At 71.5% G+C, this 348,181-nt stretch carries 309 protein-coding genes and 11 pseudogenes; 180 read left to right on the plus strand and 140 right to left on the minus strand.

Annotated features, from left to right (window positions below; genetic code table 11):
• The coding region (locus ACH4NX_RS10650) for a methylmalonyl-CoA mutase family protein (RefSeq protein WP_398127955.1) at positions 1-255 on the plus strand (255 nt) is incomplete at its 5' end.
• A gap of 108 nt (positions 256-363) precedes the next feature.
• On the opposite strand, the pseudogene ACH4NX_RS10655 reads toward ACH4NX_RS10650, so the two are convergent.
• Positions 364-754: pseudogene (locus ACH4NX_RS10655) on the minus strand (FAD-dependent monooxygenase); the annotation flags it as partial.
• Here ACH4NX_RS10655 and ACH4NX_RS10660 point away from each other — a divergent pair.
• Positions 753-1,154, plus strand: a pseudogene (locus ACH4NX_RS10660) (TetR/AcrR family transcriptional regulator C-terminal domain-containing protein); the annotation flags it as partial. The pseudogenes ACH4NX_RS10655 and ACH4NX_RS10660 sit on opposite strands and share 2 nt — an antisense overlap.
• On the opposite strand, the gene ACH4NX_RS10665 reads toward ACH4NX_RS10660, so the two are convergent.
• From ACH4NX_RS10665 to ACH4NX_RS10690, 6 genes are all read right to left on the minus strand, one after another.
• Positions 1,139-2,173 carry a class I SAM-dependent methyltransferase gene (locus ACH4NX_RS10665; protein WP_398127954.1) on the minus strand — a complete coding sequence of 345 codons (1,035 nt, stop codon included), beginning with the start codon at positions 2,171-2,173 and terminating at the stop codon, positions 1,139-1,141. The pseudogene ACH4NX_RS10660 and the gene ACH4NX_RS10665 overlap by 16 nt on opposite strands.
• 142 nt (positions 2,174-2,315) lie before the next feature.
• Entirely contained in the window at positions 2,316-3,491 is a 1,176-nt protein-coding gene (locus tag ACH4NX_RS10670) for an acyltransferase family protein (RefSeq protein ID WP_398127953.1), read from the minus strand.
• 48 nt (positions 3,492-3,539) lie between these two features.
• Positions 3,540-4,487, minus strand: coding sequence for a class I SAM-dependent methyltransferase (locus ACH4NX_RS10675; protein WP_398127952.1), 948 nt, complete (start codon positions 4,485-4,487; stop codon positions 3,540-3,542).
• A 293-nt stretch (positions 4,488-4,780) separates the two neighbouring features.
• Positions 4,781-7,447 carry a glycosyltransferase family 4 protein gene (locus tag ACH4NX_RS10680; protein ID WP_398127960.1) on the minus strand — a complete coding sequence of 889 codons (2,667 nt, stop codon included), beginning with the start codon at positions 7,445-7,447 and terminating at the stop codon, positions 4,781-4,783.
• A gap of 184 nt (positions 7,448-7,631) precedes the next feature.
• A complete protein-coding gene (locus ACH4NX_RS10685) occupies positions 7,632-8,966 on the minus strand; it encodes a polysialyltransferase family glycosyltransferase (protein ID WP_398127951.1) in 1,335 nt (444 codons plus the stop codon).
• The gene (locus tag ACH4NX_RS10690; protein WP_398127950.1) at positions 8,963-9,943 is read right to left on the minus strand and encodes a glycosyltransferase family 2 protein; all 981 of its coding nucleotides are present in this window, start codon (positions 9,941-9,943) and stop codon (positions 8,963-8,965) included. The genes ACH4NX_RS10685 and ACH4NX_RS10690 overlap by 4 nt, the downstream gene beginning before the upstream one ends.
• 198 nt (positions 9,944-10,141) lie before the next feature.
• Between ACH4NX_RS10690 and ACH4NX_RS10695 the strand changes: the two genes are divergently transcribed.
• From ACH4NX_RS10695 to ACH4NX_RS10730, 8 genes are all read left to right on the plus strand, one after another.
• Positions 10,142-11,488, plus strand: a complete 1,347-nt coding sequence (locus tag ACH4NX_RS10695; protein ID WP_351397615.1) for a DUF6716 putative glycosyltransferase — start codon at positions 10,142-10,144, stop codon at positions 11,486-11,488.
• Positions 11,489-11,538: 50 nt separating this feature from the next.
• A complete protein-coding gene (locus tag ACH4NX_RS10700) occupies positions 11,539-12,831 on the plus strand; it encodes a cytidylyltransferase domain-containing protein (RefSeq protein WP_398127949.1) in 1,293 nt (430 codons plus the stop codon).
• Between the two features lie 13 nt (positions 12,832-12,844).
• Complete coding sequence (locus ACH4NX_RS10705; protein WP_351397611.1) at positions 12,845-13,783, plus strand: N-acetylneuraminate synthase family protein; 939 nt, start codon at positions 12,845-12,847, stop codon at positions 13,781-13,783.
• A gap of 51 nt (positions 13,784-13,834) precedes the next feature.
• On the plus strand, positions 13,835-14,896 hold the full coding sequence (locus ACH4NX_RS10710; RefSeq protein WP_398127948.1) for a hypothetical protein: 1,062 nt from the start codon (positions 13,835-13,837) through the stop codon (positions 14,894-14,896).
• Positions 14,897-15,125: 229 nt separating this feature from the next.
• Complete coding sequence (locus ACH4NX_RS10715) at positions 15,126-15,590, plus strand: hypothetical protein (RefSeq protein WP_398127947.1); 465 nt, start codon at positions 15,126-15,128, stop codon at positions 15,588-15,590.
• A gap of 5 nt (positions 15,591-15,595) precedes the next feature.
• Positions 15,596-17,440: an alpha/beta hydrolase gene (locus tag ACH4NX_RS10720; RefSeq protein WP_398127959.1), complete on the plus strand. Its 1,845-nt coding sequence runs from the start codon at positions 15,596-15,598 to the stop codon at positions 17,438-17,440.
• Positions 17,437-18,003, plus strand: coding sequence for a hypothetical protein (locus tag ACH4NX_RS10725; RefSeq protein WP_398127946.1), 567 nt, complete (start codon positions 17,437-17,439; stop codon positions 18,001-18,003). Before ACH4NX_RS10720 ends, ACH4NX_RS10725 begins: the two co-directional genes overlap by 4 nt.
• A 264-nt stretch (positions 18,004-18,267) precedes the next feature.
• The gene (locus ACH4NX_RS10730; RefSeq protein WP_398127945.1) at positions 18,268-18,543 is read left to right on the plus strand and encodes a transposase; all 276 of its coding nucleotides are present in this window, start codon (positions 18,268-18,270) and stop codon (positions 18,541-18,543) included.
• A gap of 81 nt (positions 18,544-18,624) precedes the next feature.
• Here ACH4NX_RS10730 and ACH4NX_RS10735 read toward each other — a convergent pair whose 3' ends face one another.
• On the minus strand, positions 18,625-19,224 hold the full coding sequence (locus ACH4NX_RS10735; RefSeq protein ID WP_398127944.1) for an ALF repeat-containing protein: 600 nt from the start codon (positions 19,222-19,224) through the stop codon (positions 18,625-18,627).
• A 461-nt stretch (positions 19,225-19,685) separates the two neighbouring features.
• Between ACH4NX_RS10735 and ACH4NX_RS10740 the strand changes: the two genes are divergently transcribed.
• The 9 genes from ACH4NX_RS10740 to ACH4NX_RS10780 all read left to right on the plus strand — a co-directional run bounded on the left by ACH4NX_RS10740 (position 19,686) and on the right by ACH4NX_RS10780 (position 30,158).
• The gene (locus ACH4NX_RS10740) at positions 19,686-20,924 is read left to right on the plus strand and encodes a M20 family metallopeptidase (RefSeq protein WP_398127943.1); all 1,239 of its coding nucleotides are present in this window, start codon (positions 19,686-19,688) and stop codon (positions 20,922-20,924) included.
• 216 nt (positions 20,925-21,140) lie between these two features.
• Positions 21,141-22,193 (plus strand): BMP family ABC transporter substrate-binding protein, encoded by a 1,053-nt coding sequence (locus ACH4NX_RS10745; protein WP_351397602.1) that lies wholly within the window; start codon positions 21,141-21,143, stop codon positions 22,191-22,193.
• 291 nt (positions 22,194-22,484) lie between these two features.
• Positions 22,485-23,534 carry a BMP family protein gene (locus ACH4NX_RS10750; RefSeq protein ID WP_398127942.1) on the plus strand — a complete coding sequence of 350 codons (1,050 nt, stop codon included), beginning with the start codon at positions 22,485-22,487 and terminating at the stop codon, positions 23,532-23,534.
• 258 nt (positions 23,535-23,792) lie between these two features.
• On the plus strand, positions 23,793-25,361 hold the full coding sequence (locus ACH4NX_RS10755) for an ABC transporter ATP-binding protein (RefSeq protein ID WP_351397596.1): 1,569 nt from the start codon (positions 23,793-23,795) through the stop codon (positions 25,359-25,361).
• Entirely contained in the window at positions 25,361-26,485 is a 1,125-nt protein-coding gene (locus tag ACH4NX_RS10760) for an ABC transporter permease (protein ID WP_351397593.1), read from the plus strand. Before ACH4NX_RS10755 ends, ACH4NX_RS10760 begins: the two co-directional genes overlap by 1 nt.
• Positions 26,482-27,756: an ABC transporter permease gene (locus ACH4NX_RS10765; RefSeq protein ID WP_398127941.1), complete on the plus strand. Its 1,275-nt coding sequence runs from the start codon at positions 26,482-26,484 to the stop codon at positions 27,754-27,756. Before ACH4NX_RS10760 ends, ACH4NX_RS10765 begins: the two co-directional genes overlap by 4 nt.
• A complete protein-coding gene (locus tag ACH4NX_RS10770) occupies positions 27,753-28,154 on the plus strand; it encodes a cytidine deaminase (RefSeq protein ID WP_398127940.1) in 402 nt (133 codons plus the stop codon). The genes ACH4NX_RS10765 and ACH4NX_RS10770 overlap by 4 nt, the downstream gene beginning before the upstream one ends.
• 38 nt (positions 28,155-28,192) lie before the next feature.
• On the plus strand, positions 28,193-29,476 hold the full coding sequence (locus ACH4NX_RS10775) for a thymidine phosphorylase (protein WP_351397585.1): 1,284 nt from the start codon (positions 28,193-28,195) through the stop codon (positions 29,474-29,476).
• A 97-nt stretch (positions 29,477-29,573) separates the two neighbouring features.
• On the plus strand, positions 29,574-30,158 hold the full coding sequence (locus ACH4NX_RS10780) for a Uma2 family endonuclease (RefSeq protein WP_398127939.1): 585 nt from the start codon (positions 29,574-29,576) through the stop codon (positions 30,156-30,158).
• A 7-nt stretch (positions 30,159-30,165) separates the two neighbouring features.
• Here the strand turns inward: ACH4NX_RS10780 and ACH4NX_RS10785 are convergent, their stop codons facing one another.
• On the minus strand, positions 30,166-31,086 hold the full coding sequence (locus ACH4NX_RS10785) for an AEC family transporter (protein ID WP_351397580.1): 921 nt from the start codon (positions 31,084-31,086) through the stop codon (positions 30,166-30,168).
• A gap of 126 nt (positions 31,087-31,212) precedes the next feature.
• On the opposite strand from ACH4NX_RS10785, the gene ACH4NX_RS10790 reads away from it, so the two are divergent.
• Complete coding sequence (locus tag ACH4NX_RS10790) at positions 31,213-31,599, plus strand: STAS domain-containing protein (protein WP_351397578.1); 387 nt, start codon at positions 31,213-31,215, stop codon at positions 31,597-31,599.
• Here ACH4NX_RS10790 and ACH4NX_RS10795 read toward each other — a convergent pair.
• Together ACH4NX_RS10795 and ACH4NX_RS10800 are read right to left on the minus strand one after the other, a co-directional pair.
• Positions 31,492-32,496: a sigma-70 family RNA polymerase sigma factor gene (locus ACH4NX_RS10795; RefSeq protein ID WP_351397575.1), complete on the minus strand. Its 1,005-nt coding sequence runs from the start codon at positions 32,494-32,496 to the stop codon at positions 31,492-31,494. The two genes, ACH4NX_RS10790 and ACH4NX_RS10795, sit on opposite strands and share 108 nt — an antisense overlap.
• Positions 32,497-32,603: 107 nt before the next feature.
• Positions 32,604-33,920: an MFS transporter gene (locus tag ACH4NX_RS10800; protein WP_398127938.1), complete on the minus strand. Its 1,317-nt coding sequence runs from the start codon at positions 33,918-33,920 to the stop codon at positions 32,604-32,606.
• Positions 33,921-33,983: 63 nt separating this feature from the next.
• Here ACH4NX_RS10800 and ACH4NX_RS10805 point away from each other — a divergent pair, with 63 nt between their 5' ends.
• A complete protein-coding gene (locus ACH4NX_RS10805; protein WP_351397569.1) occupies positions 33,984-34,937 on the plus strand; it encodes a LysR family transcriptional regulator in 954 nt (317 codons plus the stop codon).
• A 31-nt stretch (positions 34,938-34,968) separates the two neighbouring features.
• On the opposite strand, the gene ACH4NX_RS10810 is transcribed toward ACH4NX_RS10805, so the two are convergent.
• Complete coding sequence (locus ACH4NX_RS10810) at positions 34,969-35,733, minus strand: alpha/beta hydrolase (protein WP_398127937.1); 765 nt, start codon at positions 35,731-35,733, stop codon at positions 34,969-34,971.
• A 176-nt stretch (positions 35,734-35,909) separates the two neighbouring features.
• On the opposite strand from ACH4NX_RS10810, the gene ACH4NX_RS10815 reads away from it, so the two are divergent.
• Together ACH4NX_RS10815 and ACH4NX_RS10820 are read left to right on the plus strand one after the other, a co-directional pair.
• Entirely contained in the window at positions 35,910-37,163 is a 1,254-nt protein-coding gene (locus ACH4NX_RS10815) for an adenosine deaminase (protein WP_398127936.1), read from the plus strand.
• A 139-nt stretch (positions 37,164-37,302) separates the two neighbouring features.
• Positions 37,303-37,647, plus strand: coding sequence for an ATP-binding protein (locus ACH4NX_RS10820; protein WP_351397561.1), 345 nt, complete (start codon positions 37,303-37,305; stop codon positions 37,645-37,647).
• 147 nt (positions 37,648-37,794) lie between these two features.
• Here the strand turns inward: ACH4NX_RS10820 and ACH4NX_RS10825 are convergent, their stop codons facing one another.
• The 5 genes from ACH4NX_RS10825 to afsQ1 form a co-directional block, all read right to left on the minus strand.
• Positions 37,795-37,998 carry a PspC domain-containing protein gene (locus tag ACH4NX_RS10825; protein WP_351397558.1) on the minus strand — a complete coding sequence of 68 codons (204 nt, stop codon included), beginning with the start codon at positions 37,996-37,998 and terminating at the stop codon, positions 37,795-37,797.
• 95 nt (positions 37,999-38,093) lie between these two features.
• A complete protein-coding gene (locus ACH4NX_RS10830) occupies positions 38,094-38,645 on the minus strand; it encodes a VanZ family protein (protein WP_351397556.1) in 552 nt (183 codons plus the stop codon).
• A gap of 151 nt (positions 38,646-38,796) precedes the next feature.
• Positions 38,797-39,408 (minus strand): hypothetical protein, encoded by a 612-nt coding sequence (locus ACH4NX_RS10835; protein ID WP_351397553.1) that lies wholly within the window; start codon positions 39,406-39,408, stop codon positions 38,797-38,799.
• Positions 39,408-41,099, minus strand: coding sequence for an ATP-binding protein (locus ACH4NX_RS10840; RefSeq protein WP_398127935.1), 1,692 nt, complete (start codon positions 41,097-41,099; stop codon positions 39,408-39,410). Before ACH4NX_RS10840 ends, ACH4NX_RS10835 begins: the two co-directional genes overlap by 1 nt.
• Positions 41,096-41,773 carry a two-component system response regulator AfsQ1 gene (afsQ1, locus tag ACH4NX_RS10845; RefSeq protein ID WP_003974066.1) on the minus strand — a complete coding sequence of 226 codons (678 nt, stop codon included), beginning with the start codon at positions 41,771-41,773 and terminating at the stop codon, positions 41,096-41,098. Before afsQ1 ends, ACH4NX_RS10840 begins: the two co-directional genes overlap by 4 nt.
• Positions 41,774-42,045: 272 nt before the next feature.
• On the opposite strand from afsQ1, the gene ACH4NX_RS10850 reads away from it, so the two are divergent.
• Entirely contained in the window at positions 42,046-42,789 is a 744-nt protein-coding gene (locus ACH4NX_RS10850; RefSeq protein ID WP_398127934.1) for a SigE family RNA polymerase sigma factor, read from the plus strand.
• Positions 42,790-43,049: 260 nt separating this feature from the next.
• On the opposite strand, the gene ACH4NX_RS10855 is transcribed toward ACH4NX_RS10850, so the two are convergent.
• On the minus strand, positions 43,050-43,652 hold the full coding sequence (locus ACH4NX_RS10855) for a uridine kinase (RefSeq protein WP_351397646.1): 603 nt from the start codon (positions 43,650-43,652) through the stop codon (positions 43,050-43,052).
• A gap of 181 nt (positions 43,653-43,833) precedes the next feature.
• On the opposite strand from ACH4NX_RS10855, the gene ACH4NX_RS10860 reads away from it, so the two are divergent.
• Positions 43,834-44,253, plus strand: coding sequence for a hypothetical protein (locus ACH4NX_RS10860; RefSeq protein WP_351397546.1), 420 nt, complete (start codon positions 43,834-43,836; stop codon positions 44,251-44,253).
• A gap of 130 nt (positions 44,254-44,383) precedes the next feature.
• On the opposite strand, the gene ACH4NX_RS10865 is transcribed toward ACH4NX_RS10860, so the two are convergent.
• From ACH4NX_RS10865 to deoC, 3 genes are read right to left on the minus strand one after another with little or no spacing between them, the layout of a single operon-like run.
• Positions 44,384-45,289, minus strand: coding sequence for an aldehyde dehydrogenase family protein (locus ACH4NX_RS10865; RefSeq protein WP_398127933.1), 906 nt, complete (start codon positions 45,287-45,289; stop codon positions 44,384-44,386).
• Positions 45,282-46,727 carry an aldehyde dehydrogenase family protein gene (locus tag ACH4NX_RS10870; RefSeq protein ID WP_398127958.1) on the minus strand — a complete coding sequence of 482 codons (1,446 nt, stop codon included), beginning with the start codon at positions 46,725-46,727 and terminating at the stop codon, positions 45,282-45,284. Before ACH4NX_RS10870 ends, ACH4NX_RS10865 begins: the two co-directional genes overlap by 8 nt.
• Before the next feature lie 12 nt (positions 46,728-46,739).
• Positions 46,740-47,705: a deoxyribose-phosphate aldolase gene (gene deoC, locus ACH4NX_RS10875; RefSeq protein ID WP_351397540.1), complete on the minus strand. Its 966-nt coding sequence runs from the start codon at positions 47,703-47,705 to the stop codon at positions 46,740-46,742.
• Positions 47,706-47,818: 113 nt separating this feature from the next.
• Between deoC and ACH4NX_RS10880 the strand changes: the two genes are divergently transcribed.
• Positions 47,819-48,517, plus strand: coding sequence for a PH domain-containing protein (locus ACH4NX_RS10880; RefSeq protein ID WP_351397537.1), 699 nt, complete (start codon positions 47,819-47,821; stop codon positions 48,515-48,517).
• A 212-nt stretch (positions 48,518-48,729) separates the two neighbouring features.
• Here the strand turns inward: ACH4NX_RS10880 and ACH4NX_RS10885 are convergent, their stop codons facing one another.
• From ACH4NX_RS10885 to ACH4NX_RS10895, 3 genes are all read right to left on the minus strand, one after another.
• Positions 48,730-50,376 (minus strand): phospho-sugar mutase, encoded by a 1,647-nt coding sequence (locus ACH4NX_RS10885; RefSeq protein WP_398127932.1) that lies wholly within the window; start codon positions 50,374-50,376, stop codon positions 48,730-48,732.
• A gap of 521 nt (positions 50,377-50,897) precedes the next feature.
• Complete coding sequence (locus ACH4NX_RS10890; protein WP_279560156.1) at positions 50,898-51,722, minus strand: purine-nucleoside phosphorylase; 825 nt, start codon at positions 51,720-51,722, stop codon at positions 50,898-50,900.
• 133 nt (positions 51,723-51,855) lie between these two features.
• Positions 51,856-52,293, minus strand: coding sequence for a gamma-glutamylcyclotransferase (locus tag ACH4NX_RS10895; protein ID WP_279560155.1), 438 nt, complete (start codon positions 52,291-52,293; stop codon positions 51,856-51,858).
• An 85-nt stretch (positions 52,294-52,378) separates the two neighbouring features.
• Between ACH4NX_RS10895 and ACH4NX_RS10900 the strand changes: the two genes are divergently transcribed.
• Both ACH4NX_RS10900 and ACH4NX_RS10905 read left to right on the plus strand, forming a co-directional pair.
• A complete protein-coding gene (locus ACH4NX_RS10900; protein WP_351397531.1) occupies positions 52,379-53,827 on the plus strand; it encodes an NAD(P)H-quinone dehydrogenase in 1,449 nt (482 codons plus the stop codon).
• A gap of 219 nt (positions 53,828-54,046) precedes the next feature.
• Entirely contained in the window at positions 54,047-55,060 is a 1,014-nt protein-coding gene (locus tag ACH4NX_RS10905) for a DeoR/GlpR family DNA-binding transcription regulator (RefSeq protein WP_398127931.1), read from the plus strand.
• A 291-nt stretch (positions 55,061-55,351) separates the two neighbouring features.
• Here ACH4NX_RS10905 and ACH4NX_RS10910 read toward each other — a convergent pair whose 3' ends face one another.
• Positions 55,352-57,124: a biotin carboxylase N-terminal domain-containing protein gene (locus tag ACH4NX_RS10910; protein WP_351397526.1), complete on the minus strand. Its 1,773-nt coding sequence runs from the start codon at positions 57,122-57,124 to the stop codon at positions 55,352-55,354.
• A gap of 374 nt (positions 57,125-57,498) precedes the next feature.
• Between ACH4NX_RS10910 and ACH4NX_RS10915 the strand changes: the two genes are divergently transcribed.
• Positions 57,499-57,978 carry a hypothetical protein gene (locus ACH4NX_RS10915; protein WP_351397523.1) on the plus strand — a complete coding sequence of 160 codons (480 nt, stop codon included), beginning with the start codon at positions 57,499-57,501 and terminating at the stop codon, positions 57,976-57,978.
• Here the strand turns inward: ACH4NX_RS10915 and ACH4NX_RS10920 are convergent.
• From ACH4NX_RS10920 to ACH4NX_RS10935, 4 genes are all read right to left on the minus strand, one after another.
• A complete protein-coding gene (locus ACH4NX_RS10920; protein ID WP_351397520.1) occupies positions 57,947-58,570 on the minus strand; it encodes a nucleoside triphosphate pyrophosphatase in 624 nt (207 codons plus the stop codon). The two genes, ACH4NX_RS10915 and ACH4NX_RS10920, sit on opposite strands and share 32 nt — an antisense overlap.
• 47 nt (positions 58,571-58,617) lie before the next feature.
• Positions 58,618-58,746 carry a morphogenic membrane protein MmpB gene (gene mmpB, locus ACH4NX_RS10925; protein WP_345598107.1) on the minus strand — a complete coding sequence of 43 codons (129 nt, stop codon included), beginning with the start codon at positions 58,744-58,746 and terminating at the stop codon, positions 58,618-58,620.
• A 172-nt stretch (positions 58,747-58,918) separates the two neighbouring features.
• Positions 58,919-59,128 (minus strand): acyl-CoA carboxylase epsilon subunit, encoded by a 210-nt coding sequence (locus tag ACH4NX_RS10930; protein ID WP_351397516.1) that lies wholly within the window; start codon positions 59,126-59,128, stop codon positions 58,919-58,921.
• Between the two features lie 9 nt (positions 59,129-59,137).
• Complete coding sequence (locus ACH4NX_RS10935) at positions 59,138-60,730, minus strand: acyl-CoA carboxylase subunit beta (protein ID WP_398127930.1); 1,593 nt, start codon at positions 60,728-60,730, stop codon at positions 59,138-59,140.
• Positions 60,731-60,842: 112 nt separating this feature from the next.
• Between ACH4NX_RS10935 and ACH4NX_RS10940 the strand changes: the two genes are divergently transcribed.
• The 5 genes from ACH4NX_RS10940 (at position 60,843) to hutH (ending at position 67,173) form a co-directional block, all read left to right on the plus strand.
• A complete protein-coding gene (locus ACH4NX_RS10940) occupies positions 60,843-61,709 on the plus strand; it encodes a biotin--[acetyl-CoA-carboxylase] ligase (protein ID WP_351397511.1) in 867 nt (288 codons plus the stop codon).
• Between the two features lie 366 nt (positions 61,710-62,075).
• On the plus strand, positions 62,076-63,215 hold the full coding sequence (locus ACH4NX_RS10945; protein ID WP_398127929.1) for an adenylate/guanylate cyclase domain-containing protein: 1,140 nt from the start codon (positions 62,076-62,078) through the stop codon (positions 63,213-63,215).
• A gap of 185 nt (positions 63,216-63,400) precedes the next feature.
• Complete coding sequence (locus ACH4NX_RS10950) at positions 63,401-64,201, plus strand: enoyl-CoA hydratase-related protein (protein ID WP_351397505.1); 801 nt, start codon at positions 63,401-63,403, stop codon at positions 64,199-64,201.
• Positions 64,202-64,361: 160 nt separating this feature from the next.
• Entirely contained in the window at positions 64,362-65,510 is a 1,149-nt protein-coding gene (locus ACH4NX_RS10955; RefSeq protein ID WP_351397504.1) for a diguanylate cyclase domain-containing protein, read from the plus strand.
• Positions 65,511-65,604: 94 nt separating this feature from the next.
• Positions 65,605-67,173, plus strand: a complete 1,569-nt coding sequence (gene hutH / locus ACH4NX_RS10960; RefSeq protein ID WP_351397640.1) for a histidine ammonia-lyase — start codon at positions 65,605-65,607, stop codon at positions 67,171-67,173.
• A 100-nt stretch (positions 67,174-67,273) separates the two neighbouring features.
• Here hutH and ACH4NX_RS10965 read toward each other — a convergent pair whose 3' ends face one another.
• Positions 67,274-67,591 carry a hypothetical protein gene (locus tag ACH4NX_RS10965; protein ID WP_398127928.1) on the minus strand — a complete coding sequence of 106 codons (318 nt, stop codon included), beginning with the start codon at positions 67,589-67,591 and terminating at the stop codon, positions 67,274-67,276.
• A gap of 109 nt (positions 67,592-67,700) precedes the next feature.
• On the opposite strand from ACH4NX_RS10965, the gene ACH4NX_RS10970 reads away from it, so the two are divergent.
• Positions 67,701-68,054, plus strand: a complete 354-nt coding sequence (locus ACH4NX_RS10970) for a hypothetical protein (RefSeq protein WP_351397498.1) — start codon at positions 67,701-67,703, stop codon at positions 68,052-68,054.
• A gap of 226 nt (positions 68,055-68,280) precedes the next feature.
• The gene (locus tag ACH4NX_RS10975; RefSeq protein WP_398127927.1) at positions 68,281-69,528 is read left to right on the plus strand and encodes an Ig-like domain-containing protein; all 1,248 of its coding nucleotides are present in this window, start codon (positions 68,281-68,283) and stop codon (positions 69,526-69,528) included.
• A 76-nt stretch (positions 69,529-69,604) separates the two neighbouring features.
• Here the strand turns inward: ACH4NX_RS10975 and ACH4NX_RS10980 are convergent, their stop codons facing one another.
• A complete protein-coding gene (locus ACH4NX_RS10980; RefSeq protein ID WP_351397492.1) occupies positions 69,605-70,483 on the minus strand; it encodes a helix-turn-helix transcriptional regulator in 879 nt (292 codons plus the stop codon).
• 169 nt (positions 70,484-70,652) lie between these two features.
• Here ACH4NX_RS10980 and ACH4NX_RS10985 point away from each other — a divergent pair, with 169 nt between their 5' ends.
• Both ACH4NX_RS10985 and ACH4NX_RS10990 read left to right on the plus strand, forming a co-directional pair.
• The gene (locus ACH4NX_RS10985; RefSeq protein ID WP_351397489.1) at positions 70,653-71,693 is read left to right on the plus strand and encodes an NAD(P)-dependent alcohol dehydrogenase; all 1,041 of its coding nucleotides are present in this window, start codon (positions 70,653-70,655) and stop codon (positions 71,691-71,693) included.
• Between the two features lie 160 nt (positions 71,694-71,853).
• Positions 71,854-72,678, plus strand: coding sequence for an SDR family oxidoreductase (locus ACH4NX_RS10990; protein ID WP_398127926.1), 825 nt, complete (start codon positions 71,854-71,856; stop codon positions 72,676-72,678).
• Positions 72,679-72,687: 9 nt separating this feature from the next.
• Here ACH4NX_RS10990 and ACH4NX_RS10995 read toward each other — a convergent pair whose 3' ends face one another.
• A complete protein-coding gene (locus ACH4NX_RS10995; protein ID WP_398127925.1) occupies positions 72,688-73,707 on the minus strand; it encodes an aldo/keto reductase in 1,020 nt (339 codons plus the stop codon).
• A gap of 228 nt (positions 73,708-73,935) precedes the next feature.
• Here ACH4NX_RS10995 and ACH4NX_RS11000 point away from each other — a divergent pair, with 228 nt between their 5' ends.
• Genes ACH4NX_RS11000 through ACH4NX_RS11010 form a run of 3 tightly spaced genes read left to right on the plus strand, consistent with a single transcriptional unit; the run spans position 73,936 to position 75,708 of the window.
• Positions 73,936-74,532 carry a TetR/AcrR family transcriptional regulator gene (locus ACH4NX_RS11000; protein ID WP_398127924.1) on the plus strand — a complete coding sequence of 199 codons (597 nt, stop codon included), beginning with the start codon at positions 73,936-73,938 and terminating at the stop codon, positions 74,530-74,532.
• A gap of 52 nt (positions 74,533-74,584) precedes the next feature.
• A complete protein-coding gene (locus tag ACH4NX_RS11005; protein ID WP_351397479.1) occupies positions 74,585-75,145 on the plus strand; it encodes a hypothetical protein in 561 nt (186 codons plus the stop codon).
• Positions 75,142-75,708: a hypothetical protein gene (locus ACH4NX_RS11010; protein WP_398127923.1), complete on the plus strand. Its 567-nt coding sequence runs from the start codon at positions 75,142-75,144 to the stop codon at positions 75,706-75,708. The genes ACH4NX_RS11005 and ACH4NX_RS11010 overlap by 4 nt, the downstream gene beginning before the upstream one ends.
• A 35-nt stretch (positions 75,709-75,743) precedes the next feature.
• Here the strand turns inward: ACH4NX_RS11010 and ACH4NX_RS11015 are convergent, their stop codons facing one another.
• The 4 genes and pseudogenes from ACH4NX_RS11015 to ACH4NX_RS11030 form a co-directional block, all read right to left on the minus strand.
• Positions 75,744-76,424, minus strand: coding sequence for a 2-phosphosulfolactate phosphatase (locus tag ACH4NX_RS11015; RefSeq protein WP_351397638.1), 681 nt, complete (start codon positions 76,422-76,424; stop codon positions 75,744-75,746).
• A 22-nt stretch (positions 76,425-76,446) separates the two neighbouring features.
• Positions 76,447-77,040 (minus strand): DUF4291 domain-containing protein, encoded by a 594-nt coding sequence (locus ACH4NX_RS11020; protein WP_351397473.1) that lies wholly within the window; start codon positions 77,038-77,040, stop codon positions 76,447-76,449.
• A 142-nt stretch (positions 77,041-77,182) separates the two neighbouring features.
• Positions 77,183-77,410: a hypothetical protein gene (locus tag ACH4NX_RS11025; RefSeq protein ID WP_398127922.1), complete on the minus strand. Its 228-nt coding sequence runs from the start codon at positions 77,408-77,410 to the stop codon at positions 77,183-77,185.
• Positions 77,411-77,451: 41 nt separating this feature from the next.
• Positions 77,452-77,804 (minus strand): annotated as a pseudogene (locus ACH4NX_RS11030) (DUF6247 family protein).
• 231 nt (positions 77,805-78,035) lie between these two features.
• On the opposite strand from ACH4NX_RS11030, the gene msrA reads away from it, so the two are divergent.
• Entirely contained in the window at positions 78,036-78,548 is a 513-nt protein-coding gene (gene msrA / locus ACH4NX_RS11035) for a peptide-methionine (S)-S-oxide reductase MsrA (protein ID WP_351397467.1), read from the plus strand.
• Positions 78,549-78,598: 50 nt separating this feature from the next.
• Here the strand turns inward: msrA and ACH4NX_RS11040 are convergent, their stop codons facing one another.
• A complete protein-coding gene (locus tag ACH4NX_RS11040) occupies positions 78,599-79,717 on the minus strand; it encodes a hypothetical protein (protein WP_351397464.1) in 1,119 nt (372 codons plus the stop codon).
• A 97-nt stretch (positions 79,718-79,814) separates the two neighbouring features.
• On the opposite strand from ACH4NX_RS11040, the gene ACH4NX_RS11045 reads away from it, so the two are divergent.
• Positions 79,815-80,969 (plus strand): cystathionine gamma-synthase, encoded by a 1,155-nt coding sequence (locus ACH4NX_RS11045; RefSeq protein ID WP_351397461.1) that lies wholly within the window; start codon positions 79,815-79,817, stop codon positions 80,967-80,969.
• A 19-nt stretch (positions 80,970-80,988) separates the two neighbouring features.
• On the opposite strand, the gene ACH4NX_RS11050 is transcribed toward ACH4NX_RS11045, so the two are convergent.
• The 3 genes from ACH4NX_RS11050 to ACH4NX_RS11060 form a co-directional block, all read right to left on the minus strand.
• Positions 80,989-81,246 carry a hypothetical protein gene (locus tag ACH4NX_RS11050; RefSeq protein ID WP_351397458.1) on the minus strand — a complete coding sequence of 86 codons (258 nt, stop codon included), beginning with the start codon at positions 81,244-81,246 and terminating at the stop codon, positions 80,989-80,991.
• 106 nt (positions 81,247-81,352) lie between these two features.
• A complete protein-coding gene (locus tag ACH4NX_RS11055) occupies positions 81,353-81,880 on the minus strand; it encodes a sigma factor-like helix-turn-helix DNA-binding protein (protein ID WP_398127921.1) in 528 nt (175 codons plus the stop codon).
• Positions 81,881-81,990: 110 nt separating this feature from the next.
• On the minus strand, positions 81,991-82,518 hold the full coding sequence (locus tag ACH4NX_RS11060) for a MarR family winged helix-turn-helix transcriptional regulator (RefSeq protein WP_398127920.1): 528 nt from the start codon (positions 82,516-82,518) through the stop codon (positions 81,991-81,993).
• A gap of 144 nt (positions 82,519-82,662) precedes the next feature.
• Between ACH4NX_RS11060 and ilvA the strand changes: the two genes are divergently transcribed.
• The 3 genes from ilvA to ACH4NX_RS11075 all read left to right on the plus strand — a co-directional run bounded on the left by ilvA (position 82,663) and on the right by ACH4NX_RS11075 (position 85,978).
• Complete coding sequence (ilvA, locus tag ACH4NX_RS11065) at positions 82,663-83,892, plus strand: threonine ammonia-lyase (protein WP_351397451.1); 1,230 nt, start codon at positions 82,663-82,665, stop codon at positions 83,890-83,892.
• Positions 83,893-84,101: 209 nt separating this feature from the next.
• Positions 84,102-85,124, plus strand: coding sequence for an ATP-binding cassette domain-containing protein (locus ACH4NX_RS11070; RefSeq protein ID WP_351397449.1), 1,023 nt, complete (start codon positions 84,102-84,104; stop codon positions 85,122-85,124).
• Positions 85,121-85,978 (plus strand): ABC transporter permease, encoded by an 858-nt coding sequence (locus ACH4NX_RS11075; RefSeq protein ID WP_351397446.1) that lies wholly within the window; start codon positions 85,121-85,123, stop codon positions 85,976-85,978. The genes ACH4NX_RS11070 and ACH4NX_RS11075 overlap by 4 nt, the downstream gene beginning before the upstream one ends.
• A 101-nt stretch (positions 85,979-86,079) precedes the next feature.
• Here the strand turns inward: ACH4NX_RS11075 and greA are convergent, their stop codons facing one another.
• Positions 86,080-86,577 carry a transcription elongation factor GreA gene (gene greA, locus ACH4NX_RS11080; RefSeq protein ID WP_351397443.1) on the minus strand — a complete coding sequence of 166 codons (498 nt, stop codon included), beginning with the start codon at positions 86,575-86,577 and terminating at the stop codon, positions 86,080-86,082.
• 181 nt (positions 86,578-86,758) lie between these two features.
• A complete protein-coding gene (locus ACH4NX_RS11085) occupies positions 86,759-87,157 on the minus strand; it encodes a DUF4307 domain-containing protein (RefSeq protein ID WP_351397440.1) in 399 nt (132 codons plus the stop codon).
• 180 nt (positions 87,158-87,337) lie between these two features.
• On the opposite strand from ACH4NX_RS11085, the gene mca reads away from it, so the two are divergent.
• Complete coding sequence (gene mca, locus ACH4NX_RS11090; RefSeq protein WP_398127919.1) at positions 87,338-88,219, plus strand: mycothiol conjugate amidase Mca; 882 nt, start codon at positions 87,338-87,340, stop codon at positions 88,217-88,219.
• Entirely contained in the window at positions 88,212-88,451 is a 240-nt protein-coding gene (locus ACH4NX_RS11095; RefSeq protein WP_398127918.1) for a hypothetical protein, read from the plus strand. Before mca ends, ACH4NX_RS11095 begins: the two co-directional genes overlap by 8 nt.
• A gap of 103 nt (positions 88,452-88,554) precedes the next feature.
• On the opposite strand, the gene ACH4NX_RS11100 is transcribed toward ACH4NX_RS11095, so the two are convergent.
• On the minus strand, positions 88,555-91,848 hold the full coding sequence (locus tag ACH4NX_RS11100; protein ID WP_398127917.1) for a tetratricopeptide repeat protein: 3,294 nt from the start codon (positions 91,846-91,848) through the stop codon (positions 88,555-88,557).
• 327 nt (positions 91,849-92,175) lie between these two features.
• Here ACH4NX_RS11100 and ACH4NX_RS11105 point away from each other — a divergent pair, with 327 nt between their 5' ends.
• The 8 genes from ACH4NX_RS11105 to ACH4NX_RS11140 all read left to right on the plus strand — a co-directional run bounded on the left by ACH4NX_RS11105 (position 92,176) and on the right by ACH4NX_RS11140 (position 105,010).
• Positions 92,176-93,438: a DUF3696 domain-containing protein gene (locus ACH4NX_RS11105; protein ID WP_398127916.1), complete on the plus strand. Its 1,263-nt coding sequence runs from the start codon at positions 92,176-92,178 to the stop codon at positions 93,436-93,438.
• A gap of 19 nt (positions 93,439-93,457) precedes the next feature.
• On the plus strand, positions 93,458-94,465 hold the full coding sequence (locus tag ACH4NX_RS11110; protein WP_398127915.1) for a hypothetical protein: 1,008 nt from the start codon (positions 93,458-93,460) through the stop codon (positions 94,463-94,465).
• A gap of 2 nt (positions 94,466-94,467) precedes the next feature.
• Positions 94,468-96,135: a DUF262 domain-containing protein gene (locus ACH4NX_RS11115; protein ID WP_398127914.1), complete on the plus strand. Its 1,668-nt coding sequence runs from the start codon at positions 94,468-94,470 to the stop codon at positions 96,133-96,135.
• A gap of 121 nt (positions 96,136-96,256) precedes the next feature.
• Positions 96,257-98,296, plus strand: a complete 2,040-nt coding sequence (locus tag ACH4NX_RS11120; protein WP_398127913.1) for a thioredoxin domain-containing protein — start codon at positions 96,257-96,259, stop codon at positions 98,294-98,296.
• Positions 98,297-98,503: 207 nt separating this feature from the next.
• Entirely contained in the window at positions 98,504-99,766 is a 1,263-nt protein-coding gene (locus tag ACH4NX_RS11125; protein ID WP_351397427.1) for a glycosyltransferase, read from the plus strand.
• On the plus strand, positions 99,763-101,412 hold the full coding sequence (locus ACH4NX_RS11130; RefSeq protein WP_351397424.1) for a phospholipid carrier-dependent glycosyltransferase: 1,650 nt from the start codon (positions 99,763-99,765) through the stop codon (positions 101,410-101,412). The genes ACH4NX_RS11125 and ACH4NX_RS11130 overlap by 4 nt, the downstream gene beginning before the upstream one ends.
• Positions 101,409-102,602 (plus strand): glycosyltransferase, encoded by a 1,194-nt coding sequence (locus ACH4NX_RS11135; protein WP_398127912.1) that lies wholly within the window; start codon positions 101,409-101,411, stop codon positions 102,600-102,602. Before ACH4NX_RS11130 ends, ACH4NX_RS11135 begins: the two co-directional genes overlap by 4 nt.
• Positions 102,599-105,010, plus strand: a complete 2,412-nt coding sequence (locus ACH4NX_RS11140) for a galactose oxidase-like domain-containing protein (RefSeq protein ID WP_398127911.1) — start codon at positions 102,599-102,601, stop codon at positions 105,008-105,010. Before ACH4NX_RS11135 ends, ACH4NX_RS11140 begins: the two co-directional genes overlap by 4 nt.
• Here ACH4NX_RS11140 and ACH4NX_RS11145 read toward each other — a convergent pair.
• The 3 genes from ACH4NX_RS11145 to ACH4NX_RS11155 all read right to left on the minus strand — a co-directional run bounded on the left by ACH4NX_RS11145 (position 104,997) and on the right by ACH4NX_RS11155 (position 106,924).
• Positions 104,997-105,368: a hypothetical protein gene (locus ACH4NX_RS11145; RefSeq protein ID WP_398127910.1), complete on the minus strand. Its 372-nt coding sequence runs from the start codon at positions 105,366-105,368 to the stop codon at positions 104,997-104,999. The genes ACH4NX_RS11140 and ACH4NX_RS11145 overlap by 14 nt on opposite strands.
• A 61-nt stretch (positions 105,369-105,429) precedes the next feature.
• Positions 105,430-106,161 (minus strand): Mut7-C RNAse domain-containing protein, encoded by a 732-nt coding sequence (locus tag ACH4NX_RS11150; protein ID WP_351397412.1) that lies wholly within the window; start codon positions 106,159-106,161, stop codon positions 105,430-105,432.
• Positions 106,162-106,219: 58 nt separating this feature from the next.
• Positions 106,220-106,924, minus strand: a complete 705-nt coding sequence (locus ACH4NX_RS11155; protein WP_398127909.1) for a hemolysin III family protein — start codon at positions 106,922-106,924, stop codon at positions 106,220-106,222.
• Positions 106,925-107,230: 306 nt separating this feature from the next.
• Here ACH4NX_RS11155 and ACH4NX_RS11160 point away from each other — a divergent pair, with 306 nt between their 5' ends.
• Positions 107,231-109,060 (plus strand): phosphoenolpyruvate carboxykinase (GTP), encoded by a 1,830-nt coding sequence (locus ACH4NX_RS11160; protein WP_398127908.1) that lies wholly within the window; start codon positions 107,231-107,233, stop codon positions 109,058-109,060.
• A gap of 400 nt (positions 109,061-109,460) precedes the next feature.
• Here ACH4NX_RS11160 and ACH4NX_RS11165 read toward each other — a convergent pair whose 3' ends face one another.
• From ACH4NX_RS11165 to ACH4NX_RS11180, 4 genes are all read right to left on the minus strand, one after another.
• Positions 109,461-109,883 carry a hypothetical protein gene (locus ACH4NX_RS11165; RefSeq protein ID WP_351397403.1) on the minus strand — a complete coding sequence of 141 codons (423 nt, stop codon included), beginning with the start codon at positions 109,881-109,883 and terminating at the stop codon, positions 109,461-109,463.
• Positions 109,884-109,960: 77 nt separating this feature from the next.
• The gene (locus tag ACH4NX_RS11170; RefSeq protein ID WP_351397400.1) at positions 109,961-111,172 is read right to left on the minus strand and encodes a pyridoxal phosphate-dependent aminotransferase; all 1,212 of its coding nucleotides are present in this window, start codon (positions 111,170-111,172) and stop codon (positions 109,961-109,963) included.
• A 163-nt stretch (positions 111,173-111,335) separates the two neighbouring features.
• A complete protein-coding gene (locus ACH4NX_RS11175) occupies positions 111,336-112,946 on the minus strand; it encodes an amidohydrolase family protein (RefSeq protein WP_398127907.1) in 1,611 nt (536 codons plus the stop codon).
• Positions 112,947-112,970: 24 nt separating this feature from the next.
• Positions 112,971-114,260, minus strand: a complete 1,290-nt coding sequence (locus tag ACH4NX_RS11180) for an amino acid deaminase (protein WP_398127906.1) — start codon at positions 114,258-114,260, stop codon at positions 112,971-112,973.
• Between the two features lie 135 nt (positions 114,261-114,395).
• Here ACH4NX_RS11180 and ACH4NX_RS11185 point away from each other — a divergent pair, with 135 nt between their 5' ends.
• From ACH4NX_RS11185 to ACH4NX_RS11210, 6 genes are all read left to right on the plus strand, one after another.
• A complete protein-coding gene (locus ACH4NX_RS11185) occupies positions 114,396-115,436 on the plus strand; it encodes a sugar kinase (protein WP_351397391.1) in 1,041 nt (346 codons plus the stop codon).
• Positions 115,433-116,197, plus strand: coding sequence for an IclR family transcriptional regulator (locus ACH4NX_RS11190; RefSeq protein WP_351397388.1), 765 nt, complete (start codon positions 115,433-115,435; stop codon positions 116,195-116,197). Before ACH4NX_RS11185 ends, ACH4NX_RS11190 begins: the two co-directional genes overlap by 4 nt.
• The gene (locus tag ACH4NX_RS11195) at positions 116,194-116,604 is read left to right on the plus strand and encodes a RidA family protein (protein ID WP_351397386.1); all 411 of its coding nucleotides are present in this window, start codon (positions 116,194-116,196) and stop codon (positions 116,602-116,604) included. The genes ACH4NX_RS11190 and ACH4NX_RS11195 overlap by 4 nt, the downstream gene beginning before the upstream one ends.
• A 132-nt stretch (positions 116,605-116,736) precedes the next feature.
• Complete coding sequence (locus ACH4NX_RS11200) at positions 116,737-118,224, plus strand: GntP family permease (protein WP_398127905.1); 1,488 nt, start codon at positions 116,737-116,739, stop codon at positions 118,222-118,224.
• 64 nt (positions 118,225-118,288) lie between these two features.
• Positions 118,289-118,975: a hypothetical protein gene (locus ACH4NX_RS11205; protein ID WP_398127904.1), complete on the plus strand. Its 687-nt coding sequence runs from the start codon at positions 118,289-118,291 to the stop codon at positions 118,973-118,975.
• Between the two features lie 67 nt (positions 118,976-119,042).
• A complete protein-coding gene (locus ACH4NX_RS11210; protein WP_398127903.1) occupies positions 119,043-120,365 on the plus strand; it encodes an Nramp family divalent metal transporter in 1,323 nt (440 codons plus the stop codon).
• 176 nt (positions 120,366-120,541) lie between these two features.
• Here the strand turns inward: ACH4NX_RS11210 and ACH4NX_RS11215 are convergent.
• The 8 genes and pseudogenes from ACH4NX_RS11215 to ACH4NX_RS11250 form a co-directional block, all read right to left on the minus strand.
• A pseudogene (locus ACH4NX_RS11215) lies at positions 120,542-120,946 on the minus strand (transposase); the annotation flags it as partial.
• Positions 120,928-121,128: a transposase gene (locus tag ACH4NX_RS11220; RefSeq protein WP_398153356.1), complete on the minus strand. Its 201-nt coding sequence runs from the start codon at positions 121,126-121,128 to the stop codon at positions 120,928-120,930. The pseudogene ACH4NX_RS11215 and the gene ACH4NX_RS11220, both read right to left, overlap by 19 nt.
• Positions 121,129-121,157: 29 nt before the next feature.
• The gene (locus tag ACH4NX_RS11225; protein WP_351397374.1) at positions 121,158-122,189 is read right to left on the minus strand and encodes a hypothetical protein; all 1,032 of its coding nucleotides are present in this window, start codon (positions 122,187-122,189) and stop codon (positions 121,158-121,160) included.
• 180 nt (positions 122,190-122,369) lie between these two features.
• Positions 122,370-122,756 carry a transposase gene (locus tag ACH4NX_RS11230; RefSeq protein ID WP_351397371.1) on the minus strand — a complete coding sequence of 129 codons (387 nt, stop codon included), beginning with the start codon at positions 122,754-122,756 and terminating at the stop codon, positions 122,370-122,372.
• A gap of 65 nt (positions 122,757-122,821) precedes the next feature.
• Complete coding sequence (locus ACH4NX_RS11235) at positions 122,822-124,087, minus strand: hypothetical protein (protein ID WP_398127902.1); 1,266 nt, start codon at positions 124,085-124,087, stop codon at positions 122,822-122,824.
• A 143-nt stretch (positions 124,088-124,230) separates the two neighbouring features.
• Positions 124,231-124,740 (minus strand): SigE family RNA polymerase sigma factor, encoded by a 510-nt coding sequence (locus tag ACH4NX_RS11240; RefSeq protein ID WP_279560083.1) that lies wholly within the window; start codon positions 124,738-124,740, stop codon positions 124,231-124,233.
• An 86-nt stretch (positions 124,741-124,826) separates the two neighbouring features.
• Complete coding sequence (locus ACH4NX_RS11245) at positions 124,827-125,021, minus strand: hypothetical protein (RefSeq protein WP_361733842.1); 195 nt, start codon at positions 125,019-125,021, stop codon at positions 124,827-124,829.
• An 11-nt stretch (positions 125,022-125,032) separates the two neighbouring features.
• A pseudogene (locus tag ACH4NX_RS11250) lies at positions 125,033-125,305 on the minus strand (Scr1 family TA system antitoxin-like transcriptional regulator); the annotation flags it as partial.
• 4 nt (positions 125,306-125,309) lie between these two features.
• Between ACH4NX_RS11250 and ACH4NX_RS11255 the strand changes: the two are divergent.
• Positions 125,310-125,459: pseudogene (locus tag ACH4NX_RS11255) on the plus strand (ATP-binding protein); the annotation flags it as partial.
• 168 nt (positions 125,460-125,627) lie between these two features.
• Entirely contained in the window at positions 125,628-126,530 is a 903-nt protein-coding gene (locus ACH4NX_RS11260; protein WP_398127901.1) for a hypothetical protein, read from the plus strand.
• Positions 126,531-126,658: 128 nt separating this feature from the next.
• Here the strand turns inward: ACH4NX_RS11260 and ACH4NX_RS11265 are convergent, their stop codons facing one another.
• Entirely contained in the window at positions 126,659-128,371 is a 1,713-nt protein-coding gene (locus ACH4NX_RS11265) for a chitinase (RefSeq protein ID WP_398127900.1), read from the minus strand.
• 181 nt (positions 128,372-128,552) lie between these two features.
• Here ACH4NX_RS11265 and ACH4NX_RS11270 point away from each other — a divergent pair, with 181 nt between their 5' ends.
• From ACH4NX_RS11270 to ACH4NX_RS11340, 15 genes and pseudogenes are all read left to right on the plus strand, one after another.
• Positions 128,553-130,457 carry a serine/threonine-protein kinase gene (locus tag ACH4NX_RS11270; RefSeq protein WP_398127899.1) on the plus strand — a complete coding sequence of 635 codons (1,905 nt, stop codon included), beginning with the start codon at positions 128,553-128,555 and terminating at the stop codon, positions 130,455-130,457.
• A gap of 258 nt (positions 130,458-130,715) precedes the next feature.
• Complete coding sequence (locus ACH4NX_RS11275; protein ID WP_398127957.1) at positions 130,716-131,606, plus strand: hypothetical protein; 891 nt, start codon at positions 130,716-130,718, stop codon at positions 131,604-131,606.
• A 156-nt stretch (positions 131,607-131,762) separates the two neighbouring features.
• The gene (gene cpaB / locus ACH4NX_RS11280) at positions 131,763-132,470 is read left to right on the plus strand and encodes a Flp pilus assembly protein CpaB (protein WP_398127898.1); all 708 of its coding nucleotides are present in this window, start codon (positions 131,763-131,765) and stop codon (positions 132,468-132,470) included.
• A gap of 7 nt (positions 132,471-132,477) precedes the next feature.
• Complete coding sequence (locus tag ACH4NX_RS11285) at positions 132,478-133,746, plus strand: AAA family ATPase (RefSeq protein WP_351397349.1); 1,269 nt, start codon at positions 132,478-132,480, stop codon at positions 133,744-133,746.
• A gap of 182 nt (positions 133,747-133,928) precedes the next feature.
• Positions 133,929-134,258 (plus strand): pilus assembly protein, encoded by a 330-nt coding sequence (locus tag ACH4NX_RS11290; RefSeq protein ID WP_351397630.1) that lies wholly within the window; start codon positions 133,929-133,931, stop codon positions 134,256-134,258.
• A 1-nt stretch (position 134,259) separates the two neighbouring features.
• Positions 134,260-134,634, plus strand: a complete 375-nt coding sequence (locus ACH4NX_RS11295; RefSeq protein ID WP_351397346.1) for a TadE/TadG family type IV pilus assembly protein — start codon at positions 134,260-134,262, stop codon at positions 134,632-134,634.
• Positions 134,635-134,638: 4 nt separating this feature from the next.
• Positions 134,639-134,791 (plus strand): hypothetical protein, encoded by a 153-nt coding sequence (locus tag ACH4NX_RS11300; RefSeq protein WP_398127897.1) that lies wholly within the window; start codon positions 134,639-134,641, stop codon positions 134,789-134,791.
• A complete protein-coding gene (locus tag ACH4NX_RS11305; RefSeq protein WP_351397341.1) occupies positions 134,788-136,125 on the plus strand; it encodes a CpaF family protein in 1,338 nt (445 codons plus the stop codon). The genes ACH4NX_RS11300 and ACH4NX_RS11305 overlap by 4 nt, the downstream gene beginning before the upstream one ends.
• A 57-nt stretch (positions 136,126-136,182) precedes the next feature.
• A complete protein-coding gene (locus tag ACH4NX_RS11310; RefSeq protein WP_351397338.1) occupies positions 136,183-137,127 on the plus strand; it encodes a type II secretion system F family protein in 945 nt (314 codons plus the stop codon).
• Between the two features lie 13 nt (positions 137,128-137,140).
• Positions 137,141-138,034, plus strand: a complete 894-nt coding sequence (locus ACH4NX_RS11315) for a DUF5936 domain-containing protein (protein ID WP_398127896.1) — start codon at positions 137,141-137,143, stop codon at positions 138,032-138,034.
• Between the two features lie 333 nt (positions 138,035-138,367).
• On the plus strand, positions 138,368-138,565 hold the full coding sequence (locus tag ACH4NX_RS11320) for a hypothetical protein (RefSeq protein WP_398127895.1): 198 nt from the start codon (positions 138,368-138,370) through the stop codon (positions 138,563-138,565).
• Between the two features lie 20 nt (positions 138,566-138,585).
• A pseudogene (locus ACH4NX_RS11325) lies at positions 138,586-139,161 on the plus strand (pilus assembly protein TadG-related protein); the annotation flags it as partial.
• A gap of 34 nt (positions 139,162-139,195) precedes the next feature.
• Positions 139,196-139,771 carry a hypothetical protein gene (locus ACH4NX_RS11330; protein ID WP_398127894.1) on the plus strand — a complete coding sequence of 192 codons (576 nt, stop codon included), beginning with the start codon at positions 139,196-139,198 and terminating at the stop codon, positions 139,769-139,771.
• A gap of 8 nt (positions 139,772-139,779) precedes the next feature.
• Positions 139,780-140,391, plus strand: coding sequence for an OmpA family protein (locus ACH4NX_RS11335; RefSeq protein WP_398127893.1), 612 nt, complete (start codon positions 139,780-139,782; stop codon positions 140,389-140,391).
• Between the two features lie 226 nt (positions 140,392-140,617).
• Entirely contained in the window at positions 140,618-140,971 is a 354-nt protein-coding gene (locus ACH4NX_RS11340; RefSeq protein ID WP_398127892.1) for a hypothetical protein, read from the plus strand.
• 13 nt (positions 140,972-140,984) lie between these two features.
• Here ACH4NX_RS11340 and ACH4NX_RS11345 read toward each other — a convergent pair whose 3' ends face one another.
• Entirely contained in the window at positions 140,985-141,176 is a 192-nt protein-coding gene (locus tag ACH4NX_RS11345; RefSeq protein ID WP_351397318.1) for a hypothetical protein, read from the minus strand.
• Between the two features lie 11 nt (positions 141,177-141,187).
• On the minus strand, positions 141,188-142,039 hold the full coding sequence (locus tag ACH4NX_RS11350) for a helix-turn-helix transcriptional regulator (protein WP_351397315.1): 852 nt from the start codon (positions 142,037-142,039) through the stop codon (positions 141,188-141,190).
• 276 nt (positions 142,040-142,315) lie between these two features.
• On the opposite strand from ACH4NX_RS11350, the gene ACH4NX_RS11355 reads away from it, so the two are divergent.
• Complete coding sequence (locus tag ACH4NX_RS11355; RefSeq protein WP_398127891.1) at positions 142,316-142,867, plus strand: ATP-binding protein; 552 nt, start codon at positions 142,316-142,318, stop codon at positions 142,865-142,867.
• On the opposite strand, the gene ACH4NX_RS11360 is transcribed toward ACH4NX_RS11355, so the two are convergent.
• A complete protein-coding gene (locus tag ACH4NX_RS11360; protein WP_398127890.1) occupies positions 142,864-143,235 on the minus strand; it encodes a DUF192 domain-containing protein in 372 nt (123 codons plus the stop codon). The two genes, ACH4NX_RS11355 and ACH4NX_RS11360, sit on opposite strands and share 4 nt — an antisense overlap.
• Positions 143,236-143,355: 120 nt before the next feature.
• On the opposite strand from ACH4NX_RS11360, the gene ACH4NX_RS11365 reads away from it, so the two are divergent.
• From ACH4NX_RS11365 to ACH4NX_RS11395, 7 genes are all read left to right on the plus strand, one after another.
• The gene (locus tag ACH4NX_RS11365; protein ID WP_351397306.1) at positions 143,356-144,228 is read left to right on the plus strand and encodes an LLM class flavin-dependent oxidoreductase; all 873 of its coding nucleotides are present in this window, start codon (positions 143,356-143,358) and stop codon (positions 144,226-144,228) included.
• Between the two features lie 53 nt (positions 144,229-144,281).
• Positions 144,282-145,073 carry a class I SAM-dependent methyltransferase gene (locus ACH4NX_RS11370; protein ID WP_398127889.1) on the plus strand — a complete coding sequence of 264 codons (792 nt, stop codon included), beginning with the start codon at positions 144,282-144,284 and terminating at the stop codon, positions 145,071-145,073.
• A 414-nt stretch (positions 145,074-145,487) separates the two neighbouring features.
• Positions 145,488-146,723, plus strand: a complete 1,236-nt coding sequence (locus tag ACH4NX_RS11375) for a hypothetical protein (protein ID WP_398127888.1) — start codon at positions 145,488-145,490, stop codon at positions 146,721-146,723.
• 247 nt (positions 146,724-146,970) lie between these two features.
• Complete coding sequence (locus ACH4NX_RS11380; RefSeq protein WP_398127887.1) at positions 146,971-147,195, plus strand: hypothetical protein; 225 nt, start codon at positions 146,971-146,973, stop codon at positions 147,193-147,195.
• 1,266 nt (positions 147,196-148,461) lie between these two features.
• Positions 148,462-149,787: a PhoH family protein gene (locus tag ACH4NX_RS11385; RefSeq protein ID WP_351397295.1), complete on the plus strand. Its 1,326-nt coding sequence runs from the start codon at positions 148,462-148,464 to the stop codon at positions 149,785-149,787.
• Between the two features lie 427 nt (positions 149,788-150,214).
• Entirely contained in the window at positions 150,215-150,913 is a 699-nt protein-coding gene (locus ACH4NX_RS11390; RefSeq protein WP_351397292.1) for a transglycosylase SLT domain-containing protein, read from the plus strand.
• A gap of 182 nt (positions 150,914-151,095) precedes the next feature.
• On the plus strand, positions 151,096-152,478 hold the full coding sequence (locus tag ACH4NX_RS11395) for an AI-2E family transporter (protein WP_398127886.1): 1,383 nt from the start codon (positions 151,096-151,098) through the stop codon (positions 152,476-152,478).
• Between the two features lie 165 nt (positions 152,479-152,643).
• Here the strand turns inward: ACH4NX_RS11395 and ACH4NX_RS11400 are convergent, their stop codons facing one another.
• Positions 152,644-153,180 (minus strand): alkyl hydroperoxide reductase, encoded by a 537-nt coding sequence (locus ACH4NX_RS11400; protein WP_351397286.1) that lies wholly within the window; start codon positions 153,178-153,180, stop codon positions 152,644-152,646.
• A gap of 6 nt (positions 153,181-153,186) precedes the next feature.
• Positions 153,187-153,741 (minus strand): peroxiredoxin, encoded by a 555-nt coding sequence (locus ACH4NX_RS11405; protein ID WP_279560055.1) that lies wholly within the window; start codon positions 153,739-153,741, stop codon positions 153,187-153,189.
• A gap of 137 nt (positions 153,742-153,878) precedes the next feature.
• On the opposite strand from ACH4NX_RS11405, the gene ACH4NX_RS11410 reads away from it, so the two are divergent.
• Positions 153,879-154,817 (plus strand): LysR substrate-binding domain-containing protein, encoded by a 939-nt coding sequence (locus ACH4NX_RS11410; protein WP_351397282.1) that lies wholly within the window; start codon positions 153,879-153,881, stop codon positions 154,815-154,817.
• A 390-nt stretch (positions 154,818-155,207) separates the two neighbouring features.
• On the opposite strand, the gene ACH4NX_RS11415 is transcribed toward ACH4NX_RS11410, so the two are convergent.
• The 5 genes from ACH4NX_RS11415 to ACH4NX_RS11435 form a co-directional block, all read right to left on the minus strand.
• Entirely contained in the window at positions 155,208-157,553 is a 2,346-nt protein-coding gene (locus ACH4NX_RS11415; RefSeq protein WP_351396150.1) for an FtsX-like permease family protein, read from the minus strand.
• On the minus strand, positions 157,550-158,239 hold the full coding sequence (locus tag ACH4NX_RS11420; RefSeq protein WP_351396153.1) for an ABC transporter ATP-binding protein: 690 nt from the start codon (positions 158,237-158,239) through the stop codon (positions 157,550-157,552). Before ACH4NX_RS11420 ends, ACH4NX_RS11415 begins: the two co-directional genes overlap by 4 nt.
• Positions 158,236-158,760, minus strand: coding sequence for a PadR family transcriptional regulator (locus ACH4NX_RS11425; RefSeq protein ID WP_351396155.1), 525 nt, complete (start codon positions 158,758-158,760; stop codon positions 158,236-158,238). Before ACH4NX_RS11425 ends, ACH4NX_RS11420 begins: the two co-directional genes overlap by 4 nt.
• A 173-nt stretch (positions 158,761-158,933) precedes the next feature.
• A complete protein-coding gene (locus tag ACH4NX_RS11430) occupies positions 158,934-159,248 on the minus strand; it encodes a hypothetical protein (protein ID WP_351396158.1) in 315 nt (104 codons plus the stop codon).
• Positions 159,245-160,192, minus strand: a complete 948-nt coding sequence (locus ACH4NX_RS11435; RefSeq protein WP_351396160.1) for an SPFH domain-containing protein — start codon at positions 160,190-160,192, stop codon at positions 159,245-159,247. Before ACH4NX_RS11435 ends, ACH4NX_RS11430 begins: the two co-directional genes overlap by 4 nt.
• Positions 160,193-160,474: 282 nt before the next feature.
• Here ACH4NX_RS11435 and ACH4NX_RS11440 point away from each other — a divergent pair, with 282 nt between their 5' ends.
• Positions 160,475-162,787, plus strand: a complete 2,313-nt coding sequence (locus ACH4NX_RS11440; protein ID WP_398127885.1) for a transglycosylase domain-containing protein — start codon at positions 160,475-160,477, stop codon at positions 162,785-162,787.
• Between the two features lie 70 nt (positions 162,788-162,857).
• Here ACH4NX_RS11440 and ACH4NX_RS11445 read toward each other — a convergent pair whose 3' ends face one another.
• From ACH4NX_RS11445 to ACH4NX_RS11460, 4 genes are all read right to left on the minus strand, one after another.
• Positions 162,858-165,065: a SpoIIE family protein phosphatase gene (locus tag ACH4NX_RS11445; RefSeq protein WP_398127884.1), complete on the minus strand. Its 2,208-nt coding sequence runs from the start codon at positions 165,063-165,065 to the stop codon at positions 162,858-162,860.
• Between the two features lie 304 nt (positions 165,066-165,369).
• Positions 165,370-166,086, minus strand: a complete 717-nt coding sequence (locus ACH4NX_RS11450) for a DUF402 domain-containing protein (protein WP_351396168.1) — start codon at positions 166,084-166,086, stop codon at positions 165,370-165,372.
• Positions 166,087-166,233: 147 nt separating this feature from the next.
• Positions 166,234-167,619: a class II fumarate hydratase gene (locus ACH4NX_RS11455; RefSeq protein WP_398127883.1), complete on the minus strand. Its 1,386-nt coding sequence runs from the start codon at positions 167,617-167,619 to the stop codon at positions 166,234-166,236.
• 100 nt (positions 167,620-167,719) lie between these two features.
• Positions 167,720-169,387, minus strand: a complete 1,668-nt coding sequence (locus ACH4NX_RS11460) for a fumarate hydratase (protein ID WP_398127882.1) — start codon at positions 169,385-169,387, stop codon at positions 167,720-167,722.
• A 207-nt stretch (positions 169,388-169,594) separates the two neighbouring features.
• On the opposite strand from ACH4NX_RS11460, the gene ACH4NX_RS11465 reads away from it, so the two are divergent.
• Positions 169,595-170,296 (plus strand): DUF1707 domain-containing protein, encoded by a 702-nt coding sequence (locus tag ACH4NX_RS11465; RefSeq protein ID WP_398127881.1) that lies wholly within the window; start codon positions 169,595-169,597, stop codon positions 170,294-170,296.
• Between the two features lie 104 nt (positions 170,297-170,400).
• The gene (locus tag ACH4NX_RS11470; RefSeq protein ID WP_351396177.1) at positions 170,401-170,778 is read left to right on the plus strand and encodes a WhiB family transcriptional regulator; all 378 of its coding nucleotides are present in this window, start codon (positions 170,401-170,403) and stop codon (positions 170,776-170,778) included.
• Between the two features lie 159 nt (positions 170,779-170,937).
• Here ACH4NX_RS11470 and glpX read toward each other — a convergent pair whose 3' ends face one another.
• Positions 170,938-171,969 carry a class II fructose-bisphosphatase gene (gene glpX, locus ACH4NX_RS11475; protein WP_345592243.1) on the minus strand — a complete coding sequence of 344 codons (1,032 nt, stop codon included), beginning with the start codon at positions 171,967-171,969 and terminating at the stop codon, positions 170,938-170,940.
• Positions 171,970-172,095: 126 nt separating this feature from the next.
• Here glpX and ACH4NX_RS11480 point away from each other — a divergent pair, with 126 nt between their 5' ends.
• Positions 172,096-172,629, plus strand: a complete 534-nt coding sequence (locus ACH4NX_RS11480) for a DUF4245 domain-containing protein (RefSeq protein WP_398127880.1) — start codon at positions 172,096-172,098, stop codon at positions 172,627-172,629.
• A gap of 109 nt (positions 172,630-172,738) precedes the next feature.
• On the opposite strand, the gene ACH4NX_RS11485 is transcribed toward ACH4NX_RS11480, so the two are convergent.
• Positions 172,739-173,329: a malonic semialdehyde reductase gene (locus ACH4NX_RS11485; RefSeq protein WP_351396182.1), complete on the minus strand. Its 591-nt coding sequence runs from the start codon at positions 173,327-173,329 to the stop codon at positions 172,739-172,741.
• 214 nt (positions 173,330-173,543) lie between these two features.
• Here ACH4NX_RS11485 and ACH4NX_RS11490 point away from each other — a divergent pair, with 214 nt between their 5' ends.
• From ACH4NX_RS11490 to ACH4NX_RS11505, 4 genes are all read left to right on the plus strand, one after another.
• Positions 173,544-175,205: a nucleotide sugar dehydrogenase gene (locus tag ACH4NX_RS11490; RefSeq protein ID WP_398153357.1), complete on the plus strand. Its 1,662-nt coding sequence runs from the start codon at positions 173,544-173,546 to the stop codon at positions 175,203-175,205.
• Complete coding sequence (locus ACH4NX_RS11495; protein ID WP_398127878.1) at positions 175,202-176,668, plus strand: glycosyltransferase; 1,467 nt, start codon at positions 175,202-175,204, stop codon at positions 176,666-176,668. The genes ACH4NX_RS11490 and ACH4NX_RS11495 overlap by 4 nt, the downstream gene beginning before the upstream one ends.
• Before the next feature lie 123 nt (positions 176,669-176,791).
• Positions 176,792-178,327: a polysaccharide deacetylase family protein gene (locus tag ACH4NX_RS11500; RefSeq protein ID WP_398127877.1), complete on the plus strand. Its 1,536-nt coding sequence runs from the start codon at positions 176,792-176,794 to the stop codon at positions 178,325-178,327.
• A 130-nt stretch (positions 178,328-178,457) separates the two neighbouring features.
• A complete protein-coding gene (locus ACH4NX_RS11505; protein ID WP_351396193.1) occupies positions 178,458-178,670 on the plus strand; it encodes a DUF4287 domain-containing protein in 213 nt (70 codons plus the stop codon).
• Between the two features lie 48 nt (positions 178,671-178,718).
• Here ACH4NX_RS11505 and ACH4NX_RS11510 read toward each other — a convergent pair whose 3' ends face one another.
• The 3 genes from ACH4NX_RS11510 to ACH4NX_RS11520 all read right to left on the minus strand — a co-directional run bounded on the left by ACH4NX_RS11510 (position 178,719) and on the right by ACH4NX_RS11520 (position 181,731).
• Positions 178,719-178,976, minus strand: coding sequence for an exodeoxyribonuclease VII small subunit (locus ACH4NX_RS11510; protein WP_279560038.1), 258 nt, complete (start codon positions 178,974-178,976; stop codon positions 178,719-178,721).
• A gap of 9 nt (positions 178,977-178,985) precedes the next feature.
• Positions 178,986-180,194 carry an exodeoxyribonuclease VII large subunit gene (gene xseA / locus ACH4NX_RS11515; protein ID WP_398127876.1) on the minus strand — a complete coding sequence of 403 codons (1,209 nt, stop codon included), beginning with the start codon at positions 180,192-180,194 and terminating at the stop codon, positions 178,986-178,988.
• 127 nt (positions 180,195-180,321) lie between these two features.
• Positions 180,322-181,731 carry an APC family permease gene (locus ACH4NX_RS11520; protein WP_351396201.1) on the minus strand — a complete coding sequence of 470 codons (1,410 nt, stop codon included), beginning with the start codon at positions 181,729-181,731 and terminating at the stop codon, positions 180,322-180,324.
• Between the two features lie 116 nt (positions 181,732-181,847).
• On the opposite strand from ACH4NX_RS11520, the gene ACH4NX_RS11525 reads away from it, so the two are divergent.
• Complete coding sequence (locus ACH4NX_RS11525; RefSeq protein ID WP_351396204.1) at positions 181,848-182,864, plus strand: 4-hydroxy-3-methylbut-2-enyl diphosphate reductase; 1,017 nt, start codon at positions 181,848-181,850, stop codon at positions 182,862-182,864.
• A gap of 29 nt (positions 182,865-182,893) precedes the next feature.
• A complete protein-coding gene (gene ppgK / locus ACH4NX_RS11530) occupies positions 182,894-183,658 on the plus strand; it encodes a polyphosphate--glucose phosphotransferase (protein ID WP_351396207.1) in 765 nt (254 codons plus the stop codon).
• A 34-nt stretch (positions 183,659-183,692) separates the two neighbouring features.
• On the opposite strand, the gene ACH4NX_RS11535 is transcribed toward ppgK, so the two are convergent.
• Positions 183,693-184,397, minus strand: a complete 705-nt coding sequence (locus ACH4NX_RS11535; protein WP_398127875.1) for a DUF6542 domain-containing protein — start codon at positions 184,395-184,397, stop codon at positions 183,693-183,695.
• 185 nt (positions 184,398-184,582) lie between these two features.
• On the opposite strand from ACH4NX_RS11535, the gene ychF reads away from it, so the two are divergent.
• Positions 184,583-185,671 (plus strand): redox-regulated ATPase YchF, encoded by a 1,089-nt coding sequence (gene ychF / locus ACH4NX_RS11540; RefSeq protein ID WP_398127874.1) that lies wholly within the window; start codon positions 184,583-184,585, stop codon positions 185,669-185,671.
• Between the two features lie 132 nt (positions 185,672-185,803).
• On the opposite strand, the gene ACH4NX_RS11545 is transcribed toward ychF, so the two are convergent.
• Both ACH4NX_RS11545 and ACH4NX_RS11550 read right to left on the minus strand, forming a co-directional pair.
• The gene (locus tag ACH4NX_RS11545) at positions 185,804-186,196 is read right to left on the minus strand and encodes a DNA-binding protein (RefSeq protein WP_398127873.1); all 393 of its coding nucleotides are present in this window, start codon (positions 186,194-186,196) and stop codon (positions 185,804-185,806) included.
• The gene (locus ACH4NX_RS11550) at positions 186,196-186,447 is read right to left on the minus strand and encodes a hypothetical protein (RefSeq protein WP_351396266.1); all 252 of its coding nucleotides are present in this window, start codon (positions 186,445-186,447) and stop codon (positions 186,196-186,198) included. Before ACH4NX_RS11550 ends, ACH4NX_RS11545 begins: the two co-directional genes overlap by 1 nt.
• 387 nt (positions 186,448-186,834) lie before the next feature.
• Here ACH4NX_RS11550 and ACH4NX_RS11555 point away from each other — a divergent pair, with 387 nt between their 5' ends.
• Together ACH4NX_RS11555 and ACH4NX_RS11560 are read left to right on the plus strand one after the other, a co-directional pair.
• On the plus strand, positions 186,835-187,086 hold the full coding sequence (locus ACH4NX_RS11555) for a type II toxin-antitoxin system VapB family antitoxin (RefSeq protein ID WP_351396269.1): 252 nt from the start codon (positions 186,835-186,837) through the stop codon (positions 187,084-187,086).
• Positions 187,083-187,499 (plus strand): PIN domain nuclease, encoded by a 417-nt coding sequence (locus tag ACH4NX_RS11560; protein ID WP_351396271.1) that lies wholly within the window; start codon positions 187,083-187,085, stop codon positions 187,497-187,499. Before ACH4NX_RS11555 ends, ACH4NX_RS11560 begins: the two co-directional genes overlap by 4 nt.
• Before the next feature lie 390 nt (positions 187,500-187,889).
• Here the strand turns inward: ACH4NX_RS11560 and ACH4NX_RS11565 are convergent.
• The 6 genes and pseudogenes from ACH4NX_RS11565 to ACH4NX_RS11590 all read right to left on the minus strand — a co-directional run.
• Positions 187,890-188,157 (minus strand): annotated as a pseudogene (locus ACH4NX_RS11565) (DNA-binding protein); the annotation flags it as partial.
• The gene (locus tag ACH4NX_RS11570; protein WP_351396274.1) at positions 188,157-188,414 is read right to left on the minus strand and encodes a hypothetical protein; all 258 of its coding nucleotides are present in this window, start codon (positions 188,412-188,414) and stop codon (positions 188,157-188,159) included. The gene ACH4NX_RS11570 and the pseudogene ACH4NX_RS11565, both read right to left, overlap by 1 nt.
• A gap of 117 nt (positions 188,415-188,531) precedes the next feature.
• On the minus strand, positions 188,532-192,200 hold the full coding sequence (locus ACH4NX_RS11575) for a DEAD/DEAH box helicase (protein WP_398127872.1): 3,669 nt from the start codon (positions 192,198-192,200) through the stop codon (positions 188,532-188,534).
• A 41-nt stretch (positions 192,201-192,241) separates the two neighbouring features.
• On the minus strand, positions 192,242-193,150 hold the full coding sequence (locus ACH4NX_RS11580; protein ID WP_398127871.1) for an effector-associated domain EAD1-containing protein: 909 nt from the start codon (positions 193,148-193,150) through the stop codon (positions 192,242-192,244).
• The gene (locus tag ACH4NX_RS11585) at positions 193,147-193,845 is read right to left on the minus strand and encodes a hypothetical protein (RefSeq protein WP_351396280.1); all 699 of its coding nucleotides are present in this window, start codon (positions 193,843-193,845) and stop codon (positions 193,147-193,149) included. Before ACH4NX_RS11585 ends, ACH4NX_RS11580 begins: the two co-directional genes overlap by 4 nt.
• Positions 193,846-194,061: 216 nt before the next feature.
• On the minus strand, positions 194,062-195,000 hold the full coding sequence (locus ACH4NX_RS11590) for an ACP S-malonyltransferase (RefSeq protein ID WP_351396283.1): 939 nt from the start codon (positions 194,998-195,000) through the stop codon (positions 194,062-194,064).
• Between the two features lie 329 nt (positions 195,001-195,329).
• On the opposite strand from ACH4NX_RS11590, the gene ACH4NX_RS11595 reads away from it, so the two are divergent.
• On the plus strand, positions 195,330-195,491 hold the full coding sequence (locus ACH4NX_RS11595; RefSeq protein WP_351396286.1) for a hypothetical protein: 162 nt from the start codon (positions 195,330-195,332) through the stop codon (positions 195,489-195,491).
• Positions 195,492-195,727: 236 nt separating this feature from the next.
• Here the strand turns inward: ACH4NX_RS11595 and ACH4NX_RS11600 are convergent, their stop codons facing one another.
• The gene (locus ACH4NX_RS11600) at positions 195,728-196,561 is read right to left on the minus strand and encodes a UbiA family prenyltransferase (protein ID WP_351396289.1); all 834 of its coding nucleotides are present in this window, start codon (positions 196,559-196,561) and stop codon (positions 195,728-195,730) included.
• A gap of 541 nt (positions 196,562-197,102) precedes the next feature.
• Here ACH4NX_RS11600 and ACH4NX_RS11605 point away from each other — a divergent pair.
• The 3 genes from ACH4NX_RS11605 (at position 197,103) to ACH4NX_RS11615 (ending at position 199,678) form a co-directional block, all read left to right on the plus strand.
• Positions 197,103-197,798, plus strand: a complete 696-nt coding sequence (locus tag ACH4NX_RS11605; protein ID WP_351396292.1) for a hypothetical protein — start codon at positions 197,103-197,105, stop codon at positions 197,796-197,798.
• A 103-nt stretch (positions 197,799-197,901) separates the two neighbouring features.
• Positions 197,902-199,020 carry a histidine kinase gene (locus ACH4NX_RS11610; protein ID WP_351396294.1) on the plus strand — a complete coding sequence of 373 codons (1,119 nt, stop codon included), beginning with the start codon at positions 197,902-197,904 and terminating at the stop codon, positions 199,018-199,020.
• Positions 199,004-199,678 (plus strand): response regulator transcription factor, encoded by a 675-nt coding sequence (locus tag ACH4NX_RS11615; protein WP_351396297.1) that lies wholly within the window; start codon positions 199,004-199,006, stop codon positions 199,676-199,678. Before ACH4NX_RS11610 ends, ACH4NX_RS11615 begins: the two co-directional genes overlap by 17 nt.
• Before the next feature lie 46 nt (positions 199,679-199,724).
• Here the strand turns inward: ACH4NX_RS11615 and ACH4NX_RS11620 are convergent, their stop codons facing one another.
• Complete coding sequence (locus ACH4NX_RS11620) at positions 199,725-201,125, minus strand: PLP-dependent aminotransferase family protein (RefSeq protein ID WP_351396300.1); 1,401 nt, start codon at positions 201,123-201,125, stop codon at positions 199,725-199,727.
• 108 nt (positions 201,126-201,233) lie between these two features.
• Between ACH4NX_RS11620 and ACH4NX_RS11625 the strand changes: the two genes are divergently transcribed.
• From ACH4NX_RS11625 to ACH4NX_RS11695, 15 genes are all read left to right on the plus strand, one after another.
• Positions 201,234-202,574, plus strand: coding sequence for a nucleotide sugar dehydrogenase (locus ACH4NX_RS11625; protein ID WP_398127870.1), 1,341 nt, complete (start codon positions 201,234-201,236; stop codon positions 202,572-202,574).
• On the plus strand, positions 202,574-203,746 hold the full coding sequence (gene trpD / locus ACH4NX_RS11630; RefSeq protein WP_351396306.1) for an anthranilate phosphoribosyltransferase: 1,173 nt from the start codon (positions 202,574-202,576) through the stop codon (positions 203,744-203,746). Before ACH4NX_RS11625 ends, trpD begins: the two co-directional genes overlap by 1 nt.
• Positions 203,727-204,524 carry an indole-3-glycerol phosphate synthase TrpC gene (locus ACH4NX_RS11635; protein ID WP_351396308.1) on the plus strand — a complete coding sequence of 266 codons (798 nt, stop codon included), beginning with the start codon at positions 203,727-203,729 and terminating at the stop codon, positions 204,522-204,524. The genes trpD and ACH4NX_RS11635 overlap by 20 nt, the downstream gene beginning before the upstream one ends.
• Complete coding sequence (gene trpB, locus ACH4NX_RS11640) at positions 204,521-205,708, plus strand: tryptophan synthase subunit beta (protein WP_361733962.1); 1,188 nt, start codon at positions 204,521-204,523, stop codon at positions 205,706-205,708. The genes ACH4NX_RS11635 and trpB overlap by 4 nt, the downstream gene beginning before the upstream one ends.
• Positions 205,705-206,502, plus strand: a complete 798-nt coding sequence (trpA, locus tag ACH4NX_RS11645; protein WP_351396314.1) for a tryptophan synthase subunit alpha — start codon at positions 205,705-205,707, stop codon at positions 206,500-206,502. The genes trpB and trpA overlap by 4 nt, the downstream gene beginning before the upstream one ends.
• Positions 206,499-207,635 carry a DegT/DnrJ/EryC1/StrS family aminotransferase gene (locus ACH4NX_RS11650; protein WP_351396317.1) on the plus strand — a complete coding sequence of 379 codons (1,137 nt, stop codon included), beginning with the start codon at positions 206,499-206,501 and terminating at the stop codon, positions 207,633-207,635. Before trpA ends, ACH4NX_RS11650 begins: the two co-directional genes overlap by 4 nt.
• Positions 207,632-208,756: a DegT/DnrJ/EryC1/StrS family aminotransferase gene (locus tag ACH4NX_RS11655; RefSeq protein WP_351396319.1), complete on the plus strand. Its 1,125-nt coding sequence runs from the start codon at positions 207,632-207,634 to the stop codon at positions 208,754-208,756. Before ACH4NX_RS11650 ends, ACH4NX_RS11655 begins: the two co-directional genes overlap by 4 nt.
• A 5-nt stretch (positions 208,757-208,761) precedes the next feature.
• The gene (locus ACH4NX_RS11660) at positions 208,762-209,670 is read left to right on the plus strand and encodes a sugar phosphate isomerase/epimerase family protein (protein ID WP_351396322.1); all 909 of its coding nucleotides are present in this window, start codon (positions 208,762-208,764) and stop codon (positions 209,668-209,670) included.
• Positions 209,663-210,976 (plus strand): M20/M25/M40 family metallo-hydrolase, encoded by a 1,314-nt coding sequence (locus ACH4NX_RS11665; RefSeq protein WP_398127869.1) that lies wholly within the window; start codon positions 209,663-209,665, stop codon positions 210,974-210,976. The genes ACH4NX_RS11660 and ACH4NX_RS11665 overlap by 8 nt, the downstream gene beginning before the upstream one ends.
• 46 nt (positions 210,977-211,022) lie before the next feature.
• A complete protein-coding gene (locus ACH4NX_RS11670) occupies positions 211,023-212,183 on the plus strand; it encodes an Ldh family oxidoreductase (RefSeq protein ID WP_398127868.1) in 1,161 nt (386 codons plus the stop codon).
• Between the two features lie 56 nt (positions 212,184-212,239).
• On the plus strand, positions 212,240-213,553 hold the full coding sequence (locus ACH4NX_RS11675; RefSeq protein WP_398127867.1) for a Gfo/Idh/MocA family protein: 1,314 nt from the start codon (positions 212,240-212,242) through the stop codon (positions 213,551-213,553).
• Positions 213,550-214,233 (plus strand): phenylalanine--tRNA ligase beta subunit-related protein, encoded by a 684-nt coding sequence (locus ACH4NX_RS11680; RefSeq protein WP_351396328.1) that lies wholly within the window; start codon positions 213,550-213,552, stop codon positions 214,231-214,233. The genes ACH4NX_RS11675 and ACH4NX_RS11680 overlap by 4 nt, the downstream gene beginning before the upstream one ends.
• 136 nt (positions 214,234-214,369) lie before the next feature.
• Positions 214,370-215,863, plus strand: a complete 1,494-nt coding sequence (locus tag ACH4NX_RS11685) for an anthranilate synthase component I family protein (protein ID WP_351396330.1) — start codon at positions 214,370-214,372, stop codon at positions 215,861-215,863.
• Entirely contained in the window at positions 215,860-216,459 is a 600-nt protein-coding gene (locus ACH4NX_RS11690) for an anthranilate synthase component II (protein ID WP_398127866.1), read from the plus strand. The genes ACH4NX_RS11685 and ACH4NX_RS11690 overlap by 4 nt, the downstream gene beginning before the upstream one ends.
• Positions 216,429-217,094 (plus strand): flavodoxin family protein, encoded by a 666-nt coding sequence (locus tag ACH4NX_RS11695; protein ID WP_279560001.1) that lies wholly within the window; start codon positions 216,429-216,431, stop codon positions 217,092-217,094. The genes ACH4NX_RS11690 and ACH4NX_RS11695 overlap by 31 nt, the downstream gene beginning before the upstream one ends.
• A gap of 62 nt (positions 217,095-217,156) precedes the next feature.
• Here the strand turns inward: ACH4NX_RS11695 and ACH4NX_RS11700 are convergent, their stop codons facing one another.
• The 8 genes from ACH4NX_RS11700 to ACH4NX_RS11735 all read right to left on the minus strand — a co-directional run bounded on the left by ACH4NX_RS11700 (position 217,157) and on the right by ACH4NX_RS11735 (position 226,534).
• Positions 217,157-218,425, minus strand: a complete 1,269-nt coding sequence (locus ACH4NX_RS11700) for an amidohydrolase family protein (RefSeq protein ID WP_351396336.1) — start codon at positions 218,423-218,425, stop codon at positions 217,157-217,159.
• Positions 218,415-219,134: a hypothetical protein gene (locus tag ACH4NX_RS11705; protein WP_351396339.1), complete on the minus strand. Its 720-nt coding sequence runs from the start codon at positions 219,132-219,134 to the stop codon at positions 218,415-218,417. The genes ACH4NX_RS11700 and ACH4NX_RS11705 overlap by 11 nt, the downstream gene beginning before the upstream one ends.
• Positions 219,131-220,543: a phenylacetate--CoA ligase family protein gene (locus ACH4NX_RS11710; protein WP_351396342.1), complete on the minus strand. Its 1,413-nt coding sequence runs from the start codon at positions 220,541-220,543 to the stop codon at positions 219,131-219,133. Before ACH4NX_RS11710 ends, ACH4NX_RS11705 begins: the two co-directional genes overlap by 4 nt.
• 251 nt (positions 220,544-220,794) lie before the next feature.
• The gene (locus ACH4NX_RS11715) at positions 220,795-221,400 is read right to left on the minus strand and encodes a phosphoribosylanthranilate isomerase (RefSeq protein WP_398127865.1); all 606 of its coding nucleotides are present in this window, start codon (positions 221,398-221,400) and stop codon (positions 220,795-220,797) included.
• A 111-nt stretch (positions 221,401-221,511) separates the two neighbouring features.
• On the minus strand, positions 221,512-222,783 hold the full coding sequence (locus tag ACH4NX_RS11720; protein WP_351396347.1) for an MFS transporter: 1,272 nt from the start codon (positions 222,781-222,783) through the stop codon (positions 221,512-221,514).
• Positions 222,770-224,173 carry an acetyl-CoA carboxylase biotin carboxylase subunit family protein gene (locus ACH4NX_RS11725; protein WP_398127864.1) on the minus strand — a complete coding sequence of 468 codons (1,404 nt, stop codon included), beginning with the start codon at positions 224,171-224,173 and terminating at the stop codon, positions 222,770-222,772. The genes ACH4NX_RS11720 and ACH4NX_RS11725 overlap by 14 nt, the downstream gene beginning before the upstream one ends.
• Positions 224,174-224,252: 79 nt before the next feature.
• Positions 224,253-225,464 carry an ATP-grasp domain-containing protein gene (locus tag ACH4NX_RS11730; protein ID WP_398127863.1) on the minus strand — a complete coding sequence of 404 codons (1,212 nt, stop codon included), beginning with the start codon at positions 225,462-225,464 and terminating at the stop codon, positions 224,253-224,255.
• On the minus strand, positions 225,461-226,534 hold the full coding sequence (locus tag ACH4NX_RS11735; protein ID WP_398127862.1) for a Gfo/Idh/MocA family oxidoreductase: 1,074 nt from the start codon (positions 226,532-226,534) through the stop codon (positions 225,461-225,463). Before ACH4NX_RS11735 ends, ACH4NX_RS11730 begins: the two co-directional genes overlap by 4 nt.
• A 286-nt stretch (positions 226,535-226,820) precedes the next feature.
• Between ACH4NX_RS11735 and ACH4NX_RS11740 the strand changes: the two genes are divergently transcribed.
• Positions 226,821-227,591, plus strand: coding sequence for a 3-oxoacyl-ACP reductase family protein (locus tag ACH4NX_RS11740; RefSeq protein ID WP_351396359.1), 771 nt, complete (start codon positions 226,821-226,823; stop codon positions 227,589-227,591).
• Between the two features lie 205 nt (positions 227,592-227,796).
• Here the strand turns inward: ACH4NX_RS11740 and ACH4NX_RS11745 are convergent, their stop codons facing one another.
• The 10 genes from ACH4NX_RS11745 to ACH4NX_RS11790 all read right to left on the minus strand — a co-directional run bounded on the left by ACH4NX_RS11745 (position 227,797) and on the right by ACH4NX_RS11790 (position 237,752).
• Positions 227,797-229,473: a phytoene desaturase family protein gene (locus tag ACH4NX_RS11745; protein ID WP_398127861.1), complete on the minus strand. Its 1,677-nt coding sequence runs from the start codon at positions 229,471-229,473 to the stop codon at positions 227,797-227,799.
• 111 nt (positions 229,474-229,584) lie between these two features.
• A complete protein-coding gene (locus ACH4NX_RS11750) occupies positions 229,585-230,709 on the minus strand; it encodes a beta-ketoacyl synthase N-terminal-like domain-containing protein (protein WP_351396364.1) in 1,125 nt (374 codons plus the stop codon).
• On the minus strand, positions 230,706-231,929 hold the full coding sequence (locus tag ACH4NX_RS11755) for a beta-ketoacyl-[acyl-carrier-protein] synthase family protein (protein WP_351396367.1): 1,224 nt from the start codon (positions 231,927-231,929) through the stop codon (positions 230,706-230,708). Before ACH4NX_RS11755 ends, ACH4NX_RS11750 begins: the two co-directional genes overlap by 4 nt.
• A complete protein-coding gene (locus tag ACH4NX_RS11760) occupies positions 231,922-232,191 on the minus strand; it encodes an acyl carrier protein (RefSeq protein ID WP_351396370.1) in 270 nt (89 codons plus the stop codon). Before ACH4NX_RS11760 ends, ACH4NX_RS11755 begins: the two co-directional genes overlap by 8 nt.
• Before the next feature lie 70 nt (positions 232,192-232,261).
• Positions 232,262-232,702: an ester cyclase gene (locus ACH4NX_RS11765; RefSeq protein WP_279559987.1), complete on the minus strand. Its 441-nt coding sequence runs from the start codon at positions 232,700-232,702 to the stop codon at positions 232,262-232,264.
• Positions 232,703-232,854: 152 nt separating this feature from the next.
• Positions 232,855-233,559 (minus strand): SDR family oxidoreductase, encoded by a 705-nt coding sequence (locus ACH4NX_RS11770; RefSeq protein ID WP_351396374.1) that lies wholly within the window; start codon positions 233,557-233,559, stop codon positions 232,855-232,857.
• Positions 233,560-233,584: 25 nt separating this feature from the next.
• Entirely contained in the window at positions 233,585-234,241 is a 657-nt protein-coding gene (locus ACH4NX_RS11775) for an HAD family hydrolase (protein ID WP_398127860.1), read from the minus strand.
• A 6-nt stretch (positions 234,242-234,247) separates the two neighbouring features.
• The gene (locus ACH4NX_RS11780) at positions 234,248-235,258 is read right to left on the minus strand and encodes an AfsA-related hotdog domain-containing protein (protein WP_398127859.1); all 1,011 of its coding nucleotides are present in this window, start codon (positions 235,256-235,258) and stop codon (positions 234,248-234,250) included.
• Between the two features lie 44 nt (positions 235,259-235,302).
• On the minus strand, positions 235,303-236,739 hold the full coding sequence (locus ACH4NX_RS11785) for an MFS transporter (protein ID WP_398127858.1): 1,437 nt from the start codon (positions 236,737-236,739) through the stop codon (positions 235,303-235,305).
• Positions 236,736-237,752, minus strand: coding sequence for an SMP-30/gluconolactonase/LRE family protein (locus ACH4NX_RS11790; RefSeq protein WP_351396386.1), 1,017 nt, complete (start codon positions 237,750-237,752; stop codon positions 236,736-236,738). The genes ACH4NX_RS11785 and ACH4NX_RS11790 overlap by 4 nt, the downstream gene beginning before the upstream one ends.
• A gap of 583 nt (positions 237,753-238,335) precedes the next feature.
• On the opposite strand from ACH4NX_RS11790, the gene ACH4NX_RS11795 reads away from it, so the two are divergent.
• Positions 238,336-240,594: a DEAD/DEAH box helicase gene (locus ACH4NX_RS11795; RefSeq protein ID WP_398127857.1), complete on the plus strand. Its 2,259-nt coding sequence runs from the start codon at positions 238,336-238,338 to the stop codon at positions 240,592-240,594.
• A 6-nt stretch (positions 240,595-240,600) separates the two neighbouring features.
• On the opposite strand, the gene ACH4NX_RS11800 is transcribed toward ACH4NX_RS11795, so the two are convergent.
• Positions 240,601-241,311 (minus strand): hypothetical protein, encoded by a 711-nt coding sequence (locus ACH4NX_RS11800; RefSeq protein WP_351396392.1) that lies wholly within the window; start codon positions 241,309-241,311, stop codon positions 240,601-240,603.
• A gap of 363 nt (positions 241,312-241,674) precedes the next feature.
• Between ACH4NX_RS11800 and ACH4NX_RS11805 the strand changes: the two genes are divergently transcribed.
• Together ACH4NX_RS11805 and ACH4NX_RS11810 are read left to right on the plus strand one after the other, a co-directional pair.
• Positions 241,675-243,270, plus strand: coding sequence for a S8 family peptidase (locus tag ACH4NX_RS11805; RefSeq protein WP_351396395.1), 1,596 nt, complete (start codon positions 241,675-241,677; stop codon positions 243,268-243,270).
• A 210-nt stretch (positions 243,271-243,480) separates the two neighbouring features.
• Positions 243,481-243,822: a YrdB family protein gene (locus ACH4NX_RS11810; RefSeq protein WP_351396398.1), complete on the plus strand. Its 342-nt coding sequence runs from the start codon at positions 243,481-243,483 to the stop codon at positions 243,820-243,822.
• Between the two features lie 4 nt (positions 243,823-243,826).
• Here the strand turns inward: ACH4NX_RS11810 and ACH4NX_RS11815 are convergent, their stop codons facing one another.
• Complete coding sequence (locus ACH4NX_RS11815) at positions 243,827-245,023, minus strand: serpin family protein (RefSeq protein ID WP_398127856.1); 1,197 nt, start codon at positions 245,021-245,023, stop codon at positions 243,827-243,829.
• A gap of 129 nt (positions 245,024-245,152) precedes the next feature.
• Here ACH4NX_RS11815 and ACH4NX_RS11820 point away from each other — a divergent pair, with 129 nt between their 5' ends.
• From ACH4NX_RS11820 to ACH4NX_RS11845, 6 genes and pseudogenes are all read left to right on the plus strand, one after another.
• Positions 245,153-246,394 carry a DUF4190 domain-containing protein gene (locus tag ACH4NX_RS11820; RefSeq protein WP_398127855.1) on the plus strand — a complete coding sequence of 414 codons (1,242 nt, stop codon included), beginning with the start codon at positions 245,153-245,155 and terminating at the stop codon, positions 246,392-246,394.
• A gap of 146 nt (positions 246,395-246,540) precedes the next feature.
• Positions 246,541-247,293: a GntR family transcriptional regulator gene (locus ACH4NX_RS11825; protein ID WP_351396407.1), complete on the plus strand. Its 753-nt coding sequence runs from the start codon at positions 246,541-246,543 to the stop codon at positions 247,291-247,293.
• A 372-nt stretch (positions 247,294-247,665) separates the two neighbouring features.
• Entirely contained in the window at positions 247,666-247,857 is a 192-nt protein-coding gene (locus tag ACH4NX_RS11830) for an SPOR domain-containing protein (protein WP_351396410.1), read from the plus strand.
• 96 nt (positions 247,858-247,953) lie between these two features.
• Complete coding sequence (locus ACH4NX_RS11835; RefSeq protein ID WP_398127854.1) at positions 247,954-248,376, plus strand: (deoxy)nucleoside triphosphate pyrophosphohydrolase; 423 nt, start codon at positions 247,954-247,956, stop codon at positions 248,374-248,376.
• 136 nt (positions 248,377-248,512) lie between these two features.
• Positions 248,513-248,917: pseudogene (locus ACH4NX_RS11840) on the plus strand (ATP-binding protein); the annotation flags it as partial.
• A gap of 284 nt (positions 248,918-249,201) precedes the next feature.
• Entirely contained in the window at positions 249,202-251,799 is a 2,598-nt protein-coding gene (locus ACH4NX_RS11845) for a SpoIIE family protein phosphatase (protein WP_351396416.1), read from the plus strand.
• Between the two features lie 24 nt (positions 251,800-251,823).
• On the opposite strand, the gene ACH4NX_RS11850 is transcribed toward ACH4NX_RS11845, so the two are convergent.
• Positions 251,824-252,006 (minus strand): hypothetical protein, encoded by a 183-nt coding sequence (locus ACH4NX_RS11850; protein WP_398127853.1) that lies wholly within the window; start codon positions 252,004-252,006, stop codon positions 251,824-251,826.
• A gap of 76 nt (positions 252,007-252,082) precedes the next feature.
• Between ACH4NX_RS11850 and ACH4NX_RS11855 the strand changes: the two genes are divergently transcribed.
• On the plus strand, positions 252,083-253,234 hold the full coding sequence (locus ACH4NX_RS11855; RefSeq protein WP_351396422.1) for a glycosyl hydrolase family 18 protein: 1,152 nt from the start codon (positions 252,083-252,085) through the stop codon (positions 253,232-253,234).
• A 14-nt stretch (positions 253,235-253,248) separates the two neighbouring features.
• Here ACH4NX_RS11855 and ACH4NX_RS11860 read toward each other — a convergent pair whose 3' ends face one another.
• The 4 genes from ACH4NX_RS11860 to ACH4NX_RS11875 form a co-directional block, all read right to left on the minus strand.
• Positions 253,249-254,019, minus strand: a complete 771-nt coding sequence (locus tag ACH4NX_RS11860) for a succinate dehydrogenase/fumarate reductase iron-sulfur subunit (RefSeq protein WP_351396425.1) — start codon at positions 254,017-254,019, stop codon at positions 253,249-253,251.
• Positions 254,019-255,959: a fumarate reductase/succinate dehydrogenase flavoprotein subunit gene (locus ACH4NX_RS11865; protein WP_351396428.1), complete on the minus strand. Its 1,941-nt coding sequence runs from the start codon at positions 255,957-255,959 to the stop codon at positions 254,019-254,021. Before ACH4NX_RS11865 ends, ACH4NX_RS11860 begins: the two co-directional genes overlap by 1 nt.
• A complete protein-coding gene (locus ACH4NX_RS11870; RefSeq protein WP_351396431.1) occupies positions 255,959-256,795 on the minus strand; it encodes a hypothetical protein in 837 nt (278 codons plus the stop codon). The genes ACH4NX_RS11865 and ACH4NX_RS11870 overlap by 1 nt, the downstream gene beginning before the upstream one ends.
• Positions 256,796-256,878: 83 nt before the next feature.
• On the minus strand, positions 256,879-257,169 hold the full coding sequence (locus ACH4NX_RS11875; RefSeq protein ID WP_351396433.1) for a hypothetical protein: 291 nt from the start codon (positions 257,167-257,169) through the stop codon (positions 256,879-256,881).
• 346 nt (positions 257,170-257,515) lie between these two features.
• Here ACH4NX_RS11875 and ACH4NX_RS11880 point away from each other — a divergent pair, with 346 nt between their 5' ends.
• The 12 genes from ACH4NX_RS11880 to ACH4NX_RS11935 all read left to right on the plus strand — a co-directional run bounded on the left by ACH4NX_RS11880 (position 257,516) and on the right by ACH4NX_RS11935 (position 275,040).
• Positions 257,516-259,789, plus strand: a complete 2,274-nt coding sequence (locus tag ACH4NX_RS11880) for an ABC transporter family substrate-binding protein (protein WP_398127852.1) — start codon at positions 257,516-257,518, stop codon at positions 259,787-259,789.
• A gap of 166 nt (positions 259,790-259,955) precedes the next feature.
• Positions 259,956-261,863 carry a translational GTPase TypA gene (gene typA / locus ACH4NX_RS11885; RefSeq protein WP_351396439.1) on the plus strand — a complete coding sequence of 636 codons (1,908 nt, stop codon included), beginning with the start codon at positions 259,956-259,958 and terminating at the stop codon, positions 261,861-261,863.
• An 883-nt stretch (positions 261,864-262,746) separates the two neighbouring features.
• Positions 262,747-263,778: an ABC transporter permease gene (locus ACH4NX_RS11890; protein ID WP_351396442.1), complete on the plus strand. Its 1,032-nt coding sequence runs from the start codon at positions 262,747-262,749 to the stop codon at positions 263,776-263,778.
• Between the two features lie 110 nt (positions 263,779-263,888).
• Complete coding sequence (locus ACH4NX_RS11895; RefSeq protein ID WP_398127851.1) at positions 263,889-265,691, plus strand: ABC transporter substrate-binding protein; 1,803 nt, start codon at positions 263,889-263,891, stop codon at positions 265,689-265,691.
• A gap of 113 nt (positions 265,692-265,804) precedes the next feature.
• On the plus strand, positions 265,805-266,782 hold the full coding sequence (locus tag ACH4NX_RS11900; protein ID WP_351396448.1) for an ABC transporter permease: 978 nt from the start codon (positions 265,805-265,807) through the stop codon (positions 266,780-266,782).
• A gap of 10 nt (positions 266,783-266,792) precedes the next feature.
• The gene (locus ACH4NX_RS11905; protein ID WP_398127850.1) at positions 266,793-267,854 is read left to right on the plus strand and encodes an ABC transporter ATP-binding protein; all 1,062 of its coding nucleotides are present in this window, start codon (positions 266,793-266,795) and stop codon (positions 267,852-267,854) included.
• A gap of 27 nt (positions 267,855-267,881) precedes the next feature.
• Positions 267,882-269,027: a dipeptide ABC transporter ATP-binding protein gene (locus ACH4NX_RS11910; RefSeq protein WP_351396454.1), complete on the plus strand. Its 1,146-nt coding sequence runs from the start codon at positions 267,882-267,884 to the stop codon at positions 269,025-269,027.
• 306 nt (positions 269,028-269,333) lie between these two features.
• Positions 269,334-270,959: an ABC transporter substrate-binding protein gene (locus ACH4NX_RS11915; protein ID WP_398127849.1), complete on the plus strand. Its 1,626-nt coding sequence runs from the start codon at positions 269,334-269,336 to the stop codon at positions 270,957-270,959.
• A 9-nt stretch (positions 270,960-270,968) separates the two neighbouring features.
• Positions 270,969-271,892: an ABC transporter permease gene (locus tag ACH4NX_RS11920; protein WP_351396460.1), complete on the plus strand. Its 924-nt coding sequence runs from the start codon at positions 270,969-270,971 to the stop codon at positions 271,890-271,892.
• Positions 271,885-272,892, plus strand: a complete 1,008-nt coding sequence (locus ACH4NX_RS11925; RefSeq protein ID WP_351396463.1) for an ABC transporter permease — start codon at positions 271,885-271,887, stop codon at positions 272,890-272,892. The genes ACH4NX_RS11920 and ACH4NX_RS11925 overlap by 8 nt, the downstream gene beginning before the upstream one ends.
• Positions 272,893-272,900: 8 nt before the next feature.
• Positions 272,901-273,884, plus strand: coding sequence for an ABC transporter ATP-binding protein (locus ACH4NX_RS11930; RefSeq protein WP_351396466.1), 984 nt, complete (start codon positions 272,901-272,903; stop codon positions 273,882-273,884).
• Positions 273,877-275,040, plus strand: coding sequence for a dipeptide ABC transporter ATP-binding protein (locus ACH4NX_RS11935; RefSeq protein WP_351396468.1), 1,164 nt, complete (start codon positions 273,877-273,879; stop codon positions 275,038-275,040). Before ACH4NX_RS11930 ends, ACH4NX_RS11935 begins: the two co-directional genes overlap by 8 nt.
• 134 nt (positions 275,041-275,174) lie before the next feature.
• Here the strand turns inward: ACH4NX_RS11935 and ACH4NX_RS11940 are convergent, their stop codons facing one another.
• Entirely contained in the window at positions 275,175-277,289 is a 2,115-nt protein-coding gene (locus ACH4NX_RS11940) for a prolyl oligopeptidase family serine peptidase (RefSeq protein ID WP_351396470.1), read from the minus strand.
• Positions 277,290-277,478: 189 nt separating this feature from the next.
• Here ACH4NX_RS11940 and ACH4NX_RS11945 point away from each other — a divergent pair, with 189 nt between their 5' ends.
• The gene (locus ACH4NX_RS11945; protein ID WP_271320206.1) at positions 277,479-277,673 is read left to right on the plus strand and encodes a hypothetical protein; all 195 of its coding nucleotides are present in this window, start codon (positions 277,479-277,481) and stop codon (positions 277,671-277,673) included.
• 309 nt (positions 277,674-277,982) lie between these two features.
• Here the strand turns inward: ACH4NX_RS11945 and ACH4NX_RS11950 are convergent, their stop codons facing one another.
• Positions 277,983-278,192 carry a DUF397 domain-containing protein gene (locus ACH4NX_RS11950; protein ID WP_398127848.1) on the minus strand — a complete coding sequence of 70 codons (210 nt, stop codon included), beginning with the start codon at positions 278,190-278,192 and terminating at the stop codon, positions 277,983-277,985.
• A gap of 8 nt (positions 278,193-278,200) precedes the next feature.
• Positions 278,201-278,639 (minus strand): annotated as a pseudogene (locus ACH4NX_RS11955) (Scr1 family TA system antitoxin-like transcriptional regulator); the annotation flags it as partial.
• A gap of 640 nt (positions 278,640-279,279) precedes the next feature.
• Between ACH4NX_RS11955 and ACH4NX_RS11960 the strand changes: the two are divergent.
• Positions 279,280-280,117: pseudogene (locus tag ACH4NX_RS11960) on the plus strand (helix-turn-helix domain-containing protein); the annotation flags it as partial.
• A 58-nt stretch (positions 280,118-280,175) separates the two neighbouring features.
• On the opposite strand, the gene ACH4NX_RS11965 reads toward ACH4NX_RS11960, so the two are convergent.
• Positions 280,176-281,153, minus strand: coding sequence for an intradiol ring-cleavage dioxygenase (locus tag ACH4NX_RS11965; RefSeq protein ID WP_351396480.1), 978 nt, complete (start codon positions 281,151-281,153; stop codon positions 280,176-280,178).
• A 188-nt stretch (positions 281,154-281,341) separates the two neighbouring features.
• Here ACH4NX_RS11965 and mshB point away from each other — a divergent pair, with 188 nt between their 5' ends.
• The 3 genes from mshB to ACH4NX_RS11980 all read left to right on the plus strand — a co-directional run bounded on the left by mshB (position 281,342) and on the right by ACH4NX_RS11980 (position 285,289).
• Positions 281,342-282,226, plus strand: coding sequence for an N-acetyl-1-D-myo-inositol-2-amino-2-deoxy-alpha-D-glucopyranoside deacetylase (gene mshB / locus ACH4NX_RS11970; protein ID WP_351396483.1), 885 nt, complete (start codon positions 281,342-281,344; stop codon positions 282,224-282,226).
• Positions 282,223-282,645: a DUF6113 family protein gene (locus ACH4NX_RS11975; protein ID WP_351396486.1), complete on the plus strand. Its 423-nt coding sequence runs from the start codon at positions 282,223-282,225 to the stop codon at positions 282,643-282,645. The genes mshB and ACH4NX_RS11975 overlap by 4 nt, the downstream gene beginning before the upstream one ends.
• A gap of 157 nt (positions 282,646-282,802) precedes the next feature.
• Positions 282,803-285,289, plus strand: coding sequence for a hypothetical protein (locus ACH4NX_RS11980; RefSeq protein WP_398127847.1), 2,487 nt, complete (start codon positions 282,803-282,805; stop codon positions 285,287-285,289).
• Positions 285,290-285,393: 104 nt separating this feature from the next.
• On the opposite strand, the gene ACH4NX_RS11985 is transcribed toward ACH4NX_RS11980, so the two are convergent.
• Both ACH4NX_RS11985 and ACH4NX_RS11990 read right to left on the minus strand, forming a co-directional pair.
• A complete protein-coding gene (locus tag ACH4NX_RS11985) occupies positions 285,394-286,257 on the minus strand; it encodes a transglutaminase-like domain-containing protein (RefSeq protein ID WP_351396492.1) in 864 nt (287 codons plus the stop codon).
• 30 nt (positions 286,258-286,287) lie between these two features.
• A complete protein-coding gene (locus tag ACH4NX_RS11990) occupies positions 286,288-287,307 on the minus strand; it encodes a GNAT family N-acetyltransferase (RefSeq protein ID WP_398127846.1) in 1,020 nt (339 codons plus the stop codon).
• 140 nt (positions 287,308-287,447) lie between these two features.
• On the opposite strand from ACH4NX_RS11990, the gene fdxA reads away from it, so the two are divergent.
• Complete coding sequence (fdxA, locus tag ACH4NX_RS11995; RefSeq protein ID WP_003973842.1) at positions 287,448-287,768, plus strand: ferredoxin; 321 nt, start codon at positions 287,448-287,450, stop codon at positions 287,766-287,768.
• 142 nt (positions 287,769-287,910) lie between these two features.
• The gene (locus ACH4NX_RS12000; protein WP_351396497.1) at positions 287,911-289,002 is read left to right on the plus strand and encodes a bifunctional succinyldiaminopimelate transaminase/glutamate-prephenate aminotransferase; all 1,092 of its coding nucleotides are present in this window, start codon (positions 287,911-287,913) and stop codon (positions 289,000-289,002) included.
• Between the two features lie 119 nt (positions 289,003-289,121).
• Here ACH4NX_RS12000 and ACH4NX_RS12005 read toward each other — a convergent pair whose 3' ends face one another.
• Both ACH4NX_RS12005 and ACH4NX_RS12010 read right to left on the minus strand, forming a co-directional pair.
• The gene (locus ACH4NX_RS12005; RefSeq protein WP_351396499.1) at positions 289,122-289,553 is read right to left on the minus strand and encodes an ATP-binding protein; all 432 of its coding nucleotides are present in this window, start codon (positions 289,551-289,553) and stop codon (positions 289,122-289,124) included.
• A 321-nt stretch (positions 289,554-289,874) separates the two neighbouring features.
• A complete protein-coding gene (locus ACH4NX_RS12010; RefSeq protein ID WP_398127956.1) occupies positions 289,875-290,792 on the minus strand; it encodes a heavy metal transporter in 918 nt (305 codons plus the stop codon).
• Between the two features lie 145 nt (positions 290,793-290,937).
• Between ACH4NX_RS12010 and dapE the strand changes: the two genes are divergently transcribed.
• Complete coding sequence (gene dapE / locus ACH4NX_RS12015) at positions 290,938-292,017, plus strand: succinyl-diaminopimelate desuccinylase (protein ID WP_398127845.1); 1,080 nt, start codon at positions 290,938-290,940, stop codon at positions 292,015-292,017.
• Between the two features lie 108 nt (positions 292,018-292,125).
• A complete protein-coding gene (locus ACH4NX_RS12020; RefSeq protein WP_351396503.1) occupies positions 292,126-292,884 on the plus strand; it encodes a TIGR00730 family Rossman fold protein in 759 nt (252 codons plus the stop codon).
• A 321-nt stretch (positions 292,885-293,205) separates the two neighbouring features.
• Here ACH4NX_RS12020 and folP read toward each other — a convergent pair whose 3' ends face one another.
• Complete coding sequence (gene folP / locus ACH4NX_RS12025; RefSeq protein WP_351396526.1) at positions 293,206-294,066, minus strand: dihydropteroate synthase; 861 nt, start codon at positions 294,064-294,066, stop codon at positions 293,206-293,208.
• Between the two features lie 301 nt (positions 294,067-294,367).
• Between folP and ACH4NX_RS12030 the strand changes: the two genes are divergently transcribed.
• Together ACH4NX_RS12030 and ACH4NX_RS12035 are read left to right on the plus strand one after the other, a co-directional pair.
• A complete protein-coding gene (locus ACH4NX_RS12030; protein WP_351396529.1) occupies positions 294,368-294,721 on the plus strand; it encodes a DivIVA domain-containing protein in 354 nt (117 codons plus the stop codon).
• Entirely contained in the window at positions 294,718-295,329 is a 612-nt protein-coding gene (locus tag ACH4NX_RS12035) for a DNA-3-methyladenine glycosylase I (RefSeq protein ID WP_351396505.1), read from the plus strand. The genes ACH4NX_RS12030 and ACH4NX_RS12035 overlap by 4 nt, the downstream gene beginning before the upstream one ends.
• Here ACH4NX_RS12035 and ACH4NX_RS12040 read toward each other — a convergent pair.
• Positions 295,314-296,117: an enoyl-CoA hydratase/isomerase family protein gene (locus ACH4NX_RS12040; protein ID WP_398127844.1), complete on the minus strand. Its 804-nt coding sequence runs from the start codon at positions 296,115-296,117 to the stop codon at positions 295,314-295,316. The genes ACH4NX_RS12035 and ACH4NX_RS12040 overlap by 16 nt on opposite strands.
• Positions 296,118-296,508: 391 nt before the next feature.
• On the opposite strand from ACH4NX_RS12040, the gene ACH4NX_RS12045 reads away from it, so the two are divergent.
• Entirely contained in the window at positions 296,509-296,676 is a 168-nt protein-coding gene (locus ACH4NX_RS12045; RefSeq protein ID WP_003966491.1) for a DUF3117 domain-containing protein, read from the plus strand.
• Positions 296,677-296,830: 154 nt separating this feature from the next.
• Here the strand turns inward: ACH4NX_RS12045 and ACH4NX_RS12050 are convergent, their stop codons facing one another.
• Entirely contained in the window at positions 296,831-297,529 is a 699-nt protein-coding gene (locus ACH4NX_RS12050; RefSeq protein ID WP_351396531.1) for an O-methyltransferase, read from the minus strand.
• Between the two features lie 285 nt (positions 297,530-297,814).
• Between ACH4NX_RS12050 and sigE the strand changes: the two genes are divergently transcribed.
• The 5 genes from sigE to ACH4NX_RS12075 all read left to right on the plus strand — a co-directional run bounded on the left by sigE (position 297,815) and on the right by ACH4NX_RS12075 (position 303,228).
• Positions 297,815-298,486 carry an RNA polymerase sigma factor SigE gene (sigE, locus tag ACH4NX_RS12055; protein ID WP_351396511.1) on the plus strand — a complete coding sequence of 224 codons (672 nt, stop codon included), beginning with the start codon at positions 297,815-297,817 and terminating at the stop codon, positions 298,484-298,486.
• Complete coding sequence (locus tag ACH4NX_RS12060; RefSeq protein ID WP_351396513.1) at positions 298,483-299,475, plus strand: zf-HC2 domain-containing protein; 993 nt, start codon at positions 298,483-298,485, stop codon at positions 299,473-299,475. The genes sigE and ACH4NX_RS12060 overlap by 4 nt, the downstream gene beginning before the upstream one ends.
• Before the next feature lie 94 nt (positions 299,476-299,569).
• Entirely contained in the window at positions 299,570-301,666 is a 2,097-nt protein-coding gene (locus ACH4NX_RS12065; protein WP_398127843.1) for a trypsin-like peptidase domain-containing protein, read from the plus strand.
• Between the two features lie 149 nt (positions 301,667-301,815).
• Positions 301,816-302,286 carry a sec-independent translocase gene (locus ACH4NX_RS12070; RefSeq protein ID WP_351390692.1) on the plus strand — a complete coding sequence of 157 codons (471 nt, stop codon included), beginning with the start codon at positions 301,816-301,818 and terminating at the stop codon, positions 302,284-302,286.
• Positions 302,287-302,556: 270 nt separating this feature from the next.
• Positions 302,557-303,228, plus strand: a complete 672-nt coding sequence (locus ACH4NX_RS12075) for a hypothetical protein (protein WP_351390689.1) — start codon at positions 302,557-302,559, stop codon at positions 303,226-303,228.
• Positions 303,229-303,328: 100 nt separating this feature from the next.
• Here ACH4NX_RS12075 and ACH4NX_RS12080 read toward each other — a convergent pair whose 3' ends face one another.
• Genes ACH4NX_RS12080 through ACH4NX_RS12090 form a run of 3 tightly spaced genes read right to left on the minus strand, consistent with a single transcriptional unit; the run spans position 303,329 to position 306,388 of the window.
• Positions 303,329-304,462 (minus strand): Mrp/NBP35 family ATP-binding protein, encoded by a 1,134-nt coding sequence (locus ACH4NX_RS12080; protein WP_351390687.1) that lies wholly within the window; start codon positions 304,460-304,462, stop codon positions 303,329-303,331.
• A 44-nt stretch (positions 304,463-304,506) separates the two neighbouring features.
• Positions 304,507-305,106 carry a DUF1003 domain-containing protein gene (locus ACH4NX_RS12085; protein WP_351390684.1) on the minus strand — a complete coding sequence of 200 codons (600 nt, stop codon included), beginning with the start codon at positions 305,104-305,106 and terminating at the stop codon, positions 304,507-304,509.
• Complete coding sequence (locus tag ACH4NX_RS12090; protein ID WP_351390682.1) at positions 305,096-306,388, minus strand: magnesium transporter MgtE N-terminal domain-containing protein; 1,293 nt, start codon at positions 306,386-306,388, stop codon at positions 305,096-305,098. Before ACH4NX_RS12090 ends, ACH4NX_RS12085 begins: the two co-directional genes overlap by 11 nt.
• A gap of 295 nt (positions 306,389-306,683) precedes the next feature.
• Between ACH4NX_RS12090 and ACH4NX_RS12095 the strand changes: the two genes are divergently transcribed.
• Positions 306,684-307,424, plus strand: a complete 741-nt coding sequence (locus ACH4NX_RS12095; RefSeq protein ID WP_351390679.1) for a hypothetical protein — start codon at positions 306,684-306,686, stop codon at positions 307,422-307,424.
• A 15-nt stretch (positions 307,425-307,439) separates the two neighbouring features.
• On the opposite strand, the gene ACH4NX_RS12100 is transcribed toward ACH4NX_RS12095, so the two are convergent.
• Both ACH4NX_RS12100 and ACH4NX_RS12105 read right to left on the minus strand, forming a co-directional pair.
• Complete coding sequence (locus tag ACH4NX_RS12100) at positions 307,440-307,955, minus strand: hypothetical protein (RefSeq protein WP_398127842.1); 516 nt, start codon at positions 307,953-307,955, stop codon at positions 307,440-307,442.
• A gap of 33 nt (positions 307,956-307,988) precedes the next feature.
• Positions 307,989-309,104, minus strand: coding sequence for a magnesium and cobalt transport protein CorA (locus tag ACH4NX_RS12105; RefSeq protein WP_351390673.1), 1,116 nt, complete (start codon positions 309,102-309,104; stop codon positions 307,989-307,991).
• 584 nt (positions 309,105-309,688) lie between these two features.
• Between ACH4NX_RS12105 and ACH4NX_RS12110 the strand changes: the two genes are divergently transcribed.
• The 4 genes from ACH4NX_RS12110 to ACH4NX_RS12125 all read left to right on the plus strand — a co-directional run bounded on the left by ACH4NX_RS12110 (position 309,689) and on the right by ACH4NX_RS12125 (position 312,824).
• The gene (locus tag ACH4NX_RS12110) at positions 309,689-310,285 is read left to right on the plus strand and encodes a suppressor of fused domain protein (protein WP_351390670.1); all 597 of its coding nucleotides are present in this window, start codon (positions 309,689-309,691) and stop codon (positions 310,283-310,285) included.
• 145 nt (positions 310,286-310,430) lie between these two features.
• A complete protein-coding gene (locus ACH4NX_RS12115) occupies positions 310,431-311,072 on the plus strand; it encodes a DUF6758 family protein (protein WP_351390667.1) in 642 nt (213 codons plus the stop codon).
• Between the two features lie 228 nt (positions 311,073-311,300).
• Positions 311,301-312,158, plus strand: coding sequence for a PHP domain-containing protein (locus ACH4NX_RS12120; RefSeq protein WP_398127841.1), 858 nt, complete (start codon positions 311,301-311,303; stop codon positions 312,156-312,158).
• 60 nt (positions 312,159-312,218) lie between these two features.
• The gene (locus ACH4NX_RS12125; RefSeq protein WP_279559916.1) at positions 312,219-312,824 is read left to right on the plus strand and encodes a MarC family protein; all 606 of its coding nucleotides are present in this window, start codon (positions 312,219-312,221) and stop codon (positions 312,822-312,824) included.
• Between the two features lie 94 nt (positions 312,825-312,918).
• On the opposite strand, the gene ACH4NX_RS12130 is transcribed toward ACH4NX_RS12125, so the two are convergent.
• On the minus strand, positions 312,919-313,071 hold the full coding sequence (locus ACH4NX_RS12130; protein ID WP_007444413.1) for a hypothetical protein: 153 nt from the start codon (positions 313,069-313,071) through the stop codon (positions 312,919-312,921).
• A 259-nt stretch (positions 313,072-313,330) separates the two neighbouring features.
• On the opposite strand from ACH4NX_RS12130, the gene ACH4NX_RS12135 reads away from it, so the two are divergent.
• Complete coding sequence (locus ACH4NX_RS12135) at positions 313,331-314,236, plus strand: NYN domain-containing protein (RefSeq protein WP_351390726.1); 906 nt, start codon at positions 313,331-313,333, stop codon at positions 314,234-314,236.
• 43 nt (positions 314,237-314,279) lie between these two features.
• Here the strand turns inward: ACH4NX_RS12135 and ACH4NX_RS12140 are convergent, their stop codons facing one another.
• Positions 314,280-315,176 carry an alpha/beta hydrolase gene (locus tag ACH4NX_RS12140; RefSeq protein WP_351390660.1) on the minus strand — a complete coding sequence of 299 codons (897 nt, stop codon included), beginning with the start codon at positions 315,174-315,176 and terminating at the stop codon, positions 314,280-314,282.
• A gap of 126 nt (positions 315,177-315,302) precedes the next feature.
• On the minus strand, positions 315,303-318,056 hold the full coding sequence (locus tag ACH4NX_RS12145; RefSeq protein WP_398127840.1) for a DEAD/DEAH box helicase: 2,754 nt from the start codon (positions 318,054-318,056) through the stop codon (positions 315,303-315,305).
• Positions 318,057-318,560: 504 nt separating this feature from the next.
• Here ACH4NX_RS12145 and ACH4NX_RS12150 point away from each other — a divergent pair.
• The gene (locus ACH4NX_RS12150) at positions 318,561-319,343 is read left to right on the plus strand and encodes a ferritin-like domain-containing protein (protein ID WP_398127839.1); all 783 of its coding nucleotides are present in this window, start codon (positions 318,561-318,563) and stop codon (positions 319,341-319,343) included.
• A 179-nt stretch (positions 319,344-319,522) separates the two neighbouring features.
• Here the strand turns inward: ACH4NX_RS12150 and ACH4NX_RS12155 are convergent, their stop codons facing one another.
• From ACH4NX_RS12155 to ACH4NX_RS12170, 4 genes are all read right to left on the minus strand, one after another.
• Positions 319,523-319,792: a hypothetical protein gene (locus ACH4NX_RS12155; RefSeq protein WP_351390652.1), complete on the minus strand. Its 270-nt coding sequence runs from the start codon at positions 319,790-319,792 to the stop codon at positions 319,523-319,525.
• A gap of 178 nt (positions 319,793-319,970) precedes the next feature.
• Entirely contained in the window at positions 319,971-320,198 is a 228-nt protein-coding gene (locus ACH4NX_RS12160) for a DUF3107 domain-containing protein (protein ID WP_279559911.1), read from the minus strand.
• 167 nt (positions 320,199-320,365) lie between these two features.
• A complete protein-coding gene (locus ACH4NX_RS12165; protein ID WP_279559910.1) occupies positions 320,366-321,007 on the minus strand; it encodes a TetR/AcrR family transcriptional regulator in 642 nt (213 codons plus the stop codon).
• A gap of 206 nt (positions 321,008-321,213) precedes the next feature.
• Complete coding sequence (locus ACH4NX_RS12170) at positions 321,214-321,435, minus strand: hypothetical protein (RefSeq protein ID WP_279559909.1); 222 nt, start codon at positions 321,433-321,435, stop codon at positions 321,214-321,216.
• Between the two features lie 328 nt (positions 321,436-321,763).
• On the opposite strand from ACH4NX_RS12170, the gene ACH4NX_RS12175 reads away from it, so the two are divergent.
• From ACH4NX_RS12175 to moeZ, 7 genes are all read left to right on the plus strand, one after another.
• The gene (locus ACH4NX_RS12175; RefSeq protein WP_398127838.1) at positions 321,764-322,786 is read left to right on the plus strand and encodes an alpha/beta fold hydrolase; all 1,023 of its coding nucleotides are present in this window, start codon (positions 321,764-321,766) and stop codon (positions 322,784-322,786) included.
• Positions 322,787-322,794: 8 nt separating this feature from the next.
• Entirely contained in the window at positions 322,795-324,465 is a 1,671-nt protein-coding gene (locus ACH4NX_RS12180; protein ID WP_398127837.1) for a DUF3152 domain-containing protein, read from the plus strand.
• 214 nt (positions 324,466-324,679) lie between these two features.
• On the plus strand, positions 324,680-326,392 hold the full coding sequence (locus ACH4NX_RS12185) for a DUF3492 domain-containing protein (RefSeq protein WP_351390642.1): 1,713 nt from the start codon (positions 324,680-324,682) through the stop codon (positions 326,390-326,392).
• The gene (locus ACH4NX_RS12190; RefSeq protein ID WP_398127836.1) at positions 326,389-327,882 is read left to right on the plus strand and encodes a hypothetical protein; all 1,494 of its coding nucleotides are present in this window, start codon (positions 326,389-326,391) and stop codon (positions 327,880-327,882) included. The genes ACH4NX_RS12185 and ACH4NX_RS12190 overlap by 4 nt, the downstream gene beginning before the upstream one ends.
• A gap of 99 nt (positions 327,883-327,981) precedes the next feature.
• The gene (locus ACH4NX_RS12195) at positions 327,982-329,040 is read left to right on the plus strand and encodes an NAD-dependent epimerase/dehydratase family protein (RefSeq protein WP_351390637.1); all 1,059 of its coding nucleotides are present in this window, start codon (positions 327,982-327,984) and stop codon (positions 329,038-329,040) included.
• Positions 329,028-329,777, plus strand: a complete 750-nt coding sequence (locus ACH4NX_RS12200; protein WP_398127835.1) for a spherulation-specific family 4 protein — start codon at positions 329,028-329,030, stop codon at positions 329,775-329,777. The genes ACH4NX_RS12195 and ACH4NX_RS12200 overlap by 13 nt, the downstream gene beginning before the upstream one ends.
• A 63-nt stretch (positions 329,778-329,840) precedes the next feature.
• Positions 329,841-331,019 (plus strand): adenylyltransferase/sulfurtransferase MoeZ, encoded by a 1,179-nt coding sequence (moeZ, locus tag ACH4NX_RS12205; RefSeq protein ID WP_351390632.1) that lies wholly within the window; start codon positions 329,841-329,843, stop codon positions 331,017-331,019.
• 71 nt (positions 331,020-331,090) lie between these two features.
• Here moeZ and ACH4NX_RS12210 read toward each other — a convergent pair whose 3' ends face one another.
• The 3 genes from ACH4NX_RS12210 to ACH4NX_RS12220 all read right to left on the minus strand — a co-directional run bounded on the left by ACH4NX_RS12210 (position 331,091) and on the right by ACH4NX_RS12220 (position 337,384).
• On the minus strand, positions 331,091-332,644 hold the full coding sequence (locus tag ACH4NX_RS12210; RefSeq protein ID WP_398127834.1) for an alpha/beta hydrolase: 1,554 nt from the start codon (positions 332,642-332,644) through the stop codon (positions 331,091-331,093).
• A 152-nt stretch (positions 332,645-332,796) separates the two neighbouring features.
• A complete protein-coding gene (locus ACH4NX_RS12215) occupies positions 332,797-334,359 on the minus strand; it encodes an alpha/beta hydrolase (RefSeq protein ID WP_398127833.1) in 1,563 nt (520 codons plus the stop codon).
• Positions 334,360-334,615: 256 nt separating this feature from the next.
• The gene (locus ACH4NX_RS12220; protein WP_398127832.1) at positions 334,616-337,384 is read right to left on the minus strand and encodes a YbhN family protein; all 2,769 of its coding nucleotides are present in this window, start codon (positions 337,382-337,384) and stop codon (positions 334,616-334,618) included.
• 185 nt (positions 337,385-337,569) lie between these two features.
• Here ACH4NX_RS12220 and ACH4NX_RS12225 point away from each other — a divergent pair, with 185 nt between their 5' ends.
• From ACH4NX_RS12225 to nudC, 5 genes are all read left to right on the plus strand, one after another.
• Positions 337,570-337,956, plus strand: coding sequence for an MGMT family protein (locus ACH4NX_RS12225; RefSeq protein ID WP_351390622.1), 387 nt, complete (start codon positions 337,570-337,572; stop codon positions 337,954-337,956).
• A gap of 266 nt (positions 337,957-338,222) precedes the next feature.
• On the plus strand, positions 338,223-341,870 hold the full coding sequence (locus ACH4NX_RS12230) for a UvrD-helicase domain-containing protein (RefSeq protein ID WP_398127831.1): 3,648 nt from the start codon (positions 338,223-338,225) through the stop codon (positions 341,868-341,870).
• Between the two features lie 122 nt (positions 341,871-341,992).
• Complete coding sequence (locus ACH4NX_RS12235) at positions 341,993-345,544, plus strand: UvrD-helicase domain-containing protein (RefSeq protein ID WP_398127830.1); 3,552 nt, start codon at positions 341,993-341,995, stop codon at positions 345,542-345,544.
• Between the two features lie 10 nt (positions 345,545-345,554).
• Positions 345,555-346,967 (plus strand): dipeptidase, encoded by a 1,413-nt coding sequence (locus ACH4NX_RS12240; RefSeq protein ID WP_398127829.1) that lies wholly within the window; start codon positions 345,555-345,557, stop codon positions 346,965-346,967.
• Positions 346,968-347,128: 161 nt separating this feature from the next.
• Complete coding sequence (gene nudC, locus ACH4NX_RS12245) at positions 347,129-348,073, plus strand: NAD(+) diphosphatase (protein WP_351390610.1); 945 nt, start codon at positions 347,129-347,131, stop codon at positions 348,071-348,073.
• Positions 348,074-348,181: the final 108 nt, after the last annotated feature.

The following is a 348,181-nucleotide window of genomic DNA, read 5'->3' on the forward strand; positions in this document are numbered from 1 at the left end:
GAGGAGCCCTACGAGCCCCTGCGCGTCGACCCGGCCATCGAGGCCCAGCAGGCCGAACGCCTCGCCAGGCTCCGCGCCGAACGCGACCAGCAGGCGGTCGACACCGCCCTGGCCGCCCTGAAGAAGGCCGCCGAGGGCGAGGACAACGTCCTCTACCCCATGAAGGACGCCCTGCGCGCCCGCGCCACCGTCGGCGAGGTCTGCAACGCGCTGCGGGAGGTCTGGGGGACGTACGTCCCCACCGACGCCTTCTGAGCCGGGCTGTCACCTCGAACGCGGACCGGGGGCGAATTGGTCGGTGTCGCCCTCGGCCTCTCCGTGGACACCCTCCTCGACGGCGGCGACCGAGACGGACGGGAACCTTCAGCCCGTCAGTCCGTACCGGCCCAGGTAGCCGCCGATGCCGTCGGGTGAGTCCACGCCCAGCGCCAGCAGCGTCCAGTGCGGCCCCCGGAAGGCGTCGAAGAGCCGTGCGCCGTCCACCGTCCCGTCGGGTGCCCGGTCCCCGGCCCGCACCGCACCCTCCGCGACCGCCGGGCGGGTCTCCGCGGTCAGGGAGGAGTCCCGGTACCCCAGTCCCAGCTGCCGCGTCGCCGCGCCGCACCTCGCCACGGTGCACGCCCGTCGACAGGTCGAGCATCCGCGCGGTGATCGGCCGCCGTTCCTCCTCGTAGCTGTCCAGCAGCCCGGCCGGGGCCCCGCCCGTCAGTACCGCGCCCAGCTTCCAGCCCAGGTTGTGGGCGTCCTGGAGGCTGCTCGACGAGATGGCCACCGAGATGTACCGGCGGATGGTCGCCGGGACCCCGCTCGATCCGGCCGACACCTGGCGGGGGCGGCTGCTCAAGGTCAACCGGGGCCTGCGCGCGGCGCTGCTCGGCTACCGCGACGGCGCCAAGGTGTTCGCCCAGGCGGTGCGGGCGACCGCGACGGCGTACGTGTTCACCATCGGCCTCGTCACCGAGGAACAGGGCGTGCACCCGCTGCCCGGTGAACGCCGGGAGGGCTACGACCTGGACGAGCGCGCCCGCCTGATGGCCGAATACCCTTTGACGGCTCAGGCGGGCGCGGAGATCTTCACGGACTACGAACGGCACTTCGAGGAGGGTCTGGCCCTGGTGATCGAGGGGATCGGCGCCGTCTACCGCCTCGACTGAGCCGTACCCGACGCCTTCGCCCGCTGCGCCGCCCGGTACCGGCGTACCGCACGGGTGACGACCGGCGGCAGCACGTCCAGCGCGAGACGGCGGGTGCGCTCACGCGGAGTCGGCGGCCGTGTCGTCCGTGCCGCGGGGCCCACGGGCCGTGCCTGCTTGGCCTGCTCGGGTACGGGCACGCCGTCCGGCCGCCGCGCCGGGGAGGCGGGCGTCGGCGAGGCGGCCGCCGGCGAGCTCGGCACCGCCGCGGGCGCCGGGTGCAGCGACGGCGGCAGGGAGGGCAGCCGCATCCGCTTGCCCTTGGCACGGGCCCGGACCAGCCGGTGCCCGGCGGCCTGCTCCACGGTCACGGAACAGTCGTCGCGCTCGCGCAGCGCCGCGAGCAGCTCCTCCTGCACGGGCCCGGGATCGCCCCAGGTGGCGTACAGCTTCTGGCTGCTCAGGCAGACGGGGCGCAGCTCCCGGTTGAGCACGGCCTCCCAGGCGGCGACCGCGACGCCCGGGGTGTGCTCGCTGCGGAAGTCGTCGAGGACGACGATGCCGTCGGGCAGCAGCAGATCACGGGCCGCGCCGATGTCGCCCTGGACGTGCTCGTACAGGTGCGAGGCGTCGATGTGGGCGAAGCGGCAGGTGCCGGGCGCCACCTCGTCGCTGATCGCGGAGCTGGGTGCCTGGATGATCGTTGGCAGGGTCTCGTGGAAAGAGAGGTAGTTCTGCTCGAAGGCCTGCCGGGTGAGCGAGGAGTACGACTTCGCCGCCTCCGCCCGGTTCGCCGCGTCCGGCGGCTCGGCCCCGAACAGGTCGCAGACCGTGAGTGTCTCGCCGTCTCGCAGATGGTGCCCCAGCAGGATCGCGCTCTTGCCCAGATAGGCACCCAGTTCGAGCAGGTCGCCCCGGGCGTCCCGCTGCTCCTGCCGCTCCAGGAACCAGGAGAACAGCACCTGGTCGAGCGGCCAGAACCAGCCGGGGACGTCGTTCAGCTCACCGGGGTACTTGTGCGTCTCTTGCGCAGTGGCCATGAGGCGAGGATGCCTCCTCGGTGCGGAAAAAGGAGTCAGCCCGCGCAATCCCATAGGAAGAACATCACACGAATCGCTCAGCGTGTCCGGGAGATCACCATCCGCACGCGGTTCCGCGCCCCGCCGGGCCGGCCGGACGTGCTCAGAGCCTCCGCGAGAGCGCCGACCGCAGGCGCGGGGTCAGGGGCTTCTCGACGAACCGGTGCAACAGCCAGGCCAGCAGCAGCATCGCGGCCGTCGTCAGCACGAAGGTCGCCGCGGACGGCACGCGCAGATCGCGGTGCAGGACGTGTATCACCACCCAGCCCAGGTGCTCGTGCACCAGGTAGAAGGGGTACGTCAGCGCCCCGGCCACCGTCAGCCAGCGCCAGTTCGCCCGGCTCAGCCAGCCCAGCGCGATGGCCGCCACCGCGACGAAGCCGAAGGCGACGATCAGGACGATGCCGAACGTGGTGCGGTGGGCGAAGGCGTCCGGGTCGGCGGCGTTCCACAGATCGGCCACCGCGTAGTGCTGCCCGACCAGGAAGCTCACGGCCGTGATGCCCCACCCGTAAGCGTCCCGCCGGTCGCGGTGGACGAGGTACAGGCCGATGCCGCCCACGAAGAAGGGGGCGTACTCCGGCATCAGCACCAGGTCGAGCAGCGGCTCGTCCGCGGCCTGCGCGAGCACCGCCGCCAGGAGCCAGCCGCCGCAGAACATCAGGACCCGTCGGCGGTTGGTGCCCGGCAGGACGACGCACAGCGCGAACAGCGCGTAGAAGCGGACCTCCACCCACAGCGTCCAGCACACGCCCAGCACCCGGTCGGCGCCCAGCGGCTGCTGCAACAGCGTCAGGTTGACCAGGGCGTCGCTCGGCGAGACCGCCTCGTAGGCGACCGCCGGCAGCGCGAACACCGCGGTCACCAGGACGACCGCCACCCAGTAGGCGGGCATCAGCCGGGACACGCGGGACGCGAGGAACGAGGTCAGGGACCGTCCCCAGCCGCTCATGCAGATCACGAAGCCGCTGATCACGAAGAAGACCTGGACACCGAGACAGCCGTAGGCGAACAGGGTGTGCAGTGTCGGGAACTGAAGCTTCGGGGAGCTGCCCCAGGCCTCGGTGACGGAGCCCCCTCGTCCGCCGTAGTGGTACGCCGCCACCATCAGCGCGGCGACCAGCCGCAGTCCGTCCAGGGCCCGCAGCCGGCCCGGGGCGGACCCGCGCTTCTCCGGCGCCGGTCCGGGGGATGCCGGCGCCGCCTCGGACGGCGCCGGGGGGAGGGCGGCCGTCGTCCCGGGCCGCGCTGTCGACGTGCTCACGACCGTCTCGGTCACGCTCGTACTACTCCTTTGACCGCTGTCCGGTCGGTGTCGGTCGGTTGCTCAGGACGCCCGCAGGTACGCCGAGTGCGCGGCCTTGCCCAGGTAGGTGAGGCGGGTGTCGCCCTTCAGGTGGTCGTCCAGGGCGTCCTTGATGCCCGGCCAGTGGGGGTCGCCGAAGTCGTCCAGGACGACGACCGCGCCGGGGGCGGCGATCTCCTCGACCCACTCGAGGTCCTGGGCGACGCCCTTGGCCGAGTGGTCACCGTCCACGACGATCACGCCGTAGCGGCGGTCCGAGACGGCGGCCCGGGTCTCGGGGTCCTCGGAGAACCCCTGCTGGACGCGCGCCGCCGCGCCCGCCGGACCGGCGAGGCCGAGGTTGGTGCGTACGGCGTGCTCGTCGACCGGGGCCCCGGTGGGGTCCGGGCGCTGGTCGGTGCCGGGCTGGAGCTGCACCCCGGCGAACGGGTCGACGATGGTCAGGTTCGGGCTGCGGCCGTCGCGTTCCATCATCCGGACGAGCCCGGCGGAGAACATGCCGTACAGCGTGCCGATCTCCAGGATCTCGTCGTTCGGCGGGTCGAGCAGCGGGATCGTGCCGAGCTTGCCGCAGATGTTCATGGTGCCGCCCGCGATCCGGCCGACGCCCAGCGACTCCAGCGCGACGAGCAGCCGGAAGGCGGCGGTGACGTTGCGTACCGCCGCGTCACGGTCACCGGACAGCGCCTCGACCTCGGCGTACAGACGTTCCAGCGGAGCTTCGGCGACCATGCGGGAGATACCGCGACCGCGGGGGCCGCAGAGCAGCTCGAAGGTGAGCTGCCGGCGCTTGAGCATCTCGACGTCACGCACCAGCTGCCCGGCGTCCGGGCCGCCCGGCGTGCCCTGGGTGCCGGCGCGACGGGCCGCCGAGCGGACCTGCCGCTCGATGCGCTGGTCGATGAGGTCGGCGACCGGGCGCAGCAGACGCCGGGAGACCGAACTGCGGAGCATGGAACGGCTGTTCATGGGTCAAGGCCTCAATCCGTCACGGAGTTGTACGTGAGTGCGAGGAGCGTGGGTGGGGCTGGTGGCACTGGTGCAGCAGGCGGCGCCGGCAGGGCGGATGGGGCGGGTGCGGCACAGGCTAGGCAGCGTCTGTTCGAAGGAGGAACAACGGAGCGGGACGACAGGGGAACTTCTGTGGAACTCCGGGTGTCAGGTCGAAGGCCCGTCGTGTCGGCACGGGCCGTGGCGGCGGACGGGCCGATTCCTCCGGAGGACCGTTTCCTCTTGGGCCGTCTCCTCCGTGAAGGCCTCGTTCAGTCCCCCTTGCGCAGCCGCGCCGAGTGGTGGGTCACCTGCGCCCGGACCGACTCCCTGCGGGCCAGCTGGCGGATGGCCCGTCCGCGCGCGCCGAGCAGGGCCGCCACACGGGAGATCTCGGCCCACACCCTGCCCCGGTCGCCACCGACGATCGCCGCCGCGGCCAGCAGCTGGCACGCCTCCTTGGTCTGGCCCCGGGCGGCGCGCAGCTCGGCCATGCCGATCAGCACGTCCACCGGCTGCCGGCGGCGCAGGATCTCGGTGCCCACACGCAACGCGTCCTCGATGTTGCCCTTGCCGACATGGCGCTTGAAGTCCTCGTTGAGGTGCCGGATCTGCTGCGGGACGACCGCCCGCAGCTCCCCGGGGCCGTCGCCGTCCGCCGGGTCGCCGTCCCGCGCGGGCGTGGCGGACGGCCGGTCCGGCACGGCGTCCGGTCCGGGAAGCCCCAGCGCGGCCGTCATCCGGGCGGTGAACGCGGGGATGCCGAAGAGTTCCTCGACCTCTTGATAGTCGTCCTCCGAGACCCGCTCGCCGAGCGCCGCACGCAGTGCCTCGAGCGCCGCCCGGGGTGTGTAGTCGGAGAAGGACCGGTAGCCGGGCACCCCGTCCAGCACCTCGTGGGAGCCCACCCGCCGGTAGGTGACCACCCGCAGCCGCTGCTGGACGGCCTCGACCACCGACAACGGCATCGGGTCGTCGACGGAGGAGAGGAAGAAGACGTCCGACGCGGCGAGTTCCTCCCTCACCCGGGCCCGCGACAGCGAGCCCATCCACGTCACCCGGTCCGAGACCAGGGTCGTGGAGGCGATCCGCGGCGTGCGGTGGCCGATCCACGCGAACCGCCACGGAAGCCCTTCGGCGGAGGCGAGTTCCGCGACCCGGGAGAAGATGTCCAGCCCCTTGCGGTCCTGCATGGAACCGACCATCACGATCCGCGGCCGCGCATCCGGCGCGACCCGGGCGCGGACCCGGTGGGCGTCCTGCGGGACGGTGTTGTAGACGACCACGGGGTCGGTGACCCCGAGCGCGCGGAACATGTCGGCCTGGGCCGAGGACACGCACAGCACGCCAAGGCTCGGCAGGAGCCGGAGCATCTCCTTGTGCCGCAGGGTGTGGTGCTCGGCCTCGTAGGCCATGACGTGTTCGGTCTCGTGCGCGTACAGGAAGACTCTTCGACCGTCGGACGCCAGTTCACCCACCAGTTCGTTGCCGATGGCCGAACGCCACAGCGGGGCGAGGCTGTTGACGAGGACGACGTCGACGTCCCGCAGCGCGTCGAGGACGTCCTCGGTGCGGCAGTAGGCGCTCAGGTCGATGTAGCGGACGTCCACGGGGGAGTGCCCGAGCAGCGCCTGGGTGTACGTCAGGACCGGGATCGCCACACCGGTGACGTAGCCGAAGCCCAGGCCCAGGACGGCCAGCGAACGCGGTGGCGTCTGCCGCTCCCGTACGGCCCGCAGCGCGCGCTCGGCCCGGGTGCCCGCCGGCGCGAGGGCGTCCCGGGCGGATCCCGGGGCGGCTCGCGGCTCGCGGACCTTCGCCTCCAGGACCACCTCGAGGATCCGCTCCGCCACGTCGTCGCGGAAGGTGAGGAAGTGGGTCAGCGGCTCCCCGGTGTTGTTGCCGGTGAACTTGCCGGTGCGGTACAGCTGTCCGGCCACGTCGGTGAGTTCGCCGACGCTGCCGACGTTGCGCAGCAGCGCGTGGTTGACGGCGGGGAAGACGATGTTCAGCGGCGGCGGGCTGAGGAGAACCAGGGGGACTCCGGCCCGCAGGGTCTGCAGGTAGGTCGTGGAGAAGAAGGTGACGGCCAGGTCGTACCAGTCCAGGCCGGCCGCGTCCACGAGCGCCGACTCGTCGAGGACGGTGACCCCGGGGAGTGTGCCCAGCCAGTCCAGGTGCCCGGAGAGGGTCGAGGGGTGAGGTTTGATCGCGACCTCGCCGAATTCGGTGAGGCTCTCGCAGGCCGCCCGCAGGTACTCGCGGTGCTGTCCGGCCGCCAGTTTGCGCTGGTCGCCCAGGGGCTGGTCGAGGACGATGATCCGCAGCGGTTCCCGGGAGGAGCGCGCCGGCCGCGGCGCGGGGTGGTGCGCGGCGCGCACCAGGTCCGGGTCGTCGCTGTGGCCGAGGGCGCCGGTGATGTGGACGACCGGGTCCGCGTCCGCCGTGCGGTACAGCAGGTGGTGGGCGGTGGCCGGTCCCCAGACGCAGACGGCGGCGGCGCCCGAGGACCCGTAGTACCAGTTCTGGTCGCGCGGCCCGGGCCTGTGCAGCTTGTAGTGGAAGTCGAGGTGGCCGTCCTGGACGAGGACCACCGGCAGCGTGCCGGTGAGGGCCTGGGCGACCCTGCTGCCGCGTTGTGACTGGTCGTTGAAGAGGATCAGCCGGTCGACGGACCCGGCCCGCACGAACTCCGATATCCGCGGCCCCGTCTCCTCCAGGAACTGCGCGTGCGCGAGCGTCTCCTCCTCCCGGAACAGGTTGCGTACCCGCGTGCCGTCCAGGCGTGCCGATGCCTCCTCCTCGATCCATCGCCCCACGTCTCCGTCGAGGTCGGCGGTGACCAGCAGGAAGGTGTGCTCCCGTGCGCCGGGGGCGTTCAGGAGCCGCGCGGTGAGACCGACACCGTTGCGGTTCTCGATGAAGACGGCGATACGCATAGACAACCAGCCCAGTCCAAAGGGTCTGTGATGCACAGAGGCACGCAGATGTGTTTATTCGGAGAAGATTTCCCGACAGATCTTTGCACGAGAAGTGGCAGCCGGTGGATGAAAAAGAAATGAACGGCACAAGATCCGGTCATTGCCGCGCCCTGCGTTCATGTTCTCGACGCCGGAAATTACCTCACCGTTTGATCGAGCGCCGAATGGCCCTCGCCCGCCGCACCACCTTGCGTGCCGTGGAATTGTGCGGCAGGAATGCCAGCCGCTCCGGAATACCGCCGGGCAGGCCCAGCGAGGTCAGCCGCCGCTTCTTGAAGTACCGCCGGGTACGGGCGTTCAGGCTGCTCCGCAGGTACTCCTCGGCCGCCGGCCGCAGCTCGGGCAGGATCTTGGGCTGCATCGCGAATCCGACGGCCCGCACCAGCGAGGCGAGGGCGTCGGTGTCCAGCCCCCGGCGCCCCTGAGCGACGTCGGCCGCGTCGGCCGGCTCGGGCAGCAGCGCGTCGACGATAGTGACCGGGACACGGTTGCTGTTCTCGTACGGAGTCAGCCGGTCCAGCAGCGTCTCGGTGCCGACCCGGGCGACCGGCAGCCCGTACAGCGCGGAGGCGGTCAGCAGGGCCGTGGAGAAGCAGCCCACGACCAGCGCCGGACGCATCCGCTGGTACAGCACCTCGGCGAGGACCGGTGTGTCCACCACGGTGAGGTCGGCGCCCAGCCGCTCCGCCTCCTGCTCCAGCACGCGGGTGAAGCGGGCCGGGGCCGTCGGGTGCGGTTTGAACACCACGCGGGTGTGCCCGAGACCGACGGCGCCGGTCAGCATGGACACGTGCAGGTCCTCCTCCTCCTCCGGGGAGAGGATGCCCAGCGCCGACAGGTACTGGCCGAGCAGCACCGCGGGCCGCTCGACGTCCGGCAGACCGGCGCCCGTGTCCGCCAGCTCGTCCAGCACCTTGGTGAACGCCTCGGCCGGCACGAGCTCCGCCCCGACGCCGAACTCGGTCAGCAGCAGCGGTGCGAGCCCCGGCACCAGGTCCAGGTGGAGCAGCCGTTCCACCCGCGTGCCGACCAGCGGGTCGAGCTTGTTGCGGGTGGGGCCGTAACTCATCAGGCCGTCGGCGTACACGGTGAGGGGCGCGTCGGTGAAGATCTGCGCCACGCCGAGCGCCGGGTGCACCTGGATCGACTCCACGGCGAGTGCCACGTCGTCGTCCCCGATCCCCCAGGCAAGCCGCAGATACCGCTCCCACATGGGCGCGTCCTCCACCCGCGGGGACCAGCCGCCGGGATGGAAGGGGAAGATCGCCTCGTTCCACGACACCACGTCGTCGAACCGCGTCCGCAACTGGTCGAACCCCGGCATCCCGTCCACGGAAGGCGTCGTCTCGGGCGTCGTCGCGTTGTTGGAGACCAGCAGTATCCGCCGGTCGGCCGCGTCGAAACAGCCGGTGTCGAGGGCGGCGGCGAGCGTGGCCGTGCCGTACAGCGTCGACGCCAGGAAGATCTGCGTGGTCACGCGGCCACCTCCGCGCCCTGCACCGCACGGCGGCGCAGCCGGCGCAGCCGCGTGGCGCGCTCGGTGTCCATCGAGCCGAGCACCTCGTCGAGCGCGTCCTGCGGCATCCGCCGCAGCGCGGCGGCGCTCATCGCCTTCAGTTTGCGGGCCACGGCGGGTTCGAACCTTTCGACGGAACCGAGATGGTGGGAGATGATCGCGCAGTACGTGCGCACGGCCTTCGGCAGCAGGCTCGCGGCGTCGGCGTCCCCGGCCGCCCCGGCGACGACCTCGTCGAAGGCACGGATGAAGTCGAGCTGGCGGACGTCCCCGATCTGGGTGAGCGAGGACGCCACCCCGCGCCGGTAGAAGACGCCGAGCAGCCCGGTCACCGCGAAGGACTCCGCCTCCCGGTGCAGTTTCCAGATCCACGGCCGGTCCTCGGCCGTGCGCAGTCCGTCGGTGAAGCGCAGCAGACCGCGCTCGACCAGACGGCGGTGGTAGACACCGGCCCACGCGTAGGCGTAGTCGACGGAGGTGGAGCGGTGGGCGGGCAGGATCGCGTCGCGCGGACGCAGCGGCACGTTGCGACGGCCGTGCGGCACGCGGTGCACGACGCGGGCGCGCGCCGTGCACTGGACGTGGTCGGTGCGTACGAAGTCGCAGCCCAGCTCCTCGATCACGGTGACGAGCCGGTCGTAGTAACCGGGGGCCAGCCAGTCGTCGCCGTCCAGAAAGGTGAGGTACTCGCCGCGCGCCCGGTCGATGCCGGTGTTGCGGGCGGTGGCCAGTCCGCCGTTGCGTTCGTGTCTGACCAGCACCGCCCCCGGCAGCTCGGACCCGGCCCGCGCGAGCAGGTCCGCGGTCCCGTCCGACGAGCAGTCGTCGACGAGAATGAATTCGAAGTCGTCCCGCGCATTGGCGCGCAGACTCCGCAGGGTGTCGGGTGCGTATTGCCGCACGTTGTAGAACGGCACGATGACGGAGAGCTTGGGCACGAGAACGACGTTAGGCGGCGGCCCGGCACCGGGCTTTACCTGAACCTTGACACGCGGTGAACGAGGCGTGGCGAAGCCATGAAGCGCACGCTGTTCCGGACGCCCCGTGGCTCGATTCCCCATTCGGCGATGTGCTGTTCACCCTTTGTTGGATTCCGGTTGGGCGGTTCCTAGAAATGGCTTCCTAGCGTCTACGGCGTGCCAGCAAGTGCAACGAAGGCCCTGCGAGTCGCCGTCCTGGCGGACTCCGACACCCGGTGGAAATGGGGCGCGCTCACCGCGACCCGCATCTCCCCCGGGGCCCCCGAGAACACGGACATCCACCTCGACGGCTACCTCCTGCGCGGCCGAGCCACCCCCACCCCCCGCCAGCTGCGGGAGGTCGGCGTCACCGCGGACTCGATCCGCGAGGTGACCGCCGTCGAGTTCCTGCGCGCGATGGGCGGGGCGAGCGGCGAGGAGCCCTACGACGTCCTCGTCCTCGCCCTGGTCGGCGGCGGCGTCCAGGCGATGCTGCACGGCCTGGGCCGGGTCTGGGAGGACCGCGCCGAGCGGCCCGTGGTCGTCACCGGATACGTCGGCGTCGTCTACGAGAAGCTCGCCGACGGCCTGCTGCTGCGCCACGGCGCCGACCTCGTCCTCGCCAACTCCCGCCAGGACGCGGACCGCTTCCGGGCCGTGTACGAGGGTGTCGGCGCCGACGCGTCCGCGGTGACCGAGGTCGCCCTGCCCTTCCTGGGCGGAGCCGCCTACCGGGGGGAGCCCGCCGCCGGGGAGCGCCCCCACACGGTCGTCTTCGCCGCCCAGCCCTCCGTACCGGACAGCCGCAAGGACCGTACGTACCTCCTCGAACGGCTGATCCGGCACGCACGCCGGCACCCCGAGCGCGAGGTGCTGCTCAAGCTGCGCTCCAAGCCCGGCGAACACACCACGCACATCGAGGAGCTGCCGTACCAGAAACTGGTGCAGCGCGCCGACCCACCGCCCAACTTCCGCCTCGTCTACGGGCACATGGGCGAGGTCCTCGACCGTACCGACCTGCTGGTCACCATCAGCTCCACGGCGGCCCTCGAATCCCTGCACCGCCGCATCCCCACGGTCGTACTGACCGACCTGGGCGTGCGCGAGGCGCTCGGCAACCACCACTTCGTCGGCTCCGGCTGCCTCGCCTCCTGGGACCAGCTCGACGAGGGCCACCGCCCGGCGCCCGATCCCGAGTGGGTCGCCCGGCAGGGCGTGGCGGCGGACGGCGGCTACGAGACCGCCTTCGACGAGGCCCGGGCGCGCATCACGGAGCTGCTCGGCCGGCCCGGCGGCCTGCTTCCGCTCGCCCCGTACTACACACCGGTCACCGCCCCCGGCTACCTCCCCGGCATCCTCGCCCGCCACCACCTCGCCCCCGACGGCACCCCCCTCCCCGGCGCGCCCGCCGCCGACAAGGCGCCCGGCCCGGTCCGGCAGGTCGTGCGCCGGGCGGCACGCGGCGCCTACCGGCACGGCGTCCAGCGGGTGGCTCCGGTCATCCGGCGGATGGGGGAGCTGTGAGCGCACCGATACCCGTGACCCCCGCCTCCCCTGCGCAAGGAGCAGAACCCATGTCCAACCCGCAAGCGGGCCAGGGCGCTTCGGTGCGCCGCGTGCTCGCCGTGATCCCCGCGCGCGGCGGCTCCAAGGGCGTGCCGGCGAAGAACCTCGCCCCCGTCGGCGGCGTACCCCTGGTGGCCCGCGCGGTGCGCGAGTGCCGGGCCACCCGGCTGGTGACGGACGTGGTCGTCTCCACGGACGACCAGTCCATCGCCACCGCGGCCCGGGAGGCCGGCGCCGAGGTCGTACTGCGGCCCGCCGCCATCGCCGGGGACACGGCCACCTCCGAGGCGGCCGTACTGCACGCCATGGACACCCACGAGGCCCTGCACGGCGCGCCCGTCGACGTGGTGCTGCTCGTGCAGTGCACCAGCCCCTTCATCGTCCGCGAGGACATCGACGGCGTGGCCGGCGCGGTCGCCGAGAAGGGCGCCGACACCGCGGTGACGGTGGCCCCGTTCCACGGCTTCGTATGGCGGGACGGCACCGACCGGAACACCGGTGAGGCGGAAGGCGGCTTCGGCGTCAACCACGACAAGTCGTACCGCCCCCGCCGCCAGGACCGCCCCCAGGACCTCCTGGAGACCGGCGCCGCCTACGCCATGGCCGCGCCCGGCTTCCGCGAGCACCGGCACCGCTTCTTCGGCCGCACCGAACTGGTCCGCACCGACCCGGCCCGCGTCCTGGAGATCGACGACCCGCACGACCTGGCCCGCGCCCGCGCCCTGGCCCCCCTCTTCGACGCCGCCCGGCCCGGCGCCCTCCCGACCGCCGCCGACATCGACGCGGTCGTCCTCGACTTCGACGGCACCCAGACCGACGACCGGGTGCTGATCGACTCCGACGGACGGGAGTTCGTCTCCGTGCACCGCGGCGACGGACTCGGCATCGCCGCCCTGCGCCGCAGCGGCCTGACGATGCTGATCCTGTCCACGGAGGTGAACCCGGTCGTCGCCGCCCGCGCGCGCAAGCTCAAGCTCCCCGTGCTGCACGGCATCGACCGCAAGGACCTCGCACTCAAGCAGTGGTGCGAGGAGCGGGGCATCGCCCCCGAGCGCGTGCTCTACGTCGGCAACGACGTCAACGACCTCCCGTGCTTCGCCCTCGTCGGCTGGCCCGTGGCGGTCGCGAGCGCCCACGACGCCGTACGCGGCGCGGCCCGCGCGGTCACCACCGTCGCCGGCGGCGAGGGCGCGATCCGGGAGATCGCGAGCTGGCTCCTGGGCCCCTCACTCGACACCCTCGCCCCCACCGAACCCTCCACCACCTTCACCGCCCCCATCACGCTCACCCAGTCCAAGTAAGGAAATCCCCGCCATGAGCACCAACTCCCGCATCCGCGCCTTCGGCTCCCGCGAGGCCGGCCCCGGCCGCCCCGTCTACATCACCGGCGAGATCGGCATCAACCACAACGGTGACCTCGAGAACGCCTTCAAGCTGATCGACGCCGCCGCCGAGGCCGGCTGCGACGCGGTCAAGTTCCAGAAGCGCACCCCCGAGATCTGCACCCCGCGCGACCAGTGGGACATCGAGCGCGACACCCCCTGGGGCCGGATGACGTACATCGACTACCGCCACCGCGTGGAGTTCGGCGAGGACGAGTACCGCCAGATCGACGACTACTGCAAGAGCAAGAACATCGCCTGGTTCGCCTCCCCGTGGGACACCGAGGCCGTCGCCTTCCTGGAGAAGTTCGACGTCCCCGCGCACAAGGTCGCCTCCGCGTCCCTGACCGACGACGAGCTGCTGCGCGCCCTGCGCGCGACGGGCCGCACGGTCATCCTCTCCACCGGCATGTCGACCCCGAAGCAGATCCGCCACGCGGTCGAGGTCCTCGGCTCGGACAACATCCTCATGTGCCACGCCACGTCGACGTACCCGGCACAGGCGGAGGAGCTCAACCTCCGCGTCATCAACACCCTCCAGCAGGAGTTCCCGAACGTCCCGATCGGCTACTCCGGCCACGAGACCGGCCTCCAGACCACCCTGGCCGCCGTCGCCCTCGGCGCCGCCTTCGTCGAGCGCCACATCACCCTCGACCGCGCCATGTGGGGCTCGGACCAGGCCGCCTCCGTCGAGCCGCAGGGCCTGACCCGCCTCGTCCGCGACATCCGCACCATCGAGGCCTCCCTCGGTGACGGCGTCAAGAAGGTCTACGACTCCGAGCTCGGCCCGATGAAGAAGCTGCGCCGCGTCCCCGGCGTCGTCGCCGAGGCGGAGATCGCCGCCGCCGCGGGCGAGCCGGTCACGGTCTGACACCCGGCCCGCCACCCCCACACACCCCCATCACGGGACGGTCCTACGCCGATGAGCCCCCGCGCCGGGAATGCCGGCCCCCGCACTCTCGCCTTCGTCGAGAGCCCGGTACAACTGCTGAACGTGCTGGAGTGGGCGCACACCCGCGCACCCGGCGCGGAGCTCACCCTCGTGGTCCTCTCACCCGTCGACCCGATGACCCGCGGCCAGCTGCGCCGCATGTCCGAACTGGCCCGCAAGGAGGGCCACGAGGTCCGCTGGGAGGAGGCACGGGGCGGCGCCACCGCCCCCTTCCGCACAGTCGGCGGCCTGACGACCCTCCTCCGTCAGGCGGACCGGATCGTCATGGGCGACCCCTTCTCCCGCTACGTACAGCTCCTCCTCACCATCACCCGCGCCCGTGACCTGGTCGTCGTCGACGACGGCACGGCCACGATGGAGTTCGTCACCCAGCTCGCCCGCGGCGAACGCCTGGTGCGCTGGCACCGCAAGGGCAGCCGCCCCGGCCCCCGCGACCTGCTCTTCGCCCCGGTCTCCGGGTCGGCGCGCCGTCGCCTCACCCCGTCCGGCGACCGCCGGGTCTCGGTCTTCTCCGCCATGCCCATCGAGGACACCCCGGACGGCGTCACCGTCACGGCGAACGACTTCGCCTGGACCCGCTCCCGCTTCGGCCCGCCCCGCATCACCAAGGGCGCCGACATGGTGGGTACGTCCCTGGTGGAGACCGGCGTCGTCGACGCCGACCGCTACGTGGACGCCGTACGCGGCCTGGCGAAGGCCCACGGCGCGGCCCGCTACTTCGCCCACCGCCGCGAGAGCGCCGAGAAGCTCCACCGCCTGGCCGTGGAAACGGGCCTGGAGATCGTCCGCCCCGACCTCCCCCTGGAGCTGATCGCCCGCCGCGGCCCGATCGGCCGCACCGTCCTCAGCTTCCCGTCCACGGTCGTCCACACCCTCCCCCTGGCCCTGGCCGGCACCGAGGTCCGCGTCGCCGTCTGCGACATCGACCCGGCCTGGCTCACCGAGTCCGCCTCACCGAGGGCCCGGGGGTTCCTGTCCGGCGTCACGGGGTCGGCACGGGGCGCGCACCGGCTGTCGGCGGTGGCGGGGTAGGGCAGGCGCGCGGGTTCTCGGGCAACGCGTGCGACGGTGCTACGACGGCAACACCGATCCCGCCAGGTCGAGGCTTGTTCCAGCCTGAGTACAGGTACTCAGGCGACCTGGTGCCGGATACGGGTGAGGCCCCTGTGGCGGGTCGTTAACCTTCCCTAAGTCCACACAACTTTGCCGGGCTGCACGCGTTGGCCCGGCGGCGTAAGTCAGGAAGCCGGGGGGGCCACGCATGGCGTGGGACGAGTGGGAGCAGCTGAAGGCCGCGGCGGTCGAGCGTCAGTCCGCGCACATGCAGCTCAACCAGTTGCCGGCCGACCAGGGAGGGTCGGGCGAGGGTGGCGCCTATGGTCCCCCGTCGGGCAAGTTGCGGTCGGACAAGTCCGCGTGGTCGAAGGCGGGCGAGGGCCTCGGCGAGGTGCAGACCAACATCGGCAAGGCGTTGTCGAAGCTGGGAGCCTCCCAGACCGGTCTCGACGAGGGTTCCGCCTTTCTGACCGCCGCGGCGCAGAAGGGGGTATTCGACTCGTGGGAGCGCCGTGTGAAGGACATCGACGAGTGGTGTGAGGGACTCGCCGGTGTCCTGGAGAAGACGGGGAACGACCAGCTGAGGACGGACCAGGCGATCGAGGCCGAGATCGCCGCGCTGAGCGCCGGTTCCGAGGACGCGTCCGCCGATGACGGCAAGGGCCGGTGACCGATGTGGACCTCAAGGCCCTCAAGGCACTCAAGCCGACCGAGTACGCGGAAGCCGCAGACGGATACCGCGCAGTGAGCGATGCGGCCGACGCCTCCCGGGAGCGCATCGACAAGCAGATCACCAAGGCCATGAACGCGGCCAACGAGGGCGAGGCCGCGGATGCCGCGCAGAAACAGCTGAAGAAGCTCTCGGAGAACCTCCACTACACCCAGGTTGAGTGCGGCCTGGTCAGCGGGTCGCTCAACGGCTTCTCGGCCGAGATCGCCGCTCCCAAGCGCCGCCTGACCGAGGCCTTGGACGACGCGGCGGCACTGGGGTACCCGGTGAGTGCGGCCGGAGACGTCACTTTTCCCGCCGGCGGTGAGAACAAGGCGACCGGAGAGCCGGTTCCCGGCGGCACGGCCGTGGGCAACAACGGCATGCTGGGACCCAGCAACAGGTCTCTGTACGGCCCAGGGCCCAACGGGCTGTACTCACCGGACGCCAAGACCAGCGGCATCGACATCCACCACGGCAACCCGAATTTCGCGAAGGCCCAGGACGTAGCCGACCGCATCGCCCACGCCCTGCGGGAAGCCACGGAGATCGACGAGCGTTACAGTGAGGCGCTGAGGAAGCTCAAGGCGGGGCCGGGACTGAGCGTCACCAAGAAGACGTGGGCGGATGTGGCGTCCGACGTCGGCGCCGTCAGCAAGGCCGCGGACCAATATCTCCGCGACACCATCCCGCTCGACAAGTCTCCCGCCGACCGCAAGGAGTGGTGGGACAGCCTCACCGACGAGGAGCGCGAGGAATTCAAGATCGCTTTCCCCGAGGTTATCGGAAACCTGGACGGCATCCCCTCCGTGGTACGCGACGAAGCGAACCGTGAAAACCTGCCCCTGCTCATCGCGTCGCTCGAGGGGCGCCAGGACGAGGCGTCGCAGACCAAGCTGAGGGGCCTGCAGGAAATCCAGGAGAAGCTCGGAAAGCCCAGCGTGCCGCCGATGTATCTCCTGGGTATCGGGCTCGAAGGAAACGGGCGGGCAATCGTGGCCTACGGAAATCCGGACACCTCGAAGAATGTCTCGGCTTATGTTCCGGGCTTGGGTACCAAGCTCGACTCCGATTTCGCCGACGGTACAGTCAAGCGTGCCTACTATACGGCCCTTGGAGCCCAAAAATATGATTCATCTTCATCTGCGATCGTCTGGCTCGGCTACGATGCCCCTCAATCGCTCGATGTAGCGACCGCCACCGATGCCCGACGCGGCGCCCCAGATTACAATGGCTTTATGGATGGGATTTCGGCCACCAACGAGACTCCCGACCCTCATGTCACTGCCATCGGGCATTCTTATGGTTCCCGACTGGTAGGGGCCGCCACACAGGAGACGGGAGGAATCCCGGGCGCTGACGACATCATTCTCGTGGGAAGTCCCGGCGTAGGCGTCGACAGGGCCGAGCAGTTGGGTGTGGGGAAGAACCACGTATGGGTGGGCGCGGCGGAGAACGATGTTGTCACCAAACTCCCTTCGTCGAAGGAGGCCTCGGCAGGAGCTATGGGATTCCTGGGGGGTGGGCCGCTCGGTGCGTATATCGGAAGCGAGATCGCCGACCAGGGTGACGACGACGTCTGGTTCGGCAGGGACCCGGCAAGCAGGGCATTCGGCGCCAACCGGTTTGAGACCATGCCTGGACCGGAACTGATTCAGCCCACCTTCCCCGATGTGAAGGATTCGTTCATCCTGGAAGCCCATAGCAACTACTTCAACCCGGAAGAGGGAAAGGATAAAGTATCCGCACAAAACATCGCGGCCATTGTCGCAGGGTACCCGGAATATGTTGTAAGGGAGACGCCGCGATGAGGAAAAAGGTCGCAGCGGTTGCCACGCTGGCACTGCTTCTCACTGGATGCGGCATGACGGATTCGGCATCCTCGGGGAAGGAAAGTCGCAAGGAAGGTCAATCGAAGATGAACCTTCAGGAGGCCGCAGACAGGGCGGACCAGATTCTGGACGAGACGTTCGCGGCCATCGAACCTCCCGTTCAGTGGACACACCGATACTCCATGCCGGGTGACTGCTACGTGGATCGCGACCGTGCCGTGATGACAATCATCTCCGCCGAACGGCGTGGCAGTTTTCTCGGCGTTCTGGAACGTCACTGGAAGAGCAAGGGATACAGCCTCGTCGCCACAGGTGCCAACCGGCTCGTCGCCCACTACAAGACGCCCGACGGCTTCCAGCTCGAAGTCCTGATCGCTCCCAATGGCCAAGCCCACTTGAGTGTCACCACCCCGTGCGTGGAAGAGTCCGATGTCGCTCAACCGACCAGCAAGCCGAACGGCCCGGACTACTCGAAGCGGGAGCTGCCGGCGCCGAACGTGAAGTCGACGTTCTGGTCGACCGACGGGGCCCTCCCGAGCTGACGCATGCTCCAGAAACGCACTTCTCGGCGGCCGACGGCTCGACGCATCTGGATGTTCTGCATGCCCGGATCGGTGGGCATTTCCGTCCGTCGGAGCCGCGTCGGCGGGCAGGGAGCATCTGCGCGGGCTGCTCGCGCCGTTGGAGCGCAAGAACGGCAGGACACGGGCCGAGGAAGCGGGCGAACTGTGCCCGGTCAGTATGCGACGGTTGATGAACCAGGCGTTTGGGAAGCGGATGCGGTCCGCGATGAGGTTCGCGGCTTCATGCTGGAGCATCTGGGCGCCGAGGACGGCGTGCTGGCCGTGGACGAGACCGGCTTCGTCAAGAAGGGCGCCCGGTCGGCCGGCGTGCAGAGGCAGTCCACCGGCACCTCTGGGAAGATCGGCAACTGCCAAGTGGGGGCGTTCTTGGCCTACGCCTTCACAAGAGGGCGGGCGTTGATCGACCGGAAGTTGTACCTGCCTTCGACGAGCTCGCGAGGACGTCGGGCATGGAGGCACGCGGAACCGACAGGGCCTCTCCGGCCGCTGGTGTGTTGAGGGAGATCACCACGCCATCGAGGAGAGGCACTGTCTCGGCGCTCCGCACTTCGAGAGGTTGGGACCGCGACGCGACGGAAGCTAGGAGCCGACCTCGTACTGGCCCACCTCGAGGAAGTGGCGCAGGGCCTCCGGGGTGCCGTCGTCCAGGACCGCGTTCGCGGCGGCGCGCAGAGCGCTGCTGCTGTCGGGGTCGGCGAGGAGACGGACGACGGCGACGCGGTCGTCCTCGGCCTGGGCGAGGGGGTACCCGGTCTCGAGCCAGGCGCGTATGTCCGCCGCGTTGTTGGTGTCGAGGAGCTCGTTGGCCTCCTGGATGACGCGTCGGCCGCTGTCGGGGTCGGCGAGGAGACGGACGACGGCGACGCGGTCGTCCTCGGCCTGGGCGAGGGGGTACCCGGTCTTCAGCCAGGCGCGCATCTCCTCCACGGTGCCGTCGTCGAGGAGCTCGTTGGCCTCCTGGATGACGCGTCGGCCGCTGTCGGGGTCGGCGAGGGTCCTGGCGATGGCGACGCGCAGGTCGTCGGCGTCCATCTCGTCGTAGGGGGAGCCCGTGCCCGGCGCCACCACCGCGGCGGCCGTCGACGGCGCCGGGGCGGCGGCGTAGGAGGGGGTGGAGAGAAGCAGGGCGGGCGCGAGGGCGCCGACGGCCACGGCGAGGGTCGCGCGGGTCAGTTTCACTGAGTCAACCACCTTGAGGTGTAGTCACGTTGTACAGCCACAGCCGGAACATCATTACAGGGAGATGCGGGCGGGGAAACTGTAATGATCACGTGGCCTTCACCGGTCCTTCATCACCGGCGGTGCGTCGGCGGCGGCGTCGGTCCCGTGTGACGGGCCCGGGCGGCGGCCCCCGACCTCATCGGCCGGTTCCCGTCCGTGACGTCCGGCCGCCGGATCGCGCGCGTGGGGCGATCGTCGCGTGGTACCCGTATCTCAAGGACGGGTGCCGTGGAGCGGTGGGGCCGCTCCCGGTGGATCTCTCATGTTCGGCTCGGTCGGAAAGGCGGGCGAGTTTACCCAAGCGAGTCGACGGCTATGCGTAGGGCGGCCCAGTTTTCTCCCCCTAACGGGCTGAATTTTGTTGATCGTGGGTCCACCGGTCGCTCGGGCGCCCTACTCTGCAAAGGGTGAAAGCGTTGATGTCCCCAGAGTCCGAGGCCGACACGTCCGGTGAAACCGCGTTGCCCGGCGCCCTGCCCGAGGCGCTGCGCGCGGAGCTCGTGGCCTTCCGCCGCGATCTGCACATGCATCCCGAACTGGGCAACCAGGAGTTCCGCACCACCGCCGCGATCAAGGAACGGCTCGAGCGGGCCGGCCTCAAGCCGCGCGTGCTTCCCGTGGGAACCGGGCTCGTCTGCGACATCGGCACCGGCACCGACTCCGGACAGTGGGCCGGCGGGCCGCGCATGCTCGCCCTGCGGGCCGACATCGACGCCCTGCCCATCCCGGACACCAAGGGCGAGTGCCCGTACCGCTCGCGCGTACCGGACCGCGCCCACGCCTGCGGACACGACGTGCACACCACCGTCGTCCTCGGCACCGGGCTGGTGCTCGCCGCCCTGCACGAGCGGGGCCTGCTGCCCCGGCCCGTGCGGCTGGTCTTCCAGCCGGCGGAGGAGGTGCTGCCCGGCGGCGCGGCCGACGCCATCGAGGGCGGCGCGCTCGACGGGGTGCGCCGCATCCTGGCCGTGCACTGCGACCCCCGGGTGGACGCCGGGCGGATCGGCCTGCGGGTGGGTCCCATCACCTCCGCCTGCGACCGGCTGGAGGTCGCCCTCAACGGCCCCGGCGGCCACACCGCCCGCCCGCACCTCACCACCGACCTGGTCACCGCAGCCGCCCGCGTGGTCACCGACGTGCCCTCGCTCGTCGCCCGGCGCGTGGACAGCCGCAGCGGTCTCGCCCTGACCTGGGGGCGCGTCGAGTCCGGCCACGCCCCGAACGTCATCCCGCAGCACGCCGAACTCGCCGGCACCGTGCGCTGCCTCGACCTCGACGCCTGGCGGCAGGCGCCCGACCTCGTGGTCGGCGCCATCGACGAGATCGCCAACCTGTACCGGGCCAAGTCCGAGATCACCTACGTCCGCGGGGTGCCCCCCGTCGTCAACGAGGTCACCAGCACCGAACTGCTCCAGGCCGCCATGGTCGCCCGGCGCGGCACCGAGTCCGTGGAGAGCACCGAGCAGAGCCTCGGCGGCGAGGACTTCTCCTGGTACCTGGAGCACGTGCCCGGCGCCATGGCCCGCCTCGGCGTCCGCCCGCCCGGCGAGCGCACGGTCCGCGACCTGCACCAGGGCGACTTCGACGTGGACGAACGCGCCATCACGGTCGGCGTGGAGATGTTCACCGCGGCGGCGCTGATCGAGGCGGTGCAGTAGCCGCGGCGCGGTGGCCGCGGGGCGGCCGCGCGGTGGGGGACAGGGCCACGCGGCACCCCCCGGGCATCCCGCGGCACGTCCCGACACCCCCGGCACCAACCAGCGGCACGAATGGGTAACGGCCCCGCGGAACCCCGTTCCCAGGAGTTTCTACGCGCGTTAATCTGCGCCGAACCGAGCGCCCGCTGCGGGGCTTTGGAGAATGGGGAGCTTCAGATGCGTCGGATATCGAGACTGACCCGCGCCGCGGTGGGGGTCGCGTCGCTCGCGCTCGCCGCCACGGCCTGCGGCGGCACCAGCAGCGAGAGCGACAGCGGCGACGAGGGCACCAAGGACGACAAGGGCCTCGCCATCGCCTACGACATCGGCGGCAAGGGCGACCAGTCCTTCAACGACGCCGCGTACGCCGGACTGGAGCAGGCGAAGAAGGAGTTCGGCTACACGACCGCCGACATCGAGCCCACCGAGGGCGAGACCGACGCCGACAAGGAGCAGCGGCTGTCCTCGCTGGCGAAGCAGGGCTACAACCCGGTCATCGGCGTCGGATTCGCCTACGCCCCGGCGATGAAGGCCGTCGCGGAGAAGTACCCGGACACCACCTTCGGCATCGTGGACTCCGTGGTCGACGCCAAGAACGTGGCCTCCCTGGTCTTCGCCGAGAACGAGGCCTCCTACCTCGCCGGTGTCGCCGCGGCCAAGGCCACCAAGAGCAAGACGGTCGGCTTCGTCGGCGGCGTGGACATTCCGCTGATCCACAAGTTCGAGGCCGGCTACGAGCAGGGCGTCAAGGACACCGACCCGAAGGTCGAGGTGGTCTCGCAGTACCTGACGCAGACCGCGGAGGACGGCGGCTTCTCCAGCCCGGACAAGGGCCGCGCCGCAGCCGAGGGCCAGATCGAGAAGAAGGCCGACGTCGTCTACCAGGCGGCCGGGCTGTCCGGCCAGGGCGTGATCGAGGCCGCCGCGAAGGCGAAGGTCTGGGCGATCGGCGTCGACTCCGACCAGTACCAGCAGGAAGCGCTCGCGGCGTACAAGGACCACATCCTGACCTCCGCCCTCAAGGACATCGACGGCGCGGTGTTCGCCCTGGCCAAGTCGGTCGAGGACGGCAAGCCGCTGACCGGCACCCACACCTTCGACCTCGAGTCCGACGGTGTCGGCCTGTCCGACGCCAACCCGAAGTACGCCGAGGTCCCGGGTCTGACGGACGCCGTGGCCGAGGCCAAGGAGGGCATCACCTCGGGCTCCATCAAGGTGAGGACGGAGTAGCACCGAGCGCCACCGGCCTCGTACAGAAGTCGCACAGAACCGGACGAAGCGGGCGGGCACCCGAAGTGCCCGCCCGCTTCGGCGTGCCGTGACCGGGAGAGAGGGCGTCACCCTCCGCCATCCTCCGTTCGCGTCCGGCAAGCCCCGCGCCCCCGTTCGCCGCGCCTTGCTCACGGGCGGATAACAAGAAGGACAGAAGGGGTTTTCAGGCAGGTCTACGCGCGTTAATCTGCGGCGAAGCCAGCGCCGTAGCCGAACCGTCCGGCGCTTTGTACGACAGGAGCACCAGACATGCGCCGGATTTCCCGGATCACGGTCGCAGGCGCAGCGACCGCCTCCCTGGCCCTCGCCCTCGCCGCCTGCGGTGGCACCTCGACCTCCTCCGGCTCGTCGGAGTCCAAGGGCGACAAGGGACTCGCCATCGCCTACGACGTCGGTGGCAAGGGCGACCAGTCCTTCAACGACGCCGCCTACGCGGGCCTGGAGCAGGCGAAGAAGGAGTTCGGCTACGAGACGGCCGACGTCGAGCCCACCGACGGCGAGACCGACGCCGACAAGGAGCAGCGCCTCGTCTCGCTGGCCAAGCAGGGCCACAACCCGGTCATCGGCGTCGGCTACGCGTACGCCGCCGCGCTGAAGAGCGCCGCCGAGAAGTACCCGGACACCACCTTCGGCATCGTGGACGACGCCACGATCGAGGCGAAGAACGTGGCCGACCTCGTCTTCAACGAGGAGCAGGCCTCCTACCTCGCCGGTGTCGCCGCAGCCAAGAGCACCAAGACCAACACGGTCGGCTTCGTGGGCGGCGTGGACATCCCGCTGATCCACAAGTTCCAGGCCGGCTACGAGCAGGGCGTCAAGGACACCGACCCGAAGGTCAAGGTGATCTCGCAGTACCTGACGCAGACCGCGGAGGACGGCGGCTTCTCCAGCCCCGACAAGGGCAAGACCGCCGCCGAGGGCCAGATCGAGAAGAAGGCCGACGTCGTCTTCGCGGCGGCCGGTCTCTCCGGTCAGGGCGTGATCGAGGCCGCGGCCGCCAACAAGGTCTGGGCGATCGGTGTCGACTCCGACCAGTACAAGCAGGACGCCCTCGCGAAGTACAAGGACCACATTCTGACTTCGGCCACGAAGGACGTCGCCAAGGCGGTGTACAACCTCGCGAAGTCGGTCGAGGACGGCAAGCCCGAGACCGGTATCGTTCGGGGCGATCTGAAGTCCGGCGAGGTCGGCCTTTCGGACTCCAACCCGAAGTTCGCGGACAACGCCGAGCTCCAGGCAGCGATCAAGGCGGCCAAGGACAAGATCGTCAGCGGCGAGATCAAGGTCAAGAGCAGCTGAGCAGCCTCACCAGCAGCACCAGCACCAGCAGCACCAGCAACACCTCGAACCGCGTGTAACCGCGCCGGTTGCACCCGCCCGGCGGGGTACGGGGAGGAAGCCTCTGAGCCCTCTCTCCGTACCCCGTCGTGTGTCGATGTGCCGCCGCCGCTTTAGATGCCGTAGGGGCGCTACGCGCGTAGACGGCCCCCGTCACCAGGAGAGTGCGCCATCAACGCGTCCAGCAGCCCTCCGGCCGGAGCGGCGGTCAACGAATCGGTGACCGCCGTCGAACTCGCCGGGATCACCAAGCGTTTCCCCGGTGTCGTGGCCAACCACGACATCCACCTGACCGTCCGCAAGGGCACCGTCCACGCCCTCGTCGGCGAGAACGGCGCCGGCAAGTCGACCCTGATGAAGATCCTCTACGGCATGCAGAAGCCGGACGAGGGCACCATCGCGATCGACGGCGAGCAGGTCGCCTTCTCGTCGCCCGCCGACGCCATCGTCCGCGGCATCGGCATGGTCCACCAGCACTTCATGCTCGCCGACAACCTCACCGTCCTGGAGAACGTGGTCCTCGGCAGCGAGAAGCTGTACGGCATCGGCGCCAAGGCCCGCCGGAAGATCAACGAGATCTCCGAGCGGTACGGCCTCGGCGTGCGCCCCGACGTCCTCGTCGAGGAACTCGGCGTCGCCGCCCGTCAGCGCGTGGAGATCCTCAAGGTCCTCTACCGCGGCGCCCGCACGCTGATCCTCGACGAGCCGACCGCGGTCCTGGTGCCGCAGGAGGTCGACGCGCTCTTCGACAACCTGCGCGAGCTCAAGGCCGAGGGCCTGTCCGTCATCTTCATCTCGCACAAGCTGGGCGAGGTCCTCTCCGTCGCCGACGAGATCACCGTCATCCGGCGCGGTACGACGGTCGGTACCGCCGTCCCCGCCGAGACGACGCCGCGCCAGCTCGCCGAGCTGATGGTGGGCAGCGAGCTGCCCACCCCGCAGACCGCCGAGTCCACGGTCACCGACCGCCCGGTCCTCACCGTCGACACGCTGCGCCTCGCGGCCCCCGGCGGCAAGGCCCTGCTGGACGACATCTCCTTCACCATCCACGCCGGCGAGGTGCTGGGCATCGCCGGCGTCGAGGGCAACGGCCAGACCGAACTGGTCGACGCCCTCATCGGCCTGCGGCACGCCGACTTTGGCACCATCCGCTTCCTCGACGAGGACATCACCGCGCTGCCCACCCGCAAGCGCCGCGAGCAGGGCGTCGGCTACATCCCCGAGGACCGCCACCGCCACGGCCTGCTCCTGGAGTCCCCGCTCTGGGAGAACCGCATCCTCGGCCACGTCACCGAGAGGCCCAACAGCAAGGGCGTCTGGCTGGACCCCAAGGGCTCCCAGGAGGACACCCGCCGCATCGTCGAGACGTACGACGTCCGCACCCCCGGCATCGACGTCACCGCCGCCTCGCTCTCCGGTGGCAACCAGCAGAAGCTGATCGTCGGCCGGGAGATGAGCCACAAGCCGCGCTTCCTCATCGCCGCCCACCCCACCCGTGGCGTGGACGTCGGCGCGCAGGCCGCCATCTGGGACCACATCCGCGAGGCGCGCCGCGAGGGACTCGCCGTCCTGCTGATCTCCGCCGACCTGGACGAGCTGATCGGCCTGTCCGACACCCTCCGGGTGATCTACGACGGCAGGCTGGTCGCGGACGCCGACCCGGCCACCATCACCCCCGAGGAGCTGGGCTCGGCGATGACCGGCGCCGCCTCCGGACACCTCGAACACGAAGAGAACCCCGAGACCCCGGCCGACGCCGGCCAGGGTGCGGAAGACGAGGCCCGCTGATGAAGAAGTTCGACAAGGAGCGCGTGCTCCTCGCGGTGGCCGGCCCGGTCATCGCGCTCGCCGTGGCCTTCGCGCTCAGCGCGATCGTCCTGATCGCCTCGGGCAAGAACCCGGTCGAACCGTTCGCCCTGATGTTCGAGCAGGCCGGATTCTCCGACATCCAGGTCCTGATCATCAACCAGGCGTCGATGTACTACATCGCGGCCCTCGCGGTGGCCGTCGGCTTCCGGATGAACCTGTTCAACATCGGCGTCGACGGCCAGTACCAGCTCGCCGCCATGGCGGCCGCGATCGTCGGCGCCCACGCCAGCCTCCCGGCCGCCCTCCAGATCCCGCTCCTCCTCCTGACCGCCGTCCTCACCGGTGCCTTCTGGTCCGGCATCGCCGGCGTACTCAAGATCACCCGCGGTGTCAGCGAAGTCGTCGCGACGATCATGCTCAACTCCATCGCCACCGCCGTCATCGGCTACCTGTGGCTGCCGGACGTCTTCGGCGTCAAGATCGGCAACAACAACACCACCGGCGAGATGCACGAGTCCGGCTGGATCCCCGGCATCGACATGGGCGCGGCCGGTGAGGTCTACGGCCTGGTGATCCTCGCCGTCCTCCTCGGCATCGGCTACTGGGTCGTCCTCAACCGCACCCGCTTCGGCTTCGACCTGCGCGCCTCCGGCGCCTCCGAGTCCGCCGCCGCGGCCAGCGGCGTCAATCCCAAGCGCATGGTGCTCACCGCGATGCTGCTCTCCGGCGGCCTCGCCGGACTCGCGGGCCTGCCCATCCTGCTCGGCGACACCCACACCTACAGCCTCAACTTCCCCACCGGCATCGGCTTCCTCGGCATCGGCATCGCCCTGCTCGGCCGCAACAGCCCGGTCGGCATCGCCTTCGCCGCCCTGCTGTGGGCCTGGCTCGACAAGGCCTCGCCCGAGCTGGACTTCCACGGCTACGACAAGGAGATCGCGGTCATCATGCAGGGCCTGATCGTCCTCTCCGTCGTCGTCTCCTACGAGGCCGTCCGCGAGTGGGGCCTGCGCCGCCAGCAGCGCCGCGTCGGCGCGGAGCTGGCCGCCGGTCACGTCCTCGGCGCCACCGACAACACCAAGAAGGAGGTGGCTGGCCGATGACCGCCCCGACCTCTGCGACCGACGTCAACCAGCCCTCGCTGCAGCCCGCGGCGCCGACCGGCCGCCGGATCTCGCTGCCCGTCCTGCTGCTGATCATCGCCGGTGCCCTGGCACTGACCTCCATCGTCCGCCTCATCACCGGCGCCAACGGCATCACCAACGTCAGCCAGATGTCCACCGCGCTCCAGCTCGCCGTGCCGATCGGCCTCGCCGGTCTCGGCGGCCTGTGGGCCGAACGCGCGGGCGTCGTCAACATCGGCCTCGAGGGCATGCTGATCCTCGGCACCTGGTTCGGTGCCTGGGCCGGCTTCCAGTGGGGCCCGTGGACCGGCGTCCTGATGGGCATCGTCGGCGGCGCCCTCGGCGGCCTGCTGCACGCCATCGTCACGATCACCTTCAACGTCAACCACATCGTCTCCGGTGTGGCCATCAACATCCTCGCCCTCGGCGCCACCCGCTACCTCGCCCCGCTCGCCTTCGAGGGCCACCAGGGCGGCTCGGCCAAGCAGTCCCCGCCGGTCGACTCGCTGGGCCACTTCACGGTGCCAGGGCTCTCCGACGCCCTGGAGAGCCTCAACGACCGGCACTGGTTCTTCGTCTCGGACATCGCCGGCCTGCTCGGCGGCCTGGTCACCGACGTCTCCTGGCTCACCCTGATCGCCGTCGCCCTGATCCCCGCCAGCTGGTACATCCTGTGGCGCACCCCGTTCGGCCTCCGCCTGCGCTCCTGCGGCGAGAACCCGATCGCGGCCGAGTCCCTCGGCGTCAACGTCTACAAGTACAAGTACCTCGCCGTGATCATCTCCGGCGGCCTGGCCGGCCTCGGCGGCGTCTTCCTCTCCATCGTGGCCAACCCCTTCTACCTGGAGGGCCAGACCAGCGGCCGCGGCTACATCGGCCTCGCCGCGATGATCTTCGGCAACTGGATGCCGGGCGGCCTCGCCATCGGCGCCGGCCTCTTCGGCTACACCGACAGCCTCAACCTGCGCGGCGGCTCCGCCAACGTGCACGCCCTGCTGCTGCTCGGCGCACTGCTGCTGGTCGCCGGCGCCATCTGGCTCGCGGTCCGCAAGAAGTACGTCAAGGCCGCGATCACCGTGGTGATCGGCGCCCTGGTCTTCGCCTGGTACGCCACCACCGACGACGTCCCCAACCAGGTCGTCTCCGCCACGCCGTACGTCGTCACCCTCGTCGTCCTCGCACTGTCCGCACAGCGCCTGCGGATGCCGAGGGCGAACGGCATGCAGTACCGGAAGGGACAGGGCAAATGACCGACGTCGACTGGGGCGCGCTGCGCACGGCGGCCCGCGAGGCCATGGCCCACGCCTACGCCCCGTACTCCGGGTACGCCGTCGGCGCCGCCGCCCTGGTCGACGACGGCCGCACCGTCACCGGCTGCAACGTCGAGAACGCCAGCTACGGCATCGGCCTGTGCGCCGAGTGCGGGCTCGTCTCCCAGCTCCAGCTCACCGGCGGCGGCCGGCTGACGCACTTCGCCTGCGTCGACGGCCACGGCGAGACCCTCGTCCCGTGCGGCCGCTGCCGACAGCTGCTGTACGAGTTCGGGGGCCCCGGGATGCTGCTGGAGACCCCTGCAGGGATCGTCCCCCTGTCGGAGATGCTCCCGCAGGCCTTCGGCCCCGACCACCTCACCAAGCAGCTCCCGTAATGCCGTACTCCCGTAATCCCCGTTAGGAAGGGCCAGCCATGGCCATGGACGTCATCTCCGTCATCCGCACCAAGCGGGACCGCGGCGAACTCAGCGCCGAGCAGATCGACTGGGTCATCGACGCGTACACGCGCGGCGCGGTGGCCGACGAGCAGATGTCGTCGCTCGCGATGGCGATCCTGCTCAACGGCATGAACCGTGGTGAGATCGCCCGCTGGACCGCCGCGATGATCGCCTCCGGCGAGCGCATGGAATTCTCGTCCCTGTCCCGTCCGACCGCCGACAAGCACTCCACGGGCGGCGTCGGCGACAAGATCACCCTGCCGCTCGCCCCGCTGGTCGCGGCCTGCGGCGCGGCCGTCCCGCAGCTCTCCGGCCGCGGCCTCGGCCACACCGGCGGCACCCTGGACAAGCTGGAGTCGATCCCCGGCTGGCGCGCGCTCCTGTCCAACGAGGAGATGCTGAACGTCCTGGACGGAGTCGGCGCGGTGATCTGCGCGGCCGGCGACGGCCTCGCCCCCGCCGACAAGAAGCTGTACGCCCTCCGGGACGTCACGGGCACGGTCGAGGCGATCCCGCTGATCGCCTCCTCCATCATGTCCAAGAAGATCGCCGAGGGCACCGGCTCCCTGGTCCTGGACGTGAAGGTGGGCAGCGGCGCCTTCATGAAGACCATCGAGGACGCGCGGGAGCTGGCGTCGACGATGGTCGGCCTCGGCACCGACCACGGCGTGAAGACGGTCGCGCTCCTCACGGACATGGCCACCCCCCTCGGCCTCACGGCGGGCAACGCCCTGGAGGTCCGCGAGTCGGTCGAGGTCCTGGCCGGCGGCGGCCCCTCCGACGTCGTCGAGCTGACGCTCGCCCTGGCCCGCGAGATGCTCGACGCGGCGGGCCTGAAGGACGCCGACCCCGCGAAGGCGCTGGCCGACGGTTCGGCGATGGACGTCTGGCGCCGCATGATCGCGGCCCAGGGCGGCGACCCCGACGCGGCCCTGCCCACCTCGAAGGAACAGCACGTCGTCAAGGCGGGTGCCTCCGGCGTCCTGACCCGCCTCGACGCCTACGACATCGGCGTCGCCGCCTGGCGCCTGGGCGCGGGCCGCGCCCGCAAGGAGGACCCGGTGCAGGCCGCCGCGGGCGTCGAGCTCCACGCCAAGCCGGGTGACACGGTCACCGAGGGCCAGCCCCTCCTGACCCTCCACACCGACACCCCGGACCGCTTCGAGTACGCGCTCGCCGCCGTGGAGGGCTCGTACGACGTCGCCCCGGCGGGTACGGACTTCACGGCGTCGCCGGTGGTGCTGGAACGCATCGCCTGATCAGGGGTTTTCCCATACGGGTGAACGGGACCGGTGGACCTGCACCGGTCCCGTTCGGCATGCTGGACTCGGTGACGCACCGATTGGAGACACCGCCATGAGCGCACTCAGTGCCGAGCCGACCCCCGGAGGGGCGGGCTGGGAGGAGGTCGTCCGTGTCCTGGAGGAGACGGACGCTCCGGAGGGCAGCAAGGTGGAGATCATCGAAGGGATCGTCACCGTGGCGCCTCCGCCGTCCGAAGCACACAACGACACCGCCGAGCTGTTGCAACTGAGTCTCTACACCGCCGTTCCAGAGGGATGTGGCGTCTACCAGACCCTGGGCCTGGGGGTCCCGGAGACGGCGGGGGTCTTCCAGCCTGATCTGTGCGTTGTGCCCAGGGTGGCGTTGCGACAGGGCAGGAGAGTGCATGCGAGTGAGGCGGAGCTGGTGGTGGAGGTGACCTCTCGCAGCAACGCCAACCATGACCGGATCAAGAAGGTCAGGGGGTACGCCCGTGCTGGCGCCCCCTTCTACCTTCTCCTGGATCCCTGGCACAGCGGATGCCCGACGGCCACGCTTTACGGAGTGCCCGAGGATGGCACCTATCGCGTCCTGGCATCGGTGGAATACGGCGAGAAGCTGACTTTGCCGAACCCCTTCGACCTGGAGATCGACACCGGAGTCTTTCCCACGAGCTGAGCCGCCCTCACCCCAGAACCGCCGCCACCCCCACCAGCACCGGCACCGAAACCACCGTCGACACCAGAATCGCGTCCCGCGCCAGCCGCTCGCCCACCCCGTACGTCGACGCGTACGTGTACAGGTTCTGCGCCGCGGGCAGCGCCGACGTCACCACCACGTCGAGCAGGTGCGCGCCCCGCAGCCCGAACACCCCGTACGCCAGCGTCCAGGCCACCGCCGGCTGCCCCACCGTCTTCAACGCCACCGCGAGCAGCACGGGCCGCCGTTCCACGCCACGCAGCGGCATCGTGGAGCCGCACAGGCCGATACCGAAGGCCAGCAGGACCGCCGGGACCGACATGTTGCCGATCAGGGTCACCGGGTCCATGACCGGGTCGGGTACGCGCAGACCGCTCGCGGCGACCGCGACCCCGGCCAGCGAGCCCAGCGCTATCGGATTGCGCAGCGGTGTCAGCAGCACCCGCCACAGGGGAACCTTGCCGCCCCCTTGCGACAGGTCCAGGACCGTCACCGCGACCGGTGTGACCAGCACCAGCTGGAACAGCAGCACCGGCGCCACCAGCGAGGCGTCGCCCAGGACGTACACGGCGATCGGGATGCCGAGGTTGCCGGAGTTCACGTAGCCGGAGCACAGGGCGCCGATCGTCGTCCGGCCCACGCCCCAGCCCCGTACGACACCCACCGCGACGAAGACCCCGGCCACGGCGGCCGTGGACAGCGCCGTGACCAGGAGCCGGCTGGAGAAGACCACCGACAGGTCGGCCGTCGCCAGTGTGGTGAACAGCAGGGCCGGCGAGGCCACGTGGAAGGCGAGTCTGGTCAGTACCTCGCGGCCCTGGGGACCGAGGTGGCCCCGCAGACCCAGCACATAGCCGACGGCGATGACGACCGCGATGACCGCGAAGCCGGTCAGCACCCCCTGCACGGCACCTCCCCGCCGAGCGGGCGGACGTGGGACGGCATGGCGCGGGGAGGGGATAGGTGGGGCATGCGGCAAACCCTCCGGGGGAGGGCACGCGCACGTCAATGTGATCTCTGACGGCGGGCACCGATGAGTTCCCGGACCACCCCGGGTCTACCGCACGTGGACGCCGTGACACCCGCCGTACTCGTGCTGCCCGGGCCTGTCTCCCGAGGGGAGACACCCCGGCTCTGCGACGAGGTGCGCGCGCTGATGGAAAGCACCCGGGCCGGGGTGGTCGTCTGCGACGTCGGCGGGCTGGGACCGCCGGGGCTCGCCGTCGTCGACCTGCTGGCCCGCCTGGAGCTCACCGCCCGGCGGGCCGGGGGCCGGATCCGGCTGCGCGACCCCGATCCCGCCCTGCACGCCCTACTGGACCTCGTCGGCCTCCGCTTCGAGACGGAGCGGCAGGTCGAACAGCGGGAACCACCGCTTGGTGTCCAGGAAGCAGTGGAACCCGGTGATGCGGCCCTCTGAGATCTCCAGCACCTGGACCGCCCACGGCGCGAAGCCGCCCGCCTCCTCGTCCGGCTTGTAGTGCGCGAAGGCCGGCAGTCCGTTGGCCTCGACCGGCACCAGCCGCGAGTTCGCGCACGCCGCGCCGAGCGTCGTCATGAAACCGGTGATGTCCGCCGAACCGGACAGCCACAGGTCGAACGGCGGCATCGTCATGACCGCGTCCTCGTGGAGCAGCGCCGTCAACGCCGTCATGTCATAGCCCTCGAAGGCGGCTACGTAGCGCTCCAGGAGCTTCTGCTGCTTCTCGTCCAGTGGGTCGGACACCGCCGCGCCGTCGCCTGTCTCCTCCCGCTCGGCGAGGGTCGCGCGGGCGCGCTGGAGGGCGCTGTTGACGGAGGCGACCGTGGTGCCGAGCAGCTCGGCGACCTCGCTCGCCTTCCACGCCAGCACCTCGCGCAGGATCAGCACCGCCCGCTGCTTGGGCGGCAGCTGCTGGAGGGCGGCCATGAAGGCGAGCCGCACCGACTCCTTGGCGATCGCGGCCTCGGCCGGGTCGGCGGTCGAGGGCAGTACGCGGGCGTCGGGCATCGGCTCCAGCCAGGTGTTGTCCGGTCGGGGGGACAGGGCGGCCCGGGCGAGCGGCGTCGCGTCCGTGAGGTCCATCGGGCGGGCCCGCTTGTTGCCCGCGGTCAGCATGTCCAGGCAGACGTTGGTCGCGATGCGGTAGAGCCAGGAACGGAGACTGGAGCGGCCCTCGAACTTGTCGTAGCTCCGCCAGGCGCGGACCAGGGTGTCCTGGACCGCGTCCTCGGCCTCGAAGGAGGAGCCGAGCATCCGGTAGCAGTATCCCGTCAGCTCCACCCGGTGCTTCTCCAGCGCGGATTCCAGCTCCGTCGTCACGGTGCCGTTGGTCATCGTCCACCCACCCCTGTGGCGTACCCTCGTGCGCGTCTTCGCGCCTCGCACTTCGGAAGCTACCGCAGGGGACTGACAATGGCCTGTGCAGTCGGGAAAGGCGCAGGTCAGCGGGACAGGCTCAGGGCCCGCACCGGCCTGTCCGGGGCCTGTCGGCGCGCCGCGAGCGAGCCGAGCCCCGTGATCGCCACGACGCCCACCACCGCCAGCAGCCCGACCCCGACCGTCCCGGCCCAGCCGCCGGAGTGGAAGGCCACCGCGCCCACCGTGCTGCCCGCGCTGGAGCCGACGTAGTAGGCGGACTGGTACAGGGCCGAGGCCTGGGCGCGGCCGTGCTGGGCGGTCTTGCCGACCGCCGAGGACGCCACCGCGTGCCCGGCGAAGAAGCCCGCCGTGATCAGGACCAGGCCCAGCAGGACCAGCGGCAGGGACGGGGCGAGGGACAGCAGCAGGCCCGCCGCCGTCGTACCGCCGCCCAGGTACAGCGCCCCGCGGCGGCCGAGGCGGCCCACCAGGCGGCCCGCCGTCGACGCCGAGACCGTGCCGACCAGGTAGACCAGGAAGATCGAGCCGATGAGACCCTGCGGCAGGGAGAAGGGCGCCTCCGCCAGGCGGTAGCCGATCACCGTGTACACGCCGCCGAACACCGTCATGAACAGCGCGCCGATCGCGTACAGGCGGCGCAGCAGCGGGTCGGCGAGGTGGTCGCGGACCGTGCGGAGCAGGACGCGCGGGCGCAGCGAGCCCGGCGTGAAGTGCCTCGGCGCCGGCAGCAGCATCCGGAAGGCCACCGCGCACGCCACCGCGACCAGGCCGATCACGCCGACGGCGACCCGCCAGCCCCACTCCTGGGCGACCCAGCCGGTGATGACCCGGCCGCTCATCCCGCCGACGCTGTTGCCCGCGACGAACAGGCCGATCGCGGTGACCAGCGCCCGCGGCCGCACCTCCTCCGCGAGGTACGCCGTCGCCGAGGCGGGCAGCCCGGCCAGCGCCGCGCCCTGTACGGCGCGCAGCGCGACGAGCGCCGGCAGCGAGGGGGCGAAGGGGACCAGCAGCCCGACGGTCACCGCGACCGCCAGCGATCCCGTCATGACCGTACGGCGTCCGAAGCGCTCCGACAGCGCGCTCATCGGCAGCACGAACACCGCGAGGCCACCGGTCGCGGCGGCCACCGTCCAGCTCGCGTCGCTCGCGGTGACGCCCAGGTCGCCCGAGATGAGCGGCAGCAGGGCCTGGGTGGAGTAGAGGAGCGCGAAGGTGGCGACGCCCGCCAGGAACAGGGCGAGGCTCATCCGGCGGTAGCCGGGCCCGCCGGGGGCCATACGCGAGTCGGGGGCGCCCGGGGCACCGGGGGCGTCGGAGGCGGAGACGGATGCAGCGGCGTCCACGGTGGTGGACGCCCCGGTATCGGCGGGAGTCATGCTGCGACGGTACGAAGACCGTGACTCATCCGTCCAATGCATGGAATGGCCATAATCGTTCCCATGGTGCATCAGCAAAGCTCACAGGCTCGCCTGTCACCTTCCGGTGACACGGAAGACATCGTCGCGCTGCTCGCGCCCCGGCTCGCGCACTTCGCCGGCGTGGCCCGCACCGAGCACGTCACCCGGGCCGCCCAGGAGATGAACGTCCCCCAGTCGACGCTCTCCCGTGCCCTCGTCCGCCTCGAGGAGGACCTGGGCGTCGACCTGTTCGTGCGCCGGGGCCGCACCCTCGCGCTGACCGTCGCCGGACGTACCTTCCTGGGCTCCGTCGAACGCGCCCTCGCCGAGGTGGAGCGCGCCGCCGACGAGGTCCGCGCGGACGCCGACCCGGCCACCGGCAAGGTCGCCTTCGGCTTCCTGCACACCATGGGCGCCGAGACCGTCCCCGGACTGCTGCACGCCTTCCGCGCCGACCACCCCCGGGTCCGCTTCAGCCTCGTCCAGAACTACGGCGAGGCCATGCTGGAGCGGCTGCGTGCCGGCGAACTCGACCTCTGCCTGACCTCCCCTGTCCCGGACGCCCCCGACCTGGTCGCCCGCCGCCTCGACGAGCAGAAGCTGCGGCTGGTCGTGCCGGCCGACCACTCCCTGGCCGGGCGCAGGCGCATCCGGCTCGCCGAGGCCGCCGAGGAGGTCTTCGTGACCCTGGAGCCCGGCTACGGCCTGCGCCGCATCACCGACGCCCTGTGCAAGGAGGCCGGTTTCCGGCCCAGGGTGGCCTTCGAGGGGGAGGAGGCGGAGACACTCCGCGGCCTGGTCGCGGCAGGCCTCGGCGTCGCCCTGCTGCCGCCGCCCGCCGTGCCCCGTCCCGGCGTGGTCGAACTGACGGTCACGGCCCCGCGCGCGGCCCGCGAGATCGGCGTGGCCTGGCTGGCGGGGCGTACGGACACGCCCCCGGTGGCGGCCTTCAAGAAGTTCCTGCTGTCCCGGCGGGGCCACCTGCTCCCGTCCTGACCCCGGCCGCCCCGACCCGACGCCGCGGTCTCTACCGCCGCCGCAACGACTTCCCGAACCCCACCGCCAACGGCATCCGCAGCCCCAGCGGCGGGGGAGCGGCCAGCGCGTCCTCCACCGGCCGCGAGAACGACTGCCCGAACAGCACGCCCCTCACGAAGTCCTCGGCCAGCGCGGCGACCTCCTCCCGATGGTGCCGCAAGCCGTGGCCGTCGGAGTGGACTTCGAACCGGCACACGGCACGGTTCGTCTTCTTCGCCCGGGAGGCCAGCCGGAACGACAGCTCCGGATCGCTGCGCTCGTCGTTCGTGCCGTGCACGATCAGCACCTGGCGCCCGGCGAGCTGCTTCACCGGTTCGGGCGGTGCGGCCATGTCCTCGTCGGGCAGCCAAGGAGCGATCGCGAGTATCGAGTTGACGGCCTCGTGCCCGCCCGCGCGCAGCGCCGCACGCCCGCCCATGTCGGTGCCGACCAGGCACACGGGGACGTCGCCGTAGCGCCGTACGGCCTCGTCGGCGGCCCACTCGGCGTCCCGGGCGAGGTGGGCCTCGGTGCCGTTCCAGCCGCGGTAGCGGTAGTGCACGACGTGCGTGGCCAGGCCCTCGTCCCGCCCCGCGCGCGCGAGCCGGCGCCCCAGCGTACGGACGGACGCCGCCGCGAGCAGCGGAGAGGGTCTGCGGCTGGAGACCTCGTCGCCACCGGGCAGCAGCAGCACCACACCGCTCACCGCCGTCCCCTGCGGACCGAGCGTTCGCCCCAGCCGGGCCCGACGGACCGGCGTCGCTTGCTGTGACATGGCAGAAGATTCTCAGAAGACCGGGGGTCCGCCACCCGTCCTCGCGGTCACCGTTACATTCCGGCGGATCCGTACACCGGGCCGCACGCCTTGTGAACGCCCTCGGGTTCGCGCGTCCACGGGTGTTCCCGCGCATTCACCCGGTGTTCTACGCGCGTAGGAGTTAGGGTGCGGAAATGACGAGCCAGAGCACCGCGCAGACCGCCGCGAAGACGGCCGCTCAGACCTCCGCGCAGGCGGCCGCTCGGACCGCCGCGGAGAACACCGCGAAGAACACGGCCAAGGACACCGCGAGGACGCCGACGCCGGACCAGATCCGCCGGGCGCCGAAAGTTCTGCTGCACGACCATCTCGACGGCGGCCTGCGTCCCGGCACGGTCGTCGAACTCGCCCGGGCCACCGGCTGCTCCGGCCTCCCCGAGACCGACGCCGACCGGCTCGGCGCCTGGTTCCGGCAGGCCGCCGACTCCGGGTCGCTGGAGCGGTACCTGGAGACCTTCTCCCACACCGTCGGCGTCATGCAGACCCGCGACGCGCTGGTCCGGGTCGCCGCCGAGTGCGCCGAGGACCTCGCCGAGGACGGCGTCGTCTACGCCGAGGTGCGGTACGCCCCCGAGCAGCACCTGGAGGGCGGGCTCAGCCTCGAAGAGGTCGTCGAGGCCGTGAACGAGGGCTTCCGGCTGGGCGAGCGCCGGGCGCGGGACGACGGCCACCGCATCCGCGTCGGCGCCCTGCTCACCGCCATGCGGCACGCCGCGCGCTCGCTGGAGATCGCCGAACTCGCCAACCGCTACCGCGATCTCGGCGTCGTCGGCTTCGACATCGCGGGCGCCGAGGCCGGGTACCCGCCCACCCGGCACCTGGACGCCTTCGAGTACCTCAAGCGGGAGAACAACCACTTCACGATCCACGCCGGCGAGGCCTTCGGGCTGCCGTCCATCTGGCAGGCCCTGCAATGGTGCGGCGCCGACCGGCTCGGGCACGGGGTGCGCATCATCGACGACATCAAGGTCCACGAGGACGGCACGGTCGAACTCGGGCGGCTCGCCTCGTACGTCCGGGACAAGCGCGTCCCGCTGGAGCTGTGCCCCAGTTCCAACCTGCAGACCGGGGCGGCGGACTCGTACGCCGAGCACCCCATCGGGCTGCTGCGCCGGCTGCACTTCCGTGCCACCGTCAACACGGACAACCGGCTGATGTCCCACACCGGTATGAGCCGGGAATTCGAGCACCTTGTCGACGCGTTCGGCTACACGCTCGACGACATCCAGTGGTTCTCCGTCAATGCGATGAAATCAGCGTTCATTCCTTTCGATGAACGACTGGCCATGATCAATGACGTGATCAAGCCCGGATATGCCGAGCTGAAATCCGAATGGCTGTTCCGGCAGACGGCTTCGACCAGCGGTTCTTCGGAGAGTGCGGGTTGATCGGGAGGCTACGGTAATACGGAAATGCGGATGGGCTTTCACAATCCGTCCGCATTTCAATGTTTGCCGCGGGAGGTGTCGCGTGTTTACGTTCAAGGACCGCTCACATCCCCGTCATCCCATTTCGAGGACGCATTTCATGAAGCAGTCTGCTGTCAAGACCCTCGGTGTCGCCGCCCTCGGTGCCGCCTTCGCCGCCGTCGGCGCGGGCGCGGCCACCGCGGCACCGGAACTCCCGGACACCACCCAGGCCGTGGACTCCGTCGCCCGGACCCTCCCCGTGGAGACCGTCTCCGAGGTGGCCCCCCTCGCGGGCAACGTGCTGTCGCAGGCCGGCGACGTCTCCGGCACGGGTCTGACCGCCGCGCCGCCGTTCGTCGAGCAGGTGGTCGCCGAGCAGCTGTCCGACGCTCCGGTCGCCGGCCTGCTCGGTGGCCTGCCGGCCCAGGGACTGGGCGTGAACGGCATCCCGCTCGGCGGCTGAGCCCGCCCCTCCCCAGGCGCGCGCCGACGGGGCGCACCCGGCGACACCGGGGGCGCCCCGTCGGCGTACCGGAGGGCGAGAGGGCCAGAGGACCAGAGGGGCGGCGGGGCGGCGGGGAGGAGGATCACCGGGACCCGCGACGGCCCGTCACCATGCCGTACGGGCGGCCTTCTCCTCGGACGGCAGCAGGATCCACAGGGCGAGGTAGAGCAGGAACTGCGGGCCGGGCAGCAGGCAGGAGACGACGAAGATCGTCCGCATCGTGGTGGTGGAGGTGCCGAAGCGCCGGGCCAGCGCGGCGCACACTCCGCCGATCATGCGGCCGTGGGTGGGGCGGGCGAGGCGGGACATCGCGGCTCCTTCGTGAGCGTGTGGGCGGGGCTGCCGTTCGGCTTCCCCTTCATCTGCCCTCCACGCTACGGAGACGAACGGAACAAAGCGTCGCTCTACGGGGCGATACCGACCCTGGGAATCGTCGGGGTCCGACCCTGAGTGGGCTCCTCCTGAGGTGCGGCCTCCCCCTCGCCCCGCTCGGACCTGCGACGGAGCCGGGCCCGGCCCGCGGGGACGAGGGCCAGGTGGGCCAGGGCCACGCCCGCAGTGTTCAGCAGGAGCGAGTCGACGTCGACGACCTGACCGGGCACCCCGGTCTGCAGCAGCTCGATGCCCAGCGACAGCAGGGCACCCGCGGCCATGGTGCGCAGCAGGGAGGCCAGCGGCGAGACGGCCAGCCGGCCGCCCGCCATCGGCAGCAGGACCCCCAGCGGCGCCAGCAGCGCGAGCGACCCGCCGAGAGCACGTGCCGCCGCGGGCCAGCCGAGCGCCAGATCGGCGCGGATCCCGTCGAACGGGTGCACGTTGGGCGGCAGCACCCAGGGGACGTCGAGCGGTCGCAGCGTGTACCAGGCGACGAACGCGAGATGTGCGACCAGGAGAACACTTCCTGTCACACGGATGCGGAGCGCGGCGCTGCCGCCGAGAAACCCATGACGCTGCACGTCCCCCTAGACGCGGGCGCCGCCGCACTCGGTTCCGGCCTCTCCCCCGCAAGGGTGAGGCTTGCGCCACATGGCCCACGCGGACCTCGGTGCCGGCGCCCGTCAGCCCCGCGTCGCCGGCCGTTGACCACCGGATGTCAGCCGTCGGCCGTCAGCCGTCCGTGACCTCGCTGGACGGCGGCTCGTTGCTGCCCGGCCGGGCTCGGACCTCGTCCGTGCAGACGTAGCGGCGCGCGGGCCGGTCGGCCGGACCGGCCAGCACGACCGAGTCGTCGCCCTCGGCCGCGGCCGAGTCGGAGAAGGTGCAGACGACCTGCGCGAGGGCGTAGGAGGTGAGGTCGCCGGGGTCGACGCCGAGGCGCAGCGCGTCCTCGGGATCGCCGGACCGCGGCCCCGCCACGGTGATCCCGCGGCCCACGTCCGTGGTGTACCCGGCCTCGTTCTCCGCGGCCGACGGCGGTGCCGTGAGCTGGTTCAGGAGCCCCTCGGCCACCAGCACCCGCCGCTCGGAGTCCGCCGCGCCGTCCGGCACCCGTACCGTCCGGTCCACGGCCGCCAGCGACGAGCCGCACAGCAGGAACACCCGCACCGGAACGCCGGGCGCGGCCTGCGTCGACACGTCCGGTCCGGCCGGCGAGCAGCGCACCCGCGAGGGCGCGGGACCGTAGTCCGTGGGCACCTCCGTGGCGCGGATGCCACACCCGGCGAGCAGCGCGGCCAGCACTACGAGCCCGGGGAGTGCCGGCAGGCGGCGTACGGTCATCAGACCTGTCCCTTCGCGTCCTTGCCCGTGCTCTCGTCACCCGAGTCACCCGAAACACCCGAGGCAGCCGAGTCACCCGAAACACCCGAGGCAGCCGAGTCACCTGAGACACCCGAGTCGACCCTGGCGCTCCCGGTGCCCCCGGCGTCCCCGGCCTCCTCGGAGTCCTCGTCCGCCGGCGGGTCCTGCGGCAGCCGCAGCGTGAACACCGCACCCCCCTCGGGGCAGTTCTCGGCGGTGATCCCACCGCCGTGGATGTGCGCGTTCTCCAGGGCGATGGACAGGCCGAGCCCGCTGCCCTCGGAGCGCGGCCGGGACGCGCTCGCCTTGTAGAAGCGGTCGAAGACGTGCGGCAGGACGTCCTCGGGGATTCCGGGCCCGTGGTCCCGCACCCGGATGACCACCTCGTCGTCCGCCCGCGCCACCGACACCCGCACCGGCGACCCGCCGTGCTTGAGCGCGTTGCCGATCAGGTTGGCGAGGATGACGTCCAGGCGGCGCGGATCGATACGGGCGTGGATGCCGCGCTCGGCGTCGAGGTCGACGGCGTCCAGCCAGGCGCGGGCGTCGATGCAGGCGGTGATCTGGTCGGCGACGTCGACGTCGTCCAGGACCAGCCGGGCGGTGCCCGCGTCGAAGCGGGTGACCTCCATCAGGTTCTCCACGAGGTCGTTCAGCCGCCGCGTCTCGCTGACCACCAGCCGCACGGCGGGCTCGACCATCGGGTCGAAACTCCCGCCCTCGAACTCCAGCTCCTCCTCCAGCACCTCCGTGACGGCGGTGATCGCCGTCAGCGGGGTACGCAGCTCATGGCTCATGTCCGCCACGAAGCGCCGAGAGGCCTGCTCCCGGCCGGCCATGTCCGCGACCCGCTTCTCCAGCGCCTCGGCGGCGCTGTTGAACGTGCGGGAGAGATCGGCCAGTTCGTCGGTACCGGACACCCGCAGCCGGGTGTCGAGCTTCCCCTCGCCGAGGCGGCGCGCCGCGACCCCGAGCCGGTGCACCGGCTTCAGCACGGTCGTCGCCAGTGCCTGCGCGAGCAGCGCGGAGCCGAGCAGGGCGAGCGCGGTGGCGATCCCCAGCGACCAGGCGAGCGAGTTCAGGTCCTTGGCCTCCGGTTCCAGCGACTTGAGCATGTAGCCGGTCGGCCCGCCGCCGATCACCTTGGTGCCGGCCACGAGTTGCGGGGTGTCGTCCTCGGTGATCCGCTGCCAGTACAGGTGGTACGGGTGCTCGTTGGCCTTGGTGACCTTCTGCTCCTTGTTCACCGCCGTACGCAGCGACTCGGGCACGTCGGACAGCGAGAAGCCGTCCAGGCCGCCGGAACTGCCGTACACGGTCTCGCCGTCGGCGTTCTCGGCGACCAGCAGCACGCTGAACCGCTGGCCGCTGCCCGCCATCTGCCCCGCGGCGTGCTGCAACTCGTCCTGGGTGGGGTGCTCGGGCAGCGCGCCCGCCCGGTTCTGCATCTCCTGCTCGAAGCCGCGCAGCACGGCGTCCTGGGTACGGGTGAGCACCGCCTCCCGGTTCAGCCAGTAGGCGATGCCGGACGCGGACACGGCGGCGGTGAGCGCGACAAGACCGAAGACGAGGACCAGCCGCAGGCGCAGGCTGGTGAAGCGCAGCCAGGACCAGACTCCCTTGCGAGCCGCGGCCCAGCCGCGTGCACCCCCCTGGTGTTCCTTCGTCACTGAGGCGGATCCAGCCGGTAGCCGACACCCCGCACGGTACGGATCAGGGTCGGGGACGACGGCACGTCCTCGACCTTGGCGCGCAGCCGCTGCACGCAGGCGTCCACCAGCCGGGAGTCGCCGAGGTAGTCGTGCTCCCACACCAGCCGCAGCAACTGCTGCCGGGACAGCGCCTGGCCCGGCCGCCGGCTCAGTTCGAGGAGGAGCCGCAGCTCGGTCGGCGTGAGCTGGAGGTCCTCGCCGTTCTTCGTGACGGTCATCGCCGACCGGTCGATGACCAGGCTGCCGAAGCTCGCCGAGTCGGTCGACTCCCGTTCCCCGCGCCGTAGCACGGCCCGGATCCGGGCGTCCAGCACCCGGCCCTGGACAGGTTTGACGACATAGTCGTCGGCGCCCGACTCGAGACCGACGACCACGTCGATGTCGTCGTTGCGCGCGGTCAGCAGGATGATCGGCAGCTGGTCGGTGCGCCGGATGCGACGGCACACCTCGAAACCGTCGATGCCGGGCAGCATCACGTCCAGCACGATCAGGTCCGGCCGCTGCTCGCGCAACAGCTTCAGACCGTCCTCACCGCTCGCAGCGGTGGCCACCCGGTGGCCCTGGCGGGTCAGGGAGAGCTCCAGGGCCGTACGGATGGCGTCGTCGTCCTCGATCAGCAACAGGGAAGGCACGGGCTCATTCTGGCCCATGGAGGGGGTGCGGATCGACCGGTGGGTCCGGTTGGGGCCCCGCCACGCCGCCGGACCCTGTGAAGGAACGGTGGTACAGCCGTGACGGACCCCTGTGACAGCTCTGTGACAGTCGGCGGACACGGCCATGAAGTCACCGGGGCAAGCTTTTGGTCACAGGCAACACGGCGAGTCGCGACACAGCAGGCAGAGCAGGCAGAGCACGTCGCGGTACGGCAGGCCGAACACCGGAAGTCCACGGACGGGGGCGCGAGATGAACACGCTGAAGGGCACCAGCACCAGCGCAGTGGTCACGCGTCTGCACGACGTGCACGCACACCGGGGTTCCGAGAAGTCCGGTGCGGTGAGCGGGCGGGGGTGCGCTCGCGGCACCGGACGACAGCACACCGCCTACATGGCGGTGGTCGACACGCGTCAGGGGGAGACGCACGGGGGGCCGGCGTACGGGGAGGACTCGGGGGAGCGCCGTTCCCTGTCGGAGGCGGAGTTCACCGCCTACGTCCAGGAGCGCCGCGCCTCCCTGTACGCCACCGCCTACCACCTCACCGGTGACCGCTTCGAGGCCGAGGACCTGCTGCAGAGCGCGCTGTTCTCGACGTACCGGGCGTGGGACCGGATCAGTGACAAGGCGGCGGTCGGCGGATACCTCCGCCGCACGATGACCAACCTGCACATCAGCGCCTGGCGGCGCCGCAAGCTCAACGAGTACCCGACCGAGGAACTGCCGGAGACGGCGGGCGACACGGACGCGATGCGCGGCACCGAGCTGCGTACGGTCCTGTGGCAGGCGCTGACCCGGCTCCCCGAACTCCAGCGCACCATGCTGGTCCTGCGCTACTACGAGGGCCGCACGGACCCGGAGATCGCGGACATCCTCGACATCAGTGTCGGCACGGTCAAGTCCAGCATCTGGCGGTCGCTCCGCCGGCTGCGCGAGGACGAGGTCCTCAGCTTCGGCCGTGACCGGGAGGACGCCTTCGGCGAGTTGGTCGCCTGAAGGCCGGGGGGGAACCGGGGGTCCGGGGGGACTCGCGGAAAAAAGTACGAGCCAGGGTGTATCAGGGGGAGGATCCCGGGCTCTTACTCACGGGGAAGCACCACGGGGGACCCGGGGGGAGTACGGGGGACACGGGGGAACAACCCGGGGGGACACGGGGGAAGCACGGGGGAGCACAAGGGGAGCGGGACTGGAGGGCCGGGGGGTCCGTCCAGTCCCGCTTCTTCGTGTGTACGAGTGCGGCCCCAACACGTACGCCGCTAGACGGCCGTACGGGCCGTCGCACACCGTCCCGCCGCCGCGGCGGCCAGCCGGCCCATCGCCTCGTCCCGGTCGCAGGCGTGGGCGCCCAGGGCCGTCTGCCGGGCGATGACCGTCCGCTCCTGCCGCATCAGCCGCCAGCCGCGGCGCAGCAGGAACGGCACGGACTTGCGGCCCTCCCGCAGATCCCTCAGGAAGCGGCGGCGGAAGGTCGTCAGCGGGCCCCGGCTCAGGCACAGCGCGTCGGCCAGGACGCCCAGCTCCCGGCAGCGTGCCACGAGTTCGGCGGCGAAGACGCCCTCCGCGAGGAACAGCGGGGTCCGTCCGATGTCGGCCGTGTCCTCGCCGGTGCGGGCGCTGAGCGAGAGGTCGTAGACGGGCACCCGCGTACGGCCCGTGCGGCACAGCTCCGTGATGGCGGCGACGGCGGCGTCCGCGTCCCACGAGCCGGGGTGGTCCCAGTCGATGTCGGAACTCCCGGACACCAGCGGCAGCGTCGGGTCGGTGCCCTCCTTGTAGAAGTCGTCGAGCCGCAGCACCGGAAGACCGGAGCGGGCGGCGAGGAGGGACTTGCCGGAGCCGGAGGGGCCGCAGAGCAGCACGACTCGCGTCGGTATGGGCGGATGGGAGCTCACGGGACACCAGTCTGAGGCATCGAACGGCCGCCGTACGACCCCGCGGGTCGACTTTGAAGCGGGTATCACACCTCAACTACGCTTCGCGCGGTTACGATTACTCTCCGCTGTAATCCCGGAGTACTCCGAAGCACGAGGTGGCTCACCGATGGCCCGACACGCGTCCCCCTCCCGCGCCTTCCGCACCCCGGCCGTCCAACGCGCCCTGGCCGTCCTCGCGACCGCCGGGGCGGCCCTGGGCGCGGGCGCGGTCACGGCCTCCGCGGCGGAGGGCGGCGAGACGGTCGCCGGCCCGGCGCAGGCCCGTCCCGCCCTGCTGGGCGACATGGATCCGCAGGCGGGCCTCCGGGCGGTGACCGGCACGGTCGGTCACGTCACCGGTCCGGTCGCCGACCTCAAGCCCAACCCGCTGGCCGGCACCGGCGTCGACCCGCTGGACAACGGCGTCGGTACGAAGGTGGCCGACTTCCAGCCGCTCACCTCGACCGCGCTGACGGGGCCGGTCGCGCAGGCCCAATCCCTGGGCAGCGTGCCGGTGGTGGGACAGGCGACTGAGCTGCTGCGCTGACGCACGCCACGAGAAGGGCCGCGCCATCCCCGGACGGAGGGAAGTCGCGGCCCTGTTCGTTGCGCGGTGCGTGACGCCGGTGCGTGACGCCGGTGCGTGACTCCGGTTCGTCACGCGGTTCGTCGCGGCGTCAGTACGACGAGCCGGAGGCGCCCAGTGCGCCCGTCGGGTGCCAGACCGTCTTCGTCTCCAGGAACGCCGTCATGCGGTCGGTGCCGGGATCCGTCGACCAGTCGGCGCTGTCCACAGGCTGTGGACGAAGGACGCGCTTCAGGTTGTCCGCCGCCGCGATCTCCAGCTCCTTCGCCAGCGTCTCGTCGGCGCCCGCGAGGTCGATCGCGTTGACGTCCTGGTGGGCGGCGAGCGGCGCGGCGAGCTCCGCCGTACGGCCGGAGAGGACGTTGACCACGCCGCCGGGGACGTCGGAGGTGGCCAGGACCTCGCCGAGGGAGAGGGCGGGGAGCGGGGAGCGCTCCGACGCCACCACGACCGCCGTGTTGCCCGTCGCGATCACCGGGGCGACGACCGAGACCAGGCCCAGGAGCGACGACCGCTGCGGGGCGAGGACGGCGACCACACCCGTCGGCTCCGGGGAGGACAGGTTGAAGAAGGGGCCCGCGACCGGGTTGCCCCCACCCACCACCTGGGCGATCTTGTCGGTCCAGCCGGCGTACCAGACCCAGCGGTCGATCGCCGCGTCCACCTGGAGGCCCGCCTTCGACTTCGACAGGCCCTCGGCGTCGGCGACCTCCGCGACGTACTGGTCGCGGCGGCCCTCCAGCATCTCGGCGACGCGGTAGAGGATCTGGCCGCGGTTGTACGCCGTCGCGCCCGACCAGCCGCCGAACGCCTTGCGCGCGGCGACCACCGCGTCACGGGCGTCCTTGCGGGAGGAGAGCGGGGCGTTCGCCAGCCACTTGCCCTTGGAGTCCGACACCTCGTACACCCGGCCGCTCTCGGAACGCGGGAACTTCCCGCCGACGTACAGCTTGTAGGTCTTCAGCACGCTGAGACGCTGTTCGGACTTCTCAGACATCGAGGTACGCCTCCAGGCCGTGGCGGCCGCCCTCGCGGCCGAAGCCCGACTCCTTGTAGCCGCCGAACGGCGAGGTCGGATCGAACTTGTTGAACGTGTTGGACCAGATCACACCGGCACGGAGCTTGTTCGCGACCGCCAGGACGCGCGAGCCCTTCTCCGTCCAGATGCCCGCCGACAGGCCGTACGGCGTGTTGTTGGCCTTGGCGACCGCCTCGTCGGGCGTACGGAAGGTCAGCACCGACAGGACCGGGCCGAAGATCTCGTCGCGGGCCACGGTGTGCGCCTGGGTGACGTTCGTGAAGAGCGTCGGGGCGAACCAGTAACCGGACGACGGCAGTTCGCAGGCCGGGGACCAGCGCTCGGCGCCCTCCGCCTCGCCCTGGTCGGCCAGCGCGGTGATCCGGGCCAGCTGCTCGGCGGAGTTGATCGCGCCGATGTCGGTGTTCTTGTCCAGCGGGTCGCCCAGGCGCAGGGTGGTCAGCCTGCGCTTGAGGGAGTCCAGCAGTTCGTCGTGGATCGACTCCTGGACCAGCAGGCGGGAGCCCGCGCAGCAGACCTGGCCCTGGTTGAAGAAGATGCCGTTGACGATGCCCTCGACGGCCTGGTCGATGGGGGCGTCGTCGAAGACGATGTTGGCGCCCTTGCCGCCCAGTTCCAGGGTCAGCTTCTTGCGGGTGCCCGCGACCGTGCGCGCGATCTGCTTGCCGACGGCCGTGGAGCCGGTGAAGGCGACCTTGTTCACGTCGGGGTGGGCGATCAGCGCGGCGCCCGCGCGGCCGTCACCGGTGACGATGTTGACGACGCCCTTGGGCAGGCCCGCCTGACGGCAGATGTCCGCGAAGAAGAGCGCGGACAGGGGGGTCGTCTCTGCGGGCTTGAGGACGACCGTGTTGCCGGTCGCCAGCGCCGGGGCGATCTTCCACGCCAGCATCAGGAGGGGGAAGTTCCACGGGATGACCTGGCCCGCGACGCCGAGGGGGCGGGGGTTCGCGCCGTAGCCCGCGTGGCCGAGCTTGTCGGCCCAGCCCGCGTAGTAGAAGAAGTGCGCGGCGACCAGGGGGAGGTCCGCGTCGCGGGTCTCCCTGATCGGCTTGCCGTTGTCGAGGGTCTCGAGGACGGCCAGCTCGCGGCTGCGTTCCTGGATGACGCGGGCGATGCGGAAGAGGTACTTCGCGCGCTCGGAGCCGGGGAGCGCCGACCACTTCTCGAACGCCTTGCGGGCGGCGCGGACCGCGCGGTCGACGTCCGCCTCACCGGCCTCGGCGACCTCGGAGAGGACCTCCTCGGTGGACGGGGAGACCGTCTTGAAGACCTTGCCGTCGGCGGCCTCCGTGAACTCGCCGTCGATGAACAGACCGTAGGACGCGGCGATGTCGACGACGGCGCGGGACTCGGGCGCCGGCGCGTACTCGAATGCGGATGCCTGCTTTTCCATGCTCATGAGCTCTCAGTCCACCGTCACGTAGTCGGGGCCGCTGTAACGGCCCGTGGCCAGCTTCTGACGCTGCATCAGCAGGTCGTTCAGGAGCGAGGAGGCGCCGAAGCGGAACCAGTGGTTGTCCAGCCAGTCTCCGCCCGCGGTCTCGTTGACCAGGACGAGGAACTTGATCGCGTCCTTGGTGGTACGGATGCCGCCGGCCGGCTTCACACCGACCTGGACGCCGGTCTGCGCACGGAAGTCGCGGACCGCCTCCAGCATCAGGAGGGTGTTGGACGGGGTCGCGTTGACCGCGACCTTGCCGGTGGACGTCTTGATGAAGTCGGCACCCGCCAGCATGCCGAGCCAGCTCGCACGGCGGATGTTGTCGTACGTCGACAGCTCGCCGGTCTCGAAGATGACCTTCAGGCGGGCGCTCGTCCCGCAGGCCTCCTTCACGGCGGTGATCTCGTCGTACACCTTCATGTAGTTCCCCGCGAGGAATGCCCCGCGGTCGATGACCATGTCGACCTCGTCCGCCCCCGCCGTCACGGCCTCGCGCACGTCGGCCAGCTTGACCGCGAGCGAGGCGCGGCCCGCCGGGAACGCCGTGGCGACCGAGGCGACCTTGACGCCCGAGCCGGCGACGGCCTCCTTGGCGGTGGGCACCATGTCGGGGTAGACGCAGACGGCCGCCGTGGCGGGGGTCGCGCGGTCGGTCGGGTCGGGGCGGACCGCCTTCGCGCCGAGCGCCCGGACCTTGCCCGGGGTGTCCGCGCCTTCCAGCGTCGTCAGGTCGACCATCGAGATGGCGAGGTCGATGGCGTACGCCTTCGCGGTGGTCTTGATGGAACGGGTGCCGAGCGAGGCGGCGCGCGCCTCCAGGCCGACCGTGTCGACGCCGGGCAGCCCGTGGAGGAAGCGGCGCAGCGTGCTGTCGGACGCGGTGACGTCGGCGAGTCCGTGTGCGGGAACAGCGGATGCAGTGGTGGGCATGGTCACCAGGCGAGCATATCTACGCGCGTAGCGGCTGTACAGTCCCGTGCGCTCGTTCCGCGGACCGGCACCGCCTATGAGCGTCCCCGGGGCCGTCGTGCACAATCGGCACCATGACGACCCCGGAGTCCCAGTCACCACCGCCGCAGCCGCCGGTACCCGTCTTGAAGGACCGGATCTACCGCTCGCCCGCGGGCCTCGCGGGCGGAGTCCTGCTGCTCGCCCTCGCCCTGTGGCTCGGCATCGACGCCCTGGTCGCGGGCGAGGGGCGTACGCCCTGGACGGCCCTCGCGGCGCTGCTCTTCCTGGTGCCGCTCATCGCCGCCTACACCGTGCGGCCCGCCGTCTTCGCGGGCGACGACAGGCTGCGCGTGCGCAATCCCTTCCGGGTGATCGTGCTGCCCTGGGGGCAGGTCGCCTCCTTCCGGTCCGGTTACTCCAACGAGGTCTTCACCGAGTCGGGCGACAAGTACCAGCTGTGGTCCATTCCGGTCTCGCTGCGCGCCCGCAAGAAGGCCGCGCGACAGGAGGACCGGCGGGCCGCCGGGGGCGGCCGGCGGCGCGGGGGTGTGCTCGGCGGTTACGGCCAGTCCGGTGCGCGGGGCGGTGGCGCCGGGGCCGCCGCCGTCGAGGCGGACGGACCGGTACGGGCGGAGGCCGACAAGATCATGGACGAGCTGCGCGAGACGCACGAGGCGCGGAAGCCGGCCGAGACCTCGCAGGGCGAGGTGACGGTGCGCTGGGCCTACGAGGTCGTCGCGCCGGCGGCGGCCGGGGCGGTGCTGCTCGCGGTGCTGCTGGGGACGGGCTGACGGTTCGGGGAGCGGGGCCGGGGCCGGGGGCCGGTACCGAGAGCCGGTTCGGGGCGGATGCCCGGGTGCGGGGTGCGGGGTGCGGGGTGCGGGGGGTGCGGCCCCGGGGCGCAGCGTCCGCCCGAGGCCGGGGCGGGCATCCGGCAATCACCCGATGGGGGCCCATCCAGATGGACGGGCCCCCATCGGGTGCGGTGACCAGCTCCGCGCGGTCAGATGCCCGCCGCCGCCGACAGGTCGCGCTTGAGCGCCGTCAGCAGGTCCGTCGCCCTGGCGCGGGCCCCGGGGAGGTCGGCGTGCGACGCGACCGGCACGACCACCTCCAGGTAGCACTTCAGCTTGGGCTCCGTACCGCTCGGGCGGACGATCACCCGGGCGCCGTCGAGGGTGTAGCGCAGGCCGTCCGTGGGCGGCAGCGCCTCCGTGCCCCGGGTGAGGTCCTCGGCCCTGGTGACAGGCAGGCCGGCGAGGTCCGTGGGGGGCTGCTCGCGCAGGCGCCGCATCGCGGCGGCGATGAGGGAGAGGTCCTCGACGCGGGCCGAGAGCTGGTCGGTGGCGTGCAGGCCGTGCTCGACGGCGATGTCGTCGAGGAGGTCGAGGAGGGTGCGATCGGCTGTCTTGAGGGTGGAGGCCAGTTCCGTCATCAGGAGGGCCGCGGTGATGCCGTCCTTGTCGCGGACGCCCTCGGGGTCGACGCAGTAGCCGAGCGCTTCCTCGTAGCCGTAGCGCAGACCCTCGACGCGGGCGATCCACTTGAAGCCGGTGAGGGTCTCCTCGTACGGGAGGCCCGCCTTCCCGGCGATACGGCCGAGGAGGGAGGAGGAGACGATCGACTCCGCGAAGGTGCCGCGGGCTCCACGGCCGACCAGGTGGGCCGCGAGGAGGGCGCCGACCTCGTCACCGCGGAGCGTGCGCCAGTCGGTGCCGTCCTTGACGGCGACGGCGAGGCGGTCGGCGTCCGGGTCGTTGGCGATGATCAGGTCGGGGTCGGTCTCCCGGGCCTTGGCGAAGGCCAGGTCCATCGCGCCGGGCTCTTCCGGGTTGGGGAAGGCGACGGTCGGGAAGTCCGGGTCGGGGTCGGCCTGCTCGGCCACGAGGACGGGCTCCGGGAAGCCGGCACGGGCGAAGGCCGCGAGGAGGGTGTCCTTGCCGACGCCGTGCATCGCGGTGTAGACGGTGCGGGCGGTGCGGGGGGAGCCCTCGGAGAGGACGGCGTCCGTGCGGGCGAGGTAGGCGGCGAGGACGGAGTCGTCCAGGGTCTGCCAGCCGGTCTCGGGGCGGGGGACGTCGTTCAGCGAGCGTACGGCGTCGATCTCCGCGGCGATCCCGGCGTCGGCGGGGGGCACGATCTGGGAGCCGTCGCCGAGGTACACCTTGTAGCCGTTGTCGCGGGGCGGGTTGTGGCTGGCGGTGACCTCCACGCCGGCGACCGCGCCGAGGTGCCGTATGGCGAAGGCGAGTACGGGGGTGGGCAGGGGGCGGGGCAGGACGGCCGCCCTGAGGCCGGCGCCGGTCATCACCGCGGCGGTGTCCCGGGCGAAGTCCTCGGACTTGTGGCGGGCGTCGTAGCCGATGACGACCAGGCCGGCGTCTCCGTCGCCCTGGGCGGCGCCCTGCTTCTTCAGGTACGCGGCGAGGCCGGCGGCGGCCCGGATGACGACGGCGCGGTTCATGCGCATCGGGCCGGCACCGAGTTCGCCCCGCAGGCCCGCGGTGCCGAACTGGAGGGTGCCGGAGAAACGCGCGGTGAGCTCGGCGTGGTCCTCGGCGTCGATGAGCTCGCCGAGTTCCGCGCGGGTGTCCGCGTCGGGGTCCTCGGCCAGCCATGCCCTGGCCCGTGCGAGGAGGTCGTCGTGCACGTCGGTCAGCCTCTCGTGTCGTGTGTGAGTCGTGTGTGACGCGGGGTGCGGGGTGCCTGCGGTGGCCTGTGCGGCTCGGTGGATGCGAGGGGTGCCTGCGGCGGTCTGTGCGGGTTCGGTGGGGTGGGGGTGCCCGTGGCGGTCTGTGCGGGTCCGGCGGGGGCGTCGGCCTGTGCGGGTCCGGCGGGGTGCGGGGTGCCTGCGGTGGTCTGTGGGGGTGCGCGTGGCGCTCCGCGGTCGATTGTCCGGTGGGTCGTTGTCCGGTGGGTCGGTGCCGCGCGGGGGCCCGTCCACGGAACGGCGCGGAATCGGTCGGCCGCGGAGGCAACGGCGCGGAGGCAACGGCGCGGGCGCCCCTGCGCCCCGCTGCGGGCGCCCTCCCGCTCCCCGACACGCCCCTTCCCGCCGTACCCGACTGCGGACCGCCGTGGGGCGCACACCACCGGTCGTACGCCCCGCCGACCGCGCGCCCGCGCGGCCGCGGGCCGGCTGTGACCCGGCCCGCGCCCGCACGCGCCGGGTTACAGCCTGCCCAGCACCTGCGTGAGCAGCGACCCCATCCGCGCGGCCGAGTCGCGGCCCGCCTGCAGGACCTCCTCGTGGTTGAGGGGCTCGCCCGTCATGCCCGCGGCGAGGTTGGTCACCAGCGAGATGCCCAGCACCTCCGCGCCGGCCTCGCGGGCGGCGATCGCCTCCAGGACCGTCGACATGCCGACCAGGTCGGCCCCGATGACGCGGGCCATGCGGATCTCGGCCGGCGTCTCGTAGTGCGGGCCGGGGAACTGGGCGTAGACGCCCTCCTCCAGCGTGGGGTCGACCTCCTTGCACAGGGCACGCAGGCGGGGGGAGTAGAGGTCCGTCAGGTCGACGAAGTTCGCGCCGACGATCGGGGAGGTGGCGGTGAGGTTGATGTGGTCACCGATCAGGACCGGCTGGCCGGGGCGCATGCCCTCGCGCAGGCCACCGCAGCCGTTGGTCAGGATGATCGTCTTGGCGCCGGCGGCGACGGCCGTGCGGACCCCGTGGGCGACGGCGGCCACGCCGTGGCCCTCGTAGTAGTGGGTGCGGCCCAGGAAGACCAGCGCGCGCTTGTCACCGATGGAGTACGAGCGGACCTTGCCGCCGTGCCCCTCCACCGCCGGCTTCGGGAAGCCGGGGAGCTCGGTGACCTGGAGATCGGCCTCGGGATCGCCCAGGGCGTCCACGGCCGGTGCCCAGCCGGAGCCCATCACGAGGGCGACGTCGTGGGTCTCGGCGCCGGTGAGTTCGCGCAGGCGGGCCGCGGCGGCGTCGGCGGCGGCGTAGGGGTCGCCCTGGATGTCGTCCGGAAGAAGAGATGCGTTCACGCCGAAGAGGGTAGCCGGTTTACGCCTACGCGCGTAGATGACGGAGCTCACGGGTTTGCGATCGTTGTCCTGTCGTTTCCGACGAAGGGCCGGCCGGGGACCGGCCGGCGGCCGGCGAGGAGCGGGCCGCCGCTCAGCAGGGGCGCTTGCGGAGTTCCATGACGTAGTCGTGCGGCGCGCCGGCGGATTCCGCGGCGTCCGCGACCTCTCCCAGGTAGCGGGCGGAGGGCAGGCCGCCCTCGTAGCCGTTCAGGACGTACGTCCAGGCTCCCTCTTCGCCCTCCAGGGTGTGGACCCGTACGCGCGTGCGGCGGTATATGTCCAGCCCCACGCCCTCCCAGCGGTCCATCGAGTCCTCGTCCATCGGAGCGATGTCGTAGAGGGCCACGAAGACCTGGGAGATCGGATCCTCGACGAGGGTCGCCAGCGCGCCCTCCCAGCCCATGTGCTCGCCCCCGAAGGTCAGCCGCCACCCGTTCAGCCAGCCGGTGGCGCGCAGCGGCGAGTGCGGGGCGCGGCGGGTCATCAACCGCGCGTCGAGGTTGCCGGCATAAGCGGCGTAGAGCGACATGGGGGAGAGGGTACGGCAGCGTCCCGGGAGTCGCTCTTGTAACAGACGTGCCCCCGGGCGGCCCCACTTTGAAGGGTGCGGGACAATGGAGTACGTGACTCGGATCGTGATCATTGGCGGCGGACCCGGCGGATACGAAGCGGCGCTCGTGGCCGCACAGCTCGGCGCGGAGGTGACCGTCGTCGACTGCGACGGTCTGGGCGGGGCGTCGGTGCTGACCGACTGCGTGCCGTCCAAGACCCTCATCGCCACGGCCGAGGTGATGACCACCTTCGACTCGTCGTACGAAGAGCTGGGGATCATCGTCGCCGACGACACCCCTCCCATGGAGCAGACCGCCCGGGTGGTCGGCGTGGACCTGGGCAAGGTCAACCGGCGTGTGAAGCGGCTCGCGCTGGCGCAGTCGCACGACATCACCGCCTCCGTGACGCGCGCCGGCGCGCGCGTGATGCGCGGGCGTGGACGGCTGGAGGGCATGCAGGCCCTCGACGGGTCGCGCAAGGTCGTGGTGCGCGCCGCCGACGGGAGTGAGGAGACGCTCACCGCGGACGCGGTGCTGATCGCGACCGGCGGGCACCCGCGTGAGCTGCCCGACGCCCGGCCCGACGGCGAGCGGATCCTGAACTGGACCCAGGTGTACGACCTCGACGAGCTGCCCGAGGAGCTCATCGTCGTCGGTTCCGGTGTGACCGGTGCCGAGTTCGCCGGCGCCTACCAGGCCCTCGGGTCGCGGGTCACGCTCGTGTCCTCGCGGGACCGTGTGCTGCCCGGCGAGGACCCGGACGCCGCCGCCGTGCTGGAGGACGTGTTCCGCCGGCGCGGCATGAACGTCATGTCGCGCTCGCGGGCCCAGTCCGCCAAGCGGGTCGGGGACCGGGTGGAGGTGACGCTCGCCGACGGGCGCGTCATCACCGGGTCGCACTGCCTGGTGGCCGTGGGCGCCATCCCCAACACCGACGGGATGGGGCTGGAGGAGGCCGGGGTCAAGCTCAAGGACTCCGGGCACATCCGGACCGACCGGGTGTCGCGGACCTCGGCTCCCGGCGTGTACGCCGCCGGTGACGTGACCGGCATCTTCGCGCTCGCCTCGGTCGCCGCCATGCAGGGGCGCATCGCCATGTACCACTTCCTGGGCGACGCCGTGACCCCGCTCAACCTCAAGACCGTCTCGTCCAACGTCTTCACCGACCCCGAGATCGCCACGGTCGGGTACTCGCAGGCCGACGTCGACGCCGGCAAGATCGACGCCCGGGTCGTCAAGCTGCCGCTGCTGCGCAACCCCCGGGCCAAGATGCAGGGCATCCGGGACGGCTTCGTCAAGATCTTCTGCCGGCCGGGCACCGAGATCGTGGTGGGCGGTGTCGTGGTGGCGCCGCGCGCCTCGGAACTCATCCACCCCATCTCCCTCGCGGTCGACAACAACCTGACGGTCGAGCAGATCGCGAACGCCTTCACCGTGTACCCCTCCCTTTCGGGGTCGATCGCGGAGGTGGCACGGCAGCTGCACACGCGGAAGGCCGGCGGAGAGGGCTAGTCGGTCCCCCGGGCGGCACCCGGCGGGACCCGTCGGGACCCGTCGGGACCGGCGGCCGGAATCGACTCCCCGCCGGTCACGGGGAGTTGCGGCGCGTGCGGGCGGCATAGGCGTCCGGGGTAGGCGTGTATACCACTTCAGGCCTGGTCATGCGAACAACTTCTGTTATTCGGCGCATACTGCTGAAAGCAGACGGTCGTTGGGGTTACTGTCAGTTTCGTGTTCGCTGCAGAACGTCGCCAATTGATCCTCGAAATGGTGCGAGCGAACGGGGCCGTGTCGCTCCGTGAGCTCGCCCGCGTCGTCCAGACCTCCGAAGTGACCGTACGGCGGGACGTGCGCGCACTGGAGGCAGAAGGACTCCTCGACCGCCGGCACGGCGGTGCGGTACTGCCGGGCGGGTTCACGCGAGAGTCCGGCTTTCCGCAGAAGTCCCATCTCGCGACCGCCGAGAAGACGGCCATCGCCGACCTCGCCGCGGGCTTCGTCGAAGAGGGCGAGGCCATCGTGGTGGGGGCCGGTACCACCACGCAGGAGCTGGCCCGCCGGCTCGCGCGGGTGCCCGGTCTGACCGTCGTCACCAACTCGCTGCTCGTGGCCCAGGCCCTCGCCCATGCCAACCGGGTCGAGGTCGTGATGACCGGTGGCACCCTCCGGGGCTCCAACTACGCCCTCGTCGGCTCGGGCGCCGAGCAGTCCCTGCAAGGGCTGCGGGTGTCCAAGGCCTTCCTGTCCGGGAGCGGGCTGACGGCGGAGCGGGGGCTGTCCACGTCCAACATGCTGTCGGCGTCCGTCGACCGCGCGCTGGTGCAGGCCGCCGCCGAGGTCGTCGTCCTCGCCGACCACTCCAAGCTGGGCACGGACACCATGTTCCAGACCGTGCCCACGGACGTCATCACCCGCCTGGTCACGGACGAGCCGGCCGCCCACGACGACCGTGCCGCCACCGAGCTCCAGGCCCTGGCCGACCAGGGCGTGCAGATCGCCGTCACCGGGGCGTCGGGGGGTGCGACGACCGGGGCCGGAGGTTCCGGCGCCTCGGGAAACTCGGGGGCCTCGGGAGCCTCCGGCGGTGATGCCGTCCCGGCGCGTCAGCAGCGCCGGGACGTGCCGCTTCCGGGGCCACGCCGTCAGGTCCCGGGTGCGGCGGCCGGCCTGCGGTCGGCGTCGGCCCTGGGTGAGCAGAACGCCGGGGCGGAGCGGGCGCGCGTCGCGGACATGCGCCGCCGCTGAGCCGCCACACGGTCCGTCGCGCCCCCGGCACCAACAGCGGGGCGCCCGGCGGACCACAGTGGTCCACCGGGCGCCCCGGCCGCGGCGTACGGTCGCTCCGCGTCCCGCGGGCGGTTCCTCGCCTCGCTGTACGGCGCTCAGCCCGTCGGTCGTTCCCCACGCATGACGTACGGCGGTCGGTTGCCCGCGTCGCGTACGGCGCTCGGCCCATCGCTCAGTCCCGCGCATCGGCCCATCGCTCAGTCCCGCGCTCGACGTACGTCGCTCAGCTCCGCGCTCGACGTACGACGCTCAGTCCTTGATCTCGCAGATCGCCGCGCCCGACGTGATGGACGCGCCGACCTCGGCGCCCAGGCCCTTGACGGTGCCGGCCTTGTGGGCGTTGAGGGGCTGTTCCATCTTCATGGCCTCCAGGACGACGATCAGGTCGCCCTCCTGGACCTCCTGGCCCTCCTCCACCGCGATCTTCACGATGGTGCCCTGCATCGGGGAGGCGAGGGTGTCGCCGGAGGCCGCGGGGCCGGACTTCTTCGCCGCGCGCCGCTTGGTCTTGGCGCCGGCCGCCAGGCCGGTGCGGGCCAGGGACATGCCCAGCGAGGACGGGAGGGAGACCTCCAGGCGCTTGCCGCCGACCTCGACGACGACCGTCTCCCGTCCGGACTCCTCGTCCGCCTCGGTGCCGGCCGGCGCGGTGAAGGGCTTGATCTCGTTGACGAACTCCGTCTCGATCCAGCGGGTGTGGACCGTGAAGGGGTCGGTGGAGCCGGTCAGCTCCGGGGCGAACGCCGGGTCCTGGACCACCGCGCGGTGGAACGGGATCGCCGTGGCCATGCCCTCGACCTGGAACTCCTCCAGGGCGCGGGAGGCGCGCTGGAGGGCCTCGGCGCGGGTGCGGCCGGTCACGATCAGCTTCGCCAGGAGCGAGTCCCACGCCGGGCCGATCACGCTGCCGGACTCCACGCCCGCGTCCAGGCGGACGCCCGGGCCGGTCGGGGGAGCGAAGGCGGTGACGGTGCCGGGCGCGGGGAGGAAGCCCCGGCCGGGGTCCTCGCCGTTGATGCGGAACTCGAAGGAGTGGCCGCGCAGGACGGGGTCGCCGTAGCCGAGTTCCTCGCCGTCGGCGATGCGGAACATCTCGCGGACCAGGTCGATGCCGGCGACCTCCTCGGTGACCGGGTGCTCCACCTGGAGGCGGGTGTTGACCTCCAGGAAGGAGATCGTGCCGTCCACGCCGACCAGGAACTCCACGGTGCCGGCGCCGACGTAGCCGGCCTCCTTCAGGATCGCCTTCGAGGAGGAGTACAGCTCGTCGACCTGCGCCTGGGACAGGAAGGGGGCCGGGGCCTCCTCCACCAGCTTCTGGTGGCGGCGCTGGAGCGAGCAGTCACGGGTGGAGACCACGACCACGTTGCCGTGCTGGTCGGCCAGGCACTGGGTCTCCACGTGGCGGGGCTTGTCGAGGTAGCGCTCGACGAAGCACTCCCCGCGCCCGAAGGCGGCCACCGCCTCACGGACGGCGGAGTCGTACAGCTCGGGCACCTCTTCGAGGGTGCGGGCGACCTTGAGGCCGCGTCCGCCGCCGCCGAAGGCCGCCTTGATCGCGATCGGCAGGCCGTGCTCCTTGGCGAAGGCCACGACCTCGTCCGCACCCGAGACCGGGTCCGGCGTGCCCGCGACCAGCGGGGCGCCGGCGCGCTGGGCGATGTGCCGGGCGGCGACCTTGTCGCCCAGGTCGCGGATGGCCTGCGGGGGCGGGCCGATCCAGATCAGCTCCGCGTCCAGGACCGCCTGCGCGAACTCGGCGTTCTCGGAGAGGAATCCGTAGCCGGGATGGATGGCGTCCGCACCCGACTCCCGCGCGGCCTTCAGGACCTTGGCGATGTCCAGGTAACTGGTGGCCGGGGTGTCACCACCCAGGGCGAACGCCTCATCAGCGGCGCGGACATGCAGAGCGTCCCGGTCCGGGTCCGCGTAGACGGCCACGCTCGCGATCCCGGCGTCCCGGCAGGCCCGGGCCACGCGGACAGCGATTTCGCCACGATTGGCGATGAGCACCTTGCGCACGATTGAGGCTCCCTCCTTGAAACAAGCCGAGTTTAGGGACTGCCGACACGGCACTTCGACCCGTCCCCGATGGTGACCTTGCCCACACAGAGTGTGATTCGAGGCTTGCCCGACCCGCGAAAGCCCTTGTCCTGCCGCGATACACGAGACTCCTCGGGGAAACCCTAGCTTCCCGATGTGGGCAAGGTCTCTGTACGAGGGTGCTGCGCGCCACTCGGTTTCTTTGTGGAGTCCCTACGAATGGCCCAATGATTCTTTGCCCGTCGCAGACCCCTTGTCGCGAGGTTTACCGGTTAGTAACGTTCCCCGTGTCTCGAACGTACTTGGGGTAACAGCTGTCCTGTGCGGCAGCGGTCGAAAGTGGGTGGGGACCGGTGACGGTGCGCAGACCGGTGGCGTGGGTCGTGGCGGTCGTGCTCTTCGCGGAGGCGGTCGGCGTCGCGGCGCTGAACTGGTTCCTGGCGATCGTCGTCGACCGGCAGGACATGTCCCTGGCCGGTCTCGACCCGGACGTGATGTCCCTGTCCTCGAAGATCGGCGGTGTCGTCCTCGGGCTCTACTTCGCGCTGTGCGGCCTGGTCGCCCTGCTCGTGGCGGTGCGCGGCCGTCCGCCGGCCGGCCTCGGCCGGGTCCTGCTGGTCAGCGCCGCCGTGGTGCACGCGCTGCTCGGCGCCGTCACCTGGGGGCTGGTCGGCCCCCAGGCCTTCCTGTTCATGGTCCTCGTCCTCGCCCTCATCGTCCTGCTGCTGATGACCTACGACGCCCGCGAGGACCCCGCGGCCGGGCGCCCCGAGGGCGGCAGGGGCGACGACGGGTCCCCGGTCAGCCCGTCGCCGGCTCCCACAACTCCGTGATTCCCACGCCGAGTTCGGCGAGCAGCCGGCGTACGAGGGGCATGCTGATGCCGATCACGTTCCCGTGGTCGCCCTCGATGCCCTCGATGAACGGGGCCGAGCGGCCGTCCAGCGTGAACGCCCCGGCGACGTACAGCGGCTCGCCGGAGGCCACGTAGGCGGCGATCTCCTCGTCGGTCGGCTCGCCGAAGCGGACGACGGTGGAGGCGGTGGCCGAGACATGGCGGCCCGAGGCGGTGTCCCAGACGCAGTGGCCGGTCTGGAGCGTGCCCGCCCGGCCGCGCATCGCCTTCCAGCGGGCGGTGGCCTCCTCGGCGTCCGCCGGCTTGCCGAGCGCCTGGCCGTCCAGGTCGAGCACCGAGTCGCAGCCGATCACCAGGGCACCGTGCACCTCGGGCTTCGCGGCCACGACGGAGGCTTTGGCCTCGGCGAGGGCGAGGGCCAGCTCGGCGGGGGTGGGCGCGGTGACGGCCTCCTCGTCGACGCCGCTGACGAGCACTTCGGGGGCGAGCCCGGCCTGGCGCAGCAGGCCGAGCCGGGCCGGGGACTGGGAGGCGAGGACGAGTCGGCGACGCGGCTGCTGGTCTGTCATGGGATCAGGGTATCGGCGCCATCGGCGGCGTCACGGACGCCGGCGCCTCACCCCGCGCCGATCACGATCATCGCGAGGACCATGGCCAGCGCCAGGAAAACGCTCAGCCGCCGCAGCATGTCCTGCGTCTCGCGCAGTTCCTTGGGCGGCTCGTTCTCGGGGTCGGACCACAGCATTCCACCAGCGTGGGGCTTGGCCGTGGGACGGCGCTTGAGTACGGGTACTTATTTGAGGGGCGCGGGGTGCCGGGGCACCGAGGCGCGGAGGTGCGGGGTGCGGGGCGCGGTGCTGTGCGCCCACGCGGCGGGCCGTACCGGCACGGGTCCGCGCCCCCGGGCCGGCCGCGGCTCAGGCCGGCCAGTACGTGCGGCCCCAGGACGCCGGGCCCGGGTGGGGCAGGCGGGCGGCCGCGAGGCGGGACGGGTCGGACCACGCGTCCCTGGTGCTCGGCGCGCCGGACGGCTCGGCCTCCGCCGCCACGGCGCGGGCGCGGACCACCGCCAGGGCGGCGGCCAGCTCCTCGGGGGTGGGGTTGCCCCGTACGACCTTGATCGTCACAGCGGCTCCTTAGAGGGGGATGTTGCCGTGCTTCTTCGGGGGAAGGGATTCCCGCTTCGTACGCAGCTGACGCAGGCCGCGGACGATGTGGCGGCGGGTGTCGGACGGCATGATCACCGCGTCGACGTAACCGCGTTCGGCCGCCGTGTAGGGGTTGAGGAGGGCGTCCTCGTACTCCTGGATCAGGCGGGCGCGGGTGGCCTCGGTCTCGTCACCGGCCTCCGCGATCGTGCGGCGGTGCAGGATGTTGACCGCGCCCTGGGCGCCCATGACGGCGATCTGGGCGGTGGGCCAGGCCAGGTTCAGGTCGGCACCCAGGTGCTTGGAGCCCATGACGTCGTAGGCGCCGCCGAAGGCCTTGCGGGTGATGACCGTGATGAGCGGGACGGTGGCCTCGGCGTAGGCGAAGATCAGCTTGGCGCCGCGGCGGATGATGCCGTCGTGCTCCTGGTCGACGCCCGGCAGGAAGCCGGGGACGTCCACGAAGGTCAGGACGGGCACGTTGAAGGCGTCGCAGGTGCGCACGAAGCGCGCCGCCTTCTCGGAGGCGGTGATGTCCAGGCAGCCGGCGAACTGCATCGGCTGGTTGGCGACGATGCCGACCGGGCGGCCCTCGACGCGTCCGAAGCCGGTGAGGATGTTCGGCGCGTACAGCGGCTGCGTCTCGAAGAACTCGGCGTCGTCCAGGACGTGCTCGATGACGCTGTGCATGTCGTACGGCTGGTTCGCCGAGTCCGGGACGATCGTGTCCAGCTCGGCGTCCTCGTCCGTGACGGCGAGGTCCGCCTCCTCCGGGAACGCGGGCGGGTCGGAGAGGTTGTTGGACGGCAGATACGACAGCAGCTGCTTGACGTACTCGACGGCGTCCTTCTCGTCACCGGCCATGTGGTGGGCCACGCCCGAGGTGGAGTTGTGGGTGCGCGCGCCGCCCAGCTCCTCGAAACCGACGTCCTCGCCGGTGACCGTCTTGATGACGTCGGGGCCGGTGATGAACATGTGGCTGGTCTGGTCGACCATCACCGTGAAGTCGGTGATCGCGGGGGAGTAGACCGCGCCGCCCGCGCACGGGCCGACGACCAGGCTGATCTGGGGGATGACGCCGGAGGCGTGGGTGTTGCGGCGGAAGATCTCGCCGTACGCCCCGAGCGAGGCCACGCCCTCCTGGATGCGGGCGCCGCCGGAGTCGTTGATGCCGATGACCGGGCAGCCGGTCTTCAGCGCGAAGTCCATGACCTTGACGATCTTCTGGCCGTAGACCTCGCCCAGCGCCCCGCCGAAGACCGTGAAGTCCTGCGAGAAGACGGCGACGGGGCGGCCGTCGACGGTGCCGTAGCCGGTGACGACGCCGTCGCCGTAGGGGCGGTTGGCGTCGAGGCCGAAGTTGGTGGAGCGGTGCCGGGCGAACTCGTCCAGCTCGACGAAGGAGTCCTCGTCGAGCAGGAGACCGATGCGCTCACGGGCCGTCAGCTTGCCCTTGGCGTGCTGCTTCTCGACGGCGCGCTCCGAACCGGCGTGCGTCGCTTCCTCGATACGGCGCCTGAGATCCGCGAGCTTGCCCGCGGTCGTGTGGATGTCGGGCTGCTGCTCTTCCGGCTCGGACATCGGGATGCGGCTCCCTGCCTGCTCAAAAGGGTGGGGACGGTTACTCATCCGTAGAGTAGTAGGGGGCCTTCCGATCGGCAGTGCGGTGTTTCCCACACCTAATGTGGGTTGCATGACGCCCCGAGATGCCTCTGACTCCCCCCGCGGCCGCTGGTCCGACCTGGACCGGCCGCCCCTCAACACCACGGCCCTGCGCCGGGGACTGGTGCGGGAGGGCGGACTGTGGCGGCAGGTGGACGTGGTGCAGAGCACCGGTTCCACCAACTCCGACCTCGTGGCCCGGGCCGCCGACGGGGAGCAGGCGGAAGGGGTCGTCCTCGTCGCCGAGGAGCAGACCGCCGCGCGGGGCCGCCTGGACCGGCAGTGGACGGCACCGCCCCGCTCCGGCCTCTTCTTCTCCGTACTGCTGCGGCCGGCCGAGGTGCCCGTGGCCCGCTGGGGCTGGCTGCCGCTGCTCACCGGCGTCGCGGTGGCGACCGGACTGTCCCGGGCGGCGGGTGTCGATACGGCCCTGAAGTGGCCCAACGACCTCCTCGTGACGGTCGGCGACGAGGAACGCAAGGCGGGCGGCATCCTCGCCGAGCGGGCCGGTGACGACGGGGTCGTCGTCGGAGTCGGCGTCAACGTCACCCTGCGGGCCGACGAACTCCCGGTGGAGCGGGCCGGGTCGCTCGCGCTGGCCGGGGCCGTGAGCACCGACCGGGACCCGCTGCTGCGGGGGGTGCTGCGGTCGCTGGAGGAGTGGTACGGGCGGTGGCGGGCGGCCGGGGGCGACCCGGCGGCCAGCGGGCTGCAGGAGACGTACGCGGCGGGCTGCGCGACGCTCGGCCGCGTGGTGCGGGCGGAGCTTCCGGGGGACCGGTCGCTGGTGGGGGAGGCGGTGGCCGTGGACGGGGACGGCCGGCTGGTGCTGGCCACGGCGGCGGGGGTGCAGGAACCGGTGGGGGCCGGGGACATCGTCCATCTGCGCCCGGCGTGAGCGCACCCGCACGCGCGGCCCTCCGCCGCGTGAGTACCGTGCCTGTACGCGCGGTCCCCTGCCGGGTGGCTGCTGTGCCTGTACGCGCGGTCCCCCTGCCACATGAGTGCCGTGCCTGTACACGCGGTCCCCGCCGCATGACTGCCGCGTCCGCACGTGCGGTCCCCGCCGGATGACTGCCGTGCCCGCACGTGCGGTCCCCGCCGGATGACTGCCGTGCCCGCTCGCGCGGCCCAGGGCCGGCCTGTGACTGCCCGGCTGTCCCTGGGCTGCGGCTGGATACTCGTCGGGAGTGAGCTGGGGCACACCTGACGTAAAGTTGGCGCCGGTCGAACCTGACCGCAGCAGATCGGAAGGGCAGCAGGCGTGACCGTCGACGAAACGGGCTCCGGCGCGGACGGGGACGGCCGGGTGGACCCCGAGCCCGGCCCGGAGTCCGCCGACTCCGGCGAGGACCCGCTCGCGCTGCGCCTCGAAGGGCTCATTCTGGGCGCCGAGCGCCGCTACACCCCCTTCCAGGCCGCCCGCAGCGCGGGCGTCTCCATGGAGCTGGCCTCCCGTTTCTGGCGGGCCATGGGCTTCGCCGACATCGGCCAGGCCAAGGCGCTCACCGAGGCGGACGTCCTCGCCCTGCGGCGGCTGGCAGGCCTGGTGGAGGCGGGGCTGCTCAGCGAGGCCATGGCCGTGCAGGTGGCGCGGTCCACCGGGCAGACCACCGCCCGGTTGGCCGAGTGGCAGATCGACAGCTTCCTGGAGGGTCTGACCGAGCCTCCGGAGCCCGGGATGACACGCACCGAGGTGACGTATCCCATCGTCGAGCTGCTCCTGCCCGAGCTTCAGGAGTTCCTCGTCTACGTCTGGCGGCGCCAGCTCGCCGCCTCGGCCGGCCGGGTCGTCCAGGCCGGTGACGACGAGGAGATGGTGGACCGTCGGCTCGCCGTCGGCTTCGCCGACCTGGTCGGCTTCACCCGGCTGACCCGCCGGATGGAGGAGGAGGAGCTCGGCGAGCTGGTCGAGGCCTTCGAGACCACCGCCGCCGACCTGGTCGCCGCACGCGGCGGACGGCTGATCAAGACCCTCGGCGACGAGGTGCTCTACGCCGCCGACGACGCCGGTACTGCGGCCGAGATCGCGCTGCGCCTCATCGAGACCATGGCGAACGACGAGACCATGCCGGAACTGCGCGTCGGCATCGCCTTCGGCACGGTGACCACCCGGATGGGCGATGTCTTCGGTACGACCGTGAACCTGGCCTCCCGGCTCACCTCGATAGCCCCCAAGGACGCCGTCCTCGTCGACAGCGCCTTCGCGGAGGAACTGACCCGCACCCGGGACGCCCCGGCTTCGGAGACGGTGGCGGCGGAGGAGGCCGCCGCGGCGGAGAAGGAGGGCGAGCAGCCGCCGGCGTACCGCTTCGCGCTCCAGCCGATGTGGCAGCGGCCGGTGCGCGGTCTCGGCGTGGTCGAGCCGTGGCTGCTCACGCGGCGGGGCGGCGGGGAGTCGTAGGACCCCCCTCCCGGTAGCCGGTAGCCGGCCCGTCAGCCGGTCGTCGTACCGTCACGGCCCCTCCGGGGCTCACGAGCCCCGGCATGCACCAGCCTCCCCGCGGCGCACACCAGGTCTTTCCCCGCGCGGGCCCGCCTGCGATGATCGGACGGTCGGCTGTTAACACGCGTTAACCGGAGGGTGTCATGAGCGAGGAGCGGTTCGGAGAGTTCGTCCTGGTGCGGCGGCACGGGGACGGGCATGTCGCGGAACTCGCGCTCGACCGGCCGAAGGCCATGAACGCCGTCTCGACCGCGATGGCCCGGTCCGTCGGCGCGGCGTGCGCGGCGCTGGGCGAGGACCGGAGCGTACGGGTGGTGGTGCTGACCTCGACCCACGAGCGGGCGTTCTGCGTCGGGGCCGACCTGAAGGAGCGCAACTCCTTCTCCGACGCCGACCTGCTGCGCCAGCGGCCCGTGACGCGGGCGGCGTACACCGCGGTGCTGGAGCTGCCGGTGCCGACGGTCGCGGCCGTGCACGGGTTCGCGCTGGGGGGCGGGTTCGAGCTGGCGTTGTCGTGCGACGTGATCGTGGCCGACCCCACGGCGGTGGTGGGGCTGCCCGAGGTGTCCGTCGGGGTGATTCCGGGCGGCGGCGGTACGCAGCTGCTGCCGCGGCGGGTCGGGGCGGCGCGCGCCGCCGAGCTGGTGTTCACGGCGCGGCGGGTGGCGGCGGTGGAGGCCCGCGAGCTGGGGCTGGTGGACCAGCTCGTGGAGGAGGGGCGGGACCGGGAGGAGGCGCTGGACCTCGCCTCCCGGATGGCCGCGAACTCGCCCGTGGGACTGCGGGCGGCCAAGCGGGCGCTGCGGCTGGGGCACGGTCTCGACCTGCGGGCCGGCCTGGAGGTCGAGGACGCGGCGTGGCGGTCGGTGGCGTTCTCGGGGGACCGGGCGGAGGGGGTGGCGGCGTTCAACGAGAAGCGGGCGCCGCGATGGCCGGGCGAGTGAGCCGGCCGTGCGCGAGTGGGTCGGCGGTGCGCGAGTGAGCCGGCTCTGCGGTGCGGGTGGGCGGCCGACGACCCGCCCTGCGTCGGGCCGCATGGTCGGGAACGCCCCCGTTCGCCCTGCTTGAATCACGTTTCGCCGTGCATCTCCCTAGCCTGGAGTGATGGGTGACGACAGGCGGCTCGCGGCCGTGGTGGCACTGGCGCAGGGCATGGCCGCCGCGCACAGCTCGCGTGAGGCATGGCGGGCGGCGGCCGTCGGTGCCTGCCTGGCGCTGGGCGGCAGCTTCGCCGCGCTGTCGGTGTGGGAGCGCGAGCTGGGCCGGCTCAGGGTCCTGGTGAACATCGGACGGCTGGCCGAGGGCGAGGAGGAGTTCCCGGAGGACGAGTCCTATCCGGTGCACCAGTTCGCGGAGATCACCGAGTTCCTGCACGAGCGGTGGGCCGGTGGCGGTGAGCCCGACGCCTGGGTCGAGACGGCCGAGGGGCCCGCCGCCGGGCGTCCCGGATACGTCCATCAGCGCGTCGCCGCCCTGCGCCGCCGGGGGCGCGGCTGCTGTGTGGTCGCGCCGATCGTGCTGCACGGCCGCGCCTGGGGCGAGCTGTACGTGGCCCGTCCGGTGGGGGAGCGCGTCTTCGAGCGGGCCGACGCCGACTTCGCCACCGTACTGGCCTCGGTCGTCGCCGCCGGGATCGCGCAGACCGAGCGGCTGGAGGAGGTCCGGCGGCTCGCGTTCACCGACGCGCTCACCGGGCTGGCCAACCGCCGTGCCGTCGACTCCGCACTGGACGAGGCCGTCGAGCGGCACCGCAGGGAGGACGTCGTCGTCAGTCTCGCCGTATGCGATCTGAACGGCCTCAAGCGGGTGAACGACACGCACGGGCACGCCGTCGGCGACCGGCTCCTGGAGCGTTTCGGGTCGGTGCTGTCGCTGTGCGGGGCGATGCTGCCGGGGGCGCTCGCGGCGCGGCTCGGCGGGGACGAGTTCTGCCTGCTCGCGGTCGGGCCGTCCGCCGACGCGGTGGTCGAGGCGGCCGAGGAGCTGTGCCGCAGGGCGGCCGAGCTGGAGCTCGGGGACGGTGTGGCCTGCGGGGTCGCCTCCACGGAGGACCCCGTCGGGCCCGTCCGCTCCGCCCGCCGGCTGTTCCGGCTCGCCGACGCCGCCCAGTACCGCGCCAAGGCCGAGCGGTCGGCCGGACCGGTCGTCGCCGGCCGCGAGGGGCCCGACGACCCCGTCGTACGGCTCGCGGACGAGCCCTCCCGGGAGGAGGACGGGGAGCGCAGGCGGTTCCGCGGGCGGCACTCGCCGTGACGCCGCTGCCGGTAAGGGGCGCTCCTGGCGTCCGATCGTGACCCACCCCCTCGTGACATCGTTGAATTCACTGCGTACGCTCCTGAATATGGATATGCACACTGTGATGGTGGGGACGTCCGGGGTCACCGCGTCCGACGTCCTCGCCGTGGCGCGGGCCGGTGCCCGGGTCGAGCTCTCCGGCGAGGCGGTGGCCGCCCTGGGCGCGGCCCGCGACATCGTGGACGCGCTGGCCGCGAAGCCGGAGCCCGTGTACGGCGTGAGCACCGGCTTCGGCGCCCTGGCCACCCGGCACATCAGCCCGGAGCTGCGGGCGCGGTTGCAGCGCAACATCGTCCGCTCGCACGCCGCCGGGATGGGTCCGCGCGTCGAGCGCGAGGTGGTCCGCGCGCTGATGTTCCTGCGGCTGAAGACCGTCTGCTCCGGGCGCACCGGCGTCCGCGCCGAGGTCGCGCAGACCATGGCCGACGTGCTGAACGCCCGGATCACCCCGGTCGTGCACGAGTACGGCTCCCTCGGCTGCTCCGGCGACCTCGCCCCGCTGTCGCACTGCGCGCTCACCCTCATGGGCGAGGGGGACGCCGAGGGCCCCGACGGCACCGTACGGCCGGCCGGTGAGCTGCTCGCCGAGCACGGGATCGCCCCGGTCGAGCTGCGTGAGAAGGAGGGGCTCGCCCTCCTCAACGGCACCGACGGCATGCTCGGCATGCTGGTCATGGCCCTCGCCGACCTCGACACCCTCTACAAGTCGGCCGACGTCACCGCCGCGCTGACCATGGAGGCCCTGCTCGGCACCGACCGCGTGCTCGCCCCCGAGCTGCACGCCATCCGCCCGCATCCGGGGCAGGCCGCCAGCGCCGCCAACATGGCCGCCGTACTCAAGGGCTCGGGCCTCACCGGACACCACCAGGACGACGCCCCCCGCGTCCAGGACGCCTACTCGGTGCGCTGCGCACCGCAGGTCGCCGGCGCCGGACGCGACACGATGGCCCACGCGGGTCTCGTCGCCGAGCGCGAGCTGGCCGCAGCCGTGGACAACCCGGTCGTCCTGCCTGGGGGTACCTCCCAGGCTTTCGGCACTGGGGGAGGCCGCGTGGAGTCCAACGGCAACTTCCACGGCGCCCCGGTCGCCTACGTCCTGGACTTCCTCGCCGTCGCCGTCGCGGACCTCGGCTCCATCGCCGAGCGGCGCACCGACCGGCTCCTCGACAAGAACCGCAGCCACGGCCTGCCGCCGTTCCTCGCGGACGACGCCGGCGTCGACTCCGGTCTGATGATCGCCCAGTACACGCAGGCCGCCCTGGTCAGCGAGTTGAAGCGGCTGGCCGTACCGGCCTCCGCGGATTCGATCCCGTCCTCCGCGATGCAGGAGGACCACGTGTCGATGGGCTGGTCGGCGGCGCGCAAACTGCGCACGGCCGTCGACAATCTCACCCGCGTGATCGCCGTCGAGCTGTATGCCGCCACGCGCGCGATCGAACTCCGCGAGGGCCTCACCCCCGCCCCGGCCTCGCAGGCCGTCATCGACGCCGTACGGGCGGCCGGGGTCGAGGGTCCCGGGCCGGACCGCTACCTGGCGCCCGACCTCGCCGCGGCGGACGCGTTCGTGCGCGCCGGGCACCTGGTCGCGGCGGCGGAGACGGTCACGGGGCCGCTGCGCTAGCGGCCGGCGAAGACAGAGGGGTCCCGTCGGGAGGACGGGGCCCCTCTGAGCTGCGCCGAGCGGCGAACGGTCAAAAAAGCCAAAAGAACGTCAAGAGCTATTAAAAACCGATGCGTTCCCGGCGCACCGAATACCCGACGAAGCTGACTCCGAGACCGAGGCAGAGGGCGCCGCCGACGACGTACGGCGTGCTGTCGAAGCTTCCGGTGTCGGCCAGGCGGGTCGTGCCCTCACCGGTGGCCACCGTGTCCGTGGACGCGGCTCTGGCCTGCTCGGTGACCTGCGGAGACGGGCTCGCGGAGGCGGACTTGAGCACCGGTGTCTCGGGTGTCGCGTTCGCGGACGGGACGAACCACATGGCGCACAGCAGGCCGCCTGCGGCGGCGGCGGTCAGCAACGGACGGCGAGCGGATGACACGGAATATCGATCCCCTTGTGGCGCTGGCGAATTGGCCGTGTGGGCAGATGTTAGTGAAAGTCGCGGGTCACAGGAAAGTCACGGGAGGGGTCGGCCTTACGCTCCGGGCATGAGTACTCCAGAGACATCACGTTTTGTACGGATTCGCGTCGAGCTCGTTCTCGCGGTCGACGACGAGGAGGCCGTCACCGGAGCCGCGCTGCAGTCGCTCGCCGACGACACCGACCTCGCCGAAGCGGAACGGGCCGACGCCGAACGCGCCGTGACGGAGGACACCGCCGAGGCGCTGGCCCATCTCGTGGACCCGTTCGACCTGGTCGCCGAGGTGCCCGGGGTCGAGCTCCAGCAGGCCTCCTGGAGCAGCGAGCTGGTCGACTACGACCCCGATTCGCCCGAGTGGGACCTCGACGAGGATGATGGCGACGAGAACGACCCGGAAGACGAGGAAATGACGGTCGGCTGACGCGGTGTGGGGAAATACGTGACCCCGGGCGGCAACCACCGCCCGGGGTTTCGTCGTCTCAAGGGGCGCACCGACCGACCCCCGCATCGCCCCCCGCCTCCCGCGGCAAACGTGGTATGCCCCACACATGCGAGCGATGTGGAACGGGACGAACCGGTCGTAGCGTTGAAGGTTATTGACGGGGAATCTCGGGGTTTCCGGATCGGCGACGATGGAGAAGCGTGTGATGACGGACGGTAAGCGGCGCAAGGGCCTGGTGGCCGCGTCCGCACTGCTCGGCGGTGTGCTGGTGCTCTCGGCATGTTCCAGTAGCGACGCCGACACCTCCGGGGGTGGGGACGGGAAGACCTCGCAGGCCGAGGCCGACAGGGCGGCGGCCAAGAAGGCCTCCGAGGCCCAGATCAAGATCACGCCCGGGGACAACTCGGACAACGCCTCCATCAACAACTCCGCCGGCGTCACCGTGAGCAAGGGCACGCTCACGGAGGTGAAGATGACCGCCACCGACGGCACCGAGGTCAGTGGTGAGATATCCGCCGACAAGACCAGCTGGAAGCCCAGCGGGCAGCTCGAGCGCGCCACCACCTACAAGCTGACGGCGACCGCGACGGACTCCGAGGGCCGCGCCGCCCACGAGAACTCCTCGTTCACCACGGTCTCCCAGAAGAACAGCTTCATCGGCACCTTCACCCCGGACGACGGCAAGACCGTCGGCGTCGGCATGCCGGTGTCGATCAACTTCGACAAGGCGATCACCAACAAGGCCGCCGTCCAGAAGGGCATCACGGTCAACACGACCAGCGGCCAGGAGGTCTCCTGCCACTGGTTCAGCACCCAGCGCATGGACTGCCGCCCCGAGGACTACTGGCAGGAGAACTCGACCGTCACCCTCAAGCTGGCGCTCGACGGAGTCGAGGGCGCCGAGGGCGTCTACGGCGTCCAGCAGAAGTCGGTCAGCTTCAAGATCGGCCGCAACCAGGTCTCGTACGTCGACGCGAAGACCAAGCAGATGAAGATCACGCGGAACGGCAAGACCGTCAAGACGATCCCGATCTCCGCCGGCTCCCCCGAGAACAAGACCTACGAAGGCCAGATGGTGATCTCCGAGAAGTACAAGGAGACCCGGATGGACGGCTCGACGGTCGGCTTCACCGACGACGACGGCAAGGGCGAGTACGACATCAAGGACGTGCCCCACGCCATGCGTCTGAGCACCTCCGGCACCTTCATCCACGGCAACTACTGGGGCAAGGGCATCTTCGGCCAGGCCAACACCAGCCACGGCTGCGTGGGCCTGGCCGACACCCAGGGCGCCGACGACCCGAACACGCCGGGCGCCTGGTTCTACAACAACTCCATGATCGGTGACGTGGTCGTCGTCCAGAACACCGGCGACAAGACCATCGCCCCGGACAACGGCCTCAACGGCTGGAACATGGACTGGGCCCAGTGGAAGGCGGGTTCGGCCATCTGACGCCGAACTCCCCGTCGCCCTGCGGCACTTCCGCCGGACGCCCGCCACCCCTCACCGGGGAGGCGGGCGTCCGGCGTCACGTCGACGACAGCGAAGCCGCCGCGTCCGTCCCCCAGCTCGCCAGCAGCCGCAGGCCCTCCGCCGACGGGGAGCCCGGCTCCGCGTGGTACGTGACGAAGGCCTGCTCGTCGTCGTCGACCAGGCGGAACGTCTCGAAGGACAGGGTCAGGTCACCGACCAGCGGGTGCCGCATCCGCTTGACGCCGTAGCTCTTCTCCTTGACGTCGTGCGTCGCCCACAGCCGCCGGAACTCCTCGCTCTTCACGGAGAGTTCGCCGACCAGCGCGGACAAGCGCGGGTCGTCCGGATGCCGGCCCGCGTCCATGCGCAGGAAACTGACCATGTCGGACGCCTTCTGGTCCCAGTCCACGAACAGGTCGCGGTAGTCCGGGTTCAGGAAGACCAGCCGCGCCCAGTTCCGCTCCTGCGCCGGCAGCCTGCCCCAGTCGCCGAAGAGGGCCGCCGCCATCCGGTTCCAGGCGAGGATCTCCGAGCGCCGGCCGGAGACGTACGCCGGCACCGTGTCGATCGACTCCAGCAGCTGGAGCAGCGCCACCCGCACCGGCTGCTGCGCCCGCGCACCCGCCGACCGCCGCCGCTGCTGCTTGGGCTTCGCCAGATGCGTCAGGTGCGCCTGCTCGGCGTCGGACAGTCTCAGTGCGCGGGCGATCGCGTCGAGGACCTCCGCCGACACGTTCCGTCCGTTGCCCTGCTCCAGGCGTGTGTAGTACGCCACCGACACCCCGGCCAGCTGCGCCAGCTCCTCCCGGCGCAGCCCCGGCACCCGGCGGTGCCGCCCGAACGACGGCAGCCCCACGTCCTGGGGCTTCAGCCGGGCCCGCCGGGTGCGAAGGAACTCGCTCAGTTCGGCACGCCGGTCCAGCTGTCCATCCATACCCTCCAGTATCGCCGGTCGTATTCCCGGTCGTACGCCCCGGAGCCTGTCCCCGCCAGTGGTACGCACACTGGTCGTAGGCAAAGCCGTGGTCTGGGTGGATGTCCGGATCGGAGGCAGGCTGGAGGCCATACCCACACCGCTGTCACGAGGATTCCGGAGACCCGGCATGACCACTGTCGCCGCATACGCCGCACCCGCCGCCAAGGCACCGCTGGAGCGGACCACCATCGAGCGGCGTGAGGTGCGCGAGCACGACGTCCTGATCGACATCAAGTTCGCCGGCATCTGCCACTCCGACATCCACCAGGTGCAGGAGGGCTGGGGCGAGGCCATCTTCCCGATGGTCCCCGGCCACGAGATCGCGGGCATCGTCTCCGAGGTCGGCCCCGGCGTCACCAAGTACGCCGTCGGCGACCGGGTGGGCGTGGGCTGCATGGTCGACTCCTGCGGAGAGTGCGACAACTGCGCGGCTGGCCAGGAGCAGTACTGCGCCGCCGGCAACATCGGGACCTACAACGCCGTGGGCAAGGACGGGGAGCCCACCTACGGGGGCTACTCGGAGAAGATCGTCGTCGACGAGAACTTCGTCCTCGGCATCCCCGAGGGCATCGCCCTGGACGAGGCCGCGCCCCTGCTGTGCGCCGGCATCACCACCTACTCCCCGCTCAGGCACTGGAACGCCGGTCCCGGCAAGAAGGTCGCCGTCGTCGGCATGGGCGGCCTCGGCCACATGGGCGTCAAGCTCGCGCACGCCATGGGCGCGGAGGTGACCGTGCTGTCGCAGTCGCTGCGCAAGCGGGAGGACGGCCTGAAGCTGGGCGCCGACCACTACTACGCCACCAGCGACCCGGCCACCTTCGAGCAGCTGGCCGGCACCTTCGACCTGATCGTCTCGACGGTCTCGGCCCCGCTCGACTTCGGCGCCTACCTGGGCCTGCTGAAGACGGACGGCGCCCTGGTGAACGTCGGCGCACCCGAGGAGCCGGTCTCCCTCAACCTCTTCTCGCTGCTCGGCGGCCGCAAGACCCTCGCCGGGTCCATGATCGGCGGCATCCGGGAGACCCAGGAGATGCTGGACTTCTGCGCCGAGCACGGCATCGGAGCCGAGATCGAGCTGGTCGCCGCGTCCGAGGTCAACGAGGCGTACGAGCGGGTCCAGGCGAGCGACGTGCGCTACCGCTTCGTGATCGACACGGCGACGATCTGACCGGCCGGGAAATCTTTTTTCGATTTCCTCTCCCTCGGCTGTCACACGGCCGCGCCGCCCCGGGTCATACCGCCGTAGACACACACGGCGGACGCCCGGACGGGCAGGAACCAGGAAACAGGAACCCGTCCGTCCGGGCGCCAGGACCCCGGGAGCAGTCATGACGTACCCCTCGTACCCCTCGTCCCCCACCACCCCCCTCCTGGTCACCGGCAGTACGGGCACCCTGGGCGGCCACGTCGTCCCGCTGCTGCGGGCGGCCGGCCACGAGGTACGGGTCCTCACCCGGCGACCCCGCCCCGCCGAGGACGGCGTCACGTACGTCACCGGCGACCTGCTCACCGGCGAGGGCGTCGAGGCCGCCGTCGACGGCGTGCACACCGTCCTGCACCTGGCGGGCGGCCCGAAGGGCGACGACGAGGCGACCCGCACGCTGGTGCGCGCCGCCTCGCAGGCGGACGTACGGCACCTCGTGTACATCTCGGTGGTGGGCGCGGACAGCGTCCCGCTGGCGTGGCTGCGCACCAAGCTGGACTCGGAGCGGGCGATCGCCGACTCGGGCATCGCGTGGACGGTGCTGCGGGCGGCCCAGTTCCACGAGCTGACCCTGACGATGATCGAGAAGATGGCCAAGCTGCCGGTCCTCCCCGTCCCGGGCGGACTGCGCCTCCAGCCGGTCGACTCCCGCGAGGTCGCCGCCCGTCTGGCCGAGCTGACCCTCGCGGCACCCGCCGGCCGGGTCCCCGACATGACCGGCCCCGAGGTCCACGACCTGGCCGCCCTGGCCGGCCCGTACCTCGCCCTGCACGCGCGGCGCCGGCGCCCGCACCTGCCGGTCCGCGTCCCCGGGAAGGCCGGCCGCGCCTACCGCGCGGGGGCGAACCTCACGCTGGAGGGTGCGTGCGTGGGCCGGCGGACGTGGGAGGAGTTCCTGTCGGAGCGGGCCGGGCGCGGGACGGTGACGGCTGCCGCGCCCCGCGCGTGAGCCCGGCGTTCAGCGGCGCCGCAGTGACGCGTCCAGCAGCGCGGGCGGGGTGTCGAACTTCTCGTGCGCGGCCAGGTCGGTCCCGGGAGCGACGATGGAGTCGATCGCGTCGAGTACGTCGGCGGGGAGCACGGTGTCGGCGGCGGCGAGCTGCGAGCGCAGGTGGTCCAGGGTGCGGGGGCCGATGAGCGCGCTGGTCACGGCGGGGTGCGCGGTCACGAAGCCGAGCGCCAGCTGGATCATGGTCAGGCCGGCCCCGTCGGCGACCTCGGCCAACCGCTCGACGGCGTCGAGCCTGGCCCGGTTGGCGGGCAGGGAGGTGTCGAAGCGCTCCGGCATGAACGCCGAGCGGTGGGTGGCGACCTCCCGGCCCGCGCGTACCGCCCCGGACAGCCAGCCCGAGGCCAGCGGGCTCCACACCAGCACACCGAGCCCGTACCGCTCGGTCACGGGCAGTACGCCGGTCTCGATGCCGCGTTGCAGGATCGAGTAGCTGGGCTGCTCGGTGACGTAACGGCCCAGGCGCTGCTCGCGGGCGGCCCACTGGGCTTCCACGATCCGGTACGCGGGGAAGGTCGAGGAGCCGAAGTAGCGGATCTTCCCGGCCCGTTGCAGGTCGGTCAGGGCCGCGAGCGTCTCCTCGTCGCTGGTGGCCGGGTCCCACCGGTGGATCTGATAGAGGTCGACGTGGTCGACACCGAGGCGGCGCAGGCTGTTGTCCAGCTCGGTGACCAGCCAGCGGCGCGAGGCGCCCCGGTGGTTGCGCTCCTCGTCCATCGGCATGCCCGCCTTGGTGGCCAGCACGATGTCGTCGCGGCGGCCCGCGATGGCCTTGCCGACCATCTCCTCCGACTCGCCGGCGCCGTACATGTCGGCCGTGTCGATGAGGTTGACCCCGGCCTCCAGGGCCGCGTCGACGATGGCGGTGGCCTCGTCCTGGGTGGTGCGTCCGATGCTGCCGAAGTTCATGGCGCCGAGGGCCAGGGAGCTGACCTGTACGCCGGTGCGGCCCAGGGTGCGGTACTGCATGACGGTGTTCCTCCGGTGTGGTGGGGCGGGGTGCGGGCGCGTCGATGGGGCGTGGCGAGAGGGGAACGACAGGCACGACAGGTCCATGCCAATGCGGCACGGGCAAGGCTTGGTGGCCGGCCCCGCACTCTGGCATCATGACCAAGTGGAACCTTGTCCCGTTTGATGGTGGCGACGATACGGAACGGTGTCCCGTTTAGCAACCCCGGGTGGCGGAGGAACGACGTGGTGCAGGAGCAGGACGGCGACGAGGCCGCGGAGCGAGCGGCCCGGCCCAAGCGGGCGGACGCCCGGCGCAACCAGAAGACACTGCTCGACGCGGCCGCCGCGGTCTTCGTCGCGTCCGGCGTGGAAGCGCCGGTGCGGGACATCGCGGCCCGGGCCGGCGTCGGTACGGCCACGATCTACCGCCACTTCCCGACGCGGGCGGACCTCATCATCGGCGTCTACCGGCACCAGGTGGAGTCCTGCGCCGAGGCGGGCCCGGCGCTCCTGGCGAGCAGCCGGACCCCGTACGCCGCACTGGGCGGGTGGATCGACCTCTTCGTCGACTTCCTGGTCACCAAACACGGACTCGCCGCCGTCCTGCAGTCCGACAACGCCGGCTTCGAGACGCTGCACGCGTACTTCCTCGACCGTCTCGTACCGGTGTGCGCCCAGCTCCTCGACGCCGCGACCGCCTCCGGCGAGATCCGGTCCGACCTGTCCGCCCTCGAACTCATGCGCGGCGTCGGCAACCTCTGCATCGGCGCGGAGAGCGACCCCCGCTACGACGCGCGCCGCCTGGTCGAGCTCCTCGTCGCGGGGCTGCGCCGACAGGACTGACCGCGCAGGCCGACGCCCCTCGGCTGTCAGTGGTGGCAACTAGATTCCGGGTATGAAGAGTTGGATCGACAGTCGGCTCGGGGGCGCGTACCCGGGCCATGAGGTGAATCTCGTCTTCGTCCGAGGGCTGGCCGCCGACGCCGTCGCCCAAGGGCTCGGCGGGTTGCGGCGTCAGGTGCTGGAGACGGGGGTGGCGGGCGAGTGGACCTGGGCGATGCACGACTCCTTCGCCCCGGAGGCCAACGACTACGACACCGCGGACTACCGGCCGCTGTGCGAGGGCGGCGGCGAGGCGGTGGTGTTCATGGTGGAGCCGTGCAGCGCCAAGGCCCACTCGCCCGACTTCACGTACTACCGGGACGGCCGGTGCGTACTGCACTTCAGCTTCGAGGATGTGGGCCAGCGGGTGGGGGACAACCCCGACCACCTGTCCGCCGAGCTGCTGGAAGCAGGCCTGATAGGCCCGGACGCGTACTGCGAGCTGGCGGACGAGGACGACGGACACGACTGCTTCGAACATCTCGATGACCATGACGACCGCCTGGTGCGGGCGATAGCGTCTGCCTTCGGCCTGCCGTCGCCGCCGCTGGCCGAAGAGGTGGCGGCGGGATGAACCGGCTGCCTCCACACACGTTCGCCACGTTCTGCCGGGGCATGGACACCGGCCTGCTCCAGCGAATCCTGGCGGATTCGGGACGACCGGCACGGGCCGTGGGCGACGGCGGCGGCTGGGGGTGGGTGCTCCAGGACGCCGTAGCGGCGCCGAACGGGCAGGGCCCGGAGGAACTGGCCAGGGACATCACCGGCTACCGCTTCGTGGAACTGGTGGGACGCGGTGCGGAGACCGTGTTCCTGGCGTCCACGCCGGCGTGCGAGTGCCCGCACGGCCAGGACTACCTGGTCCCGCACTGCCCCCGGCACCCGTTCCAGTTCGCCTACCACCGCGGCGGCTTCGAGCAGTCGTACTTCAACCTGGGCGCCCGCAGGGAATCGCGCCGGGGAGGCGCGATGCCGGACCTTCTGCTCCGGGAGCTCCTGGCGGCGGGCGTGGTGGGCAGGGAAACACCGGAGCCGGGCTTCAACGAGGACGGCGCGGTGACGATGGAGCTTATCGCCCGCCACTTCGGCCTTCCCACGCCGCCGTCGCAGGAGCGGCGGGGGACTGAGGATCGGTAGCCGGATGCCGCCAGGGGTGCCGCCGTAAGGGGATTTCACAACGGCGTGGCGCACGGCCGTAGGACCATGAGCGAGCCTTCCAGGGTCGCCGCCATGGCGAAGGGGAACCGGTCGACCTCGAGGCAGAGCGCGACGTCATCGGGGTGGACTCCTTGGCGCACACCCTCGGCCAACTCGGCGGCGGCGCGCGACTCGGCGGCGCGGCGGAGGAACTCGGCGGCATCCGTCCCGGCTCCGGCCGCTCTCCGGGCGATGTACTGAGCGCACGCCAGATCCTCATCGGCCCGCCCGTCGTCGCCGGTGACCACGAACGTGACGCTGTCGCACTCGCGCGTCCGCAGGAGCCGGGCCGTTGCCTCCGCCACCACGAAGCCGGCGCACAGCACCAGCGACGCCTCCTTGACCGCGAGGGCACCGACCGTGCCCGCCGTGGTCTTCTGCACCACGGTCCGTCCGCCAAGATCAGCGGACCGCAGCAGCCCAGGCGAGTTGACCAGGTCGAAGCCGGGCGCGGGCGGACCGTCCTTGAGTGCCACCCAGTCCGGGTGGGAAGCCTTGAGGGCCAGCGCCTCGTCGAGCGACCCGGCAAGAACGATCTTCTCCGCCCCTCGGGCAAAGGCCCAGGCGGCCACGGTGAAAGCCCGCATGACATCGACCACGACCGCCACGGACGGGGCTTCGGCCAGCTCAGGGATGCCAAGAAAGCGAGTGTCCATCTCCATACGGCGCTCCGTCATGTCATCCGCTCAGGTGGGCGAGGAGATCGTCTCCGGCCGGATAGGGGCGTTCCGCGGGCAGCAGCCGGGCGGCAGAGTCCAGTTCACCGGCACTGACCAGGGCATGGATCTCGTGTGCGAGAGGGGTCACGTCGCTGATGGCGACCGTCCACTCGTCCGCGTAGCGACGCGCGGCCTCGCCGGAGAGGCCAAGCTGCAGGGAGCGGTAGGGCAAGGGCCGCAGGCGCAGGTCCCGCTCGGGATCCCACTGCACACGAGTGGGCGCCCGCCTCAACTGACGCTGCCAGGCGGCTCGGTCGGGGTGCGTCCCTCGGACGTAGCTCGACAGACACGCCCGGCGCAACGCCCACTCGAACCCGTCGCGGCTGATCTCGACCGCGAGAACGGTCTCCTGCCCGGCCTTCGCCCCCCAGCCGCAGCGGTACATCATCCACAGGAACGACGGCTTGATCCACGTCATCCTGTCCCGTTTCCAGGCGGCGGGGAAACGGCCCTCGCGGGCGGCGGGCGCCCCGATGCCCGGGGAGTACGCCTGGTAGACGGTGATCGTGGACTCCGCGTAGGTCGCGCGGATCCCGCGTCGGGGTTCTTCCATGACGTACAGCGTGGGGTCGGCCGGCCCGGGACACCACCGGTTTTCGCTCGCCGCCCGCCGAGGCGGAGGCGGAGAAACCGCCTCTCACCGGTGTCGGAGGCCGGCCGGACGGGGTGGAGTGTCCGTCACCGCGGACCGGTGCCTACAGCGCGTCGAACAGAGGGACGATGCGGACGACGATGACCAGCGGGTCCCGCGGTGCCACGAGGAAGTAGAACCACCCACCGGCGGCGTCCATCCGTCGTAGGCCGCCTGGACGCGGACCGTTGCCCGGGTCGCTGATGTCGATGCCCGTACTCGCGAGATCGACGAGCTGGCCGGCCAGACGTTCCGCTTCCGCCACGACATGCGCCGGGATGCCTCCTGCCACGTGATCGTGGTCGGGGTCGTACTCCCATCACCACTCCATGATCATCGAGAGGGGAGTCCGACTGCGGCGTGGGCTTGGTCGAGGATGCGGCCGATCTCGGAGGCGGCCTGTCGCGCATGGGCGGCGTCGCCCGGCTCGGCGCCGTCCTCCCAGTGGTGGAAGGCTGCCGCCAGGGCGGGCTGACGCTGGATGTGGACGTAGACGGCCCACTGGGCGATGAACCGTTGCAGGGGCGCCAGATCCGAGCCCTGCCGGGACTGGTCCGCCGCCTGGTCCAGCTCACGCGTGAACGCCGTCAGCGCGGCCGGCGCGATCTGCCTGATGGCTTGACGCAGAGCGGCGACCGTGGCGGGGGCTGGGGGATGAGCGGTTGCCCGGCAGCCGTGGTGGTCATTGCTACTCCCATGGGCGCGAGTCTGATCCCACACCTCAGGGTGTCCGGCGTGAGGGCTGGCCCACCGCTCGAACGGGTGAGCAGAACCGATACGTCCGTCCCACCCTTTGGACAGGGCGGGCCCGGAATCGTTCGGGCCCCTCGCGCGTTGACCAGAGCGGGCGTCAGACATCGGCGGTGTGCGAGCCGAGCAGCCCGAAGGACCTGGCTGAGAGATTTTGGAGGGCCGTGATGGCTGCGCAGACGCAGAGGGCCGTGCTTGCGGGCGGATGCTTCTGGGGGATGGAGGAGCTGGTCCGCCGGCTCCCGGGCGTGACCGCGACCCGGGTCGGATACACCGGGGGCGACGTGCCGAACGCGACGTACCGCGACCACGGCACGCACGCCGAGGCCATCGAGATCCTCTTCGACCCCGAGAAGACCGATTTCCGCGCCCTCCTGGAGTTCTTCTTCCAGATCCACGACCCGAGCACCAAGAACCGCCAGGGCAACGACATCGGCCTCAGCTACCGCTCGGCGATCTACTACGTGGACGACGAGCAGAAGCGGATCGCCGAGGACACCATCGCGGACGTGGACGCCTCCGGTCTGTGGCCGGGCAAGGTCGTCACCGAGGTGGAGCCGGTCGGCCCCTTCTGGGAGGCCGAGCCCGAGCACCAGGACTACCTGCAGCGCTACCCGGACGGCTACACCTGCCACTTCCCGCGCCCGGGATGGCGGCTGCCCGCCCGCGCCGAGAGCTGACCGGCGGGCGGCCCGGTCGGAAGTCCGCCGGGCCGTCCGTCGTACGGGTGTCAGTGCGGCAGTGTCGCCGGGCTGCCGCCGTTCGCCTCGTAGCCCGCCACCGCCATGGCACGGTAGACGGCGAACTCGCCCGCCGGGTCCGGCGACATGGTCCAGGGCAGGGCGCCGACGTGGCCGTCGATGAGTATCAGCTGGTTCATGGCCTCGGCCCAGCGCTCGCCGCGGACCAGGAAGAAGACCAGCAGGTGGCGCACGTGTGCCTGCATCGGGTCGTCGGGGCGGGCGGAGTGCACCGCGTGCAGGGCGCCGTGCACCGCCTTGGTGACGACCTCGCTCTGGTGGAAGCCCCTGACCAGCGTGATCTCGGGCAGGTGCTCGAAGACGGCGAAGAGCGGCATCGCCGCGAGCAGGGAGCCCTGCGGCGCGCGGGCCGCCGCCGCCTCCGCGAAGGCGTACGCCAGGTCGCGGGAGCCGTGCCACTTCTCGCACCAGTAGTGCAGGGCGGCCAGGTGGGCGCCCATGTGGTTCGGAGCGCGGTCCAGGATCTTCAGCCAGAGCTGCTCGAAGTCCTCACGCGGGTAGGCGAGCCCGCGCGCGACCGAGAGCTCGATGATGTACGGGATCGGGTCGCCGGGGGCGAGCAGTGCCGCCTCTCCGCACGCCGCCTTCGCCTCCTCCATGATGATCCGGAAGTCGTCCGTGCCCGGCGTCGCCGTCCGCCACGCCTGCTGCACCAGGAACTCCGCGTGCACGGCCGCGCCGCCCGCGTCCTTGGGGGCCTCGGCCCGCCACACCCGCAGCCACTGCCCGCCCGGCGACTCCCCGGCACCGCCGGGCCGCTGCCGCAGCTCCAGCGACGCGGCGCCCGCGAAGGCCTGCACACGCTGCCAGCGCCGCTCGCCCCGCGCCTCCGTGCCGGCGAGGAGCTGCTGGGCCCCCCGGTAGTCCTGTGTGCGCTGCACCAGGTCCAGGACGTCCAGCAGGTCCTGGTCGGGGCCGGGCATGCGGATGTCCAGCTCCTCCTCACGGGCGAAGCCGTAGTTCGCGGGGTCCGCCGCGTCCGGGTGGCCGGCGGGTACCAGACCGACCGCGCTCCGCCGGCGCCGCAGAACGGGAAGCAGCACGAAGCCCAGCATGACCAGCGCTATCAGGACCCAGAGAATCTCCATGTCTCAAGCGAACCAGACGCCGCCGACAATTGGCCAACCTGTCCCCCCGCCCTGTGGAAAACGCGCGGAGTCGTCCACGCCGCTACCCTCGGTGCCCATGAGCGACAGGCACATCAGTCAGCACTTCGAGACGCTCGCGATTCACGCGGGCAACACCGCCGACCCCCGGACCGGCGCGGTGGTCCCGCCGATCTACCAGGTGTCGACGTACAAGCAGGACGGCGTCGGCGGGCTGCGCGGCGGGTACGAGTACAGCCGCAGCGCCAACCCGACCCGTACGGCCCTGGAGGAGAACCTCGCCGCCCTGGAGGGCGGCCGTCGCGGCCTCGCGTTCGCGTCCGGACTGGCGGCCGAGGACTGCCTGTTGCGTACGCTGCTGCGCCCCGGCGACCACGTGGTGATCCCGAACGACGCGTACGGCGGTACCTTCCGGCTCTTCGCCAAGGTCGCCACCCGGTGGGGCGTGGAGTGGTCCGTGGCCGACTCGAGCGACCCCGCCGCCGTGCGGGCCGCGCTGACGCCGAAGACCAAGGCCGTGTGGGTGGAGACGCCCTCCAACCCGCTCCTCGGTATCACCGACATCGCCGCCGTCGCCCAGGTCGCCCGGGACGCCGGCGCCCGGCTCGTCGTCGACAACACCTTCGCCACGCCGTACCTCCAGCAGCCGCTGGCGCTCGGCGCGGACGTCGTCGTGCACTCCCTGACCAAGTACATGGGCGGCCACTCCGACGTCGTCGGCGGCGGGCTGATCGTGGGCGACCAGGAGCTGGGGGAGGAGCTGGCCTTCCACCAGAACGCGATGGGCGCGGTCGCCGGCCCCTTCGACTCCTGGCTGGTGCTGCGCGGCACCAAGACGCTCGCCGTGCGCATGGACCGGCACAGCGAGAACGCCACCAAGGTCGCCGAGATGCTCTCCCGGCACGCGCGCGTGACGAGCGTGCTGTACCCGGGGCTGCCGGAGCACCCCGGGCACGAGGTCGCCGCCAAGCAGATGAAGGCCTTCGGCGGCATGGTGTCCTTCCGCGTCGAGGGCGGTGAGGAGGCGGCCGTCGAGGTCTGCAACCGCGCGAAGGTGTTCACGCTCGGTGAGTCCCTGGGCGGCGTCGAGTCGCTGATCGAGCACCCCGGCCGGATGACGCACGCCTCGGCCGCCGGTTCGGCCCTGGAGGTGCCCGCCGACCTGGTGCGCCTGTCGGTCGGCATCGAGAACGTCGACGACCTGCTCGCTGACCTTCAGCAGGCCCTGGGCTGAGGGCGGTCCGTCCGGGGGCTCACCAGCCTTCCCAGCCCGTCACGGGTGGGGTCGTCTCCGACGGCGGCTCCGCCCAGGGCTGGACGGTCAGCGCCCACACCGTGAACGCCACGGCCGCGGCGCACAGCACCAGCCACATCAGGCGGCGGGCGGCGGTCCTGCGCCGCAGCATGCGGCCGCCCCGGCGCACGGCGTCCGCGTACAGCTCGGGCGGCACCCGCGGCGGCGACTGCTCCATGATCCGTCGTACGGCGGCCTCTCGCTGGAGGCGGTTCACCGGGGCCCGCCCGGGCGCCACGCGCGCGTGGCGATCGCGGTGCGGGCCGTCACGCCGGTCGCCCGGACGGCTGCGGTGCCGGTCGTCGTGCCGGTCGTCGTGTCCGTCATGGCGTCGCCGCCGTTTTCGCTTCCGTCGCCCTCGTTTCCGCCGTCGGTGGCCGGGCCGGTTCGGCGGGCGGGTGGAGCAGGGTGGCCGTCGCCCGGTCGCAGATCGTCCGTACGCGTTCCACGGGCAGGCCCAGCAGGGCGGCGGCCTGCTCCTCGGCGACTCCCTCGTACATCCTGAGCACCAGGACCAGGCGTTCCTGCGGGGCGAGCCCGCCCAGGGGGCCGACGGCGCGCCGTCGGGCCCGGCTCAGGCCGCCGCCGTACCGGTGCCAGGCCTCGCGGGCGAAGCGGGTGGCCAGGTACTCGCGGGCCCGGTCGTACGGGTCCTCCCCGTGCAGCCGGTCCCAGTACGCGTACGTGTGCGCGAGGGAGAGGGCCAGCAGCCGTCGCGCGCTCGGGTTGGCGCCCGGCGGCTCGGCCGTGAGCAGGGTGGCGGCGTGCAGGAGCCGCCCTGCCGCGCCCGCGACGAACGTCTCGAACTCCCGGGCCCGGCGGGCACTGTGGGACGCTTGCCGTTCTCGCACCGCGCCTCCCGACCGGACGGCGACGACCCCCGGGTCTCATATCAGGCCAGGGGCGGCCCACCGGTCAAGAGCCCGGTGCGAACCGCCCCGGAAAGCCCGTGAAAGGTGGCTCAGGAGCCCGACGGCGACTCCTGGCCCGACGACATGCCCGGCGGGGCCATACGGGCGGACAGGGCGCCGTTGAAGCGGGTGAGGAGCGAGCAGAACGCCTCGCGCTCCTCGGGTGCCCAGTCCTGGGTCAGTTCGGCCATGAGCCGACGCCGGGAGGACCGGACCTCTTCCAGCCGCGACACGCCGCGCGGGGACAGCTGGAGCACGACGGCGCGGCCGTCCTCGGGGTGCGAGGTCCGCTTGACGAGCCCGGTGTCGACCAGCGGGGCCACCTGCCGGGTGACCGTCGAGGAATCGATACCCATGCTCGCGGCGAGCGCCTTCACGCCCATCGGACCCTCTTTGTCGAGGCGGTTGAGGAGCAGGTAGGCGGCGCGGTCCATGGAGTTGCGCACCTGCCCGACCCCGCCGAGCCGGGTCTGTTCGGCACGGCGGGCGAAGAGCGCCACCTCGTGCTGGAGCGTCTCGAGAAGACCGGTGTCACCGGCGGTCGTCATGTCCATCGACATTTCAGGCGTTGTGGGCATGGCCGGGGGCTCACTTCGTGGAAGGCTGCTGATTGGGGGACAGGGTACGCGGCCGGGCGGTGAGGCGTACCGGCGCTGCGCAAAGCGGGTCTCGGAGGTTGGTCACAGCGGCCCCGAGCGCTCGCGAACTGCGATGCTGGAGACATGAGCTACAGCACGGCCGCCCTTGTCGGACCCGTCACCCTCGACGACGTGCGAGGAGCCCAGAAAATGCTCTCGGGCGTGGCGCGGGTGACGGCCATGGAGGGCAGCAGGCATCTGTCCCAGCTGGTCGGCGCGCCGGTGCACCTCAAATGCGAGAACCTCCAGCGGACGGGTTCGTTCAAGCTCCGCGGCGCCTACGTCCGCATCGCCGGGCTGCTGCCCGAGCAGCGGGCCGCGGGGGTGGTCGCGGCGAGCGCGGGCAACCACGCGCAGGGCGTGGCCCTGGCGTCGTCACTGCTCGGTGTGCGGTCGACGGTGTTCATGCCGAAGGGCGCGCCGCTGCCGAAGATCAGCGCGACCCGGGAGTACGGCGCCGAGGTGCGGCTGCACGGACAGGTGGTCGACGAGACGCTGGCCGCCGCGCAGGAGTACGCCGAGCGGACGGGCGCGGTGTTCATCCACCCCTTCGACCACCCCGACGTCATCGCGGGCCAGGGCACGGTCGGGCTGGAGATCCTGGAGCAGTGCCCCGAGGTGCGGACCATCGTGGTCGGCATCGGCGGGGGAGGGCTGGTGGCCGGAACAGCGGTCGCGGTGAAGGCGCTGCGGCCGGACGTGCGGATCGTGGGCGTGCAGGCGGAGGGGGCGGCGGCGTATCCGCCGTCGCTGGCGGCGGGGCGTCCGGTGGCCGTCGAGAATCCCGTGACGATGGCCGACGGCATCAAGGTGGGGCGGCCCGGTGACGTGCCGTTCGGGATCGTCGGCGAGCTGGTGGACGAGGTCCGTACGGTCTCCGAGGACGAGCTGTCCACGGCTCTGCTGCTGTGCCTGGAACGGGCGAAACTGGTCGTGGAGCCGGCCGGAGCGAGCCCGGTGGCGGCGCTGCTGAGCGAGCCGGACGCCTTCGAGGGGCCGGTGGTGGCCGTGCTGTCCGGCGGCAACGTGGACCCGGTGCTGATGCAGGGCGTGCTCCGGCACGGCATGGCCGCGCAGGGCCGCTACCTGGCGGTCCGGCTGCGTCTGACGGACCGGCCCGGCGCCCTGGCCACACTTCTCGGGGTGCTCTCAGCGGTCGACGCCAACGTCCTGGACGTGAGCCACGTCCGGACCGATCCGCGGCTCGGACTCACGGAGGCGGAGGTCGAGCTGCACCTGGAGACGAAGGGCCCGGAGCACTGCGCCGAGGTCGGCCGGGCGCTGCGGGAGGCCGGGTACCCCGTCATCGGCTGACCTGTCACCGTTGGGCCGGTCACCGTTGGGCCGGTCACCGTTGGGCCGGACACCGACTGTCCTGGCGCAGACTGGGTCACTCGTTCGAGAAACCGCATTGTGGGACGCGATACATCGCGTTACGGTGTGTGCGATGAAGCGCTCGCTGCGCGGAGAGAAACGTACAAACCTAGGCTTTTCGAAGAATCCCCGACGACGTGGAGACTCATATGCCAGGCGCCATCTATGCCGAAGGCCTGGTGAAAACCTTCGGCGAGGTAAGGGCTCTGGACGGCGTCGACCTCGACGTCCCCGAGGGCACGGTCCTGGGCCTGCTCGGGCCGAACGGCGCGGGAAAGACGACCGCCGTCCGCTGCCTCACCACCCTGCTGCGTCCGGACAGCGGCCGGGCGGTCGTCGCGGGCATCGACGTGCTCAAGCAGCCCAACGACGTACGGCGGTCGATCGGCCTCTCCGGCCAGTTCGCCGCGGTCGACGAATACCTGACCGGCCGGGAGAACCTCCAGATGGTCGGCCAGCTCTACCAGATGCGGGCCAAGGCCGCGAAGGCCCGGGCCGGCGAGCTCCTCGAACAGTTCCACCTCGCGGACGCCGCCGACCGCCCGACGAAGACCTACTCGGGCGGCATGCGCCGCCGGCTCGACCTGGCGGCCGCCCTGGTCGTCTCCCCGCCCGTCATGTTCATGGACGAACCGACGACCGGCCTCGACCCACGCAACCGGCAGGAGCTGTGGGAGGTCATCAGACAGCTCGTCGCCGGCGGTACGACCCTCCTGCTGACCACGCAGTACCTGGAGGAGGCCGACCACCTCGCGCACGACATCGCGGTCGTCGACCACGGCCGCGTCATCGCCCGCGGCACCTCCGACCAGCTCAAGGCGCGCACCGGCGGAGAGCGCGTCGAGGTCGTGGTCCACGAACGGGAGCACATGGGGACGGCCGCCGAGGTGCTCGGCGGGTTCGGCAAGGGCTCGACCACCGTCGAAAAACACACCCGCAAGCTCACCGTCCCCGTCACCGGTGGCGCGAAGCTGCTCGCCGAGGTCATCCGCGAACTCGACAGCCGAGGCATCGAGATCGACGACATCGGCCTGCGCCGCCCCACCCTCGACGACGTCTTCCTCTCCCTCACCGGCCATGTGGCCGAGGACAAGGGGAACGGCCCGGCGGCCGACGCCGGCCGCGAGGACAGGAGCACCGGCCGCAAGGACGAGAAGGAGGCCGCCAAGTGAGTGCCGCCACCGACACCGCGCGGACCGCGGCGCCCGCGGGCGCCTTCGGCCAGTCCGTCCGGGACTCCCTGGTCATCGCCCGCAGGAATCTGATCCGGATGACCAGGATCCCCGAGATGGTCCTGTTCGGGATCATCCAGCCGGTGATGTTCGTGGTCCTCTTCACCTACGTCTTCGGTGGCTCGATGAAGATCGGGAACACCACCGATCCGGACGTCTACAAGGACTTCCTGATGGCGGGCATCTTCGCGCAGACCGTCACGTTCGCCACCGCCGGATCGGCGGCCGGCATCGCCGACGACATGCAGAAGGGGCTCGTCGACCGCTTCCGCTCCCTGCCGATGGCCCGTGGCGCGGTGCTGACCGGCCGCACTGTCGCCGATCTCGTGCAGACGTCCATCACGCTGCTCGTGCTCGCGATCGTGGCGCTGATCGTGGGCTGGCGCACCGGTTCCGCGGCCCCGGCCAACGCCGGGCAGATCCTGGCCGGCTTCGGCCTGCTGCTTCTCCTGGGATACGCCTTCACCTGGATCGGTGCGCTGATCGGCCTCTCCGTGCGAACGCCGGAGGCGGCGACCTCGGGCGGGATCATCTGGCTCTTCCCGGTGACGTTCGTGTCGAACGCCTTCGTGGACTCCAGCCAGATGACGCCGTGGCTTCGGCACATCGCCGAGTGGAACCCGTTCAGCGCCACCGTGCAGGCCTGCCGCGAGCTGTTCGGCAACCCGGGCGTCGTGCAGTCCGACGCCTGGCCCATGCAGCATCCGGTCTGGGCCTCGTTGATCTGGTCCGTCCTGATCATCGCGGTCTTCCGGACGCTGGCGGTCCGCAAGTACCGCTCGGCCGCCTCATGACGACGAGCCCCCGGCGTCACGGGATTCACCGGGACGCCGGGGGCTCGGCAACGACAGGCGGCCGGCCGGGTACAGCACCCGGCCGGGGGGGAGGGTTCGGGTCAGCCGTTGTAGGGCTCGGCCTTGAGGATCTTCACAGAGGCCGGCTTGCCGTTGGGCAGCTCGTACTGCGCGTCCTCGCCGACCTTGTGGCCCATGACGCCCGAGCCCAGCGGGGACTGCGGCGAGTAGGTCTCGATGTTCGAGCTCGCGTACTCGCGCGAGGCGAGCAGGAAGGTCAGCGTGTCGTCCTCGTCACCGTCGAAGGCGATCGTGACGACCATGCCGGGCGCCACCGCGCCGTCCGCGGCCGGAGCCTCACCGACCTTGGCGCTCTCGAGCAGCTGGGTCAGCTGGCGCACGCGGAGCTCCTGCTTGCCCTGCTCCTCCTTCGCCGCGTGGTACCCGCCGTTCTCACGGAGGTCGCCCTCCTCACGGGCCGCGGCGATCTTGGCCGAGATCTCGGTGCGCGCAGGACCAGTAAGGTATTCAAGCTCCTCCTTGAGCTTGTTGTACGCCTCCTGGGTCAGCCAGGTGACGTTCTCGCTGGTCTGGGTCACGGGTGCTCCTCGTTGGTACTGGGAATACAAATCAACGCCCTACCCAGAAGGATGTTCCTTCACGGAAGGGCGAAACCACGAGCCTAACAATTCAGTGGCCAAAGGGGGAGGACATAAGCCACCAGATTCATGTCACCGCAGGTCAGCGCGTACGGATTCGCGCCGACGGGGCTGGGCGGGGTCAGCCCGTGTGGCAGCCGAGCAGCTCGGCCGTGGTGCCCGCGGCCTTCGTCCTCAGGGTGACGACCCTGTCGATGCGCGTGGAGTCCCCTTCGAAGCGGAAGTCGGCCCGGCCGACCTCGTCGCCGTCCTCCGCCTGGGAGCGCACCGTGCAGTAGCCGACGGCGCCGGCGTCCTTGCGGACCTCCAGGTGCACCTGCACCGAGTCCTCCGCGAGCTCGAAGCCGATCAGCTCGCCGCTGATCTCGTTCTGGGCCACGTAGTGGTAGCCGAACCAGCCGATCACCGCGAGCAGGACGGCACCGAGCACGGCGCCGACGACCTTGAGCGTGCGGTCGGCCTGCTCGTCCGAGGAGCGGCCGTACCGGCTCTCGGGCGTCTGCGTGCTCGCCGTACTCATGGTCGTCCTCTCGGCAGGAGCCGGTGTTCCCGGGCTCCGGAATTATTCGGCTCCCGATTCGGTCACTATAGAAGCCTCCCACCCGCCACCCGACCGCCGCCCCTCAACGACGCCCCTGTGGGGCGGCACCTATTGGATCGCGCCGACGCACACGGGCGCCGACTGACCGAGGATTGAGTCTTGACTGACCAGCTGCGACTGATGGCCGTCCACGCCCACCCCGACGACGAGTCGAGCAAGGGCGCGGCCACCATGGCGAAGTACGTGTCCGAGGGGGTGGACGTGCTGGTCGTGACCTGCACGGGCGGAGAGCGCGGCTCCATCCTCAACCCCAAGCTCCAGGGTGACGCGTACATCGAGGAGAACATCCACGAGGTACGCAGGAAGGAGATGGACGAGGCCCGCGAGATCCTGGGCGTGGGGCAGGAGTGGCTCGGCTTCGTCGACTCCGGCCTGCCCGAGGGCGACCCGCTGCCGCCGCTGCCGGAGGGGTGCTTCGCCCTGGAGGACGTCGACAAGGCGGCCGGTGAGCTGGTGCGGAAGATCCGTTCCTTCCGTCCCCAGGTGATCACCACCTACGACGAGAACGGCGGCTATCCGCACCCCGACCACATCATGACCCACAAGATCACGATGGTGGCCTTCGAGGGCGCGGCGGACACCGAGAAGTACCCGGAGGCCGAGTACGGAACGGCGTACCAGCCGATGAAGGTCTACTACAACCAGGGCTTCAACCGGCCCCGCACCCAGGCGCTGCACAACGCGCTGCTGGAGCGCGGTCTGGAGTCGCCCTACGGGGACTGGCTCAAGCGCTGGTCGGAGTTCGAGCGCGCGGAGCGCACGCTCACCACGCACGTTCCCTGTGCCGACTTCTTCGAGATCCGCGACAAGGCGCTGATCGCGCACGCCACGCAGATCGACCCCGACGGCGGCTGGTTCCGGGTGCCGATGGATCTCCAGCGGGAGGTCTGGCCCACCGAGGAGTACGAGCTGGCGAAGTCCCTCGTCGATACCTCCCTCCCCGAGGACGACCTCTTCGCGGGCATCCGGGACAATGCCTGACATGAGTGCAAGCGCAAGCCTGGCAATGACGCACCTCGTCACTCTCGCCGAACTCGACGAGGACAAGGTCACCCCCGGTGTCCTCGGTTTCATCGTCTTCGCGGTGATGGCCCTGGCGGTGTGGGGTCTGATGCGGTCCATGAGCCGGCACATGGGCAAGGTCGACTTCAAGGAGACGCCGGAGGCGGAGGCGGAGGCCTCCGGAGTCCCGGTGGAGCCGCAGAAGGGGTGACGCGGCCACCCGGCGCCGGGGCGCGGCAGGGGTGGGTACGCGGTGCCGCCGCGTCCGCCCGTGCCGCCCCGGGGCGAGACACGGCTGCCCGCGGCCGGTGCGGCTACGCCGTCGTCACCGCCACCCCCATCACCTCCCGGGCCTGGCGGCCCGGGACCATGCCCAGGTGCCAGGCCCGCCAGCCGGACTCCAGTCGGACGCCACGTTCCAGGAGCAGCCGGTACGCCTCCACGTAGTCGTCCAGCTTGGTGTCCCGTGCCGGGTGGCGGGCGCGGGACAGCTGGGCCAGCTCCTCCTGTGCCACCGCCGTACCGACCTCCACGCCCCCGGGGGCGGCGTACGGCAGCAGTGTGCAGCGCAGGAAGCGGGCCCAGTCCTCCCCCCGCAGGTCGCCGTAGGCCGCGAAGAGCGCCGCCGCCTCGTCGCACAGCGCCAGCGCCTGCGGCGTACGGGCGTTGCCCGCGTCCACGACCGCCAGCTCCAGACAGGTCCACGCCTCCCCGTGGCCGACGCCGATGCGCTGGAAGTCGGCCCGGGCGTCGACCAGGAGCTGCCGGGCGAAACCCGAGTTGCGCAGCGAGCCGGTCTGGGCGGCACGCTGGTCCCGGGTGACCCGCGCCGAGTGGTGCCGGGCGCAGGCCAGGCCGTACACGTCCCGCATCCGGGAGAACATGGTGCGGGAGCGTTCCAGCTCGCGGACCGACTGGTCCAGGTCGCCCGTCTCCTCCAGGGCCTGGCCGACGTAGTAGACCGTCCACGCCTCGCCGCGCGCGTCCTCGTTCTCCCGGTGCCGGGCCGCCGCCCGCCGCAGCTCCTCCAGGGCCTCGGGCGCGTCGCCGTCCGCCAACCGCGCCCGCGCCAGCTGGGTCAGCGCCCAGGCCTCACCGCGGGCGTCCTGGGTGCGGCCGTACAGTTCCAGGGCCGCGCGCAGGTCCGTCCCCGCCCGCGGTACGTCGCCCATGCGCAGGTGCAGCTGACCGAGCTGGAAGTGGGCCCACGCCTGGCCGTGCACCGACTCGCCCGCGCGGTGCAGTACCAGCGACTCGGTGAGCAGCTCCAGGGCCTCCGCCAGCCGGGCCCGGTCCCGTTGCACCGCCGCCAGCGCGTGCAGCGTCCACGCCCGGTCGGTGTCCAGTTCGGGCGCGGCCTGGAGGTCCAGCGCCTCCCGCAGCTTCGCCGCCGCCTCGGTCAGGTTGCCCTGGTGGTGCAGGGTGATGCCCAGCGAGCACAGGGCCCGGGCCGCCCCCGCGTCGTGGTGGGCCTCCCGGTACAGGTCGACCACGGAGGTGAGTGTCGTCCGCGCCTTGTCCAGCTCGCCGAGCTGCCGGGCCGCGATACCGGTACGCCACTGCACCGACCGCACCAGCAGTCCCTGGTCCACGGACTGCGCCAGCTCGCTGATCTCGCCCAGCCGGTACAGGTCGCCGCGCAGCAGGCAGTAGTCGCACAGCGCGCCCAGCAGGTTCAGCACCGCGCCCTGGTCGACGCCCTCCGCGTGCCTGAGCGCCGCCGTGATGAAGCTCGACTCGTCGTCCAGCCAGCGCAGCGCCTCGTCCAGGGAGGTGAAGCCGTAACTCCCGAACCGGTCCGAGCGGGTCGACATGTTGCCGTCGACCAGGCGCAGCACCGAGTCGGCCAGCTCGGCGTAGTTCGCGATCAGCCGTTCCTGCGCCGCCGCCCGCTCGCCCGGCTCCTCCTCGTCGGCGAGCCGGGCCTCGGCGAAGGCCCGCACCACGTCGTGCAGCCGGTAGCGGCTGCCCCGGACGTGGTCGAGCAGGCCCGCCCGCGACAGCGCCGCCAGCTGCCGGGAAGCCTCCGTCTCGTCCGTGGCCAGCACCGCGGCGGCGGCGGCGGCGCCCAGTGAGGTGCGCCCGGCCAGCGCCAGCCGGCGCAGCAGCCGCCGGGCCGGTTCCGGCTGGTCGGTGTAGCGCAGCCACAGTGCCCGCTCGACCGGCTCCACCGGCCCGTACGCGGCCAGGTCGGTCGCCAGCGTGCGCGGCGAGCGCGGGCCCAGCGAGGACCCCGCTACCCGCAACGCCAGCGGCAGGCCGCCGCACAGCTGCCGGATCCGGTCGGTGGAGTCGGCGTCGTACGGTCCCGACGCGTCCTCGGCGGCGGCGCCCAGCAGTTCCTCCGCGCCCGCCGCGTCCAGCGCCTCGACCGGGAGGTGGTACACCCGTGCGGGCAGGTCGGCGGGCAGCTCCAGCGCCTCCCGCGCGGTGACCAGCACCAGGCTGTCCGACCGCTCCGGCACCAGCGCGCGCACCTGCTCGGCGCTGGAGGCGTCGTCCAGTACGACGGTGACCGGCACGCCCGTCAGATGCTGGTGGTACAGCTCGCTGAGCCGCTTGACCTGCTGGGCCGCCGACGACCGCTCTCGGAACAGCAGCTGCTCGCGGGGCGCCCCGAGCCGGTTCAGCAGATGCAGCAGGGCGTCCCGGGTGCCCAGCGGCGACTCCCCGCCCGACACGGGCCCCGCCCCGCCTGACCCGGCCCCGCCGGACGCGGCACCGTGCGACCCCTCCCCGCCGGACGCGGCACCGCGCGGCCCGGCCCCGTCCCCGCGCAGGTCGACCACGCAGGCCCCGCGGAAGTAGTCCCGCAGCTCGTGCGTGGCCCGCACCGCGAGCGTCGTACGGCCGCTGCCGGGCGCCCCGTGCAGTACCACCACCGTCGGCTTCGTCTCGGTGCTCGCGCGGGCCGCCTGCACCCACTGCCGCAGCCGCGCCATCTCCTGCCGCCGGCCCGCGAAGGTGCCCTCCGGCTCCGGGAGCTGCGCGAACGACTGCTCCAGCGCGCTGCGTCCCCGGGCCGCGGCGCTCTTGTCGGCACCCCGCAGCCTCGGCCCGGCCGCCGCCTTCTTCGGCCCGGTGGACGCGGCGAGCATCCGCTGCTGGTCCAGGAACGGCCGGATGCCCCGTACCTCCAGCGCCGTCAGCCACTGCAACCGCAGCTGCTCGGGACCGCCGGGCTGACTGACGGCACCGGCGCGGTGGTGGGCGGCCGGCACGTGGGAGCCGACCACCTTCACCACGGTCGCCGCGGCGCCGACGACCCCGACGGTCACCCCCGCGCCCACCGCCGTACCCGTGCCGGTGCCGAGCGCCATGTCGGCCACCACCGCGGCGACCGCCGCCACGGCGGCCACCAGCAGGGGAGTGCCGGCGCCCTCCCGGGCGTAGCGCTGCCGGAAGGTGAGCTGTCCGGCGGCCGCCTCGTCGAGGGCGTGGGTGTAGGCCGCGTACTCCTCGGCGGCCGCCCCGGCCATCGCGTCCAGCGATCCACGGGCCCGGGACAGCAGCACGTTGCCGTCCGTGCGCCCGCCCGAGCGCCGTACCTCCTCCTCCACGGCCCGCCTCAGTAGCCCCTCGGCCTCCGACCGATGACTGTCCCGCATGTCGCGCCCCCTCCGGCGGCATCGGTGTCACCCGGGTGTCCCCAGACCTCGCTGGGACCCTCCCGGCCCGTCCCCGGGTCCTTCCCCACTTGTGCGTCGGTCAAGTGTCCTGCGACGGGGAGGCTCTGGGGAGAGGTCCGCACAAGGTACGACGGCGTGCCGTCCGGGGGCGCGCGGGTCCTGGTGTCGCAGGGGCGGCGCGGCATCATGCGCTTGGGAATCCGTCGTCTGGAAGCATCGCTACAGATATCCTGGTGCGCCTGCGGAGCGGCGCTCGCTGACATGACGCGGCTTGGCCAGGCGTTGTAAGACTGGACGGGAGCGTACATGCCGCTGGAGCAGTTCTTCTTGGAGAACTATCGCTGCTTCAAAGAGAGGCAGGCGGTGGAACTCGGAAAGATCACCGTAGTGCTGGGCCGGAACAACGCCGGCAAGAGCGCAGTCGTACGAGCGCTCCCGGTCCTGTCAACGGGTATTCGGACGGATTCCCCGTACCCCTTGGACCTGGATCCCATCCATGGCTTCACTCCTTCTTTTACCGACCTCATTCACGGATCGTCGCCCCATGGGCGTATTCATGTGGGAGCCTCGTTCCGCACAGCGGGTGGGCAAGTTCTCGACGTCAACGCAGAAATCCAGAACATCGCCGATCAGGGAACGCAACTGGTCTCGTCACTGGAGATCTCTGTTGGCTCGGAGAGTGAGCGATTCTCCTGGGTCCCCGGCCCGGACGCCTACTCGTCGGAGAAGCGCACGTATCGCGTCGGCGGCGAAGAAAAACGCCTGTCATTCCGTGGGATTCTGCCTGATGGTTCCGATTGGTCCGACTCTGTCGGCGGGTTCAACAGGATTTCAAGTGCGATTCGTTACGAGTTCGACGACATTCGTTACCTGGGCCCCTTCAGGAAAGATCCGGAACGCTTCTTCCGAGTCTCGAACAGGGCTTCCGGAAGTGTCGGTGCCAGGGGAGAAAGGGCGCTCGGCATACTGGCCGCAGATGAGATGCGCGGCCGTGGCCGTATCACAAGTGAGGTCAACCGTCTCCTGACAGGAATACTGCCCGGCTGGCGCATCGCAGTCACGGACGTCGGGGCAGGAATGTATGTTCCTCGGCTCTATTCGAAGCGCGATCCCGATCTTTACGTTCATATCGACGACGTCGGTACGGGAGTGGTCCAGTTCCTCCCCATACTGATCCAACGCGCCGCTGACAGGGTGCAACCACCGTCCAGTCCTGTGATCGAAATCGTGGAGGAGCCCGAGCTTCACCTCCATCCGTCGGCGCACGCGTCGATCGCAGACCTCTATGTTGATGCTGTGCAGGAGTCGAGCGTGCGCTTCCTGGTGGAGACGCACAGTGAGAACTTCCTCCTGCGTCTACGCCGGCGAGTGGCGGAAGAGCGACTGAAGCCAGAAGACCTGAAGATCTACTTCGTAGAACAGGCCGATGAATCTGCTTTCCTGCGCAAGATCAACGTAGATGCGTTCGGGAACATCGACTACTGGCCTACAGGGATCTTCGCGGAAGATTTTGAAGAAGTGCGCGCTCTTGCGAATGCACAGGCGAATCGGGTTGACAGTGCGGGTTGAGATATCGGTTGAACTGCTCATGGACCGCGAGGGCAACGAAAACGCGGAACTCGTTCTCGAGCTGATTTCTTTCTTCAGGAAAGCGAGGCATGAGTGGGTGCTCTCCCCACGTGACGTGGACTTCGTGGACAAATTCTGCCGACATCATGTGCCGACCCTCGCACAGGTGTACCTCCTGCTGGCGCAGAAGGCCAGCAGAATGGCGCACGCCTGGGTGCCCCGCGATGCGAACGCGAATGTGGTCAGGGTGAGCAGGGGAACGCTGGAAGGCGACGTCCGTGACCTGGAGCGGTCCGCCGTGCTCGTGGTGGAGAACGCGAACTACGACTGGCAGATGATCGAGGCGCTGGCGAATCTGTTGGGCTGTGAAGACATCGTGGCCGCCAAGAAGGACAACCGTCTCGGTGTCTACAACGGAGGTGGCAAGCACGGCGCGTCCCAGCACGCCGTTGAGCAGGTCGCGACGTTCACGAGAACCAAACGCGTGGTCCTGGTAATCGACAGTGACAGCTACCGTCCCGGAGAACGGACCAACAACCACAATCAAGCTGATGCCGTGGTGAGTGAAGGCGGACACTCTCACGTGCTGAGATTCCGGGAGATGGAGAACTATATTCCTAATCGCGCACTGGCCCGGCAGGCGAAGAACTCCGGCGCGCACGCGCGCATGGCGAAGCGGCTGGAATCTCTCAAGCAGTTGACCGCCGAGCAACGTGCGCACTTCGACATGAAGTACGGTTTCAAAGGGAAACCGAGGAAAGGACCCGAGTCTTCGAACAGGAAGCCTCGACGCTCTGGTAAAGCAGGGCAAACCTACCAAGTGCCACCTCAGCACCGTGACCTCTATGACGGGGTGGACGAGCGACACCTCATCACCCTGCAGGAAGGATTCGGGACAGATCTGCCGGCGTTCTTTTTGCAGGAAGTGCGGAAGGGCGGGATCTCCGAGAGGGACCTGGACGGCCTCGCGCTCGGAGCGGCAGATGAGTTGCGATCGATGCTGGACAAGATTCGGAACGTGATCTGAAAGTGACGGAGCGTGAAGTGGTCAAGGATATTTCAGTTGTTCCGGAGGTCCAGTTTCTCGAACAAGTGCTGGAATGGATCTCGCTCGGAGAGCTGCGGGTTCCGAAGTTCCAGCGTCCCTTCCTCTGGCGTCCGGAGCAGATGCTCCAGTTGTTCGACAGCATGGAGCGGGGTTACCCCGTGGGCAGTCTTCTCATCTGGGAGACGTCCGAGGCGCTCGCGAGCCTTGATTCGATCGGTGGACGCAGTATCCCGCCGGCGCCGGAAGGGGGAAAGGTGGCCTACGTGCTGGACGGCCACCAGCGGCTCTCGACCCTTTTCGGTGTCCTTCACCGCTCGGCCGACGCCCCCAAGTCCCCTCAGCAGGAGGACTGGATGTGGTGGGTCTACCGGCCACTCGACCGGGCGGATCATGATGGCGTGCGTTACCGCCACTGGAAAAGCGGTGGAAAGGCGCCCGACAGCTACCTGCCCATGAGGTCTGTTTTGCGGACCCTGGACTTCCTCGAATACGCGCGCCAGCTGTCGGACACTTATACCCGTGGTGAGGCTGATCGGCTCACGAAGGAGAGCGAACGCATTGCGCAGCGCGTGAAGAATTACAAAGTCTCTGTCGTGCGCATGCAGGGAGGCACTCTGCAGCAGGCCGTAGAGGTCTTCTCCAGGATCAACAGCAGCGGGCAGAAGATGCGCCCCGATCAGATGGTCTCCGCCTTGACCTACGGAACCACTGGGCCGGAGACGCTCAGTGACAAGATGGAGGAGATCCAGGAGCGTATCGCGGCCTCCGGCTTCGGCGAGATCCCGATCATGACGATTTTCCAGACTGTGCTCGCGTTGTCTGGAGAAGAGGATGTGCAGAACACATCCTGGGAGATGATGGCACGTAAGGTGCAAGGGCAGCTCATGGACGCGGTGGAGAAAACCGACCGCACGTTGCAGGAAGTAGTCGACTTCCTGAAGGCAGAGACCCAGGTCCCCCTCGCCCGCCTGGTTCCGTACAATATTCAGATCATGCTGCTCGCTGTCTTTTTTCACTTCTCAGGACAGGTGGAGAAGGGGCAGTGGAAGAAACTCCGTGACTGGTTCTGGATCACCTCACTCGCGGGGACCTTTGCCGGGGCCAACACCACACAGGTCCGTAAGTTCATCGAAGAGATGAAAGCCTTCGCGGAGGGAAGGCGTGAGCTCGGCTACTCGGCCGAGCGTGCTCGCGCATTTCCTGAACGTTTCGACCTGCGCAGCGCGCGTGTGCGGGCTTACCTTCTCTGGGACCTGCAGACCTTCCCGGGGCGGAAGAATCCTGATGGGAAGCCCATCAATGTGGTCGAGCAGCTCGCGACAGCGCATCGTGAGACCTACCGGCACATCATCACCCAGAGTGGGGTTCCGGGGGCCTCCAGTCCTGCCAACCGCATCGTGATGGCAACACCGCCAGGTATGTCGATCCGACAGGCCCTCATCAGGCTCGCCGAGGAAGGCAAGACCGACATTTTGGATTCCCACGGGGTCAGTCTCGCTTCGATCGAACATCTCAAAGCCGACAACTATGCCGACTTCATTGTCGCGCGTCAGCACGAGGTGGCGTCTCGGGAAAGGGGGTTCATTGAGAGTCTGGGAATTCAGTCATCCGAGCAGGAGTTCGGGGAGGCTGACATCGACACCGAGTGACGGCGGAGAGGGACTGAAGTCGAGTGGGCCAGGGCGCCTGTAACTACATCGCTCGCGTACATCGAGGCAGAGCTGCGCGGGTTTCGGCGACAGAGTGAGGCGTTGTGAGAGGCTGGATCGTATGAACCGCTTGGCCGATGCGACCTCTCCTTACCTGCTTCAGCACGCTGAAAATCCCGTCGACTGGTGGACCTGGGGGCCGGAGGCTTTCGAGGAAGCACGGCGGCGCGACGTGCCCGTCCTGCTGTCGGTCGGTTATTCGGCGTGCCACTGGTGCCACGTGATGGCGCACGAGTCGTTCGAGGACGGGCCCACGGCCGAGTTCCTCAACTCCCACTTCGTGAACGTCAAGGTCGACCGGGAGGAGCGCCCCGACGTCGACGCCGTCTACATGGAGGCCGTGCAGGCGGCGACCGGGCAGGGCGGCTGGCCCATGACCGTGTTCCTGACGCCGGACGCCGAGCCCTTCTACTTCGGCACCTACTACCCGCCCGAGCCCCGGCACGGCATGCCGTCCTTCCGTCAGGTGCTCCAGGGCGTCCACCAGGCGTGGGCCGAGCGGCGCGACGAGGTCACCGAGGTCGCGGGGAAGATCGTGCGGGACCTCGCCGGGCGGGAGATCTCCTACGGCGACGCGCGGCCGCCCGGCCAGGCGGAGCTCGGACAGGCGCTGCTCGGGCTGACCCGGGAGTACGACCCGCAGCGCGGCGGGTTCGGCGGGGCGCCGAAGTTCCCGCCGTCCATGGTGGTCGAGTTCCTGCTGCGCCACCACGCCCGCACCGGCGCCGACGGCGCGCTGGAGATGGCGCGCGACACCTGCGAGCGGATGGCGCGCGGCGGGATCTACGACCAGTTGGGCGGCGGCTTCGCCCGGTACTCCGTCGACCGCGAGTGGGTCGTGCCCCACTTCGAGAAGATGCTCTACGACAACGCCCTGCTGTGCCGTGTCTACGCCCACCTCTGGCGGGCCACCGGCTCGGATCTCGCCCGCCGCGTCGCCCTGGAGACCGCCGACTTCATGGTGCGTGAACTGCGCACCGCCGAGGGCGGCTTCGCCTCCGCGCTGGACGCGGACAGCGACGACGGGATGGGGAAGCACGTCGAGGGCGCGTACTACGTGTGGACGCCCGCGCAGCTCACCGAGGTCCTCGGGGCCGACGACGCGGCACTCGCCGCCCAGTACTTCGGGGTGACCGAGGAGGGCACCTTCGAGCACGGCTCCTCCGTCCTGCAACTGCCGCAGCAGGAGGGTGTGTTCGATGCCGAGCGGATCGCCTCGGTCAGGGCGCGGCTGCTGGCCGCCCGCGACGGGCGCCCCGCTCCGGGCCGGGACGACAAGGTGGTCGCCGCCTGGAACGGGCTCGCGATCGCCGCGCTCGCCGAGACGGGCGCCTACTTCGAGCGCCCCGACCTGGTGGAGGCCGCCGTCGCCGCCGCCGACCTGCTCGTGCGGCTGCATCTCGACGAGCAGGCCCGGCTCTTCCGCACCAGCAAGGACGGCCGGGCCGGCGCCCACGCCGGGGTGCTGGAGGACTACGCCGACGTGGCGGAGGGCTTCCTCGCGCTGGCGTCGGTCACGGGGGAGGGCGTCTGGCTGGACTTCGCCGGACTGCTGCTGGACCACGTCCTGACCCGCTTCACCGACGACTCCGGCTCCCTCTACGACACGGCGTCCGATGCCGAGCGGCTGATCCGCCGCCCGCAGGACCCCACCGACAACGCCACCCCGTCCGGCTGGACCGCCGCCGCCGGCGCCCTGCTGTCCTACGCCGCCCACACCGGGTCCGAGCCGCACCGCACCGCAGCCGAGCACGCCCTCGGCGTGGTGAAGGCGCTCGGTCCGCGGGTCCCGCGCTTCGTCGGCTGGGGGCTGGCGGCGGCGGAGGCGCTGCTCGACGGTCCGCGCGAAGTCGCCGTCGTCGGGCCCGCGTCGGACGACGACGCCGCGAAGGGCCTGCATCGCACGGCACTTCTGGGGACGGCGCCCGGCGCGGTGGTCGCCTTCGGTGTCGAGGGGAGCGACGAGTTCCCCCTGCTCGCCGACCGGCCGCTGGTGGACGGGGCGCCGGCCGCGTACGTCTGCCGGAACTTCACCTGTGACGCGCCGACGACCGACCCGGAGCGACTGCGTGCCGCGCTGCGTACGGCTCTGAACAGCTGAAACGACATAACCGGAAGCGTTCCGGACGCGACCGGCAGGCGAATTGTTCAGACCCGGTCCGCGTGGTGAGGAAACACGCTCTTCACTCAAACACCTTATGGGTTTCACAGGTTACCCCTAGTCTCTTCACCGTGACGCGGCGGAGCGGGCGCCCGGTTCGGGTGCTCCGCCGCGCAGGGGGAGTTCGAAGATCTGGGGGGATCTTTCTTGCTTACGTCCGTCTTCATCGCTGCCGTTTCACTGGCGCTCTTCTGGATGGCGGCGTTCACGCTGTGGTGGCAGATGCACGCCTGGCGTACGCCGGAGGTTCTCGCCTCCACCCGGTTCAGCCCGCCCGACGGCGCCGAGCACGTGTCGTTCTCGCTGCTCCTGCCCGCGCGGCACGAGCAGGCCGTGCTCGACCACACCATCCAGCGGCTGCTGACCTCGTCCCACACCGACTTCGAGATCATCGTGATCGTCGGACACGACGATCCGGAGACCACCGCGGTCGCCGAGAAGGCCGCCGGCGGTGATCCGCGGGTGCGCGTCGTCGTCGACACCCACGAGAAGAAGAACAAGCCGAGGGCCATGAACACGGCGCTGCCGCACTGCCGCGGCGACGTCGTCGGGGTCTTCGACGCCGAGGACCAGGTCCACCCCGAACTGCTCGCCCACGTCGACCACGCCTTCCGCACCACCGGCGCCGACGTCGTGCAGGGCGGGGTCCAGCTGATCAACTTCCACTCCAGCTGGTACAGCCTGCGCAACTGCCTGGAGTACTTCTTCTGGTTCCGTTCCCGGCTGCACCTGCACGCGCAGAAGGGGTTCATCCCCCTCGGCGGCAACACCGTCTTCGTGCGCACGGACGTGCTGCGGGCGGCCGACGGCTGGGACCCGGACTGCCTGGCCGAGGACTGCGACCTGGGCGTCCGGCTCTCCAGCACCGGCAAGAAGGTCGTCGTCGCCTACGACTCCGACATGGTCACCCGGGAGGAGACCCCGGGCACGCTGGTCTCCCTGCTCAAGCAGCGCACCCGCTGGAACCAGGGCTTCCTCCAGGTGTACCGGAAGAAGGACTGGACGCAACTGCCCACCTTCACCCAGCGGTTGCTGGCCCGCTACACCCTGATGACGCCCTTCCTCCAGGCCTTCACCGGCGTGGTCATCCCGCTCAACGTGGCCGTCACGCTCTTCCTGGACGTGCCCGTCGGCATCGCCTTCATCACCTTCCTGCCGGCCGTCACCGCCCTGGTCACCTTCGTCTTCGAGGTCGTCGGCCTGCACGACTTCGGCAAGCAGTACGGCCTGCGGATCCGCTTCACGCACTACCTGAAGCTGGTCGTCGGCGGCCCCTTCTACCAGGTCCTCCTCGCCGGGGCCGCCCTCCGCGCCGTATGGCGCGAGCAGCGCGGCCGCAACGACTGGGAGCTGACCAGCCACGTGGGCGCCCACCTCGCACCCGCGGACCGAGAGGACGTTCCCGCGTGACCGACACCCTCCCCGCGGCGACCGGCACCACGGTCCCCGCGCAGCGCCGGCCTGCCCACGACACCGCCCCGGCCCCCGGGAAGGCGGCGCCGCCGGGCCGTCTGCGCTCCTCACGCCCCGACCTGCTGCTGTGCGGCGGACTCCTCGTGGCGATCATGCTCGTGCAGGGCTGGAACATCTCCGACTACCCGACCCTCAGCGACGACGAGGGCACCTACCTCGCCCAGGCCTGGGCCGTCCAGCAGGGCGAGGGCCTGGCCCACTACACCTACTGGTACGACCACCCGCCGCTCGGCTGGATCCAGATAGCCGTGCTGACCTGGATACCCGCGCTGCTCAGCCCCGAGTCGATGACCGTCGGCACCATGCGCGGCGTGATGCTGATCGTCAGCGCCCTCTCCACGGTCCTGGTCTACGTGATCGCCCGCCGGCTCTCCCTGCCGCGCTGGGCGGCCGGCCTGGCCATGGTCCTGTTCGGCCTCTCCCCGCTGTCCGTCGTCCTCCAGCGGGAGATCTTCCTCGACAACCTCGCGGTGATGTGGACCCTGCTGGCGTTCGCGCTGGCCGCCTCCCCGAGCCGCCACCTGTGGCACCACTTCGGCGCGGGCATCGCCGCCGCCACGGCCGTGCTCACCAAGGAGACGATGCTCCTCGTCCTGCCCGCCGTGCTGGTCACCATGTGGCGGCACAGCCATCCCGACACCCGCAAGTTCGCGGTGACCGGAGCCGTCACGGCCTGCGCGCTCATCGGGTTCTCCTACCCCCTGTTCGCCCTGCTCAAGGGCGAGCTGCTGCCGGGCGCCGGACACGTCTCCCTGTGGGAGGGCATCCAGTACCAGCTGACCCGCCCCGGCTCCGGCTTCATCCTGGACGAGGGCTCCGGCTCGTACGGCGTCCTCCAGTCCTGGCTGTACTACGACCGCGTCCTCCCGCTCGGCGGACTCGCGGGCGCGCTGCTCCTGCTGGCCACCTGGCGCTGGTCGGTCACCGCACGGTCCCTGGCCGGACCGGCCCTGACGGTCGCGATCCTCGCCGTCCTCGCCCTGCGCCCGACCGGCTACCTGCCCGCGATGTACGTCATCCAGGCCCTGCCCTTCCTCGCCCTGGTGCTGGCCGGCGGCACCGCGAGCGTCGCCCACGCCGTACTGCGCCGATGGCGCGCCGAGGCCGAGAGACGAGGGGTGACCCTCGGCCGGTACGCGCTCGCCGGCGTCCTGGTGCTCGCCGCCGGCGCCTACGTCGTACCCCGCTGGTACGACGGCGGCCGCACCGCCGTCACCGCCGACGCCAACGCGCCCTACGAGGCCGCCGCCGACTGGCTGGCGACCGAGGTCCCGGACCCGGAGGACACCCGCGTCCTCGTGGACGACGCGCTCTGGCTGGACCTCGTGCACGCCGGATACGAACCCGGGCTCGGCGTCATCTGGTTCTACAAGGCCGATCTCGACCCGGCGGTGACGAAGACGATGCCGGGCGGCTGGCGCGACGTCGACTACGTGGTCGCCTCACCGACGGTGCGGCGCGACGCGGTCGACCTGCCCAACGTCAAGGCCGCCATGAACCATTCGGCCCCGGTCGCCGTCTTCGGCACCGGTGCGGACCGCATCGAGATCCGCCGAATCCAGCCCTCCGGAGCCGCCCGATGAGCCACGAGTCCACCGTGCCCGACGAGCTGGGCCATCCGGCCGTACGCGCCTCGGAGGTGCCCGAGCCGGGCGCCGTCACCATCGTCGTACCGACCTACAACGAGTCCGGGAACGTACGCCGGCTGCTGCGCCTGATCACCGAGTCCGTGCCGGCCCGGCTGCCCTGCGAGGTCGTCTTCGTGGACGACTCCACCGACGACACGCCGGACGTGATCCGCGCGGTGGCGCCCGACTGCCCCTTCCCGGTCACCGTCCTGCACCGGGACGAGCCGTCCGGCGGGCTCGGCGGCGCGGTCGTCGAGGGCATGAAGGCGGCGGGCTCGGACTGGATCGTCGTCATGGACGGCGACTGCCAGCATCCGCCGTCCCTCGTGCCGGAGCTGGTCGTCACCGGGGAGCGGGCGAACGCCGGACTCGTCGTCGCCTCCCGCTACGTCAAGGGCGGCAGCCGCGCCGGGCTCGCGGGCGGCTACCGGATCGCGGTCTCGCGCGCGGCGACCTGGCTGACCAAGGCGCTCTTCCCGCGCCGGCTGCGCGGCGTCAGCGACCCGATGAGCGGCTTCTTCGCCATCCGCCGCAGCGAGGTCACCGCCGACGCGCTCAAGCCGCTCGGCTACAAGATCCTCCTCGAACTGGCCGTCCGCGGCCGCCCTCAGACGGTCACCGAGGTGCCGTTCGTCTTCGAGGAGCGGTACGCCGGCGAGTCCAAGTCCACGGCGCGGGAGGGGCTGCGCTTCCTGCGCCACCTGGCCGGTCTGCGCACCGCGTCGCCGCTGGCCCGCATGATCGCCTTCGGGCTGATCGGGCTGAGCGGCTTCGTGCCGAACCTCGCCGCCCTGTGGGCGCTGACCGAGGCGGGGCTGCACTACCTGCCCGCCGAGATCGTCGCCAACCAGTTCGGCGTGGCCTGGAACTTCCTGCTCCTGGAGCGGCTGCTCTTCCGCGACCGGCGCCGGCACCGGCACTGGGCCGACCGGACCCTGCGGTTCGCGCTGATAGCCAACGCCGACCTGGTGCTGCGCATACCGCTCATCGCCCTGCTCGTCGGCCAGTTCGGCCTGACCGTGCTGCCCGCCACCGCGCTCGCCCTCGTCATCACCTTCGTCCTGCGCTTCGCCGGGACGGAGGCGCTCGTGTACCTCCCGCGCCGATCCCGTACGGCCGACCGCACAGCAAGGAGTGACGCATGAGAAGCAGACCCCGACGGAGAACCTCCGCCCTCCTGGCGGTGTCCGCCCTCACCGGCGGGCTCCTGCTCACCGCGCCCCAGCCCGCCTCGGCCGCCAACCTGATCAAGAACCCCGGCTTCGAGACCGCCGGCACCGGCGACATGCCGTACTGCTGGGAGAAGTCCGGCTGGGGCGACAACGACTTCACCTTCGAGACCGTCGCCGACGCCCACTCGGGCACCAAGGCCATGAGGGTCGAGCTGACCCGCCGCACCGAGGGCGACCGCAAGGCCCTGATCACGGAGTCCGCCGAGTGCGCGCCGGTGGTGACGGAGGGCAAGCAGTACGACCTGTCCCTCTGGTACAAGACGACCACCCCGGACGCCTCCCTCACGCTCTTCCGGCACGACGCCACCGCGGGCTGGCAGTACTGGACCGACCTCAAGGCCCTCGACCTGGCCGCCGGCTGGACCGAGGCGAGCGTCCGCACCCCCGAGGTCCCGGCGGGCACCGACCGCATCAGCTGGGGCGTCTCCGTCTACGGCACCGGCTCGGCGACCACCGACGACTACACGATGGAGCAGGTCGCCGAACCGGTCCCGGACCCGGACTGCACGGGCACCGCCGAGGAGTGCGCCAACGGCCGCTGGGACGTGCTGCCCACCAAGAACCCGGTCCGCTCCATGCACTCCGTCGTCCTGCACAACGGCAAGGTGCTGCTGATCGCGGGCTCCGGCAACGACCCGGAGATGTTCGAGGCGGGCACCTTCACCTCGGCGGTCTACGACCCGCGGACCGGCGACTACAAGACCGTCCCCACGCCCAAGGACATGTTCTGCGCCGGGCACGTCCAGCTCAAGGACGGCCGCGTCCTCGTCATGAGCGGCAACGCCGGTTACCCCTCGGCGGACGGCACGATCGGCTACCAGGGCTACAAGGACTCGTACGTCTTCGACCCGGAGACCGAGACCTACGTCAAGACCAACGACATGAACGACGGCCACTGGTACCCGTCGGCGACGATCCTCGGCAACGGCGACGTCATCTCCTTCGGCGGGCTGCGCGAGGACTCCACCGGGTCGGTGACGGCCGACCTGTGGTCCGACGAGCAGCAGAAGTGGCTGCCGACCGGGCAGGTCAACCAGACCTGGTCGTACTGGGGCCTGTACCCGTCGATGATCCTGATGCAGGACGGGCGGCTCTTCTACTCCGGCAGCCACGTCTTCGGCAACAACATCCCCGGCACCGGATCCGCGATCTACGACTACGACGCCAACACCATCACCCAGGTGCCGGGCCTCCAGGACAAGGACGTACGCGACCAGTCCGCCAGCGTGCTGCTGCCCCCGGCGCAGGACCAGAAGGTGCTGACCATCGGCGGCGGCAACATCGACTCCAACCCGGACGCCAACCGCCTGACCGACATCATCGACCTCAAGCAGCCCGACCCGGCGTACGTCGCCGGGCCCCCGCTCCCGCAGGGCACGGTGGACTTCGGCGACGGTCCGGTCCCGCAGACCGGCGACCAGGGCAAGATGTACGTCTCCACCGTCCTGCTGCCCGACGGCACGGTGCTGGAGACGGGCGGCGCGCTGCACAACCGGGCCGACCCGGTCTTCGAGACGTCGATCTTCGACCCGGCCACGGAGAGCTTCGACCCGGTGGCCGTCGACCCGGAGGCCCGCGGCTACCACTCCTCGGCGTTCCTGCTGCCCGACGGCCGGGTCATGACGACCGGCGACAACCCGGGCAACGGCTCCTGGAACCACGACGTGTCCGTCTACACCCCGCCCTATCTCCTCAAGGGCGAGCGTCCGACGATCACCTCGGTCATCGACAGCGAGTGGAACTACGGCGACACCCAGCGGATCACCGTGGACCGGCCCATCGCCAAGGCGGAGCTGATCCGCCCCGCCGCCGTCACCCACTCCTCCGACCCGAACCAGCGGTTCGTCGACCTGCCGCTGTCCGTCGACGGCGACAACGTCGACCTCAACGTCACCAGCAACCCCAACCTGGCCCCGCCCGGCTGGTACATGCTCTTCGCGGTCGACGCGAACGGCGTGCCCTCGGTGGCCGAGTGGGTGCGCCTGGACGGCCCGCGGGCGCTCAGCACCAAGGACGCCTCCGCGCACGTCCACTCCTTCGCCGACGCCCCGCAGGGCAAGGTCGCGGGGCCCGGCGAGAAGCGGGCCTCGCAGCCGGTCGGCCCCACCGTCTCCGGCTGCGACCGGCACTACGGCTCCGCCAACGTCTGCGTGCCGACCGCCTTCCCGGCCGAGGTGAAGAAGACGACGGCCGACCGCTGCGACTGGCTGGAGCGCAACGACTACGGCCGCCTGGAGGTCAACGGCCAGGACGACCCGCTGCGCCTGGACCCGGACGGGGACGGCACCGCCTGCGGCACGGGGGACGTCAGGCGCCGCTGAGGATCAGGGCGCCCAGCGTGAGCTGGGCGCCCCACTGCAGACCGACGGCCCAGCACCTGGCGGACGGCCACCGGGTGCGGGGCCACGCCGGCGCCGACACGCCCAGTACGACCGCCGCCCAGAAACAGGCCCACAGCGCCGCGCCCGGGACGGTCGAGCAGTGCTCGCCGTACATCAGACAGCCGCTGCCGCGTTCGGAGGCGAAGACGAGGATCCACGAGACCAGGACGGTCGGCAGGAGCAGGACCAGCCCGGCCACGGAGCACACGGTCAGGGCGCGGGCGGGGGAGCGCGGTCCGGTGGCGGGCCAGGGCGCGGGGCCGGTCCGCGCCGCGGAACGTGGTTGCGGAGAACTCATACCGCCCATCCCACCGCGCGGGCCGCCCCCGGTGACCGGCGCGGATACTCGACCGCCGTACTCAACCCTCCTGAGTACCCCGGCGCACCGCCGCCTCCACGATGGCCTCCAACTGCTCGTGGTGCGCGCCCTTCCAGTACGCGCGCCCGCACGCGCGGCACCGCGCGAACACGTCGTACGACCGTTCGGTACCGCCCTTGAGCTGGTCGGCCACCTCCTCCTTGGTGGCCTGTCCCAGCAGTCCGTTGCACGCGGTGCACCTGGTCCACGGGCGAAGCCCGGGGCAGAAGCGGTCCAGGACCTCCTGGAGCTGGTCGTCGGGGCGGGTGCTGTAGACGTAGGCGCCGGCCCACAGCTCGCGGCGGCGCAGCAGGCCGCGGTCGCGGCTGAGCATGACCCGCTTCTCGGCCGCGGACAGCGCGGCGAGCGCCGGGTCGCCGAGGTCCGTCGACTGGTACGCCGTGTCCACGCCGAGCAGCCGCAGCCGGCGGGCGAGGGTGCCGAGGTGCACGTCGAGCAGGAAGCGCAGGGGAGCGCCCGGGACCCGCTGGGGGTGTTCGACGGGGCGTACGCTCACCGACTCGCCGCCCGTGGGGACGTGTCCGGGCGGCACCTCGCGGCCGTCCACGAGGAGCGTGCCGACCTCGGTGAGCGGGACGCCGAGGGACTCGACGACATGGCCGAGCGTGGAGACTCCGTCGGTGGCCGCGCGGGCGGCTCCGGTGGGGCGGGCGCGCGGCACGAACAGGCGCAGTTCCGGGGCGAACTCGACGTGGATCTCAGGACCGTTCACGCGGTCAGGATGCCACGGGGGGAGGGGTGCGGCCCCGGTTTTTCCGGGGCCCCGGAACCTAGTACGCGATCAGCGAGATCCCCACGTAGTGCGCGATGAAGGCCGCCAGCGTGAAGGAGTGGAAGACCTCGTGGAAGCCGAACCAGCGCGGTGACGGGTTGGGCCGCTTGAGGCCGTAGATCACCCCACCCGCGCTGTAGAGCAGCCCGCCCGCGATCACCAGCACCAGGACGGCGATGCCGCCGGCCCGCATGAACTCGGGGAGGTAGAAGACGGCCGCCCAGCCCATGGCGAGGTAGCACGGGGTGTAGAGCCAGCGCGGGGCGCCGACCCAGAAGACGCGGAAGAGGATGCCCGCCGCCGCGGCGGCCCAGATGCCCCACAGCAGCCACTGCCCCTTGGCCTCGGGGAGCAGGAGCATCGTGAGCGGTGTGTAGGTGCCCGCGATGATCAGGAAGATGTTGGCGTGGTCGAGGCGGCGCAGCAAGCCGTCCATCCGCGGGCTCCAGTCGCCCCGGTGGTAGAGCGCGCTGACGCCGAACAGCAGACAGGCCGTGAGGACGTAGATCCCGCAGGCGATGCGTGCTTCGGTCGACTCGGCGAGGGCGGTGAGCACCAGGCCCGCGACGAGGACGGCCGGAAACATGCCGAGATGCAGCCAGCCGCGCAACTTGGGCTTGACCGGATGCGGCAGATCGAGCGCTACAGGGCCGCGGCCGGCGGCCGGCGTGTCCCTGGGCGCGTCGGAGGCGGACGCAGTCATAGGGGCATCGTACCTACGGAACCGTAAGTTACGCATCAGTACGGACATTCGCGGGTGCCGAGTGGTCATCGTCTCACGGGGTGCCCGGCCACGCACCCTCTCGTGCCCGCTCGGGCCTCCGGCGCGAGCACGTGGCGATCCTCACTCCGCTCAGGTGTGACGCCCTCTGGACAGATGGGCGCTCGCGTCGGATGATCAAATGAGTGCGGTCGACACCGGATGAGCGCCCAAGAGGACGACGTCACGCATCCGGGTCGCAGCCCCCACGGGGCCTCCCAACAAAAAACCCCTCATTTAGGAGCAATCGTGGCGCGCGACATCGCTGCTCCCGCCGTCCCCACCAACCACCAGGAGCTGATCTCGTGGGTGAACGAGATCGCCGAACTGACCCAGCCGGACGAAGTGGTCTGGTGTGACGGATCCGAGGCCGAGTACGAGCGCCTGTGCGGGGAGCTCGTCGAGAAGGGCACCTTCCGCAGGCTCGACCCGGTCAAGCGCCCGAACTCCTACTACGCGGCCTCCGACCCCTCCGACGTCGCGCGTGTGGAGGACCGGACCTTCATCTGCTCCGCGAAGGAGGAGGACGCCGGCCCGACCAACCACTGGAAGGACCCCGCCGAGATGCGGGAGGTCTTCCGGGGGGCGGGTGGGCAGGGCGGCCTGTTCCGCGGCTCGATGCGCGGCCGGACCATGTACGTCGTGCCCTTCTGCATGGGTCCGCTCGGCTCCCCGCTCTCCGCGCTCGGCGTCGAGATCACCGACTCCGCGTACGTCGCCGTCTCCATGCGCACCATGACCCGCATGGGACAGCCGGTCCTGGACGAGCTCGGCGACGACGGCTTCTTCGTCAAGGCCGTGCACACCCTCGGTGCCCCGCTGGAGCAGGGCCAGGAGGACGTCCCGTGGCCGTGCAACAGCACCAAGTACATCTCGCACTTCCCCGAGGACCGCGAGATCTGGTCCTACGGCTCCGGCTACGGCGGCAACGCCCTGCTCGGCAAGAAGTGCTACGCCCTGCGCATCGCCTCCGTCATGGCCCGCGACGAGGGCTGGCTCGCCGAGCACATGCTCGTGCTGAAGCTGACCCCGCCCACCGGCGAGCCCAAGTACGTCGCCGCCGCCTTCCCGTCGGCCTGCGGCAAGACCAACCTCGCCATGCTGGAGCCCACGATCTCCGGCTGGACCGTCGAGACGATCGGCGACGACATCGCCTGGATGCGCTTCGGCGAGGACGGCCGCCTGTACGCCATCAACCCCGAGGCCGGCTTCTTCGGCGTCGCGCCCGGCACCGGTGAGCACACCAACGCCAACGCGATGAAGACCCTGTGGGGCAACTCCGTCTTCACCAACGTCGCCCTCACCGACGACAACGACGTGTGGTGGGAGGGCATGACCGAGGAGACGCCCGCCCACCTGACGGACTGGAAGGGCAACGACTGGACGCCCGAGTCCTCCGCGCCCGCCGCGCACCCCAACGCCCGCTTCACCACCCCCGCCGCGCAGTGCCCGATCATCGCGCCGGAGTGGGAGGACCCGGGGGGTGTGCCGATCTCGGCGATCCTCTTCGGCGGGCGCCGCGCCACCGCCGTACCGCTGGTCACCGAGTCCTTCGACTGGAACCACGGCGTCTTCCTCGGCGCCAACGTGGCCTCCGAGAAGACGGCCGCCGCCGAGGGCAAGGTCGGCGAGCTGCGCCGCGACCCCTTCGCCATGCTGCCGTTCTGCGGCTACAACATGGGCGACTACATGGGTCACTGGGTCGACGTGGCCAAGGACAAGGACCAGGCCAAGCTGCCCAAGATCTACTACGTCAACTGGTTCCGCAAGGACGACCAGGGCAGGTTCGTCTGGCCGGGCTTCGGTGAGAACGGCCGCGTCCTGAAGTGGATCGTGGAGCGCCTGGAGGGCAAGGCGGACGGCGTCGAGACCCCGATCGGTGTCCTGCCGACCAGGGAGTCCCTCGACACCGACGGCCTGGACCTCGCCGACGCCGACCTGGACTTCCTGCTCGGCGTCGACAAGGAGGTGTGGCGCGAGGAGGCGGCGCTCGTCCCCGAGCACTTCAACACCTTCGGCGACCACACGCCCACCGAGCTGTGGGACCAGTACCACAACCTGGTGAAGCGCCTGGGCTGACCGTCACCCCGGCACCCACCCAGCTCCGCGGCCGGTCCGACTAGCCCTGACCCGCGAGTCGTCACGAAGGCAGGCCGCGAGGGGACCTCCCCGCGCTCCAGTAGCTCAGCAGTACCCCGGAGTACGGAGAGCTCCCGCTCGGGCCGGGTCACCGCACAACGGCGTGCGGCTGACCCGGCCCTTCACCATTCCGACGCCGGTGCGCGGGGAACCGCGCGACCAGCCACGACGGACGGGGAAGCCGCCAACCGGCAGCCAGGCCCACGGCGCCGTAGCGATCCAGCCAACGCCAACGCGGTGAATGGCACCCGGTCCGCGCGTCGCTGCGGGTGCGCGCGGACCGGGGCCGTGTGGGGGAGCCCTGTGCGGGCTCAGGGGGCCGGGCCCGTGGGGAACGGGCTCAGTGGGACGCGAGTGCGCGCGGCTCCAGGGCCGCCGCGTGCGCGTCCATGCGCTCGGCGGTCAGGATCGCGACCGCCGTGTCGGCGCGGGAGGCCGCCACCACCAGGGCGCGGCCCGCCAGGGTGTGCGCCCGCCGGTGCAGGGCCGCCGGCCGCGGATCGGGGCGGTCGGCGGTCACCGGCGCGCGGACCGGCTCCGGTCCGCCCCGCAGCCGGGCCACCTGCTCGGCGAGCCGCTCGGCCGCGGCGTCCAGGTCGGGGGAGGGGGCCGGGGCGCGCAGCTCGTCTGTGACGGCGAGCAGTGCCGCGAGGTGGCCCGCGAGCTGGATGTCCAGCTCTTCCTCCCGGGACCGGTGGGGGAAGTCCGAGGTGCTGCCGGCCGTCGTGCTGTGGACGGACCTGGTGCGGATCGGTTCGTACATGGGACGGCCTCCTGAGTGCTTCAGGAAACCATCCTACATTGGATTCAATCTAAAGTTGACAGCGATCGGGTTTTGGTTCAGGGCTGGCTGTAGCCGTCCAGGAAGTTCCCGATCCTGCCCACCGCCTCGCGCAGGTCACTGGCCGTCGGCAGGGTCACCACCCGGAAGTGGTCGGGCTCGGGCCAGTTGAAGCCGGTGCCCTGGACGACCATGATCTTCTCCTGGCGCAGCAGGTCCAGGACCATCCGCCGGTCGTCCTTGATCTTGAACACCTTGGGGTCGAGCCTCGGGAAGAGATACAGCGCGCCCTTCGGCTTCACGCAGGTCACGCCCGGAATACTGGTCAGCGCCTCGTGGGCGGCGTCCCGCTGCTCCCGCAGCCGCCCGCCCGGCAGCACCAGCTCGTTGATGGTCTGCCGCCCGCTGAGCGCGGCGACCACGCCGTGCTGCCCCGGCATGTTGGCGCACAGCCGCATGTTCGCCAGGACCGTCAGGCCCTCGATGTAGGACGCGGCGTGCGCGCGCGGCCCGGAGACCGACATCCAGCCGACCCGGTAGCCGGCCACCCGGTACGCCTTCGACATGCCGTTGAAGGTGAGGGTGAGCAGGTCCGGGGCGATCGAGGCGGTCGGGGTGTGCGTGGCCTCGTCGTAGAGGATCTTGTCGTAGATCTCGTCGGAGCAGACCAGCAGGTTGTGCCGGCGCGCGATGTCGGTCAGCCCGCGCAGCACCGCCTCGTCGTACACCGCGCCCGTCGGGTTGTTCGGGTTGATGACGACGAGCGCCTTGGTGCGGTCGGTGATCTTCCGCTCCACGTCCGCGAGGTCCGGCATCCAGTCGGACTGCTCGTCGCAGCGGTAGTGCACCGCCGTCCCGCCGGAGAGCGAGACGGCGGCCGTCCACAGGGGGTAGTCGGGTGCCGGGACCAGGACCTCGTCGCCGTCGTCCAGCAGCCCCTGCATCGCCATCACGATCAGCTCGGAGACGCCGTTGCCGATGAAGACGTGCTCGACGTCCGTCTCGATGCCGAGGGTCTGGTTGTGCATGACGACCGCCCGGCGCGCCGCCAGCAGGCCCTTCGCGTCGCCGTACCCGTGGGCCGTCGACACGTTGCGGAGGATGTCCTCCAGGATCTCCGGCGGACACTCGAAGCCGAAGGCGGCCGGGTTGCCGGTGTTCAGCTTCAGGATGCGGTGCCCGGCCGCTTCCAGCCGCATCGCCTCCTCGAGCACCGGGCCCCGGATCTCGTAACAGACGTTGGCGAGCTTGGTCGACTGGATCACCTGCATGTCCGTGAGCTTACGACCCGGTTGCGCGTCATGGGCCGTGTTGTCCGCCACGTGGGACGTGTGGTTTGGGTGGATTACCGACGACTGTGCCGCAGCGGCAGGGCCGCCGCCCGGCACTGACCCGGGCGGTCACCGGGCAACGGCCGGTGACCGCCCGAAGGAGCTACCTCGGAGTCCGCCGCACCGACCGCCCCGCCAGTACGTCCGTGCGCCGTCCGTCCTCCATCACGAACCGCCCGTCGACCAGCACGTACGGGATGCCCGTCGGCAGCACGCGCGGGTTCTCGTACGTGCTGCCCGCCGCGACCGTCGCCGGGTCGAAGAGCACCAGGTCGGCCCGGTACCCCTCGCGGACCAGCCCGCGGTCCGGCAGCCGCAGCCGGGCCGCCGGACGCGAGGTGAGGTGGGCGACACACTCCTCCAGCGGGAGCACGCCCAGTTCGCGCACGTAGTGCCCGAGGTAGTGCGGGAAGGTGCCGTAGGCGCGCGGGTGCGGCTTGGCGCCCTGGAGGATGCCGTCCGAACCGCCGGTGTGGACCCGGTGCCGCATGATCGCGCGCACGTTCTCCTCGTGGCCGACGTGCTGGAGGATGGTCGGGGCCAGCCGGTCGGTCAGCAGGAGGCGGCGGGCGGTCGTCCACGGGGTCTCGCCGCGCAGCCGCGCCGACTCCATGACCGTACGGCCGACGTACTCGCCGAGCGCCGGGTCGCCCGTGCCGGATATCTCGATCGTGTCCCACTCCATGGGCACGCCGTGGCAGCCGTCGGAGCCGATCTCCTCGATGTGGTGGCGGATGCGTTCGGCGGTGTCGTCGTCCGACAGCCGCTTCATGATCTGCTCCGGGCCGCCCTCGCTCGCCCAGCTCGGCAGCATGGCCACGAGGGTGGTGCAGCCGGGGGTGTAGGGGTACGTGTCGAGGGTGATGTCGGCCCCGGTGGCCAGCGCGTCGTCGAGCAGCGCCAGCAGCTCGGGTGCCTTGCCCCTGTTCACGCCGAAGTTCATGGTGGCGTGGGCCAGGTGGAGGGGGCACTTGGCCTCCCGCGTCAGTTCCACCATCTCCTCGTACGCCGTCAGGGCCCCGGCGCCGTACGAGCGGTGGTGCGGGCAGTAGTAGCCGCCGTACGACGCCACCACCCGGCACAGCTCGGTCAGCTCCGTGTCCTTGGCGTACATGCCGGGCGTGTACGTCAGCCCGGACGACATGCCGACCGCGCCCTGCTCCATGCCCTCGGCGACCAGGCGGCGCATGTGCTCCAGCTCGGCCTCGGTCGCCTCCCGGTCGTCCCAGCCGACCGCGAGGGCGCGCACCGTGCCCTGGGGAATCAGGTAGGCGGCGTTGACGGCGATGCCCCGGTCGAGCCGGTCCAGGTACTCGCCGACCGACCGCCAGTCGAAGTCGACGTCGTCGCCGGCGCCGTTCCACCCGGCGATGGCGCGGCGCACCTCGCCGAGGGTGCGGTCGTCGACCGGCGCGTACGACAGCCCGTCCTGGCCGATGACCTCCAGGGTGACGCCCTGTGCGGCCTTGGCGCTGTGGTCGGGGTCCCGCAGCAGCGCCAGGTCGCTGTGCGCGTGCATGTCGATGAAACCGGGGGCCAGGACCAGGCCCTCGGCGTCCAGCTCCCGGCGTGCCTTCGGGCGCTGGCAGCCGGCGGCCGCCGCCTCCTTGACGATCGAGACGATCCGGCCGCCGTCGACCACGACGTCCGCACGGTAGGAGTCCGCGCCGGAGCCGTCCACGACGTCGGCGTCCCGGATGACCAGCTCTTCCATGTCCCGCTCCTTTGCGAAGTCCTTCTAGAAGAACGTACGGATGTAGTCGACGACCGTCCCGTCCGCCTGCGCGAGGGGGATCAGCTGCCACTTGTCGAAGGACGTGCACGGGTGGGACAGGCCCAGGCCCACCCAGTCGCCGACCTCCAGGTCCGCCTCCGGCGCCGTGCGCAGCCAGGCATGCTGGTCGGACAGGCCGCTCACCGTGATGCCGGTGGCCGCCCGCTCCGGGCCGCCGTCCGCAGGGCGCACCACCTGCGCGAACGGCAGGTCGAGGTCGTACGCCGCGTCCCGCTTGCCCGCGTTGGCGAAGGCCTGGCCGGGCGAGGGGCGGGAGACGACCTGCGTCCACAGCCGGAACGCCGGCTCAAGGGCGCCCTCGTCGGGGACGCGGTTGAAGGGGGTCACCTCGCGGTAGTGACCGTCGTCGTGCGAGACGTACGCGCCCGAGCGCAGCAGCTTCAGCACGGGCAGGGAGAGGTCGGGGACCTCGGCGAACACGTCGGCCACCGCGTCGAACCAGGCGCTGCCGCCCGCGCTCAGCACGACCTCCTCCAGGCCGGCGAACCGCCCCGCCTTGTCGAAGTCCACGGCCAGCGCGACCAGCCGCCGCAGCCACGCGCGCACCCGCTCCGGGTCGGCGTCCGGCACCTCGCCCTCGTACCCGGCGACACCGGCCAGCCGCAGCGTCCGCGCGCCGGCCACCGCGTCGGCGACCGCCGCGCACCCGTCCTCGGTGCGCACCCCGGTCCGGGCGCCCTCACCGGCACCCAGCTCGACCACGACGTCCACCGGGCGCGAGGCGCCCGCGTCGGTCAGCGCGGCGTCCATCAGCCGGGCGCCGCGCACGGAGTCCACGTAGCAGACGAAGCGGAAGTCCGGGTCGGCGTCCAGCTCCGAGGCGATCCAACGCAGGGCGGCGGCGTCGACCAGCTCGTTGGCGAGGAAGATCCGCCGGACGCCGAAGGCGCGGGCGACCCGCACCTGGTGCGGCACGGCGAGGGTGATGCCCCAGGCGCCGTGCTCGATCTGGCGGTGGAAGAGCTGCGGGGCCATGGAGGTCTTGCCGTGCGGCGCGAAGGCGAGGCCGTGCCGGGCGGCGTACGTCTCCATCAGCGCGAGGTTGTGCTCCAGGCGCTCGGCGGACAGGGCCAGCAGGGGGGTGGCGAAACCGCCGGTGAAGAGGTTGCGGCGCTGACCGGCCAGCTCGGCGACGGTCAGGCCGTCGGCGTCCGGCGGGAGGCCCTTGAAACGGTGGTCGACGCGCTCCTCGGCCAGACGGGCGAGGGCTTCGGTGCCGGTATCGAGGGCCATGGAGCCTCCCTGATCTGATGCGTTGCAAATATTGCAACGATCGTTGCGTATATCGCTTACTGCTGTCTAACATCTCGGCGAACGCGGGGTCAACGGAGCCGCCGCCCGCGAGACGCGCTAGGAGCCAAGACCATCGTGACCGTCGACGGACCCCGCAGCACCGCCCCCGACACGGTGGACGTCGTCGCGCTCGGCGAGTCCATGGTCACCTTCCTCCCCTCCGTGCCCGGGCGCCTCGCCGACGTCCCCTCCTTCGACCGGGCCATCGGCGGCGCCGAGTCCAACGTGGCCTGCGTGCTGGCCGCCGCCGGGCACTCCGTCCGCTGGGTCGGCCGGGTCGGCGCCGACGGCTTCGGCGACCACCTCACCGAGGCGATCGGCGCCTACGGCGTCGACGTCCTGTCCGTCCGCCGCGACCCCGTCCGCCCGACCGGCGTCTACTTCCGCACCGCCGGCGACCGCGCCACCGACGCCCACGAGGTCGCGTACTACCGGGCGGGCTCGGCCGCCTCCGCGATGTCGGTGAACAACATGGACCTCGACACGATCCGCTCCGGGCGCGTCCTGCACCTCTCCGGCATCACCCCCGCGCTCTCCGCCGACTGCCTCGCCCTGATGCGCGAACTCACCGCCCGCCGCCCCGGCCGTCCCCTCGTCTCCTTCGACGTCAACCACCGCCCGGGGCTGTGGCGCGACGCCGAGGACGGCCCCGAGGTGCTCAAGGAGCTGGCGCGCGGCGCCGACATCGTCTTCGTCGGCGAGGACGAGGCATGGGGACTGGGCGGCCCCGAGGCCGTGCGCGCCGCACTGCCCGAGCCCGAGCTGCTCGTCGTCAAGCAGGGCGCGACCGGAGCCACCGCCTTCCACGGACCGCACGTCACCACCGTCCCCGCCCTCACCGTCGACGTCGTCGCCGCCGTCGGCGCGGGCGACGCCTTCGCCGCCGGGTTCCTCTCCGCCACCCTGCGCGACCTGCCCGTGCGCGAGCGCCTGCGCCACGGCCACCTGATGGCCGCCGCCGCCCTCACCGCCCCCGGCGACCTCGCCACACCCCCCGCCCGGCACCACGCCGACCGGCTGGCCGCCCTCGACGACGCCGCGTGGGGGAGACTGCGACTCGGCCCCGGCTGGACACAGGCCGGCGAAAGGGCCGAGGAGGAGGTACGTACGCCATGAGTCAGACCGTCGACCGCGCGCTGAGCATCCTGCCGCTGCTCGCCGAGGGCCCCGCCGACCTGGGCCGGGTCGCCGACCGGCTCGGCGTCCACAAGTCCACGGCCCTGCGCCTGCTGCGCACCCTGCACGAGCACGGCTTCGTCTACCGCCAGTCCGACCAGCGCTACCGCCTCGGCGCCCGGCTCATCGCCCTCGCCCAGGAGGCGATGGAGAACCTCGACGTCCGCGAGATCGCCCACCCCCACCTCATACGCCTCAACGAGCAGTGCGGACACACCGTCCACCTCGCCGTCTACGAGGAGAACGAGGTCCTCTACATCGACAAGGTGGAGAGCCGCTACCCGGTCCGCATGTACTCGCGGATCGGCAAGCCCGTCGCCATCACCGTCGCGGCCGTGGCCAAACTGCTGCTCGCGGACCTCCCCGAGAACGAGCGCCGAGCCGTGGTCGAGAAGCTCGACTACCCCCTGTACACGGCCCGTTCGACACCGAACGCCGACGGTTTCCTCAAGGAACTGGCCAAGGTGCGCGAACAGGGCTGGGCCACCGACCTCGGTGGCCACGAGGAGTCCATCAACTGCGTCGCCGCGCCCATCCGGGGCGCCGACGGCCGGGTGACGGCCGCGATGTCGGTCTCCGCGCCGAACGTCGTCGTCACCGCCGACGAACTCCTCACCCTGCTCCCGCTGGTGCGCCGTACGGCGGACGCCATCAGCGGCGAGTACTCCGGCAGGACCCCAGTCAAGGAAGTCACCGCATGACCGACAAGATCGCTCTCACCCCCGCGACCCACACCGTCCCCCCGGCGAAGTTCAGCCACGGCGTCCGCAAGGGCAACATCCTCCAGGTCGCCGGCCAGGTCGGCTTCCTCCCCCACGAGGAGGGCAAGGCCCCCACCCCGGCCGGCCCCACCCTGCGCGAGCAGACCCTCCAGACCCTCGCCAACGTCAAGGCGATCCTGGAGGAGGGCGGCGCCTCCTGGGACGACGTGATGATGATCCGCGTCTACCTCACGGACGTCGACCACTTCGCCGAGATGAACGAGATCTACAACGCCTACTTCCAGGAGCAGGGCCTCACCCAGCCGCCGGCCGCGCGCACGACCGTCTACGTCGGTCTGCCCGCCGGACTCCTCATCGAGATCGACGCGCTGGCCGTCCTCGGCTGACCCTCTCCTCGGTCTTCCCCTCCCCACCGTCTGTTGCCTGTCGCACGGCACGGTGCCCCTTCACCCGCGGGGGCGCCGTGCCGCGCCCCGCCATGCCCGAAAGCTCTATGTGTTTAGCCAGAGGACCCCCGTATGTCCCCTATATCCCTCCAGCTCGCCGCCTCCGCCCCGGCCCAGACCCCGCCCCACACCGGCGGCCTGCTCCACCTGATCGACGGCACGGCGGGCCTGCTGACCGTCGCCGCGATCGGCATCGCACTCCTGCTCTTCCTGATCATCAAGGTCCGGCTCCAGCCGTTCGTCGCGCTGCTCGCCGTCTCCATAGCCGTCGGCCTGCTCGCCGGCCTGTCGGTCACCGAACTCTTCGGCACCGTCCAGAAGTCCGACGCCGTCTCCACCATCGAGTCAGGCATGGGCGGCATCCTCGGACACGTCGCCATCATCATCGGGCTGGGCACCATGCTCGGCGCCATCCTCGAGGTCAGCGGCGGCGCCCAGGTACTCGCCTCCCGGCTGCTGGGCCTCTTCGGTGAGAAGCGCGCACCCCTCGCCATGGGCCTGACCGGCCTGATCTTCGGCGTCCCGGTCTTCTTCGACGTGGGCATCTTCGTCCTCGCGCCCATCGTCTACGCCGCCGCCAAGCGCTCCGGCAAGTCGGTCCTGCTCTACTGCCTGCCGTTGCTCGCCGGCCTGTCGATGACCCACGCCTTCCTGCCGCCGCACCCCGGCCCGGTGGCCGCCGCCGGTCTGCTGAAGGTGGACCTCGGCTGGGTGATCCTCATGGGCATCGTCTGCGGCATCCCGGCCGTGCTCGCCGCCTGGGCGTTCTCCGCCTGGATCGGCCGCCGCATCTTCGTGCCCGTGCCGCAGGACATGGTCGAGGCGGCCGAGGAGGCCAAGCAGGCCGTCATCGACGAGCAGAGCAGGGCCGGCGTCGCCCCGACCGAGAGCCCGGTCGCGCTCGGCACGGTCCTCGGCATCATCGGCACCCCGCTGATCCTCATCCTCGCCGCGACCTTCTCCTCCATCGCCCTGGACGAGTCCACCCTCCGCTCGGTGATCGAGTTCTTCGGCAACCCCTTCGTGGCCCTGACCATCGCCCTGTTCCTCGCCTACTACCTGCTCGGCATCCGGCGCGGCTGGTCCCGCAAGTCCCTGGAGACCGTCTCGACGGCCTCTCTGAAGCCGGTCGGCAACATCCTGCTGGTGGTCGGCGCGGGCGGTGTCTTCGGCGCCGTCCTCAGCGCCAGCGGCGTCGCCCAGGCCCTCTCCGACACCTTCAACGACGTCGGCCTGCCGGTGATCGTCCTCTCCTACCTGATCTCCCTGGTGCTGCGGGTCGCCCAGGGCTCGGCGACGGTGGCCATCGTGACGACGGCGGGCATCGTGGCACCGCTGCTGGCCGAGGGCGACCACTCCCAGGCGTTCGTCGCCCTGGTCATCATGGCCATCTCGGCGGGCTCGATCTTCGCCTCGCACGTCAACGACGGCGGCTTCTGGATGGTCGCCAAGTACTTCGGCATCAGCGAACGGGACACGCTGAAGACGTGGACCGTGCTGGAGAGCGTGCTGTCGCTGGCCGGGTTCGTGGTCGCCGCGGTGCTGAGCCTCTTCGTGTAGGCGTCTGATAACGAAGTTGGGGCTGGCTGTGCCCGGCACGGGTTCGTCGACCATACTGCCCGCTGTGGAGCAGCGCAGAGGATCGACCAGCCAGCCCCTGGAAGGCGCCGGGTTCGACCCGGCATTCATCCCCGGGCTCAGCTCGCCCGTGTCCGGCGAACCGGAGGACGTGAGACCGGCGAAACCGGAGGCCGAGGCCGACGACGTCACCGACGCGGAGGATGCCGCTGTCGGCGAGACGCCCGTCGAGGAGCCCGCCGGGAAGACCGGGGAACCGGACGACGAGGAGGCCCCCGCCGGCCCCGTCTTCGAGGCGTCCGACCGCCGCGCGAAGATCGTCGCCGACCGCAAGGGCGTACGGCTCGCCCTCGACGACCAGAGCTGCGAGTTCCGCTGGGACGAGGTCGGGGCCGTCGAGACGGAGACGGGACGCTTCGGCAAGCGGTTCACCGTCACGGTGCACACGCCCGACCGCCGCTGGTACCCGATCGAGATCGAGGCGACGTCCAGGAGCCGCTTCCCGGAATGGGAGGCGGCCCTCGACGAGGTCCTGGACGCGTACTTCGACGACGGCGAGGACGACGGCGAGGCGGAACCCGACGCGCGGGGCGATGCCGGTACCGAGGCGGAGACCGACGCCGGGACCGACGCCGAGATGGACGCCGAGACGGACGCCGGGACCGACGCGAAAGACGACGCGGAGGCTGACGCGAAGACCGACGCGAAGACCGACGCGGGCGGCAAGGAGTAAGCACATCGAGTGAAGATCCGTGCGCGCCCTCTTGTCCCGTCGGCGACCATGGGCTTGGTTGACCCGCATGGCGGACACCACGGGCAACATCGCAGACACCGGCGGTCCGGGCGCGGCCGACCAGGCCCCCCGTAAGTCCAGTTGGCGCTACATCGGGCCCGGCATCGTCGTCGCGGCGACCGGGGTCGGCGCCGGCGACCTGGTCGCCACCCTGATCGCCGGCAGCAACTTCGGCTACACCCTGCTGTGGGCGGCGATCATTGGCTGCCTGGTGAAGATCTCCCTCGCGGAGGCGTGCGGCCGGTGGCATCTCGCCACCGGCCGCACGCTGTTCGACGGCTGGGCGAGCCTCGGCCGCTGGACGACGTGGTTCTTCGCGTCCTACGCCGTGATCTGGGGCTTCGTCTACGGCGCGGCGGCGATGTCGTCCAGCGCCCTGCCGCTGCAGGCCCTCTTCCCGGACGTGATGGGCCTCGAGCGGTGGGGCATCGCGTGCGGCCTGGTGGGTCTGGTCTTCGTCTGGTTCAACCAGTACAACGTCTTCGAGAAGGTCATGACGGTCCTGGTGGGCGTCATGTTCGTGGTGACCGTCTACCTGGCGATCCGCGTCACCCCCAACCTCGGCGACGCCTTCGCCGGCCTCCTCCCCGTCATCCCGGACGAGAAGGACTCGGTCCTCAACACCCTCGGCCTGATCGGCGGCGTGGGCGGCACCATCACGCTGGCCGCCTACGGCTACTGGGTCAACGCCAAGGGATGGACGCACACGGGCTGGATGAAGGTCATGCGCGTCGACAACCGGGTCGCGTACGCCACGACCGGCGTCTTCGTCATCGCCATGCTCCTGGTCGGCGCCGAGCTGCTCCACTCGGCGAACATCGCGATCGCGAGCGGCGACAAGGGCATGATCCAGCTCGGCGACATCCTGGAGGACGAGTACGGCACGGTGACCGGCAAGCTCTTCCTGATCGGCTTCTTCGCCACCTCCTTCACCTCCCTGATCGGCGTCTGGCACGGCGTCAGCCTGATGTTCGCCGACTTCCTGGCCCGACGGCGGGGCGAGCGGGAGGCGCGGGCCACGGAGCTGGCGTCGGGCCGCCGCGAACGCTCCTGGTCCTTCCGCGCCTACCTGCTCTGGCTCACCTTCCCGCCCATGATCCTGCTCTTCCAGGACGAGCCCTTCCGTCTGATCATCATCTACGGCGTCCTGGGCGCCGCCTTCATGCCCTTCCTCGCCCTCACCCTGATCTGGCTCCTCAACTCCACCCGCACACCCCGCGAGTGGCGCAACGGCTGGCTGAGCAACGGCATGCTCGCCGTCGCGGGCCTGCTGTTCCTGGTGCTGTGCGTGAAGCAGGTCTGGGACCAGGACTGGGCGGAGTTCTTCTAGTGTCCTGTGCCAGTAGTTGATCGTTAGTAGTTGCGCGACTTCTGCTGCTGGCGCGTCAGTTCCTCGTCGGGGCCCGAAACTGGAGCCGTTGCTGCTGTCTGAGGGCGAGCGGGCGGCGTTGGAGCGGTGGTCGCGCCGGGCGACGTCGGCCCAGGCGTCGAGGACCTGGTAGAGGGTCAGGCCGGTGTGTGGACTTTTGGGTCGGGCCGCCTGAGAGTGAGGAAGGCCTGGGCGGTGGTGACGAGGGTGACGTGGTGGTGCCGGCCGCGCCAGGTGCGGCCCTCGAAGTGGTCCAGGCTGAGGCCGTGCTTGAGTTCGCGGTAGTCGTGCTCGATCCGCCAGCGCATCTTCGCCCACCGCACCAGGTCGGCGACCGGAGTCGAAGCGGGCAGGTTCGATATCCAGTAGTCCGTCGGAGCGTCCTGGCCGTCCGGCCATTCGACCAGCAGGGTCTGGGTGGGCAGGTCTCCGTTCCAGTGGTTGCGGCCGCCACCTGCCTCCTGGGCGGCGGCCAGGGACTGCTTGCCCGCGGGTCGCACGGTCAGCACCGCGAACCTCGAGGTCATCGCGCCTTTGCTGCCTGGACCGACTTCCGCCGGCCATCGAGCATCAGGCCCCGCAGACAACACGCACTCCACCGCCGCTGATCCCGACGCGGCAACGACCCGAACACATCGGCAACGAACTCCGCCAACTCACCCCGGAGCCGTTCCACCTCCCCAAACTTCACCCTGGGAGGCTGCCCACAGCCAGCCGAGATCACTCAACGTAACGAAGCACTGCGAAGCACTACTAGTCCTCGTCCATGTTGAAGCTCAGCAGCGCGGCGCTCTGTTGCTTCTTTTTCTTCTTCTTCTTGGCCGGCTGCTCCACGACCGACTCGGACTGGGGAGGTGCCGCGGCCTGCCGCTTGCGTCCGGCGCCGGACGTGAACGGTACGTACTCGTCCTCTTCCGGCTCCTCGGTGAGGTGCCCGAAGTACTCCTGGAGGTGCTCAGGGACGTTGCGCTTGAGCATGTTGTCCCAGCTCTGCCGGTCCGCCCCGTGGGGCGGCCGGGGGCCGAATTTGAATTCCCTTTCGATGAGGTTCTTGCGGGCCGCGAGGTCCAACTCCTTGATGGCGTCCTCGACGCCGAACACCTTCGTGACCGCGCCCGCCGGGATCGTCCCCTTGATGAGCACCTCGCGGTCGTTCTTGGCCATGGAGGCGATGTTCTGGTTCTCCGCCAGGTTCGTCTGGTCGAAGACGGCAGGGTCGGCGAGGTTCACCAGCCGGACGCTGGAACCGAGTTTGCTCACGTCGATCTCGATCACCGGCGCCCAGTTCTTCACAGCGCGTGGCTTCTCGGCGACATCCATGTTCTCGGCAGGGCCGGCCATGAAGTTGTACCGGGCATAGTGGGTGGACGCCGCCTGGTCGGGGCTGAAGGAGATGTACTGCGTGCCGTAGTTGTCTCCGGCCACGTGGTGGGCCACGGTGAACGTCGCGTTGGCGTCGACGGGTTCGATGTCCTTCGCCTCGGGCCACTGCTTGAGGGCCTGATAGACCCTTGTCACCTCCGCGTGGGACGAGAGCCCCGCGCCCAGGTCACCGTCGGCCTTGGCCATGATCGTGGACTTGTCCTCGCTGCGCTTGGCCTGCGAGGTGATCCGGATCGCCCGGTACAGCTTGGTCGGGCCACCGCTCTTCGCGTACTCGGCCACGGTCTGCTCGTACGGTTGGTGCGACTGCGTCGCGCTCTGCTGCCCGCCCTCGTCCGGTACCCGCTGGATCATCCGCGTGGCCGCAGCGTTCCCCGCCGTACGCTGGATCGCAGCCACCATACCCGGGCTCACCGCCCCCTTGGAGCGCGGGTCGAGCGCCGCCGGAACAGGGCCGGGCACTGCCGTGCCGCGATCCGCCCTGGCCGGTGTGCGGATGGCCCGACGCTCTGTCGTGCTCGTGTCGTCGTGGGGGCGCATGCAAAATCTTCCTGGGCAGGGATGCGGTACGGCACCTCCTTGTTACCTTCGGCAGTCGGGCTGCCACCAGGTACGGAAGGTCAGGAAATCCGGCCCGAAGGGGCGGAGTCCGCTGCATTCTCGGCCCCTCCGGCACGCGAGGAGCGGGGCCCGGTTCCGGGAAGGGGCGGGACCGGGGAAGGAAGCAAAGCCCGACCCTCCACCGGGACGGCCCCGCCGCACGCCCCGCCTAACCTCGCTCGACGGACTCCGTGAAGTCCAGCACGACCCGAACTCTTCGGGCAGGTCCATCCACGGGGTGCCGGTGCGGTACTTGAACGCGATCGCGTCGATCACCTGCCGGTGATCCCGCCACCGCCCACCCCGCCGCGGCGCCCGATCCGGCAGCAACGGCTCGACCTTCGCCCACTGAGCATCAGTCAACGACACACCAGAACAACGATCAGATGATCCGAAAGAAGCGCCCTAGAACTAGGCCCGAACGGACCGTTCCGCTACCGCAGCTTCTCCCACTCCGGGCTCAGCGCGATCTCCCGCAGCTGGTCGATGGTCAGCGCGGGGTTCTCGCGGGTGGGCCGGGCATGCGCGGCGTCGTTGTTGAACGCGCCGATCACCACGCGGAAGCCGTCGTCGCCGGGCCGCATGGTGTCGACGGTCCACATGAGGACCCCGGCGACGCGGTCGTCGCCGGGCCCCTGCCGTACGGCGACGCGGGTGCCGTCGGGGAGGGTCTCGCCGGAGCCGTAGAGCTGGTCGGCGACGTCGTCCATGCCGTGCTGAACGTTGACCTGGACGAGGCTCCCACCGCTGCCGTCGTCGACGACGACGTAGCGGAACTCGCTGTCCTGGCCGCCCTGCCCGACCACGTCCAGCTTCTCGGGGAGCAGCCCGGCGAGGATCTCGGAGATGCTCTCGCCGGAGGTCTCCGGCGGCGTGTGCTCCGGTGTGGCGGACCCGGACGGCTTCGGCTCGACCGGCATGGCGTCCACCGCCCGGCGCCACACGTCCGCCGTGACGACCTCCTTGAGCTGCGCGGTCGACAACGGCGGGTCCTCCCGAGAGATCGGGGCGCCCTTCTGGGCGGGGGAGTTCCACTCGCTCAGGGAGACGTGCTGCCCCGTGCTCGTGACGAGGTCGGCGGACCAGAGCTTGGTGTCGACGCGCCGGTCGGGATACTCGTAGCCCTGGAAGAGCTTGAGCCACGAGCCGTCGGGCAGCCGGCTGGAGTCGCACGCGTCGTGCGGTGTGAACGTCTTGTCCGGACACTCCGTCAGCTGCCGGGCCCGCTCACCGCCGGGCTCGACCCGGCCGAGGCCCATGCTGAGCGCGGCCGCGCCCTCCCCGTCGTCGTACACGGCATACGCGTACGGGCCCTGCTTCTCGTCGGAGCCCCGGGCGTCCTCCTCGCTGAACTCCCCCGCGGGAAGCAGTTCCTTGAGCGACTGGAGAAGAGTGTCTCCGGACACGGGGGGCGGGGCGGCCGAGGCGGACGGGCGGGAGGTCGCCTCGGAGGCCACGGTGGAACGCTCGGGGCTGGAGGCATCCCCCGACGGCAGGAGCAGCGCCCCGCCCACCCCGACCAGGGCGACCCCGGCCACCCCTCCGAGCACCCCGGCCCGGCGCCGCGTCACCGCCCGGCGCCCACGGGACCGCCCACCGGCGACGAGGGCCGCGCCGTCGGCCCGGAAGTCACCGCCGGTGTCGCGCAGGGCGGCGGTGAGCCGTTCCTCGAAGGGGTCCTGGTGCTGGTTTTCGGGCATGACGAGCCACCCTTTCGGCTTGGTGAGAGCTGTGAGAGCTGTGAGAGCTGTGAGAGCTGTGAGAGCTGCGTGCTGTGCGTGCTGTGAGAGCTGTGTGCGGGACGAGGCAGGTATGTGGATCCGACGAGAGGCGGGTGGGGCCGTCAGGGTCTGGCGTACTCCGCGAGGTCCTCGCCCAGCAGCTCGCGCAGCTTGCCGAGCGCCCGGGAGCACCGTGTCCGTACGGCCGCCGAGCTGACGTTCAGCACGTCGGCGGTCTGCTCGACCGAGCGGTCCTCCCAGTACCGCAGGACGATGACGGCCCGGTCCTTGGCGGGCAGCCGGGCGAGCGCGGCCAGCAGGGTCAGCCTCAGCGGCGCGTCCCCGTCGCCGGCGCCCGGCAGGTCGGGGAACACGTCCGTCGCCCGCTCACGGCTGCTGCGCCGCCGCTGATGGGCGAGGAAGGCCCGGGTGAGCACGGTCTGCGCGTACGCGGCGGGGTTCCCCACCCGGGACACCCGCCCCCATCGCACGTACAGCCGCCCGAAGGTCTCCTGCACGAGATCCTCGGCCAGATGCGTGTCCCCTGCGGTGAGCAGACACGCGGACCGGTACAGGTGCCCGGCCCGCGCCGCCGCGAACTCGGCGTACTCGTCCGCCCGTCCCTGCCTCATCTACGTGTTCCCCCGAGCTCGCCGTGGTTCTGTACTGCCTTCACCTCATTGATGCGGTGGGCCCCGGGAAATGTTTCACGCGGGCGTCACAACAGGTGGTCGGCCTTGCCCGCCTTGATGTCGAGGATCATGCGGCGCAGGGCCTCCCGGCTGTCGGTGAGGGGGGCGTCCTCCTCACCGGCTATGGCGATGTAGGCGTTGCCGGTGGTGTCGGTACCGAGGCGGAAGCAGGAGTTTCCCTCGCCGCAGAAGGGTGCTTCCCAGGTGATGTCGCTGCTCATCGGGCGTCTCCTCAAAGTTCGTTGGCAATGGCGTGAATGAAGTCGCGTGAGGGCTCTGACGAGAGGGCGATGCGCTCCATCCAGTCCAAGTGGGCACGGTACTTCGCCAACTGGGACTCGGCATGAAGGAAATCCGGCCCGTGCGAGCTGTCGACCTGCACGGTGTCCAGTTGGGGCACGGGCCCGGACGCGTATAGCACGGTCTGTCCGGCACCGGGGAAGGCTCCGGCGGCAAAGGGAATGACCAGGACGGTCACGCTGTCCTGGTCCGATCTCTCCAGGACGTGACGCGACCGTGCGCCTCTCCGCGTCCTGGCCCGCGTCTGCCGCGCCTGCGACGGCGCCTGGGGATTCGGTGAGGCGAGGGAACCGGGCGGCGGCACGCGCATGTGGGCGACCCTGCCGAGGGTGGGCGCGGTGGCGTACGGGGCGCCTTGACGTGTGCGTCAGCGCGGCGGTACGCGGAGATCACATTTCGTACGCGGTACGGGTGAATGGGCCCTTTGTTGAGTTCGAGACAAGTGGCGGATCTTCTACGTTCTGTGGGTGGACCCCAGGACCGGCAGAAGGGCCCTGCGGGCTGGAACCGGCGAAAGGCACGCCTGGATGGCGGGGTTGGGGAGCGCGGTGGTGCGGATGGTGGCCCTCGGGCCGTCCGTCGGTTGCTGCGCGGTGGCGGTCTCGCTGGTGCTCCGCACGTGGTGGACGAGCGGACGGGTACGGACGAGGCTTTGGCTGTTCGGGGGCGCGGCGGCCGCCGGCAGTTTGTACCGGGTGGTGGCCGACGTGCTCAAGGCCCATCCACCGGAACCGGGACGGGACGAGCAGTCGCTGCTGGAGTTGGTCGTGGTCGTCGGAGCGGCACTGGCGGTCGGCCTGGGGACGGCCGGTCTGGTGGTCGCGGCCGACGCGGGTACCGGACGGCCCGCGTTGCTGCGGCGTGTGCTCGACGGGATCGTCGCGGCCGGGGCCCTGTTCATGACGGGTTGGGTGCTGCTGAGCGGGACCGGTGGCGGCTGGCTGCCTGGGGAGGGGATGGTGGTGTTCCTGTGGGCTGTCGAGCTGGTGTTCCTCAGCTTTCTGCTGGCCCTGTGCCGTCTCGTACGCAGTGACCGGAGAGCGACCTTGTGGTCGGGGATCGTCGGGCTGTCCTTCATGCTGGTCGGTGACACCCTGCAGCTGTGGGCCGTCGGCCCGCAGGGAGCCGGGGTGCCGGACGGTCAGGTGGCCGACGGTTGCAAGACCGTGGGGCTTGTGGTGATCGCCACCGGGCCGTGGTTGCCCGGCGGGGCGAGCGTCCTGGGCATGGCCCGGCCGGCGCTGCGATGGGGGATGGAGGGTACGGCGGCTTTCGTTCCTCTGACGGTCTGCACGGTCATGGCGCTGGGACACGTGCTGGCCCCCGCCGCCCGTGATCCGGTGCCGCTGCTGGTCGGCGGGACGGTCCTGGTGAGCCTCTGGGTGCGCCAGAGATTCCTGCCGAGCGAGAACCTGGGAAGGGGCGACTGAGCCACGTGCGGCTGTTCCCCCCACCGCCGTCGCGGTAGGGGGAACAGCCGCACTGGCCAGCCGCACTGTCCAGCCGGGCCGGCCGGGCGAGCCGGGCCGGCCGGACTGACCGGACTGGCCGGCCGGGGCTACGGGAGCGCGTGTACGTGCGCTCCCACCGAGTTCGACCATGCGTTGCCCGCCGTCGCGTCCCAGTTGGTGGACCAGGTCATCGCGCCCCGCAGGTCGGGGTACGTCTTCGACGGCTTGAAGGAGCCGCAGTTCGTGCCCTTGGTCAGGCAGTCCAGGGCGTTGTTGACCACGGACGGGGAGACGTAGCCGCCGCCCGCCGCACGGGTGGAGGCGGGCAGTCCCAGGCCGACCTGGGACGGGTCGAGGCCGTTCTCCAGCTGGATGCAGGCCAGGGCGGTGAGGAAGTCGACCGTGCCCTGCGCGTACACCTTGCCGTCGCAGCCGAGCATCGTGCCGCTGTTGTAGTACTGCATGTTGACGACCGTGAGGATGTCCTTCACGTTCAGCGCCGTCCGGAAGTACGAACCCGACGTCGACTGCATGTCGATGGTCTGCGGGGCCATCGTCAGGATCATGTCCGGGCCCGCCTTCGCCGACAGGGCGCGCAGGGCCTGCGTCATGTAGGTCGCGTTGAGGCCGTTCTCCAGGTCGATGTCGACGCCGTCGAAGCCGTACTCGCCCATGAGCGCGTGGACGGAGTTCGCGAAGTTGGTCGCGGAGGCGGAGTCGTTCACCGTGATGGTGCCCTTCTCACCGCCGATCGAGATGATGACCTTCTTCCCGGCCGCCTGCTTGGCGCGGACGTCAGCCTTGAACTGGTCGACCGTGTAGCCGTCCAGGCCGGCCGTGTCGAGGTTGAAGGTGACGGCGCCGGGCGTGCTCGTCGCGTCCGCGAAGGACACGGCGATGATGTCGTACTGGGCGGAGACGTCCGAGATCCTCTGGACCGCCGCCCCGTTGTCGAAGTTCTGCCAGTAGCCGGTCACGGCGTGCTTGGGCAGGTCGCCGCCGCCCCCGCCGCCCCCGCCGTCCGCCGTCCGGGCCGAGACGGCCGCCGACTTGGCGGACTCGCCGGCCGCGTTCGTCGCCGTGACCTGGAAGGAGTACGAGGTCGCGGCCGCGAGGCCGGTCACGGTAGCCGACGTGCCGGTCACCGCCGTCACCTTCGTACCGTCGCGGTAGATGTTGTAGCCGGTGGCGCCCGAGACCGTGTCCCAGGTGAGCGAGGCCGAGGAGGAGGTCGTACCGGAGACGTTCAGACCTGCGGGTACGGACGGGACCGTGGGCTCGGGTCCGCCGTCGTCACCGCCCCCGCCGTCCGGGCCGAAGACGGACAGGTCGTCGGCGTAGTAGGCCGACTGGCCGTACCAGCCGTGCGTGTAGACCGTCACCGAACTCGTCGAGGAGCCCGTCGTGAACGTCGTCGACAGCTGCTTCCACGAGGTGGAGCCAGGGGTCCAGGTCGACACGTCCGTCGTGCCCGTGCCCGTCACGCCCAGGTAGGAGTACCCGCCCTGGACCCAGGCGCTGAGCGTGTACGTCGATCCGGGCTTCACCTTGACCGTCTGGGCGCACCGGGCGTTGTCCTGCCCGTTCGGCGTCGCCTTCAGCGCGGCGGAGCCGGCGTGTGCCGGGGAGGAGACGGTCGTACCGCTGTCGGCGGAGCAGGTCCAGTCGCTCAGGCCGGCCTCGAAGCCGGCGTTCCTCGCGTTGTTGACGTCCGCGGCGGACGCCTGGCCGACGGCCGTGACCGAGAGGGCGAGCGCGGCGGTGACGGCTCCCGCCCAGAACTTCATCCGTCTGCCGATACGTCTGTGTACGGGCTCCATGGGGGCCTCCGGGTGAGGGAGTGGGGGGCGTTGACGTACAAGGTGGTCCAGACCAATTGAGGTGTCAAGAGGTAGGTACGGACCAACAGGTGGAGGGAGACCGCGAATTCACGGATGGTCCTGCTGCCCGTGCACGCAGCACCTATCGTTGCTCCCGGTAACCAGGCGCAGGGGGGGACGGATGCACAGCGACGGCAGCGCGGGGGGCGGCTCGGAGTACTCGGGCATGCTGATCGCCCACCGCTACCGGCTGGAGAAGCTACTGGGCCGCGGCGGAATGGGAGTGGTCTACGAGGCTCTCGACACCCGCCTCGACCGGAAGGTGGCCGTGAAGGGGCTCCGGCATCCCGACGCGACCCCCGTCACGCACGCGCAGTGGGTGAGCCGGGCACGCCGTGAGGCACAGGCCATCGCCAGGATCGAGCACCAGAACGTGGTCGCCGTCCACGACGTGATCGAGGAGGGCGGCCAGGTCTGGATCGTGATGGAGCTGCTCAACTCGCGCTCCCTGGCCGACCTGCTGAAGGACCAGCGGCAGCTCGCGGTGCCGCACGCGGCGCGCATCGGCCTCCAGGTGCTGCACGGGCTCACCGCCGTGCACCGGGCCGGGGTGGTCCACCGCGACGTGAAACCCCACAACATCCTGTTCCGGCCCGACGGACGGGCTCTCCTCATGGACTTCGGGATCGCCACGTTCGAGGGGGCCGCGCAGGTCACCCGGACGCGCGAGATCATCGGCACGGCGCAGTACCTCGCGCCCGAACTGCTCAGCGGCGCCCGGGACCAGCCGCGCGCCGCCACCGCCGCGTCGGACCTGTGGGCCCTCGGCGTCACGCTCTACGAGATGGTGGAGGGCCGACGCCCCTTCGAGGGGCTGACCGACCTCGAAGTGCTCGTCGCCGTGCGGGAGGCGCCCGTACCGCCCACGAGGTACGCCGGGCCGCTCGCCGTGCTCGTCGACGCGCTGCTGTGCAAGGACCCGGCGAAGCGCCCGGACGCCGCCGAGGCGGAGCAGTTGCTGTCCGCCGTCACCCTGGACTCCCTCGTCCTCGACACGCAGCCGGGCCCGAGTCCGCCCGCGGCGCCGGTGCCACCGGATCCCCCACCCGGCCGGGCGCCGACCGCCGGACCTCCCGAGCCGGCCGGACGCGGGCGCCCGGCCCGGTGGAGGATTCCCGTCGCAGGATTCTGCGCGGCCCTGCTCGCCGCCGGCGCCTGGTTCGTGTGGGGGCAGCAGGGCGGCTCCGGGGAGCGGGACGAGCCCGTCTCGGGCGGGCCGGGGACAGAGAAGACGTACAAGGACACGGACAAGGACGGCACACTCGTCGTCGGCGTCAAGGCCGATCAGCCCGGACTCGGCGTCAAGAAGGGCGACGACTTCGACGGGTTCGAACCCGCCCTCGCGGCGAGGATCGCCGGCCTCATGGGGTACGAGGAGCGGAACGTCGAATTCGTGCGGGTGACGACCGCCGATCGTTCCGACCACCTGGTCGGTGACGCGGTGGACATCGTCGTCGCCACGTACACCATCGACGAGGAGCGGAGCAGGAAAGAGGGGGTGGAACTCCTCGGCCCGTACTACATCCCGTTCACGGCGCTGCTGGTGAAGAACACCCGGTACGGCTCCCTCGACGAACTGCAGGACTCGGAGAACTCCGTGGTCTGCACCACCCGGGACTCCGTGTACGGCGACGTCCTGAAGAAGTACGGGCTCACTCCGAAGAAGAACCCCCCCGACACCTTCGAGAAGTGCATCGAATACCTCAAGGACTCGGGGAACACCATGGACGCGGTGGCCACGGACGACGCCATCGCCAACGGCTACGTGAGTGAGAACCCCGACTGGAAGACCCTCCTGCTCGATCTCGACACACGAGGGTGGGGCATCGGCGTCAAGAAGACCGAGGGCGAGGACAACCGGCTCCTCAAAAGGGATGTGTGCCGTGCCCTTTCCGAGATCATGGAGGAGTCCGCCGACGGGAAGTCGGTCTACAGAACCCTCTACGACGACCACCTGAAGGACATCCAGAAGAACCGCAGCACCCCCGGCCCGCCGCGACTGAAGCACTGCGCCGGCTACCTGTAGGGCCGGACACCGGCCGCACCGAGGCCGGCCCCCACCCGGCGAAAGTTCAACCTGCCCCGTTTTGACGCACCTTGTGCAACACAAGTTGTTCCAGAGCTACAGAAAGGCTGTTCTCCGGTCACAGAGGCGTGGATACAGTGCTCACGTAGTCACGCAGTGAAGTCGTCCGGGTGGGCCGGAGTAACACCGGTGCACCGGCGGGCATGGGGAGACGGGGAGCCGCGTGTGCCAACTGCCATCGCCGTGACCGGTGCCGACATGGCACTGCCGCCGCAGGACGAACGGACGCTGCCCGCGGTCGTGCTCCAGGACGTCGGCCGGCGTCCCCTCGACCACGTGCTGGCCGAGCTGCACGCGCTGGTCGACCAGCACGGGCACGTGATCGTCGTGTGCTCGCAGGACCTCCCGACGAGTGTGGAACGCCGGCTGCACACCGTCCGCGCCCTCCTGGAGACCGACCGGATCGCTCTGTTCCGGCCGCCCCTGCCGCCCCTCGGACTCGCCGTGCTGGCCCGCCAGTTACGGCAGCTCGCCTCCTGCGACCTCAGCCCCGGCGTCCTCGCCTCGGCCGGCCGGCTGCTCACCCACTACATCCACACCGGCGCGCTGCTCGGCTCCGTCGCCCGGCTCGACCACGTCCCCGTGGGCCTGAAGTCGCACGCCAGGTCCTGGATGCCGGGCAGCCAGTTCGGCGTCGTGACCCATCCCGTGCCGCAGCTGGTGCGGATCGGTCCCGAAGCCGCCCTCGACGGGCCCGAGTTCGGTACCAGCCTGCTGGTCGCCAAGGGCCAGCTCCCGTCCGACTGGGTCACCGGCACCCTCGCCCCGTCCTGGAAGGTACAGGGGCTGCGCGAGACGCCCCTGCCCGCCGAGTCCCCCGGCTGGTGGGGGACCGGACGCCTGACCGAGTTCTGCGCCTACCTGCCCGACCTGTCGGTCCTCTACCAACTGGTCACCTCGGTACGGCGGAGCACCTGCCACTGGTGCGGCATCGACGTCATCGGCGACCGCTGCGTGTTCTGCTCCGCCACGCCACCGGTCTACGACGCGACACCGGCCGCGCACGGCTCCGGCGGCGAGGCCGCCCGCCCCGACCGCCGCGCCGCCGCTCTCGGCCACCGCCGTGAGAGACGAGCGCTCACCGGGTAGGCCCGTCCCGCGTCCGTACCGCGCTCCCGTCCCGCGCCGCTCCCGTCCAGCCGGCCGTCCAGCCAGGCAGCCAGCCCGTCCGTCAGGTCTCCTGTCCGTCAGTCCGCCCGCCATCCGATCCGGTTCGACCGATTCCCCAATGAGGTTGCACGGTTCATGAACTCCCGTCAGCGCCGAGGCATCATCCTGCTGATCCTGTCGGTCCTCTGCGCCCTCGGCGCGTTCGCCGGCGTGCTGTCCGTCATCAACGACGTGAAGTCGAAGGTCGGGCCCGAGGTCACCGCGTACCGGCTCAAGGCGAACGTGGAGCCCTACACGGCCCTCGGCGCGGAGCAGTTCGAGGAGATCGAGATGCCCGAGCGCTGGCTGTCGGAGAACGCCGTCACCGATCTCGGCCAGGTCCGCGGCAAGATCGCGGTGACGACGCTGAAGAAGGGCTCGTTGCTGCAGAGCGACATGATCGTCGACCAGCCCGCCCTGCAGCTCGGGCAGCAGGAGGTCGCCATCATGATCGACGCGGCGACCGGCGTAGCCGGCAAGATCACGCCGGGCTCCACGGTCAACGTGTACGCCACCTTCGAGGGCGAGCGTGAGGGTGACCCCGCTCAGTCCAAGATCATCGTAACCAACGCCAAGGTCATCGATGTCGGCGACCTCACCCCGCTGAAGCCCGACGAGAACAGCCGCGACCGGGAACCCACCGACGCCGTCCCCATCACCTTCGCACTGTCCACCATCGACGCCCAGCGCATCACCTACGCCGAGTCGTTCGCCCAGCGGGTCCGGCTCGCGCTGGTGGCGCCCGGCAGCGACACCCCGGTCCCGGACAAGGACCGGACGTACGAACTCGCGAAGGACAAGTGAGACCCGTATGCCCACGAGGATCCTCCCGGCAGTAGGCGACCCGGACGCCGTACGGTCCATCACGACCCTGCTCAGCCAGCTCCCGGACGCCGAACCGGTGGCCCCGGTGACCGACTCCACCCAGCTCGTCGACACCCTCGCCCGCCTCGCCGCCGAGTCCGTCGACGAACTGCCCGAGGTCGTCGTCGTCCACGAGCGCATCGGACCCGTCCCCGCCCTGGAACTGATCCGCGAGGTCGCCCTCCGTTTCCCGGCCGTCGGCGTCATCCTCGTCACCTCCGACCCCGGCCCCGGGCTCTTCCAGGCCGCCATGGACTACGGCGCCCGCGGCCTGGTCGCCCTGCCGCTCGGCTACGAGGAACTCGCCAGCCGCGTCCAGGCGGTGGCCCAGTGGTCGGTGGGCGTACGGCGGCACCTCGGCAGCAGCGTCGAGGTGTTCACCGGAGCCGGCGGCACCGTCGTCACGGTCAGCGGCGCGAAGGGCGGGGTGGGGACCTCCCTGACCGCGATCCAGCTGGCCCTCGCCGCTCAGGCGTCGGGACGGCCCACGGCACTGGTCGACATGGACCTCCAGGCCGGCGACGTCGCCTCCTACCTGGACGTCCAGTTCCGCCGCTCCGTCGTCGACCTCGCCACCATCACGGACATCTCCCCGCGTGTCCTGGCCGACGCCGTCTTCCGCCACGACACCGGCCTCGCCCTGCTGCTCGCCCCCGGCGAGGGCGAACGCGGCGAGGAGGTCACCGACCGCGCCACCCGCCAGATCGTCAGCGCCCTGCGCTCCCGCTACGAGGTCGTCGTCCTCGACTGCGGCGCCCAGCTCGGCGGGGCCGGCGCGGCGGCCGTGGAGATGGCGGACACGGCGCTGCTGGTCACCACCCCGGACGTGGTCGCCGTGCGGGGCGCCAAGCGGGCGGTGCGGATGTGGGACCGGCTGCAGATCCGCAAGGCGGAGGAGACGACCGTGGTCGTCAACCGGCACACGCGGTCCACGGAGATCCAGCCTCCGCTGATCCAGAAGATCACCGGCACGGCGATCGCCGGCACCGCCGTCCCCGCCAACTTCAAGGAGCTCCAGGGCGCGGTGGACGCCGGACGCGTCCACGAACTGGACAGCAGGAGCACCGTGAAGCAGGCCCTGTGGGCCCTCGCGGGCGAACTCGGCCTGGTCAAGGCGCCCGCGGCCGACCGGAGGGGCGGCCGGGGACGCGGCGACCGGATCCGCGGCGACCGGGGGTCGGTGAGCCTCCGGCGCCGGAAGGACGGTGCGGGATGAGTGCCTTACGGCGCGGGCCCCGGGGTGCCCGGCTCGGGGGAGGGGAGGCCCCAGGAGGCCGGACCTCGAAAGGCCGGACCTCGGGAGGCCGGACCTCGGGAGGCCGGACCGCCGGGGGGAAGCGCTCGGTGGGGAGGCCCGTGGGCGGGGACGCGGGCCAGGTCACCATCGAGTTCCTCGGCATGACCCCGGTGATCATCGCGACGCTGGTGGTGCTGTGGCAGCTCGTGCTCGTGGGATACACGTACACGCTCGCGGGTAATGCTGCGGACGAGGCGGTACGGGCGGCGACGGCCGCCGACCGGGGGGCGCGGCAGGGTGCCTGCCAGGAGGCGGGCCGGGACAAGCTGCCCGGCGCGTGGGAGGGGGGCGCCGACGTGGGCTGCGACACCGCGGGCGGCTATGTCACGGCCGACGTGCGCATCGAGGTGCCCATCCTCTTCCCGGGCACGGTCAGCTTCCCGTTCACCGTGCACGGGCACGCGGGGGCCGTCGAGGAGGAGGACGACTGAGATGCCGTACTCCTTGCGCGGCCGTGCGAGGGACCGTGGCCAGGTGGCCATCGAGTACCTCGGCTTCCTGCCGATCCTGATCATCGTCGGCATGGCCGCCGTACAACTCGGCCTGATCGCGTACACCGCCCAGCAGGCCGGCACCGCGGCGCGCGCCGGGGCCCGTAACGCCTCGCTCCAGGAGAGCGCGCAGGAAGCGTGCGCGGCGGCGGTCAGCGGCTGGCTGGCCGACGGAACCGACTGCCCCTCGGCGTACGGCGGCGACGAGGTGTCGGTCACCGCCACCGTCGACATCCCCTCGATCGTCCCCGGCTGGGACTTCGGGGACGCCACCAGGACGGCCACCATGCCGCTGGACCACCCGGCGGAGGAGTGAAGACGTGAACAGCGACCGCGTGAACAGCGACCGGGCGAGCAGCGACGGGGTGAGCAGTGCCCGGGCGGGCAGTGGCCGGGCGGGCAGTGGCCGGGCGGGCAACGCCCGCGTGAACAGTGCCCGCGTGAACGAGGAGCAAGGAGCACCGGACGCATGAGCCTGCGCGCACGCATCCACTCCCCCGAGGAGCACGCCGGCCGGGGCGAGGACGGACACCTGGTCGCCTCCTACCGGGCCAAGCTCCTGGAGGAGATCGACCTCGCCGAGATGAGCTCGCTGGCGATGGCCGAGCGCCGGGCCCGGCTGGAACGGGTCCTCGGGCACATCATCAGCCGCGAGGGACCGGTCCTGTCGACGGTCGAGCGCTCCCAGCTGATCCGCAGGGTCGTGGACGAGGCACTCGGCCTAGGCATCCTGGAACCGCTGCTCGAAGACGCGTCCATCACCGAGATCATGGTCAACGGCCCGGACGCGATCTTCGTGGAGCGCGGCGGCCGCGTCGAACAACTGCCGCTCCGCTTCGCCTCCAACGACCAGCTGATGCAGACCATCGAACGCATCGTCTCGACGGTCAACCGCCGCGTCGACGAGTCCAACCCCATGGTCGACGCCCGCCTCCCCTCCGGAGAACGCGTCAACGTCATCATCCCGCCGCTGTCACTGACCGGCCCCACCCTCACCATCCGCCGCTTCCCGCGCTCCTTCACCCTCCACGAACTGATCGGCCTCGGCTCGCTCGACGAGAACATGCTGTACCTGCTGGCCGGCCTGGTGCAGGCGCGCTTCAACATCATCGTCTCCGGCGCCACGGGCACCGGGAAGACCACTCTCCTCAACTCGCTCTCCGGCCTGATCCCGGAGACCGAACGCATCATCACCATCGAGGACTCGGCGGAACTCCAGCTCCAGCAGGCACACGTCATCCGCCTGGAGTCACGCCCGCCCAACGTCGAGGGCCAGGGCCGGATCACCATCCGCGACCTGGTCCGCAACTCGCTCCGCATGCGCCCCGACCGCATCGTCGTCGGTGAGGTCCGCGGCGGCGAGTCCCTGGACATGCTCCAGGCCATGTCGACCGGCCACGACGGTTCCCTGGCCACCGTCCACGCCAACAGCGCCGAGGACGCCCTGATGCGCCTCCAGACCCTGGCCTCGATGTCGGACGTGGAGATCCCCTTCGTGGCCCTGCACGACCAGATCAACAGCTCCGTCGACGTCCTCGTCCAGCTGACCCGCTTCGCCGACGGGGCCCGCCGCATCACCGAGATCGCGCTGCTGGCCAGCCACGGCGGCGAGCCGTACCGCCTGGCCACGGTCGCCCGCTTCAACGCCCAGCCGATGTCCACCGACGGCCGCATCTACGGCGCCTTCGAGTACCACCCCCTCCCGCGCCGCACCGCCGAGCGCCTCTACATGGCCAGCCAGCCCATCCCACAGGCCTTCGGCGTGGCCCACACCGCGGACCAGCTCGCCACCCGAGAAGCCAGGTGACCCGACCGATGGAAGCCAGGCAGGACCACATGACGGAAGCCAGGTAGGAACCGCCCGATGGAACTGGAAACGCTCGTCACGCTCACCACCGGCATCACGCTGCTGACCTGCGCCCTGGCGGTCATGGGCCTGCACTCCTACGCCGTCGGCAAGGCCCAGCGCGCGGCCCTGGTCGACCGCCTCTCCGCCAGCGGTCAGCTCCCTCCCGCCGGCCGCCGGCGCCGCTTCCGCACCCTGGACCGCCGCCTGCGCCGTACGAAGCCCGGCCGGAAACTGGAACTGCGTCTGGCGGCCACCGGCCTGGACGTCACACCCGGCGAGTTCTTCGCCTACATGCTCGCCACGGTCGCCGGCCTGTGGCTGATCGGCCAGGCTGCCCTGGCTCCCTTCTTCGGCCCGATCGCCGGCCTGCTGGGCATCGGCGTGGCGGCCCAGTTCCTCAACTGGCAGCGCCAGCAACGCATCGAGAAGTTCATCAACCAGCTCCCCGAACTCGCCCGCATCCTCGCCAACGCCACCCAGGCCGGTCTCGCCCTGCGTACCGCCATCGGCATGGCGGCGGAGGAGCTGGAATCCCCGGCCGGCGAGGAACTCGGCAAGGTCGCCGACCAACTGTCCGTCGGCGCCTCGATGGACGACGCCCTCGGCGAACTCGCCGACCGCCTCCCCTCCCGCGAGCTGGTCGTCCTGGTCACCACTCTCGTCCTCTCCAACCGCGCCGGGGGCCAGGTGGTCGGTGCCCTGCGCAACCTCACGGAGACCCTCGAGGAGCGCAAGGAGACCCGGCGCGAGGTCCGCACGCAGCTCTCCCAGGTCAGCATGACGTCGTACGCCGTTCCCGTGCTGGGTGTCGGCTCGTTGTTCCTGATGAACGGGGTGAAGGACGGCGCCCTGGAACGCATGACGGGCTCCCCGGCCGGCCAGACCGCGGTGATCATCGCGTTCGCGCTCTACGCCGTCGGCTTCGTCCTCATCCGCCGCCTGTCCCGCATCGACGTCTGAGGGGAGAACCGAAATGGGACTGGGATTTCTCCTCGCACTGCTCATGGGCCTCAGCGTCTGGGGCGCCTTCGCCGGCGTCCGCATGTACCGGGCCGACGCCAAACTCCCCGGCGACCTCGCCCTCGCACTGGAGGTCGGCGCCACCCGAACCGGAGCCGTCTACTCCCTCATCGACCGCATGGGCATGCGCTACGCCCCGGCCGTGCTGCGCATCATGGGCCCCACCCTGGTGGCCAGGTACCGCCGCAGGATCGACCTGGCCGGCAACCCCGGCGGCCTGACCATCGACCGCTACGCCGCCCGCCGCGCGGTCTACGGCTTCCTGGGCGTGGTCGGCTTCCTGGTCTTCGTCATGCGCGGCCAGCTCGTCGTGGCCCTGCTCCTCCTCGCCTTCGGCGCCTTCTGGACGGAGGTCGGCATCTGGTCGGCGATCCGCATCCGCAAGGACGTCATCGAGCGCACACTCCCCGACTTCCTGGACGTCCTGGCGGTCGTGGTCAGCGCGGGCCTGGGCTTCCGCCAGGCCCTGGACCGCGTGGCGATCCGCTACGAGGGCCCGTGGGCCGACGAACTCCGCATCACCCTGCGCCAGATGGACCTCGGCGTGAGCCGCCGCGAGGCCTTCGCGGAGCTGCGCCGGCGCAACGACTCCGAACAGGTGGCGATGTTCGTGACGGCACTCCAGCAGGGCGAGGAACTGGGCGCGCCCATCGTCGACACCCTGGTCTCCCTGGCCAAGGACATGCGCCGCACGGACGCCCAGAACGCCCGCCGCAAGGCCGCTCGCGCGGTCCCCAAGGCCACGATGATGATCACCACCTTCATGGTCCCGGCCACGATGATCCTCCTCGGCGCCGGCCTGATCCTGGGCTCGGGGACGGACTTCGGAACGATCACGGGCGAGTAGGGGAGGAGAGCGGCATGTCGAACGCACGGTCGGGGAAGGGGGCGGTCGTAAACAACCAGAGTGCGACTGCACACGAAGCGGTGACGTCAACATCCGTTGGCCTGACGCCTGGTTGGTCTACTTTCACGCAATATCTTTCGCACTTGCAACCCAGTGTGGGACAGTCGTTGTCTGGTGCTTCCGACAGGTCGAGGTCCCAACTGGGCGCAGGGGAGGTGGAGATCGTGAACGACGTGACACCCGGCACGACCAGCCGGCAGACCTCCGCCACCCACCGACTCACGCCACACGAAGGGGCCCACGACCGGGCTCTCCACCCTGGAGGGGAACACCATGACCAACTGGCTCCACACCACCGCCGCACGCCTGCAGACCCGCGCCGCCGCTCGCAACGACAAGGGCCAGACGGCCGTGGAGTACCTGGGGATCATCGCGGTGGTGGTGGCTATTGTGCTGGCGATCACGGGGACGGATATCGGCAACACGATTTACGACGCGATCGTGAACAAGATCGACGAGGTCATCAACTAACCCAGGGCTCGGGCCACAAGGATGCCGGGCAGGCCTTCCCCATCTACATCACGGTGGTGGCAGGTCTGCTCCTGCTCGCGTTCGCCTATCTCGCGGTCGGTCAAGCGGCGGCGAGTCGAAACGGGGCCCAGACGGCGGCTGATGCCGCGGTGCTTGCGGCGGCACAGGAAACTCGGGACCAGCTTGCTGGGGCGTGGACGGAGAACGTACAAGACCCGAAGTCCTGGGAGGACATCTTCGCTGGTGTGGCGACTGGCCTCGCCGACTCGTGTTGGCGAGCGGACCAGCTTGCGGCGCAGAACGAGGCACACGTCGATGCCTGCACGCTAAACGGTCCGCTCGGCTACAAGGTGGACGTCACAGCGGATGATCCCGTCGGGGAGTCCATAGTCCCAGGCACAGGGGACGACTACGCCCGCGCCTCCGCTACTGCTGTGATCGAACCCCGCTGCACATTCGAGCTTCCCGAAGAGGGCGCCGAGGCGGACGTGCTGCCCGGGCTGACTTGCGAGGACGAGCACTGGGAGCTGGATCCTGAGGAACTGACCGAACTTCCGGAGCCACAGGACCTGTTCGACGTTCATCTGGCTGACTGACAAGCGAACGATGAGTAATGAAGGAAGCGGAGTCATGAGCATTCGGTTCACAACGAAAGCCCGCAGGAGAATGACTGCGTTGACCATTGCGGTCGGCATGACCCTCGGCGTGGCTAATTGCGGTGGCGGGGACGATGACAAACAGCCGAAGGCCTCGGCGTCCGCCACTTCGGACGATAAGTCCGCCCCCAGTGCTCAACAGGGCACGGACTCGCCCATGGCCGAGCTCAAGGGTGAAAACGGCCTGGTCCTCACGATCCATTACGCGGCACGGGATGTGGGTGGATTCGTGACGGTGAGTGGTGAAATTCGGAACGATGGCGCTGAGGCGGCCCGTGTACCGATCAAGACCAGGGGTGACGAGACCGAGATCATGCGGCACGGCGGGTCGCTCGGCGGGGCAACTCTGGTGGACTCCGCCAACAAGAAGAGGTTCTACGTGCTGCGGGACACGGACGGCCGTCCCTTGACAACCACGGACATGCCGCGGATCAAGCCAGGTGCGACCATCCCCGTCTTCATGCAATTCCCGGCACCCCCCGCAGATACGGAAGAGGTCACCTTCCAGCTGCCCACTTTCACGGCCGCTCCCATTGAGATCTCAGGGTGAGGCCACCAATGAGCCAAACCCGTCTGACTGTGCTGCTGACGGCGTCCGTACTCATCGCTACGAGCGTCGTTGGCACGTCGGCCAACGCTGCCGACGACCCACCGGGCACCGAGCCCTCCGCCTCCGCCCCCGTGGAGGTGGACTCCAACGACCCGGACCTGAAGATCCCGGACGGCGCCACGCTCGCGCAGGCGAAGGTGCTGGACATCAAGTCGGTCGTGGAGGAGCAGAGCGGCGACGAACGCCGTGAGGACACCAACACCAGTGTGACGTTGGCGCTCCAGGCCGAGGTGCTGTTCGGCAAGGACAGTTCCAAGCTCGGCGCCGAGGCGAAATCCCGTATCGCGGGGATCGCGGAGGAGATCAAGACCCAGAACGCCACCAGGGTCCGAGTCTTCGGCTTCACCGACAACCTGGGTTCCTCCGCCCACGGCGACGTCCTCTCGAAGAAGCGCGCCAACGCCGTACAGGACGTCCTGGTCCAGACCCTGAACGACTCCGGGATCACCTACGAGGTCCGCGGCTACGGAGAGGACTACCCCATCGCCGACAACTCGACGGAGGCCGGCCGTAAGAAGAATCGCAGGGTCGAGGTCTCCTTCCCGCGCTCGGAGGCCTGACCGGCCGATGGCGAAACGAGAGGGTTCCCCAGGGACGCGGAGGCCCGCCCACGAAGGTGCGGCGACCCTTGCGGCAGCGACGGCGCTGACGGCGCTGGCCGTGCTCACGGTGGCGGCCTGCGACGGCCCGGACCGGACGGACGCGGCCCCGGCATCGTCCCCGGAGCGGCCGACGACGTCCCGGCCCCCGGCCACGCAGTCGCCCGCCGAGGAACCGGAGCCGTCCGTGTCCGCAGCGGACGGCCACGATCCCCGTGCCTGCAGCGACGGCAACTGCGAGATCGCGGTGTCCGAGCCCGTGACCGTCCGCTTCCAGGGCCCGGGCGGTCCGGCGACGCTGTCCGTGACCGAGGTCGGCCCGGACAGGATCGAGTACACGGTGAAGTCGGCCAATGGCCGGACCCAGGGCGGTGCGAGCGGCCCCGGCCAGGGCTGCGTCACCGTCCTCCGTGACAACGGCAGCGGCAACTCCTGCGGCGGCCTGTCCGGCACCCGCCCCAGTGCTCAGCCCGACGCCGTAGTGATCCAGGCGACGACCGGGCCGGACGGTACGGCACTTCTCCGCATGGTGGCGCCCTGACGAACCGATCGTTCTACAGCAAGTGATCGGCGTGGCCCGCCTTGATCCCACGGATGAGAGCACCAAGGGCTTCCCGGCTGTCGGTGAGGTAGTGGCTTTCCTGTCCAGCCACGGCAATGTAGGCGTTGCCTTCAGGATCGGTACCTATGCGGAAGCAGTTGGCGCCCTCGGAGCAGAAGGGCTCTTCCCAGGTGATGTGCGTCATCAGAATTCTCCTCAGAAGCCGCTGGCGATGCCGTGGATGAAATCACGAGAGTCGGCTGACGAGAGCGACGTGGCGTCCATCCAGTCCAAGTGGGAGCGGTATTTGTCGAGTTGCGACTGGCCATGCAGAAACTCAGGACCATGAGCAGAGTCGAGCTCGACGGTGTCGAGCTGGGGCACAAGCGCCTCCGCGTAGATCACGGCCTGCCCGGCCCCTGGGAAGGCGCCTGCCTTGAAGGGGACCACCCGCACGTCGATGTTCTCCTTCTCGGACAGCTCGCAGAGATGGCTGAGTTGTGCCCTCATCACCTTCGGACCGCCGAACTCGACATGCAAGGCCGCCTCGTGCACGTACCCGACATAGACGGTCGGGGCCTCGCGGTGCAGCACTTGCTGCCGCTGCATGCGGAGGGCCACGCGTAGCTCGACCTCCATCGGAGACAGGGGTGGCAGCGCGGAGAAGAACACCGTGCGGGCATAAGCGTCGGTCTGGAGGAGCCCCGGCACATGCATGGCCAGGCCTGCTCGCACCTTCCTTGCGTTCCACTCGAGCTCCGCGATGTCCAGCAAACCGGCGGGGAGCTGACCGCGGTACGCCTCCCACCAGCCGCGTGTACGGTTACCGGCCATGCTGACCAGCGCGTCGACGTACGCCTCGTCGCGGCAGTCGTAGTTGCACGCGAGGGTGCGCAGGCGTTCGGGAGTGATGGCTCGAACTCCCGCCTCAATATTGGAAATCTTGGTCCGGTCTATGCCCAGCAACCCTGCGGCGTAGTCCGTGGGCACCTCTGCCGCGAGACGCATCTTCCGTAGTTCCGCACCCAGTCGCCTCTGGCGCTCGGTGGGCGCTGCCCTCGGCGGCATGTGTCACTTCCTCCCCTGGTCGCGACGTCAGTCTGCCCCTTCGCCGCGCTGATGGTCCACCCACATGAGTGGCAATACCTGCAAGTAGGTGGAAAAGTGCCACCTCCATGACTTACGTTCAGTGGCGGATCGGTGACGGTCCGCGCCCAACCAGAAGCGCATCGCGCGCGCTCGCCCGCACTCTCCTGCCCTGGGAGGGCAGTCGCGCGTCAGGGAGACAGGCCACTGGACGGCGAATCAGTACACCTACATATCAATCACCTCAGTGGAGTTGCCATGCCCCCGCTCGCCACCGCGTGTTCCGTCCCCACCTCTCCGGACAGGCCGCCCACGCCACCAGCCCCGGAATCCCTCGCCTACAGCCTCACTCTCCCCGCCGCCCCGCACAGCCCGGCAGTGGTGCGCGCAGCCACCCGCACGTTCCTGCGCACCCACGGCCTCTCCGGCATGACCGACGCGGCGGTCCAGGTGGCGAGCGAACTGACCGCCTGCGCCTGTGCCTTCGCGCCCGCTTCGGAGGTGTACCTGTCCTTGCGCTATCGCGACGGCACGCTGCGGGTCGTCCTCTACGACGGCCACCCGCGCCACACCCACCCCCGTCTCGCCGCCGCCTGCGACACGCGACGCCGGGCCACTCTGCGAGTGCTGGGTTGCGTGGTCCGGGCGTGCGCCGGCGACTGGGGTTTCGGCGACGCCCGCGAGCCGGGTGGCGGCACGCGAATGTGGGCGGTCCTGCCGCACGCCGCGGCCTGCCGTTTCGCCCTGGGCGGGGCGAGGGCGGGTGAGCGCGTGACTCCGCCGTCCGAGCAGGCCGGCCGGACGGACTAGTCCTCCACGACCTCGACCCGCGCCCCCACCCGGACTCCCCACCCGGCCATCGTCCCGGCCTCGGCCTCCAGTACATGCCGGGCACGCAGGCGGGGCAGCCCCAGCCTGCCCGGCCGCATGGTGCGTACGGCGATGACGGTGAGCCGCCGGTCGAGGTACGCCACGTCGATGGGCATCCGCATCCGGAAGGTGTGCACGCTGTTGGCGGGGGACAGGAGGATCGCCCCCTCGACGGAGTCCCGCCCCAGCAGCCCCCTGGTCCGCGCGCGGTAGGAAGCCGCGATCTCCAGTGGAATGCGGACCGTGCCACCGCCGGGCGCCCCTTCCACCACCAACGCGCCCGTACCGTCACCCCGGCGCCGCCTCATACCGATGCCCCTCCCTCAGTACGCTGTCCCGCCGAACGTATCCGTCCAGGACCCGACCCGACACGGGTACCGACGCGTAATGCTGTTGTCCGGCGGCCGGGGTGAAGGTAGGAAGATCTCATGACTGGACTCGGTGCCGTATTCCGTCCCCAGCTCGCTCCCGAGCGGTTGCGTGCCGTCGCGCGGGTCGCCGACGAGGCCGGGCTGGAGGAGCTGTGGCTGTGGGAGGACTGCTTCCGCGAGGGCGGCATCTCCACGGCCGCGGCCGCGCTGGCGTGGACCGAACGGGTACGGGTCGGGGTCGGGCTGCTGCCCGTGCCGTTGCGCAACGTGGCCGTCACCGCGATGGAGGCCGCCACCCTCCACCGGATGTTCCCCGGCCGCCCGATCCTCGGGGTCGGACACGGGGTGCAGGAGTGGATGGGGCAGGTCGGGGCGCGGGCCGAGTCGCCCGTCACTCTCCTGCGCGAGCATCTCCTGGCGCTGCGGGCGCTGCTGGGCGGGGAGCGGGTGACGACCGAGGGGCGCTACGTGCGGCTCGACGACGTCGCGCTCGACTGGCCGCCCGGCCAGGGGGCCGAGGTGCTCGCCGGCGCCACAGGGCCCCGTTCGCTGCGGCTCGCCGGTGAGGCCGCCGACGGGACCGTCCTCACCGCGAACACTCCGCCCGACGGGGTGCGCCGGGCGCGGCGGCTCATCGACGAAGGGCGCGCGGCGGCCGGGCGGACGGAGCCGCACAGGATCGTCGTGTATCTGCTTGCCGCCACCGGGCCAGGCGCCGGTGAGCGGTTGCGGGCCGAACTGGTCGCCGAAGGCGTCGGATCGGTGCCGGACCTCGGTGTCGCCGGGGGCGCGGATGCCGTCGCCGAGGCCGTGCGTGCGCTGGCCGGGGCCGGGGCCGACACCGTCGTCCTCCAGCCGACCGGTGACGAGCCCGATCCGGAGGGATTCGTACGGTTCGCCGCCGAGCAGGTCCGGCCCCTGGTGGGCTAGGCACCCCCTCCCGCCTGTTCCTACCGCCGCCACTGCCGATCGGACGCACCCCCATGGCTCGGACCCGTACCCGTACCTTCGACGCCCTCGTGGCCGAAGGCGCTTCCGTGCCCACGGAGGGGTGGGACTTCTCCTGGTTCGAGGGACGGGCCACCGAAGCCCGGCCCTCCTGGGGATATGCGCGATCCATGTCCGCGCGGCTGACCGCGGCCACCGCCGTACTGGAGGTGCAGACCGGGGGAGGGGAGGTACTGGACCACGCGCTCGAGACCGCTGCCCCTCACCGTCCCCCGCTCGTCGTCGCCACCGAAGGGTGGGCGCCCAACGTCGCCAAGGCCACCGCCCTGCTCCGCCCACGCGGCGTCCCCGTGGTCGCCTCGGCCGACGACGCGCCGCTCCCCTTCGCGGACGGAGCCTTCGACCTGGTCGTGAGCCGGCATCCCGTCGAGCCGCACTGGGCCGAGATCACCCGGGTGCTCGCACCCGGCGGCACGTACTTCGCCCAGCACGTCGGTCCCGGCAGCGCCTTCGAGCTCATCGAGTACTTCCTCGGACCACAGCCGCAAGAGGGGTGGAACCACCGCCACCCCGACCGTGAGCGCGCCGACGCCGAGGCCGCCGGGCTGGAGATCGTCGATCTACGGGCGGAACGGCTCCGGATGGAGTTCCACGACATCGGCGCCGTCGTCCACTTCCTGCGCAAGGTGGTGTGGACGGTCCCCGGCTTCACCGTCGAGAAGTACCGGGACCGACTGCGTGACCTGCATGAACTCATCGAGGCCGAGGGCCCTTTCGTCGCCCACAGCGCACGTCACCTCTTCGACGCCCGCAAGCCGCACCACTAGCCTCGGTCAGCGCCCTGACGTGCTGGAGTCGACCACCGCTCTCGACCAGTCGAGACGGGCGGCAGCGTTCAGCTCAGCCAGCAGCACCTCATGCGACTACGGCTTCTCAGTACAGCTCACATGGACGCCCACACTTCTTGCGTGACCCGCGAGAACGTCGACTACTCAGCCTTGGGGCAACGCCCCGATCCGCCCCAACTGCCCTCCACACCCGGTCTTTGGTGGGTGGATTCCACAGGAACAGTGGTGACCGCAGGGGCAGTACTGCTGCTTTCCGGAGGCTCGCACCGACCCAACCCGGCATCGCCCGGCATTGCCCTCGCGTCCCCGTCACACTGCGCGAACAGACCTGGACGCCATTGCCGCCTGTGCAATCCACTGAGTTGAGGGCAGCACCGACGAGGAGGAAGACAGGTGCACAGGCGTAAGCCGCGCGAGCGGCCCGAGATCCCGCAAGCGCCGCATGGCGGGGTCGTTGCGCGGCGGGAGTCGTCCAGGGCCGTTGCCGCCGCGCCGCCCCTGCACACCGCCGACGCGTTCCGGGAGGTTCAGCGCAGCGCGGGCAACGCAGCGGTGACCCGCGTGATCGCCCGCAGTGCGCGCCCCACGGCCGCTTCGGAGCGGCAGGACGAAGCGGCCTCACCGGTCTCCGCCGGTCAGGCCTCCGCGCCTTCCGTGGATGTGGCACACGGGCCGGACTGGGCCGTAGCGGTACAGCGCGTCACCGACCAGGCCAAGCATTTGGAGGAGGTGCTGCCCCGCGAGGAGTGGTACCGCCTGCAGCTCGACCCTCGGCACCACGATGAGGCACGGCGGACGCACCCGAACAACCCCGGAGAGCTGTACGATCACCAGCAGTCGCCAGGATTCCAGGGCAGCATGAACGCCGCCTACGAGCAATACCTGAACGATCCGGCAACCATCGACCACCGCGTCAACTTCCGCATGTACGAGGCCATGCACAACACCGTGGGCTCCCAACTGGGGAACCAGGTGGAAAAGTCCGGTGAGGTCGGTCTTCACACGATGTATCCGCTCCGCGCCGACTCCCCGACACCTTCGGTGCTCGACGAGGAGATCGGCGGCAGGCCTCTCACGGTCAAGGCGGACCCTCTGATGAGATTCGGTATCGTCCCGCGCGATCCACTCACCTGGAGCGGCCACTTCCAGCCCCATGGTGCCGACGGGATGTACACCGAGACCCTCTACAGAGACACCGAGGTCGAGGGGATCCTCGACGATGTCTTCAACCGCTTCTACGAAAAAGTCGGCGCGGCCCGGGCCCCTCGTGAAAAGCTGAAGGCCATCGCCTGGGCGGTACGGACCATCCACATCATCCACCCGTACGAGGACACTAACCGGCGGCTCAACGTCCACGTGCTGTTGCCTCGGTTGCTGATGGCGGCCGGCTTCAAGCCGGTGATCTTCAAGGACATGGACGAGCTGTTCCAGGGCGGGCGGTCGTTGGAAAAGGTCGCCGACGCGCTGGAGTCCGGCCAGGCCATGGATCTGTTGTCCGATTCGATCGAAGCGACAGCGCCGCAGTACGAGCCCGAGTGGCACCAGCGGGGCCAGTTCGCCCGACGGGAGGAGCCGATGCCCGCGCCACAGGGGACCTCCACCGAGTTGATCGAGATCCCGGACTTCTGACCGAGAGCCTGCGGCGGGCGCAGCAGGAGGCCGTCAGGACCTCGCCCGGGAAGGCGCGAGGTCGCGTCCGCAGGCAAGGCCGCCCGTCGTTGCGGATGGTCCGCCAGATCCGGACGCGCGGGACCTTTTCGGCACCGACAGCCGCGGCGAGGCCATCGGCTTCGGGTCCGGCGCTGACCAGATGCGTTTGGCCTTCGCTGCCGTACCCACACACCTGTCGATCCGGTTCGGAAATGACCACGTCGCGGTGACGTACGTGCAGAACAGCGCGGAGCACACCCGATGCTGGGAGAACCCCGGCAGCGTCTCCCTCAACCTGGACAACGTGACCTCCTTCCACTCGGGCGCCAACGAGGTGGTCGTCTTCTGGACGACGGGCAGGGGTTGGGAGGTCGACGTGCTCGAGCCCCACACGTCGGTTCCCTTCACCGGCGCCGACACGTACCGCGTTTTCGGCGTCCAGGTCCTGTAGTCGCGGGACTGATCAGTGACGGCCGGTGGTCGGCCCCCTGGAGCGGGCCGACCACCGGGCCGTCCGTACGTACGCGCGGATGACGCCGTCGGTCCGCAGGCCGACGGACGACTCGGCCGTCGGCAGTACCCGGGCGTGGACGCCGGGCATCGCGCCGGGCCGTCTGCCACCGGCGTGCCCGTACGGGCGGACTTGGCCGGGAACCGCCGTCCGAGCCGCTGTGCGCCTGCCGCGCCCCAAGTGATCTCCCGTCCTAATCATGAGACGACGTCAGAAGTGGGTCCCCGGGACGCCTTCGGGGCGTTCGCCGGGCGTATGCGGCGCACCTTCGCAAATACCCGCGCGCCTGGAGAGAGGGTGCGGAATCACCCTTCAACCCTCACGGGGTGTCCACATCGTTATTCATCGTTGTCCTTCTTGCGTCGAAAGAGGGTCTCCTCATCACGTAAGTTCAAACACAGGTAATTCGCGTGAGCAAAGCTGCGCGTGTGGCACCGCGCAGTGGAGGGGGCTGCGCGGTGCCTGGTCAAGCGGGCGTCCGCCGGTGGGTTCACCCGGTCGGGGGAAGTGGGGGCGGTCCGCCGCGTAAGCGTCGGCGCGCATCGGAGCCGCTTCGAATTCGCTCCGGGGGCTTCTTTGGGCTCCTCGGGCACTCCAGTGACTTGTGAATCACCCGTGAATCCGCTGTGTTCTGGCCATGATTCCAGGCGGAATGAACGCCTCCGCGGCCATCCGGGTGTCGCCGGGCGATTCCGGAGAGTAGTTGTGGCACGCCGATGCACGCGGCATCACTTACGAAGGGTTATGGTGGAAACCCCCCCCTCGGGCCGGTCCGTCTCCCCCCCCACGGACCGGCCCGTTTTTTCTGCCTCCCCTCGGCCCGCCCCTCCAGCCGCGGAGTCTCCCGCCGGAGCTCACTGTCGCAGCCGCCCGCCGGGGCCTTCCGGCGGGACGCCCGTCATGAGGAGTTCACCGGCGCGTCGTCCGGTGTCGTGGCATGGCGGCGCTCGTTCGAGGGCATAGACCAAGCAGGTCGACGCCCGAACCACGGGTGTCGTATCTCAGCGGACGGCACGGAGCCGTCCGCCCGGGAGGCCCTTTGCACCAGCTCCACCGTGCGGTCGTGGCACGGAAGACGCGGCGGTGGGCCGGTTCGCGGCCCGCGCCGGTGCATGGCGGTCGTCGACCGGCCGGCTCGTTCCCGCCCTCCCGGCCCAGCGTCCACTCCGTCGCTCCCCGACCTCTTCCGAGGGGGTACGTCCTTCCGTGGTGACCAGCACAAAGCGCCACAAGCCCGATAGGCGCACCTACGTTCTCGACACCAGCGTCCTGCTGGCCGACCCGAACGCTCTGAACCGCTTCGACGAGCACGAGGTAGTGCTCCCCATCGTCGTGGTGACGGAGCTGGAGGCCAAGCGGCACCATCCCGAGCTCGGTTACTTCGCCCGGCAGGCCCTGCGCCTGCTGGACGAGTTCCGGGTGCGGCACGGCCGCCTCGACGCCCCTATTCCGATCGGGGATCTCGGCGGCACCGTGCGTGTCGAGCTCAACCACTCGGACCCCAGCGTGCTGCCCACCGGCTACCGCCTGGGGGACAACGACTCCCGCATCCTCGCGGTCGCCCGCAATCTGCAGGCGGAGGGATTCGACGTCACCGTCGTGTCCAAGGACCTTCCGCTGCGGATCAAGGCGTCGTCCGTCGGCCTGCTCGCCGAGGAGTACCGCGCCGAGCTCGCCATCACGGACGCCTCCGGCTGGACCGGAATGTCCGAACTGACGCTGCCCGGCGAGCAGGTGGACATCCTCTTCGAGGAAGGGCGGGTGTACGTCCCCGAGGCCGCCGACCTGCCCGTGCACACGGGTCTGACCATCCAGTCGGAGCGCGGCAAGGCCCTCGGCCGCATCACGCCCGACGGCAGCGTCCGCGTGGTGCGCGGCGACCGGGAGGCGTTCGGCATCAAGGGACGCAGCGCCGAGCAGCGGATCGCGCTCGACCTGCTCCTCGACCCGGACGTAGGGATCGTGTCGATGGGCGGCCGGGCCGGCACCGGCAAGTCGGCGCTGGCGCTGTGCGCGGGCCTGGAGGCCGTGCTGGAGCGCCGGCAGCACAAGAAGGTGATGGTCTTCCGGCCGCTGTACGCCGTGGGCGGGCAGGAGCTCGGCTATCTGCCGGGCTCCGAGGCGGAGAAGATGAGCCCCTGGGCGCAGGCGGTCTTCGACACGCTGTCGGCGGTCACCAGCCGGGAGGTCATCGAGGAGGTCACCGCGCGCGGCATGCTGGAGGTCCTGCCGCTCACCCACATCCGCGGCCGCTCGCTGCACGACGCCTTCGTGATCGTGGACGAGGCCCAGTCGCTCGAGCGGAACGTCCTGCTGACCGTGCTGTCCCGGATCGGCGCCAACTCACGGGTCGTACTCACCCATGACGTGGCACAGCGGGACAACCTGCGGGTGGGCCGGTACGACGGAGTCGTCGCCGTCATCGAGAAGCTGAAGGGGCATCCGCTCTTCGCGCACGTCACCCTGACGCGCTCCGAGAGGTCCCAGATCGCGGCACTTGTGACCGAAATGCTGGAGGACGGGCACATCTGAGGGAGCCTGAGAGGTACGACCCGACACGGGTCGGTTACCCGGCGGTTGGCGCCGTCCGGAAGGCGAAGAGCCTAGCCGGGCGGCGTCTTCGCGTGTGGGGATTTCCAGGAATCCCTTGGAGCAAACGGGATGTGAGCTTTCACACGCGACACAGAATTGCCTCACCCCGCCGGGTTACGGCAGAGTCTCATTCCTGTCAGGCCCTGCATACGACACAGCTGTACCCCCAGCGGTACAGCGCCGCAGAAGCACCAGATCCAACTCCATAGCAGCGTCGTATGCCGCCCGAGCACCACGCGGCACTCCCCGCCGGGGAGTTGCCCACCGGGTCCGTGCCTCCCGTGACCCGTAGTTGGGGAGGCCAGCGCCAGGGGCACGATTGCGTCCGCGAGGGTCACCGAAGCGGGCGATGCTGGAAGGAAACCGTGTGAGCCGGATCTCGGTCCGGGGATTCGCAGTGGCCTCGGCCACGGCGGTCACCGCAGTCGGAAGCGTCGTCGGCGTTGCCTCGGGCAGCACCGCTCAGAACAACGACGCGGAAGCGACGGCAGCCGGTACGACGCTGCTCGCGGACATCCCCATGGGCGAGCAGGCGCAGGTGCAGACCGCGTCTCTGACGCAGCAGGCCGACGTACAGGCCATCGCCGCGGACGCGAGCGCCAAGAAGGACGCCGAGGAGGCGGCCCGCAAGGCAGCCGCCAAGACCGCCGTGGCCAAGCAGGAGAAGGCCAAGGAGGCGGCCCAGGAGGCGGCCCAGAAGCGCGAGGCGGCGAAGGAAGCGGCCAGCCGCGACGCCAAGCGCGAGGCCACCAGCTTCTCCGTCCAGAGTTCCTACAGCATCAGCCAGATCCAGGCGATGGCCCGGCAGATGGTGCCCAGCGGCCAGTGGCAGTGCTTCAGCAACATCGTGGACCACGAGTCCGACTGGAACTACAAGGCGGTCAACCCCTCCTCCGGCGCCTACGGTCTCTTCCAGGCGCTCCCGGCGGGCAAGTACGTCTCCGCGGGCGCCGACTGGCGGACCAACCCGGCCACCCAGATCAAGTGGGGCCTCAACTACATGGACAGCCGCTACGGCAGCCCGTGCGAGGCCTGGACCTTCTGGCAGGCCAACCACTGGTACTGAGCCCGTCCGGGAGCCCGTCGGGCAACACCACCAGGGACCCCTCCCGGCGCAGTCCACCGCTCAACCTCGCGCAGCCCCTCACCGTCTTGTGGTGAGGGGCTTTCGCGCTCCCGCCATGTACGGTCGGACCGAAACGACTCCAGGGGGGAGTGGTGAGGAGAGACGGGGGAAGAGGACGGATCATGTCTCGAGTGCCAGGGTGGCTCGGTCGGCTCGGCGCCGGACTGACGCGGATGAGCGAGCGGTTGGACCAGCGGCGTGAGGAGGGGCCGGGGGAGGACGCCGACGACCCGCTGGCACCTGCGGCCGACCAGGTACCGCCGTCGGCGGAGGACACCTCCCAGGAACACACCCCCGCCCACCCCCTGACCGCGGTCCAGGTCTGGCCCGATCCCGCGCAGGCCGTGCCCTGGGGTGTACGGGTCGCCGCGGAGGCCGGGTGGCGGCTGCTGGTCCTCGCCGGCACCGTGTGGGTGCTGATGCGGGTCATCAGCGCCGTACAGCTGGTGGTGCTGGCGTTCGTGATCTCACTGCTGATCACGGCGCTGCTCCAGCCGACCGTGGCGTGGCTGCGCCGGCACGGGGTGCCGCGAGGGCCGGCCACCGCCCTGACCGCGATCCTCGGGTTCGTGGTGATGGGCCTGATCGGCTGGTTCGTCACCTGGCAGGTCATGGAGAACATTGACAATCTCTCCGACCAGGTCCAGGACGGCATCGACGAACTGCGCAACTGGCTGCTCAACAGCCCCTTCCACGTCACCGACAAGCAGATCAACGAGATCGCCAAGAACTTGCGTGACGCGGTCGGCGCCAACACCGACCAGATAACGTCCGCCGGGCTGGAGGGCGTCACCGTCGTCGTCGAGGCGCTCACGGGCATACTGCTGGCCGCCTTCTCGACGCTCCTCCTGCTCTACGACGGCAAGCGCATCTGGCGCTGGACGCTGAAGCTGGTGCCGGCGGCGGCCCGGCCGGCCGTGGCCGGTGCCGGCCCGCGGGCCTGGCGGACGCTGACGGCGTACGTGCGCGGCACGGTGATAGTGGCGCTGATCGACGCCATCTTCATCGGCCTCGGCATCTACTTCCTCGACGTGCCGATGGCCGTCCCGCTGGCCGTGTTCATCTTCCTGTTCGCCTTCATCCCGCTCGTCGGCGCGGTGATGTCGGGCGCGCTGGCGGTCGTGGTGGCGCTGGTGACCCAGGGCATGTTCGCGGCGGTCATGACGCTCGTCGTGGTGCTGGTGGTGCAGCAGATCGAGGGCCACATCCTGCAGCCGTTCATCCTGGGACGCGCGGTGCGCGTCCATCCGCTGGCGGTGGTGCTGTCGGTGGCCGCCGGTGGCATGGTGGCCGGTATCGGCGGCGCGGTGGTCGCCGTACCGCTGGTGGCGGTGGCGAACACCGTCGTGGGCTACCTGCGGGCGTACTCCCGTGAGGCCGCGGTACGGCAGGCTCCCAAGCCGCGCGGCGCGACGTCGACGGACGCCTCCCCGGCGGCTGCGGCGCCGGAAGCCCCGCCGACGCCCGCGGAGGCCGAGCCGCCGCCGGACACCTCCCCGGCGTAGCAACGCGGCGGGCCCCGCCCACCTTTCGGTGAGCGGGGCCCGCGCCGTGTGTGCCGCGTCGCGGATCACACGGGACTGCTCGTGCGGCCGGGGCCGCGGGCGCTACGGGAATGACGAGCGCCAGGGAACCAAGAGCGCTACGGGCACCAAGAGCGCCACGGGCGCCTACTGCGCGGTCAGAACCGCCTCGGCGTCCAGCGTGACGCCGACGGCCTCGACCACGGCGGCGATCTTGAAGGCCTCCTGGATCGTCTCGCGGTCCACACCGGCCTTGCGGAGCACCTGCTCGTGCGAGTCCAGGCACATGCCGCAGCCGTTGATGGCGGACACCGCGAAGGACCACAGCTCGAAGTCGACCTTGTCGACGCCCGGGTTGCCGATGACGTTCATCCGCAGACCGGCGCGCAGGGTGCCGTACTCGTGGTCCGACAGCAGGTGCCGGGTGCGGTAGAAGACGTTGTTCATCGCCATGACGGCCGCGGCCGACTTGGCGGCCGAGTACGCCTCGGGCGTGAGGTTGGCCTTCGCCTCCGGCTCCAGCTCGCGCAGCACGATCGGGGAGCGCGAGGCGATGGCGGTCGCCAGCACGGTGCCCCACAGCTGCTGCGCCGGGAGGTCGGAGTTGCCGATGACCGAGCCCAGGTTGAGCTTCAGGTCCTTGGCGTAGTCCGGTACGGCGGACTTCAGGGAATCGAGGGACATGTCAGCTCACTCTCCCGACAGCAGCGCGACGGGGTCGAGGGTCTCGTCGCCCTTGCTCCAGTTGCACGGGCAGAGCTCGTCGGTCTGCAGGGCGTCGAGGACCCGCAGGACCTCCTTCGGGTTCCGGCCGACCGAGCCGGCGGTCACCATGGTGAACTGGATCTCGTTGTTCTGGTCCACGATGAACACGGCGCGCTTGGCGAAACCGTCCTCGCCCTCGATGCCGAGGTCGCGCATCAGCTCGTGCTTGGAGTCCGCCATCATCGGGAACGGCAGGTCGGTCAGGTCCGGGTGGTCCTTGCGCCAGGCGTGGTGCACGAACTCGGAGTCGCCGGAGAAGCCGAGCACCTGGGCGTCACGGTCGGCGAACTCGTCGTTCAGCTTGCCGAAGGCGGCGATCTCGGTCGGGCACACGAAGGTGAAGTCCTTGGGCCAGGCGAAAACGACCTTCCACTTGCCCTCGTAGGTCTTGTGGTCGATCGTCTCGAACTCCTTGCCCTTCTCCAGCGAGACGCAGGCGGTCAGTTCGAACTCGGGGAACTTGTCACCGACAGTGAGCACAGGCTCTCCAAAAGCGCAGCGAAGAAACACCCGTTTTGCGAGCGTTTCCCATGGGTTGGACGTTGTTGATGTTGGCATAGAGCGTATTGATTAGTGAAATAGCTACACTCGGTCGAGTTGATCGGAGGTGGCTATTAATGGCAGGAAAGAAGAGGCAGCCCAGCCTCGCCCAGCTGCGGGCTTTCGCCGCGGTCGCGGAGCATCTGCATTTCCGCGATGCCGCCGCCGCGATCGGCATGAGCCAGCCCGCGCTCTCGGGCGCCGTCTCCGCGCTGGAGGAGGCACTGGGTGTCACGCTGCTGGAGCGTACGACGCGCAAGGTGCTGCTCTCGCCGGCCGGGGAACGGCTCGCGGTCCGGACGAAGGCGGTGCTCGCCGAGGTCGGCGCGCTGCTGGAGGAGGCAGAGGCGGTTCGGGCGCCGTTCACCGGCGCGCTGCGGCTCGGGGTCATCCCGACGGTGGCGCCGTATCTGCTGCCCACGGTGCTGCGTCTGGTCCACGACCGCTATCCGGACCTGGACCTCCAGGTCCACGAGGAACAGACGGCGAGCCTGCTGGACGGCCTCACCTCCGGCCGCCTCGACCTGCTGCTGCTCGCGGTACCGCTCGGCGTGCCCGGGGTCACGGAGCTCCCGCTCTTCGACGAGGACTTCGTGCTGGTCACCCCGCTCGACCATCGGCTCGGCGGCCGGGAGGGCATCCCGCGCGCGGCACTGCGCGAGCTGAACCTGCTGCTGCTCGACGAGGGCCACTGCCTGCGTGACCAGGCGCTCGACATCTGCCGGGAGGCCGGCCGCGCGGGTGTCCCGGCGACGACGACGGCCGCCGGACTGTCGACGCTGGTGCAGCTGGTGGCGGGCGGCCTCGGGGTGACGCTGCTGCCGCGCACGGCGGTCCGCGTGGAGACGTCCCGCTCCAGCCAGCTCCTCACCGGCTCCTTCGCCGACCCGGCCCCCACGCGCCGCGTCGCCCTCGCCATGCGCACGGGCGCGGCGCGCTCCGCGGAGTACGACGAACTGGCGGCGGCCCTGCGGGAGGCCATGGGGGACCTGCCGGTACGGACGGTCCCCGACTGACCCATCCGAAGGCCCCCGCCCCCGCCGGTCCGCCCTCACCGGGTCCGCCCCGTCGTCGGCCGACGCGGCTCCGGACCGGCGGCCTGTTCCCGGCGTCGGCCGACGCGACTCCCCGACCGCCGGTCCGTACCTGGCGGCGGCCGATGAGGTCAGGACCGGCGCGTCTGTTCCCGGCGTCGGCCGACGCGACTCCCGACCACCGCTCTGTCCCGTCGTCGGCGGACGTGGGTTTCCGCCCCAGGCACGCCCGGTCCCCGTCGCCGACGAACGAGGGTCCCGTCCGCCGACCCGCCCCGTCGGCCGACCGACGCGGAACCCCGCCACGCCGGTCTGGCCCCCCGCGAGTCGCGGGGGGCCAGACCGGCGTGGCGGGGAGCGCAACCGGCGGAGCTACTCCGTGCGCAAGCCCTCCGGCCGCATCAGCCGCCACAGCGGTGGCAGGCTGAGGAGGGTCACCACCAGGACGACCGCGGCACCGATACCGGTCATGGACAGGACACTGAACCAGTCGACGCCGACCGGGGTGGCCGTCATCTTCAGCAGTACCGTGCCCAGCGTCAGGCCCACCACCGTGGCCAGCAGCAGGCCCAGCGCGATGGGGATCGCGGTCTGCCAGAGCACCGACATGCTCAGCGTGCGGCGCCGGGTGCCGAAGGCGACCAGCGCCGACAGCAGCTTCCTCCGTTCGCGGAGCTGCTCCAGCTGCGAGACCAGCAGACTCGCGCCGATCAGCGCCAGCACGCACGCCGCCCCGACGAACAGCCCGGTGCGGATGGCGTCGAACCGGCCGGTCCGTTCCGTCGCCGACCACCTCATGGCGTCCGCCATCGGATGGAGGGCCGCCGCGGTGTTCCGTACCCGGTCGTGCACGTCCGCCACCGACTCGTCCAGCTTGAGATAGGCGTGCCCGTCCAGGGCCGGCGCGAACGTGTCCGGCATCGCCTTCGGCGTGATCAGGAAACCGCCCCGGTCGGTCCCGGCCAGCAGACCGCGCCGCGGCTTCGCCGCCTTGACGTCCTGCGGCACCGTCCAGGGGACCTCCATGGCCTTCGGGCCGCCCTCGTACGACGGGTCCGCGTACAGCTTCCGGCCCGGCGCGGCCAGCTTCGTCATGTCCTCCCCGGCGTCCCACTCGGCACCGTGGACGACGAACACGTCCCCGTCCTCGCAGGAGGGCAGCTTGGCCATCTCCCGCAGCGACGCGCAGTCGCCCACGGTCAGCGTCGAGCCGTCTTCCGGGTTCTGGGGGCGGTCGCCGAGGTAGCCCTCGGAGTAGCCGTAGACCGCCGTCACGCCCTCGGTGTCGCGGAACTCGCCGACCGCCGTGGCCAGCGGGACCTCACTGGGCAGCAGCGCCTCCATCTGCGCCAGCGACACGTCCTGCCCGGTGGACCTGGTGTAGTCGTCGTCCACCCCGGCGAACAGCATCTGCAGCGCGATCGCCCCGGCGACGGCCACCGCGATGCCGTTGACCATGCGGGCCGCCGTACCGCTGCTCATCTGCAGCCGCCGTACGGCCAGTTGCCAGGCCACGCCGCCGGAACCGAGCCGGGCGACGAACGCCTCCACGATCCACGGCAGCAGCGCGGTCACGCCGACCAGGAGCAGGACGACACCGCCGGTCACCAGGTACTGGTTGAAGTCACCGTTCCCGCGGCCGTTGCCGAGCATCGGGTAGAGCATGGCCAGTCCGGCCACCGGCAGCAGCAGCCGCCACCACAGCCGGCGCCGGGCCGGCCGGCTCGCGCGCACCACGCCGAGCGGTTCGATGGCCACGCCGCGCAGTGCGAACACCGTCACCAGCACCGCCGCAGCCGGCACCGCCACCGCGACCAGCAGAGCCAGCAGGGGCGAGGGATTGAGGTAGCTCGGGAACACACTGATGCGGTACACCTCGGCGGATCCCGCCAGCTGGCGTCCGACCATGAAGAACCCGGCGCCGAAGACCAGCCCGAGGACCGCGCCCGCCAGTGCCTCGCCGGCGGCAATACGCCGTGTCATGCGGCTGTCGGAGCCCACCAGTCGCAGCGCCGCGAGCCGTCGGTCGCGTCGCTCGCCGCCGAACCGAACGGCGGCGGCGATGAAGACCGCGACCGGCATCAGCAGCACCACGAAGACGACGAGGATCAGCAGGAGCAGCACCGGGTCGATCCGCTCCTCCCCTCCCGGGGCCGGGTTCCCGAACCGGTCGATACGTTCGACGAGGCCGGGACGGAGCTGCTGCGCGAGCCCTTCCGCGCCCTGGTAGAAGGCGAGTTCGGCCGAGCCGATCAGTCCGCTCTCGCCGATCGTGCCGACGATCCGGTCGGGCAGCCGCTCGCGCAGCAGCGCGCCGGAGTCCGACTCCAGCAGCTCCTTCAGTGCGGGAGAGACCACCATCTCGCCCGGCGCCGGGAACTTCTCCACCCCCGGCGGCAGCGGTGCCCGCGGTCCCTCGGGATCCAGCGCCCGGCCCCGGACACCGTCGTCGCGGAAGTCCGTGTCGAAGTCGGCGACGACGAGGGTGTCGTTCGCCTTCGGCATCTGCTCGGTGACGTAGGTGAGGTCGGAGCGTGCCGCCTCCCGGTCGTGCCGTACGTCGAGCGCGTTCGGGATCGCCGTCGTCAGCAGGAGCAGCGCCACCCCGAGCCCGACGCCGACGGCCGTCAGCACGGCCCGGGTCCACCCCTCGCGCCCGCCGGTGAAGGCGAAGCGGACGCCCATGGCCAGGTCCCGAGCCCACTGTCGCACGCTCATACCGCGCGCTCCATGTCCCGGGACTTGCCGTCCCGTACGACGATCTCCCGGTCGGAGTAGGCGGCCACCCGGGCCTCGTGCGTGACGAGGACGACGGCGGCGTTGGTGGTGCGGGCGGCGTCCGTGAGGAGTTCCATCACGCGTTCGCCGTTGAGGGAGTCCAGGGCGCCGGTCGGCTCGTCGGCGAAGAGCACCCGGGGGTTGGTGACCAGCGACCGCGCCACCGCGATCCGCTGCCCCTGGCCGCCGGAGACCTCGCCGGGCCGCTTCTTCCCCAGCTCGTCGACCTCGAGGCGCTCCATCCAGGTCAGCGCGGCCCGCTCGGCCTCCTTGCGGGGAGTGCCGTTCAGACGCAGCGGAAGGGCGACGTTCTCGACACAGGTCAGCTCCGGCACGAGCTGCCCGAACTGGAACACGAACCCGAAGTCGCTCCTGCGCAGCGCACTGCGCTGGGCGTCGTTCATGGCGGACAGCTCACGCCCGTTGTACGTGATCGTCCCCGAGTCGGGCGGCACGATGCCGGCGAGGCAGTGCAGCAGCGTCGACTTGCCGGACCCGGAGGGGCCCATGACGGCGACGACCTCGCCGGGGTGGATGGAGAACTCCGCGCCGTCGAGGGCGAGGGTCGGGCCGTAGGCCTTGCGCAGCTGCTCGGCCGAGAGCAGCGAACCTGCGGGAGGAGTCATCGGGTTACCGCCTCACGGAGCTTGTCGAGGCGCGCGGCGGTGAGTTCCAGCCAGCGCAGGTCGGCCTCGAGGTGGAACAGGGCGTGGTCGCAGATCAGCTGGTCGGCGAGATCGCCCTTGCGTTTGCGGTCGGTGAGGATGCGCATGCCGCGCAGGTGCTCCGAACGCTGGGTGTCGAGGAGATCGGCGGCGTCGCGCTGGGTGAGCAGCGCGAGGACGACCTTGGTGTACAGCGTCGACTGGAGGTACGGCTCGGGCTTCTCCGGCGTGGCGAGCCACTGCTGTACGTCGGTGATCCCCGCGTCGGTGATCGCGTACCGCTTGCGCTCGGGACCGCCGCCCGCCTCGATGCCGTCGACGACGACGAGGCCGTTCTTCAGCAGGCGGGACATCGTCGAGTAGACCTGGCCGTAGTGCAGCGGCCGGTCGTGACCGAACTTCTCGTCGAAGGCGCGCTTCAGGTCGTAACCGTGGCGCGGCCCGGACTCCAGGAGCCCCAGGAGGGTGTGACCGATGGACATGCGGAGCACTCTACATACGGTGTATACCCGCTATGTATACGCCGAGTGTAGAGATCGTGCCGGTGCGGACGGTGTCGCAGGTCAGGGGCGATTGTCACGGTTCCGTCACGACGGAAGCCGCGCCTCCGCTCGATGCGATGGCGCGGCGTGCCCTGACGTGGTCACTGTCGTCGTCACGAAGGCGGCGTGGGTGGAGTGGGCGGCGCGGGCGGCGGCCCCGCGCCCGGGTCCGACCCCCGGGGCGGGCGGCCCCGGCGTGGCAGCGGGCCGGTGTCCTTGGGCAGGCGGCCCGCCTCCGCGAGCGCCCGGCGGATCAGGAACTCGATCTGGGCGTTGGCCGAGCGCAGCTCGTCGCCCGCCCAGCGGGCCAGTGCCTCGTAGACCTGGGGGTCCAGCCGCAGCAGCACCTGCTTGCGCTGCGGGCGGGCCCGGCGCGGCGCGGGCGGCCCCCCGGGCTCCGGGGCCGGCCCTTCGGAGGAGGAGGTCACTGGTAGAGGGAGCCCGTGTTCAGGACCGGCTGGGCGGCGCGGTCACCGCAGAGCACGACCATCAGGTTGGACACCATCGCCGCCTTGCGCTCGTCGTCCAGCTCCACGATGCCCTGCTCGCTGATCCGGGCGAGCGCCGCCTCGACCATGCCGACCGCGCCGTCCACGATCTGCCGCCGCGCCGCGACCACCGCGCCGGCCTGCTGCCGCTGGAGCATCGCCGAGGCGATCTCCGGCGCGTACGCGAGGTGCGTGAAGCGGGACTCGATGATCTGCACGCCGGCCGCCTCCACGCGCGCGTGGAGTTCGACGGCGAGCTTCTCGGTGATTTCCTCGGCGTTGCCGCGCAGCGAGAGGCCGTCCTCGTCGTGGGCGTCGTAGGGGTACTCGATGGCGATGTGCCGTACGGCCGCCTCGGTCTGGGTGGAGACGAACTCGATGTAGTCGTCCACCTCGAAGGTGGCCTGCGCGGTGTCCTCCACCCGCCAGACCACGACGGCGGCCAGCTCGATGGGGTTGCCGTAGGCGTCGTTGACCTTCAGGACGGCCGTCTCGTGGTTGCGCACCCGCGTCGAGATCTTGGTGCGCGAGGTGAGGGGGTTCACCCAGCGCAGCCCGTCCTGCCGGATCGTCCCCCGGTACCGCCCGAAGAGCTGCACCACCCGGGCCTCGCCCGGCGCCACCATGTTCAGCCCGCACATCGCGAGGAACGCGGCCAGGGCGACCACGATGCCCCCGATGATCAGCGCGGCCTTTCCTCCGGTCGAGGCGACCGCCGTCGCGGTGACGATCGCGCCGGCGCCGACGAGCAGCCCGACCAGCCCCAGCAGCAGTGCGAAGCCGCCGCCGATGCTGTGCGCCTGCGTCTCGCGCACCCGTGGCGCCGGCATCTCGGGTACGTCGGCGGTGACCTGCGAGGTGTCGTGCGTGTCGTGCGTGGACATGGGTGGTCCCCCGTTCCGGCCGGGCGTGCTCGCGCACGACTCGGCGTCTGTCGTCGGTCTAGCTAAGTGATATCACTTTACCCTCGAACAGCAACCTTGAACCCCTCTCGTACGTCGGTTCCCTTGGAACGGGTGCTGATTCTCACGTCCGTACAAGGCCGGATCGGCATCCGTTTGTCATATCTCCCGGTGTTAGCTTTCTGAGCTGACCTGAGCGGCGAACCTGTGTGGCGCGTGCGCGATACGTGGCCACAGATGAACGAAGCGGAGCGGATCGGAGCCATGGGACGAGCGGAAGAGAGAAAAGCGCGACAGCGCGGTGGCCGCCGCGCGGCGCCGAACCCCCGCCGTTCGTCGGGCGCGGAGGGGAAGAGCCTCATACGCAGGCTGCTCACCTGGAAGAAGATCCTCGGCACGTTCCTCGGCCTCTGCCTGCTCGGCATGGGCGCCTTCATCGTGATGTACATGGTGATCGACATCCCCGAGGGGAACCCCGAGGCCGAGCTGCAGAGCAACGTCTACAAGTACAGCGACGGCAGCGTCATGACCCGCACGGGCGAGCGCAACCGCGAGATCGTCGACCTGGCCAAGGTGCCCAAGGAGGTCCAGCGGACCTTCGTCGCCGCCGAGAACAAGACGTTCTACAAGGACTCCGGCGTCGACCTCAAGGGCACCGCGCGCGGTGTGCTCAACACGCTCTCCGGCAAGGGCGCGCAGGGCGGTTCCACGATCACCCAGCAGTACGTCAAGAACTTCTACCTGACCCAGGACCAGACCGTCACGCGCAAGCTCAAGGAACTGGTCATCTCCCTGAAGCTGGACCGGGAGAAGCCCAAGGACTACATCCTCGCCGGCTACATCAACACCAGCTACTACGGCCGCGGCGCCTACGGCATCCAGGCCGCCGCGCAGGCCTACTACCGGGTCGACGCCGAGGACCTGACGGTCGAGCAGGGGGCGTACCTCGCGGCGCTGCTCCAGGCGCCCAACCAGTACGACTGGGCGATCGCCAGCGACACCGGCAAGAAAATGGTGCAGGAGCGCTGGAACTACGTCCTGGACAACATGGTCGAGCAGGAGTGGCTGGACCGGACCGAACGCCAGGGCATGAAGTTCCAGGAGCCCGAGCCGCCCAAGACCGCCGCCGGGATGGAGGGCCAGGTCGGATACCTGGTGGAGGCGGCCAACTACGCGCTCAAGCAGCGGCTCGTCGCCCAGGGCGCGGCCGAGGACATGGAACAGGCCAAGGCCCTGGTGGACCTCGGCGGTTACACCGTCACGCTCAACATCGACAAGAAGAAGCAGGTCGAGCTGGAGAAGGCGGTCAAGGCCGAACTCACCGGCAAGCTGGACCCCGAGAAGCGCGCGGTCGACGCAGACGTCCAGGCCGGTGCCGTCTCCGTGGACCCGAAGACGGGCGGGGTCCTGGCGATGTACGGCGGCGTGGACTACGTGAAGCACTACACGAACAACGCCACCCGCGACGACTACCAGCCCGCCTCCACCTTCAAGCCGGTGATCCTCGCCGCGGCCGTGGACCAGGACGCCGAGACCCAGGACGGCGTGCCGATCACCGCGAACGCGATCTACGACGGCACCAGCAAGCGCCCCGTGATGGACGGCGACCAGGAGGTCGGCTTCGCGCCCCCCAACGAGGACGACGTCGACTACGGCGACGTCACCGTCCAGGAGGCGATGAACAGGTCCGTCAACTCGGTCTTCGCGCAGATGGGCATCGACGTCGGCATGTCCGAGGTCATGAAGGTCGCCGGCGATCTCGGCATGGACACCGAGGGCGTGCAGGCCGTGCCGGCCCAGACCCTGGGCAGTATGGGCGCCAGCCCCCTGGAGATGGCCGGCGTCTACGCCACCCTCGACAACCACGGCAAGAAGGTCACCCCGGCCGTCGTGAAGTCGGTCGAGCACAAGGACCGCACGATCGAGTTCCCCGATCCGATCGGCGAGCAGGTCATCAGCCGGGAGGCCGCCGACACGGTGACCTCCGTGCTCACCGGCGTGGTCGACGACGGCACGGCCAAGAAGTCCGTGCGGGAGAACCCGATGCGCGACGGCCAGCAGGTCGCCGGCAAGACGGGTACGTCCGACAACAACAAGTCGGCCTGGTTCACCGGCTTCACCCCCGGCCTGGTCACCTCGGTCGGTCTGTTCGGCGAGGACGACAAGGCACCGCACCCGCAGGTCCCGATGTACAAGGCGGGCGGCGTGCCCCGCGTCAACGGCGGTGGCTTCCCCGCGGAGATCTGGGCCGCGTACACCTTCGGTGTCATGGGCGAGGTCACCAAGTTCGACCTGGAGACCAAGCAGGGCAACGCGGTGAAGCCGAGCAAGTCGCCGACGGCCCCCGAGTCGCCGACCCAGTCGCCGACGCGGGAGGAGACGACCGAGCCGCCCGCGTCGGACGAGCCGACGACCGACGCGCCCACGTCCGAGGACCCGACGACCGAGCCGCCGTCGCAGTCGCCGCCGCCGTCGCAGTCGCCGTCGAACAGCCCGTCGACCGAACCACCGCCGACGGGCGGCGAGTCCACCGAGCCGGAGGATCCGCTCTTCCCGGGCGGGGACTGGCAGCAGTAGTCGCACCGGTCGCGGAAACACGCGGAAGGGGCGCCCGGCTCACCGGGCGCCCCTTCCGCGTGTACGGGCCTCAGCCCCGGTTCAGCTCGAACCAGACCACTTTCCCGGTGCTCAGCCGCGTCGCGCCCCAGCGCCGGGCCAGCCGGTTCACCAGGTACAGCCCGCGCCCGCCCTCGTCGGTGGCCCGAGCCTGCCGCAGCCGGGGCAGCTGCGGCACGTCGTCGCCGACCTCGCAGCGCAGCACGTCCGTGCGCAGCAGCCGCAGGGTGACCGGCTTGGTGGCATACCGCACGGCGTTGGTCACGACCTCGCTGACCAGGAGCTCCACCGAGTCCGTGAGGTCCTCCATGCCCCAGCGGACCAGTGCGTGCCGGGCCAGCCGCCTGGCCCGGCCGGGGGCCGCGTCCTCGGGCTCCAGGAACCAGTACGCCACGTCGCTGGGCGCGATGCCGTCGAAGCGGGCGGCGAGCAGCGCGATGTCGTCGTCCCGGTCGCCCGGCCCGAGCATGTCCAGCACCTCGTCGCACAGGGCTTCCAGGGGCGGCGGATGGTCGGGGCCGGTGAGCCGCGCGGTCGCCGCGAGGCGCTCCCGCAGCTGCTCTATGCCGGTCCACACGTCCCGCAGGCGGGACTCGACCAGCCCGTCCGTGTAGAGGAGCAGGGTCGCCCCGGCGGGGGCGTCCAGCTCCACGGCCTCGAAGTCCACGCCGCCCACGCCGATCGGGGCGCCCGCGGGCACCCGCAGCACCTCGGCGTGGCCGTCCATGTGCAGCAGCACGGGCGGCGGGTGTCCGGCGTTGGCGACGGTGATGCGGTGCGCCACCGGGTCGTACACCGCGTACAGGCAGGTCGCCATGCGGTCGCTGCCCAGGCGCTGGGCCTGTTCGTCGAGGTGGTGCAGCACCTCCTGGGGCGGCAGGTCGAGCCCGGCCAGGGTCTGCGCGGTGGTCCGCAGCTGGCCCATGATGGCCGCCGACGTCATGGAGTGCCCCATGACGTCGCCGACGACCAGCGCGACCCGGCTGCCGGGCAGCGGGATGGCGTCGTACCAGTCGCCGCCGACGCGTGCCGTCTCGGCGGCCGGCAGGTAGCGGGAGGCCAGCCGTACGCCGGTGCAGCGCGGCAGGTTCTCCGGGAGCATCGTGCGCTGCAGCTCGTCGGCGATGTACGCCTCACGCCCGTACAGCACCGCCTTGTCGATGCCGAGCGCGCTGTGCGTGGCGAGCTGGGCGGCCACCAGCAGGTCGTCGGCCTCGAAGGCGACGCGCTCCGGGCCGCGCAGGAACAGGGCGGCCCCGATCACCCGGCGCCGGCCGCGCAGCGGCGCCAGGATCGCCCGGCGGCCGTCCGGTACGGCGAAGTCCTCGCCGTCACCGAGCAGTTCCGGCAGGGCGGCGAGGGCGGCGGGCGTGTCCGTGAAGACCGGGCGCACCCCGCGCAGCACCTCGGCGAGCGCGCTGCCCGGCCGCACCTCGCACAGCTCCGAGCCGACCGCCTCCAGGTCGGAGGGCTCGGGCTGGGCCGCGGGCGTGAACCCGCCCTCGGTGTCCCGTTCCACCGGGATCCGGTCGGTGCGGCGCAACCGCAGCACCAGAGGGCCGGTGGGCCGCTCGTCACCGACCGGCAGCGGCTCGCGCAGGTACACGAGGATCGCGTCCGCGAACGTCGGCACGGTGGCCCGGCACAGCCCCATCACGATCTCGTCGAGGTCCATGCCCCGGGCGATCCGCCGGGTCGCGGCCCCCACGAAACGCAGCCGGTCCCCGTCCCGCCGCATGGGAGTGGGCCGCCCGGGCGCGGTGGGCTGCCCGGTGCGGCGCTCCGGTTCGAGCGGCGCGGCAGGGTGCCGCGGCTCCGCCGGCGTGCCGGAAGCAGGACCGGGGCCGGGGTGAGGAGCGGACCCGGTTCCGGTTCCGGCGCCGGTTTCGGCCCCGGCTTCGGTTCCGGCCCCGGTCCCGGCTTCGGTTCCGGTCCCGGTTCCAGGGAGGGCTCCTGCCCCGGTCCGCGCGCCGCCCGGCTGGACCGGGACGCCCTCGGGCACGGGCCGCGGACGGTGCGTGGCGGGCTCGGCGGCCTGCTCGGCGCCCGGCTGGGAGTGCTCGAAGGCACCGGGGGAGTCCCCGCCGGCGGCGGGCGGCGTCTCTCCCGTGCGCCCCTGTGCCGGTAACGCGGCCCCGGGGGCGCGCGGCGGCACGGGGGTACGCAGGAGCGCCCCGCGGGGATCCGTGGGGTCGCCGCCCGTCGGGGGGCGGTCGAAGGAGGTCGGGTGCTCCGTCACGCGTGTCGAATCCGTCCGTCCGGGACTGCGCGCGGCGCGTGCAGTTCGTCCCGCAGAAATCCCGATACCCGGAATACGTGCCCCGGGAACGGGATTGCCGCGTGGTCAGAGGCTGTTCCTGTGTCACCGGCGGACCGTCTGCGGCCCGTACCCGTGTTGCCCTCGTACCCCTCGCTCACGTCCTGCCGCCCCTCGGTGACGATCGGTCAAGCACGGCGCGCGCTCCGCCGGTTGCTGCCTTTGCTGCCGCGCTCCCTTGCGGAGGACGATCCTACGTTTCTTGCCCGGGGGCGTATCAAGGGTCTCACGAGGACACGTGCGCGGGCGTGCGGTCCCAGTCCCCCGGCAGCGAAGGTACCGCCCAGGACGGATCGGGTCGCCAGTGTTCCCAGCCGTCCGCGAACGGCGGCCCCCAGGCGCGGATCCGCGCCACCGCGGCACGCCCCGCCTTCCGCACCCGCCCGGCGAGCCGGTCGTCCACCAGCCGGTCCCGCTGGGCCTGCGCGAACTCGTCCTCGTCCCGCCAGTGCCAGGTGCGGTCCGGGTGGACGGAGATGTCCAGGAAGTGGTCCTCGGAGTCGACGCCGCCCTCCCAGCGGGTCAGCGGTTCCTCCAGGTTCACGTACCAGTTCTTGAACCGCCAGCCCGGATCCCAGAAGAGCCACACCGACCAGGGTTCCCCGGGCCGCGCCAGCTTCAGCACACCCGTGCCGAACCACTGGTCGCGCTGCACGGTGCGCGGGCTGGTGTAGCGCGAGGCCAGCGGTTCCAGGTGCACCGGCGTCCCGTCGGCGAGCACCGGCTTCACGCACTCGGTGCCGGGCGCCAGCCACACGGCGAGCAGGTCGGCGTCGTCGCGTACGACGGTGACGGGGCGGGCGATGTGGAGGTGCGGTCCGCCGTTCTCCCGGTAGCGCCACAGGATGTGGCTGCCGGGCGCCCAGTACCTCGCCGGGGCGGCCGGACCGCCCGCCTCCGTTTCCGCTTCCGTCGCGGCGCTCACCGCTTCACCGTCTGCCATGGAGCGATATTAGGTGTCCCGGCCACACGACGCGCCGGTGATCGCGCAGGATCGCCCGCGCTCGTGACCGCTCACGAACACGCGTGAGCGCTCACGAACGCTCACAAACATCTTCGAGCGCTTCAGGCGCTCCTGTCGGTCCTCGGGTCACGGACGGGTCATCCGCAGCACGTCCAGCGCCTCGTCCAGCTGCTCGCTCGTGAGGTCGCCGCGCTCGACGTACCCACCCTCCAGCACGACCTGGCGGATCGTCTTCCGCTCGGCCAGCGCCTTCTTGGCGACCTTGGCGGCCTCCTCGTACCCGATGTACTTGTTGAGCGGCGTGACCACGGAGGGGGAGGACTCGGCGTACTCGCGGGCCCGTTCCCGGTGGGCGACGACGCCGTCGACGGTCCGGTCGGCGAGCAGCCGGGAGACGTTCGCCAGCAGCCGGATCGACTCCAGTACGTTCTTGGCGATGACCGGCAGCATGACGTTGAGCTCGAAGTTGCCGGCCGCCCCGGCGGTGGCGACGGTCGCGTCGTTGCCGGTGACCTGGGCGGCGACCATGAGCACGGCCTCCGGGATGACCGGGTTCACCTTGCCCGGCATGATGGAGGAACCCGGCTGGAGGTCGGGCAGCGAGATCTCCGCGAGGCCCGTGCGCGGCCCGGACGCCATCCACCGCAGGTCGTTCGCGATCTTCGTCAGGCCGACGGCGACCGTCCGCAGCTGCCCGCTCGTCTCGACGATGCCGTCCCGGGCGCCCTGCGCCTCGAAGTGGTCGCGCGCCTCGGTCAGCGGCAGCCCCGTCGCGCGGGCCACCTCCTCGATGACGGCGGCGGAGAAGCCGGGCGGGGTGTTGATGCCGGTGCCGACCGCGGTGCCGCCCAGCGGCAGCTCGGCGAGGCGGGGCAGCGAGGCGTTCAGCCGCTCGACGCCGTACCGCACCTGGGCCGCGTACCCGCCGAACTCCTGGCCCAGTGTGACCGGTGTGGCGTCCATGAGGTGCGTACGCCCGGACTTCACGACGTCGGCGAACTCCTCGGCCTTGCGCTCCAGGGCGCCGGCGAGGTGGTCGAGGGCCGGGATCAGGTCGCGGCTGACGGCGGCGGTGGCGGCGATGTGGATGGAGGAGGGGAAGACGTCGTTGGACGACTGGGAGGCGTTGACGTGGTCGTTGGGGTGCACGTCCCGGCCGAGCCGCTCACTGGCCAGGGTGGCGATCACCTCGTTGGTGTTCATGTTGGACGAGGTCCCCGACCCCGTCTGGAACACGTCCACGGGGAAGTGCGCGTCCCACTTCCCCTCCGCGACCTCGCCGGCCGCCTCCTGGATCGCCTCGGCGATGTCCTTGTCGAGCACCCCCAGCCGCGCGTTGACCTTCGCCGCGGCGCCCTTGACGCGGGCGAGCGCCTCGATGTGCGCCCGCTCGATGCGTTGCCCGGACACCGGGAAGTTCTCGACGGCACGCTGGGTCTGCGCCCGCCACTTGGCGTCCGCGGGGACGTGGACCTCGCCCATGGAGTCGTGCTCGATGCGGTATTCGCTCATACCGGGTACAGCGTGTGAGGGGGTGCGGATGTTCCGTCAGCGCCGCATCCGGAACATCCGCCACTCGAACGCCGGTGGGGCGGGAGCGCCCCTGCCCGGACTACGCCAGTCCCGGCCCCCGCACCGGGATGCTCGTGAACGTCGGCGCCGGCGCCGGGTCCTGGAAGAAGTCGTTGCCCTTGTCGTCCACCACGATGAACGCCGGGAAGTCCTCGACCTCGATCTTCCAGACCGCCTCCATGCCGAGCTCCTCGTACTCGACGACCTCGACCTTCTTGATGCAGTCCTGGGCGAGCCGGGCCGCCGGACCGCCGATGGAGCCGAGGTAGAAGCCGCCGTGCGCGTCGCACGCGTCGGTGACCTGCTTGCTCCGGTTGCCCTTGGCCAGCATCACCCTGGAGCCGCCCGCCGCCTGGAACTGCTCCACGTAGGAGTCCATGCGCCCGGCCGTCGTCGGACCGAAGGACCCGGACGCGTACCCCTCCGGCGTCTTCGCCGGACCCGCGTAGTACACCGGGTGGTCCTTCAGGTACTGCGGCATCTCCTCGCCCGCGTCCAGCCGCTCCTTGATCTTGGCGTGCGCGATGTCGCGCGCCACGACCAGCGGGCCGGTCAGCGACAGCCGGGTCTTGACCGGGTGCTTCGTCAGCTCGGCCAGGATGTCGTCCATGGGCTGGTTGAGGTCGACCTTGACGACGGCGCCCTCCTCGTCGAGGTGCTCGTCCGTCGTCTCCGGCAGGAAGCGTGCCGGGTCGGTCTCCAGCTGCTCCAGGAAGACGCCCTCGGCGGTGATCTTCGCTACCGCCTGCCGGTCCGCGGAGCAGGACACGGCGATGGCGACCGGGCAGGAGGCCCCGTGCCGCGGCAGCCGGACCACGCGCACGTCGTGGCAGAAGTACTTGCCGCCGAACTGCGCGCCGATGCCGATCTTCTGCGTCAGCTCGAAGACCTTCTCCTCCAGGTCCTGGTCCCGGAAGCCGTGCCCGAGCTCCGAACCCTCGGCCGGGATCTCGTCCAGGTAGTGCGCGGAGGCGTACTTCGCGGTCTTCAGCGCGTACTCGGCCGACGTACCGCCGACCACGATCGCCAGGTGGTACGGCGGGCAGGCGGCCGTACCGAGCGAGCGGATCTTCTCCTCCAGGAACTTCATCATGGAGGCCTCGTTCAGGACCGCCTTCGTCTCCTGGTAGAGGAACGACTTGTTGGCGGAGCCGCCGCCCTTCGCCATGAAGAGGAACTTGTAGGCGCCGCCGTCGGTCGCGTACAGCTCGATCTGGGCGGGGAGGTTCGAGCCGGTGTTCTTCTCCTCCCACATGGTGAGCGGGGCCATCTGCGAGTAGCGCAGGTTCAGGTTCTTGTACGCGTCGTAGACGCCCCGGCTCAGGGCCTCCTCGTCGCCGCCCGCCGTCAGCACGTTCTGCCCGCGCTTGCCCATGACGATCGCCGTGCCGGTGTCCTGGCACATGGGCAGCACGCCCGCCGCCGCGATGTTCGCGTTCTTCAGCAGGTCCAGCGCCACGAACTTGTCGTTGCCCGACGCCTCGGGGTCGTCGATGATGCGGCGCAGCTGGGCCAGGTGGGCGGGGCGCAGGTAGTGCTGGATGTCGTGGATGGCCTCCTCGGCCAGCTTGCGCAGCGCCTCGGGCTCCACCTTGAGGAAGGTCCGCCCGTCGGCCTCGAAGGTGGAGACACCCTCGGAGGTCACCAGCCGGTACGGCGTGGTGTCCTCTCCCTGGGGGAGCAGATCGGTGTACGCGAACTCAGGCATCTCGCCCATTCCTCACTCGGCATGACGCGTGGCTGGATTCCTCAGCAACGACGGCTGGCCTCCGTTGGCAGCGTCCACCAGCGTAAAACCTGCGGTCGGCGCCGGGCTTGTGAGGTAAGGCTCAGTAGGCCGCGGGCGGCCTGTGGCGGCGACAAGGTTGCCCACAGGGGCTAGTCGCGATCTATCGCGTTTCGGTACGCTGCTGCCGTGGACCTTCACAAGCACGCCCAACCGCAGGACGCCGTGCCGCGTGGCACCGCCGCGCGCGTCTCCGAGATGCGCGCCTCCGACGCCGACCGGGACCGCATCGCCGACATGCTGCGCGACGCCCTCGCCGAGGGGCGGCTCACCGCCGAGGAGCACGCCGACCGGGTCGAGGGCGTGCTGGCCGCCAAGACGGTCGGTGAGCTGGACGTCTTCGTGCGGGACCTGCCCGCCGCACATGCCGGCCGGCCCGCCGCCCCGGCCCCCGACCGCCCCACCGCCGGCGCCGTCCCGGCGGACCCCGAGGAGAACGTGGTGGCGGTGTTCAGCGGGGCCGTCCGCAAGGGCCGCTGGCGGGTGGGCCGCCGCATCCACGCGTACGCGGTCTTCGGGGGTGTCGAGATAGACCTCAGCGAGGCGATCTTCCAGCACCAGCAGGTCGTGATCAAGGCGTTCGCCGTCTTCGGCAGCGTCGAGGTGCGCGTCCCGGAGAACGTGTCGCTGCGCGGCGCGGGCGGCGGAGTGCTCGGCAACTTCGAGGTCCACGCGCTCGACTCGCCCGAGGCCGAGGCCCCCGTCGTCTACGTGGACGGCTGGGCCGTGTTCGGCGCCGTCGAGGCGCGCCCCAAGCGCGGCAAGGTCGTCGCGGACCTTCTCCACCGGGTGCACCGCAAGGTCGAGAAGGGTTTGCGCAAACACGTGTAGCGCGGTGCCGATCGCGGTTGGGAACCCAGTGCATAGGCACGCGTACAACGGGTAAGCCTTGACGCATCGTCTCTCGCTCGCGAAGCCGTCGTCAGGAGTAGACCGTGCTGCAACCGCCGCATTCGTCCCTGCAGGTAGCCGCCGTTCCGGCCCAGCGGGTGCCCGTGCGGGACAGGGACCAAGACGCTCCCTGGCACACCGAGGCGGTGTGCCGGCGCGACGAGGCCGGACTGTTCTTCGCACCCTCCAAGGAACCCACCGCCGCCCGGCTCTCCCGCGAGGAGGCGGCCAAGCGCGTCTGCGCGCGCTGTCCGGTCATGGTCGAGTGCCGCGAGCACGCCCTCCTGCAGCCCGAGCCCTACGGCGTCTGGGGCGGCCTCACCGCCGCCGAACGCCGCGTGGTCCTGGCGAGGCGCCGCCGCCGCGAGGTGGAGCTGAAGAACGCCGTCCGCACGACGGGTCGCATAGCGGCGGCGGGATAGGACCCAGGCACGCGAAAGGGCACCCTCTCCGCACAGAGGGTGCCCTTCTGGCGCGCCGTTCCGACGTTCCACCGCGTGGGCGCGATCGGCCACGACGTGTCCGCGCCCGCCGCACAGCAGGCACCCCGGCTCAACGGGCGCACGGCGCGACCGGCGGAGTCACTTCGCGCGGTCGAAGTCCACCGCGCTGTAGGCCCGCAGCTTGCTCAGCCGGTGCTCGGAGTCGATCCGCCGCACCGTGCCCGACTTGGACCGCATCACGATCGAGTCGGTCGTGGCCGTCTCGGACCGGTACCGCACTCCCCGCAGCAGCTCACCGTCGGTGATGCCGGTGGCGACGAAGAAGACGTTGTCCCCGGCGACCAGGTCGTCCGTGGTCAGCACGCGGTCCAGGTCGTGCCCGGCGTCGATCGCGCGCTGCCGCTCCTCGTTGTCCTTCGGCCACAGCTTGCCCTGGATGGTGCCGCCCAGGCACTTCACGGCACAGGCCGAGATGATGCCCTCCGGCGTGCCGCCGACGCCGAGCAGCAGGTCGATGCCGGTGCCCTCGCGCAGCGCCAGGATGGAGCCGGCCACGTCGCCGTCGGAGATCAGCTTGATGCGGGCGCCGGTCTCCCGGACCTCCTTGATGAGGCTCTGGTGCCGGGGGCGGTCGAGGAGGACGACGGTGACGTCCTCGGGGGTGCGTCGCTTGGCCTTGGCGATCCGGCGGATGTTCACGGACACGGGCGCGTTGATGTCGACGAAGTCGGCGGCCTCCGGGCCGGTGACCAGCTTGTCCATGTAGAAGACCGCGGACGGGTCGAACATGGAGCCGCGCTCGGCGGCGGCCAGCACCGCGATCGCGTTGGTCATGCCGTTGGCGGTCAGTGTGGTGCCGTCGATCGGGTCGACGGCGATGTCGACCTCGGCTCCCGTCCCGTCGCCGACCCGCTCCCCGTTGAAGAGCATCGGGGCTTCGTCCTTCTCGCCCTCGCCGATGACGACGACGCCGTTCATCGAGACGGTGTGGACGAGGGTCCGCATGGCGCGGACCGCGGCACCGTCGGCGCCGTTCTTGTCACCGCGCCCGACCCAGCGGCCGGCGGCCATGGCCGCGGCTTCGGTGACCCGCACGAGTTCCATGGCGAGGTTGCGGTCGGGGGCCTCTGAGGGGACGTCCAGCTCGGACGGCAGGTGATGCTCGGTCATCGGAACGCACCTTTCTGATACGACGACGGCCGGATGAGGGTGTGGCCCAGACTCTATCGCCAGTCCGACAGAATGAGCAGGGGACCCCACGTATGAGCACATCGGGGACCTGCGACGATAGAGGGCGTGGCAGGTACGAACGGCAAGCAGAAGACGGCCCGGGACATGGTCCTCTCCCTGGGGGTCATCGTCCTCGCGGGACTGGTCATGTGGCTCTTCATCCCGCACGACGACGGGGAGCCGGACCTCAAGCGGGTCGACTACTCGGTCGAGCTGATCACCGCGCGGCGGGCGGCGCCGTACCCGGTGGCGGCGCCCGAGGGGCTGTCCACGGACTGGAAGCCGACCTCCGTCGGCTACCGGGGTGACGACTTCGACACCTGGCGCCTGGGCTACCACGCGCCCGACGGCGAGTACGTGGAGATCAAGCAGTCCACGCAGAAGCCGTCCGCCTTCATCGACGAGGCCAGCCAGGGCGCGCGGCGGACCGAGACCACCGAGGAGATCGGCGGCCGGACGTGGGCCCGGTACACGGGCGGCCGGTACGACGCGCTGGTGCTGCACGACACCGACGGCACCAAGGGTGCGACGACGGTCGTGGCGGGCACGGGATCCTTCGACCAGCTGAAGCAGATGGCGGCGGCGCTGAAGCTGGCGTGAGCGACCGCCGTACTCCGCGCGTACGACGAAGCCCCCCGGTCGACCGGGGGGCTTCGTCGTACGCGCGGAGCGATCGCGCCCCGCTTCCGAACTCGTCGGTGCGCCGGTCTCAGACCGTGGTGACGACCTGGTCGAACTCCAGGCGCGGGGAGCGCGGGAACCACGCCTCCGGGCCCGGGCGGCCGATGTTGACGACCATCAGCGGGGTGTGGTCGTCGTCCAGGAACTCCTTGCGGACACCGTCGAAGTCGAGGCCGGTCATCGGGCCGGCGGCCAGGCCCGCGGCGCGGACGCCGACGATGAAGTAGGCGGCCTGGAGGGCGGCGTTCAGCGCGGCGGCACCCTCGCGCACCGGGCGCTCGCTGAAGAACGCGTCCGCGATCTGCGGGGCGTGCGGCATGAGCTGCGGCAGCTCCTCGTGGAACTCGTTGTCCGCGGAGAGGATCGCGACCAGCGGGGCGGTGGCCGTCTTCGGCCGGTTGCCCTCGGCCATGTGCTGGACGAGACGCTCGCGGGCCTCGGCGGAGCGGACCAGCGTGATGCGCAGCGGCGACTGATTGAAGGCGGTCGGGCCGTACTTGACCAGGTCGTAGATCGCCTGCACCTGCTCGTCGGTCACCGGCTCGTCGGTGAAGGTGTTCGCGGTGCGGGCCTCGCGGAACAGCAGGTCCTGGGCGGCGGGGTCAAGAACGAGAGACATGCGTGATCTTCCTCGGGGTGTGCGTCGGCTCCGCCCGGGTCGGCGCGGAGCCGTTGACAAGGGCGACGCTACGGCAAAGAAGTTCAAGCTTCAACCAAAATGGGAGGGCGGTGATCCGCCTCACACGGCCGCCGGAGTGACGGGGTCCGACGGCGCCGCGGCTCCAGGCGTGTCGGGCGAGGAGTGCGCGGAGGTGTTGCGTCTATATGGCGATGTGAAATTCAAGTCAAATGATGACGTAACCGGACGCACCGTCGCGGTCGTCGGACTCGGCTACGTAGGACTGCCCACCGCACTCGCCCTCGCGCACGCGGGCGCGACGGTCGTCGGCGTCGACAGCGACCCGGCCCGGCTGCGGGCGATCGCGCGAGGGGCCGTGGACCTGCTCCCGGTGCACCACGCACAGCTCGCCTGCGCCTCGGCCGGCGACGGCTTCCGGCTCACCTCGGACGCCACGGCCGTGGGCGCCGCGGACGCCGTGGTCATCTGCGTGCCGACCCCCGTCGACGCCCGGCGCGAACCCGACCTCGCGGCACTCTCCGCCGCCTGCGCCTCGGTGGTGGAACACGCCGTGCCCGGGCAGCTGATCGTGCTCACTTCCACCAGCTACGTGGGGACCACGCGGGACCTGCTCGTCGAACCGCTGCGGGCCCGCGGACTCGCCGTCGACGAGGACGTGTACGTGGCCTTCGCCCCCGAGCGGATCGACCCCGGCAACGAGCGCCACACCCCCGAACGCACCCCGCGTCTGGTCGGCGGCGCGGGACCGCACAGCACCCGGGCGGCGGCCGCCCTGCTGGCACCGACGGCCTCCGTCGTCCGGACGGTCGCCGACCCCGAGACCGCGGAGATGGCGAAGCTCTGGGAGAACACCTTCCGCGCCGTCAACATCGCCCTGGCCAACGAACTGTCCGACGCCTGCCAGGCCCTCGGCCTCGCACCGGTCCCGGTCATCGAGGCGGCGGCGACCAAACCGTACGGCTTCATGCCGTTCTACCCCGGTCCCGGCGTGGGCGGTCACTGCATCCCCTGCGACCCCCACTACCTGCTGTGGCAGCTGGGCAAGGTCCGGCAGCAGGCCCCGGTGGTGGCCACCGCGCTCGCGGCCAACACCGGCCGCCCCGCGTGGATCACCGAACGCGCCCTGGAGAGGCTGGCGCGGGCCGCCGTCCCCGCGCGCGGCGCACGGGTGCTGGTGATCGGCGTCGCCTACAAGGAGGGCGTGGCGGACGTCCGGGAGAGCCCCGCGCTGGAGATCCTCGACGGGCTCGCCGCGGCCGGTGCGGACGTCGCCTACTGCGACCCCCTGGTGCCGTCGGTCCGCGTGGGCATCGGCGTGGGCGACGGCGCGGGCACGCTGCATCACGTGCCGGACCCCCACACCCGACCCTGGGACCTGGTCGTCCTGCACACCGTCCACCCCGCGCACGATCTGACCTGGCTGTGCGCCACCGACGCCCCGCCCGTCCTGGACACCCGGCAGCGCGGAGCCCTGGACAGGGCCGGGTCCGGAACCGGAGGTCTGGCGACGACCGGGGCCGAGGGAGAGGCCGGATCCATGGCGACGACCGGGAGCCTGGCGGTGTCCGACACCGAGCGGGAGGCCGGGGTCGTGGCGGCGTCCGGTATCGCGGCGGCGGCCGGGAGCCTGGTGGCGTCCGACACCGAGCGGGAGGCCGGGGTCGTGGCGGCGTCCGGTGTCGCAGCGGTGTCCGGTGTCGCGGCGGCCGGGACCATGGCGGCGTCCGGGACCAAGCGGGAGGCCGCCGGGCTCACGGCGGAGACCGGGGGCAAGCGGGAAGCCGGGCTCGCGGCGGCAGGGGCCAAGGGGGAGGCCGTCGTCACGGCCGAGACCGGTGCCGAGGCCGCGGCATGACCGTCCTCCGCCCGGGCCGCGTACCGGTCACCCCGCTCCGTACCACGGCCGTCCGCCGGAAACTGGGCACCCGGCTGGACGCCCTGGAGCCCGGCGTGCGCCGCGACGTCGTACGGCTGCTCACCCTCCTGGCCCTGCTGCCCCTCCTCCTGCTCCTGGCCCGCCGCGCCGTCCGCCTGCCCCACGGCTTCGACCTGCTCACCCTCTACGGTCTGACCGTCCTGGCCGGCACCATCTGCCTCCTCCACCTCGCCTACAGCCGCTACGACGACCCGGCCGTACGCCTCCTGCGCCGACGCCCGCGCCACGCCCAGGCGTTCCCGGCCCTCCCGGCGCAGCCCCGGGTGAGCTTCCTGCTGGCCGTGCGCAACGAACACGCGCACATCGAGGCCTGCGTGCGCTCCATGGCCGCCGTCGACTACCCGGACCTCCAGCTCGTCGTGGTCGACGACGCCTCCGACGACGGCACGACGGACGTACTGCGCCGCCTCGCGGACGAGCTGCCGTTCACCCTCATCCGACTGGACGAGAACCTCGGCAAGAAGGGAGCGCTCGTCCGCGCCTGCGCCGTCGCCGACGGGGACGTCCTGCTGTTCACCGACTCCGACTGCGTCGTCGCACCGGACGCCGTACGGCACTGCGTCACCGCGCTGGTCCGGCACCCGGAACTGGGCGCGGTCAGCGGGCACTGCCGGGCGCTCAACACCGACGACGGACTGCTGGCCCGCGTCCAGGACGTCTGGTACGAGGGCCAGTTCCGGATCACCAAGGCCGCCGAGGCCGCCTTCGGCTCGGTGTCCTGCGTCTCCGGCCCGCTGGCCGCGTTCCGCCGCGAGGCGATCTACAACTACCTGCCCGCCTGGGCGGAGGACCGCTTCCTCGGTGCCCCCTTCCGCTTCGCCACCGACCGTCAGCTCACCGGCTACGTCCTGGGCCAGGCCTGGCAGGGCCGCGCGCTCAAGGACCGGCACGCCGACTCCCCGTTCGTCCGCGAGCACGACTACCCCGAGCTGCGCTGGGAGGTCGGCTACACCCGGGCCGCCCGGGTGTGGACGCGGGTGCCGTCGCGGCCCTCCTCCTTCCTGCGCCAGCAGATCCGCTGGAAGAAGAGCTTCATCCGCAACCTGTTCTTCACCGGCCGCTTCATGTGGCGCCGGGGCCCGGCCGCCGCAGCCCTGTTCTACGGACACGCCCTGTGGGTGATCGCGGCGCCGGTGCTGGTCGTACGGCACCTGGTGTGGGCCCCGCTGCACCTGGCCGGCCTGCTCACCCTGCTGTACCTGTGCGGGGTCGTGCTCAAGGGGTCCGTCTGGGGCCTCGCCTACCGGTTCGACCACCCCAGTGACCGGGCCTGGCGCTGCCGGCCCCTGATGAGCCTGCTGTCCTGCTGCGTACTGGCCTGGCTGCTGCCGTACGCCCTGCTCACCCTGCGCCGCAACGTCTGGTCGAGGAGTGCCGCATGACACGTCTGAGGAGCGCCGCATGAGAAGCCTCCTGCACGGGCTGGGCCGTGCTCTCGCCGTCGGCGTCACGTTCGCCGTGATCGCGCTGGTCTACCTGTTCGTCATCACTCGAGGACGCCCGCTGTGAAGCGCGACGGCTCCACGGCCGGCCGACGACGGCGACCGCTGCTGCGCGCCGCCCTCGGACTGCTCGCGCTGGCCCTGGTCACGCTGCCCTTCACCGCGGCCTGGCAGTACGACGCCTTCCGGCGGGCGGTGTCCCACCAGGCGGCGCCGCCGCCCGCGCCCAAAGCCGCCGATGGGGACGCGAAGGCGGCCCCCGCCGGGAACGCGCCGGTCGTCCTCGCCTACCACGACATCGGCCCCGACGACCGAAGCCGGTACACCGTCTCCCCGGAGCACTTCGACGCCCAGCTGCGCGCCCTGCGCGAGGCCGGCTACCGCACGCTGTCCACCAGGGAGTTCACCGACTTCCTGCGCACCGGCCGGACACCCGCGCCGCGCACCGTCCACCTCACCTTCGACGACGGCACGCACGGACTGTGGGTGCACGCCGACCCGATCCTGGCCCGGTACCGGATGAAGGGAGCGGCCTACCTCATCACCGGCCAGGTGGGCACGCACCGGCCGTACTACCTGTCCTGGGCGGAGATCGAGCGGATGGCGGGCTCCGGACGCTGGGACTTCCAGTCCCACACCGACCTGAGCCACGTCCGCGAGGCGGTGGACGCGGCCGGGCACCGGGCACCGGTGCTCACCAACCGGCTGTGGCTGGAGGGAGAGGGACGGCTGGAGACCGACCGCGAGCACCGGCGCCGCGTCGAGGCCGACATCGACCGGTCGGTCGCCGCGTTCACCCGGCACGGCCTGCCCCGGCCGGAGCTGTTCGCCTACCCCTTCTCCGAGCAGCTGGACGAGAGCAACCTCGGCCCGCGCGCGGCGGAGGCACTCCGCGCGCTGCTGCGCGAACGCTTCACGGCCACCCTCACCAACAGCGCGGACCGGCCGCTTCCGCCGGGCCCGCGCTCGGCCGCGGCCGGAGAGATCCAGCGCCTGGAGGTCATGCGGGACACCACCCCGGCGGCCCTGCTGCGAGACATCGCCCGCCGGGCCCCGGTGCGGCCCGCCGACGTCCGACGGCCGCTGTCCCGTCCCGAGCACTGGCAGGTGTCGGGCGGCCCCGCGCGGGTCGGGCTCGACGCGCTCACCGGCACGGGCCGGCAGCCGCACGGCACCCAGTACGTCTCGGCCGCCTACCGTCCGATCGCCACCGCCGACTGGACCGAGTACCGACTGCGCGCCACCGCCGGACGACTGCACGCGCGCGGCGGAGTCACGATCACCGTGCGGGCCGACAGCGAGCACCCCACGACGCTGTGGATCGGCCGCAACACCGCGCACCTCACCGAACGCGGCTCCGGACGCACCCGCACCGGGCCCACCCGCCACCTCGACCCCGCCGCCACGCACAGCGTGAGCGTCTCCGTGACACCGGAGGCGGTACGCGTGGTCGTCGACGGCGAGCACCACCTCACCCTGGAAGCGGACTGGCGGGAACCGGCCGAGGGAGCGGGCGGCTTCACCCTCAGCACCGGCATCGCGGACGACGCCGGACCGGACACGAAGTGGCCACGGTTCACCGCCCTGGAGGCGGAGTGAAGCAGTGACGCGGATCACACCGGCCGGGCGATCACTTCTCCCGCCCACCGAGGTCGTACAAGGCGGAACACCACCCGTACCGCCCGCACCGCCTCGGACCACGAGCTCGCACCGATGGGATCGCATCGACATGACCGCCACCGCGAAGGGCCCCGCCTCCTACTTCCCCTCGATAGAGAAGAAGTACGGCCGTCCGGTCACGGAGTGGAAGGAGCTGATCCGCTCCTCGCCGCTCACCAAGCACATGGAGCTCGTCGCCTGGCTCAAGACCGAGCACGGCCTGGGCCACGGACACGCCAACGCCCTCGTCGCACACACCCTCGCCGAGGACAGCGCGAAGTAACTCCTGGTCCCTCGCCCTCGCGCGGCCGGCGCTTGCGCCCCCGCGCGGCTAGCGCTTGCCGTCCCCGTCCTCGTCGTCCGCACCGGCCTCCTCGGCCAGTGCCGCGTCGAGGCGGGCCCGGGCGCCGTCCAGCCGACGGCGGCAGACCTTCGCCAGCTCCTCGCCCCGCTCCCACAGGGCGAGGGACTCCTCCAGCGTCGTACCGCCGGCCTCCAGCCGCCGTACGACCTCGATCAGCTCGTCCCGCGCCTGCTCGTAACCGAGCGCCTCGGACATGGCCGTCGGCTGCTCCACCTCGCTGGTCATCCACCCACCTTATGCGTCGACTCGTACGGAGAAATCGCCCTCGCTGACCCGTGCGCGCAGCGTCTCGCCCGGCTCCACCTCGCGGGGATCACGGACGGCGTGGCCGTCGGCCCGCTGCAGCACCGCGTACCCGCGCTTCAGGGTCGCGGCGGGGGAGAGGGCCACCACGCGCGCGTGCGTGTGCGTCAGCTCGGAGTCGGCCCGGTCGAGGTGGTGCCGCAGCGAGCGGCGGCCCCGCTCCAGCAGCGCCGCCACCTGCTCGGCCCGCTCGTCGATCATCCGGTGCGGATCCTGTATCGACGGCCGGGCCAGCGCGTGGGCCAGCCCCCGCTCCTCGCGGTCCACATACGCCGCCACGCACCGCCGCGCGCGGTCCCGCAGCTGGCGCACCCGCTCGTACTCCTCGCCGACGTCCGGTACGACCTTCTTCGCGGCGTCGGTCGGTGTGGAGGCGCGCAGGTCGGCGACATGGTCGAGGAGCGGATTGTCCGGCTCGTGCCCGATCGCCGAGACGACCGGCGTCCGGCACGCGGCGACCGCCCGCACCAGCTGCTCGTCGGAGAACGGCAGCAGGTCCTCCACGCTGCCACCACCCCGCGCGACGACGATCACGTCGACGTCGTCCATCGCGTCCAGCTCCTTCACCGCCTGCACCACCTGCGGCACGGCGTGCACGCCCTGCACGGGGACGTTGCGCACCTCGAAGCGGACGGCGGGCCAGCGGTGCCGCGCGTTCTCCAGGACGTCCCGCTCGGCCGCCGACGCCCGCCCGCACACCAGACCGATCAGATGCGGCAGGAACGGCAGCTGCTTCTTCCGCTCCGGCGCGAACAGCCCCTCGCGCGCGAGTGCCTTCTTCAGCTGCTCCAGGCGCGCGAGCAGCTCCCCGACGCCCACCGGCTTGATCTCGGCGGCCCGCAGCGACAGCTGCCCGCGCGGCGCGTACCACTCCGGCTTGGCGTGGACGACCACCCGCGCGCCCTCGCCGACCACGTCCGCCACCGCGTCGAACACCTGCCGGTAGCAGGTGACGCTCACGGAGATGTCGTACGACGGGTCGCGCAGCGTCAGGAACACGACCCCCGCGCCCGGACGCCGGGACAGCTGCGTGATCTGCCCCTCGACCCACACCGCGCCGAGCCGGTCGATCCAGCCCCCGATCAGCCGGGACACCTCACCCACGGGCAGGGGGCTTTCGGGAGTCGAGTTGGCAGCCATGCGCTCGAGCGTAACGGCCGGGTGTGACAACCCGCCCCGGTGCGCGACACCCACTTCCCGCACCGGCCCACGCTCCCGTCGGCTGCCCGCTCCGGTCCGCCGCCGTTCACGCGGCTCCGGCTGCCGTTCAGGCGGCTCCCGCTTCCGTCGCTCTCCTTCCGCGTGCCTGCACCGCCAGTACCACCAGCCCCACCACCAGCCAGATCGCCCCGACGACCTGCGCGGCCCTCGACGCCTCCACGATCACCGCGACCGTGATCGCCGCACCGAGCACCGGGATCAGCACATGCCGCCACCAACTGACCGGTCCCGAGCCGCGCCGGACGGCGAACCAGCCCACCACGCTCGCGTGAAGCAGCGTGAACGCGGTCAGCGCGCCGACGTCGACCACCGAGACCAGATGGTCGAGACCGTCGTCCCGCCGCGCCGCCCACACCGCCGCCACCATCGTGATCACGGCCGCGACCAGCAGCGCCACACGCGGCACCCCGGAGTACGTCCGCGACAGCGCCTTCGGCAGCCGCCGGTCGCGGCCCATCGCGAACAGCAGCCGCCCGGCCGCCGCCTGCCCGGCCAGCGCCGCGAACGCCGCGCCGATCGCCTTGCTCACCGCCACCAGGTCGTGCAGCCACGTCCCCACGGACGCGTCCACCGCGTCGTAGAACGCCGACCCCTGCCGCTCCGGCTCCGCCGCCAGCCGCGCCGACGACACCGGCTCCAGCAGCGCCGCCAGATACGTCTGCGCGATGAACAGCACGCCCGCCAGCGCCAGACAGAACAGCAGCGCCCGCGCGACCTTCGCCGAACCGCCGGTGACCTCCTCCGCGAAACTCGCGATCGCGTCGAAGCCCAGGTACGACAGCACCGCCACCGACACCGCTCCCACCACCGCCGACAGCGCGAACGCCCCCTGCGTGCCGTCCCCGGTCAGCGGCGACAGCCAGCCGCGCTCGGCCCCGTCGCGCGCGAGGACCACGATCGCCGCCACCACGAAGACCAGCAGGACCACGATCTCCATGGCGAGCACCAGGAAGCCCACCCGGGCCGCCGCACGCACCCCCCACAGGTTCAGCAGGGTCGTGACGACCACCGCGATCGCCGTCCACACCCATCGGGACACCTCCGGAACCAGCGCCTCCATCGCGATGCCGGAGAAGAGATACGCCACCGCCGGGATGAGGACGTAGTCCAGCATCGCCATCCAGCCGGCGATGAAACCGGCCCCGTTGCCGAGCCCCGCGCGCGCGTACGCGAAGACCGACCCCGCCTGGGGGACCACCCGCACCATCTGCGCGTAGCTGAAAGCGGTGAACGCCATCGCGACGGTGGCGAGGACGTACACCAGCGCCACCGCGCCGTGCGACTTGGCGTCCAGCGTGCCGAACACGCCGACCGGCGCCATCGGCGCGATGAACAGCAGCCCGTAGACGACGAGGTCCCTGAAGCCCAGGCTGCGCTTCAGCCGGTGCTCCTGGCTCTCCTGGTCTCCCCGCTGTTCACCACCGGCCCCCTGGGCCGCCGTACCGGTCTCGGACATCGTGCCTCCGCCAGCGCATCGGACTGTGCCTCGGAACGTCCCCGTCAACGTCCTGGCCAGTCTCCCCGGCAACGCCACCCCCACGCGATCCCTGACCCGCCGAACGCACCCTTACGATGGGTGGCATGACTGCTTCGCCTGGCCGCCGTGTCCTGCTCGCCGCCCCCCGTGGCTACTGCGCGGGTGTGGACCGCGCCGTGATCGCCGTCGAGAAAGCCCTGGAGCAGTACGGGGCTCCGGTCTACGTCCGGCATGAGATCGTCCACAACAAGTACGTCGTCCAGACCCTGGAGAAGAAGGGCGCCATCTTCGTCGAGCAGACGGAGGAGGTCCCCCCGGGGAACATCGTGATGTTCTCCGCGCACGGCGTGGCCCCCGTCGTCCACGAGGAGGCCGAGCGCGGCAAGCTCGCCACCATCGACGCCACCTGCCCGCTCGTCACCAAGGTGCACAAGGAAGCCGTCCGTTTCGCCGACGACGACTACGACATCCTCCTGATCGGCCACGAGGGCCACGAGGAGGTCATCGGCACCTCCGGCGAGGCGCCCGACCACATCCAGCTCGTCGACGGACCCGAGGACGTCGCCAAGGTCGAGGTCCGCGACCCGTCGAAGGTCGTCTGGCTCTCCCAGACCACCCTCTCCGTCGACGAGACCATGGAGACCGTCGACGCGCTGAAGGACAAGTTCCCGCAGCTCATCTCCCCGCCGAGCGACGACATCTGCTACGCCACGCAGAACCGCCAGCTCGCCGTGAAGCAGATGGGCGCCGAGGCCGACCTGGTGATCGTCGTCGGCTCCCGCAACTCCTCCAACTCCAAGCGCCTCGTCGAGGTCGCCAAGCAGGCCGGCTCCCGCGACGCGTACCTCGTGGACTTCGCCGACGAGATCGACGAGGCCTGGCTGGAGGGCGTCACCACGGTCGGTGTCACCTCCGGCGCCTCCGTCCCGGACATCCTGGTCGAGCAGGTCCTGGAGTGGCTGTCGCAGCGTGGCTTCGAGGACGTGGAGATCGTCAAGGCCGCCGAGGAGTCGATCATCTTCTCGCTGCCCAAGGAGCTCCGCCGCGACCTGCGCGACGAGGCGGCGTCCCTGGTGGCGGAGCGGGGCGGCTCGGGTACGCCCGGGGCGTGACCGTCAGTCGCAGGCCGTAACGTGGTCCCATGCAGATCTTCGGCGTGGACATCGGCGGATCCGGGATCAAGGGCGCCCCTGTGGACCTCGACAGGGGCGACCTGGTCCAGGAGCGCTGCAAGGTACTGACCCCGCACCCGGCGACCCCCGACGGCGTGGCCGACGGTGTGAAGCAGGTCGTCGAGCACTTCGGCTGGACCGGGCCGGTCGGGCTCACCTTCCCCGGCGTGGTCACGGGCGGCGCCACGGTCCGCACCGCGGCCAACGTCGACAAGAGCTGGATCGACACGGACGCGCGCGCCCTGTTCAGCGAGCGGCTGGGCGGGCTCGACGTGACGGTCGTCAACGACGCGGACGCGGCGGGCGTCGCCGAGATGCGCTTCGGCGCCGGCCGCGACCGCGAGGGCACGGTCGTCCTGCTCACCTTCGGCACCGGCATCGGCAGCGCCGTCTTCACCGACGGCGTCCTCGTCCCCAACAGCGAGCTGGGCCACCTGGAGCTGGACGGCCACGACGCCGAGAAGCGCGCCTCCAGCAAGGCCAAGGACGACCACGACCTGTCCTGGGAGCAGTGGGCCCACCGCGTGCAGCGCTACCTGGCCCACGTCGAGATGCTGTTCTCACCCGACCTGTTCGTCATCGGCGGCGGAGTCAGCCGCAAGGCGCACAAGTTCCTGCACCACATCGAGGGCGTCCAGGCCGAGATCGTCCCCGCCCAGCTCCAGAACAACGCGGGGATCGTGGGCGCGGCGATGCGAGCGTCCCAGGCGGCCGGCCCGCCCGCCGGGGGCTGAAGCGGGCTGTCACCACGGCGGGGGCTCCGCGCCGTCACACCGGCGGACGGTTTCGGGCGGCGACGGCGACGGCGTCGGCCCGGCGGCGCAGGAGCCGGATCCTCCGGACGATCACGGTCGATCCCGCGACCAGGGTCCCGCCGTACAGCCAGCCCGCCTCGGTGGCGAGGGCGGTCACCAGCCCCATCAGCCGCCCTCCCAGCCCCTCGCCGCCCTCGGCGACGGTCACCAGGCCCACGGCGAAGGCGATCGGCACGACGACGGGGGCGGTCAGCAGGTCGCCCCCGCGCACCCAGAGCGCGGTGAGCAGGCACACCGGCAGGAACAGCACGCCGTACACCGCCAGGGACGCGCCGAACAGCAACTGGTCGATCAAGCCGAGCACCAGCATCACGGCCGCGCAGAACAGGCCACTGCCCAGCCCGGTCAGCCGCAGACCGGTCATCCTCCGCAGGACGCGCACGGCCCCCACCACCAAAGGCCCGGCCCGCACCGCCGGCGGCCCGGACCGGGGAGTCGGCGGCACCGCGACCGGCCGGTGCGGCCGGCCCGCTCCGCCCGCTCCACCCGCTCCGTCGGGCGGCCCGGCCGGTCGCCCGGCGGGCCGCTTCACCGGTTGCGCGACGGGCTGCCCGAGCACGGCGGCGGCGCCACCGTCCGCTCCCCGCCCCTGTGGGGGCAGCGGCGTCCGGCCCCGTCGCGGTCCGTACTGCGCAGGTCGCGTCCTGTGTTGCTCCACTGGACCAACTTAGGTCGGTTTATGTGCCGAATAGCCCGACAGACACGCCGTCGGTGCGAGCTTGGCCAAGCGTTCGACACCGCGCGGGTCCGGTACCGGCCACCCCGTAGACTGGTGGATCGGCCCTGCCTGGCCCGCCCCACCCCCTGAACCCCTCCGCATCCTCACGTACGGGAAGTCGCAACGTGTCGCTCACGATCGGAATCGTCGGTCTGCCCAATGTCGGCAAGTCGACCCTGTTCAACGCCCTGACCAAGAACGACGTGCTCGCGGCCAACTACCCGTTCGCCACGATCGAGCCCAACGTCGGCGTCGTGGGCGTCCCCGACCCCCGCCTGGGGAAGCTGGCCGAGATCTTCTCCTCGGAGAAGGTCCTCCCGGCGACGGTCGACTTCGTCGACATCGCGGGCATCGTGCGCGGCGCGAGCGAGGGCGAGGGCCTGGGCAACAAGTTCCTCGCCAACATCCGCGAGTCGGACGCGATCTGCCAGGTCATCCGCGCCTTCAAGGACGAGAACGTCGTCCATGTCGACGGCAAGGTCTCGCCCAAGGACGACATCGAGACGATCAACACCGAGCTGATCCTCGCCGACCTCCAGACCATCGAGAAGGTCCTGCCCCGCCTCCAGAAGGAGTCGCGGATCAAGAAGGACATCGCGCCCAAGGTCAAGGTGGTCGAGGAGGCCAAGGAGATCCTGGAGAAGGGCGACACGCTCTTCACACACGGCATCCTCCAGGGCAGCGAGCGCGCCGAGCTCCTCCACGACCTGCACCTCCTCACCACCAAGCCCTTCCTCTACGTCTTCAACGTCGACGAGGACGAGCTGACCGACGAGGACTTCAAGAACGAGCAGCGCGCCCTGGTCGCCCCCGCCGAGGCGATCTTCCTCAACGCCAAGCTGGAGGCGGACCTCGCCGAGCTGGAGGAGGACGAGGCGCTGGAACTCCTCCAGTCCGTCGGCCAGGAGGAGCCCGGCCTCGCCACCCTCGCCCACGTCGGCTTCCGCACCCTGGGCCTGCAGACCTACCTGACCGCCGGCCCCAAGGAATCCCGCGCCTGGACCATCAAGAAGGGCGCCACCGCCCCCGAGGCCGCCGGTGTCATCCACACCGACTTCCAGAAGGGCTTCATCAAGGCCGAGGTCATCTCCTTCGACGACCTGATCGCCACCGGCTCGGTCGCCGAGGCCCGCGCCAAGGGCAAGGCGCGCATGGAGGGCAAGGACTACGTGATGCAGGACGGGGACGTGGTGGAGTTCCGCTTCAACGTCTGACGGACAAACAAGGAATGTGCCCGGCCCGCATGTCGATGGGCCGGGCGCAGTCGTACGTCCGCGTGGAGTCCTTGTGCCGCGAAGCGCTGAGGTCCTGGTGACGGGTCCGGCTGATGCGACTGCGGTCGGCGTTCAGACCTTGACGACCTCTACGGCCGGGCCGCACAGGAGCGTCAGGTCCTCGGGGTCGGCGGTCAGGACGGTGGCCGGCTGGGGTGCGGTGCGGGCGATGACGGCGAAGGCGGCATCGATCGCGTACTTGTGGCCGTGGAGGCGGTTGCCGCGCAGGAGGGCTGCGGCCTGATCGGTGCTCCCCTTGGTGACGTCGTGAACGTCGACGCGGGAGAGGACCCACTTGATACGGGCGGGGTGAATGCGCTCGTAGTCGGCCTCAAGGGTGGTCATGGCGCTCGTGACCACGCGGACGCCTTCCTCTGATGCCGCTTGGACCAGGGCCATGACGGCGCGGTCCTTGCGGTAGAGCTTCGAGAGGCCTTCGCTGTCGAGCAGCAGGGTGCCGGGCATCAGGCGGCGGCTCCGCCGGCCTGTCGGTGGTCATGGCGCAGCAGCGAGCGGGCGGCCTCGACCTCCTCGCGGGTGAGCTCGTCATGGTCGGTCTCGAAGTCGGCGACGATCTCCCGGAGCTTGTCCATGGCGACCCGCTGTTCGAGGGCTTCGGCAACGTAGGCGGAGAAACCGCCGGGTCCGACGTGGGCGCGCGCGGCTTCGGCGAGATCCTCGGGCAGGCTGATCGAGTACTTCTTGCTACTGCTCATGGTGCCGATGCTACCGGTGGTCGTAAGCTTTTGGGCGTACATGGTCGCGTGGCCGTGCAGGCTGTGCAGACGGACATCCGTCCGGTCCGCAGAGAGTCCGCAGGACACCCGTAAGTACTCGTCGAAGGCCGACGCGAGCCAACGGGAAAATGGGTAAATGCCCAGGTCATAGGGGGCCCGGCTCTTCGGAGTCGGGCCCTTTGCTTTTCCCGGGTTGGGATGGTGCTGGGATGACTGACCCTCGGCCCATCTGGCTGGTGATCGATTCCCGCAGTTTGTGCCCCCGACGCCGATCGAGACACCCACGACACCCTCCAGCGTTTAGATGTCATTTCTGACTCCTGATTGATATCGTTGTTGGGGTGTCGAGCCGTGAAGGAGTAACTGGTGGCCAGGACTGTGATCGATCTGGACGAGGAGATCGTCGAGCAGGCGATGCGGGTGTACGGGGCGAGGACGAAGGCCGCCGCAGTGCGGGCAGCCATGGAGGAGGGGGTGAGGCTGCGGCTGCGCCGGGAGCTTTTTGACGCCATTGACGAGGGTGAGTTCGAGGACGCGTTCGCGGAAATCCGGGCGAAGACGGGGCCGCGGAATCCTGACGGCTCGCTGAAGCGCGAAGGCGGGGATTCGGCGGCGTGAAGGAGCGCTACCTCATCGACAAGTCGGCGCTGGCTCGCCGAGGCAAACCGGCAGTGCGGGCGCGGCTGGATGTGCTGGACAGGGACGGGCTCCTAGCGGTGTGCGCCCCGACCGAGTACGAGGTTCTGTACTCGGCGCGCGGAAAGCCTGAGGCGCTGCGCCTGCGTACTCTGCTCCGTGGTTTCGACTACTTGCCTTGCAACGATGAGGAGTTCGAGCGAGCGCTCGCGATTCAGTCGCTGGCGCTAAACGCTGGTTTTCACCGGGCGCTGTCGCTGGCCGACGTCCTCATCGCGGCAACCGCCGAACGGCACGGGGTCACGGTCCTGCACTACGACGGCGACTTCGACATGATCGCCTCGGTTAGCGGGCTGCAAGCCGAGTGGGTCGTGAAGCCCGGCACCGCCGACTGAACCGGGAACGCCGCAAGATGGGTAGGAAGGTGAGTCCTAGGTCATTCACCGACTTGGACACGCCGACGTCCCTAATGTTCGGGGGACAAGCGTGCACGCCATCTCGGGTTCACCGGTCGACCGCCTACTGGGTCAGTCTCCGTCCTCACCCGTCTCCCAATGGTCTCTGTTCCTTTCGTGCGCGCTGCTCTTTGCCGCCCAAGGTGTGAACGTTTCCGTGTCGGTATCCGGGTCCGCGGCCGTATCGGTGAACGGCGGGCCCTCTGGCTCCGTTGCTCTCCGTCCGTTCCTGGAGGTGACCGGGGTTCATCACGATCGGGACAAAGCGAGCGAGAATTGCAGGATCACGGGAAGGGTCCAGTCGCTCACGAAGTCGCAGCGCTCGTCGATCTGGTGGCCGAGGAGACGGTGGGTGCGCAGGAGGGCGGCGGCCTGGTCGGTGATCTCCTTGGTGGCGTCGTGAACGTCGACGCGGGAAAGAACCCACCTGATGCGGCCGGGGCAGATGCGGTCATAGTCGGCCTCAAGGGTGGTCATGGCGCTGATGGCTACGCGGATGCCCTCCTCCCGATGCCGCTTGGGCCAGAGCTACGACGGTGCGGTCCTTGTGGTAGAGCTTGGAGAGTCCTTCGCTGTCGAGCAGCAGGGTGCCGGACATCAGGCGGCGACCCCGCCGGCCTGTCGGTGGGCGAGGGCATGGCGCAACAGAGCGCGGGCGGCTTCGACCTCCTCGCGGGTGAGTTGGTCGTTGTCGGTCTGGAAGTCGGCGACAATCTCCCGAAGCTTGTCCATGGCGACCCGTTGTTCGAGGGCTTCGGCGATGTACGTGGAGAAACCGCCGGGGCCGACGTAGGCGCGTACAGCCTCGGCGAGGTCCTCGGGCAAGCTGATCGAAGACGTCTTGCTACCGCTCATAGTCCCGGTCCTACCCGCGGCAGTAAGACTTCGGGTGTGAATGGAGTGTCGGCGCAGCGAGGGGAAACCCGCGCTCCCCCTCCGCCTTGCGGGAGGAGGGCAGCGCCTCGCCGGGTGTCACCAGTCTCTGCCGATCGACGAGACCCTGATCTTCCGCAGCTCCTCGACCGCGTGGTCCGGCGAGAAGGCGTGCTGGAGATCCTGTACGAGGTGTGCCAGTGTCTGGAGCAGGTACTCCATGGTCACGAACCGGGCCTGGGTGCCCTGCTCCTCCAGTACCCTTCGCGCGCCGGTGTCCGCGCCCCGGACGATGACCCGGGCGGGCCGCCCGGCGACGGCTTTCGCTCCTTCGGCCGTGAGTACGAACTGCTTGGGCACCATGATCTCGACGGTGTCCCCGGTGCCGGGGGCGGTCCAGACGGACACGGCGAACGCGCCCTCCGTCGCCGTCTCCGTGGCGTGGAGGCCCATGTCCCGTACGGTCTCGCAGAGCCGGTCCAGGTACTCCTTGGCCGTCTCGGCGTTGTCGAGGTCGCCCGAGAGTTCCGCGAACGTCTCGCCCTCGGTGCCCGGGATGGTCTCTCCGGCCACCTCACCGCCGACCCGTTCGAGCTGTTTGCGCTCGTCCTCCATCCGGCTCTCGATGGTCTTCCGGACGACCTCGCGCTCCTCCTCGTCGAGCACCGCCTTGATGACGTCGGCGTTCACGAGGTCGGACAGGTGACTCAGCTCCTGTCCGCCGGCCAGCTTGGCGAGGCGTTCGCGGTGCAGCGAGGGGATCCGCATCTTCGAGACGCGCGCGAGCCAGGTCGGCAGCCCCGACTCGACGCGCTGCGCCAGCGCGTGCATGCGGAAGGAATGGTCGGAACCGTCCTCGCCCACACAGAGTTCGGCCGCTGCGCGCAGGTACCCCGCGACCTGTTCGCAGAGCTGCTCGACGTCCGCGTAGTACAGCTTGACCGACGGCGCCCGCCGTTTGCCGCGGTCGGGCTGTTCGGCCGACTGGACCACGCCGCCGATCCGCTTGGCCATCTCGTCGTAGGGGGTCCCGTTCAGCCACTCCCACGCGACGACGGCCCGCAGGAGCGCGTTGGCGTCCTCCATCGTCAGCGCCTCCTCGTCGATGGTCAGGAGCTCGCGCAGGTCGTCGGAGATCTGCTGGTTGCTCTCACTGAGCAGCCGGTCCGGTACGGCCGGCCCCTTGGCGGCGATGTAGCGGAGGGAGAAGTGGCGCTTCGTCGGCGCCTCGGCGGAGTCGTCCGGCAAGCAGTGCGCGCACAGGAGAGTGAGCACGGCGCCCTTGAGCGAGGGCATGTGGTTGCTCGCGGGCTGTCCCGGCAACGCGACCCAGGCGGTGACCCGCTGCACGGACCGGGCCTTGAACGCGTGCCACAACAGGTCGAGGTGGCCCTTGTTCTCGATCGCGAGGTGCGCGAGGTGCTGGAGTTCCGCCGCGTCGTCCAGTTCCAGACCCGACTGGCCGAGTGCCTGCCCGAGCGGTGACAGGGACAGCACCTCCTCACCGCCCCGGTATCCCTCGCCCTCGCTGAACTCGATCAGGTTCCGCGCCTCCAGTTCCCTCAGCACGTCCTCGGCGTCGGGGATCTCCGGGGAGTCGGGTTCGTAGGAGATGAGGAGTCCGCCGAGGATCTCCGAGACCCGCTGGAGCCACTGCCGCCGGGTGAGTCCGCTGCGGCCCAGGCAGAGACCCTGGAGGACCAGACCGCTGATCTGGAGAGTGTCGCGGAACTGTGAACGGACCCTGAGCGAGCGTTCGGTGCTGTTGACGAAGGTCCGGTACACGCCCTCCTCGGTCGAGAGCATCTTGACCTGCTCCGGGGTCAGGCCGTCGGTCTCCTGGAGGTCCTTCGGGGACGGGACGAGGATGTAGAACTTCCCGAGCTGGTCGGTCACCGTCCTCTCGAGCCGCCGGCCCGCCCGCCCGCCCTTGTTGTCCAGATCGGCCGCCGGCAGGAGGCGCCGCCGGTTGGGTCCCTCACCGCCCCAGCCGGACACGCTCGTCGCGATGACGACATCGGCGGGCAGGTTGAGCCCCACGGCCAGGGTGTCTGTCGCGACGATCACCCGCAGCAGACCGCCCGGGTCCCTGAACTCGTCCTCGACCTGGCGCCGCAGGGTGGGCGCCAGGGCCGCCGTGTGGAAGGCGACGCCGTGTCGCAGACCTCGCATGACCAGGTCGTGCAGGGGAAGATCCGAGTTCTTGAGCCTCTCGTACAGACGGCCCGTGGTGTCCCTGGCCCGCGACGCGGGACCGTGATACCGGCCGACTTGCCAGGGAGAACCGCGTCGGCCGGCGGGCTTCTGTCCGCTGGTGGCCTGAAGCAGGTCCTGAATGGCCAGCGCGAGGTTCTGCGCGATGGTGCGGCCGGGGACGAACACGATGATCCGCTTGTCCGGGTCCTTGATCAGGGTCTGGACGACCAGGGCGGCCGCGAGCGGCGCGGTGGAGAGCCTGCTTCCGGGAAGTCCCTCGAAACGCAGGGACAGGGCCTTGGCGTGTTTGTCGCGGATGTCGCCCAGCTCGTGCTCCTGCTCGTAGGCGGGCGGGGGTGTCCGGTGGTCGCCGGGCATGCTCAGCAGGTGGGCCTTCTCCTGCACCAGCCAGCGTCGCGGACCCACCACATAGGTGTCGAGCGGCACCGGTCGTACGTTGGTGAAGTGCTTCCGGAGCAGGCGGTCGTGCCCGAGCCAGCGTTCCAGCGTCTCTCCGGCCGCCGGCGACAGCGCGGCCGACAGGCCAAGGAGAGCGGGCTGCTGGTCGCGGGGGAGCAGCTTCACCAGCGTGAGCAGGGCCTCCAGCTTGGCGGCCCGCTCGCTGCGCTCCGCCAGCATCTGGAGTTCGTCCACGACGAGGAGGGCGCTGCGGCGCAGCGGCGACAGCCGGTGTACGAGGTACACCCCGAGCTTCTCGTAGATGGCCAGCGCGACGTCGTACGAGCCCGCGCCGACCGGCCGGTCGTTCTCCGGGTAGTCCCGCGAGGCCGGATAGACGCGCAGGCCCCTTATGTCCGGGCCACTGCCCTGGAGGATCTGCCACTCGGAGTGCTCCTGGGTGACCAGGGCCTTGATCGGCAGCAGCATCATCGATGTCTTCCCCGAACTCACCGCCATGGTCATGCCGAACCGGGCAAGGGTGGTCTTGCCGCTGTTGGTGACGGCGTAGATGAGACCCACACCCCGCTGGTCGATGATCTCCCGGCACAGGACGAGCAACCGCTGCTGGAAGTCGGACAGCTCCGCCCAGGAGCCGAGCCGTTCCTCCCAGCTCTCCAGGAGCGCGTTCCGCAGGTCCGGGCGGTCTCCGGCCGGGAGCAGTTCGCCGTAGCCGCGGATGGTGGGCGCCATGGAGCCGATCACCGGTCCGGCGGCCTCGCGAGGGGGCGCGGCGAGCGGCGTCTCCTCGGTGCCGGGTTCCTCGGGGCTGCCCAGCTTGGCGAAGATCGCCTGGTGGTTGGCAGTCTGGTCCTGGTTCGCCAGCCGGGCGAGATCCTGCCAGCGCAGGGACACGGCTCCCGACTCGGCCCGTTCCCGGACGTGTTCCCAGAAGTCGGCCTGGCTGGCCGCGGACGGCGGGAGCTCCTTGGCCGGGAAGTTCAGGTCGCGCAGGAATCTCTGCCGCGCACCGGCGTCCAGATAGGCGGCACTCAGACCTGACCGAAGGTCGTCCCAGTCGCGCTGAGAGATGTCCCAGGTGGCCGGGCCCGTCACCACCTCGTCGGATATGTTCCCGGACGTCGGCGGCTCGGACGACACGTTGAGTGGCATGGCGACTCCTGTGCGAGACGTGGAACAGTGGTGCGGGCGGTTCAGTCCAGGCCGGGCAGGACGATGAGCCGCGTCTGGACACCGCGGCACATGGCGGCCTGGTTGACGGTGTCCTGGGCCGCGAAGCGGGCGGCGGCCCCGATGGCCCGCGCGTCCGGCGAGTGGGGAGAGGCCGCGAGTTCGCGGTAGAAGACGGTGGCGAAGAGGACGGAGCACTCGGCGTCCAGCCTGCCGCGGTGGGCGATGACGACGTCCGCGTACGGCGAGAAGCGCTCCGCCACCTCCTGGCCCTCGCAGGACCGCAGGACCAGTGCCCGCAGTCGGTGACCGCGGTGCTCGGCGACGAGCTTCAGGGTGCTGACGAGATCGTCCGCCGCCAGGTGGTGTGCCTCGCCGGCGGAGTCCTCGAGGATCAACTCGTCGCGCACACCGTGGCAGGCGAGGTGCAGGACGTGGGGCAGGACCGAGCGGATCTCCCCCAGGTCGGCGCCGCCGGCGGCCGGGAAGAGCCGCATGTCGAGGCGCCCGCGGTCCGCTTTGCCGGCCGCCCCCAGTTCGGCGCTCGCCCTGGTGACGCCGTAGCGGGCGGGCTCGGCGCCCAGCAGCATCACGCGCAGGCGCTCGTCCGTCGCCCTCCCCGGCACCGTGGGGGCTCCCCCCGGTTCCGGCCGGCTCTGCTCCGCCGAGGCGAACACCGGATGGAAGGGATGCTCGTCGTGCGCCTTGGCCAGGATGCGTGACCGTCCCGCTGCCATCACCCCGTTCTCCAGCTCCGAGGAGACCTGGCCCCAGAACTCGCCCATGGTGTTCGCTCCGGCCGGGATCGCCCAGGCCGGGAATCCGGCGGAGCGCAGCATCAGCCGGGCCCGCCCCGCCGAGTGGTAGACCTCCGCCAGTGCCCGCACCTCCTGCCGGAGCAGGGGGGTGCTGTCGGTGTCCGCGGGCGTCACAGGAACGCCTTCAGTCGCAGCGGGTCGGGCAGTTCCCGGCTGAACCGGCGCAGCAGCGGTGCCTCGACCCCGGCCGTCACCGTGCACCTCAGCTCCGTGTCGGTGCCCGCTCCGCAGCGCACGACGAGGCTGAGCGGAAAGGTGCCGGTCAGTTCGGTGGCGACGGTCGGCCTGAAGTCCCAGGCCGGGGCCGAGCCGCCCAGGTCGAGCGCCTGGACGAGGGGCTGGTTGGCCGTGTAGCCGACGGTCCGCGTCATCTCGCCGAGGGACGCGTCCGCGCCGAGCAGGGAGAGCTGCGGGCCGAGGCGGCGAACGCGTTCGGTCTGCACGGGGTCCGTCAACCGGATGGGCTCCATGGAGTGGGCGACGGGCTTCGGCCCCCAGTCGGAGGTGAGGTGGAGGGCCACGTTGGCGAACTTCAGCCGGGGGCCGCGCGTCTGGGGGACGAAGGTGAGGGACAGCCGTACCAGGTGATGCTCGTAGAGGGCGGCCTGTTCCTCGGCGTACCGGGCGAGTTGGGGGTCCGCGGCGAGTTCCTCGGGGGTCAGCCGGACGGAGTGCGGTCCGCCGAGCCGGAGGCGCCCGGCGAGGGCCTCGGGCTCGTCCGCGGGTTCCCGTCCGGGTCCTCGCGACGGGTCGTCGGCGTCCAGGACTATGTCGTACGTCGTCAACCGAGGATCAGTGAGCTCGATCACCAGCCACCCTTTCAGGGACGGAGGAAGGCCGGGACGGACCGCGGAGCCGTGGCTCCGGCCGGTGTGCCGGCGTTGAGGTTCCTTCCGAGTTGTCCCCGCGTGTCCCCCTGGTACGCAAAAGGTTACCCATAGTGGGTCGTTGGGGGGTAGCACTTCGCCACACACAGATCTCCGGCCGACCGGCCGGGGCCCCGGGGTCTCGCGTCGCGGGCCGGGTCAGCCCGTCGGTGCCACGACCGCCTGGGGGTCGGAGAAGGTGTCGCGGGGGGTGCGCGGGACGGTGGACCTGGCCAGGGCGGTGAGGGTCTTGCCGGGGCCGATCTCCATCAGGCGGTCGCAGGCCAGCTCCGAGGTGAGCGTGTGGAGCGTGTCCGACCAGCGGACCGGTGCCGCGAGCTGGCGGCGCAGCAGTTCCGCCCAGTGGGGGCCGCCGCGGTAGGCGCGGGCGTCCACGTTGGCGACGACCGCGGTGTGGCCCGGCATGAAGCGGGCCGTGGACAGCGCGGCGGCGAACGGTTCGACCGCCTCGGCCATCAGCGGTGTGTGGAAGGCGCCGTCGACCGAGAGCCGGACCACCTTCGCCGCCCCGGCCGACTTCAGTTCCTGGGCGCAGCGCTCCAGGTCCGCCGTACGGCCGGCGACCACGGTCTGCCGCGGTGAGTTGTGGTTGGCCACCCACACCTGTCCGCCGGCCGCGTGGCCGGCGTCCACCACCTGCTGCACCCGCGCCGCGTCCAGGCCGAGTACCGCGGCCATCGTGCCCTCGGCCCGTTCGCAGGCCGCCCGCATCGCGGACCCGCGCACCATGATGAGGCGCACCGCGTCCTGCGGGTCCAGGATGCCGGCGGCGACCAGCGCGGAGTACTCGCCCAGGCTGTGTCCGGCGCAGGCGCCGGGGAACGTCGCCAGCGGGTGCTGGTGGCGCAGTTCCGTCAGCGCCACCACGGCCAGGGTGAAGGTGGTCAGCTGCGCGTTGTCGGTACGCCGCAGCGTCGCCGTGTCCGCGTCCAGGAGGAGGGCCTCGACATCCCGGCCCGCGGCCTCGGAGACCTCCGCCACCACGGACCAGCCGGGGCAGCGGGTCCAGGGCAGGCCCATGCCCGGCCACTGGGAGCCCTGGCCGGGAAACATCAGCGCCAGTCGGGGGGTTGTCATCGTCGTTCCGTCTCCTCCCTGCGGCGGACCGCGAGGCGCTGCCCCAGGGGGGAACCGCGTCCGTATCCGCGCCGTACGGGTGGTCGTCCCCCTGTCGGGTTCCGCCGCCCGGCCCGCTTGTCTGCGATTCGTTCGTTTCTCTGGGAATGAAAGCACTTCGGCGGCGGTGGGCGGCACAGGAGTTGCACTTGAGTGGTGCGTGAATGCGTCTTTGGAAAGGGGATGTGTTTCTTCGGTGTGTTCCCTTGGATGATTCCCCCTTGTCGCGCGCTTTGCGTGGGATTAGTTTCCGGGGTGACGCAGGCGGACCGAGCGAAGGGTTGTCACCCATGACTCAGCAGCAGGACGACCGCACCTGCTCCGCGGATCTTGAGGGTGCCGGGGACGTCATTCCCGAAGAAGGGGAAGGCGGACTCGGCGAGTTTCCGTCACTCGGTCATATTCTGACCGCGGTCTGCGAGCAGCTGACAGGGGCGCTGCGGCAGATCTGAGCTCGGCCTCCGCCCCGCCCGGACCGCCGCCGCACGACATCCCCCGCGTGCGGCGGCACCAACTTCCGGCCGGCCGGGTCGGGTCGTACCTCGCCGGGCGGCCTCACCGGCCGACCCGGCAGGACCGACCACGGTGGCGCCCCCGGCCGGACCGACCACGGTGACAACCCCGGCCGGACCAGCCACGGCGGCGACCCGGCCGGACCACGGCGGCCGGTAGCGTCGAGTGCGGCCGGTCAGATCACGGCCTGTCCGAGCAGGGCCAGATGCGCGCAGTGCTGCGTGCTCATGTAGCAGCGGTACGGCATCCGGCGGCGGCTGCGCAGGGTGGCGCCCTGACCGGTCAGGGTGACGGTGGCCAGTACCAACGCCCCCGCCAGGACCACGGACGCGACCGGCAGCAGCCCCGGCGCCCAGGCCGCCGTCCCGGCGGTGTATCCGCCGCCGACCGCGCAGGCGCCCACCGCGACCAGCACGCGGGCGCGCCGTTCTCCCAGCGTGATGGCCCAGGTGCGGCGGCCGGAGGCGGTGTCGCCCTCGATGTCGGAGAAGTCCTTCGCGACCGCTCCGACCAGCGCCATCCACAGCGACATGGCGAAGGCGGTCAGCAGCAGCGCGGGAGACGCCGGTGAGGAGCCGAGGGCGACGGGGCCGGCGCTGTAGGTGAGCAGCCCGGACACGAACACCACGCCCATGACGGCGGGCGTCCGGTTCTTCCAGGCGGTACGCGGCGAGGAGTAGCCGTACCCGAGGAGCAGCAGCGCCGTGCAGAGCAGCAGCGCTCCGAGTCCGGCGCCGGCGGCGCAGACCAGCGCGGCGAGGGCGGCGCAGCGGGCGACAGTCAGCGCGGTGCTCCGGGGGAGCTTGAGACTCGCTATAGGACGGGTCGATTCGTTGACCCGGTCCTCGCGGTAGTCCATGTATCCGTTGTAGAGATAGGTGTAGAAGACGGCACAGAGCCAGGCGACGAAACAGAGTGCCGCCTGGAGCGCCGGTCTTACCCCGAGGACGGTTGTGGATGCCGGGACCAGTGCGACTCCGGCGAGATAGCGGAGTTGGAATGCCGCCAATACGGCGGGGCGGGATTCCTGAAGGCACAGGAGGAGCGTTCGCGGAACCCCGGATACCGGAGTGGACGGTGCACTCGCGGGCAGTGTCTGCGCGGTCACGAAAGGCATGGCGAGGAGCCTAGGGAGCCGGGACCGGCCTGACTGCTCCGCAATGGGGCCACTCGTACCTCTAAAGTGAAATACCCTACTGGCCGGTTTGGTGCATGGGGATCATCACCGTCGTCCCCCTCGATTACGTCCGGCCCGCCGGGTCACGGTGAACACCGTACTCCGGATATCGCGAATCGGACGCTCCGGGTCCGCTCGCATTCACCGCGGGAACCGGGCCGGACCACTCCGGTCCGGCGCACCGGGCCACTCCCGCCCGGGTTCACGAGACCACCTTCCACCTGGTACGTCCCCTCGTCGCCGAAGTGGACCGCGTCCCCCTGCCCCGCCCGCGCTTTGCTGGTGAGCCAGGCGGGCGCCGTCCTTTCCGGCACTCCGCTTCCCGACAAGGGCCGTTGGCAGCCCTGGTCCGTTCCGACCCCGGGAAGCCTCCATGCGCACCCTGTCGCCCCCGTATGCCTCCGATATCGAGTCCGGGGACATCCATGTCTGGTCCGTCCCCCTGGACCGGGTCCCGCTCGACGACGCGGACTCGGTCCTCGCCTCCACCGAACGCGCCCGTGCGGCGCGGATCCGTCATCCCGCCGGCCGGCGGCGCTACCGCCGCGCGCACGTGGCGCTGCGCATGGTGCTCGCCGGCTACCTCGGCGTCCCCCCGGACCGGCCGCGTTTCGTACGCCGCTGTCCTGAGCCGGAGCGGTGCGGCAACTGCGGCGGGGGGCGGCCCGTGCTGGTCCCCGGGGCCTGGCCGGAGCTGGAGTTCAGCCTGTCCCACTCCGGCGCGGCCGCCCTGGTGGGGGTGGTCCGGTCGCCCGGCACGGTGGGAGTGGACGTCGAGCGGCTGCGCACCTCGTTCGACTGGAGCCGGCTGCCGCAGGTGGGTGCTGCGGACCGGGTCGCCGGGTTCCGCACCTGGACCGCCCTCGAGGCGGTGGGCAAAGCGGCCGGCACCGGGCTGCGTATCCCGGTCTCGGTCGGTGAACCGCGGGCCGGCGGGACGCGGCGGGCTCGGCGGGCCGGGGATCCGGCCGACTGGTACGTGCACGAGGTGGACTGCCCCGACGGTTATGTAGGCTCCGTTGCCACGCATACGCCGGATGCGATACTGAGGTCATTCCTGTGGACTTAAATGGGGCGGGTTCAGGACTTGGGGTGGATGGGTGCGTGCGTTGACAACCCATAATCGCGCGGTAATGATCGCTGGGTCGGATCAGGGGGAGGGGGCTCCGTTGGTGCAATCGGACTCCGCGGCAGTCGGCAAGGAGAGTTCGACGGCGGAGACACTTCTCGCCCTGTCAAGCGGATTACTGGACGAATACCGACTCCGGCTGGAGGAGATAAAAAGCCCGCTGGTCGCCGACGACGCCACCTGGCACAGCTGCGCGCTGCAGGCCGAGCGGGTCATCCGGGACTGCGCCGAGAGCCTGCGCCACTGCCGGGCCGAGGTACGCGGCACGCTGATCCAGCAGGTGCAGACCCTGGGAACGGAGCGGGTCAGCAAGGGTATCGACGCCGTGCACTCGATCCGTGCCGGGATCATCCTCTTCGACCTCGTCTTCGACGCGATCGCCGGTGCGATGGTGTCCTCGCCGGACGAACTCGACTGCTTCAAGGCCGCGATCCGCACCCTGCAACAGGGCATCGGGAAGCGGCTGGAAGCCGGTGCGCTGGGACACGACATCTACCTCCTCAACACGGTGCGCGAGGTCAACGCCGCCTCGTACCGCCAGCTCGCCCGTGAGATCCACGACCACCTGGGCAACCACGTCAGCCTCGCGCTGCGCCAGCTCGAACTGCACGAGATGACCATGGACGCCGGTCCGCACGAGGTCTCCGCCCGGATCGGGGCCGTCAAGGAGACCCTGACCGAGTCGCTCGGCATCATCCGCGACCTCGTCACCCAGCTGCGCCGCGCCGACCGCGAGGGCACGCTGGAGTCGGCGTTCGCCGCCTTCCTGGAGTCGATGGAGATCACCCCCTCCAAGGTACGGATCCAGGTCAACGGCAGCGAGGAGTGGGCCACTCAGCACGTCCTCGACGAGGTCTTCCTGGTCGTGCGGGAATGCCTGCGCAACGCGCTCGCCCACGCCGACGCCGAGCACGTGCTGGCGGCGGTGGACATCGCGCCCTACCGGCTGCACGCGCTGATCGAGGACGACGGCTGCGGCTTCGACGTCTCGGCGGTCGCCGTCACGGGCACGGCCAACGGGATCGCCTCCGTCACCGAGCGGGTCGAACTGCTCGGCGGCAGCATCCTGCTCACCAGCGACCCCAAGGCCGGCGGCACCAGGGTCACTGTCACTGTCCCTCTGATGGACTTGCCAGGTGATTCCGTTGAGCCCGCGTCCTGAACTCATCCGCATCCTCGCGGCGGACGACCACACGCTGCTGCGCACCGCCCTCACCGAACTGCTGAACGCCGAGCACGACCTGCAGGTCGTGGCGGAGGCGAGCAGCGGACGCGGGCTCGCGGAGCTGGTGGAGCGACACCAGCCTCATGTGCTGCTGCTCGACGTGGAGATGCCGGACCACCACCCCCGGGCGGCGGTGCGCAGGCTGCTGGAGCGCTTCCCCAGCCTCCGGATCATCATCCTCACCATGTACGACGACCAGCCCCTCGTCCACGAACTGCTCCAGCTGGGCGCCCGGGGCTATCTGCACAAGAGCGTCTCGCGCGGTGCCCTGCTGACCGCGGTCCGCAACGCGGCCAGGGAGGACGACCAGATCACCATCCTGGTGCCGAGGTCCGGCTACACCGCCGGGCAGTCCCCGGCGAACGAGCAGGAGGCCGGCCCGGTGTCGCCGCGCGAGCGGGAGGTGCTGACGTGCGTCGCGGAGGCCATGAGCAACCGGCAGATCGCGGTCCGGCTCGGGATCACCGAGGGCACCGTCAAGCGGCATCTGCGGAACATCTTCGACAAGCTGGACGCGGTGTCGCGCATCGACGCGGTGAACAAGGCGCTGGCGCAGAAGCTGATCGCGGCTCCCCGGGGACGCTCGATGCGATGACGCCCTCGGCGGTGCCGCCGTCGCCCCGGCCGGCAACGGCCCGTCCTCACCCCTGCCGTGCCTCCTGGTACGCCTCGCCGATCGCCGCCACCGCGTCGTTGATGCCGGTCAGCGGGAGGGAGCCGTACCCCAGGAGAAGGGCCGGCCGGCCGGGCGGGCCCCGGAACCGGAACTGCTGGCCGCCGCGGACCAGCACCGAGCGGCGCAGCGCTCCGTGTACGACGGCGGCCTCGTCGGTGCCCGGCGGCAGCAGCGCGTAGCTGTGCAGGCCGGCGGCGCAGCCGCAGATCCGGGCGTCGGGCAGCGACTCGCGCACGGCGGCGGCGAGGGCGTCGCGGCGGGAGCGGTAACGGGAGCGGACCCGGCGCAGATGGCGGTCGAGCAGGCCGCTGCGCATCATCTCGGCGAAGGCCAGCTGGGTGAGGGTGTCGGAGCCCTGGTCCTGACGGGAGCGGACCCGCTCCATCAGCGGGTACAGCTTCGGCGGTATCGCCAGCCAGCCGAGCCTGAGGCCGGGCACCAGGACCTTGCTGGTGGTCCCGGCGTACACCACTCGCTCGGGGTCGCCCTCCTGCAGCGCGGTGGGCCTGACCCCGTGGTCGAACCAGAACTCGCCGTCGTAGTCGTCCTCGATGATCCACCCGTCCCGCTCCCGGGCCCAGGCGAGGAGCTGCCGGCGGCGCTCGGGCGAGAGCATGACCCCGGTCGGGAACTGGTGGGCGGGGGTCACCAGGACGGCGCGGGCGCCGGTGCGGGCCAGGGCCGCGACGTCCAGGCCCTCCTCGTCGACCGGTACCGGCAGCGGGGTGATCCCGGTGTCCAGGATGAACCGGCGCTGGCCGCTGTGGCCCGGATCCTCGATGGCGAGTTCCCGCAGGCCGAGCCGCTGGAAGGAGTCGGAGAGCAGCGCCAGCCCTTGTGCGAAGCCGGCCGTGATCATCACCTGCGCGGGCTCGGCGCGCACCGAGCGCACCCGGCCCAGATACCCGGCGAGTTCGTTGCGCAGTTCGGCGATGCCGGCGACCGGAGGGTAGTCCATGCCCTCCCGGCTGACGTTCTGCAGGACCTTCGTATAGGAGTTGAGCCATTCCTGCCGGGGGAAACTCGACAGGTTCGCGATGCCGACCCGCAGGTCCCAGCGCGGACCGGAGACCGGCCGGGCGTCCAGCAGGGGTGACGCACCGGTCTGCTCGGGCAGCTTCCGGGTGACGTGCGTCCCCGATCCGCGGACCGCGTCCAGGTAGCCCTCGGCTATCAACTGCTCGTACGCCTCGACCACGACACTGCGCGAAAGCCCCAGGTCCTGGGCGAGCTGGCGGCTCGAAGGGAGCCGCGCGCCGGGGTGCAGCACCCGGTCCTCGACCCGGCTCTTGATGGCGTTCTGCAACTGCGCGGTGAGTGGTACCGCCGAGTCCCGGTCCACTTGGACCGACAGATGCCAGGCCATCTGGTCTGCTCCGTCCCCCGCACAGTGGTCTGGGTGGCCCCTCGCTCCCACTGGCCTAATGGATCACGCCAACGGCCCTTATTTATAGCACTTCGAGGGGAGAACCCAATGAATTCGATGACGGGCGTACTCACTCCCGCGTCTCAACTCCGGGGCGATGCGGCCCTCTTCGACGAGAAGCTGGCGAGCCGGACCCTGCGGGTGGGAATCGTGGGGCTCGGTTACACCGGTCTCCCTCTCGGTCTCGGATTCGCCGTGGCCGGGCTGCCGGTCCGCGGACTGGACACGGACGCCGCGCGGGTCGCCCAGGTGGGCCGCGGGGAGTCCTACCTGCCGGATGTCTCCGACACCGAACTCGCCGCGGCAGCCGGCCGGCTGAGCGCCACCACCGACGCCGCCCGGCTGGCCGGCTCGGACGTGCTGATCATCTGCGTACCGACCCCGGTCACCGGCGACCGGCGGGCCAACCTGGACTACGTCGACCGCGCCGTGGACTCGGTGGCGCCCCTGCTGCGCCGCGGGACACTGGTGGTCCTGCAGTCCACGGTGCCGCCGGGCACCACGGCCGCCGCGGCCGAGCGGCTGGCCCGCGCCAGCGGCCTGCGGCAGGGCGTCGACTTCCACATGGCGATGGCCCCGGAGCGGGTCGACCCCGCCAACACCAACGGCTGGCACCTGGCCAACACCCCGAAGGTGGTGGGCGGTCTCACCGAGGAGTGCACCCGGCGGGCGGCGGCCCTCTTCGGGCTGGTCTGCGAGACGGTGGTGCCGGTGGGCACCCCGGAGGTCGCCGAGCTGTCCAAGGTCTTCGAGAACACCTTCCGGCTGGTCAACATCAGTCTCACGCTGGAGCTCTCGGACCTCTGCCGCCAGCTGGGGATACCGGTCCGCGAGGTGATCGACGCCGCCTCCACCAAGCCCTACGGATTCCTCGCGCACTATCCGGGACCGGGCGTGGGCGGCGAGTGCATACCGGTCGACCCGCACTTCCTGCGCGAGGCCGCGGCCGAGGCCGGCACCCCGATGGAGCTGGTGGCCGCCGCGCACGAGCGGGTGGAGCGACGGCCGCGGCAGGTCGTCGAACGCCTCGCGGAGCTGATCGGCGAGCGCGGCTCCCCGCTGCGCGGCGCCCGGGTGCTGGTCGTCGGCGTCAGCTACAAGAGCGGCGTGGCCGATCTGCGCAACGCGCCCGCGCTGGACGTGATCCGCCATCTGCGCGAGGCCGGCGCGGTCGTCTCGTACCACGACCCGCTGGTCGTGGACCTCGTGGTGGACGGCCAACCGGTCACCGCGGCCCCCTGGCTGGCGCCGGAGCTGGCGCGGCAGGACGCGGCGGTGCTCGTCACCCCGGTGCCGGGGCTGGAGCAGGACCTCATGTGGGGCATCCCGCCGGTCGTCCTCGACACCCACAACAAGCTCGCGGCGGCCAGCAATGTGGCGGTGCTCTGATGGCCGCGGCCCTGCTCGCCGACCGGGCACTGCCGGCGGTCACCCGCGACGTGGTCGCGGGCCGTACGGTGACGCCCGAAGCGGCAGGGGACGCGGTGGCCGAGCTGCTGCGGGAGACCACGGAGCCGGTGGACGCCGCGGCCTTCCTGACCGCTGTGGCGGTCACCGGAGCGGGCCCGGAGCTCGTGGCAGCCGCTGTGCGGGCAGTGCTCGCGGTGGCCCGGCCGGTCGCCTGGGCGGGGCCCGCGGTCGATGTGGTCGGCACCGGCGGTGACGGCAGCGGCTCGGTCAACATCTCCACGCTGGCCGGGCTCGTCGCCGCCGCCGCCGGGGCGACCGTCGCCAAGGCCGGCAACCGGGCCGCGACGTCGCGGTGCGGCAGCGCCGATCTGCTGGAGGAGCTCGGTGTCGAACTCGACGCCGGGGAGCGCATCCCGGCCCTGCTGGCCGAGCACCGGTTCGCGTTCCTCTTCACCCCCGCGCTCCATCCGGCGTTGCGCCGGCTGGCACCCGTCCGGCGCCGGCTGGGCTTCCGATCCCTGTTCAACCTCTCCGGCCCGCTCGCCAACCCGGTGCCGCTCACCGGCCGCCTGATCGGCACCGCGACCCGGCGGGACCAGGAGGTCCTGGCCGAGGCGGCCGGTCTCCTCGGCCACCGGCGGACCTGGGTCGTCCACGGCTTCGGCGGCATGGACGAACTGACCACCGCGGGCCCCGCGCGGGTGCTCCAGGTGGACGGCGGGACCCTCACCGAGTCCGTCGTCGACCCCGCGCAGCTGTCACTGCGTCCGGCGGGCCCGGCGGAGCTGGCGGGCGGCGGCCCGGCGCGCAACGCCGTCCTCGCCCGCGAGGTCCTCGCGGGCACGGCGGCGGCGCCGCTGCTCGACATGGTGCTGCTGAACGCGGCGGCCGTCCTGTCACTGGCCGGCACCGCCCCGGACCTCCCGGCCGCGCTCTCCCTGGCCCGGCAGGCGGTCCGTGAGGGAGCACCGGCCGAGCTGGCCGACCGCCTTGCCCGGGACCGGGACCGGGATCGAGACCGAGACCCGGGCCGGGTCCGAGACCAGGACCAGAACCGAGGCCGGGACCGAGAACGGGTCCGAGACCTCGTCCGAGACCGAGTCCGCGCCCAGACCCCCCAGGAGGGCCGTCATGGCCATGCATCTCGATGACATCGTCGCCGCGAAACGTGCCGCGTGGAGCGGTCCCGCGGCGGCCGACGCCGCCGCGCGGGGCCGGTCGGTGCCCGCCGTACCCGGCCGGTTCGCGGCGGCGCTCGGTGGCCGCGACGTCTCGGTGATCGCCGAGATCAAGCCGATGTCCCCGTCCAAGGGCCGGCTGCTCGACCTCTCGCGGGCCGTACCCACCGCCGTCCGGTACGTCGAGGCAGGGGCCTCGGCCGTCTCGGTGCTGGGCGACGCGCCGTACTTCGGCGGATCACCCGAGCTGGTCCGCTCCGTGGCGGAGCACCCGGCGGTGACCGTACCGGTGCTCTTCAAGGACTTCCTGGTCGACACCCGCCAGGTGACGCTCGCCCACGCCAGCGGCGCCGACGCGGTGCTGGTGATCGTCCGGGCCGTGGACGACGCGCTGCTGGCCGACCTGGTGGCCACCGCGCACGGCCTGGGGCTCGACGCGCTGGTGGAGACCTTCACCGAGGACGAGGTGGACCGGGCGCTCAACGCCGGCGCCCGCGTCGTCGGTATCAACAACCGGGACCTGCGGACCTTCGCGGTCGACCTGGACAACTCGGCCCGGCTGCGCCGCGACATCCCGCGCGGCGTGCTCACGGTCAGCGAGAGCGGCCTGGCCGGCCGCCCCGACATCGAACGCATCGCCGCGCACGGCTTCGACGCCGCGCTGATCGGCGAGTCCCTGCTCAGCAGCCCCGACCCCGCCGCCCGACTGCGGCAGTACACCGGGGTCCCGATTCTGGAGGTGGCCTCGTGAACGGCCGATTCGGCGAGTACGGCGGACAGTTCGTCGCCGAGACCCTGGTGGGTCCGCTCGAGGAACTGGAGCTGGAGTACCACCGAGCGCTGGCGGACCCGGAGTTCACCGCGGAGCTCGACCGGCTGCTCAAGATGTTCGTCGGGCGGCCCACACCGATCACCGAACTGCACCGGCTGGGCGCCACCGAGAACGGCGTCAAGCTCTGGCTCAAGCGCGAGGACCTCACCCACACCGGCGCCCACAAGATCAACAACTCGATCGGGCAGGCGCTGCTCGCCCGGCGCCTGGGGAAGAAGCGCATCATCGCCGAGACCGGCGCCGGACAGCACGGCGTCGCCGTGGCCGCGGCCTGCGCCTACCTGGGTCTGGACGCCACCGTCTACATGGGCCGGGTCGACGCCGAACGGCAGGCGCCCAACGTGCAGCGGATGAAACTGCTCGGGGCCAGGGTCGAACTGGTGGACCTGGGCACCGCGACCCTGAAGGACGCCATCAACGCCGCGATCCGCGAGTGGATCGCCCACCCCGACACCACCCACTACCTGCTCGGCTCGGTCGTCGGCCCGCATCCCTTCCCCACCATCGTGCGCTCCTTCCAGTCGGTGATCGGCCAGGAGGCCCGGGCCCAGTTCCTGGCCGAGAACGGCCGACTGCCCGACGTGGTGGTGGCCTGTGTCGGCGGGGGCTCCAACGCGGCCGGCATGTTCAGCGCCTTCCTCGACGACCCGGTGCGCCTGGTCGGCGTACAGGCGGCCGGCGAGGGCAAGGGCGGACAGGGCGGACACGCGGCGCCGCTGCTCTACGGCGACCCGGGCGTGCTCCAGGGCACCCGCACCTATCTGCTGCAGGACGACGACGGCCAGATCCAGCTCACCCACTCCATCGCCCCCGGCCTCGACTACGCGGGCGTGGGCCCGGAGCACTCGTACTACAAGGACTCCGGCACCGTCGAGTACATCTCCGCCTCCGACGACGAGGCACTGGACGCCTTCGTCGCGCTCAGCGCGCACGAGGGCATCGTCCCGGCCCTGGAGTCCGCGCACGCGGTGGCCGGCGCCCTGAAGGTGGCCCGCGAGTGCGAGCCCGGCAGCACCGTCCTGGTCAATCTCTCCGGCCGTGGCGACAAGGACCTCACGTCCGCCCTGGCCGCCCTGGAGCAGCGTGAGGAGAACCCGCGATGAAACGGCTCGAGCAGACCTTCGGCGACAACCAGGCCAGGCAGGAGACCACCCTGGTCGCCTACCTCACCTCCGGCTACCCCTCGCTCGGCGAGACCGTCGGCCTGATGAGCGCCGCCCAGGACGCGGGCGCCGACGTGATCGAGCTGGGTGTGCCGTTCTCCGACCCGCTGGGTGACGGGCCGGTCATCCAGGCCGCCGGACAGGCCGCGCTGGACACCGGCACCACCACGGCCGCCACCCTCGACCTGGTCGCCGAGGCACGCGCCGGCGGCATCGAGGTGCCGATCATGCTGATGGGGTACTGCAACCCCTTCCTGCGCTACGGGCTCACCCAGCTCTACGACGACGCCCGCTCGGCCGGCGCCGACGGGTTCGTGGTCCCCGACCTGCCGGTCGGCGAGGGCGCCGAGTGGCTGGCCCACGCCGAGGCCACCGATCTGGGCCAGGCGTTCTTCACCGCGCCCGGCAGCTCGGCCGAGCGCGTCGCGGCGGCGGCCGCCGCCTCCCGCGGCTTCGTGTACGTACTCGCCGCGAACGGCGTGACGGGCGTCCGCTCGGAGCTGGCCTCGGGCATCGACTCCTACCTGGAGCGGGTCCGGGGCGCCGGCGACACCCCCACGGCCGTCGGGTTCGGCATCTCCCGCCCGGAGCACGTGGCGGCGCTGCACGGCAAGACGGACGGCGTGATCGTGGGCAGCGCGCTGCTGCAGGCGATCGGCGCGGCCCGCGACGCGGCCGACCGCCGCCGGGTCACCACCGCCCTCGTCTCGTCCCTGAAGGCGGCCACCCGATGAACGACACGATCCCGTTCTTCAGCGGCGCCGCCTCCGCCCGCCGCGACTGGCCGGCGCTGGAGGCCAGGATCCGCCGGGTGGCCGCCTCCGGCCGCTTCACCTCCGGCCCGGTCACCGCCGAGCTGGAGCAGGCGATCGCGCGGCGCACCGGCGCACGGCACGCGGTGGCCGTGGCCAACGGCACCGACGCGCTGGTCATCCTGCTCCGGGCGGCCGGCGTCGGACCCGGCGACGAGGTGATCGTCCCGGCGTACACCTTCTTCGCCACCGCGTCCTCGGTCCTGCACGTGGGCGCCGAGCCGGTCCTGGTGGACGTCCTTCCCGGCTCGTACGCGATGGACCCGCGGCGCGCCGAGGAGGCGATCACCGAGCGCACCAAGGCGATCATGCCGGTGCACCTCTTCTCGCAGATGGCCGACATGGAGGTGCTGAAGGACCTGGCCGACCGGCACGGGCTGCTGCTGCTGGAGGACAGCGCCGAGGGCATCGACATGCGGGCGGGCGGGGTGCACGCGGGTCTGTGGGGCAGCGGCGGAGTGCTCTCCTTCTTCCCCACCAAGACCCTCGGCTCGCTCGGCGACGCCGGCATGCTGCTCACCGACGACGACAAGATCGCCGCGAGTGCCCGCAGGCTGCGCCAGCACGGCCAGGACACGGACGGCGACTACCTGCACCACGAGATCGGCTACAACAGCCGGTGCGACGAACTGCAGTCGGCGTTCCTGCTGCACCGCCTGGAGCGGCTGAGCGAGGAGATCGAGCGCCGCGCCGAGCTGGCCGCCCTGTACGACCGGCTGCTGGCCCCGCTGGCCCCCGCGGTCGCCACACCGTGGCAGGCACCGGCCAAGACGCCCGGCAACCCGGTCTACTACGTCTATCTGATCGAGTGCGACTGCCGCGACGAGCTGGTCGCGTACCTGGACGCGCACGGGGTCGGCACCGAGACCTACTACCCGCGTCCGCTGACCGAGCAGCCGCTGCTCGCCCCGCTGCCCGGCTCCCGGCACCCGGTGCCGGTCGCCGAGGCCGCCGCACGCCGCGCCGTGGCGCTGCCGCTCTATCCCGACCTCACCGACCGGCAGGCCGAGCGCGTCGCCAAGCTGGTCCACGCCTTCCACGGAGTCGCATCGTGACCACCGCCATCCCGTACCACGACGGGCCCGCCCGCTTCGCCGACTGGACCGACGACATCGTGGAGGTCTTCCGCGAGGTCGCCGAGAGCGACGAGTTCATCCTCAAGTCCCGGGTCGAGCGCCTGGAGGCGGAGGTCGCCCGGCGCACCGGCGCGGCCCACGCCATCGCCGTGGCCAACGGCACCGGCGCGCTGACCGTGATCCTGACCGCGCTCGGCGTCGGCCCCGGCGACGAGGTCGTCACCCCGGCGTTCTCCTTCGTCTCCACCGCCTCCACCGTCGCCCTGCGCGGCGCCCGGCCGGTCTTCGCCGACGTGGAGTACGAGACGGGGCTGCTCGCCCCGGCCGCGGCCGAGGCCGCCGTCACCGAGCGCACCCGGGCCCTGCTGCCGGCGTACCTCTTCACCGGCTCCCCGCGCATGGCGGACCTCGCCGCGCTCGCCGCCCGGCGGGGGCTGCACCTGGTCGAGGACAGCGCCGTCGCCCTCGGCGCCGAGGTCGACGGCCGTCCCGCGGGCCGGCACGGGCACGCCGGGGTGTACTCCTTCTTCCCCGCCAAGCCCGCCGGCGGCATCGGCGACGCCGGGATGATCGTCACGGACGACCCGGAGCTCGCCCGCACCGCCCGCATGCTGCGCAACCACGGCCAGCCGCCGGGCAAGCGCTTCTATCACGAGCTGCTCGGCTTCAACTGCCGGATGGACGAGCTGACGGCCGGCTTCCTGCTGCGCAAACTGTCCCGGCTGGACGGGCTGCTGGAGCGCCGCCGGGAGATCGCCCAGTGCTACGAGGAGGGCCTGCGGCCGCTCGCGCCCCAGCTGCTGCCCCCGCCGGCCGGCTTCGAGGGGCGCGCCGTCTACACCTACGTGGTGCGCGCCCAGCGGCGCGACGAGCTCCGCGCCCATCTGGCGGACCAGGGCATCGGGACGACCGTCTACTATCCGCGCCCGCTCCCGCTGCAGCCCGCGTTCGCCTCGCTCGGCCACCGGGAGGGCGACTTCCCGGTCGCCGAGCGGCTCTGCCGGGAGGCGCTGGCGCTGCCGCTGCACCCGGACATGGACCCGGGGGCGGCCGGGCGAGTGGTGGCCGCCGTCCGCGACTTCTACCGGGCCGGACGGTGAGGGCGGTGCGGGCGGTCCCCGGCGCCCTGGACATCACCGCGGACCGGCTCTGCGGCATCGGCGACGAGGCCGCCCCGGACCTGACCGGCCAGCTGGTGATCCACCACGAGCTGGGTCTCAAAGCGCTGGAGCTGCGCACCGTCGACGGCCGCCAACTGCACGAGCTGCCCCCGGGCGAGGCCGCCGACCTGGCCCGGCGCACCATCGTGGCGGATCTGCGGGTGCCGGTCGTGGACACCCCGGTGGGCTCCTGGTCCACCACGGTCGCCACCGACCTGGACACCGAACTGGCGGTCCTGGAGCGCTCGGCCAAAGTGGCCGCACTGGTCGGCTGCGACCGGCTGCGCGTCATGTCGTACCCGAACGACGGCCGCCCGGAGCACGAGTGGCGCGCCGAGTCGCTGCGCCGGATGCGGGTGCTGGCGCGGGAGGCCGAGCGTCTGGACGTGACCCTGCTGCACGAGAACTGCCAGGGCTGGGGCGGCCGGAGCGCCGAGCACACCCTGCGCATGCTCGAGGAGGTCGCGAGCCCCCGGCTGCGGCTGCTCTTCGACACCGGCAACGGACTGGCCTACGGCTACGAGGCGATGGAGTTCCTGGGCCGGGTGCTGCCGTGGGTGGAGCACGTGCACCTGAAGGACGGGGTGGTACGCCCCGACGGCACGGCCGAGTTCACCATGCCGGGCGCGGGCACGGCCCGGGTCGCCGACTGCGTACGGCTGCTGGAGGAGTACGGCTACCGCGGCCACTACAGCCTCGAACCGCATCTGGACCGCATCCCGCACCTGGGCGTGGCCGGCGACCCCGCCGCCCTCGCCGACGGGTTCCGGGAGTACACCCGGCGCCTGTGCGCCCTGCTGGACATCGAGTCCTCGGTGAACCACCTGTACTGGGAGGAGAGCCACCATGGCTGAGTGGACCAGGACCACCCGCACCGGCACCGGCACCTGTCTCACCGCGGCCGACGTGGAGTGGCTGACCGAGCTGATGGCCGTCGACTCCGTCTCGCCGCTGGAGGGCGGCCCGCTGGACGGGGCGGCCCGCGCCCAGCGGGTCTTCCTGGCCGGTGCCGCCGAGCGCGGCTTCCGCACCGTGCTGCACCAGACCCCCGCCCCCCAGCTGCTGCGGCGCCCCGAGGTGCCGGCGCCGGTGCGCGAGGCCGCCGAGCGGGACCTGCCCGCCTTCCTGTCCGGCCAGCCCTCGGTGGTGGCCGCCTGGGGGTCCCCGCAGCCGCAGGAGCGGCGCATGGTCGTCAACTTCCATGTGGACACGGTCGGCCCGCACGTCCCGCCGCGCCTGGAGGGACGCGTCCTGCACGGCCGGGGCGCCGTCGACGACAAGGGCCCGGGGATCGCCGCCGCGGTCGGTGTCGCCGCCGCCTTCGCCGAGGACCCGGGGCTCGACGGCCGGATCGAGGTGCAGGTCGCCTCCGTACCCGGCGAGGAGGGCGGCGCGATGGGCACGTACGGCACCCGCGCCCTCGTCGACGCCGGGTACACCGGGCGGCTGATGGTCTTCGCCGAGCCCACCGGCAACACCTTCATGGACGGCTGCACGGCCGCGATGACCCCGCGGATCACGGTGCTCGGCGAGGACTCCACCGACGACCACCCGGGGGACGGCCACAACGCCACCGTGGTGCTCGGGTTTCTCGCCGACTTCCTGGCCCGCCGGCTCGGCCCGCTGGCCCACGGCATGGGCGCCAAGCTCTGCGTCGCGGGGCTGCACACGGGCACCGCGCACAACCGGGTCTACGGCGGTGGCCGGCTGCTCCTCAACATCGCCTACCCGGACACCGAGCAGGCCGAACTGCTGGCCGCCGCGCTGGGGGTGCTGCTGGAGGAGGCGCGCGCCGAGTTCGCCCAGGCCCACGCGCACGACCCGTTCGCCCGGCGCACCGTGAAGGACTGGCAGCGGATCGTCCGCCTGGACTGGCTGAAGCAGGGCCTGCCCACCCTGCGCAACCGCGACCCGGAGGCCGAAGGGATGCTGACGGAGGCCGGCTTCACCCGGCACGACGGTCTCGCCGACGGTTCCGCCTTCACCTGCGACGCCATCTGGGCCCCGGGCCCCGGCCGCTACGTCGCGGTCTGCGGCCCGGGCCGGCTGGACGCCAACGGGGCGCACACCCCTGCCGAGTTCGTGGACCTGGACGACCTGGACGCCTACGCCCTGCGCGTCAAGGAACTGGTGCACACCTTCGCCGCCCGTACCGCCTGAACCCTCGCTCACCACCGCCACCGCTCCCGGAGAGAAGGCCCCCGTCATGACCGTTCGTGTTCCCCTCGCCGAGCTCACCTCCTTCGTCCAGCGCGTCCTGGGGGAGTGCGGTCTGGACAGCGCGTCCGCCCGCACCGCCGCCGACGTGATCACCTACGCCGACGCGCACGGCTTCACCACCCACGGCACCAACGGGCTGGTGAACATCTACGCCCCCCGCCTGCTCGACGGCAGGATCGCCGCCGGCGCCGTCCCGCGCGTCGTCCAGGAGACCGCCGGGGCCGCCCTGCTGGACGGCGACCGCGGGCTCGGGCTGGTCACCATGGACCTCGCCATGGACCTCGCCATGGACAAGGCACGCCAGAACGGCATCGGCATGGTCGCCGTCCGCAACAGCACCCATTTCGGCAGTGCCGGCTTCTACACGCACAAGGCCGCGAACGCCGGTCTGATCGGCCTGGCGATGACCAACTGCGGTGCCCAGGGCGTCGCACCGCCGCTGGGCGGCACCGTGCGGATGCTCGGCACCAACCCGCTGAGCGCGGCCGTCCCGGTGACCGAGGGCGCGCCGTTCGTCCTCGACATGAGCACCACGGTGGTCGCCACCGGCAAGATCAAGGCCGCCCACAAGGAGGGACGGCCGGTGCCCAGTGAGTGGCTGGTCCGGCACGACGGCACCCCCACCTCCGATCCGGCCGACTTCATGGCCGAGGAGGCGGACGTCGCCTGGCTGGGCGGCCCGGCGGCGACCGGCGGCGCCAAGGGCTTCGGCCTCGCCCTCCTGGTCGACCTCCTGTGCGGTCCGCTCACCGGCGCCGCCTACGGCCCCCGGCCCGGCGTGCTGAAGGGCGAGCCCGCGGGGGACGACAACGTGGGGCACACCGCGATCGTGATCGACCCGTCGGCGTTCGGCTCGGCGACGGCCATCGCCGCCGAGAGCCGCACCCTGCTGGACACCGTGGCGGGCTCCCCGGCCGCCGCCTACGCCGACACCGTCACCTACCCCGGAGCCCCCGAGGCCAGGCGGTACGAGGAGTCGCGGCGCGGCGGCGTGGAGCTGCCGGGCCCGGTCGCCGAGGGCCTGGCGGCGCTGGCCGGCCGGCTCGGCGTACCGGCGCCCGGTCCGCTCACCGACCGGAACCGGCGGCTGACCGTTCCGGCCGCATCCGCGCCCCTGGGACGCGTGCCCGAGGGCCGGGCGGCATGACACCGCCGGCGACGACCACAGCAGCCGACCCGACGACCGGAAAGGACCCCGCGGCCATGCGTATCGGAGTGATCGGACTGGGCGTCATCGCCCCCTTCTTCCTGCGGGCCATCGACGCGGCACCGGACCTGAGCCTGACCGCGGTCTGCGACCTCGACCCGGGCAAACTCACGGGATTCGATCCGCGGACCGCCGTCTTCACCGACCATCGCGAGCTGCTCGCCTCGGGCCTGGTGGACGGCGTGGTGATCACTCTGCCCAACCACGCGCACGCCCCGGTCGTGGGCGACGCGCTACGGGCCGGCGTCCACGTCTGCTGCGAGAAGCCGCTGACGGTCGTCGCCGCCGACGCGCACCGTCTGACGCGCCTCGCCGACTCCCACGGCGCCACCCTCTTCACCGCCTTCCACCGCCGCTACAACACCCATGTGCGGCAGCTGGCCGCCGCGCTGCCGGACCGCAAGCTGATCTCGCACGTCACCAGCCGCTACCAGGAGCGGATCGAGGAGCACTCCGGAGCCGAGGGCTGGTACCTGGACATCGACCGCTGCGGCGGCGGGTGCGTCATCGACAACGGGCCCAACGCGCTGGACGCGCTGGAGACGGTGCTGGGCCCGCTCACGCTCACCGACGCCGTCCTCGGCGACGTCCGCTCCGGGGTCGAGTTCTGCGCCGGCCTCCGACTGGCCACCGAGGACGGCATCCCGGTCCAGGTGGACCTGGACTGGGCGCTGGAGACGGGCGAGCGCAAGGACATCACGGTGCACCTGAAGGACGGCAGGCGGGTACACGCCGACATGCTCGGCGGTTTCACGGAGTTCAAGTCCTCCCTGGACCACGAGTACGCGGGGATCATGGCGGACTTCCACCGGGCCGTGCGGGACGGCCGGAGCGAGCCGGACCGGGGGCCGCACATCGTGGACCTGGTCGAGGGGGCGTACGGGATCGGCCGGTCACGCGAGGAGCGGATGCGGATGCCGGTCAAGGACCCGGCCTCGGCCCACCTCGTGAAACTGCTGTTCCACCGGCGTGCGGACCGCGGGATGCGGCTCTCGCAGTGGCGGTCGCGGTGTGTGAGGGCAGGCGACGTGCACGAGCTGGTCACCACCACCGACCGGCCCACCGCCCCCGGGGACCGGGTCGACCGGGTGGGGTTCATCGGCTTCGCCGAGTTCCCCGCGGGCCTGGTGATCGAGCGCGGGGACATGGTGACGGGCCCGGGCGGGCCGATCGGACGGGTGGCCGGATTCGACGAGTGCCACGCGCCGAACCACTACAACATCCTCATAGACACCGACCGCGTCCTCACCGCCGAGGACCTGAACCTGCGCCCCACCGACACCCTCACCTTCTCCGGAGGCACCCGATGAACCCGTCCCGACCCCTGTACCGCAGCGCGGAGTTCCGCATGATCGACGTGGCGCCCGGGGCCCGGGAGCTGATGCCCGGGGTGCAGGTGCTGACCCTGGAGGCGGAGCTCCCCGAGGGCGGCGTCGCACCGGCCGACGCGGTGTGGGCCGAGGCCCACGCCCGGTGGAACGGTGCGAGCAGAGCCGAGGTGCGGGCCGATCCGCGGGTCGCCGCCTACCGGGAACTGAGCCGGCGGCTCGGCAGCCACCCCGACAAGCAGCCGCCGTCCGTGCAGGCCCTGATCGACCGGGGACTGCGGGGCAAACCACTCGGCGCCCGGCCGCGGATCAACCCGGCCGTCGACGCGGTCAACGCGGCGGCCGTACACACCCGCGTCGCGCTCGGCCTCTTCGACCGGGACCAGCTGGCGGGCGGGGTGCGGCTGCGGCTCACCGACGGCACCGAGGAGTTCCTCGCGATCGGCGCGGACCAGCCGGTGGTCCTGGAGGCGGGCCGGGCGGTGCTCGCCGACGAGGAGCGGGTGCTGTCGCTCTTCGCGCACCGGGACGGGGTGCGGCAGGCGGTCACCGCGCGGACCCGGCGGGTGCTGCTGCTCGCCTGCGCGGTCCCGGGCGTGAGCGAGGACGGGTGCCGGGACGCGCTGCTGGAGGCGGCCGGGCTGCTGTCCGCCGCGGGCTGAGCCCCGGGACCGCGGCGGCGCGCGGGAAGTGGTACGCCGGTGCGCCGGGACAGTGGACTGCTGTGGGGGGACGTGCTGTTGGTTGGCTGGCACCACGCCGCTGATCGACTCACGGAGCGAAGAGGGACCACCCACGATGACCATGACCGCCGTCGCGCCCGTCGCGGCACCGCCCCGGGCGGACACCGCGCCCCTGCGGGTGACCGTGGCACGCACAGCGCTGCCACCGCACGCCCCGCTCACCCTCGGCACCGAGCTGCGCCGGCTGCTCGGCGAGGACCAGGTGTTCCTGTTCGAGAGCCTGGCCGGCCCCGCCGAGGACTGCCGCTTCGCCGCGGTCGGCGCCGAGGTACTGGCCCGGATCACCGTGCGCGACGGGCAGGCCCTCGTGGACGGGGTGCCCGAACTGGCGGAGAGGCTGCGCGCGGTCACCGACCGGGCGGCCGACGGCGGCGTGCGGGAGCTGCTGCGGGCGCTGGGCGGGGCGTTCGCCGTGGAGACCGACGTACCGCCGGGCTCGTACGCCTTCGGATTCCTCGGCGTCTTCGGCTACGAGGCCGCCTGGCATCTGGAACGGCTCCCGCCGCACGCCCCCGGACGGGACCCGGAGATCACCCTCACCGTCTTCCGCCATGTCGTCCAGTACGACCCGGACACCGGCGAGACCTGCCAGCTCTACGCCGACGCCCCCGACTTCGGCGGACCGGGCGCGCTCGGCCCGGACCTCACCGCCCTGGTGCGCGCCCTGCCCCACGAGCCGGCCCCGGTACCGCCCGCTCCCCGGCCGGACGCGGTGCGCGGCACCGTCGGCCGCCGGGAGTTCACCGACCGGGTCGAGGACTGCCTGGAGCACATCCGCGCGGGCGACGTCTACCAGATCCAGATCGGCCACCAGATCCACGTCACCACACCGCTGCCGGCCCTCGACGCCTACCGCCGGCTGCGGCACAGCAACCCCTCGCCCTACATGTACCTGGTCCCGTGGGCGGGCCGCAGCCTGGTCGGGGCCAGCCCCGAGCTGCTGCTGCGGATCGAGGGCCGGAGCCTGACCATGCGGCCCATCGCCGGCACCGCGGCGCGGGCCGGCGAACCGGCCGAGGACGCCCGCCGGGCGGCCGCGCTGCGCGCCGACGCCAAGGAGCGCGCCGAGCACATCATGCTGGTCGACCTCTGCCGCAACGACGTGGCGCGGGTCTCGGTGCCCGGCACCCTCGCGGTCGAGCGCATGATGGCCGTCGAGCGCTTCGCGCACGTGCACCATCTGGTCTCCACGGTCCGCGGCGAGCTGGCCGAGGGCGCCGACGTGTGGTCCGCGCTGCGCGCCACCTTCCCCGCCGGCACCATGACGGGTGCGCCCAAGATCCGCGCGATGGAGCTGATCCTGGAGATCGAGGACCGGCCGCGCGGCGCCTACGCGGGCGCGCTGGGACTGATCGACGTCCGCGGACAGGCCGCGACGTTCGCCCTGTGCATCCGTACCGCCGTGCACGACCCGGCCACCCGGACGTACACGCTCCAGGCGTCGGCCGGCGTCGTCGCCGACTCCACGGCCGACGGCGAATGGCGCGAGACGCTGATCAAGATGGGCGCGGTGTACACCGCGCTGACCGGCGAGGGGCTGACGGCATGAGGATCCTCCTGGTCGACGCGCGCGACAGCTTCACCCACCTCGTCGACCACTGTCTGCGCGAACGCGGCGCCCGCACGGACGTCGTCACCGCGCACGCCCACTCCCCGGCCGAGCTCGCCGCCCGCCGCCCGGACGCGGTGGTGCTCGGCCCCGGCCCCGGCCACCCGGCCGACTCCGGCCATCCGGAGCTGGTACGCCACTTCGCCGGCCGGTACCCGCTGCTCGGGATCTGCCTGGGACACCAGGCGATCGGGCTGGCGTACGGCGGGCGGGTCGAGCGGGCGGCGCGCCCGCTGCACGGCAAGACCAGCCGCCTCGACCACGACGGCTCCGGCGTCTTCGCGGGGCTGACACCCGGCACGGAGGTCACCCGCTACCACTCGCTGGCCGTCGCGGAGCCACTGCCCGCCGGCCTCGAGGTGACGGCACGGGCCCGCGAGGACGGCTGCGTGATGGCGCTGCGCCACCGCAGGCTGCCCGTCCAGGGCGTGCAGTTCCACCCGGAGAGCATCACCACGCACGACGGACTGGCGTTCATCGACAACTTCCTGGAGGGGATATCGCGATGGTCACTCACCGCCCCTGGGCGACGATAGCCGCGCTGAACGGCTCCGAGCGGCCCGACGGACTCACCGCGCGGGTGCTGCGCGTCCTGTCCGCGGCCGCCGCCGAACACGGCGTCCACATCGACACGATCCCGCTCGCCGAGTACGACATCACCCCCTGCGGGGCGTGCGGCGACTGCAATGTCCGGCCGTTGCCGTGCGCGGTGGACGACGACGTCCCCGCCCTGGTGGACCGACTGGTGCGGGCCGACGGCGTGCTGTACGCGGCGCCGGTGCACGGGTTCGGCCTGGCGGGCGTGATGCAGAACTTCATCGAGCGCGCGGGGGTCGGACGGCTGCGGTTCGACCGTCCGCTGGCCAACAAGGTGGCCGGTGTCGTCGTCACCGGGCGCCGCTACAGCCACGACCGGGTCTTCGGGCAGCTCATCGACAACGTCCTGCTCAACCGGATGATCCTGGCGGGCAGCGGTTTCCCCGCCTTCGTGCACGACCAGTTCGCGCCGGAGGAGGACCACGAGGGGCTCGCGGCCGCCCGGGCGCTGATCGACCGTATGGTCGACATGCTGCGGATCATGCTGCTGCCGCACGGCGGGCGTGAGGACACCGCGCGGCTGCTGTCGCTGCCGCGCAACGAACGGACCGGGCCGCTCGCCCCGGTGGGGTGAGCGGCCCTGCGGGAGGGCCCTGCGGGAGGGCCCTGCGGGAGGGCCCTGCGGGAGGGCCCGTTTCAGCCGGCGGGCGGTGCCACCGGGCCCGCCACGTGCCGGCCGCCGATCAGCACCGACCGCAGCGCGCCGCGGTCCTGGAGCACCCTGAGGTCCGCCGCCGGGTCGCGGTCCCACACCACCAGGTCGGCGAGGCGGCCCGGCGCCACCACCCCGGCGTCCCGGCCGCGTCCGGCCAGCTGAGCCCCGTGGGCGCAGGCCCACTTCAGGACGGTCTCCGGCGCGATCCCGGCCCGCTCGACGTACATCACCAGCTCGTCGGCGTAGGTGCCGTGAGGGGTCCACGCGAAGCCGAAGTCGTCGCCCGGCACGATCTTCAGGCCGAGGTCCTCCGCCATCGGCAGGAAGCGCAGGGTGTTCGCGATCTCCTTGTGGAAGTCCAGCGACTCCAGGTAGTCCGGGGCCTTGCCGAACCTCTCGCCCAGGGCGAGCAGCCGGTCGGGCTGGAAGAGGCTCGGCACCACGAACACACCCCGCTCGGCGATCGTCTCCAGCGCCTCGTCGTCGGCGTAGGTGGCGTGGTCGATGACGTCGACACCGGCGGCGAGCGCGTTGCGGATGCCGTCGAGGCCCCGGGAGTGGGCCCGTACCCGGGCTCCGCGTCCGTGGGCGGTCCGCACCACCTGGCTCAGCTCTTCCCGGCTGAAGAGCAGTTCCTCGGAGCGGGCGTTGGGGAAGGTGTCGTCGCCGGAGGAGAAGACCTTGATGATCTCGGCGCCCTCGTCGATCTCCTCCTCGGTGTACTTCACCAGGTCGCCGAGGACGTCCACCACCGGCATCAGCTCGCGCGGCATCCGCTTCCTCAGCTCGGGGCTGCGCCGGTCGGGCGGGCCCGACACCATCAGGTCCCGGCTGCACGGCGTGACGCGCGGGCCGGGGATGACACCGGCCTCGATGGTGTTCTTCAGCGCCATGTCGATCCCGGCCACCGACCCGGCTCCGACGAACGCGGTGTAGCCGCAGGCGAGCAGGTCCGCCGCGTGCCGCGCGGCGTGCAGGGCGACCTCGGGGACCCGGTACTTGAAGAGGGTCTCGCGGCCGTTGGTGACGTTGACGTACGCGATGTGGGTGTGGCCCAGGGTCATGCCCGGCATGACGGTCGCCCCGGCCAGGTCCCAGCGGCGGAAGTCGCCCTCGGAGGGCGCCTCGGCGGCCGGCACGACGGCCTCGACGCGGTCCCCGGCGAGCAGCACGGAGCGGGCGGGCAGCGAGGCGCGGCCCCGGCCCTCCTGGACGGTGACGTCGTGCAGCAGCAGGCGGTCAGCGCTCATGGGGTTCGGTTCCTTCGACGGAGGCGGGAGCGGGCTGGTTCACGACGGCGGGCCCGAAGACCATCCACACCATGGGGACGCCCGGCCGCGAGACCTGGAAGACCAGCCGGTTGGCGACCCGGCCGGGTTCGTTGGTGATGGCCGCGTCCGCCTGGCCCTCGGCGGCCAGCCGGGCGGCGTGCATGGTGGACTCGGCGGGCACCCAGGCGATGTCGTAGTCGCCGCGACCGCCCTCGAGGCCGTCGAGCAGCTCCACCAGCCGCCGGGTCTCGCGCAGGGTGGCCAGCCGTAGGACGCCCTCGCGCAGCCGCGGCCCGCGGGCGGCGATCCCGTAGTCGGGGGTGGACGAGGAGAACGTGGCGTCCAGCCGCAGCCGCGGTGACCAGAAGAACCGGGTGGCGCACTCGGCGGCCCCGGGGACCAGGGCGTACGGGGGACCCGAGGGGGTGCCGACGGCGGCCAGCAGTTCCTCGAAGGAGTCGTACGGCACGGCGTGCACGACCGGGCCGCCGAGATGGGCGAGCCGGTGCGCGAGCCGGCCGAGGGCGACCATGGAGGTGGTGCCGTCCGGGCCGAGGGTGCCGATGCGCAGGTCGCCCGGGCGCAGCAGCGGCGAGTGCGGGATGCGGGCGGGCTCCCAGAGGATGGGAAACGGTGTCTGGTCGGCGGGGCCGTCGGTGGCCCGGGGACGCAGCGCGTATTCGGTCATGCGCCGCGCGCCCTGGACCCGGCGAGCCGGCGGGCGGCGGCCGTCTCGTGATCGACCCCGGTGCGCCGGTCCTGGATCCGCGCGGCCTTCCAGCTGACGAAGGCGCCGGTGGTGGTCACCGGGTCCAGCTCGTCGAGGAACTCCACCCGGCAGCGCACCCCGAGGGTGGCGGCGACGCGCTCCGCGTGACCGCTGCCCGACGCGCGGGCGGGCCCGCCGGGCAGGTCGAGGCGGACGACGAGAAGGTCCTCGCCGGCCGAGTCCCGGTCGATGACCACCTGGTAGCCGAAGGAGTGGTCGATGCCCCGCAGTACGGCCTGCTCGACCTGCCAGGCCTGGAAGCTCCGGCCGCCGAGGACGATCCGGTCGCGGGTGCGGCCGACGACCCGGACGACGGGGCCGCGGATGCCGCAGCCGCAGTCGTTCGCGGAGATCTCGACCAGGTCGCCGGTGCGGTAGCGGATCAGCGGCTTGATGCCGTCGACCAGCATGGTGACGACCAGTTCGCCACTGCCCTCGGAGCCGAGGGACGCGCCGGTGTCCGGGTCGACCAGCTCGGCGATGTAGTTGGGCCGGGCCAGGTGGAGCCGGCCGCGGGCGCAGGCGGAGGCGACGACCAGCGTCTCCTGGGCGCCGTAGAGGGCGTTGTAGGTGCGGGCGTTCCAGGCCTGGTCGATCTGCCGGGCCAGGTCGGGGGTGCACATCTCGCCGGTGACCAGGAAGACCTTGACGGCGAAGTCCCGGCGCGGGTCGAGGCCCTCGGCGTGTGCGGCCTTGGCCAGGGAGAGTGCCACGTTCGGGGTGCAGAACACCACGTCCAGGGCGAGGTCCCGCATCAGCTGCAACGCCTTGGGGAAGCCGATGACCGGGGAGTACGGCCAGATCTTGGCGACGGCCGAGCCCACGTTGCGGGCCACGTCGCCGAGGGTGTCGCCGAGCGAGTGCACCTCGGTGGGGCCCATCACGCCGACCCGCGGGGGCCGGCCGCCGAAGACGTCGGCGAAGATGTTCCGCCAGCTCTCCGTCACATGGGCGTTGGAGGCGATCACCTCGCGCGGGTCACGGGGGCAGGGGGTGGCCGGGCCGGTGGTGCCGGTCGTCTCGTAGTAGAAGCAGGCCTCGTCGAGGTCGCGGCTGAGGATGTCGTGCATGGCCGTACGCAGGTCCTCCTTCGTGGTGAAGGGGAGCCGCGTCAGGTTCTCCAGGGTGAGCCCGTCGGCGTCCACACCGGCCAGACGCCGGCCGTAGAAGGGGGAGCCCTTCCGGGCGAGGGCGACGACCGTGCGCAGCCGCGCCTCGGCCCACGCGCGCCAGGCGTCCTCGTCTAGCTCGCCCGCGGTGTAGCGGTCGTGCAGTGCCAGATAGCGGTCGATGAAGTCCTGGTGCTTCCCGGACGTGGGCAGCCACATGGTTCCCCCAGGTGGTTCGGCGGATGCGGTGGACGAGGTGCCGTGCACCAGGGCGGGCCTGGGTGCGCCCGTACGCGTCCGGGAAGCGGCCATCCGATACTGCGGGCCGCGCCGCCGTGCCCTCAATCAGCCTTAAGAGACACCGGGTTCGCTCTTGGTGGCATCCGGGGGGCGGATGCCGAGGTCACGCGGCCGGGACCCCGCCGTCGTCACCTTTCCGCCGGTCCCCTTCCGTCGTCACCTTCCCGTCGTCACCCTCCCGCCTTCGCCGCGGTCACGAACCGCTTGATCAGCACGGGGTCCTTGACCCCGCGCGAGCGCTCGACGCCGCTGGAGACGTCCACGCCCCAGGGGCGCGGGTCGAGGGACGCGACGGCCTCGGTGACGTTGTCCGGGTCCAGCCCGCCCGCCAGCAGCCATGCCCCGCCGAGGCCGGCGCCGAGGACGGCCGGGTCCCAGCGCTCCCCGGAGCCGGGCCGGGGGGAGTCCACGATGAGCAGGTCCTCGCCGTACGCCCCCGTCCGAAGCGGTGTCCCGGACTGCGGGGAGGTGGCCCGGATCAGCCGGAACCCGTCGGCGCGCAGCGCGGCGAACGCCTCGGGCCGCTCCCCGCCGTGCAGTTGCACGGTGGTCACACCCGCCTCGGCGGCCGCCCGCCGGATCTCCGCGAGCGGCTCCCCGCGGAACACGGCGACCGTGGCGACCCCGTCCGGTACCGCGGCGGCCAGGGCCTTCGCCGCGCCCGGGGCGACCTGCCGGGGGCTGGGGGTCAGGACGAACCCCACCGCGTCGGCACCGGCGTCGACGGCGGCAGCCACATCCTCGGCACGGCTCAGCCCGCACACCTTGACGTACACGATCGTCTCCTTGGGTTCGGGGAGGAGCCTTCGGCCCGCGGTCTCGCGCGTCCGCGCCGGGAGCCGGGGCGCCCTCCGTTTCTCGTACCTTCTCGCGTACCGCTTCTCGTATCACGACCGGTTCGCCGTGCGGGAGCAGAGGAAGACCAGCGCACCGACGGTCAGGCCGGCGGCGGTCACCGCCAGCGCCGCGCGCGGGCCGACGGCGGCCGCGAGCAGCCCGCCGAGCAGTCCGCCGAGCGGGATCACCGCCCAGGTCAGGAACCGGAAGGTGGCGCTGACCCGGCCGATCAGCTCCGGGGGCACGGTGGCCTGGCGCAGGGTGATCGAGTGGATGTTGAAGACGGCGATGCCGAAGCCGTTGAGGACGTAACCGCCGCACAGGAGGACGTAGTCGAGGCTGCCGCCGGTACCGGGCGCCAGCGGCAGCAGCAGCGTCGCGGTCGAGGCCAGCGCCATGCCGAGGACCATGGCGCGCCCCGTCCCCACCCGCCTGCCGAGCGGGCCGGCGCAGAGCGAGCCGGCGAGCGCGCCGATGCTGCCGACCGCGATGACCAGCCCGAGCCCGGCGGGGCCGAGGTGCAGCACGCGCAGTCCGTAGAGCGGGAAGACGACCAGGACGATGTCCCAGAACAGGTTGTACCAGCACGCGTGCAGCGCGATGACGCGGAGCAGTCTGCTGCGCAGCGTCATCCGCAGCCCCGCCGCGATGTCCTTGCGGACGGAGGACCGGCCGCCGGACGGGCGGGCCGGGCGGGTCTCGGGGGTCCGGATCCGCAGCAGGGCGGCGGCCGCGACGAGGTAGCCGAGGCAGTCGAGCAGGATCGCGACGGGCGCGGTGAGCAGCTGGATCAGCGTGCCGCCCAGCCCCTGTCCTGCGGTCTCCGCGACCGAACGGCTGCCCTGGAGCTTGCTGTTGCCCTCGACCAGTTGCTCCCGGGTCACCAGGGACGGCAGATACGCCTGGTAGGCCACGTCGAACAGCGCGGTGAGCACGCCGGTGGCGAAGGCCACGGCGCACAGCGCCCAGATGTCGAGTCCGCCCAGCCAGGCGAGCAGCGGCACCGCGGTGAGGATGGCGGCCCGGCCCAGGTTGGCCGTGATGAGCAGGGGGCGCCGGCGCACCCGGTCGGCGAGCACCCCCGCGAACAGGGTGACGCAGAGCACGGGCAGGTACTGGGCGCTGTTCAGCAGCCCCAGCTGGGCGGGGCCCGCGTCGAGGAGCACGATCGCGGTGACCGGGAGGGCGAGTTCGGTGATCCGGGAGCCGAGGAGGGCGACCGTCTGGCCGGCCCAGAGCCTGCGGAAGTCGCGGTGGTGCCAGAGTCCGGCCGCCGGTCCGGAGGCGTCGGCCGGGGAGTCGAGGAGCTCAGTGGCGGCCATCCCGGGCCTCCCTCGCGGGCAGTCCGGCGGCCTCCGGTACGGCGGTCTCCCGTACGGCGGCCTTTGTTACGGCCGTCTTCTCCCGTACGGCGCTCCCCGGTACGGCAGTCCCCCGTACGGCGGTCGGCGTGCTCCCGGCCGATCCCGCGTTCCGCCGTGCTTCCTCCTCGCCCGGTTCCGCGCCGAGCGGGTGCCAGTCGAGCCGGTACGCCGCGAGCGTCCGCTCGATCGCGGAGGCGACGGCGGCCGCGTCCGCCGCCGCGTAACGGAAGGTGCCGGCGGTGTGCACGGCGCCACCGTGGCCGCTGAGCACCGTGCCGGGCGCGGGCAGTGTCTCGGCGTACAGCCCGGGGACGTCGTCCACGAGCGTGGTCACCGCGTCCACGACGGCCGGCCGCACCGGCGGCTCGGGCATCATCAGGTAGCCGGCGACCGGCCCGTCCAGGTCCATCGGCGGGACCCGCACCTCCTCGCCGAGCTGGACCTGGGCGGAGAGCGCCACCAGGTCGACCCCGTAGACCTCGTCCCAGACGAAGCGGACCTGGCCGCCGCCGGCCCGCGCCCCGATCTCCAGGAACACCAGGTCGTCGTCGGGGGTGCGGAACACCTCCAGGTGGAACACGTCGTCGGTGAGGTCGAGGGCGGCGCAGACCCGTTCGGCGAACGCGGTCACCCGCTCCTCGAAGTCCCGGTCGTCGTTGGCGATCGAGCTGAAGGCGGTGCCGGTGGCGAAGTCCAGGCAGCTGGCGCCGCAGCGCCAGGACCGGGAGGTGAGCAGGCGCCCGCCACGGACCACCCCGTCGACCTGGTAGAGCACGCCGTCGACGAACTCCTCGCACTGCGCGTCGGCCAGGTCGGCGCCGTCCAGCAGATCCCGGAGCCGGTCCGCACCGGCGACCACGTGCACCCCCTGGCTGTCGGCGCCGGCGCGGGGCTTGAGCACGAACGGATAGCCGTGCAGCTCGGCGAAGTCCCGCACGGCGGCGGCGGTCGGGGTGGCCCGGTGGGCGGGCACCCGCAGACCGGCCGCGGCGACCTTGCCCTTCATCACCACCTTGTCGCGGACGGCGGCGACCTCCGCGGGACCGCGCCCCGGGACGCCGTGGCGTCGGCGGATCTCGCCCGCCAGCTCCAGGTCGAACTCGGAGAGCGCGAGGACGTGGGTGAACGGGCCGTGCCGTGCGACGAGTTCCGCCACCTGGGCCAGGGCCGCGCGGGTGTCGAGGAGGTCGGGCAGCACCCGGATCTCCTCGGCCCGCTCCTCGTCGAGCGGCGCCCGGCCGTCGGGAGTGGTGAGGTAGGCGACGCGGTCGCGGGCGTGGTCGACATAGCGGTGGTACGCGGCGAAGCCGTTGGTCCAGCGGTTGATGATCAGTACGTGGCGGTTCATCGTGTTCTCCGGTTGGTGGTGGGGACCGCGAGCCGGCCCTGGACGGCCGGGCACGGGCTCCGGCGCCGGGGACCGGACGTCAACGGAAGGTGACGGCGCTCTCGGCGCGCCGCAGCACATCCGCCGTCTCCTCGTAGGTGGCGCCCTCGGCGAGCACGTAGCCGAGCCGGCCCGCCGAGCTGCCGGGGTCGGGCAGCGCGCTGCCCGGCGGCAGGAGCACGCCGATCTCCCGCACCCGCGGGTCGGACTCGAGCGACGGGGCGACCCGGAACTCGTGGTAGCGCCGGAGACCGGGCCGCAGGAAGTAGCGGATGCCGGCCCGGGCGCCGGTCCGCGGCGCGGCGGGCGCCGGACCGGGCAGCCCCAGATAGCAGCGCAGCATGATCTCGTACAGGTCGTGGCCGCAGGCCATCCGCAGCAGGTCGGGGATGCGGTCGCCGGGCAGCCGGGCGGCGACCTCCATCAGCAGCGGGCCGCGCCCAGACATCCGCAGCTCGGCGTGGAACGGGCCGGTGCGCAGCGCCACGGCGCGCAGGACGCCGGTGACGTACCGCTCGATCTCCCCTGCCGTCCCGGGCTCCAGCAGGGCCGGCACGATGTGCCCGACCTCGACGAAGTGCGGTTCGGCGCCCAGGAGTTTCTCGGTGATGCCGAGCACGTGCACCCGGCCGTCCTCGACGTACCCCTCGACGCTGTACTCCGCGCCCTCGACGTACTCCTCGACCAGCACCAGGCCGGTGCCCGGGACGCCGAACCGGTCACCACAGCGCAGGGCCTCGCGGAACGCGAGCCGTGCCTCGCGCGGTGAGGCCACGCGGCGAACGGCGAGGCTCCCCGACTGGTCGACCGGCTTGACCACGCAGACCGGCCCGAGCTCCGCGCAGGCGGCGGCCGCGGAGCGTTCGCAGGAGACGGTGCGGTAGCGGGGCTGGTCGAGACCGGAGGCCTCGACCGCCCGGCGCATCCGGTGCTTGTGGCGCAGCGGTGTGACGCCGGCCGGGTCGATGCCGGGCAGGCCGAGCGTGGCGGCGGCGTGGGCGGCGAGCGGGACGAAGTGCTCGAAACCCGGCAGGACCGCCCGCAGCGGGGTCTCGGCGTGCAGGGCGCGGATCCGCCGGAGCGCCTCGGCCTGGTCCGCGGTGTCGCAGGTGATCACGCGGTCGGCCTTGGCGAGGGAACCGTCCTGGTCGGCGGTCGCGGTCATGACCAGGACGGTGTGGCCGAGTTCGTGGGCCCGGGTCACCAGCTCCAGGCCGGAGGAGTGGGGTTCGATGATCAGGACGGTGCTCATGCCGCCCTGCCTTCGCCACTGTGGGGGAGGGGCGAGGCCGCGGCTCCGGCCATGGTCCCGGCGAGCCGGGCCGGCGCGGGCCCGCCCCCGGCCCGGCGGAAAGCGGCGGTGCGCGCGACGTCGAGGAGTTCCATGGACTCCAGGTGCAGCGCGAGGTCGCTGCGCGGGGCGGGGCCCTCACCGCGGAAGTGGGCGTAGGCCTGTGCCACGAAGCGGGTCAGCGGGGCGTCCTGGACCACCATGCGGACCGGGCGCCCGGCGATGCGGACCTGTCCGAAGTCGTCGTCGCCGGAGACCGGGTAGTCGGCCACCAGGGTGCCCTCGGTGCCGTGGATGTGCAGGCGGCGGCGGCGTACCGGCGAGGACAGATCCGTGTAGAGGGTGGTCCGCGCACCCGAGAGATGGCGCAACCGGACCTCGGCACCGCCCAGTCGGGTGAGGTGGCCGACCGGCAGCGGCAGGTCCCAGCCACGCGACGCGGTGACCTCCGCGACCGGCCCCGCCAGGTGCAGGGCGAGCAGCAGCTGGTGCGGCAGCTCCACCTCGAAGGCGCTGGCGTGGCCCCGGGTCTGAAGGGACCGGCGGAAGCGCGGCTTGCTCTGCTCCATGTGGTACGCGACCGGCTCGCCGATCGCTCCCGAGGCCACCAGACCCTCGGCGGCCTCGGTGACCCTGCTGGCGGGCCAGACACTCATCGGCAGCACCACGGCGCCCGTGACCTCCGCGAGTTCCACCAGGTGGACGGCCTCGCTCACGGTGTCGGCGATCGGCTTCTCCATGATGAAGTACCGGGCCCCGGCGGACAGCAGCCGCTCCAGGCAGTCGCGATGGGCCGCCGGCGGCACCGCCACGTGGAAGACGGCGTCGGCGGGCCGGTGCCCACCGGCCCGCAGCACCGACAGGGCGGCGGGTATGTCCGGCACCCACTGCCCGTGCGGCACCTCGGCGGGGCGCGGGTCGACGGCGATCACCTCGGGGTGGCCCCCGCTGACGTCCAGCAGTGCGCGGTGATGCAGATCCTGGCCCGCGTGCCCGTATCCGATGATGACGGAAGGGGAATTTTCCTTCATCGATGTCCCGCCCTTCGGTGTCGTATTGAAAAGGAGTCTCCCAACGGGACGAGTCGCGCTGCCATGCCAATTGACGGGACCCGTGGCAGTCCACTTCCGGGCCCGCCGGGACAAAGGGAATCCGGGAGGGGAATACCTCCAAGGGCACATGAGCCTCGCGGAAGTGGCAGTGGCCGGACAGCACGGCCGGCCGTGGTCGTCGCTACCGTGGTCCGGGTATTTCCGCATTCGGTCCCCGCGGAAAGTCGGGGATATTCTGCGAATTCCCGGAAAGGGGAGATGATTGATGATCCTCGAAGGGCGGGCCGCGCTGGTCACCGGTGGCTCCCGCGGCATCGGGCGGGCCATCGCGGTCCGTCTCGCGTCGGAGGGTGCCGCCGTCGCCGTCAACTACCGCTCGCGGCAGGACGAGGCCGAGCGCACGGTCCAGGAGATCACCGACGCCGGAGGGAAGGCGATCGCGCTGCGGGCCGACGTGTCGGACCCCGGGGCGGCCGAGGAGCTGGTGAGGGAGTCGATCGCCGGTCTCGGCGGGCTGCACATCCTGGTCAACAACGCCGGCGTGGCCAAGGACGGCTTCCTCTTCGACCAGGCGCCCGCGGACTGGTGGGAGGTCCTCCAGGTGAACGTCGGCGGTGTGTACCACTGCACCCGCGCCGCGGCCGGGCACTTCATGTCCCAGCGTGACGGCGTCGTCGTCAACATCTCGTCCGTGATGGGCGAGGGCGGCTGGGTCGGGCAGTCCAACTACAGCGCCTCCAAGGGGGCGGTCAACGCCTTCACCCGGGCCGCCGCCATCGAACTGGCCCGCTTCGGGGTGCGGGTCAACGCGGTCCTCGCCGGGTTCACCGCCACCGAACTGATCGGCGGACTGCTGGAGAAGGACGGCGGCCGTGCCCTCAAGCGGCAGTTGCCGCTGCGCGAGTTCGCGACCCCCGAGCAGGTGGCCGGCGCGGTGTCCTTCCTGGCCGGCGCCGACGCGTCGTACATCACCGGCGAGTTGTTGCGCGTGGACGGGGGCTGGGCGGGGCAACTCGGCATGGGGCGGCCGAAGTAGCACGGAAAGAGCGCGGGAAGGCCCCGTGCGACCGGAATTCCGGTCGCACGGGGCCTTTTCGGTACTGGCGGGCGGGAAAATGTGCGAGGCCTTTCCGTTCACGCGGTGCAGGCCTTTTCCGATGGCGTCGTGAAGGACCGTCCCGTGGGCGCCGTACGCGTCGGCCCGTCGCACGGGGGGTCCTCCTCGCCGGGGAACCGTCTGTTCACCCGATCCGCGCCAGTCCACGGGCGTTGCGCCGGCCGGCCCCGCGGGAGACCGCGAGGGGGTCCCAGTCCTCCGTGCGCCGCGGGAGCAGGTCCGGGTCGCCGAGGAGTGCTCCGCCGTGGACCTCCGCGAGGAGCGGGCGGTCGAGGATCCGCGCCGCGCAGGCCATGCCCCCGACGGCGGAGCCGGTGATGCCGGTGCCGTACCGGGTGTTGGTCCCCACCACGTGAAGTCCCTCGATGGTGGTGCGGGTGTCGGGGCGCGAGCCCGCGCCGCCCCAGTGCGCCAGGCCGTAGGGCGTGCCGCCGGTGGCGAGGGTGTAGCGCTCGTGGGTGATGGGGGTGGCCGTCTCCAGGTGCACGATGTGGTCGCGGAACGGGCCGAGCGCCTCCTCGGCCGCGCTCAGCATCGTCTCGGTGAGCTCTGCCTTGCGTGCCACGTAGCCCTCGTTGCGCCGGTACCGCTCGCCGGCCGCCGGGCCCCGGCTCACACCCCAGTAGTCGTACGAGGGCGGGCAGAGCGTCATCACCTGGAAGTTGCTGTGACCCGGTGGGCAGACGGCGCGGGCGTCCGGATCCTTCAGCGAGGCGAAGGAGACGAAGAGGAACGGGAGCGGGCTGATGCGCTCCTCGGCCAGCTGTCGGTAGTAGCCCTCGATGTCGTCGTCCCGGTACCACCACAGGTTGGCGTTGGGCCGGGCGGGCAGTTCCTTGTCGAGGGCGACGTACAGCGTGGCGAGCGGCAGTGCCATCTCCGCCCGCCGGGTCCTGGCCACCACCCGGCGGCCGAAGTGTTCCTCCCCGACCAGGTCGAGGACGGTCCGGGAGTAGTCCGCGTTGGACACCACCAGGGGTGCGTGGTGGGTGTCGCCGTCGGTCGTTCCGACACCGGTGACCGTGCCGTCCTCGACCAGGATGCGGGCCACCCGGCTCTTGGTCCGCAGCTCCCCGCCGTGCGCCTCCAGCGCCTCGACCAGCGCGGCCGCGAGGACCTGGCCGCCGCCCTCCGGGTAGTAGGCGCCCCGCAGGTAGTGGTCGGTGACGGCCGCGTGGGTGGAGACCGTGGCCAGCCGCGGCCCCATCCCGTAGTTGGGCGACTGCGCGGCCAGCACCGTCCGCGCCCGCGGGCTGAGGCCGCAGTGGTCGAAGAGCTCGGTGAGGGTACGGCGGCCCCACTCGGCGGTGACCGGTGTCCGGGCGAGCAGGTCGGCCAGCGACGGTTCGCCGTCCGTGAGCATCATCGAGCGGGTCTCCGCGCCGACGGCGGCGCAGATCCTGGTGAACAGGGCGATGCCCTCGCTCTCCCCGGGGAACGCCTCGTGCAGACGCCGGGTGTACGCCGGCCATCCCACCGGCACGTCCACCGTGAGGCCGGGGACCACGATCCGGTCGAAGCCCTCCGGGTCCATCTCCCGGTAGCCGACCCGTCCGTCGAGCCCCAGCCCGGAGAAGATCGTCGGCAGCACCCCGCCGGGCCCGCAGTCGCCCAGGTAGTGGACGCCCACGTCGAACTCGTAGGCCCGGCGGCGGCGGAAGACGTGGCTGTTGCCGCCCGCCACGTCGTGCTGTTCCAGTACCAGGACGCGGCGCCCGCTCACGGCCAGGTACGCCGCGCACACCAGGCCGCCCATGCCGCTGCCGACGACGATGGCGTCCCACTTGTCCTGCTTCATCATGCAGCTCAACCGTTCTGTCGTGGCGGGCGCTTCCGCGGCCCACCGCTGCTTCTCGGCCCTGCGGCTTCCGGCTTCCCGGCCCCGGGTCCCGGGCTTCTCGGCCCCGCGCGCTCAGCCCCGCTCGCGGACGACCAGCGCGCCGGCGTTGCCGTCGTGGCCGACCGAGGTGACCAGGCCGGTACGCGGGGCGCCGGCGGGTGTGCGCCGCCAGTGGGCGAGCAGCGCGGCGAGCTGCAGGGCACCGCTGGCGCTGTACGTCTCGCCCAGCACCTCGCTGACCCGCACCTGTTCCGGCGTACGGCCCCCCAGGGCCAGCCGTACCGCGCGCTCCTCCAGCCGGTCGAGCCCGATGTGGCCGGTGGCGCTCAGGGACACCGTGACCGGCTCCTCGGGCCGGACCCCGCTGCGTTCGAGGGCGCGGGTGACGGTGGTGGCCAGGGCGTCCGTCAGACCCCGCCGGCCGGGCGGACGCCGCCTGGTACCGGCCCAGCCGTGGTAGCCGACCTCGCAGGCCAGCAGCTCCGCGAGGGGCGGCCGGTCGGGGGACTCCTCGGCCTCCACGACGAAGACGGCGCTGCCCTCGCCGACCGGGGCGCCGGCCCGCAGGGTTCCGGCGTGGTGCCAGGCCCAGGCGGCCGGGGCGCTGAGCTCCTCGGCGCCGCCGACCAGGAGGCTCTCGGCGCGTCCCGCCGCCATGGCCAGCCGGGCGTGCCGGAAGGCGTAGAGGCTGGCGCTGCGGCCGCCGGCCACGGTGGCGTTGAGGCCCTTCAGCCCGTGCCGGATGGCCATCTGGCCGGCGCTGCAGTTCATCACGCTGCCGGCGAACTTGCCGGGGTTGATGAGGTAGGGCTTCTCCAGGGTGAGCGTGTCGTACAGCAGGTCGGAGTAGCCCGCGATGCTGCCGGTGTTGGTGGCCAGCACCACGCCGGTCCGGTCCGGTGCCGAGGCGCCGACGACGGCACCGGCCGCCTCCAGTGCCTGCTTGCAGGCGACCAGACTGAGGCCGGCGAGCCGGTCCAGGTTCTTGGTGCCCTTGCGGCCGAGGTGGTCGGCGACGGCGAAGCCGGCGACGGGGCGGACCGGCCGCGGCGGGTAGGCCGCGTCCGGCTCGCCGGCGCCGGTGGGCGCGCTGTGCGGGTCCGGCGCGGCGGCCAGGGGGGTGAGCCCGTAGCCCGCGCTGGACACCACTCCGACGCCGACCAGCGGCAAGGGCTGCACGGGCGCGGCCGTGGTCACGTGTACCTCCCGAGGATGGTGATGACGTTGTTGCCGCCGAAGGCGAAGCCGTGGTTCTGGACGATCTCCAGCCGGGCCGCCCGGCCCTGTCCCGGAACACAGTCCACGCCGGGGCCCAGCTCCGGATCGGTCTCGACCAGGTTGGCGGTGGGCGGAAGGAAGTCCTGCTCCAGCGCGGTACAGCAGGCGATGGCGCCGAAGCCGCTGGCCGCGCCCATGGTGTGGCCGAGCATCGACTTGATCGAGCTGATCGGGGGCAGCCGGTCCCCGAAGACCTGGCGGACGGCCCGTACCTCGGTGGCGTCGTTGGTCGGCGTGCCGGTTCCGTGGGCGCAGATGTAGTCGATCTGCTCCGGCCGGACGCCGGCGTTGCGGTGCGCGGCCTCGATGCAGGCCGCGATGCTGGTGGCCTCCGGGTGCACCATGTGGGAGGCGTCGCAGTTGGCGGCGTAACCGAGGACCTCGGCGTAGACGCGGGCGCCGCGGGCCAGCGCGTGGTCGAGCGGCTCCAGCAGCAGCGAGGCGCCGCCCTCGCCGGTGATGATGCCGGACCGGCCGGCGTCGAACGGCTGGGGCAGCTCCGCGGCCATGGCACCCAGGGCGTAGAAACCGGCGTGGGTCAGCCGGTTCACCGAGTCGGCGCCGCCGGCCAGCATCAGGTCGGCCTCGCCGAAGCGCACCATGTCGAAGGCGTATCCGAGCGCGTAGTTGCTGGCCGAGCAGGCGGTCGGGATGGTCTGGGCGTCGCCGCGGAGGCCGAGTTCGGCGTTGACGGCGGCGGCGATCTGGCCGGCCGGCAGCTGGCCGATCAGCCGTGGTTCGAGGCCCTTCAGCCCCTGGGTGACCCACTGGCCGCCCAGGCTCTGCGCGACCGCGGACTCACCGCTGGTGGTGCCCATGATGGAACCGGCCCGGACGGTGGCGAGGAGATCCGGGTCCAGGTCCGCGTCCTGGACCGCCAGCCGGGAGGCGGCGGCCGCGAGGAGGGCGCTGCGGCCCCACCGGGCGGGGTCGAGGTGGTGCAGCAGGGCGTCCGGGTCGAAGTCGTCGACCTCGGCGGTCTTGCGGCTGGGGAAGGGCGTGGCGTCGAAGCTGCGGGCCGGCCCGATGCCGACCCGGCCGGTCCGGACGGCATCGGCGAACTTGCGCACGCCGATGCCGACCGGACTGACCGCCCCGAGCCCCGTGATGACGACTCGGCGTGCAGCGGTCTCAGGCATGCGCCGCCGCGCATCCCTCGACGGCCGCGAGCAGCAGCCGGAGGTTGGTCAGGGCCTCCAGCTCCTCCTTGGGCAGGACGAAGCCGAGCTCCTTCTCTATTCGGGAGACGACGGTTATCAGGGTGAGCGAGTCGCTGTCGTAGTCCTCGATGAAGTGGCCGTCCTCGGTCAGCTCACCCTCCTCGAGCTCCAGCTCCTCGTTGACGATGTCGATCACCTTGCTACGGAGTCCGGCGTCCAACTCCACACTCTGCACGGTCATGAGAGGTCCTTTCGGTCGCGTCGGCGTGGTGGGTGTTCGGTGGCGGTGGATCTGGTCCGCGGCGCGGGTCTCAGCCCGCGACCGGGACGCGGGTCGGCGGGACGGGGGTGAAGGCGCCTATCTGGGCCAGCAGCAGGAGGTCCTGGCGGAAGCCCCAGTGCTCCACGACCTTGCCGTTCTCGATGCGGTAAATGTGGGTCTGCTCGACGTCCACGTCGCGCCCGGTGGGGGCGATGCCGAGGAAGTCGCCGGTGTGCTTCCCGGTGAAGCGCAGGCGCAGCACGGCGCGGTCGCCCTCGGAGAAGCTGTCCAGGTGCTCCCAGGTCGCGCCGGCGAACGCGCTGTGCACCCAGCGGGCGGTGCCCAGGTAGCCGAGCGGGCCGCCCGGGACACCGGGCTGGGCCTCGTGGTCGACGAACTCGGGGGCGACGTGCCGGAGGGCGGCCTCCTCGTTCAGGTCGTTGAAGATCAGGCCCATGTTCATGGAGAGTTCGAGCGCTTCGCTGGACATCCGGTGCTCCTTCTCGATGGTCGCGGACACGGGTGACCCCGGGTCCGGGTACGTGGGTGTGCGGTGCGCCGCGGCGGGGCGCGGTGCCGTGGGGTGGGATGCGGAGCGGCGCGGTGGGGCGCGTGGCCGCCCGCACGGTGCAGGGCCCGGGATCAGTGCCCGGCGCCCAGGCCGCCGGTGACGGGGATGACTCCGGCGGTCACGTAGGAGGCGTCGTCGGCGGCCAGGAAGCGGACGGCGGCGGCGACCTCCTCGGGGGTGCCGGTGCGGGCCAGAGCGGTCCTGGCCAGTGCCGCCTGCCGGCGGACGTCGGTGACGTGCTCGACCATGTCGGTCTCGATCATGCCGGGGGCCACCACGTTGGCGGTGATGTTGCGCCGGCCGACCTCGATGGCGAGGGACCGGGCGAAGCCGATCAGCGCCGCCTTGGCCGAGGCGTAGTTGGTCTGCCCGGGGGCGCCGGACATGCTGTTGATCGAGGACATGTAGATCAGCCGGCCCCAGCGGGCCTTGATCATGGCGGGCAGGACCTGCCGGGTGAGCGCGACGGCGGCCTCGAAGTTGGTCGTCATCACGGCCCGGAAGTCCTCCTCCGGCATGCCGATCAGCAACTGGTCCCGGGTGATGCCCGCGTTGGAGACCAGGATCTCCACGGCCCCCTGCTGGACGGTCACCTCCTCGACCGCGGCCTTGAGCTGGGCCGTGTCGGTGACGTCGCAGCGGACGGCGTGGAAGCCGGCGGGCGGTTCACCGGTGCGGTAGGTGATGGCGACCTTGTTGCCCTCGGCCGCCAGGGCCCGGGCGGAGGCGAGTCCGATGCCCCGGTTTCCGCCGGTGACGAGCACGGAGCGGCTCATGTGCGCTTCCTCCAGGTGTCGTGGCTCATACGGTGCCGTCCAGGAGCGTGGCGAGCCGGTCTCCCGCGCTCTCGGCATCGGTGAAGAGCACCGCCTGCCAGCCGGCCGCCTCGGCGCCGGCGCAGTTGTGGGCCAGGTCGTCCACGAGCACGCAGTGCTCCGGGGGGACGCCCGCCCTGCGGGCGGCGAGGTCGAACATGCCGGGCGACGGTTTGCGGTGCCCCACCTCGAACGAGAGGAGGACGTCGTCGAAGAGTGCGGCCGGCTCGACCATGCGCCGCCAGTGCCGGTCCCAGGCGGGCACCATGTTGGAGAGCATCCCGACGAACGCCCCCCGGTCGCGCGCCTTGTTCAGGTGGGCCTGCCAGGCGTGGTTGGTCTCCCGCCCGTCGAACCAGATGTCGGCCATCGTGGTGAGGTGGAGCGTGACGCCGTGATCGGCCTGGAGGACGTCGCCGATCTCGCGCAGCCACTCCTCCTCGGTGACCACGGGGGTGTCGATCGGCTCCATGATGTCCTCGGTGCCGTACCGGGCGGTGACCGTGGCCAGGGCACGGCCGAGGATCTCCGCGTCGACGCCCGTCGTGGCGCAGAACTTCGCCATGGTGTGGCCGAGCGGCGGGGTGAGGACGCCTCCGAAGTCCGTCCAGACGGCCGGCCTCGCTGATGTGGTGTCGGTCATGGTTCCTCAGGCTCCGTGGATGTGGGAGGCGTCGACGACGGTGACGGTGAGGACCGCGATCTCCTGTTCCTGCTGGCTGAAACGGACCCGGACCGTGTGCCGGGTGGAACCGCCGGGGTCCCGGTGCGCGGTCGCGGTGACCGGGACGTCCAGCTCGGCGAATCGGTGGAAGGCGGCCTCGAAGCCGACGGCGTAGGCCGGGGCCGGGATGCCGGACGAGGACCCGGCGGTGAGCAGCGCCAGCTGGCGGGCCGCCTCGACCAGGGTCATGGCCGGCAGGTGGTCGTAGTCGTGGTCGAAGAGCGCCGGATTGTCGAAGCGCGGCGCCACCCGGGCGGTGACGGTCCCGGCGGTGAACTCCGGCTCGCCGAGGACGACGTTGAGCGGGTTCTGCCGGCCCACCAGCGCCGGGGCGACGTGGGTGACGGGGCCCGGGACGGCGCTGAACTGTGAGCTGAGCGGCGCGGGGGTACCGCGCTGGGCGTGGCGCAGGATCTCGTTCTCCTCCGCCCGGAGGAAGAGCACGTCCATCCAGTGGTCGGCGACGTGCACGTCCCCCAGGAAGATCCGCTGCTCCAGCCGGCCCTTGCGGTACCTCCCGTTGCGCCGGGAGGTCTTGCCGTAGAAGTCGGTGTCGATGCGCGGCGGACCGGGCTCCCGCCCGATCCGCAGCGCGTGCGGTGCGTGGACCGTGAACTCGAAGGCGTCGACGATGGCGCAGGTCTCCCGCGGCACCCCGGCGTTGGTGTGCGATCCGGCGATCGCGGCCTGCCGCCCCGCCTCCAGCAGCAGCAGCGCGTCGTGCGCCTCGGGCCGCTGCGTGTGGTCGCTGTAGTAGAGGTGGGTCAGCGGCAGGTGGATCCCCGCCGTCACCGCCATGGGGCGGATCGACTGTACGTCGGTGACGAAGACCTCGGAGATCGCGGAGCGGTGCGCGAGGGACCGCTCGATGGTGCGCCCGTATCCGACGGCCGGGACCGCGGACGGTGTCACCTCGTCCAGCACCTGGGTGGTCATCAGTTCTCCTCCAGACCGGTTCGCACGATGGTGGGGCGGGCCGGTCAGGCGACCGGGGACGGCACCGGTGCCGGCTCGGCGACGCCGTCGTCGGCCGACACCGCGCCGCGCTTGATGAACAGGCCGCTCAGCGCGCCGAGCAGGACCACGGCCACACCGATCCACAGGGCCGACTCCAGGCCGTCGGTGAACGCCACCATCGGGTCGCCCGAGGTGTCGGCGTTGAACTGGTGGCTGAAGACGGTGGTGAGCGCGGCGACACCGAGGGCACCGCCGAACTCGCGGCTGGTGTTGTTGGCGCCGGACGCCTTGTTGTGCTCGCTCTCCCGGACCGAGGAGATCACCGTGGCCGGGTTGCCGGCGAAGACCAGGCCCATGCCGATCCCGGCCAGGGCCAGCGCGGGCACCATGGCGCCGTAGCCGATGTCGGGCGTGACGATCAGGGCGATCCAGCCCAGTCCGAGGCCTTGCAGGGCGCAGCCCGCGGCCTGCATCACGCCGCCGCCGATCCGGTCCACCAACTGGCTGGCGATGGGCACGACGATCATCGGGGCGACCGTCCAGGGCAGGGTGCGCAGCCCCGCCTCGAAGGGCGAGTAGCCCATGGGGCCCTGGAGGAACTGGGTGAGGTAGAAGATCGACCCGAAGACGCCGAAGTACATGGTGATCGAGACCACGTTGCTCAGCACGAAGGCCGGGACCCGGTACATGTGCACGGGGATCAGCGGGCTCGCGCTGACCCGCTCGGAGATCACGAACGCCACGGTCAGGACGACGGCGAGGGCGATGCCGATCAGGGTGCTGGTCTCGGTCCAGCCGTGGTCGGCGGCGGAGACGATGCCCCACACGGCGGTGACGACCGCGCCGGTCACCAGGACCATGCTGCCGACGTTGAGGGAGCGCTCGTTGCCACGGCTCTCCCGGACCGCCCAGAGGGCGAGCGGGAGGGTGAGCAGACCGACCGGCACGTTGATCCAGAAGATCCAGCTCCAGCTGATCTGCTCGGTCACCAGGCCGCCGGCGAGCGGGCCGATCGCGATGCCGAGGCCGTTGACGCCGCCCCACACACCGACGGCCATGTTCCGCTGCGCCCGGGGGACGGCGGCGACGGCCAGGGTGAGGGAGACGGGCAGGATGGCCGCGGCGCCCGCGCCCTGAAGGACACGTGCGGCGATCAGGGTCTCCACCGAGCCGGCCAGCGCGCAGCCCACGGAGGAGACGGTGAACAGGACGACGCCGGAGAGGAAGACCCGGCGGCGGCCGAAGCGGTCGCCCAGGGCGGCGCCGGCCAGCAGCAGGCCCGCGAAGGCCAGCACGTAGCCGTTCATCACCCACTGCAGCTCGGACTGCTTGACGTCGAAGTCCTGGCCGATGTCCACCAGCGCGTTGGTGACGATGAGGTTGTCCAGCGAGACCATGAACATGGGCAGCGATGTGGCGATCAGCGCCCAGAGCGACGCCTGGCCCTTCGTTGCGGTCATCGGATGTTCTCCTTGTTGCTCATACGGGACGGCAGGCGCCGGAGGGTGATCTGGTCCGACGTGGCACCGGCCAGGGCCGCGCCGACTTCGCCGCTGAGCACGTAGTCGCCGCACGGTGTGAACGCCACCGTGGTGGGGCCGCCGGTGGGCCAGGGCTTGATCTGGCTGGTGACGCGGGCGCTGCGCCAGCCGTCGCGCGAGGTGAGGACCGACACGCCGTCCTCGCCGCCCGGGACGCCGACTGCGGCGCCGATGGAGTTGGTGACGACGACCAGGGAGCCGTCGGGGCGCAGCTGGAGACCGTCCGTGCCGATCAGCGGCCGCGGCAGCCTCACCTCGGCCACCCTGCGGTGGGCGGGCGCGCCGGGGGTGATGCGGTACATCTCCCCGGTGTCGTAGCGGAGGCTGAGCAGGTAGCCGCGCGGATGCCAGACGACGCCGTTGAGGCCGACGATGTCCGCGGCGAAGCGCGGGTCGGTGACCACCGGGGTGACGTTGCCGGCCAGGTCGATCCGCTGGACCGTGTCGGAGACGGAGTCCGTGACGTAGATGTTGCCGCGCGGGTCGAAGGTCAGGTCGTTGGCGAAGGTCCGCTCCCGCCCGCCGGAGACGTCGATACGCCGCTCCAGCTGGCCGGTGTCCAGGTCGTAGACGGCGACCCCCGAGGTGGGCGGCTGGTCGCCGACGTCCAGGCGCTGGCGGATCCAGAAGTCGCTGTAGGCGACCAGGATGCGGTCGCGTGCCGTGTCCACCCGGATGCCGAGGGTGGACACCATGCCGATGCTGGGTGCGAGTTCGGTGACGGTGCCGTCCATCCGGATCACCGACAGGGTGCCCTTGAGGGCGGAGCCGACCAGGAAGGCCCGGCGGGTGGGGTCCCAGGCGATGCCTTCCGGGTAGACGTCGGTGGTCCGGCTGACGATGACGTCCGGTCCGTGCCGGTGGGCGGCCGAGGAAGCCGCCCGGGCGGTCTCCGCCACGGCGGCGGGGGCGGGCAGGAGTATCGGGGTCATCGTGGCGAGGGCGGCCGCTGTGGCTACCGCGACTCGTAGCGGGAGGGCGCGGGACACGGCGCTCCTTTCGTGGTGGGGGTCGGGAACTCTCCACGGGGTGCGGAGAGCCTCGGAGTCCCGGCAGCGCGGACCGGGGAGTCCCCGGCCGATGACGGATCCCACGCTCACCGGCCTGCGGAGCGGCGCCGGAACTAGCGGGCGGATGTGCCTACTTGCGACATGCCACGACTCTAGGAGCGCCACCGGGTGGGAAAACAGACAACCTAGGGCGTAGAGCGATGTCTCCTTGGTGGCAACTCACGTCTGTGAGCTGCGCGTTCGTCGCGTGCGTCGGTGACGGGCGCAGGTGCTCCGGGTGCGCGGCGGCGGACTCCCGGGAGGTGGCCGGTTCGCGCGGTGGCGCCGAGGGCCCGGGGCGTACTCCGGCCCGGTCCGCGGGGACGTGCGGAGCCCCCGCGCGCGCGGCCCGGACGCTCTGCGGGTGACCGCCCGCCACGGCTCGGCTGCTTCGACGCAGGCTGCGTCGCCAGGCGTCCGGCCGGCCGCAGTCACGACGTCAGGGCCCCGTGTGGCCGGTGGGAGGATGCCGGTACGGCGCGACGGAGGGGCGGGGAGCGTGGGGCGGGACGAGCGGGACACGGTCGCGAGGGGAACGCGACTGTACGAGGCGGCGCGGGCACTGGCCGGCGACCACGGGAGGGCGGTCGAGGCGGTACGGGCGGCGCTGAGGCCGATCCACGACACGATGGTGAGGCATGAGCTCGACGCCATCCCGGTCGCCCGGCTGCACGACGTCACCGAAGGGCGGCTGAGGCTGGGCAGCGTCGAGAAGAGCGGGCTGCGCACGGTGGGCGGAGTTCTCGAGGCAGGGCCCTACCGGTTGCGGCAGATCCCCGGTGTCGGGCAGCGCACCGTCGACCACCTGCTCGCCGCCGCCCGCCGGCTCTCCGAGGCCGTGCACGAGACCGTGGCCGTCCGTATCGACGTGGACCGGCCGGAGCCGGGGACCACCGCGCTCGTCACGGCCCTGCACGTACTGGTGGAGGCCGGCCCCGGCGTGTCCGGCGCGGTCGAGCGGGCCGCCGCCGTGTCGGAACGGCTCGGCACTCTGCTCGACGAGGCCAGGCCCGCGGCCGGCCGGTTCCGGATGCTTCTGTCGGGCCGGCAGAAGAAGGCCCGTGCCCTGGCGGCGGTCGCCGGGATCCGGGCGGTGGTGGACGAGGCGGAGGGGTCGGGCCTGCCCGGCCTGCTCGCCCAGACGTCGGTGGACCTGCTCAGAGGGCCTTCGTCCGACGTCGCGGCCTGGGTGGACTTCGAACTCCGTTCCGCCGACTACTACAGCCTGCTCGCCGAGGTCTCCGGGCGGCTGCCGGACGCGGCCGCCGCCGAGGGCTTCCTGCCGGACGGGATCGCCGAGCGGGTACGGACCCAGCATCTCGACGACACGCACCGGCGGGTCTCCCTGCGCGGCTACCAGGCCTTCGGGGCGCGGTTCGCGCTCGCGCAGCGCAGGGTGATACTCGGCGACGAGATGGGCCTCGGGAAGACGATCCAGGCGATCGCCGTGCTGGCCCACCTGGCCGCCGAGGGGCAGAGCCGTTTCATGGTCGTCTGCCCGGCGAGCGTCCTCGTGAACTGGACACGGGAGATCGAGGCCCGCAGCACCCTGCGCGTCGGGGTGCTCCACGGCCCCGACCGGCAGGACGCGTTCGCCGACTGGAAGGAGCGGGGCGGGGTGGCGGTGACCACGTTCGAGGCACTGCGCGGCTTTCCCGCGCCCGGTGCCACGCGGGTCGCGCTGCTGGTCGTCGACGAGGCGCACTCGGTCAAGAACCCGAAGGCCAAGCGGTCCCAGGCGGTGGCCGTGTGGGCGGAGAACAGCGGGCGTGCCCTGTTCATGACCGGGACTCCGATGGAGAACAGGGTCGGGGAGTTCCGCGACCTGGTCCGCATGCTCGACGGCGACGTGGCGGACTCCCTCGGCGAACGCGACGCGCTGGCCGGATCGGTCGCGTTCCGCAAGGCCGTGGCCCCGGTCTATCTGCGGCGCAACCAGGAGGACGTCCTGACGGAACTCCCGAGTCTGCAGCGGACCGACGAGTGGGAGGAGCTGAGCGCGTCGGACGAGGAGGCCTACCGCGAAGCCGTGCGCGCGGGCAACTTCATGGCGATGCGCAGGGCCGCGTACGCGCGCCCCGAGAAGTCGGCCAAGCTGGGCCGGCTCCGGGAGATCGTCCGGGAGGCCGGCGAGAACGGGCAGAAGTCGGTGGTCTTCTCCCACTTCAAGGACGTACTGGGCGTGGTGGAGCAGGCCCTCGCGACCGATGCCACCGATGCCACCGATGTCACCGAAGCTCCTGAAGCCACCGATGCCACCGACGGCATCCCGGTGTTCGGCCCGCTCACCGGGGACGTCCCGGCCGGCCGGCGGCAGCAGGTCGTCGACGACTTCGCCGCGGTGGCCGGCCCCGCCGTGCTCCTGGCGCAGATCCAGGCGGCGGGCGTCGGCCTCAACATGCAGGCCGCCTCCGTCGTCGTCATCTGCGAACCCCAGGTCAAACCGACCACCGAACACCAGGCGGTGGCCCGGGCCCACCGTATGGGCCAGGTCAGGCCGGTTCGCGTCCATCGCCTCCTCGCCACCGGGGGAGTGGACGAACGCCTGGTGAGGATGCTGGAGGCCAAGACGCGCCTCTTCGACGCCTACGCCCGTCGCAGCGCCGTGGCGGAGGCCTCCCCGGACGCCGTCGACGTGTCGGACACCGAGCTGGCGCGCCGGATCGTCGAGGAGGAACAGGCGCGCCTGGGCATGACGGACGACAGGCTGGCGGCGGCCGAGTGAGCCGGGTCAGCCGCCGACGGGCCTGAAGTCGGGGCCGTAGGTGCCCGTCCACACGGCGAAGGCGGTGACCCGGCCGGCGCCGTCCTCGCCGCCGAGCTCGTGCCACACCTGGCACCGGTGGCCGGTGTCGGCGCCCCGGTTGACGGCCTGGGCGGCCGGCATCTCGTCGCAGGACACCTTCTGCTCGTACCCGCCGCCGCCGTCCGCGCCGCGCTGCTCCCAGAACTCGTGATAGACGCGCTGGGCGACGAGGAGGTCCTTCTGCGGTTCCGCGTCGTACTGGATCAGGAAGCCGCCCTCCTTGTAGGAGTCGCTGACCGTCACCTCGTAGGGGATCTCCACGCCCTCGTACGTGGCCGTGCACGCGCTGGTCGCGGACGCCTTCAGGGTGACGCCGTCGGGGCAGTCGGCGGTGGTCTCGCCGTTCACCTTGGCGGCCCGCAGGAGATCCCTGCGGAGCTTGTGCTCGACCTTCTCCGTGAACTCCGCGCCGCTGTCCGGCTTCGGCTCCGGCGTCTTCAGGCCGTCGTCGGAGTCGACGACGCCGGACTGCGGCCCGGTCAGTCCGACGGCGAGCAACTGGTCCACGGGCTTGTGCTGTTCCCGCGACGAGCCGTCACCGGCCGAGCTCCGCTGGTTCGAGTCCTCTTCGGAACCACATCCCGCCGTCAGAAGAGCTGCGGCCACGACAACGGGAGCGATTCTGGAAATGCGCATGCCACGCACCCTAAAGGACAGGTAAAGCCCGCCGTGGGGCGGGGCCTGCCCGCAGGGCCGGGCGGTCGAGAAGGAGGCGGGTCCCCGCGCGGCCCGCGACCGGCGTGCGCCCGGGCCACGGCCCTCGCCGACTGAACGGCGGGTCAGGAGGCGGGACCGGCCCGCGGATCGCTCATACGGCACGGGGGCCCGCACATCCGTGAAGGGCCTCTTGTGCAATTCCTCTGGAAGCCTCAATCTTTCGGCTGACGCGCAAAAAGTCGCTCGGATTGACATGGCCATGACCCAATGGTCGTCGTCCGGACGGCCTGCTCGGCGTGCACGAACCCCACCACGCACCACCGACCGAGGAGGACCCCTCACATGGCAGTGCTGCGTCAGCACCCCCACCGCACCACCCGGCGAAGACTGGCCGCCGTCAGCGCCGCGGCCACCGCGGCCCTCGCCGCGAGCCTCGTCTCCGCGCTCCCCGCGGGCGCCGCCCCGGCCGCCGCGGAGGGCCGCGTCCAGTACCAGGACGCGGCCAACGCGGTCGCCGGCAGCTACATCGTGACGCTCAAGGCGGACGAGGCGAAGTCCGGTTCGGCCGAGGGCCGCGCCGTCGCGGACCGCCACGGCGCCGACATCGAGCACACGTACACCAAGGCCCTCAACGGCTACGCGGTCGAGGCCTCCGAGACGGAGGCGAAACGACTCGCCGCCGACCCGGCCGTCGCCTCCGTCGTCCAGAACCGCACCTTCCACGTCACCGGCACCCAGCCCAACCCGCCGTCCTGGGGCCTGGACCGCATCGACCAGCGAAACCTCCCGCTGGACGACTCGTACACCTACCCGGACGGCGCCGGTCAGGGCGTGACGGCGTACGTCATCGACACCGGCGTCCGCATCACCCACAACGACTTCGGTGGCCGCGCCTCCTACGGCTACGACGCCATCGACGACGACAACACCGCCCAGGACGGCCACGGCCACGGCACCCACGTCGCCGGCACCGTCGCGGGCGGCGCGTACGGCGTCGCCAAGCAGGCGGACATCGTCGGCGTCCGGGTGCTCGACAACTCCGGCTCCGGCACCACCGCGCAGGTCGTCGCCGGCATCGACTGGGTCGCCCGCAACGCGGTCAAGCCGGCCGTCGCCAACATGTCCCTCGGCGGCGGCGCCGACAGCGCCCTGGACGCGGCCGTCCGGGGCGCCATCGCCTCCGGCGTCACCTTCGTCGTCGCGGCCGGCAACGAGTCCACCAACGCCTCCACCAAGTCTCCGGCCCGGGTGTCGGAGGCGATCACGGTCGGCGCCACCACGTCGAGCGACGCCCGCGCGAGCTACTCCAACTACGGCTCGGTCCTGGACATCTTCGCGCCCGGCTCGTCCATCACCTCGGCCTGGAACACCGGCGACTCGGCCACCAACACCATCTCCGGTACGTCCATGGCGAGCCCGCACGTCGCCGGGGCCGCGGCCCTGCACCTGGCCGACAACCCCGCGGCCACTCCCGCCCAGGTCGCGTCCGCGCTGACGTCCGCCGCCACCAGCGGCGTCGTCTCGAACCCGGGCAGCGGCTCGCCCAACCGCCTGCTGAACGTGGGCGACGGCGGCACGACGCCCGAGCCGCCCGGCGACCGCTTCGAGAACGCCGGCGACTACACCATCCGGGACAACGCCACCGTCGAGTCCCCGGTGACCGTCTCCGGCGTCCCGGGCAACGCGCCCTCGTCGCTGGCCGTCGAGGTGGGCATCGTCCACAGCTACATCGGCGACCTCCAGGTCCAGCTGGTCGCCCCGGACGGCACGGCGTACACGCTGAAGGCGTACGGCACCGGCGGCAGCGCGAACAACATCGACACCACGTACACCGTGAACGCCTCCTCGGAGTCCGCGAACGGCACGTGGAAGCTGCGGGTCAGCGACAACGCGTCGTGGGACACCGGGCGGATCGACGCCTGGGCCCTCCAGTTCTGACGAAGTCCCGGCGGCCGGTCCTCTCCGGTAGGCAGACGTCCTCGTCCTCGCGGTGCGGCTCGGTGACCCGGCCCGCCGCGGGGACGAGGCGTGACGGCACCCTCGCCGCGCCGCCAAAGCCCCACGAGAAACGTGAGTTGCCGGACCGGCTGGTGCCGGAGCGGGCGATACTCGTCCCCGCCCCCCACTCACCGAGGCCAGGAGTCCGTCATGCTCTCGTCCCTGAAGGCCCTCAACATGCTGGTGATGTTCCTGCTGGAACTCGCGGTGTACACGGCGGTGGTGCTCTGGGGGTTCACCGCCGGCGACGGGTGGCCGGCCGAGTGGGCCCTGGGGCTGGGCGCTCTTGCCGTGATGATCACCGCGTGGGCGCTGTTCGGCTCGCCCCGGGCGAAGTACGCGGTGCACGGGGGCGGGCGGGTCGTCCTGGAGGTGCTGTGGTTCGGCACCGGTGCCGCCGCCCTGGCGGCCTCCGGGAATCCGGGCTGGGCAGCGGCCTTCAGCGGTGTCTACGTCGTCAACGCGGCGCTTCGGGCACTGTGGAAGCAGTGACGCCTCAGCGGCCGTTCTCGTCCTCGCGGTGCGGCTCCGGGTCGGTGACCCAGCCCGCCGCGAGGACGAGGCGTGAGTGCCGGTGCACGGCGAGGAAGCCGAAGGGGCGGTCGAAAACGGCCCGCACGGTGGTGCGCGGCCAGCGCGGCCTCGGCATCCCGGCGCCCGTCGCGCTCATCGCCGTCACCGCGGCGGCCTCGAAGCCCCGGGCGTCGAACCGGGCCAGGGCGGACTGCCGGGCCGCCCCGACGCACAGGGGGTACGGGCTGACGCCGGGGAAGTGACCGGGAACGGCCCGCGCGGCCGTCGTCAGCCCGAACAACTCCGGCCGGTCCAGCAGGTCGTGGTCGGCCGTCATGCCGTACGCCGGTGCCGTCACGTCCAGCGTCGGCGGCTCCGGTGTCGTCGTGTGTTCCCGTACGACGCTCAGACCGGGGCCCACGTCTCCGTACGGCAGGCGGGGACCCGGCACGACCGGGTGCGTGCGCGCGAGGACGCCGATCCCCGCCCCCAGCACCCGTCCGGGCGCCATACCCTCCTCGCCGAGCAGCAGATGGACGTCGACGGCGGTGTCGCCCAGTACCTTCAGCTCGGTGACATGGCCGTCGGGCGTGTCCGCCACGCCGATCCGGTCCAGCAGCGTGCTCTCCCGCCACAGGCCCCGCAGCTCACGCCCCCGCCACGGTCCGCTCTCCGGCGCGAGGTACCCCTCCTCGAAGGGCCGCAGCCACCGGGTCCGCAGCGCCAGCGCGCTCGCCAGCACCATCTCGGTGTCCGGTGCGACCGCCGCCGGCATCCGCTCGATCAGCCCGCCCGTGCGCTTCGCCGCCCAGGCGTCCAACGCCTCCCGGTCGGCCGTCGCGTCACCCGTGAACACCCCGTGCGCGTCGGCGGGCAGTCCCGCCCGCCACCGCTCGCGCAGCTCGAGGGTGCGCCCGGTCCACAGGCCCAGGGCCGTCTCCAGGCCGCGCACCGGGCCGAGTCCGGCGAGCAGTTCGCGGGCCGCGCCGCCCGCCCGGTCGGCCGGGACGCCCACCGCCTGAGCCAGCTCCGCCCGGGCCGCGCCCGCCGCGCCGTCCGCGAGCAGGGCGAGCAGGGGCCACACACCCACCGCGGAGAACACCGTGCCGCCGCTCGTGGTGGCCGCCCAGCGCGCGGTGAGCGCGTTCACCGCGCGGATCGTCGCCCTCGAAACCCGCATACCGCCCCCGTCGCCGCGCGCTTACCATGCGCTTTGTGATCGGCGGGCCGGCCGCCCGCCGGGCCCGGCCCCGCACCCCCAGTCCCGCGGCGCCTTCGCGTCACCGCCCGAAACAGGAGCACGGTACACGTGTCCATACCGCCGCCGCCCGGACCCCAAGGGCCCTTCTCCCAGGGGCAGTACCCACAGGGGCAGCATCCGCAGGGCCAGTACCCGCAGGGGCCGTATCCCGGGCAGCAGCCCTATCCGGGCCATCCGGGCTATCCGGGTCATCCAACCCATCCGGGTGGCTGGGGGCAGCCCGGCCCGCCCTACGGGGCCCACCCCCGGAAGCCGCCCGTCAACGGTGTCGCCATCGCCGCGTTCGTGCTCGGTGTCTTCTGCTGCGTGCCGGCGGTCGGGCTCGTGCTGGGGCTGATCGCGCTGGCCCGGATCAGGAGGAGGGGCGAGCGGGGCAAGGGGTTCGCCGTGGCCGGTTCCGTGCTGTCCTCCGTGGGGCTGGCCCTGTGGGTGGTGTCGCTCGACACGGGCGCCGCCGCCGGCATCTGGGACGGCTTCCGGGACGCCGCGCGCGGCGGGGGCACCGCCTACTCGCTCGAGAAGGGCCAGTGCCTCACCACCCCCAGCGGTTCCCTGGAGGGAGTGACGTACGACGTCGACGAGGTGCCCTGCGAGGAGGAACACGACGGCGAGGTGTTCGCCTCCTTCGGACTGCCGGGCGGAGCCTTCCCCGGAGACGACACGGTCACCCGGATCGCCGACGACCGTTGCTACGCGCTCCACGACGACTACGCCATGGACACCTGGGCCCTGCCCGCCGACGTCGACGTGTACTACCTGACACCGACCCCGCAGAGCTGGCGTACGGGCGACCGGGAGATCACTTGCCTGTTCGGGAACACGGACGAGCGGGGCCGGCTGACCGGCTCCCTGCGCAACGACGAGACGACGCTGGACGCCCACCAGCTCGCGTACCTGAAGGCGGACGGCGTCCTGAACACGGCGATGGATTCGGTGCCCTTGTCCGAGTCCTACGAGGACGACCCGAGTGCCCACCGGGCGTGGGCGGGCCGGGTGGCCCGCGCGCTGACCGAGCAGGCCGGGATGTTGCGCGAGCACTCCTGGTCCGTCGGCGCCGAACAGCCGGTCACCGAGCTGATCGGGAACCTGGACGAGGCGGGGAAGGCGTGGGCCCTGGCGGAGGCGGCCACCGAAGCCGACCTCTACTACACGCACCTGGACGAGGGGTTCGGGCTCATGGACTCCGAGAGGACGGTCACCGCGCGCGAGGCCCTGGGCCTGTCCACGACGCCGCCCGTCTACGAGGAGGACGGCGGCGGCGCGGGAGAGGCACCCGGCAAGGAGGTGTGACGGCGGCCGCAGCGGGGAGAAAGTGCCTGCGTAAAGCCTCTTGGGGCCAGAGTCATCACTTCGAGTGATTCTCTGGCCTTTGCTTGCCTGGCACAACCTACGGTTGCCACGCTGTTGCTGTCTGTACAACCTGATGGGAGCGGCCAGTGACATTCGGTGAGCAGCCGGCGTATCTGCGTGTCGCGGGTGATCTCCGTAAGAAGATCACCGACGGCCTGCTGCCGCCCCACACCCGCCTCCCGTCCCAGGCGCGGATCCGCGCGGAGTACGGAGTCTCGGACACCGTCGCCCTCGAGGCGCGCAAGGTGCTGATGGCCGAGGGGCTGGTCGAGGGCCGCTCCGGCTCCGGGACGTATGTGCGCGAGCGGCCCGTGCCCCGGCGTGTCGCCCGCTCCGGCTTCCGGCCGGCCGGCGGTGTCACCCCCTTCCGGCAGGAGCAGGCCGACGGCGAGGCGCGCGGCACGTGGGAGTCGCGCAGCGAGCAGACCGAGGCGAGCGGCCCCGTCGCCGAGCGGCTCGGGATCAAGCCCGGGGACCGGGTGATGTGCACGCGGTACGTCTTCCGGGAGGGCGGCGAGGCCATGATGCTCTCCACCTCCTGGGAGCCGCTGGAGCTCACCGGCCGCACGCCGGTGATGCTGCCCGAGGAAGGGCCGCTCGGCGGCATGGGCGTCGTCGAGCGGATGGCCGCCATCGACGTCGTCGTCGACAACGTCACCGAGGAGGTCGGCGCCCGCCCCGGCCTCGCCGATGAGCTGCTCGCCCTGGGCGGCGTTCCGGGGCACGTGGTCCTGGACATCCAGCGCACCTTCTACGCCTCGGGCCGGGCGGTCGAGACGGCCGACGTGGTCGTTCCGGCCGACCGGTACCGGGCGGCGTACCACCTGCCCGTCAAGTAGCGGCGCCGCCGGGGCAGTTCAGGTGGCCCCCGTGGTGTGAGATGGCGCACGCCTCCCGTGCGCCCCTCGCGCCCTTTTCCCGCGCTCGCACTGGTACCCGCTCACCGTGCCGCTCTTCGCGCGGCGCCGTGATCGAGCCGTTCCCGCAGGTCGTCCCCATGGCCCCCGGCATGCCTCCGACCGGTGGCGTCGGCGCGCGGGGGCGGCGCGTTCTGTGTCGTGCGCCCCTGCGTTCTGGCTGGTTGCGTACCTCTTTGTGCAAAGCCGTATTCGCTGCGTGAAGGTTAGGCGTAGGGTCGGGCATATGCGGATCGGGGTTTCCTTAGCGGGCGAGGTGCGGCGCGGGCGGTGGACGGGAAGCGGAGGGGCGCGATGAACGACGGCATGGTCACTCTTCCCTGGCTGGTCTTCCGGCAGGACGACAACGGCAATCGCTACCGCGTGGGCAGGTACGCGACCCGGGCCGAGGCCCAGCGGATCGCGGACAACCTCGACGGTCGCGGCCACAAGCAGCTCTACTGGGTCGAGGAACTCGGCCCGAACGGAACGGGCCCGGCGGACTGACCGCCCCGGCGGACCCCGTCGGCGGGCGCCGCCCGCCGGTCCGGACGGACCGGCCGATGCCGCCCACCGGCGCGGGCGGGCCGTAGGCTCCGGCCCATGGAAGAACGGATCGTGGTGGGTGCCGCGCTGGTCGACGGCGGACGCCTGCTCGCCGCGCGCCGCAGCGCACCGGCCGAGCTGGCCGGACGGTGGGAGCTGCCCGGCGGCAAGGTCGAGGCGGGTGAGGCGCCCGAGGCGGCGCTCGTACGTGAACTGCGCGAGGAACTGGGTGTGACGGCCGAGCCCGGTGAGCGGGTCCCGGGGCAGTGGCCGCTCAGAACCCCGTTCGTCCTGCACGTGTGGACCGCGCGACTGCTCCCCGGATCCGCCGCCCCCGAGCCTCTGGAAGACCACGACGCCCTGCGCTGGCTCGCCCCCGCCGAGATCTGGGACGTGCCCTGGCTCGACCAGGATGTGCCGGCCGTCCAGAGGGCGCTCGTCCACCTGGGACTGGAGACGACGGACGCGCCGGGCGCGTGAGCGGACCGGTGTGAGCGTCCTGTACGCCGTTGGTGCCACAGTGCGCCCCTCCGTGCGGTACCCGCACGTCGATATCGGGTATGTCCCTATCAACCCCACCAAACAGGACGTGGTTGGGGGATTGTCGGCCGGGGAAGTGATCGGCGTGATCGACAACGAAGGCGGCTGTGCCGAATGGGTCTTCCCCGCGGCACCGGACGCCGTGCGGACCGCCCGCTCCCTCGTTCGCGACGCGCTGTGCGGGTGGGGTCTCGACAGTGTCGGAGACATCGCCGCCCTGCTGGTCAGTGAGCTGGTGACCAACGCCCTGCGGCACGCCACCGGCCCCATCGGTGTCCGCCTGGTGCGCCGCCCCGCCGGCCCCGGCGGCGTCCTGCTGGTGGAGGTCTCCGACCCGCTCCCCGACCCGCCCCGTGCGCGGGTCGCCCACACCGGTGACGAGGGCGGCAGGGGTCTGCGGCTGGTGGCCTCCTCCGCGAGCCGTTGGGGGACCCGGCCCGGTGAGGTGGGTAAAACGGTGTGGTTCGAACTCGCGGTGCCGGGATGGCCGGTGGTGCGCCGCTCCGTCGTGACGACATGTCCTGATATCGACACCGCTCATGTCGATCAACTGGTTCAGGCCAGTGGCAGTTGTGGAACTACGTGATTCGATGCCGTGTCCGCTGGTTAGAAGACTGGAAGTGTTGTCACGGTCCGGACCGAAAAGCATCGGGACCGTGCTGTGATCGTGAACACCGTGTTGTGCGGCGCCGTAGTGCTGGATACTGCGGGCAGCCGCCCCCGGTGACCGGTGCCGGACGCGGTGAGCTGGAGGGGACGGTTCGCGTGAGCGAGATACCAGCGAGGGCCTCGGAGCCCGAGGGCCCGTCGGGCGGTGCGTCGGACGACGCGCCGTTCGCTGACGCGGTGTGGCAGAGCAGCCCGCCCGGCTCCATCTACGACTACGTCAAGGTCGCGTCCTTCTCCATCGGCCCCGACGGGCTCGTCGACCAGTGGAGTCTGCGCGCGGAGCAACTGCTCGGCATCCGGGCCGAGCACGCCGTGGGCACCGACCCCATCGAGGCCTTCGTCGATCCCGACCTGCGGGAACGGGGCCAGCGCAAGATGGCCGAGATCCTGGACGGACGGGAGTGGACCGGCGTGGTCCCCTTCCGGGTGCCGGACGACGACGCCGACGGCGAGCGGAGCCGGCGCGGACAGCGCGGACTCGCCGAGGTCTACGTCATGCCGACCCGCACGGAGGACGGGGAGAAGGCCGCCGTCTGCATCGTCGTCGACGTCCGCGTCCTGCGCAGCATCGAGACCGACCTCGCCGCCTCACAGGCCATATTCGGCCAGTCTCCGTTCGGCTTCCTGCTGATCGACCCCGACCTCAGGGTGCGCCGTGCCAACGAGCGGTTCGCCTCGGTCTTCGGCGGCACACCCGACGACCACCGGGGCAAGGGCGTCCACGACTACCTGCCGCGCCCCGAAGCGGACCGGGTCTCCGCGACCCTGCGCCGGGTGCTGGAGACCGGCGACTCCATCACCGACATGCACGTCACGGGCTTCGCGCCGAACTCCGACGAACGCCGCCACTGGTCCGTCAACCTCTACCGCGTACACAGCGGTTCCGGCCGGCCCATCGGCATCTCCTGGCTCGGCACCGACGTCACCGCCCGCCGTGAGGCCGCCCGCGAGGCCGCCTCCGCCCGGCGCAATCTCGCCCTCCTCAACGAGGCGGGCGCCCGCATCGGCAACTCCCTCGACCTGGAGACCACCGCCCGCGAACTCCTCGACGTCGTCGTCCCCGGCTTCTGCGACCTGGCCACCGTCGACCTCTACCAGGGCCTGCTGGCCGGCGACGAGACCCCGCCCGGACTGGCCGACGGCAGCGCGGAGCTGCGCCGCGTCGCCTTCTCCAGCGCCGTCTCCGACGTGCCGTTCCACGGCACCGGCGAGCGGGTCCGGCTGGGCGCCGTCCACCACTACCCGTTCAACTCGCCCTGCGCCGACGCCCTGCGCACCGGCCGCCCGCGCGCCGTCCCCGCCGAGGACGGCGGCCTCGTGCAGTCCACGCTCGCCGTGCCGATGGTCGCCCACGACACGGTCGTCGGACTCGCGCAGTTCGCCCGGACCAAGGGCAGTGAACCCTTCGGCGACCGCGACCGCGACCTCGCCGTCGAACTGGCCGCGCGCGCCGCCGTCTGCATCGACAACGCCCGTCTCTACCGGCGCGAGCACGAACGCGCTCTGATACTGCAGCGCTCCCTGCTCCCACCCGGCGACCCCGAGGCGTCCGGCCTCGACATCGCCTGCCGCTACCTGCCCGGAAACGCGGCCACCGGCCGGCCCAGCGAGGTCGGCGGCGACTGGTTCGACGTCATCGAACTGCCCGGACACCGCACCGCCCTGGTCGTCGGCGACGTCATGGGCCGAGGCCTGCGCGCCGCCGTCGCGATGGGCGAACTCCGCACGGCCGTCCGCACCCTGGCCGGGCTCGACCTCGAACCGGCCGAGGTGCTCGCCCAGCTGGACGAGATCGCCCGCGGCCTCGGCGCCCCCGGAGGTGTCCAGCAGGCCACCCGGGCCGCCCGCCGCCCCCGCGAGGCGGACCTCTCCGAGGTCTACCTGGCGACCTGCGTCTACGCCGTCTACGACGCGGTGACCAGGCGCTGCACCTTCGCCAACGCGGGCCACCTGCCCCCCGTCCTGGTCGAGCCCGGCGAGACCGCGCTGATGCTGGACGTGCCGCCGGGACTGCCGCTCGGCGTCGGCGGGGAGCCCTTCGAGGAGGTGGAGGTCGAACTGCCCGAAGGCGCCCTGCTCGCCCTCTACACCGACGGACTGGTCGAAAGCCGTGACCACCCCCTCGACGAGGGCCTCCAGTCCTTCGTGGGCGCGCTCACGGACTCCACACGCCCCCTCGAGGACGTCTGCGACCAGGTCCTCAACACCCTCGACAGCCACCACGCCGAGGACGACATCGCCCTGCTGATGGCCCGCGTCCAGGGCCTGCCCAGCGAGTCCGTCGGGGACTGGACGCTGCCGCGCGAGCCGCGCAGCGTCGGCCGGGCCCGCGAGCTGGCCCGCGCCCAGCTGCTCGACTGGGACCTGGAGCCGCTGGTCGACACGACGGAGCTGCTCGTCAGCGAACTGGTCACCAACGCCCTGAGGTACGGCGAGGGCGAGATCAGACTCCGCCTCCTCCTCGACCGCACCCTGGTCTGCGAGGTCTGGGACTCCGGCCTGGTCCAGCCCCGCCGGCGCCGCGCCCGCGACACCGACGAGGGCGGCCGGGGCCTGCAACTGGTCGGCCTGCTCAGCGCGGCCTGGGGCTCACGCCGTACGCCACGCGGCAAGACGGTCTGGTTCGAACTGCCCCTGCCGGGCGCCGACACCCAGCTGGCGGACCCGGCGGAGGCGTTGCTGAGCCTGTTCTGACGTGTTCCGGCGTGCGCCCCGGTGTCACCTCCCGGTTCCGGGGCGGCCCGGGGTCGTACGGGTCCGGGCGCGCCGGGTGCGGCGCACATGACCGTATCCGGCCAGAAGCAGGGCCGCCCCGGCCGTGACCAGGGGCGGCACCAGGTCGGCGGAGATCACGGCGCCGCACTCCCGGCCGCAACCGGAACGCCGGTTCGAATCGTCCATGTCGGCGACACGTCCGGAGCGTATGCGCGTGAACCGGCCACCGCGACCGGGGACGGGCCACAGGGAGGGGAACGCCGTGGACCACACGGAACCGAGCACGGACCCGAGAGCCGCCGGCCCGGCAGCCACCGACCCCGCGACAACGGCCGGCCCGGCCGCCATCGATCCGGCCGCCATCGATCCGGCCGCCACCGACGGCGAGGACGCCCGTACGAGAAGGAAGAGACGGGTCCGCCGCATCCGCCGCACCACCCTCGCCGTCCTCCTCGTCCTGCTCCTCCCCCTCCTCGCCGCCGAGACCGCCCTGCGCGTCACCTACATGGGCGACCCCGCCGACGGCACCCACACCAGGAACCGCGACGCGATGTGGCTCGGCCACGCCTGGGTCGACGGCCGCAAGGACGACGCCGACCTCGCCGCCTTCGCCCGCCGCGTCGAGGCCACCGGCATCCGTGACCTGTACGTCCACACCGGACCGATGGAGCACGACGGCACCCTGCCCGAGTCCCTGTACCCCAGGGCCCGCTGGCTGATCGACGCCGTCCACCGCGAGCTGCCCGGTGTCCGCGTCCAGGCCTTCCTCGGCGACGTCCTCGCCACCGAGAGCGCCGACGGCATGCGGCTGGCGAAGGCCGACACCCGCGCCGCCGTCGTCGACTCCGCCCGCCAGGTCCTGGACGTGGGCTACGACGGCGTCCACCTCGACCTGGAGCCCCTGCGCTCCGGCGACCGGGACTATCTCTCCCTCCTGGACGACCTGCGCGCCGTCACCCGTGCCCAGGACGCGCCGCTCTCGGTGGCCGCCCACCAGATCGACCCGCTCCCGGCCCTCCACTCCGTCTTCGGCGTCTTCACCGAGAACCCCAAGTGGTGGTCGCAGGAGTTCTTCGGCCAGGTCGCCCGCCGCGTCGACCAGATCGCCGTGATGACGTACGACACCGCGCAGCCGCTGGAGGGCACCTACGGCGGCTACGTGGCCCAGCAGACCTCCCTCGCCCTGGAGGTCACCCCGCCCACCACCCACCTGCTGATGGGCCTGCCCTTCTACTACGAGAGCAACTTCGACCACTGGGGCCACGCCGAGACCGTCGAGGCCGCCGTCCGGGGCGTCCGCCTCGGCCTCTCCCGGACGGACGCCGACCGCGAACTCTTCGGTGTCGCCCCGTACATCGACTTCGCGGCCACGGAGACGAACTGGGACGAGTACCGCGAGGGCTGGGTCCGCTGAGCCGGGCGTGACCGTCAGGACCGGCGCCTGATCTTCGACCCCAGCCACACCAGCGGGTCGTACTTGCGGTCCACCGCCCGTTCCTTCAGCGGGATCAGCGCGTTGTCGGTGATCTTGATGCCCTCGGGGCAGACCTCCGTGCAGCACTTGGTGATGTTGCAGTATCCGAGGCCGTGCTCGTCCTGGGCCGTGCGTCCCCGGTCCAGGCCGGTGTCGTCGGCCGCGTCCAGCGGGTGCATGTCCAGTTCGGCGACGCGCATGAGGAAGCGCGGGCCCGCGAAGGCCGGCTTGTTCTCCTCGTGGTCACGGACGACATGGCAGGTGTCCTGGCACAGGAAGCACTCGATGCACTTGCGGAACTCCTGCGAGCGGTCCACGTCCTCCTGCGTCATCCGGTACTCGCCGGGCCCGAGGTCGGCGGGCGGGACGAAGGCCGGGATCTCGCGGGCCTTGGTGTAGTTGAAGCCGACGTCCGTCACCAGGTCGCGGACGACCGGGAAGGCACGCAGCGGCGTGACGGTGATCGTCTCCTCGGGGGTGAAGACGGACATCCGGGTCATGCACAGCAGCCGCGGCCGCCCGTTGATCTCCGCCGAGCACGAACCGCACTTGCCCGCCTTGCAGTTCCAGCGCACGGCGAGGTCGGGGGCCTGGGTGGCCTGGAGGCGGTGGATGATGTCGAGGACCACCTCGCCCTCGTTCACCTCGACGCGGAAGTCCTCCAGACCACCGCCCTCGACATCGCCCCGCCACACCTTGAAGCGGGCCTCGTAGCCGCTGCTCATCAGGACAGCTCCTCCTCGGCGAGGTACTTGACCAGCTCGTCCTTCTCGAAGAGCGCGAGCAGGTCGGGCCGGACGGGCTCGGTGGCCGTCCGCTCCAAAGTGATCTGACCGCTCTCCGGGTCGGCCGCCGCCAGGACGCCCGTCGGGTCGGTCAGGGAGCACAGCAGGTTGGCGGAGCGCCACCGGCGGTCCATGGACGGATGGTCCTCCCGGGTGTGCCCGCCGCGCGACTCGGTGCGTTCCAGCGCGGCCCGCGCCACGCACTCGCTGACCAGCAGCATGTTGCGCAGGTCCAGGGCGAGGTGCCAGCCCGGATTGAACTGCCGGTGCCCCTCCACGCCGGCCCGCCGGGCGCGTACCCGCAGCTCTCCGAGCTTCTCCAGGGCCTGCTTCATCTCCGGCTCGCGGCGGATGATGCCCACCAGGTCGTTCATCGTCTGCTGGAGCTCCTGGTGGAGGGTGTACGGGTTCTCCGGCGGGCCGTCGGAGGGCTCGGGTGCCTCCGCCTCGGCGGAGAACGGCCGCAGCGCCTCCGCGGCGGCGGCGTCGACCTGGGCGTCGTCCACCCGGGGCCGTGCTCCCGGCGCCCTGCCCGCCGCGTACTCGGCCGCGTGCCGGCCCGCCCGGCGCCCGAAGACCAGCAGGTCGGACAGCGAGTTGCCGCCGAGCCGGTTGGAGCCGTGCATGCCGCCGGCCACCTCACCGGCCGCGTACAGCCCCGGCACCCCGCGCGCGGCGGCCGTGTCGGAGTCGACGGCGATGCCGCCCATCACGTAGTGACAGGTGGGCCCGACCTCCATCGGCTCCGCCGTGATGTCGACGTCGGCCAGCTCCTTGAACTGGTGGTACATCGAGGGCAGCCGTCGCTTGATCACCTCGGCGGGCATCCGCGTCGAGACGTCCAGGAAGACACCGCCGTGCGGTGAGCCCCGGCCCTCCTTCACCTCGGCGTTGATCGCGCGCGCGACCTCGTCCCGGGGGAGCAGCTCGGGGGGCCGCCGGTTGTGGTCCGGGTCGTCGTACCAGCGGTCGCCCTCCTCCTCCGTCACCGCGTACTTGTCCTTGAAGACGTCGGGGACGTAGTCGAACATGAACCGCTTGCCCTCGGAGTTCCTGAGCACCCCGCCGTCGCCGCGCACCGACTCGGTGACGAGGATGCCCTTCACCGACGGCGGCCAGACCATCCCCGTCGGGTGGAACTGCACGAACTCCATGTTCAGCAGCGGCGCCCCGGCCAGCAGCGCCAGCGCGTGGCCGTCCCCGGTGTACTCCCACGAGTTCGACGTCACCTTGAAGGACTTGCCGATGCCGCCGGTGGCGATCACCACCGAGGGTGCCTCCAGCACGAAGAAGCGGCCGGTCTCCCGCTCGTAGCCGAAGACGCCGGAGACCTGGCCGTCCTCCTTGAGCACGCGGGTGACCGTGCACTCCTGGAAGACCTTCAGGTGGGACTCGTGGTCCCCGGTCTCCCGGAAGTCCTCCTGCTGGAGCGAGACGATCTTCTGCTGGAGGGTGCGGATCAGTTCCAGGCCCGTACGGTCGCCGACATGCGCGAGGCGCGGGTACTCGTGGCCGCCGAAGTTGCGCTGCGAGATCCTGCCGTCCTTCGTACGGTCGAACAGCGCGCCCCAGGTCTCCAGCTCCCACACCCGCTGCGGGGCCTCCTGGGCGTGCAGCTCGGCCATCCGCCACTGGTTGAGGAACTTGCCGCCGCGCATGGTGTCGCGGAAGTGGACCTGCCAGTTGTCGCCGGAGTTGGCGTTGCCCATGGCGGCCGCGATGCCGCCCTCGGCCATCACGGTGTGCGCCTTGCCGAACAGCGACTTGCAGATCACGGCCGTACGGGCGCCCCGCTCGCGGGCCTCGACGGCGGCGCGCAGCCCGGCGCCGCCCGCGCCCACCACGACGACGTCCCATTCCTGCCGGTCGACCACGGACATCAGAACAACCTCGGATCGTCGAAGGCGCCGGAAGCGACGAGATACACGTAGAAGTCGGCGAGCGCGACGCTCACCAGCGACGCCCAGGCCAGCTGCATGTGGCGGGCGTTGAGCTTGCCGACCCACTGCCACATCCGGTAGCGCACGGGGTGCCGGGAGAAGTGTTTGAGCTTGCCGCCGACGATGTGCCGGCAGGAGTGGCAGGAGAGGGTGTACGCCCAGATCAGCACGATGTTGGCCAGGAACACCAGCGTCCCCAGGCCCATGTGGCCCCAGGCGTAGTCCTCGTCGCGGAAGGCGAGCACCGTGTCGTAGGTGAGGATGAGCGCGACCAGCAGCGCCGCGTAGAAGAAGTACCGGTGGATGTTCTGCACGACGAGCGGGAACCGGGTCTCGCCGGTGTACTTCTTGTGCGGCTCGGCCACCGCGCAGGCCGGCGGGGACGCCCAGAAGCCCCGGTAGTAGGCCTTGCGGTAGTAGTAGCAGGTCAGGCGGAAGCCGAGCGGGAAGACCAGGATGATGATCGCGGGGGAGATGCCCCACCAGCTGCCGAGGATCTCCCAGTTGGGCCCGGAGCGCATCGGCTCGCAGTTCTCCGCCAGACACGGGGAGTAGAAGGGCGAGACGTACGGGGCCGCGTAGTAGTCCGCGTTCGCGAAGGCCCGCCAGGTCGAGTAGACGACGAAGGCCAGCAGGCCGGCGGCGGTGGCGGCCGGTGCCAGCCACCAGCGGTCGGTGCGCAGGTGCGGGGCGCGGATGGCGGCGCGCGTCGGGGTGTGGACGCCGGTGCCTCGGGGACGGGGTTCGGCGGCTGGCGGTTCCGTACCAGTGGCCACTGGGCGACTCCGGTGGGTCGGGTCGGGGCGGGTCGGGGCTCAAAGGGTGCGACGGGTCGGGTCAGGGGCGCGGCGGATCGGGTTCAGGGGGCGCGGCGGTCGCGGGCGCCGAGGCCCTCGTCGTCCGAGTCCGTCCACAGCGAGCCGTCGTACGGCGCGTCGGAGATCGTGACGAGGTCCTGGCGCCTGGGCGCGTCGGACGCGGCGGACACCGCCCGCAGCAGCGCGACGCTCTCACGCAGATGGTCGGCGTCGGTGCGGATCCGGCGGACCTCCAGGCCGCCGCTGCCCAGCCGCTGCTCCAGCCGGGTCACCGACCGGGACAGTTCGTCGAGACTGCGCTGGATCGATGACAGGTCGTCGTGCACGGACATGACGTGACCTCACTTCCGCCGGAGCTTCCGTAGGGCACGGCACGGAGCCGGCCCTGGGTGACGACGTGGCGACGCTCATGCGCCTGAGAGTGTCGCGCGTCACACCTGTCGGTGGGAAGGGATGTGCGGCGATTGGCCGGGGCGTGTCGGTGCGTCGCGGGTGGCATTGCGCCGCACGGGTGGGCTTGCGCACCGTCGCCGCCGTGTCTCCCGGCGTCGCCGAACCGTTTCCTCTTCAGTGGCCGCATCCCCGTCCGGATACAAATGATCAACTCCAAATACCGCATATAAGGCACATGCCGCTGAAAGTGACCATCACGCCCGCGGCCCTCCGGAGGTAGCAGAGATGTCCTACGTCGGTGTAGGACCGAGCGCGGTCATGCGCTCGGTCGCCTTCCTCACCGCGGGTGTGCTCGCGGTCCCCGCGCTGGCCGGCTGCAGCTCCGAGGACCCGTCGGGCAAGCCGCTCGCCGAGCAGGACATCGCCTCCGCGGCCCGCGCCCGGGTCTCCGACGGCGGCACCCTGCGCTGGGCCGTGGACTCCGTGCCGGACACGCTGAACGCCTTCCAGTCGGACGCCGACGCCACCACGACCCGCGTCGCGCAGGCCGTGCTGCCCTCGATGTACCGGATGGACGAGACGGGCCGCCCGGTGCGCGACCCCGACTACCTGGAATCGGCCGAGGTCGTCGAGACCGAGCCCAAGCAGGTCGTCGTCTACAAGCTCAACCAGCAGGCCGTCTGGAGTGACGGCCGGGAGATCGGCGCCGCTGACTTCGCCGCCCAGTGGCGCGCCCTGTCCGGCAAGGACAGCGCCTACTGGACCGCCCGCAACGCCGGCTACGACCGCATCGAGAAGATCGAACGCGGCGCCGGCGACCTGGAGGTCAAGGTCACCTTCAGCCGGCCCTACGCCGACTGGAAGTCCCTGTTCACGCCGCTGTACCCGAAGAGCGTCACGGGCACCCCGGACGCCTTCAACGACGGCGCGCGCCGCAAGCTGAAGATCACCGCCGGGCCCTTCGCCCTGGAGAAGGTCGACACCGAGGACGACGAGATCGTGCTCGCGCCGAATCCGCGCTGGTGGGGCGACCCGCCCAAGCTGGACAAGATCGTGCTGCGCGCCGTACCCCGCGACAAGCGGGTCTCCGAGCTGGTCGCCGGCAAGCTCGACCTGGCCGAGATCGACCCCGACACGGCCGAGCAGGTCGCCCTGGCCGCCGGGCCCCGGGACGCCGGCACCGGTACCCCTCTGATGGGCCCGCAGGGCACCCCGGCCGCGGGCTCGGGCGGCTCACCGCTCCAGGGCCCCCAGGGCACCTTGGCGGCTCAGGCGCTGCGGTCCTGGGCCATCGCCAACGGCTCCGACGAGGAGGCCGCCGACGAGGAGATCCTGGCCCGCGAGAAGCGGCGCGAGGCCCGGGAGAAGTTCGAACGCCGGCAGAAGGCCCTCAGCGGCTTCGAGGTCCGCAAGTCGCTGGAGCCCGCCTACACCCAGCTCGCCCTGAACGGCGCCGACGGCCCTCTCGCCGACGAACGCGTCCGCCGGGCGGTGGCCCGCGCCCTGGACCGCGAGAAGCTGGCGGAGGCGGTGCTGAAGCCGCTGGGTCTGCCCGCCGAGCCGGTGGGCAGCCACCTCGCACTGTCCGGCCAGGCCGCCTACGCCGACGGCAGCGGCGCGCTCGGCGACCAGAACGCCAAGGAGGCCCGTGCCCTCCTGGCGGACGCCGGGTGGGTGCCCGGCGGGCCGGTGAAGGAGTCCGAGGACGGCGAGAAGGCGGCCGGCGCCGAGAAGTCGGAGGACGGCGAGGACGGGGAGAAGTCCGAGGGCGGCGACGAGGGGACGTACATCGTCGGCGAGGACGACAAGAACACGGACGGCGGGGAAGAGGGCGAGAAGGAAGCCGAGGAGCGAGGCGGGAAGGACGAGAAGGGGGAGGAGGAGAAGGACGGGCGCAGCAGCGGCAAGAACACCGCCCAGGGCGGCGCCCCCGGTGCCTACGCCCCCAAGGGCACCGCCGCCCCGGCCGGTTCCGCGGTGGCCCCGCTCGCCAAGGACGGCAAGGCGCTCACCCTGAGCTTCGTACTCCCCTCCGGCCCCGGCTCCGACGCCCTGCGTACCGTGGCCGACCGCGTCTCGGACATGCTGGAGGAGATCGGCATCGGCACCGAGATCACCAAGGTCCCGGACGAGAGCTACTTCAAGGACCACGTCGCCTCCGGCGAGTACGACCTGGCGCTCTACTCCTGGCCCGCCTCCGCCTTCCCCGCCACCGACGCGCGCCCCATCTACGCCAAGCCCGTCCCGGCCGCCGACGGCTCCCTGAACGTCGCGCAGAACTACACCCGGGTCGGCACCGACCAGGTCGACCAGCTCTTCGACCAGGCCGTGGCCACCCTGGACCAGAAGAAGGCCCGGGACCTGCTCCGCAAGGCCGACTCCCGGATCTGGGCGGCGGCCGGCTCCATCCCCCTCTACCAGCGCCCCCAGCTCATGGCGGCCCGGAAGAACCTGGCCAACGCGGGCGCCTTCGGTTTCGAGACCCCGGTCCACGAGGACATGGGCTTCCTCGAGAAGGGCGCCCAGGGCTCCCGTCCGTCGGTGAATCCGTCCTCCTGACCAGGGTTCCCGGCCCCTGCGGGCCCCGCGCCCCCAGCACCTGGCAAGCCCCAGTCCCCGGGGCCCCGTACCATTGGGTGAGGCCGTGGCATGTACCGCCCGGCAGGCCCGAGTGACAAGGACGTACGCGAGGGCCGACCTCACACCCTCCGGGAGTACGCCTCATATGGCCACGCGCCACGACATCCGCAACGTCGCCATCGTCGCCCACGTCGACCACGGCAAGACCACCATCGTCGACGGCATGCTGAAGCAGGCCGGCGCCTTCGCCGCGCACCAGCTCGAAGGCGTCGACGACCGCATGATGGACTCGAACGACCTGGAGCGTGAGAAGGGCATCACGATCCTGGCCAAGAACACCGCGGTGAAGTACCACCCCAAGGCCGGCGGCGACCCGATCACGATCAACATCATCGACACCCCCGGCCACGCCGACTTCGGTGGCGAGGTCGAGCGCGGTCTGTCGATGGTGGACGGCGTCGTCCTGCTCGTGGACGCCTCCGAGGGCCCGCTGCCGCAGACCCGCTTCGTACTGCGCAAGGCGCTCAGCCAGCGGCTGCCCATCATCCTGTGCATCAACAAGACGGACCGTCCGGACGCCCGGATCGACGAGGTCGTCAACGAGACGTACGACCTCTTCCTCGACCTGGACGCCGACGAGGAGCAGATCGAGTTCCCGATCGTCTACGCGTGCGGCAGGGACGGCGTCGCCTCCCTCACCAAGCCCGAGGACGGCACGGTTCCGTCCGACTCCACCACGCTGGAGCCGTTCTTCTCCACGATCCTGGACTACATCCCGGCTCCGACCTACGACGAGGACGCCCCGCTCCAGGCGCACGTGACCAACCTGGACGCGGACAACTTCCTCGGCCGTATCGCCCTGCTGCGCGTCCACCAGGGCGAGCTGAAGAAGGGCCAGACGGTCGCCTGGATGAAGCGCGACGGCACCGTCAGCAACGTCCGTATCTCCGAGCTGATGATGACCGAGGCGCTCACCCGCAAGCCGGCCGAGAAGGCCGGCCCCGGTGACATCTGCGCCGTCGCCGGCATCCCGGAGATCATGATCGGCGAGACCCTGGCCGACCAGGAGAACCCGGTCCCGCTGCCGCTGATCACGGTGGACGAGCCCGCGATCTCCATGACCATCGGCACCAACACCTCGCCGCTGGTCGGCCGCGGCGCCACCGGCAAGGGCGCGGACAACAAGGCGGTCGTCAAGGACCGCAAAGTCACCGCCCGCCAGGTCAAGGACCGTCTGGACCGCGAGCTGATCGGCAACGTCTCGCTGCGCGTCCTGGACACCGAGCGTCCGGACGCCTGGGAGGTGCAGGGCCGCGGTGAGCTGGCGCTGGCCATCCTGGTCGAGCAGATGCGCCGCGAGGGCTTCGAGCTGACGATCGGCAAGCCGCAGGTCGTCACCAAGGACGTCGAGGGCAAGACGTACGAGCCCGTCGAGCGCATGACGATCGACGTGCCCGAGGAGCACATGGGCGCGGTCACGCAGCTCATGGGCGTGCGCAAGGGCCGGATGGACAACATGTCCAACCACGGCTCCGGCTGGGTCCGCATGGAGTTCGTGGTCCCCTCCCGCGGTCTGATCGGCTTCCGTACCGAGTTCCTGACCCAGACGCGCGGCACCGGCATCGCCCACTCCATCCACGAGGGCCACGAGCCCTGGTTCGGCACCCTCACGACCCGTAACAACGGCTCGCTGGTCGCCGACCGCTCCGGTGCCGTCACCGCGTTCGCGATGACGAACCTCCAGGAGCGTGGCGTGCTCTTCACGGACCCCGGCACCGAGGTGTACGAGGGCATGATCGTCGGCGAGAACTCCCGCGCCGACGACATGGACGTGAACATCACCAAGGAGAAGAAGCTCACCAACATGCGGTCGTCCTCGGCCGACTCGTTCGAGGCGATCGTCCCGCCGCGCAAGCTCTCGCTGGAGCAGTCGCTGGAGTTCTGCCGCGACGACGAGTGCGTCGAGGTGACCCCGGAGGCCGTGCGCATCCGCAAGGTGAACCTGGACGCCCGCGAGCGCGCCCGCGCCGCGAGCCGCGCCAAGCACGGCTGATCCCCGCTCCCCGACGGCACCGGACACCACGTCTGACGTGGTGTCCGGTGCCGTTTCGCATGGGCCGCCGCGGGCTCCGGGCGACGTAGGGTAAACCCTCGATTTCGGGACGAGACGCCGCTGTGCGGGCCGCGTCGCACTAACCTGCGCGGAAACCGGAGCGCCGACGGGTCGGTTTCCCCGGCTCCGTGGCCGGCGTCGCCGAGCGGGAGACAGAGCTGCGAGCCAGCCTGCACCGCCCGCACGTTACGCGCAATCACATTTCGTCACCGAGGCGTCCGTTATACGGATAGTGACCTCCGCTAGATGTGTAACAAGTCCGTTTCGCTGTGATCTCTCACCAAACCCTTTGTCCGGATTTTGGAAGATCTGGCCTCTATCTGTGATCGAACCGAGACCTCTAGGGTGTGGTTCGTTCCCCGGAGGATGGCAGATAGTTAGCCACATAAAGCTCGGATGAACGGGTCACGCCCTGACGGTGCGGACTCGCGAGCGCGGGGGCACTTGGCGAATCTCCGGTCACCACGCGTGGCCGGGATGTGTCGTGTGCTCCTCTTTGCGGTGAACCAGCGGATTCATGAGGAGGAACCCATGCGAGGTGCCACAAGCGCCATATGGGTCGCGTCGTCCCCGATGGCGGGTGTAGGCCCCGCGGGTGCGTTCAGTGCCGTCACGGTGCTTGCGGCAGCGGCCAGGCGTCGCGAACTTCCTTGACGACGCGTGCCGTCGGCCGGTGGGCACCGGCCGCGAGCCAGGGTTCTCCAGGGGTGATGTCGCCCCTCCGTCGTTGTTCCCCTCGCGCGCTGCGCAAGACGTACGTCGTGCGAAGGCCGTCGGACGGACGTGAGTCCCGACGACCTCCAACCTGTGAAATGGACGAATCATGACGAGTCCAATCGAGATTGAGGGTGCTGAAGCCTCTTCCGTCTTGGACAAAGAGAGCGCGCCGCAGGGTGCCGCCCCAGAAGCCAAGGAGCCGGAGGGGCGCAAGCCCGGGCAGTTGATGTGGGCGCGGTTCAAGCGCGACCGGGCCGGTGTGGTCTCTGCCTTCGTCGTCCTGTTCTTCTTCGTGATCGCGGCGGCGGCGCCGCTGATCTCGAAGGTGTACGGCAAGGACCCGTACACGCTGTACGGGCAGGAGAACCCCGACCTCCTGGACATGTTCACCATGCCGGCCGCGCCGTTCGGCGGTATCAGCGGCGACTTCTGGTTCGGCATCGAACCGGGCCTGGGCCGTGACGTGTTCACCCAGCTGCTGTACGGGATGCGCAACTCGATGGCCACTGCGCTGGCCGCGACCATCATCATGACGGTGCTGGGTGTCCTGATCGGCCTCGCCGGCGGCTACTTCGGCGGGAGGATCGACTACTGGCTCGGCCGGATCACCGACTTCTTCATGGCCCTGCCCAGCCAGCTGTTCTTCGTCGCCGCGATGCCCGTCATCACCACGGTGTTCGTCGCCCCGGACAAGGAGACGCCCACCTACGTGCGCGCGGCAGCGATCATCATCGTGCTGTCCTTCCTGGGGTGGATGAGCATGGCCCGGATCGTCCGGGGTGCCACGATGTCCCTGCGCGACCGGGAGTTCATCGACGCGGCACGCATCTCCGGGGCCTCGCCCTGGCGCATCCTCCGCAAGGAGCTGCTGCCCAACATCGTCACCCCGACGCTGGTACAGGCGACGCTCACACTGCCGAGCACCATCCTCAGTATCGCGTTCCTCTCGTTCGTGGGCGTGGGATACGTCGAGCCCACGCCGGACTGGGGGCGGATGTTCTCCATCGGCGCCGGCATCGTCGAGCAGGATCCGTACTACATGCTCTTCCCCGGAGTGGCCATGGTGGTCTTCATTGTGGCCTTCAACCTCCTCGGTGACTCGGTGCGGGACGCCTTCGATCCCAAGACGAACCGCTGAGACTCCAGGGAACTCCCCCACATGCTCGCCGGCCGGTCCGGTGCCGCTCAGCCCGGTCCCGGCCACGTACCAGCAGTGCTCACTACTCACAGGCAGGTGGATTCGTCCCTATGAGCATCTTCCGTAACCGCACCGCCACGGCCGCCATAGTCGCGGTCGCAGCAGGCGCCCTGACCCTCACCGCCTGCGGTGGTGGCGGCAGCGACAGCTCCTCCAAGGACAACAGCAAGAAGAAGGAGGACGCCAAGTCGCAGTCGAAGCCGGTCCAGATCGGTGACGCCAAGGCGTCGGCCGGTCCGGCCCCCGAGGTCCCGGGAGCCAAGCCGGGCGGTACGGTCACCGTGTACCAGGAGGCGGACTTCTCCCACCTGGACCCGGGCCAGATCTACGTCTCGGACGGCAAGCTGCTCAGCCGCCTCATCTTCCGCGGTCTGACCCAGTACGACGAGGACGAGAACGGCAACCTGACGGTCGTGGGCGACCTCGCCACCGACGCGGGCAAGCCGTCCGACGGCGGCAAGACCTGGACGTACACCCTCAAGGACAACCTCAAGGACGAGAACGGGAACCCGATCAACGCGGCGGACATCCGCAACACGGTCGAGCGCCTGTACTCCAACTACATCACCGACGGCCCGACGTACCTGCAGCAGTGGCTGTCCGGCGAGGGCACCACCTACCGTGACGCGTACGCCGGCCCGGACAAGGGCAAGCACCTGCCCGACACCGTCCTGGAGACGCCGGACGACAAGACGGTCGTCTTCCACTTCAAGGACGCGCGGCCCGACGTCCCGCAGATGCTGACCATGCCCGGTTACAGCGTCGTCCCGGAGGAGACGGACACCAAGGCGAAGTACGACTCGGACCCGGTCGCCGTGGGTCCGTACAAGATCGCGGACTTCAAGCCGGGCAAGTCCATGCAGCTGGTCAAGAACACCCAGTGGGACGCGAAGTCCGACTCGGTGCGCCACCAGTACGTCGATGGTTTCAACATCTCGATGAACCACGACGACGAGGACCAGACCAAGACCCTCCTCGCCGACCAGGGCGAGGCCAAGAACGCCATGATGTTCACGGGCCAGGTCGCCACCACGCAGCTCCAGAAGGTGGTGGGCGACAAGGAGGCCATGAAGAACCGCACGATCCAGGGCTACGCGCCCTACGTGTGGCAGCTCAACTTCAACATGGACCGCATCAAGGACAAGAAGCTCCGTGACGCCATCACCCTGGCGCTGCCCTCCGACTCGGTCTTCAAGGCCGACGGTGGTGCCTACGGTGGTGAGGTCGCCAACTCGCTGATGTCGCCCACGACCCCGGGCTACGACGAGAGCTTCGACCCGTTCAACCGTCACAAGAAGCCCAACGGTGACATCGAGGCCGCCAAGAAGCTGATCAAGGAAGGCGGCTTCGAGGGCAAGAGCCTCGTCTACGCCTACGGCAACACGCCGACCCGCCAGAAGCAGGCCGTCCTGATCGCCGACGCGCTGGAGAAGATCGGTCTCGACATCCAGAAGAAGGAGATCGACTCCGCCACCTGGTACGAGCAGGTCGGCAAGGTCAAGAACGGCTACGACCTGTACATGACCGGCTGGGGCCAGGACTGGCCGTCCGCCTCCACGGTCATCCCGCCGTCGTACGACGGCACGCAGATCCAGGACGGCGCGGCGAACTACGCGCACATCAACGACGAGCACGTCAACTCGGAGATCCAGCGCATCGAGACGATCGCCGACACGGCCGAGGCCACCAAGGCGTGGGCCGAGCTGAACGAGTACATCTCCAAGGAAGTCAACCCGGCCGCCCCGATCTACTACACCAAGGTCTTCCAGATCTTCGGTTCGAACATCGGTGGCATCCGCTACAGCTCCGACTCGAGCTACGTGGACGTGACCCGGATCTTCCTCAAGAAGTAGTCCGCTCGGTCGGGAATCCGGTGGTGGGCGCGCGGCGGAGCGCCCACCACCGGGCCCGGACCCCCTCGAGACCTCCCATCCGACTGCCGCAGTCCTGAGAGCAGCTGTCTGCCATGCTTCAATTCCTCATTCGCCGGTCCTTCGGCGCGGCGCTGATCCTGCTGTTGATCAGTGCGTTCACGTTCTTCATGTTCTTCGCGATCCCGCAGGACCCGGCCATGCTGGCCTGTGGCAAGAACTGCACTCCGGACGCGCTGGCGATCATTCACGAGAACATGGGCCTCGACAAGCCGGTCACCGTCCAGTACTGGAACTTCCTGATCGGCATCTTCACGGGCCGTGACTTCGCCGTCGGACACTGCCCCGCCCCGTGCTTCGGTGTCTCCTTCGCGAACGACCAGAACGTCTGGGACACGATCCTCGACCGCTTCCCGCTGACCATCTCCCTGACCCTCGGCAGCCTGCTGGTCTTCCTCTTCCTCGGTCTCGGCGCCGGCATGCTGGCCGCCAAGAACCGCGGTACCTGGATCGACAAGGTCTTCAGCTCCGGGTCGCTCGTCGTCAGCTCCCTGCAGATCTACTTCCTCGGCCCGCTCGTGCTGCTCCTGTTCGTCTACAGCACCGGCTGGCTGGACAAGCCGAAGTACGTGCCGTTCTCCGAGGACCTCGGCGGCTGGTTCATGGGCCTGTTGATCCCATGGCTCGTCATGGCGACCATCTTCACCGCCAACTACACCCGTATGAGCCGCTCGTCGATGATCGAGCAGCTCCAGGAAGAACACGTCAAGGCGGCCCGCGCCAAGGGCATGTCGGGCAACTACACCTTCTTCCGTTACGCCTGGCGGGGCTCCCTCGTCCCCATCGTCACCATCCTCGGCATCGACCTGTCGGCGCTCATGGGCGGTGGCATGGTGACCGAGATGACGTTCGGTCTGGCCGGAGTCGGCCGGCTCGCGCTGGACTCCGTCACCAACAAGGACCTGCCGATGCTGATGGGCGTCATGCTCGTCAGTGCCGCTCTCATCATCGTCTTCAACCTGATCGTGGACGCCCTGTACGCCGTCATCGACCCGCGCGTGCGCCTGTCCTAGGAGAACCACCGTGACCACTCAGACCAAGCCCGAAGAGGCCCCGGCCGCCGCCGCGGGGGACGCGTTTCTCTCGGTGCGCGACCTCAAGGTCCACTTCTCCACCGAGGGCGGCGTCGTCAAGGCGGTGGACGGGCTCTCCTTCGACCTGGAGCGTGGCAAGACCCTCGGCATCGTGGGCGAGTCCGGCTCCGGCAAGTCGGTGACCAACCTGGCCGTCCTCGGCATGCACGACCGGCGCAAGACCGCCGTCGAGGGATCGATCACGCTGGACGGCCAGGAGCTGACCGACGCCGACGAGAAGCAGCTGGAGAAGCTGCGCGGCAAGAAGATGGCAATGATCTTCCAGGACGCGCTGACCGCGCTGTCGCCGTACTACACGGTCGGACGGCAGATCGGTGAGCCGTTCACCAAGCACACCGGGGCGTCCAAGAAGGACGCCCGGGAGCGTGCCATCGACCTGCTGGAGAAGGTCGGCATTCCGCACCCGCAGCAGCGGGTCGACGACTACCCGCACCAGTTCTCCGGCGGTATGCGTCAGCGCGCCATGATCGCCATGGCCCTCTCGTGCAACCCGGACCTGCTCATCGCCGACGAGCCGACCACGGCGCTCGACGTGACCGTGCAGGCGCAGATCCTCGACCTGCTCAAGGACCTCCAGCAGGAGTTCGGCTCGGCGATCATCATGATCACCCATGACCTGGGCGTGGTCGGCAACATGGCCGACGACATCCTGGTCATGTACGCCGGCCGGGCAGTCGAGCGCGGCACGGTGCGCGAGGTGCTCAAGTCGCCGCAGCACCCGTACACCTGGGGTCTGCTGGGGTCGATGCCGAGTCTCGCCTCGGACGTCGACGAGCCGCTGATGCCGATCCCGGGATCGCCGCCCTCGCTGCTCAACCCGCCCTCGGGTTGCGCGTTCCACCCGCGATGCGGCTTCACCGACCTGGTCTCCGGCGGCCGTTGCCCGGGTGAGCGTCCGTCGCTTCCCCAGGGGCGCGCGGCCGCCTGTCACCTGACGGCGGACCAGCGGCAGCAGGTGTTCATCGAGAAGATTCAGCCCCGGCTGGGCTGAGCGGAAACCGGCGACTGGGGCATCACCATGAGCGACAACAGCAAGAAGACCACGGCGGTCGCCGACTCCTTCCCGCAGCAGCGGGACGGCGACAGCACACCGCTCCTCAAGGTCAGCGGTCTGGCGAAGCACTTCCCGATCAAGGGCGGCTTCCCGATCAAACGGACCGTCGGTCACGTCAAGGCCGTCGACGGCGTCGACTTCGAGGTCCACCCGGGGGAGAGCCTCGGTCTCGTCGGCGAGTCCGGCTGCGGAAAGTCGACGACCGGCCGACTGCTGACCCGCCTGTACGAGCCCACCCAGGGCACCATCGAGTACCAGGGCAAGGACATCACGCGCGCCAACCGGCGACAGCTGGCGCCGATCCGGTCCGAGATCCAGATGATCTTCCAGGACCCGTACGCGTCGCTGAACCCCCGGCAGACCGTGGGCACCATCATCTCGGGCCCGATGGAGATCAACGGGATCAACCCGCCCGGAGGCCGTGAGAAGCGCGTCCGCGAGCTCCTGGAGATCGTCGGTCTCAATCCGGAGCACTACAACCGCTTCCCGCACGAGTTCTCCGGCGGTCAGCGTCAGCGCATCGGCGTCGCGCGGGCCGTCGCCCTGGAGCCGAAGCTGATCGTCGCCGACGAGCCGGTCTCGGCCCTCGACGTGTCGATCCAGGCCCAGGTGGTGAACCTGCTGCAGAAGGTGCAGCGGGAAATGGGCATCGCCTTCGTCTTCATCGCCCACGACCTGGCGATCGTGCGGCACTTCTCGCAGCGCGTCGCGGTGATGTACCTGGGCAAGGTCGTGGAGATCGCGGACCGCGACTCGCTCTACAACCGCCCCCGTCACCCGTACACGCACGCCCTGCTGTCGGCCGTGCCGGACGCGGACCTCGACGCCGTGAAGAAGGAGCGGATCCGGCTCCAGGGCGATGTCCCCTCGCCGATCTCTCCGCCGTCCGGCTGCCGGTTCCGTACCCGGTGCTGGAAGGCTCAGGACAAGTGCGCGACCGAGGAGCCGCCCCTGGTGAAGCTCTCCGGCAACCGTGACGGCCACCTGACGGCCTGCCACTTCCCGGAGGACCCCACGACGGAGGCCAGGGACCAGGACATCGTCATGGACCCGGGCCTGAAGGCGCTGGAGGACGACGCCGACGGCGGCGCGGCGGTCACCAAGAGCTGACGCCGGCGGAAGTGGGCCGCCCCGGCGGGAGAGCGGGGGCGGGAGGAGACTCCCGCTCCCGCTCTCGGCATGTGGGACGGCCGCCGGCGGTCCCCGCCGCCGCTCCGTCTGTACGGCGGCATCACTGGCGCCCGCCGCCGCTCCGTCTGCGCGGCACCCGCCGGCGCCCTCCCCACTCGCCCGCCGACACCCGTCCGGAGGACACCCGCGACCCGTACGGACCGGGTGAATGTGCGCCCGACGGCTCTCCCTTTGAAGCTGGCCGGTAACGGACCAGCGGACGAGGCAGGCACAGGGAGGCACTCCATGCGCGGAGCCAGGCACGCCAAATGGGCCGCATGCGCGGTGGCGGCAGCCCTCGCGGCGACCGCCTGCGGAGGCGGGGGAGGCAGCGGCGGAGACACGAGCGCGGTCCTCAGCTCGTCCTGGGGCGACCCGCAGAACCCGCTGGAGCCTGCGAACACCAACGAGGTCCAGGGCGGCAAGGTCCTCGACATGATCTTCCGGGGGCTGAAGAAGTACGACCCCGAGACCGGCGAGGCGCAGAACATGCTCGCCGAGAAGATCGAGACCTCCGACTCGCAGAACTTCACGATCACCGTCAAGGACGGCTGGACCTTCAGCAACGGCGAGAAGGTCACCGCCCAGTCCTTCGTGGACGCCTGGAACCACGGCGCGAGCCTGAAGAACAACCAGCGCAACGCCTACTTCTTCGCCTACATCGACGGTTACGACAAGACGCACCCGGAGAGCGGCGAACAGAGCGCCGACACGCTCTCCGGACTGAAGGTGACCGGCCCCCGCACCTTCACCGTCAAGCTCAGCCAGAAGTTCTCGACCTTCCCCGACACCCTCGGCTACCCGGCCTTCGCGCCCCTGCCCCGCGCCTTCTTCGACGACCACGACGCCTGGCTGAAGAAGCCGGTCGGCAACGGCCCGTACCTGGTGGACAACTACGCCCGCGGCTCCCAGATGTCCCTGCGCAAGTGGGAGGAGTACCCGGGGCCGGACAAGGCGCAGAACGGCGGCGTCGACCTCAAGGTCTACACGGACAACAACACGGCCTACACCGACCTGATGGCCGGCAACCTCGACCTCGTCGACGACGTCCCCGCTGCCCAGCTCAAGAACGTGAAGAACGACCTCGGCGACCGGTACATCAACACCCCGGCCGGCATCATCCAGACGCTCGCGTTCCCCTTCTACGACAACGACTGGAGCAAGCCCGGGTCCGAGAAGGTCCGCAAGGGCCTGTCCATGGCGATCGACCGCAAGCAGATCACGGACACGATCTTCCAGCAGACCCGCACCCCGGCCACCGACTGGACCTCACCCGTCCTCGGCGAGGACGGCGGCTACAAGGCGGGCCTGTGCGGCGAGGCCTGCGAGTTCAAGCCCGACGAGGCGAAGAAGCTGATCAGCGAGGGCGGCGGACTGCCCGGCGGCCAGGTCAAGATCACGTACAACGCCGACACCGGCTCCCACGGGCAGTGGGTCGACGCGGTCTGCAACTCCATCAACAACGCCCTGGACAACGACCGCGCCTGTGCCGGCAACCCGGTCGGCACCTTCGCCGACTTCCGCAGCCAGATCACCGACCGGAAGATGAGCGGCCCCTTCCGCGCCGGCTGGCAGATGGACTACCCCCTCATCCAGAACTTCCTCCAGCCGCTCTACTACACCAACGCCTCCTCCAATGACGGCAAGTGGTCCAACGAAAGGTTCGACGACCTCGTCGACCGGGCCAACGCCGAGACCGACACCGCGAAGGCCATCGGCCTCTTCCAGCAGGCCGAGGAGGTCCTGCGGGACGAGATGGGGGCCATCCCGCTCTGGTACCAGAACGGCAGCGCGGGCTACTCGGACCGGCTGTCCAACGTGGAGCTCAACCCGTTCAGCGTCCCGGTCTACAACGAGATCAAGGTCGGCTGAGGGGGCGCCATGGGACGCTACGTCGTCCGGCGGCTGCTCCAGATGATCCCGGTGTTCATCGGGGCCACGCTGCTGATCTTCCTGATGGTCAACGTGATGGGCGACCCCGTCGCGGGACTCTGCGGCGACCGGGAGTGCGACCCGGCGACCGCCGCCCAGCTCCGGCACGAGTTCGGCCTCGACCAGCCCGTGTGGCAGCAGTACGTGACCTACATGGGCAACGTCTTCACCGGCGACTTCGGCACCGCCTTCAACGGCCAGCCGGTCACCGAGCTGATGGGCACGGCGTTCCCGGTCACCATCAGGCTCACGCTCATCGCCATCCTCTTCGAGATCGTCGTCGGCATCGTCCTCGGCGTCGTCACCGGCCTGCGCCGCGGCCGGCCCGTCGACACCGGGGTACTGCTGCTCACGCTCGTCGTCATCTCCGTCCCCACCTTCGTCACCGGCCTCATCCTCCAGCTCCTGCTCGGCGTCAAGTGGGGCTGGATCGACCCGGCCGTCTCCTCCGAGGCCCTCTTCGGCGAGCTGATCGTCCCGGGCCTGGTCCTCGCCTCGGTCTCCCTGGCGTACGTCACCCGGCTCACCCGTACGTCCATCGCGGAGAACCGGCGCTCCGACTACGTCCGTACCGCCATCGCCAAGGGCCTGCCCCGCCACCGGGTCATCACCCGGCACCTGCTGCGCAACTCCCTGATCCCCGTCGTCACCTTCATCGGCACCGACATCGGCGCCCTGATGGGCGGCGCCATCGTCACCGAGCGGATCTTCAACATCCACGGCGTCGGCTACCAGCTCTACCAGGGCATCCTCCGGCAGAACACGCAGACCGTCGTCGGCTTCGTCACCGTGCTGGTCCTCGTCTTCCTCGTCGCGAACCTCCTCGTCGACCTCCTGTACGCCGTACTCGACCCGAGGATCCGCTATGTCTGAGCCGCAGCAGCCGTACGAGCCCGAGCGCGCCGTCGCCGGCACCGGCATGGGCGGGCAGATGGACCTCGGCGCGAGCGAGGCGGTGACGCTGGAGAAGACACCGAGTGGCCCTGGCGGCCCGGGAGGCCCGGACGGCGGGCCCGGCTCCCAGGACAGGCCCCGCAGCCTCTGGTCCGACGCCTGGCACGACCTGCGCCGCAACCCGGTCTTCCTCATCTCCGCCCTGGTGATCCTCTTCCTGGTCGTCATCTCGCTCTGGCCGTCCCTGATCGCCTCCGGCAGCCCCCTCAAGTGCGACCTCGCCAGGGCCCAGGAGGGCTCCCAGTCCGGCCACCCCTTCGGCTTCAACGGGCAGGGCTGCGACGTCTACACCCGCACCGTCTACGGCGCCCGTACGTCGGTGGCGGTCGGCGTCCTCGCCACGCTCGGGGTCGCCGTCCTCGGCAGCGTCCTCGGCGGCCTCGCCGGCTTCTTCGGCGGCGCGGGGGACGCCGTCCTCTCCCGCATCACCGACGTCTTCTTCGCGATCCCGGTCGTCCTCGGCGGCCTGGTCCTGCTCTCCGTCATCACCAGCAACACCGTGTGGCCGGTGATCGGCTTCATCGTGCTGCTCGGCTGGCCGCAGATCTCCCGCATCGCCCGCGGCTCCGTCATCACCGCCAAGCAGAACGACTACGTCCAGGCGGCCCGTGCCCTGGGCGCCTCCAACTCCCGCCTCCTGCTGCGCCACATCGCCCCCAACGCCGTCGCCCCCGTCATCGTCGTGGCGACCATCGCGCTCGGCACCTACATCTCCCTGGAGGCGACCCTGTCCTTCCTCGGCGTCGGCCTCAAGCCGCCCAGCGTCTCCTGGGGCATCGACATCTCCGCCGCCGCCCCCTACGTCCGCAACGCCCCGCACGCCCTGCTCTGGCCCTCCGGAGCCCTCGCCGTCACCGTCCTCGCGTTCATCATGCTCGGCGACGCGGTGCGCGACGCCCTCGACCCGAAGCTGAGGTGAGCCGCCGCATGCTGCTGGAAGTGCGCGACCTGCACGTGGAGTTCCGCACCCGGGACGGCGTCGCCAAGGCCGTCAACGGCGTCAGCTACGCGGTCGACGCGGGCGAGACCCTGGCCGTCCTCGGCGAGTCCGGCTCCGGCAAGTCCGTCACCGCCCAGACGGTCATGGGCATCCTCGACGTGCCCCCGGGCCGGATCACCGCGGGCGAGGTGCTCTTCGAGGGCCGGGACCTGCTGAAACTGAAGGAGGAGCAACGCCGGAAGGTCCGCGGCGCCGAGATGGCGATGATCTTCCAGGACGCGCTGTCGTCGTTGAACCCCGTCCTGACCGTCGGCGCCCAGCTCGCCGAGATGTTCACCGTGCACCGCGGCATGTCGCGCAAGGACGCCCACGCCAAGGCCGTCGAGCTGATGGACCGCGTCCGCATCCCGGCCGCGAAGGAGCGGGTGCGGCAGTACCCGCACCAGTTCTCCGGTGGCATGCGCCAACGCATCATGATCGCGATGGCCATGGCCCTGGAGCCCAAGCTGATCATCGCCGACGAACCGACCACCGCCCTCGACGTCACCGTCCAGGCCCAGGTCATGGACCTCCTCGCGGAACTCCAGCGCGAGCTGCGCATGGGCCTGATCCTCATCACCCACGACCTGGGCGTGGTCGCCGACGTCGCCGACAGGATCGCCGTCATGTACGCGGGCCGGATCGTGGAGACGGCACCGGTCCACGACATCTACAAGGCACCCGCCCACCCCTACACCCGCGGCCTGCTGGAGTCGATCCCACGCCTGGACCAGAAGGGCCAGGAGCTCTACGCCATCAAGGGCCTGCCGCCCAGCCTCACCCGCATCCCGCCCGGCTGCGCCTTCCACCCCCGCTGCCCGATGGCCCAGGACGTCTGCCGCACCGACGTACCACCCCTCTACGACGTGACGGAGTCCGACGCCGAGCGGGGCAGCGCATGCCACTTCTGGAGGGAGTGCCTGCATGGCTGAGGCGACCGATCCGATCCTTGAGGTCCGCGGGCTGGTCAAGCACTACCCGCTGACCTCCGGCATCCTCTTCAAGAAGCAGGTCGGCGCCGTGAGGGCCGTCGACGGCGTGGACTTCGCGCTGGCCCGCGGCGAGACGCTGGGCATCGTCGGCGAGTCCGGCTGCGGCAAGTCCACCGTCGCGAAGATGCTGGTCAACCTGGAACGGCCGACGGCGGGGGAGATCCGCTACAAGGGCGAGGACATCACCAAGCTGTCGGGCAAGGCCCTCAAGGCGGTCCGCCGCAACATCCAGATGGTCTTCCAGGACCCGTACACCTCCCTCAACCCCCGCATGACCGTGGGCGACATCATCGGGGAGGCGTACGACATCCACCCGGAGGTGGCCCCGAAGGCCGACCGGCGGGGGCGGGTCCAGCACCTGCTGGACGTGGTCGGCCTGAACCCCGAGTACATCAACCGCTACCCGCACCAGTTCTCCGGCGGCCAGCGCCAGCGCATCGGCATCGCCCGCGGCCTCGCCCTGCGCCCGGAGATCATCGTCGCCGACGAACCGGTCTCGGCCCTCGACGTGTCCGTCCAGGCCCAGGTGATCAACCTGATGGCCCGGCTCCAGGACGAGTTCGACCTCTCCTACATCTTCATCGCCCACGACCTGTCCATCGTCCGGCACATCTCGGACCGGGTCGGCGTGATGTACCTCGGCCGCATCGTGGAGACCGGCCGCGACGCCGAGATCTACGACCATCCGACGCACCCCTACACCCAGGCGCTGCTGTCCGCGGTGCCCGTACCCGACCCGGAGGCCCGGGAGCACCGCGAGCGGATCATCCTGGCCGGTGACGTCCCGTCGCCGACCAACATCCCCTCCGGCTGCCGCTTCCGCACCCGCTGCTGGAAGGCGCGGGAGCGCTGCGCCCTGGAGGTGCCCGCCCTCGCCGTGCCCGCCGAGTTCCGCTCGGTCTCCGGCCCGGCGGCCCACGACTCGGCGTGCCACTTCGCGGAGACCCTGCCACTGAGGCGCTCCGCGCCGGGGCAGGTGGTGCCGCCGGAGGAGCACGTCCCCGACGCGCCCGGCCCGCACGGCGCACACCGGGAGGACAGCGAGGCCGGCGAGGCCGGCGAGGGCACGGGCGGACACGGCGGCGGGCCGGGGTGACATGGCGCTCCCCGGCCCGCTTACGGCACCCGCACGGCCGTACGCCACTCAGTGTGGCGCGTCCGTATATCGGTGCCGATTCGCCGAAGTTGCCCGCGTGTTAAGGCGGTCGGCGCATCCGTGCGGCGCCGGCGCTACGCCAGCGACCGCTTGAGGAAGTCGACCTGGAGCAGCAGCAGGTTCTCGGCGACCGACTCCTGCGGGGTCATGTGCGTGACGCCGGACAGCGGCAGCACCTCGTGCGGGCGGCCTGCGGCCAGCAGGGCCGAGGACAGCCGCAGGGAGTGGGCGACCACCACGTTGTCGTCGGCCAGCCCGTGGATGATCATCATGGGGCGGTGCGGCTCGGCGGCGTCGACGAGGCCCGCGTCGTCGATCACCGAGTTGCGGCGGTAGACCTCCGGCTGCTCGTCGGGGTGACCGACGTACCGTTCCTGGTAGTGGGTGTCGTAGAGGCGCAGGTCGGTGACCGGGGCGCCCACGACGGCGGCGTGGAAGACGTCCGGACGGCGCACGGCGGCCAGCGCCGCCAGGTAACCGCCGAAGGACCAGCCGCGGATGGCGACGCGGTTCAGGTCGAGCGGGAAGTCGGCGGCGAGGGCGTGGAGCGCGTCCACCTGGTCCTGGAGGACGACCGCGGCCACGTCGTCCTTGATGGCCTTCTCCCAGGCGGGGGACCGTCCAGGGGTGCCCCGCCCGTCGGCGACGATCACCGCGAATCCCTGGTCGGCGAACCACTGAGAGGTGAGGTGGGCGTTGTGCGCGGCCACCACACGCTGACCGTGCGGGCCACCGTACGGGTCCAGGAGGACGGGGAGGGGGGTGTCACCGTGGTAGTCCCTTGGCATAAGCACGGCGCACGGGACACGGCGTGCGCCCCCCTGGGTCAGGGTCACGCGCGGGGACAAACCGGGGTCTTCGGCGTAGGAGGCGACCGTCGCCGTCGGCTTCCCGTCCCGCAGAACCTCTGCCCGGGCCCCCGGCCGGCCGAGGGTGGCGGAGACCAGAACGGTCACCCCTCCGGCGCGCACCGCCGAGTGCACGCCGGGCTCCTGCGAGACGCGCTCCACGCCGAGTTCGTTCACCCGGTACACGTGCACTTCGCCCGTCTCCGGCTCGGCCGCCTCCTCACCGGCCGACGCGGAAACGAGCACGTCGTCGCCGGAGACGTCCAGTACCGCCCGCAGGTGCAACTGGGCTCCGGTGAGCGGTCGTTCACCGACCGCCAGCACCCGCGCCCCACCCTCGTCGGCGATCCGCACGAGCTGTCCGGAGGGGCTCCAGCAGGGGAGGCCGGGGAAAAGTTCCAGCCAAATTGGATCTTCGTCGGCGTGCACCATCCGGGTCGTCCCGGACTCGGTGTCCACGGCGAGGAACAGCTGACTGCGCTGGTCGCGCGCCTGCACGAGAAGGAGCGGAGCACCCGCCGCTGACCAGTGCACTCGCGCCAGATACGGATACCGCGCCCGGTCCCAGAGAACCTCCGTGCGCCCCCCGTCCAGTCCGATCGCGAACAGCCGGACGTCCGCGTTGGCGGTGCCCGCCGCCGGGTACGGGATGTGTTGTGGATCACGCTCGGGGTGGGCCGGGTCGGAGATCCACCACCGCTTGACCGGCGTGTCGTCCACGCGCGCCACCAGCAGCCGGTCCGATCGCGGTCCCCACCAGAAGCCCCGGCTGCGGCCCATCTCCTCGGCGGCGATGAACTCGGCGAGCCCGTAGGTGACGCCCTCGGCGTCCGCCTCGGCCAGCGCCCTGTCCCCGTCCCCCTCGGCGCCCACGACCCGCAGGGCGCCCTGGGCGACGTAGGCGATGTGCCGCCCGTCGGGGGAGGGCCTCGGGTCGATCACGGGCCCGGGGGTGGGCAGTTCGCGCGCGGTCCCGGCCCGCAGTTCGGCCGCGAAGAGCCGTCCCGACAGCGCGAAGGAGGCCAGTTCGACAGCCGCGTCGGTGGCGTAGCCGACGATGCCGGCGCCGCCCTCGCGGCTGCGCTCACGCCGTGCCCGTTCCTCGGGTGACAGGTGCTCCTCGGCGCCGCCCAGGAGGGCGCGCGGATCGGCGGCGACGCGCTCGCCGCCCTCCTCGACATCGAGGACCCACAGGCGGTTGGCACGGTCGGTACCGGTACCGGAGCGTAGGAAGGCGACCCGTGAACCATCGGGCGCCACAGTGAACGAACGCGGCGCGCCGAGCGTGAACCGCTGGGTGCGGGCGTGCCGTTTGGGGAAGGAGTCGGACTCGGTCGTCATGCCCTGACCATATTGGCCATGCGCCCCCTTGTGCGGCCGTGCGCCGAGAGATGCGCGCGCACGGATAGTTATGATCACTAGCGCATAGTGGGTATCAACCAGGTGCCCCGCTGCGTGGATTTATCTGTCCCAAGGTTTCGACTGCGTCCGACCCCCCCATGTCCCTGGGCTTATTGGAGGTGAGCCGCCGTGGCACTCTCGATTTCGGCGGTTGTGCTGCTGGCGATCATCGTCTTCCTGCTGGTCAGGAAATCAGGCCTGAAGGCGGGGCACGCGGTGGTGTGCATGCTCCTCGGCTTCTACCTGGCCTCGTCGACGATCGCTCCCACGATCAGTGAGCTGACGACGAACATCGCGGGGATGATCGGAAGCATCAACTTCTGACGCCGCGTCGGACCGTCGGCAGGGCCCCGGGGAGACCTGTCCCGGCCGAGTGCACTTCGTGGTGGACCTGTTCCCCCGGCTCCCCGCTTCATGCTTCCGTGGACTCGGCGGCCTCGGAGGGGAGCGAGAACCGGGGGGCGCGTGCACGACGACGGACGCCTGACGCGCTACCTGCCGCACGCCGTGAACTTTTCAGTCCTTTCGTCCTTGGGTCGCTCGTTTGAGCGGCTGGAGGACGTTTGGTGCGCAGGGTTCACGCTTTGGGGGCGTGTGCCTTTGCTTCGGGGGGCGGGGCCGACAGCCGCCGGGTCAGCCCTGGACCGCGTACGGCACGAAACCGACCCACGCGGCGGGCGTGAAGGCCAACTGAGGGCCCCTGACGTCCTTCGAGTCACGGACGTGGACGGTGCCTGACGCGGCGGCGACCTCTACGCAGGAGTCGCCCTCACTGCCGCTGTTGTAGCTGCTTTTGAACCACGCCAGGCCCGAGGTGCCCTCGGGCGAGGTCTTGCGGATCATGTCTCCCCCAGAAGCGCGCGTGCACACTCTGGGGTTTGCAGCAGACCATGGATGTGGAGCGGGTCGTAGAGCTGAAGCTCAACCGCCCGCGCCTCCATCTGAGCAAGATCCCGCACCTTCTTCGGGTACCGGACCTTCTTCACGTCCTCCTTCATCGCCGCGACGAGGCCACCGGCGTTCAGTACGTCGTCCGCCGTGTCCAGATACTCCGGCCTCGGGATCCGCTTGCCGCTCTCGATTCTTGTAGATCAGATCCTCGCCGTACCCGACCGCCACCGCGAAGTCGCCGACCCGCATCCCGGTCGCCTCCCGGCGGAGCCTCAACTGCCTTCCCACCGTGGCGACCACGGCGAGTGCCCAGTCGTCGTCCGCGTCCACCTCCCAGCCGGGCTCATCGGTCCGGTCCGCCTCGCTCCCGGCCCGCGTCGACTCCTCGATCACCGACATGCTCGCCCCTCCGTGACGCCGTGTCCTACCACTGAACCCTGCGCTGGGGGAGCCGCCTCCGACAGTCCGGACAGCACTGGACAGACGCTGAACCGTGGCTCTACGTAACAGGGCAATCACTCGTCACCGTAGGTCCGGTCAGCCACGCTGAGTGACGTGAATCAGGAAACTCGTGACATCGCCGCTCTCGGGGCCGGCGTCCAACCCGACGGCAGGTTCCGCAACTTCAGCAGATTCTTGCGGCGAACTCCCAGGGCTTCGGGCCTGGGAGGAATCGTATTCTCGTGGTCGCAGCGCGGAGCGCCGTGGCATCGCTCGTGCGTGCTCGGTCGCGAAGCGGCCGAGTGTCGTGTCCGGCGGAGCCGTGTGCGTCGCCAGTGGCGGGTTCACTCGGCCGGGTGATAGATGGCGAACGTACGGTGGCCGGTCGTACGGATATGTAGGTTTGGCGATCGTGAAGCTGATGACGCAGGTCAAGTTGCTGCCGACGCCGGTGCAGGCGGCGGCGCTGGAGGCGCCCCTGCGGGCCTGCAACGAAGCGGCGACCTGGGCGAGCGAGGTTGCCTTCGAACCTGGGCAGGCCGGGCTCGAAACGCTACCGCAGGGCGGTGGAGAAGCCGGTCGCCTTCCGCCCTGCGGGCACCGGGAGCTCTCTCTCCTCGCCATGGGGCTCAGCCTCCACCTCCAGTCGCTGCCCAAGGACGCCGCGGCCGACATCAAGACCCTCACCGCCAGGTTCCCCGAGGGAGCCACCCGTATCTCCGCCGCCCTGCGCGAACTGGAGGCGCACGGCTATCTGCGGCGGGAGCGCATGCGGACCTCCGACGGCCGCATCGTCACCCGCACGGTCTCCTGCAACCAGCCCGCCACGGCCCGTCGCCACGCCGAGGCCCTCACGCCGCCGACGGTCCCCCCAGCGCCCACCCCGACGACCGCACGAGCCGCAGGCCTCCCAGGTCCCGCAGGCGCCGCACGCCCCCCAGGTCCCGCACGAGGGGGGGGAGCACCGCGCGTCCCGCCCGCCCCGCAAGGCACTGCCCGCCGTGCCTCGTCCCGCGTACCCCGCCCCCGCCGCACTCCAGGCCGCCGTCGATCTCCTCTCGGGCCTGCGCCGCCACGATCCCCACCTGCTGCTCTCCGCCGACGACACGGCCCACCTCGCCCCTGGTGTCGTCGCCTGGCTGGAGCGCGAGGTCAGTCCGGCCGCCGTACGCCACGCCCTGATCACCGACCTGCCGCCCGAGGGCCTGCGCCGACCCGCCGCCTTCCTCGCCCACCGCCTCACCGCCCAGCTGCCGCCCCTGCCACCGTTCCGCGCACCGGCGGCATCCCCGCCCGTACGGCACCCCGTGCAGAACTGCGACGGCTGCGACCGGGGCTTCCGCGCGGCGGCGCCAGGCCGCTGCCGCGACTGCCGAACCGACGACTCGGCGGCCGCCCGGCCCCTGACCGGCGCATCGGACGACGCACGCCAGTAGGCCCGGCGCGCACCGGTTCCCGAGAGGCCTGGTCACCCACGATGCGAGCCGTTCCCGGTCAGTCGCCGGTTGCCGACGATTCCCGGTTGCCGGGCCGGCCCGAGGGCGCGGAACCGGGCGCGTTGCCTCCGGTGGGCTCGGTGCCGGTGTCGATGGGAACGGTCAGCTTCGCCGTGTAGCCCGCCTTCACCGACCCGCTCATGGTGGCGAGCTGGTGGACCCCACCGTCGTCACCGAAGACGTTGTCGGTCTTGAGGGTCAGCTTGGCGAGGTTGTCGACGGAGGACTCGTACCCGTCGGTGGCGAAGACGGTTTCGCAGACGCTCCCGGGGATGGCCATCTGGGACGTCGACAGCCGCTTGTCGTAGTCGGTGACGGAGTCCAGGTCGGGGTAGACCTCGAAGTGCACGTGCGGCCAGCGGCCCGGGTAACAGGCGGGGAAGACGCTGACGAACCTGACCCGGCCGTCACTGTCGGCGGCCTGCACGCCGCGCAGGTAGTTCTCGTCCTCGGTCCCGCTGGAGTAGAGGGAGTAGTTGCCGTCCCGGTCGCACTGCCAGGCATAGACGGCCGCGCCGGCGAGCGGCCGGCCGTCGGCGACGATGTCCAGCACCGTGAACTCGAAGGTGAGCGGGATGCCCGGGGCGGTCGTCGTCGAGTCGCCGAAACTGGAGCGGATGTCCTGTCGGACAATGCCGTCCTTGTCCAGGACGTCGACCCCGTTGGTGCCGTCCGCGGGGTAGGGGCCGTTGGTCTCGTCGGGGATCTCGGTGAGGCCGGACGACGATGACGATGACGGTGACGGTGACGTGGAGGCGGTGGCCTTGCCCGTGCTGCCGCTGGAGCCCGAGCCGCACGCCGCCAGGCCCGCCATGCCGCCGACCCCTCCGAGCAAGGACAGAGCCCTCCTGCGGGAGAGGAGGGTACCCAGGTCGAAGGTGAGTCCCTGGTCGACGACCTCCTCCTCCGGGTTCGGAAGCAGGCGCCCCTGGTAGGCGGGGCCGCCCGGCGTCTGACTGGCTTTCGGCTTGCGCATCGGGCGCCTTCCGTCTGGGGGTGACAGGTCCGTGAGGTCCGCATCGGGCCCCGGGAGCGCGGCGCCGTCGCCGACCCGATGGTCAGCCTGGCACCGGATCCCATGACCCGGCTCGGTGCCGCCTGTGAGTCGGCCGAGTGCTCGTCCGCGTTACGGGGACGAGCACTCGGCCTCATAGGGTGGGGGGCATGACGGAACTCCCCGCCCGGCGTCTGCTGCTGGTGCACGCGCACCCGGACGACGAGTCGATCAACAACGGCGTCACCATGGCCAGGTACGCGGCCGAAGGCGCCCACGTGACACTGGTGACCTGCACCCTCGGTGAGCGGGGCGAGGTCATCCCGCCCGAGCTCGCACACCTGTCCGGAGCCGCCCTCGGCGGACACCGCAGGGGCGAGCTGACGGCCGCGATGCGCGCGCTCGGCGTAGACGACTTCCGGCTGCTCGGCGGGCCGGGACGGTTCGCCGACTCCGGCATGATGGGCCTGCCCGACAACGACGACCCCGGCTGCCTGTGGCAGGCCGACGTCGACCGGGCCGCCGGACTCCTCGTCGAGGTGATCCGCGAGGTGCGTCCCCAGGTGCTCGTCACCTACGACCCCGACGGCGGATACGGCCACCCCGACCACATCCAGGCCCACCGCGTCGCCATGCGCGCCGCCGAGCTGGCGGCCGAGGCCGGCTGCCCGATCGCCAAGGTCTACTGGAACCGCGTACCGCGCACCGTCGCCGAGGACGCCTTCGCCCGCCTCCGCGACGAGCTGCCCGGCCTGCCCTTCGAGAAGGCGGCCGGTGTCGAGGACGTACCGGGCGTCGTCGACGACGAGCGGATCACCACCGAGATCCGCGGCGAGGGCACCGCGTACGCCGCCGCCAAGACCGCGGCCATGAGCGCGCACGTCACGCAGATCACCGTGGCCGGGCCGCACTTCGTCCTCTCCAACGAACTGGCCCAGCCGGTCTTCACCACCGAGTACTACGAACTGGTCCGCGGCGAGCGGGCCGGTGACAGCGACGGCGGCGCACGCGAGAGCGACCTGTTCGCCGGAATCGAGACCGAGGAGACGCCGTGAGCGGCCGTACCGAGCCGACGACATCCGCCCTGGCCCAGCCGCTGCGCGCGCCGTCCGCCGGGCTGGTCGCGCTCTATCTGGTGCTCCTGGTGCTCGGTGCCGTCGTGGGAGCGGCGGGCGCGCTGGTGCAGCCGGGGTGGTTCCCGGGCGGGCTGCTGCTCGCGCTGGCCGCCGAGGCGGGACTCTGCCTCGGCGCGGGCCGGGCCGTGGGGCGCCGGGGCGGGGCCGTCGCGCCCGCCGTGGGCTGGGCCATCGCCGTGCTCCTGCTCACCACCAGCCGCCCGGAGGGCGACTTCCTCTTCGCCGCCGGCAGCGGCTCCTACCTCTTCCTGCTCGGCGGGATCGCTGTCGCTGTGATCTGTGCCACGCTCGCGCCGGTGCGGCAACCGGACGGCGACGCCGTCCGACTTGGGAAGTGACGTACTACTTCGCCATGGCGCGGGCGTGCGAGTCCGGTGTCGGTTTCCCCGACGGTCACGGGATGCGCGCCAGAAGCGGCCAGTATGGTGGTGCGCGCCGCCGAGCCGCCCGCTTTGAAGGTGTGACGGGCGGCGGAGCCAACCGGGAGAACCTGCCTTGAGTCGTGAAACTGACAGTTCGTCCTCCGGGCCCCACGGGCGCGGCGGAGCCGCATACCCGTCGGGCACCCCGCCCTACGGGACACCCATGGCTTCCGACGCCGGTGCGGACGCGGGCCGTTCGGCCTCGCGGCCGGAGGAGCGCAAGACCGAGACGACGCTGACGACCCGCATCCGGATCAACATCCCCGGATCACGGCCCATTCCGCCGGTCGTCGTGCGCAAGCCCGTCTCAGACGCCGAGGACGCCACGGGCGCCGGCGGCGACGAGGAGACGGCGGCCGAGCGGCCCGCGCAGGCGCCGAGCGCCGCCGCGCCGCCCGCGGGCGGCGCCGAGCCTGCCGCCGAGGCCGCGCAGCACGCCCGGCCGGGCGCGGACAAGCCGACCAGTGACTGGTTCGCGCCGCGCAAGTCCGGCTCGGGCAAGGGCGCTCAGGACGGCGGCTCCACCAACGGCGCCGGTCTGGCCGGTGGTTCCGGAGCGGCGGCCGGCACGCCCGGAGCCTCCGGCACGGGTCCCGCGGGCCCCGCCGGTGCGGGCGCCGGCGCTGCCGGTACCGGTACCGGTGCGCGACCGGGCGGCGGGAGTGGCCGTCCCGGTGGCGTCGTCGGTTCCATGAACGTGCCGGGTGGTTCCCGGTCCGGCTCCACCAACGGCGCCGGTCTCGCCGGTGCGACCGGCGGGCCCGTGGCGCCCGGCCACGGGGGCGGCACCGGCTCCTTCGACGTGACCGAGGCACTGGCGGCGGGGCCGCTGGGCACCGGCGGCGGCCCCGAACCGCGCCGCGACGACCTGCCGTACGGCTCCGAGAACGGCGGGGCCTCCGGCCCCGGCGGCCCGTACGGCGGCCCGAACGGACAGTCCCCGTACGGCGACGCCCACAGCGGCCCCGGGGGCCCGACGAGCGGCCCGGCCACCGGGGACAGCGCGCTGGCGCCACCCCGGGCGGGCGGGCCCCGGACGTCCGGCGGATCCGGCGCGTCCGAAGGACAGCGCGGCCCCGCCCCCAACGGCCTCCGCGGCCCGGGTGCCCCTGGCGGCCAAGGTGGCCCCGGCGGCCAAGGTGGCCCCGGTGGTCCGGTCGGCTCCGGTGGTCCGGTCGGCTCCGGTGGTCCGGTCGGCTCCGGTGGTCCGGTCGGCTTCGGTGGTCCTGGCGGACCTGGCGGACCTGGCGGACCTGGCGGACCTGGCGGGCCGGGTGGTCCTGGCGGTACGGGCATGTTCCAGGGCGGCCCCGGCACCGACGCCGCACGCCCCGGCACGGGCCCCGACTCCTCCCGCCTCGGTCCCGGCGGCGGTCTCAGCGACGACACCGCGATCCTCACCCCGCAGAAGCCGGCCCCGGAGCCGGGCACCCCCGGCTACGGCAACCCGGACAACATCTCCGGGAACACCGTCACCAGCGGCATCCCCGTCGTCCCGGGCGACCGGAACGTGCCCTTCCAGGGCGGGTCCGCCGACGGGCCGCTGCCGCACACGCCCCCGAAGAAGCCGGAGCCGGTCTCCACGCCCCCGGCGAGTTCCGCCAAGCCGGCCAAGAAGAAGGGGCGCGGGAAGCTCCCCCTGCTCGTCGGCGGCCTGGTCTTCGTCGCCGGTGTCACCTACGGCGCCGGCCTGCTCATGAACCGCTCCGACGTGCCGAAGGGCACCACCGTGCTCGGCGTCGACATCGGCGGCAGCACGCGCGACGACGCCGTCGAGAAGCTGGACGACGTCCTGGCCGCCCGCGCGGGCAAGCCGCTCAAGCTCACGGTGGGCGGCGACACCGTCTCCCTCAAGCCGGACCAGGCGGGGCTGCAGCTCGACACGCAGGCCACGGCCAGCTCGGCGGCGACGAGCGACTACAACCCGGTCTCCGTGATCGGCTCCCTCTTCGGCCAGCAGCGTGTCGTCGACCCGGTCATGCCCGTCGACGAGGAGAAGCTGCACGCCGCCCTGGAGAACGCCGCCGGCGGAGCCGGATCGGTGACCGAGGGCACCGTCAGGTTCGAGTCCGGCAAGGCCGTCGCCGTGTACGGCAAGGCGGGCAAGGGGATAGACGTCGACAAGTCGACCGAGGCCGTGCAGGAGGCGTACCGCGCCCAGGTGGAGACGGGCACCGCCACCCCGGTGAACGTGCCGACGACCGCCCAGCAGCCCACGGTCTCCAAGGCCGAGGTCGACCGGATGATGAAGGAGTTCGCCGAGCCGGCGATGTCGGCCAAGGTGACCGTGCGGACGGATCCGGCGCACAGCATCGTGTTCAGCCCCGAGAAGTCGCTGTGGAAGTTCCTCGGGGTCACGGCGGTCAACGGCAAGCTGACCGACAAGCCCGACCTGGCCGCTCTCAAGGAGCTCTACGGCCAGACGTTCGACGGTGTGCTCGTCAGCCGCGCCAACGGTGAGAAGACGGCCGTCACCCCCGAGGACGTCTACGGGGCCCTGCGCCAGGCCCTGAAGAGCAAGACCGACCGTGTGGCGGTCATCGAGACGAACCCGACGTAGCCCGTCGGCCCACGAAAGCCGGCCCACGAAAGCCGGCCCACGAGGGGCGTCCGCCGGGCGCCCCTCGGCCGCCCGGCGGACCACGGGGGAGAGGGCCGCGCGGGTCAGTTCAGCAGTGCCCGGGCCGCCCGGGCCTCCCCCCGCACCTGCGCGGCGACCGCTTCGTCCACCGCCCCCACGACCTCCGCGTACGCCTCCAACTCCCCGGCACCCGCCGAGAACTCCCCCCGCTGCACCAGCAGTCGCGCCCGCTCGTACCGCAGCCGCGCCGCGTGCGCCGGCAGCAGCAACGCCAGCTCGATCGCCCACAAGCCGACATCCGACCGCTCCGGCCGAGCCGCCGCCCACGCCCGGATGTTGTTCAGGATGCGCGAGACCACCTCCAGCGGCGCCGCGGGCTCCAGCATCGACGGGTGCAGCGGGGCCCCCGTCGCCCCCGTCACCAGCAGTTCCGCGTCGTTCCCGCCGAGCACCCGCCCGCCGTCGAACGGATCGGCGAGCACCCGCTCCTCCTCCGGCCCGGACTCCGGCCCGAACCCGACCACGAAGTGCCCCGGCAGCGCGACCCCGTACACCGGAGCCCCCGCCCGCCGGGCCACCTCCAGCCACACCACCGACAGCATGATCGGCAGCCCGCGGCGGCGCCGCAGCACCTCGTGCAGCAACGACGACTCCAGCCGCTGGTAGTCCGCGGCGGCCCCGTGGAACCCGTACCGCTCGCCGAGCAGGTCCCGCAGCGCCGCCGCCCAGGCCCGCGGTGTGCCCGGCCGGAACGGCAGCTGCCCGGCCAGCCGGTCCAGCTCCATCTGCGCGGCGTCCAGCCCCGCCTCGTCGAGCGTTCCGTCCGCCTCCGCGCCCACCAGCAGGCACAGCGTGGCGAGGTCGGGCCGCTCGGACCGCGCCTCTTCGGCGAACCGCCGCCGCAGCTCGGCCGAGCGTCGGGGTGACGGGGGATGAGGATGACGCATAACTGGCTCGTGCCCTTTCACGGCGATCGGTTACCGGTCCGACCCGGCACTGCCCGGCTCCCGGTAGTGGTGGTACGCGTGATGCGCGGTGAAGCCCATCCCGGCGTACAGCGCCCGCGCCCCCGCGTTGTCCGCCTCCACCTGGAGCCACGCCGCCGACGCGCCCTCGTCGAGCGCCCGCCGGGCCAGCGCGGCCATCACGACGGTGGCGAGCCCCCGGCGGCGCAGTGCGGGGTCGACCTCGACGGCCGCGAACGAGGCCCACCGCCCGTCCACGACACACCGCCCGATCGCCGCCGGGGCGTCCGCGTCCACGTCCGCGCCGGGCACCGTCGCGAACCACACCGACGGCCCGGCGGCCAGCACCCGCAGGGCCACCTCGCTCACGCCCCTGCGCCGGTACCGCGCCAGCCACGCCTCGTCCACCTCCCGGGACAGGACCGCGCCGGTGCCCTCGGCCAGGTCGGCGACCGGCGCCAGCCCGCCGGTCCACACCTCGGCCGTCACCTCGCGCACCCAGCCCCGCCGTTCCAGCTCCGCGCACAGCGGTTCCTGCGTGCCCTCGGCGCCGGTGGCGGTCTGGACGTACGCGGGCAGGCCACGTTCGCCGTACCAGCGTCGTACGGCGGTCAGCGCCTCGTCGAGCGGCAGTCCCGGATCGCCGAGCGGCAGTACGGAGTTGGCGCGCCGGGTGAAGCCCGCCGCCGCCCGCAGCTCCCACTCGCCGAGCCGCTCGCTCTCCACCGGCGGCCAGGCCCGCGCGGCCACCCGCGCCAGCTCCTCGTAGGAGGCCGCGGGACCGCGCCGACGGGCGGGCGCCGGCGGCACGACCTTCCCCGCGACCAGAGCTGACTCCGCGACACGGACGGATTCGCCACTCTTTCGTGTGATCAGCAGCACACCATCGTCCCAGGATGTGAGAACGCCCACCGTGTCGGTGAACTTCTCACCCGGGACACCAGCATGGCTCAAGCACCGCACGGACACTCGTTTGCCCACGTCAGCAGCGGTGATACGGACCTCAAGGCGCCCTGCGGCAGAGATTTCCACGGGTCTGTTCACCCCTCCTGTTCGGATCATGCCCAAGAACGGAGATACTAGGGGCGGGCATCGACGACGCCGCGCTCCCGCGCGCCAGGCGGCGGAGCCTGAGGAGGCCCGCCAGCGCCCAATCGAGGAGGAACGACAGCGTGACCTACGTCATCGCGCAGCCTTGTGTCGACGTGAAGGACAAGGCGTGCATCGAGGAGTGCCCGGTCGACTGCATCTACGAGGGCCAGCGGTCCTTGTACATCCACCCGGACGAATGCGTCGACTGTGGTGCCTGTGAGCCGGTCTGCCCGGTCGAGGCGATCTTCTACGAGGACGACACCCCGGAGGAGTGGAAGGACTACTACAAGGCGAACGTCGAGTTCTTCGACGAGCTCGGCTCGCCCGGTGGTGCCAGCAAGCTGGGGCTGATCGAGCGCGACCACCCCTTCGTCGCCGCTCTGCCGCCGCAGAACCAGTAGGGGCGGCCCGCGCCGCACCGCCTCGGTCCCGTACGGCTGATCGCCCACGATCGGTGCCGTGCGGGACCGAGGCGTTTCGCCTGCCCGGCCGCGACAGCGGCGTCGGCCGCACCTGCCGCACGAAGAAAGTGAGCCAGTAACCGTGTCCGCAGTCTCCGACCGCCTGCCCACCTTCCCCTGGGACAAGCTGGAGCCGTACAAGAAGACGGCCGCCGCGCATCCGGACGGCATCGTCGACCTCTCCGTCGGTACCCCGGTCGACCCGGTCCCCGAGCTGATCCAGAAGGCCCTGACCGACGCGGCGGACTCCCCGGGCTACCCGACCGTCTGGGGCACCCCGGCACTGCGCGACGCGATCACCGGCTGGGTCGAGCGCCGCCTCGGCGCCCGCGACGTCACCCACCGCCACGTCCTGCCCATCGTCGGCTCCAAGGAACTCGTCGCCTGGCTCCCGACCCAGCTGGGCCTCGGCCCCGGCGACCGGGTCGCCTTCCCGCGGCTGGCCTACCCGACGTACGAGGTCGGCGCGCGCCTGGCCCGCGCCGAGTACGAGGCGTACGGCGATCCCACCGAGCTGGACCCGGCGGGCCTGAGGCTCCTCTGGCTCAACTCCCCGTCCAACCCGACCGGCAGGGTCCTGCCGAAGTCCGAGCTGACCCGCATCGTGGCCTGGGCCCGGGAGCACGGCGTCCTCGTCGTCTCCGACGAGTGCTACCTGGAGCTGGGCTGGGAGGCCGACCCGGTCTCCGTCCTGCACCCGGACGTCAACGGCGGTTCGTACGACGGCCTGGTCGCCGTCCACTCGCTCTCCAAGCGCTCCAACCTCGCCGGCTACCGCGCGGCCTTCCTGGCGGGCGACCCGGCCGTCCTGGGGCCCCTGCTGGAGATCCGCAAGCACGGCGGCATGATGACCTCGGCGCCGACGCAGGCGGCCGTGGTGGCGGCCCTCGGCGACGACGAGCACGTCCGCGTCCAGCGCGAGCGCTACGCGGCCCGCCGTACGGCCCTGCGCGAGGCGCTCCTCGGCCACGGCTTCCGCATCGAGCACAGCGAGGCCAGTCTCTACCTCTGGGCCACCCGCGACGAGTCCTGCTGGGACACGGTGGCCCACCTGGCCGAGCGCGGCATTCTGGTGGCTCCCGGCGACTTCTACGGCCCGGCGGGCGACCACTTCGTCCGCGTGGCCCTGACGGCGACGGACGAACGCGTCCGGGCGGCCGTGGAGCGCCTGTAGGCGCCGCGGTGGGCGCCCGGCCAGGATGCCAGGACACGCCCACCGCACCGACGCGGGCAAGCGAAACGCCGGGGCCCAGGGAGCGAACCCCGGACCCCGGCGCCGTACGAGCCGGGCGCTCAGCCGAGCGGCAGCCCCTGCACCGGCAGTCCGCCCGTGCCCAGCGCGTCGGTCGGCAGCCCGCCCTTCGTGGCCGTCTGCGCCGTGTCACCGACGATCTCCCCGGCGGAGCCCGCCGCGTCACCGGCGGCCTTCTGCGCCACGGGCGTGGCCTTCTTGACGACCGCGCCACCGGCCTTGCCCGCGGCCGGCACGCCCTTCTGGATGGCCTTGCCACCGGTCTCGCCGGCGGTCTTGGTGACGCTCTGGGCCGCGGCGTCGACGGTGTTGCCGACGTTCGCCCCGTCCAGGGCGGTCAGTCCCCCGAGGTTCGGGGCGGCCGGCAGTTCGGGAGCCGCGCTGGCGGAGCCGGCCGCACCGACCCCGGCAGCCGCTCCGGCGGCGACGAGCAGCGCGGCACGGGCGATCCGGCGGGTCAGGGGGAGGGACATGATGCTCCTTCGACGGAAGTCAGTGATGAGGTAACCGACCGCGCCCGGCGAGTGATCGACCGGGCCCGGCCGCAGTGACTACCGCTCGAGAGCCCCGAAGGTTGCGGCGGCACAACGTAAAGAGTTGGCAATGCGTCGCATTATCAGGTGCACAGAAAAACGGGCAAAAGGAGCCGGACGGAAAGCCTGCCGAATCCTTACAGCCCTTGTTGCCCCTGGGCTGTGGCGGATTCGGGAGTGACGACGCGGAAATCCGCCCACCGCGTCGACATGACGCCCGTACGGGTAACTCCGCAGAGTGATGCCTCGTACGGATGAGCGCTATCGCGCGGAGGTGATCCGGACCGGTCCCGTCGTCCGCTCGGCCCCGTGGGCGCTGCCCGCCTCCGTCGGGTACCACTTGCTGTCGGTGTTTCCCGCGGTCCACTCCCGGCCCGCGTAGGCGACCCGCTCGATGCGCAGGGAGGAGGCGTTGGCCACCGCCCAGTGGGCCAGCTGCCAGCCCCGCCGGCCCGGATGTTCCTCCGTACCCGCACCGGCGGTCACGGGCAGTGTCACGGTCCGCCCGTCGGAGCCGCCCGCGCCCGTCGGCGAGGGGGAGGCCGGGGGCGCCGTCGGGGCGTCGTCCACGGCCTCGCCGGCCGACTGGAGCACGTCCTGCCCGAAATCCCGTACGAGCGCCGCGCGGACCGCGTCCGGCCCCTGCGTGCGGGCCGCGCCCGGACGGCCCTCGCAGGTCAGCGTCGCCGCGGACCGTCCGGTCAGCGCGGCGGCGAGCAGTGTGGCGTCCGGTTCGTGCTTGGCGTACGCCTGCGGGAAGCCGCTGCGCTGCACGCGCTGGGCGGCGACGGTCAGCGGGAGGCGCGTGTAGCCGGGCACCTCGACCAGATGCTCGTAGAACATGCCCGCCGAGTACGCCGGGTCCATGATCTCCTCCGGTGTGCCCCAGCCCTGCGAGGGACGTTGCTGGAACAGGCCGAGCGAGTCGCGGTCGCCGTAGTCGATGTTGCGCAGCGTCGACTCCTGCAACGCGGTCGCCAGCGCGATCGTCACCGCCCGCTCCGGCAGGTCGCGCGCGGTGCCCACGGCGGTGATCGCCGCCGCGTTCACCGCCTGCTCCGGCGTGAACTCGTAGGTCGCGTGGCCGTCCTGGCTCGCGACGACCTTGCAGCCCGGAGCACCCGCGCCCCCGGTGACGTACCGCACCGTGAGATAACCGGCGACCGCGAGCAGGACCACGAAGGCCGCACCGGAACGGAGCAGGCGGCCATGGCGTTTGCGAAGTGGTGGCGGCTGAAGCACGCGTACAAGGTACTGGAGGGTAGGGGGTGGTGTACGCCGGGCACGGACCGTGCCCGAAAGGGCAACGGCTAGGGTCGGGGCCATGGCCGATACCACGCTTGACCTCACGCTGGACGCCGCGGAGCTCACCGCGCGGCTCGTCGACTTCCCCTCCGAGAGCGGCACCGAGGAGCCACTCGCGGACGCGGTCGAGAGCGCCCTGCGCGCCCTGCCGCACCTGTCGGTCGAGCGGTACGGCAACAACGTGGTGGCCCGTACCGATCTGGGCCGGGCGGAGCGCGTGATCCTCGCGGGCCACATCGACACCGTCCCGATCGCCGGCAACGTGCCGTCCCGGCTGGACGAGGACGGGGTCCTGTGGGGCTGCGGCACCTGCGACATGAAGGCGGGCGTCGCCGTGCAGCTGCGCATCGCGGCGACGGTCCCCGCGCCCAACCGCGACCTGACCTTCGTCTTCTACGACAACGAGGAGGTCGCCGCCGACCTGAACGGGCTGAAGCACGTCGCCGAGGCGCACCCCGAGTGGCTGGAGGGTGACTTCGCGGTCCTCCTCGAACCGTCGGACGGCCAGGTGGAGGGCGGCTGCCAGGGCACGCTGCGGGTGCTGCTGAGGACGACGGGGGAGCGGGCGCACTCCGCGCGCTCCTGGATGGGCTCCAACGCGATCCACGCCGCCGCCCCGATCCTCGCCCGCCTCGCGGCGTACGAGCCCCGCTACCCGGTGATCGACGGCCTGGAGTACCGCGAGGGCCTGAACGCGGTCGGCATCACCGGCGGGGTCGCGGGCAACGTCATCCCCGACGAGTGCGTGGTCACGGTCAACTTCCGCTACGCCCCGGACCGCAGCCCCGAGGAGGCACTCGCCCACGTGCGCGAGGTCTTCGCGGACTGCGGGGTGACGGAGTTCGTGGTCGACGACCACAGCGGCGCCGCCCTGCCGGGGCTCTCCCACCCGGCCGCGGCGGCCTTCATCGAGGCGGTGGGCGGCACCCCGCAGCCCAAGTACGGCTGGACGGACGTGTCGCGCTTCTCGACGCTCGGCGTCCCGGCGGTCAACTACGGCCCCGGAAACCCGCACTTGGCGCACAAGCGCGACGAGCGGGTGGAGACGGCGAAGATCCTCGCGGGGGAGGAGCGCCTGCGGTCCTGGCTCACGGCGTGATCCGAACCGGGTTTAGGCCGCTGTGTGGCGGACATGCTGAGGTCCCTCGCACGTAACCCGCGTAGATCTACGCTGAGGTGGAAGAACCTGTAACTGGAGGGAGCGCGCATGGCTACTGGCAACCCCGAGGGCAAGAAGCGGCCACCGGAGGAGCAGCGCCTGGGCCCTGTCCTCCGGCGGCGGGGTCAGGTACAGAAGAGCACCACGGACCAGCGCCTGCTGGACGAGCGTGCCCCGACCGACTGGGTGCACACCGACCCGTGGCGCGTCCTGCGCATCCAGTCGGAGTTCATCGAGGGGTTCGGCACGCTCGCCGAACTCCCGCCCGCGATCAGCGTCTTCGGTTCCGCCCGTACGCCGGCCGACTCACCGGAGTACGAGGCGGGCGTGCGGCTCGGACGGGGCCTGGTGGAGGCCGGCTTCGCGGTCATCACCGGCGGCGGGCCGGGGGCCATGGAGGCGGCCAACAAGGGCGCCCTGGAGGCGCAGGGCACGTCGGTCGGTCTCGGCATCGAGCTGCCCTTCGAGCAGGGGCTCAACCCCTACGTCGACATCGGCCTGAACTTCCGCTACTTCTTCGTCCGCAAGATGATGTTCGTGAAGTACGCGCAGGGTTTCGTGGTCCTGCCCGGGGGCCTCGGCACCCTCGACGAGCTCTTCGAGGCGCTCACCCTGGTGCAGACCCAGAAGGTGACCCGCTTCCCCATCGTCCTGTTCGGCTCCGAGTACTGGGGCGGCCTGGTCGACTGGCTCCGCGGCACCCTGGTCGCCCAGGGCAAGGCCGCGGAGAAGGACCTCCTGCTCTTCCACGTCACGGACGACGTGGACGAGGCGGTGGCCCTGGTCTCCAAGGAGGCGGGGCGTTAGGGCCTGTCGTCGCGCGGGGCGGCGGGGAGGGGGCGGGGGGCCGGCTGCCGCCGCTGCCCGCCTGCCGGCGTTGTCCGGCCGCCGCCGCCGCCGCCGCCGCCGCCGTCGCCGTCGCCGCCGCCGCCGCCGCCGTTGTCCGGCCGTCGGCGCTGTGCGGCTGCCGCCGCTGTCCGCCTGCCGGCGTTGTCCGGCCGCCGTCGCCGCCGCCGTCGCCGCCGTCGCCGCCGTTGTCCGGCCGTCGGCGCTGTGCGGCTGCCGCCGCTGTCCGCCTGCCGGCGTTGTGCGGCTCCCCCCGGCGTCCGCCCGTCGCCGCTGACCGGCCTACGCCAGCCCCCGCCGAGCCACCGCGGGCTCCCGGTGCCCCGCGATCGTCGCCACCATGTCCAGCACCTGCCGGGTCTCCGCCACCTCGTGCACCCGGTACACCCGCGCCCCCAGCCACGCGGACACGGCCGTCGTCGCCAGCGTCCCGAGCAGCCGCTCCTTCACGGGCCGGTCCAGCGTCTCCCCGACGAAGTCCTTGTTGGACAGGGACACCAGCACCGGCCACCCCGTCGCCACCATCTCGTCGAGCCGACGCGTCGCCTCCAGGCTGTGCCGCGTGTTCTTCCCGAAGTCGTGCCCGGGATCGATCAGCACCGACTCCCGCGGCACGCCCAGCGCCACCGCCCGCTCGGCCAGCCCCAGAGTCCTGTCCAGGATGTCGGCCATGACGTCCTCGTACGTCACCCGGTGCGGCCGAGTCCGCGGCTGCGCGCCGCCGGCGTGCGTGCACACCAGCCCCGCCCCGTACCGCGCGGCGACCTCCGCCAGCGCCGGGTCGACACCGCCCCACGCGTCGTTCAGCAGGTCCGCCCCCGCCTCGCACACGGCCTCGCCGACCTCGTGCCGCCAGGTGTCCACGCTGATCACGACGTCCGGGAACCGCCTCCGGACCTCCGCGACGAACCCCACTGTCCGCCGCGCCTCCTCCTCGGCCGACACCTCGTCGCCCGGCCCGGCCTTCACCCCGCCGACATCGATGATCGCGGCGCCCTCCGCGACCGCCTGCTCCACGCGGGCGAGGGCGGGCTCGTCGCGGAAGGTCGCCCCGCGGTCGTAGAAGGAGTCCGGGGTCCGGTTCACGATCGCCATGACGACCGGCTCGTGCGCCGCGAACTCACGCCTGCCGAGCCTGAGCATCCCCTGTGACATCTCCACGTCCATACCGTTCTCACGTTCCGCTCTCGCCCTTTGGGGGCCGCCCTGCGGATTCGGCCTCCGAATCCGGTCCTCCTGTGCGGCATCGACCGCGCATCGTCCGCCTGCGGCCCCGGCTGTCAGACTCGCATGGCACGATCGGACCCGACACAACCGACTCCGACTCCAGCTTCGACTCCGACTCCTGTTCCGGCACCGATCCAACCAGGCACGCGATCCGTCGAATCCTCGAACCCACGCGATCGCCGCGCTCGACCCGACCATGGGGGCCCCAGCGATGGTCATGTTCCTGTTCCTCGTCATCGCGCTGGCCGTCGTGGTCGCCGCGGTGACGCTCGCCGTGGTGAGCGGTGGCGACAGCGGGCCGTTGCCCGACGCCGCCCCCGAGCGGCTGAGCGACTCCCTGCCCCCGGACCGCCCGGTGGACCGCGCGGACGTGGAGCGGCTCCGCTTCCCGCTCGCCGCCCGCGGCTACCGCATGGCAGACGTCGACGACGCCGTCGGCCGTCTCGGCGCCGAGCTGGCCGAGCGCGACGCCCGCATCGCCGACCTGGAGTCCGCGCTGACCGGGGCCCGGGCCGCCGCCGCCCACCAGCACGTCTCCATGGAGAAGCCGGCCCAGGAGGAGCAGGAGTGAGCGCGGGGGAGGCCGTCGCGGGCCCGGACGGCGCGCCGCGCTGTCCCTGGGCCCTGTCCACCGCGGACTACGTGACGTACCACGACGAGGAGTGGGGCCGCCCGGTCCACGGCGACGACGCCCTGTTCGAACGCCTCAGCCTGGAGGCCTTCCAGTCCGGCCTGTCCTGGATCACCATCCTGCGCCGGCGCCCGGGGTTCCGTGCCGCCTTCGCCGCGTTCGAGATCTCCGAGGTGGCCGACTTCGGCGACGAGGACCGTGAGCGCCTCCTCGCCGACGCGGGCATCATCCGCAACCGCGCCAAGATCGACGCGACCCTCGCCAACGCGCGCGTGCTGGCCCGGTGGGCCCCGGGCGAGCTGGACGAGCTGATCTGGTCCCACGCCCCGGACCCCGCCGGGCGCCCGGTCCCGAAGACCCTCGCCGACGTCCCGGCCGTCACACCGGAGTCCACGGCGCTGTCCAAGGCCCTCAAGAAGCGGGGGCTCCGCTTCGTCGGTCCGACGACGGCGTACGCGCTGATGCAGGCCTGCGGACTGGTCGACGACCACCTGGAGACGTGCGTGTCGCGCGCGAGCCGACGGTCATCGGCTCACTTGCCCAGATAGCGCGGCTTCTCCTTGTCGACGAACGCCCGCACCGCGATCGCGTGGTCCTCGGAGGAGCCGGCCCGGGACTGCAGCTCGTCCTCCTTCTCCAGCGTCTCGGAGAGGGAGTGCGTCAGCCCGTACGCCATCGACTCCTTCAGCGCCGCGTACGCCACCGTCGGCCCCTCGGCCAGGGCCCGCGCCGTCCGTTCGGCCTCGGCACGCAGGTCGGCGGCGGGGACCACCCGGTTGGCGATGCCCAGCTCGTACGCCTCCCGGGCGCCGATGCTGCGGGGGAAGAGCAGCAGGTCGGCGGCGCGCCCGGGGCCGACGACACGCGGCAGCGTCCAGGAGACGCCCGAGTCGGCGGTGAGCGCGACCCCCGCGAAGGACGTGTTGAAGGCCGCCGTGTCCGCGACGACCCGGTAGTCCGCCGCGAGGGCGAAACCGAGGCCCGCCCCGGCCGCCACGCCGTTCACGGCGGCCACCACCGGCTTCCGCGCCTCGGCGAGCGCCCGCACGATCGGGTTGTAGTGCTCGCGCACCGTGCTCATGGTCTGCTCCGAGCCGGTCTCCCGGTCGGCGGCCAGCAGCCCGATGTGCTCCTTGAGGTCCTGGCCGACGCAGAACGCCCGCTCTCCGGCCGCGGTCAGCAGCACCGCCCGTACGGCGTCGTCCGCGGCGGCGGAACGCGCCGCGTCCCGGAGCGCGACCTTCGTCTCGATGTTCAGCGCGTTCATCGCCTCGGGGCGGTTCAGCGTGATCGTCGCGAGCCCGTCGCTCACCTCGTAGAGCACGGTGTCGGCCATGGGATCCCCTCCGCGTCGTCGTCCGTGTGGGCCGTACGTCTGGGTCGTACGTCTGGGTCGAACGTGTGTGTCCGGACACAGCATGACGGAGATCACCGGCAACGGATCGCTCCTGAGATGTGACCTGCGTCAAAGGATTCTGGTCCGTATCCATTCGGCAGAAGTGGACAAGGGCGCGCAGTATCGCAGTCACATCGCCGAATTGAGTGGTTTTGCTCGCGCGCGTTGCCCAAGCGATGCCGACCGATGTTGGTCATCGGGTCCTGGGATGCGGGATAATGGCTGGGAAGCAATGTGTTCGATGCCGGTGTCGCGCGTCCATGCCGGACTGCGCGTGCCCTCACGGGCCGTCGGCGGTGACGGTGAGCTGGTATCAGGAAGGGGAACGAGCATGGCGGCCATGAAGCCGCGGACGGGCGATGGCCCGCTCGAGGTGACAAAGGAGGGGCGGGGCATCGTCATGCGCGTTCCGCTCGAAGGCGGCGGTCGACTCGTCGTCGAGCTGACCCCCGACGAGGCCGACGCGCTCGGCGACGCCCTCAAGAAGGTCGTCGGCTGACGCGCGAGCGGCCATACCCGTTCAGTCGCCCCGGTACCGCACATGGTGCCGGGGCGATTGTCTTCCACTTCTTCGCGGTGCGCGTGCGCGTGCCCGTGTGCGTGCTCCCGGGCCCGCGGGCCTGCTCCACGGCTTCACCGACCTGGCGCCCGCCTCACCGCTTGACGGCGCACAGCAGTCCGTCGCCCACCGGCAGCAGTGACGGCACCAGCTCCTGGCTCTCCCGCACCGCACGCAGGAGTTCCCGCAGCCGCAGCACCTCGGTGGGCTGCGGTCCGGAGTCGATCGTCCGGCCGCCGCCGAAGACGCCTTCGAAGGCGACGAGACCTCCGGGACGCAGCAGGCGCAACGATTCGTCGAGATAGTCCAGGTACTCCAGACGGTCCCCGTCACAGAAGACGAGGTCGTAACCGGCGTCCGCGAGCCGGGGCAGCACATCCAGGGCCCGTCCCGGAATGAAGCGGGCCCGGTTGCTGGCGAAGCCCGCGGCGCGGAAGGCCTGCCGGGCGAACTGCTGGTGCTCCGGCTCCGGATCGACCGTGGTCAGTACCCCGTCCGGCCGCATGCCCTGCAGGAGATGGATCCCGGAGACGCCGCAGCCGGTGCCGATCTCCGCGACCGCCTTGGCGTCCACGGCGGCGGCGAGCAACCCCAGCGCGGAGCCCGTGCCCGGGGTCACCGAGCGCAGGCCCGCCTCGCGAGCCCGGTCGCGTGCCCAGAGCAGCGCGTCGTCCTCGGCGACATAGGCGTCGGCGAACGCCCAGCTCGTCTGCCGGTTGCCGGTAATGACCCTCTCCTGTCCCCGTCGTTGCCTCGGCGTGACTGTATCCGTTGGCGTCGGGAACCCGCAGATGGGACCAGTCGTTCAAGGGGAGAGCAAAGAGACGACTGAGCGGCCGGGCCGGGACGGGGGCGACGGATGGGTCAGAGCGCCGGGCAAGTGCTGACGCGGCCGGACGGGCCGTGCCGGCCCAGATCAAATTCTCGTAAAACCGCTTATCCGGAGCTAACGGGCGAGGTGGCTATGGTAGGGGCTCCACTGGACACCACCAGAGCCGACAGGGGAGGTGCGGCCGCACCCGCGGATCGGGGAGGAGTGCTGCGGCGCTTCCTCGGATCGGCAGGCAGGCCGAAATCCGTGAACGACACCGCTGCTGACCACAGCCACTCCAACAGTCCCAGCACGGGACACGCCCAGACCGCGACCTTCTCCAGCGACGCGGACGGGCAGGCGTGGACTCCGCCCACCTGGGAGGAGATCGTCAGCACCCACAGCGGCCGGGTCTACCGTCTCGCCTACCGCCTCACCGGCAACCAGCACGACGCCGAGGACCTCACACAGGAGGTCTTCGTCCGAGTCTTCCGGTCGCTGTCGACGTACACGCCGGGCACCTTCGAGGGCTGGCTGCACCGCATCACCACCAACCTCTTCCTGGACATGGTCCGCCGCAAGCAGCGCATCCGCTTCGACGCGCTCGGCGACGACGCGGCCGAGCGGCTGCCCAGCAAGGAGCCCAACCCGCAGCAGGTCTTCCACGACGCCCACTTCGACGCGGACGTCCAGCAGGCCCTCGACACGCTCGCGCCCGAGTTCCGCGCCGCCGTCGTCCTGTGCGACATCGAGGGGCTGTCGTACGAGGAGATCGCCGCGACCCTCGGCGTCAAGCTCGGCACCGTCCGCTCCCGGATCCACCGCGGTCGCTCCCAGCTGCGCAAGGCACTCGCGCACCGTTCTCCCAAGGCGCGTGCCGAGCGTCGCTCGTTCGCGGCCCGTGTTCCCGCACTGGGAGGAGGGGGCACGAGCGCGTGAGTGGGTCACGGCCTGAATCCGAGGGACACCTCGCAGAGCAGCATCTGGGAGACCGACTCTCCGCCTTGGTGGACGGCGAGCTCGGTCATGACGCGCGCGAGCGCGTACTGGCGCACGTGGCCACCTGCCTGAAGTGCAAGGCGGAGGTCGACGCGCAGCGCCGGCTGAAGAACGTCTTCGCCGCAGCGGCCCCTCCGGCCCCGTCCGAGAGCTTCCTGGCCCGCCTCCAGGGGCTTCCCGGGGGAGGCGACACGGACGGCGGCGGCTCGCCGCTGGACGCCGGAGGGTTCGCCGGTGGCCTCGACGGCGTCTTCGGAAGCAAGCGCGGCGAACGGTTCGAGTTCGGCTACGTTCCCGCCCGGCCGCACTCACCCGTGCCGGCGCCGGCCTCGCAGGGGCGCGGCTTCCGCATCCACGACGTGAGCCGGCACGAGCCGGAGCGGTCCTCCACTCGCGGCCTGCGGTTCGCCTGCGCCGCCGCCGGAGCGGTGTCGCTGGCCGCGATCGCCCTGGGCGGTGTCACCGTCGGCACCCCGGACACCACCACGGAGGCGCGCGGCTCCGGCAGCGGCAGCAACGTGACGCCGACGCGCACCCAGGGCGCGGGAGCGGCCACGAGCGCCGAGAGCCAGCGCCGCCGCTCGGGCGGTCCGCTGCTCGGGCAGGGCCAGGGACAGCGGGCGCTCGGAGACACCCCCGTCGCGCCCACGGCCATGTCCGCGCCGCTGCTGCCCGGAGTACCCGCCCCCTCGGGCGCCGATCCCCGACAGCAGGCCGTGCGCGCGCTGACCGCTCCGGTGATGGCCGGTGCCGCCGCCATGTCCCCGCTGATACGTCCGCTGGAAGCGGTTCCGCCGCTCTCGCTGACCTCCTGGTCGACGGCCGCAGAGGTCAGGCCGCCCGGCCTGCTCGCCGCGCCCGTCCCCGACCCGGGCCCGTCCCCCTCTCCCGCGGCTTCCCACGCCTCCCCCCACCGTCCGGTTCCCTGACCGGGATCTGCGCACCGGCCCGCGAACCTGATTGAATCCGGGGGGCGACAGAGCCCTTGGAGCCGACGATCTGCGGCCAGCTGCGGGGGAGAACATGAACGAGGGGAAGCCCACGAAGGCGAAGTGGTGGAGTCGTCCCCGCTCGCCCGAAGACGCGACCGACGGCGACTTCGAACTGGAACGCCCCCGCACGGCCGCCGGCGACGTGGCCGACGGGGGCGACGCGGGCGATTTCGAGCTGGAACGCCCGGCGGCGGCCCGCGTGGCCGACGAAGGGGACTACGAGCTGGACGGGCCGGCGTCCGAGAGGGACCGGCCCACGGACGGCGGCGGAACCACCGCCCCCGGCGAACCCGCGGGCGGAACCACCGCCCCCGGCGAACCCGCGGGCGGCGCCGCCGATGCCCTTCCCCACGCGGGCGCGGGTACCGGCGCGGGCCCGTACGCGGACGCCGCCTCGGACACCTGCGCGGGCGCCGACGCGGGTCTCCACACGGCTGGGGGCGCGGATCCGGGCCTGAACGCGGGCGTGGGCGCCGACGCGGGTCCGTACCCGGGCGTGGGCGCCGATCGGCACGGCGCCGATGCCGCCCTGACCGCGGCGCCCGTCGCCGAGCGCGGCAAGCCGCTGCACGATCCCGACCCCTACAGCACGCCTCCGTACGGCGAGCCGGGGCCCTGGGCTCCCGCGCCGCCGGTGCAGCATCCGACGGCGACACCGGCGCACGGCACGGTCGCGCCGGCGGCGCCTCGCGCCCCCGGCGCGCCTGTGGTGCCCGTGGTGCCGTCGCAGGCTCCGCCGCCGGGTGCGGTGCCCGATCCGGCGTTGGCGGATGCCCCGCCCCCCGCCCCGCCGGCCCACGCCACCACGGCAGCGGCGGCGCCTCCCGCCCCGCCGGTCATGCCGGTCACGCCGATGACACCGGCGACTCCCGCGTCGGAGGCGTCGGCGTCCCCCGGTCCGGGCAGCGCAGGACCGGGCGCCGACCCCTGGGGGCGCTACGACCCCTGGGCCGCCCAGGCCCCCGCCGCGCCTCTCCAGCACAGCGGCACGGTCGCCCAGACGCCGGTGCAGCGACGTAGGCGGGCCAGGAAGGCGGTGGTCGGCGGTGCGGTGCTGATCGCCCTGGTCTCCGGCGGCGTCGGCGGCGCCACGGGCGCGTATCTGGAGCGCAACGGCGGCGTGGGCACGGTGGAGCTGCCGCAGGCCGGGAAGGAGGCGGCGGAGCGGGCTCCGGACAGCGTCGCCGGGATCGCCGCCCGGGCGCTGCCGAGCGTGGTGACCCTGCACGTGAGCGGCGGCGACGCCGCGGGCACCGGTACCGGCTTCGTACTCGACGACCGCGGCCACATCCTGACCAACAACCACGTCGTGGAGCCCGGTGCGTCCGGCGGCGGGATAACCGTGACCTTCAACAGCGGCGACACCGCCGAGGCCACGCTCGTCGGCCGCGACAGCGGGTACGACCTCGCCGTGGTGAAGGTGAAAGGCGTCAGCGGTCTCACCCCCATGCCCCTCGGCAACTCCGAGAACGTCCGGGTCGGCGACCCCGTCGTCGCCATCGGCGCCCCCTTCGACCTGGCGGGCACGGTCACCTCCGGCATCATCAGCGCCAAGGAGCGGCCCATCACGGCGGGCGGCGAGGAGGGCGACGGCAGCGACATCTCGTACGTCGACGCGCTGCAGACCGACGCGCCGATCAACCCCGGCAACTCCGGCGGTCCCCTCCTGGACGCCCGTGGCCGGGCCATCGGCATCAACTCCGCCATCCGGTCCGCCGGCGGCGGCACCGAGTCGGACGGCGGCCAGGCCGGCTCCATAGGGCTCGGCTTCGCCATCCCCATCAACCAGGGCAAGCGTGTCGCCGAGGAACTGATCAACACGGGCAAGGCCACCCACCCGGTCATCGGCATCACCCTCGACATGAACTACGCCGGGGACGGCGCCCGCGTCGGCGCCAAGGGCAGCGACGGCGGGCCCGCGGTCAGCTCGGGCGGCCCCGGCGCCGAGGCCGGCATCGAGCCGGGGGACGTGATCACCGCCGTGGACGGCCAGCGCGTGCACTCCGGCGAGGAACTCATCGTCAAGATCCGTGCCCACCGCCCCGGCGACCGCCTGGAGCTGACGCTGGAACGCGACGGCAAGGAGACGAAGGTCTCGCTGGTACTCGGTTCCTCCGACGGAGGCTGAACGGGCCGCGCGGGTCCCGGCAAGGGGCCAGGAAGGCAAACACTTCGGAAAGCGCCCGCATACACGCACTCGGGGCTCACGGGACGGTACCGGTCGGACGGGATCGGCGGGTACCGTGGTGGCGGCCCGGACATCCCAAGGAGCTTCAGGTGTTCAATGACATAGGCGCACTAGAGCTGGTGACGCTCGTCGTCCTCGCCGTGCTCGTCTTCGGTCCGGACAAGCTCCCCAAGGTCATCCAGGACGTGACGCGCACCATCCGGAAGATCCGCGAGTTCTCCGACAGCGCCAAGCAGGACATCCGGCAGGAGCTGGGCCCCGAGTTCAAGGACTTCGAGTTCGAGGACCTCAACCCCAAGACGTTCATCCGCAAGCAGCTGGACAACGACGAGCTGGGGCTCAAGGAGATCCGCAACGGCTTCGACCTGAAGAAGGAGATGGCCGAGGTCACCGACGCGGTGCACGGCCGCGAGTCGGAGTCGTCGTCCGATTCCTCGTCCTCCTCCGGTTCGTCCGCCGCGTCCTCGTCCGGCTCCGCCGGCGGCCGGATCGACATGACCAAGAAGCCCGCGGCTCCCGCCCTCGACGACCGTCCGCCGTTCGACGCGGACGCCACCTGAGCCCGGCCCCACGCGCCGTCGCACCCCACGAGAGCCGGCTCCGTGCACGCCACGAGAGGCGACTCCGCCGCCTTACGTGACGCGTCTCACACTCCGGACGGAGCGCACGAGGCCCCAAGGCGACGTCCGCGCGACCCACGCGCCCGGCGGGTTCCCGGCTGCCGCCTGTGGTGTGGCTATGCTGCCCGAGTTGTTGTGCGGACCGGACGAGTGCGCCCGAAGGGGGGCGGGCCGTTCCGGTCCGACGAGAGCGAGGAGGCGTCCGGGTACATGGAGACGACAAGTGGCGCGGTCGCGCAGGCGCCGGCCGCGGAGGACGGACAACAGGTCCCCTCCGCCCGGCGCATGATCGACGGCTACCTGAGCGCGCCCTTCCCTTGGTACGGCCTCGACGAGGCCTTCACGGGGCGGCGCTGGCTGATGCAGGTCGGTACGGCGGCCGACGGGGCCGTGGAGCACGGTTCGATCGGGCACGGTGACGAACCGTCCGTGCGCAACGAGCACGTGGCGGGCGACGAGCAGGACGCCAAGGAGAAGTTCGCGGTCGTCGTGACCGTCGCGGCCAACCCCGACCGGCGGAGCGCCGACGGCACGGGCCTGCTGGAGGCCACCTCGGTCTCCTCGGCCGCCTGGCTGGCCGGTGTGGGGCTGCTGTCCTTCACCTGGCCCGGCCAGATGGACCACTCGCTGCGCGACGACTGGCTGGAGCAGCAGACGGAGACCGCGTGGGTCCTCGCGGACGACCTCGACGGCGAGGACTGGACGTCGCTGTCCCTGCCCGTGGACGGGGTGGCGACGCCCTTCCACTACCGGGAGTCCGAGTTCGGCTGGGTGCTCGCCGGTTCCACCGAGCGGGGCGTCCACCTGGGGGCCTACGGCAGGGGTATGAGCGCCTACGGGCTGGCCTTCTCCGTGGTCAAGGACATCGCCGCGTACGCCTGACAGACAGGCGGGCACGCGTACGACTGCCGCAGGCGTACGACAAGGGGCGCCGTCCCGGCGGACAGCGCCCCCAGCCCCGTACGGGCGACGGCGGAGTACGTCAGAACTTGTTCTTCGGGGTGATCCCCAGCGACAGCCCCGAAAGGCCCCGCTGGCGCCCGCCCAGCTTCCCCGCGATCGAGCGCAGTGCCGCGCCCGCCGGGGAGTCCGGGTCGGACAGGACGACGGGCTTGCCCTCGTCGCCGCCCTCGCGCAGGCGGACGTCGATCGGGATGGAGCCGAGGACCGGGACCGACGCGCCCGTGGTGCGGGTCAGGCCGTCGGCGACCGACTGGCCGCCACCGGTGCCGAAGACGTCGACCATCTCGCCGCAGTGCGGGCAGGGCAGCCCGGACATGTTCTCGACCACGCCGACGATCTTCTGGTGGGTCTGCACGGCGATGGCGCCCGCCCGCTCCGCCACCTCGGCGGCGGCCTGCTGAGGGGTCGTCACGACCAGGATCTCGGCGTTCGGGACGAGCTGCGCGACGGAGATCGCGATGTCACCGGTGCCGGGCGGCAGGTCGAGCAGCAGGACGTCCAGGTCGCCCCAGTACACGTCCGCCAGGAACTGCTGGAGCGCGCGGTGCAGCATCGGGCCGCGCCAGACGACCGGCGCGTTGCCCGGGGTGAACATGCCGATCGAGATGACCTTCACCCCGTTGGCCGAGGGCGGCATGATCATGTTCTCGACCTGGGTGGGCCGCCCGTCGGCGCCCAGCATGCGCGGCACGGAGTGGCCGTAGATGTCGGCGTCGACGACACCGACCTTCAGGCCGTCCGCCGCCATCGACGCCGCCAGGTTCACCGTCACCGAGGACTTGCCGACGCCGCCCTTGCCGGAGGCGACCGCGTACACCCGGGTCAGACTGCCGGGCTTGGCGAAGGGCACCTCGCGCTCGGTCTGGCCGCCGCGCAGGGCGTTCGCCAGTTCCTTGCGCTGCTCGTCGCTCATCACGTCCAGCTCGACGTCGACCCGCGTGACACCCTCGACCTGGGAGACCGCGTCCGTCACGCGCTGCGTGATGGTGTCCCGCATGGGACATCCGGAGACCGTCAGGTACACGGCGACCGCGACCGCTCCGTCCGCGCCGATCTCCACCGACTTGACCATCCCCAGCTCGGTGATGGGCCGGTTGATCTCGGGGTCGTTCACCGTCGCCAGTGCTTCACGCACCGCGTCTTCCGTAGCCATAGGGTCGATGGTACGGCGCCGCCCACCCGGCGCGGAAAGCCCCGTCATCGGTCGTGTACGTCACGCCCCGCGGACCGTTCTGCCGGGAATACCCCGCGATCGGGGTGGTGGCCGTCGTGCCGCTCCTCCAGGTCCTTGATCACGTCCTGCAGTTCGGAGCGGATCCAGTCCCGCGTCGCGACCTCGCCCAGGCCGATACGCAGGGCGGCGATCTCGCGGGTCAGGTACTCGGTGTCGGCGATCGACCGCTCGTTCTGCTTGCGGTCCTGTTCCAGGTTGACCCGGTCCCGGTCGTCCTGCCGGTTCTGCGCGAGCAGGATCAGCGGGGCCGCGTAGGAGGCCTGGAGCGAGAGCATCAGCGTCAGGAAGATGAACGGGTACTCGTCGAAGCGCAGGCTGCTCGGCGCGGACACGTTCCACACCACCCAGAGGATGATGACGAAGGTCATCCAGACGATGAACCGTCCGGTGCCCAGGAAGCGGGCGACGCGCTCCGACAGCCGGCCGAAGGACTCCGGGTCCCACTCGGGCAGGAAGCGGCGCCGGGGCGGGCGCGGCTGGTCCAGACGGGCCCGGGCGCGGGAGGCCGCCGTGGCTCCCGAGGCGGCCCGCTCACGGGTCGTCGTCTCGCGCTCAGGCGCCATCGGCGCCCACCTCCCCCGTCGTCTCCTCGAGGTGGTACTCGGTCTCCCGCCAGTCGTCGGGCAGCATGTGGTCCAGTACGTCGTCCACGGTGATCGCGCCCAGCAGTGATCCGGAATCGTCGACGACCGGCGCCGCGACCATGTCGTACGTGGCGAAGAACCCGGCGACCACGGGCAGCGCGGCGTCCGGCTCCAGGGGTTGCAGGTCGTCGTCGATGATCGAGCCGACCAGCGTGTACGGGGGGTCGCGCAGCAGGCGCTGGAAGTGGACCGTGCCCAGGTACTTGCCGGTCGGGGTCTCCTCGGGCGGCCGGCAGACGTAGACCTGCGCGGCGTGCGCCGGGGACAGGTCGGGGTTGCGGATGCGGGCCAGGGCGTCCGCGACGGTCGCGTCGGGCCGCAGCACGATCGGCTCGGTCGTCATCAGACCGCCGGCCGTGTGCTCCTCGTACGCCATCAGGCGCCGCATGTCGGCCGCGTCGTCCGGCTTCATCAGGCTCAGCAGCCGCTCCTTGTCCTCCTCGGGCAGCTCGCCGAGCAGGTCGGCGGCGTCGTCGGGGTCCATGGCCTCCAGCACGTCCGCGGCGCGCTCCTCCTCGAGCTTGCCGAGGATCTCGATCTGGTCGTCCTCCGGCAGCTCCTCCAGTACGTCGGCCAGGCGGTCGTCGTCGAGGGCGGCGGCGACCTCGGCGCGGCGCTTGGCGGACAGATGGTGCAGGACGTTGGCGAGGTCGGCGGGGCGCAGCTGCTCGAAGGTGGCGAGGAGGTTCTCGGCGCCCTGCCCCTGCTCCTCCACGGAGAAACCGGTGACGCCGGAGAACTCGACGGTCAGCGTCTCGCCCTTGTTGCGGCGGAAGGCACCGCCCTTCTTCCCCTTGCGGACGAAGACCTTGTCGATCTCCCAGTCCCGGCGGGCGGGCAGTTGCTGCACCGACAGGTCCAGGACGGTGACCTCCTCGCCGGTCTCGGTGAGGGTGACCCGCCGGTCGAGCAGCTCGCCGAAGACGAGGCGTTCGGTGGGCCGCTGCTCGAAGCGCCGGACGTTGAGCACGCCGGTGGTGATGACCTGGCCGGACTCGACGCCGGTGACCCGGGTCATGGGCAGGAAGATACGGCGGCGGGTGGTGAGTTCGACGACGAGACCGAGCACGCGTGGGGGCTTGCGGGCGACGCGGAGCATGACGACCAGATCGCGTACCCGTCCGACCTGGTCGCCGGTCGGGTCGAAGACGGCGATGCCGGAGAGGTGGGAGACGAAGATCCGGGGGGCGCCCGCTGCCATGGCCGCGGCTCCTTTTCGTATGCGTGCGTCAGAGTGCGTGAGAGCTGATTCGTACGGTGTCTCTTTTCCGAATTGCCCGCTCGGACGGGCTTCAGGCTAGCCCGTCCCGAAGAGCTCCGCCCTGGTGGCCGGTCCGGACGGACTGGCTCCGTTCGCCGTCCGGGGCCCCGGTACGCTGCGGTACGCCGCTTGGACCACTGCCGGCCTCTCGTCGGCTCCTCGTCGGCTCCTCGCCAGTTCTGTGCCAACTCCCTGGCGACCACTGTCAGTCCCTGTCAGAAAGGCAGTCCCACCTGTGTCTGTGACTCCCCGGCGCCGAATCCGCAGGGCCGCTCTGATGGGCGCGGTGTGCGCCCTGGCGGTGACGGGAGCGGGGCTGACGGGATGCAGTGGCAAGGAGGATCCGGACGCGGGCACCAACGGCGTCGGGAAGCTCCCGGCCGACAAGATCCACGCCAAGACCCGCACGGTCGCCGAGTCCGCCCGGGCGGTACGCCTGCACGGGACCGTGGCCGCCGGCGGGAGCACCTACACCCTCGACATGCGGCTGAAGCCCGACGGAGGCACCGGTTCGGTCGCCGCCGAGGGGACGACGTTCGGGCTGCTGCGCGTCGGCGAGCAGCTCTTCCTCAAGGCCGACGCCGGGTTCTGGAGCCACGACGGCGGTGACGTGGCGGCTGCCGAGAAGCTGGCCGACAAGTACGTCAAGGTGCCGCAGAGCGACCCCGTGTACAAGAAGTTCAGCGGCTTCACGGACAAGGACGACCTCCTCGGCGGCGTGCTGAGCCTGCACGGCAAGGTGGAGACGGACGGCCGCCACGAGCAGGCGGGCGTGCGCACCGTCCGGATCACCGGCGGCGAGGGCTCCGGCGGCTCGCTGGACGTCTCCCTGGAGGGCACGCCGTACCCGCTGCGCCTGGTACGGGCGGGCAGTGGGGGCACGCTCAGCTTCTCGGACTGGAACAAGGACTTCGCGCTCAAGGAGCCGGCGAAGGACGACACCCTGGACTACGGCAAGCAGCTGCCGACGTCCTAGGAAGCGCTCCTGGCGTTACCGCCGCCCCTTCCGGCGCTTGAGCAGCAGGCGCGGCAGCCCCGCCGGGGCCGGATCGCGCGTCGTCGCCGGGCTCGGCAGCGGTGCCTCGGCCAGCGAACCGTCGGGCAGCGGCGCCGTGGCCCCCGTCGGCTCCAGGCGCAGCACCCGGCACTCGCGGGCCCAGCGGTCCGTCATCGCCTCGCCGTCCGGGGCGTTCAGGCGCTTGCCCTTGAGGTCGGCGACCGCGGCCTGCCAGGCCTCGGAACCGGACGGCAGCTCCACGACCCGGGCGGTCCAGGAGACCAGCCGGCCCCCCTTGTCCTTGCTGCGCACCGTCACCTCGGCCGCGGCCCCGTCGGCCAGCCCCGGCAGCGGCTGCTCGCCGGGACCGTCGCCGACGACACAGGCCGCGCCCTCATGCCAGACGTGCCACAGCGCGCGGGCGGGCACTCCCGGCCCCCGGACCCAGACGAGGCCGGACTTCTTGGTGGCCTCCTCGACGAGGGCCTGGTCGAGCAGCTCGCTTGTCATGCGGCCAGCCTAGCGACGCCGGTCGGATGCCGGTCAGAGCCAGCCGTTGCGCTTGAGGGTGCGGTGGATGCCCAGGCAGAGGCCGACCGTGATCGACAGGACCAGCGGGTAGCCGAACTTCCAGTGCGTCTCCGGCATGTAGTCGAAGTTCATGCCGTACACCCCGCACACCATCGTCGGTACGGCGATGATCGCCGCCCACGAGGTGATCTTGCGCATGTCCTCGTTCTGCGCGACGGACGCCTGGGCGAGGTTGGCCTGGAGGATGGAGTTCAGCAGCTCGTCGAAGCCGACGACCTGCTCCTGGACCCGCGCCACGTGGTCGGCGACGTCCCGGAAGTACTTCTGGATCTCCGGGTCGATCAGCCGCATCGGCCGCTCGCTGAGCAACTGCATGGGGCGCAGCAGCGGCGACACCGCCCGCTTGAACTCCAGCACCTCGCGCTTGAGTTGGTAGATCCGGCCGGCGTCCGTGCCGCGCGGCGTCCCCTTGCGGCCCGGCGAGAACACCTCCGTCTCGACCTCGTCGATGTCGTCCTGCACCGCGTCGGCGACCGCGATGTAGCCGTCGACGACGTGGTCGGCGATGGCGTGCAGCACCGCCGAGGGGCCCTTGAGCAGCAGTTCGGGGTCCGCCTGCAGCCGGTGCCGCAGCGCGCGCAGCGAGCCCTGCCCGCCGTGCCGGACGGTGATGAAGAAGTCCCGCCCGGTGAAGCACATGACCTCGCCGGTCTCGACGACCTCGCTGTTGGCGGTGAGTTCGTCGTGGTCGACGTAGTGGATGGTCTTGAAGACCGTGAACAGGGAGTCGTCGTAGCGCTCCAGCTTGGGCCGCTGGTGGGCCTGGACGGCGTCCTCCACGGCCAGCGGGTGCAGCCCGAACTCCCGGGCGATACCGGCGAATTCGTCCTCGGTGGGCTCGTGCAGGCCGATCCACACGAACCCGCCGTCGCGGCGCACCTGGCGCATCGCCCGGTGCGGGCTCAGCGGCGTCTCCGTCTCCACGCGCGTGCCGTCCCGGTAGACGGCGCAGTCGACGACGGCGGAGGCGGTCGCCGGGTCGCGGGTGGTGTCGTAGGCGCCGCTGTCCTTGCGCAGAGAGACGCGGGACGGGCGGACCGCGGCGCGCAGGTCACGGATCATCGACATGGCAGGCTCCTTCGCGACGGGCGGCGAACGGCGCCGGTGACGGGTGGCACAACCCGGAATGAGGACGTCCTGAGTACGTGGGTCCGCACGTCCACAAAGCGGGGAGCACCGCACCGTCGCGGTGGCCGGCTTCGCTGCTGATTCAGCTGCTGATACGGATCGATGCATCGATGAATCGATAAACCGACGGAAACCGACGGAGCCGACAGAAATGACGGATTCGACGAACCGATCGGCCGGATCAGGCAAAACGAGAGGAAGTGCTCTTCCGCGTGAAGGTGCGCGGGTGATGGGAGGCGGCAGGGGCGAGAAGCCGGAGCAGCCGCATCAGCGGCCGGAAGAGCGGGTGGTACTGCACGGTCGACTTCGGTCCATGCCAGCCCCACCTCCTCCGGCCGGTCCCTCGTGAGGGACGATCCATTCCCTCTGTTTGGAGGGCCTCCCCGTAGGGGAGTCTTCAAGGCGTCGGGGTCTTGATCGCGATGCTTCTGCATGCTGCCCCGAAACCGCTGGCCCAGAGTACCAGTCACCCAACGTGTCAAGGCGCCGCTTTGCCACTTCCCGACGAGTTCTATGCTCGCCGCATGGCTGATGTTCTTCCTCTGGTCGAAGCCCGGTTGCGCAGCGCGCTGGGCGAGCCGGACGCGCGCGCGGCGGTCACCTTCCTCGGCACCGACCGTATCGAGGTGCTGCGCTTCCCCGCCGGCGGCCAGCAGGGCGACATCGTCCGCTACGCCACCCTGGGCATGGCGGCGCAGCCCATGGCGGACCCCACGGCCGTGCTCGCCGACCCCGTCGAGGGCCCTCGTGCCGAGCTGGTCCTCTCCGTCCGGGCCGGTCTCGCCGACACCGACAAGGTGCTCCGTCCGCTCGCTGTGCTGGCCGCGTCCCCGCAGGTCGAGGGCGTGGTCGTGGCGCCCGGTGCCTCCCTGGACGTGGGCGAGGCACTGTGGCCCGGGGCGCCGTTCACGTCGGTCCTGGTGGCCGAGCCGGGCGGCCTGGTCGAGGACCTGGAGCTGGACGCCCCGCTGGATCCCGTACGGTTCCTGCCGCTGCTGCCGATGACGGCGAACGAGGCCGCCTGGAAGCGGGTGCACGGCGCGGAGGCCCTTCAGGAGCGCTGGCTGACGCACGGGACGGACCTGCGCGATCCGGCGCGCAGATCCGTGCCGCTGGAGTGACGGGACTCACCGGAATCAGGGGTACGTCCGTCGGTGGGGCCGTCGGTTGGGCGGTCAACGGGGTCGGCAGTGGGCTCTCGGTCACCCCGCCCGGATGGGTGATCGTCCTTGACGTGGGGGAGTGAGGGTAGGACCGTGGGACCCTATGAGGGGCGAACCCAGTTGCCCGAAATGTGGTGGCCGGGTCAGGGCTCCCGGTCTCTTCGCCGATTCCTGGCAGTGCGACCTGCACGGCACGGTGCATCCGCTGCAACCGGCGCTCCCGCCCAGCGTCGAGGCGCTCGGTGTCGTGGTGCACCGGACGCAGGTTCCGGTGTGGATGCCGTGGCCGCTGCCGGTCGGCTGGCTGTTCACCGGTGTGACCTGCGCGGGCGACGACCGCAGCGGCGGCCGGGCGACCGCCGTGGCCTGCTCCGGACCCGGCCCCCTCGGCGGCGTCGGTGAGCTGATCCTGGTCGCCGAGGAGCTGGGGGTCGGTCTCGGGGCGCGGTACGCGGGCATCGACGCCCCGGACCCCGGGCCGTACATGAACGTCGAGAAACCGCCCCAGGCGAAGGTCCTGGCCGCCGGCCGCCCGACCCCCCTCTGGCATGTCTCCGGCGCCCCCGCCGACCGCGCCGTCTTCGCCGGGGAGGCCCTCGGCATGTGGCTGTGGGCCGTCGTGTGGCCCGAGCGCTCGGGCCTGCTGATGTACGAGGAACTGGTGCTGACCGACCTGCGGGACGCCGGCGCGGAGGTGGACCTGGTGCCGTGCGGGGCCCTGTCGCCGCGTTTGATCCAGCCTTGAGCGCTGCGGGGCACTGCGCTGTGCTGCGGGGCGGGGGGTGGGGGCTTGTGGCGGGGCCGGTGGGTGTCGTGGGGCTGGGGTTGTAGCGGGAGCTGGGGGTGTCGTGGGGCTGAGGTTGTAGTGGGGGCGTAGGGGGTGCGGGGGCGCTGCGGGTGTGACAGTGGCGGGGGGAGTTCCGGTTATCCTTGAGCGTCCCCCTCCGTCCCGTCACCGCTTGGAGTCAGCGTCGTGCGTATCGATCTGCACACCCACTCCACCGCGTCCGACGGCACGGACACCCCGGCCCAGCTGGTGCGCAAGGCCGCCACGGCCGGGCTGGACGTCGTCGCGCTGACCGACCACGACACCACCCGCGGACATGCCGAGGCCGTCGCCGCGCTGCCCGAGGGGCTCACCCTCGTCACCGGCGCCGAACTCTCCTGCCGCCTCGACGGCGTCAGCATGCACATGCTGGCCTACCTCTTCGACCCCGAGGAGCCCGCCCTGCTCGCCGAGCGCGAGCTGGTCCGGGACGACCGGGTGCCGCGGGCCCGGGCCATGGTCGCCAAGCTCAACGCGCTCGACGTCCCCGTCACCTGGGAGCAGGTCGAGCGGATCGCCGGTGACGGCTCGGTCGGGCGGCCGCACGTGGCCTCCGCGCTCGTGGAACTCGGCGTCGTGCCCACCGTGGGCGACGCCTTCACCCAGGACTGGCTGGCCGACGGCGGCCGGGCCTTCGTGGAGAAGCACGAGACCGACCCCTTCGAAGCGCTCCGGCTGATCAAGGGCGCGGGCGGAGTCGCCGTGTTCGCGCACCCGGCCGCCGTCAAGCGGGGCCGTACGGTGCCCGAGACCGCGATCGCGGAGCTGGCCGACGCCGGGCTCGACGGCATCGAGGTCGACCACATGGACCACGACGCGGAGGCGCGGGCACGACTGCGCGGGACGGCGAGGGAACTGGGGCTCCTGGTGACCGGCTCCAGCGACTACCACGGCAGCCGGAAGACCTGCGTACTCGGCGAGTACACGACGGACCCCGAGGTGTACGGGGAGATCACGCGGCGGGCGTTCGGGGCGTTCCCCGTGCCGGGGGCCGGCGGGATCTGAGTCCCGTCCCCGCGCACGCCCACCACCTTCCCCCTCTCCCGCAAGGCCAGTAACTCACCCATGTTCGACGTCGCCGTCTTCGGCTCTCTCTTCCTGACCCTTTTTGTCATCATGGATCCCCCCGGGATCACCCCGATCTTCCTCGCGCTGACCTCCGGCCGGCCCGCCAAGGTGCAGAAGCGGATGGCCTTCCAGGCCGTCTGTGTCGCCGGTGGTGTGATCACGGTGTTCGGGCTGCTCGGGCACCAGATCCTGGACTACCTGCACGTGTCCGTGCCCGCGCTGATGATCGCGGGCGGGCTGCTGCTCCTGCTGATCGCGCTCGACCTGCTCACCGGCAAGACCGACGAGCCGAAGCAGACCAAGGACGTCAACGTCGCGCTCGTACCGCTGGGCATGCCGCTGCTCGCCGGGCCCGGGGCGATCGTGTCGGTCATCCTGGCCGTGCAGAAGGCCGACAGCGCGACCACACAGCTGTCGGTGTGGGCGGCGATCCTCGCGATCCACGTGGTGCTGTGGCTGGTGATGCGGTACTCGCTGCTGATCATCCGCGTCATCAAGGACGGCGGCGTGGTCCTGGTGACCCGCCTCGCCGGCATGATGCTCTCCGCGATCGCCGTGCAGCAGATCATCAACGGTGTCACCCAGGTGATCCAGGGCGCGTGAGCGTCGGCCGGCTCCGGGTACGCACAGGGCCCCCGCACGGTGTTCCGTGCGGGGGCCCTGGATGTGTGTGCAGATGATCTGCGGAGCTTCCGCGCTACAAGGCCGAGGTGTCGGCGGGGCGGATCCACAGGCGCTGCCCGATGGCGGCGGCCTGCTGAACGATGCGGTTCACGGAGGCAGCGTCCACAACGGTCGTGTCGACGGGGGTTCCGTCGACGTCGTCGAGTCGCATGACTTCAAAGCGCATGGCCTCTCCCTTGATCTGGTCATCCTCCTGAGGAGAACTACTGGTGTGGCTCCTGGGTCGTCGGTGCCCGGGCTTCCGTAGGAGTCAACGGGCTGCATGCTGCAAACATTCCCTACGCTAAGGAAATTTTTCGGACTGCTAATTACTGACTGGTAAGCCGCCTGATCCCGGGGTCGACGCGCACGCGATGAGTGTGCGACGAGTGTCCGCCACAAGACTGACCGGGACCGGTTGTGTTCGCAGCGTGACCGCCGGGACAATGGAGCCGATGAACGACGACCTCACGTCCCTGGACGCCCGTATCGATCGCACCAACGAGCTGCTGCAGCGCATGCTCGCCGAGGTGGCCAAGACACCCTCCACCCACGCGATCTTCGTGGACGCCGGGTACCTCTACGCGGCGGCGGGACGTCTGGTGGCCGGGACCGAGGACCGCCGGGCCTTCGACCTGGACGCCGAGGGGCTGATCGAGGCGCTCATCGACAAGGCGCGCACCATCTTCGCGGACAGCCGCCTGCTGCGCGTCTACTGGTACGACGGTGCCCGGCGCCGCATCCACACCGCCGAACAGCAGTCCATCGCCGAACTGCCCGACGTCAAGGTCCGCCTGGGCAACCTCAACGCCAACAACCAGCAGAAGGGCGTCGACTCACTGATCCGCTCCGACCTGGAATCCCTCGCCCGCCACCGTGCCATCAGCGACGCGGCCCTGCTCGGCGGCGACGAGGACCTGGTGTCGGCGGTCGAGGCCGCCCAGGGGTACGGGGCCCGCGTCCACCTGTGGGGCATCGAAGCCCCCGAGGGCCGCAACCAGGCCGACCCGCTGCTCTGGGAGGTCGACAGTCAGCGCACCTTCGACCTGGACTTCTTCAAGCCGTACGTCTCCCGGCGCACGGCCCACGCCTTCGACACGATGGGCGTGACCAGGCCGCCCCGCGAGGACGTCCGTTTCGTCGGCGCCCAGATCGCCGCGAAGTGGCTGGCGGCGCGGGGCCGCGAGTCGCTGGTCGAACTGCTCCCTGGCCACCCCTACCTCCCCGGCTCGGTGGACCAGGACCTGCTGGTGGAGGCCGAGGGGCTGCTGCAGTACTCGCTGCGTGGCCAGGCCGACCTGCGCCGGGCACTGCGGGACGGCTTCTGGGAGCACTTGCAGGCGCAGTACTAGCCGGGGCGCGCGAGGCCGCTGGTGAGGGTGCCCCGGCCGTCGGTCAGGGGGTGCGCGGCCGTCGCCGTGCATGAAGGTCGTCCCAGAAGTCGGCGAGGGCGCGCGCGGTCGGCAGCGGCTGGTCGGTGTTGGGAGAGTGCTCGGCCCCCTCGATCACGGTCCGGCGGGCTTCCAGCCGTACGGCCATCTCGTCCAGGAGGGGTACGGGCCACGTGTCGTCGTAGGCGCCCGACAGCACGTGGAACGGCAGTGGTACGGCGGCGAGCTCGGCGACGCGGTCCGGCTCGGTACACAACTGGCGCCCCGTGGCGAGGAGTTGCGCGGACCGGGTGCCAAGCCAGCGGTTGCGCAGCCGTTCCGGGTCGTCCGGGCCGCGGCCGGGTGCCGGGGCGCCGACCTCCTCGGGCGGTCCCATGGCCTGGATCACGCCCCAGACCTCGGCCATCGTCATGGTGTCGAGCGCGTCCCGGAGCAGCTTCACGCGCTGCTGCTGGGAGACGGAGATCCGCGCCGGGCCCGAGGACATGAGCGTGAGGGATACGAAGGGGGCGTGGTCGAGCAGGACGGCGGCACGGGCGATCTGACCACCGAGGGAGTGCCCGACGAGATGCACGCGGGTCCCGAGGGCGGCAACCTGCGCGAGCACGTCCCGGGCCAGCTCGGTCTGCGCGTAACCGGCTTCGTCGTGCTCGGGCCCGTCGGACTCGTACTGACCCCGCCCGTCCACGGCGACCGTACGGTACCCACGTGCCCCGAGCGGCTCGTGCAGCAGCGTGAAGTCCTCCTTGCTCCCCGTGAACCCGGGCAGCATCAGCACCGTCCCCTTCACCCCGAGCCCACCGGCCACGGGCGAATCGACGACGGCGAACTCACCCCGCGCGGTACGCAGCCGGTACGCGCGGGCGTCGGGAGGCGGGGTGAAGGCGGCGTTACTGCTCACGGGCAGAGGCTATCGGGCGGTGCGGTGAGCGGCCCGGGGAGGCCGGGGAAACCGGGGATGGGGACGCCGCCGGCCCGGTCCCGCATGGGTGCGGGACCGGGCCGACGGTCGGGTGAGCGGCGTGGATCAGCTTTCGCCGGCCTCCGCGGACCGCGTGGCTGCCGTGGCCGCCTTGCGGGTGCGGCGCGCCTTCGGCTTCGCCTCGGCCGTGTCGGTGGCCTCGGCGGGTGCCTCGACCGCGGTTTCCGTCTTCGCGGCGACCTTACGGGTCCGGCGCCGCGGTGCGGCCTCCGTCTCCTTCGAGGCCTGGGCCGGGATGCCGGCGGTGGCTTCGACGGGCTCGGTGGCCTCGGCGGCTGCGGCCTTGCGGGTGCGTCGGCGCGGCTTGGTCTCCGTGCCTTCGGCGGTGCCTTCGGCGGTGTCGACGGCGGTTTCGGCCTTGGTGGCGGCCTTCTTGCGGGTGCGCCGGGGCTTGGCCTCGGTGGCCTCCGCTGCCTGGACGGCCGTCTCGGCCGTCTCGGTCGGCTCCACCGGCTCGGCGGCCGTGGCCTTGCGGGTGCGTCGGCGCGGCTTGGCCTCTGCGGCCTCGGCCGTGTCGACGGCGGCTTCCGCCTTCGCGGCGGCCGTCTTCCGGGTGCGGCGCGGCTTCGCCTCGACCGCTTCCGGCTCCTTCGAGGCCTGGGCCGGGATGCCGGCGGTGGCCTCGGTGGCCTCGACGGGCTCGGCGGCTGCGGCCTTGCGGGTGCGTCGGCGCGGCTTGGTCTCCGTGCCTTCGGCGGTGCCTTCGGCGGTGTCGACGGCGGTTTCGGCCTTGGTGGCGGCCTTCTTGCGGGTGCGCCGGGGCTTGGCCTCGGTGGCCTCCGCTGCCTGGACGGCCGTCTCGGCCGTCTCGGTCGGCTCCGCGGGCTCGACGGCTGCGGCCTTGCGGGTGCGGCGGGGCTTCGCCTCAGGAGTGTCCGCGGTATCCGCGGTGTCCGTCGTGGTCGACGTCGTCGCGGCCTTCTTGCGGGTGCGGCGCGGCTTCGTCTCCGTCGCCTCGGACGCGGGCTCGGTCGCTCCCTCGGCCGTGTCGACCGCCGTCTCGGCGGCCGGAGCCGCCTTACGGGTGCGTCGGCGCGGCTTCTCCACAGGGGCCTCGGCCACCGGTGCCTCGGCGGTCACCGGGGTCTCGACGGCCACCGGCTCGGCCACCACGGCCGTCTCCACGGCGGTCTCCACCGGAGTGGCCGACGCCTCGGCCGCCTTGCGGGTGCGGCGGCGACGCGACTTCGCAGGGGCCTCCGCGGTCTCCGTGACCTCGGCAGCCTCCGCGACCTCGGACGCGGCGAGCGCGGTGTCCGCCGCCTGCTCCGCGGAGGTGTCCGTCGCCGCGGCCGTCACCGGTCGGCGCGACGGCTCCCCGCTGCGCGTACGGCGTCGGCGGCGCAGCGTGCGAGGACCCTTGGCGGCGTCCGTGTCCATGTCGGCGGCGCTGTCCGCAGGGCCGGTCACGGCCTCGGGAGCGGTGGTCACCGAGACGTCCGCGTCCACCGGTGCTCCGCCGCGCATCCGGCGACGGCGACGCGGCGTCGTACGGGACGAACGCTCGCGGTCGGCGGAACGGGACTCGTCCCGGCCACCACGGCCACCACGGCCGTCCCGGTCGCCACGGCCGTCCCGGTCGCCACGGGCGCGGCCGCCACGGCCACCCGGCTCGCCCAGGTCCTCCAGCTCCTCCGCGTCGAGCCCGGCGCGCGTGCGCTCCGAGCGCGGCAGGACACCCTTGGTGCCCGCGGGGATGCCGAGGTCGCTGTACAGGTGGGGAGAGGTGGAGTACGTCTCCGGCGGGTCGCTGAAGCCCAGGTCCAGCGCCTTGTTGATGAGCTGCCAGCGCGGGATGTCGTCCCAGTCGACCAGCGTGATCGCCGTACCCTTGGCGCCCGCGCGGCCGGTGCGGCCGATGCGGTGCAGGTACGTCTTCTCCTCTTCCGGCGACTGGTAGTTGATGACGTGCGTCACGCCTTCGACGTCGATGCCGCGGGCGGCGACGTCGGTGCAGACGAGCACGTCCACCTTGCCGTTGCGGAAGGCGCGCAGGGCCTGCTCGCGGGCGCCCTGGCCGAGGTCGCCGTGGACCGCGCCGGAGGCGAAGCCGCGCTGCTTGAGCTGGTCGGCCAGGTCGGCCGCGGTGCGCTTGGTGCGGCAGAAGACCATGACCAGTCCCCGGCCGTCGGCCTGCAGTATGCGCGACACCATCTCGGGCTTGTCCATGTTGTGCGCGCGGTAGATGAACTGCTTCGTGTTCGCGACCGTCGCGCCCGCGTCGTCCGGCGAGGTGGCGCTGATGTGCGTGGGCTGCGACATGTAACGGCGGGCCAGCCCGATGACCGCGCCCGGCATGGTGGCCGAGAACAGCATGGTCTGGCGCCTGGCCGGGAGCATGTTGATGATCTTCTCGACGTCGGGCAGGAAGCCCAGGTCGAGCATCTCGTCGGCCTCGTCGAGGACCAGGCTCTTGATGTGCTTCAGGCTCAGCTTCTTCTGGCCCGCCAGGTCCAGCAGGCGGCCCGGGGTGCCGACGATCACGTCGACGCCCTTCTTCAGGGCCTCCACCTGGGGCTCGTAGGCCCGGCCGCCGTAGATCGCCAGGACGCGCACGTTGCGGACCTTGCCGGCGGTCAGGAGGTCGTTGGTGACCTGCTGGCACAGCTCGCGCGTCGGGACGACGACGAGGGCCTGCGGGGCGTCGGTCAGGGCCTCGGGAGCGGCGCGGCCCGCCTCGACGTCGGCGGGGACGGTGACGCGCTCGAGGAGCGGGAGGCCGAAGCCCAGCGTCTTGCCGGTGCCGGTCTTGGCCTGGCCGATGACGTCCGTGCCCGACAGGGCCACGGGGAGTGTCATCTCCTGGATGGGGAAGGGAGTGATGATGCCGACGGCCTCAAGGGCTTCGGCGGTCTCGGGGAGGATCCCGAGGGATCGAAACGTCGTAGTCAGGGTGCTGCCTCTTCTGTGTACGTGGTGCGAGGCGAGCGCGCGGGTCGTGCCGGACCGTGTCGGGGACGTCGGCTGCCTTACGGAATGAGCCGTAGGACACGGGACCTCTGTCGACGCTCCAGCGCTCGTACCACTGAGGGTCCCCCTCCGGATTCCGTACGCGGTGTGGCGTACGGCAGGGAGGGCTGTCGGGTCGGAGCCGATCGGGCCACCGACCGGGCATCCTCATGCGTGCGGCCCGACGACGATGTCACGTACCCGTACGTCACATACTCGGCAGGCGCATTACCACCATACCCCGGATTCGCGCACATGCGTTGGCCGGTTTGGTCACGTAGTCGTCGTCACACTGACTGACCAGGGCCGACCGGACACCTTTCGGCAGGCGACGGGCGGGCTATTGTGCGCTGCATGACGAGCTCGGACAAGCCTGGCCACGCCGCAGACGCCCCCGCCGAAACCACCGGAGCCACCGGAGCCAACGAAACCACTGGAGCCGCTGTGGTCGCCGACCGGGACTGGGCGTCGGCAGCGGCCGACCCGCAGTACCGCGCCGCGGTCGTGGACCTGCTCGGCGCGCTCGCGTACGGCGAGCTGGCGGCGTTCGAGCGGCTCGCGGAGGACGCCAAGCTGGCGCCCACCCTCGGGGACAAGGCGGAGCTGGCGAAGATGGCGTCCGCGGAGTTCCACCACTTCGAGCGGCTGCGCGACCGGCTCTCCGAGATCGGTGAGGAGCCGACGGAGGCGATGGAGCCGTTCGTGGCCGCCTACGACGGCTTCCACAAGCAGACGGACCCCTCCGACTGGCTGGAGGGGCTCGTCAAGGCCTACGTCGGCGACTCCATCGCCAGTGACTTCTACCGCGAGGTCGCGGCCCGCCTCGACGCAGACACCCGCGAGCTGGTGCTGGCCGTGCTCGACGACACCGGGCACGCCGGATTCGCCGTGGAGAAGGTACGTGCGGCGATCGACGCGGACCCGCGTGTGGGCGGGCGGCTCGCTTTGTGGGCGCGGCGGTTGATGGGGGAGGCGCTCTCGCAGTCCCAGCGGGTGGTGGCCGACCGGGACGCGCTGTCGACGATGCTGGTGGGCGGTGTGGCGGACGGCTTCGACCTCGCCGAGGTCGGCAGGATGTTCTCCCGGATCACCGAGGCGCACACCAAGCGGATGGCGGCGCTGGGGCTGGCGGCCTGATCGCGGTCAGGGGCGAGCCGTGAACGGTCCTGTCCCACGAGGCGGTTCAGTCTGACGACGCGGTCTTGTCTGACGACGCGATCCGTGTCACGACGCGGTCCGTCCCACGTTCACGTCGCCACCACGCTTCGATCGCCACGCCCATCTCGGGCGTGGGCGCCACCGGGCGCGGCGGCCGCTCAGGCGGTCGCCGATCGGCCACGGAGTCTTCCCGCGGGGCGCAGCAGCAGCGACAGTGAGGCCGCGGAGAGGGCAGCCGAGCCCAGGAGGACCAGCAGGAGACCGCCGGCGCCCAGCGCGGTGTGTGTGACGAACGCCCCGAAGAGCGCCCCGGCGATCCCCGTCGGCAGGACCAGGACACGGGCCGGAAGACGGTGCGGCAGTCGGTGGGCGGCGGCCCATGCCAGGGCAAGGCCCAGGATCGCGGCGCTGAGCACTTCCAAGAGCATGTCGGGGTCCCTCCCACACGGCCGGCCTGCCCGAAACGGTCACAGCCGTCATACCCCTGACCTGCGGAATACAACCCTCCCACTGTGGGTGAACTGTGCTCCGAGTGTGAACGGGAGGACGGGAGGGGCCCGGCGGCTGGTCGCCGCCGGGCCCCTCCCGGTCTTCGTCCGTCGCCTGCTACAGCGCGCCGAAGCCCACCTTGCGCGGGGCGGGTTCGCCGATCTCGACGTAGGCGAGCCGGTCGGCCGGCACCAGGACCTTGCGGCCGTGTTCGTCCACGAGACTCAGCAGCGCCGACTTGCCGGCGAGCGCCTCGGCCACCACACGCTCGACCTCCTCGGCACTCTGACCGCTCTCCAGAACGATCTCGCGGGGCGCGTGCTGCACGCCGATCTTGACCTCCACGGCTATGTCCCTCCGACGGTCAGTGAAGTGCGCGATCTTCCGCGCCGTACCCAGCACACATTAGCCCGGTGAGGGGACGTACACGCTGCGCCGGGGCACGCCAGGAGCGAACAGCCGACGGAACGGAGCCGCCGCCCGCCCGCCGCAGCCCCGGCACACCGTGACGGTCAGTGCTGCTCGCTGCCGTGCAGCGGGAAGCCGGCGATGCCCCGCCAGGCCAGGGAGGTGAGCAACTGGACCGCCTGGTCGCGCGGCACGCTGCGGTCGCTGTGCAGCCAGGAGCGGGCCACCACCTGGGCGAGGCCGCCCAGGCCGGAGGCCAGCAGCATCGACTCGGCGCGCGAGAGGCCGGTGTCCTCGGCGATGACGTCGCAGATCGCCTCGGCGCACTCGTTCGTGACCTTGTCGACCCGCTGGCGTACGGCGGGCTCGTTGGTCAGGTCCGACTCGAAGACCAGGCGGAAGGCGCCACCGTCGTCCTCGACGTAGGCGAAGTAGGCGTCCATCGTCGCGCGGACGCGCTGCTTGTTGTCGGTCGTCGACGCGAGTGCGCTGCGTACGGACTGGATCAGGGACTCGCAGTGCTGGTCCAGCAGGGCGAGGTAGAGGTCGAGCTTGCCCGGGAAGTGCTGGTAGAGCACCGGCTTGCTCACGCCGGCGCGTTCGGCGATGTCGTCCATCGCGGCCGCGTGGTAGCCCTGGGCCACGAACACTTCCTGTGCGGCTCCCAGCAACTGGTTGCGTCGGGCTCGGCGGGGAAGGCGTGTGCCCCGCGGGCGTACCGCCTCTGTCTGCTCGATGGCTGTCACGCCGCCTCCCATGTTCGTCCTCGTGCGGTGTGCGCCGCGTCGCCATCGTACTTTTCGGTAACCGTGGTGTGTGCGCTGCGAGCGCAGAATTTCACGGACCGGACGGTGGCGAAAGCCGCACAACAGGTTTCAAAAGGGTTCAGGCCGGGCAGGAATCGGCCTCCCTTCTGCTCGGCGAGCTTTCCGGCGCCTCCTGGTGCCGCGTCTCAGCGGTAGTCGTCCTCGTCGTGCGAGACGACCCGGGCCTGTTCCGCCAGGTCGGCCTCGTTGGCGCGGTCCGGTTCGATGCCGGTCAGCGGATCGTCGCGCTCCGGCGCGATGTCCGCCTGCTGCTCGGCGGCGTCGGCGGCGGGTGCCTCGACGTCGAATTCCTCCGGTTCCTGGGCCTCGTCGTCGAAGGTCTCGGGGTCGGTCGGGTCGACGGTCATGCTGGGCTCCCTTCCTACGAACGTCCCTGAAGATGCAGGGGCCACACGCGGGTGCCCACTCCACGAGCCTAGGAGACACCCGATCCGGACGCCATGCGTCGGCCCGCCCCGCCCGCCCCGCCCGTGCGCTGTCCCCTGGGTGCCGCCACCCCGTGCGCCGCGCCCCGTGGCTGCGCCTGTGCTGCGCCCCTGTGCTCTGCCCTCTGTGTTCCGCGCCTGTGTTCTGCCCCTGCGCTGTCGGCTCCCTACCCGGCTGCCGACGCACCGTACCGGCGCTTGTGACGGCGAACACATGAACCACTGCGTGATCATCTCGTAACATTGCCGCATGCCTTCGACCGATCCGCCGTCCGTGCCGCCCGCCAACGTGCTGCCGAAGGTCGCGGCCGTCAAGGTCGCGGACGGCGAACGACTCAGGTCGGTACACCTGCCCGGCGTCACCCTGACGGTGCGTTCGAGGCCACCGGCCAGAAAGGGCCTGCCGCCCGCGCTCTACGTCCACGGCCTCGGCGGCTCCTCGCAGAACTGGTCGGCGCTGATGCCGCTGCTGGACGGCCTCGTCGCAAGTGAGGCCGTCGACCTGCCGGGCTTCGGCGACTCCCCGCCACCGGACGATGGCGACTACTCGATCACCGGTCACGCGCGCGCGGTCGTCCGCCACCTCGACGCGGCCGGGCGCGGCCCCGTGCACCTCTTCGGCAACTCGCTCGGCGGCGCCGTCGTCACCCGCGTGGCCGCGGCCCGGCCCGACCTGGTGCGGACGCTGACCCTCGTGTCGCCCGCGCTGCCGGAGATCCGCGTGCAGCGCAGCGCCGTGCCGACAGGCCTGCTGGCGTTGCCGGGGGTGGTGTCGCTGTTCACCCGGCTCACCCGGGAGTGGACCGCGGAGCAGCGGGTCCGCGGCGTGACGGCGCTCTGCTACGGCGACCCGGGCAGCGTCTCACCGGAAGGCTTCCGCAACGCCGTGGAGGAGATGGAGCGGCGGCTGCGACTGCCGTACTTCTGGGACGCGATGGCCCGCTCCGCGCGCGGAATCGTCGACGCTTACACGCTGGGCGGCCAGCACGGGCTGTGGCGACAGGCCGAACGGGTTCTCGCACCGACGCTGCTGGTCTACGGTGGACGCGACCAACTCGTCGGATACCGCATGGCCCAGCGGGCCGCCCGTGCCTTCCGTGACTCCCGGCTGCTGACCCTGCCGGACGCGGGACACGTGGCGATGATGGAATATCCGGAGACCGTGGCCACGGCGTTCCGTGAACTCCTCGCGGACACCGGGGAACCGGTGGCCGACGAGAGAACCGAAGAGGCCGTCGACGACGAGCCCGCCAACCAGACCACAGGAGGCTGAGGCGCGACGTGGGACGCCACAGCCGCCGCGGACCCGCCCCCAAGGCCGACGCCGCGGACACCGCCGCGGCGCGGGAGGACCGGCACGGCCTGCTGGGCCGCCGCCGGGCGCCCGGTCCTCCGGCGGGGGAGCAGGTACCACCGGCGAGTGGAACGCCCGGCGCGACGCCCCGTGGCGCGACGCCCCGTGGCGCGACGTACGGGGCCCCGGGTGGGGCGGACGGGTCTCGGGGAGGGGCCTGGGGCGACCCTCAGGGAACTCAAGCTCCTCGTGGCTCTCAGGCTTCTCAAGCCCCTCAGGCTCCTCAAGGGAACGCGGGCCCGGGCCCGCGGTTCCCGGACGGGACACCGGCCCGTGGTTTTCCGGGAGTTGCGGACGGCACCCCGGCGCACGGCGTGCCGCGCGCCCGTGGCGGCCACCCCGAGCAGCGTGAACCCGGCGGCGGCTGGGGCGAGCTGAGCGGGCGGACCGGTTCCGGGCCCGGCGCTCCGGCTGGGCCGCGCGCAGGGGGACCCTCGCCTTCCGCTCCTCCGTCGCCCCCGTCCCATCCCTCGCACTCCGGGCCTCCCGGTCGGTCCGCGAGGCCCGGCCCGCCCTTCCCGCGGCAGCGGCAGCCGGATCCGGGCGAGCCGCGACAGGAGTACCTGGACGCCTTCGGCGGGGACGGCGACGTCTTCGTGGTCCCTTCCCCGCGCCGTACCCCCCTTCCCCCGCGGCCCGCCGACCCGTACGCCTCTGTGACCGACTGGAGCGCCACCGACTGGAGCACCCCGGACGGGAGCGGCGGCATCGCCGGTGGCGGTGGCGGTGGCGGCGCGTCCGGCGCCGACGGGGACGACGCGCCGCCCACAGGCGAACCCGCGTCGGTCAAGGGCGGCAAGGGCAGGACCTTCACCGGCATCGCCGCGGCCGCCGTCACCACCGTGCTGGCGGTCGTCGTGGCCGGCCAGGTCGCCGACGGCGCGGACGGGGACGAAGCGCGCTCTCAGTCCGCCACCGACCAGGCCCGTGACGTCCACGACTCCGCGTCGCGGGCGGACGGACGGCCGACACCCTCCTCGTCGGAGACGGCGGCGCCGCTGACGTACGAGCAGAAGATGGAGAAGAGGTACCCGCTCAGCGCCACACTCGAGGCTTCGGGGAAGTTCGACGCGATCCCCGGCATCGCCAAGGGACCGGCGGAGGGGGAGAGGTACACCTACCGCGTGGACGTGGAACAGGGACTCGGCCTCGATGGAGAACTCTTCGCCGAGGCGGTGCGGAAGACGCTCAACGACGACCGGAGCTGGGCCCACAACGGCGCCCGCACCTTCGAGCGCATCCACTCCGGGAAGCCCGACTTCGTGATCACGCTGGCCAGCCCCGGCACCACCGCGGTCTGGTGCGCCAAGTCCGGCCTGGACACCACCCAGGACAACGTGTCCTGCGACTCGGCCGCCACGGAGCGCGTGATGATCAACGCCTACCGATGGGCGCAGGGAGCGGAACCGTACGGCGACGACATCCACGGGTACCGGCAGATGCTGATCAACCACGAGATCGGCCACCGCATCGGCTTCAACCACGTCACCTGCGACAAGGACGGCGAGCTCGCCCCGGTCATGCAGCAGCAGACCAAGTTCGTCGACCATGACGGAATCGACTGCCGCCCCAACCCTTGGGCCTACCCCAACAGCTGACCGCGAGGCATGGCCGTCGTGTCACGCTTGGTGATGACGTGATCCCTTAGCGCGACGGAACGCGCCCCGCACGAGAAAGTTACGCCCGTTCACCCCTTTTGGTGGCGCGACGGACAACCGTCCATCGCGCCACCGCCTTGTCCGCATACGTTCGTCCCGCTGCGAGCCGCCGGGCCAACGACGGCTCCCCAAACGGGAGATCGGGGGTGCGCGCGTGCGCATCGGACTGCTTACGGAGGGTGGGTATCCGTATGTGAGCGGTGAGGCCGGGCTCTGGTGCGACCGGCTTGTGCGCGGGCTCGAACAGCACGAGTTCGACGTCTACGCGCTCAGCCGCGGCGAGCGCCAGGAGGCCGAGGGGTGGGTCCCGCTGCCGCCGCAGGTCAGCCGGGTACGCACCGCGTCGCCGTGGGACGCCGTCGATGACGGGATCGTCCACGGACGGCGCGCTCGCCGGCGTTTCGCCGAGTCGTACGGCGAACTGGCCACGGCCCTGTGCACGACCGCCCCCGGAGACTCGTCCGCGCTCGCGAAGGAGGCGTCGGCCGTTGAGGCGGACCGTTTCGCCAGCGCGCTGTACGGGCTCGCCGAACTCGCCCGCGACGAGGGCGGACTGCCCGGCGCGCTGCGCTCGGAGACCGCCGTACGCGCCCTGGAACGCGCCTGTCGTGCGCCCGGCGCCCACCGCTCCGCGCATGAGGCGCGCGTCCCCGACCTGCTCGCCGTCGCCGCACGCCTCGAACGCGCCCTGCGCCCCCTGTCGCTCGACTGGTACGAGGACGACGGCCTCGGCGCGGTCGACCTGTGCCACGCGGCCTCCGGGGGCGCGGCGGCGCTTCCGGGCCTGCTCGCCCGGCACTTCTGCGACGTGCCCCTGCTGGTGACCGAGTACGGGGTACGGCTGCGGACGCACTACCTCACGGAGCCCGACTCGTCACCCGCGATACGGTCCCTGCTGGCCGCCTTCCACGGCCGGCTGGCCGCCGAGACCTACCGGCGCGCGGCCGTGATCACGCCCGGCAACGCGCACGCGCGCCGGTGGCAGGAGCGCTGCGGGGCCGACCGCGCCAAGCTTCGCACCGTCCACCCGGGCATGGACCCGGCCCCCTTCGCCGAGACGGGGGAGACGTCGGAGTGCGCCGACCCTCACACTCTCGTCTGGATCGGCCGCGTCGAGCCCGCCAAGGACCTGGTCTCGCTGCTCCACGCCTTCGCGGAGATCCGCAAGGAGGAGCCGGGAGCCCGCCTCAGGATCGTCGGTGGCCCCTCGGGCCCCGAGGACGCGGCCTACCTCACCCACTGCAAGGGCCTGGCCGCCCAGCTGTTCCCCGACGAGGCCGACGGTCCGCACGCCGTCGGCCGCAACCCGGTGTCCTTCGAGGAGACCGGCGGTCCGGGACTGCCGTCCCGCGCCGACGTGTATGCCTCGGGCGCCCTGGTGGTCCTCTCCAGCGTCGTCGAGGGATTTCCGGTCGGCCTGGTCGAGGCCATGTTCTCCGGTCGCGCGACGGTGTCCACGGACGTCGGCGCGGTGGTGGAGGCCATCGGTGGCACCGGGCTCGTAGTGCCCCCGCGCAATCCCCGGGCGCTCGCCGAGGCGTGCGTCGCCCTGTTGCGGGACCCCGAGCGCCGTGCGCGCCTGGGTGCCGCCGCGCGGGCCCGCGCACTGGAGCTGTTCACCGTCGAGCAGAATGTCGCGGCATTTCATGGCATTTACCTGGAGATCCTCTCGATGACGCCCGTACGCCGCGTCGTCCTCGACGACACCGGCGAGCCCCTGCCGTTCGCCGCCCCCGCCGAGGCGCATGTCCCCGGCCGCTGGGCCGACCCCACGACCCGCGTCGTGGCTCGGGGCGGCCCCCGCTGGGCGACGGACGCCCCCTTCCGGGCCACGACCCCGGTCACCGCGACCGAGGGGGTCCGATGAGCGGCCTCGGCGAACTGGACCGTCCCGAGACCCCGGGCAGCCCGGGCACCTGGGACGAACGCCCGCGGCACCTTCTGACCGCCGGAACACCTGACGCGCGAGCGTCTGCCGACCGGCTGGTGGGGGAGGACCGCTGGTCGGGTGACGCCAGGCGCGCCGGCTGGGGCGAAGGCCGGTCTCCGGGGGGGAACGGGCGTCCGAACGAGTCCTCGGGCGGCAAGGCGACCGTCGATGAGGCGGTCGATGAGGCAGGGGGCGCCGGCCACGAAGCGGCCACCGTTGGTACAGCGGTCACCGCCGGCGAGGAGGTCACCGTCGGTACAGCGGTGACCGCCGGCAAGCCGGCCACTGTCGGCAAGGCGGCCGACCGTGGTGGAGCGGGTGTCGCCGGTGATCGGCCGGCGTCCGCTGCTCGCCGCGCCGCAGCGGATCCGGTCAAGGCCTTGCTGCACCGGCACCGCGCCCTGTGCGAACGCGCCGTGGACCCTCTGGAGATCGCCGCGGGCCTGGAGGCGCACGGCGTCACCGACCGGACCGCCGCACGCTTCCGCCACCGGGACGTCTTCTCCCTCGCGGAGGAGATGTACGCCCGTGTCCCGCGCGACGCCGACACGCCGGCTCGCCCCACGGACCGGCCGGCCTCCCGGGGACACACCACCTGGACCCTCCTCGCCCTGCTGCCCGGCACGCTGTGCGCCGCCGCCGTGGCCGGTCTGCGCCTCACCGACGGCCGACCGCGCCTGATCGCGGCCGTCGTCGGCGTCCTCGCGGTGACCCTGGCCCTGCGCGCGGCCTTGCGCCGGGGTCCGTTGAGCGCCGCGACCCGCACCACCGGAGTCTGGACCTGCTGGCTCGTCGGCTACGCCCTCCTCGGCGACGGACTGCTCCGCGCCGCGCTCGCCGGCGGCCCGGACGGCCTGCCCGACGGCACCGCCGACGGTCCGTGGCCCGTCACCGTCGCCCCCGTGCTGGCCCTCGCCCTGGCCTGCGCGCCCGCGGCCGGAAGCGCCCACCTCTTCGCCGTGCGCGCCCGCCGCAAACTGACGGCCAGCCGCGGCCTGGCCGACTTCTCCGCCTCCGCACGCCCCCTCCTGCTGGGCACGTTCGCCCTCTTCATGGGCGTCCTGACAACCCTGGTCGCGCTGACCGGCGCGATCCTCGCGGAGCCCGCCGCCCACCCCCAGGCACTCACCCTGGGTGCCCTGCTCATGCTCGCCCGTCTGCTCACCGTGCATGGCTGTACCCGCGCCCCCACCCTGGTCCTCGCCGCTTCGGCCACCGCCCAGGCGGCCGCCCTGGCCACGCTCTTCGCCGGCCGTCTCCCCGGCTGCGGCTTCCTGGCCGCTCCCGTGGAGGCCGTGATCGCCGCCTGCGGCCCGGCCGGTGTTCCGACGGCGGCCTGCGGCATCGGTGCCCTGACCCTCCTGGTCCACGCGGCCCGCCGCCTGACCATGGCCTCGGCCCACGCGTCGACCGAGCGGCCGCGATGACCGCGCCCCCGGACAGCCCCCACACGTCCGCCCCACCCCCTGAAGGAGCCCCCAGATGACCACCTCCCGACCCGACGCCTCGGCACCGGGAGCCGCCCGATGAGAGTTTTGCTGATCGGAGCCAACGGCTACATCGGCCGCTTCGTCGCCGACCGTCTCCTCGCAGACCCGGCCGTCCAGCTCACCGCCCTCGGCCGGGGCGACGACGCCGACGTGCGCTTCGACCTCGCCACCGGCAGCCCCGGCGCCCTCACCCGCTTCCTCGACGCGGTCCACCCCGGCGTCGTCGTCAACTGCGCCGGTGCCACCCGCGGCGGCGCCCGCGAACTCACCCGGCACAACACCGTCGCCGTCGCCACCGTCTGCGAGGCCCTGCGCCGCAGCGGCTGCGGCGCCCGCCTGGTGCAGGTCGGCTGCAGCGCGGAGTACGGCCCCAGCCAACCCGGCTCCTCCACAGCGGAGGACGCCGTGCCCCGCCCCGGCGGTCCCTACGGCGTCAGTAAACTCGCCGCGACCGAACTGGTCCTCGGCGCCGGCCTCGACGCCGTCGTCCTCCGCGTCTTCTCGCCCGCCGGCCCAGGCACCCCCGCCGGCTCACCGCTCGGCCGCCTCGCCGAGGCCATGCGCCGCGCGATGCAGTCCGGCGACGGCGAACTCCGGCTCGGCGGCTTAGGCGCCCAGCGCGACTTCATCGACGTCCGCGACGTCGCCCGCGCCGTCCACGCCGCCTCGCTCTCCGCGGCACAGGGCGTCATCAACATCGGCTCCGGCCGCGCCGTGCGCCTTCGCGACGCCGCCGCCACCCTCGCCCGCGTGGCCGGCTACGGAGGCGCCCTGCACGAACTCGACGGACCGCCCGGCGCGCTGCGGCCCACCATCGGCCACCCCCGGACCGAATCCGTCGGCCACCGCGTCGACACCCTCGGCCACCACCGCACCGACGGCCTCGGCCACCACCGCCCGGACCCCCTCGGGCACCGCGGCGACCGCGCCGACGTCGAGCACGCGCCCCCGGCCGCCTACCCCTACCCGGACGGCTGCGGCAGCTGGCAGCAGGCCGATGTGCGCACCGCGCGCGACCGGCTCGGCTGGCGGCCCCGGATCGCCCTCGAAGAGTCCCTCGCCGATATCTGGATGGAGGCGGCATGCCGTATCTGACCGGCATCACAGAGGGCACCGCGAGCACCGACGTCCGCACCGGTATCGGTGTCCCGGGGCTCGCCCACCCCCTCGTCGCCCCCGGCGAGTGGGCCGGCCTCACCTGCCCGGGCACACCCCTGCACTGGGTCGTCCTCAACGTCTCCGACGGCCCCGGCGCCCATCCCGACCCGCGCTGCCTGGAGGCCGCCGGGCACCTGCGCAACGCGGGCGTCCGCGTCCTCGGCCACCTCGACGCCTCCTACGGGGCACGGAGCTTCGGCGCACTGATCTCCGACGCACACCGGTACCTCGACTGGTACCGGGTCGACGGCTTCGTCCTCGGCCGCTGCCCGTCCGAACGCGCGGACCTTCCCGAGGTCCGCCGCACCGTCACCACCCTCCGCGTGATCCGTGACGACGCCCACATCGTCCTCGGTCACGGCACCCACCCCCACCCCGGCTATGCCGAGAACGCCGACCAACTCGTCACCTTCTCGGGACCCTGGAGCGACTACCGCTGGTCCCAGGCGGCCGAGTGGAGCGCCGACCATCCGCCCGAGCGCTTCTGCCACTTCGTCCACGGCGTCCCCCGCGGGCATCTGGAGGAGGCGCTGCGCATCGCCCGCTGGCAGGGCGCCGGGACGATCTATTTCACCGACCGGACGGACCGGGGTGGCCGAGTCGACCCCTGGGAGACGATGCCCGGCTACTGGGACGAGATTGTCTCGCGAGTCGGGACGGGTGTCTCGGAATGAAAAAGGCCGTGGCAGTGTTACGAGCAGAACAACCGTAACCACTGACCGACCAACGGAGTCCCCGTGTCGCTGCCACCCCTGGTCGAGCCGGCCCCCGAGCTCACCGTAGACGAGGTCCGCAGGTACTCCCGCCACCTGATCATCCCCGACGTGGGGATGGACGGGCAGAAGCGGCTGAAGAACGCGAAGGTGCTCGCCGTGGGCGCGGGCGGCCTCGGCTCGCCGGCCCTGATGTACATGGCGGCGGCCGGTGTCGGCACGCTCGGCATCGTGGAGTTCGACGAGGTCGACGAGTCGAACCTGCAGCGGCAGGTCATCCACAGCCAGGCCGACATCGGCCGCTCCAAGGCAGAGTCCGCCCGCGACACCATCAAGGGCATCAACCCGTACGTGGACGTGGTCCTTCACCAGGAGCGGCTCGAGGCCGACAACGTGATGGACATCTTCAGCCAGTACGACCTGATCGTCGACGGCACGGACAACTTCGCGACCCGCTACCTGGTCAACGACGCCTGCGTGCTGCTGAACAAGCCCTACGTCTGGGGCTCGATCTACCGCTTCGACGGCCAGGCCTCCGTCTTCTGGTCCGAGCACGGTCCCTGCTACCGCTGCCTCTACCCGGAGCCCCCGCCCCCCGGCATGGTCCCCTCCTGCGCCGAGGGCGGCGTCCTGGGTGTGCTGTGCGCGTCCATCGGCTCCATCCAGACCAACGAGGCCATCAAGCTCCTCGCGGGCATCGGAGAGCCGCTGGTCGGCCGTCTGATGATCTACGACGCCCTGGAGATGCAGTACCGCCAGGTCAAGGTCCGCAAGGACCCCGACTGCGCGGTCTGCGGCGAGAACCCGACCGTCACCGAGCTCATCGACTACGAGGCCTTCTGCGGCGTCGTGTCCGAGGAGGCCCAGGCGGCGGCGGCCGACTCCACGATCACTCCCAAGCAGCTCAAGGAGTGGATCGACGACGGCGAGAGCATCGAGCTCATCGACGTCCGCGAGCCGAACGAGTTCGAGATCGTCTCCATTCCGGGCGCCCGGCTGATCCCGAAGAACGAGTTCCTCATGGGCTCGGCGCTGGAGAGCCTCCCGCAGAACAAGAAGATCGTCTTGAACTGCAAGACGGGTGTCCGCAGTGCGGAAGTGCTGGCGGTCCTCAAGTCCGCGGGCTTCGCGGACGCCGTGCACGTCGGCGGCGGCGTGATCGGCTGGGTCAACCAGATCGAGCCGGAGAAGCCCGTCTACTGACCGGGCCTCGGTCCCGCTTCCCGGACGGCGGGGGTTTCGCGCACCGCAGGTGCCCGAAGCCCCCGCCGCCGTCATGAGCAGACCTTGCCGTCCTCGGGCACCGTCCCCTTCAGCAGATAGGCGTCCACCGCGGAGTCGACACAGTCGCTCCCGCTCCCGTACGCCCCGTGCCCCTCGCCCTTCCAGGTGAGGACCACACCGACGTCCTTGCCCAGCTCGTCCGCCATCCTGCGGGCACCTTCGTAGGGCGTGGCCGGGTCGCCGGTGTTGCCGACCACCAGGATCGGAGCCGCGCCGGGAGCGCTCACCTCCGGGGTCTGGTGCTGACCGGCCACCGGCCAGTCGTGGCACCACCCGGCCGTGTCCCAGCCGAGGAAGGTGCCGAACACGGGCGATACCTTCTCGAACCTCGGCAGCAGCTTCTTCGTCTCCTCCAGGGTCGGCCGCTGCTTGTCGTCCAGGCACGATATGACCCGTTGGGAGTGGGTCGTCGTGCCGTAGCGCCCCGAGGGATCACGCTCGTTGTAGCCGTCGGCGAGCGCCAGCAGCTCCGATCCGTCGCCCTCCTCGGCCGCCGCCAGCGCGCTGGTCAGGGCCGGCCACCCGTCCTTGCCGTAGAGCGGCAGCACGATGCCGGTGAGCGCCAGCGTCTGCGTCAGCTTCCGCCCGGGCGACGACGTCGGCAGGGGCTCCGCGTCGAGCCGCTCCAGCAGGCCGGCGATCTCCCGCGATCCCTGTTCCGGGTCCTTGCCGGTGGATTTCAGGTAGTCGTCCAACGCTCGCTGGAAGCCCCTGGCCTGGTTCTCGGCGTGGCCCATCGTGTCGGCGCCAGGGTCCACGACCGCGTCGAGGACCACCCGCCCCACGTGCTCGGGGAACAGGTGGGCGTAGACGCCGCCGAGTTCGGTGCCGTAGGAGATGCCGAAGTAGTGCATCTTCTCGTCGCCGAGCACATGCCGCATCAGGTCCATGTCGCGGGCGGTGTCCGTGGTCGAGACGTGCGCCATCAGCTTTCCGGCGGCCCTCTCGCAGCCCTTGCCGAAGTCCGCGGCGTCCTTCAGATACGCCTGCTCCTCGGTCGTGGTGTCCGGTGTGGAGTCCACCGACTCGGCGTCCTCGATCGCCTCGTCACCGCGGCAGCGGATGCCCTCGCTGGCGGCCACTCCGCGCGGGTCCCAGCTCACCAGGTCGTACCGCTCGTGCAGGGACGAGACGGTGCCGGCGTAGGAGGGCATCATGGAGACGCCCGAGCCGCCGGGGCCGCCGAAGTTGAACAGCAGGGAGCCGAGGCGCTCGTCGCCGGTGGCCTTGGCGCGGATCAGCGAGAGGCCGATCGTCTCGCCGCCAGGCTCGGCCCAGTCCAGCGGCGCCTCGAGCGTGGCGCACTGCCAGTCGCCGTCCGGGGCGGGGGAGTCGGCGGTGCCCTTGCAGCGGTCCCAGTCGAGCGTCTGGGAGGCCAGCGACTCGTGCACCCCGGAGGGCGCCGCCGCCGACGGCCGCGCGCTGCTCGTCCCCCCTGTTCCCCCGTCGTCCTTGTCCTCACCGGACGAGCCGCTGCTGCAGCCCGCCGTGGTCAGCAGTGCGGCGGCGGCCGTCAGAGCCGTCCACCGTACGAGACGCGCCATGTGCTCTCCCCCTCGCAAGCCGTCCGCGCCGTGCGGCGGAAGGCGGTCATGCCATGGTAGGCGGATCACGTGAAGCCCGCTGAGCCCTGTGGATAACGCTCTGACCTGCGGGTTCGATCGAGTTTTGGGGTTGCGGGAGAGGGCGGGGCGGGTCAGGAACAGACGGTTCCGGCTGCCGGTACCTTCCCGTCCAGCAGGTAGCCGTGCACCGCGTCCCGCACGCATTCGTTCTTGCTGTCGTAGGCACCGTGGCCCTGGCCCTTGTAGGTCAGCTCCACGCCGACACCCTTCCCCAGCTCGGCCGCCATCCTCCCCGCGCCCTCGTAGGGCGTCGCCGGGTCGCCGGTGTTGCCGATCACCAGGATCGGCGGGGCGCCCGGGGCGCTGACGTCGGGATGGTCGGCGGCGCCGGATACCGGCCAGTCGGTGCAGCTGAGCATGGACCAGGCGAGGTAGTCCCCGAACAGCGCGGACGCGTTCCGGAACCCCGGCAGCTTGCGCTCCACGTAGGCGGGGTCGTACCGCGGCTTGTCGTCGGCGCAGTTGATGGCGACGTTGGCCGCGGTGATGTTGCTGTACTCGCCGTTCTCGCTACGCCCGTTCAGCGCGTCCGACAGCACCATGAGGACCCTGCCGTCACCGTCGTACGCCTGCTCCAGGCCTTCGGTGAGGTATTCCCAGAAGTCCTTCGAGTACAGCGACTGCGCGATGCCGCCGGTCGCGGCGGTCTGGGTCAGTTCGCGAGGGAAGACGCCGGGGATCGGCGTGCGGTCGAGGTCTTTCAGGAGTCCCGCGATACGGTCCTTGACGTTCTGGGCGCTGTCTCCGACGGGGCAGTCCTCGGCCTTCGACACACAGTCCTCGGCGAAGTTGTCGAGCGCGAGCTGGAAACCCTTCGCCTGTGCGAGCGAGCTCTCCTCCGGCGTCTGCGTCGGGTCGACGACCGCGTCGAAGACGGCCCGGCCCACCTTCTCGGGGAACAGGTGGGCGTAGACGCCGCCGAGTTCGGTGCCGTAGGAGACGCCGAAGTAGTGCAGCCTGTCGTCGCCCAGTACCTGGCGCATCAGGTCCATGTCGCGGGCCGCGTCGGTGGTGTGCACGTGCGGCAGGATCTTCTTCGAGTTCTTCTCGCAGGCCGCGTTGAACTCCTCGGTGTTGTCCAGCAACTCGGTGCGCTCGGCCGCGTCGTCGGGGGTGGCGTCCTGCTGGAAGTAGGTGTCGAGCTGCTTGTCGTCCAGGCATTCCACGGGGGCGCTGCGGCCGACGCCGCGCGGGTCGAAGCTGACCAGGTCGTAGCGGGTGCGCAGTTCCGCGTAGTCCTGGCCGAAGGCGGGCAGCGTGGTGACGCCCGATCCGCCGGGGCCCCCGAAGTTGAAGAGGAGTGAGCCGATCCGCCGGTCCGCCTCCCCACTGGCCTCGGCCCGGATCAGCGCCAGGTCGATCGTGTCGCCCTCGGGGTCGTCCCAGTCGAGCGGCACCTTCATGGTGGCGCACTGCCACTCGTCGCCGTCCGGCAGCGGCGACGGGGCTGGTCCGCCGCCTTCGGCCTCGGACGGTGCCGGGCAGTCCTTCCAGCCGAGCTTCTGGGCCGTGAGGTCCTCGTCGCCGCCCCTGTCGCCCCCGGAGTCGTCGCTGCAGCCGGTCAGCACAGCGGCCATGGCTACGGCGGTGGCAGCGGTCAGGGCGGCGGCGCGCAGCCGGGAGGGGTTCGGCATGGGTCCATCGTGCGGGCGCACAGGGCCGTGCGCTCGGGGCAGGGGCCGTACGAGGTACCGGGCGGGCAGCCGCCGGGACGTACGCGCGAGAGGCGGCGCGTACGGACCCACGCGCGTAAGGCGGCGCGTACGGACCCACGCGCGTGCGACGAGTACGACTAACGCGCGTCAGACGACGAGTGCAGACCAACGCGCGCGAGGCGACGCCTACGGATCAACCTCGGTGTACGAGGCTGATTCTCGTCCTACGACGCCGTTACAGCGCTTCCTTCCGCGTCAGGTGGTTGAAGACCAGCCAACCCGGCAGCACCGGCAGCCACAGCGTGAGCAGCCGGTACAGCAGCACCGCGGGGGCGGCGACCTCCTTGGGCAGGCCGACGGCGATCAGGCCGACCGTCAGGGTCGCCTCCACCGCTCCCACACCGCCCGGTGTCGGCGCGGCGGATCCCAGCGCGTTGCCGGCGAGGAAGACGACCGCGACGCTCGCCAGGCTGATCGACGTCGACTCGTCGCCGAAGGCGCGGATCGAGGCGTCCAGGCACATCACGAAGCACGCGGTGAGCAGCAGCATGCCGCCGATGCCGGTGACCAGCTTCTGCGGCCGTTGCAGCACGTCCAGCATGCGCGGCACGACGCCGGCGAAAAGCGACCGCACGCGCGTGACGACGAACTTCCGCAGGAACGGCACCGACGTCACCACGAGCACGAGCACCGCCACCGTCAGCAGACCCGCGATGACCGTCCGGGACGGCGACAGCGACGGTGTCTTCTCGGTGCCGGTCAGATAGCCGAAGGACAGCAGCATCAGGATGTGACAGCCGAGCCCGAACAGCTGCGACGCGCCGACACTCGCCACCGCGAGCCCCGGTCGTACTCCCGCGCGCTGCAGGAAGCGGGTGTTCAGCGCGACGCCGCCGACCGCCGCGGGGGCGACGATCTTCACGAACGACCCGGCGACCTGCGCGGCCACGGTGCGCGGGAACGGTACCTTCTCGGGCACGAACCCCAGCAGGGCCATCGCCGCCGCGACATAACTCGCCGCCGAGAACAGCACCGCCGCGGCCACCCAGCCCCACTGGGCGTTCGAGATCAGTGGCCCGAACTCGATGTGGGTGAGCTGCGTCAGCAGGAAGTAGGCGCCGATCGCACCCGCGATGAAGCTGATCAGCGTGCGCGGTCGCACTCGCTCCAGGCGGGCCGGCTCGACGGGGGCCTGCGGTCGGATCCGCAGCACCGCGTGCCGGATCTGCGTGAGCAGGTCCTCCTCGCGCGCCTCCTCCAACGCCTCGTCCACGGCCCGTTTCTCCGCCCGCTGCTCGGCGCGTACGGCCTTCTTGTCGGGCTTGTCGGGCTTGTCGGTTGCCTCGGGTGCGGGGCTCGTGTCGTCACCGGCGGCCGCCTCCGAGCGGGCCAGCTTGGCCTGCCGGGACGACTCCAGGACCGCCTCCCGCTCGCGCTCGGCGCGTTCCCGGGCCAGCTTGCGCAGCGTCGCGCGCGTGGAGCGGCTGAGCGCGATGGGCTGGAGCATCGGCAGGCAGTCCGCCACGGCGTCGGGGCCGAGCACCCCCACCGCCGAGGCGACCGCGCGTTCGGCGCCCACCCGCAGGCCCAGCGTCACCAGGAGCTGGGAGATGTCCATGCGCAGCAGCAGGTCACCGGCGGCGATCTCGCCGATGCGCAGGTCGGTGAGGATCACCGTGCCGGAACGATCCACCAGGATCGCGTCGCCCACCAGCCTGCGGTGCGCGATGCGCCGGGACTGCAGGGCCTGTACCTGCTCCCAGGTGCCGCGCAGCAGGTCGTCGGTGATCTCCTCGTCCGGCAGTGAGTCGAGAGTGCGCCCGCCGGTGTGCTCGTAGACGAGCATCACGGCGTCGGGACCCAGCTCGGACGTCGCGATCAGCTTGGGGGCGTTGGCGCCGGCTCCGATCGCGGCGTAGGCGAGCAGCGCCTCCTGCTCCAGGGCCTGCCGCAGTGACGGGAGACTGCTGCGGGTGGCGAAGCCGCGCAGCGTCAGATTGCGCCACGCGCGGTAGAAGAAGCCCTGCGCCTGCTGCTCCCGGTCCACCACCGTCACGTCCAGCGGCCGGCCGTCCTCCAGCGTGACGAAGTAGCGGCGACCGCGGTCCCCGGTCTCCGCGGTGTCCGACGGCGCCTCCTCGCGGGCGGCGGTCACCGGACGGAACCCGACGTGCCGCAGACCCGCCATCAGTGTCCGCCCGGTGGGGCGGACGTTGGGGGAGCCGACCGCGTACAGCGTTCCGTAGGCCACGGACCAGCCGATGAGGACCGTCAGGATGATCGAGAACGGTGTCGTGTAGCCGGTGACGAGCATCGAGAAGGCGTCGAGGAGCAGCACGATCCACAGCACCGCGCGCCAGCGGGGCCTGCGGGACATGCCGACGGCCGTCATGTAGGCGATGACCGGCGCCAGATAGCCGTGCACGGGGTCGGTGAGGGCGTGGATGTCGCCCGGCGACGGCTGGGTGAGCGCCTCCTGGATGGAGCCGGGAGCGGCCTTGGCGACCCACAGGTCGGTGGCGAGGGTCACCCCGTGCGCCAGGACCGCCGCCAGCACGCCGTCGGCGATCCGCAGGCCGTCCCGTTTGATCAGCCGCTCGATCGCGAACGCGACCGGCACCAGGAGGATCGCGATGCTGGAGGCCAGCCCCGCGATCTTGATCAGAAGATCGGGCGCCTGTCCGGTGCCCTTGTTGATGTCCTGTTCGAGGCCCGAGGTGGTGCCGTGCGCGAAGGCGGCGATGGCGAGCAGGACGGCGACGGCGAGCACGCCCACCAGGAGTCGCATCAGGTCGGACGGACGGTGCACGCGCGCGGGGAGCAGCGGTTCGTCGCCCTCCACCTCGTCGATGTGCGCGACGTCGTCGGGGTCGGCGGCGGTCGCCGTCCTGCCCGCGGCCGACCGTCGGGCGGCCTTCTCGCCGTTTCCGTCCGCGGTGTCCGGGCGCGCCGAGGAGTCAGAGGTGCCTTCGGCGTCCTCGGGGTGCGCACCCTGCTGCTTCATCGCCTCTTCTTGCTCTCGTATCACTGGTCACCGCCCGCACGATGGTGGCATGCCGCGTCGGCATCGGCAGGCATCAGGGTGCCTGTGCGGGCCGCACAGTCTGCCCGAAGCGGCGCTTCCGGGCGAGGCACGCGCACCCCCGGGAGCGCGTCGCGTTGTCGGTGGGGTGGGGCAGGATGGGTCGGATGAGCGAGCAGAGCTTTCCGGACGACGCGCGCCCGGAGCACGCGGACGCGCTGCCGGAGTACGCCGAGCGGGTCCTCGACGTGACCGAACTGATTCCGCCGGGCCGAGTCATGACGTACGGGGACATCGCCGAGTACCTGGGCGAGGGGGGACCCCGCCAGGTCGGACGGGTGATGTCCCTCTACGGGGGAGGCGTTCCGTGGTGGCGTGTCGTCCGCGCGGACGGGGCTCTCCTCGCCGGCCAGGAACTGGAGGCGCTCGACCGCTACCGGGAGGAGGGCACGCCCTTGAAGGAGGCGAGCAGAGCCGCGGAGGGCCACCTGCCGCGCCTCGACCTGAAGCGGGCGCGGTGGGACGGCGGCGAACGCGCGCAGGATCACACCTGACAGCTTCCGCCATCGGGCCGACCGACGTGTGACCTGTGCTCCGTACGAGGGAAAAGGGACACTTCGGGCACGTCCGTGGCATGACGTACGTTCGTGGGGCGGGGGACACCGGCGCCACGTGTGACCCGGGGGAAGAAGAGGAAGCCCTGCTTCCGCCTCATTCGTCGGCGTAGCGTCGGCCGCACGTGCCCCCGTCACCCCGCGCCCCCCGCCGTGCCCGCAGCGCGGACGGCCCACCAGCACACCCACCAGGACCGGCGAACCACGTGAGCTCCTTCTCCTCCACCAGACACCCGACGCACCCCCAGGCGCGACGGGGGAGCCGTGGCGCTTACCGACTGGTGCGTACCCCGCCGGAGCGAATGGATCCCCCTCGTCTGGACGCCGCACAACGCGCCGTGGTTGACCACGGGACCGGACCGCTGCTCGTTCTCGCGGGCCCGGGCACCGGCAAGACGACCACGCTCGTCGAGTCCGTGGCGGACCGGATCGCCCGGGGCGGGGACCCCGAGCGGATCCTGGTGCTGACCTTCAGCCGCAAGGCGGCCCTCGAACTGCGCGACCGGATGGCGCTGCGCATGGGAGCCACCCGCGCTCCCAGGGCGACGACCTTTCACTCCTTCGGTTACGCCTTGGTCCGCGCCCACCAGGACAGCGAACTGTTCGTCGAACCCCTGCGGCTGCTGTCCGGCCCGGAGCAGGACGTGACCGTACGCGAGCTGCTCGCCGGGCAGGTCGACCTGGAGCGGCTCGGCCTGGCCCATGTGCGCTGGCCCGACGAGCTGCGCGCCTGTCTGACCACCCGTGGCTTCGCCGACGAGGTCCGCGCGGTCCTCGCACGCAGCCGGGAACTGGGCCTCGGCCCGGACGCCCTGGGCGCCTTCGCCCGTCGCATCGGCCGCCCCGACTGGCGGGCCGCCGCCGTCTTCCTCGCCGAGTACCTCGACGTGCTCGACCTCCAGGGAGTGCTCGACTACGCGGAACTCGTCCACCGCGCGGTGCTCCTCGCCCACCGTCCCGAGGTCGCCGCGCATCTGGCCGCCCAGTACGACGCGGTCTACGTCGACGAGTACCAGGACACCGACCCGGCCCAGGTACGGCTGCTGCAGGCCCTGGCCGGGGGCGGGCGCAGCCTTGTCGCCTTCGGTGACCCCGACCAGTCGATCTACGCTTTCCGGGGCGCGGACGTGAACGGCATCCTCGACTTCCCCACCGCCTTCCCGCGCGCGGACGGCCGCCCGGCGCCGGTCGAGGTGCTGCGGACCTCTCGCCGGTCCGGGAGCGCCCTGCTGGCCGCGACCCGGCTGGTGACCCAGCGCATGCCGCTGACCCGGCTCCCGGCCGACAAGGTGCGTGCTCACCGCGAGCTCGCATCGGTGCGGGACGGGGGGCGCGTCGAGGTGTTCACGTACCCGACGTCCGGCACGGAGCTGGACAACATCGCCGACATCCTGCGCAGGGCCCACCTGGAGGACGGCGTCCCCTGGGGAGACATGGCCGTCCTGGTGCGCGCCGGTTCACGCGGCATCCCCACGGCCCGCCGTGCCCTCACCGCGGCCGGCGTCCCCCTGGACATCGACGGCGACGACCTTCCCCTGCGCCACGAGCCGGCGGTGGCGCCCTTGCTGACGGCACTGCGAGCGGTGGCGGAGGCGGAGGCGGGGGAACGGCCCGGGGCGGGCCCCGGCGCTGTTGTGGAGTCGGAGGGGCGGCTCGTGGCGGGTTCTGGCGACGGTGTGGAGTCGGAGGGGCGGCTCGTGGCGGGTTCTGGCGACGGTGTGGAGTCGGAGGGGCGGCTCGTGGCGGGTTCTGGCGACGGTGTGGAGCCGGCGGGCCGGCCTGCGGCGGGTCCTGGCGACGGTGTGGAGCCGGCGGGCCGGCCTGCGGCGGGTCCTGGCGACGGCGCGGAGCCGGCGGGCCGGCCCGGAACGGGCCTTGGCGACCTTCCGGAGACGGAGGGCGGGGCGGCCGGCGATACGTCGGTGAAGTCCGCGCCCGGTGAACGCGCCGACCGCGCGGAGAACCATCCGTGCTGGCTCCCAACCGAGACCGCCCTCACCCTGCTCAGCTCCCCGCTCGCCGGCATGGACGCCGCCGACCTGCGCCGCCTCGGCCGTGCCCTGCGCGAGGAGGAACGCGCCGCGGGCGACCCGCTGCCGCCGCCCTCGGACGAACTGCTCGCACGGGCACTGGCCGAGCCGGAGCGGCTGGCGGTGCACGACCCCTCGTACGCGCGTGGTGCCCAGCGGCTCGGCGCACTGCTCCGCAAGGCGCGCGAGCGCCTGGCGGGCGGCGGCAGCGCCGAGGAGGCGCTGTGGGACCTGTGGGAGGGCACGCCGTGGCCCACCCGTCTGGAACGCTCCGCCCGGCGCGGCGGCGCGGCCGGCCGCAACGCCGACCGCGACCTCGACGCCGTGTGCGCGCTTTTCGCGACGGCCGCCCGCGCGGAGGAGCGCACCGGCGGCCGGGGCGCCCTGAACTTCCTGGAGGAGATCGACGCCGAGGACATCGCCGCCGACACCCTCACACGGCGTGCCGTACGCCCCGACGCCGTCCGCCTGATGACCGCCCACCGCTCCAAGGGGCTGGAGTGGCGGCTGGTCGTCGTCGCGGGCGTCCAGGAGGGGCTGTGGCCGGACCTGCGCCGCCGCGGCTCCCTGTTGGAGGCCGACCGGATCGGCCGCGACGGACTCGCCGAACCGCTCACGCCCGGCGCGCTGCTCGCCGAGGAACGCCGCCTGTTCTACGTGGCCGCCACGCGCGCGCGGGAACGGCTGGTCGTGACCGCCGTGAAGGCGCCGGCCGACGACGGCGACCAGCCCTCCCGGTTCCTGACCGAACTCGGCGTCGAACCCGCCGACGTCACGGGGCGCCCGCGTCGCCCGCTGGCCGTCTCGGCGCTCGTCGCCGAGCTGCGCTCCACCACGGTCGATCCCCGCGTCTCCGAACCGCTGAGAGAGGCCGCCGCCCGTCGCCTGGCCCGCCTCGCCGCACTCGCCGACGAGGACGGCCGCCCCCTGGTGCCGTCCGCCCATCCCTACCGGTGGTGGGGCATGTGGGACTCGACCGAGAGCAAGGTGCCTCTGCGTGACCGCGACCAGCCCGTCGCGCTCTCCGGCAGCGCCCTGGACCAGCTGGCCAACACCTGCGCCCTGCAGTGGTTCCTCGGCCGCGAGGTGAAGGCCGACGCGCCCGCGACCGCCGCCCAGGGCTTCGGCAACGTGGTGCACGTCCTCGCCGACGAGGTCGCCTCCGGGCACACCCCGGCCGACCTCGCCGTCCTCATGGAGCGCCTGGAATCCGTGTGGAACGCGCTCGCCTTCGACGCCCCGTGGAAGTCGGCGCAGGAGAAGGCCAACGCGCGCGTGGCGCTCGAACGCTTCCTGGAGTGGCACGTCATGGACCGCGCCGGACGCAGACCGGTGGCCAGCGAGCACGACTTCGACGTGACCCTGGGCGCGGGCGACTACGAGGTACGCGTCCGTGGCCAGATGGACCGGGTCGAGACCGACGGCGAGGGCCGCGCCTACGTCGTCGACTTCAAGACCGGCAAACAGGCGCCCACCTCCGCCGAGGTGGCCCGTCACCCCCAGCTCGCCGTCTACCAGCTCGCCGTCCGCGAGGGCGCCGTCGACGACGCCTTCGACGGCGCCCGCCCAGAACCGGGCGGCGCGGAACTCGTCCAGCTGCGCCAGGGCGCGCCCAAGCGGGACGGCGGCGAGGCCCTCCCCAAGGTGCAGGCACAGGACTCCCTGGAAGGGTCTGCGGGCGAGTGGGTCGGGGACCTGCTCGCCACGGCCGCCGGCAAGGTCCTCGACGAACGGTTCACGCCGACCGCCGGCCAGCACTGCACCCACTGCGCCTTCCGCGCGTCGTGCAGCGCGCGGCCCGAGGGCCGGCACGTCGTGGAGTGACCGGCCAAGGCGAACGGGCCGCCCGGTGTGATGAGACGCACCACCGGCGCTGACCTGCGCCTTCCTCCACTCCGAAGGCGATCCGGCGCCCGCTGTCAGTGCCCGCCGCTAGCCTCTGAGACGTGCCCGCCCATCTCACCGATCCCGAGCAGCTCAAGGAGCTCCTCGGCATCCCCTTCACCCCGGAGCAGACGGCCTGCATCATGGCGCCGCCCGCCCCGCAGGTGATCGTGGCCGGAGCCGGGTCGGGCAAGACGACGGTGATGGCCGCGCGCGTGGTGTGGCTGGTCGGCACCGGCCAGGTCGCCCCGGAACAGGTCCTGGGTCTCACCTTCACCAACAAGGCGGCCGGAGAGCTCGCCGAACGCGTCCGCAAGGCGCTGATCAGGGCCGGCGTCACCGACCCGGACGTGATCGACCCGGACAACCCGCCGGGCGAACCGGTGATCTCCACGTACCACGCCTTCGCGGGCCGTCTCCTGACCGACCACGGCCTGCGCCTCGGCCTGGAACCGACCTCCCGTCTGCTCGCCGACGCCACCCGCTACCAGCTCGCCGCGCGCGTGCTGCGCGAGGCCCCCGGCCCCTACCCGGCGCTCACCCGCTCCTTCGCCGACCTGGTCAGCGACCTCCTCGCCCTCGACGCGGAGCTCGCCGAGCACCTCGTACAACCCGAGGAACTGCGCACCTGGGACGCCGGCCTCCTGGACTCGCTGCGGAGCGTCAAGCTCACCAACGCCGATCTGCGCAAGGTCCCCGAGGCCGCCACCGCGCGCCGCTCCCTCGCCGACCTGGTGATCCGCTACCGGGCCGCCAAGCGCTCACGCGACCTGCTCGACTTCGGCGACCAGATCGCCCTGTCCGCACAGCTCGCCGGGCTCCCGGAGGTGGGCCGTGTCCTGCGCGACGAGTTCCGGGTGGTGCTGCTCGACGAGTACCAGGACACCTCGGTGGCGCAGCGCATCCTCCTGACGGGCCTGTTCGGCGGTGGAACCGGCCACCCCGTGACCGCCGTGGGCGACCCCTGCCAGGCCATCTACGGCTGGCGCGGAGCCTCCGTCGCCAACCTCGACGACTTCCCGGAGCACTTCGCGCACGCGGACGGCCGCTCCGCCACCCGGCAGGCGCTCAGCGAGAACCGCCGCAGCGGCGGCCGCCTCCTCGACCTTGCCAACGGCCTCGCCGACCCGCTGCGCGCCATGCACGCGGGCGTGGAGGCCCTGCGTCCCGCCCCCGGCGCCGAACGCGACGGCATGGTCCGCTGCGCCCTGCTGCGCACCCACGCCGAGGAGATCGACTGGATCGCCGACTCCGTCGCGCACCTCGTGCGCACCGGCAAGGCGCCCGGTGAGATCGCCGTCCTGTGCCGCACCGCGACCGACTTCGGCGAGATCCAGGGTGCGCTGGTGGCCCGCGACGTCCCCGTGGAGGTGGTGGGCCTTTCCGGACTGCTGCACCTGCCCGAGGTGGCCGACCTGGTCGCCGTCTGCGAGGTCCTCCAGGACCCCGGCGCCAACGCCTCCCTGGTCCGCCTGCTCACCGGCCCGCGCTGGCGCATCGGCCCGCGCGACCTCGCCCTCCTCGGCCGCCGCGCCCGGTACCTGGTGAGCCACGCGCGCGTGGACGGCGACGACGATCCCGACCGGCGGCTCGCCGAGGCCGTCGAGGGCGTCGACCCGTCCGAGGTGGTATCGCTCGCGGACGCCCTCGACACCTTCCTGGAGACGCCGCTGGACGGTACCGGGGACGACGACGGGCTGCCCTTCTCGCCGGACGCGCGCGTGCGGTTCGCACGGCTGGCCACCGAACTGCGCGACCTCCGGCGAGCCCTGGCCGACCCGCTCATGGACGTCCTGCACCGGGTCCTCGCGGTCACCGGTCTGGAGGTCGAGCTGTCGGCTTCCCCGCACGCCCTGGCAGCCCGCCGCCGCGAGACCCTGTCGAACTTCCTGGACGTCGCCGCCTCCTTCGCCGCGAGCGACGGCGAGGCCACCCTGCTCGCCTTCCTCGGCTTCCTGCGCACCGCCGCCCAGTACGAGAAGGGCCTCGACAACGCCCTGCCCGGCGGCGAGAACACCGTCAAGGTGCTCACCGCGCACAAGGCCAAGGGCCTGGAGTGGGACGTCGTCGCCGTACCCGGCCTGGTCACCGGCACCTTCCCCAGCGGGCAGGGCCGTGAGAAGTGGACCGCCCAGGGCAAGGTGCTGCCGCACGGCCTGCGCGGTGACGCGGCCACCCTGCCCGACGTCGGGTCCTGGGACTCGCGGGGCCTCAAGGCCTTCCACGAGTCCATGAAGGATCACCAGCACACCGAGGAACTCCGCCTCGGCTACGTCGCCTTCACCCGCCCCCGGTCCCTGCTGCTGGGCTCCGGCCACTGGTGGGGGCCCAGCCAGAAGAAACCCCGCGGACCGTCCGACTTCCTCACGGCACTCCACGAACACTGCGCCGCCGGCTACGGCGAGATCGAGGCCTGGGCGGACGAACCCGCCGAGGACGAGGAGAACCCTGCCCTGCACCGGGCGACCGCCGAGCAGGCCTGGCCCCTGCCTCTGGACGACGAGGCACTCGCCCGACGCCGGGCCGCCGCCGAGACGGTCCTCGCCCACCTGGACAGCCTCGCCTCCCACGAGGCCGGCCACCCCGCCGCCGAGCACGACCCGGACACCTACGACGACCCGGACTGGCCGCCGCCCCCTGAGGACGACGAGGCGCTCGGGGAGGAAGAGGACCTCGGCGACCCCGGCTGGACGGACGAAGACCCGGCCGACTGGGACTCCTGGGCAGAGGGCCGGCCAACCGCCCTGCCGGACCCCACCGCCCCGCCGGACAGCAGCCCCACCATCCCGCACCAGTCGATGCCCCCGGGACAGCCCGGCGGCACCGACCTGCCCCGGCCTCACTACGAGGAACCACGGTCCGGGCAGGCCAACCCCGCCCGTCTCACCCCGGAGGAGGCCCGCACCGTCGCCTCCTGGGACCGCGACCTCGACGCCCTCACCGGGGAGCTCCTGCGCGCCCGCCAGAGCGTCACCGAGGTGCGTCTGCCGGCGTCGCTGACCGCCACCCAGTTGCTGAGCCTGGCCGCCGACCCGGACGGCTTCGCGCAGGAGCTGGCCCGGCCCATGCCCCGCCCGCCCCAGCCCGCCGCACGCCGGGGCACCCGTTTCCACGCCTGGGTCGAGGCCCGTTTCGAGCCACTGACGCTGCCCCTGCTCGAACCGGAGGAGCTTCCAGGAAGTGAGGCCGAGATCGCCGACGAACGCGATCTGGAGCTCCTCAAGGACGCCTTCGAACGCACCGAGTACGCCCGGCGCACCCCGTACCGGGTCGAGGCCCCCGTCCAGCTCTCGCTCGCCGGCCGTGTCGTACGCGGCCGCATCGACGCCGTCTACAAGAAGGGCGAGGGGAAGACGGCGACGTACGAGATCGTCGACTGGAAGACGAACCGATCCGGCACCGCCGACCCGCTCCAGCTCGCGCTCTACCGTCTCGCCTGGGCCGAGCAGCAGCACGTACCGCTGGAGTCGGTGGCAGCCGCCTTCCTGTACGTACGCACCGGCGAGGTCGTACGGCCCGAAGGGCTGCCGGACCGCCCCGCGCTGGAGAGACTGCTGCTGGCCGAGCCGGTCGGTGACGAACCGCACGATCAGGGTGCCCGTGCGGGCCGATAGGCTCGTGAGCATGAGCCACCCCGTTGACAATGCTGTCAGCGCTGTCCGTACGTACATCGAGCAGCACCGCGCCGCCTTCCTCGACGACCTCGTCGAATGGCTGCGCATCCCGTCCGTGTCGGCCCAGCCCGACCACGCGACCGATGTGCGCCGCAGCGCCGACTGGCTCGCAGCCAAGCTGAAGGAGACCGGTTTCCCGACGGCCGAGGTCTGGCCGACCGCGGGCGCCCCCGCCGTCTACGCGGAGTGGCCCTCCGGCGACCCGGAAGCGCCGACGGTCCTCGTCTACGGCCACCATGACGTGCAGCCCGCCGCCCGCGAGGACGGCTGGAGCAGTGACCCCTTCGAACCCGTCGTCCGCGAGAACCGCCTCTACGCGCGCGGTGCGGCCGACGACAAGGGGCAGGTGTTCTTCCACACACTCGGCGTCCGCGCCCACCTCGCCGCCACCGGCCGCACCGCCCCCGCGGTGAACCTCAAGCTGCTGATCGAGGGCGAGGAGGAATCCGGCTCCCCGCACTTCCGCGCCCTGGTGGAGGAGCGCGCCGAGCGGCTCGCCGCCGACGCGGTGGTCGTCTCCGACACCGGTATGTGGTCCGAGGACACCCCCACCGTCTGCACCGGCATGCGCGGTCTCGCCGAGTGCGAGATCCGGCTGCACGGACCCGACCAGGACATCCACTCGGGCTCCTTCGGCGGCGCGGTCCCCAACCCGGCCACCGCCGTCGCCCGCCTCGTCGCCGCCCTGCACGACGAGCACGCGCGCGTGGCGATCCCGGGCTTCTACGACGGCGTGATCGAACTCACCGACCGCGAGCGCGCCCTCTTCGCCGAACTGCCCTTCGACGAGCGGCAGTGGCTGCGTACGGCCAAGTCGTACGCACCCCACGGCGAAGCCGGACTCACCACTCTGGAGCGCGTCTGGGCCCGCCCCACCGCCGAGGTCAACGGCATCGGCGGCGGCTACCAGGGCCCGGGCAGCAAGACGATCATCCCGTCGTCCGCCATGGTGAAGCTCTCCTTCCGGCTGGTGGCCGGACAGGACCCCGGCCACGTCGAGAAGGCCGTCCGCGCCTGGGCCGCCGAGCAGATGCCCGCCGGGATCCGCTGCGAGATCACCTTCAGCGGAGCCACGCGCCCGTGCCTGACGCCGCTGGACCACCCGGCGCTGCGGTCCGTGGTCCGCGCCATGGGCCGGGCCTTCGGGAAACCGGTCCGCTTCACCCGCGAGGGCGGCTCCGGACCGGCCGCCGACCTCCAGGAGGTCCTCGGCACACCGGTGCTCTTCCTCGGTATCTCCGTCCCGTCCGACGGCTGGCACGCCCCCGACGAGAAGGTCGAACTGGACCTGCTCCTCAAGGGCGTCGAAACCTCCGCCCACCTGTGGGGCGACCTGGCGGAACACTGGCGCCACGCGCCCTGAACGCCCCGCACGGTCCCGGTCCGGACCGGCATCGTGCACGCGGCACACTGGAAAGGCCGCCCCGCACCGCCGAGCCCTCCCGGACCCGGTCGCCACCCGCCGTACGACCCGCTGAACCGCCTGCCGCACCGAACCGCTCACCGGGGGAGTTGGAAGCACCCGTGACCACCTGGACCGACCACACAGCCGACCGTCCCATCTCGCTCACCGCACCGAGCGGCATCGACCGTGCCGCCCACCACCGCCTCGACGAGGCCTGGCTCGCGGCGGCGTGGAGCCACCCCTCGACGCGCTGCTTCGTGGTCTCCGGCGGTCAGGTCCTCATCGACGAGACGTCCGACGGGCGCACCGAACTCGTCATGACCCCGTCCTTCGAGGCCCCGCTCACCGAGGCCCACCGGTACTTCCTGGGCACCGACGAGGACGGCGTGAGCTACTTCGCCCTCCAGAAGGACTCCCTGCCCGGCCGCATGGACCAGTCCGCCCGCCCGGCGGGCCTGCGTGAGGCCGGCCTGCTCCTGTCGCCCCGCGACGCGGGCCTGCTGGCCCACGCGGTCGCCCTGGAGAACTGGCAGCGCCTGCACCGGTTCTGCTCCCGCTGCGGCGAGCGCACCGTCATCGCCGCGGCCGGCCACATCCGCCGGTGCCCCGCCTGCGGCGCCGAGCACTACCCGCGCACCGACCCCGCGGTGATCATGGCGGTCACCGACGGGGAGGACCGCATCCTGCTCGGCCGCCAGGTCCACTGGCCCGAGGGGCGCTTCTCGACGCTCGCCGGTTTCGTGGAGCCCGGCGAGTCCATCGAACAGTCGGTCCGCCGCGAGGTCCACGAGGAAGCCGGCATCACCATCGGCTCCGTCGAGTACGTCGCCAGCCAGCCCTGGCCGTTCCCGTCCAGCCTCATGCTGGGCTTCATGGCCCGCGCCACCTCGACCGACATCGACGTCGACGGCGACGAGATCCACGAGGCCCGCTGGTTCTCCCGCGACGAACTGGGCGCCGCCTTCGAGTCCGGCGAGGTGCTCCCGCCCTACGGCATCTCGATCGCGGCCCGCCTCATCGAGCTCTGGTACGGCAAGCCCCTGCCGACGCGCGGCTCCTTCTGACGCTCGGACGCTGTTGAGGGGTGGGGGGGGGCCGCGGGGGGGGGGGCGCCCCCCAAAAACAACCAGCGCCGCGGGGCGGGGGGCGCACCCCCCAGCCGCAGGAGAACC

Origin of the sequence: Streptomyces sp. NPDC017225 (genome assembly GCF_044331465.1) — a bacterium.
Lineage (GTDB): Bacteria > Actinomycetota > Actinomycetes > Streptomycetales > Streptomycetaceae > Streptomyces.

Bases quoted from the DNA above. Each gene is read 5' to 3' on its own strand.
- ACH4NX_RS11320 (WP_398127895.1), top strand. From the start codon at position 138,368: ATGACCAACTGGCTCCACACCACCGCCGCACGCCTGCAGACCCGCGCC.
- ACH4NX_RS12225 (WP_351390622.1), top strand. From the start codon at position 337,570: ATGAGCGAGCAGAGCTTTCCGGACGACGCGCGCCCGGAGCACGCGGAC.
- ACH4NX_RS12065 (WP_398127843.1), top strand. From the start codon at position 299,570: ATGAACGAGGGGAAGCCCACGAAGGCGAAGTGGTGGAGTCGTCCCCGC.
- ACH4NX_RS12170 (WP_279559909.1), bottom strand. From the start codon at position 321,435: ATGACCGTCGACCCGACCGACCCCGAGACCTTCGACGACGAGGCCCAG.
- ACH4NX_RS11775 (WP_398127860.1), bottom strand. From the start codon at position 234,241: ATGACCGACACCACATCAGCGAGGCCGGCCGTCTGGACGGACTTCGGA.
- ACH4NX_RS10880 (WP_351397537.1), top strand. From the start codon at position 47,819: ATGACGACCCCGGAGTCCCAGTCACCACCGCCGCAGCCGCCGGTACCC.
- ACH4NX_RS11765 (WP_279559987.1), bottom strand. From the start codon at position 232,702: ATGTCCAGCGAAGCGCTCGAACTCTCCATGAACATGGGCCTGATCTTC.
- ACH4NX_RS11400 (WP_351397286.1), bottom strand. From the start codon at position 153,180: ATGTCCCTCGATTCCCTGAAGTCCGCCGTACCGGACTACGCCAAGGAC.
- ACH4NX_RS10710 (WP_398127948.1), top strand. From the start codon at position 13,835: ATGAGCCCCCGCGCCGGGAATGCCGGCCCCCGCACTCTCGCCTTCGTC.
- ACH4NX_RS11225 (WP_351397374.1), bottom strand. From the start codon at position 122,189: ATGGTGGCTGCGATCCAGCGTACGGCGGGGAACGCTGCGGCCACGCGG.
- ACH4NX_RS12220 (WP_398127832.1), bottom strand. From the start codon at position 337,384: ATGAAGCAGCAGGGTGCGCACCCCGAGGACGCCGAAGGCACCTCTGAC.
- ACH4NX_RS11700 (WP_351396336.1), bottom strand. From the start codon at position 218,425: ATGAGCGCTGACCGCCTGCTGCTGCACGACGTCACCGTCCAGGAGGGC.
- ACH4NX_RS12150 (WP_398127839.1), top strand. From the start codon at position 318,561: ATGACGAGCTCGGACAAGCCTGGCCACGCCGCAGACGCCCCCGCCGAA.
- ACH4NX_RS11780 (WP_398127859.1), bottom strand. From the start codon at position 235,258: ATGACCACCCAGGTGCTGGACGAGGTGACACCGTCCGCGGTCCCGGCC.
- ACH4NX_RS11895 (WP_398127851.1), top strand. From the start codon at position 263,889: ATGAGCATCTTCCGTAACCGCACCGCCACGGCCGCCATAGTCGCGGTC.
- ACH4NX_RS11010 (WP_398127923.1), top strand. From the start codon at position 75,142: ATGAACCGGCTGCCTCCACACACGTTCGCCACGTTCTGCCGGGGCATG.
- ACH4NX_RS11900 (WP_351396448.1), top strand. From the start codon at position 265,805: ATGCTTCAATTCCTCATTCGCCGGTCCTTCGGCGCGGCGCTGATCCTG.
- ACH4NX_RS11935 (WP_351396468.1), top strand. From the start codon at position 273,877: ATGGCTGAGGCGACCGATCCGATCCTTGAGGTCCGCGGGCTGGTCAAG.
- ACH4NX_RS11675 (WP_398127867.1), top strand. From the start codon at position 212,240: ATGCGTATCGGAGTGATCGGACTGGGCGTCATCGCCCCCTTCTTCCTG.
- ACH4NX_RS12030 (WP_351396529.1), top strand. From the start codon at position 294,368: ATGTTCCTGTTCCTCGTCATCGCGCTGGCCGTCGTGGTCGCCGCGGTG.
- ACH4NX_RS11940 (WP_351396470.1), bottom strand. From the start codon at position 277,289: ATGACGACCGAGTCCGACTCCTTCCCCAAACGGCACGCCCGCACCCAG.
- mshB (WP_351396483.1), top strand. From the start codon at position 281,342: ATGACGGAACTCCCCGCCCGGCGTCTGCTGCTGGTGCACGCGCACCCG.
- ACH4NX_RS11525 (WP_351396204.1), top strand. From the start codon at position 181,848: ATGGGTGGCATGACTGCTTCGCCTGGCCGCCGTGTCCTGCTCGCCGCC.
- ACH4NX_RS11545 (WP_398127873.1), bottom strand. From the start codon at position 186,196: ATGCCCGGCACCCTGCTGCTCGACAGCGAAGGCCTCTCGAAGCTCTAC.
- ACH4NX_RS11435 (WP_351396160.1), bottom strand. From the start codon at position 160,192: ATGTCCACGCACGACACGCACGACACCTCGCAGGTCACCGCCGACGTA.
- ACH4NX_RS11875 (WP_351396433.1), bottom strand. From the start codon at position 257,169: ATGTCCGTGCACGACGACCTGTCATCGATCCAGCGCAGTCTCGACGAA.
- ACH4NX_RS11275 (WP_398127957.1), top strand. From the start codon at position 130,716: ATGGCACTGCCGCCGCAGGACGAACGGACGCTGCCCGCGGTCGTGCTC.
- ACH4NX_RS12020 (WP_351396503.1), top strand. From the start codon at position 292,126: ATGGCTACTGGCAACCCCGAGGGCAAGAAGCGGCCACCGGAGGAGCAG.
- ACH4NX_RS11415 (WP_351396150.1), bottom strand. From the start codon at position 157,553: ATGAGCGTGCGACAGTGGGCTCGGGACCTGGCCATGGGCGTCCGCTTC.
- ACH4NX_RS11165 (WP_351397403.1), bottom strand. From the start codon at position 109,883: ATGTACGAACCGATCCGCACCAGGTCCGTCCACAGCACGACGGCCGGC.
- ACH4NX_RS10810 (WP_398127937.1), bottom strand. From the start codon at position 35,733: ATGTCACAGCAAGCGACGCCGGTCCGTCGGGCCCGGCTGGGGCGAACG.
- ACH4NX_RS11650 (WP_351396317.1), top strand. From the start codon at position 206,499: ATGAACGACACGATCCCGTTCTTCAGCGGCGCCGCCTCCGCCCGCCGC.
- ACH4NX_RS12190 (WP_398127836.1), top strand. From the start codon at position 326,389: ATGAGCGGCCTCGGCGAACTGGACCGTCCCGAGACCCCGGGCAGCCCG.
- ACH4NX_RS12155 (WP_351390652.1), bottom strand. From the start codon at position 319,792: ATGCTCTTGGAAGTGCTCAGCGCCGCGATCCTGGGCCTTGCCCTGGCA.
- ppgK (WP_351396207.1), top strand. From the start codon at position 182,894: ATGCAGATCTTCGGCGTGGACATCGGCGGATCCGGGATCAAGGGCGCC.
- ACH4NX_RS11260 (WP_398127901.1), top strand. From the start codon at position 125,628: ATGGCGGGGTTGGGGAGCGCGGTGGTGCGGATGGTGGCCCTCGGGCCG.
- ACH4NX_RS11725 (WP_398127864.1), bottom strand. From the start codon at position 224,173: ATGAACCGCCACGTACTGATCATCAACCGCTGGACCAACGGCTTCGCC.
- glpX (WP_345592243.1), bottom strand. From the start codon at position 171,969: ATGACCGAGCATCACCTGCCGTCCGAGCTGGACGTCCCCTCAGAGGCC.
- ACH4NX_RS11045 (WP_351397461.1), top strand. From the start codon at position 79,815: ATGAGCGACAGGCACATCAGTCAGCACTTCGAGACGCTCGCGATTCAC.
- ACH4NX_RS11460 (WP_398127882.1), bottom strand. From the start codon at position 169,387: ATGCCTGAGTTCGCGTACACCGATCTGCTCCCCCAGGGAGAGGACACC.
- ACH4NX_RS11245 (WP_361733842.1), bottom strand. From the start codon at position 125,021: ATGAGCAGCGACATCACCTGGGAAGCACCCTTCTGCGGCGAGGGAAAC.
- msrA (WP_351397467.1), top strand. From the start codon at position 78,036: ATGGCTGCGCAGACGCAGAGGGCCGTGCTTGCGGGCGGATGCTTCTGG.
- ACH4NX_RS11145 (WP_398127910.1), bottom strand. From the start codon at position 105,368: ATGAGTTCTCCGCAACCACGTTCCGCGGCGCGGACCGGCCCCGCGCCC.
- ACH4NX_RS11270 (WP_398127899.1), top strand. From the start codon at position 128,553: ATGCACAGCGACGGCAGCGCGGGGGGCGGCTCGGAGTACTCGGGCATG.
- ACH4NX_RS10675 (WP_398127952.1), bottom strand. From the start codon at position 4,487: ATGAACAGCCGTTCCATGCTCCGCAGTTCGGTCTCCCGGCGTCTGCTG.
- ACH4NX_RS11685 (WP_351396330.1), top strand. From the start codon at position 214,370: ATGACCATGACCGCCGTCGCGCCCGTCGCGGCACCGCCCCGGGCGGAC.
- ACH4NX_RS10780 (WP_398127939.1), top strand. From the start codon at position 29,574: ATGAGCGCACTCAGTGCCGAGCCGACCCCCGGAGGGGCGGGCTGGGAG.
- ACH4NX_RS12125 (WP_279559916.1), top strand. From the start codon at position 312,219: ATGTTCGACGTCGCCGTCTTCGGCTCTCTCTTCCTGACCCTTTTTGTC.
- ACH4NX_RS12240 (WP_398127829.1), top strand. From the start codon at position 345,555: ATGAGCCACCCCGTTGACAATGCTGTCAGCGCTGTCCGTACGTACATC.
- ACH4NX_RS11140 (WP_398127911.1), top strand. From the start codon at position 102,599: ATGAGAAGCAGACCCCGACGGAGAACCTCCGCCCTCCTGGCGGTGTCC.
- ACH4NX_RS11965 (WP_351396480.1), bottom strand. From the start codon at position 281,153: ATGCGCAAGCCGAAAGCCAGTCAGACGCCGGGCGGCCCCGCCTACCAG.
- ACH4NX_RS12195 (WP_351390637.1), top strand. From the start codon at position 327,982: ATGAGAGTTTTGCTGATCGGAGCCAACGGCTACATCGGCCGCTTCGTC.
- ACH4NX_RS11770 (WP_351396374.1), bottom strand. From the start codon at position 233,559: ATGAGCCGCTCCGTGCTCGTCACCGGCGGAAACCGGGGCATCGGACTC.
- ACH4NX_RS12005 (WP_351396499.1), bottom strand. From the start codon at position 289,553: ATGTCCCTCCCCCTGACCCGCCGGATCGCCCGTGCCGCGCTGCTCGTC.
- ACH4NX_RS12085 (WP_351390684.1), bottom strand. From the start codon at position 305,106: ATGGCGCCTGAGCGCGAGACGACGACCCGTGAGCGGGCCGCCTCGGGA.
- ACH4NX_RS12045 (WP_003966491.1), top strand. From the start codon at position 296,509: ATGGCGGCCATGAAGCCGCGGACGGGCGATGGCCCGCTCGAGGTGACA.
- ACH4NX_RS10815 (WP_398127936.1), top strand. From the start codon at position 35,910: ATGACGAGCCAGAGCACCGCGCAGACCGCCGCGAAGACGGCCGCTCAG.
- typA (WP_351396439.1), top strand. From the start codon at position 259,956: ATGGCCACGCGCCACGACATCCGCAACGTCGCCATCGTCGCCCACGTC.
- ACH4NX_RS10835 (WP_351397553.1), bottom strand. From the start codon at position 39,408: ATGACCGTACGCCGCCTGCCGGCACTCCCCGGGCTCGTAGTGCTGGCC.
- ACH4NX_RS10920 (WP_351397520.1), bottom strand. From the start codon at position 58,570: ATGACAGACCAGCAGCCGCGTCGCCGACTCGTCCTCGCCTCCCAGTCC.
- ACH4NX_RS12090 (WP_351390682.1), bottom strand. From the start codon at position 306,388: ATGGCAGCGGGCGCCCCCCGGATCTTCGTCTCCCACCTCTCCGGCATC.
- trpD (WP_351396306.1), top strand. From the start codon at position 202,574: ATGGCCGCGGCCCTGCTCGCCGACCGGGCACTGCCGGCGGTCACCCGC.
- ACH4NX_RS11550 (WP_351396266.1), bottom strand. From the start codon at position 186,447: ATGAGCAGTAGCAAGAAGTACTCGATCAGCCTGCCCGAGGATCTCGCC.
- ACH4NX_RS12105 (WP_351390673.1), bottom strand. From the start codon at position 309,104: ATGTCGATGATCCGTGACCTGCGCGCCGCGGTCCGCCCGTCCCGCGTC.
- ACH4NX_RS11795 (WP_398127857.1), top strand. From the start codon at position 238,336: ATGCCGGTACGGCGCGACGGAGGGGCGGGGAGCGTGGGGCGGGACGAG.
- ACH4NX_RS11020 (WP_351397473.1), bottom strand. From the start codon at position 77,040: ATGGAAGAACCCCGACGCGGGATCCGCGCGACCTACGCGGAGTCCACG.
- ACH4NX_RS11575 (WP_398127872.1), bottom strand. From the start codon at position 192,200: ATGCCACTCAACGTGTCGTCCGAGCCGCCGACGTCCGGGAACATATCC.
- ACH4NX_RS10995 (WP_398127925.1), bottom strand. From the start codon at position 73,707: ATGCAGTACCGCACCCTGGGCCGCACCGGCGTACAGGTCAGCTCCCTG.
- ACH4NX_RS11350 (WP_351397315.1), bottom strand. From the start codon at position 142,039: ATGCCGCCGAGGGCAGCGCCCACCGAGCGCCAGAGGCGACTGGGTGCG.
- ACH4NX_RS11235 (WP_398127902.1), bottom strand. From the start codon at position 124,087: ATGCCCGAAAACCAGCACCAGGACCCCTTCGAGGAACGGCTCACCGCC.
- ACH4NX_RS11890 (WP_351396442.1), top strand. From the start codon at position 262,747: ATGACGAGTCCAATCGAGATTGAGGGTGCTGAAGCCTCTTCCGTCTTG.
- ACH4NX_RS10750 (WP_398127942.1), top strand. From the start codon at position 22,485: ATGCGCCGGATTTCCCGGATCACGGTCGCAGGCGCAGCGACCGCCTCC.
- ACH4NX_RS11880 (WP_398127852.1), top strand. From the start codon at position 257,516: ATGTCCTACGTCGGTGTAGGACCGAGCGCGGTCATGCGCTCGGTCGCC.
- ACH4NX_RS11915 (WP_398127849.1), top strand. From the start codon at position 269,334: ATGCGCGGAGCCAGGCACGCCAAATGGGCCGCATGCGCGGTGGCGGCA.
- ACH4NX_RS10770 (WP_398127940.1), top strand. From the start codon at position 27,753: ATGACCGACGTCGACTGGGGCGCGCTGCGCACGGCGGCCCGCGAGGCC.
- ACH4NX_RS11370 (WP_398127889.1), top strand. From the start codon at position 144,282: ATGGCTCGGACCCGTACCCGTACCTTCGACGCCCTCGTGGCCGAAGGC.
- ACH4NX_RS11570 (WP_351396274.1), bottom strand. From the start codon at position 188,414: ATGAGCGGTAGCAAGACGTCTTCGATCAGCTTGCCCGAGGACCTCGCC.
- ACH4NX_RS10850 (WP_398127934.1), top strand. From the start codon at position 42,046: ATGAACACGCTGAAGGGCACCAGCACCAGCGCAGTGGTCACGCGTCTG.
- ACH4NX_RS10955 (WP_351397504.1), top strand. From the start codon at position 64,362: ATGGGTGACGACAGGCGGCTCGCGGCCGTGGTGGCACTGGCGCAGGGC.
- ACH4NX_RS11785 (WP_398127858.1), bottom strand. From the start codon at position 236,739: ATGACCGCAACGAAGGGCCAGGCGTCGCTCTGGGCGCTGATCGCCACA.
- ACH4NX_RS10805 (WP_351397569.1), top strand. From the start codon at position 33,984: ATGGTGCATCAGCAAAGCTCACAGGCTCGCCTGTCACCTTCCGGTGAC.
- ACH4NX_RS10870 (WP_398127958.1), bottom strand. From the start codon at position 46,727: ATGGAAAAGCAGGCATCCGCATTCGAGTACGCGCCGGCGCCCGAGTCC.
- ACH4NX_RS11505 (WP_351396193.1), top strand. From the start codon at position 178,458: ATGACCGCCACCGCGAAGGGCCCCGCCTCCTACTTCCCCTCGATAGAG.
- ACH4NX_RS11450 (WP_351396168.1), bottom strand. From the start codon at position 166,086: ATGGCAGACGGTGAAGCGGTGAGCGCCGCGACGGAAGCGGAAACGGAG.
- ACH4NX_RS12135 (WP_351390726.1), top strand. From the start codon at position 313,331: ATGGAGCCGATGAACGACGACCTCACGTCCCTGGACGCCCGTATCGAT.
- ACH4NX_RS11060 (WP_398127920.1), bottom strand. From the start codon at position 82,518: ATGCCCACAACGCCTGAAATGTCGATGGACATGACGACCGCCGGTGAC.
- ACH4NX_RS11665 (WP_398127869.1), top strand. From the start codon at position 209,663: ATGGCTGAGTGGACCAGGACCACCCGCACCGGCACCGGCACCTGTCTC.
- ACH4NX_RS11495 (WP_398127878.1), top strand. From the start codon at position 175,202: ATGACCGTCCTCCGCCCGGGCCGCGTACCGGTCACCCCGCTCCGTACC.
- ACH4NX_RS10865 (WP_398127933.1), bottom strand. From the start codon at position 45,289: ATGTCTGAGAAGTCCGAACAGCGTCTCAGCGTGCTGAAGACCTACAAG.
- cpaB (WP_398127898.1), top strand. From the start codon at position 131,763: ATGAACTCCCGTCAGCGCCGAGGCATCATCCTGCTGATCCTGTCGGTC.
- ACH4NX_RS12210 (WP_398127834.1), bottom strand. From the start codon at position 332,644: ATGGCGCGTCTCGTACGGTGGACGGCTCTGACGGCCGCCGCCGCACTG.
- ACH4NX_RS11110 (WP_398127915.1), top strand. From the start codon at position 93,458: ATGGACCGCGAGGGCAACGAAAACGCGGAACTCGTTCTCGAGCTGATT.
- ACH4NX_RS11190 (WP_351397388.1), top strand. From the start codon at position 115,433: ATGAGTCAGACCGTCGACCGCGCGCTGAGCATCCTGCCGCTGCTCGCC.
- ACH4NX_RS11175 (WP_398127907.1), bottom strand. From the start codon at position 112,946: ATGGAAGAGCTGGTCATCCGGGACGCCGACGTCGTGGACGGCTCCGGC.
- ACH4NX_RS11355 (WP_398127891.1), top strand. From the start codon at position 142,316: ATGCCCCCGCTCGCCACCGCGTGTTCCGTCCCCACCTCTCCGGACAGG.
- ACH4NX_RS10765 (WP_398127941.1), top strand. From the start codon at position 26,482: ATGACCGCCCCGACCTCTGCGACCGACGTCAACCAGCCCTCGCTGCAG.
- ACH4NX_RS11210 (WP_398127903.1), top strand. From the start codon at position 119,043: ATGGCGGACACCACGGGCAACATCGCAGACACCGGCGGTCCGGGCGCG.
- ACH4NX_RS11850 (WP_398127853.1), bottom strand. From the start codon at position 252,006: ATGGACGATTCGAACCGGCGTTCCGGTTGCGGCCGGGAGTGCGGCGCC.
- ACH4NX_RS11285 (WP_351397349.1), top strand. From the start codon at position 132,478: ATGCCCACGAGGATCCTCCCGGCAGTAGGCGACCCGGACGCCGTACGG.
- ACH4NX_RS11365 (WP_351397306.1), top strand. From the start codon at position 143,356: ATGACTGGACTCGGTGCCGTATTCCGTCCCCAGCTCGCTCCCGAGCGG.
- ACH4NX_RS10775 (WP_351397585.1), top strand. From the start codon at position 28,193: ATGGCCATGGACGTCATCTCCGTCATCCGCACCAAGCGGGACCGCGGC.
- ACH4NX_RS11040 (WP_351397464.1), bottom strand. From the start codon at position 79,717: ATGGAGATTCTCTGGGTCCTGATAGCGCTGGTCATGCTGGGCTTCGTG.
- ACH4NX_RS11440 (WP_398127885.1), top strand. From the start codon at position 160,475: ATGGGACGAGCGGAAGAGAGAAAAGCGCGACAGCGCGGTGGCCGCCGC.
- ACH4NX_RS10990 (WP_398127926.1), top strand. From the start codon at position 71,854: ATGACGTACCCCTCGTACCCCTCGTCCCCCACCACCCCCCTCCTGGTC.
- ACH4NX_RS10705 (WP_351397611.1), top strand. From the start codon at position 12,845: ATGAGCACCAACTCCCGCATCCGCGCCTTCGGCTCCCGCGAGGCCGGC.
- ACH4NX_RS10940 (WP_351397511.1), top strand. From the start codon at position 60,843: ATGACGCCCCGAGATGCCTCTGACTCCCCCCGCGGCCGCTGGTCCGAC.
- ACH4NX_RS11705 (WP_351396339.1), bottom strand. From the start codon at position 219,134: ATGACCGAATACGCGCTGCGTCCCCGGGCCACCGACGGCCCCGCCGAC.
- ACH4NX_RS11625 (WP_398127870.1), top strand. From the start codon at position 201,234: ATGAATTCGATGACGGGCGTACTCACTCCCGCGTCTCAACTCCGGGGC.
- ACH4NX_RS11135 (WP_398127912.1), top strand. From the start codon at position 101,409: ATGAGCCACGAGTCCACCGTGCCCGACGAGCTGGGCCATCCGGCCGTA.
- ACH4NX_RS11690 (WP_398127866.1), top strand. From the start codon at position 215,860: ATGAGGATCCTCCTGGTCGACGCGCGCGACAGCTTCACCCACCTCGTC.
- ACH4NX_RS11295 (WP_351397346.1), top strand. From the start codon at position 134,260: ATGCCGTACTCCTTGCGCGGCCGTGCGAGGGACCGTGGCCAGGTGGCC.
- ACH4NX_RS12040 (WP_398127844.1), bottom strand. From the start codon at position 296,117: ATGGCCGACACCGTGCTCTACGAGGTGAGCGACGGGCTCGCGACGATC.
- ACH4NX_RS11335 (WP_398127893.1), top strand. From the start codon at position 139,780: ATGAGCCAAACCCGTCTGACTGTGCTGCTGACGGCGTCCGTACTCATC.
- ACH4NX_RS11120 (WP_398127913.1), top strand. From the start codon at position 96,257: ATGAACCGCTTGGCCGATGCGACCTCTCCTTACCTGCTTCAGCACGCT.
- ACH4NX_RS11200 (WP_398127905.1), top strand. From the start codon at position 116,737: ATGTCCCCTATATCCCTCCAGCTCGCCGCCTCCGCCCCGGCCCAGACC.
- ACH4NX_RS11815 (WP_398127856.1), bottom strand. From the start codon at position 245,023: ATGCGGGTTTCGAGGGCGACGATCCGCGCGGTGAACGCGCTCACCGCG.
- ACH4NX_RS10700 (WP_398127949.1), top strand. From the start codon at position 11,539: ATGTCCAACCCGCAAGCGGGCCAGGGCGCTTCGGTGCGCCGCGTGCTC.
- ACH4NX_RS10820 (WP_351397561.1), top strand. From the start codon at position 37,303: ATGAAGCAGTCTGCTGTCAAGACCCTCGGTGTCGCCGCCCTCGGTGCC.
- ACH4NX_RS11155 (WP_398127909.1), bottom strand. From the start codon at position 106,924: ATGACTGCGTCCGCCTCCGACGCGCCCAGGGACACGCCGGCCGCCGGC.
- ACH4NX_RS11485 (WP_351396182.1), bottom strand. From the start codon at position 173,329: ATGTCTCTCGTTCTTGACCCCGCCGCCCAGGACCTGCTGTTCCGCGAG.
- ACH4NX_RS11410 (WP_351397282.1), top strand. From the start codon at position 153,879: ATGGCAGGAAAGAAGAGGCAGCCCAGCCTCGCCCAGCTGCGGGCTTTC.
- ACH4NX_RS11180 (WP_398127906.1), bottom strand. From the start codon at position 114,260: ATGGCCCTCGATACCGGCACCGAAGCCCTCGCCCGTCTGGCCGAGGAG.
- ACH4NX_RS11105 (WP_398127916.1), top strand. From the start codon at position 92,176: ATGCCGCTGGAGCAGTTCTTCTTGGAGAACTATCGCTGCTTCAAAGAG.
- ACH4NX_RS11745 (WP_398127861.1), bottom strand. From the start codon at position 229,473: ATGATGAAGCAGGACAAGTGGGACGCCATCGTCGTCGGCAGCGGCATG.
- ACH4NX_RS11800 (WP_351396392.1), bottom strand. From the start codon at position 241,311: ATGCGCATTTCCAGAATCGCTCCCGTTGTCGTGGCCGCAGCTCTTCTG.
- ACH4NX_RS10950 (WP_351397505.1), top strand. From the start codon at position 63,401: ATGAGCGAGGAGCGGTTCGGAGAGTTCGTCCTGGTGCGGCGGCACGGG.
- ACH4NX_RS10980 (WP_351397492.1), bottom strand. From the start codon at position 70,483: ATGGATGGACAGCTGGACCGGCGTGCCGAACTGAGCGAGTTCCTTCGC.
- trpA (WP_351396314.1), top strand. From the start codon at position 205,705: ATGAAACGGCTCGAGCAGACCTTCGGCGACAACCAGGCCAGGCAGGAG.
- ACH4NX_RS11095 (WP_398127918.1), top strand. From the start codon at position 88,212: ATGCCTGACATGAGTGCAAGCGCAAGCCTGGCAATGACGCACCTCGTC.
- ACH4NX_RS10665 (WP_398127954.1), bottom strand. From the start codon at position 2,173: ATGGCCACTGCGCAAGAGACGCACAAGTACCCCGGTGAGCTGAACGAC.
- ACH4NX_RS11865 (WP_351396428.1), bottom strand. From the start codon at position 255,959: ATGTCCGTGGTCGACCGGCAGGAATGGGACGTCGTCGTGGTGGGCGCG.
- ACH4NX_RS12130 (WP_007444413.1), bottom strand. From the start codon at position 313,071: ATGCGCTTTGAAGTCATGCGACTCGACGACGTCGACGGAACCCCCGTC.
- ACH4NX_RS11330 (WP_398127894.1), top strand. From the start codon at position 139,196: ATGAGCATTCGGTTCACAACGAAAGCCCGCAGGAGAATGACTGCGTTG.
- ACH4NX_RS12075 (WP_351390689.1), top strand. From the start codon at position 302,557: ATGGAGACGACAAGTGGCGCGGTCGCGCAGGCGCCGGCCGCGGAGGAC.
- ACH4NX_RS11720 (WP_351396347.1), bottom strand. From the start codon at position 222,783: ATGGCCGCCACTGAGCTCCTCGACTCCCCGGCCGACGCCTCCGGACCG.
- ACH4NX_RS12110 (WP_351390670.1), top strand. From the start codon at position 309,689: ATGGCTGATGTTCTTCCTCTGGTCGAAGCCCGGTTGCGCAGCGCGCTG.
- ACH4NX_RS10825 (WP_351397558.1), bottom strand. From the start codon at position 37,998: ATGTCCCGCCTCGCCCGCCCCACCCACGGCCGCATGATCGGCGGAGTG.
- ACH4NX_RS11455 (WP_398127883.1), bottom strand. From the start codon at position 167,619: ATGAGCGAATACCGCATCGAGCACGACTCCATGGGCGAGGTCCACGTC.
- ACH4NX_RS12200 (WP_398127835.1), top strand. From the start codon at position 329,028: ATGCCGTATCTGACCGGCATCACAGAGGGCACCGCGAGCACCGACGTC.
- ACH4NX_RS12080 (WP_351390687.1), bottom strand. From the start codon at position 304,462: ATGGCTACGGAAGACGCGGTGCGTGAAGCACTGGCGACGGTGAACGAC.
- ACH4NX_RS12175 (WP_398127838.1), top strand. From the start codon at position 321,764: ATGCCTTCGACCGATCCGCCGTCCGTGCCGCCCGCCAACGTGCTGCCG.
- ACH4NX_RS12145 (WP_398127840.1), bottom strand. From the start codon at position 318,056: ATGACACTCCCCGTGGCCCTGTCGGGCACGGACGTCATCGGCCAGGCC.
- ACH4NX_RS11345 (WP_351397318.1), bottom strand. From the start codon at position 141,176: ATGACGCACATCACCTGGGAAGAGCCCTTCTGCTCCGAGGGCGCCAAC.
- ACH4NX_RS11730 (WP_398127863.1), bottom strand. From the start codon at position 225,464: ATGAGCACCGTCCTGATCATCGAACCCCACTCCTCCGGCCTGGAGCTG.
- ACH4NX_RS11950 (WP_398127848.1), bottom strand. From the start codon at position 278,192: ATGATCCGCAAGACCTCGCCCGAGGGCACCTCGGGCCTGGCGTGGTTC.
- ACH4NX_RS11860 (WP_351396425.1), bottom strand. From the start codon at position 254,019: ATGAGCAGCGGCTACGAGGCCCGCTTCAAGGTGTGGCGGGGCGATGTC.
- ACH4NX_RS11425 (WP_351396155.1), bottom strand. From the start codon at position 158,760: ATGTCCATCGGTCACACCCTCCTGGGGCTCCTGGAGTCCGGGCCGCGC.
- ACH4NX_RS11670 (WP_398127868.1), top strand. From the start codon at position 211,023: ATGACCGTTCGTGTTCCCCTCGCCGAGCTCACCTCCTTCGTCCAGCGC.
- ACH4NX_RS10740 (WP_398127943.1), top strand. From the start codon at position 19,686: ATGTCCCCAGAGTCCGAGGCCGACACGTCCGGTGAAACCGCGTTGCCC.
- ACH4NX_RS11590 (WP_351396283.1), bottom strand. From the start codon at position 195,000: ATGACAACCCCCCGACTGGCGCTGATGTTTCCCGGCCAGGGCTCCCAG.
- ACH4NX_RS10900 (WP_351397531.1), top strand. From the start codon at position 52,379: ATGGAGTACGTGACTCGGATCGTGATCATTGGCGGCGGACCCGGCGGA.
- ACH4NX_RS12215 (WP_398127833.1), bottom strand. From the start codon at position 334,359: ATGCCGAACCCCTCCCGGCTGCGCGCCGCCGCCCTGACCGCTGCCACC.
- ACH4NX_RS11085 (WP_351397440.1), bottom strand. From the start codon at position 87,157: ATGAGTACGGCGAGCACGCAGACGCCCGAGAGCCGGTACGGCCGCTCC.
- ACH4NX_RS11170 (WP_351397400.1), bottom strand. From the start codon at position 111,172: ATGCAGGTGATCCAGTCGACCAAGCTCGCCAACGTCTGTTACGAGATC.
- dapE (WP_398127845.1), top strand. From the start codon at position 290,938: ATGGCCGATACCACGCTTGACCTCACGCTGGACGCCGCGGAGCTCACC.
- ACH4NX_RS11710 (WP_351396342.1), bottom strand. From the start codon at position 220,543: ATGTGGCTGCCCACGTCCGGGAAGCACCAGGACTTCATCGACCGCTAT.
- folP (WP_351396526.1), bottom strand. From the start codon at position 294,066: ATGCTCAGGCTCGGCAGGCGTGAGTTCGCGGCGCACGAGCCGGTCGTC.
- ACH4NX_RS11755 (WP_351396367.1), bottom strand. From the start codon at position 231,929: ATGCCTGAGACCGCTGCACGCCGAGTCGTCATCACGGGGCTCGGGGCG.
- ACH4NX_RS11195 (WP_351397386.1), top strand. From the start codon at position 116,194: ATGACCGACAAGATCGCTCTCACCCCCGCGACCCACACCGTCCCCCCG.
- ACH4NX_RS10860 (WP_351397546.1), top strand. From the start codon at position 43,834: ATGGCCCGACACGCGTCCCCCTCCCGCGCCTTCCGCACCCCGGCCGTC.
- ACH4NX_RS10895 (WP_279560155.1), bottom strand. From the start codon at position 52,293: ATGTCGCTCTACGCCGCTTATGCCGGCAACCTCGACGCGCGGTTGATG.
- ACH4NX_RS11520 (WP_351396201.1), bottom strand. From the start codon at position 181,731: ATGTCCGAGACCGGTACGGCGGCCCAGGGGGCCGGTGGTGAACAGCGG.
- mmpB (WP_345598107.1), bottom strand. From the start codon at position 58,746: ATGCTGTGGTCCGACCCCGAGAACGAGCCGCCCAAGGAACTGCGCGAG.
- ACH4NX_RS11695 (WP_279560001.1), top strand. From the start codon at position 216,429: ATGGTCACTCACCGCCCCTGGGCGACGATAGCCGCGCTGAACGGCTCC.
- ACH4NX_RS11070 (WP_351397449.1), top strand. From the start codon at position 84,102: ATGCCAGGCGCCATCTATGCCGAAGGCCTGGTGAAAACCTTCGGCGAG.
- ACH4NX_RS11605 (WP_351396292.1), top strand. From the start codon at position 197,103: ATGCGCACCCTGTCGCCCCCGTATGCCTCCGATATCGAGTCCGGGGAC.
- ACH4NX_RS11830 (WP_351396410.1), top strand. From the start codon at position 247,666: ATGAACGACGGCATGGTCACTCTTCCCTGGCTGGTCTTCCGGCAGGAC.
- ACH4NX_RS11420 (WP_351396153.1), bottom strand. From the start codon at position 158,239: ATGACTCCTCCCGCAGGTTCGCTGCTCTCGGCCGAGCAGCTGCGCAAG.
- ACH4NX_RS11735 (WP_398127862.1), bottom strand. From the start codon at position 226,534: ATGAAGGAAAATTCCCCTTCCGTCATCATCGGATACGGGCACGCGGGC.
- ACH4NX_RS11015 (WP_351397638.1), bottom strand. From the start codon at position 76,424: ATGGACACTCGCTTTCTTGGCATCCCTGAGCTGGCCGAAGCCCCGTCC.
- ACH4NX_RS11790 (WP_351396386.1), bottom strand. From the start codon at position 237,752: ATGACCCCGATACTCCTGCCCGCCCCCGCCGCCGTGGCGGAGACCGCC.
- xseA (WP_398127876.1), bottom strand. From the start codon at position 180,194: ATGGCTGCCAACTCGACTCCCGAAAGCCCCCTGCCCGTGGGTGAGGTG.
- ACH4NX_RS11360 (WP_398127890.1), bottom strand. From the start codon at position 143,235: ATGAGGCGGCGCCGGGGTGACGGTACGGGCGCGTTGGTGGTGGAAGGG.
- ACH4NX_RS12115 (WP_351390667.1), top strand. From the start codon at position 310,431: ATGAGGGGCGAACCCAGTTGCCCGAAATGTGGTGGCCGGGTCAGGGCT.
- deoC (WP_351397540.1), bottom strand. From the start codon at position 47,705: ATGCCCACCACTGCATCCGCTGTTCCCGCACACGGACTCGCCGACGTC.
- ACH4NX_RS11100 (WP_398127917.1), bottom strand. From the start codon at position 91,848: ATGCGGGACAGTCATCGGTCGGAGGCCGAGGGGCTACTGAGGCGGGCC.
- ilvA (WP_351397451.1), top strand. From the start codon at position 82,663: ATGAGCTACAGCACGGCCGCCCTTGTCGGACCCGTCACCCTCGACGAC.
- ACH4NX_RS11240 (WP_279560083.1), bottom strand. From the start codon at position 124,740: ATGAGGCAGGGACGGGCGGACGAGTACGCCGAGTTCGCGGCGGCGCGG.
- ACH4NX_RS11595 (WP_351396286.1), top strand. From the start codon at position 195,330: ATGACTCAGCAGCAGGACGACCGCACCTGCTCCGCGGATCTTGAGGGT.
- ACH4NX_RS10975 (WP_398127927.1), top strand. From the start codon at position 68,281: ATGACGGACGGTAAGCGGCGCAAGGGCCTGGTGGCCGCGTCCGCACTG.
- ACH4NX_RS11910 (WP_351396454.1), top strand. From the start codon at position 267,882: ATGAGCGACAACAGCAAGAAGACCACGGCGGTCGCCGACTCCTTCCCG.
- ACH4NX_RS11760 (WP_351396370.1), bottom strand. From the start codon at position 232,191: ATGACCGTGCAGAGTGTGGAGTTGGACGCCGGACTCCGTAGCAAGGTG.
- ACH4NX_RS10725 (WP_398127946.1), top strand. From the start codon at position 17,437: ATGAGGAAAAAGGTCGCAGCGGTTGCCACGCTGGCACTGCTTCTCACT.
- ACH4NX_RS11985 (WP_351396492.1), bottom strand. From the start codon at position 286,257: ATGCGTCATCCTCATCCCCCGTCACCCCGACGCTCGGCCGAGCTGCGG.
- ACH4NX_RS11305 (WP_351397341.1), top strand. From the start codon at position 134,788: ATGAGCCTGCGCGCACGCATCCACTCCCCCGAGGAGCACGCCGGCCGG.
- ACH4NX_RS10935 (WP_398127930.1), bottom strand. From the start codon at position 60,730: ATGTCCGAGCCGGAAGAGCAGCAGCCCGACATCCACACGACCGCGGGC.
- ACH4NX_RS10985 (WP_351397489.1), top strand. From the start codon at position 70,653: ATGACCACTGTCGCCGCATACGCCGCACCCGCCGCCAAGGCACCGCTG.
- ACH4NX_RS11005 (WP_351397479.1), top strand. From the start codon at position 74,585: ATGAAGAGTTGGATCGACAGTCGGCTCGGGGGCGCGTACCCGGGCCAT.
- ACH4NX_RS11620 (WP_351396300.1), bottom strand. From the start codon at position 201,125: ATGGCCTGGCATCTGTCGGTCCAAGTGGACCGGGACTCGGCGGTACCA.
- ACH4NX_RS11310 (WP_351397338.1), top strand. From the start codon at position 136,183: ATGGAACTGGAAACGCTCGTCACGCTCACCACCGGCATCACGCTGCTG.
- ACH4NX_RS11835 (WP_398127854.1), top strand. From the start codon at position 247,954: ATGGAAGAACGGATCGTGGTGGGTGCCGCGCTGGTCGACGGCGGACGC.
- ACH4NX_RS11740 (WP_351396359.1), top strand. From the start codon at position 226,821: ATGATCCTCGAAGGGCGGGCCGCGCTGGTCACCGGTGGCTCCCGCGGC.
- ACH4NX_RS10970 (WP_351397498.1), top strand. From the start codon at position 67,701: ATGAGTACTCCAGAGACATCACGTTTTGTACGGATTCGCGTCGAGCTC.
- ACH4NX_RS10715 (WP_398127947.1), top strand. From the start codon at position 15,126: ATGGCGTGGGACGAGTGGGAGCAGCTGAAGGCCGCGGCGGTCGAGCGT.
- ACH4NX_RS11930 (WP_351396466.1), top strand. From the start codon at position 272,901: ATGCTGCTGGAAGTGCGCGACCTGCACGTGGAGTTCCGCACCCGGGAC.
- ACH4NX_RS11635 (WP_351396308.1), top strand. From the start codon at position 203,727: ATGGCCATGCATCTCGATGACATCGTCGCCGCGAAACGTGCCGCGTGG.
- ACH4NX_RS11920 (WP_351396460.1), top strand. From the start codon at position 270,969: ATGGGACGCTACGTCGTCCGGCGGCTGCTCCAGATGATCCCGGTGTTC.
- ACH4NX_RS10795 (WP_351397575.1), bottom strand. From the start codon at position 32,496: ATGACCAACGGCACCGTGACGACGGAGCTGGAATCCGCGCTGGAGAAG.
- ACH4NX_RS10730 (WP_398127945.1), top strand. From the start codon at position 18,268: ATGCTGGAGCATCTGGGCGCCGAGGACGGCGTGCTGGCCGTGGACGAG.
- ACH4NX_RS10800 (WP_398127938.1), bottom strand. From the start codon at position 33,920: ATGACTCCCGCCGATACCGGGGCGTCCACCACCGTGGACGCCGCTGCA.
- ACH4NX_RS11680 (WP_351396328.1), top strand. From the start codon at position 213,550: ATGAACCCGTCCCGACCCCTGTACCGCAGCGCGGAGTTCCGCATGATC.
- ACH4NX_RS10790 (WP_351397578.1), top strand. From the start codon at position 31,213: ATGAGTTCCCGGACCACCCCGGGTCTACCGCACGTGGACGCCGTGACA.
- ACH4NX_RS10680 (WP_398127960.1), bottom strand. From the start codon at position 7,447: ATGCGTATCGCCGTCTTCATCGAGAACCGCAACGGTGTCGGTCTCACC.
- ACH4NX_RS11265 (WP_398127900.1), bottom strand. From the start codon at position 128,371: ATGGAGCCCGTACACAGACGTATCGGCAGACGGATGAAGTTCTGGGCG.
- ACH4NX_RS12100 (WP_398127842.1), bottom strand. From the start codon at position 307,955: ATGACAAGCGAGCTGCTCGACCAGGCCCTCGTCGAGGAGGCCACCAAG.
- ACH4NX_RS11315 (WP_398127896.1), top strand. From the start codon at position 137,141: ATGGGACTGGGATTTCTCCTCGCACTGCTCATGGGCCTCAGCGTCTGG.
- ACH4NX_RS11810 (WP_351396398.1), top strand. From the start codon at position 243,481: ATGCTCTCGTCCCTGAAGGCCCTCAACATGCTGGTGATGTTCCTGCTG.
- ACH4NX_RS11395 (WP_398127886.1), top strand. From the start codon at position 151,096: ATGTCTCGAGTGCCAGGGTGGCTCGGTCGGCTCGGCGCCGGACTGACG.
- ACH4NX_RS11925 (WP_351396463.1), top strand. From the start codon at position 271,885: ATGTCTGAGCCGCAGCAGCCGTACGAGCCCGAGCGCGCCGTCGCCGGC.
- ACH4NX_RS10760 (WP_351397593.1), top strand. From the start codon at position 25,361: ATGAAGAAGTTCGACAAGGAGCGCGTGCTCCTCGCGGTGGCCGGCCCG.
- hutH (WP_351397640.1), top strand. From the start codon at position 65,605: ATGCACACTGTGATGGTGGGGACGTCCGGGGTCACCGCGTCCGACGTC.
- ACH4NX_RS11510 (WP_279560038.1), bottom strand. From the start codon at position 178,976: ATGACCAGCGAGGTGGAGCAGCCGACGGCCATGTCCGAGGCGCTCGGT.
- ACH4NX_RS11805 (WP_351396395.1), top strand. From the start codon at position 241,675: ATGGCAGTGCTGCGTCAGCACCCCCACCGCACCACCCGGCGAAGACTG.
- ACH4NX_RS11290 (WP_351397630.1), top strand. From the start codon at position 133,929: ATGACCCCGGTGATCATCGCGACGCTGGTGGTGCTGTGGCAGCTCGTG.
- ACH4NX_RS10745 (WP_351397602.1), top strand. From the start codon at position 21,141: ATGCGTCGGATATCGAGACTGACCCGCGCCGCGGTGGGGGTCGCGTCG.